This is a genomic window from Paraburkholderia sp. A1BS-2L, assembly GCF_051125205.1.
GTDB lineage: Bacteria > Pseudomonadota > Gammaproteobacteria > Burkholderiales > Burkholderiaceae > Paraburkholderia.
On the sequence record NZ_CP120431.1, the window covers coordinates 224,395 to 685,767 of the forward strand.

The 461,373-nt window shown below is 64.3% G+C and carries 387 protein-coding genes, 2 tRNA genes, 3 rRNA genes, 8 pseudogenes and 1 riboswitch (2 of these 401 cut by a window edge); of the genes and pseudogenes, 224 read left to right on the forward strand and 176 right to left on the reverse strand.

What is annotated here, in order from left to right; all coding sequences use genetic code 11:
• From P5W98_RS30935 to P5W98_RS30965, 7 genes are all read left to right on the forward strand, one after another.
• On the forward strand, positions 1-2,990 hold the 3' portion of the coding sequence (locus P5W98_RS30935; protein ID WP_421042777.1) for a cellulose synthase subunit BcsC-related outer membrane protein. It extends 988 nt beyond the left edge of the window; only the last 2,990 of its 3,978 coding nucleotides appear in the window; its start codon lies off the left edge, out of view; the stop codon is at positions 2,988-2,990.
• 73 nt (positions 2,991-3,063) lie between these two features.
• Complete coding sequence (bcsE, locus tag P5W98_RS30940) at positions 3,064-4,938, forward strand: cellulose biosynthesis protein BcsE (RefSeq protein ID WP_421028253.1); 1,875 nt, start codon at positions 3,064-3,066, stop codon at positions 4,936-4,938.
• 162 nt (positions 4,939-5,100) lie between these two features.
• The gene (locus tag P5W98_RS30945) at positions 5,101-5,379 is read left to right on the forward strand and encodes a hypothetical protein (RefSeq protein ID WP_421028254.1); all 279 of its coding nucleotides are present in this window, start codon (positions 5,101-5,103) and stop codon (positions 5,377-5,379) included.
• Positions 5,376-6,197, forward strand: coding sequence for a cellulose biosynthesis protein BcsQ (bcsQ, locus tag P5W98_RS30950; protein WP_421028255.1), 822 nt, complete (start codon positions 5,376-5,378; stop codon positions 6,195-6,197). Before P5W98_RS30945 ends, bcsQ begins: the two co-directional genes overlap by 4 nt.
• Entirely contained in the window at positions 6,194-8,797 is a 2,604-nt protein-coding gene (bcsA, locus tag P5W98_RS30955) for a UDP-forming cellulose synthase catalytic subunit (protein ID WP_421028256.1), read from the forward strand. The genes bcsQ and bcsA overlap by 4 nt, the downstream gene beginning before the upstream one ends.
• 42 nt (positions 8,798-8,839) lie before the next feature.
• The gene (gene bcsG, locus P5W98_RS30960) at positions 8,840-10,435 is read left to right on the forward strand and encodes a cellulose biosynthesis protein BcsG (RefSeq protein WP_421028257.1); all 1,596 of its coding nucleotides are present in this window, start codon (positions 8,840-8,842) and stop codon (positions 10,433-10,435) included.
• Complete coding sequence (locus tag P5W98_RS30965; RefSeq protein WP_421028258.1) at positions 10,436-10,642, forward strand: hypothetical protein; 207 nt, start codon at positions 10,436-10,438, stop codon at positions 10,640-10,642.
• Between the two features lie 35 nt (positions 10,643-10,677).
• Here the strand turns inward: P5W98_RS30965 and P5W98_RS30970 are convergent, their stop codons facing one another.
• Genes P5W98_RS30970 through P5W98_RS30980 form a run of 3 tightly spaced genes read right to left on the reverse strand, consistent with a single transcriptional unit; the run spans position 10,678 to position 12,910 of the window.
• A complete protein-coding gene (locus tag P5W98_RS30970; RefSeq protein ID WP_421028259.1) occupies positions 10,678-11,544 on the reverse strand; it encodes an SAM-dependent methyltransferase in 867 nt (288 codons plus the stop codon).
• A gap of 48 nt (positions 11,545-11,592) precedes the next feature.
• On the reverse strand, positions 11,593-11,850 hold the full coding sequence (locus P5W98_RS30975; protein WP_421028260.1) for a hypothetical protein: 258 nt from the start codon (positions 11,848-11,850) through the stop codon (positions 11,593-11,595).
• Positions 11,798-12,910, reverse strand: a complete 1,113-nt coding sequence (locus P5W98_RS30980; RefSeq protein ID WP_421028261.1) for a hypothetical protein — start codon at positions 12,908-12,910, stop codon at positions 11,798-11,800. The genes P5W98_RS30975 and P5W98_RS30980 overlap by 53 nt, the downstream gene beginning before the upstream one ends.
• A 79-nt stretch (positions 12,911-12,989) precedes the next feature.
• On the opposite strand from P5W98_RS30980, the gene P5W98_RS30985 reads away from it, so the two are divergent.
• From P5W98_RS30985 to rpoD, 3 genes are all read left to right on the forward strand, one after another.
• Positions 12,990-13,325: a helix-turn-helix domain-containing protein gene (locus P5W98_RS30985; RefSeq protein WP_213308937.1), complete on the forward strand. Its 336-nt coding sequence runs from the start codon at positions 12,990-12,992 to the stop codon at positions 13,323-13,325.
• Between the two features lie 353 nt (positions 13,326-13,678).
• The gene (locus P5W98_RS30990) at positions 13,679-14,044 is read left to right on the forward strand and encodes a GFA family protein (RefSeq protein ID WP_421028765.1); all 366 of its coding nucleotides are present in this window, start codon (positions 13,679-13,681) and stop codon (positions 14,042-14,044) included.
• A 479-nt stretch (positions 14,045-14,523) separates the two neighbouring features.
• Complete coding sequence (rpoD, locus tag P5W98_RS30995; protein ID WP_421028262.1) at positions 14,524-16,500, forward strand: RNA polymerase sigma factor RpoD; 1,977 nt, start codon at positions 14,524-14,526, stop codon at positions 16,498-16,500.
• 427 nt (positions 16,501-16,927) lie between these two features.
• Here the strand turns inward: rpoD and rrf are convergent.
• The 5 genes from rrf to P5W98_RS31020 form a co-directional block, all read right to left on the reverse strand.
• A 5S ribosomal RNA gene (gene rrf / locus P5W98_RS31000) occupies positions 16,928-17,041 on the reverse strand.
• A 169-nt stretch (positions 17,042-17,210) separates the two neighbouring features.
• Positions 17,211-20,090 (reverse strand): 23S ribosomal RNA (locus tag P5W98_RS31005).
• 292 nt (positions 20,091-20,382) lie between these two features.
• Positions 20,383-20,458: transfer RNA gene (locus tag P5W98_RS31010), tRNA-Ala, on the reverse strand.
• A gap of 49 nt (positions 20,459-20,507) precedes the next feature.
• Positions 20,508-20,584, reverse strand: a tRNA-Ile gene (locus P5W98_RS31015).
• Between the two features lie 65 nt (positions 20,585-20,649).
• Positions 20,650-22,182: ribosomal RNA gene (locus P5W98_RS31020) — 16S ribosomal RNA — on the reverse strand.
• Together the 16S, 23S and 5S rRNA genes with 2 tRNA genes alongside form the textbook arrangement of a ribosomal RNA operon.
• Positions 22,183-22,704: 522 nt before the next feature.
• On the opposite strand from P5W98_RS31020, the gene P5W98_RS31025 reads away from it, so the two are divergent.
• Positions 22,705-23,133, forward strand: coding sequence for a hypothetical protein (locus tag P5W98_RS31025; RefSeq protein ID WP_421028263.1), 429 nt, complete (start codon positions 22,705-22,707; stop codon positions 23,131-23,133).
• A gap of 207 nt (positions 23,134-23,340) precedes the next feature.
• Positions 23,341-24,702, forward strand: a complete 1,362-nt coding sequence (locus tag P5W98_RS31030; RefSeq protein ID WP_421028264.1) for an MFS transporter — start codon at positions 23,341-23,343, stop codon at positions 24,700-24,702.
• 109 nt (positions 24,703-24,811) lie between these two features.
• Here the strand turns inward: P5W98_RS31030 and P5W98_RS31035 are convergent, their stop codons facing one another.
• The 7 genes from P5W98_RS31035 to P5W98_RS31065 form a co-directional block, all read right to left on the reverse strand.
• Entirely contained in the window at positions 24,812-25,165 is a 354-nt protein-coding gene (locus P5W98_RS31035; RefSeq protein ID WP_421028265.1) for a DOPA 4,5-dioxygenase family protein, read from the reverse strand.
• A 391-nt stretch (positions 25,166-25,556) separates the two neighbouring features.
• Positions 25,557-26,012, reverse strand: coding sequence for an ABC transporter permease subunit (locus tag P5W98_RS31040; protein ID WP_421028266.1), 456 nt, complete (start codon positions 26,010-26,012; stop codon positions 25,557-25,559).
• A gap of 431 nt (positions 26,013-26,443) precedes the next feature.
• Positions 26,444-27,943: a threonine ammonia-lyase, biosynthetic gene (gene ilvA / locus P5W98_RS31045; RefSeq protein ID WP_434715584.1), complete on the reverse strand. Its 1,500-nt coding sequence runs from the start codon at positions 27,941-27,943 to the stop codon at positions 26,444-26,446.
• A gap of 632 nt (positions 27,944-28,575) precedes the next feature.
• Positions 28,576-29,604: a ParB/RepB/Spo0J family partition protein gene (locus P5W98_RS31050; RefSeq protein ID WP_421028268.1), complete on the reverse strand. Its 1,029-nt coding sequence runs from the start codon at positions 29,602-29,604 to the stop codon at positions 28,576-28,578.
• On the reverse strand, positions 29,594-30,280 hold the full coding sequence (gene parA, locus P5W98_RS31055) for a ParA family partition ATPase (RefSeq protein ID WP_421028269.1): 687 nt from the start codon (positions 30,278-30,280) through the stop codon (positions 29,594-29,596). The genes P5W98_RS31050 and parA overlap by 11 nt, the downstream gene beginning before the upstream one ends.
• Before the next feature lie 1,284 nt (positions 30,281-31,564).
• Positions 31,565-32,941, reverse strand: a complete 1,377-nt coding sequence (locus P5W98_RS31060; RefSeq protein WP_421028766.1) for a replication initiation protein — start codon at positions 32,939-32,941, stop codon at positions 31,565-31,567.
• A 2,650-nt stretch (positions 32,942-35,591) separates the two neighbouring features.
• Complete coding sequence (locus P5W98_RS31065; RefSeq protein WP_421028270.1) at positions 35,592-35,966, reverse strand: Rap1a/Tai family immunity protein; 375 nt, start codon at positions 35,964-35,966, stop codon at positions 35,592-35,594.
• 251 nt (positions 35,967-36,217) lie between these two features.
• Between P5W98_RS31065 and P5W98_RS31070 the strand changes: the two genes are divergently transcribed.
• On the forward strand, positions 36,218-37,177 hold the full coding sequence (locus tag P5W98_RS31070) for a sulfonate ABC transporter substrate-binding protein (RefSeq protein WP_421028271.1): 960 nt from the start codon (positions 36,218-36,220) through the stop codon (positions 37,175-37,177).
• A gap of 33 nt (positions 37,178-37,210) precedes the next feature.
• Here the strand turns inward: P5W98_RS31070 and P5W98_RS31075 are convergent, their stop codons facing one another.
• Positions 37,211-38,902, reverse strand: coding sequence for a purple acid phosphatase family protein (locus tag P5W98_RS31075; protein WP_421028272.1), 1,692 nt, complete (start codon positions 38,900-38,902; stop codon positions 37,211-37,213).
• Positions 38,903-39,259: 357 nt separating this feature from the next.
• On the opposite strand from P5W98_RS31075, the gene P5W98_RS31080 reads away from it, so the two are divergent.
• Positions 39,260-40,369, forward strand: coding sequence for an HPP family protein (locus P5W98_RS31080; RefSeq protein WP_421028273.1), 1,110 nt, complete (start codon positions 39,260-39,262; stop codon positions 40,367-40,369).
• A 38-nt stretch (positions 40,370-40,407) separates the two neighbouring features.
• Here the strand turns inward: P5W98_RS31080 and P5W98_RS31085 are convergent, their stop codons facing one another.
• The 4 genes from P5W98_RS31085 to P5W98_RS31100 all read right to left on the reverse strand — a co-directional run bounded on the left by P5W98_RS31085 (position 40,408) and on the right by P5W98_RS31100 (position 45,012).
• Positions 40,408-41,799, reverse strand: a complete 1,392-nt coding sequence (locus P5W98_RS31085; RefSeq protein ID WP_421028274.1) for a sensor histidine kinase — start codon at positions 41,797-41,799, stop codon at positions 40,408-40,410.
• Positions 41,780-42,457, reverse strand: coding sequence for a response regulator (locus P5W98_RS31090; protein WP_421028275.1), 678 nt, complete (start codon positions 42,455-42,457; stop codon positions 41,780-41,782). Before P5W98_RS31090 ends, P5W98_RS31085 begins: the two co-directional genes overlap by 20 nt.
• A gap of 48 nt (positions 42,458-42,505) precedes the next feature.
• A complete protein-coding gene (locus P5W98_RS31095) occupies positions 42,506-43,801 on the reverse strand; it encodes an MFS transporter (protein WP_421028276.1) in 1,296 nt (431 codons plus the stop codon).
• Positions 43,802-43,938: 137 nt separating this feature from the next.
• Positions 43,939-45,012 (reverse strand): ABC transporter substrate-binding protein, encoded by a 1,074-nt coding sequence (locus P5W98_RS31100; protein WP_421028277.1) that lies wholly within the window; start codon positions 45,010-45,012, stop codon positions 43,939-43,941.
• 217 nt (positions 45,013-45,229) lie between these two features.
• Between P5W98_RS31100 and P5W98_RS31105 the strand changes: the two genes are divergently transcribed.
• The 4 genes from P5W98_RS31105 to P5W98_RS31120 all read left to right on the forward strand — a co-directional run bounded on the left by P5W98_RS31105 (position 45,230) and on the right by P5W98_RS31120 (position 50,229).
• On the forward strand, positions 45,230-46,009 hold the full coding sequence (locus tag P5W98_RS31105) for a DeoR/GlpR family DNA-binding transcription regulator (RefSeq protein ID WP_421028278.1): 780 nt from the start codon (positions 45,230-45,232) through the stop codon (positions 46,007-46,009).
• 315 nt (positions 46,010-46,324) lie between these two features.
• On the forward strand, positions 46,325-47,854 hold the full coding sequence (gene glpD / locus P5W98_RS31110) for a glycerol-3-phosphate dehydrogenase (protein ID WP_421028279.1): 1,530 nt from the start codon (positions 46,325-46,327) through the stop codon (positions 47,852-47,854).
• 32 nt (positions 47,855-47,886) lie between these two features.
• Positions 47,887-49,392: a glycerol kinase GlpK gene (glpK, locus tag P5W98_RS31115; protein WP_421028280.1), complete on the forward strand. Its 1,506-nt coding sequence runs from the start codon at positions 47,887-47,889 to the stop codon at positions 49,390-49,392.
• Between the two features lie 120 nt (positions 49,393-49,512).
• Positions 49,513-50,229 (forward strand): MIP/aquaporin family protein, encoded by a 717-nt coding sequence (locus tag P5W98_RS31120; RefSeq protein WP_421028281.1) that lies wholly within the window; start codon positions 49,513-49,515, stop codon positions 50,227-50,229.
• Between the two features lie 51 nt (positions 50,230-50,280).
• Here P5W98_RS31120 and P5W98_RS31125 read toward each other — a convergent pair whose 3' ends face one another.
• From P5W98_RS31125 to P5W98_RS31140, 4 genes are all read right to left on the reverse strand, one after another.
• Positions 50,281-51,285 (reverse strand): sodium:calcium antiporter, encoded by a 1,005-nt coding sequence (locus P5W98_RS31125; protein ID WP_421028282.1) that lies wholly within the window; start codon positions 51,283-51,285, stop codon positions 50,281-50,283.
• Positions 51,286-51,369: 84 nt separating this feature from the next.
• A riboswitch (yybP-ykoY riboswitch) is annotated at positions 51,370-51,547 on the reverse strand.
• A gap of 70 nt (positions 51,548-51,617) precedes the next feature.
• On the reverse strand, positions 51,618-53,552 hold the full coding sequence (locus P5W98_RS31130; RefSeq protein WP_421028283.1) for an alkyl/aryl-sulfatase: 1,935 nt from the start codon (positions 53,550-53,552) through the stop codon (positions 51,618-51,620).
• Positions 53,553-53,598: 46 nt separating this feature from the next.
• Positions 53,599-55,272, reverse strand: coding sequence for a GMC family oxidoreductase (locus P5W98_RS31135; RefSeq protein WP_421028284.1), 1,674 nt, complete (start codon positions 55,270-55,272; stop codon positions 53,599-53,601).
• Positions 55,273-55,539: 267 nt separating this feature from the next.
• Positions 55,540-57,417, reverse strand: coding sequence for an acyl-CoA dehydrogenase (locus tag P5W98_RS31140; protein ID WP_421028285.1), 1,878 nt, complete (start codon positions 57,415-57,417; stop codon positions 55,540-55,542).
• 256 nt (positions 57,418-57,673) lie between these two features.
• Here P5W98_RS31140 and P5W98_RS31145 point away from each other — a divergent pair, with 256 nt between their 5' ends.
• From P5W98_RS31145 to P5W98_RS31160, 4 genes are all read left to right on the forward strand, one after another.
• Entirely contained in the window at positions 57,674-57,829 is a 156-nt protein-coding gene (locus P5W98_RS31145) for a hypothetical protein (RefSeq protein ID WP_175196844.1), read from the forward strand.
• 148 nt (positions 57,830-57,977) lie between these two features.
• Complete coding sequence (locus tag P5W98_RS31150) at positions 57,978-58,922, forward strand: LysR family transcriptional regulator (protein WP_421028767.1); 945 nt, start codon at positions 57,978-57,980, stop codon at positions 58,920-58,922.
• 64 nt (positions 58,923-58,986) lie between these two features.
• Positions 58,987-59,202: a DUF3820 family protein gene (locus tag P5W98_RS31155; protein WP_421028768.1), complete on the forward strand. Its 216-nt coding sequence runs from the start codon at positions 58,987-58,989 to the stop codon at positions 59,200-59,202.
• A gap of 232 nt (positions 59,203-59,434) precedes the next feature.
• Complete coding sequence (locus P5W98_RS31160; RefSeq protein WP_014193317.1) at positions 59,435-59,779, forward strand: cupin domain-containing protein; 345 nt, start codon at positions 59,435-59,437, stop codon at positions 59,777-59,779.
• Positions 59,780-60,380: 601 nt separating this feature from the next.
• On the opposite strand, the gene P5W98_RS31165 is transcribed toward P5W98_RS31160, so the two are convergent.
• Positions 60,381-60,764, reverse strand: coding sequence for an ATP-dependent protease (locus tag P5W98_RS31165; protein WP_421028286.1), 384 nt, complete (start codon positions 60,762-60,764; stop codon positions 60,381-60,383).
• 690 nt (positions 60,765-61,454) lie between these two features.
• On the opposite strand from P5W98_RS31165, the gene P5W98_RS31170 reads away from it, so the two are divergent.
• Entirely contained in the window at positions 61,455-61,751 is a 297-nt protein-coding gene (locus P5W98_RS31170; RefSeq protein WP_421028287.1) for a DUF4148 domain-containing protein, read from the forward strand.
• Positions 61,752-61,924: 173 nt separating this feature from the next.
• Positions 61,925-62,257 (forward strand): hypothetical protein, encoded by a 333-nt coding sequence (locus tag P5W98_RS31175; protein WP_421028288.1) that lies wholly within the window; start codon positions 61,925-61,927, stop codon positions 62,255-62,257.
• Between the two features lie 70 nt (positions 62,258-62,327).
• On the opposite strand, the gene P5W98_RS31180 is transcribed toward P5W98_RS31175, so the two are convergent.
• Positions 62,328-63,023 (reverse strand): GntR family transcriptional regulator, encoded by a 696-nt coding sequence (locus tag P5W98_RS31180; protein WP_421028289.1) that lies wholly within the window; start codon positions 63,021-63,023, stop codon positions 62,328-62,330.
• Positions 63,024-63,213: 190 nt separating this feature from the next.
• Between P5W98_RS31180 and P5W98_RS31185 the strand changes: the two genes are divergently transcribed.
• The 7 genes from P5W98_RS31185 to P5W98_RS31215 all read left to right on the forward strand — a co-directional run bounded on the left by P5W98_RS31185 (position 63,214) and on the right by P5W98_RS31215 (position 71,283).
• A complete protein-coding gene (locus tag P5W98_RS31185; protein WP_421028290.1) occupies positions 63,214-64,107 on the forward strand; it encodes an HpcH/HpaI aldolase family protein in 894 nt (297 codons plus the stop codon).
• Between the two features lie 28 nt (positions 64,108-64,135).
• On the forward strand, positions 64,136-65,296 hold the full coding sequence (locus P5W98_RS31190) for a pyridoxal phosphate-dependent aminotransferase (protein WP_421028291.1): 1,161 nt from the start codon (positions 64,136-64,138) through the stop codon (positions 65,294-65,296).
• 120 nt (positions 65,297-65,416) lie between these two features.
• Entirely contained in the window at positions 65,417-66,487 is a 1,071-nt protein-coding gene (locus tag P5W98_RS31195) for a porin (protein ID WP_421028292.1), read from the forward strand.
• A gap of 46 nt (positions 66,488-66,533) precedes the next feature.
• Positions 66,534-67,673 (forward strand): aminotransferase class V-fold PLP-dependent enzyme, encoded by a 1,140-nt coding sequence (locus tag P5W98_RS31200; protein WP_421028293.1) that lies wholly within the window; start codon positions 66,534-66,536, stop codon positions 67,671-67,673.
• Between the two features lie 37 nt (positions 67,674-67,710).
• Positions 67,711-69,114, forward strand: a complete 1,404-nt coding sequence (locus P5W98_RS31205) for an amino acid permease (RefSeq protein WP_421028294.1) — start codon at positions 67,711-67,713, stop codon at positions 69,112-69,114.
• Positions 69,115-69,130: 16 nt separating this feature from the next.
• Complete coding sequence (gene ltaE / locus P5W98_RS31210) at positions 69,131-70,135, forward strand: low-specificity L-threonine aldolase (RefSeq protein ID WP_421028295.1); 1,005 nt, start codon at positions 69,131-69,133, stop codon at positions 70,133-70,135.
• Positions 70,136-70,158: 23 nt separating this feature from the next.
• On the forward strand, positions 70,159-71,283 hold the full coding sequence (locus tag P5W98_RS31215; RefSeq protein ID WP_421028296.1) for a cupin domain-containing protein: 1,125 nt from the start codon (positions 70,159-70,161) through the stop codon (positions 71,281-71,283).
• 19 nt (positions 71,284-71,302) lie between these two features.
• On the opposite strand, the pseudogene P5W98_RS31220 reads toward P5W98_RS31215, so the two are convergent.
• Positions 71,303-72,004, reverse strand: a pseudogene (locus P5W98_RS31220) (LysR substrate-binding domain-containing protein); the annotation flags it as partial.
• 1 nt (position 72,005) lies between these two features.
• Between P5W98_RS31220 and P5W98_RS31225 the strand changes: the two are divergent.
• Positions 72,006-72,437: pseudogene (locus tag P5W98_RS31225) on the forward strand (MBL fold metallo-hydrolase); the annotation flags it as partial.
• Between the two features lie 36 nt (positions 72,438-72,473).
• Here the strand turns inward: P5W98_RS31225 and P5W98_RS31230 are convergent.
• From P5W98_RS31230 to P5W98_RS31260, 7 genes are all read right to left on the reverse strand, one after another.
• Positions 72,474-72,830 carry an STAS/SEC14 domain-containing protein gene (locus P5W98_RS31230; protein WP_421028297.1) on the reverse strand — a complete coding sequence of 119 codons (357 nt, stop codon included), beginning with the start codon at positions 72,828-72,830 and terminating at the stop codon, positions 72,474-72,476.
• Between the two features lie 91 nt (positions 72,831-72,921).
• Positions 72,922-73,248, reverse strand: a complete 327-nt coding sequence (locus P5W98_RS31235) for a DUF4148 domain-containing protein (RefSeq protein ID WP_421028298.1) — start codon at positions 73,246-73,248, stop codon at positions 72,922-72,924.
• Between the two features lie 153 nt (positions 73,249-73,401).
• Entirely contained in the window at positions 73,402-75,780 is a 2,379-nt protein-coding gene (locus P5W98_RS31240) for a plasma-membrane proton-efflux P-type ATPase (protein ID WP_421028299.1), read from the reverse strand.
• A 143-nt stretch (positions 75,781-75,923) separates the two neighbouring features.
• Positions 75,924-76,814 carry an amino acid ABC transporter substrate-binding protein gene (locus P5W98_RS31245; RefSeq protein ID WP_421028300.1) on the reverse strand — a complete coding sequence of 297 codons (891 nt, stop codon included), beginning with the start codon at positions 76,812-76,814 and terminating at the stop codon, positions 75,924-75,926.
• Between the two features lie 409 nt (positions 76,815-77,223).
• A complete protein-coding gene (locus P5W98_RS31250; RefSeq protein ID WP_421028301.1) occupies positions 77,224-77,853 on the reverse strand; it encodes a hypothetical protein in 630 nt (209 codons plus the stop codon).
• 20 nt (positions 77,854-77,873) lie between these two features.
• Complete coding sequence (locus P5W98_RS31255) at positions 77,874-78,251, reverse strand: hypothetical protein (RefSeq protein WP_421028302.1); 378 nt, start codon at positions 78,249-78,251, stop codon at positions 77,874-77,876.
• A gap of 146 nt (positions 78,252-78,397) precedes the next feature.
• Positions 78,398-79,450, reverse strand: a complete 1,053-nt coding sequence (locus P5W98_RS31260) for an acyl-CoA dehydrogenase family protein (RefSeq protein ID WP_421028303.1) — start codon at positions 79,448-79,450, stop codon at positions 78,398-78,400.
• Positions 79,451-80,065: 615 nt separating this feature from the next.
• Between P5W98_RS31260 and P5W98_RS31265 the strand changes: the two genes are divergently transcribed.
• From P5W98_RS31265 to P5W98_RS31295, 7 genes are all read left to right on the forward strand, one after another.
• Positions 80,066-81,253, forward strand: a complete 1,188-nt coding sequence (locus P5W98_RS31265; RefSeq protein WP_421028304.1) for an ABC transporter substrate-binding protein — start codon at positions 80,066-80,068, stop codon at positions 81,251-81,253.
• Positions 81,254-81,315: 62 nt separating this feature from the next.
• A complete protein-coding gene (locus P5W98_RS31270; RefSeq protein WP_421028305.1) occupies positions 81,316-82,539 on the forward strand; it encodes an ABC transporter substrate-binding protein in 1,224 nt (407 codons plus the stop codon).
• A 46-nt stretch (positions 82,540-82,585) separates the two neighbouring features.
• On the forward strand, positions 82,586-83,458 hold the full coding sequence (locus P5W98_RS31275) for a branched-chain amino acid ABC transporter permease (protein WP_421028306.1): 873 nt from the start codon (positions 82,586-82,588) through the stop codon (positions 83,456-83,458).
• 5 nt (positions 83,459-83,463) lie between these two features.
• The gene (locus P5W98_RS31280) at positions 83,464-84,477 is read left to right on the forward strand and encodes a branched-chain amino acid ABC transporter permease (protein WP_421028307.1); all 1,014 of its coding nucleotides are present in this window, start codon (positions 83,464-83,466) and stop codon (positions 84,475-84,477) included.
• The gene (locus tag P5W98_RS31285; protein ID WP_421028308.1) at positions 84,464-85,204 is read left to right on the forward strand and encodes an ABC transporter ATP-binding protein; all 741 of its coding nucleotides are present in this window, start codon (positions 84,464-84,466) and stop codon (positions 85,202-85,204) included. The genes P5W98_RS31280 and P5W98_RS31285 overlap by 14 nt, the downstream gene beginning before the upstream one ends.
• Complete coding sequence (locus P5W98_RS31290; RefSeq protein WP_421028309.1) at positions 85,197-85,898, forward strand: ABC transporter ATP-binding protein; 702 nt, start codon at positions 85,197-85,199, stop codon at positions 85,896-85,898. The genes P5W98_RS31285 and P5W98_RS31290 overlap by 8 nt, the downstream gene beginning before the upstream one ends.
• Before the next feature lie 247 nt (positions 85,899-86,145).
• Positions 86,146-86,790, forward strand: a complete 645-nt coding sequence (locus P5W98_RS31295) for an FMN-binding negative transcriptional regulator (RefSeq protein WP_421028310.1) — start codon at positions 86,146-86,148, stop codon at positions 86,788-86,790.
• A gap of 21 nt (positions 86,791-86,811) precedes the next feature.
• Here P5W98_RS31295 and P5W98_RS31300 read toward each other — a convergent pair whose 3' ends face one another.
• Together P5W98_RS31300 and sbcD are read right to left on the reverse strand one after the other, a co-directional pair.
• On the reverse strand, positions 86,812-90,342 hold the full coding sequence (locus P5W98_RS31300; RefSeq protein ID WP_421028311.1) for an AAA family ATPase: 3,531 nt from the start codon (positions 90,340-90,342) through the stop codon (positions 86,812-86,814).
• Positions 90,339-91,628: an exonuclease subunit SbcD gene (gene sbcD, locus P5W98_RS31305; protein ID WP_434718546.1), complete on the reverse strand. Its 1,290-nt coding sequence runs from the start codon at positions 91,626-91,628 to the stop codon at positions 90,339-90,341. The genes P5W98_RS31300 and sbcD overlap by 4 nt, the downstream gene beginning before the upstream one ends.
• A 237-nt stretch (positions 91,629-91,865) precedes the next feature.
• Between sbcD and P5W98_RS31310 the strand changes: the two genes are divergently transcribed.
• Complete coding sequence (locus P5W98_RS31310; protein WP_421028313.1) at positions 91,866-92,858, forward strand: IclR family transcriptional regulator; 993 nt, start codon at positions 91,866-91,868, stop codon at positions 92,856-92,858.
• A gap of 39 nt (positions 92,859-92,897) precedes the next feature.
• Here the strand turns inward: P5W98_RS31310 and P5W98_RS31315 are convergent, their stop codons facing one another.
• The gene (locus P5W98_RS31315) at positions 92,898-93,974 is read right to left on the reverse strand and encodes a porin (RefSeq protein WP_421028314.1); all 1,077 of its coding nucleotides are present in this window, start codon (positions 93,972-93,974) and stop codon (positions 92,898-92,900) included.
• Between the two features lie 445 nt (positions 93,975-94,419).
• Between P5W98_RS31315 and P5W98_RS31320 the strand changes: the two genes are divergently transcribed.
• The 14 genes from P5W98_RS31320 to P5W98_RS31385 are packed head-to-tail and all read left to right on the forward strand — an operon-like array spanning position 94,420 to position 107,896.
• Complete coding sequence (locus P5W98_RS31320; RefSeq protein WP_421028315.1) at positions 94,420-94,734, forward strand: non-heme iron oxygenase ferredoxin subunit; 315 nt, start codon at positions 94,420-94,422, stop codon at positions 94,732-94,734.
• A 1-nt stretch (position 94,735) separates the two neighbouring features.
• Positions 94,736-95,047 carry a recombinase-like helix-turn-helix domain-containing protein gene (locus P5W98_RS31325; protein ID WP_421028316.1) on the forward strand — a complete coding sequence of 104 codons (312 nt, stop codon included), beginning with the start codon at positions 94,736-94,738 and terminating at the stop codon, positions 95,045-95,047.
• 44 nt (positions 95,048-95,091) lie between these two features.
• The gene (locus P5W98_RS31330; RefSeq protein ID WP_421028317.1) at positions 95,092-96,177 is read left to right on the forward strand and encodes a Rieske 2Fe-2S domain-containing protein; all 1,086 of its coding nucleotides are present in this window, start codon (positions 95,092-95,094) and stop codon (positions 96,175-96,177) included.
• On the forward strand, positions 96,170-96,946 hold the full coding sequence (locus P5W98_RS31335) for an SDR family oxidoreductase (protein WP_421028318.1): 777 nt from the start codon (positions 96,170-96,172) through the stop codon (positions 96,944-96,946). Before P5W98_RS31330 ends, P5W98_RS31335 begins: the two co-directional genes overlap by 8 nt.
• Before the next feature lie 46 nt (positions 96,947-96,992).
• On the forward strand, positions 96,993-97,529 hold the full coding sequence (locus tag P5W98_RS31340) for a cupin domain-containing protein (RefSeq protein WP_413188254.1): 537 nt from the start codon (positions 96,993-96,995) through the stop codon (positions 97,527-97,529).
• A gap of 50 nt (positions 97,530-97,579) precedes the next feature.
• Positions 97,580-98,470, forward strand: coding sequence for an alpha/beta fold hydrolase (locus P5W98_RS31345; protein ID WP_421028319.1), 891 nt, complete (start codon positions 97,580-97,582; stop codon positions 98,468-98,470).
• Positions 98,471-98,490: 20 nt separating this feature from the next.
• A complete protein-coding gene (locus tag P5W98_RS31350; protein WP_421028320.1) occupies positions 98,491-99,372 on the forward strand; it encodes an IclR family transcriptional regulator in 882 nt (293 codons plus the stop codon).
• Positions 99,369-100,208, forward strand: a complete 840-nt coding sequence (locus tag P5W98_RS31355) for an SDR family oxidoreductase (RefSeq protein ID WP_421028321.1) — start codon at positions 99,369-99,371, stop codon at positions 100,206-100,208. Before P5W98_RS31350 ends, P5W98_RS31355 begins: the two co-directional genes overlap by 4 nt.
• Positions 100,201-101,859: a thiamine pyrophosphate-binding protein gene (locus P5W98_RS31360; protein WP_421028322.1), complete on the forward strand. Its 1,659-nt coding sequence runs from the start codon at positions 100,201-100,203 to the stop codon at positions 101,857-101,859. The genes P5W98_RS31355 and P5W98_RS31360 overlap by 8 nt, the downstream gene beginning before the upstream one ends.
• Positions 101,852-102,667: an aspartate dehydrogenase gene (locus tag P5W98_RS31365; RefSeq protein WP_421028323.1), complete on the forward strand. Its 816-nt coding sequence runs from the start codon at positions 101,852-101,854 to the stop codon at positions 102,665-102,667. Before P5W98_RS31360 ends, P5W98_RS31365 begins: the two co-directional genes overlap by 8 nt.
• A gap of 20 nt (positions 102,668-102,687) precedes the next feature.
• Positions 102,688-104,181 (forward strand): aldehyde dehydrogenase, encoded by a 1,494-nt coding sequence (locus P5W98_RS31370; protein ID WP_421028324.1) that lies wholly within the window; start codon positions 102,688-102,690, stop codon positions 104,179-104,181.
• 23 nt (positions 104,182-104,204) lie between these two features.
• Positions 104,205-105,167, forward strand: a complete 963-nt coding sequence (locus P5W98_RS31375; protein WP_421028325.1) for a VOC family protein — start codon at positions 104,205-104,207, stop codon at positions 105,165-105,167.
• Positions 105,164-106,429, forward strand: a complete 1,266-nt coding sequence (locus P5W98_RS31380; RefSeq protein ID WP_421028326.1) for an NAD(P)/FAD-dependent oxidoreductase — start codon at positions 105,164-105,166, stop codon at positions 106,427-106,429. Before P5W98_RS31375 ends, P5W98_RS31380 begins: the two co-directional genes overlap by 4 nt.
• A 51-nt stretch (positions 106,430-106,480) precedes the next feature.
• Complete coding sequence (locus tag P5W98_RS31385) at positions 106,481-107,896, forward strand: MFS transporter (RefSeq protein WP_421028327.1); 1,416 nt, start codon at positions 106,481-106,483, stop codon at positions 107,894-107,896.
• 82 nt (positions 107,897-107,978) lie between these two features.
• Here the strand turns inward: P5W98_RS31385 and dkgB are convergent, their stop codons facing one another.
• Positions 107,979-108,785, reverse strand: a complete 807-nt coding sequence (dkgB, locus tag P5W98_RS31390; RefSeq protein ID WP_421028328.1) for a 2,5-didehydrogluconate reductase DkgB — start codon at positions 108,783-108,785, stop codon at positions 107,979-107,981.
• A 30-nt stretch (positions 108,786-108,815) separates the two neighbouring features.
• On the reverse strand, positions 108,816-110,084 hold the full coding sequence (locus tag P5W98_RS31395; protein WP_421028329.1) for an MFS transporter: 1,269 nt from the start codon (positions 110,082-110,084) through the stop codon (positions 108,816-108,818).
• Positions 110,085-110,202: 118 nt separating this feature from the next.
• Here P5W98_RS31395 and P5W98_RS31400 point away from each other — a divergent pair, with 118 nt between their 5' ends.
• A complete protein-coding gene (locus P5W98_RS31400) occupies positions 110,203-111,105 on the forward strand; it encodes a LysR substrate-binding domain-containing protein (protein ID WP_421028330.1) in 903 nt (300 codons plus the stop codon).
• 13 nt (positions 111,106-111,118) lie between these two features.
• On the opposite strand, the gene P5W98_RS31405 is transcribed toward P5W98_RS31400, so the two are convergent.
• Positions 111,119-112,120 carry an AraC family transcriptional regulator gene (locus P5W98_RS31405; protein WP_421028331.1) on the reverse strand — a complete coding sequence of 334 codons (1,002 nt, stop codon included), beginning with the start codon at positions 112,118-112,120 and terminating at the stop codon, positions 111,119-111,121.
• Between the two features lie 250 nt (positions 112,121-112,370).
• Between P5W98_RS31405 and P5W98_RS31410 the strand changes: the two genes are divergently transcribed.
• The 6 genes from P5W98_RS31410 (at position 112,371) to P5W98_RS31435 (ending at position 118,164) form a co-directional block, all read left to right on the forward strand.
• On the forward strand, positions 112,371-113,219 hold the full coding sequence (locus P5W98_RS31410; protein ID WP_421028332.1) for a TauD/TfdA dioxygenase family protein: 849 nt from the start codon (positions 112,371-112,373) through the stop codon (positions 113,217-113,219).
• Between the two features lie 64 nt (positions 113,220-113,283).
• Entirely contained in the window at positions 113,284-114,339 is a 1,056-nt protein-coding gene (locus P5W98_RS31415) for a 3-keto-5-aminohexanoate cleavage protein (RefSeq protein ID WP_421028333.1), read from the forward strand.
• A 140-nt stretch (positions 114,340-114,479) separates the two neighbouring features.
• Complete coding sequence (locus tag P5W98_RS31420) at positions 114,480-115,778, forward strand: MFS transporter (protein ID WP_421028334.1); 1,299 nt, start codon at positions 114,480-114,482, stop codon at positions 115,776-115,778.
• A 47-nt stretch (positions 115,779-115,825) separates the two neighbouring features.
• On the forward strand, positions 115,826-116,557 hold the full coding sequence (locus P5W98_RS31425) for an SDR family NAD(P)-dependent oxidoreductase (protein WP_421028335.1): 732 nt from the start codon (positions 115,826-115,828) through the stop codon (positions 116,555-116,557).
• A 40-nt stretch (positions 116,558-116,597) separates the two neighbouring features.
• Positions 116,598-117,470, forward strand: coding sequence for an SDR family NAD(P)-dependent oxidoreductase (locus P5W98_RS31430; RefSeq protein ID WP_421028336.1), 873 nt, complete (start codon positions 116,598-116,600; stop codon positions 117,468-117,470).
• Between the two features lie 115 nt (positions 117,471-117,585).
• Positions 117,586-118,164, forward strand: coding sequence for an HD domain-containing protein (locus tag P5W98_RS31435; RefSeq protein ID WP_421028337.1), 579 nt, complete (start codon positions 117,586-117,588; stop codon positions 118,162-118,164).
• A 29-nt stretch (positions 118,165-118,193) separates the two neighbouring features.
• On the opposite strand, the gene P5W98_RS31440 is transcribed toward P5W98_RS31435, so the two are convergent.
• The 19 genes and pseudogenes from P5W98_RS31440 to P5W98_RS31530 form a co-directional block, all read right to left on the reverse strand.
• Positions 118,194-119,438 (reverse strand): hypothetical protein, encoded by a 1,245-nt coding sequence (locus P5W98_RS31440; protein ID WP_421028338.1) that lies wholly within the window; start codon positions 119,436-119,438, stop codon positions 118,194-118,196.
• 56 nt (positions 119,439-119,494) lie between these two features.
• Positions 119,495-120,439, reverse strand: coding sequence for a hypothetical protein (locus P5W98_RS31445; RefSeq protein WP_421028769.1), 945 nt, complete (start codon positions 120,437-120,439; stop codon positions 119,495-119,497).
• Positions 120,440-120,721: 282 nt separating this feature from the next.
• Positions 120,722-121,645 carry a transporter gene (locus P5W98_RS31450; protein ID WP_421028339.1) on the reverse strand — a complete coding sequence of 308 codons (924 nt, stop codon included), beginning with the start codon at positions 121,643-121,645 and terminating at the stop codon, positions 120,722-120,724.
• A gap of 211 nt (positions 121,646-121,856) precedes the next feature.
• A complete protein-coding gene (gene arcC / locus P5W98_RS31455) occupies positions 121,857-122,807 on the reverse strand; it encodes a carbamate kinase (protein WP_434715576.1) in 951 nt (316 codons plus the stop codon).
• A gap of 81 nt (positions 122,808-122,888) precedes the next feature.
• The gene (locus P5W98_RS31460; protein ID WP_421028340.1) at positions 122,889-123,899 is read right to left on the reverse strand and encodes an ornithine carbamoyltransferase; all 1,011 of its coding nucleotides are present in this window, start codon (positions 123,897-123,899) and stop codon (positions 122,889-122,891) included.
• A 104-nt stretch (positions 123,900-124,003) separates the two neighbouring features.
• Positions 124,004-125,260 carry an arginine deiminase gene (gene arcA / locus P5W98_RS31465; RefSeq protein WP_421028771.1) on the reverse strand — a complete coding sequence of 419 codons (1,257 nt, stop codon included), beginning with the start codon at positions 125,258-125,260 and terminating at the stop codon, positions 124,004-124,006.
• Between the two features lie 16 nt (positions 125,261-125,276).
• Positions 125,277-126,644, reverse strand: coding sequence for an arginine-ornithine antiporter (gene arcD / locus P5W98_RS31470; protein ID WP_434715585.1), 1,368 nt, complete (start codon positions 126,642-126,644; stop codon positions 125,277-125,279).
• A gap of 178 nt (positions 126,645-126,822) precedes the next feature.
• On the reverse strand, positions 126,823-127,038 hold the full coding sequence (locus tag P5W98_RS31475) for a hypothetical protein (protein ID WP_434718547.1): 216 nt from the start codon (positions 127,036-127,038) through the stop codon (positions 126,823-126,825).
• Between the two features lie 19 nt (positions 127,039-127,057).
• A complete protein-coding gene (locus P5W98_RS31480; RefSeq protein ID WP_421026637.1) occupies positions 127,058-128,017 on the reverse strand; it encodes an IS5 family transposase in 960 nt (319 codons plus the stop codon).
• A gap of 207 nt (positions 128,018-128,224) precedes the next feature.
• Positions 128,225-130,471, reverse strand: coding sequence for a putrescine-ornithine antiporter (potE, locus tag P5W98_RS31485; protein ID WP_421028343.1), 2,247 nt, complete (start codon positions 130,469-130,471; stop codon positions 128,225-128,227).
• A gap of 176 nt (positions 130,472-130,647) precedes the next feature.
• Positions 130,648-131,277, reverse strand: a complete 630-nt coding sequence (locus P5W98_RS31490; RefSeq protein ID WP_421028344.1) for a YdeI/OmpD-associated family protein — start codon at positions 131,275-131,277, stop codon at positions 130,648-130,650.
• Positions 131,278-131,429: 152 nt separating this feature from the next.
• Positions 131,430-131,954 (reverse strand): polymorphic toxin type 4 domain-containing protein, encoded by a 525-nt coding sequence (locus P5W98_RS31495; RefSeq protein ID WP_421028345.1) that lies wholly within the window; start codon positions 131,952-131,954, stop codon positions 131,430-131,432.
• A gap of 66 nt (positions 131,955-132,020) precedes the next feature.
• Positions 132,021-132,491 (reverse strand): annotated as a pseudogene (locus tag P5W98_RS31500) (XdhC family protein); the annotation flags it as partial.
• Positions 132,492-132,645: 154 nt separating this feature from the next.
• Positions 132,646-134,454, reverse strand: a complete 1,809-nt coding sequence (locus P5W98_RS31505; protein WP_421028346.1) for an alkaline phosphatase D family protein — start codon at positions 134,452-134,454, stop codon at positions 132,646-132,648.
• A 118-nt stretch (positions 134,455-134,572) separates the two neighbouring features.
• Positions 134,573-135,688: a succinylglutamate desuccinylase/aspartoacylase family protein gene (locus P5W98_RS31510; RefSeq protein WP_421028347.1), complete on the reverse strand. Its 1,116-nt coding sequence runs from the start codon at positions 135,686-135,688 to the stop codon at positions 134,573-134,575.
• 31 nt (positions 135,689-135,719) lie between these two features.
• Positions 135,720-136,496, reverse strand: a complete 777-nt coding sequence (locus P5W98_RS31515) for an ABC transporter substrate-binding protein (protein ID WP_421028348.1) — start codon at positions 136,494-136,496, stop codon at positions 135,720-135,722.
• Between the two features lie 288 nt (positions 136,497-136,784).
• Positions 136,785-137,546 carry an ABC transporter substrate-binding protein gene (locus P5W98_RS31520; protein ID WP_421028349.1) on the reverse strand — a complete coding sequence of 254 codons (762 nt, stop codon included), beginning with the start codon at positions 137,544-137,546 and terminating at the stop codon, positions 136,785-136,787.
• Between the two features lie 117 nt (positions 137,547-137,663).
• Complete coding sequence (locus P5W98_RS31525) at positions 137,664-138,254, reverse strand: nucleoside deaminase (protein WP_421028350.1); 591 nt, start codon at positions 138,252-138,254, stop codon at positions 137,664-137,666.
• A gap of 63 nt (positions 138,255-138,317) precedes the next feature.
• On the reverse strand, positions 138,318-139,676 hold the full coding sequence (locus P5W98_RS31530) for a nucleobase:cation symporter-2 family protein (protein WP_421028351.1): 1,359 nt from the start codon (positions 139,674-139,676) through the stop codon (positions 138,318-138,320).
• Positions 139,677-139,804: 128 nt separating this feature from the next.
• Here P5W98_RS31530 and P5W98_RS31535 point away from each other — a divergent pair, with 128 nt between their 5' ends.
• The 8 genes from P5W98_RS31535 to P5W98_RS31570 all read left to right on the forward strand — a co-directional run bounded on the left by P5W98_RS31535 (position 139,805) and on the right by P5W98_RS31570 (position 153,300).
• The gene (locus P5W98_RS31535; protein ID WP_421028352.1) at positions 139,805-140,719 is read left to right on the forward strand and encodes a LysR family transcriptional regulator; all 915 of its coding nucleotides are present in this window, start codon (positions 139,805-139,807) and stop codon (positions 140,717-140,719) included.
• An 869-nt stretch (positions 140,720-141,588) separates the two neighbouring features.
• Positions 141,589-144,555, forward strand: a complete 2,967-nt coding sequence (locus P5W98_RS31540; protein WP_421028353.1) for a patatin-like phospholipase family protein — start codon at positions 141,589-141,591, stop codon at positions 144,553-144,555.
• A gap of 3 nt (positions 144,556-144,558) precedes the next feature.
• A complete protein-coding gene (locus tag P5W98_RS31545; RefSeq protein ID WP_421028354.1) occupies positions 144,559-145,461 on the forward strand; it encodes an alpha/beta fold hydrolase in 903 nt (300 codons plus the stop codon).
• Between the two features lie 92 nt (positions 145,462-145,553).
• Positions 145,554-148,088, forward strand: coding sequence for a hypothetical protein (locus P5W98_RS31550; protein ID WP_421028355.1), 2,535 nt, complete (start codon positions 145,554-145,556; stop codon positions 148,086-148,088).
• 27 nt (positions 148,089-148,115) lie between these two features.
• A complete protein-coding gene (locus P5W98_RS31555) occupies positions 148,116-149,966 on the forward strand; it encodes a GMC family oxidoreductase (protein ID WP_421028356.1) in 1,851 nt (616 codons plus the stop codon).
• A gap of 17 nt (positions 149,967-149,983) precedes the next feature.
• Complete coding sequence (locus tag P5W98_RS31560; protein ID WP_421028357.1) at positions 149,984-150,415, forward strand: hypothetical protein; 432 nt, start codon at positions 149,984-149,986, stop codon at positions 150,413-150,415.
• 13 nt (positions 150,416-150,428) lie between these two features.
• Positions 150,429-151,730 carry a hypothetical protein gene (locus P5W98_RS31565; RefSeq protein ID WP_421028358.1) on the forward strand — a complete coding sequence of 434 codons (1,302 nt, stop codon included), beginning with the start codon at positions 150,429-150,431 and terminating at the stop codon, positions 151,728-151,730.
• A gap of 22 nt (positions 151,731-151,752) precedes the next feature.
• Positions 151,753-153,300: a Dyp-type peroxidase gene (locus P5W98_RS31570; RefSeq protein WP_421028359.1), complete on the forward strand. Its 1,548-nt coding sequence runs from the start codon at positions 151,753-151,755 to the stop codon at positions 153,298-153,300.
• Here P5W98_RS31570 and P5W98_RS31575 read toward each other — a convergent pair.
• Complete coding sequence (locus P5W98_RS31575; protein ID WP_421028360.1) at positions 153,264-154,478, reverse strand: catalase family protein; 1,215 nt, start codon at positions 154,476-154,478, stop codon at positions 153,264-153,266. The two genes, P5W98_RS31570 and P5W98_RS31575, sit on opposite strands and share 37 nt — an antisense overlap.
• Before the next feature lie 138 nt (positions 154,479-154,616).
• Here P5W98_RS31575 and P5W98_RS31580 point away from each other — a divergent pair, with 138 nt between their 5' ends.
• Complete coding sequence (locus P5W98_RS31580; protein WP_421028361.1) at positions 154,617-156,632, forward strand: ATP-binding response regulator; 2,016 nt, start codon at positions 154,617-154,619, stop codon at positions 156,630-156,632.
• A 24-nt stretch (positions 156,633-156,656) separates the two neighbouring features.
• Here the strand turns inward: P5W98_RS31580 and P5W98_RS31585 are convergent, their stop codons facing one another.
• A complete protein-coding gene (locus P5W98_RS31585; protein ID WP_421028362.1) occupies positions 156,657-157,352 on the reverse strand; it encodes a response regulator in 696 nt (231 codons plus the stop codon).
• A gap of 243 nt (positions 157,353-157,595) precedes the next feature.
• On the opposite strand from P5W98_RS31585, the gene P5W98_RS31590 reads away from it, so the two are divergent.
• Both P5W98_RS31590 and hutC read left to right on the forward strand, forming a co-directional pair.
• Positions 157,596-158,084 (forward strand): hypothetical protein, encoded by a 489-nt coding sequence (locus P5W98_RS31590; RefSeq protein WP_421028363.1) that lies wholly within the window; start codon positions 157,596-157,598, stop codon positions 158,082-158,084.
• A 37-nt stretch (positions 158,085-158,121) separates the two neighbouring features.
• Positions 158,122-158,859 (forward strand): histidine utilization repressor, encoded by a 738-nt coding sequence (hutC, locus tag P5W98_RS31595; protein WP_421028364.1) that lies wholly within the window; start codon positions 158,122-158,124, stop codon positions 158,857-158,859.
• Positions 158,860-158,947: 88 nt separating this feature from the next.
• On the opposite strand, the gene P5W98_RS31600 is transcribed toward hutC, so the two are convergent.
• Both P5W98_RS31600 and P5W98_RS31605 read right to left on the reverse strand, forming a co-directional pair.
• Positions 158,948-159,799: a phytanoyl-CoA dioxygenase family protein gene (locus tag P5W98_RS31600; RefSeq protein ID WP_421028365.1), complete on the reverse strand. Its 852-nt coding sequence runs from the start codon at positions 159,797-159,799 to the stop codon at positions 158,948-158,950.
• Positions 159,800-159,822: 23 nt separating this feature from the next.
• Positions 159,823-160,608: an ABC transporter substrate-binding protein gene (locus P5W98_RS31605; RefSeq protein WP_421028366.1), complete on the reverse strand. Its 786-nt coding sequence runs from the start codon at positions 160,606-160,608 to the stop codon at positions 159,823-159,825.
• A 705-nt stretch (positions 160,609-161,313) separates the two neighbouring features.
• Here P5W98_RS31605 and P5W98_RS31610 point away from each other — a divergent pair.
• From P5W98_RS31610 to P5W98_RS31620, 3 genes are all read left to right on the forward strand, one after another.
• Entirely contained in the window at positions 161,314-162,054 is a 741-nt protein-coding gene (locus P5W98_RS31610) for a 3-ketoacyl-ACP reductase (protein ID WP_421028367.1), read from the forward strand.
• 598 nt (positions 162,055-162,652) lie between these two features.
• The gene (locus P5W98_RS31615) at positions 162,653-163,876 is read left to right on the forward strand and encodes a Zn-dependent hydrolase (RefSeq protein ID WP_421028368.1); all 1,224 of its coding nucleotides are present in this window, start codon (positions 162,653-162,655) and stop codon (positions 163,874-163,876) included.
• Positions 163,877-163,919: 43 nt separating this feature from the next.
• Entirely contained in the window at positions 163,920-164,684 is a 765-nt protein-coding gene (locus tag P5W98_RS31620) for a DUF169 domain-containing protein (protein WP_421028369.1), read from the forward strand.
• Positions 164,685-164,747: 63 nt separating this feature from the next.
• On the opposite strand, the gene P5W98_RS31625 is transcribed toward P5W98_RS31620, so the two are convergent.
• The gene (locus P5W98_RS31625) at positions 164,748-165,686 is read right to left on the reverse strand and encodes a helix-turn-helix domain-containing protein (protein ID WP_421028370.1); all 939 of its coding nucleotides are present in this window, start codon (positions 165,684-165,686) and stop codon (positions 164,748-164,750) included.
• A 191-nt stretch (positions 165,687-165,877) separates the two neighbouring features.
• Here P5W98_RS31625 and P5W98_RS31630 point away from each other — a divergent pair, with 191 nt between their 5' ends.
• The 7 genes and pseudogenes from P5W98_RS31630 (at position 165,878) to P5W98_RS31660 (ending at position 172,810) form a co-directional block, all read left to right on the forward strand.
• Positions 165,878-166,777: a DMT family transporter gene (locus P5W98_RS31630; RefSeq protein WP_421028371.1), complete on the forward strand. Its 900-nt coding sequence runs from the start codon at positions 165,878-165,880 to the stop codon at positions 166,775-166,777.
• A 192-nt stretch (positions 166,778-166,969) separates the two neighbouring features.
• Entirely contained in the window at positions 166,970-167,212 is a 243-nt protein-coding gene (locus P5W98_RS31635) for a type II toxin-antitoxin system CcdA family antitoxin (protein ID WP_421028372.1), read from the forward strand.
• Complete coding sequence (locus P5W98_RS31640) at positions 167,212-167,529, forward strand: CcdB family protein (RefSeq protein ID WP_421028373.1); 318 nt, start codon at positions 167,212-167,214, stop codon at positions 167,527-167,529. The genes P5W98_RS31635 and P5W98_RS31640 overlap by 1 nt, the downstream gene beginning before the upstream one ends.
• 345 nt (positions 167,530-167,874) lie before the next feature.
• Complete coding sequence (locus P5W98_RS31645) at positions 167,875-168,318, forward strand: (2Fe-2S)-binding protein (protein WP_421028374.1); 444 nt, start codon at positions 167,875-167,877, stop codon at positions 168,316-168,318.
• Between the two features lie 4 nt (positions 168,319-168,322).
• Complete coding sequence (locus tag P5W98_RS31650) at positions 168,323-170,575, forward strand: xanthine dehydrogenase family protein molybdopterin-binding subunit (protein WP_421042649.1); 2,253 nt, start codon at positions 168,323-168,325, stop codon at positions 170,573-170,575.
• Positions 170,576-170,656: 81 nt separating this feature from the next.
• Positions 170,657-171,729 (forward strand): annotated as a pseudogene (locus P5W98_RS31655) (porin).
• Positions 171,730-171,823: 94 nt separating this feature from the next.
• Entirely contained in the window at positions 171,824-172,810 is a 987-nt protein-coding gene (locus P5W98_RS31660) for an AraC family transcriptional regulator (RefSeq protein WP_421028376.1), read from the forward strand.
• Positions 172,811-172,880: 70 nt separating this feature from the next.
• Here the strand turns inward: P5W98_RS31660 and P5W98_RS31665 are convergent, their stop codons facing one another.
• Positions 172,881-173,798: a LysR substrate-binding domain-containing protein gene (locus P5W98_RS31665; protein WP_421028377.1), complete on the reverse strand. Its 918-nt coding sequence runs from the start codon at positions 173,796-173,798 to the stop codon at positions 172,881-172,883.
• A 118-nt stretch (positions 173,799-173,916) separates the two neighbouring features.
• Here P5W98_RS31665 and P5W98_RS31670 point away from each other — a divergent pair, with 118 nt between their 5' ends.
• Both P5W98_RS31670 and P5W98_RS31675 read left to right on the forward strand, forming a co-directional pair.
• Complete coding sequence (locus P5W98_RS31670; protein WP_421028378.1) at positions 173,917-174,999, forward strand: tartrate dehydrogenase; 1,083 nt, start codon at positions 173,917-173,919, stop codon at positions 174,997-174,999.
• A 138-nt stretch (positions 175,000-175,137) separates the two neighbouring features.
• The gene (locus P5W98_RS31675; RefSeq protein WP_421028379.1) at positions 175,138-176,445 is read left to right on the forward strand and encodes an MFS transporter; all 1,308 of its coding nucleotides are present in this window, start codon (positions 175,138-175,140) and stop codon (positions 176,443-176,445) included.
• 86 nt (positions 176,446-176,531) lie between these two features.
• Here the strand turns inward: P5W98_RS31675 and P5W98_RS31680 are convergent.
• From P5W98_RS31680 to P5W98_RS31695, 4 genes and pseudogenes are all read right to left on the reverse strand, one after another.
• A pseudogene (locus P5W98_RS31680) lies at positions 176,532-177,229 on the reverse strand (DUF2894 domain-containing protein).
• Positions 177,222-177,887: an OmpA family protein gene (locus P5W98_RS31685; protein WP_421028381.1), complete on the reverse strand. Its 666-nt coding sequence runs from the start codon at positions 177,885-177,887 to the stop codon at positions 177,222-177,224. The pseudogene P5W98_RS31680 and the gene P5W98_RS31685 overlap by 8 nt, the downstream one beginning before the upstream one ends.
• Positions 177,884-180,898 carry a DUF802 domain-containing protein gene (locus P5W98_RS31690; RefSeq protein ID WP_434718548.1) on the reverse strand — a complete coding sequence of 1,005 codons (3,015 nt, stop codon included), beginning with the start codon at positions 180,896-180,898 and terminating at the stop codon, positions 177,884-177,886. Before P5W98_RS31690 ends, P5W98_RS31685 begins: the two co-directional genes overlap by 4 nt.
• Positions 180,899-180,918: 20 nt before the next feature.
• Positions 180,919-181,758: a DUF3348 domain-containing protein gene (locus P5W98_RS31695; RefSeq protein WP_421028383.1), complete on the reverse strand. Its 840-nt coding sequence runs from the start codon at positions 181,756-181,758 to the stop codon at positions 180,919-180,921.
• A 150-nt stretch (positions 181,759-181,908) separates the two neighbouring features.
• Between P5W98_RS31695 and P5W98_RS31700 the strand changes: the two genes are divergently transcribed.
• From P5W98_RS31700 to P5W98_RS31710, 3 genes are all read left to right on the forward strand, one after another.
• The gene (locus tag P5W98_RS31700; protein ID WP_421028384.1) at positions 181,909-182,520 is read left to right on the forward strand and encodes a LysE family translocator; all 612 of its coding nucleotides are present in this window, start codon (positions 181,909-181,911) and stop codon (positions 182,518-182,520) included.
• A gap of 76 nt (positions 182,521-182,596) precedes the next feature.
• The gene (locus tag P5W98_RS31705; RefSeq protein WP_421028385.1) at positions 182,597-182,833 is read left to right on the forward strand and encodes a type II toxin-antitoxin system Phd/YefM family antitoxin; all 237 of its coding nucleotides are present in this window, start codon (positions 182,597-182,599) and stop codon (positions 182,831-182,833) included.
• Entirely contained in the window at positions 182,833-183,210 is a 378-nt protein-coding gene (locus P5W98_RS31710; protein WP_421028386.1) for a type II toxin-antitoxin system VapC family toxin, read from the forward strand. The genes P5W98_RS31705 and P5W98_RS31710 overlap by 1 nt, the downstream gene beginning before the upstream one ends.
• On the opposite strand, the gene P5W98_RS31715 is transcribed toward P5W98_RS31710, so the two are convergent.
• Complete coding sequence (locus P5W98_RS31715) at positions 183,175-183,603, reverse strand: helix-turn-helix domain-containing protein (RefSeq protein ID WP_421028387.1); 429 nt, start codon at positions 183,601-183,603, stop codon at positions 183,175-183,177. The two genes, P5W98_RS31710 and P5W98_RS31715, sit on opposite strands and share 36 nt — an antisense overlap.
• Here P5W98_RS31715 and P5W98_RS31720 point away from each other — a divergent pair.
• A complete protein-coding gene (locus tag P5W98_RS31720; protein WP_421028388.1) occupies positions 183,580-183,840 on the forward strand; it encodes a transporter substrate-binding domain-containing protein in 261 nt (86 codons plus the stop codon). The two genes, P5W98_RS31715 and P5W98_RS31720, sit on opposite strands and share 24 nt — an antisense overlap.
• A 24-nt stretch (positions 183,841-183,864) precedes the next feature.
• Here the strand turns inward: P5W98_RS31720 and P5W98_RS31725 are convergent, their stop codons facing one another.
• The gene (locus tag P5W98_RS31725; protein ID WP_421028772.1) at positions 183,865-184,599 is read right to left on the reverse strand and encodes a TetR/AcrR family transcriptional regulator; all 735 of its coding nucleotides are present in this window, start codon (positions 184,597-184,599) and stop codon (positions 183,865-183,867) included.
• 98 nt (positions 184,600-184,697) lie between these two features.
• Here P5W98_RS31725 and shc point away from each other — a divergent pair, with 98 nt between their 5' ends.
• Positions 184,698-186,746 (forward strand): squalene--hopene cyclase, encoded by a 2,049-nt coding sequence (gene shc / locus P5W98_RS31730; protein ID WP_421028389.1) that lies wholly within the window; start codon positions 184,698-184,700, stop codon positions 186,744-186,746.
• Between the two features lie 283 nt (positions 186,747-187,029).
• Complete coding sequence (locus P5W98_RS31735) at positions 187,030-187,749, forward strand: hypothetical protein (protein WP_434718549.1); 720 nt, start codon at positions 187,030-187,032, stop codon at positions 187,747-187,749.
• A 55-nt stretch (positions 187,750-187,804) separates the two neighbouring features.
• Here the strand turns inward: P5W98_RS31735 and P5W98_RS31740 are convergent, their stop codons facing one another.
• Positions 187,805-189,109, reverse strand: a complete 1,305-nt coding sequence (locus tag P5W98_RS31740) for an MFS transporter (RefSeq protein ID WP_421028391.1) — start codon at positions 189,107-189,109, stop codon at positions 187,805-187,807.
• Between the two features lie 176 nt (positions 189,110-189,285).
• On the reverse strand, positions 189,286-190,377 hold the full coding sequence (gene psrA, locus P5W98_RS31745; RefSeq protein WP_421028392.1) for an iron-containing alcohol dehydrogenase PsrA: 1,092 nt from the start codon (positions 190,375-190,377) through the stop codon (positions 189,286-189,288).
• A 100-nt stretch (positions 190,378-190,477) separates the two neighbouring features.
• Between psrA and P5W98_RS31750 the strand changes: the two genes are divergently transcribed.
• The 7 genes from P5W98_RS31750 (at position 190,478) to P5W98_RS31780 (ending at position 199,083) form a co-directional block, all read left to right on the forward strand.
• Positions 190,478-191,389 (forward strand): LysR substrate-binding domain-containing protein, encoded by a 912-nt coding sequence (locus tag P5W98_RS31750; protein WP_421028393.1) that lies wholly within the window; start codon positions 190,478-190,480, stop codon positions 191,387-191,389.
• Positions 191,390-191,628: 239 nt separating this feature from the next.
• Positions 191,629-194,214, forward strand: a complete 2,586-nt coding sequence (acnB, locus tag P5W98_RS31755) for a bifunctional aconitate hydratase 2/2-methylisocitrate dehydratase (RefSeq protein WP_421028394.1) — start codon at positions 191,629-191,631, stop codon at positions 194,212-194,214.
• 175 nt (positions 194,215-194,389) lie between these two features.
• Positions 194,390-195,370, forward strand: a complete 981-nt coding sequence (locus P5W98_RS31760) for a chromate resistance protein ChrB domain-containing protein (RefSeq protein ID WP_421028395.1) — start codon at positions 194,390-194,392, stop codon at positions 195,368-195,370.
• Positions 195,367-196,548 carry a chromate transporter gene (locus P5W98_RS31765; RefSeq protein ID WP_421028396.1) on the forward strand — a complete coding sequence of 394 codons (1,182 nt, stop codon included), beginning with the start codon at positions 195,367-195,369 and terminating at the stop codon, positions 196,546-196,548. Before P5W98_RS31760 ends, P5W98_RS31765 begins: the two co-directional genes overlap by 4 nt.
• A gap of 34 nt (positions 196,549-196,582) precedes the next feature.
• Positions 196,583-196,774 (forward strand): hypothetical protein, encoded by a 192-nt coding sequence (locus tag P5W98_RS31770; protein ID WP_421028397.1) that lies wholly within the window; start codon positions 196,583-196,585, stop codon positions 196,772-196,774.
• 27 nt (positions 196,775-196,801) lie between these two features.
• Positions 196,802-198,043, forward strand: a complete 1,242-nt coding sequence (locus tag P5W98_RS31775; protein WP_421028398.1) for an MFS transporter — start codon at positions 196,802-196,804, stop codon at positions 198,041-198,043.
• Between the two features lie 65 nt (positions 198,044-198,108).
• Positions 198,109-199,083, forward strand: coding sequence for a hypothetical protein (locus tag P5W98_RS31780; protein WP_421028773.1), 975 nt, complete (start codon positions 198,109-198,111; stop codon positions 199,081-199,083).
• Positions 199,084-199,228: 145 nt separating this feature from the next.
• Here the strand turns inward: P5W98_RS31780 and chrA are convergent, their stop codons facing one another.
• The gene (gene chrA, locus P5W98_RS31785) at positions 199,229-200,458 is read right to left on the reverse strand and encodes a chromate efflux transporter (protein ID WP_421028399.1); all 1,230 of its coding nucleotides are present in this window, start codon (positions 200,456-200,458) and stop codon (positions 199,229-199,231) included.
• A gap of 162 nt (positions 200,459-200,620) precedes the next feature.
• Between chrA and P5W98_RS31790 the strand changes: the two genes are divergently transcribed.
• The 3 genes from P5W98_RS31790 to P5W98_RS31800 all read left to right on the forward strand — a co-directional run bounded on the left by P5W98_RS31790 (position 200,621) and on the right by P5W98_RS31800 (position 202,392).
• The gene (locus P5W98_RS31790; RefSeq protein WP_421028400.1) at positions 200,621-201,163 is read left to right on the forward strand and encodes a helix-turn-helix domain-containing protein; all 543 of its coding nucleotides are present in this window, start codon (positions 200,621-200,623) and stop codon (positions 201,161-201,163) included.
• Positions 201,160-201,576 (forward strand): VOC family protein, encoded by a 417-nt coding sequence (locus P5W98_RS31795; protein ID WP_421028401.1) that lies wholly within the window; start codon positions 201,160-201,162, stop codon positions 201,574-201,576. The genes P5W98_RS31790 and P5W98_RS31795 overlap by 4 nt, the downstream gene beginning before the upstream one ends.
• 189 nt (positions 201,577-201,765) lie before the next feature.
• Positions 201,766-202,392 (forward strand): histidine phosphatase family protein, encoded by a 627-nt coding sequence (locus tag P5W98_RS31800; RefSeq protein WP_421042650.1) that lies wholly within the window; start codon positions 201,766-201,768, stop codon positions 202,390-202,392.
• A 369-nt stretch (positions 202,393-202,761) separates the two neighbouring features.
• Here P5W98_RS31800 and P5W98_RS31805 read toward each other — a convergent pair whose 3' ends face one another.
• The 3 genes from P5W98_RS31805 to P5W98_RS31815 all read right to left on the reverse strand — a co-directional run bounded on the left by P5W98_RS31805 (position 202,762) and on the right by P5W98_RS31815 (position 206,025).
• On the reverse strand, positions 202,762-203,949 hold the full coding sequence (locus tag P5W98_RS31805) for a porin (protein WP_421028403.1): 1,188 nt from the start codon (positions 203,947-203,949) through the stop codon (positions 202,762-202,764).
• A gap of 120 nt (positions 203,950-204,069) precedes the next feature.
• Positions 204,070-204,864 carry an ABC transporter substrate-binding protein gene (locus P5W98_RS31810; RefSeq protein WP_421028404.1) on the reverse strand — a complete coding sequence of 265 codons (795 nt, stop codon included), beginning with the start codon at positions 204,862-204,864 and terminating at the stop codon, positions 204,070-204,072.
• A gap of 39 nt (positions 204,865-204,903) precedes the next feature.
• Positions 204,904-206,025 (reverse strand): M20 aminoacylase family protein, encoded by a 1,122-nt coding sequence (locus P5W98_RS31815; RefSeq protein ID WP_421028405.1) that lies wholly within the window; start codon positions 206,023-206,025, stop codon positions 204,904-204,906.
• A 178-nt stretch (positions 206,026-206,203) separates the two neighbouring features.
• On the opposite strand from P5W98_RS31815, the gene P5W98_RS31820 reads away from it, so the two are divergent.
• Positions 206,204-207,157, forward strand: coding sequence for a LysR substrate-binding domain-containing protein (locus tag P5W98_RS31820; protein ID WP_421028406.1), 954 nt, complete (start codon positions 206,204-206,206; stop codon positions 207,155-207,157).
• Between the two features lie 422 nt (positions 207,158-207,579).
• On the opposite strand, the gene P5W98_RS31825 is transcribed toward P5W98_RS31820, so the two are convergent.
• On the reverse strand, positions 207,580-208,662 hold the full coding sequence (locus P5W98_RS31825) for an ArsO family NAD(P)H-dependent flavin-containing monooxygenase (RefSeq protein ID WP_421028407.1): 1,083 nt from the start codon (positions 208,660-208,662) through the stop codon (positions 207,580-207,582).
• A gap of 276 nt (positions 208,663-208,938) precedes the next feature.
• On the opposite strand from P5W98_RS31825, the gene P5W98_RS31830 reads away from it, so the two are divergent.
• The 6 genes from P5W98_RS31830 (at position 208,939) to P5W98_RS31855 (ending at position 217,309) form a co-directional block, all read left to right on the forward strand.
• Positions 208,939-210,123, forward strand: a complete 1,185-nt coding sequence (locus P5W98_RS31830; protein ID WP_421028408.1) for a thiolase family protein — start codon at positions 208,939-208,941, stop codon at positions 210,121-210,123.
• 224 nt (positions 210,124-210,347) lie between these two features.
• Positions 210,348-211,787, forward strand: a complete 1,440-nt coding sequence (locus P5W98_RS31835; protein ID WP_421028409.1) for an NADH-ubiquinone oxidoreductase-F iron-sulfur binding region domain-containing protein — start codon at positions 210,348-210,350, stop codon at positions 211,785-211,787.
• Complete coding sequence (gene fdhF / locus P5W98_RS31840) at positions 211,775-214,435, forward strand: formate dehydrogenase subunit alpha (protein WP_421028410.1); 2,661 nt, start codon at positions 211,775-211,777, stop codon at positions 214,433-214,435. The genes P5W98_RS31835 and fdhF overlap by 13 nt, the downstream gene beginning before the upstream one ends.
• A 175-nt stretch (positions 214,436-214,610) precedes the next feature.
• Positions 214,611-215,863 (forward strand): IS3 family transposase gene (locus P5W98_RS31845; RefSeq protein ID WP_421024845.1). Its coding sequence is split into 2 segments (ribosomal slippage): positions 214,611-214,896 and positions 214,896-215,863, totalling 1,254 coding nucleotides; the frame shifts between segments, so codons are not numbered across the junction.
• A 185-nt stretch (positions 215,864-216,048) separates the two neighbouring features.
• A complete protein-coding gene (locus P5W98_RS31850) occupies positions 216,049-216,984 on the forward strand; it encodes a DnaJ C-terminal domain-containing protein (RefSeq protein WP_421028774.1) in 936 nt (311 codons plus the stop codon).
• Positions 216,977-217,309 carry a chaperone modulator CbpM gene (locus tag P5W98_RS31855; protein WP_421028411.1) on the forward strand — a complete coding sequence of 111 codons (333 nt, stop codon included), beginning with the start codon at positions 216,977-216,979 and terminating at the stop codon, positions 217,307-217,309. Before P5W98_RS31850 ends, P5W98_RS31855 begins: the two co-directional genes overlap by 8 nt.
• Before the next feature lie 261 nt (positions 217,310-217,570).
• On the opposite strand, the gene P5W98_RS31860 is transcribed toward P5W98_RS31855, so the two are convergent.
• Together P5W98_RS31860 and P5W98_RS31865 are read right to left on the reverse strand one after the other, a co-directional pair.
• Positions 217,571-217,768 carry a CsbD family protein gene (locus P5W98_RS31860; RefSeq protein ID WP_421028412.1) on the reverse strand — a complete coding sequence of 66 codons (198 nt, stop codon included), beginning with the start codon at positions 217,766-217,768 and terminating at the stop codon, positions 217,571-217,573.
• Positions 217,749-218,789 (reverse strand): LysR family transcriptional regulator, encoded by a 1,041-nt coding sequence (locus tag P5W98_RS31865; protein WP_421028775.1) that lies wholly within the window; start codon positions 218,787-218,789, stop codon positions 217,749-217,751. The genes P5W98_RS31860 and P5W98_RS31865 overlap by 20 nt, the downstream gene beginning before the upstream one ends.
• A gap of 134 nt (positions 218,790-218,923) precedes the next feature.
• On the opposite strand from P5W98_RS31865, the gene P5W98_RS31870 reads away from it, so the two are divergent.
• Positions 218,924-219,640 carry an SDR family NAD(P)-dependent oxidoreductase gene (locus P5W98_RS31870; RefSeq protein ID WP_421028413.1) on the forward strand — a complete coding sequence of 239 codons (717 nt, stop codon included), beginning with the start codon at positions 218,924-218,926 and terminating at the stop codon, positions 219,638-219,640.
• A gap of 125 nt (positions 219,641-219,765) precedes the next feature.
• Here P5W98_RS31870 and P5W98_RS31875 read toward each other — a convergent pair whose 3' ends face one another.
• Positions 219,766-220,143: a helix-turn-helix domain-containing protein gene (locus P5W98_RS31875; RefSeq protein ID WP_421028414.1), complete on the reverse strand. Its 378-nt coding sequence runs from the start codon at positions 220,141-220,143 to the stop codon at positions 219,766-219,768.
• Positions 220,144-221,056: 913 nt separating this feature from the next.
• On the opposite strand from P5W98_RS31875, the gene P5W98_RS31880 reads away from it, so the two are divergent.
• The gene (locus tag P5W98_RS31880) at positions 221,057-222,169 is read left to right on the forward strand and encodes a Glu/Leu/Phe/Val family dehydrogenase (RefSeq protein WP_421028416.1); all 1,113 of its coding nucleotides are present in this window, start codon (positions 221,057-221,059) and stop codon (positions 222,167-222,169) included.
• A 77-nt stretch (positions 222,170-222,246) separates the two neighbouring features.
• Here the strand turns inward: P5W98_RS31880 and ald are convergent, their stop codons facing one another.
• Both ald and P5W98_RS31890 read right to left on the reverse strand, forming a co-directional pair.
• A complete protein-coding gene (gene ald, locus P5W98_RS31885; RefSeq protein ID WP_421028417.1) occupies positions 222,247-223,362 on the reverse strand; it encodes an alanine dehydrogenase in 1,116 nt (371 codons plus the stop codon).
• A gap of 92 nt (positions 223,363-223,454) precedes the next feature.
• The gene (locus P5W98_RS31890) at positions 223,455-223,934 is read right to left on the reverse strand and encodes a CreA family protein (protein WP_421028418.1); all 480 of its coding nucleotides are present in this window, start codon (positions 223,932-223,934) and stop codon (positions 223,455-223,457) included.
• A 178-nt stretch (positions 223,935-224,112) separates the two neighbouring features.
• Between P5W98_RS31890 and P5W98_RS31895 the strand changes: the two genes are divergently transcribed.
• The 7 genes from P5W98_RS31895 to P5W98_RS31925 all read left to right on the forward strand — a co-directional run bounded on the left by P5W98_RS31895 (position 224,113) and on the right by P5W98_RS31925 (position 231,989).
• Positions 224,113-224,334, forward strand: coding sequence for a hypothetical protein (locus P5W98_RS31895; RefSeq protein WP_421028419.1), 222 nt, complete (start codon positions 224,113-224,115; stop codon positions 224,332-224,334).
• A gap of 31 nt (positions 224,335-224,365) precedes the next feature.
• Positions 224,366-225,070: an ABC transporter ATP-binding protein gene (locus P5W98_RS31900; protein ID WP_421028420.1), complete on the forward strand. Its 705-nt coding sequence runs from the start codon at positions 224,366-224,368 to the stop codon at positions 225,068-225,070.
• Positions 225,064-227,433: an ABC transporter permease gene (locus tag P5W98_RS31905; protein ID WP_421028421.1), complete on the forward strand. Its 2,370-nt coding sequence runs from the start codon at positions 225,064-225,066 to the stop codon at positions 227,431-227,433. The genes P5W98_RS31900 and P5W98_RS31905 overlap by 7 nt, the downstream gene beginning before the upstream one ends.
• Complete coding sequence (locus P5W98_RS31910; protein WP_421028422.1) at positions 227,430-228,596, forward strand: efflux RND transporter periplasmic adaptor subunit; 1,167 nt, start codon at positions 227,430-227,432, stop codon at positions 228,594-228,596. Before P5W98_RS31905 ends, P5W98_RS31910 begins: the two co-directional genes overlap by 4 nt.
• Before the next feature lie 173 nt (positions 228,597-228,769).
• Positions 228,770-229,246 carry a hypothetical protein gene (locus P5W98_RS31915; protein ID WP_421028423.1) on the forward strand — a complete coding sequence of 159 codons (477 nt, stop codon included), beginning with the start codon at positions 228,770-228,772 and terminating at the stop codon, positions 229,244-229,246.
• Positions 229,247-229,547: 301 nt separating this feature from the next.
• Positions 229,548-230,888 (forward strand): alkaline phosphatase family protein, encoded by a 1,341-nt coding sequence (locus tag P5W98_RS31920; RefSeq protein WP_421028424.1) that lies wholly within the window; start codon positions 229,548-229,550, stop codon positions 230,886-230,888.
• A 48-nt stretch (positions 230,889-230,936) separates the two neighbouring features.
• A complete protein-coding gene (locus P5W98_RS31925; RefSeq protein WP_421026256.1) occupies positions 230,937-231,989 on the forward strand; it encodes an IS630 family transposase in 1,053 nt (350 codons plus the stop codon).
• Between the two features lie 9 nt (positions 231,990-231,998).
• Here the strand turns inward: P5W98_RS31925 and P5W98_RS31930 are convergent, their stop codons facing one another.
• Both P5W98_RS31930 and P5W98_RS31935 read right to left on the reverse strand, forming a co-directional pair.
• Positions 231,999-232,664, reverse strand: coding sequence for a hypothetical protein (locus P5W98_RS31930; RefSeq protein ID WP_421028425.1), 666 nt, complete (start codon positions 232,662-232,664; stop codon positions 231,999-232,001).
• An 8-nt stretch (positions 232,665-232,672) separates the two neighbouring features.
• Complete coding sequence (locus tag P5W98_RS31935; protein ID WP_421028426.1) at positions 232,673-233,188, reverse strand: glycoside hydrolase family 108 protein; 516 nt, start codon at positions 233,186-233,188, stop codon at positions 232,673-232,675.
• A 200-nt stretch (positions 233,189-233,388) separates the two neighbouring features.
• Between P5W98_RS31935 and P5W98_RS31940 the strand changes: the two are divergent.
• Positions 233,389-233,784, forward strand: a pseudogene (locus tag P5W98_RS31940) (acyl-CoA dehydrogenase family protein); the annotation flags it as partial.
• Between the two features lie 444 nt (positions 233,785-234,228).
• On the opposite strand, the gene P5W98_RS31945 reads toward P5W98_RS31940, so the two are convergent.
• Complete coding sequence (locus P5W98_RS31945) at positions 234,229-234,660, reverse strand: hypothetical protein (protein ID WP_421028427.1); 432 nt, start codon at positions 234,658-234,660, stop codon at positions 234,229-234,231.
• A gap of 489 nt (positions 234,661-235,149) precedes the next feature.
• Between P5W98_RS31945 and P5W98_RS31950 the strand changes: the two genes are divergently transcribed.
• On the forward strand, positions 235,150-236,544 hold the full coding sequence (locus tag P5W98_RS31950) for an MFS transporter (protein WP_421028428.1): 1,395 nt from the start codon (positions 235,150-235,152) through the stop codon (positions 236,542-236,544).
• Positions 236,545-236,719: 175 nt separating this feature from the next.
• Here P5W98_RS31950 and P5W98_RS31955 read toward each other — a convergent pair whose 3' ends face one another.
• Together P5W98_RS31955 and P5W98_RS31960 are read right to left on the reverse strand one after the other, a co-directional pair.
• Positions 236,720-237,691 (reverse strand): alpha/beta hydrolase, encoded by a 972-nt coding sequence (locus P5W98_RS31955; protein WP_421028429.1) that lies wholly within the window; start codon positions 237,689-237,691, stop codon positions 236,720-236,722.
• 166 nt (positions 237,692-237,857) lie between these two features.
• On the reverse strand, positions 237,858-238,775 hold the full coding sequence (locus P5W98_RS31960; protein WP_421028430.1) for a LysR family transcriptional regulator: 918 nt from the start codon (positions 238,773-238,775) through the stop codon (positions 237,858-237,860).
• A 153-nt stretch (positions 238,776-238,928) separates the two neighbouring features.
• Here P5W98_RS31960 and P5W98_RS31965 point away from each other — a divergent pair, with 153 nt between their 5' ends.
• From P5W98_RS31965 to P5W98_RS32005, 9 genes are all read left to right on the forward strand, one after another.
• Entirely contained in the window at positions 238,929-239,693 is a 765-nt protein-coding gene (locus P5W98_RS31965) for an SDR family NAD(P)-dependent oxidoreductase (RefSeq protein ID WP_421028431.1), read from the forward strand.
• A gap of 225 nt (positions 239,694-239,918) precedes the next feature.
• Entirely contained in the window at positions 239,919-240,839 is a 921-nt protein-coding gene (locus tag P5W98_RS31970; RefSeq protein WP_421028432.1) for a LysR family transcriptional regulator, read from the forward strand.
• A gap of 175 nt (positions 240,840-241,014) precedes the next feature.
• On the forward strand, positions 241,015-242,448 hold the full coding sequence (leuC, locus tag P5W98_RS31975) for a 3-isopropylmalate dehydratase large subunit (protein ID WP_421028433.1): 1,434 nt from the start codon (positions 241,015-241,017) through the stop codon (positions 242,446-242,448).
• The gene (gene leuD / locus P5W98_RS31980; RefSeq protein ID WP_421028434.1) at positions 242,448-243,086 is read left to right on the forward strand and encodes a 3-isopropylmalate dehydratase small subunit; all 639 of its coding nucleotides are present in this window, start codon (positions 242,448-242,450) and stop codon (positions 243,084-243,086) included. The genes leuC and leuD overlap by 1 nt, the downstream gene beginning before the upstream one ends.
• A gap of 39 nt (positions 243,087-243,125) precedes the next feature.
• Positions 243,126-244,343, forward strand: a complete 1,218-nt coding sequence (locus P5W98_RS31985) for a CaiB/BaiF CoA transferase family protein (RefSeq protein WP_421028435.1) — start codon at positions 243,126-243,128, stop codon at positions 244,341-244,343.
• The gene (locus P5W98_RS31990; RefSeq protein ID WP_421028436.1) at positions 244,340-245,326 is read left to right on the forward strand and encodes a hydroxymethylglutaryl-CoA lyase; all 987 of its coding nucleotides are present in this window, start codon (positions 244,340-244,342) and stop codon (positions 245,324-245,326) included. The genes P5W98_RS31985 and P5W98_RS31990 overlap by 4 nt, the downstream gene beginning before the upstream one ends.
• 95 nt (positions 245,327-245,421) lie before the next feature.
• Positions 245,422-246,780, forward strand: a complete 1,359-nt coding sequence (locus P5W98_RS31995; RefSeq protein WP_421028437.1) for an MFS transporter — start codon at positions 245,422-245,424, stop codon at positions 246,778-246,780.
• A 321-nt stretch (positions 246,781-247,101) separates the two neighbouring features.
• The gene (gene argG, locus P5W98_RS32000; RefSeq protein WP_421028438.1) at positions 247,102-248,436 is read left to right on the forward strand and encodes an argininosuccinate synthase; all 1,335 of its coding nucleotides are present in this window, start codon (positions 247,102-247,104) and stop codon (positions 248,434-248,436) included.
• A gap of 220 nt (positions 248,437-248,656) precedes the next feature.
• Positions 248,657-249,079: a hypothetical protein gene (locus tag P5W98_RS32005; RefSeq protein WP_421028439.1), complete on the forward strand. Its 423-nt coding sequence runs from the start codon at positions 248,657-248,659 to the stop codon at positions 249,077-249,079.
• Between the two features lie 40 nt (positions 249,080-249,119).
• Here P5W98_RS32005 and P5W98_RS32010 read toward each other — a convergent pair whose 3' ends face one another.
• Both P5W98_RS32010 and P5W98_RS32015 read right to left on the reverse strand, forming a co-directional pair.
• Positions 249,120-249,848: an MBL fold metallo-hydrolase gene (locus tag P5W98_RS32010; protein ID WP_421028776.1), complete on the reverse strand. Its 729-nt coding sequence runs from the start codon at positions 249,846-249,848 to the stop codon at positions 249,120-249,122.
• Between the two features lie 190 nt (positions 249,849-250,038).
• The gene (locus P5W98_RS32015; protein WP_421028440.1) at positions 250,039-250,986 is read right to left on the reverse strand and encodes a pseudouridine-5'-phosphate glycosidase; all 948 of its coding nucleotides are present in this window, start codon (positions 250,984-250,986) and stop codon (positions 250,039-250,041) included.
• Between the two features lie 208 nt (positions 250,987-251,194).
• On the opposite strand from P5W98_RS32015, the gene P5W98_RS32020 reads away from it, so the two are divergent.
• Positions 251,195-252,256 (forward strand): methyltransferase, encoded by a 1,062-nt coding sequence (locus P5W98_RS32020; RefSeq protein WP_421028777.1) that lies wholly within the window; start codon positions 251,195-251,197, stop codon positions 252,254-252,256.
• A 28-nt stretch (positions 252,257-252,284) separates the two neighbouring features.
• Here the strand turns inward: P5W98_RS32020 and P5W98_RS32025 are convergent, their stop codons facing one another.
• From P5W98_RS32025 to P5W98_RS32035, 3 genes are read right to left on the reverse strand one after another with little or no spacing between them, the layout of a single operon-like run.
• Entirely contained in the window at positions 252,285-255,119 is a 2,835-nt protein-coding gene (locus tag P5W98_RS32025) for an Hsp70 family protein (protein ID WP_421028441.1), read from the reverse strand.
• 26 nt (positions 255,120-255,145) lie between these two features.
• Positions 255,146-257,008, reverse strand: a complete 1,863-nt coding sequence (locus P5W98_RS32030) for an Hsp70 family protein (RefSeq protein ID WP_421028442.1) — start codon at positions 257,006-257,008, stop codon at positions 255,146-255,148.
• Entirely contained in the window at positions 257,005-257,613 is a 609-nt protein-coding gene (locus P5W98_RS32035) for a DUF2760 domain-containing protein (RefSeq protein ID WP_421028443.1), read from the reverse strand. The genes P5W98_RS32030 and P5W98_RS32035 overlap by 4 nt, the downstream gene beginning before the upstream one ends.
• Positions 257,614-258,187: 574 nt before the next feature.
• Here P5W98_RS32035 and P5W98_RS32040 point away from each other — a divergent pair.
• From P5W98_RS32040 to P5W98_RS32065, 6 genes are all read left to right on the forward strand, one after another.
• The gene (locus P5W98_RS32040; RefSeq protein WP_421028444.1) at positions 258,188-258,727 is read left to right on the forward strand and encodes an aspartate carbamoyltransferase; all 540 of its coding nucleotides are present in this window, start codon (positions 258,188-258,190) and stop codon (positions 258,725-258,727) included.
• Between the two features lie 24 nt (positions 258,728-258,751).
• Complete coding sequence (locus tag P5W98_RS32045; RefSeq protein ID WP_421028445.1) at positions 258,752-259,396, forward strand: Crp/Fnr family transcriptional regulator; 645 nt, start codon at positions 258,752-258,754, stop codon at positions 259,394-259,396.
• A 290-nt stretch (positions 259,397-259,686) separates the two neighbouring features.
• The gene (locus P5W98_RS32050) at positions 259,687-260,205 is read left to right on the forward strand and encodes an Rrf2 family transcriptional regulator (protein ID WP_421028446.1); all 519 of its coding nucleotides are present in this window, start codon (positions 259,687-259,689) and stop codon (positions 260,203-260,205) included.
• 186 nt (positions 260,206-260,391) lie between these two features.
• Positions 260,392-260,931: a hemerythrin domain-containing protein gene (locus tag P5W98_RS32055; RefSeq protein WP_421028447.1), complete on the forward strand. Its 540-nt coding sequence runs from the start codon at positions 260,392-260,394 to the stop codon at positions 260,929-260,931.
• Between the two features lie 39 nt (positions 260,932-260,970).
• Positions 260,971-261,240, forward strand: coding sequence for a DUF2249 domain-containing protein (locus tag P5W98_RS32060; protein WP_421028448.1), 270 nt, complete (start codon positions 260,971-260,973; stop codon positions 261,238-261,240).
• A gap of 56 nt (positions 261,241-261,296) precedes the next feature.
• Positions 261,297-262,136, forward strand: a complete 840-nt coding sequence (locus P5W98_RS32065) for a helix-turn-helix domain-containing protein (protein WP_421028449.1) — start codon at positions 261,297-261,299, stop codon at positions 262,134-262,136.
• Between the two features lie 681 nt (positions 262,137-262,817).
• Here P5W98_RS32065 and P5W98_RS32070 read toward each other — a convergent pair.
• The 15 genes and pseudogenes from P5W98_RS32070 to P5W98_RS32140 form a co-directional block, all read right to left on the reverse strand.
• The gene (locus P5W98_RS32070; protein WP_421028451.1) at positions 262,818-263,393 is read right to left on the reverse strand and encodes a hemerythrin domain-containing protein; all 576 of its coding nucleotides are present in this window, start codon (positions 263,391-263,393) and stop codon (positions 262,818-262,820) included.
• Positions 263,377-263,730, reverse strand: coding sequence for a carboxymuconolactone decarboxylase family protein (locus tag P5W98_RS32075; RefSeq protein ID WP_421028452.1), 354 nt, complete (start codon positions 263,728-263,730; stop codon positions 263,377-263,379). The genes P5W98_RS32070 and P5W98_RS32075 overlap by 17 nt, the downstream gene beginning before the upstream one ends.
• A 117-nt stretch (positions 263,731-263,847) precedes the next feature.
• On the reverse strand, positions 263,848-264,060 hold the full coding sequence (locus P5W98_RS32080; protein WP_421028453.1) for a hypothetical protein: 213 nt from the start codon (positions 264,058-264,060) through the stop codon (positions 263,848-263,850).
• Between the two features lie 20 nt (positions 264,061-264,080).
• Positions 264,081-264,464, reverse strand: a complete 384-nt coding sequence (locus tag P5W98_RS32085) for a cupin domain-containing protein (RefSeq protein WP_421028778.1) — start codon at positions 264,462-264,464, stop codon at positions 264,081-264,083.
• A 29-nt stretch (positions 264,465-264,493) separates the two neighbouring features.
• Positions 264,494-265,201: a succinate dehydrogenase/fumarate reductase iron-sulfur subunit gene (locus P5W98_RS32090; protein ID WP_421028454.1), complete on the reverse strand. Its 708-nt coding sequence runs from the start codon at positions 265,199-265,201 to the stop codon at positions 264,494-264,496.
• 434 nt (positions 265,202-265,635) lie between these two features.
• On the reverse strand, positions 265,636-265,965 hold the full coding sequence (locus P5W98_RS32095) for a hypothetical protein (protein ID WP_421028455.1): 330 nt from the start codon (positions 265,963-265,965) through the stop codon (positions 265,636-265,638).
• Positions 265,962-266,510, reverse strand: a complete 549-nt coding sequence (locus P5W98_RS32100) for a hotdog family protein (RefSeq protein WP_421028456.1) — start codon at positions 266,508-266,510, stop codon at positions 265,962-265,964. The genes P5W98_RS32095 and P5W98_RS32100 overlap by 4 nt, the downstream gene beginning before the upstream one ends.
• Positions 266,507-267,337, reverse strand: coding sequence for a beta-ketoacyl synthase chain length factor (locus P5W98_RS32105; RefSeq protein WP_421028457.1), 831 nt, complete (start codon positions 267,335-267,337; stop codon positions 266,507-266,509). Before P5W98_RS32105 ends, P5W98_RS32100 begins: the two co-directional genes overlap by 4 nt.
• Positions 267,338-267,344: 7 nt before the next feature.
• The gene (locus P5W98_RS32110) at positions 267,345-268,601 is read right to left on the reverse strand and encodes a beta-ketoacyl-[acyl-carrier-protein] synthase family protein (protein ID WP_421028458.1); all 1,257 of its coding nucleotides are present in this window, start codon (positions 268,599-268,601) and stop codon (positions 267,345-267,347) included.
• Between the two features lie 65 nt (positions 268,602-268,666).
• Positions 268,667-269,623, reverse strand: a complete 957-nt coding sequence (locus P5W98_RS32115; protein ID WP_421028459.1) for a polysaccharide deacetylase family protein — start codon at positions 269,621-269,623, stop codon at positions 268,667-268,669.
• A gap of 28 nt (positions 269,624-269,651) precedes the next feature.
• Positions 269,652-272,243, reverse strand: a complete 2,592-nt coding sequence (locus P5W98_RS32120) for an MMPL family transporter (protein WP_421028460.1) — start codon at positions 272,241-272,243, stop codon at positions 269,652-269,654.
• A 45-nt stretch (positions 272,244-272,288) separates the two neighbouring features.
• Positions 272,289-273,002, reverse strand: a complete 714-nt coding sequence (locus P5W98_RS32125; protein WP_421028461.1) for an outer membrane lipoprotein carrier protein LolA — start codon at positions 273,000-273,002, stop codon at positions 272,289-272,291.
• 164 nt (positions 273,003-273,166) lie between these two features.
• Positions 273,167-274,108: pseudogene (locus P5W98_RS32130) on the reverse strand (acyl-CoA synthetase); the annotation flags it as partial.
• Positions 274,105-275,970 carry an AMP-binding protein gene (locus tag P5W98_RS32135; RefSeq protein WP_421028462.1) on the reverse strand — a complete coding sequence of 622 codons (1,866 nt, stop codon included), beginning with the start codon at positions 275,968-275,970 and terminating at the stop codon, positions 274,105-274,107. The pseudogene P5W98_RS32130 and the gene P5W98_RS32135, both read right to left, overlap by 4 nt.
• 61 nt (positions 275,971-276,031) lie before the next feature.
• The gene (locus tag P5W98_RS32140) at positions 276,032-276,724 is read right to left on the reverse strand and encodes a hypothetical protein (protein WP_421028463.1); all 693 of its coding nucleotides are present in this window, start codon (positions 276,722-276,724) and stop codon (positions 276,032-276,034) included.
• A gap of 667 nt (positions 276,725-277,391) precedes the next feature.
• On the opposite strand from P5W98_RS32140, the gene P5W98_RS32145 reads away from it, so the two are divergent.
• The 3 genes from P5W98_RS32145 (at position 277,392) to P5W98_RS32155 (ending at position 279,319) form a co-directional block, all read left to right on the forward strand.
• Complete coding sequence (locus tag P5W98_RS32145; protein WP_035529598.1) at positions 277,392-277,652, forward strand: phosphopantetheine-binding protein; 261 nt, start codon at positions 277,392-277,394, stop codon at positions 277,650-277,652.
• 70 nt (positions 277,653-277,722) lie between these two features.
• Positions 277,723-278,502, forward strand: coding sequence for a glycosyltransferase family 2 protein (locus tag P5W98_RS32150; RefSeq protein WP_421028464.1), 780 nt, complete (start codon positions 277,723-277,725; stop codon positions 278,500-278,502).
• 34 nt (positions 278,503-278,536) lie between these two features.
• Entirely contained in the window at positions 278,537-279,319 is a 783-nt protein-coding gene (locus P5W98_RS32155) for an alpha/beta fold hydrolase (RefSeq protein WP_421028465.1), read from the forward strand.
• 16 nt (positions 279,320-279,335) lie between these two features.
• Here P5W98_RS32155 and cobA read toward each other — a convergent pair whose 3' ends face one another.
• Positions 279,336-280,097 (reverse strand): uroporphyrinogen-III C-methyltransferase, encoded by a 762-nt coding sequence (cobA, locus tag P5W98_RS32160; protein ID WP_421028466.1) that lies wholly within the window; start codon positions 280,095-280,097, stop codon positions 279,336-279,338.
• 512 nt (positions 280,098-280,609) lie between these two features.
• Between cobA and nirB the strand changes: the two genes are divergently transcribed.
• Genes nirB through P5W98_RS32175 form a run of 3 tightly spaced genes read left to right on the forward strand, consistent with a single transcriptional unit; the run spans position 280,610 to position 287,812 of the window.
• On the forward strand, positions 280,610-283,201 hold the full coding sequence (gene nirB, locus P5W98_RS32165; RefSeq protein WP_421028779.1) for a nitrite reductase large subunit NirB: 2,592 nt from the start codon (positions 280,610-280,612) through the stop codon (positions 283,199-283,201).
• A 36-nt stretch (positions 283,202-283,237) separates the two neighbouring features.
• Positions 283,238-283,597 (forward strand): nitrite reductase small subunit NirD, encoded by a 360-nt coding sequence (nirD, locus tag P5W98_RS32170; protein WP_421028467.1) that lies wholly within the window; start codon positions 283,238-283,240, stop codon positions 283,595-283,597.
• Positions 283,598-283,627: 30 nt separating this feature from the next.
• Positions 283,628-287,812, forward strand: coding sequence for a molybdopterin-dependent oxidoreductase (locus P5W98_RS32175; protein WP_421028468.1), 4,185 nt, complete (start codon positions 283,628-283,630; stop codon positions 287,810-287,812).
• 87 nt (positions 287,813-287,899) lie between these two features.
• On the opposite strand, the gene P5W98_RS32180 is transcribed toward P5W98_RS32175, so the two are convergent.
• Positions 287,900-288,223 carry a hypothetical protein gene (locus P5W98_RS32180; protein WP_421028469.1) on the reverse strand — a complete coding sequence of 108 codons (324 nt, stop codon included), beginning with the start codon at positions 288,221-288,223 and terminating at the stop codon, positions 287,900-287,902.
• Positions 288,224-288,272: 49 nt separating this feature from the next.
• Between P5W98_RS32180 and cynR the strand changes: the two genes are divergently transcribed.
• Positions 288,273-289,172, forward strand: coding sequence for a transcriptional regulator CynR (cynR, locus tag P5W98_RS32185; protein WP_421028470.1), 900 nt, complete (start codon positions 288,273-288,275; stop codon positions 289,170-289,172).
• A gap of 50 nt (positions 289,173-289,222) precedes the next feature.
• Here the strand turns inward: cynR and P5W98_RS32190 are convergent, their stop codons facing one another.
• Together P5W98_RS32190 and lhpI are read right to left on the reverse strand one after the other, a co-directional pair.
• Positions 289,223-289,447, reverse strand: coding sequence for a hypothetical protein (locus P5W98_RS32190; protein WP_421028471.1), 225 nt, complete (start codon positions 289,445-289,447; stop codon positions 289,223-289,225).
• Positions 289,448-289,567: 120 nt separating this feature from the next.
• Positions 289,568-290,491: a bifunctional Delta(1)-pyrroline-2-carboxylate/Delta(1)-piperideine-2-carboxylate reductase gene (lhpI, locus tag P5W98_RS32195; protein WP_421028472.1), complete on the reverse strand. Its 924-nt coding sequence runs from the start codon at positions 290,489-290,491 to the stop codon at positions 289,568-289,570.
• Between the two features lie 132 nt (positions 290,492-290,623).
• Between lhpI and P5W98_RS32200 the strand changes: the two genes are divergently transcribed.
• Positions 290,624-291,373 carry a FadR/GntR family transcriptional regulator gene (locus P5W98_RS32200; RefSeq protein ID WP_421028473.1) on the forward strand — a complete coding sequence of 250 codons (750 nt, stop codon included), beginning with the start codon at positions 290,624-290,626 and terminating at the stop codon, positions 291,371-291,373.
• A gap of 23 nt (positions 291,374-291,396) precedes the next feature.
• Here the strand turns inward: P5W98_RS32200 and lhpH are convergent, their stop codons facing one another.
• A complete protein-coding gene (gene lhpH, locus P5W98_RS32205; RefSeq protein WP_421028474.1) occupies positions 291,397-292,404 on the reverse strand; it encodes a trans-3-hydroxy-L-proline dehydratase in 1,008 nt (335 codons plus the stop codon).
• A gap of 271 nt (positions 292,405-292,675) precedes the next feature.
• Complete coding sequence (locus P5W98_RS32210) at positions 292,676-294,916, reverse strand: NADP-dependent isocitrate dehydrogenase (protein ID WP_421028475.1); 2,241 nt, start codon at positions 294,914-294,916, stop codon at positions 292,676-292,678.
• Positions 294,917-295,465: 549 nt separating this feature from the next.
• On the opposite strand from P5W98_RS32210, the gene P5W98_RS32215 reads away from it, so the two are divergent.
• The 5 genes from P5W98_RS32215 (at position 295,466) to P5W98_RS32235 (ending at position 301,389) form a co-directional block, all read left to right on the forward strand.
• On the forward strand, positions 295,466-296,500 hold the full coding sequence (locus tag P5W98_RS32215; RefSeq protein WP_421028476.1) for a helix-turn-helix domain-containing protein: 1,035 nt from the start codon (positions 295,466-295,468) through the stop codon (positions 296,498-296,500).
• A gap of 228 nt (positions 296,501-296,728) precedes the next feature.
• Positions 296,729-296,968: a hypothetical protein gene (locus P5W98_RS32220; RefSeq protein WP_421028477.1), complete on the forward strand. Its 240-nt coding sequence runs from the start codon at positions 296,729-296,731 to the stop codon at positions 296,966-296,968.
• 234 nt (positions 296,969-297,202) lie between these two features.
• Positions 297,203-298,600 (forward strand): MFS transporter, encoded by a 1,398-nt coding sequence (locus P5W98_RS32225; RefSeq protein WP_421028478.1) that lies wholly within the window; start codon positions 297,203-297,205, stop codon positions 298,598-298,600.
• Positions 298,601-299,080: 480 nt separating this feature from the next.
• On the forward strand, positions 299,081-300,907 hold the full coding sequence (locus P5W98_RS32230) for a S10 family serine carboxypeptidase-like protein (protein WP_421028479.1): 1,827 nt from the start codon (positions 299,081-299,083) through the stop codon (positions 300,905-300,907).
• A 41-nt stretch (positions 300,908-300,948) separates the two neighbouring features.
• Complete coding sequence (locus P5W98_RS32235; protein WP_421028480.1) at positions 300,949-301,389, forward strand: 2-oxoglutarate dehydrogenase; 441 nt, start codon at positions 300,949-300,951, stop codon at positions 301,387-301,389.
• 58 nt (positions 301,390-301,447) lie between these two features.
• Here the strand turns inward: P5W98_RS32235 and gcvA are convergent, their stop codons facing one another.
• Complete coding sequence (gcvA, locus tag P5W98_RS32240; protein ID WP_421028481.1) at positions 301,448-302,335, reverse strand: transcriptional regulator GcvA; 888 nt, start codon at positions 302,333-302,335, stop codon at positions 301,448-301,450.
• 53 nt (positions 302,336-302,388) lie between these two features.
• Complete coding sequence (locus P5W98_RS32245; protein ID WP_421028482.1) at positions 302,389-303,327, reverse strand: LysR family transcriptional regulator; 939 nt, start codon at positions 303,325-303,327, stop codon at positions 302,389-302,391.
• A gap of 164 nt (positions 303,328-303,491) precedes the next feature.
• Between P5W98_RS32245 and P5W98_RS32250 the strand changes: the two genes are divergently transcribed.
• From P5W98_RS32250 to P5W98_RS32265, 4 genes are all read left to right on the forward strand, one after another.
• Positions 303,492-304,427 (forward strand): hydroxymethylglutaryl-CoA lyase, encoded by a 936-nt coding sequence (locus tag P5W98_RS32250; RefSeq protein WP_421028483.1) that lies wholly within the window; start codon positions 303,492-303,494, stop codon positions 304,425-304,427.
• Positions 304,428-304,447: 20 nt separating this feature from the next.
• A complete protein-coding gene (locus tag P5W98_RS32255; RefSeq protein WP_421028484.1) occupies positions 304,448-305,602 on the forward strand; it encodes a CaiB/BaiF CoA transferase family protein in 1,155 nt (384 codons plus the stop codon).
• Positions 305,603-305,721: 119 nt separating this feature from the next.
• Entirely contained in the window at positions 305,722-307,176 is a 1,455-nt protein-coding gene (locus P5W98_RS32260; protein WP_421028485.1) for an MFS transporter, read from the forward strand.
• Between the two features lie 222 nt (positions 307,177-307,398).
• The gene (locus tag P5W98_RS32265; RefSeq protein WP_421028486.1) at positions 307,399-307,614 is read left to right on the forward strand and encodes a DUF3079 domain-containing protein; all 216 of its coding nucleotides are present in this window, start codon (positions 307,399-307,401) and stop codon (positions 307,612-307,614) included.
• A gap of 59 nt (positions 307,615-307,673) precedes the next feature.
• On the opposite strand, the gene P5W98_RS32270 is transcribed toward P5W98_RS32265, so the two are convergent.
• Positions 307,674-308,063 carry an SRPBCC family protein gene (locus tag P5W98_RS32270; protein ID WP_421028487.1) on the reverse strand — a complete coding sequence of 130 codons (390 nt, stop codon included), beginning with the start codon at positions 308,061-308,063 and terminating at the stop codon, positions 307,674-307,676.
• Between the two features lie 114 nt (positions 308,064-308,177).
• Positions 308,178-309,239, reverse strand: coding sequence for a DMT family transporter (locus P5W98_RS32275; protein WP_421028488.1), 1,062 nt, complete (start codon positions 309,237-309,239; stop codon positions 308,178-308,180).
• Here P5W98_RS32275 and P5W98_RS32280 point away from each other — a divergent pair.
• Both P5W98_RS32280 and P5W98_RS32285 read left to right on the forward strand, forming a co-directional pair.
• Positions 309,238-309,399, forward strand: a complete 162-nt coding sequence (locus P5W98_RS32280; RefSeq protein ID WP_421073399.1) for a hypothetical protein — start codon at positions 309,238-309,240, stop codon at positions 309,397-309,399. The genes P5W98_RS32275 and P5W98_RS32280 overlap by 2 nt on opposite strands.
• A 272-nt stretch (positions 309,400-309,671) precedes the next feature.
• Positions 309,672-311,297: an ABC-F family ATP-binding cassette domain-containing protein gene (locus P5W98_RS32285; RefSeq protein ID WP_421028489.1), complete on the forward strand. Its 1,626-nt coding sequence runs from the start codon at positions 309,672-309,674 to the stop codon at positions 311,295-311,297.
• Between the two features lie 417 nt (positions 311,298-311,714).
• On the opposite strand, the gene P5W98_RS32290 is transcribed toward P5W98_RS32285, so the two are convergent.
• From P5W98_RS32290 to P5W98_RS32315, 6 genes are all read right to left on the reverse strand, one after another.
• The gene (locus P5W98_RS32290; RefSeq protein WP_421028490.1) at positions 311,715-312,080 is read right to left on the reverse strand and encodes a BON domain-containing protein; all 366 of its coding nucleotides are present in this window, start codon (positions 312,078-312,080) and stop codon (positions 311,715-311,717) included.
• 41 nt (positions 312,081-312,121) lie between these two features.
• Positions 312,122-313,186, reverse strand: coding sequence for a porin (locus P5W98_RS32295; protein WP_421028491.1), 1,065 nt, complete (start codon positions 313,184-313,186; stop codon positions 312,122-312,124).
• A 75-nt stretch (positions 313,187-313,261) separates the two neighbouring features.
• Positions 313,262-314,686: an MFS transporter gene (locus P5W98_RS32300; protein ID WP_434718544.1), complete on the reverse strand. Its 1,425-nt coding sequence runs from the start codon at positions 314,684-314,686 to the stop codon at positions 313,262-313,264.
• Positions 314,605-315,711, reverse strand: coding sequence for a CaiB/BaiF CoA transferase family protein (locus P5W98_RS32305; RefSeq protein ID WP_421028493.1), 1,107 nt, complete (start codon positions 315,709-315,711; stop codon positions 314,605-314,607). The genes P5W98_RS32300 and P5W98_RS32305 overlap by 82 nt, the downstream gene beginning before the upstream one ends.
• Positions 315,712-315,733: 22 nt before the next feature.
• On the reverse strand, positions 315,734-316,915 hold the full coding sequence (locus tag P5W98_RS32310) for an acyl-CoA dehydrogenase family protein (protein ID WP_421028494.1): 1,182 nt from the start codon (positions 316,913-316,915) through the stop codon (positions 315,734-315,736).
• Positions 316,916-316,933: 18 nt separating this feature from the next.
• Positions 316,934-318,487: an AMP-binding protein gene (locus P5W98_RS32315; RefSeq protein WP_421028495.1), complete on the reverse strand. Its 1,554-nt coding sequence runs from the start codon at positions 318,485-318,487 to the stop codon at positions 316,934-316,936.
• Positions 318,488-318,587: 100 nt separating this feature from the next.
• Here P5W98_RS32315 and P5W98_RS32320 point away from each other — a divergent pair, with 100 nt between their 5' ends.
• A complete protein-coding gene (locus P5W98_RS32320) occupies positions 318,588-319,478 on the forward strand; it encodes a LysR family transcriptional regulator (protein WP_421028780.1) in 891 nt (296 codons plus the stop codon).
• A 95-nt stretch (positions 319,479-319,573) separates the two neighbouring features.
• Here P5W98_RS32320 and P5W98_RS32325 read toward each other — a convergent pair whose 3' ends face one another.
• Positions 319,574-320,503 carry a LysR family transcriptional regulator gene (locus P5W98_RS32325; protein ID WP_421028496.1) on the reverse strand — a complete coding sequence of 310 codons (930 nt, stop codon included), beginning with the start codon at positions 320,501-320,503 and terminating at the stop codon, positions 319,574-319,576.
• A 111-nt stretch (positions 320,504-320,614) separates the two neighbouring features.
• On the opposite strand from P5W98_RS32325, the gene P5W98_RS32330 reads away from it, so the two are divergent.
• The 4 genes from P5W98_RS32330 (at position 320,615) to P5W98_RS32345 (ending at position 325,764) form a co-directional block, all read left to right on the forward strand.
• Positions 320,615-321,787, forward strand: a complete 1,173-nt coding sequence (locus P5W98_RS32330) for an acyl-CoA dehydrogenase family protein (protein WP_421028497.1) — start codon at positions 320,615-320,617, stop codon at positions 321,785-321,787.
• 45 nt (positions 321,788-321,832) lie between these two features.
• A complete protein-coding gene (locus P5W98_RS32335) occupies positions 321,833-322,681 on the forward strand; it encodes an FAS1-like dehydratase domain-containing protein (RefSeq protein WP_421028498.1) in 849 nt (282 codons plus the stop codon).
• A 52-nt stretch (positions 322,682-322,733) separates the two neighbouring features.
• Positions 322,734-323,930 carry a CaiB/BaiF CoA transferase family protein gene (locus P5W98_RS32340; RefSeq protein ID WP_421028499.1) on the forward strand — a complete coding sequence of 399 codons (1,197 nt, stop codon included), beginning with the start codon at positions 322,734-322,736 and terminating at the stop codon, positions 323,928-323,930.
• 139 nt (positions 323,931-324,069) lie between these two features.
• Positions 324,070-325,764, forward strand: a complete 1,695-nt coding sequence (locus P5W98_RS32345) for an electron transfer flavoprotein-ubiquinone oxidoreductase (protein ID WP_421028500.1) — start codon at positions 324,070-324,072, stop codon at positions 325,762-325,764.
• Positions 325,765-325,813: 49 nt separating this feature from the next.
• On the opposite strand, the gene P5W98_RS32350 is transcribed toward P5W98_RS32345, so the two are convergent.
• The gene (locus P5W98_RS32350) at positions 325,814-326,461 is read right to left on the reverse strand and encodes a LysE family translocator (protein ID WP_421028501.1); all 648 of its coding nucleotides are present in this window, start codon (positions 326,459-326,461) and stop codon (positions 325,814-325,816) included.
• Between the two features lie 335 nt (positions 326,462-326,796).
• Between P5W98_RS32350 and P5W98_RS32355 the strand changes: the two genes are divergently transcribed.
• Positions 326,797-327,027, forward strand: a complete 231-nt coding sequence (locus P5W98_RS32355) for a hypothetical protein (RefSeq protein ID WP_421028781.1) — start codon at positions 326,797-326,799, stop codon at positions 327,025-327,027.
• Between the two features lie 134 nt (positions 327,028-327,161).
• Here P5W98_RS32355 and P5W98_RS32360 read toward each other — a convergent pair whose 3' ends face one another.
• Entirely contained in the window at positions 327,162-328,043 is an 882-nt protein-coding gene (locus P5W98_RS32360; RefSeq protein WP_421028502.1) for an aldo/keto reductase family oxidoreductase, read from the reverse strand.
• Positions 328,044-328,189: 146 nt separating this feature from the next.
• On the opposite strand from P5W98_RS32360, the gene P5W98_RS32365 reads away from it, so the two are divergent.
• Complete coding sequence (locus P5W98_RS32365) at positions 328,190-329,140, forward strand: LysR family transcriptional regulator (RefSeq protein ID WP_421028782.1); 951 nt, start codon at positions 328,190-328,192, stop codon at positions 329,138-329,140.
• Positions 329,141-329,170: 30 nt separating this feature from the next.
• Here the strand turns inward: P5W98_RS32365 and qhpG are convergent, their stop codons facing one another.
• Positions 329,171-330,520: a flavin-dependent monooxygenase QhpG gene (qhpG, locus tag P5W98_RS32370; RefSeq protein ID WP_421028503.1), complete on the reverse strand. Its 1,350-nt coding sequence runs from the start codon at positions 330,518-330,520 to the stop codon at positions 329,171-329,173.
• Positions 330,521-330,932: 412 nt separating this feature from the next.
• Positions 330,933-331,211: a hypothetical protein gene (locus P5W98_RS32375; RefSeq protein ID WP_421028504.1), complete on the reverse strand. Its 279-nt coding sequence runs from the start codon at positions 331,209-331,211 to the stop codon at positions 330,933-330,935.
• A 381-nt stretch (positions 331,212-331,592) separates the two neighbouring features.
• Here P5W98_RS32375 and P5W98_RS32380 point away from each other — a divergent pair, with 381 nt between their 5' ends.
• Positions 331,593-332,279, forward strand: a complete 687-nt coding sequence (locus tag P5W98_RS32380; protein WP_421028505.1) for a DUF4410 domain-containing protein — start codon at positions 331,593-331,595, stop codon at positions 332,277-332,279.
• A gap of 27 nt (positions 332,280-332,306) precedes the next feature.
• On the opposite strand, the gene P5W98_RS32385 is transcribed toward P5W98_RS32380, so the two are convergent.
• Both P5W98_RS32385 and P5W98_RS32390 read right to left on the reverse strand, forming a co-directional pair.
• A complete protein-coding gene (locus tag P5W98_RS32385) occupies positions 332,307-333,011 on the reverse strand; it encodes a glutathione S-transferase N-terminal domain-containing protein (RefSeq protein WP_421028506.1) in 705 nt (234 codons plus the stop codon).
• Between the two features lie 100 nt (positions 333,012-333,111).
• Positions 333,112-333,825 (reverse strand): dienelactone hydrolase family protein, encoded by a 714-nt coding sequence (locus P5W98_RS32390; RefSeq protein WP_421028507.1) that lies wholly within the window; start codon positions 333,823-333,825, stop codon positions 333,112-333,114.
• A gap of 211 nt (positions 333,826-334,036) precedes the next feature.
• Between P5W98_RS32390 and nfsB the strand changes: the two genes are divergently transcribed.
• Positions 334,037-334,690, forward strand: a complete 654-nt coding sequence (nfsB, locus tag P5W98_RS32395) for an oxygen-insensitive NAD(P)H nitroreductase (RefSeq protein WP_421028508.1) — start codon at positions 334,037-334,039, stop codon at positions 334,688-334,690.
• 39 nt (positions 334,691-334,729) lie between these two features.
• Here nfsB and P5W98_RS32400 read toward each other — a convergent pair whose 3' ends face one another.
• The 5 genes from P5W98_RS32400 to P5W98_RS32420 all read right to left on the reverse strand — a co-directional run bounded on the left by P5W98_RS32400 (position 334,730) and on the right by P5W98_RS32420 (position 345,138).
• Positions 334,730-336,286, reverse strand: coding sequence for an efflux transporter outer membrane subunit (locus P5W98_RS32400; RefSeq protein ID WP_421028783.1), 1,557 nt, complete (start codon positions 336,284-336,286; stop codon positions 334,730-334,732).
• A 53-nt stretch (positions 336,287-336,339) separates the two neighbouring features.
• Positions 336,340-339,657, reverse strand: coding sequence for an efflux RND transporter permease subunit (locus P5W98_RS32405; protein ID WP_421028509.1), 3,318 nt, complete (start codon positions 339,655-339,657; stop codon positions 336,340-336,342).
• Positions 339,654-342,809 (reverse strand): efflux RND transporter permease subunit, encoded by a 3,156-nt coding sequence (locus tag P5W98_RS32410; RefSeq protein ID WP_421028510.1) that lies wholly within the window; start codon positions 342,807-342,809, stop codon positions 339,654-339,656. Before P5W98_RS32410 ends, P5W98_RS32405 begins: the two co-directional genes overlap by 4 nt.
• A gap of 18 nt (positions 342,810-342,827) precedes the next feature.
• Positions 342,828-344,192: an efflux RND transporter periplasmic adaptor subunit gene (locus P5W98_RS32415; protein ID WP_421028511.1), complete on the reverse strand. Its 1,365-nt coding sequence runs from the start codon at positions 344,190-344,192 to the stop codon at positions 342,828-342,830.
• A 469-nt stretch (positions 344,193-344,661) separates the two neighbouring features.
• Entirely contained in the window at positions 344,662-345,138 is a 477-nt protein-coding gene (locus P5W98_RS32420; protein WP_421028784.1) for a VOC family protein, read from the reverse strand.
• Positions 345,139-345,318: 180 nt separating this feature from the next.
• Here P5W98_RS32420 and P5W98_RS32425 point away from each other — a divergent pair, with 180 nt between their 5' ends.
• Entirely contained in the window at positions 345,319-345,630 is a 312-nt protein-coding gene (locus tag P5W98_RS32425) for a cupin domain-containing protein (RefSeq protein ID WP_421028512.1), read from the forward strand.
• 30 nt (positions 345,631-345,660) lie between these two features.
• On the opposite strand, the gene P5W98_RS32430 is transcribed toward P5W98_RS32425, so the two are convergent.
• The 4 genes from P5W98_RS32430 to P5W98_RS32445 all read right to left on the reverse strand — a co-directional run bounded on the left by P5W98_RS32430 (position 345,661) and on the right by P5W98_RS32445 (position 350,125).
• Entirely contained in the window at positions 345,661-346,062 is a 402-nt protein-coding gene (locus P5W98_RS32430; protein WP_421028513.1) for a hypothetical protein, read from the reverse strand.
• A 129-nt stretch (positions 346,063-346,191) separates the two neighbouring features.
• The gene (locus P5W98_RS32435) at positions 346,192-346,617 is read right to left on the reverse strand and encodes a cupin domain-containing protein (protein ID WP_421028514.1); all 426 of its coding nucleotides are present in this window, start codon (positions 346,615-346,617) and stop codon (positions 346,192-346,194) included.
• 229 nt (positions 346,618-346,846) lie between these two features.
• Complete coding sequence (gene ilvD, locus P5W98_RS32440) at positions 346,847-348,706, reverse strand: dihydroxy-acid dehydratase (protein WP_421028515.1); 1,860 nt, start codon at positions 348,704-348,706, stop codon at positions 346,847-346,849.
• Positions 348,707-349,027: 321 nt separating this feature from the next.
• Positions 349,028-350,125 carry a porin gene (locus tag P5W98_RS32445; protein ID WP_421028516.1) on the reverse strand — a complete coding sequence of 366 codons (1,098 nt, stop codon included), beginning with the start codon at positions 350,123-350,125 and terminating at the stop codon, positions 349,028-349,030.
• Positions 350,126-350,368: 243 nt separating this feature from the next.
• Between P5W98_RS32445 and P5W98_RS32450 the strand changes: the two genes are divergently transcribed.
• From P5W98_RS32450 to P5W98_RS32460, 3 genes are all read left to right on the forward strand, one after another.
• A complete protein-coding gene (locus P5W98_RS32450) occupies positions 350,369-351,637 on the forward strand; it encodes an AAA family ATPase (RefSeq protein WP_421028517.1) in 1,269 nt (422 codons plus the stop codon).
• Between the two features lie 16 nt (positions 351,638-351,653).
• Positions 351,654-353,471, forward strand: coding sequence for a cobaltochelatase CobT-related protein (locus tag P5W98_RS32455; protein WP_421028518.1), 1,818 nt, complete (start codon positions 351,654-351,656; stop codon positions 353,469-353,471).
• A 126-nt stretch (positions 353,472-353,597) separates the two neighbouring features.
• Complete coding sequence (locus P5W98_RS32460; RefSeq protein ID WP_421028519.1) at positions 353,598-354,797, forward strand: J domain-containing protein; 1,200 nt, start codon at positions 353,598-353,600, stop codon at positions 354,795-354,797.
• Between the two features lie 25 nt (positions 354,798-354,822).
• Here the strand turns inward: P5W98_RS32460 and P5W98_RS32465 are convergent, their stop codons facing one another.
• The 3 genes from P5W98_RS32465 to P5W98_RS32475 all read right to left on the reverse strand — a co-directional run bounded on the left by P5W98_RS32465 (position 354,823) and on the right by P5W98_RS32475 (position 359,889).
• Positions 354,823-356,385: an inorganic phosphate transporter gene (locus P5W98_RS32465; RefSeq protein ID WP_421028785.1), complete on the reverse strand. Its 1,563-nt coding sequence runs from the start codon at positions 356,383-356,385 to the stop codon at positions 354,823-354,825.
• A 370-nt stretch (positions 356,386-356,755) separates the two neighbouring features.
• Complete coding sequence (locus tag P5W98_RS32470; protein WP_421028520.1) at positions 356,756-357,934, reverse strand: porin; 1,179 nt, start codon at positions 357,932-357,934, stop codon at positions 356,756-356,758.
• Positions 357,935-357,972: 38 nt separating this feature from the next.
• A complete protein-coding gene (locus P5W98_RS32475) occupies positions 357,973-359,889 on the reverse strand; it encodes a bifunctional sugar phosphate isomerase/epimerase/4-hydroxyphenylpyruvate dioxygenase family protein (RefSeq protein WP_421028786.1) in 1,917 nt (638 codons plus the stop codon).
• Between the two features lie 329 nt (positions 359,890-360,218).
• Between P5W98_RS32475 and aroQ the strand changes: the two genes are divergently transcribed.
• The 4 genes from aroQ (at position 360,219) to P5W98_RS32495 (ending at position 363,941) form a co-directional block, all read left to right on the forward strand.
• The gene (aroQ, locus tag P5W98_RS32480) at positions 360,219-360,710 is read left to right on the forward strand and encodes a type II 3-dehydroquinate dehydratase (RefSeq protein ID WP_421028521.1); all 492 of its coding nucleotides are present in this window, start codon (positions 360,219-360,221) and stop codon (positions 360,708-360,710) included.
• Positions 360,707-361,594 (forward strand): shikimate dehydrogenase, encoded by an 888-nt coding sequence (locus tag P5W98_RS32485; RefSeq protein ID WP_421028522.1) that lies wholly within the window; start codon positions 360,707-360,709, stop codon positions 361,592-361,594. Before aroQ ends, P5W98_RS32485 begins: the two co-directional genes overlap by 4 nt.
• 111 nt (positions 361,595-361,705) lie before the next feature.
• On the forward strand, positions 361,706-363,073 hold the full coding sequence (locus tag P5W98_RS32490; protein WP_421028523.1) for an MFS transporter: 1,368 nt from the start codon (positions 361,706-361,708) through the stop codon (positions 363,071-363,073).
• A 193-nt stretch (positions 363,074-363,266) separates the two neighbouring features.
• Entirely contained in the window at positions 363,267-363,941 is a 675-nt protein-coding gene (locus P5W98_RS32495; protein WP_421028524.1) for a TetR/AcrR family transcriptional regulator, read from the forward strand.
• Between the two features lie 167 nt (positions 363,942-364,108).
• Here the strand turns inward: P5W98_RS32495 and P5W98_RS32500 are convergent, their stop codons facing one another.
• Positions 364,109-364,393: a hypothetical protein gene (locus P5W98_RS32500; protein WP_421028525.1), complete on the reverse strand. Its 285-nt coding sequence runs from the start codon at positions 364,391-364,393 to the stop codon at positions 364,109-364,111.
• Positions 364,394-364,951: 558 nt separating this feature from the next.
• On the opposite strand from P5W98_RS32500, the gene P5W98_RS32505 reads away from it, so the two are divergent.
• The 10 genes from P5W98_RS32505 (at position 364,952) to P5W98_RS32550 (ending at position 376,744) form a co-directional block, all read left to right on the forward strand.
• Positions 364,952-366,625: a methyl-accepting chemotaxis protein gene (locus tag P5W98_RS32505; RefSeq protein ID WP_421028526.1), complete on the forward strand. Its 1,674-nt coding sequence runs from the start codon at positions 364,952-364,954 to the stop codon at positions 366,623-366,625.
• Positions 366,626-366,716: 91 nt separating this feature from the next.
• Positions 366,717-367,271 (forward strand): chemotaxis protein CheW, encoded by a 555-nt coding sequence (locus P5W98_RS32510; RefSeq protein ID WP_421028527.1) that lies wholly within the window; start codon positions 366,717-366,719, stop codon positions 367,269-367,271.
• Positions 367,268-368,872, forward strand: a complete 1,605-nt coding sequence (locus P5W98_RS32515) for a CheR family methyltransferase (RefSeq protein WP_421028528.1) — start codon at positions 367,268-367,270, stop codon at positions 368,870-368,872. Before P5W98_RS32510 ends, P5W98_RS32515 begins: the two co-directional genes overlap by 4 nt.
• A gap of 55 nt (positions 368,873-368,927) precedes the next feature.
• Positions 368,928-369,623 carry a chemotaxis protein CheW gene (locus tag P5W98_RS32520; RefSeq protein WP_421028787.1) on the forward strand — a complete coding sequence of 232 codons (696 nt, stop codon included), beginning with the start codon at positions 368,928-368,930 and terminating at the stop codon, positions 369,621-369,623.
• Positions 369,620-372,019 carry a hybrid sensor histidine kinase/response regulator gene (locus tag P5W98_RS32525; protein WP_421028529.1) on the forward strand — a complete coding sequence of 800 codons (2,400 nt, stop codon included), beginning with the start codon at positions 369,620-369,622 and terminating at the stop codon, positions 372,017-372,019. The genes P5W98_RS32520 and P5W98_RS32525 overlap by 4 nt, the downstream gene beginning before the upstream one ends.
• The gene (locus P5W98_RS32530) at positions 372,019-373,053 is read left to right on the forward strand and encodes a chemotaxis response regulator protein-glutamate methylesterase (RefSeq protein WP_421028530.1); all 1,035 of its coding nucleotides are present in this window, start codon (positions 372,019-372,021) and stop codon (positions 373,051-373,053) included. Before P5W98_RS32525 ends, P5W98_RS32530 begins: the two co-directional genes overlap by 1 nt.
• Positions 373,054-373,155: 102 nt before the next feature.
• A complete protein-coding gene (locus P5W98_RS32535; protein ID WP_421028531.1) occupies positions 373,156-374,283 on the forward strand; it encodes a diguanylate cyclase in 1,128 nt (375 codons plus the stop codon).
• 169 nt (positions 374,284-374,452) lie between these two features.
• Entirely contained in the window at positions 374,453-375,289 is an 837-nt protein-coding gene (locus P5W98_RS32540; RefSeq protein ID WP_421028532.1) for a transcriptional regulator, read from the forward strand.
• Positions 375,290-375,341: 52 nt separating this feature from the next.
• A complete protein-coding gene (locus tag P5W98_RS32545; RefSeq protein ID WP_421028533.1) occupies positions 375,342-375,860 on the forward strand; it encodes a sigma-70 family RNA polymerase sigma factor in 519 nt (172 codons plus the stop codon).
• On the forward strand, positions 375,857-376,744 hold the full coding sequence (locus P5W98_RS32550) for an anti-sigma factor family protein (RefSeq protein ID WP_421028534.1): 888 nt from the start codon (positions 375,857-375,859) through the stop codon (positions 376,742-376,744). The genes P5W98_RS32545 and P5W98_RS32550 overlap by 4 nt, the downstream gene beginning before the upstream one ends.
• A gap of 113 nt (positions 376,745-376,857) precedes the next feature.
• Here P5W98_RS32550 and P5W98_RS32555 read toward each other — a convergent pair whose 3' ends face one another.
• Positions 376,858-378,708, reverse strand: coding sequence for a trypsin-like peptidase domain-containing protein (locus P5W98_RS32555; protein WP_421028535.1), 1,851 nt, complete (start codon positions 378,706-378,708; stop codon positions 376,858-376,860).
• A gap of 341 nt (positions 378,709-379,049) precedes the next feature.
• Between P5W98_RS32555 and P5W98_RS32560 the strand changes: the two genes are divergently transcribed.
• Complete coding sequence (locus tag P5W98_RS32560; protein ID WP_421028536.1) at positions 379,050-380,960, forward strand: sensor domain-containing diguanylate cyclase; 1,911 nt, start codon at positions 379,050-379,052, stop codon at positions 380,958-380,960.
• 157 nt (positions 380,961-381,117) lie between these two features.
• Entirely contained in the window at positions 381,118-382,746 is a 1,629-nt protein-coding gene (locus tag P5W98_RS32565) for an EAL domain-containing protein (RefSeq protein WP_421028537.1), read from the forward strand.
• A gap of 32 nt (positions 382,747-382,778) precedes the next feature.
• Here the strand turns inward: P5W98_RS32565 and P5W98_RS32570 are convergent, their stop codons facing one another.
• From P5W98_RS32570 to P5W98_RS32585, 4 genes and pseudogenes are all read right to left on the reverse strand, one after another.
• Entirely contained in the window at positions 382,779-383,732 is a 954-nt protein-coding gene (locus P5W98_RS32570; protein ID WP_421028538.1) for an ABC transporter substrate-binding protein, read from the reverse strand.
• A gap of 115 nt (positions 383,733-383,847) precedes the next feature.
• Positions 383,848-384,804 (reverse strand): annotated as a pseudogene (locus tag P5W98_RS32575) (ABC transporter permease subunit); the annotation flags it as partial.
• 149 nt (positions 384,805-384,953) lie between these two features.
• A complete protein-coding gene (locus P5W98_RS32580; RefSeq protein WP_421026894.1) occupies positions 384,954-386,507 on the reverse strand; it encodes a sugar ABC transporter ATP-binding protein in 1,554 nt (517 codons plus the stop codon).
• Positions 386,494-387,756 carry an ROK family transcriptional regulator gene (locus tag P5W98_RS32585; RefSeq protein ID WP_421026895.1) on the reverse strand — a complete coding sequence of 421 codons (1,263 nt, stop codon included), beginning with the start codon at positions 387,754-387,756 and terminating at the stop codon, positions 386,494-386,496. The genes P5W98_RS32580 and P5W98_RS32585 overlap by 14 nt, the downstream gene beginning before the upstream one ends.
• A gap of 220 nt (positions 387,757-387,976) precedes the next feature.
• Between P5W98_RS32585 and P5W98_RS32590 the strand changes: the two genes are divergently transcribed.
• The 4 genes from P5W98_RS32590 (at position 387,977) to P5W98_RS32605 (ending at position 390,814) form a co-directional block, all read left to right on the forward strand.
• Positions 387,977-388,330, forward strand: coding sequence for a YciI family protein (locus P5W98_RS32590; RefSeq protein ID WP_421028539.1), 354 nt, complete (start codon positions 387,977-387,979; stop codon positions 388,328-388,330).
• 160 nt (positions 388,331-388,490) lie between these two features.
• Positions 388,491-388,916: a YciI family protein gene (locus P5W98_RS32595; protein WP_421028540.1), complete on the forward strand. Its 426-nt coding sequence runs from the start codon at positions 388,491-388,493 to the stop codon at positions 388,914-388,916.
• 45 nt (positions 388,917-388,961) lie between these two features.
• Positions 388,962-389,384 (forward strand): VOC family protein, encoded by a 423-nt coding sequence (locus tag P5W98_RS32600; protein WP_421028541.1) that lies wholly within the window; start codon positions 388,962-388,964, stop codon positions 389,382-389,384.
• Positions 389,384-390,814 carry an RNA polymerase sigma factor gene (locus tag P5W98_RS32605; RefSeq protein WP_421028788.1) on the forward strand — a complete coding sequence of 477 codons (1,431 nt, stop codon included), beginning with the start codon at positions 389,384-389,386 and terminating at the stop codon, positions 390,812-390,814. The genes P5W98_RS32600 and P5W98_RS32605 overlap by 1 nt, the downstream gene beginning before the upstream one ends.
• Here the strand turns inward: P5W98_RS32605 and P5W98_RS32610 are convergent.
• Together P5W98_RS32610 and P5W98_RS32615 are read right to left on the reverse strand one after the other, a co-directional pair.
• A complete protein-coding gene (locus P5W98_RS32610) occupies positions 390,811-391,464 on the reverse strand; it encodes a glutathione S-transferase family protein (protein WP_421028542.1) in 654 nt (217 codons plus the stop codon). The two genes, P5W98_RS32605 and P5W98_RS32610, sit on opposite strands and share 4 nt — an antisense overlap.
• Positions 391,465-391,622: 158 nt before the next feature.
• On the reverse strand, positions 391,623-392,810 hold the full coding sequence (locus P5W98_RS32615; RefSeq protein ID WP_421028789.1) for a serine hydrolase: 1,188 nt from the start codon (positions 392,808-392,810) through the stop codon (positions 391,623-391,625).
• A gap of 295 nt (positions 392,811-393,105) precedes the next feature.
• Here P5W98_RS32615 and P5W98_RS32620 point away from each other — a divergent pair, with 295 nt between their 5' ends.
• The 12 genes from P5W98_RS32620 to P5W98_RS32675 all read left to right on the forward strand — a co-directional run bounded on the left by P5W98_RS32620 (position 393,106) and on the right by P5W98_RS32675 (position 409,617).
• A complete protein-coding gene (locus P5W98_RS32620; RefSeq protein ID WP_421028543.1) occupies positions 393,106-394,110 on the forward strand; it encodes an AraC family transcriptional regulator in 1,005 nt (334 codons plus the stop codon).
• A 376-nt stretch (positions 394,111-394,486) separates the two neighbouring features.
• On the forward strand, positions 394,487-396,277 hold the full coding sequence (locus P5W98_RS32625; protein ID WP_421028544.1) for an acyl-CoA dehydrogenase: 1,791 nt from the start codon (positions 394,487-394,489) through the stop codon (positions 396,275-396,277).
• A 36-nt stretch (positions 396,278-396,313) separates the two neighbouring features.
• Positions 396,314-397,987, forward strand: a complete 1,674-nt coding sequence (locus tag P5W98_RS32630; RefSeq protein ID WP_421028545.1) for an electron transfer flavoprotein-ubiquinone oxidoreductase — start codon at positions 396,314-396,316, stop codon at positions 397,985-397,987.
• 45 nt (positions 397,988-398,032) lie between these two features.
• A complete protein-coding gene (bktB, locus tag P5W98_RS32635) occupies positions 398,033-399,220 on the forward strand; it encodes a beta-ketothiolase BktB (protein ID WP_421028546.1) in 1,188 nt (395 codons plus the stop codon).
• 168 nt (positions 399,221-399,388) lie between these two features.
• Entirely contained in the window at positions 399,389-401,038 is a 1,650-nt protein-coding gene (locus P5W98_RS32640) for a fatty acid--CoA ligase (protein WP_421028547.1), read from the forward strand.
• Positions 401,039-401,057: 19 nt separating this feature from the next.
• Entirely contained in the window at positions 401,058-401,561 is a 504-nt protein-coding gene (locus P5W98_RS32645) for a DUF523 domain-containing protein (RefSeq protein ID WP_421028548.1), read from the forward strand.
• 82 nt (positions 401,562-401,643) lie between these two features.
• Positions 401,644-401,988 (forward strand): hypothetical protein, encoded by a 345-nt coding sequence (locus P5W98_RS32650; RefSeq protein WP_421028790.1) that lies wholly within the window; start codon positions 401,644-401,646, stop codon positions 401,986-401,988.
• An 81-nt stretch (positions 401,989-402,069) separates the two neighbouring features.
• Positions 402,070-403,110: a DNA-binding protein gene (locus P5W98_RS32655; protein ID WP_421028549.1), complete on the forward strand. Its 1,041-nt coding sequence runs from the start codon at positions 402,070-402,072 to the stop codon at positions 403,108-403,110.
• A 135-nt stretch (positions 403,111-403,245) separates the two neighbouring features.
• On the forward strand, positions 403,246-403,932 hold the full coding sequence (locus P5W98_RS32660) for a pyridoxamine 5'-phosphate oxidase family protein (protein ID WP_421028550.1): 687 nt from the start codon (positions 403,246-403,248) through the stop codon (positions 403,930-403,932).
• Between the two features lie 559 nt (positions 403,933-404,491).
• Entirely contained in the window at positions 404,492-406,693 is a 2,202-nt protein-coding gene (locus tag P5W98_RS32665) for a T6SS effector phospholipase Tle3 domain-containing protein (RefSeq protein WP_434718545.1), read from the forward strand.
• Entirely contained in the window at positions 406,690-408,162 is a 1,473-nt protein-coding gene (locus P5W98_RS32670) for a virulence factor (RefSeq protein ID WP_421028552.1), read from the forward strand. The genes P5W98_RS32665 and P5W98_RS32670 overlap by 4 nt, the downstream gene beginning before the upstream one ends.
• 117 nt (positions 408,163-408,279) lie before the next feature.
• Positions 408,280-409,617, forward strand: coding sequence for a virulence factor (locus P5W98_RS32675; RefSeq protein ID WP_421028553.1), 1,338 nt, complete (start codon positions 408,280-408,282; stop codon positions 409,615-409,617).
• Between the two features lie 20 nt (positions 409,618-409,637).
• On the opposite strand, the gene P5W98_RS32680 is transcribed toward P5W98_RS32675, so the two are convergent.
• From P5W98_RS32680 to P5W98_RS32765, 18 genes are all read right to left on the reverse strand, one after another.
• A complete protein-coding gene (locus P5W98_RS32680) occupies positions 409,638-410,759 on the reverse strand; it encodes a hypothetical protein (RefSeq protein WP_421028554.1) in 1,122 nt (373 codons plus the stop codon).
• Positions 410,760-410,768: 9 nt separating this feature from the next.
• Positions 410,769-413,129 carry a hypothetical protein gene (locus P5W98_RS32685; RefSeq protein ID WP_421028555.1) on the reverse strand — a complete coding sequence of 787 codons (2,361 nt, stop codon included), beginning with the start codon at positions 413,127-413,129 and terminating at the stop codon, positions 410,769-410,771.
• 55 nt (positions 413,130-413,184) lie between these two features.
• Positions 413,185-414,633 (reverse strand): hypothetical protein, encoded by a 1,449-nt coding sequence (locus P5W98_RS32690; protein WP_421028556.1) that lies wholly within the window; start codon positions 414,631-414,633, stop codon positions 413,185-413,187.
• A complete protein-coding gene (locus tag P5W98_RS32695) occupies positions 414,626-415,120 on the reverse strand; it encodes a hypothetical protein (protein WP_421028557.1) in 495 nt (164 codons plus the stop codon). Before P5W98_RS32695 ends, P5W98_RS32690 begins: the two co-directional genes overlap by 8 nt.
• A 56-nt stretch (positions 415,121-415,176) precedes the next feature.
• Positions 415,177-415,536 carry a hypothetical protein gene (locus P5W98_RS32700; protein WP_421028558.1) on the reverse strand — a complete coding sequence of 120 codons (360 nt, stop codon included), beginning with the start codon at positions 415,534-415,536 and terminating at the stop codon, positions 415,177-415,179.
• 11 nt (positions 415,537-415,547) lie between these two features.
• A complete protein-coding gene (locus P5W98_RS32705; protein ID WP_421028559.1) occupies positions 415,548-417,656 on the reverse strand; it encodes a hypothetical protein in 2,109 nt (702 codons plus the stop codon).
• Positions 417,653-418,300: a hypothetical protein gene (locus P5W98_RS32710; protein ID WP_421028560.1), complete on the reverse strand. Its 648-nt coding sequence runs from the start codon at positions 418,298-418,300 to the stop codon at positions 417,653-417,655. Before P5W98_RS32710 ends, P5W98_RS32705 begins: the two co-directional genes overlap by 4 nt.
• Positions 418,301-418,302: 2 nt before the next feature.
• A complete protein-coding gene (locus P5W98_RS32715; protein ID WP_421028561.1) occupies positions 418,303-418,797 on the reverse strand; it encodes a hypothetical protein in 495 nt (164 codons plus the stop codon).
• Complete coding sequence (locus P5W98_RS32720; RefSeq protein ID WP_421028562.1) at positions 418,798-419,517, reverse strand: hypothetical protein; 720 nt, start codon at positions 419,515-419,517, stop codon at positions 418,798-418,800.
• Between the two features lie 31 nt (positions 419,518-419,548).
• On the reverse strand, positions 419,549-424,315 hold the full coding sequence (locus P5W98_RS32725; RefSeq protein ID WP_421028563.1) for a hypothetical protein: 4,767 nt from the start codon (positions 424,313-424,315) through the stop codon (positions 419,549-419,551).
• A gap of 19 nt (positions 424,316-424,334) precedes the next feature.
• A complete protein-coding gene (locus tag P5W98_RS32730; protein WP_421028564.1) occupies positions 424,335-424,577 on the reverse strand; it encodes a hypothetical protein in 243 nt (80 codons plus the stop codon).
• 21 nt (positions 424,578-424,598) lie between these two features.
• Positions 424,599-425,033 carry a hypothetical protein gene (locus P5W98_RS32735; RefSeq protein WP_421028565.1) on the reverse strand — a complete coding sequence of 145 codons (435 nt, stop codon included), beginning with the start codon at positions 425,031-425,033 and terminating at the stop codon, positions 424,599-424,601.
• Positions 425,034-425,078: 45 nt separating this feature from the next.
• Positions 425,079-426,263: a hypothetical protein gene (locus P5W98_RS32740; protein WP_421028566.1), complete on the reverse strand. Its 1,185-nt coding sequence runs from the start codon at positions 426,261-426,263 to the stop codon at positions 425,079-425,081.
• Between the two features lie 117 nt (positions 426,264-426,380).
• Positions 426,381-427,322, reverse strand: coding sequence for a hypothetical protein (locus P5W98_RS32745; protein WP_421028567.1), 942 nt, complete (start codon positions 427,320-427,322; stop codon positions 426,381-426,383).
• 409 nt (positions 427,323-427,731) lie between these two features.
• Positions 427,732-428,883, reverse strand: coding sequence for a porin (locus P5W98_RS32750; protein ID WP_421028568.1), 1,152 nt, complete (start codon positions 428,881-428,883; stop codon positions 427,732-427,734).
• 143 nt (positions 428,884-429,026) lie between these two features.
• The gene (locus P5W98_RS32755; RefSeq protein ID WP_421028569.1) at positions 429,027-429,740 is read right to left on the reverse strand and encodes a maleate cis-trans isomerase family protein; all 714 of its coding nucleotides are present in this window, start codon (positions 429,738-429,740) and stop codon (positions 429,027-429,029) included.
• Positions 429,741-429,786: 46 nt separating this feature from the next.
• Positions 429,787-431,109, reverse strand: a complete 1,323-nt coding sequence (locus P5W98_RS32760) for an MFS transporter (RefSeq protein WP_421028570.1) — start codon at positions 431,107-431,109, stop codon at positions 429,787-429,789.
• A gap of 280 nt (positions 431,110-431,389) precedes the next feature.
• The gene (locus P5W98_RS32765; RefSeq protein WP_421028571.1) at positions 431,390-432,007 is read right to left on the reverse strand and encodes a TetR/AcrR family transcriptional regulator; all 618 of its coding nucleotides are present in this window, start codon (positions 432,005-432,007) and stop codon (positions 431,390-431,392) included.
• A gap of 227 nt (positions 432,008-432,234) precedes the next feature.
• Between P5W98_RS32765 and P5W98_RS32770 the strand changes: the two genes are divergently transcribed.
• The 13 genes from P5W98_RS32770 (at position 432,235) to P5W98_RS32830 (ending at position 442,888) form a co-directional block, all read left to right on the forward strand.
• On the forward strand, positions 432,235-433,503 hold the full coding sequence (locus tag P5W98_RS32770; RefSeq protein WP_421028572.1) for an aromatic ring-hydroxylating oxygenase subunit alpha: 1,269 nt from the start codon (positions 432,235-432,237) through the stop codon (positions 433,501-433,503).
• A 35-nt stretch (positions 433,504-433,538) separates the two neighbouring features.
• A complete protein-coding gene (locus P5W98_RS32775; protein WP_421028573.1) occupies positions 433,539-433,931 on the forward strand; it encodes a hypothetical protein in 393 nt (130 codons plus the stop codon).
• Between the two features lie 19 nt (positions 433,932-433,950).
• On the forward strand, positions 433,951-434,367 hold the full coding sequence (locus P5W98_RS32780; RefSeq protein WP_421028574.1) for a cupin domain-containing protein: 417 nt from the start codon (positions 433,951-433,953) through the stop codon (positions 434,365-434,367).
• On the forward strand, positions 434,364-434,693 hold the full coding sequence (locus P5W98_RS32785; RefSeq protein ID WP_421028575.1) for a cupin domain-containing protein: 330 nt from the start codon (positions 434,364-434,366) through the stop codon (positions 434,691-434,693). Before P5W98_RS32780 ends, P5W98_RS32785 begins: the two co-directional genes overlap by 4 nt.
• Entirely contained in the window at positions 434,690-435,934 is a 1,245-nt protein-coding gene (locus tag P5W98_RS32790) for an NAD(P)/FAD-dependent oxidoreductase (protein ID WP_421028576.1), read from the forward strand. Before P5W98_RS32785 ends, P5W98_RS32790 begins: the two co-directional genes overlap by 4 nt.
• Complete coding sequence (locus P5W98_RS32795; RefSeq protein WP_421028577.1) at positions 435,931-436,476, forward strand: nuclear transport factor 2 family protein; 546 nt, start codon at positions 435,931-435,933, stop codon at positions 436,474-436,476. Before P5W98_RS32790 ends, P5W98_RS32795 begins: the two co-directional genes overlap by 4 nt.
• A 30-nt stretch (positions 436,477-436,506) precedes the next feature.
• Complete coding sequence (locus tag P5W98_RS32800) at positions 436,507-436,899, forward strand: non-heme iron oxygenase ferredoxin subunit (protein ID WP_421028578.1); 393 nt, start codon at positions 436,507-436,509, stop codon at positions 436,897-436,899.
• Positions 436,899-437,942, forward strand: a complete 1,044-nt coding sequence (locus tag P5W98_RS32805; RefSeq protein WP_421028791.1) for an asparaginase — start codon at positions 436,899-436,901, stop codon at positions 437,940-437,942. Before P5W98_RS32800 ends, P5W98_RS32805 begins: the two co-directional genes overlap by 1 nt.
• Positions 437,943-438,050: 108 nt before the next feature.
• Positions 438,051-438,986, forward strand: a complete 936-nt coding sequence (gene catA, locus P5W98_RS32810; protein WP_421028792.1) for a catechol 1,2-dioxygenase — start codon at positions 438,051-438,053, stop codon at positions 438,984-438,986.
• 97 nt (positions 438,987-439,083) lie between these two features.
• Complete coding sequence (locus P5W98_RS32815; RefSeq protein WP_421028579.1) at positions 439,084-440,373, forward strand: NAD(P)/FAD-dependent oxidoreductase; 1,290 nt, start codon at positions 439,084-439,086, stop codon at positions 440,371-440,373.
• 14 nt (positions 440,374-440,387) lie between these two features.
• Positions 440,388-440,945 (forward strand): helix-turn-helix domain-containing protein, encoded by a 558-nt coding sequence (locus P5W98_RS32820; RefSeq protein ID WP_421028580.1) that lies wholly within the window; start codon positions 440,388-440,390, stop codon positions 440,943-440,945.
• A 143-nt stretch (positions 440,946-441,088) separates the two neighbouring features.
• Positions 441,089-442,435, forward strand: coding sequence for a glutamine synthetase family protein (locus P5W98_RS32825; RefSeq protein WP_421028581.1), 1,347 nt, complete (start codon positions 441,089-441,091; stop codon positions 442,433-442,435).
• A gap of 174 nt (positions 442,436-442,609) precedes the next feature.
• The gene (locus tag P5W98_RS32830) at positions 442,610-442,888 is read left to right on the forward strand and encodes an HU family DNA-binding protein (RefSeq protein ID WP_027818693.1); all 279 of its coding nucleotides are present in this window, start codon (positions 442,610-442,612) and stop codon (positions 442,886-442,888) included.
• Positions 442,889-443,008: 120 nt separating this feature from the next.
• Here P5W98_RS32830 and P5W98_RS32835 read toward each other — a convergent pair whose 3' ends face one another.
• Together P5W98_RS32835 and P5W98_RS32840 are read right to left on the reverse strand one after the other, a co-directional pair.
• Positions 443,009-444,562: a sensor domain-containing diguanylate cyclase gene (locus P5W98_RS32835; protein WP_421028582.1), complete on the reverse strand. Its 1,554-nt coding sequence runs from the start codon at positions 444,560-444,562 to the stop codon at positions 443,009-443,011.
• A gap of 308 nt (positions 444,563-444,870) precedes the next feature.
• Positions 444,871-445,281, reverse strand: coding sequence for a rhodanese-like domain-containing protein (locus P5W98_RS32840; protein WP_421028583.1), 411 nt, complete (start codon positions 445,279-445,281; stop codon positions 444,871-444,873).
• A 96-nt stretch (positions 445,282-445,377) separates the two neighbouring features.
• Here P5W98_RS32840 and ftrA point away from each other — a divergent pair, with 96 nt between their 5' ends.
• Positions 445,378-446,400 (forward strand): transcriptional regulator FtrA, encoded by a 1,023-nt coding sequence (gene ftrA / locus P5W98_RS32845; RefSeq protein ID WP_421028584.1) that lies wholly within the window; start codon positions 445,378-445,380, stop codon positions 446,398-446,400.
• 16 nt (positions 446,401-446,416) lie between these two features.
• Here ftrA and P5W98_RS32850 read toward each other — a convergent pair whose 3' ends face one another.
• Positions 446,417-447,424, reverse strand: coding sequence for a zinc-dependent alcohol dehydrogenase family protein (locus tag P5W98_RS32850; RefSeq protein ID WP_421028585.1), 1,008 nt, complete (start codon positions 447,422-447,424; stop codon positions 446,417-446,419).
• Here P5W98_RS32850 and P5W98_RS32855 point away from each other — a divergent pair.
• Positions 447,423-447,545 carry a hypothetical protein gene (locus P5W98_RS32855; protein ID WP_421028586.1) on the forward strand — a complete coding sequence of 41 codons (123 nt, stop codon included), beginning with the start codon at positions 447,423-447,425 and terminating at the stop codon, positions 447,543-447,545. The genes P5W98_RS32850 and P5W98_RS32855 overlap by 2 nt on opposite strands.
• Before the next feature lie 261 nt (positions 447,546-447,806).
• Positions 447,807-449,168: an MFS transporter gene (locus P5W98_RS32860; protein WP_421028587.1), complete on the forward strand. Its 1,362-nt coding sequence runs from the start codon at positions 447,807-447,809 to the stop codon at positions 449,166-449,168.
• A gap of 46 nt (positions 449,169-449,214) precedes the next feature.
• Here P5W98_RS32860 and P5W98_RS32865 read toward each other — a convergent pair whose 3' ends face one another.
• Entirely contained in the window at positions 449,215-449,595 is a 381-nt protein-coding gene (locus P5W98_RS32865; protein WP_421028588.1) for a DUF427 domain-containing protein, read from the reverse strand.
• 229 nt (positions 449,596-449,824) lie between these two features.
• Between P5W98_RS32865 and P5W98_RS32870 the strand changes: the two genes are divergently transcribed.
• Both P5W98_RS32870 and P5W98_RS32875 read left to right on the forward strand, forming a co-directional pair.
• Complete coding sequence (locus tag P5W98_RS32870) at positions 449,825-450,088, forward strand: helix-turn-helix domain-containing protein (protein WP_421028589.1); 264 nt, start codon at positions 449,825-449,827, stop codon at positions 450,086-450,088.
• Between the two features lie 3 nt (positions 450,089-450,091).
• The gene (locus tag P5W98_RS32875) at positions 450,092-451,417 is read left to right on the forward strand and encodes a type II toxin-antitoxin system HipA family toxin (protein WP_421028590.1); all 1,326 of its coding nucleotides are present in this window, start codon (positions 450,092-450,094) and stop codon (positions 451,415-451,417) included.
• A gap of 31 nt (positions 451,418-451,448) precedes the next feature.
• Here P5W98_RS32875 and catC read toward each other — a convergent pair whose 3' ends face one another.
• From catC to P5W98_RS32890, 3 genes are all read right to left on the reverse strand, one after another.
• Positions 451,449-451,727 carry a muconolactone Delta-isomerase gene (catC, locus tag P5W98_RS32880; RefSeq protein WP_421028591.1) on the reverse strand — a complete coding sequence of 93 codons (279 nt, stop codon included), beginning with the start codon at positions 451,725-451,727 and terminating at the stop codon, positions 451,449-451,451.
• Between the two features lie 52 nt (positions 451,728-451,779).
• On the reverse strand, positions 451,780-452,898 hold the full coding sequence (locus tag P5W98_RS32885; protein WP_421028592.1) for a muconate/chloromuconate family cycloisomerase: 1,119 nt from the start codon (positions 452,896-452,898) through the stop codon (positions 451,780-451,782).
• A gap of 136 nt (positions 452,899-453,034) precedes the next feature.
• Positions 453,035-453,952, reverse strand: coding sequence for a LysR family transcriptional regulator (locus tag P5W98_RS32890; RefSeq protein ID WP_421028593.1), 918 nt, complete (start codon positions 453,950-453,952; stop codon positions 453,035-453,037).
• Between the two features lie 190 nt (positions 453,953-454,142).
• On the opposite strand from P5W98_RS32890, the gene catA (P5W98_RS32895) reads away from it, so the two are divergent.
• From catA (P5W98_RS32895) to P5W98_RS32930, 8 genes are all read left to right on the forward strand, one after another.
• Positions 454,143-455,078, forward strand: coding sequence for a catechol 1,2-dioxygenase (gene catA / locus P5W98_RS32895; protein ID WP_421028594.1), 936 nt, complete (start codon positions 454,143-454,145; stop codon positions 455,076-455,078).
• A 128-nt stretch (positions 455,079-455,206) separates the two neighbouring features.
• Positions 455,207-456,565, forward strand: a complete 1,359-nt coding sequence (locus P5W98_RS32900; protein WP_421028595.1) for a Rieske 2Fe-2S domain-containing protein — start codon at positions 455,207-455,209, stop codon at positions 456,563-456,565.
• Positions 456,562-457,050 (forward strand): benzoate 1,2-dioxygenase small subunit, encoded by a 489-nt coding sequence (benB, locus tag P5W98_RS32905; protein WP_421028596.1) that lies wholly within the window; start codon positions 456,562-456,564, stop codon positions 457,048-457,050. Before P5W98_RS32900 ends, benB begins: the two co-directional genes overlap by 4 nt.
• A gap of 54 nt (positions 457,051-457,104) precedes the next feature.
• Entirely contained in the window at positions 457,105-458,127 is a 1,023-nt protein-coding gene (gene benC, locus P5W98_RS32910; protein ID WP_421028597.1) for a benzoate 1,2-dioxygenase electron transfer component BenC, read from the forward strand.
• Positions 458,124-458,900: a benzoate diol dehydrogenase BenD gene (gene benD / locus P5W98_RS32915; protein ID WP_421028598.1), complete on the forward strand. Its 777-nt coding sequence runs from the start codon at positions 458,124-458,126 to the stop codon at positions 458,898-458,900. Before benC ends, benD begins: the two co-directional genes overlap by 4 nt.
• Positions 458,901-458,903: 3 nt before the next feature.
• Positions 458,904-460,109, forward strand: a complete 1,206-nt coding sequence (locus P5W98_RS32920) for a benzoate/H(+) symporter BenE family transporter (RefSeq protein ID WP_421028599.1) — start codon at positions 458,904-458,906, stop codon at positions 460,107-460,109.
• A gap of 120 nt (positions 460,110-460,229) precedes the next feature.
• Entirely contained in the window at positions 460,230-460,682 is a 453-nt protein-coding gene (locus P5W98_RS32925) for a MarR family winged helix-turn-helix transcriptional regulator (protein WP_421028600.1), read from the forward strand.
• A 13-nt stretch (positions 460,683-460,695) separates the two neighbouring features.
• Positions 460,696-461,373 carry the 5' portion of a M20 family metallopeptidase gene (locus P5W98_RS32930; RefSeq protein ID WP_421028601.1) on the forward strand. It continues 621 nt past the right edge of the window, so only the first 678 of its 1,299 coding nucleotides appear in the window; it begins with the start codon at positions 460,696-460,698; the stop codon falls past the right edge of the window.

Genomic DNA, 461,373 nt, shown 5'->3' on the forward strand with positions numbered 1-461,373 from the left:
GCACCGCGCGCGCGCGCCCAGCGGGTCCCGGCGCGGCGGCGCGCGATCGTGGCCTCGCGCAGCTTCAGCGCGGCGATCTCAACGAGGCCGAAGCCTCGCTGCAAACGGCCCAGCGCGCGAACCCGAACGACGGCGCGACGCTCGGCGGCCTCGGTCTCGTGCGCCTGCGCGAGGGCCGCCACGACGAAGCGCGCGCTTTGTTTGCGCGCGCAGCGAAGCTCGACTCCGACAACGCCGGCAAGTGGCGCAGCCTCGAAAAAACCGCGACGATCTGGGGCAACATTTCAAAGGCGCGCACCGCTAACGCCCAAGGCAAGCCCGAAGAAGCCGAGACGCTCGCCCGCGAGGCGCTCAGGCTCGATCCGGGCAACGCCGACGCCGCGCGCATCCTCGGCGATTCACTCATCGCCCGGCAGAATTGGGCCGAGGCCGAAAGCGTGCTGCGCCCGCTCGTCGAGGCGAAAACACCCGACATCGACGCGCTGCGCAGCCTCGTGACCGTGCTGCGCGCCACGCATCGGGACAGCGAGATCGGTCCGCTCATCACCGCGACGGCGCCGCGCCTCACGGGCTCCACGGCGGAGCTCAAGGGCCTGCACGCCGATCTGCTCTCGCTGCAAGCCGACCAGTTGCTGGCCGAAAACCGTAAGAGCCCGGCCATCGCCAAGCTTGAAGACGCCGTGCGCCTCACGCCCGACGACGCATGGACGCGCTTCACGCTCGCGCGTCTGTATCGCGATCTTGGGCTGGCCAAACTGGGCCGCGACGTGATGGACGATGGCCAGAAGATCTCGCCGTCGCCCGATATGCGCTACGCCACAGCGCTCTATCTGAATTCGGTGGACGACATAGAGGGCGCCGCCGCCCAGCTCGACGCCGTGCCGGCCGCCGCGCGCAGCGCCGGCATGCGCGAGCTGATGGGCAATCTCTCGGCGCAGCGAAAGCTCCGCGAGGCCCGCCAACTGATCGCGCAAGGCAAGGACGACGAAGCGCGCGCCGCGCTCGATGCCGCAGCCGCCGATGCCAACGCGGCCAACGACCCGCAAATGCTCGCCTCGGTGGGGCGCGAATGGATCGCCATCGGCGAAACGGACAAGGGGCTCGCGCTCGTGCAGGACTGGCTCGCGGCGCACCCCAACGACCCGTCGGCCAACGGCGCGCGCGTGCGCTACGGCGAATTGCTCGCCGCCGCCAATCGCGACGACGACTGGGCCAGGTGGATCGACGCCACGCGCGAGCGCCCGGGCCTCAGCGACAAGGACCGTGCGAACCTCGACGACCAGGAACTGCGCCTCGCCCTGCGTGCGACCGACCGCCAGATCGAGCGCGGCAATCTGGCGAGCGCACAGCGCACGCTCGACGCCGTGCCCGACCGGCTCAAGTCGAACCGCCGCTGGCTGCTGGAGCAGGCCGACTTGCTCGAGGCGAAGGGCGACTACAAGGGCGCGATGGCGTCCGCGCAACAGGTGCTCGCGCAGCAGCCCGGCGACGCCGATGCGCGCCTGACGGTGGCGCGCATGCTCGAGCGCATGGGGCGCGGGCGCGAGGCCGTCGACATGGTGCGCGAGGTGCTGGTCGACACGCCCGCCGACGACGTGGACACGCGCCTGTCGATCGCGCGCCGCTTCACGGCACAGGGGCTCGACCAGGAGGCGCAGGACGTGGTCGACGCGTTGCGCGCGCGCTACCCCGAGCGCTCCGACATTACCGTCCAGGCTGGGCGCGTGGCGCAGTCGCGCGGCGATTACGACGAGGCGGCGAGCCTCTACCGCACCTCGCTCGCGCAGGAGCGAGTTGAAGGCGAGCAACCCGGCACCGATGGCCTGACCTCCGCGAGCCGGGCGCTCCAGGGGCTCGACGACCGCCGCCAGGGGCAGGTCGCGACCGAGTGGTACCAGTCGAATCTCTCGGGCGACCCCGGCATCTCGGAGCTGCATGCCACGGAAATTCCGCTCTACGTACGGATTCCGAACGGCTACACGGGCCACTATTTCTTCCACGCCGACACGGTCTATCTGAATGCCGGGGCGCTGCCCGCGGGAAGCGAAGGCATCTATGACTACGGCAAGGCCCCGGCGCTCGGCAACGCCCATATTCCCGCGATCAACGAGACCGCCACGGGCGTCGCGCTCGCGGCCGGCTACGAGTACAGCCGCGCGAACACCAGTTGGCGCGCCGATCTCGGCTCCACCCCGCTCGGCTTCCCGATCACGAGCGTGCTGGGCGGCTTCCAGTACCGCTACGACTTTTCGCGCGCTTCGCTGTCGTTCGACGTCTCACGCCGCGCCATGACCAGCAGCCTCGTGTCCTACGCGGGCGGGCGCGATCCGGTCACCGGCGAGACCTGGGGCGGCGTGGTGCGCAACAGCGCCACGGTACGCGGCGCACACGACTTCGGCCCCGGCACGCTGTTCACGAGCGTCGGCTTCGGCCTGCTGACCGGCTCCAACGTGCCGACCAACCAGGAGTTCAAAGTCCGCAGCGGCTATGACTGGTCGGTGTGGAAGCGGCCCGATCAGGACGTGTCGAGCGGCCTCACGCTCAATTACTGGCAATACTCGAAGAACGAGCACTTTTACACCTTCGGCAACGGCGGCTATTACAGCCCGCAGAGCTACTTCTCGGTCGGCATTCCGCTCGACTGGAAGGGCCGCTACCAGAAGCTCTCCTGGCAAATCGACGGCAGCGTCGGCGTGTCGTTCACGAACGAGGACCGCTCGCCGTTCTTCCCCACCCACCCCGATCTGCAGGCGCTGGCCGGCAACCCGTACTTCGGCGGCGGCTCGGGCGGCGGCTTCAGCTATGCCATCGAAGCGGCGCTCGAATACCGCATCACGCCGCATTTCGTGGCGGGCGGACGCTTCCGGATCGACCGCTCGCACGACTACGCGCCGAACGTGGGCCTCGTGTATCTGCGTTACTTCTTCTCGCCGCAGCACGGCCCGGTGCCGTACCCGCCGACGCCGGTAAGGCCATACTCGGATTATTGAGACACTGTATGAAGCTTTCGATGAAGCTTTTGATGAAGCGTCCGACGCACTCCGCGCTGCCCGAGACACGACGATGAGCGAGCCCGCACGCGCCTCCAGATCCGAACCAGCGCCCCCCGCAACCGCCGCGCCGTCAACTGGCGCACGCGGCGAGCGCGCCGGCCGCGAACCGCATCCGTCGCTGCTCGCGCGGCTCTCGCAGCGCGCGCCGCTGGCCATCGAGGGCCTGCCGCCCGCGCTCGCCGCGCTCGGCCCGGGCCAGGTCCATATCGTCTACGCCAGCGCGTCGCCCGCGCGCGACGCGCTGTTCTGGCAAACCGCCGCCGCCGCGCTCGGAGGCCCCGCGAACGTGCTCTCCACGCGCGACGGCGCGAGCATCGCGGCCACGCTGCGCGATCACGGCATCGACATCGACCGTCCCGGCGCGACCCATCACCGGGCCAACGTCTGTTCGCTCACGCCGCTCCCGGAGCGCGACGGCGCGCAAGTGCTGATCGAGGCGCTCGACGCGCTCGCCAACCAGTGCGCGGCGCCCGCGAGCCAGTTCTATATCGAAGGCGCCGAAGCTTTCTTTGCCTGGCACAACGCCGCCACGCTTGCGCGCCAGGGCGCGCAGCTCGCGAACTGGTGCATGCAGCACCGCCACGGCGTGCTGCTCGTGGCCGAGCCACCGGGCGCAAGCGACGAGCAGACCGGGCTCGCCTCGTTCCAGGCGCGCTTCGCGGGCGCGGCGCAGCTGCTGCAAACGCAGGGCCAGTTCCATTGGGAAGTGGCGTTCTGGCGTTCAGGTGTCGCGGTGCTCGGCAGCCAGTCGCTGCCGCTGCGCTTCGCGGCCATCGATCATCGGCTCATGGTCACGAACCCGGGCGGCACCTTCGAGCGCTCGATCGGCGAGGTGGGCCTGCTCGCACCCGACGAGGGCCGCGTGATCGTCTCGCGCGACGCCGTGCTCAACGAGCGCGTGGTGCCGCCCGGCTGGCAGGTGGTCGACGACAACGAGGCCGCGCTGCTGGCCGCGCGCACCGCCGTCGCCGCCACGGTGATCCTCGACTTCGGCGCGAACCGCCAGCTCGAATTGCTCGCCGAGCAGGTCCATACGCTGCGGCTGCAATGCGGCAACGCGCTCAAGATCATCGTGCGCGAGGAAGCCGTGGCGATGCGCTACGAATCGCTGATGCTCAATCTGGGCGCGAACCGCGTCGTGGCGCGCCATACGACGCTCTCGCAGGTGGAGGCGATCGTCGAGAGCCTGCAGGGCCAGGTGTACTCGCGTCCCGTGCCCGCCGACTATCGCCAGGCGCTCGCCGGCGTGATGCACGGCGAAGAGACCGGCTATGTGAGCGCGGCGCGCTTCGTCGAGCTCGTGGGCGCCGCCGTGGAGCGCAGCCGCGTGATCCAGCTGCCGAGCGTGCTGATCCGCCTCGCGCTGATGCCCGAAGTGGCGCACGTGGACGCGCTCAAGGCCTGCGTGCAGCGCCGCGCGGGCGACATCATGAGCGCGGCGGGCGACAGCCTCTACGTGTTCTTCTTCGCCTGCCGCATCGGCGACGCCGACGCGGTGCTGCAGCGCGTGTTCAAGCGCCCGCTCGCCGAGTTCTTTCAGGGCGAGCAGCGTTGCGGCGACCCCAACTCGATCACGGCGCTGCTCGAAACGCTGACCGACGAGATCGAGAGGCAAACGCCGCCCGATTATTCGGGCTGGCTCGCGCTGAATGCGCCTGCCGCACCGACTTCCGCACCGACGGCCGCGACACCGGGCGAGCAGCAAGCGCCGACGGGTGGAGAGGCGGCAAGCGCGCCGGACACGCCCCAGACCCGCGGCCTGCTGCCGGCGCTCCCCGCATCCATGGCCGCCACCGATGCGCCTGTCGAGTGGCAATTGCGCGGCAACGAAGCGCCGCGCGCCGAACCGCGACCGGTATCGCTGCCGCTAAAGAGACCGACATGAAACACCCCCCACGCTCACTGCGTTCGCTGCCCCCCGAGGGGGCCGTCGGTCCCCTTGGGGCGGCCCGGCGGAGACCGATATGAAACAACCCCCACGCTCACTGCGTTCGCTGCCCCCCGAGGGGGCCGTCGGTCCCCTTGGGGCGGCCCGGCGGAGACCGACATGACCACCTTCCTGGGCTATTTCATCTGGGGGCTGATCCTCGCTGCGCCGCTCTGGTGGCTCACGTGGCGGCTGCGCCTCGGGCGTTTCCTGCCCAACTGGGCCAAGCCCGCCAGCGAGCGGCCGCTCGAATTGCCGCCGCAACTGGGCGCGCTCGTGATTCGCGGCAAGCGCCGCACCGATGTCGTCACCCACCGGCCTTCGATCGTGCCCACGACGCCCACGCCCCACGCGAGTTCCGCCACGGCGGCCAACCTTGCGGAGGAGCCACGCTCATGAGGACTATCGCGATCGTGTCCGCCACGGGCGGCGCAGGCCGCACGACGCTCGCCGCCGCGCTCGCGAGCCTCCTGGTTGCGCGCAAGCACGCCGCGCTCGCCGTCGAATGCGATCCCCGCAACGTGCTCGCGCTGCATTTCGGTCTGCGCCAAAGCGCGCGCGCAGGCCTCGCCACGAGTCTGGCGAACCAAGGCGGTGCGAATCCCGCCAGCGACGGCTGGGCCCACACCGCACTGCAAAGCGACGATGGCGTGCTCGTGCTCCCGTGGGGCAGCGCACCGCAAGCAGAAGACAGCGACGACGGCGCCGCCCATCTCGCCGCCCACCGCTACTGGCTGCGCGAGCGGCTGGCGCGCGTGGATCTGTCGGCGCACGCCATCGCGCTTGTCGACGCCGCGCCGTGGCCCAGCGCGCATGCACGCCAGGCGATCGATGCGGCCGATCTCGTGCTCGGCGTGCTCACGCCCGACGCCATGACTTGCGCGACGCTGCCGCGCTTCGTCTCGGCACTAGAGCGCACCGGCAAGCGTGCCGTATTCGTCGCGAATGCGGTCGTGCCCGCGCGGCCGCTGCACACCGATCTCGTTGCGCTGCTGCGCGCGCGCCTGGGGCCCGCCATGCTGCCGTATCTCGTGCACGCGGACACGGGCGTGCCCGCCGCGCTCGCGAGCGGCGCGAACTTCTGCAAGAGCGCGCCCGCTTCGCAGGCCGCTCACGATCTCAACGGCATCGCCTCGTGGATCTCGCACTGGTCGACCCAGGCGCCAGCCGCGCCGCAAGACCGCTCGCCCGAAGGCGCAACCGGAGCCGGCCGATGATGCAAGCCCAGGCAATCAGGCTATGGACAGCGTTCTGGGCGAGCCTGCGCCAGCTTGGCGCGCGCGAGCTCAGCGTCGCCGCCGACGCCGCGTTCGACCAATGGCTGCTGCGCCTGTTCTTCCGGCCACCGCGCCCCGGCAAGCGCGACTGGCCGGCGCTCGCATTCGCGGCGCTGGGCCGCGAAATCGCCGGGCAGCTCGACATGGGCCAGGACCGCAGCAAGCGCGCATGGCTCCTGCGTCTGTTCCTGCGCCCGCGGCGCGAGCGCCAGCGTCTTGCCACCGACCTGCGCAAGCTGCACAAGCAGACGCATCCGCAGCGCATCGCGCTGCGCGTATGGCTCGACACGCGCCTCGAGCCCATTTACCGGCGCGCCGCGAAGGACCGCACCGCACTCGCGTCGCGGCTGCCCACCATCGACTGGGACGGCATCCGCGCGCGCCTCGAACAAGTCTCCGCCGCATTCGACCGCGTGCCGTTCCTGCGTCAGTGCCTGCTGTGGCTCGCGTTCGGGACAGCGGTCGCGATCTGCACGACGCCCCTGCCGCTCGGCAGCCAGGTGCTGCTGTTCTTCCTCGTGTGGCTCATGGTCATGGTCGCGCGCCGCATTCCCGGGCATCTCGCCACCATGCTGATGGTGATGCTCTCGATCCTCATGACGGGCCGCTACATCTGGTGGCGCAGCACCCAGACGCTGCATCTGTCGAGCCCCGCCGAAGCCTTCGTGGGCTACGTGCTGTTCGCCGCCGAGGTCTATACGTGGGTGGTGCTCGTGTTCGGCTACGTGCAGACGGCCTGGCCGCTGCGCCGCAAGCCGAGCCCGCTGCCCGACGATCCCGCCGACTGGCCGACCGTCGACATCTACATTCCGACCTACAACGAGCCGCTTTCGGTCGTGCGCCCGACGGTGTTCGCGGCCAGCACGATCGACTGGCCGCGCGAGAAGCTGCGCGTCTATCTCCTAGACGATGGCGACCGCGACGAATTCCGCGACTTCGCCGCGCAAGTCGGCATCGGCTATATCCGCCGCAAGGAACACTCGCACGCGAAGGCCGGCAACATCAATCATGCGCTGCCGCTCACCCAGGGCGACCTGATCACGATCTTTGACTGCGATCACATCCCCACGCGCTCGTTCCTGCAAAGCACGGTGGGCACCTTCCTCGCGGATCCCAAATGCGCGATGGTGCAAACGCCGCACCACTTTTTCTCGCCCGATCCGTTCGAGCGCAACTTCGACACGTTCCATCGCGTGCCCAACGAAGGGAGCCTGTTCTACGGCCTGATCCAGGACGGCAACGACTTCTGGGACGCCACTTTCTTCTGCGGCTCGTGCGCCATCATCAAGCGCAAGCCGCTCGAGTCGATCGGCGGTATTGCAGTGGAGACCGTCACCGAGGACGCGCACACCTCGCTGCGCCTGCACCGCGCGGGTTACACCTCGGCGTACCTGCGCACCGTGCAGGCCGCGGGCCTCGCAACCGAGAGCCTCGCGAGCCATATCGGCCAGCGCATCCGCTGGGCGCGCGGCATGACGCAGATCTTCCGCGTCGACAACCCGTGGCTCGGCAAGGGGCTCTCGTTCTTCCAGCGCCTGTGCTACAGCAACGCGATGCTGCACTTCTTCTACGGCATCCCGCGCCTGATCTTCCTCGTGATGCCATGCTCGTTCCTGTTCTTCGGACTGCACGTAATCAACACGCCCGCACCGGTGATCCTCGCCTACGTGCTGCCGTATCTCGTGATCTCGGCCATCGCCAACTCGCGCATCCAGGGCCAGTACCGGCATTCGTTCTGGGCCGAAGCCTACGAGAGCGTGCTCGCCTGGTATATCGCGCTGCCCACCACGATGGCGTTCATCAACCCGAAGCTCGGCAAGTTCAACGTGACCGCCAAGGGCGGCCACATCGAGCGCGACTATCTCGACTGGACCATTTCGACGCCGTATCTCGTGCTGCTCGGCATCAACGTGCTCGCAGTGCTGGCCGGCATCGGACGGCTCACGATCTGGCAAAGCGACGAGCCCGCCACCGTGTTCATGAACCTCTTCTGGGCCTTCGTGAACCTCACGGTGCTCGGCCTCGCGGTGGGCGTGGCCAAGGAAGCGCGCCAGGTGCGCGTTGCGCACCGCATCCCGCTGCGCGTGCCCGCCATGCTCACGCTGCCCGACGGCCGCACGCTCGCCTGCAAGACCGAGAACTATTCGATGGGGGGCCTCGGCCTCGTGCTGCCTGCCGAAGCCCGCGAGGAAAAGCTCGCGGCCGGCGAGCGCGTGAACGTGTGCCTCTCGCGCGGCACGCTCGAGCACGATTTCCCGGCGGTGGTCGCACGTCTGGCAGGCGGCCATCTGGGCGTGCGCTTCGAGAACCTGACCGTGGAGCGCGAGCGCCGCCTCGTCGAGTGCACCTTCGGCCGCGCCGACGCCTGGCTCGACTGGCAAGACGTCCCGCGCGAGGACGCGCCGCTCAACGGACTCGTCGAGCTCATCACGCTGAGCTGGCAGGGCTATCTGCGTCTCATCGATGCGTTCTTCGACGCGCTCGAGAACCTCTTCACGCGACGCCGGCCCGAGCGGAACAACCCGGCTCGCCAGCCATAACAGCCATTACGACACGGAATTCACGCGGGAACGCGACCGAACATGGGCCTCTGGAATCTCTACTTCATCGCCAAGCTGCACCTCTACTCGCTCGGCAAGCTCAAAGCGGACTGGCTGCTGAACATCCTGTTCGCCATTGCGCTGCTGCTGCCGGTGAAAAAGCGCGGGCTGCGCATGGCGCGCAACGTTCTCACGGCGATCGCTGGCATCGCGCTCGTCTATCACGAGTCGGACATGCCGCCCATCGGCCGCGCGATTTCGCAGCTCCCCGTGCTGCTCACCTTCACGCCCGGGTACATGCTGGAGCTGACCGGACGCGTCGTCTCGCTTTCGATGGCGGTAAGCGCCGTGCTCGCGCTGCTGCTTTACTTCCTCATCAACCGCTGGATCCGCGTGACGACCTTCGTGCTGATCGCGCTCGTTGCGGTGCCGCTGTGGCAGGGCACGGGCACGCTGATCGCGAACGCCACCAGTACGCTCGCCCAGAACGGCAACGACAGCGATAACGGGAATGGCTCCAACGACGAGCCGCGCAACGACCAGGTCGGCAGCTACGACCAGCAACTCGCCGCGTTCCGCGCCAACGAGGAAGGCCGCCATGTGAACTTCACGCCGCTCACGACCGATACGAACGCGCAGTTCGACATCATCGTCGTGCATATCTGCTCGCTTTCGTGGGACGACATGGACGTCGCGAAGATGCGCAACAACCCGCTGTTTTCGCGCTTCGATTACGTTTTCACGAACTTCAGCTCCGCTGCGAGCTATAGCGGCCCGGCGGCCATCCGCGTGCTGCGCGCGAGTTGCGGGCAGGAAGCCCACAAGGGGCTCTACGACCCGGCGCCGCCCGAATGCCATCTGTTCGCGCAGCTCGCGCAGGCCGGCTACACGCCGAACGCGCTGCTCAACCACAACGGCCGCTTCGACGACTTCCGCGGCACCGTGATCAAGGAAATCGGCGTGCCGGGCGTGACGATTCCCACGAACGACGGCCTGCCCGTGGCCATGAAGGAGTTCGATGGCTCGCCGCTCACGGGAGACTACGACGTGCTCGCGCGCTGGTACAAGCAGCGCCTCGCCGCGAGCGAGGGCCCGGTCGCGCTTTACTACAACACGGTGACAATGCACGATGGCAACCGCATGCCCGGCGCCAACGCGAAGCTCACCAGCCTGCAGTCCTATCCGATCCGCCTGCAATCGCTGCTCGGCGACGTCGACAAGCTGATCGAGCTCGTCGCGCAGTCGGGCCGCAAGGCTGTGATCGTGTTCGTGCCGGAACACGGCGCGGCGCTGCGCGGCGAAGACAACCAGATCGCGGGCATGCGCGAAATCGCCACGCCGAACATCGTGCACGTGCCGGTGGGCGTGAAAGTAGTGGGTCTGCCCGCGGGCACGGAGCACGCAGGCGGCGCGGTCACGATCGATACACCCACGAGCTTCCTCGCGCTCGCGCAACTGCTCTCGAACCTCGTCGCGAACAGCCCGTTCCTGCCTGGCGCGCAGCCGCTCGCGCAGTACGCGGCAAACCTGCCGCAAACGCGCATGGTGGGCGAAAACGAAGGCACGGTGATGATGACCACGCCTACAGGCTACGTGATCCATACGCCGGACGGCGTCTGGGTGGAGGGAAGCAAATAAATGGCGCTGCGAGACTGGCTGAACGGACGGCGTGCGCGCAGCCATGCGGCGCTGCCTGGCGATATCGACGCACTCGCGCGGCTCGTCGAGGGCGTGAACGCCGAACGCTATTTCGACGTGCAGGCCGAGGATGCCTGGCAGGAAGCGGCCGGACGCTGGCCGCTCGTCGCGCAACTGCTCGAACTCAAAGCGGGACCGCCTGGATAGCGCGGCAGCGCGTGGCGTTTAGCGTACCGGAGCAGCTAGACGCGCTCCGCGTAGACCGTGCGCTCGATCGGCATGCAGGTGAGCGGGCGGCTGGCAGGCGCGATGTAGCGGCGTGCGAGCGCGTCGGGCTCGGGCTGTTCGATGACGCGCCAGCCATAAAGCGCGAGAAACGCGCGCACCGCTTCGGGATCGAGGCCGAAGCGCCAGATCGCCCGCGGCGAAACAAAGCGGCGATAAAGCGCCTCTTGCCCCTGTGGCACGTTTGCGTCGAGAAAATCCCTGCGCACATAGGTAAAGGCGAGGCGGCTGCCAGGCGCGGCCCGCGCGAGCATTTCAAGCGTCGCCCGCACGGTTGGCTCATCGAGATATTGCGTGACGCCTTCCCAGACGAAAAAGGTGCGCCGGTTGCGTGTATAGCCTTGCGCGGCCAGCACGGCGTCGAGCGCGAGATGCTCGAAGTCGACCGCCACGAGCGTCGCGAATGACGGTATCGCGCCAAAGCGCTTCGCGAGGCGCTTGCGTTTGGCTGCGATATTGATGGGCTGATCCAGTTCCCATGCATGCACGCCGGTATCGCGCAGCAGCCGATAGGCGCGAGTGTCGAAACCTGCCCCCAGATTCACGAACGCCTCCATTTGTGGAAGGGCTTCGAGCAGCTTTTCGTCGATATAACGCTTGCGGCACAGCATGCCGCCCCACAGGCCCGGATACTTGCGCTCGGCTATCGCGGCCATGCGCGCCGCCGTGCGCGAGCCCATCAACGCAATGAGCAGGCGCGCGGGCGCGGGCAGCAGCGCGGCGGCGAGATCATCGTCGACGATGCGCCGATTGGGCTCGAGCCGCTGCTCGACGGCTACCAGCGCCATGGGGCCTACGCCGGTTTGCGCGGCCTCTTGTGTCATCGTGGCGTTCCGCCCGCCGGGCGTGTCGGGCGCAGGCGGTGCGATTGCTCAGGCATTCATTCCGCCCTGCGCGCGCCGCCGCCCCTGTACGCGCGCGACCGAATCGAACAGCGCCTGCGCGCGCGCCAGTTCGTCGAGCGCGAGGTCGAGACGAGACTGGGCCTCGCCGCAGGCGAGTGCCGGAGCTGAGTCGTCCGCCTCGTCATGCACGGCGCGCATCGCGCGAAATGCCTGATCGACGTTGCGGCTGGCCTCAAGAAAGCGTCGGGCGGCCTCCGCCTCGCTTGAACGGGTGTTGATCGCCATATAGCTCCATCGTTAATTGCGTCCAGTCGGTGCCGCGCAGCAAATCGCCTTGCGCCCCGCAGGACGTCTCTTTTGCCGTAGCCCCGAAAGTGGCGCCGCTGATGCGGGGGCCGCTGCCTCGCCTCACAGGCGTCGTGCACTCCGCCGGCGCGATATCGAAGAGATCGCGCGCGAAGAGGTCACGCGTGACGCCGCGCGCCAGCAGCGCCAAAGTCTCGCTGCGGCGGCTGCGCGACATTTCCGCACAAGAGTCGAAATCGGTATCGCGCGCAATCGAGCGCACCGCGCCCAGGTCGCGCGCCTTCGCCAGCAAATCGAAGAGATCGCTCGTCACGCCGCGCGCATGCTGCGCCGGCGCCGCGCTGCGCAGACGCTTCGTGAGCTCCAGCCAGGTCTCGAAGTCGCCATTGCGGACCGCTTCGTGGAGCGCCGCCATATCGCGCGCCTTTACGCGCGTGGGTTGCGCAAGACGCACGAAATACGGCGCCTCGAGCTCCACGCCAAACGCGACCGGATAACCCCCAGCGCCGAATTCCGCGCCCGCCCTGGGCGCCGCGCGCTCGACGCGGTCCACCACTACCGTGCTCTGCGAAGCGCACGGCGCCTTCGCCGTGCTCACGCTGCGCAAACGCTCGGGCTGCACGCGCAGGCTGCTGCCGATGCTGAGCTCCGCAGGCGACGCGCACACGAGCGCGTAGTGATGATCGCGCGGCTTGCCCGAAGGAAAGCGCGTGCGGCTCGTGACGAACATGTGCGGCGGCAGCGGCCGCACCTGACCGCTCGCGTCCACCCATGCATTCCAGACGAGCGCGTCCTCGCGCTTGACGTCCGCCACCCGTGCACGGCTTGCCGCCGGCGAAAACAGTGCGAGCAGCGAGCCTGTGCGCAGCGCGGCAACCTGCGCGCTGTTGCCGAGCGACTGATTGATGCCCCACAGAAACCGCCCGCCGCCCAGGCGCCGCTCCCACTCCTTGCGAAGGACGATCGTGGGGAGATCTTCCCCCGTCTCCGATCCAATCCTGGACCAGCAAAACGTGGGCGGTAGGTGTTTCAGTGCCATCGACTTCCTCGGAACGCAGCGCGCCCGCCAATCCGGCGAGCAATTCAATAAACGTTACTGTATAGGTATAATGCATGACATGGAAGCCCCAGACACCGATTTTCCCGTTCAGGAATTGCTGCGCCAGCTATCGGCCGACGTGCGCTCGTCAAGTGAAATTGCGCGGCTTTCTGGAGTCAGTCAGCCTACGGTCTCGCGGCTGCGGCTGTCGAACGGCCGCAGGCTGCGCCGGAGTGCGTCATTCAATAAACTATGCAGTTTCTATGGCGTGAAGCCCGCGTCGCGGCATGCGGCCGCCTATAACGAATTGCTGCGCAATGCCATCGTCGATGTGTGGGACGGCTCGGAGGAGCACGGCCGAGCGCTGCTCGTCGTGATCAAGGGATTGAAGGATCTGAGGGAACGGCCCGGCTAGTCACCATGGCCGCGCATGGCGATGCGTCAGGTAACCGGATTTGGGATAGGCGCGCAGCAATGGTGCCCGGTTGGTGAAACATCAACTGACTAAAAGACACGCCAATGGGCTGAAAACGGCTCCCAGAGGCCTTGCAGCGCGGTCGCGGCGTGCGGCAAGCCGGGATAACAGGCCAAAAATCCCATATGCAGTTACCTTTCGCCCTGTGCCGGCTATTGCACAGCGTGCCGCTGCTTTTCGCGAAGCTCGCCTATAAACAAGACGGCAATGCGCGATGCAGCGCGTCGGTAACGTTTCGTTTGCTTCCAGGTTCCCATGAATGCAACGTCGGCTGACAACGTCCGCGCCGCGCCCTGCGCTACCAAGTCGACGACGCATTCGGTTACGCCTTCAATTGCCATTGCTCGCAATGCCGGCGTGCCACTGGATCGGCCTTAAAGCCGTGCGCCGGCACCGAGCGCACGCGCCTGCGCCTCCAACGAGGCGAAAACGATCTGCTCATCCACGGCAACGCAGACGCGGCACACGACGTTCATTGCCGGCACTGCGGCTCGCTGCTCTATTCGGTGGTGCGCGAAGGGGCGTTTGCCCGTGTGACGATGGGCACGCTCGTCGACACGCCCTCCATTCGCCCGCAAGGACATATCTTTGTTGGCTCGAGGGCGCCATGGCACGAAATCGCCGACACGCTGCCGCAGTACGACGAATTCCCGTCATAACGCGCTCGAACGCGTAACAGTCAACGCAAACGCATGGCCACACGTTGTTTTCTTATTGTTGTGCGTTGCAGTCGACATAATGGGGATCGACTGCGGCGAAAGACATTTCGCAGGTGCAACAAAATGTGCGAACCACCGTGCGGAAATCGAGTCTAACCGGGCGCATGGAAAGCCGCGAAGCACCCAAAACACCATTTTGACAACCTTTCAAATTCGTTCCGACCCCGGACAAGCCTGTCTGGTGCGCCGACGCGACGATTACGGTTGCCTCACGTGGCGTAACGCACTACCATACGCGATCTTTCTGCATTGCACGAAAATCCAGGCCGCCATGCCATTGTGCGTTTGGCGCTCGCTCGGCGGGACCGGCACGCGCCCCCGCCCACTCCCCTGCAATTTTTCGTCATCGCCAGGACGCCACGCCGCTGGCGCGTGACCCTTTTTGCCCACGCTGGGCAATTCCTTTCGAGGAGATTGTATTGACAAGCCATGACCGGGAAGACGCGCTGGCCCCGTCTGCCCGCCCCGCCCGCCGCGCAGCCAAGGACAAGACCGGCGATACGACTCAGTTGGACGGCGGCTCGCAACTCGAAAAGCGTCAGCATCAAATGCGTGCGCTCATCAAGCTCGGCCGCGAACGCGGTTACCTGACCCACGCCGACATCAACGACCACCTGCCCGATAACTTCGCGCAGACGGCCGCGCTGGAAACCATCGTCGCCACGTTCAACGACATGGGCGTGCAGGTCTACGAGCAGGCGCCCGACGCCGACACGCTGCTGCTCAACGAAGACACGCGTGCAGACTCGCAGGCCGACGACGAAGCCGATGAGGAAGTTGAAGTCGCGCTCTCGACGGTCGACTCGGAATTCGGCCGCACGACCGATCCTGTGCGCATGTACATGCGCGAAATGGGTTCGAGCGAGCTGCTCACGCGCGCCGGCGAAATCGAAGTCGCCAAGCGCATCGAAGACGGCCTCCAGGAAATGATCCAGGCGATCGCGGCTTGCCCGTCGATCGTCGCGACGATTCTCGCCGACGCGGACCGCGTTGCCGCCGAAGAGATGCGCATCGACGAACTCGTCGACGGCATCGGCAGCGACGAAGCCGCGCAGGAACCCGCAGCGGCCGACGCCGACGCGGACGAAGAAGTCGAAGCCCAGGCATCGGACGAAGAAGATTCGGACGACGAGGACGGCGACGACGACGATGCCGACAACAGCAAGGCCAACGAAGCCCTGCTCGCGCAGTTGAAGGCCGACAGCCTGGCGATCTTCGCGCGCGTACGCGCGCTCTTCGAACAGATGGCGTGCACATCGGATGCGAATGCGCGCGCGTCGGCCGCAGAAATGCAGATCTGCGCGGACATCCAGAGCGAGCTCGCACCAATCCGCTTCACGGCCCGCACCATCGACCGCCTGTGCACGCTGCTGCACGAGCAGGTCGCGCAGATCCGCGCAATCGAGCGCAATGTGCTGGCGATCGTCGTGGACCGCTGCGGCATGCCGCGCGAAGCCTTCGTCGAGCAGTTCCCGGGGCACGAGACCGACCTCGAGTGGGGCGTGCGTGCTGCCGCTGCATCGAGCAAGTACGGTCCCGCCATCGAGCGCAGCCTGCCGGCCATCCAGGCCGAACAACGCAAGCTCGCTGAGATCGAAGCGGCCGCGTCGCTGTCGCTCCAGCAGATCAAGGGCATCAACCGCCGCATGACCGCCGCCGAAGCCAAGATGCGTCAGGCGAAGGGCGAGATGGTCAAGGCCAACCTGCGTCTCGTGATCTCGATCGCGAAGAAGTACGTGAATCGCGGCATGCAGTTCCTCGATCTGATCCAGGAAGGCAACATCGGCCTGATGAAGGCCGTGGACAAGTTCGAATACCGCCGCGGCTGGAAGTTCTCGACGTATGCCACGTGGTGGGTGCGTCAGGCCGTGACGCGCGCGCTCGCCGACCAGGCGCGCACGATCCGCGTGCCGGTGCACATGATCGAGACGATCAACAAGCTGAACCGCATCTCGCGCGAAATTCTGCAGCAGACGGGCATGGAAGCTCATCCGGCCGATCTGGCCGCGCGCATGGGCATGACTGAGGAGAAGGTGCGCGGCATCCTCAAGATCGCCAAGCAGCCGGTCTCGCTCGAAAGCCCGGTGGGCGACGACGGCGACGCGACGCTCGGCGACATGATCGAGGACGCAGGTTCGGCTTCGCCGGCCGATGCGGCGATCCATGCGAACATGCGCGCTGCGATCGACGAGGCGCTCAAGGCGCTCTCCCCGCGCGAAGCGAAGGTGCTGCGTATGCGCTACGGCATCGACACCACTTCCGATCACACGCTCGAAGAAGTGGGCAAGCAGTTCGACGTCACGCGTGAGCGGATCCGCCAGATCGAAAGCAAGGCAATGCGCAAGCTGATGCACCCGAGCCGCGCAGACAAGCTGCGTCCGTTCCTCGAACGGTAAGCGGTTTTATCGCCGCGGTTATTTGGCGATGAATTGAAAAAAGCCCGTCACGCGAGTGACGGGCTTTTTGTTTGGCGGCCAATGTACAAATGCCAAGTCCTTTGGTAGAGAACCGACTAGCGAGCAAGCATGAACGCGACTACGGAACACACAGCGAGTATGTGCTGCGAACTGATTCGCAAGGATCAGTAGCGCCACCGCTTGCATGATCTGGTTTCGGTCTGACTCGAATCCCCCCGAGCATGATGAACCGGGACAATCACATCGATGTGCTCCGGTATTGCATTGCACTCAAGATATTCGCGCCTGCTTGCAGACGTCCTGACGTTTATAGTTTCTGATTCCTGTAATCCGTTCCACGCGCCTAAACGCCAGAACCCCGGCGCTCATTCGGAGCCACCGGGGTTCTGGACATACTGCATGGGGAGCCTGACGATTACCTACTTTCACACGGGCAATCCGCACTATCATCGGCGTGGAGCTGTTTCACGGTCCTGTTCGGGATGGGAAGGGGTGGGACCAGCTCGCTATGGTCATCAGGCATGACGGGTTGCTGCGTCGCACGGGTTTGGGTGAACCTGGCGCCACAGCCAATCGGGAAGAAGCGTAAAGAGGTGCTGTTTCTTGGGGTTGTGTTGTTTCTGGCACAACACCGATCTCTCAACCTGCGCGTCCTTCACTCCACACCGGGAGGAAGACACACCTGTTATAGGATCAAGCCTTACGGGCAATTAGTATCAGTTAGCTTAACGCATTACTGCGCTTCCACACCTGACCTATCAACGTCCTGGTCTCGAACGACCCTTCAAGGGGATCTAGTCCCCGGGGAAGTCTCATCTTGAGGCGAGTTTCCCGCTTAGATGCTTTCAGCGGTTATCTCTTCCGAACATAGCTACCCGGCAATGCCACTGGCGTGACAACCGGTACACCAGAGGTTCGTCCACTCCGGTCCTCTCGTACTAGGAGCAGGCCCCCTCAAACTTCCAGCGCCCACGGCAGATAGGGACCAAACTGTCTCACGACGTTTTAAACCCAGCTCACGTACCTCTTTAAATGGCGAACAGCCATACCCTTGGGACCGGCTACAGCCCCAGGATGAGATGAGCCGACATCGAGGTGCCAAACACCGCCGTCGATATGAACTCTTGGGCGGTATCAGCCTGTTATCCCCAGAGTACCTTTTATCCGTTGAGCGATGGCCCTTCCATACAGAACCACCGGATCACTATGACCTGCTTTCGCACCTGCTCGACTTGTCAGTCTCGCAGTCAAGCACGCTTATGCCATTGCACTATCAGCACGATTTCCGACCGTACCTAGCGTACCTTCGTACTCCTCCGTTACACTTTGGGAGGAGACCGCCCCAGTCAAACTGCCTACCATGCACTGTCCCCGACCCGGATCACGGGCCAAGGTTAGAACCTCAAACAGATCAGGGTGGTATTTCAAGGACGGCTCCATGCAGACTGGCGTCCACACTTCACAGCCTCCCACCTATCCTACACAAACCGGTTCAAAGTCCAATGCAAAGCTACAGTAAAGGTTCATGGGGTCTTTCCGTCTAGCCGCGGGGAGATTGCATCATCACAAACACTTCAACTTCGCTGAGTCTCGGGAGGAGACAGTGTGGCCATCGTTACGCCATTCGTGCAGGTCGGAACTTACCCGACAAGGAATTTCGCTACCTTAGGACCGTTATAGTTACGGCCGCCGTTTACCGGGACTTCAATCAAGAGCTTGCACCCCATCATTTAATCTTCCGGCACCGGGCAGGCGTCACACCCTATACGTCCACTTTCGTGTTTGCAGAGTGCTGTGTTTTTATTAAACAGTCGCAGCCACCAGTTTATTGCAACCCCTTCACCCTCGGAGCGCAGGCTCCTCAAGCTACCAGGGCGTACCTTATCCCGAAGTTACGGTACCAATTTGCCGAGTTCCTTCTCCCGAGTTCTCTCAAGCGCCTTAGAATACTCATCTCGCCCACCTGTGTCGGTTTGCGGTACGGTTAATGTTGAACTGAAGCTTAGAGGCTTTTCCTGGAACCCCTTCCAGTTGCTTCGCTTCCGAAGAAGCTCGCGCCACACCCTTGAATTACGCGCCCGGATTTGCCAAAGCGCCTTCTCCAATGCAGCGACCGGGACTTCCAACACCCGGACAACCTTCCGCGATCCGTCCCCCCATCGCATTCAACACTAGTGCAGGAATATTGACCTGCTTCCCATCAGCTACGCATTTCTGCCTCGCCTTAGGGGCCGACTCACCCTACGCCGATGAACGTTGCGTAGGAAACCTTGGGCTTACGGCGAGGGGGCCTTTCACCCCCTTTATCGCTACTCATGTCAGCATTCGCACTTCTGATACCTCCAGCACACTTTCCAGTGCACCTTCGCAGGCTTACAGAACGCTCTCCTACCATGCACATAAATGTGCATCCGCAGCTTCGGTATATGGCTTAGCCCCGTTACATCTTCCGCGCAGGACGACTCGATCAGTGAGCTATTACGCTTTCTTTAAAGGGTGGCTGCTTCTAAGCCAACCTCCTGACTGTTTTAGCCTTCCCACTTCGTTTCCCACTTAGCCATATTTGGGGACCTTAGCTGGCGGTCTGGGTTGTTTCCCTCTTGACACCGGACGTTAGCACCCGATGTCTGTCTCCCGTGATTGCACTCTTCGGTATTCGGAGTTTGCTATGGCGACGTAATCCGCAATGGACCCATCAACCATGACAGTGCTCTACCCCCGAAGGTGATACACGAGGCACTACCTAAATAGTTTTCGGAGAGAACCAGCTATTTCCAGGTTTGTTTAGCCTTTCACCCCTATCCACAGCTCATCCCCTAACTTTTCAACGTTAGTGGGTTCGGTCCTCCAGCACGTGTTACCGTGCCTTCAACCTGGCCATGGATAGATCACCTGGTTTCGGGTCTACACCCAGCGACTAATCGCCCTGTTCGGACTCGCTTTCGCTACGCCTGCCCTATTCGGTTAAGCTTGCCACTGAATGTAAGTCGCTGACCCATTATACAAAAGGTACGCCGTCACCCCTTGCGAGGCTCCGACTGTTTGTATGCATGCGGTTTCAGGATCTGTTTCACTCCCCTCCCGGGGTTCTTTTCGCCTTTCCCTCACGGTACTGGTTCACTATCGGTCGATCACGAGTATTTAGCCTTGGAGGATGGTCCCCCCATCTTCAGACAGGATTTCACGTGTCCCGCCCTACTTGTCGCATCCCTAGTTCTTCCATTCCGTTTTCGTCTACAGGGCTATCACCTGCTATGGCCGCACTTTCCAGAGCGTTCGACTAACGGTACAGATAAAGAATGCAGGCTGATCCCATTTCGCTCGCCACTACTCTGGGAATCTCGGTTGATTTCTTTTCCTGCGGCTACTTAGATGTTTCAGTTCGCCGCGTTCGCTTCACGTGACCTATGTATTCAGTCACGGATACTCCATTCGGAGTGGGTTTCCCCATTCGGACATCTCCGGATCAAAGCTTGTTTGCCAGCTCCCCGGAGCTTTTCGCAGGCTACCGCGTCCTTCATCGCCTGTGATCGCCAAGGCATCCACCACATGCACTTGTTCGCTTGACCCTATAACGGGTGCGTCTCTCGACTCACTCGCTACAGGCTGAGTTTTCGCGTTGTGCCGTATTCCAAAGCCCTCTTTCGAGGAACTTAAAAATACATCGATACAATCACAACCCTGATTCACCTACTCCACACCCATCTCTAAGTGTGTTTCAGATAAATCTCTTTACTACTTCTTCCTGATTGTTAAAGAACGACAGCCGATACGTTTTCACATACCGCTCTGACTGGCTCAATCGCCAATGCAAAACTCCCTGCATTTAACTGCTCCTGCAGGATGCTGTGCATTAGGGATTGGTGGAGGATGACGGGATCGAACCGACGACCCCCTGCTTGCAAAGCAGGTGCTCTCCCAGCTGAGCTAATCCCCCAGTCATGCATACTCAAGGGGGTTACCAGTCAGCCACCGCGCAGACAAATTGGTGGGTCTGGATGGATTCGAACCATCGACCCCCGCCTTATCAAGACGGTGCTCTAACCGACTGAGCTACAGACCCCTGAGTCTGTCTTTTCTACAGCCGACAAGTGTGAGCGCTTCAATGAACTTCGCAATGAGCTCTGGAAAGGAGGTGATCCAGCCGCACCTTCCGATACGGCTACCTTGTTACGACTTCACCCCAGTCATGAATCCTGCCGTGGTGACCGTCCTCCTTGCGGTTAGACTAGCCACTTCTGGCAAAACCCACTCCCATGGTGTGACGGGCGGTGTGTACAAGACCCGGGAACGTATTCACCGCGGCATGCTGATCCGCGATTACTAGCGATTCCAGCTTCACGCAGTCGAGTTGCAGACTGCGATCCGGACTACGATCGGTTTTCTGGGATTGGCTCCACCTCGCGGCTTGGCAACCCTCTGTTCCGACCATTGTATGACGTGTGAAGCCCTACCCATAAGGGCCATGAGGACTTGACGTCATCCCCACCTTCCTCCGGTTTGTCACCGGCAGTCTCCCCGGAGTGCTCTTGCGTAGCAACTGGGGACAAGGGTTGCGCTCGTTGCGGGACTTAACCCAACATCTCACGACACGAGCTGACGACAGCCATGCAGCACCTGTGTGACGGCTCCCTTTCGGGCACTCCCGGCTCTCACCAGGATTCCGTCCATGTCAAGGGTAGGTAAGGTTTTTCGCGTTGCATCGAATTAATCCACATCATCCACCGCTTGTGCGGGTCCCCGTCAATTCCTTTGAGTTTTAATCTTGCGACCGTACTCCCCAGGCGGTCAACTTCACGCGTTAGCTACGTTACCAAGCCAATGAAGGCCCGACAACCAGTTGACATCGTTTAGGGCGTGGACTACCAGGGTATCTAATCCTGTTTGCTCCCCACGCTTTCGTGCATGAGCGTCAGTATTGGCCCAGGGGGCTGCCTTCGCCATCGGTATTCCTCCACATCTCTACGCATTTCACTGCTACACGTGGAATTCTACCCCCCTCTGCCATACTCTAGCGATGCAGTCACCAATGCAGTTCCCAGGTTAAGCCCGGGGATTTCACATCGGTCTTGCATCACCGCCTGCGCACGCTTTACGCCCAGTAATTCCGATTAACGCTTGCACCCTACGTATTACCGCGGCTGCTGGCACGTAGTTAGCCGGTGCTTATTCTTCCGGTACCGTCATCCCCCCGGGGTATTAACCCAGAGGTTTTCTTTCCGGACAAAAGTGCTTTACAACCCGAAGGCCTTCTTCACACACGCGGCATTGCTGGATCAGGCTTGCGCCCATTGTCCAAAATTCCCCACTGCTGCCTCCCGTAGGAGTCTGGGCCGTGTCTCAGTCCCAGTGTGGCTGGTCGTCCTCTCAGACCAGCTACGGATCGTCGCCTTGGTGAGCCTTTACCCCACCAACTAGCTAATCCGCCATCGGCCACCCCAATAGCGCGAGGTCTTGCGATCCCCCGCTTTCATCCTAAGATCGTATGCGGTATTAATCCGGCTTTCGCCGGGCTATCCCCCACTACTGGACATGTTCCGATGTATTACTCACCCGTTCGCCACTCGCCACCAGGTGCAAGCACCCGTGCTGCCGTTCGACTTGCATGTGTAAGGCATGCCGCCAGCGTTCAATCTGAGCCAGGATCAAACTCTTCAGTTCAATACCTGTTACTGTTTTCGGTTCAGTCAAGAACCGGTCGCTCACTCAAAGCTGACAGGTTCTGAATAAATTCAAAAACCTGACTTACTTTTGTGTGAGACTCTTGATACTTTCGCTACTCCCGGTCATCCCCGAAAGAATCACCAGGTCACGAAACCCATCAAGCGCCCACACTTATCGGCTGTAAATTTTTAAAGATCGCGTCGCACAAGACACCGGAACCACTTCGAACTACCCGGCGCTTTCTGCGTTGCTGCGTCAGCAGCAGAGAAATGAGATTATGCAGACTCTTCCGCGTTTCGTCAACATCTTTTTTAACGTCGCCGTTTAAAAACTGATGACTTCACGCCCCCGCCGTTTCTCGCGGCAGGCTTCGCTGCCGGACTTCAGCGGGCGAAGGGGGCGAATCTTAGCGCGTCTACCCTCGCTTGCGCAAGCGGGAAAGGCTTTCCGGCACGTCGCTTGCGGCGCACGTCCATCGATCCTCCTATGAGGCACTGCGGTAATCGCAGCGATTCGACCATGAGACAAGTGATTCCCCTGGCTATTGCGCTATCGCTCATTGCCCCGCCTATGGTTCGTGCAGACGACAGTGCAAACCCCTGTGCCGCGCTCAAGCGCATTGTCGCGGCGGCGCCGCAGCGCTTCTCCTCCCTAAGCCCCGAAGATGGTCGAGCCGTTGCACAGCCATACGGAGACGACGCTCGTTGCGCAACGAGTCGAGGCACCTATCAATGTACGTGGAGCACGCGAGACGTCCAGGCCGGATCGATCACGGACACCCTGGAGGGCGTAGGCGCCGATATCGCCTCTTGTTTGCCCAACGCCACCCACGATGAAAACTCCCCCGGCCGCCAACACTTCTACCTGGGCGAGCGCGGCAGCCGCACCGAGATCACCGCGCAAACCGCCGGCGCGAACCGCGTTAAGCTGACCGTCTCACAACAATAGACGCTCCACTGCGCACTGCCGCGCCCTCAATAATGTCCCCGATATCCGTCCAAGCCGCACGGACGTACGATTCGTGTGCAGAATTCACAGCACAAAAATCGCAAGCCATTCTGGACGCGCCGCCCACCCGCGCAGCGCAACAGCAGCTTTGCACGGAATCGGAGTAAGCGCCAAAGCACCGACTCCGATCGACACAGGAGACACCTCATGAGCCGCAGTTCAGCCGTCGACGTCCAGACGTTCATCAACGAGCATCCGTTCTCGCCGTTTCAGTGGTTCATCTTTCTGATGTGCTTCGCCATCGTCCTGCTCGACGGCTTCGACACGGCGGCCATCGGTTTCATCGCGCCGTCGCTGCTAGGCGAGTGGGGACTCACCAAGCCCGCGCTCGCGCCGGTTCTGAGCGCCGCGCTCTTCGGCCTCGCCTGCGGCGCGCTCGTCTCAGGGCCGCTTTCCGATCGGCTGGGCCGCCGCACCATGCTGCTAGGTGCTGTACTGGTGTTCGGTGCGACCTGCCTTGCCTCCGCGTTCGCCTCGGGCATCGAGCAACTCACCTGGCTGCGCTTCATCACCGGCGTGGGTCTGGGCGCCGCCATGCCGAACGCCGTCACGATGATGGGCGAATACTGCCCCGACGCCCGCCGCGCAACGATCATCAATCTGATGTTCTGCGGTTTTCCGCTGGGCGCCGCACTCGGCGGCTTTCTCGCCGCGTGGATGATCCCGCACCTGGGCTGGCGAAGCGTACTCTTGGTCGGCGGTCTCACGCCGCTCGTGCTCGCCGTTCCGCTTGCGCTGCGCCTGCCCGAATCGGTGCGCTACATGGTGGCGAACCAGCGGCCCGCCGAGCGTATCCGCGCTGCGCTCGCGCGCATTTCCGCAGACGCGCAAACCGCGCAGTCGTTCACCATGACCGAGATCACGCCGCACGCCGACGGCAACGGACTTGGTGTGGTGCTCTCGCCGCGCTATGCGATCGGTTCGGTGATGCTGTGGATCGCCTATTTCATGGGCCTCGTGATCTTCTACGCGTCGATCAACTGGATGCCGCTGCTGCTCAAGGACGCCGGCCTGCCGCCCGCTCGCGCGACCCTGATCTCGGCGCTCTTCCCGCTCGGCGGCATCGGCGCCGTGCTGTGCGGCGTTCTGATGGACCGCTTCAACGCCAACCGCATCATTGCCGTGTGCTATGCGCTGACCGCGCTTTCCATATGGCTCATCGGCCAGGCCGTGGGCAATGTGGGCGCACTCGTGCTGGCCGTGTTCGCGGCGGGGGTGCTCATGAATACCGCACAGTCGTCGATGCCCGCGCTCGCAGCGGCTTTTTACCCGACTCGAGGCCGCGGCACCGGCGTTGCGTGGATGCTGGGAATCGGCCGCTTCGGCGGAATCGCCGGGTCATTTCTCGTGGCAGAACTCACGCGCCGGCACTTTTCGTTCGCGGGAATCTTCGCGACGATTGCCGTGGCCGGTCTCGTGGCCTGCGTGGCATTGCTCGTGAAGCAGGCCGCGCGGCCGCACGTCGTGCAAGCGGTGGCGCGCACGGAGAAGGAGTCGTTCGGACACTGAGCGAAGCACTGAGCGCTGCCGCGTGACGGCGCGTTGTGCGTATTTCAGGCGACGGGCCGCACAACCAGCACGCACAACCGGCGCGCGAAGCGCAACATTGACGTGCCGCTCAGCCGCCAAGCGCGGCGAGATTGAGGGTGTGAGATTGGCCAATCCATATAGCGGCGTCGCGATGATCGCGCAACGCATCGCCGGTATTGGGATGCACGAATACGTCGAGCGCGCCGTGATTGAGCACGAGCCACGCAAACACCGTGGCAAATCGTTCGCCCGGGATCGCGAGCTGATATGACCACATCGGATGCGGCCCGACCGGGCGTTCGTGAAAACGCCCGATCCCCACGGCGTCGCCTAGTTGCGCAGCGATGGTTTCACGCAATGCCCAAGCGACGTCGCGCGTGCTGGCATCGAAATAAATATGGGCGTGCCAACCGGAAATATCGGCGGGATCGGGATGATTCATGGCGGTATGTCTGAAGTGCGGGAAATCGGCGAGGTTCGAATCGGCATTGTGCCGCGAAATCCGCCACCCGATGCGCCTGCCGCATCGCGTGTGCCCGCTTGCGTCCGTGCGCGCCGTTCGCGTAAGTGTCGCCCCGCCATCAGCCGCACGATTTCATCGCCGTTCGTATGCCGGGTCTCTCGCGCTCGCCGGCCACCTCCCCCTGCGCAAGACGACAATGCGGTCGGATACCGCAAAAATATCATGCGAGTTGTGGGAAATATGCACGATCGCCATCCTCTGCATCTTGAGCATGCCAATCAGCGCCATCATCTTGCGCTGCTCCGGCGCGCCGAGCGCAGCCGTGGGGTTCGTCCATGATGTTCGAGCGCCGGCGGCACGCCCGTATTGCTCATTGCGCCCCCCCCAGCCGTTCCTTGTACCGATCGATCAGCACCGACACGATGATCACGAACCCCACTACGATGAACTGCCAAAAAGCGTTGACATCGATAAAGACGAGGCCGAATTCGATGACCGCGATGATGAGCGCGCCGATCAACGTGCCAATCACGGTGCCGGTGCCGCCAAACAGGCTCCGGCCGCCGATCACGACCGCCGCGATCGAATCGAGCAGCATCGGCTCGCCCGCGTAGGCGACGCCGGCCGCGAAACGCGCGGTATAAACGATGCCGCCGACTGCGGCGAGTGCGGCCGCGATCAGATAGATCGCAAACAGATGACGACGGACATTGATGCCTGCATGCACGGCTAATTGCGGATTGCCGCCGATTGCACAGGTGTACTGCCAAAATTTCGTTTGCGACAGCACGAAGTGCATGAACATCAGCAGCACGGCGGTGAGCACCACGGGTCTCCAGCCCTCGCCGAGCCATGCGAGCCCCGTGTTGTCGACGGGCACGGTCATGCCGCGGCCCGCCGCCAGAAAGCCCGCGCCGCGCCTCACCGTACATGCCGAGCGTGCCGATGAACGCGGGCGCGCCAAGGCGTGCAATCAGCACGCCATTGACGAGGCCCGGAATCAGGCAAATGAAGATCGTGAGCGGAATCGACAGCAGCGGCACCCACGGCGAGCCGCCGCCCGGAATCGTGAACTGCGCAACGCACACGGCGGCGAGCCCAATGACGAATCCCATCGAGAGATCGATGGCCGCCGTCAAGGTAGCAGTGGCTCAGTATCCTGGCGCCCCCCTGCCAGGCCTCGTGTTTTCCAGCAGTCTTATCGCACCGGATTCAGTGCACATCTCTGTGCGAATCGCGGAGGTGATTGCAGGCGCATCATTGCAGAAACAACCGGTAAGCCGGATTCTGCGTCTCCTCCCAATGCGGATAGCCGAGCGTGGCGAGAAAGCGGCGGAACTCCGCGTCCTCGGCCGCCGGCACCTGGATGCCCACCAGAATCGAACTGTAATCCGCGCCCTGGTTGCGGTAGTGGAACAGACTGATGTTCCAGTTCGGCGCCATCGATGAGAGAAAGCGCATCAGCGCGCCCGGACGCTCCGGAAACTCGAAGCGGAACAGCCGCTCGTCGTGCGCGAGCGGCGAGCGCCCGCCCACCATGTAGCGGATGTGCTGCTTGGAGAGCTCGTCGCCGGTAAGGTCGACGCACGGGAAACCGTGATCGACGAAGGCCTGCGCGATCTGCTGCGACTCGCCCCGGTTGCGGATCTGCACGCCCACGAAAATGTGCGCGCGCTCGGCGTCGTCGATGCGGTAGTTGAACTCGGTCACGCTGCGCGTGCCCACGAGTTCGCAGAAGCGTTTGAAGCTGCCGCGTTCCTCGGGGATCGTCACCGCGAACACCGCCTCGCGCGCCTCGCCCACCTCCGCGCGCTCGGCCACGAAGCGCATGCGGTCGAAGTTCATGTTCGCACCCGAGGTCACCGCCACCAGCGTCTGGCCCGTGATGCCCTCGCGCTCCGCGTACTGCTTGGCGCCCGCCACGGCCAGCGCGCCCGCCGGCTCCAGCACGCTGCGCGTGTCCTGGAAGACGTCCTTGATGGCCGCGCACAGCGCGTCGGTGTCCACCGTGAGCACCTCGTCCAGATACTGCCGGCACAGCCGGAAGGTTTCCTCGCCCACGAGCTTGACCGCCGTGCCGTCCGAGAACAGGCCCACTTCGCTCAACTCCACGCGCTTGCCGGCCTTCATCGATTGCGCCATCGCGCACGAATCGTCCGTCTGCACGCCGATCACGCGGATCTCGGGGCGCACCGCCTTCACGTAGGCCGCCATGCCCGCCGCAAGCCCGCCGCCGCCGATCGGCACAAAGATCGCGTGAATCGGGGCCTGATGCTTGCTGAGCACTTCCATCGCCACGGTGCCCTGGCCTGCGATCACATGCGGATCGTCGAACGGATGCACGAAAGTCAGTCCGCGCTGCTCCTGCAGGCGCACGGCGTGCGCGTAGGCGTCGCTATAGGATTCGCCGGCCTGCACGACCTCGACGGTGGGGCCGCCGTGGGCGCGCACCGCGTCGACCTTGACCTGGGGCGTGGTGACCGGCACGCAGATCACGGCCTTCACGCCGAGCCGGGCAGCTGAAAGCGCCACGCCCTGGGCGTGATTGCCGGCCGAGGCGGTGATCACGCCGCGCTCGAGCTGCGCGGGCGTGAGGTGCGCCATCTTGTTGTAGGCGCCGCGCAGCTTGAAGGAGAACACGGGCTGGTTGTCCTCGCGCTTGAGCAGGACGGTGTTGCGCAGGCGCGCCGAGAGGTTCGGCGCCCGCTCCAGTTCGGTCTCGCGGGCCACGTCGTAGACGCGGGCGGTGAGGATCATGCGAAGGTAATCCGTTTGCCGCGCGTTGCTGGCTTTGCTGTTGACCGTAGCGGCCTCGGTTGCGTCGGCTTCCACTACGGTTTGACTCGATTCGACCTGCATGACGACTCCTGTGCTGTCTCTTGATATCTCTTGTTGCCAGGAGGCGGAAACAAAAAACCCGCCTCGTGGGGCGGGTTGTTGTCGCTTATGCCAGACGTACGCTAACCCACCATTCGATGAATGGTGCGAATAATCAGCGTAATCGGGCAGTGGCGGGAATTCATTCGCACAAGCATGAGGGAGGCCGCATCAATTGTCAATCCAGCATTCGCCTTGACGAAATGTCTTGATAACTACAAATTACATTTCAAATAATACCTTTTGAGCTTTAAAACGGTCATTAGCATGCCGCGAACGCAGCTGCAGTCTTTTGGCCTTCAATTAAACACGTCCAGCCGTGAAACATTCTAGGAACTCACACACATCTGATTGATTAAAAAAGGGAAATGCTAGCGCGACGATTATCGGGCCGTGTTTCACGGTTTCGACCCCAGCCACGTTTTTACGCTACAGGCAGTGTTCTGAGTCCAAAAAAGCAGAGGGCAGGCGCCCTTCCGGCCCTGCCCTCTCGGACGTTCATGCGTTCGGTTTCAGTCTGCCTCGGCCGTATCCATCTCAACCGCATCTATCTCGGCAGCCCATTCATCAATCACCGCCTTCATCCGTTCGGCCAGACGCTGCTGATCTACCGTAGCAATGCCTTTCAGGCTCAACTCGGCACGGCCATCGCCGAAAAGCTTCAGTTCCCCAAGCGCCACGCCATCCGGGCGATTGAACTGCACGCGGGACTGATAATGCGTGCGGCGCGGCCCGATACGCCGAGCACCGGCCTCCGCGGACGCCGCAGCTTCGAGTTTGCGCACGCTCGCCTTGCCTTCGATGACCTGCCCGAGCCAGTGCTCGGCGACGCTCACACCAGCGCGGTCGAAGATCAACTTGATGTTGTAGGCATGTCCAAGGCCGATATCCTTGCGATGCTGGGCCATACGCTGCAAGAGATACGGAGGCAAAGACGTGAGCGAAATCACCTTGCTGATGTGTTTCGGGTCTTCACCAACCGCTACACCCAGTTCAACTTGGTCGACGTAGACACCATCATCCAGCAACTTCTTCCAGGCAAGCGCGTCGTCAAAAACCGTCTGCTCCTCTCTCTCCTTGTTGGCGTGATAGGCACGCAGATAGAGGTTCTGGTTATCGAGGCCATCGCGAACATCGGCATCGATATGCTTGTCGCCGCGCGAGCGCGCCGCGCGGATACGGCGTTCGCCGTCGACAATCACATATTTGCCGGGAAACTCGGGCAGGCGCGTGACAAGAATCGGCGTGATCTGGCCCTGCGCGGCAAAACTCTCCGCAAGCTCGTCGATTGTCTCTGCGCTGTAAAAGGCGCGTGGATTGTACGGATTAGAGACGACATCTTCGAGTGGAATTCTCGTAACCGCATGAACCGCCGTAGCAGCAGACGGCTCCACCGGTGCGACCTCAATCCGCGCGGCAGGCGCCGCGTCGCGCTGTGCGATACCCACGATGTCGCCGTCGGCAAGCCGCTCGCCTGCGGATGCGCGTTCAACGGCCATGCCCGCGCGAACCTTGCTGGTGAAGTTAAGCTTAGTTGCCATCGACGACCTCCTCTTCTTCCTGAACGAGCGCAATGATTTCGTTGTAAACCGCGGAAATTTCGTCTTTGGCGACCTTCGTGCCGCGCACACCTTTTACGTCGAAGACCGTTCGCCCAAGCGCCGCCGTCTGTCGATACAGTTCACGTTGCTTGATGGTAGCCGCGAGCACGTGAACATTGCTCTCGGCAAGAATCGCGCTCATCTGTGTGTGCAGGAGAGTCTTCGAATTGGCCTTATTCAGCAAAATTGCGAATTTTCCAGCAGGATTAGCCACTCGCGTACGCTCGACCAACTCCATCATCCCTTCACTACTCCATATGTCGATCGGAGATGCGTCGGTCGGGATGATGGTCGCATCGGCAACAGCAAGGACTCGAGCGGTGGTTAGGTCGTTGATGTTCGGCGGACAGTCGACAATGACGACGTCATAGTCGTTCGCAAGCGCGGCGATCTCCGGGCCGATCATCTTATCGAGCTTATTGATGCTACCAACACGAAATGGGAGCGGCGTTTCCGGACCGGAAGCCGCGCACCAACTCATGCACGATTGCTGACCATCGGCATCGGCGACATAGACCTTGTAGCCCTCGGATCGAAAAGCCCCCGCCAGATTCATGCTGGTTGTGGTTTTTCCCACTCCACCCTTTTGGTTCGCTACCGCAATGACCAGTCCCATTCAGTTCTCCATGCAATGTTCAACGCTGGCATCGCCTAACGCCATTCTCCACGTGGAGAGTCTCCAGCGAGTCACTTGGCAGTCTAGCGGCAAGTTAAAGTAAATTCTAGCTTCAGCGCTAGAGTCGTTGCCAGATCACAACCAAACTGACCATTCTGACAAGAGATTCGACGAAGTGAGATTTTTTCGGGTTCGATATTCGATCAGATGACTGTCGTGCCGATGGGCGATCTCCACGTGGAGACTCTAAGCAGCATGTGGGGAGGTTTCGTCGACGAGGCTTGCCAGATTTACAAATTCTAGAGATTTCGCTTTCAGCACGCGTTGATTTGCATGCTTGTCGCACGCTGCTCGAGCGCGTTGCTCTTTGAGACGAACGAACAGGTCGCGATGGAGATCGTCGGCGTAGCTTTCTTAGCCCCTGAGAGCAAAGCTCGTAAAAGCAACTCTTCTAGCAAAGTGACATGACTGCTTGCCTCTAAGCAATTCATCAGCACCGCCCCGCCTCGCCTGACATCGGTATTTTGCCTTTTGACCTCTCACGAAGCTCCACGTGGAGAGAAGGGCCATGCCGCAGTAATAGCCCGTTGTGGCAGCGAATTTCAGAGGTGCTGCAAAGCAATCCAGTCTCCACGTGGAGCGTGGTGTCGAGGTGCAGCTAAATAAATGTGGCTCTTTTGAAATTTGAGTGGGTGGCACGGCTTGCGCGGTAGCGGAAGGCTCGACTCTTCGGCGTGGATTTCCCCACCCCTAACCCCGCCCCAAGGCGGGGAAGTCCTTGCCGCCGGACGGGCTCGGGAGCCAGGCGCCGCAAGGCTTTGCCTGGCCCGAGCCGTCAAGCGTGCGGCTGGATTTGACCGCATCAAGGGTGCGCTCCGCCGGGCTTCCGCCCGCACTTGACCCGGCCAAATCCACCCACTCGAAATTCAAAAGAGGCATAAATGTTTCCCTGACTGGGCCTCCTCTGAAGTCCTGCCGGTCTTGGATTTTGATTGACATCTCGTCGACGAACACGCTTAGGCTCGAAGCCCATCTTAGCGATTCCGCAGAGGGAACCCGCTGGCCGATTTACATCTGGGACTGCCTGATCTCCACGTGGAGATCAGGCAGCGACAAAAAGGAGGGGCCGGGGCTACCTGGAGTCAGCAGGCGGCAGAGAGAACAAAGGTATCTCAGACACCAAACGGCGGTTTTTTGGCACCGCTGCACGTATAGAAATGGCTACGTGAAATTTTCTTATTTTTTATAATTAAAAAATTCCTCTAAATCCCTCGACAACAGCAGTTACTCGGATCCGGCCTTCAACGTGAGGTCGATATCGCCCATGGCGTGAAGATCAGCACCCCCCGGCGCCTGTTGCCCACTCAACAGAAATTCGAGCAAATCTGCAGCGGTCGGTTGGCCCCACGTATCGAGAACCACCCAACGGAAGAAGTTCGTCGAGGCCATCTTGCTCGGCACCTTGGTCATCGAAACCTTGAGCTTGTCCATGCCGACCGTTTCGTTATAGCGCTTGATGAGCGCGGTCTGATCGTCGTGCTCGAGTTCGTTGAAGTAGGCCCGCGCCTCGGCAATCTTCGCCGCAATATAACGATCCTTCACCTGATCCTGGCTCTCGCGCGCCTTGGGCGAATCGGCACCCGCACCGCTTGCAGCATTAGCCCCCGGCAATTGATACCCCTGCATCAGTGCCTTGCGGAAATACGCCGCCACATTGGCGAGCGGTGCCGCATTTTTCTGGGCCACGCGCGCGGCCGTGTAGGCCACGGCTGTGCGAACCTTTTCCTCGCCGTATTGCTTAAAAAGACGTCGCGCCTCCGAGACCGGAACATTGAATTTCGACATCTCGCCAACGAGCATGGTCTCATTCGCCCGGAGCTCTTGAGACGGATCCGTCTCCGGCTTGCGGGTCACACGAAATTGCAGGGCGACGACCGAGCGGCCTACCTTGTGTTCGATGAGTTCGAAGTTGTGGTCCGAGATCTCGTTGACTTCCTTGATGCAAGGCACCAGTACGCGACTCTTGAACTGCTTGTAGAGCTTGTACGACTGTGCCGACGTATCCTGGCCAAGAATGAGATCGCGCAGTGTCGCAAGCGGAAAACGCGCCGTCATCCCGACGGCTTCGTAGCGCACGACGTTTTCCCAGAGGGCAAGCGAATGCGCTTTCCTGAATTGCCGCGTGATCCGCATGTCGATCATCGCGTAAATTTCGGGATTCAAAAGCTCGCCGCGAATCTGCTCGGAAAAGGTATAACGCAGCACCGAGCGCTCGAGTTCCGCGCCCGCAAGCAAACCCGAAGCCTTCCAGATGCTGCGTTTGTCCTGCGTGAGATAGTCCCAGTTAACGACCGTGCTGATCAGCGAATTGATCGTCTCCTTGACGTATTCCGTATTGTTGCTGTTCAGATCGACATCTTGCGAGAGGGCGGAAATCGTGATTTCGAACGAAGAGCGTCCGGATTCGAGAGAGTCCTGGCGGATCGCGTTTTTGATCAACGAGCTGAACATCTTGCGCTGCTGAAGGCTGATCGACCCGGATTTCGGTGCGATGTGAATCGCAGGAACCGCCTTGCGGAAGAGATCAGGCGGCTGGCCTTGCTGGAATACGAGTGCACCTTGCTTGTCGGCGTCGCCGGCATCGGCCTTTTTTCTTGCCATATGATCCACGTTAAAAGGGAACCTGGTCGGTTGGTAACTGTATACCAACCGACCAGGTGACTCAAGGCCATGAGCTCGCCTGTGCGGGAGAGCGACACCGCGTGTGGGAAGGGTTGACAGGTGCCGCGTTGGTGGCCGTGCCAGGCCACCGGACAAGCTTGGAAGGGCATTGCTGCCAGCCCAAAGTGATCCCAAATCCGGTAACTATTCGAGCGTGCCGCTCCAAATTTGCTCCCATAGCCAGCTACCTTGTGGTCCCCTGGTAAGTGTTCACTTCGGAAATAGTTATTCACAGGTACCAGCTTATGGGAAATCGCGGCACGCGGCCCATCATGGCGTGGTGGCAAGTCCTATGAGAAAAATCTCCCACTGGAGGCGACCTATTGGTTATCCCATAAATGAGGACCCAAAGCAGTCCGGACCCAAGCCTTCCTGAATCGGCATCCAAGAGCGCGCTACCATAATTGGCTACCTTTGACTCCTCCCACAAACCGCTACCTCTTGTTGGCCCCTTGGGTTGTACGGCAAGCCCCGGCGGGAGGGACCTTCGATGTTCAGGTTCTGGGCACCTGCCTTAGGTTCCCAGAACTGGTTACCTTCTGCTTTCCCCATAATTGGATACCTTCACGGCAACCTGCGGGCGACGAGACAAGTCGGATCCATGTGGCCGGGGCCCATAGACGGGTACCTTCGTGCGCTCCCATAAGTGGGAACCTCAGGCCCTTCCGGCAATTTTTCCCATACGGGGCAACCTTTTCCCCATATCCACAGACCCCAATCCCCATCCAAGGCTACCGAATCCCCATATCCACAACCCCGGGATCCCATAGACAGTGCCCAGCGCCCCATAAGTTGCAACCAATTCGTCCGCAAACCCTTACCAGATAAGGCTTTGAGCTGCCTAAAGGTTTACTAAAGGTTCTAAAGCGTAAAAGGTAAACACTGAAACGAGCGCCCGATGAGAAAGACGTCTCCCAAAACCGGGACCCTACGGAAATGTGAGCGGTCACCAACGCATATCCTCCCAAACCCGGTGACCTTCGAGCGGAATGACACTTCTGTAGCTCCCAAAACTTGGGACCTATAAATCGCTACATAAGAATTTACATTAAATATGTACCATAAAACCTTGATTTGTAATCATGATTCCTCTTATGGTGTCGTATTATGGGGAAATACATCGGTGAAGGTAACTGTCTATGGGATCGATTAGTCTCTGAGCAGCTCGTCTCCTCACAAGACACTTGGTGTTCTGAAACCAGAATCTGTCTGTTCCCCCGGTTCGCATTGCTCAACGGGTTGTCGGGCCCTGAAAGCGCTGCCCAAGGACCTCGCCTCCCATATCGTGTTACCTACCTTAGGTCACCAAATATGGGAGAACCTCGACTGGGTTTTCGATAGATGCCCGGTCGGCGCCCTAAGGTGCACTGCAACATGTTTTGCAGGTAACCTTGGCCTGTACCCGTAATCATCGTTCAATCCAAACCTGCGGACGGCGATTCCGAATCCGTCACGCGCTACCGAATCGACAAACTGACAACCGGGAGTGAACCTCCGCGATAGCGCGTATCGGGATTAGAACCCCACGCCGCTTCACCCGGCTGGTACCAGGGGGCGTGATGGCTCAGCCCGTCGTGCTGGGTAATTGGCCGGGCACCCTCGCGCACGAGATGCCGGGTGCGCAGGCATACCACAATGCTCGCCGTCTGAGGCCACGAGCCCTGTCAATGCACGCCGGGAGGAGTGCGCGCGGACAACTGGCGGAATCGGGTTGCAACATGTTCCTTCTCCTGCTGATGTATGCGATATGCATGGCGCGAGTTACTGAAGGCGTGGCTTAACGACGGCTTTCTGTATCCGTGCGGGAGCGTCGACTTCTGACCGCCGTTGGGTATAAAACAGATCCGGTGCACCGACGAGAGTCGCTACGCAACCAGTCACATGGTCGCGCAGCGATTTCCGCGAGTGGTCTGCCGGTTGGCGGTTCCGAGGGGCATGCCGGCCCATCGTGTGAACCTTGTGCAGCCAATGAGATGCATCACTGCGGGGAGTCATGGGGCGCCTGCCTGTGCGCAGGCCCGATAAAGCTGGTGCCATCGTCAAAAATTTATTGGTAGTCATGTATATAAAGGGGTTGACGAAGCAAGCCGCATGTTCCTCGCGGTGGCGCTTCCCGGTGTCGTGACTGAACGGAGCAGAGGATTTGCCGTGCTCGCAACACAAAGGTAACCGTTTGTGGGATTTCAGGTCGCAGATGCGGAAGCGGGCGTGTACCTGTCGCAGATAAGCAGATCGGGCGCCGCACGTGGCGTGCCGTTCCAGGGAACGCCGTTATAGCCTGGATGCCAGGCGTAGCAAGGCTTCTGCGTGCGCAGCGAGCGCAATCCCGTTACGCGACCTGGCCGTCCTGTTCAACCAGCACCCACTTCGTGGATGCAGCCAGTCCACCATTGGTCGCTACCCTAGGAGCCCCGCTGAATGATCGTTTTCATGTTGTTCTGCCCGACCCTCGTGGCATCGGCGCGGTTAGTGCGTACGGCGGAGCACAGCCAGGCACCGGGATGATAGTTAGTTAGCCTAAATTAACGGGTTGTGGAGATTAAAGTCGATATCCATCAGACTTTTAACCGTGCCCTGGGCACGAAGGCGGCTAGCGACAGGGGAATGTGCCCATCAGCGCCTTGTAGATGACCGCGCCCGTGGGTTCGAGAATGTACTGAAGGTGTCCCTTCATCCAGGCCAGGACGGCGACAAGCTGCTCCCTGCGACCGATGTTGGGCGGGACGCAATAGCGCTGCGGCTGCTTGTCGATCAGGGTCTGAACCAGCGCACCGTGCGTGTAGCCCGAAAGATACATGACACAGGCGTCGACATTTTCTGGCCTTTGGCAAACATTCAGAAAGACATCGGCTTGATCAATCGAAGGCGCTGGCTTGGCGGGAGGTGTTTGCGTGGTTTGCGCAGTGGCGTTGCCAGCACAGAGCGCGGCAACGAGTGCCAGCCCGGCAAGGAGAGGTTTTTTCATTTGCGGGTGGGTGGAACGGTTCGTCGGAGAGAACTCGGGTGCCGGATGCATACTCCGCGCGGAATCGTAGATGCTGGCCGCAAGCTTAGCCGCTGGGCGGGTCTCGTAAATTGTTTTGCATCAAACGGGCAATGTCCCCCGCGCCCTTAGTCCTGTAGCTGATTTGAATCGGAAAACTCCATCGTTCGGATTTGCCTGGGCGCTTCGTAGAATCGGTCGAACTTTTCCTTACGACTGTCAATACGAAGCCCATGAGCACACGCCGCGCATTTCTCAAACTTTCGCTAGGTGCGGCTGCTGCCGCGCTGCCCGCCCTGAGCGCTCCCCGGGCCTTTGGGGCAAACGCCGCGCGCACCCTGCGCATCGGCAACCAGAAGGGCGCGCTAAGCCTCCTGAAGGGCCGAGGCACGCTGGAGCAGCGTCTCGCGCCGCTGGGCGTCAAGGTGACGTGGACGGAGTTCAACGCGGGCCCAGTGCAACTGGAGGCGCTCAACGTCGGCTCGATCGATTTCGGTGACGTGGGCGAGGCGCCGCCCATCTTCGCGCAGGCCGCGGGCGCACCGCTTGCCTATGTGGCGGCAACGCTGCCGCGGCCGCAATCGGAGGCAGTGCTGGTGCCGCACGACTCGCCGCTGCGCGAGGTTGCCGATCTTAAAGGCAAGCGGGTCGCGTTCAACCGGGGCAGCAACGTTCACTACTTCCTCGTGCAACTGCTGCGCAAGTACGGGCTCGATTATCGCGACGTGAATCCCGTCTTCCTCGCGCCGCCCGATGCGCGCGCGGCTTTCGAGCATGGCGCCATCGACGCCTGGGTCATCTGGGACCCGTTCTTTGCGTCGGCGCAGGCGAGCTTCGGCGCACGCGTGCTCGCCGATGCAAGCGACGTAGTGGTCAATCGCGGGTTTTACTTTTCCTCGCGCAACTATGCGCGCGATAACCCGGACGTGATCCGTGTGCTGATCGACGAGGTCGCCAAAACGGACGAATGGGGCAAGAGCAATCGCGCGGCGTACGCGGACGAACTGGCGAAGCTCTGGGGGCTGCCCGCGCCCGTGGTGGCGCGGGCGGTCGATCGCACGGCGTTCGGCACGGTGCAGATCACGAAGACCATTCTCGGCGAGCAGCAGAAGATCGCCGACACTTTCCTCGATCTCGGCCTCGTGCCCAAACGCGTGGATGTGTTGCAAGCGGCGGTGCCGGGGCTCGCCTGAGCACCGCTGCCATTCAACGCTGGACCACGGCGCTCATTTGCGCGACTTGGCCAGCGTGACCGTCTCGAAGAGCTCGTAGTTCGGCGTGGGCGTCTGATCGGCGCCCGGCGCGTGATAGTAGTTCATCGTGATCGTGGTCTTGCCGCCGTGCTCGCCAGGGTCCACGTCGAACACGGCGATCCCATAACCGGTACCCGTATCGCGCTGTGCGGACCAGATGGCGTCTTCGAGCGCATCAGCTCCCGCGCGTACCCAGGTCCCCGGCGTTGCGCCCGGCACGGGCCGGTTTGGCTTCGTGAACACCTTCGCTTGCGGATTGCCGTTGCCCACATCTACGCCGTAGACGTCGAGCGGTACGCTCGTGCCGCCGCCGCCGAGTATCAGGTGGATCGTGCCGTGGCTCGTGTCGAACGTGTTGGCGCCCGCTTGCGCGTTCGCGGCTGGCTTTGGCTGCAGCGTGTCGACAGGTGTGCCCGTCGCGGCATCCACGCCTGCATGATGGTTGCAGCCGCGCACAGGATAGCTGCGCTCGTAGTCGTGGTCGTGGCCGCACACCACGAGGTCCACGCCATAGCGGTCGAAGAGCGGCAGCCAGGCCTCGCGGATGCCCTTGTCCGAGCCGTTGCCCGTCTTCGATGAGCTGAGCGCGTCCTGATGCATCTGCACGACGATCCAGTCGATGTCGTCGTCGTGCGAGGCATGGCGCAGCGTCCTTTCGAGCCAGCGCGTCTGCTCGCCGTTGCTGTAGCCGCGCACATAAAACGACGAGCCCGCCGCGATGGGCGGATTGCCCGTGCTTGCCGCGGGCACGAGCGGCGCGGGGCCGGCCACGAACGCGGCGGCATCCTGATACACCACGTCGTCGGCATCGAGCGACACGAACAGCACGTTGCTCACGCGGAAGCTGTACCAGCGACCCGGAAAGCGCGTGCCGTTCTCGGGCAGCGTGTAGCGCGTGAGATACGACTCGAGCCCTTGCGGACCGTTGTGGAACTCGACTTCATGGTTGCCGGGGCACGGCATCCACGGACGGTTCGACGACGAGCTCTGGTTGTTGTTCGCGAAGTCGCGCCACACCTCGGTCTGGTGCGCGGGGTTCAGGTTTGCGTAGCAGAGGTCGCCGTTGAGCAGGTGAAAGAGCGGCTGAAAGCGCTCGACGGCCTCCACTGCGAAGCGGCTTTGCGGAGACGACAGCACCCAGCCCGTGTTGGGCGTGGCGAGGTCGCCGTAGCTCGTGAAGCGAAACGGTTGACGTCCGCGCGGCGCGGTGGTGAAGCTTGCGGCAAATGGGCTGCCGGCGTGGCTGTCGTTGTCGGCGGTGACTTCGTAGCGATAGGTGGTGCCGGCGTGCAGGCCGGAGAGGCGCGCATGATAGGCGAACACGACGACGCCCGTGAGGCCGTCCGTGTAGGTGCGCTGGACCGCGTTCACGACTTCGCGGCTGCCGCGGTCCGTGGCGTACGTCACGCGCGGACGCGTGGCTGCCGCGAGCGAAGCCCACGAGACCACGACTTCGCTCGCCGGGTCCGCGCCCCAGGTGAGATGGATCTGCTCGGGCGTGCCGTCGGGCGTGGCCGCATTGGCTTTTGCAACGCCGGCGAGCGTGGCCGCGGCGCCGGCGGCGCTCGCGAAACCGGATGCGCCGGCGAGCTTGAGGAAGCCGCGCCGCGAGACGTTGGCGGCAGCTTCGGTGTAGGATGCTTCGGGGATATGCTTCTTCGTCATGGCTCGTCACAAGTGTTGCAGGGTGGGCGTAAACGAAACGATGGCTTCGTTACGTGACCTCGCGATGACACGGCTTGAGCGCTTCTGGCCGCAGGAGTGACGCTGCCGCAATTCGGCTGTCGGCACTAAAAATCAGGAATGCGAAAAAAAGCAGGGGCTAAAAAATGCCTTGCACAAGCGCTCACCGGACGCCCATAAACATGCATACAGAATAAATTATATATAAGCGAAGAATTCGCAATTGTTGTTATTCGGAGCGTCTCGGTAACCTCAACGCACGCAAATCGCCTGAGGCGCCGCGCGGCCTTGCAGCAAGGCTCGCGCGGCGCGGAGCCCACCCCAGACGCGCCGACGCCCATGCCTCGCATCGCATTCAACGACTGGCTGATGAACTTCATTCCGCATCCGGGCGCGCCCGAGTGGCGCGAACGGGTGCGCCGCGCCGGGGGCGCATTACTCGGCATCGCATTCACGGGGATCGCGACGCATCTGCTGTTCGGCAGCGCAGGCGATATTCCGATGCTGGTCGCGCCCATGGGAGCTTCGGCGGTGCTGCTGTTCGGCGCTTCCGAAAGCCCGCTTGCGCAGCCATGGTCCATCGTTGGGGGCAACCTCGTTTCGGCGCTGGTCGGCGTGGCCTGCGCACAGTGGATCGCGACCCCGGTTCTTTCTGCCGCCGTGGCCGTTGCGCTTGCCATCAGCGCGATGTTCCTGTGCCGCTGCGTGCATCCACCCTCAGGCGCCGTTGCGCTGACGGCCGTGCTCGGCGGCCCGGCCGTGCATGCGCTTGGCTTTCGCTTCGTGGTCACGCCCATTTTGTTTCAGTCGTTTGCCTTGCTGAGCGCCGCACTGGTCTATCACGCGCTCACAGGGCACCGCTATCCGCGCGCCGTCTGGCGTGCGTCGGCTCCGGCCAATGCCCCGGCGAGCCCCTTGGGGACGCCGGCACCTGTCGCGCAGGAAGCCGGCGCGTTTGCCGACCTGCAGCGCCTGTCGTTCGACGAACTCACCTGCGAGGAATTCATGACGAGCGCGGACCATGCCGTGCCGCTCACGATGGGCCGGCATGCTGCACTGGAGACGCTGCGCCGCCACGGCGTTCATGCGTTGCCGGTGGTGGACGACGCGCATCGGCTCGTGGGCACGGTCACGCACCACGATCTGGCGAACGGGAGTCCAGCGGGATTCGCGCGCAGACTATGGCGCGCGCTGCGACGCACGACCCTGCAGGTGGAGGAGACGGTCGAAGCCGTCATGGCATCGGGGGTTCAAGCGGTGCACCGTGCCACGCCGCTGGCCCATCTCGCATCGATCTTCGCAGATCACTCGTGCTACGAGGTACCGGTTTTCGACGATGCACGGCGCCTGCTCGGCGTGGTGCGGCACTCCGACATGATCCGCTGGCTGCATCAGCACGCGGGCGCGGCCTATGCGTATGCGGAGCGACCAGCCGCCGACGCGAGCTGAGCACGCCGGCGCGCGGCGACGTGACCCGCGCACGCGCATCAGCCCGGCGCGAACTGCACGACCGCCATGGTCCCATATCCATCCGCGCCGTTCTCCAGCCTCACCTCGGCCCGATGCGCACGCGCGATCTCGCGCACGATCGCAAGCCCGAGGCCGCTGCCGGGTTTCGTGGAGGCCCGGAAGAAAGGCTCGAAAACCTTGTCGCGCAACTCTTGCGCAATTCCGTCGCCTTCATCCGCGACGCTCAAGGTGACGAACCCTGCCGCCACCGCGAGCGTCACCATGACCGCACCGCCTTCGGGCGAGTAGCGAATGGCGTTATCGACGAGATTGAACACCAGCACCGAGAGCAACTGTTCGTTGCCCATGACCTCGGCGTGCTGCGCGAGCGTCGCTACGAGCTCCACGCGCCTGCGCTGCGCGAGCAGCGCGAGCTGCTCGATCACGCCGGTCGTGACGGCGCGCATGTCCACGCTCACACCTTCGAATTGCGTATAGTCGGCCGCCTCGGCTTGCGCGAGCGTCAGCAGCTGATTGGTAAGCCCCACGAGCGAGCGGTTGCTCTGATGCATCGCCTTGAGCGTTTCGTGAAGCAGCGCGGGATCCTGCTGCCGGCGCGCGTATTGCAACTGCGTGCCGAGTAGCGTGAGCGGCGTGCGCAACTGGTGCGCGGCATCGGCGACAAAGCGCCGTTGCATCGCGGTCTGCCGCTCGATGATGTCGAGGCATTCATTGAACGCGCTCACGATGGGGCGCAACTCGCTCCTCAGCGGCTCGACGTCGATGCGCACCGAAGACGTGCGCACCCGTTGCGGCAGCCCGCGCGCGAGCCGCGTGAGCGGGCGCAGCTCGAGCGTGAGCGCGACGCACACGAGCACGACGGCCACCGTGACGATGGCCGCGAAATAGAAGATCTGCGGCCGCCAGAGCGCGGCGACCATCGCGTCGCGCTCGTGCAGCGTGCGGCCCACCGAAACGATCACGCGGCGCGTCGCGCCCGCGTCGTACATTTCGCGGATCAGCGAAACCGCGCGAATGGGTGCGCCGCCTACCTGGGCGTCGTACCACCGCGGGGAGGTTTCGGGAACGTGTTGCGGAAAATCGGAAGTGCCTGCAATGATGGCCCCGCCGATTTCCTGCACGCGGAAGAACACCTGGTCGCGGTGCGGCGTGCGCAGGATTTCGATGGCGCTCGGCGATATCGATGCGACCAGGTCGTTGCCTTGCCAACCGATGTCGCCGGCCATCACGCGAGCCGCCGAGAGCAGCGCATCGTCCTGAAGCAGATTTGCCGTGTGCCATGCGTTGCCTCGCGTGATCAGTCCGGCCGCCGCGATGAACACCGTCATCGGCAGCACGAGCCAGAGCAGCAGGCGCACACGCAGGCTGTTGGTCGCTTTGTTTTTCGCCTTATTCTTCGGCTTCGGCATCTTGGAGCAGGTAGCCCAGCCCTCGCAGCGTGATGATGGTCGCCGTGCTCTTTTCGAGTTTCTTGCGCAGCCGAGAGACATAGATCTCGATGGCGTCTTCGCTGGTGGGGGCGTCGGCGTCGCTCACGGATTCCGCGAGGGCGGCCTTGGACACGGTTTTTTTCGCGCGCAGGATCAGCGTTTCCAGCACGGTGTGCTCGCGCGGCGTGAGCGTGAGCGATTCCTCATCCACGTAAAAGCGCAGCGTGTCCATGTCGTAGAGCAGGTTGCCGCAGCGCACGCGGTTCGTGCGCGAGGGCGCCTGGCGGCGCGCGAGCACTTTCACGCGCGCCACGAGCTCGCGTGCGTCGAAGGGCTTGACGATGTAGTCGTCGGCGCCGGCGCCGAGGCACACGACCTTTTCGTCGATGGCGCCCGTGGCCGTGAGAATCAGCACGGGCGTGGCGTCGCCGCGTGAGCGCATGCGGCGCAGCAGCGCCTTGCCCGACATGCGCGGCAGATTGAGATCGAGCAGCACCACGTCGTAGGGCGAGGCGCGCAGCGCGTCTTCGGCCGCCTCGCCGTCGCCTACGTGGTCGAGCATGAAACCGTCATCGGTCAAGGTGCGGATGAGCCAATGCGCGAGTTGTTCGTTGTCTTCGACGAGCAGCAGTTTCATGCCGTTTTCCAGTCCAGTCGGCCGGCCCTGCACGATGCGGTATCGGTATCAGGCGGTCTTGTACTGTTCGCGAGCGATGCGCGTGCGATACAGGTACAGGGTCGCCACCAGGCCGCACACAGCGGCGATGCTCAGCCATGCGCCCGGCGCGGCCTTGTCGCCGGTGACATGAATGAGCCACGTGGCGATCGCCGGCGTGAAGCCGCCCACGAGCGTTGCAAGGCTATAGGCCATCGAGAAACCCGTGGTGCGCACATGCACCGGCATCAGCTCGGTCAGCGCGACGACCATGGCACCGTTGTACCACGCATAGAGCGTCGAAAGCCACAGCTCCACGATCAGCAGCGTCGAGAAGGAGGGCGCGGCTACGAGCCAGCGCATGACCGGATACGCGCTGAGCACGGCGAGCACGGTGCAGGCGATCAACACGGGCGCGCGGCCGATGCGGTCCGACACGGCGCCGGAGATGGGCAGCCAGATGAAGTTCGAGACGCCCACGCATACGGTCACGAGCAGAGCGTCATACGACGAGAGGTGCAGCTCGACCTTGCCGAAGGTGGGCGTGTAGGCGGTGATCAGATAGAACGAGGTCGTCGTCATGATCACGAGGCCCATGCCCGCGAGCACGATGCCCCAGTTGCTGGCGATGGCGCGTGTGATCTCGCCGAGGCTCGGATGATGGCGGCGTGCGGTGAACTCATCGGATTCGCGCAGCGTGCGGCGGATATAGAACAGGAACGGCACGATCATGCAGCCGACCACGAACGGCACGCGCCAGCCCCACTCCTTCATTTCGGGCGCAGGCAGCATGGCGTTCAGCGCCACGCCGAACGCCGCGGCGAACACCACGGCCACTTGCTGGCTGCCCGACTGCCACGAGCAGAAGAAGCCGCGGTTGCCCTTGGTGGAGATTTCCGCGAGGTAGACGGACACGCCGCCCAGCTCGGCGCCTGCCGAGAAGCCTTGCAGCAGACGCCCGATCAGGATGATGAGCGGAGCGGCCAGGCCGATGGTGGCGTAGCCGGGCACGAAGGCCACGCACATGGTGCCCACGGCCATCAGCCCGAGCGAGAGAATCAGGCCTTTGCGGCGGCCATGGCGGTCCATGTACGCGCCGAGCACGATGGCGCCGAGCGGGCGCATCAGGAAGCCCGCGCCGAACACGGAGAGCGCGAGCATCAGCGAGGCGAATTCGTTGCCGGCCGGAAAGAACGTGCTGGCGATGGCGGCGGCGTAATAGCCGTACACCATGAAGTCGTACATTTCCAGAAAGTTGCCGCTGACCGCGCGAAACACGGTGCGGGCTTTCGACTCTCCCGGCGCGGCGTTAATGGCTGAAGACATGTTGGACATCCTTGCATGTTGGACGAGCGCACCCCGGCGGCCGTGCGGGCCGTCGTGCTGCTCGCCGTGTGGCTTGATTCGGGGTGGAAAACGCGGTTGAAATTAAAGCGATTGTTTTGGCGAACGGCAGCGCCGGATTACGGCATGCCTTTCACGAATTCATTCGTATAGGTCTTCGACAGATCGACATGCCGGGCCGTCAATCCCGTGCCTGCCGTCATCAGCACCTTCAGCACGGTTTGCGGCGCGCCGTCGGGCATCAGGCCATCCTTCGAAAACGCGCCCTGCGCCGAGGCGAGCGCGCGCACATAACCCGCGCGGTCGTTGCCGATAACCTCGGGCGGCAGCACCGCGGCGATCTGCCCAGCCGAATGCGTGCTGATGAAGCGCAGCGCACGGGTGAGCGCTTGCACCATTTTTCCGGTCTCCCGCCGGTGCGCGAGCATCCAGTTGCGCCGCAGATAGAGGCACGCGCCTGCGTACGGGCCGCCGACCCAGCGCTGCGTGTCCTCGACGCTGCGCATGTCGACCACCACCGTGGCCGCGCGGCTCGTCAGGAGGCGCGTGGCCGTGGGTTCCTCGACCATGCCCGCGTCGATCGAGCCCTGCTCGAAGGCTTCGACAAAGCGCGTGTCGGATGCGAGCGGCACAACCGTGTAGTCGCCGGCCGCCACGCCCGCGCGGGCGAGCAGGAAACGCGTGAGCACCCACGTGGAGGCGCCGAATCCGGTTACGCCGAGGCGCTTGCCGCGCGCCGCTTTCATCGCCGCTGTATTCGCTGGTGTGTTCGCTGGTGTGTTCGACGCCGTCGTTTTCATGGCGGTGGCGCCAGCCAGTTCCCGGCCGCCTTCCGCATGAACCGAGGCGAGCTCGGCGAGCCCCGCCGCGCGCTGCAGCACCACCACCGAGAGCACGTCCTGGCCGCGGCTCTGCAGGTCGAGCGTGTGGTCGTAGAAGCCCACCGCGCCTTCGATCGCGCCGGCGATCAGTTCCGTGGAGGTGTCGATGCCCGCCGGACCCGAGACCACCTGGACGTCGAGCCCTTCGTCCTTGAAGTAGCCCAACTGCGAGGCAAGCACTGCTGGCAGATAAACGATCTTGGACATGCCCCCCATCATCAGCCGGATCGGCTCGGCATGCGCCATCGGGGCGGCGCCGAGCGCGATGCACAGCAACAAAGCGCTGCCGAAATGCTGGGCGCCGGAAAGCATGACTGCGTGACTCCTCGTGACCGGCGGCTTGCCGGAATGGGTGGAAGTATAAGAAAGCGTGGCCTTCTGATTGCTTTCTGGCTGAAAGCGATTTTCTCGGTATTTACCCCGTATTTACCCGGGTACGGATGCGGGCGCACCCCCACTGGGCCACCGAATGCCCAGCCCGACTGCCCTTACAATAGTGCCAGTTCCCATTCGCTGCCATCACGAGACCATGACACGAGACCCCCGCCTCACCCTCAACGCGCGTCAGCAGGAGCTGCTCGAATGGGTGCAGCGCGACGGCTTCGTGACCGTCGACGATTTCGCCGCGCACTTCGGCGTCACGCCGCAGACCATCCGCCGCGACGTCAACTGGCTCGCCGACATGAACCTCCTGCGCCGCTACCACGGCGGCGCGAGCCTGCCCACGAGTGCGGAAAACGTCTCCTACGGCGCGCGGCAACAGATGTTCCACGCGGAGAAGCGGCGCATCGGCGCGCTCGCGGCCTCGCACATCCCTGATCAGGCCTCGCTCTTCATCAACCTCGGCACCACGACCGAGGAGGTCGCGCGCGCGCTCAACCGCCATCGCGGCCTGCGCGTCATCACGAACAATCTGAACGTGGCGAGCATGATGAGCGGCTACCCGGAATGCGAAGTGCTCATTACGGGCGGCATCGTGCGGCCGTGGGACAAGGGCATTGTGGGCGAGCTCACCATCGACTTCATTCGTCAGTTCAAGGTCGATTACGCGATTATCGGCACCTCGGCGATCGAAACCGATGGCACGCTGCGCGACTTCGACACGCGCGAGGTGCACGTGGCGGAAGCGATCATCGAGCACGCGCGCACCGTTTATCTGGTGACGGATCATTCGAAAATCGGCCGGCCCGCGCTCGTGCGCCAGGGGCATCTGAGCCAGATTCACGCGCTTTTCACCGACAAGCCCCTGCCCGCCCAAATGAACGAGACCGTTGCCCAGGCGGGAACGGCCGTGTACGTCGCGGACTAGGCAGCGGCGCGGCGCACCCGCATGTGCCGAAACGAAAGCAATACGAACATCATTCGAAAATTTTCGAGCTTGTTCAAACGCTCTCCAGGCGCTTGATCGGGCGTCCACTTGCGCTTGAAATCCAGCGATATGCAGGGCAGTTGCCTTTTGTCAGGCGATTCCGGAAGTCCGCTCGTCACACCATAAAAGCGAACTTTACTTTTTCGGTTTTGTTCGATAAATTTCGAATTCGAACATTTTTTGGTTCGATCCTGGTGAATGCTTTGGCGTGATCAACCAGGATCGCGAGTTTGCCGGAACTATCAGGGAACGCAGGTGAGTCAACAGAATCGCTACGATCTGCTCGTCGTGGGTGGCGGAATCAACGGCGCGGGCATCGCGCGTGACGCGGCTGGGCGCGGGCTCTCCGTGCTCCTTTGCGAGCAGGACGACCTTGCCTCGCACACCTCGTCAGCGAGCACAAAGCTGATTCACGGCGGGCTGCGCTACCTCGAACACCGCGAGTTCGGCCTCGTGCGCAAGGCGCTGCAGGAGCGAGAGACGCTGTTGCGCTCGGCGCCCCACATCATGTGGCCGCTGCGCTTCGTGATGCCGCACATGCCCAACCTGCGCCCCGCGTGGCTCATCCGCGTCGGGCTCTTTCTTTACGATCATCTGGCCAGGCGCGAGCTGCTGCCGGGCTCGCGCGGCATCGACATGCGCCGCCACGCGGCGGGCGCACCGCTCATCGACACCATTCGGCGCGGTTTCGTTTACTCGGACGGTTGGGTGGACGATGCGCGTCTGGTCGTGCTCAATGCGCTCGACGCGCAGGAGCGCGGCGCGCGGATTCTCACGCGCACCAAGCTCGTTGGCGCGCAGCGCGTGAATGGCGAATGGCTGGCGACCCTGCGCCGCCCCGACGGCAGCACCTTCGACGTGCGCGCGCGCGCGGTGGCCAATGCGGCGGGCCCATGGGTGGGCGAGGTGCTGCACGGCGCGCTCGGGCGCGGCGCGCAGCACAGCGTACGCCTCGTGAAGGGCAGCCATATCGTGACGAAGCGTCTATTCGATCATGACCACGCCTACATTTTCCAGAATCCGGACAAGCGCATCGTCTTCGCGATTCCTTACGAGCACGACTTCACGCTGATCGGCACGACCGACGTGGAATACCGCAGCGATCCCGCGAAAGTCTCGATCGACGGCGACGAAACGCGCTATCTGTGCGAGTCGATCAACCGCTATTTCAAGCGCAAGATCTCGCCCGCCGACGTGCACTGGACCTACTCGGGCGTGCGGCCGCTGCTCGAAGAAGAGGGCACGAAGAATGCGTCGGCGGTCACGCGCGACTATCGTCTGGAGATGGACGACACCGAAGGCGCGCCGCTGCTCTCCGTGTTCGGCGGCAAGATCACCACGTTTCGCAAGCTCGCGGAAGAAGCCGGCGACAGGCTGTGCCGCGTGCTGGGCAGCAACGCGCCGGGCTGGACCGCCGGCGAGCCGCTGCCGGGCGGCGACATCGCGAACGCGCGTTTCGCGCCCTTCGCCGAAGGCTTCGCGGGTCGCCACGCCTGGCTGCCCGCGCCGCTCGCGCTGCGTTACGCGCGCGCTTACGGCACGCGCGCTGAGCGCCTGATCGGCAAGGCTGCGTCGCTCGAAGAACTGGGGCCGCAGATTGCCCCAGGCATTTACGAGGCCGAATTGCGCTATTTGCGTGATACCGAGTGGGCGACCTGCGCCGAGGACGTGCTCTGGCGCCGCTCGAAGCTCGGCTTGCACGTGGCGTCGGGCACGCTGGAGGCGGTCACGGCGGCGCTCGAAGCGTGGTTTGCCGCGAGCCGCGCGCCGCACATCGCGGCGTGAATCAAAACTACTCACGGATGGAGATAAGAGACATGCAGGACCAACAGTACATTCTTGCGCTCGACCAGGGCACCACGAGTTCGCGTGCGATGCTGTTCGACCGGCAGGGCCATATCGTCTCGATGGCCCAGAAGGAGTTCGAGCAGATTTATCCGCGTCCGGGCTGGGTCGAGCACGATCCGCAGGAAATCTGGTCGACCCAGGCGGGCGTGGCCGCCGAAGCCGTTACGCGCGTGGGACTGAACGGCACCAATATCGACGCCATTGGCATCACGAACCAGCGCGAAACCACCATCGTCTGGGACCGCGAGACCGGCCATCCCATCTACAACGCGATCGTCTGGCAGGACCGCCGCACGGCCGGCTTCTGCGATCAACTCAAGGCACAAGGCCTCGAAGCCATGGTGCGCGCGAAGACCGGTCTGCCGATCGACGCGTACTTCTCGGCCACCAAGATCCGCTGGATTCTCGACAACGTGGAAGGCGCGCGCGAAAAGGCGCGTCGAGGCTTGCTCGCGTTTGGCACCGTCGACAGCTGGCTCGTCTGGAATTTCACGAAGCACGAATTGCACGTGACCGACGTGACCAACGCCTCGCGCACGATGCTGTTCAATATCCACACGCGCAAATGGGACGACGAGCTGCTCGACGCGCTCGATATTCCGCGCAGCATGCTTCCCGAAGTTCGTTCGTCATCCGAAGTGTATGGGCCGACCAAAACCACGGTATTCGCGTCGAAGATTCCGCTCGCAGGCATTGCCGGCGACCAGCAGGCGGCGCTGTTCGGCCAGATGTGCACGGCCTCCGGCATGGTGAAGAATACCTACGGCACGGGCTGCTTCCTCATGATGAACACGGGCACGAAGCCCATCGAGTCGAAGAACAATCTCGTGACGACCATTGCGTGGCAGATTGGCGACGAGGTGAACTATGCGCTCGAAGGCAGCATCTTTATCGCTGGTGCCGTGGTGCAATGGCTGCGCGACGGCATGGGCCTCATCAAGAGCGCGGCGGAAGTCGAAGCCCTTGCGGCGAGCGTGCCGCACACGGATGGTGTGTATCTGGTGCCGGCCTTCGCTGGCCTTGGCGCGCCGCACTGGAACGCGCACGCGCGCGGCTCGCTCTTTGGCGTGACGCGCGGCACGACCGCAGCGCACGTCGCGCGCGCCGCGCTCGATTCGATCGCGTATCAATCGCTCGACGTGCTCGCTGCCATGGAGGCCGATTCGGGCATCAGCGTAGGCGAGTTGCGCGTGGACGGCGGGGCGAGCGCCAATAACCTGCTCATGCAGTTCCAGGCAGACCTGCTGGGAGTGGATGCCGTGCGTCCGCGGATTACCGAAACCACCGCGCTAGGCGCGGCCTATCTCGCTGGCCTCGCGACCGGCTACTGGAAAAGCGTGAACGAACTGCAGAGCCAGTGGCATGTGGACAAGCGTTTCTCGCCCGCCATGCCGCCATCGCAGGTGGACGCCTGTCGCGCGGGATGGCAGCGCGCGGTGCGCGCCGCCAAGGCTTGGGCCGACGACACGCAGTAACGCCGCGGCGACATCCGGCCAAAGAACTCGAACGAGTCAACGTAACCCAATACCGAAGGGCCGCGCAGCCAGCACTGCGCTGGTCTCGCGTCCATTTCGGAATCCTGAGAAATAATCAGAATGTCACCATACATTGCTGAATTCATCGGCACGGCCATACTCGTACTGCTAGGCAACGGCGCGGTCGCCAACGTGCTGCTCGCAAAGACCAAAGGCAAGGGCGCCGACCTCATCGTCATCGTGATGGGCTGGGCGATGGCCGTGTTCGTGGCCGTGTACGTCACCGCATCGTACAGCGGCGCGCATCTGAACCCGATCGTGACGATCAGCCTCGCGCTCACTGGCAAGTTCGCATGGTCGAAGGTGTGCGGCTACATCGTCGCCCAGATGCTCGGCGGCATGGCGGGCGCGTTCCTCGTGTGGCTCGCTTATCGCCAGCACTTCGCGAACGAAGCCGATGCCGATCTCAAGCTCGCCGTGTTCTGCACCGCGCCTGCGATCCGTAGCGTGCGGCACAACGTGATGACCGAAGCCATCTGTACCTTCGTGCTGATCCTCGGCGTACTGTATCTGGCCTCGCCGCAGGTGGGCCTGGGCGCGCTCGATGCATTGCCGGTTGGCCTGCTCGTGCTCGGCATCGGCATTTCGCTGGGCGGCCCCACGGGCTACGCCATGAGCCCGGCGCGCGATCTCTCGCCGCGCATCATGCATGCGCTGCTGCCGATCCCGGGCAAGCGAGACAGCGACTGGCGCTATGCGTGGATTCCCGTGCTCGGACCGCTGCTGGGCGGCGTGGCGGCTGCGTCGCTGTATCTGTATCTGCATGCGACGCATTGAGGGTCGTGGGGCGGCGGTTTCGCAACGTGTTGCGCAACCGCCGCAAGCCAATCACTTCGGAATCACCCACAGCATGCCCGCAAACACCGCATAGAGCCAGCCCACATGCGTAAGCTGGCGGCTATGCACTTGCGGCGCACGGAACGCCCATTGCAGGAACAGGATGGCGAGCATCGTCGTGGCCGCGGCAAGAATCGACGGCGCACCCAGGTGCCACGGCGTGAAGAACAAGCCGAATGCGGTTGGAATGGTCGCCTGGATCATCATCGCGCCGCTGATGTTCGCGAGCGCGAGCCGCTCCTTGCCCTGACGCACCCAGATGATCGCGTTCATGATTTCCGGCAGCTCGGTGGCGATCGGGCTGAAGAGCAGCGCAGTCAATTGCGGGCTCAGGCCGAGCCACGGTCCTACTTTACCGATCTGCTGCACGAACAGGTGCGAGGCGAAGAAGATCACGACCAGCGCGCCCAGGGTCTGGAGCAGGACCCAGAACAGCGACGGGTCCGCATCGCGCGGACGCAGCTTGAGCGGCTCGAGCCCCACGTCTTCGATCTCATCGCCATCGTCGCTCAGCTCCTTCCAGCAATAGAGCGCGTAGGCCGCGAGAAACGCAATGCCGAGAATGGGCTTGAAACTGAACACCACGAGTCCGAGCCCGATTTTCGCCACGAAGATCGCGAGGAACCAGAGCTGGTCGCGGCGCAGGTGGCGCGTATCGGCGTCGACGGTGCCGGCGCCTGCACGGCCCGCGCGCGCGACCGTCGCCAGCAACGCGACGCCCACCACCGCATAGGCGACGGTGCTGAGCGCGAGCGGCCCGCCAATGGCCGCGCCAATGCCGATTTCCTTGTGGGCCGGATCGGTGCCGAACGCAACGGCTACGAGCGTGACCACGCTTTCGGGCAGCGCCGTGCCGAACGCGGCAAGGATCGTGCCGGTGGCCGTCTGCGTGACCTTGAGCTTCTGGCCGAGCCACTCGACGGCATTGACGAAGGTTTCGCAGGATAGATAGATGATGCCGGCGGCGGCAATGAGCAGGGCGAACGTCCAGATCATGACGAGCGCTCCGTCGTGCGGGGGTGTGCGACTGCGATCGCGTGGCGGCGTGAAAAGCGGTGCATGGGAAACGGCATTCCTCGGGCTGGACGGACGGACCAATGACGCAATCCCCCCGCCCAGCCCGGGTATGAAGGATGACGTCATAGGTCTCGTCAGGCCGAAGAACGGCTGCCGGCGCCATGGCACAGCGTGCCAATTATGTTGACGGCGGCGCGACACGCATCGCGCGTGACGCAGACTACTCCCCTAAGACCGGCGCATTATAGCCGACGAATGCGGTTGTGCGGGAGGGGGCTCGTTTCATGGCGTAGTTCGTCGGCACATCTGCGTCACGGTTCCACGACGTTGAAATCGCCGTCGAATTTGTCGAGGGTCCCTAGCATGGCGCGGAACAGTTCGACCTTGCCGTCCAGCTGGATTTCGCGCGCAAGTACGGCTTCCTGAAAGCCCGTTTCCCCGCAGAGGATCCGGTTGAGCGTTTGCCTCGACATGGTCACGCTCAGATCGGTGCGTTCGTTTGGCGATGTGTAGCACCACGTCAACGCCCCATTCTGGAGATTCAGTTTGAACTGCTTATCGATGTCGCTGAAACGCCACGCAATGCGCATGTTCAGATGCTGCGCCTTCAGGCCATCGACACGAACGGCGAAATAGTCGAAGAACATTTCCTCGGTAATCGCGCTGACCATGTCGGCACTGCGGCTGCCGAATTCGGTCGAAGCATCTCGCCCTTCGCGCAGTTCGCGCGCGCCGAGCAGGAACGCGTTGCGCCACGTTGCCGATTGGGCCTGATACCCCATCTGTTCGAGCGCAGCAGCACCCAGTTCGCGCGCTTCGCGCAACTGCGGCTGTGCAAACACCAGGTGGTTCATGCACTGGGCGACCCAACGGTACTCGCCTTGATCGAAATCTCGACGCGCGCGCTCGAGCATGGCATCGGCTCCGCCCATGTACTCGACATAGCGCGGTGCGGAAGCCTCCGGAGGCAGGGCGTGCAGGTTAGCCGGATTGCCGTCGTACCAACCCAGGTAATGCTGATAGATGGCTTTGACGTTGTGCACGACAGCGCCGTAGTAGCCGTGCGCATGCCACTTCGAACGCAACTCGTCCGGCAGGCGAATCTGCTCGGCGATTTCAACGGCGTTCAAGCCGTGGTTCATGAGGCGCACAGTCTGGTCGTGCAGGAATTTGTAGAGATCCCGCTGCGCCTCCAGGTAATCGACGATGCGCTCGTTGCCCCAGGTCGGCCAGTTGTGCTGCGCGAACACGACCTCGGCTTCGCGCCCGTAGCGCTCCAGCGACTCGCCCAGGTATCGCGACCACGATTGCGCGTTGCGTACCTGCGCGCCTCGCAGCGGACACAGATTGTGCAGCGACCGCGTGCCGTTCTCGGCCAGGTTGAGCGCGCGCTCCTGCGGGAACCAGAAGTGCATCTCGGCGGGCGCTTCGCTTTCGGGCGTGAGCTGAAACACGATTTCGACGCCGTCGATCACATGCGATTCGGTCATTTGCATGATCAGCTTTGTCGGTGGAATCAGCGTGATCGTGCCGCGCGGAATATTCTTGCCCATGCCCGCATCGATCTGGCAGCAGGCATTGCGCGCGAGCGTATGGCCAAACTGGAATTGTGCGCGCCGCGCCATGGCCGTGCCCGCCATCACGTTTTCCGACACCGCTTCTTCCATGAATCCAGCGGGCGCGATGACCTGCGCCTTGCCGGCCACGACATCCGCTTCGTCCACGACGCCTCGCACACCGCCGAAGTGATCGGCATGGCTGTGGCTGTAGATGACCGCCACGACAGGGCGCCTCGGACGATGCGCGAAATACAGCTCGAGCGCGGCGGCAGCGGTTTCCTTGCACGTGAGCGGATCGATCACGATCAGGCCGGTCTCGCCTTCGATGAACGTCACGTTGGAAACGTCGAAGCCACGCACCTGATAGATGCGCTCGGTCACGCTGAAGAGACCGTGCAGCCTGTTCAGCCGCGCATGGCGCCACAGACCGGGATGCGCGGTGGGCGGCGCGGCTTGCTCGTCGAGAAAGCCATAATCGGCGAGGCTCCAGATCAGTTGCCCGTATGCGCCGCGAATCTCCGCATCGGCTATGGTGCCGATAAAGCCGTGCTGTGCATCGGCGACTTCAATCGGATCGTCGGGCGGCAGGTCGTTCAGCGCGTGCTGTTGCGCGGCGATGGTCGCCTCGGTTGCGGGAAGCGGCCCGGGCAGCGCCCGCTGGGCTTCTTGCTTGATCGGATGTTGCATCGTGTGTCTCCCAGATTCTGCCGGCGCCTTGCCGACGATATTCTCGCTATGCCCGGCGTTGTGCGGCGCGAATCATGTCGGCGGCCTTTTCGCCGATCATCATGGCCGGAGCGTTGGTGTTGCCGCCGATCAGCGTTGGCATGATCGAGCAGTCCACCACGCGCAGACTTTCCACGCCTCGCACGCGCAGTTCGGGATCGACGACCGCGTGCGGGTCCGCGTCGCGCCCCATCTTGCAGGTGCCTACCGGGTGATACAGGCAATCGGCGTGACCGCGCACGAAAGCGCGCACGCTGGCTTCATCGGCGAAGCTCTCGCTTTTCATTTCGCGGCCGCCCAGGTTCTTCAGCGCAGGCTGCCCGAAGATATTGCGCATGATGTGGATGCCGGCTATCAGCGTTTCCATGTCGCGTGGCGCGCTCATCAGCCGTGTGTCGATCAGCGGCGCTTCGCGCATGTCGGGCGAGCGCAGGCGCACGACGCCGCGGCTTTCGGGGCGCAGCACGCATACGTGCCCCGAGTAGCCGTGGCCGAGCTTGCGTCGGCTGCCCATGTTGCGATTGCCGATCAGGGCGACGGTGAACACAAGGTTGAGGTCGGGGCGATCGAGCTCGGGGCGGCTCTTCACAAACGCGCCTGCTTCGACGAAGTTGGACGTCAGCATGCCGGTACGTTCGCGCCGATAGCGGCGGATCTCCTTGAGGAGACGCAGGCCGCCGCGCAGCGTCGCGCCGAACAGATCGGTGCTGTCGAGTTGCGTGTTGAGCACGATGTCCAGATGATCCTGGAGGTTTTCGCCCACCCCGGGCAGGTCGTGGAGCACCTCGACGCCCATTTCGCGCAGATGCGCGGCAGGCCCGATGCCCGAGGCCAGCAAGAGCTGCGGCGAATTGAATACGCCGCCGCTCACGATCACTTCACGCCGTGCGCGCAGGACGTGTTGCACGCCATCGCGCACGACCCGCACGCCCACCGCGCGCCGCCCTTCGAAGACGAGGCGCAGCGCCCGGGTGCCGGTCAGCACTGCCAGGTTATTACGGCCGAAGTTGTAGTGGCCGTTCGTGGTCTTGCCCCGGTGCAGATAGGCACGCGCCGCGTTCCAGCGCTCGCCGTTGTGCTGCGTGACCTGGTAGTAGCCGAAGCCTTCCTGCTCGGCGCCGTTGAAGTCGTCGTTCAGCGCATGGCCCGCTTGCTGCGCGGCTTGCAGGAAGTGATGGCAGAAAGGATTGGGCGAACGCAGGTCGTTCACATAAAGCGGGCCGTCCGTGCCGTGCCACGGATTGTCGGTGCCGGCGAAGCGAGTGTTGTTCTCGCTGCGCTTGAAGTAGGGCAGGACGTCGTCGTAGCTCCAGCCCTCGCAGCCGAGCGCGGCCCAGTCGTCGTAATCCTTGCGATGGCCGCGGATATAGACCATGCCATTGAGTGACGAAGAGCCGCCCAGCACCCGGCCGCGCGGCTGATAGCTGGTGCGGCCGCCGAGCGCCGGCTGTGGCTCGGTGTAGTAGCCATAGTTGTAGGGGCCAGGCTTGACGACGGTTTTGGCGAGGCCGATGGGCGTCCAGATCAGGTAATGGTCGTCCGGGCCGCCATTCTCGATCACGGCGACGCGCACCGTTGGATCGTCTGCGAGGCGGCCCGCCACGGCACAGCCGGCCGATCCGGCGCCGATCACCAGATAATCGTATTCGCCCGCCACGGGCACGGCGGAGGGTGAGCTCATGGGTGTCCCCTGTCGTGGATACGGCGTCATGCGTCGTCCACTTTGGTGGTAGTGCGCGAAATCCCGCAGGCGGCCCGAAGCGGGTTCGGGGCGGCGCAGGGTCTGTCTCCTCTGATGTGACTCTGCCCGCGCTGGCGGCGTGGGCAGAACGGCTTTCAGGGTAAGGACAGCGCGCGGGGGGGACACCCCCCCAGTCAGGTAGGTGGGGGAGCGCGGCGGGCAGGTTTGCTGGCGCTCAAGTGCTTTGAGCGGCGCACGACCGCCGGATTAGAACCAGGCATCCTGCATGTCGAGCGTCGTGCGGTCGAGCGAGGCGAGCAGATCGAACTGTGCGCCCGTCTTCGGCAGCTCCCAGGCGAAGAAGTATTTGGCGGCGGCGAGCTTGCCGCGATAGAAGCTGGCCTCATCGTCGTTTTTGCCGCCTTCCTCGCTTGTGCCGCTTGTGCGCGCAAGCGCCGCGCGCGCGGTGAGCGCCTGTTCGAGCCAGACCCACGCGACCACCACGTGCCCGAACGCTTCCAGATACACCGACGCATTGGCGAGCGCGACGCTCGGGTCGCCGGCCGACCAGAGCGTTTGCGTGACATCGACAAGACGATTCAGCGCCGCTTCAAGCGAGCGCGCATACGCGGCATCCTGCTTGTCGCCGCTCGACAGTGCGCGGTCCGTCGTAGCCTGCACACATTGCACGAATAGCTTCAGCGCCGCGCCGTTCTTGATCGTGACCTTGCGGCCCAGCAGGTCGAGGCCCTGGATGCCGTGCGTGCCCTCGTGAATCGGGTTGAGGCGGTTGTCGCGGTAGAACTGCTCGACGTTGTATTCGCGCGTATAGCCATAGCCGCCGTGCACCTGGATCGCGAGATCATTGGCGGCGAGGCACCACTGCGAGGGCCAGCTCTTCGCTATCGGCGTGAGCAGGTCGAGCAGCAGCGTGAGCGGCTCGCGCGCCGCGTCGTCGGCGGCAGCGCGCGCTTCGTCCACCAGTTGCGCGCACCAGAGATTGAGCGCGAGCGCGCCTTCTACATAGCTCTTTTGCGCGAGCAGCATGCGGCGCACGTCGGCGTGCTCGATCAGTCTGATCTGCGGCGAAGCCGGGTCCTTGCCTGCCGCGCCCACGCTGCGCCCCTGTGGACGATTGCGCGCGTAGTCGAGCGCATGCAGATAGCCGGTATAGCCGAGCATGGTCGCCCCGAGACCCACGCCGATGCGCGCCTCGTTCATCATATGGAACATGTACGTGAGGCCCTGGTGCGGCTCGCCCACGAGATAGCCGATAGCGCCCGCGCGCCCGCCCGGCGCGTACTTCGTGCCCTCGCCGAAATTGAGCAGGCAGTTTGTCGTGCCGCGATAACCCATTTTGTGATTGAGGCCCGCGAGCACGACGTCGTTGTGCTCGCCGCGCGAACCGTCTTCGCTTACGAGGTATTTCGGCACGATGAAGAGCGAGAGGCCCTTCACGCCGGCAATGAGCTTGCCGTCCGGGCCCGGAATCTTCGCGAGCACGAGGTGGACGATGTTCTCGGAGAGTTCGTGCTCGCCGCCCGAGATCCACATCTTGTTGCCGCGCAGCCGATACTGCGCGCCCAGCGGCGAGTCGTGCTCGAAGTCGGCGCGTGTGGCCACGTCGGAAAGCGACGAGCCCGCCTGCGGCTCGGACAGGCACATCGTGCCGAAGTAGCGGCCTTCGAACTCGGGCTTCACGAAGGTCTCGACCTGCTTTGCGCTGCCGTGCGCGAGCAGCAGGTTGGCGTTGCCGATGGTGAGGAACGGATACGCGCTCGTGCCCACGTTCGCGGCCTTGAACCACGCCAAGCCCGCCTTCTCGACCACCAGCGGCAACTGCATGCCGCCGTATTCGTAGTCCTGGCCCGCGGCCATCAGACCCGCTTCGCTGAACGCCTTCAGCGCGGTCTTGACCTCGGGGATGATGGTGACGGTTTCGCCGTCGAAGTGCGGTTCGTGCTGATCGTTTTTCTTGTTGTGGGGCGCGAACAGGTCGGTCGCGATCTTCTCGCAGGTGTCGAGCGCCGCATCGAAGGTCTCGCGCGAATGGTCGGCGTAGCGCGCGATGCGCGTAAGGCGCTCGACGTCGAGCCATTCGTAGAGCAGGAAATCAAGATCACGGCGAGAGAAGATCAGCGACATGGCAGAGGGCCCGTGAATAAGAAAAGTCGCAGCCTAACAAAAATAGAACGATCGTGCTATTGGCGATTTCTCCAAATCCTTTATGGTGCCGCCGTGCAATGACTTGCTTGTCGGGCGACGCAAAGTGCCAAAGCTTCTTCATGAATCTTCAAATCGAGAGAGCCCGCCCGGCGAGAGATTGGCCGTAAGCTTTTCGCCGCTCCCTCCCTAATTGGGGAGCATTCTCTCAACACGCACATATTTATGGAGGTTGCTCATGCAACTGATTCAACGTGAACAGCTGTCGAACCTGCAAGTCGTTACGGCTGGCGCTGGCGCCAACAAGACCCCGTCGGCAGTCACCCTGACGATCACGAAGGAAAACGGCCTGAACCTCGTGATCACGCCGCAAGCTGCAGCATCGGCAAGCTAAGCTTCGCCGAGGTCTCCGACCTGGAAAGCCGGCAAACCGGGTTTGCCGGCTTTTTGCGTTTACCTACCCGGGTTGCGCCTTCCCAAATCGCACGTTTGAAGAGGATACGGCAATATTCATGCTCATCCTCCCGAACAGCGAGAACATCATGGACCGGCTCGATGCGATGTCCGTGCTCGTCGCCGTGGTCGAGGCCGGCAGCCTTTCCGCAGCGGCGAGGCGTTTGAACATGCCGCTGGCCACGGTCAGCCGCAAGGTCAACGACCTCGAGGCGCATCTCAAGACGCGGCTGCTCAAACGCACCACTCGGCAACTCGCGCTGACCGGGGCCGGGGCGTCTTACGTGGCGGCCTGCCGGCGTATCCTGGAAGAGGTGGGCGAGGCCGAGCGCGCGGCAACCGGCGAATACACCACGGCAAGAGGCACGCTTGCGCTCTCGGCGCCCGTGGTGTTCGGGCGGCTGCACGTGCTGCCCATCGTCAATGCGTTTCTCGCGCAGTATCCCGAGATCGACGTGCGGCTGATACTGGCGGACCGCGTGGTCAATCTGATGGAAGAGCACGTGGACGCCACCGTGCGCATTGGCGAGCTGCCCGATAGCGCGCTCGTGGCGGTGGGCGTGGGCGCGATTCGCCGCGTGGTTTGCGCGAGCCCCGAGTATCTGGCCGAGCACGGCGTGCCCGCTGCGCCAGGCGATCTGGCGCGGCACCACTGCGTGACGTTCGAGAGTGTCGAAGGCCGCACGTGGACGTTCCGCTCGGGCAAGGGCGACGTCGTGCAGTCGGTGCACGCGCGGCTCGCGGTCAACACCGCGGAGGCCGCGATCGACGCCGCGCTGCATGGCGTGGGGCTCACGCGCGTGCTTTCGTATCAGGTTGCGCAGGCGGTGCGCGAAAAGCGGCTTGCCGTGGTGCTCGAGGCGTTCGAACTGGCGCCATGGCCCGTCAGTCTCGTGCACGGCGGGCAAGCGCCGCTGCCACTCAAGCTGCGCGCGTTCCTGGATTTCGCGACGCCTTTGCTGCGCGAGCGGGTGGAGGCGGTGCGGATCGAGCCTCGTGGGCGCGAAGCAACGGCTGGACAAGCGCGCCGATAGCAAGCTGAATCAGTCGGCGCGCTGTGGCATGCTGCAACGGACAGCCATGCACAATACGCCCATCATGCAAGCTCCCGACCTTGAACGCCTCGTCACCCTCACCATGCCTTTCGGCAAGTACAAGGGCCGGCTCATTGCCGATCTGCCCGGGCATTACCTCAATTGGTTCGCCCGCGAAGGGTTTCCACCGGGAGAAATCGGCCGGCTGCTAGCGCTGATGCAGGAGATGGACCATAACGGCCTGAGGAGCTTGCTCGATCCGCTGCGCAAACGCGGATAGCGCGAGTCAGGCGTCGTCGTTGCGCTAAGCCGTTCAGCCGCTTGACCATCAAGTTGGCGATTTGCCTTTTTGCCGGCATAGGCAAAGTCCGCGAATTTTCCAAACGGCGCCCGCAGCAAGCTGGGAAGGAGTCGGTGTCGAAAATAGATGGGTTGGTGTCGGAAGCGTACAAGCTCCAGTAACGCTTTTGAACTAAGGTGATGAACCTCTTATCCGATCGTTTGGAGCCGACATGTCCGATTTCATTACCGTTTTGCGCGAAACCTGCCCGACTCCGGTCCTTGACGCCACCAAGTGGAAGCGCATCGGCGGCGACCCGCACACCGTGAACCTCAACGCTTACCTCTCCAAGGACGGTAGCAAGATCATGGGCACCTGGATTTGCACACCGGGTAAATTCGAGGTGAACTACGAGAAGTGGGAGTTCTGCCACTTTCTCGACGGCTACTGCATTATCACGCCGGAAGGCGAGGAGTCGGTGCACCTGAAGGCGGGTGATGTGTTCGTGATTGAACCCGGCATGAAGGGGACCTGGGAGGTGGTGGAGACGGTGCGCAAGTACTTCGTCTTCGCCTGAGCCCGTAGCTGATACACCGGTGACTCAATACGCCCGCTGGCGAATGACGCGCGATGGCGCGCACTAGCCGGATCGATGCTCTGGCCTTCACCATCGATCTGCGCCCCATCGCTACGTTGCGAGTTCCGATACCTAACACATGCGCTGGCCTGCTCCTGCCCAGTGTCCACCACCTGGACATAGCGCTGGTCTCCGCTCACGCGCTTGCCATCGGCGGCGGCCGCGTTAAGCGGATACACCGCGTCTTTGGGCGGGTTTGCACCGAGTACGACCATCGCGATGATGGCACGCTTCAGCCCTTGCGGCCGAATGCGATCAGGCAGTGAAAGCTGCACTGCGAAATGACCGCAACCGGGCGAGAGTACGCATCCGCCCGCAGTGAAGGTTGACATTCGTGGTCGCGCGGATACCAATGGCTGAAGAATGACCTGAACGGAACCGCCGGCCCAGTGGGGCCGACACCTGAATGCCTGTTCGACAGTACGAGCGAACGACGCTCCCGAGCCGCAGCGGCGAGTCACGACCGTCCCTCAACTCACGCGTGGCAAGACATCGGGACTATCAAATTCCTCAATCGGAAAATCCCGATGGAACGCGATGATCAAAGATCTCCGCGTACTTCACCGGTGCCCAGCGCGCTTCGCTGCCGGTTGACCTCCCCCCAAAGCGCATCGCTATCGTCATCGCGTAGCAGGATCACCCAGTTCAGTTGATTGTCGGACACGCCGAAGTATTCCCGGATTTCCGTGCGGACGGCATTGACGAACTGCGCGTATTCCGGGGTTGCCTGGGCCTGCGCGTGCAAGGCGTCGTATTCCGCATCGTCCATGCCGCCGCCGTGCTCGTCGATGTAGCGCGAGATCCACTGGTCCCGTTCGCGGTCGTAGTCGGCCTCGGCGCGCATCGCCTGTACAGCCGTGTAGAAGTCCAGTTGGGCAAACGCGGCGATCGTCGCCGTTGTTGCTTCGTCGAATGTCGTTGTCATCCCATATCTCGTGTTGGTCGTGGCACATCATCGCACGGGCCGCACACGGACGGGTTTCGTTGCATCGGCGGGGGTTCTTTCACAAAACGCTTGCTAGCGTACTGGCAGTCCTGTTCGAACCAGAACATCAGTCGCGCCATGCGCACGGCCGATCGCTCGCGCGAGAAAACTCGCACAAAAGTGTTTGGCAACGTCAAACGTTTCTACAATCCGAGGATAATGGGCATGTACCTGTGCACTGCCGCCCAGCCGCTTTTCCATACCAGCCGGAGGCAGTCCATTTCCGCGGCTGGTAAATATCAAAAGAACAATCGATGCATTGCAATTGACGCCCATAGCCAAACGCCCTTTAAAAAATGTCGGGCCCAACATTTGGGCCGCCATCGATGTGATCGAGCAACGATTCGGCGGAGAACTTGCACGAGCGGGAGTGCGCGCAGCCAAGCTGTTACTGTCTCCCAACGTTCTGAGCCGTTTGCCGAACGTGAATATCGCGGCACGGGCTAGTGACGTTTCGTGAGTCTCCTTCGACGCAACCGGCGAGCAGAAGCACTAGAGTGTGAAGTATCGATCCAGTTTCCGGCAGATGTCGCTTTCCCATAGTACGTGTCCTTTCCTTCGATCGCGCCGGCACGGGCAGTGGCATCGCACGCGCTTGCGTTGCGCCAATCAGACGTGTGGAGATGCTTCATGGAAAACTTCCAGAGAAACCGCTCGACGCTTGTTGCGCTGGCGTTCCTGCTGGCGGGATGTGCCGCTGGCGGCATGCCGCAAAGCGGTCCCCATCTGAGCCCAACGGAGTGCCGCGACCTGGTCGCGCTAAAAAGCAATCCGTCTCCTACAAAGGAGCAACGCCAGGCCGAGCTTTCGGCGCTGAGGAAAGCGGGCTATGACCCGTCGCCATGGAACGATGACCCGAACTACCCGGACGATCTGCACGCGGCGCAGCGCCTGGTCGATCAGTGGGTTCAAACGGACTGCCGGTAGTGGCGACGCCGGTGGGAGGCGCTGGAATCGGACCAAGGTCCGATATCCAACGAACGAGACAGCGGGTAGGCTAAAACCTTCCGCAGGAAACTGACACACGGACACCCATAATGACGAGCTTACGGAGTTGCCGGAAATCGCGCGGAGAGAAAGGTGTCGTCGCGAGACGACTCATGCTCGCTGCTGTGTGCGCCGGCCTGCTGCCTCTGGCGGGATGTCCGTATTACTACGCGCCGCCTCCCGGCACCGTGGTCATGCAGCCTGCGAGTTTCGACCGGTCCTTTGCCGCCGCTGCAGGTGCGATGCGCGACGAAGGGGTCGCGATCACGGTTCAGGACCCCGGCACCGGCGCGATAGCCGGAACCGCCGCCGGCGGCACGGTCACTGCGAACGTGCGCCAGCAAGCCGATGGCAGCGTGATGGTGCAATTCAATTCCGGCAATGCACAAGATCCTTCGCTGCTTGGGCGCATCAACCGTAGTTACGATCGGCGCATGGGTCGCTAGGTCCGGGCCTTCCGCCCGGCAATGACAGCTCAGTGGGGCTCGGGCAACGCGTGCTCGCGCCCCGCCTCGATCACGGATTCTGGCCGTCCACCGACACGAAATAGCGCTGCTCGGCATTGAGAATGAATTCGAGCATGGCGGCCCTCACACGCTTCGAATCGCGCTCGAGGAAGCCTTGCAGCAATTCGCGCATGCCTGCCAATGCAATCTTTTGCGTCGACGGGTCGGTCAGCGTGAGCGATCTGACTTGCTGCGCGTGGTCGGTAAACCGCCGAATCGTGTCCTGTAGCCGACTGTTCTGTACGGCCGAGAGCCAGACATCGCGAAACTCCACATTGGCTGCCATCAACGCAGCGCCGTCCCGCTTTTCGCAGCTTCGGACGGCTTTCTGGTACGCGCGCTTTAACGCAGCGTCCTGCACGTCCGTCAGCACCGCGGTTGCACCCGCTGCGGCGCTCGGCTCAAGCAGCCTGCGGACTTCGAAAATCTCATGGACGTCATTGTTCGTCAGCCTCGGGATGACGAAACCGCGCGTGGTGCCGACCAGAAAACCCTCGTTGACGAGGCGCACGAGCGCCTGACGAACAGGCATGCGCGTGCAGCCGAATTCGTTGGCGATTTCGTAGTCGAGAATCCGATCGTTCGGCCCAACGTCCCCGCGCTGCATCCGAGCGCGGACTTCCTGGTAGATGGTCTCGGTCAGTGTCGTTTGCGTGAGCGCGGTTCTGACCGGCGCTTTGGGAATCTTTGTAACCCCTCTCGTCATGGCGGCCGTTCCGTAAACTGAATTCTGAATTTGATAGTCATTCTCGGCCGCCGGGGCGCGAATTGTCAAGGCGGCCACGGGGCCGCCAGTCCTGTCGGCCTATCGGTGAAAACCCATCTCGGTAAAACCCCGAATTCCTCGCAATAAAATGCTCTGACGCGAGCCGGAAAGAAATTTTGGAGGCAGTTCGTTGACATCAAAATATATCCACAGTAATGTTCCCGCTATCCCAAAAACTGAATTCAGTTTTTTGTCGAGTCGGGCCTTTCGGGCTCGGCGGCCCACTCCAGGAACGAGGCGTAAGTCCATGCTTTTTCGCTCGCTGAAGCCACTGCTGGCCGATGAACATCCTCTTCGTCTGATATGGCTGGCGCTGGGCAGTGCGCCGATGGTGGAGTTTGCCGCTCAGGCAAATCCGGACGCGATCGTCATCGATCTTCAACACGGCTTGTGGGAGCGCACTACGCTTGAAGCGGCCATTGGCGCGGTGGGCACGCGGGTGCCGGTGATTGCCCGCTGCGCGGAAAACTCGCACAGCGCCATCTCACAAGCGCTCGACGCCGGCGCGGCTTCGGTGCTGGTGCCGCTCATTGAAACGGCGGACGACGCGCGCAGGGCAGTATTGGCAGGACGATACCCGCCGGTGGGGAAGCGCTCGGCCGGCGGCGTGCGGCCGCTAAGGGCGGGGTTCGAGGCAATGCGGGACGCGGATCGCGAAGTAGCGATTGGTCTGATGATTGAAACGGCCGAGGGCGTGGAAAACGTCGAGGCTATTGCCGCGACCCCGGGCGTCGACTATCTGTTCATCGGCACCGGCGACCTGGCCATGTCACGCGGCACCGTCGATAGCCAGGTGATCGACCGCGATTGCGAGCGCGTTGTGCGTGCTGCCTCGGAAAACGGTTTGCCGTGCGGCATCTTCACGGGCAACACGCGCGCCGTACATCAGGCATTCGAGCGCGGATGCCGGATGGCCGTGAGCGCCAACGACATCGACGTGGTGAAGCAAGGCTTTCTCCAGGTGCGAGAAGAAGCGAAGGACGATGCGCGCGGTTCGACGCAAGGCACGCGCTTTTCATTTTGATCGGACTCCAAAGGAACGAGAGGACGCGATGGATATCACGAGACGAGCAATCGCAGCGATGCCGGATTCGCCGATCATCGATGTCTGGCGCCTGGGGATCGGCCGCAATGACGTCATAGGCCTGTGGGCCGGAGAGAGCGACCTGCCGACACCGCAACCGTTTTGCGATGCCGCCAGTCGTGCGCTGGCGGCGGGGCACACGTTCTACTCGCCTAATCGCGGCATTGCCGAGTTGCGCGATGCGATCCGCGCATATTACGCGCGGCTTTGCGGCATCGCCATCGAAGACGAGCGCATTTCCGTCACGTGCGGCGGCATGAATGCCGTCACGCTCGTGGCGCAAGCGATCATCGAGCCGGGCGACAACGTCGTGTGCGTGACGCCGTCGTGGCCCAACATTCTGCGCGCCGTCACGATTGCCGGCGGCGACGTGCGCAGCGTGCCGCTCGGTTACGGCGACGACGGGTGGCATCTCGACCTGCAGCAACTCTTCGACGCCTGCGATGCACGCACCCGGGCCATTTACTATGCCTCGCCAGGCAACCCGACAGGCTGGACGATGGAAGCCGGCCGGCAGCGGCAACTACTCGAATTCGCGCGTTCGCGCGGCATCGCGATCCTCGCGGACGAGGTGTACCAGCGCATCGTGTACGACCGGACCTATGCGCCTTCGCTGCTGGAAATCGCCTCGCCGGACGACCCGGTCTTCGTGATCAACAGCTTCTCCAAGGCTTGGCTCATGACCGGCTGGCGCATGGGATGGCTCGTGTATCCGCGTGCGATGCTCGGTACGTTCGAGAAGCTCGTCCAGTTCAACACCAGCGGCGGCCAGGCGTTTCTGCAGGCGGGCGCGGCAGCGGCCCTCAATGAAGGCGAGGCGATTGTCGAAGCGTTTGTGGCGCGCTGCCGCGGCGGCCGGCAGATCGCGCTCGATCGCCTGCGCGCGATCGACGGTCTGCATGTGGTCCCGGCCAGCGCGTCGTTCTATCTCATGTTCAGTATCGACGGCGTCACCGACACGCTCGAATTCTGCAAACGCGCCGTGCACGAGGCCGGCGTGGGGCTCGCGCCGGGCATCGCGTTCGGTGCGGAGTCGGCGCATCAGATTCGCCTGTGCTACGCGCGCAGCGACGCCAGCCTGATCGAAGCGATGGACCGGCTCGAAACACTATTGCGTAAGGGAACCTGAGCGCCCCTGAGCGGCTCCGCTCAGCCCTGAGAGGACTGTTCGAGCCAGGATTTCGAAGGGCCCACTCCGGAGGCTAACCGGAGAACCATTATTCATCCCACGAGGAGACAAAGCAAAATCATGCAACGCAAACTTCACGCCGCGATAGCCATGCTGGGAATTGGTCTGACGGGCAGCGCTTTCGCGCAAAGCTCCGTCACCCTGTACGGCATTGTCGATCAGAGCATTCGTTTCACCAACAATTCGAACGCGGCTAACGACAACCAGGTACAACTGACTAATGGCGCGATCACGAATAGCCGCTGGGGCCTGAAAGGGGACGAGGACCTGGGCGCAGGCATGAAGGCGGTGTTCCGGCTCGAAAGCGGTTTCGATCCGCAGACCGGCAAGCTCAATCAGGGCGGGCGTCTGTTTGGCCGCTACGCGTACGTGGGTCTGGAAAGCCAGTACGGCACCGTCACGTTCGGCCGCCAGGGGACAGAGGCCTTCAACTTCTTCGGCGACTTCGATCCGCTGACCGTCGGCAACTATACGGCGAACTCATGGCCGTTCTTCATGACGGTAGGCCGCATCGACAGCGCCGCGACCTACACCGGGCAATTCGGCGGCCTCCATCTCGGCGCAACCTATGGGTTTGGCCAGCAGCCCGGCAGCCTGAGCAAGAATTCGTCGTGGAGCGTGCGCGCCTCGTATGACCTCGGTCCGGCGAGCTTTGGCGGCACGTATCAGCAAACGCGCGATCTCAGCAACAACATCCAGCGCATGTGGGGTGTAGGCGTGAAGTATGCCGCCGGTCCGGCGACGCTGTTCGCGGGGTACCTGGGCGGGCAGGACGGCACGGGTACCGTCGACGAGGCGCTCAACGACCCGAGCCGCACCGTTATCACCGGCTCGCCGTCGGCCAATCAGCGTCGCGACATGACGCTCTATACGGGCGCGACTTATCAGGCGACACCCGCGCTGGCGCTCACGGGCGCGTTCTACTACGACGACATGCACAACCTCAACGGCTACGCGGCCAACAACGGCGAGCGTTACACGGGCGTGCTGCTGGCCGAATATTCGCTGTCGAAGGCCACGCAGGTTTACGGCACGGTCGACTACAACCACGTTTCGGGCGGCGCGTACACGGAGCTGCCGGGCAAGAGCAACCAGACCGGCGTCGCGGTGGGCATCCGCCACATGTTCTGACGCGCAGCGCGTCACGACGCCGGTCATACTGAAAGGAACCCAATTCATGAATCATCCCGCCGATACCGATCGCTCTGGGTGGCTGCTGTATCACTCGGTCGGCATGTTTCCCGGGCAGGAGGACGCGGTACGCGCCGCGCTCGACACGTTTGCATCGAGCTGGTGCCGCCCGGACCTGCAACGCTGGGACTACGGCCTTGCCGCCCGGCGGCAGGTGCTCGATCAATGGGCCACGCTGGTCAATGCGCCGGCCCACGCCGTGTTTGCATCGGAGAACGTCACCGATGCATTTGCGCGCTTCGTCGGCGCGCTCGGGCGCAAACGTCTGGCTGGACGTCGCGTACTGATCTCCGCGGATTGCTTCCCGAGCCTGCATTACATGCTGCGCGGGCTCGAACCGGTGCTGGGCTTCACGCTCGATACGGTGCCGCTCGCGCCGGACGCGGCCTACATGACCGACGACGAATTCATTGCCCATTGGCAGGAAGACGTGGCGCTGGCCGTCATCACCTGGGTCACGTCGACTGCTTCGAAGCGCGCCGACGTCAAGCGCCTGGCCGCGCACGGTCGCGCGCAGGGCAGCCTGATTGCGGTCGACATCACGCAGGGCGCGGGCATTCTCGATTTCGACGTCATGCAACCGGCCGTCGATTTTGTCGCGACGACCACGCTCAAATGGTTGTGCGGCGCACCGGGCACCGGGCTCGCGTACCTCGATCCGAAGCTGATCGACAGCGATATGGCGCCGCTCGTGCAGGGCTGGTTCAGCCAGCCCGATCCCTTCAACTGGGATCTCTCGCGCTTTTCGCTGGCGCCCGATGCGCGGCGTTTCGATGGCGGCACGCCGTCGTTCCTGCCGTTTGTCGCGTCGGGGCCTGGCCTCGCGTGGCGGCTCTCGCCCGACGCCATCGGCATGCGCGAGCACAACCTTGCGCTGTCGCATCGGTTGATTGCGCTGGCCGACGCCAAAGGCTATGCGGTGCGATCGCCGCGCGACGATGCGCAGCGCGGCGGCAGCGTGATGGCCGATCTTCCCGCGCACGTCGATCCGCACGAACTGGAGGCCACGCTGGCGAAGCACGGCGTGCTCGTGGATACGCGCGGCAGCACCGTGCGCATGTCGCCGGGCGCGCTGACGACGCATGCCGTGCTCGACACGTTGTCGGCGCTGCTACCGGAAGCCTGATCTGCTTGCGAAATACATTCGACAAGGAAATAACGACATGGACGAGACAAACATTACCGCGCGTGAGAAGGGCTTGCACAAAGCCCTGACGCAGCGGCAAATTTCGATGATCGGCATCGGCGGGGCCATTGGCACGGGCCTCTTCATGGGCAGCGGCATTGCAATCGGCTACGCGGGCCCCGGCGTGCTGATCAGCTACGCGATCGCCGCGCTGATCGCCGTGATCATGGTGTTCAGCCTCGCGGAGATGGCCGTTGCGCATCCGACCGCGGGCTCGTTCGGCACCTACGCCGAGATGTACCTGAGCCGCTGGGCCGGGTTTGTCGTGCGCTATACCTATTGGGTCATCGAAGTGGTTGCGGTCGGCGGCGAGGCCATTGCAGTGGGCCTTTACATGGGCTTCTGGTTTCCGGGCATTCCCGTGTGGCTGTGGTCCATCGCGTTCGGCATTGCGCTGATCTACGTGAACTGCCGCTCGGTGAGCAACTTCGGTTCGTTCGAGTACTGGTTCGCGCTGATCAAGGTGGTGGCGATCCTCGGCTTCATCGTGGTAGGCCTCGCGCATGTGTTCGGCATCGGCACGGGGTCGCCCGGCGTCGGCCTGCACAACCTGACCGGTTTGCCGGGCGGATTCATGCCGCATGGCTTCAGCGGCGTCTGGATGGGCGTGCTCATGGCGATCTTCTCGTTCTACGGCGTCGAAATCGTGGCCGTGACCTCGGGCGAAGCGAAAGATCCGACGCGCGCCATTCCGCATGCGTTGCGCTCGATGGTGTTGCGCCTCACGCTCTTCTATATTCTCGCGCTCGGCATCATGGTGGCTTATCTCCCGTGGACGGAAGCCGGTGCGAAGGTGGTCCAGCAAAGCCCGTTCGTGAAGCTCTTCGCGCACGCAGGCATTGCGCACGCGGCGGGGCTGATGAACTTCGTGGTGATCACGGCGGCGCTCTCGAGCATGAACACCAACATCTACCTGTCCTCGCGCACGTTGTTCTCGCTCGCGCGCGGCGGCTATGCACCGCGCTGGATCGGCGCGCTGACTGCGAACGGCACGCCGCTCGTCGCCACGCTGATTTCGGGCGCCGGCGTGCTGGCCGCCGCCGCGGTGTCGTTCTTCAGCCCGCTCGCGTACAACTATCTGTTCGGTATTGCCTTGTTTGGCGGCATCTTCGTGTGGATCGTGATTCTGGCCACACACCTGCGCTTTCGCCAGGCATGGAAAGGCCGCACGCTGCCGGTTCGCATGCCGCTGTTCCCGATCGCGCAGATCACCGGCATTGCATTGCTGAGCGCGATCTTGATCACGATGGGACTCGATACCGAGTTCTGGAACATCTCGTGGATCGTTGGCGTGCCGTGGCTGATCGCCGTTTCCATCGTGTACTTCGTCTACCGCAAACGGCTGGCGCAGTCGGTGGTCGCCAACGGCGCCAGCGCCTGATCCGGGAGACGACCACATGATCGATCTGCGTAGTGATACCGTGACCCGTCCGCGCCGGGGCATGCTGGCCGCCATGGCCGCTGCGCAAGTGGGCGACGATGTCTGGGGCGACGATCCTACCGTGCTTCGTTTGCAGGCGACTGTCGCCGAGCGCACGGGCAAGGAGGCGGGACTGTTCCTCCCGACCGGCACGCAGAGCAATCTGGCTGCGCTGATGGCGCATTGCGGGCGCGGCGACGAATTCATCGTCGGCCAGGCCGCGCACGCCTACCGGGACGAGGGCGGCGGCGCGGCCGTGCTGGGGAGCATCCAGCCGCAGCCCATCGAAAACGCAGCCGATGGCTCGCTGCCGCTCGAGAAGATCGCTGCGGCCATCAAGCCGGTCGACATCCACTACGCGCGAACACGCTTGCTCGCACTGGAAAACACCACTGGGGGAAAAGTGCTGCCCGGGGGGTATGTCGCCGAGGCCACGCAACTCGCGCGCGAGCGCGGGCTGTCGACGCATCTCGACGGGGCGCGTGTCTGCAATGCCGCTGTTGCTTCGAAGCAGTCGCTCGCGGCGCTGTGCGCCCCGTTCGATTCGGTGTCGATGTGTTTTTCGAAGGGACTCGGTGCGCCCGTGGGCTCGGTGCTGGTCGGCAGCAAGGCGGTGATCGAGGCGGCGCGCCGCTGGCGCAAGATGTTGGGTGGCGGCATGCGGCAGTCGGGCGTACTCGCAGCAGCGTGTCTTTACGCGCTCGAACACAACTTCGAACGCCTCGCCGAAGATCACGACAACGCGGCCTGGCTTGCCGAAGGGCTCGCGCAGATCGATCGGGTAAAGGTTTTGTCGCACGCCACCAATATGGTTTTTGCACAATTCCCGCAGCCGCATTGCGCACCGCTCGAAGCGTGGCTCCGGGAACGCGGCATTCTCACCCAGGTGTTATATGGTTCCCGTTTCGTCACGCATCTGGACGTTTCACGCGCGGACATTGGCGTGTTCGTTAATGCGGTCAAGCAGTATTTCAAGCGCTGATCTCCATTCCCCGGAGCGTTGTCATGAGCAAAACCGACGATCTGTTATCCACCCGGCAGCCCATTTCCGGCATGCGTCGATGCCAGGTACTGATGGCATGCGACGAGTTGAATCCCACCCTTGAATTCCTCAAGAGAACGCTTGGGCTGCGGATCGACGCCATCTTTCCAGCCGATAACCCTTCAACCGCGATGCTCTCCGGGCATGGCCTGTCGATTCGTCTTGGCGTAGGCCTCGCCAACGGCGTCAAAGAGTTGCGAGTGTTGTGTGACGATCCTGACCAGCTATCGTCCGGCGCGCGAGAACTGGTTGCGCCGAACGGGGTGCGCATTCGCCTCGAAGCAAACGATCCACCACTTCGTCAGCCAGAGACAATTCAGGAACTCGCGGTGTCGCATCTGGATGAAGACGCGCAGTGGAACGTCGGGCGGGCCGGGCTTCGTTATCGCGATCTGCTGCCGGCCAGGCATGGTGGCGCGTTTATCGCATCGCACATTCGTATTCTCGATGGCGGACCGGTTCCCGACTACACGCACTTTCACAAGGTTCGGTTCCAGACGATCTTTTGCCGGAAGGGCTGGGTGCGCGTCGTCTATGAGGGGCAGGGCGAGCCATTTGAAATGCACGCGGGAGACTGCGTGCTGCAGCCGCCGACCATTCGGCATCGCGTGCTGGCAAGCTCGGCTGGGGCGGAGGTCGTCGAACTCAGCAGTCCGGCTGAGCACATCACCGTGGTCGACCATGAAATGGTGCTGCCGACACCGGCGACGCATCCCGTGCGGGATTTCAATGGCCAGCGCTTCGTGCGTCACGTGGCGGCGTCGGCAAAGTGGGCGCCGTGGCGCATCGCGGGTTTTGAGGCGGCGGATACGGGGATTGGCGCGGCTACCGAAGGCGTAGCCGGGGTTCGCGTCGTGCGGCCTGCCGGAGAGGCGAGGCGCCGGACGCAGACGCACAACACCGAACTGTGCTTTTTCTATGTGCTGTCGGGGCGGCTCGATGTCGTCGTGGACGGCGACCGTTATACGCTCGCATCGGATGCGAGCGTCACGATCCCCGGTCATGCGCGGTATGCATTCGAGCACTACTCGGATGATCTCCAGTTGCTTGAAATTACGCTGCCAGACCAGTTTTTGATCGGCGATTGATATCGATCTCGTGATGTGCTCAGGCGCTGCTTTCAGGCGCCGGGCCTCTGGCTTCGTCAAAAATCCAGTTCGCAAATGCCTGGAGCGGCCCTGCACTCGATTCGATGGATTCAGGAAGAACGAGGCAGAAGTTTTTGACTACCCCTTTACCGTCGGGCCAGGGCGCGACCAAACGGCCTTGTTCGAGCTCCGTTCCGACGTAAAGACGCGGCACCAGCGCAACACCCAAGCCGGCTAGCGCCGCCTCGATCAGCATGGCATGGAGGTCATAGCGTGCGCCAACCGCCGAGTTGGTCAGCGCGATGCCGCACTCCTGGGCATAACGCTGCCAGGCGTCCGGATTCTGTCGCCGGTGCAGACGTGGCAGATCATCCAGCGATGCGTCTGCACCGGCGTCTTCGAGCAGCGCCGGACTGCAGACGGGCACCAGCACCTCCTCCCGCAGCCGATATCGATGCATCCCGGCCCACGCGGGGTGCTCAAAATGGATGGCTGCGTCGAAACCGCTACCCGCAAGAACGAACGGCTCCATGCGCTCGGCGATATGCACGGTGATGTTCGGATGCCGAGTCTGAAAACGCTTGAGCCGAGGGATAAGCCAACGGGTGGCAAAGGTCGGAATGGCGGCGATATCGATGCTCGCGCCTTCAACGGGCTGCCCCATCAGATACAGGCTGTCGCGTTCCAGCCGTTCGAGTATCTCGCGAACCTGCGCCGCGTAGCAAGATGACGGAAATCTGGCGCGTGCCAGCGAACGGGCACGCGGAAATTTCCTGATCGCGCGCCAGGTGTTCGATAGCTACAGGGACAAGCTTCGTACTATCGCTGAGGGGGACGTGCTCCCCGGTATCAGCGCGGTGCCGTTGCCGGGGCATACGGACGGTCACACCGGATACCTCCTTGAATCACGCGATCAGGGCGTGCTTGTCTGGGGGGATATCGTTCACTTTCCTCACATCCAGATTAAACGGCCAGACGTATCGATCGCATTCGATCAAAACCCGTCGCTCGCGGCCACTACACGGTCACGGCTTCTGGAGCGGGTCAGCGCGGACGGGCTTTTGATCGCTGGCATGCATTTGGGGGTGCCCGGTTTCGCGCGAATAAAGCGAACGACGGGCGAATACGGTCTGCATTACGAAACAGATGCCTGAAGCGACGCGCACGGCGATGCCGTGACCACCGCCTGATCAGGCGGTGATCCAGGCCCGCGCCTGTTCCAGCTCGTTGACGTGGAAGGCCTTGATTTCAGCCTTCGTGAAGAACCGCGCCAAATGCATCGATGCACGAATCCAGCCGGCGTCGGCCACCACGGCAGCGCGCGTGATCTTGCGGGCGAGGGGGACACCGAGCGTCATGTCGGTCCACAGCGCCTTCGGCTCGATGCCGCTGAAATGCTCGATGCGTTCGAGCACGCGGGTCTTGCCGTTCAGTTCGATATCGCTGCGCATGCGCTCGATGGTTTCGCGCAATTCGTGGTCGGTGATTTTACCTTCGACGGTTATTTCGACGACCGGGGAATCTGAGGTGGTGTGATACAGGATCATGGTGGACTCCTCGCTTGGGAGAGTGCGGCTCAGGCACGAATGCGCCTCGCGTTCGATAACGTCTTCATGGTACCCCTTTCCCATGCGGTTCTCAGCCGGGTTGAAGGTGCGGGCACTCTGTCTGGAACCAATAGTCAACCAGGCGCTGCGCCGCTTGTAGATCATCCGGATAGTACGGGTCGTCGAACCAGGGCGACGGGTCGTAACCCGCTTTCCTCAGGGCCGAGAGTTCGCTTTGGTGTTGCGCCATCGTAGGCGGCGCGTTGCTCTTCAGCGATGCAAGGTCGCGGCACTCCGTTGGACTGAGGTGCGGGCCGGCATAAGGCGGCGGCATGCCGCTGTAGACACAACCGGCGAGCAGAAGCACCAGCGCGGCAAGAAGTGCGGAGCGTATTCCTGGCGGATGCGGCTTTCTCATGGCGCGTGTCCTTTGCATTGAACGCGCTGGCGCCAGGCGGTGGCGTGCGTCCGGCCGGATCCAGCGTTGTGCGTTCTTTCACAAATTGTAGGCGCTATGTAGACGTTAGACGGCTGGAGGTGTCCGCCGGGCTCCATGACGTGCGAGCGTCATTTACGCGCCGCTGAACATGAAACGCCGAAACACGACACTCTTGATCCGATCGAGAAGGACAGCGAACAGGACGACGGCACAGATCAAGGCTCCAACGAGTTCCGGTCGGACGGCTGCCATCAGCGTTCCGGTTACGGCCATCGAACTCACCAGGACGACGTCGATGGCGCTCGCACACGCCATGAGCGTCCCGGGAGCGAACGCCCACATTCGCCCGTCGTTGCGGAGCACATAAACATTGGCCTGCGTCGTGAATACCAGCAGCAGGAACACGATTGTCTGCATTTGCCCGGCACTCAGCCCAAACTGGGTGCGCGCCACGCCATACAGCGATAGCGTGAACACAAGCGAAACGGCTGCGAGCACGGCTGAGGCGCCGACAAGCTGGCCGACTCGCCAGCGCTGGGGCTGGGTCGCCGGTCGGACGCGGTCGGCTGCGATGCTCATCGTGACGAAGTCATTGGCGAACAGCAGCAACACGATCAGCCGCGGCGAGATCACGAAGCCTTTGGTGAGCCAGAGACCCAGTGTGAGGAAAACGACGATCTCAAGTGTCTTGACGATTTTGTTGAGAACATACGTAAGCATGCGCCGGTGCACTTCGCGCCCTGTGCCGACCACGGTCAGGACACCGCTCAGACCCGGATCGGTCAGCACAACGCCCGCTGCGGCCTTGGCCACATCCGTGGCACTGGCCACGGCGATCCCGAGTTCGGCCTGCCGTAGCGCGGGCGCGTCATTGACGCCGTCGCCGGTCATTCCCGTGATGTGTCCTGCCCGTTGCAGCGCGCGGATGATGGCATGCTTCTCTTCAGGCAGCACGCGGGCGAAGATGTCGCATTTTTCGGGATGTCGCAGGTCGTCTTCGCGCGGAACGCAGATACGCGTGCCCAGCCCAAGTCGTTGTCCGATGGCCCGCGCGGTCTCCAGCGCGTCTCCGGTGGCCATGCAGACTCTCACGCCAAGCTGGCCTAGTTTGGCGATGAGTTCGGCAGCGTCCTCCCGAGGCGGATCGGAGAGGCCGATCAGGCCTACAGGCCGGATCGCGCCCACTGGACCCGCCGCAACCGCGAGCACGCGCGCGCCTCCAGCGGCCAACTCCCTTCCGGTGTCTTGCGCGGCCTGGCGTTGCGCCGCGCTGGCACCGCAATGTTCGAATACTGCGCTGGTCGCGCCTTTCAGGGCATGCCACTCCTGCCCATCGACGACGTAGATGCCTTCGCTGAATCGGCTTGCCGGATCGAAGGGCTGAAAATGCGCGCGCGCGGGCACCGGGGCAGTCTGCGCGCTTTTGCGATGGGCAAAAAGGATCGCGAGATCGAGCGGATCCTGCGATGCATCGTCGCTCGCCATTGCTGCAGCGCGCAAGACGGCGCCCTCGTCGGCGTCAGCCAATGCCTCGACCCCGACGACAGACAGGGCGTTCTGCGTCAATGTACCGGTCTTGTCGGATAGAAGGGTGTCCATGGCTGCAGCTTCCTCTACCGCAGGCAGCCTCGTGACGAGAGCCCCCTGTTTTGAAAGGCGTGTGCTCGCGATAGCCGTGGCCAGGGTGTAGGTCGCCGGCAAGGCGACCGGAACGGACGCGACGAGCAGCAGCAATGCGAACACCACGGTATCGCCCAACGGCAGACCATGCGTGACGGCGTAAAGGACGACCAGCACCACGAGCACGAGGTCGAAAGCGACGAGGCGCTTGACGATCGAGAAAATCGTGCGTTGCATATGGCTGGGCGCGCTGGACGTGCGCACGAGTTCCGCGGTCCGCCCGAAGCAGGTTCGCGAGCCGGTGGCAATCACTTCGCCGCTGGCTTCGCCCTGATGCACGATCGAACCGGTGTACGCGGGCTGCCCGGGACCGGCGTCGACGGCGAGAGACTCACCGGTCAGGGCCGACTGATCCAGCGTCACGGCTCCATCGAACAACGCGAGATCTGCGGGGATGATATCGCCCGCCCGCACGCGCACCACATCTCCGGGAACCAGTTGCGCGGCGGGACGACGGCTCCAATGCGCGTCGCGCAGCACGCGCGCGTTGACCTGCAATTGCCGGCGCAGCAAAGTCAGTGCGTCCTGCGCGCGCTGCTCCTGTACGAAGGCAACGAGGGCGTTGAAAGCGAGCAGAAACAGGATAACCAGCGCCTCCTGGCCACGATGAAGCATCACCTGCAGCGCGATTACCGCTTCGAGCATCCACGGCACGGGGCCCCAGAGCTTGCCGAGAAGCTGGCGCCATCGCGGCGTGCGAACCTCTTCGATGGCATTGACGCCGAATAATTGCAGGCGGCGTTGCGCCTCGGCCGACGCAAGTCCCGTCGCACGGTCGGTGGTCGGCAGGGCTTCGGCGGCGTCAGCGCGAGGTCCGGCGGCGATTGTCATCGTGATGCCTGGTCAGCGATGGTTGGGGTGCGCTGTCCGGTGCGGGCGCGACATGCGCCGGGCACCCTCGAGGCATATCGCGACGCCAGCCACTTGCGGTCATTTGCGCCTGTTCTGCGCGAAGTGAAGACGCGCGCGATCTGTCATTGTGCGGGGCGATCGCTGCGCGCGTTCAGGTTTGCCTTCAGCGCAGCGCTCATCGGCATTTTGAGGTTTGCGCCGCGCGGTGGAATCGGCGATTCGAACCACTTTGCGTACAGGCGCGTGAACTCGCCGCTCTTCATCAGCCGGGTCAGCGTGCCGTCGACGAGCCGTTTGAACGCCGGATCATCCTTTCGCACCATACACGCGTATGGCTCGATCTGCAGCGCCTCGCCGGCGACTTCCCACGTATCCGGGTCGCTTGCGTTCGCACGTAGCCCATAAAGCAGAACGTCGTCGAGTGCGAGCGCCGCCGCTCTATTGTTCGCAACGTCCTGCAGCGCTTCGGCGTAATCCTTTGCGAGCACCACGTCCGCTTCGATGCGCTGCGTGTTGAGTTGGCGGCGCAAGACCGTCTCATTGGTGCTGCCGCCGACGGTCGCGACGACCTTGTGTGCGAGACCCGCGTAGTCACCGATGTGTGATTCACGTTTGGCCATCAGTCGCGTGCCGGCATAGAAGTAGTTGATCGAAAACGCGACGTCCTTGCCGCGCGTCGATGTATTTGTCGTCGATCCGCACTCCAGATCAACGGTGCCGTTGACGAGCAACGGAATCCGGTTTTGCCCGGTAACGGGCATGTAGACGGTGCGCAGGTCCGGCTTTCGAAGTGTCTTTCGGACGTCATCGACAATGGCTTCGGTCACATCCACCGAAAATCCAACCGCCTTATGCGGCGTCAGCAGATAACTGAAGGGGACCGCGGATTCCCGATACGAAACGACGATCTGATTGGTTCGCGCAATCTTGTCCAATGTCTGGGCCTGAGCGGCCGTCAATGCGGCAAGGCCGACAAACGCTGCGGCGAGCGCCGCAATGGGTTGATGGATCATGATGCCTCCCGGGTCGCGATATGAGCGCTTGGTGGTGCGTTCTTCGTACGAATCGTAGCGGCTCGGCAGGCGGGACGAACGCGCTCCGCGCCCCATCGAGCAGCAGTCGATTCGGCTCGTAACCCACCATAAGGTCCCATTGACGGTATCCGATTGATTCAGGTCAATGGCTTCTTTCCCGTTGTAAAGCCGTCTTTGCCGCCGGCCATTCAAGGCATCGCGAAATGGGAAGGTGTTCGGAAATCCACGGGCGATCGTGCGGCGTCCCCATGGACATCGTCGGATTTTTGCCGGAACTATCGTCGAGCGTTGTCGAACCTTAGCAGCCGCAGAATGATGCGCGGCTGCTCGAATCTGGAGCAGAAATCGGATTCACCAAGGCGTTCGCGAACTCGAGGCAGCCTAGCGGCTACTTCTCGAACCAGTATTCGAACTCGGTATGGTTCTGGTTGAAGGTCTTGGAGTCGGAGGTTGTCTCTGCGCGCACGATGCCGCGAATACCGCGGAACTTGCCGGTACCGCCGGTGATATCCAACTCTGTGAGGTTCTTCAGACGGTTGCTGTCTGGCAGCTTGTGATTGAGGAAATATCCACGCGCAAAAATCTTGTCGCCGTTCTCCATTCGGTATTCGACATAGCTGCGTCCCAGGCCGTTCAGATCGGTCAGATCGCTGGTGGCGCGGATGACGGCTTCTTTCAGAACGATGCCTTCGATTGTCTGGTCTTTGCCGCCGTAATTGCGCACCAGCTCGTATAGCCGCAGTTTGTGGCCGGGCACGTCACCGACGTCGAGGACATACTGTTGCGTGTACTTGTTTCCGCTCGCTGGTGCATCGAATGCGGCGATATGCGTATCTTGCGCAATGGCGGTCGTGGAAGCGAAAAGCAAGCCGCATAGTGCCGCCATCATTCCAGGTTGCATGGTCTTCTCCCAGCGGGGAAACCTGAAGCACGCCAGCAAGATCGCGGGAGGCAAACGCAACGCGCCTGGATCGGCCGGCGAGGCCGGAGCCAGGGCGAATGCGTGTTGCTGGCGCATGCCGTGAAAGCCAGGGACGCCTAGGCCTTCAGCAGCTCAGCTGCGAAAGAATTTGCGTGCGCTACGGCCTCTTGCGCGTTGAGGAATACACCGAGCTGCTCCCAGTGCTCCTCGACCGCGTAGGTTCCGTTGATGCCGAGTGCTCTTTGAACGCGCAGCTGCGCCGCGTACCTGCCGTCCTCCAATGGTCGTGCTGTCGCAACCACCTTGTGCGGAAGGCCGGGTCTTTCCGGCTGAACCAACTGTACAGGGGCTCCGGGCGCCCCGATATTGTTTAACTCGTTCCTCGCGTTACAGTCCGGGCAGTAGAAAAACCACGCCTCGTCGTCACGACTGAGTCGGACCTGCCCACGAGCCAGCACGGCACGACATTCAACGTTTTCACAGATGAACGGCATCGCAGTCTCCGGAGTTGTTTGGAGGAAAGCCTAGCATGTCTGCGGGCGGCCGGCCATCGGCGATGGTGCCGTGCCTGAAGCCAAAATCCGCGCCATTTCGGAACCGACGTCGTGGCGTTATGGACTGCGGAGCCGCATTCGTATGACTACCGCGCAGACAGATCCTGTTGCGGGCGATTCGATGAAAGCGTTCTCGAAAGCGCCAACGGCGTAGCCGCTTCATCGAGCGCATCGAAAATACCCGATGCATCTTCGCAGCGATCAACCGCCTGCGCACTCACAATCTCATCCCAGAAGGATTCCGAACCATATTGCAGGCGCTGCGCATGCAAGCGCCGCGTATAAAGCTGCAGATCGAACTTCGCGGCAATGCCCATCGCGCCCAGCAGCCCATGCGCGCCGTTCGCGACCAGCGGCGCCGCTCGGCTTGCGCGCGCCTTGGCAATCGCGGTGGCGAGGCGCTGCTGCCCGCTGCGATGCGCGGCACAGCCCATCTGCGCAGCCGAGCGCGTGGCGGCAACGTGCCCCGCCATCGCGCTCAGTTGCTGCTGCGCCGCTTCGACTTTGCCGGATTTGCCGGATGTTTCGTCAACCCGCTCGCGCGCGTTTACATAGTCGGCCGTGATGTCGAGCACGCGCTGCATCGCGCCCGCCATTGTGGCGGCCGTCACAAGCGCGCCCAACTCGGCGATGCCGCGCGCGGGCAGCGTACGTGCCGTGCGCGTATCGAAGCGCACAGTCGCGTCCAGTCCGTCGCCGTGTTTCTCCACGCAGGCTGTGTCGAGCGAGACGAGATACACGCCTGCCGCAGTCTCGACCACGACCGCGTCGGCCACTTGTCCATAGGGCACGAAGGCCATGCGTTGCGTGGAGTCGGCAATCGCCAGCGCGATCGGGCCGCGTGGCGCGTCCACCTGTGCGGCAGCCAGCAGATGGCGCGCGAGCATCGTGTGCGCGGCGGGCAACGGCAAGGCGTGCTGGCCGAACGCGAACAGCACGCCAGCCGCCTCGGCGAGCGGCAAGTCGGCGCCGCCTTGCGCCTTGGGCACGAGCGCGTCCAGCAGTCCGAGTGTTTCGAGTTGCCGCCAGAGTTCGCGACCCGCGCGGCGGTTGTGCGCCGCCTCCACGCCGCGCACGAATTGCGGCGTGCAGAGGCTGGCGAGCACCGCTTGCGCCGAAGCGGTCAGCATGTCGTCCATTTGCATCTCCCCTGGGTTGGCGTCGTTCCAGCATTTTTTTGCGGGAGGCTCGCGAGCGCTGCCCGAGTCCGTCCGATTCTAGGATCGCGGTCAAGGCGAAGCAACCGGAAAAAATCGGCGCTGCCGCGATTGATGCTTTGTTTAAGGCCTTGCTTCATTGCTGGGACGACGAATTCTCATTGATTCGCAAGGGAATTCGGGCGCGGCAGCGAAGCTTCGGGGTATACGCGCAGGCCGTTCCGATTCGCGCATCAGTTCATTTCGAAATTGGAAATGACGTGATGTGCGTGCAGTAGTTGCGTATGCAATTGATCGGCGGCGTCGATGCGAGCGCCGAACGCGGCCGAGGGTTTTCCCTTGGCTGTCGGGCGCAACGGCCACCCTCAGGCGCGCACCTAGGGGCAATTGCCGACTTCCACCGAGCCGAACGCCGGCTTTCCCGAAAACTAATTGTTAGCGTGGCGGCGCTCGACCACACTGGCACCTGTTCGATAGTGGCAAGCCCGGTGTGCCAGTCGGCCCGTTGGACCGAGGCCACCGAATAATGATTCGATATGCGAAATAAAAAGATACGATAAGCCTTCACACAAAAGCCCTCGAGGCACCGGAGGAGACATGACTCGATTGAAGCCGCGCGTCGCGCAGGCATTCGCCGCACTCGCCGCACTGAGCGGCCTCTTCGCCCCGGCTCAGGCCCACGCCTCCGAATGGAAAGTGGGCGTCGAACTGCCGCTCACCGGGCCGCTCGCGCAGGCCGGCACGGAGATGTACCGCGGCATTCAGGTGGCCGCCGACATGTTCAACCGGCGTCATCCTCAGGACAAGATCACGCTGGTCACCATCGACGACGAGTCGAACCCCGCCAAGGCCGTAGCGGCGGTCGAACAGCTTGCCTCGCAGCACATGGTCGCCATCGCGGGCGCGGCGAACTCGAATTGCGCGGGCCCGGCCTCCGAGGCCGCGAGCAAGGCAGGGCTCGTCTACGTGACCTCGGGCGGCACCAGCGACGACATGGTCACGCGCGGTCTCAAGAACTTCTTTCGCGTGAGCAACACGCCCGGTTATACGAAGGGCATGGCGGGACTCTTCGAGACGCTCGGTGTGAAGTCGGTGGCCATCGTCTACTCGACCAAGGACGCGACTAGCGACCTCGCGCGCCAACTGGATGCGGCGCTCAAGGCCAAGGGCGTGACGACGTACCTGCATGCCTACGACCCTTCCATTCGCGACTTCAAGCCTCTCATCAACAAGGTGAAGCTGCAGGACAAGCCCGACGCCATGGCCATGCTCGGCTACGAGAACGACTACGTGGGCATTCTGCGCGCCTCGCGCGTGCTCAAGCCCGAGGTCAAGGCGATTGCGGCGCCGTGGGCCTTCGCGAGCCCGAAGTTGGCGCAGTCGTTTCCCGAACTCGTGCCCAACGTGTACGGCGCGACGGTGCTTGCCTCACCCGCCGACTATCGCTCGGCGGATCAGCGCGACTTCTCGGACACCTATCAGCGGCTCTTCAAGACCGTTTCGAACTATCAGTCGCAAACCTCGTTCGTCTACGCGCAACTGCTGTTCGACGCTGTCGCCAGCGCGCAGAAGGCGGGCACGCTCGACAAGGGCGGCCTTGCCGACACCCTGCGCGCCACGCAACGCGACGACACCTTCATCGGCAAGGTGAGCTTCGATGCGCGCGGCGACAACCCGCACTACGTCGCGCACATGGGCCAGTTCGCTGCCAACGGTCAGCTCGCGCTCGTCTGGCCGGCACAGTACGCCACCGCGAAACCCGTCTATCCGGGCGTGCCGTGGTGAGCCCGCGCGTTCTCGCGCAATAACGCTATAAAAAACGCCATAAAACCGGTTTGGAGAACTCGATGTCCCGCAGCACTTCTCGCAACACGAACAACGCCGGGCGCGGCAAAGGGCGCGAGTTCGCACGCGCAATGATCAACCTTGGCGCATGTGCGCTCGCGCTGCTAGCCGGCACACCGTCCGCGTTCGCCGACGTGTTGCCGGTGGGCGTCGAGTTGCCGCTCACGGGAGCCATGGCGCGCGCGGGCACCGCGCAGCTCGAAGGCATCAAGGTTGCGGCCGACCTGTTCAATCGCAGCAACGGCCAGCACAAAATCGCGCTCACCGTGATCGACGACGAAGCGCAGCCGGCCAAGGCCGTCTCCGCCGTGGAGAAGCTCGCTTCGCAAGGCGTGCTGGCGATTACCGGCGGCTACGGCTCGAACGCCGTGAGCCCGGCTTCGGAAGCCGCCGACAAGGCCGGTCTCGTCTACATCACCTCGGGCGCCGTCGACAGTGCGATCACCTCGCGCGGTCTCAAGCGCTTCTTTCGGGTGGGCCCCGCATCGGGCTATTCGAAGGCCGTGCTGGCGCAGCTGGATGCGATGGGCGTGAAGTCGGTGTCGATCGTCGCCTCGACAAAGCAGGCGACCACCGACCTGAGCAACGACGTCTCCACGAAGCTGCGCGCTAAGGGCGTGACGGTCACGGTGCATGCGTTCGATCCCACCATGACGGACTTCAAGCCGCTCGTGAACAAGATCCGCTTGCAGGACAAGCCCGAAGTCATGCTGATGATCGGCTACGAAAACGACTATATCGGCATCCTGCGCGCGGCGAAGGTTCTCAAGCCGCAACTGAAGGCGGTGATGGGCACATGGTCGCTTGCCACGCCGAAGATGGCCGCCGAGTTTCCCGACCTCGTGAACAACGTGATCGGCTGCGCGATGTTGCCGTATCCGGTGCAGTTCGCGAGCGCCGAGGGCAAGGCCTTCGTCGACGCCTTCGTGACCGCGTACAAGAAGGAACCGGACTACGCCGCCGAGTTCGCCTTCGTGCAATCGACGCTGCTCTTCAACGCGATGGCGCGCGCCGCCGACGCCGGCACGCTCAAGAAAGACGGCATTGCCGCGGAACTGCGCGCGAAACCGCAGGACACGCTGATCGGCAAGGTGAGCTTCGCGGCGAATGGCGACAACCCCTCGTTCGTGAACTACGTGGCGCAGATTCAGGGCGAACGCATCGTGATCGTGTGGCCGAAGGAGCACGCTACGGGCAAGCTCAACTATCCGGCGCTGCCATGGTGAGCGCGCCGCTTTTTTCGCAATCGCGGATTTGAAAGAGGAGGTCGCGATGAGCGAACTCGTATTGCAATCGCTGTACTCGGGGGTGCTCGTGGGCGGTGCGTATGCACTTGTCGCGCTCGGGCTTGCCCTCGTGTTCGGCTCGATGCGCGTCATCAATCTCGCGCATGGCGAATTCGTGCTGCTGGCGGCCTATATCGCCTATACGTTCGAGACGCGCCTGAACCTCAACCCCGTGTTCGCAATTCCAGCGGCGATTCCGGTGGTATGCGCGGCCGCGGTGGCCGCGTGGCATCTGGTGAGCCGCATCAAGAGCGACCGGGAGCTGAACTCGCTGATCCTCACCTACGGCATCGGCATCGTGCTCACCAACGCGGTGCTGCTGGGCTGGGGCGCCGACGTGCGCTCGACCGGCAACCCCTGGCTGCAAGACAGCGTGATGCTAGGCAATCTGCTTGCGATGCGCAGCGAAGTGCTGTCGTTCGGCATCAGCGTCGTGCTGATGCTCGCGCTCTGGTGGTGGCTCTCGCGCTCGTGGTATGGGCGCGCGGTGCGCGCGATCTCGAGCAACCGCGACGCCGCGCGCCTCATGGGCATCGATCCTCGCAAGACCGAACTGGTCTCGTTCATCGTGGCGGGCGTGCTGGCCTCGTGCGCGGGCGTGTCTATCTATGCGTCGAGCGCCGTGCAGCCTTCGATTGGCGAGGCGCTCACCGTGAAGGCGTTCATCATCACGGTGCTCGCGGGCGTGGGCTCGATACCTGGCGTGCTGGCGGGCGCGATGCTGCTAGGCATTACCGAGGCGCTGACCGTCACGCTCGCGAGCTCCGCATTGCAGGAACTGGCCGGCATGCTGCTGTTCCTGATCGTGCTGTACGTGCTGCCCAACGGCCTGTTCGGCGTGGCGAAGAGAAGAGGGTGAGGCCGATGACCACCATGTCCAAACTGGCGTCGAAACCGCAGGCGGCACGCGCCTCCAGGCCCGCCGCGCGTCTTGTCGCGCTGGCCATGACGCTGGCGCTGCTCTATGTGGCCGTGCCGCTCGCGCTGGGGCACAACCTCTACCTGATGAGCCTGGCCGTGGCCTCGCTCACGATCGCGGCCATCGCGCTCGCGTGGGCCTTGCTCGGCAACCTCGGCGGCATGGTGAGCTTCGGGCACAGCGCATTCTTCGGCGTGGGCTCCTATATCTCGGCGCTGCTCACGCTGAAGGCGGGCTGGCCCGTATTCGCGGCAATCGCGGCGGGCGGCGTGGGCGCGGTTATCGCCTCGCTTGCCATGGCGCCGGCATTGCGCCTGCGGGGGCCGTACTTCGCGCTGGCCATTCTCGCGTATGCGCAAATCTTCCGCATCGTCGCGACCGAATGGTCCGGCCTCACGGGCGGTGCGAGCGGCCTCTCCAGCATTCCATCGTTGCCTGAAGTCGCGGGCTTCGACTTCGGCAGCAAGGTCGGCGGTTATCTGATCATCCTGACGATCGTGCTGGTCTTCGCACTGATCTATGCAAAGCTGCGCGGCTCCAACGTGGGGCTCGCGCTGCGCGCGATGCACGAATCGGAAGACGCCACGCGCGTGGTGGGCGTGAACAGCGTGATGCTCAAACTCGCGATGCTGATGCTCTCCGCGCTCATGACGGGTCTCGTGGGCGCTTTCAACGCGCACTACATCAACTTTCTCGAACCCGACTATGCCTTCAACGCGAGCTGGGCCGTGGTGCCCATCATCGCGGCGATCTGCGGCGGCTATCGCACCATACTCGGGCCGCTGGTGGGCGCGGTGTCGGTGTATCTGATCGATCAACTGGTGCTCAAGAGCCTGTTGCCCACCGGGCATCAGATTGTACTTGGCATGCTGCTCGTGGCGATGATCATCGTGAGCCCGGCGGGGCTGACCGCGCTGCGCCTGAAACGTACCCGGCGAGGTGTCTATGCAGCAGGCTGAAGGCAAGACTGCGCTGCAACTGCAGGACGTGTCGATTCGCTTTGGTGGCATCACGGCGGTGAGCGGCGTTTCGCTCACGCTCGACACGCACGACGTGGTGGGCCTCGTCGGCCCGAACGGCGCGGGCAAGACCACGCTGTTCAACGCGGTCTCCGGGCTCGTGCGTCCCACCAGCGGCTCGATCCGCTTCGCGGACGTGGACCTGCTCAAGACGCCGCTGTACCGGCGTGCGCGCATGGGCATCGGGCGCACCTTCCAGGTGCCGCAGCCCCTGCACGAACTCACGGTGCGCGAGAACCTCGTGGTCTCGCAGCGCTTTGGCGCCGGCCACGTGGACGACGCGCGCATCGACGAGATTCTCGAATTCATGGGCCTCGCCGGCAAGGCGCAGCGCAACGCGGCGACCGAACTGGCGCTCACCGAGCTCAAGGCGCTCGAAGTAGCGAAGGCGCTAGCGACCAATCCCAGGCTGCTTCTGCTCGACGAAGTGCTGGGCGGCCTGGAGACGGCAACCAAGCGGCGCTTCATGAAGACACTGATCGACGTGCATGAGCGCTATCAGGTAGGCATCCTGATCATCGAGCACGACATCGAGACGGTGATGAACCTGTGCCGCCGCGTGGCTGTGCTCAACTTCGGCAAGCTGATCGCCGACGGGCCGCCCGCCGAGGTGTTCCGAGATCCGGAGGTCGTGCGCAGCTACACCGGGGAGGCGGCCCATGCTTGACATCGTCAAAGTGCGCGCGGGCTACGGCGCGATCAACGTGCTATGGGACGTATCGCTGAACGTGGCGAGCGGCGAGGTGACCACCATCGTCGGCCCGAACGGTGCGGGCAAGACCACGCTGCTGCGCGCGATCATGGGGCTCGTGCCGGTCGAGCACGGGCAGATCCTGTTTGACGGCGCACCGCTTGGGGGTGTGCCCACGTGGCAGATGGCGCAGCGCGGCATTGCGATGGTGCCCGAGGGCCGCATGATCTTCCGCGATATGTCGATCGAGGAGAACCTCATGCTGGGCGCATTCGCGAAGACGCGCCGCGCCGGGGCCGCCCGGCAGATCGAGGAGGTCTACGCGCTTTTTCCGCTGCTCAAGGAGCGCCGCGCGTTGCCTGCGGGCACGCTCTCGGGCGGCCAGGCGCAGATGCTCGCGCTCGGGCGCGGCCTGATGTCCGCGCCGCAACTGATGCTGATCGACGAGCCATCGCTCGGGCTCGCGCCCGTGATGGTGCAGGAGGTGTTCGCGATCCTCGAACGGCTGAAGGCGGCGGGCCGCACGATCGTGCTGGTCGAGCAGAACACCCATATGGCGTTGCGGCTGGCGAATCAGGTCTACCTGATGCAGGGCGGCAAGGTTACGTTCGCGGCGCGCGCGAACGAGGTGGATGTCGAGGCGCTGCACGACAGGTACTTTGCGCGCTGAGGGTTCCGGGCGGGTGCAAAACCGGGATGCGCGGTCAATTCCAGATATCGTCAAGGGAAGCGGGATATCGGCCGCCTCATGGTGCGCCGTGGCGAACGCTAGCGGCATGAAGTCTGCGGCTGGTCCCTCGAAGATGGCCCGCGCTGGCTCTACAGCACGGGCCGGTTTGGCGCGACAATAGATGGATTATTCTCGCAGGGCGCGCGGGTCGGCACACCGTTAGCGCCCGCCCACCCGTGGAGCCGCCATGTACGTCCCAGCCCATTTCGACGAGTCCCGCACCGAGGTCCTGCACGCGCTCATCGCGCAGCATCCGTTCGGCACGCTCGTCACGCACGGCGCAAACGGCCTGGACGCCAATCACATTCCGTTCGAACTCCTTGCCAATGAAGGCGCGCTCGGCACGCTGCACGCGCATGTCGCGCGCGCGAATCCGCTCTGGCAGGAAGTGGCCGACGGCGGCGAAGTGCTAGCCATCTTTCGCGCCGGCGACGCCTATGTTTCGCCCACCTGGTACCCGAGCAAACACGAGACGCACCGCCAGGTGCCCACCTGGAACTATGTCGTGGTGCACGCGCATGGCCGCATCCGCATTCGTGACGACGAAAAATTCGTGCGCGGCGTGGTGGCGCGCCTCACGCGCACCCACGAGGCGAACGAGGCCAGGCCCTGGAAAATGGGTGATGCGCCGCAGGACTATCTCGACACCATGCTCAAGGCCATTGTGGGGCTGGAGATCGAGATCACGCGCCTCGTGGGCAAGCGCAAGCTCGGACAGAACAAGGACGCGCGCGACATACACGGCGCAGGCGATGCGCTCGTGGCGCGCGGCCACGACGACCTGGGCCTGCAGATGCTCGAAATTGCCACGCACAAGGCCGGGCAGGGCTGAAGCGCGCGCGGCGGATTCGCCTTAGCGCGCGTGGATCGATAGCCGCGAGTGGCCGATCCCACCGCCTTTGTCCACGCGGATCTGCGTGGCAATGCGCTCCTTGAGGCTGTCGACGTGGCTGATTACGCCGATCATCTTGCCGCTGGCGTTGAGCGTATCGAGTGCATCGAGCGCGATTTCCAGCGTATCGCCGTCGAGCGTGCCGAAGCCCTCGTCCAGGAACAGCGAATCGATCGAGGTCTTGTGGCTCACCAGATCCGAAAGCGCGAGCGCCAGCGCGAGACTCACGAGGAAGCTCTCGCCGCCCGAAAGCGTGCGCGTGTCGCGCGTGGCGTCGGCCTGCCAGCCGTCGACAATCTCCAGTTCGAGTTCGCCCGTGGACTTGCGGCGCAGCAGATAGCGCGCGTGCAGGCGGTCGAGATGGCGGTTCGCGAGCGCGAGCAGATGGTCGAGCGTGAGCCCTTGCGCGAAGCGGCGGAACTTGTCGCCCCTTGCGGAGCCGATCAGCGCGTCGAGCCGTTGCCAGAGATCGGCGTCCTGGGTTTGCGCTTCGATTTGCTCGAATAGCGCGCGCTGGCTTTCGCGCTGCTGCGCATCGCGTGCGAGCAGCCCGCGTTGCTCGCCTAACCGTTCGGTGAGCGCGGCGCTTTCCTTCTCCACCGTTTCGAGTTGCGCGTCCAGTGCGTCGGCGCTGGCCTCGGTGAGCGCTTGCGCTTGCAGGCGTGCGAGCTTGTCGCGCACGCTTTGCAGCAGCGCGCCAGCTGTCTGTTGCTCTTGCTCATGTTGCTGCTTGAGCGTCTGAAGCTGCTTGCGCGTCTCGGCAGGCAACAGCGCCGCGAGGAACGCGATGTGATCGGCAAACGGGCTGTTGGCGAGCGCTGCTTGCCATGTTTGCGTGGCTTCGTCGAGCGCGGCGCGCTGCTGTGCGAGCGTGCGTTCGAGATGGGTGCGCTGGCCGTCGAGCGTGTCCAGTTCGCGCGTGAGCGCATCGGCGCGCGCCACGCCGGCTTCGAATGCTTCCGCTGAGGCATCTTCCTCGCTATCGCTGCTGTGATCGATGTCGTCGAACAGGGAGGCCGTCTGGTTCCGGCGTGCCGGATCAATTGGTTCGGACGTCGACATTTCCATGCCGACGGCCTTGCAGCGCTCGCGCCATCCCTGGACTTGCGCCTGCGCGGCGTCGCATTGCACGCGCTGGCGCACGAGCGCCTGTTCGAGCGCTTGCAGGCGGCGCTGCGTGTCTTGCCACGTGCGCCATTCGACCTCGCGTGCTTGCAGCCACGAAGCCGTGTCTTCGGGGACGGCTTCGAGCTGGTAGCCTCCTGCGCGCACCGCGTCGAGCAAGGTGCTGGCCTCGCGGTCGAGGTCGGCTTGCAGCGCGTCGCGTTCATGTGCGATCTCGGCAAGCCGCGCCTGCATGGCGTTGAGCGATTGCTCCAGCAACGCTGCATCAGCGCGCGCCGCCTGCAATGCGTCCGAGCAACGGTTGTTTGCCTCGCGTGCGCGAGCGAGCGCTTCCTCTGCCTGCTCGGCGGCCTCCAGATGCTGCTTGAGTTGCTGCGAAGTTTTCCCGGCTGATTCGCGAGCCGCTGCAATGCCTTCCGAATCTTGCCAGCCCGTCTCGCCAGTTGCGGGCTGCGCGGGGAGCATCGCGACGATCGCGTCCCATTCCTCGCGGCCCTGAGCGCCGCGCGTGGCGAGCTGCTCGTGCTGCGCACGCTGCTGTGCCTGGGTCGCGCGCAGCGCCGACAAGGCCTCCGAGCCTTCGCGCAGACTCCGCTCGGAGACCTGCAGCTCCGCGCGAATCGCCTGCAAAGCCGTTTGCGTCGCCGACACATCGAGTGCGCGATATGCCTCGATTGCCGGGTGCTCGTGCGAGCCGCAGAGCGGGCAGGCCTCGCTGGGCCGCAATTGCTCGCGGTGCTGCGCGAGGCTGCGGATGATTTGCTCCTGTTCGAGCAGCTTCTGCTTGTCGGCCTCGCGAGCCCGGCATTGCGCATGCGTCTGCTGCAACGTCTTGAGCCCGGCGTCTCGAGCGTCGATCTCCCGCTCCACGCGCGCCAGATTGGCCGCGAGCGCGCGCGTTTCCGCGGCGATCGCACGGCGGCGCTCCGCCACGGCTTCCAGTTGCTGCCAGCGGGTGAACGTTGCTTGTCCCGCCTGCCATGCGTCGCGCAGTTGCGCGAGCGGCCGGCCCGCAAGCCGCTGGGCTTGCGCGGCATCCAGCTTTTGCACGTTTGCGTCGGACTCGGCTTTGGCGCGCTCGGCGGCGGTGAGCTTCGCAGCATGCTTTTCGCGTTGCGCGCGCTGTTCGCCTTGTTGCCGCTGCAGATCGGCGCGCAGTTTTTCCCGCGCGGCAACATCGGCTTGCATGCGCCGGCGCTGATCGAACTGCTGACGCCATGCGCCGATCCGCTCGCCAAGCTGCGCGAGATTTTCATTGGCGCGGCAAAAGGCATCGAGTTGCTGCTTCTGCGCATCGAGCTTTTCGAATTCCGCGCGTGCGCCACGCGCGAGGCTCGCGGCAAGCGCGGTGGTCTTGCCGTACGCGCGCCGTTGCGCAGTGAGCCGCTGCGTGCGGTCGCGGTGCAACGCAACGAGGTCCGCGCTGGATTGCCGGCATGCTGCTTCCGCTTGCTGCGCAGCTTGAAACGCGGGGCGCAGCGCTTCCGCTGGCTCGCTTGCCGCAAGCCGCCCGAGTTCGGGCGCGGCGGCATCAAGCGCGCTCACCGCCGTGGCCAGGCGCGCCTGCGCCGAATTCGCATCGGTTTCGGCCTGAGCGAGTTCGCGACGCCACTGGCGCTGGGCATGCAGCGTTTTCGCGTGCGTGGCGAACGCGCTCAACTGGCCCGTGAGCGTGCCGATTTCCTGCTCCATCGCCGCGCGCTGTTCGGCGCTCAGCAGTTCCATGCCGTCCGCTTTGGCGCGCAGTTGCTTGAGTGCGTCGCGCGCCTCGCCCGCGCGCTCGAATACCTTGCGCGAAATGTCGCCGTAGATTTCGGTGCCGGTGAGCTCTTCGAGCAATTCGGCGCGGTCGTTCGCGCTGGCGTTGAGGAACACCGCAAAGCCGCCTTGCGCGAGCAGCATCGAGCGCGTGAAGCGCGGAAAATCGAGCCGCGTGATTTCCGTCACACGCTTGAGTTTCTCGTTGATGTGAGTCGTGAGGATCGTGTCGCCGCCTGCGCCGCCGGGCAACACGCTCGCCAACTCCACGCGCGGCGCCTGCAATGCGCCGTCGACCTTGTCGCGCGCGCGGCGCTGGCTCCAGAACGCGCGATACACGCCACCCTTCACTTCGAAGACCACTTCCGCGAGGCAGTCCGCGGTATGGCGCGTCATGATCTCGTTCGCCGACGCGGACACCGTCTTCAGGCGCGGCGTTTCGTGATAGAGCGCGAGGCAGATCGCGTCGAGCAGTGTGGACTTGCCGGCCCCCGTGGGCCCGGTGATGGCGAAGAGGCCGTTATCGGCGAAGGGCGGCTGGGTGAAGTCGATATGCCACTCGCCCTTGAGCGAGTTCAGGTTCTTCAGGCGCAGGCTGCGGATCTTCATGCCTCGCCCTCCACGGTGGCGACGAGCACGCTCTTGTAGCGCTCGGTGAGCGCGGCGCGTATGTCGTCTTCCAGCGTTTCGTGTGCGAGACGCTGCGCGAACACGTCGAGCGGATCGAGCTCGTCGAGCGTCACGCCCGCGCTGCCCGACCACTGCGCCACGGCATTGCCGCGTTCGCGGCGAATGCGCAGCACTTCGAGCGGCAGGCCTTCGGCCATCGCCTGGATGCGCGCGGGCAGGTCGGCCAGATAGTCGTCTTCGGCCACCGTTACTTCGAGCCAGACGGGCCGCTCCGGCGAGGCGTCGCACGCGGCTTGAGCGACCTGAGCGACCTGAGCGACCTGAGCGACCTGAGCGACCTGAGCGAACGCGCCGGGCAGCGACTTCAGATTGCCCCGCAGGGCGACGAGCGGCTGAAACACCGGCACCGGAAGGGGCGTGACGGCTTCGAGGCCAGTCTCGCCCAGATCGACGAGCAGGACCTCCTTCTGTTGCGCGGCTTCATCGAAGCTCAGCGCGATGGGCGAACCGCTGTAGCGGATATGCGCGAGGCCGCCCACTTTCTGGGGCCGATGGATATGCCCGAGCGCGAGGTAGTCGACGTCCGGGAAAGCGCTGGTGGGGAACGCATCGAGCGCGCCCACGTAGATCTCACGCACCGATTCGCTCGCGCTCGCGCCCACCGTGGTGAGATGGCCCGTGGCGATGAGCGGGACATGGCGGCCAAGCTGCGCGCTCAATAGTTTGCGCGTGCTCTGCGCTTGCGCGTGGACGGCCTGATAGTAAGCCTGGATAGCGAGTTGCAGCGATTGCTGCTTTTGCTCGGCGCTCTGGCCATATTCGCTCTGCGTGACGTCGCGCGCGCGAATGAAGGGCACCGCGCAAACCACGCAGCCCGGCGTGGCGCCCGCGCCGCCGCCGCCGCGTTGCGGCAACACGCGCACCTGGTTCGCGGGCGCATCGGCGGCCGGAACCACGCTTGCCGAGAGCTGCTCCAGCAACGCGCTGCTTTCGCGCAGCGTCGCCACCGAGTCGTGATTGCCGCCGAGCAGCAGCAGCGCCACGCCGGCCGCGTGCAGGCGCACGACAAGCTGGCTATAGAGCTCGCGCGCGTAGCTCGGCGGCGTGCCGGTGTCGAAGATGTCGCCGGCGATCAGGACCGCATCGACAGCGTGCGCGTCGACTTGAACCATCAGCCAGTCGATGAGCTGCTGATGTTCGGCCTGGCGGCTCTTGCCCATGAAGTTCTGGCCCAGATGCCAGTCTGAGGTGTGAAGGAGGCGCATGCGGGGCGGATTTCGTTGGAGAGGCGGCCCGCGTGGTGCGGCTTGAAGCGGGCGCGAGTGGGCAATTGTAGTGCAGGCGCTGCGCCGGAGTTCGATGGGGGCGGTGCGCAACCCGATGGCGTGATGGCTGACGGGAGTGCGCTTCGCGCTATCATTGCCTCCATTACCGAATGCTTGAGGCGGGTTCGCCGGAGGCCACCCGATTCGAGCCGATTATTCAGCCGATCCAAGCCACCCATGGCCACAAAGAAAACGACTGGCAAGCGCGCCGCGCCGCCACCCGAGGAGATGCGCGACGACATCGACGCCGCCGAAACGGACAGCAACGCCGACAATAGCGCGGACGCGAACGCCGATGCAGAAGGCGCGCTGGCGTCCACCTATCTCGTGCCGGGGCTCGAGCGCGGGCTGCGCATCCTCGCCGAATTTTCGGCGCGCGAGCCCGTGCTGGGCGCGCCCGAACTGTCACGGCGCATCGGCATTCCGCGCACGACCACGTTTCGTCTCTTGCAGACGCTCGAAGCGCTCGGCTTCATCGAACGCGCCAACGGCGACCGGCAGTACCGGCTGAGCGTGGCGGTGCTGCGCCTCGGCTTTGAATATCTGAGCTCGCTCGAACTCACCGATTTCGGCACGCCGGTGCTGGAGCGCCTGCGCGACGCGACCGGCCTGTCCACCCATCTGCTGATACGCGACGAGCGCGACGTGGTGTTCGTGGCGAAGGCGCAAACGCGCGAGCCGATGTTCAGCTCGGTGAAGGTCCATGTGGGCACGCGCCTGCCCGCGCATGCGACCGTGCACGGCCAGGTGCTGATGGGAGACCTCACGCTCGCCGACTTGCGCGCGCTCTATCCTGAGAAGCAGCTCGAACGCTATACGGACCTCACGCCCGCGACCGTGGCCGACCTGTATGCGCGCGTGCGCGAATTCGCCCAGCAGGGCTATGCGGTGAGCGAAGCCTCGTTCGAGACCGGCATTTCGGTGGTGAGCGCGCCGGTGCGCGATCAGTCGGGCCGCATCGTGGCCGCGCTCACGGCGACCGTGCCGCGCTCGGACATCGGCGAGGCCGAGCGCGCGCCGCTGGTGGCCGCGGTGTGCGCGGCGGCACTGGATTTGTCGACGCGGCTCAATTACCGGCCCGCGCCCACCGACCCCACCGCGGCCCAGGCGGCTCTGGCCAATCAGGCGCCAGCCGCCGCGGCGCGCAGCCGGGGCGTTCACACACCCTGATGGGTTTCGGCGCGCGCGCCGCGCGCCAACGTCCGGCTATCAGAACGAATGGTGGATGCCGGCGAGCACGATGGCCTGATTGCGCCCGCTCGACACGCCCGCGGTGAAGAAGGCGGCGTTCGCCTCGGAGTTGGCGCGCTGGTAGAGCGCGTTCACATAAACCTGCGTGCGCTTCGACAGCGAGTACACGTCGCCGATCATCACCTGAGTCCAGCGGCGGCCGTCCAGCGTGGAGGTGGCCGCGCCGCCCACGACGCTGTTGAACGCCGTGAACTGGTAGTTCGCGCCGGCGTCGTAGCTCTGGAACGTGTCCGAGTGGCCGTTGGATTCCAGCTTGGTGCGCGTATAGAGGCCGTGCACGAGCAGTTTGCCGAACGAATACGACGCGCCGACACCCATGTTCTCCACCTTGTCGGCCATATACGTGGCCGAGGGCTGGCCCTGGAACGTCGGGACGATGCCCGTGGTGGCGATCGCCACCGCGCGGTTGTGCTCGTTCGACCACGCGGCGCCAGCCTTGAATGGGCCGTTCGCATAACCAAGCGAAAAGCCCATCGTGCGGCCGGTCGAGAAGTTCGTGGTGTTGCCGAAGCCGAACATCGCGCCCGCCGTGAAGCCGTACCAGCTGGGCGAGCGGTATTTCACCGAGTTGTCATAGGGCACCACGCTGGTATCCGCGAGCTGATCGATATTGCCCGGATGGAAGGCGTACCAGCTCTGCCCCAGATACGCCGTGCTTAGCGGGGAAAGCACGTCGAATGAAAACGGTGTTTGATGGCCGAACGTGAGGGAGCCAAACTTGTCCGAGGCGAGACCCACGTACGCCTGGCGATTGAACAGCGTGTTGGCCTTCGCCATCGCGCCCGTGTTCGTGTAAAAGCCGTTCTCCAACTGGAAGATCGCCTTGAGGCCGCTGCCCAGATCTTCCTGGCCGCGCAGGCCCCAGCGGTCGGGCTGTGTGTTGCCCTGTTCCATCATCCACTTCGAATGGCCGCCCACGTTGCTGATGTAGGCCACGCCCGCATCCAGACTGCCATATAGCGTGACGCTGCTCTGCGCCCATGCAGACGAGACGGCGCAGATGCCCGTCAACCCCGCGGCAATGAAGTGTTTCAAGTTGGTACTCCTGATCGTATGACGAAAAGCCAGGTTGATCGCCCGGCAGACCCAATTTCCTCGGACTGGTGCGGCGTGCTTCCAGCACCGTTACGCACGCTTTATTATTTGTTCCACCTATGGTTATATGTGCTGTATGTGGAACGTTTTGAGCAGTATAGTAACTATCGCGCGACGCCAAAATACTTTTTTGGGACGGTAGTTCCCCCAGGTGCGGACCCGCCGTTGTTTGCTCCACACGCGCGTAAGTGCCTGCGCTGTAGGCGTTTTGGCAACTTGAGCGGGATCTTGCGCAACGTTGATCATGTCCTTTTCAGAGATGCGCTCGGTGTTTTCCCCAGGAGCCATGAATTTCTGTTTTCTCGCCGCCTGAACGTTCCTATAATTGACCATACACGAACTGATGTTCCGTATGTGGAACATAGCTGATCGGGAAAGGTGAGAAATGGCTGAAGAATGGCGTTGCGCCGGACATGCCGGCGATCTGTCCGAAGATGCGCCGATCGAGTACAAGCTCGACGGCACGGAGATCGGCATCTACAAGGTGGGAGACGCGCTCTATGCGCTCGAAAACGTCTGCCCCCATGCATACGCGTTGCTGACGCAGGGCTTCGTCGATGGTGACACCGTCGAATGTCCGCTGCACGAAGCCGTGTTCCATATCCCAACCGGGAAGTGCCTCAAGGAGCCCGGCGGCCGCGATCTGAAGACGTACGCAGTGCGACTCGCCGGCGAAGAAATCCAGATCAAGGTGGAATGACATGCGAGAAGTCCCCGTGAAATTCAATCCGTGGCTCAAGCCCTGGCTCGCGCCGCAACCCAACAACGTCGCTGGCAAGGGCGTGATCGAGCAGCCGGGCCAGACCGAAAACATGGTCTGGCAAACGCGCAAGGCCGAGCCCACGCAATATGAGAACGATTTCGGCGATGCGCTAGAACAGGTGTTCGAAGCAGGCGCCGCCGAACTCGATGAAGTGGTTGCGGGCCTGAACCGCATCGGTTTTCGCACGCCAGAAGGCGCGGCATGGAACGCCGAGCGCCTCGCCGCCGAATTCCGTCTGCTTGCTGAATAAGCCAGCGCCCGGAACCACGGAAACACTGAACACGGAGACCCCACATGACGTCCCCCACGCCTGAAGCCGCCGGCGGCGCCGACCCGATTCGCGCCTATCTCGACCGCGGCATCAAGAACTACTGGTACCCCGTTGCGCCCAGCTGGCAAGTGGGCAACGCGCCCATCGGCATCACGCGCCTTGGCGAGCAGATCGTGCTGTGGCGCGATCAAGACGGCTCGGTCCACGCACTCGAAGACCGCTGCCCGCACCGCGGCGCGCGCCTCTCGCTTGGCTGGAACCTCGGCAACCGCGTGGCGTGCTGGTACCACGGCATCGAAGTCGACGGCAGCGGCACGGTGCAGAACGTGCCCGCCGTTTCGGCGTGCCCGCTCGAAGGCACGAAGTGCGTGAAGTCGTATCCGGCGCAAGAGCATGCCGGTGCAGTCTTCCTGTGGTTCGGCGACGAAGCGCACAAGGAACCGGCACCGCTGAACTTGCCCGAAGAACTCGTGGGCGAGGAGTACGCGAGCTTCCTTTGCATGTCCAACTGGAAGTGCAATTACCAGTACGCGATCGACAACGTGATGGACCCGATGCATGGCGCGTATCTGCACGCGACCTCGCACTCGATGGCCGAAGGCGACAAGCAGGCCGATATGCGCGTGCGCAAGACCGAGTCCGGCCTGATGTTCGAAAAAGTCGGCCAGCGCGACGTGAACTTCGACTGGGTCGAACTGGGCGAAACCGGCTGCCTGTGGATGCGCCTCGCGATTCCGTACAAGAAGAAGTTCGGGCCGGGCGGCAACTTCGGCATCATCGGCTTTGCGGTGCCGGTCGACGGCGACAACTGCCAGGTCTACTTCTGGCGCACGCGCAAGGTGCAGGGCTGGCAGCGCGACGCATGGCGCTTCCTTTATCGCAACCGCCTGGAAGGCCTGCACTGGGACGTGCTCGAGCAAGACCGCTACGTGCTGGAAAGCATGGCGCCGAACGCACGCGATCACGAATTTCTTTATCAGCACGACGTGGGCATGACGCGCGTGCGCCGGATGCTGCGCCAGCGCGCCCAGCAGCACTTCGCCGAACTCGATGCGCTGCGCGCCCAGCAAGCCAGCGCCACGCAAGAAGCAGGGCACAGCCATGCATGACGCCACGCTTGCGGCGCAAGCCTCGCTCGCCGGCCGCCGCGTGATCGTCACGGGCGGTGCGCGAGGACTCGGCGCGGCGTTCGTCACCGCGCTGGTTCAAGCTGGCGCATGCGTGACCTTCGGCGACGTGCTGCACGAAGCGGGCGAGGCGCTGGCGAAGTCGCTGGCGGCCAGCGGCCATGACGTGGCGTTCGCGCCGCTCGACCTCGCGCAGCCCGAGAGCATTACGGCTTTCGTCGATGGCGCCGCGCACCGCATGGGCGGCGTGGATGCGCTCATCAACAACGCGGCCATCACGAACTCGGGCGGCAAGTTCGCACACGAAATCAGCGTGGCCACGTGGGACGCCGTGATGGACGTGAACGTGCGCGGCACCTGGCTCATGTGCGCGGCGGCGCAGCGCTGGCTGCGCGAGTCGGGTCGCGGCGCCATCGTCAATATCGCTTCGGATACCGCGCTATGGGGCGCGCCGAAGCTGCTCGCCTACGTGGCGAGCAAGGGCGCCGTGATTGCGATGACGCACTCGCTCGCACGCGAGTTCGGCGCGGACGGCATCACCGTCAACGCCATTGCGCCGGGCCTCACTGAAGTGGAAGCCACGGCCTACGTGCCGGCCGAGCGTCACGCGTACTACCTCGAAGGGCGCGCGTTGCAGCGTGCCCAGGTGCCCGAGGACGTCTCGGGCCCGGTGTTGTTCCTGTTGTCCGACGCGGCGCGATTCGTGACCGGACAACTGCTGCCGGTGAACGGCGGCTTCGTGATGAATTGATTTCGTAGAACTGAAGACGCGTTCGAAAGAACCCAAGGAGAAAGCAATGGCCGATGTCGAGATCGAGAGCAAGTCGTGGGATCGTCCCGCCGATGCGAGTTTTGACGACTGGATGAACAGCCGCGTGGCGCGCTACGAAACGCGCCGCTACGACTGGGACGCCCTGAAGTTCCAGGCCGATTACGACCCGAAGTACCGCCGCGCGCAAATGCGCTACGTGGGCACGGGCGGCACCGGCGTCGCGAAGGACGTGAACACCGTGCCGGCTGGCAACTTCACGTTCTCGACCATGGTGATTCCGGCCGGCAACATCGGCCCGAGCCATATTCATATGGACGTCGAGGAAATCTTCTTCGTGCTGCGCGGCAAGATGAAGGTGATCTGCGAGAAGGACGGTGAGACCTGGGAAGCCGTGCTCGGCGAGCGCGACCTGATCTCGGTGCCGCCAGGCGTGTATCGCACGGAAATCAATATCGGCGAAGAAGACGCGCTGATGTGCGTGATGCTCGGTTCGCCCAAGCCCATCACGCCGACTTACCCGCCGGATTCACCGCTCGCAAAGATCAAGCGCGAAGCGAAGTAAGGCGAAAGCGTCAAACCAGTCACTTGCGAAGCCCAACGGAACCCGAAGTCATGAACGAAGCGATGCACACAGCCGCCTCATCAGCCGCCGCGCTCGAAACGCGTCTCGCGCGCTTTGTGCTGCGCGACGCGCAAGCCGGCGAGGCGCGCGTGAGCTATCGCGAAGCCGTGGATGAGCGCGGTAAAGAGGCACTGCCGCTCGTGCTCCTGCATGGCATCGGCTCCGGCGCGGCTTCGTGGGTGCAGCAGTTCGAAGCATTGGGCGAGTCGCAGGACAGACCGCGCCGCGTGCTTGCGTGGGATGCGCCGGGTTACGGCGCTTCCACGCCGGTCGCGAACGCGTCACCCGTCGCCGCCGACTATGCGCGCGTGCTGGCCGACTGGCTCGACACGCTCGGCATCGAGCGCTGCGTGCTGGTGGGGCATTCGCTCGGTGCGATCATCGCGGGCGCTTTCGCGGCCTGGCATCCCGAGCGCGTGGCGGGCCTGCTGTTGATTTCTCCCGCCGCCGGCTACGGCGCAGCCGAAGCGGCCGTGCGCGAAGGAAAGCGCGATGCGCGTCTCGCGATGCTGGCCGAACTCGGCCCCCAGGGCCTTGCGGAGAAGCGCAGCGCCAATATGCTTTCGCCGCACGCGAGCGCCGATGCGCGCGCGTGGGTGCGCTGGAACATGGCGCGCGTCGTGCCGCAAGGCTATGCGCAGGCCACGCATCTGCTCGCGAATGCCGATCTCGCTACCGACCTCGCGCGCTGCGCCGGCAAGGTGCGTATGGCCGTTGCCGTGGGCGCGGAAGACACGATTACCCCGCCGCCGGCCTGCGAGCGGCTTGCGCACATTGCGCGGGCGCCGTTCCAGACCATGCCGCGCGCGGGCCACGCAGGCTATATCGAGCAGCCCGCCGCATATAGCGCGCTAATCGATATGTTCTGTGCTGAACATTAAGTACTACGGAGCTTAGAGGCATGACACCCGACGTCGCCAACGCGTCCCCCGACGCCGACGCAGACCGCAACGACACGAGTTACCGCGTGCCGGGTCTGGAGCGGGGCCTGCGCATTCTGACCGAATTCTCGCCGCGCGAGCCGGTGCTCGGCGCGCCCGAACTGTCGCGCCGCCTCGGCATTCCGCGCACCACGGTGTTTCGCCTGTTGCAGACGCTGGAATCGCTGGGCTTTCTGGAGCGCGCCGACCGCGACCGCAACTATCGCCTCGGCGTGGCTGTGCTGCGGCTCGGTTTCGAATACCTGAGCTCGCTCGAGCTGACCGATCTCGGCCTGCCGCTGATCGAGTCGCTGCGCGACGACACCGGGCTCACCTCGCATATCGTGATTCGCGACGGACGCGACATCGTGTTCGTCGCCAAGGCCCAAAGCCATGCGCCCATTTTCAGCTCGGTGAAGGTCAACGTGGGCACGCGCCTGCCAGCGCACGCCACCACGCACGGCCAGGTGCTGATGGGCGATCTCACGCTCGACGAATTGCGCGCGATCTATCCGGAGCCCCAGCTCGAACGCTTCACGCCCTCCACGCCGGAAACGGTCGAAGCGCTCTATGAGCGCATTCGCGAGGACGCGGAGCGCGGCTACGCCGTGAGCGAGTCGTCGTTCGAGCGCGGCATCTCGGTGGTTTCCGCGCCGGTGCGCAACGACACGGGCCGCATCGCGGCCGTGGTGACGACGACCATTCCGCGCCCCGGCATCGACACGCAGCTGCTCGACAGCGGCCTGATCGACAAGGTGCGCCACACCGCCGACGAACTCTCGAAGCGCCTGAACTATCGTCCGCAGGCGTCGAAGGGCAATAGCAAGCGTACGGACTACATGAAGGCATTGGGGATCAAATGATTCAACTCGACTTGACTGGTCAGGTTGCAGTGGTGACGGGCGGCTCGTCCGGCATCGGCCTCGCCACCGCCGAACTCTTTCTGCGCGCGGGCGCATCGGTCGCGATCTGCGGCCGCGACAGCGACCGCCTCGCGCGAGCCGAGCGCGAATTGCGCGAGCGGCATCCGCAGGCGCAACTGCTGGCCGTGCGCTGCGACGTGCTCGACGCCGACGACGTGGCCGCCTTCGCGGACGAAGTCGAAAAGCGCTTCGGCCGCGCCGACATGCTCGTGAACAACGCGGGCCAGGGCCGCGTCTCCACCTTCGCCAACACCACCGACGAAGCGTGGCGCGAGGAACTGGACCTCAAGTACTTCAGCATCATCCGCCCGACGCGCGCGTTCTTGCCGATGCTGCGCCACGCCGCGAAGCAGGGCGACGGTGCTGGCAACGGTGCTGGCAACGCCGCGATCGTCTGCGTGAACTCGCTGCTGGCCTTGCAGCCCGAGCCGCACATGGTGGCCACCTCGTCGGCGCGCGCGGGCGTGCTGAGCCTCATCAAGTCGCTCGCGGTGGAACTCGCGCCCGAGCACATTCGCGTGAACTCGATCCTGATCGGCATCGTGGAGTCGGGCCAATGGCGCCGCCGCTACGAAGCCGACGGCGAGGCGCAGGCCGCTGGCCAGAGCTGGGAAGACTGGACCCGCGAGCTCGCGCGCAAGAAACACATTCCGCTCGGCCGCTTCGGCCGCCCCGAAGAAGCCGCACAGGCGCTGTTTTATCTGGCCACGTCCCTGTCGTCCTATACGACGGGCAGTCATATCGATGTATCTGGAGGCGTTGCACGTCATGTCTAATCAAACCACCGTCGGCGAACTGATCGCCGCCTTCCTCGAACAATGCGGAGTCCAAACCGCTTTCGGCGTGATCTCGATTCATAACATGCCGATTCTCGACGCCATCGGCCGTCGCGGCAATATCCGCTATGTGGGTGCGCGCGGCGAAGCGGGCGCGCTCAACATGGCGGACGGCCTCGCACGCGTCTCGGGCGGCCTCGGCGTGGCGTTCACGAGCACGGGCACGGCGGCGGGCAACGCAGCGGGCGCGATGGTCGAAGCGCTCACGGCCGGCACCGCGGTTCTGCACATCACCGGCCAGATCGAAACCGAATACCTCGATCAGGACCTCGCCTATATCCACGAGGCGCCCGATCAATTGTCGATGCTCCAGTCGATCTCTAAGGCTGCGTTCCGCGTGCGCTCGGTCGAGACCGCGCTGCCGACCATCCGCGAAGCGGTGCGCATCGCGCAAACCGCGCCGAGCGGCCCGGTGAGCGTGGAGATTCCCATCGACATCCAGGCCGCGCTGACCGAGTGGCCCGCCGATCTGAGCGCGCCGCACCTCACGACGCTCACGCATGACGAAGCCCGCGTGGAGCAATTGGCCAACGAACTCGCGAAGGCGAAGCGTCCGCTGCTGTGGCTCGGCGGCGGCACGCGTCGCGCGCGCGCTGCCGTGGAGCGTCTGGTGGCGCTGGGCTTTGGCGTGGTGACCAGCGTGCAGGGCCGTGGCGTGCTGCCCGAAGATCATCCGGCCACGCTGGGCGCGTTCAACGTGAGCCCCTCGGTCGAGCGCTTCTACAAGACCTGCGATGCGATGCTCGTGGTTGGCTCGCGCCTGCGCGGCAACGAAACGCTCAAGTACAAGCTTGGTCTGCCGCAGCCGCTTTATCGCATCGATGCCGACGCGCTCGCCGACAACCGCGGCTACCGCAACGCGCTGTTCGTGCATGGCGACGCCGCGCGCGTGCTCGATGCGCTCGCCACGCGCCTCGAAAACCGCATCAAGGTCGATCCGCAATTCGCCGCCGATCTGGCCGAAGCGCGTGAGATCGCCGTGTCGGATACCGCCAAGGGCCTCGGCCCGTATCGCCGTCTCGTGGAGTCGCTGCAGCGCGCCGTGGGCCGCGACTACAACTGGGTGCGCGACGTCACCATCTCGAACAGCACGTGGGGCAACCGCCTGCTGAAGATCTTTTCGCCGCGCGCGGGCGTGCATGCGCTTGGCGGCGGCATCGGCCAGGGCATGCAGATGGCGATTGGCGCGGCGCTCGCGAACGCCGCCGCGAAGACCGTGTGCCTCGTGGGCGACGGCGGCCTGATGGTGAACGTGGGCGAGCTCGCGACGGCCGTCCAGGAAAAGGCCAACGTGATGATCGTGCTGATGAACGATCAGTGCTACGGCGTGATCCGCAACATTCAGGACGCGCAGTACGGTGGCCGCCGCATGTTCGTCGATCTGCATCAGCCGGAGTTCTCGCAGTTCTGCGCGAGCTTGGGGCTGAAGCATTTCCGCCTGTCGTCGCTCGACGATGCCGACGCGGTGATTCAGGAAAGCATGGCATTCGACGGCCCGGTGCTGCTCGAAGTCGACATGAAGTCGGTGGGCAGCTTCGAGACGGTGTTTGCGGGCCCGCCGGTGCGCAAAGAGGAGCCGCAACATGCATAACGGCCATGCGCCCATCGACATCGCCATGATCGGCTTCGGCGCGATCGGGCAGACGGTGTATCGCGCAGTCGCGGCGGACCCGCTCGTGCACGTCTCGCACGTGATCGTGCCCGAGAGTCACGCCGCCGCCGTGCGCGAGCAGGTGGACGGCGCGGTGGAAGTGGTGTCGTCGGTGCGCGCGCTGTCGACCCGGCCGCAGTTCGCGCTCGAATGCGCGGGCCATGCGGCGCTGGTCGATCACGTGGTGCCGCTGCTGCAAAGCGGCACCGATTGCGCGGTGAACTCGATCGGCGCGCTTTCCGACGTCGACTTGCTCGAGCGCCTCTCGCTCGCCGCCGATGAAGGCGGCGCCACCGTCACGCTGCTGTCCGGCGCGATCGGCGGCATCGACGCGCTTTCGGCGGCCAAGCTCGGCGGCCTCGACGAGGTGCTGTACACGGGCCGCAAGCCACCGCTCGGCTGGCTCGACACGCCGGCGGAAAAGGTCTGCGATCTGCGCACGCTCACGAAGGAGCAGGTGATCTTCGAAGGCAGCGCGCGCGAAGCGGCGCGGCTCTTTCCGAAGAACGCGAACGTGGCGGCCACCGTCGCGCTCGCGGGCCTCGGGCTCGACCAGACGAAAGTGCGCCTGATTGCCGATCCTGCGGTCGAGCGCAACGTGCACCGCATCGTCGCGCGCGGCATGTTCGGCGAGATGTCGCTGGAGATGTGCGGCAAGCCGCTGCCCGACAACCCGAAGACCTCGGCGCTCACCGCGTACAGCGCGATTCGCGCGCTGCGCAACCGGGCCGCGCGCTGCGTGATTTGATGAACGAAGAGACCTCTGACATGACTCCATTCGATACCAGCCTCGTGCCGACCGGCGATATCCTGATCGGCGGCGAGTGGCGCCAGGGGCGCGCCGCGCCCTTCGCGAGCCTCTATCCCGCCGACCAGTCGGTGAACATGGAGGTCTCGACGGCAAGCGCCGAAGACGCCAGCGAGGCAGTCGAGAAAGCGCACGCGGCGTGGAAGCACGGCACGTGGGCCGGCATGAAGCCGCATCTGCGCGCGCTCGTGCTCTACCGCATCGCGGACCTCATCATGCAGCGCCACGAAGCGCTCGCCCAACTGCAGCGCCGCGACAACGGCAAGCCCATCGGCGAGACGCGCGTGCTGGTGGCGAGCGCCGCCAACACGTTCCGCTACTTCGCCGCCTGCCTCGAAACGCTCGACGACGACCTCACGCCGCCGCGCGGCGACTATATGACGATGAGCGTGCACGAGCCGATTGGCGTGGTCGCCGCGATCACGCCGTGGAATTCGCCGATTGCCTCGGATGCGCAGAAACTCGCGCCCGCGCTCGCGGCCGGCAACGCAGTGGTGCTCAAGCCCGCCGAAGTCACGCCGCTTGTTTCGCTTGCGCTGGCGCGCATCTGCGAGGAAGCGGGCGTGCCCAAGGGCATCCTGAGCGTGCTGCCCGGCAAGGGCTCGGTGATCGGCGACGTGCTGGTGCGCCATCCGCTCGTGAAGAAAGTCTCATTCACGGGCGGCACCGAAGTGGGCCGTGGCATCGCGCGCATCGCGGCGGAAAAGCTCATGCCCGTATCGCTCGAACTGGGCGGCAAGTCGCCCACCATCGTGTTTGAAGACGCCGATCTCGACCATGCCGTGAACGGCGTGCTGTACGGCATCTTCAGCTCGTCGGGCGAGGCCTGCATTGCGGGCTCGCGCCTGTTCGTGCAGCGCTCGATTTACGACGTGTTCATGCAGCGCCTCGTGGAAGGCGCGCGCAAGCTGCGCGTGGGCGACCCGACGCGCGAGAACACGCAGATGGGGCCGCTCATCACCGCGAAACATCGCGAGTCGGTGGAGCGTTACGTGGCAATCGGTCTCGAGGAAGGCGGCCGCCTCCTGTGCGGCGGCGAGCGTCCCGTGGGCGACGGCCGTGAAAACGGCTTCTTCTATCAGCCGACCATTCTGGAAGGACTCCAGAACAGTGCGCGCATCTGCCAGGAGGAGATCTTCGGGCCGGTGCTGGTGGCCATGCCTTTCGACGACGAAGCCGCGCTCATCGAGGAAGCCAACGACAGCGTGTTTGGACTCGCCGCCGGCATCTGGACGCGCGACTACAAGCGCGCATGGCGCGTGGCGCGCAAGCTCGAAGCGGGCACGGTCTGGATCAATACCTACAAGCTGTTCTCGATCTCCACGCCGTTTTCGGGCTGGAAGGAGAGCGGCATGGGCCGCGAGAAAGGGCGGCTCGGCATTCGCGAATACATGCAGCAGAAGAGCCTCTACTGGGGTTTGAACGACGCGCCGCTGCCCTGGGCCAACGCCTGAGCGCGCGCAACGGAGCAATGAACATGACGATTCTCGGCATCGAACAGATTACCTACGGCGTGACCGACCTCGAAACTTGCCGCCGCTTTTTCGCGGACTGGGGCTTGACGCAGACGTCGCATGACGAGACGCGCGCGCGCTTCGAAACGCTCAACGGCTGCACCGTGCTCGTGGCCGACGCGAACGACGCGTCGTTGCCCGCCGCATTCGAAGCGGGTCCGACGCTGCGCGAGGTGACATGGGGCGTGGCCACGCGCGAAGAACTCGACGCGCTGCGCGAGCGCCTGAAGGGCCAGCCCGGCTACTACAGCGACGCCGATGCAGTGGGTTGCTTCGACCCGGCCGGCATGGCGATTCGCGTGGAAGTCACGCGCCGCCGCGAGATCGACGTGAAGGGCTCGCCCTCGAACGTCTGGGGCCAGACGCTGCGCGTGGATACGCCGTCGCCGGTCTACGAGCGCGCCCAGCCGGTGGAAGTGGGGCACGTGGTGTTCTTCACGAACTGCCTCGCGGAGCAGGAAAAGTTCTATCACGAACTGCTTGGCTTCGAGACCTCGGACCGCTATCCGAATCGCGGCGCGTTCATGCGCTGCGCGCCGCACGGCGGCCATCACGACCTGTTCCTGCTCGCGCTGCCCGACGGCAAGAAGGGCCTCAATCACGTGGCGTTCACGGTGCGCGACATTCACGAGGTGTTCGGCGGCGGCCTGCATATCAGCCGTTGCGGCTGGACCACGCAACTCGGTCCGGGCCGGCATCCGGTTTCGTCGGCGTACTTCTGGTACTTCAAGAACCCGGCGGGCGGCCTGATCGAGTATTACGCCGATGAAGACGTGCTCACGCCCGAATGGCAGCCGCGCGAGTTCGAGCCGGGCCCGACCGTGTTCGCGGAATGGGCCATCGACGGCGGCCTCGACGGCAACACGCGCCGCCAGAAGAACGCCGAAGCGCCGCAAGGCAAGTTCATGACGGAGCGTAAGCAATGAGCGACGCACAGCAAAACAGCGAGGAAAGCAGCGCGCCGCACAACACGCAGGACGTGCCGCGCACGGTCGTCGTGATCGGCGGCGGCCAGGCGGCAGGCTGGGTCGTGAAGACGCTGCGCAAGGAAGGCTACGCTGGCCGACTCGTGATGATCGCCGACGAAGTGCATTTGCCCTACGAGCGGCCGCCGCTTTCGAAGGCCGTGCTCGCGGGCGAGGCCGATATCGAAACGGTGCGCATTGCAAAGCCCGACGAATTCGCGGCGCTGAATGTCGAAGCCTGGCAGCCCGACTGCGCAACGGCCATCGACCGCGCGGCGCGCGTGGTGACCACGCGCTCGGGCCGCGAAGTGAAGTACGACCGGCTCGTGATCGCCACGGGCGGCGCGGCGCGCAAGCTTCCCGCGAGCGTGGCGAAGAGCGCGCACGTGACTTACCTGCGCACGCTCGACGAGGCGATGGCGCTGGGCGAGCGGCTGCGCCGCAGCCAGCGCGTGCTGGTGGTGGGCGGCGGCTGGATCGGGCTCGAAGTGGCGGCCACGGCGCGCAAGCTCGGCGTGGCGGCCACCGTGGTGGAGGGTGCGCCGCGTCTGTGCGCGCGTTCGCTGCCGCAGGACGTCTCGGACTTCCTGCTCGATCTGCATCGCGCGAACGGCGTGGACGTGCGGCTGAATGCGGCGCTGGTCTCGCTGGAAGACCGTGAGGATGGCGGCATTCGCGCGACCTTCGCCGACGGCAGCACGCTCGATGCGGATTTTGCCGTCGCCGGCATCGGCCTCGCGCCGCACACGGCGCTGGCCGAGGCAGCGGGGCTGGCGGTGGAAGACGGCGTCGTCGTGGACGAATTCGGAGAAACTTCGGATCCCTGCATATTCGCGTGCGGCGACGTGGCGAACCATCCGAACGCTTGGCTCAAGCGCCGCGTGCGTCTGGAGTCGTGGGCCAATGCGCAGAACCAGGCGATTGCCGCAGCCAAAGCCGTGCTGGGCGTGAAGACGCCCTATGCGGAAATTCCATGGTTCTGGTCCGATCAGTACGACGTGAATCTGCAGATTCTCGGCGATATTCCGGCCGGCGTCGCGCCAGCGCTGCGCGGCAGCCTCGTGGAAAAGCGCGCGACGCTCTTCTTCGTGGCGGACGGACATGTGCGCGGCGTCATCGCAATCAACTCGGCGCGCGACCTCAAGCTCGCGCGCAAATGGATGAGCCAGGGGCGCGCGGTCGATATCGCCGCGCTCACGGACACCAGCAAGGCCCTCGCTTAAAGCAGCACCAAGGCGGCATACACGAGACAACACGGAGACGGGACGACAGGCATGACAACATTCGACACTACCCTCGGCCATAGCGGCGACGCCGCAGCCGTCGAGCCGTACAGCGGCCCGCTCACGCGCGGGTCGATCATTGCGCGGCTCGAGCGGCTGCCAGCCAACGCCATGCAGGTGCGCGCGCGTCTTTTGATCGGCCTGGCGACTTTCTTCGATGGTTTCGATGTGATCGCGATTGCCGCGACGCTGCCGATCCTGATTCAGAAGTGGCATCTCACGCCTTGGGAGATCGGTTTTCTGATCGCTTCGGGCTCGGTCGGCCAACTGATCGGCGCGTTCCTGTTTCCGTGGTTCGCGGAACGTCGGGGCCGCGTGCGGGCGATCGCGTGGAGCTCCGGCATCATCGGCGTGACGAGCATTGCATGCGGCTTCGCGCCGTCGTTCATGGTGTTCGCCGCGCTGCGCGTGGTCCAGGGCCTGGGGCTGGGCGGCGAACTGCCCGTGGCGGCGACCTATATCAACGAGGTCAGCCGCGCTCATGGCCGTGGACGTTTCGTTCTTCTCTACGAGATCGTGTTCCCGGTTGGCCTGCTGGCGTCGAATGCACTGGGCGCATGGATCGTGCCGCGCTTCGGCTGGCAGGCGATGTACTTCATCGGCGCGATGCCGCTGGTGCTGTTCTTCGTGCTGCGCAAGCTCGTGCCCGAGTCGCCGCGCTGGCTGGCTGAACGCGGTCGCCTGCAGGAAGCCGACGACGCCGTGAATGCGTTCGAGCGCACCGCGAAGGGTCCGCTCGAGCCGGTCACGAACGCCGCCGATTTCGATGCCCTCGTCAAGCGCCATCCGAAGCGCAGCGTGAAGGATCTGTTCGGTCCCGCGTATCTCAAGCGCACGCTTGCGGTGGCCATGCTGTGGATGACGTGCGGCTTCATTCAGTACGGGCTGTCCACTTGGCTGCCCACGATCTATCGCACCGTCTATCACGCGCCGCTGCAGCTCGCGCTCAATCTCGCGGTGGCTGCGTCGGTGCTCGGCGTGCTCGGTTCGCTCACCTGTGCGCTGCTGGTGGACAAGGTGGGCCGCAAGCCCATCATCAACGTCTCGTTCGTGCTGTGCGCCCTGTCGCTCGCGCTGGCCGGCATTTGCCACGCGATGTCGGTCTACGTGGTGGCGACGTTCTGCGCGCTGTCGCTCGGCTTTCTCGCTTGCGGCTTCATTACCGCCTACGTCTACACGCCGGAGCTGTACCCCACCAGCATCCGCGCGATGGGTTGCGGCGTGGGCGGCGCATGGCTCAAGGTGGCGGCCATCTTCGCGCCCACCATCGTGTCGAAGACGATGATCGGCGGCAATCTGGACGTGGCTTTCTATATCCTTGCCGCCGTGCCGTTCCTCGCGGCTATCACCGTGCACTTGCTCGGCATCGAGACCAAGGGCAAGGTGCTGGAGCAACTGGAGGCTTGAGCCGCCAGTCCCCAGCCGGCGGGTTTGCTTGAGCTGCGTCGACGTGTTGGGCGTCGGCGCAGCGGTACTTCAAAGCCGCTGATTAATCCCACTGTGCCGCGAGCCTCTCGGGGCTCACCTCGCGGCCATTGCGCTCGAGCGCCGCGATTTCCGCCATGTCGTCCTCGCTCAGTTGCAGCGTTTGCGCGAGCAGGTTGCTGGCGAGGTTTTCGCGCTTCGTCGACGAAGGAATCACCGAGTAGCCGAGGCGCAGCGCCCAGGCGAGCGCAACCTGGGCCGGCGTGGCGTGGCGGCGTTCGGCGATCGCGCGAATGACCGGGTCGCCGAGCACCTTGCCGTAGGCGAGCGTCATGTACGACGTCACGTGAATGCCTTCCTGCTGGAGGAAGCCCACGAGCTTGCGGTTTTGCAGATACGGGCTCAATTCGATCTGGTTGGTCGCGATATTCTCTTTGCCCACCACGGCGATGGCCTGCTGCGTGAGTTCGATGTTGAAGTTCGAAACGCCGATCTGCTTTGTCAGACCCTGCGACTTCGCCTCGGCCAGCGCGCTCATGAATTCTTCGAGCGAGACGCCGTTATTCGGTGCGGGCCAGTGGATCAGCGTGAGGTCGACTTCGTCGGTGCGCAGTTTCTCGAGGCTGTCCTTGAGGCTCGGCACGAGCTTTTCGCGCGAGTAGTTGTCGACCCAGATCTTCGTGGTCAGGAACAGGTCCTTGCGCGCGACGCCCGAGGCGGCCATCGCTTCGCCCACTTCGGCTTCGTTGCCGTAGATCTGCGCGGTGTCGATGGCGCGGTAGCCGAGTTCAAGGCCATTGCGCACCGAGTCGATGACCATCTGGCCTTGCAGACGGAAGGTTCCAAGACCGAATGCGGGAATCTTGCTCATGAGGTTCTCCGTTGCCGTGTGGGGAAAAAATCAAATATGGGTCGACGGGAGATCGCGCGCCGAGCTGTGCGAGCCACCGTTGGGCTGTTTGCGCTGCAAGGCCATCTGCACGAACACCAGCGCGAGTCCCGAAGTGGCGATCATCGCGCCCACGATGGGCACGGCGGCGTAGCTGAAGCCCGCTGAAATCGCCGCACCGCCCGCGGCCGCGCCCAGCGCATTGCCGAGATTGAACGCGCCCACATTGACCGACGAGGCGAGCCCCGGCGCTTCCGAAGCGGCGCGCATGACGCGCATCTGCAAGGGCGGCACGACCGCAAAGGTGGCGATGCCCCATACGACCACCGCAATCGCGGCGCCGACGTGATGCCTCGCCAGCAACGGAAAGGCCAGCATGATGGCCACCAGCAGGGTCAGGAACACGATCAGGCTGCCATTGAGCGAGCGGTCCGCGAGCCGTCCGCCGGCCACGTTGCCGATCGAGAAGCCCACGCCCACGAGCACCAGCATGACCGTCACGAACGAGGGCGATGCGCCGGCAAGATGTTCGAGGGTCGGCGCGATATAGGTGTAGAGCGTGAACATCGCACCCGAGCCCAGCACGGTGGTCGCCATCGCCATCAACACCACGGGGCGGGTGAGCACCTTCAATTCGCCGCGCACGTGCGGCACCTTTCCGGCTTCGCCCTTGGGCAGCGCCATGCGCAGAATCAGCATCGTGAGCACGCCCAGCGCGGCGGTGGCCGCGAACGACATGCGCCAGCCGATCGTCTGGCCGAGCCACGTCGCGGCGGGCACGCCGCCGATGTTGGCGATGGTCAGACCCATGAACATGGTGGCGACGGCGCTGGCCTGCTTGTGACGCGGCACGACGCTTGCCGCCACGAGCGAGCCGAGCCCGAAGAACGCTCCATGATTGAGGCTCGTGACGAGCCGCGCGAGCATCAGCGTGGTGTAGTTCGACGACACCGCCGAGAGTAGATTGCCGATCACGAAAAGGCTCATGAGCGCGATGAGCGCCGTTCTGCGCGACCAGCGCGAGAATGCGAGCGTCATCAGCGGCGCGCCGACCATCACACCGATCGCGTAGGTGGTGATCAGCATGCCGGCGGTCGGGATCGACACGTGCACGCCTTCGGCGATCACGGGCAGCAGCCCCATCGGCGAAAACTCCGTTGTGCCGATGCTGAACGCGCCCATGGCGAGCGCCAGCAACGAAAGCCAGGCGCTTCCTTGTTCGCTTTTCTCCGCGCTGGCCGGTAGAACCGGCGCGGTCTTTTCAGGTGCATTCACGTTCATGCTCGATGCTCCGTTACGTTTCGTGGAATGTGCATTCATGGTGAGGACGTAGTGTGCACGCTTTACTTTTGACGAAAAACAGGCTTATAAGGGAATATGTTTTGATTTGAAATCAACAATGAAAATCACCCTGGACGAGCTGCAAGCCTTTGTCAGCGTGGTCGACAGCGGATCGATCACGGCCGCCGCGCAGCAACTCGGCCTGACGATCTCGGCCACGAGCCGCACGCTCGGGCGGCTGGAGGACAAGCTCAAGACCACGCTGCTGCGCCGCACGACGCGGCGTCTGGAATTGACCGAGGAAGGGCGCGCGTTTCTGAACGACGCGCGGGCGATCATCGCTTCGGTGGAGGGCGCGGAGGAGCAGATGGCCGCCCGCCGCGAGCGCCCGTCGGGCCGGCTGCGCGTGGATGCGGCCACGCCATTCATGCTCCACGTGATCGTGCCGCTGGTGCAGGGCTACCGCGAGCGCTACCCGCAGGTGGAACTGGAGCTCAATAGCAACGAGGGGTTCATCGACTTGCTGGAGCGGCGCACCGACGTGGCGATCCGCATCGGCGCGCTCAAGGACTCCACGCTGCATGGCAAACTCGTGGGCTGCAGCCGCGTGCGGATTCTTGCGAGCCCCGCGTATCTTGAGGCCCATGGCCACCCGAAGCGCGTGGAAGATCTCGCGAAGCACGTGCTGCTGGGCTTCAATCAGCCCGAGGCCCTCAACGTCTGGCCGATTCTGGGGCCGGACAATGAGCCGTATCGCATCGCGCCGGCCATCTGGTCGTCGAGCGGCGAGACGCTGCGTCAGCTGGCGCTGGCCGGCGCGGGCATTGTCTGTCTGTCCGATTTCATGACGGCGCGCGACCGGCGCGACGGCGCGCTCGTGCCGCTTTTCGCGCGTCAGACTCAGGAGGTCCGGCAGCCGATTAATGCGGTGTACTACCGGAATACCGCGATTTCGGCGCGCATTGCCTCGTTTGTGGATTATTTGATCGAGGCGGTGCGAGGCACGGAGTTCGAGCGCTAGCGGATAAGCATCGCTAGCGTTTGCGGCTTCGCCTCCACGACGAAGGGGCACAGCCGTAGCGCGCCGTGAACCACCTCGAAAACGCGCTCAACGACGAGAAGCCCAACAGCCTCGCCACGTCGGTAAAGGGGCGCTCATCGGACTCGACATAGCGCGTCACCAGTTCGGCCCGTACTTCGTCGACGAGCGATGACCAGGTATGGCCGTGTGCAGCAAGGTGCCGATAGAGCGTCTTCCGGTGCATGCCAAGTTTCTGTGCCACCTGGTTCGAGTCACATTCGCCAACCGGCAGCAGCGCAAAGATGAGTTGCGTGACTTTCTCGGCCATGCCGGCGTTTGACTGGGCCAGCTTCGCATCGAGGAAAACCCGTGCATGTGACGCGAGCAGGGGATCGTACGAGGAGATCGGGGTATCCAGATCGGCTCTCGAGAGCACGATCCCATTGAAGTCCTGCTTGAAATCGACGGGCATGCGGAAGATGCGCCGGTGGGTGGCAAGACTGGCCGGCGGCCGGTGGGAAAAACAGATGCCGCGTGGCTTCCAGTCGCTGCCCAGAAGTGTTGTGAGCGTGCGATGCAGGACGCAGACGACCAACTCGACCGATTGTCGAAACGTTCCAGGCCCCAAACCGAGGACCTCTACGATGAGCAGCGCGACATCGCCCTCTTCCAGCAAGCGGGTCGCCATCGCCTCATTCTGCAGACGCACGTAACGAGAAAACGATTCGAGCGCCCGTCGCAGGGTGGGGGCCTCCTGCAAGGCAATGGTCAACGGACCAAGATTGGCGAACTGGCGCGTCTCGCCCATGCGAAGCCCGAAATCCTGCGCGCGGCTTATCTCGGCGGATTCTTCGAGCATGCGCATGGCCGGCTGCGCGGGAAGCCGGATGTCCGGATCGAGCAGGGCAGCCGCACTGATGCCGGCGCGGCGAAGTTGCATATCGGGACTCAGCCCCACTTCGCGGGCGACAGTCACAAAATTGGTCAGGCTCGCGCTTCTCAGCAACGACGGCATAGGGGTCTCCACCAGTGCCACAAAATGTAAAGCCCGTGCCACCGATTGTCAAACTCCTCCATCGCCATTCGTTGACACTGTGCTCACGCCAATGCACGGGAATGCGGTTCGATCAACAAGGACGGAGAGGAACACATCATGGGTTATGCGAGGTACGAGACTGCCGGTCCGGCAGTCATGCGGTGGGAGCCCGTCGAGGTCGGCGCGCCTGAAGCGATCAGTCCGGGCTTCACCGTCTGATGGGACTTCCATGAGAATCGAGCCGCTTACCTGTTCGATCGGTGCTGAGCTGTTTGGCGTGAACCTGGCTCACGCCATTCACGATGACGGCCTGTTTGCCAGCATCCATGCGGCCCTGCTCACGTATCGCGTGCTGTTTCTGCGCGACCAGGACATCACGAGCGCCGAGCTCGTTGCTTTTGCACGCCGCTTCGGTCAACTCGAAGACCACCCGGTCGCCGGCAGCGACCCGGAGCATCCGGGACTGGTCCGCATCTACAAGGATCCGGGCCAGCCGACGCCACGCTACGAGAACGTATGGCACACCGACGCCACCTGGCGTGAGGCGCCCCCGCTGGGTTGCGTGCTGCGCTGTCGCGAGTGCCCGCCGGTAGGCGGCGACACCATGTGGGCCAACATGGCGCTGGCCTATGAAAACTTGCCCGGCCCTGTCAAGCAACAAATCGCGGACTTGCGGGCTCGCCACAGCATCGAGGCGAGTTTCGGTGCGGCAATGCCGATCGAAAAGCGTCTTGCCCTGAAGGCGCAGTATCCGGACGCCGAGCACCCGGTAGTACGCATACATCCCGTGACCGGTGAAAAGGTGTTGTTCGTCAATGCATTCACGACGCACTTCACCAACTACCACACGCCGCAGCGCGTGCGTTTCGGCCAGGACGCCAACCCGGGCGCCGCCCAGTTGCTGGGTTACCTCCTGAGTCAGGCATATGTCCCGGAGCACCAGGTGCGCTGGCGCTGGACGAAGCACAGCGTCGCGATCTGGGACAACCGCAGCACCCAGCACTACGCCGTGATGGATTACCCCCCGTGCCATCGCAAGATGGACCGCGCCACGATCATCGGCGACACGCCGTTCTGATTCGGCGCGGCGCCAGCCCCTGGTCGCATTCGCGACCCGATCACCCTGCCAGGAGACACAAGCCATGCAATTTCTGGATGATTCGCTGCACCCCGAAAATCAGGACAAGGTCGTCATCACTGTCGCACCGTACGGCCCGGAATGGATGCCCGAGGACTTTCCCGAGGACATTCCCGTCACCATGGAAGAGCAGATCCAGAAGGCCGTGGATTGCTACAACGCGGGCGCAACGGTGCTGCACCTGCACGTGCGCGAACTGGATGGCAAGGGCTCGAAGCGCCTCTCGAAGTTCAACGAGCTGATCGCCGGTGTGCGCGCGGCCGTACCGGACATGATCATCCAGGTCGGCGGCTCGATTTCGTTCGCGCCGGAAGACGCAGGCCAGGCCGCGAAGTGGCTCTCGGACGACACCCGCCACATGCTGGCCGAACTCGACCCGAAGCCCGATCAGGTGACGGTGGCGATCAACACCACGCAGATGAACATCATGGAGCTGCTCTATCCGGAGCATCTGCAAGGCACTTCGCTGTCCAATCCCGCGTTCATGGCCGCCTATAGCGAAATGACGGTGCCGGCTGGGCCGGCATGGGTCGACGAGCATCTGCGCCGCCTGCAGGCCTCGGGTATCCAGCCGCACTTCCAGCTCACCGGCATCCACGCGCTCGAAACGCTCGAGCGCCTCGTGCGCAAGGGCGTGTACAAGGGCCCGCTGAATCTCACGTGGATTGGCATCGGCGGCGGCTTCGACGGGCCGAACCCCTTCAACTTCTTCAACTTCGTCCATCGCGCACCCGACGGCTGCACGCTCACCGCCGAGTCGCTGATGAAGAACGTTCTGCCGTTCAACATGATGGCGATGTCCATGGGTCTGCATCCGCGCTGCGGCATCGAAGACACGATCATCGACCAGCACGGCAAGCGCTTCACATCGATGCAGCAGATCGAGCAGTGTGTGCGCGTGGCGCGCGAACTGGGCCGTGAAATCGCCACGGGCAAGGAAGCACGCGAGATCTACCGCATCGGTGTGCAGTACGAAACGATCGACGAGACGCTGGCCGCCAACGGCATGACGCCGAACCGCAAAGCGGGATTGACGGATCGCCAGCTGCGCGCTGCCTGAACGAAAGGTCGTGCGTCCGGCATGGCGGTGCCGCTCATGGGCGCATTGCCTGCCGGTCTGCCAGGACTTTCGCGGTCTGCCGCGTTTTCACTGAGTCAACGTCCTTACGCCTCGCACGTGGCAAGGAACAAGGGGAAGCCATGCTGGAAGAGAATATCGGTTCGTTTGCCGGGCGCGCCGTCCCGGTGCGGGCAACCCGCTCGCGCGTGTATCCCTGGGTGGTGTTCGGCTTGATCTTCGGCCTCATGCTCTCCGACTACATGTCGAGACAGGTGCTGAACGCGGTGTTCCCGCAACTGAAGTCCCAGTGGTACCTCACCGACGCGCAACTGGGCCTGCTTAGCGGCGTGGTCGGCCTGATGGTTGGCATGCTGGCCTTTCCGGCCGCACTGCTCGCCGATCGCTGGAACCGCACGCGAAGCGTCGTGCTGATGGCGCTCTTCTGGAGTCTCGCCACGCTTGGATGCGGGGTCGCGGAAAACTACGGTCATATGCTGACTGCGCGTCTGCTCGTCGGGATCGGCGAGGCCGGTTACGGTAGCGTCGGTCTCGCCATCATCCTGAGTGTGTTTCCTGCCTCGATGCGCGCCACGCTCACGGGCGCCTTCACATCGGCCGGGATGCTCGGCTCGGTGCTTGGCATGGCAGCGGGCGGCGTGGTCGCGGCCCGCTTTGGCTGGCGCGCCGCTTTCGTCGGGATGGCGCTGTTCGGCCTCCTGCTTGTCCTGGCGTGCGCCGCGACGGTCACCGAAGCCCGCGTGAAGCGTCATGCGCGTTGCCAGGAGGGCGGGCCGCAAGGCGTTTCAAAGTCGTTGCCGAAGCTCGTTCGATCGCTCTTTTGCACGCCAACGCTGGTTTTCACCTATGTGGGCAGTGGTTTGCAGCTCTTTACTGCCTACGCCATCATCGCCTGGCTGCCCAGCTATCTCAATCGCTACCATCACATGGCTCCGGCGAAAGCCGCCCTCTCCGCCGCGGTCATGCTGATCGTGAGCGGCGTGGGCATGGCGCTCTGCGGGATGGTCACGGACTGGGCCGCGCGAAAATCGGCTCGCAGCAAGGTCACGCTGGCTATCGGTTACTGCCTCGGTTCATGCGTACTGCTGATGATAGCCATGCGGATGGAAGACGGCGGCGCCCAGTTCGCGGTCCTCGCCGCGGGTGTGTTTCTTGCCGCCGGGACCTGGGGGGCCGCCGGTGCGATGGCAACGAACCTCGTGCATGCCTCGATGCATTCAACGGCGCTAGCCACATTGACGCTCGCCAACAACCTGCTCGGCGGCGCGCCGGGACCTTACGTTACCGGGGTACTGGCAGACCGGATCGGTTTGCTTGGCGCCCTGCAGTGGATCCCGCTCGTCTCCGTCGGCGCGGCGCTCGCTTTCGCCTGCGCCAGGGTGACTTACGAACGCGACCTGAACCGATTCCAGGCAACCTGAGAGTAGCGGCGCGTAGCTCCGCCTCTCAATTCATACAGGAGTTATTGATGGCACAGACGAGTACACCGCGCTCCCTCGACGGCAGGGTGGCCGTGATTACCGGCGCCGGCCGCGGAATTGGGCGCGCGATTGCCCTCGCGTATGCGCGCGCCGGCGCCTCCGTTGTGTGCAGTGCGCGCAGCGAGAAAGAGATCATGGAAACCGCCGCCCTGATCCGCGAGGCGGGAGGAACCGCGATCGCCCAGACGGCGGATGTCGGCAACTACGAGGACACGGTTGCACTGTTGCGCCGCGCGAGCGAGGTCTTCGGCGGCGTCGATATTGTGGTGGTCAACGCGGGTGTCGCATCGGACCTGCGCAGGATCGAAGACAGCGATCCCGCAGCGTGGCGCAAGACGATCGACATCAATCTGAACGGGGCCTACCACACCGCGCACGCGGCCATCCCGCATCTGCGGCGGCGCGGGGCGGGCAAGATCATCATGGTGGGCTCAGGCCAGCGCAACCGCCCGGTGCCGGGGTTCTCCGCCTATTCCTGCTCCAAGAGCGGTCTGTGGATGCTGACCCAGTCGCTGGCCGTGGAACTGCTCGACTACAACATCAGCGTCAACGAACTCATTCCGGGCCCCGTCAGGACCGACATGACCCGCGATGTGCCCATGCCCGCTGGCGAATGGGCCAAGCAACCCGAAGACGTGGTGCCGTTGGCCCTGTTCATGGCCAGCATGCCCGATGGTGGTCCGACGGCACAAAGCTACAGCCTGATGCGCCGCGCGTGAGCCGCGCAGGCAACCCATTACACGAATAGCGGAGAGATTCATGCTTATGAAAGAGCAGGTTGGCCAGTCCAGCGAAGCGACTGCGAACGTGCGGACCCTCGCGGGCCGCGTCGCCCTCATCACCGGAGCAGGCCGTGGCCTCGGTGGCATCATCGCCCGGCATTTCGCGAGAGCGGGCGCGGACATCGTCATCTGCGATGTCAATCTGCCCGCCCTCGAGGAGACGCGGGCAGCCGTCGAAGCCATTGGAGCCCGCTGTATGGCGCTCGGATGTGACATCACGTCGAGCAGCAATGTGAAAGACATGTTCGCCGCGATCGTCGAGCGCTTTGGCACGCTGCACATTCTGGTGAATAACGCGGCGCTGGGACCGACGGCGGCCGACGACGAGGCGCGGCGCAACAAGCACTACGCGTACATCACGACGCCGCAACCCCGGCAGGCCCTTGGTTTCACGAGCGAGATCACGGACGAGGACTGGCATCGCTACTGGGATGTCAATGTGCACGGCATGTTCTACTGCACGCGCGAAGCCCTCAGGTTGATGCAGCCGCAAAGCTATGGCCGCATCGTGAATCTCGCGTCCATCGCGGGAATTTCGCCCATCAGCGCGCACAGTCCGCACTACAGCGCGTCGAAGGGGGCGGTGATCGCGTTCACGAAGTCCGTCGCGGCCGAGGTCGCCGGGGGCAACATTCTTGTCAACGCGCTCGCGCCAGGCGGGGTGCAGACGCCGTTCTTCGAACACTATCTGGGCTCCATAGGCGAAGAGGCGCGCAACCGGTTCTGGCAGGTCATACCGGCCGGGCGGTTTGGCACGATGGACGAATATGCCTCGGTGGCAACGTTCCTCGCAGGCGATCACTACTTTGTCGGGCAGGTCATCAGCCCCAACGGAGGCGCCGTGATCTGAGCGGCGCATGCATGGCGAACACCCCGATCACCGATCGGCGGAATCGCGCGAGGGCAGGGCGGCGCGCGCTCATCCGCTTGATCGGTTCACTCACCCGATCCCACGATGCCACACCATGAAACTGGCCACGTTCAAACGCATGCAGGACAGCACCCGGGAGGACTGGGAGATCATCAAGCCCCAGGCTGCGGAGTACTTTTTCAAACTTCCCGAGCGTGTACTTGCGCACCTGAAGCTGCTGGAAGGGGAATACAGCGGATTTCCGATAGATCGCTACCACCACTGCCTGCAGACCGCCACGATGGCGCTGAAGGATGGCCGTGACGACGAGTACGTGGTTTGCGCACTGCTTCACGATATCGGCGATACGCTCGGCTCGTACAATCACCCAGAGATCGCGGCCGCCATACTCAAACCGTTTGTTTCCGAAGCGAACCTCTGGATGATCGAGCACCACGGCATCGTACAGGGGCACAACTTCTTTCACCATATTGGCATGGACCGCAATATGCGTGAGCAGCTCAGGGCGCATCGCCATTATCAACATACGCTCGAGTTCGTCGATCTCTACGACGACCCTGCGTTCGACCCCTCTGCGGAGACCTGGCCGATCGACGTATTCGAGCCGATTGTGCGTCGGGTGATGAAGGCGCCAAAGCGATCGATCTATAAAACGATTACCGCGGACGCGTGAACGTGTGAATCGATCATCGATCGATGCTTTCAGAGTATCAATCCGAACAGTCTTTTCAGCAGGTCCTCCAGCGACATCATCGTGAGCGCCAGCGGCACGATGGGCACAAGTACCGCGGCTGCGAGGCGAATAATGGCATCTTTGGTAATGGGCGCGATACGCATGGTTCGGACAACGTCGAAACTGTTGGCGAGATCCGCGAGCGACTGAATATCGCCGCTGCCCACCAGCGCCTCGTCATCGGGCGAGCCGCCTCGCAGCCACTTGGCGTCGAATTCGCGCACGTACCGTTGCGCCAGGGTGCCGTATTCACTCAGGCCAGTCCGCTTCGCCTGGGCCAGTTGCGGCGCGAAAACCAGTAACGGACCAAAGACCAGGCACAGCAGGAAGAGCACCATCGTTGCGGTCTCTACCTTGAATTCGGTGAGTGCGACCCCGGCGTAGAAAATGCGGTTGGCGAACTGGGCAGCGAGCATTGCGCCGTGCGCGGCAAGCAGGGGCGTGAAGGCATAGACGGTATTGGCAAGGAATCCCAGACCGCCGACGCGATCGGGATGAGTCGGAACGAGGCTGAGATCGATGCGCGACACTCGCCAGAGAAACCGCATCCAGACGAACAGCCGGAAGTACCAGCGGATCAACAGGAACTGGAATAGCGGAACGCTCACGTAGGCATACCAATATCCGGCGAGCGAAAGTTTCAAGCCTTCTGGCGTGGGTGTTGCGTACCATGTCGAAGTCGCTTGCATTGCGGTGTATTGGCGCCACACGACAAGGATGCCAACACCGTATACCAGCGCGATCATCAGCAGCTCGGCAGCCACGGAGTTGCGCAGACGGAATACCGACCTGATTGCCTCGTCGAACCGCGCCGCCGACGCTTCCGGAATGATCTTGCGGTCGAGGAATGCCCGCGCGATGGGACGCATGCGCCGATGCACCACCAGCTCCGCGATGATCAAAAGCGGCACGGCCACCAGGAAGCGGATGTGAACTTCCAGATCCAGCAGGAATGGCACGGCCACGCGCTTGTCGAGCAAATGCCCGTCCAGCGCGGCTAGCGCCAGGAGCGGTAGCCACGCCGCGAGCGCGATGACGAGAACCCGCTGGCGCACCAGTTCCAGCGCATCGTCGGCCATGCGCGTGCGGCGCAGAAGCTGGAAAAGGGGACCGCCCAGCACCAGCGAAAAATTTTGCGTATCGTTCAGAATATCTGCGGCGGTTGGCGCCGCACGGTCTATTCTTCGTGATCCTGAATGAAATAAGTGATTCATCGCTGGGCACCCTTGCTCTCGAATTCGAGTTCACCTTGGGACCGCACAGGCCTGCTTCAGTGCCACGACGCGCGTGTTGCGGCGTCGATATGCAGTCCGGCTGGCAGGAGTTCGGCACGTGGAAATCGCACGAGTGCGAACGCGCGCATGCGAGGCGGATCACCGGGAATGCGTGCGAGGCGAAACTCCATGATGCGGCTGGCCTGTGTTTCGTCGTTCCTCACCACGTTCATCAGGTCCAGACGGACATTGCGCTGCTCGACGTAGATGTGCTCCGCAGGCGTGGAAAACACCTCGCAGACCCGCTCCAGTTCGAGCTCGATCGCCTCGGTCGGCACGCGAAGCGCCGCCAGTTCGCGCGCGTTTTCTTCGATTTGGGCCTGCAGTCTTTTCAGTTCGTCCGCTGCGGTGTCTGGTGCGTCGCCTACCAGAGAGCGAATACCCGTACCCTGCTGCTCCAGCAACTTCACGCGCGCCTCGAGCAGTTCGCGTCCTTTTTCGACCAGCTCGCGCCGGTCGGCGGCGAGTTTGGCCAGTCCTTCCAGCGCCAGTTGATCGATCAGACGGCGCACGATTTCCTCCCGCAGATCCGGGGCCGAGCGCGCGCAGATGCTGACGCGATGGTCCAGGAAACACAGCTTGGTCTGCGGCACTTCATGACGTACTGAATCGCCTTCCAGGGCGACACCCAGCACGTGCCGCTCCATCATCGCCATCCCGAGCGTGACGTAGGCGTGCGTCATATCAGGATTCTGATCGAAGTATTCGCGTAACGTCTCCGAGCGGCTGAATGCTTTTGGCAGGTCGTCGGACGTCGCAAAGAATGCGCGAATCAACGGATCGGTCGACCACGCTGCCATGTTGGCCTCGTGAGGCGCGGGCAACGAACCGGTCAGATCGTCGATGTAGCGAAGCGAGAGGCGGATCGATTCGCCAAGGCGTTTGCGGTAATGCTGCGCCAACCGCAGACGGGGCTCCATGGCGACGACACGTTCGATCATTTCGTCCACGCGGGCGCCCTCATCACGCGCGCCCGGGGCTCGTGAGGGACTCATAAAGCGAGCTAGCAAACCCATATCGCTACCTTTCAAGGGTGTCGTGCAACCAGGACCGCCTGCAACGTCGGCTATCCCACGGACCCGCCTGGCGCAATGAAGAACCGCGCATCGGAAACCGGGAAACCGTTCGCCTTCACTCTAGTATTTCGTCCCTCCGGCTCGTTGATCTCCGTCAATCGCGCGCCTTCGCCGCAAACGTCGCGATTATCGGGCGGCGATGCGTGGTCACCGGTCGAACCAGCGATATTGAAGCGCCACCGTCACGATCTGGTAATTGCCCGCCGCCCGCGTGACGAAGCCGCGCGACCAGGCGAGCTTGGCCGACCAGCCGCGCGCGATCGGCACCGCGAGCGTGACGCCGCCGCGCAGGTTCGCCTGGGAACCGCCGCTCGACGCACCATCCACACTCGCGCCGCCGCCCAAGGCATAACCGAGATCGACGGCAAGCCATAAGCCGGGGCGGAAGGTGTAGCCGCCATGGAACTGCGTGAACGCGAGCGGCGCCTGGCTGCGCTCATGTCCGTTGACGAAGTTCGTGTTGGCGGTGAAGAAGAAAACGCCCGCCGAAGCCTCGAAGAACCAGTTTCCCCACGGCTGCGATACGCCGATTTCAGGTCTGAACGCCCAGCGATTGTTTCCCAGGTTGACGAGACGCCAGGGAGCGTACTGGCCAGTGGGCGCCTGGACCGTCAGGCTGATGCCCAGCGAAGTGCGAGGCGGCGCTTGCGCGAATTCCTCGGGCGAAAGCGGGGGATTGCCGAACAGGTTGAAGGCGAATCGCATCTGCATGTCGCCCATGCCGCCGCGGTGGATCTGGGTCGGCGCGTCGATGACGAGCCCGCTCAGGTCCCCGCGCTGGAACGGAACGACCAGGCCAAACGACGCCGTGTGACCGGCGAGCGCGAATGTGCGCACGTAGCCGAGCACAAAATTGTCGACTTGCGCGCGTACGCCGCTCACCGGGAGCGAAGGGTCGGTGAGAACGTCTCCGCTCACGTGCGAGTAGCCGGCGACAATGAAATTCGTGCCGACCGGGGAGGCGGAATAGGCTCGCGGCTCCAGTTCCTGGGCGTGCGGCGCACCCGCCTGCCAGAGCAGCACGGCGGTGCCGAAGCACGCATGCCTCCAGTGAGCGGCTCGCCTGCTCATCGCAGTTCAGATTGGAGTATCGGGAATGGTGCCGTGCGGCGCTGCACGGCGAGGTCCAGCATAGCAGTGCCATTCGACACGATGAATAAGACTTTGGTCGGATCCCTGCTAGTGACGTTCGGCGCTTAGCGCGCAGCGGCGGGCGCCGGTTCGGCGTCCGCGCCCCTTACCGCCATCGCGGCTTTCACTGGAGGCATGATGCGCTACGGCGTTAGCCGGCCGCTGCCGCGCGATACTGGATGCCGGGTTCGGTGATGCTGATGCGGGTGCCGGCCTGGCGCGTCGTAATCGCAACGATGTCCGATAACGAACCGATCACCGCGTCCTTGCCGGTATTGCGCGCGAACTCGATCGCCGCCTGGATCTTCGGCCCCATCGATCCCGCAGCGAAGCCCAGCTTCTCGAGCGCGTCGGGGTGGGCCTGCGCGATGGCCTTCTGGCCCGGCTGGCCCCAGTCGACATAGGCCGCATCGACATCGGTGGCGATGATCAGCAGGTCGGCGTCCAGCTCTTCGGCAAGCAGCGCGGAACACAGGTCCTTGTCGATCACGGCTTCGACTCCGGTCAAATGCTCGCGCGCCTCGTCGTAGCAGGTCGGTATGCCGCCGCCGCCCGCGCAGATGACGATCGTGCCGTGGTCGAGCAGCCACTTGACCGGCCGGATTTCGAAGATGTGCTTCGGCCGGGGGCTCGCAACGACGCGCCGAAACTTGTCGCCGTCCGGCGCGATGCTCCAGCCGCGTTCCTTGGCAAGACGCTCGGCCTCCGCTTTGTCATAGACCGGGCCGATCGGCTTGGTCGGGTTGCGGAACGCGGGATCGTGCGCGTCGACTTCGACCTGGGTCAGGATCGTCGCGAACGGGACTTCATAGGGCAGCAGGTTGCCGAGCTCCTGTTCGATCAGATAGCCGATCATGCCTTCGGTCTGCGCGCCGAGCACGTCGAGCGGATAGGTTTCGACTTCCTTGTAGGCCGCGCCCTGCAGCGCGAGCAGGCCGACTTGCGGGCCGTTGCCGTGCGCGATCACCAGCTCGTTGTCTGGCGCGATCTGCGCGATCTGCTGCGCTGCGATTCGCACGTTTTCGCGCTGCTTTTCGGCGGTCATCGGCTCGCCGCGCCGCAAGAGGGCGTTCCCGCCCAAGGCTATGACGATACGCATCATGCTGCCCCTTTCAAAATTCGTTTCGATGGCGCGCTGCGCGCCCTTTCATCGGGCGCGCAGCGTCAGCCGGGGCCACGCGGCTCAGAGGTCGGCAAGCGTGGAGACGAGGATCGCCTTGATCGTGTGCATACGGTTCTCGGCTTGCTCGAAGGCGATATTGAGCGGCGACTCGAAGACATCCTCGGTCACTTCGATCCCGTTAGCGAGCGCCGGGTACTGCTGGGCGATCTTCTTGCCGACCTCAGTCTCGCTGTTATGGAACGCGGGCAGGCAGTGCATGAACTTCACCTGCGCGTTTTGCGCGGCTTTCATCAACGCCATGTTGACCTGGTAAGGCAGCAGCTCGCCGATGCGCTCGCCCCACGCCTCGACCGGTTCACCCATCGAAACCCAGACGTCCGTATGCACGAAGTCCACGCCATTGACGGCGGCCTGCGCATCCTCGGTCAGCGTCAGACGGGCGCCGCTTTCGGCGGCAAAGTGCTGGCAAGCCTCGATGTGCTCCGCGTTCGGCCAAAGCGCCTTTGGTGCGCCGATACGCACGTCCATGCCGAGCTTCGCACCGATCAGGAGCAGCGAGTTGCCCATGTTGTTGCGCGCGTCGCCGAGGTACGCATAGCTGATCTGGGGCAGCGGCTTGTCGCTGTGTTCGCGCATCGTCAGTACGTCGGCGAGCATCTGGGTCGGGTGATATTCGTCTGTGAGACCGTTGAACACCGGCACACCCGCGTACTTCGCCAGCTCTTCGACGATGTCCTGCCTGAAGCCCCGGTACTCGATGGCGTCGTACATGCGGCCGAGCACGCGAGCCGTGTCCTTCATGCTCTCTTTGTGGCCGATCTGCGAGGAATGCGGATCGATGTAGGTGACGTTCGCGCCCTGGTCGTAGGCGGCCACCTCGAATGCACAGCGCGTGCGCGTGGACGTTTTCTCGAAGATCAGCGCGATGTTCACGCCCTTCAGATGCTGCTGCTCGGTGCCCGTGTACTTGGCGCGCTTCAGGTCGCGCGAGAGGTCGAGGAGATACCGCAGCTCGCGGGGCGTGTGATGCATCAGGCTGAGGAGACTTCGATTGCGCAAATTGAAACTCATAGCGGTTCTCCAACGTAATAGGGCCGGCGGGAAGCAAGTTGTCGAGTGCCGGGCCCGTTGTCGGCGGGGGCGGGCCCAGCTGCGCGGGCAGGTGCGTGGGTGATTCAGTAATCGATCGGGTCGCGCGCGATCGGGCATGTCATGCAGTGGCCGCCGCCCCGGCCGCGGCCCAGCTCGCTCGCGCTGATCGTGATGACCTCGACGCCAGCCTTGCGCAACAGCGTGTTCGTGTAGGTGTTGCGGTCGTAGCCGACGACCACGCCGGGCTCGAGGCAGACGACGTTATTGCCGTCGTCCCATTGCTCGCGCTCGGCAGCGAAGCTATTGCCGCCCGTCTCCACGACGCGCAGTTTCGGAAGACCGAGCGCTTCCCCCACGACGTCGATGAACGGCTTTCCCTCGTGGCGGATGCTCAGATTCGAAGGCTGCGATTCGTCGGGCCGCACCGAGAACGCGACGATTTCGTTCACGACTTCTGGGAACACCGTGACGAGATCGCGATCGCAGAACGTGAATACCGTGTCCAGATGCATGGCCGCGCGGGATTTCGGCAATCCGGCGACGATGATGCGCTGCGCCGCGCCCTTCGCGAACAGGCTCTGCGCAAGCGCGCCGATGGCCTGCCGCGACGTGCGCTCGCCCATGCCGATCAGGACGATGCCGCGGCCGATCGGCATCACGTCGCCGCCTTCGAGCGTCGCCGCGCCGTGATCCTCGTCCGGGTCGCCGTACCAGAACTCGAACGGTTGATCGGCGAAGTCGGGATGGAACTTGTAGATCGCCGTCGTCAGCAGCGTTTCCTGCCTGCGGGCTGGCCAGTACATCGGGTTGAGGCTCACGCCTCCATAGATCCAGCAGGTCGTATCGCGCGTGAAGAGCGTGTTCGGCAGCGGCGGCAGCACGAAGCTCGAGTAACCCAGATACTGGCGAAACAACTTGAGGGCGTTGCTATGGGCAGTGTCGGGAATGTCCTCCGCGACGACGCCGCCTATCAGAAACTCGGCCTGCTTGCGCGGCTCGAGGCTTTCCATCCACGACCGAACCTCGCTGGCGAGGCCGACGCCGACCGTGTTCGGGCGCACCTTCCGGTCGAGGATCCACTTCAGCGCTTCCGGGTTCTGCACCGTCTCTGTGAGAAGGTTGTGCATCTCCAGCACTTCGACATCGCGCTCGCGCATCTTGGTGACGAAGTCGAAATGATCGCGCTTGGCCTGGTTGAGCCAGATGACGTCATCGAAGAGCAACTCGTCGCAATTGCTCGGCGTCAGGCGCTGGTGCGCAAGGCCGGGCGAGCACACCATCACCTTGCGCAGCTTGCCTGCTTCGGAATGAACGCCATATCGGGGTGTTTCCGTGCCCATCATGTCTCTCCTGAATTTAAAGCGTGAGGTATCCCCGGTACAGGCCGAATGCGGCGGCGACTGCGCCGACCACGACCACCGCGAAAATGAGTTTCTCGAGCTGTGTGAAGACCGGTTGCCCGGCTTCGCGCTTCGCCTTGGCGAACAGCAGGACGCCCGGCGCATAAAGCAGCGCCGATAGCAGGACGTACTTGAGCCCGCCCGCGTAGAGCAGCCAGAGCGCGTAGAGCACCGAGATCGCCGAGATCACGAGGTCCTTCGTGCGCTCCTTCGGTTCGCGCTCATAAGACTCACCGCGCCACGCGAGGAGCAGTGCATAGGCCGCCGACCAAAAGTACGGCAGCAGGATCATGGACGTTGCCAGGTAGATCAGGGACAGGTAAGTTCCCTTCGAGAACAGCGTGATCAGCAGAAACAGCTGGGTCAGGCCATTGGTCAGCCAGAGCGCGTTCGTCGGCACATGCTTCGCGTTCTCCTTGCGCACGAACCTGGGCATCGTGCTGTCGCGCGCCGCGGAGAAGATGATTTCGGCGCACAGCAGCACCCACGACAGCAGCGCGCCGGCCAGCGAGATTACGAGCCCCACGCTGATCAGGATGGCGCCCCAGTGGCCAACGACATGCTCGAGCACGCCGGCCATCGACGGGTTTTGCAAGGCGGCGAGCTGCGGCTGGGTCATGATGCCGAGCGACAGGATGTTCACCAGCACGAGCACGAGCAGCACGCCCACGAAACCGACGACGGTTGCCTTGCCGACATCGGTGCGCCTTTCCGCGCGCGCGGAGAAGATACTTGCGCCTTCGATCCCGATGAACACCCAGACGGTCACCAGCATCATGTTGCGGACCTGATTCGTTATGCTGCCGAGCTTCGGATTGCCCAATCCGAAGAAGTCGCTCGCGAAGATGCGCGACTTGAAAGCGAAGGCGCAGATCAGAATGAACAGGACGATTGGGACGATCTTTGCAATCGTGGTGATCAGATTGACGAAGGCTGCTTCCTTGATGCCTCGCAGCACGAGGAAATGCACGCCCCACAGCAGCACGGACGCGCACACGATGGCGATTGGCGTGTTGCCTTCGCCGAAGACCGGGAAAAAATATCCGAAGGTGCTGAAGAGGAGAACAAAGTAGCCGACGTTGCCGAGCCACGCGCTGATCCAGTATCCCCACGCGGAGGAAAAGCCCATGTAGTCGCCGAAGCCTTCCTTCGCGTAGATGTAGACGCCGCCGTCGAGCTCGGGCTTGCGGTTGGCGAGCGTCTGGAAGACGAACGCAAGGGTCAGCATGCCGACCGCCGTAATGGCCCAGCCGATCAGCACGGCGCCGGCGTCTGCGCTGACCGCCATGTTTTGAGGCAAAGAGAAGATGCCGCCGCCGATCATCGAACCCACGACCAGCGCGGTTAGCGCACCCAGGCGCAGTTTCGGGGCGGGCGCGGCAGTGACGGCTGGCTTGGCCGCCGGGCCGGAGCCGGTTGCAGACGCGGAATCAGACATGAAATGCCTCCTTCAATCAGATAACAGGGACTTTCTGGCTCACCTGGTTTTTCCAAAGGATTTGTTATCTAACATCGATATTTCCAATATTTAATTGGATTGCTAAACAAAATAGCGTTGCGGATAAAAGATTTAAAAAAGCGACATTTAGATCGATGATGGCAACGCGATACTTTTGCCATTTGATCGAAATCAATTGCTGGCGGAGTTGCTGGCGTGGGCCCATGGCGTCTATTGCTGCGATGGGCGTTGTTGCGTAAATCAGGCGTAGAGACGACATGATCTGTGTGCTCTCAATCTCAGGCGATACGGACGGACTGCGGGCGAGCGAGGGCTACCATGCGATTGAGTACACCCGCACGGATTGATACCTCGGTGGCTTGCGAGCCCGTCGCGCGCGCCCACAGACAGGAGCCCGTGAGTACCTTGAGCCGGTACATCAAGGTCTCGGCGAGCGATCGCCGGTGGTAGCCGCTCGCCTGCTTCCATTCGCGCCTGCTGCTTCCTTCGATAGCGGCAATAGCTGCATTGCGCCAGGTGGCGCCGGGCGTGCGGTCTGGCCACGGCTTCGCTCCCTCGCGCGGCGGAATCGACGGGCTGGCGCCACGCGCGGCGATCTGCGCGTGACAAGGCTTGGTGTCGTAAGCGCCATCGCCTGCGATGGTATCGATCATTACATCAGCCGGAATCTGGTCGAGCAGATCGGGCAACACTTCGCCATCGCCTTCGTCCTGATGGGTCATCAGCGCGGCGCAGATCTGGCCTGTGTTCGCATCCATCGCGAGGTGCACCTTGCGCCAGGTGCGACGCTTGGACCAGCCATGCTTGCGCACCTTCCACTCGCCTTCGCCGTAAACCTTCAGCCCGGTGCTGTCGATCACGAGGTGCATGGGCTCATGGGGACGTTGCGCCGGCAGCGCGACCTTGAGGGTCTGGGCGCGACGGCTCAAGGTCGTGTAGTTGGGTACCGGCAAGCTCGGAAAGGCGAGCTTGCGCAAGCTCTGGGCGAAGCCTTGCAGTGCGCGCAGCGGCAGATGAAAGACTTGCTTGAGACTGAGCAGCATCTGGATCGCTGCATCGCTGTAGACACGCGGTCGGCCGTGCCTGGTCGGGCCAGCCTCGGGTACCTGCGTCAGTACGCCTTCATCAATCCACATGGTTACATCGCCTCTTGCGATCAAGCCCGCGTTGTAATCCCGCCAGTTCCTGACGCGGTACACCCCTTTGGGTTCGCTGGCCTTGCGTTCGTCCTTGCGCATCTTCTCGGGGAAAAAATCGAGAATCTACGCAGCTCGATGCGAAGTTAACATCCTGGTCAACCCGAGCGTTGCACGTAAACGTCAGTCCACCTGGAAGCGCCCCAATTTCTGCAACAACGCCCCCGCCGCATTTCACGGCATTTCACGACCTTGCATGGGCCCTTGCACGGACGCTCGCAGGCGGGTTTTACACGAGCGCAGGAATGGTTACTCCGGCAAGGCGGCAGCGCGGAAGAACGCGCTCGCGTCCGCGTCGAGTTTTCCAAACGATCTTTCGTATACGGCCGCGAACTCCGCAGACCCGTAAAGCCGGCTGAGCGTGCGGTCTATCAGCAAGCGCAGATCGTCGTCGCCGCGCGCCATGCCGATTGCCACGGAAACCCGCGTGAATCGCCGGTCGAGAACGACCAGTTCGCCCGCGGCAGGACTGTCGTGCGCCGCAGCAAAGAGCAGGGCACGGTCCGCGAAAAAGACGTTCGATCGACGGTCAATCACCTTCTCCAAACCTGCCTCCATCGAGGTGACGGGAACGACCGTCGCGGAAACCTCGAGCTCGCCGAGCTTGCCGGAAAGCCATCGCTGTGCCGGAGAATCCGCGATGACCGAGACCGTCTGCCGCGACAGCAATTGCGCGGGCGACGCGCGCCAGACCGGATGGGATACCCGTTCGCCAGAAAGAATCTCGCGGAGTCCGGAAGGCGCATCGGTGCGCAGAAGCGCCCCGATTCCGCCTGGATAGACAGGAATGGAGAAAGACATTCCCGCTCTGTTCGTCAGCGTGTCGGGTGCTCCACATACGAGATCGACACGTTTTTCATGCAGTGCGCGTATGTCTTCGCCTGACGAGAGGGGGACCCACTGGGTCTTGAGCGCGGCCAGTCCCGCCTCGCTTCTGATCTGTTCTGCAATCTTCTGGCACAGCGCAACCGTGTAGCCGGTCACCTGCCCGGCAGCGTTCTGATAAGCAAACGGACGCGCGCCACTGAGATAGCCCATGCGGATCGTGCCCGATTGCTCGATCCGAGCGATCGTCACACTCGTCGTTTGTTCACGCGCTCGCGCCGGATGCGGCATCAATGCCGAAAGCGCCAGCAGGCCGATGGTGATCGCGGCGATAGTCGGGCCCGCAGCCGTGCGCGGCGCGGAAGCCGGCGCGCCGGTGCGATTGACGGCGAAACCATATATCGCGTAGCCGATCGCCATGACCAGCATTGCGCCCATCACGGCATTCGTGCCTGAAGCGTAGATGGCATAAATCGAATACGCGAGCGCCACCAGCGTCACCGTCGCGTTAAGCCGGAACTTTGCCGACTCCGTGCCGGCGGTGCGCATCATCACAAACAACGCGGAGAGCGACACGACATACGGAACCACGTTGGTGACCACGGCCAGGTTGACGAGCGCAGCAAACTGTTCGCTCAGGTTGGGCGAAATCGTGGACACGGCCATCATCGACTGCACGATCCCCATGATCACCATGCCGGCAACAGGAGCGCCCGCACGATTCGCCTTGCCGAAAACGGCGGGGAACATCTGGCTATCGGCGGCGTTCTTGGCCGTTTGCGCGAGGGTGAACTGCCAGCCCAGCAAGGAGCCGATGCACGCCATGGCAGCGAGGGCCATGACGATCGAACCCACGGCAGGACTGAACATGCGGGCAAAGGCGAGGCCGAACGGTCCTGTCGATCGGGCGAGATCGGCATTGGGCACGATGCCCTGGATCACCGCGGTGGAGAGAATGTAGATGACCGCCGCGCCCAGTGTGCCGAACATGCACGCCAACGGCACATCGCGCGCGGGGTTCTCGACAGCCGACGAGTTCTGCACCGCCGATTCCATGCCAAGGAACGCCCACAGCGTGAGCGCGATGCTCGAACCCATGCCTTCCACGAGGCGCAGCCCCTTCGGGTTCCATGCAGCAGCGAAGGTCGCGCCGTGAAACCAGAACCAGCCAGCAACCGAGATGAAACCTACCGGCAGAATGACGCCCCAAACGGTGAGCGCGCCGATACGTCCGGTGATTTTCGGGCCGCCGAAGTTCGCCAGCGTGGTGAGCCACAGCAGCGCGATCACGCCGAGGCAGGTCGCGACTGGCGAGGAGGTGAGCACCGGGAAGAATGCGGCGAGATAGCCGAGCGCGGAGCTTGCGACCGCTACGTTCGCAATGGCGATAGAGAGGAAGTAGAGGAAGAAGACCTGAAAATAGCCGTCCTTGCCATACGCCTCCTCGGCGTACGCGGCCATGCCGCCGGCGCGCTGATTCAATAGCCCGGCTTGCGCAAAGCCCCAGGCAATGGCGAGCGAGCCGATGGCGGTGACAAGCCACGACAGCAACGAAATCGCGCCGACCTGCGCCATATTGGCGGGCAGCATGATGATGCCCGAACCCATCATGTTGACGGTGACGATGAACGTCAGTTGTACGACGTTCATCTTTTTGGGTTGATCGGCCATGGTGATTCTCCCGCTCGCTGGCACCGGCGCCAGGCTCGGAACGCTCCGAGCCTGTGTGAACGTTAGGGCGGCGGCCAATGCGCCCATTGATATAGGTCAAGCGGGTAGGTCGAGCGCCAGGATGATGCATGATTCCGGCTTCGCGCGTTGAGCACGGAGGAAGTGCGGCAGACGGTTCAGGGTTTTCGCCTTGCGGCGCGTCGGGCGATCGAAGCCGGTGCTGCGATTGCTGGATGCCGGGGGTGAATGGTTTCGCCTCGATTGAGCATGCCGATGAACTCCTCGATCTTGCGCGCCCGCGTTGCGGGCTTTTTGGCATGCTGGATACGAAACAGGATGGCGTAGCGGTTGCGGGCGTTCAGCGTTGCAAAGAACGCGCTGGCCTTGGGATTGGCATGCAGTGCGGCCTGCAGGTCGTCCGGCACGACCGAGTTGCTGGCCGACGTATAGGCCGCCGCCCAGCGGCCATCCTCTTTGGCTTTCTCGATCTCCCGCAGGCCCGCGGGAAGCATTCTGCCCGCGGCGATCAGCGCTTCGGCGCGGTCTTTGTTGAGCCTCGACCAGATACTTTTTGCGGAGCGCCGAGTGAAGCGTTGCAACCAGTATTCTTCGCTTTCGCTCTGTTTTTGACCGTCGATCCAGCCATGACAAAGGGCGCTTTCCAGCGCCTGTTCGTAAGTCAAGGTTTGCTTACCGGCGCCCTTTTTGGCCAGGCGCAGCCAGATCCCGGTCGAAGTGCCGCCGTTTTGCGTCAACCAGTGTTCCCATTCGTTCTGATCGAGGAAGGTCAGACGAGGCTCAGTCATCGAGGAACCGAAGGGTTGCGTTCATGCAGCGAGATGTTTTCGTTCACTGAAACCTCGCGGATTACCGGTTTGCGCGGATTTGGGAGTAGCCGATTTATCGACGATTCAGCGTGTATCCGCCGGAGGGAGGGTGGTGGCCTTTCTGGCGAGACTCAAAATGTCTTCACGAAGGGCGTGGCATGAATGATTACTTTCGGGTTAATCCGTTGATCCGAGACCTCGATGCTTGCCTCGAATAATTTGCGGGACAGACCATTCTTCACCGCATCCACACGGTACTGAATTTCCTTTAGCCGAAGCGTCCGGGAATGAGTCATTGTTACTGTTGTGAGCCAAAGCTCCGTGTCTGATGGTTTTAGCTCAACAAGCTCTCTGAGATATCGTTCTATACCTAAGCGCTGAAACTGCTGATTCACTTCTTCCGGGGCGTAGCGAATAGCATGTGGGCTTTCAAATCCCGTGCCGCCACCTTGACTGTGTGATCTCTGCCAGCCAGCCAATCCCACTTCGATGCCCGGAAACAAGAGCTTCTCGTATCCCTGCCTGCCTTGTGAAAGTCCCAGGCGGCTCTGTATGACGGTTGCTCCAAGTGCGTCCTTGAACGTTCGCTCGCTGAAGTGCATGTTGACCTCTTCGCCGTCCGGTAGTTGGTAATGTAGGTAAACGATTTGCCTCATGCAATTCTACTGACGTAATCGTGAGTCACGAGCGGCGTTGAACATTCGTATTCGCTTCTGCTCCGCTTACAAGGCGCCACAGCCCACCGCGTTGCCCGCCATCTCCAGGACCGCCTTAGCGCCTTCGACCCGCAGCAGTTCCGGCAACGACACGCCATTTTTCGCGGCCGTCAATTCGGCAAGTATCGAGAGGGCGATCTCCGGCGGCGTCCGGCTGCCGATGTAGATGCCCACCGGTCCGTGCAGGCGCGCGAGTTCTTCATCGTTGAGATCGAACTCCTTCAAGCGCTTGCGCCGCGCCGCGTTATTGCGACGCGAACCGAGCGCACCCACATAGAACGCAGGCGTTTTCAGCGCTTCCATCAGCGCGAGATTGGCGAGCTTCGGTTCGTGCGTCAGCGCGATCACTGCACAGCGTTCGTCGAGCTTCATGTCCATCACGGTGTCGTCGGGCATGGCGCGAACGATGGTCGTGCCCGGCACGTTCCACTCGTCCGTATATTCCTCGCGCGGATCGCACACCGTGACCTGATAATCCGGGCACCGGGTGGCCCAGGCGCAACCATTCGCCCGAAGATTCCCTGTATCTGTGGGGGCCGGACGTGCCAGGCTATTTCTTCGAGAACACCGAAGCGTGACATGCGCAACAGTTGTTCTAACTGCGGATGCGTCTTCGTTTGCTCACGTGGACCTAGAGGCGCTCGACGTGCACTTCGACCGCGTCCCTCGGCACGGTCAGCCGCGTGCGATCGAGCAGGGCGTCCGCGGGCGCGGTGCGGTCGGGATTCAAGGGCTTCACCTTGTTGAACACCACCGAGAAATGCTCGGGCGTCACGGTGACCGACGCGTAGCCCTGCGCATCGTGGTCGGCGTGGCACAAATCCGGATTGTTGGTCTTCAGGAAGGCGTCGAGCCTGGCTGGTGTGGTTGCCAGCGACGCGAACGGCGTGCCGGACCAGCCCGCCTTGACGTAGGCATAAAAAGACGTGCTGCTGATTCCGGCGCACACGAAGTCGACGATCACGGGCGTCCCCTTCACGGGGTCCGGGTCGTCCCGCACGACTCCGCACTGAAACGCATGGAGATCACCCGAGATGGACACGGCGTTATGGATGCCCTGTTCCTTCAACCAGGAGAGCAGGTCGTGTTTGTGCGCCGGATAGCCGTCCCATGAATCGCAGTCGATCACGAGGCGCGCCGCGGGATTCTTCGGTGCGCCAGGCATCACAGCCCACAGGCGGTTCAGCATCACCTCGTTGCCCCACACCTTCCACACCGCTGGCGAGCGCTTCATCGTGTCTTTCCACCATTGCGTCTGCTCGGCGCCGAGTATCGAAGGCGCGCGGCCGAAGTGCCTGGTATCCCAGGTTTCGAAGCGCTGAAGAACATCCTGCTTGACGAAGTAGCGCGAGCCGACGGAGTCGTTGCCATGAACCGGGTCGTGCAAGTGCGCGCGCGCAATCGCCGCCTCGCTCACGACATGATCGTCGCGATAGAGGCGCTCGTCCGTCATCACGAGATGCATTAGCATGCCGAAACGAAAATCGCGGTAGATGCGAATGTTCGTGAATGACGGGTTGTCCGGATCGAAGTGCACGTCGCCCCAGTCCACCGGCATGTACTCCGCCCACGCGCGATTGGCGTTGCGGCGGCGCGCGCTCACCTGCCTTTCCTCGTTGGTGTAGACCTGATGATCCTGCCAGCAATCGTCGGAGAATTCGTGGTCGTCCCATATCGCGATCATCGGCAGGCGCTGGTGCAGCGTTTGCAAGCGCGGATCGGAACGATAGGTGCGATAGAGCGTGCGATAGTCGTCGAGCGAATCGGCATAGAGCGTGCCGTCGGCGAGCCGCTTTGCATCGGGTAGCTGCAGCGCCGGATGCGCCGTCTCGACCGCATCGCTTCTCGGGCCTCCGACCGTTTCATAGATGTAATCGCCCACATGCACGACAAAGGCGAGATCGCTTTCGTCTGCAAGCAGCGTCATGGCCTGCCAATGATTGACGCCCCAGTCCTGGCAATTGAGCCACGCGAAGCGAATCTCGTCGTTGGCTTCGTTTTCATCGGGGGCCGTGCGCGCAACGCCGCTGGCGCTCACCTCGTCGCCGGCGACGAACCGATAGTGATACGTCGTGTTTGGTGAAAGCGCCGTGACCTTGGTGCGTACCGTGAAATCGTAGGCGGGCAATGCCGCGAGCCGCACGTTGGCGACGAGCGCGGAGAAGTCCGGTTGCCTCGACACTTCGAGCCGCAGCGGGACCGCGCGCATGGCGCGTTTTGCGTGGTGCGGTTCGTTCCCGGGCGCGGGCGCGCAGCGCGTCCAGAACACGATGGAGCGATCGCGCGGATCGCCGCTGGCGACTCCCTGCGCAAAGCGGTAGAGGCCGTTGCTCGCGGCGTTGGCGTTGGCGGGGAGCGCTGGACGAGACGCGGCGCGCGCGCCGGTGGCCGCTGCAATTGTGAAGAATGCCGACGACTTGAGGAAATGGCGCCGATCCATCGGCTCTGACCCTCCCGATCGACTTGCTGCAAATGTCCGAGACGCATTGCGATGCCGCAGCATGCGATGTGCCTCTATCGGGCAGCAGTTTTGGCTCCTGCTGCCCGCACCACCCACCTCAATCCGGCAGCAGCGCGCCGGTTCGAACCGCGTCCTTGCCCGCCACGCATGCCACTTCCATTCCCGCAGTGGCAAAGCGCGTGCGCTGCCGCGCATACAGCACCCCGGCAACGGAACTCTTGACCGTAACGGTGCGGTCGGTCAGCGGATCGACGATGTCGGCAATCGGCTGACCGGGCTCGACGCGTGCGCCCACCGCCGCACGGAACACGATCACGCCCGAGGCCGGCGCGATCAGCGATTCGCTGCCCGCGAACGGCGTGGGCCCGAATTCGAGCGGCGGCAACGGCGCGGGCGAGCCGTCGATTACGCCCCGATGCGTCAGGTACTCGACGATCGCGTTCGCGTCCTGCTCCGCGAACGCATAGGACACGTCCGCCTGGCCGCGCAACTCGATCGTTACGGATATCGAACCATTCGGAATCGGATAGCGACCGCCGTAACGCGCACGCAATTCCGACCAACAGAAGCTGTGAATCTCGTCGAACGGATTGCCGATCGAATTGAGCGCGAGCAGCGACGCCTTCGCGTCGAGATAGCGCGCGAGCGGTTCGACCTCGGGCCACAGGTCGGGGTTCGTGTAGAGATGCAGCGCGGCTTCGAAGTCGCAATGCAGGTCGAGCACCACATCGGCGTCATACGAAAGGCGCTGCAGCGCGAGGCGCTGCGATTGAAGTTCGGTGGTCGGCGTTTGCTCGGCGAGCGCCTCGCGCATGGCGGCGCGCACGGCAAGCAGGTTCTGCTGCGCGTCGCCGGTAAGGCGCGACTCGATACGCGGCATCACGAGCGCGGCGAGATCGTGGAATTGCCGGTTGAAGTTCGAGGCCGTGCCGGCTTCGTAGCGGCCAAGCATCTGGCCGAGCAGGCGTTGATTCAAACCGATTGGATTAGGCACCGGAACCACCACCACCTCGCCGCGCAATCTGTCCGCCGCTTCGAGCGCGGCGAGGCGCTTGCGCAGCGCCCAGGCGACCAGCATGCCCGGCAGTTCGTCGGCATGCAGCGATGACTGGATGTAGATCTTCTGCCCGCCGCCGGGGCCGTAGTGGAAGCTCGTCAAGTGACGCTCGGTGCCGAGCGCCGGGGATATCAACGGATGTGTCTGTGTCTGCATGATGAGAGGCTGCTCTGGATCGTTGGGCTTTTCAGCCGCCGTACACGTCGAAGTCGAAGTACTTCGATTCGATCTTTTTGTACGTGCCATCCTTGATCATATCGGCGATGGCCTTGTCGATCTTCGCTTTCAGTTCGACGTCGTCCTTGCGCAGGCCGATGGCGGCGCCCGCGCCGAGCGTGCCCTTCGGGTCGTCGATGTCGCCGCCCGAGAACTGGAAGCCCCCGCCGCGCGGGGCCTTCAGGAAACCCTGCTCGGCCTGCACGGCGTCTTGCAGCGCGGCGTCGAGGCGGCCCGAGATCAGGTCCGCGTAGACCTGGTCCTGGTTCTGGTAAGGCACGATCGACACGCCCTTCGGAGCCCAGTAGAGCTTTGCGTAGGTTTCCTGAATGGTGCCTTGCTCGACGCCCACGGTCTTGCCCTTGAGCGCGTCGGCCGTCGGCTGGAGGCTCACCCCCTTCTTGGCGACGAGGCGCGTTGGCGTATGGAACAGCTTGGTCGAAAAGGCGATTTGCTCGAGACGTTGCGGCGTCATCGACATCGACGAGAGCACGCCGTCGAATTTTCTTGCCTTCAGCGCCGGGATCATGCCGTCAAACTCGTTTTCGACCCAGACGCACTTCGCGTTCAGGCGCTTGCAGATTTCGTTGCCGAGGTCGATGTCGAAGCCGACCAGCTTGCCGTCCGTGCTCTTCGATTCAAACGGGGGATAACTCGCATCGACGCCGAAGCGGACCGAGGAAGGGTCCTTGGCGAAGGCCGAGGTGGCGATTGCGAGGATTGCGAGGGACAGGGCAAGCTTCTTCATTGACGCAAGGTCTCCAGTATCGACATCGACGCTGCCGTGGGTTGGCGGCGTCCTCAGGCAGACGAGGGTTCATCTGCAAAGTTGAATAGACAAGATAACCGGTCAGTGATGTTCGAGTAACTGGGGTTTTCGCTGAAGCGACCTGAATTTGCCGATTTTCGACGTATGGAAACAGAAAGGTTGGGAAGCGTTTTAGGTATTTAATGTATAGACAACATTGCGTGTGGCGTTGCAAACAAAAAAGCCCAGACCGGATGGTCTGGGCTTTCGTGACGGGTTCTCGAGGGCTTAGTTGCTGCCGTACACGTCGAAGTCGAAGTACTTTGCTTCGATCTTCTTGTACGTGCCGTCCTTGAGCATGTCGGCGATGGCCTTGTCGATCTTCGCCTTCAGGTCGGTGTCTTCCTTGCGCAGGCCGATGCCGGCGCCGTCCGAGGGAATCTCCTTGCCCGCGAACTCGTAGCCCGCGCCGCGCGGCGTCTTCAGGAAGCCGAGGTCGGCCTGCACCGCGTCCTGGAGCGCGCCATCAAGACGGCCCGAGATCAGGTCGGCGTAGACCTGGTCCTGGTTCTGGTAGGGCACCACGTTCACGCCCTTGGGCGCCCAGTTCGTCTTCGCGTAGGTTTCCTGGATCGTGCCCTGCTCGACGCCCACCGACTTGCCCTTGAGCGATTCGGCCGTGGGCAGCAGGTTGGTGCCCTTCTTGGCGACGAGGCGCGTGGGCGTGTTGAATAGCTTCGACGAGAACGCGATCTGCTCCTGGCGCTGCGGCGTCATCGACATCGAGGAGAGCACGCCGTCGAACTTCTTCGCTTTGAGCGCCGGAATCATGCCGTCGAATTCCTGCTCGATCCAGACGCATTTGGCGTTCAGACGTTTGCAGATTTCGTTGCCGAGGTCGATGTCGAAGCCGACCAGCTTGCCGTCCGCGGCCTTCGATTCAAACGGCGGATAACTCGCATCGACGCCGAAGCGGATGGTGGACCAGTCCTTCGCGAACGAGGAGGTTGCGATCGCGAGGATCGCCATGAACAGGGCAAGCTTTTTCATTGCTTTGGAGTCTCCGTATTAAGAATGGGGGCCGCCGTGAAAAGCTCGCCGTACCTTCGGCAAAGACTGTTCCATGCGCCGGTTGGGTAGACAACATAGACAATCGCCGAAGGTCGGTTAAGTAGGGTTTTCGCTGAAGCCGATGCTGCCGGTTCCGATTTCGACAAGAGCCGGCGAGAACGCGTGCGAAAAACCTGCGCTCTTCCAGAAGCCGTGATGCGAGCAAGCGGCTTCGTCTTCGATCAGCGGACCGACCACGTCGATATGGCGCTGGCCGCGCGTGAACACCTCGCGGCACGGCAGCGAGAACGTCGGGTTTTCGGGGTGATCGCCGGTGAGCGAGAGCAGGCGGTGCTCGGAAAGCGCATACACCACTCGCCCGATGTTGCACCAGTAGATGGCGCCCGCACACATGCAGCACGGCTCCGCACTCGTGTAGAGCGTGCAGCGCGCGAGCTGCTCGGGCGAGAGAATGCGTGCGGCCTGGGCGGCGGCGGCGAGCTCGGCGTGCTGGGTGGGATCGCCTTGCGGCGGCATCGAGTTGTTGCCGGCGGACGCCACGATGTTGCCGTGCTCGTCGGCCACGAGCGCCGCGAACGGATGGCGGCCGTTGCGCCGCGATTCGTCGGCCAGTTCGATGGCTTTGCGCAGCAGGGCGAGATCGCGGTCGGCGAGGGCGGCGGGGGCGAGATCCGTATTGGCGTTCATTGGATTTTTTCCGTTGTGCTGGGTGAGTGGTGGATGAGGAAAATGAAGTAGACAGTGCTGCGTTCAATGGACTTCGGTGTTGGCGTTGCTGGCCAATGCGGGCGTGTTTTCGTGCGCGCCGGCTTCCCGCTTGTCGCGGTTGAGCAGGAGGTTGAGCACGATGGCGGTAATCGCGCCGAGGAAAATGCCGCTGTCGAGAATCAGCTTGGCGGGGCCGTGGATCTGGGCGAACAACGTGGGGAACGACATCGGCAATACGCCCACGCTCACCGACACCGCAACGATGATCGCGTTGCGCGTGCCCTCGAACTTCACGCGCGAGAGTTCCTGAATGCCGGCCACGGTCGTCATGCCGAACATCACGATCGCGCAGCCGCCCAGCACGGGGCGCGGCACCGAGGCGATCAGCGCGCCGAGCTTCGGAAAGAGCCCCATGAGCACCATGATGACGCCCGCGGACGCCACCACGTAGCGGCTCTTCACATTCGAAAGCGCGATGAGACCGGTGTTCTGGGTGAACGCGTTATAGGGAAAGCTGTTGAAGAGGCCGCCGAGCATCGTCGAGAGGCCATCGGCGCGGAACGCATTGCCGAGCGTCTGTTGCGAGGACGGGCGGCCGATGATGGTGCCGATGGCGAGCACGTTGCCGGTGGTCTCCGCCATGATGACCAGCATGGCCAGCGCCATCACGAGCGTGGGCGTGACGGCGAAGCGCGGCAGGCCGAATGCGAACGGCGCACTGATCTCGAACCAGGCGGCGTCGCCTACATGCGCGAAGCTCGCCATGCCGCACGCGGTTGCGATGACGGTGCCCACAATCAAGCCGATCAGCACCGAAAGATTGCCGATGAAGCCCTTGAAGCGCGCATAAACGAACAGCGTGATGCCGACCGTTGCGAAGCCGAGCAGCAGATTCGCTGCGGAGCCGAAGCCAGGCGCATCGGGATTGCCGCCGCCTAGCCAGATCGCGGCGGCCGGCATCAGCGAAACGCCGATGATGGTGATCAGGCTGCCAATCACCACGGGCGGAAAGAAGCGCAGCAGGCGGCTGAACACCGGCGCGATGAGCACGGTGAGCGCGCCCGCCGCGATCACGGAGCCGAACACGCAGGCAAGGCCATATTGCTTGCCGATCATGATCATCGGCGCGATGGCGATGAACGAGCAGCCCTGGATCAGCGGCAGGCGCGCGCCGAACTTCCAGATGCCGATCGTCTGGATCAGCGTGGCGATGCCCGAGGTCAGCAGGTTGGCGTTGATCAGCTTGATCATCTGCTGCTGCGTGAGGCCGAGTGCGCTGCCGAGTATCAGCGGCACGGCGACGGCCCCCGCGTACATCACCAGCACGTGCTGCAATCCGTAACTTGCGAGTTGGCGCAGCGGCAGAATCTCGTCAACCGGATGAGTACCTGGTTTGCTCATGAAGTTGTCTCCTTTGTCGTGGTCCCGGGCGGCTGGTCAGGCACGGGGCCGGCACGTCATAATCCATCACGTCTGCGGGGCCACCAAACGAATATCCATCGATTTTTTCAATAGATTGGGGAGGCGCCATGCGCTATTCGCTCGACCAGCTCGAAATGTTTGCCCGCGTGGCGAAGACCGGCTCGTTCTCGGCGGCGGCGCGCAGCCTGGGCAAGACGCAATCGACCATCAGCACGGCGATCGCCAATCTCGAAGTGGATTGGGGCTTGCCGCTGTTCGATCGCGCCAGCAAGCTGCCCGCGCTCACGCCGGCGGGCCGCAAACTGCTCAACGAAGTGGAGGTGGTGCTGGAGCGCTGCCTCGATCTGGAATCGCAGGCCAACGATCTGGGGGAACTGGTCGAGCCGCGCCTGACGCTCGCAATTGAAGTGCCGTACAACGCGCTGATGCCCGCGATCGAGGACTTCGCCGCGCAGTTTCCCGCCGTCGATCTGGATGTGCGCCATCCTTTTCACGGCGACGTGAGTGACTTGTTGCTGAAGGGCGAAGTGGATCTGGGCGTGGCCTTTGCGCAGCCGGATTACCCGCGCGACCTGGGCTTTTCGCAGATGGGCAAGCTGATTCTGGCCCACGTGGCGCGCCACGACCATCCGCTGGCGCGCCAGGCGAGCGTGAGCTTCGCCGAGTTGCGCTCGCATCGCCGTCTGGTGTTTAGCGCGCACAACAATACGCTGCCGAGTACGGAATATCTCGACTCGGCGCGCAGCTGGCAGGCGGAGAGCTATCTCGCGCTGCTGGAGATGACGCGCGCAGGGCTGGGCTGGACGACCTTCCCGCGCCAGTTGATCCTGCGCGAGCTCGATGAAGGGGAATTCGTGGAGCTGCAACTGGCTGCGTATCCCCACACCGACTGGCTGGTGGGGGTCGACCTGATCTGGTCGAAAGCGCGTGTGCTGGGCAAGGCGGGCGTGTGGCTAAAGCGCCGCTTGCAGCATCATAAGGTCTACGAACTGGACCGCAATGGCAATGCCACTACGCTGTAGCGAGGGCGCCCGGACTGCTATCGCGTGAAGTCGCGCCGTCATGCGCGAGATGACTGAAACGCGAATGAAGCAAGCGTTGTCTGAGCACGACACGTGTCATGCCATGGACACGGACGGCAATACCTACGGCGGCTCATAGAGCGTTCACTACGCCGTTGGCACACCCCCTGGCGCTGTCCGCAACGAGCGGAACGCTTGTCTGCACGCAATTGATTGCAGAAACGGTCGGCAACAATGAAGGCGGTATCACCGGTACGGTTGCCACCGCATCGGCCAAACTCGATCTGGGCGCGCACGCTCGACGACCTGAGCATATTGTTCAATCTCGATGATTCCGGCTTGCTCAATCTGAACAGCTCCAGGTGCTTGGGCATGACGCAACACAGCCGCTCGTGGCACTGGGATTCTCAGGCACGTTGCCGAATGCGCAGGCCATCGCCGGTGTCGCGGTGTTGTCATGCAAATAGAAAGCCATGTCGAGCGGGTTCGCGTCAACGACGAGAATGCCTGCAAACCAGAAGCCAGGTAGCATCACTTCTTTCGCGATCCTTATAACGACAAACCCAGCCTTTAGAGCTGGGTTTTTTGTTTTGTAATGCAAACGCTAATTATTGTTTGAATTCGTTCAATCACATCTGGTCGAGAAGCTCACCGTTACATACCCCTCCTCCTGCGTCCCCACATCCTTCTTATCCCCCCGAAAGACGGGATGGGAAAGCAGGGTTGTTCGCCCGAAAATTCCGTACTACTGTTGCATCGAAGGAAGGCGATATTCAGGCCAATTCGCTAAATCAGAAACGGCGTGAGACACCGACCTATTGTTTCTAATCATCACGTCGCATCAGAATTCAATTCTGCCTTGGAGCGCCATGAACGCGCCGTCCACCGGGGAAAACCAAGTGAAGAATTCGGCGGGGTCGAGAGGGCAACGCGTCGCCCACGATTTTGCGCAAGTGCTTCATGAAGAACTCAACGAAATCGTGAAGGCGCGCAAAGGCCAAATCGATCCCATTGACCGCGGTTCTCCAGCCAGTCCCGGCGCTCCCGGCAGTGAAGCCGATGCATTGCGGCGAAGCGAGCGACTTGACCTGAAGGGTTTGGCGCTGTCCGGAGGCGGCATACGGAGCGCGACCTTTAGCCTTGGCGTGATCCAGGCGTTTTGCGAAGGCAAGGTGTTGCGCGAGTTCGACTATCTTTCCACGGTCTCTGGCGGCGGTTACATCGGCAGTTGGCTGTCTGCACAAATGCTTCATCGCTTTCCCAATGGGAACGTGGCGGATCTCGAGTCGGTGCTGAGTCCCAATACCTCGCCGGGCGGTCCGCCAAAATCGAAGGAAGACGCGTCGATTGGCTTTCTGCGCGAATACAGCAATTACCTGACACCACGGGTTGGCTTGTTGAGCACCGACACGCTGGCCGCGATCTCGGCATACGTTCGCAATCTTGTCTTGATTCAGGCGATCTTTCTGGCGTCGATCGTGGTGGTGCTGTCTTCGCCGCGAGTGGTGTTCCTCGCTGCGCAGGCGCTGCTTCAGTGCGCCTTCTGTCTGTGGCTTCCCGGGACTTTGGGTTTGGTGTTGCTTTCGTTGAGCGTTGCCGGAATAGTGCTCAATCTGCGCGCCGATCAAACGAGTCCGTGTGCAAAGACCGCGTTTGTTTTGATCTACGTGATTCTGCCTGGCGTTCTCGCGGCATTTCTCATGGGCATCGAAATGGTGAATAGCGGCGGCCTTGTTGCAGGCTGGGGTATGGGCGGCTGGGTCGTCTTCTTCACGCTGTTCTACGCGGCTGTCGCATTGGTGCTGCCTGCACAGGATCGGTATCCGGCCCCGGGCCAGGCTCAACACGCGGGCGTCCAGAAGATTCATTGCCGAAGGGGGCGCGTAGTGCCATTGCCGAAGCGCATCGCCATCGTGATCGCCGGATCATTGGCGGGTGCGACGGGTGGTGTGCTGCTGTCACTCATGCATCAGGGAATACGCGCGATGGTTCATGCGCATGGGCATGAGCAAGCATTATGGTTTGCCGTATCCATTGCGCCATTCATGATTCTCCAGGTGTTTGCCTTGACCATCGTGCTGCATCTGGGCCTGGTCGGGCGTATCTTCGATTACGACGTACAGGAATGGTGGGCCCGTTATGGCGGTTGGCTGCTCGCGGTCACGGTCGGCGGTGGCGGAATCCTGACTGCTGGAATCTACGGCTCGGCGCTGGTGTTGTGGGGTGACGCGTGGTTGACCTACCTTGGTGGACCGGCATGGCTTTTTGCGTCGCTCTGGGGCGTGGTCACCGGTTCATCGAAAAAGACGGACGGGTCGAGTAAGTCATGCAGGGAACTCGGACTTGTGATCGTGCCGTATGTGTTCATTATCGGATTGACCGTGATCCTCTCGTATGGCGAGTACCGGGCGCTTCCGGTTGACACGGCTGCAACCCGTGTGGCGGTTCCGCACACAGCGGACGAATCCCCGGCGGCGCACGCTCCCAAACCGGATTTCGCGCAAGCGGTGGCCGAGGTATCGACTCAATTGTCGAGACAGTCGGTGCATCAAGTCGAGGTTGGCGGGGTCAAGTTCAATACCGTGCTGGTGGTGTTCTTCTCCTTTATTGTGGCTGGATTCATCCTGGCCTGGCGCGTCGATATCAATCTGTTCTCGCTCTTTAATTTCTATCGAAATCGATTGACGCGATGCTATCTAGGCGCATCACGCGCGGTGCTGGGAAAGCGGCATCCGCATCCCTTCACCGGTTTCGATCTCGATGACGATGTTCCTCTCAGTCATCTTGCAGCCAACGAGAAACGCAACTTTGCCCAGCGCCCATATCACATCATCAACACGACGTTGAACATGACGTCCGGCGAGAATCTTGCCTGGCAACAACGTAAGGCCGCATCGTTCTTCTTCTCGCCACTCTATTGCGGGTTCCGCTTGCCCCGCACGATGGAGCCCGACCATTCCAGAAAGAGCTTCATGAAGACCGCGCAATACATGCGAGGCAAGCACACCTTCGGGCCACTGGATGATATCGGCCCGATGCTGGGCGGCGCCGTCGCGGTCTCGGGCGCTGCGGTCAGCCCGAATTCCGGCTTCCACACCGATCCGGGCGTCGCGTTCCTGCTCACGCTGTTCAATGTGCGGCTTGGGCGCTGGTGCCCGAATCCTGCGTCGCCCAATGTGCCGAAGCGCTCGAGCCCCGAGTTCGGTGGAGCGCTGTACCTCAATGAGCTCTTTGGCGCTGCCGATAGCACGTCGCGCTACGTCTATCTGTCCGATGGCGGGCACTTCGACAATCTGGGCATTTACGAACTCGTCCGGCGGCGTGTCAGCCTCATCGTTCTTTGTGATTGCGGCGAGGACGCACCCTTGCAGTTCGACGACCTTGCGGATGCCATACGCAAGTGCTCGGCTGATTTCGGCGTGGACATCGTCATTGATGTCGATCCGTTGCGGCGCGAATCCAGCGACAGTCCCCCGCCGTTCAGCGCGAACCACGTGGTAGAAGGCGTGATCCGTTATCCGTGCCTCGAGGGAAGCGCGCCTGACGCGGCGGCGTTCGAAGGAAAGCTCATTCTGATCAAGCCGACATTGACGCGGGAGATTTACGCGTGCGCTTCGGATCTGCGCAACTACGCCATTGTCGAGCCTGCATTCCCGCAGCAGTCCACGGTCGATCAATGGTTCAACGAGGCGCAGTTCGAAAGCTACCGGAAACTCGGTTACCTGATCGGACGTCACCTGCTCGAGAAGCCCCTCGAGGACGGTTCCATGCTGGCTGGTCGTTTGCAACGCTCCGCGGATTTGCAGGCCGGCGGAGCGGGCTTGAGCGAGTGCTGAATCATGGCCACGGACATTGTTCATCGGCTTGTCGAGGCAAATGGCGTCACTTTTCATGTGGCCGTATCGGGCCCGGACAATGCCGCGCCGGTTCTGTGCATTCATGGATTTCCGGAAGGATGGGTGAGTTGGCGTCACATCATGCATCTGTTGCCGCAATCGCGAATCTACGCGCCCGATCTTCGTGGGTATCCGGGTTCGAGCTATCCGAAAAACGGCTACGACGTTTTTACGCTGACCGACGACATCAAGGCCTTGATAGAAGTTTTGGACATTCGCCAATGTGTGCTTGTTTCGCATGACTGGGGCGGTGCGTTGGGGTGGATATTCGCACATCGATATTCGAGCTTGATAAGCAAGTTGGTTGTCGTCAACTGCACTCACCCTCGAACCCTGGTGCGCGCGGTGGTGACATGCGATGACTGGCAACCGTTTCGTATTCCGTGGGTGCCGTTCTTCCAGATTCCATGGTTTCCCGAGTGGTTCATGACCACGGCGATTGGCAGAAAGCTTTTGAAATGGACCTTCCTGATCAGGCAGGGCCAACCCGGAACGATGGACGTCGGGCTCGTCGATGAACTCGTCGGCCGTTTTGCGAACGCAGCCGATATGCATGGACCGATTGAATATTATCGGCAGATCGTCTTGACCATTCTTTTGCCGGAGCGGCACAGAAAGCTGTATGGGCTCTATGCCACGCCTATCAGCGTGCCCGTTACCGTGATCTGGGGCATGAAGGACGGCGCGTTGCCTGCGCTCGTCGCGCGCAAGAGCTTCGGTGATGCGGGATGCAACGGTGATTGGAGGCCGCTCGAAGGCGTCGGCCATTTCGTCGATCTGGAGGCGTGGGAAACGTTGGCGGGCGAATTGGCGAGGGTGCTTGACTTCGGCCCAGGTGATTCCTAGGGTTCCTATACATGCCGTTATGGCGCGTAATGGCGGCTTGCAATGACGCACGAATGTGAATTCCGGCGAGAACATCAGAACAGGAGGCGACCGTGAATCGGCAACGACAATTACATGTATGGTTACTTGTCCTCGTCGGGGTATTCAACATGGGCGCGAGTGCGGCACCCCAATCCGGCTACGTGCAAGACGAAGCCAAACAGGCTGGCCGCGATGCCGCGTCGTTTCCTCAAGCGGACGAGGACTACTTCAAGGACATGGACCGGGGTATCGCCCTGAGTCCGGAAGAGGTCAAAGGGCGCAACATGTGGCTCGTCTGGAGCGGGGGCAACGACCGCTTCTGGGACAGAATGACGAAGGACACATTCGGTGCGTTCGACATTATCAAGTCGATCAGCTCTTATCCAGGCCAGGGGCATTCGCGAGACGACCGCTGGCGCTATCTCGGGGTGATCAACGAGCCCTGCTTCGAGAAAGCATCGGCCCCCGATCCGCAACGCTTTGGTTTGTGGCTCGATCGACGCATCGTTAGCGACAAGTGTCCGAAGGATCCGTTCGAAAATGAAGAGAAATATCCGGGCGTAAAGACCGGTGCGCGGGGCATGACGTTTAGTGACGGCAAAACACTGCCGGTCGGTTCGTTATATGGCTATGCAACGGGAATTGTCGGCCTGCGTCTGTTCCCCAATCCGGATTTCGACGAGAAGGCCGAAAAAGCATGGGACGCGCGCCGCTACTATGAGGACCCCGCGTATTACAACAATCCCAATCTCGTTCGTCCTTACCGCGTGGGAATGACATGCGCGTTTTGCCATATCGGCCCGAGCCCGGTTCATCCGAGCGCGGATCCCGAGCATCCGCAATGGGCCGATCTGAGCGGCACGGTGGGGGCGCAGTACATGTGGGTGGATCGGCTCTTCATCCATAACGCTGCAAAGCCTGAAGGGCAGCAAAACTTCATGTATCAGCTCACGCACACGTGGCGGCCGGGAACGATGGATACGTCGCTCGTGTCCACGGACAACATCAACAACCCCCGAACGATGAATGCGCTTTACGACCTTCACGCCCGGTTGGGAATGGCGCTCAAGATCGGCAAGGAAAAGCTGGCAGGCGGGGAACTCGATAACAAACAACTCAACGATTTCGTGTCGGACGGACCGCTTGCACAATTCTTCAAAGCACCCAACACCGTGTGGACGCCGCGCGTTCTCAAGGATGGCGCGGATTCGGTAGGCGTGCTGGGCGCGCTCAATCGCGTGTATCTGAACATCGGGCTGTTCAGCGAAGAATGGCTGCTGCATTTCAATCCGGTTTTCGGCGGCAAGCCCATCTCGCCCATTCAGATTGCCGTGGCGCGAAAGAACTCGACTTACTGGCAAGTGACGGAAACGGGCACGGTCAATATGGCGCTGTACCTGATTGCGGCATCGCAGCCCGATCATTTGAGCGATGCGCCAGGAGGCAAGCAATACCTCGCCGACGCGTCCGCCACCGATGGCGCGGCGATGCTCCAGCGCGGCAAGAACGTGTTCGCGGATACCTGCGCGCGCTGCCACTCGAGCAAAGCGCCGCCGGTGCCGGCCAGTCTGAATTTGCACGACTGCAACGGGCCGAACTATATGGCATGTTTCAAGCGCTACTGGAAATGGACGCAAACGGACGATTACAAGACGCAAATGCGCAAGGTCGTCAATGCGCCGGATTTCCTCGACGGAAACTATCTGTCGAGCGATGCGCGGATTCCGGTGACGCTATTGCGAACCAACATCTGCAGTCCGCTTGCGACCAACGCGATTCGTGGAAACATCTGGGACAATTTTTCCTCGGAGTCGTACAAGACGCTGCCTTCGGTCGGGTCGGTCACGCTCAACGATCCGTTCTCCGGCAATCCGTGGCAATACCCCATGCCCGCCGGCGGCCGTGGCTATACGCGGGTGCCTTCGCTGATCAGCATCTGGTCGACGGCGCCGTTCCTGCTCAACAACTCGGTCGGGCCGGAGAGGTTCGATGGCGATCCGTCGGTTGCGAGCCGCATGAAGGTGTTCGACGCATCGATCGAACAGATGCTGTGGCCCGAGAAGCGGCAGCACGATGCAGTGCTGGGCAACAAGGTGCCGGGGCTCATCGACCGGACGACGGTGCGCAGCCAGATCACGATACCGAAGGGCTATTTGCCTGCGTCGCTGCAGTCGACCTTGCAAAGGATCGACCCGAAATTGTTCGATCCGAAAAGCGGCGATCTCGCGCTTGGTCCGGTGCCGTCACAGGTTCCGGTCAACTTGCTGGCCAACATCCGGCCTCTGCCTGAAAGCAGCGATCCGGTGGTCATCGGACAGCACATCGGAGAACTGACGAACTTGCTATTCAAGCTCGGAAAGAATCTGCTGACGATGCCGGACAACGCGACCGACGAGGCGTTGCTCAAGAAATATGCGGGCCTTGAGAAGCCGATGCTGGCGCTCAGCAAGTGTCCTGACTTCATCGTCAATCGCGGCCACTACTTCGGCACTTCCGAGTTCAACGACCAGAACGGGCTGACTGCCGACGAGCGTTCGTTCGGCAAGGAGCCGGTCCTGAGCGACGACGACAAGCGCGCATTGATCGCGTTTCTGAAGACGTTTTGAGCAAGAGGCTTCGACGGTCCACAGGCTATGTCCACTCCAGACGATGAGGTATGGGATTACGTGATTGTGGGTTCCGGCGCGGGGGGCGGCACGCTCGCCGCGCGGCTTGCGGAGGCGGGCATGCGGGTGTTTCTGATCGAGGCCGGAGGCGATGCGCCAGCGAGCGGGGCGGACCGGATGCCCGCGGACTACCACGTGCCGGCCTTCCATGCATGCGCCTCGGAGAATCCGGCAATGAGCTGGAACTTCTTCGTGCGTCATTATGCTTCCGATGCCCAGCAGCAGCGCGATCCGAAATGCACGCCCGAAGGCGTGCTGTATCCTCGCGCCGCGACGGTGGGCGGGTGCACCGCGCACAACGCGATGATCTTCGTGTATCCGCATGACTCGGACTGGGACGGCATCGCGCAATTGACCGGCGACCGGTCGTGGCGAGCCTCCGCCATGCGCCGGTATGGCAAGAAGCTCGAGCAATGCCGCCACCGTCCGCTTTGGGCGCTCGCGCGCCGGTTTGGCATCAACCCGACCGCGCATGGCTTTGACGGCTGGCTGACCACCGAACATGCAACGCCGAAGAAGGCGCTCGCCGACGACCACCTGATGCGAGTGGTCTTCGGCGCGATGGAACTCACCGCGCGCAGTATCCCGAAGCGCCTGCACGCGCTGCTCGGCCTGATTCGCTGGCAGGGCGATCCGAATTCGCGGCTCTGGGGCAGGCGCTGTTTCCGCGGCGTGTGCTATACGCCGCTCAGCACGCGCGACCATGCACGGCATGGCGTGCGTGAGCGTGTGCTCGACGTGGCGGAGCGGTTTCCGTCTCGCCTGAAAATTTCGCTCGACTCGCTCGCCACGCGGGTGTTGTTCGACGAGAATGGCGCAGCGGTTGGCGTCGAATATCTGAAGGGCGCGCGTCTGTATAAAGCGCATCCTGAATGCAGCGCCGAGCGGGGCGTGCGCTGTGAAGTGCGTGCGCGTCGCGAGGTGATTCTGGCGGGCGGCGCGTTCAATACGCCTCAACTATTGTTGCTGTCGGGCATTGGTCCGGCAGAGCATTTGAGGGCGCATGGCATTCCGGTGCGAGTCGATCTCGAAGGGGTTGGAAGTAATCTGCAGGACCGCTATGAGATTGCCGTGATCAGCCGCATGGCGCAACCATGGGAAGTGCTCAAGGGTGCGGCGTTCACGACCGACGATCCGGCTTATCGGGCGTGGTCCGATCTGCGAGAAGGCGTTTATATCACCAACGGCGCAGCGGTCGCCATTGCGCGTCGATCGACGAAGGCGCGCTCGCTGCCTCCGGACATTTTCTGCATGGCGCTCATCGAGCGTTTCATCGGCTATTTCCCGGGATTTTCAACAGGCTTTGCCCAGCACAACGATTTCCTGTCTTGGACCATACTCAAGGCACACACCCGCAACGATGCCGGGACGGTGCGCCTGCGCTCCGCGGATCCGCTCGATATGCCGCTTATCGATTTCCACTATTTCGAGGAAGGCAGCGATGCTTCCGGGGACGATATGCATTCAGTCGTCGAGGCAATCAAATTCGTGCGCGGATTGGCAGCGCCGCTTGCCGAGCGCGGCTTGATTGCGCAAGAGCAACTGCCCGGTCCAGAGGTGCAGAGCGACACGGCGATTGCCGATTACGTGCGCGACAACGCATGGGGCCATCATGCATCGTGCACCTGCGCGATGGGCGATCCGGGGGCAGGAGGCGTGCTCGACAGCACGCTCTCCGTTCACGGAGTGCGCCGCCTGCGGGTGGTGGACGCGTCTGTGTTTCCGAAGATTCCAGGCTTCTTTCCGGCCAGCGCGGTCTACATGGTTGCGGAAAAAGCGGCGGACATGATTTTGAAGGATGCAACGAGTCAGACGTAACTTATCGGAGGTGAAAGATGGCGTACGACACCAGCAAGCTTCTGTCCATGAGCCAGGCCGAACTGGATGATCTGTTCCGCAACAGCCCGGCCGGCGACATTCCGGACGGAGAAGCCAGGGGAACGGCGATCGTTGCGCCGGGAACCGTGATCAGCGACGCCGCCGCCAACCTGGTGAAGGTCTTCGCGTGGCAAGGAAAAGTGTTTGATTCGCAGAATGGGATCCTGAAAAACAAGATCTCCCCATTCGGCATCGACGCCATCCAGGCAACTGTCTATAAGGGCGAAAGCTGGTTCGACGGTAACGAGTGCATCGTCCTGGACTATAGCAAGACGTCGATCGTGGCTCATTGGATACGCGACGAAATTCGCCTGATTGCACCGGGTGTCTACCTTGGATTGGTGTACTGGGACAAAAGCCGCTTGATCTGCTTTAGTCTCGAGTTTTAAAGGACGGCCCGCCGTGACCCCGCAATCGAGCTTTATGGTGGTCGCACCGTTGCTGCCTGGTAAGGCGGCAGCATTGAGAGCGCTTCTGGCGACGATGAACCACCGCCCCGGCAGTGTCGATCCGGACAACACGCTGGTTCCGTTCGGCAGGTTCGATCGTCTGCATTTCGCCCGCTTCGTGATTCTGGAAGACGTGACTGCCGGCGATATTGCACGGTACGGCGTCAAGCCTGCTGATTTTCCGGTGTATCTGGCGTTCCTTGGCGATTGCGATGGTTCGAAGCGGACCTTTATCGTTGATCTTGCGCGTCGGGCCGGTGAGGGACTGTGCGCGATATTTTCGCATTGCGAAGGATTCGATTCCGGTAGCGACCTTGGCGCGTGGATGCTCGCACACGATAAGCCGGCTGCGGCCGCCTACGTCAACTGGATCGGCCGTTCGGTCCGGCAGATCGTGGAGGAACGCGCGTTGCGGCATTTCCTGTCCGCCAACGTTCCTCGCGACGTCGATGGAGGTGCGAATGGCGATCCGCAGTCCATCCGCAAGCATCTGCGCGAGCTGGTCGATGCGCAACGAAATGCCGGGCGTCTCAGCCTGACTGAACCCGAACCGACACCGCTGGGTTGGCAAATTCGTGAATGGCTTCACGCTGTGTGGGTGCCGTTGGTGCTGCTCGCCGCGCTGCCGCTGATGATCGTGGCGTTGCCGTTTCTCGCGTGGAAATTGCGCCGCCTCGAAACAACCGATCCGGAAGTTGTTTACCGGCCACCTGAGGCGCAACTCGCGAAACTCAGGGTGCTGGAAGACTACGACGTCACCAATCAATTCACGGCGCTAGGCAGCGTGAAGCCCGGACGCTTCAGGCGCTATGCGGTGATCGTCCTGCTTCTGCTTCTCGATTATTCGTGCCGCCATATCTACAACCGCGGCCATTTAACCCGCGTGCAGACCATTCATTTCGCGCGTTGGGTGCTGCTCGACGATAAACAGCGCTTGATGTTCGCAAGCAACTACGACGGAAGCCTCGACAGCTACATGGACGATTTCATCAACAAGGTGGCATGGGGCTTGAATCTGGTCTTCAGCAATGGGGTGGGTTATCCGCGCACGAGTTGGCTCGTCGTCGAGGGGGCGCGCAACGAGCAGCATTTCAAGAACTATCTGCGGCGGCACGAATTGCCTACGGATGTCTGGTACAAGGCCTATCCGGGCCTGACTGCGTTCGATCTCGCCACCAACACACGCATTCGCGAAGGCCTGGAAGCGTCAAGGGCAACGGACGAGCAGGTGCGGGAATGGCTGAAGCTACTGTGAAAATCGATACGGGAGACCTGCCGTGGCAGTCGATCTGGACGATATACAAGGCCTCGTGCGGCATGCGTATGCGCGCCTGACCGAAGCCTGCTTTTACGTGCTGCGCATCGCGGACGCGCAGGCCGCCAGGCGTTGGCTGTCGAGTGCGCCGGTGACGAGCGCGGCGCTTGCCGCGAAGTCGGTTCAGGAAGTTCTGCAGGTGGCGTTGACGAGCGATGGCTTGCGCGCGCTCGGTGTTCCGCAGCAGATGATCGAACAGTTTTCTTCCGAATTCATTGGCGGCATGAGTGCGGATGCGAATCGCTCCAGAAGGCTTGGTGATGTTGGACCGAATGCGCCAGAACACTGGAAATGGGGCGGAACGGCGGCGCCGCATATGGTGGTGCTGCTGTACGCGGCTCCGGGACGGCTCGCCGAATGGACGCAGGCGGTGACAGGGCCGGAATGGGCCACTGCTTTCTCGGTGGAAGCCGTTTTGCCGACTGCAGACATGAAAGGCGTCGAGCCGTTCGGTTTTGCCGATGGCATCAGCCAGCCGCAACTCGATTGGCAACTGGGCTTGCCCTCGCACGATCATACCCAGCCCGGGTATTCGAACCTCATCGAACTGGGCGAATTCCTGCTTGGGTACCCGAACGAATATGGGCGTTTCACCGAGCGTCCTTTGGTTGATCCCGCCGATGATCCGCATGACCTGCTCGCATCGGCTGCGGATGCACCGGGCAAACGGGATCTGGGGCGCAATGGATCGTACCTGGTGTTGCGGCAATTGCGTCAGGATGTGCAGGGTTTCTGGCGATTTCATGACGCTCGCGCGAACGGAGATCCCGCCGCACGCAAGGCGATGGCCGAAGCGATGGTCGGGAGGACGATGGCAGGCGTGTCGCTCGTATCGCGCGTCGACGGCGCACCGGCGTCGGCACCCGATCCCGGCACGAAGGCGGGCCGCGAGCAACTCAATGCATTTACCTATGCGGGGGACCCGGATGGGCTGCGGTGTCCATTCGGCGCTCACGTGCGGCGCGCCAATCCTCGCAATGGCGATTCGCCGGACGCCAGCGGCGACGGTGGCAAAGTCAGCGTGCTTGCGCGCCTGCTGACCACGCTGGGTTTCGACGCGGCCGCCTTGCGTGGCGATCTGGTTGCGTCGAGCCGCTTCCACCGCATGCTGCGGCGCGGCCGCGAATATGGCCAGAGCCTGCCGCCCGAGGCCGCGATTGCCGATCAAGGCGAAACGGTCGAGACCGGACTGCACTTTATTTGCCTCGGCGCGAATATCTCGCGTCAGTTCGAATTTATTCAAGGCGCATGGATTACTGGCGCAAAATTCAATGGGCTCGCGGCGGAGCGCGATCCGCTGATTGGCGAGCGGCAGCCGCTCAGTGACGGTAGCGAAACGGATCGCTTCAGCCTCCCTCAAGCCGCAGGCGCGGCGTGCCAGCTCACGGGATTGCCACAATTCGTTTCGGTCGTGGGCGGTGCATATTTTTTCATGCCGGGCCTTCGGGCGCTGCGCTTTCTGGTGACGCTGAATCACTCGAATACTTCGTCGCCGGTCGGCTCGACGTGAGGCGTGCTGTTCATCGATTGACGCAAAGCCGAAAGTGTTTTGTATATCGCAAGGCGCGCGCGATTTTGATTGCCTAGTGGCCGATGTTCGGCAAGGCAATGCCACGGATTGATCGACAACTGGCCGGCAAACGCGAGCTGAGCCGGCGATGCAAACTGCTGCTCCGGAAAATGCAGTGTCGCGATGCGTATGGGCGTTGAAAGGTGCTCGGGCCAGCGCACCGACGCATTCTCGATCGGCATGCGGTGGGGATCGGTTTGCACCTGCACGAAGACGTCGAAGTCGACCGGGCGCTCGGCGAGTGTCCGGATCATCGCCTCGCGCAGGTAGTTATCGTTGGGGCGCCCCGGCAAGCCTGGAATGGCGCTGGTTTCGCGGGACCTGGGGCGGAACGCGTATTGAACCGCCTGGCCAGCGCCCAGCAGGTACGGTACGCAACTCCAATAGCTGGTCTGCAGCGGGCTCGATTGCGTGCGCGCCCACAGGCCCTGCATGACGCCGTCCAGCAGGTGGGAGTCGAACGGATTGATGAAGTAGAAAAGCGGCGTGCGGCGCAGGACGGCCGCCTGAAGCTTGGCATTCTCGATAATGTTCGGCGTGGTGAACGTGGGAGTGCTGATGCCGGTGAAATCCTGGGTGAAGCGCTCGTCGTCGAGGAGCTTCGGGCCGGGAACCCGCATCACCTTGATGCCGATGCTCAGCACACCCACATCCTCGATATCGGGCGGGCTGTCGGGTCCCGGTCCGGCCAGCCGCACCCAGGCCGGATAGCTGCGCGGCGCGCTGAAAATGCCATGGCGCAGATTGGGCGGAATATCGCCGTGCACCTGGAATTCGGCGCGCAGCACGCCGTGTGTTTTCGTGTTGCCGGCCCGCTGGAACGTTCCGGGCTGGTATTGCTCGCGCATATATGCGCCCATGCGCTCGATGATCTGCTGGACGATCGCATGCTCGTCCGGCAGCGCAAGTTCCTGCGCCAGCGCGAGATTGTCGTTGGGCCTTTGCGCATTGATGGCCGCCTGCACCAGGCCGGCAATGGGCTCCTGGGCCAAAGTGTCGAGAAAAGGCCGAAAAAACGGATCGAATCTTCGCTCAACGTGGAGTAGCGAGATTAGCGAACGATGCAGGGCATTGGCTAGCAATGGAGGTCTCCCTGGGTACTCAACGCTCGTGGCCATCAGTCAAAATAGCTTAGGCAGAAAGTCCCGCAAATGCCAATGCTGCGGCTAATCCGGTGCCGAAGTGCATCGATTTTTCATAAAATGAATAGATCCTGTCTTGCTTCGCGAGACCAGCGAGCATACCGGCGAGATGCGATGAACATATTCAGGTTTCAGTCGGCGGCGGAAGCGAATTTCCTTAAACGCTCTTCGGCGCCGGGCGCGATTCGTGCATGGCTGGTCGATATGCTGTGCTGGCCGGCACGTTTCGACGACCCGCGTCTAGAACAGGAGTTCACGGAAGACTATGGCCGGCGTTTCGCTGACTTCCGCCGCGCGGCGCTGGTGCTCGGCACCTTGATCTGGGTGTGTTTCGGTTATTGGGAAATCAGCCTGGCGCGAACCAGTGCCGTGTTCCAGCCGTACTTTGCGGAGATTTTCACGTTTCGCTGCGCAGGTGCACTGGTTGCGGGCGTCGGCATCGTGCTGGCTTTCCGGCTCGACTTTCAGCGGGACACGGTCGCGCATTGGATCTTGCTGGGCGGCCTGGCGGGCATGTGTCTATGCTTGTTGATTCAAACGTTTCTCGCGCCACGGCCGTTCAATTTCACGCATTTTTTTGTCGGCTTCTATTTAATTCTTTTCTATCAGTTCGGCTTTCTTCGCCTGCGGGCCAAGGCGACGCTGATGCTGGCCGTGTGCGTGATCGCCGTGATCGTGGTGGCGCAATGGCTTACGCACGCAATCGAGCCCGACAACTTCGCGGCGGGCATGTTCTATTTGCTTAACGTTGCGGTCCTCGGCCATAGCGTCAATGTGAATGCCGAGCGGCATGTGCGCGACCGGTACGTCGCCGTCCAGGCGCTTGCGCATGGTAACGAAGCCTTGCAACGCGCGAATGCGGAGCTCGCGCAAAAGCACCGCGACCTTGAGCGCGCGCGGCGCGATCAGGAGACCAAATCGGAAGCGCTGATTGCCTTGCGCGAGCAGCAGCGCGAAGCTGCCGAGCAGGCGAGCCGCGCAAAATCGCGCTTTCTGGCGGCGGCAGCGCATGATCTGCGGCAGCCTATGCACGCGTTGAACCTCTTTCTGGCCGCGGCCGACGAAGCGCTGGAAGCGCGCGATGTTCAAGCGTCGAGCAAACTGATTGGCGAGGCGCGCAAGGCGTCGGTGCTCACGGCGCGGCTCTTCAACGCCGTGCTCGATCTGTCGAAGCTCGAATCCGGACACGTGAACCCGAGCTATACGGGCGTCGACCTGAACCGGGTGATTGAAGAGACCGTCGAGCAACTCGCGGCGGTCGCCGGGAATCGCGGCGTTGCGCTGCGCTATGGCAAGACCCCGCACAAGCCCGCATGGGTGCGCACCGACGCCGACTGGATGCCCCGCGTGCTGAGCAACCTCATCGCGAACGGCATCAAATATGCGGATCCTTCGAAGGCGGGCCGCGCAGCGGTGATCGTCGGTCTGGTTCGCATGCCGAATTATGTGCGCGTCGACGTAATCGACAACGGCATAGGCATTGCGCCCGAGCATTGGGATGCCATCTTCCAGCCGTTCGTGCAAATCGGCAACCCGGAGCGCGACCGCGAGAAAGGGCTCGGACTCGGTTTGTCGATCGTGAATGCGGTGGTGTCGTTGCTCGAGGGGCATCGTCTCGAACTGAAATCGATTGAAGGGCGAGGGTCGCGCTTCTCGATTCGCATGCCAGTGGCCGATCCCTTTGCGCTCCATGATGTGGCGATATCGCCCGCGGATCCGGCGTTGTCGCCGGCGCCTTCACCGTCGTCGCTGCGGGGGCTTTACGTGTTGCTGGTCGAGGACGACAGCCTCGTGCGCGCGTCGATGGAGGCGCTGTTTGCGCTATGGGGCGTGCTGTTCGATTCGGTCCGCTCGGTGGCCGAGCTCGAAACACTCTTGCAGGAGATCGAGCGCGTGCCGGACCTCGTCATAAGCGACTATCGGTTGCCGGAGATGTCGTCCGCGCACGATGTGATCCATCTGCTGGGCGAGCACTTCTCGCGGCCCGTGCCGTGTCTCGTGGTGACGGGGGAAGCCGGGGCCAGCACGCAGGGCGTGTTGCCGGAGCGCTGCGTGCTCAGCAAGCCGCTCTCCACGAACGTGCTGATTGCGCGCATGCTCGAATTGACCGAGGCGTCGGCCCGCGTTTAGGGCGTGGTGTTCGGGACGTAATGTTCAGGACGTGGAAGCGCGTGCAACGGTGGGGATCTCGATGCCCCGACGCGCCATTTCGACGATCAGAAAAGTGCGCCGCGAAACATTGAAGCGGCTCAGCAGATCGCTGATGTACTCCTTCGCGGTGTTCTCCGTGATATTCATTTTTCGCGCGATGGCCTTGTTCGACATGCCCTGCAAAAGAAAACTCAAGGTTTGCGCAAGGCGCGGCGGCAGGTTCAGCGAGTCGATGGGAATGCCTTTGTTCGGGCCGGGTGGCTGCGGGGTGTGGCCGCCTTTGCCGAGCACGCTGTTGGGCAGGTAGACGCGGCCGTTCAGGATCGTTTGCAGCGCTTCGCGGAACACCGCGCCGCCTTCCTCGCTGGCCTTCGAGATGAAACCGCCGGCGCCATTCTTGATGCAGTCCAGCACCGTCTCGCGATCGTCCTGCGCGGACAGCATCACCACGTGCGCTGCACACTCGTTTTCCTGCAACCAGTGCAGCAGGTCCAGCCCAGTGTGATTACCGCCGATTTGATAGTCGAGGAAAACGAGGTCGTAAGCCTTGCTTTGCAGCCGCTCGACGGCGGCGGCGTACGAGCCGGCCTCGTCGATGTCGAGCGTCGGCTCCGACGTGAGGATCAGGCTCTTCATCGCGATGCGCGTCAAGCCTTCGTCTTCGACTAGCAGTACATGGCGGAAATACAGGTTGTCCATCGGCGCTTCTCCCGCACAAGCCCGTTATTGATGTGAACAGGCCCTTAGCCATGGTACCCGCAATCGCAAGGGGCGCGATCCCCCCAAAGCGGGGGACCCTTTTGGGGCCGCCTTCTGGAGGCGGTTTTCCCCCCGCATGCCCGGTATTGCGCGAGTCACGGGAAGCGCACGATGGAGTCGTTGCAAATCAGACGAGGGGGATCACCGCCATGCGCACGTCAAATCTTTCGATCGTCTTGCGCCATGAGCTCGATCCCCGGGTCTGAATGCAGCAAGCACGCAAGCCTGGCGGGGCAAAAGCGGGCAGAGCGTGAGGAGACCATCCAGTCGGATCTGGTGGGGGGCCAGCGAGCAACACACGAGGAGACCATTCGGGCGGGCCTGGCCGGGGGCAAGCAGGCAGGGCGCGAGGAGACCATCCGGGCGAGGGTAAAAACAAGGAACGAGGCGGAAGCAGAAATAGAAACAGAAGCTGAAGCAGAAGCAGCAACACCAGAAGAGACTGGGCGGCGTCCCCTCAGCCCCTACACAGTCCACAATCTGGATAGCGCCATCGCTCACCTCGAAATCGCGATGAACGCGGACAAATCGATGGCGATCTTCGGTTCGAACTATTGGCAAGGACGCGTGCTCGAACTCCGTTGCACGCCGGGGATCCTGCATGCTCAGGAGCGTCGGCTTCAGTCCTTGCTCGACGGGTTCGCGACCCTTGGGTTAGCCTCGCCGTTATAAAATCTGGAGTTTCGCTGCCCGCCCATCAGGACCCTCGATGATCAAAAAGGTCGACGCGCCTTTCCAGCAGATCAAGGCACTCGTTCGCAAGCGTATTCATGCCGGCGACTGGAAGATCGGGGAGCGAATCCCCTCCGAACTCGATCTCGCCGCGGAACTCGGCGTCGCGCGAATGACCGTGAATCGGGCGCTGCGCGAATTGACCGACGAAGGGGCATTGCAGCGCATCCTTGGCGTGGGGACATTCGTGGCCGAGGAAAAACCACAATCGAATCTGCTAATGATTGCGCATGTGCGTGACGAGATCCACGCGCGCGGGCATCAATATCGCTGTCACGTCATCAGCCAGACCCGCGGGCATGCGACGCCCGAAATCGCGGCGGCGTTCGGCTTGCCGGTCGATGCGCCCGTGTTTCATGTGGTCTGCGTGCACGAGGAGAACGGCCGGCCAATCCAGTTGGAGGAGCGGTATGTGAATCCGGTCGCGGCGCCCGGTTTCATCGATCAGGACTTCCAGGTGGAGCCGCCGTCGGAGTATCTGTACAACAACGTGTCGCATTACGAGCTCGAGATCGAGCACATCGTCGATGCGGCCATGCCCACTGTAGACGAGGCGCGCTTGCTCGACATGCGCACCAACGAGCCATGCCTGACGCTCACGCGCCGGACCTGGACGAACGGGCTGCCGGTCACGTTCGCGCGCTTCGTGCACCCGGGCAACCGTTACCGGCTCGGCTCGCGTTTCAAGCCGGGCGCCACGCGGCATCAGGTCTGATTCGCGCCAGGCATTCGCGCCAGGCGAATGGCAGGCACCACAAGCGGCGGCACATACCTGCCCGCCGCCCCTGTGTTTCATTGCGATTTCAGAGCGTGCTCACCTGGCCATCGCTTTTCGACCACAGGACAGGGAACAGCGGATGCACGAGCGGCGCGCCGTCCGGCAGCGCTTCGGCGAGCCCGGGGAAGTCCGGCGAGGTTTTCCATCGGCGTGGCGCGTGGCGAACGTCATCGCCGACGAAGCGGATCGAAAACGCGCGCCGTCTGTTGCGCGTGCCGCCCGACGCATGCAGCGTCAGCATCCTGAAGCACACCATGTCGCCGGGTTCGAGCGCCCAGCGCCGGATCGGGAACGCATTGCGATTTGCTTCGATATCCGGAAGATCGGCGAGACTGCCTTCGGGAAACCACTTTGCTTCCTTGTCCATGAACGTGCGCGGCATGAGCCAGGGGCCGCGATGCGAGCCCGCGACGAATTCGAGCGTGGATTCGAGCGGGACCGGATCGACGGGAATCCACATGCTGACGTTGTCGTCGCCTTCGATGTTGTAATAGGGCTGGTCCTGGTGCCACGGCGTGCGCTGCTGCGTGCCCGGCTCCTTCACGAGCAGATGGTCGTGATGGAGCCGGACCGTATCGACGCCCATCAGCGCCGCCGCGACCGTTGGCGCGGGCGAGCGCGCGATGAACTCGCGATACGCGGCGTTGTGCTCCCAGTTGCAGAAGTCCTCGAAGAACCAGCCCGGATCCTCGGGCCGGCTTGCCACTTTCGAGCGCGTGCTCGGATGCGCCAGATTGGTCTCGATGCCGGCCTTCAGCGCTTCGATTTCGTCCGCCGAAAAAATGCCCTTGATGCATACGGCGCCGTCCGTGCGGAACGCTTCGATGAGTTCGGGCGTGACCGCCTGCGCTACGCGTTCACAAATATTGATGGCCATGATTGCCCTTACGGTAATTAAATTTATTGCTTGGCGCCGTAAATATCGAAATCGAAATATTTGGCGGCAATCTTCTGATAGGTGCCGTCCGCGCGAATGGCGGCGATGGCCCCGTCGAGGCGCTTCTTCATATCGGTGTCGCCTTTGCGCAGCCCCATGGCAACGCCATGGCCGATGATGCGAGCATCGGTCACATCGCCGCCGGCGAACGTGAAGGCCTTGCCGCGCGGCGTATTGAGGAACGCGTAGCCGGCCTGCGTTTTATCCTGGAAGGTGGCGTCGAGGCGGCCATTGACGAGGTCGTCATAGACCTGGTCCTGGTTCTGGTACGTCACGATCGTGACGCCCTTGGGCGCCCACTCCGCCTTCGCATAAACCTCCTGCGTCGTGCCCTGATCGATGCCGATGCGCTTGCCGACGAGCGACGCGACGGTCGGTTGCAGCCTGGAGCCACGCGGCGCGACGAGCGCGCCCGGCGACGAATAGAGTTTGTCCGAGAAGTCGATCTGCTTGAGGCGGTCGTCGGTGGCGGTCATTGCGGACATGATCACATCGAACTTTTTCGCTTGAAGCGCGGGAATCATGCCGTCGAAACCTTGTTCGACCCATATGCATTTTGCATGGATCTGCGCGCAAATTGCGTTGCGCAGATCGATGTCGAAGCCGGCGAGCGAGCCGTCAGGCTGCTTTGCCTCGAACGGCGGATAAGTGGGATCGATGCCCCAGCGAATCGTCGGGGTGTCCTGGGCAAACGAGACGAGCGGTGCTGCGGCAAGCGAGGCGACGAGAAACTTGACGATCCGGTTCATGACTTTTCCCTGAATGGGTGGGCGCGACGGAGAAAGCCCGCGCGGCCGGTTGGATGAACGTCAGCAATGGGTGCACTTGCACTGCAAGCGGGTTCGAGCCGCCAATGAAACCGTCTAGCAGTCTAGACCACGTAACTTGACGTGTGCAAGCGAAGGCCATGCGCCGACTTCCGGTGCCGGCGCGGCAGTGCGTCGATAAATCTGGAGAAAGCCGCCCGTTCGGCTGAATATCGCCTGATTTGCGGAGGATTGATGGGGAAAGCGGGGGCGAGCGAGAGGATAGGGATTTGCCCTGGCTGCTGCCTTCAGGCCATGATGGCGGACATCCGGCTATGGGAAGCGGCGCCAAAATGTCTAGACAACACGAGGGCGGCGAATAAGTGGCCGGCACTGCTGGCGGTTGGGCATTTTATGCGGCAGTGCTATTGATCAGATGATTAAGCGGCTGCGCGGGTGCTTGAAAACGAAGCAACATGTTTATTTACAAACACGATAACGCTATAGATCATAATAAGGTGACAAATCACGGCAATAGCCGCTTGACTCGTGGCGATAAAAGATAAAGCGCTATTTATGCCGGTGTGCAGCATGATATTTCCATAAGGGATAGTGCCCATCGCCCCGGCATCGGATGCTGATGCACACTGCCTTTTATCCTCCTGTTGAAGCCGTTCTTTATACAACCGAGAAATGTTTGGAGGACTTATGGCACAGCGCATTGCCTACGTAACTGGCGGAATGGGTGGCATTGGAACCGCAATCTGCCAGCGGCTGCACAGCGATGGTTTTACCGTCATTGCCGGGTGCGGTCCGAATTCACCTCGCCGCGCACGATGGATCGAGGATCAAAAGGCGTTGGGATTCAATTTTGTAGCTTCAGAGGGTAATGTCGCCGATTGGGAATCGACGGTTAAGGCTTTCGAAAAAGTAAAGTCGGAAGTCGGTGAAATCGACGTGCTCGTCAACAATGCCGGAATTACCCGGGACGTCGTATTTCGCAAGATGACGCGCGAGGAGTGGGACGCCGTGATCGATACCAATCTCACCAGCCTCTTCAACGTGACCAAGCAGGTGATTGACGGCATGGTCAATCGCGGGTGGGGGCGCATCATCAATATTTCGTCGGTCAATGGCCAGAAAGGGCAGTTTGGCCAGACGAACTATTCGACGGCCAAGGCCGGTATTCACGGCTTCACGATGGCGTTGGCCCAGGAAGTTGCCACGAAAGGCGTAACGGTCAATACCGTTTCGCCAGGCTACATCGGGACCGACATGGTGCGCGCGGTGAAGCCCGAAGTGCTCGAAAAAATCGTGGCGAGCATTCCGGTGCGGCGTCTGGGTGAGCCGCATGAAATCGCATCCATATGCGCGTGGCTTGCTTCCGCAGAAGCAGGATTTTCAACCGGCGCGGACTTCTCGCTTAACGGCGGGCTTCACATGAGTTGAGCCTTCGGGCTGCATGCCGTTGCATTGTCTCTCGTGGCGTGCGGTATTGCGCAATGACCTCAACCAATCCCTGCCTGGCGAATAACGCTGGGCAGGGATTTTTCATTGGCGTGTCGCTTGTGCATGCCGATCCTGCCGATCGGGTTTGGAACTCTATGGCGGGTCAGGGACGCGAGTACGGATCCTGAACCGGCGCATGGCGCGTCGTATGGTGTCGATGGTGCGTGCTGTGCTTCGACTTCGATCTGGCTTTCGGTATTGCTTTCGCCCCGGCTTGCGAGTGCGGTTCGCCTGCAGGCAGCGGTTGTGTCGGTTGGGCGCCGGGAAGCGGCGGCGGAGAACTGGTGCGCGCGTGTTGCGGCGTGCTTCGGCCTTCACCGAAACCGGCTTGCCCTTCGCCGAAGTGATAGGTCTGCGAGGTTTGCGCTTGACTTGCAGCGGACAATGCCAATCCCATCAGTAACAGGTATTTCGGACGCTTCATGCATGTTCCTTTTGAACGAGGGGTATCAGGATAGCGCAATGTGGGTGGCGGAAGACTCTCGAATCGGTATGGCCACGGGCGTTATATGCTAGGTACTTTTCGGGAGCAACCACAATGATCCGCGTTAATCAGCAACGGCTCTGGGATTCGCTGATGGAGATGGCGCAGATAGGCGCTACTGCGCACGGCGGAAGTTGCCGTCTCGCGTTGACCGATGAAGATGTGCTGGGCCGTCGCCGTTTCATCCGCTGGTGCGAAGAGGCCGGCTGCGAAATCCGCATCGATCCGATCGGCAACGTGTTCGCGCGCCGGCCCGGCACGCAGGTCGACGCGCCAGCCGTGATGTGCGGCAGTCATCTGGACACGCAGCCGCTCGGCGGCCGCTTCGACGGCGTCTACGGCGTGCTCGCGGGCCTCGAGGCCATTCGCACGCTCAACGATCTCGGCATTGCGACGCGGCATCCGCTTGACGTCGTGGCATGGACCAATGAAGAGGGCTCGCGATTTACGCCGGGCATGATGGGCTCCGCGGTCTACGCCGGCACACTCGATCTCGACTATGCACGCGCGAGGCCCTGCATGCAGACGGGCGTGCTGCTCGGCGATGAACTCGAGCGCACCGGTTTCGCCGGTCCCGAGCGCGAGCGGCAGATGCCCAAAGCCTACTTCGAGGCCCATATCGAGCAAGGCCCGGTGCTGGAGAACGCCGGCATTCCGATTGGCGTCGTGACCGGCGTGCAGGGCATTTACGAACTCGACGTCACGGTAACCGGCTTCGAATCGCATGCGGGCACGACGCCGATGAACGTGCGCAAGGACGCGATGGGCGTGGCCGCCGCGATGATCGCGGCAATCGTCGAGCATGGCCATGGCTTCGACGCCGAAGCGCGCGTGACCGTCGGCCATGTCGGCTGCCAGCCGAACTCGCCGAGCACGATACCCGGCAAGGTCGGGTTCAGCGTCGATGTTCGCCACCCGTCGCGGCCGGCGCTGGAACGTCTCGTGGCCGATATCGAAGCGATCTGTCTGCAACGCACCGCGCTGCGCGGCACGAGCGTGCGCTTGGAGAAGGTCGCCGAGTACGAGCCGGTGGTTTTCGACGCGCAGTGCATCGCGCGCGTGCGCGAAGCCGCCATCGCCGCGGGCTATCCGTATCTGGAGATGCACAGTGGCGCGGGGCACGACGCCGTGAATCTCTCCTATGTTGCCCCGGCCGCGATGGTGTTCGTGCCGTGCAAGGCCGGGCTCAGCCACAACGAGGCGGAGGACGCCGACCCGGCGCACCTCGCACAGGGCGCGTCGGTGCTTGCGAACCTGCTGGCCGATTGCGCGCGATAGCCGTGTGAGGCATGTTGCCGTTCCTGTCTGGGAGACGAGCTTGATGAAAGACGAGTTGGGAAAACTGGCGGCAGACCTCGAGCGCTTGCTCAAGCTGCGCAGTCTGCCGTTTGGCATGACACTGTACGAGCGGCGCGAGGACATGGAGGCGATTCATCGCATTCGCCGCCCGAAGGCGATCCATACGCTCGATCAGATCGTGGGGCAAGCCGCCCGGTTGGGTTTTACGGTCGGTGTAACGGCGGATGATCTGGTCGGTTCGCAATGCCGGTCTGTCGTGGGCCTGGGAAATGCAAAGGATGCCGAATGGAAATCGGGTGCGCAAATGGCTGGTGTCTGGTACGCCACGCTCGAAGATTCCCGCGCCCATCAGGCGGCAATGGATTGTGTTGCGGACGGCAAGTATGAGGCGCTGGTGGTGTCCCCGCTTGCCGGTGGCCGAATCGAGCCGGCCATCGCGCTTTTCTATGCCACGCCGGGCGCCATGATGTATTTCATCAACGGCTTGCAGTGGTCGGGCTACAAGCGCTTCGACTGGAGCGTGGTGGGCGAATCGTCCTGCGCGGATTCGTGGGGCAGGGCGTTGAAGACGGGCGAGCCGAGCCTGTCGATTCCCTGCTTTGCCGAGCGCAGATACGGCGGCGTGCTCGACGACGAAATGCTGATGGCGCTGCCCCCCGGGACGCTGGCGAAGGCCATTGCGGGCATGGAAGCGCTCGCGAAGAACGGGCTTCGGTATCCGTTCGCGCAGTACGGGATCCAGCAGGACGTGCGGGCCGGCATGGAAGTGAGCTACGCAAAAAAGTAGCGGGATTCGGCAAAGGCGCCTGGCGGCGCGTGTGTTCCATCGGACTGTTTTCGCCAGCCGTGATCAGGCTCGAACCACCGTTGCGCCGGTACCGAGCGCTTGCCGATACACGTTGGGCGCGGCGCCGAACGCATCGCGAAAGCGATGGCTGAAGTGGCTTGCATTCGCGTAGCCGCACGCGCTCGCAATATGGGCGAGCGGCAGGCCGGTCGTGCGCAACAGCGCGCGAGCCCGTTCGAGCCGCTGCGCCGCAATCCATGCGTGCGGCGGCTGCCCGAACGAAACACGGAACATGCGTGCGAGGTGGTATTCGGAAAGGCAGGCGACTTCGGCCAGCGCGCCCAGCGTCAAGGGTTCGCCGAGATGGGCGTCGATGTAGTCGCGCAGACGCCGCCGCGTGGCCACCGAAAGGCCGCCCTTGAGCGCCGCGCCCGGACGGCGCACGCCCTGGCTGCGCAGCAGCAGGCTCAGCACTTCGTGGGCCGTTTCATTGCCGCGCAGCAGGCCCTCCGGATTGGCCCAGTCCTCGTTGGCGAGCGTCTGGCAAAGTGCGGCAATGCGCTCGTCTTCGAAGTACGTGCGGTCGGCGAGCGTGAGCTCGCGCGGTTCCTGGTCGAGTTCGCGAATGGCCCGTTGCGTGAAATGCCCGGGCAAAAAATAGAGGTGCATGAAATGCATGTGACCCCGCACCCACCAGCGCGATTCGTGATCGCCCGGCAGCGCGCAGAGCCGGCTTGGCGCGCCATAAACGCCCGGCAGCTTCTGCCGCTCCGTGCGGTAGCCGCCGTCGATATAACACGACAGCGTGTGATGGCCCGGCTGCTCATAGACAGTTTCGGCTTCGCGCGTTTCGCGCGTCCAGACCGCCGCCGCGAGTTGGTCGCCGAGCCACGCGAATCGCTCCAGCGTCGCGTTCGCGGCGCTTAACGTGCGGCACACCGAATGCAGCCCGAACGGCGTGCTGGCGAGGTCGAGCACGGGAGGCGACGAAGGAGCGTCCATGGTTCGGCGATCAGGCGGGGTGGGTGGTATCGGAATGATGACGGGTGGCTACCGCGAGCGGTTAGCGAGTCTGAGTATACGCTTCGGCCCCGCCTCGCGAGGGTCACCGGCAAGAAATGCGCAATCCTGGACAAGCGCGTGCCGCCGCTGCGCGCCATAGTTGAAGCCTCGAGTCCCGGTCAATCCCAGCCATGAATTTTCTTCTCTACGCGCTCACCGTGGTGATCTGGGGCACCACCTGGATTGCCATCAAGTGGCAGCTTGGCGTCGTGCCTGCGCCTGTTTCCATCGCGTGGCGCTTTGGCATTGCAGCACTGCTGATGTTCGCGCTGCTGCGCCTCATGCGCCGGCCCGCATGGCCGCCGCGCGCCGCCTGGCGCTATCTGGCGGCTCAGGGCATGGCACTCTTCTGCCTCAATTTCCTGTGCTTCTACTATGCCGAGAACATCGTGCCGAGCGGCCTCGTCGCCGTGGTGTTCTCGACAGCGCCACTGCTCAATTCGATCAACGGGCGTCTCTTCATGGGCCGGCCGTTGCAGCCCACCGCGTTGGGCGGGGCCGTGCTGGGACTCATTGGGATCGTGTGCCTGTTCGTGCAGCAGATGGCTGGCCATATCGGCGATCACACCGCCTGGCTGGGGCTCGCCGTCGCGTTTCTCGGCACGCAGTGTTTTTCGGTCGGCAATCTGCTGTCGAGCCGCATGCAATCGATGGGGCTGCATCCGCTCGTCACGAATGGCTGGGCCATGCTGATCGGCACGGCGGTGCTGCTGGCGGGCAGTGCGCTAGCCGGATTGCCGTTCACTATCGAGCTTGATGCGCGTTACCTCGGGGCGCTCGCCTGGCTCGCGGTGGCCGGCTCGGTAGTGGGCTTTACGGCGTATCTCATGCTGGTCGGGCGGATCGGCCCCGAGCGGGCCGCCTATTGCACGGTCTTGTTCCCGATCGTGGCGCTCGCGATATCGACCGTGTTCGAAGGCTACCGCTGGACATGGCTCACCGTGCTGGGGCTGCTGCTGGTGGTTGCGGGCAATCTCGTCGCCTTCGATCTCACGCGGCGCGTGTTCGTGCGCCGGGCATCAGCTTCCTGAGTGTGACCTCTGTAATGTCACTGACATATGACGGTTGCTTGTGCATAGGGGCGGCTGAACGCTCTCGTATTGCACCTGCCAAATAAACATCGACGAAGGCAAACAGCAGTGGCATTAGCCGTGGAGCTCGGTTGATATGTGAGTTATCATGTTGGGAAACATGCGCATAAATAGCTGCGCGGAGGATTCAACATGGCACATGCAACTACAGTCGGGCCGCGTAAGGCGACCAACGTGACATTGCCCGTTGACGTCTATGAACGGGCGAAAAATCTGGGCATCAATTTTTCCCGCACGTGCGAGCAGGCTTTGCGGGAGGCCATCAAGGCGGAAGAGGGGCGTCGCTGGGCCGAGGAGCACGCCGAATTCATCAAGCACACGAACGAATGGGTCGAGAAGAACGGCTTGCCACTGGCTGAGTACCGGACGTTCTAATGGCGCGATTTGACGTCTACTCCAATACCGGAAAAAGTCGGGCAATCACACCGTACCTTGTCGACGTGCAAAGCGACTTTCTGGAGGGACTGACATCCCGGGTCGTTATACCGCTGATCCGGGTTGACTCTTTTCCGCAAGGGAAACTTCCCGCGGATTTCACCCCCTCATTCGACATTGGTGGCATCCAGTGCATCCTGCATCCGGCATTTATTGCGTCGGTCCCTTTAAGTGAACTAGGACCGAAGAGCGGCTCACTACGAGAACACCGGGACCGGATTACTTCGGCGCTTGATCGCCTCCTGGGTGGCTACTGATCAGCCACGCGGCATCGTCGCGCGCTTCAACAAGGCCTAGCCAGGCTTGTCCCGGAAGTCGCTGAATGTCCCGTCAATATTCCATGGATGAAACGCCAACTCGCATTTGAACCCGGCGGGACGACGATCCGAATGGATGGAAAGAGGTAATGGCCCGATATAAAAGGACATCGGGAGAATCCTGCTATTTCCGGCTATTGAATGTCAAGCTGATCGAAAGAGACGATCGGCAACTTCTTTGGGTCATCGCGCCATTGTCGGGCATTTTGTCCGCCCCAAGAATCTCACGCATCGCCAACCGCTTTCGAAGCGGCCGCAAGCGGCGACTTCTGGGGAGACAAGCGCATGCAATTCACACTGAACGGTCGGCCTTTCGAGTTCGATGGCGACCCGGACACGCCCCTGCTGTGGGTGATACGCGAAGCCGCGGGACTGACCGGCACCAAGTACGGCTGCGGCATCGGCGCGTGCGGCGCCTGCACCGTGCATCTCGAAGGCGAGGCCACGCGCTCGTGCGTGCTGCCGGTCTCGGCGGTGGCCGGGCGCGCCATCACTACCATCGAAGGGCTCGCACCCGATGCGTCGCATCCGGTGCAGCAGGCGTGGATCAAGCAGGACGTGCCGCAATGCGGCTACTGCCAGTCGGGCATGGTGATGGCCGTGGCCGCGCTGCTCAAGCAGCACCCGCATCCCACCGACGCGCAAATCGACCAGGGCGTGACGAACCTGTGCCGATGCGCGACCTATCACCGTATTCGCGAGGCCATCCATGTCGCAGCGAAAGCCTGAGTGGATGTCTGAGCGGATGCGCCACGCCCCTGGCGTCGACGGCGCCGATCATGCGAGCACGCGCGCATCGCACCGCGAGAGCCGGCGCGCCTTTCTGAAGACCGGTCTCGCGATTGCGGGCAGCCTCGTGTTGCCGCTCGCGCTTGGCGAACACGTGGAGGCTGCCGAGGACGGCACGCGTTTTCGCGAGATCAACGACTGGGTTCGCGTCGATCCGGATGGCCGCACGATCATCGGTCTTTCGCAGGCCGAAGTCGGTCAAGGCGTCTACACGGGCCTGCCGCAGTTGCTCGCCGACGAGATGGACGCCGACTGGCGCCGCGTGAGCGTGGAGTTCGTCACGGGGCGCGACGCCTACCGCATTGCGGCTGCGAACGAACATCCACAGCAGTTCGTGGGCGCCTCGATGTCGGTCACCATGTTCCAGCAGCGTTTGCGCATTGCGGGCGCGCAGGCGCGCGAGGTATTTCTGGCGGCGGGTGCGCGGCGCCTGGGCGTGCGGCCCACGCAGTGCGCGACGAAGAGCGGCCGCGTGATCCATCTGCAAACGGGACGCTCGCTGGGCTACGGCGAATTGCTCGCGGACGCGGCGCAACTGCCGCTCAATCCGCAGCCGCGCCTGAAGGCGCAGTCGGCGCGCACGCTCATCGGCCAGCCGCTGCACAAGCTCGACGTGCCCGCGAAGGTCAACGGCAGCGCCGTGTTCGGCATCGACGTGAAGGTGCCCGGCATGCTCGAAGGCGCCCTGAAAATGGCGCCCGCGCTCAACGGCAAGCCGGTGGCCGTGCGCAATCGCGACAGCGTGCGTGCGCTGCCGGGCGTGGTCGACGTGGTGCTGGCCAAAGACGCCGTGATCGTGGTGGCGAATACATACTGGCAGGCGAAGAAAGCGTGCGATGCGCTCGACGTGCAATGGCACGCCGGTGCACTGCCGGCGGACAGCGCGGCGATTCTCGCGCAGCGCAAGGCCGCGCTGATCTCGGAGCACGCGGTGGCGGCCACGCGCATCGGCGATGCGCCGGCGCAGTTCGAAGCCGCGCATGCCACGGGCGGCGCGTCCCCGGGCGTGAAGGTGATCGAAGCCGACTACCACACGCCATACATCGTCCACGCGACCATGGAGCCCGTGAACGCGACGGTGCATGTGCGCGAGCACGAGATCGAGGTGTGGGGCCCGATTCAGGGGCAGGACAAGGTGCGTTGGGCGCTCGGCGGCATCTTCAAGCTGCCGCCTGAAAAAGTGATTGTGAACACAACGTTTCTCGGCGGCAGCTTCGGACGCAAATACGTGCCCGATTTCGTGATTCACGCGGCCGTCGCTTCGAAGGCGGTGGGCCGCCCGGTCAAGGTGATCCGCTCGCGCGAGGACGATATCCGTCACGGCTTCTACCGCCCGGGCGTTTCCGCGCGCATGCGCGCCGTGCTCGGCGCCGACGGCTATCCGCAAGCAATGCATTTGCGCGTGGTGGGGCAGTCGCTCTACTGGTCGATCAAGCGCGATTACTTCGAAAAGGCGGGCGGCTGGGACGAGACCATGCTCGACGGCCTCTACGATCTCGGCTACACGGTGCCGAATCTGCTCGTCGATTCGGTGAGCGTCGATCAGCATATTCCCGTGAGCTTCATGCGCAGCGTGGGCAGCACGTCGAGCATCTTCTTTCTCGAAAGCTTCGTGAACGAACTCGCGCACGCGGCGCGCATCGATCCGCTCGAGTACCGGCGCAGGCTGCTGCGCGACGATCCGCTCGCGCTGCGTGTGCTCGAGCGCACGGCGGCGCGAGCCAACTGGGCGCGCAAACCCGCTGCGGGCGTGCATCGGGGGCTCGCATACAGCCTCTACACGGGGCGCGGCGGCGCATTCACGACCTATGTCGCCATCGTTGTGGAACTGCGCATGGTGGACGGCAAGGCGAAGCTCGAACGGGTCGTGTGCGGCATCGACTGCGGCCAGGCGATCAATCCCATGCTGGTGCGCGAGATGGTGGAGGGCGGCATCGGCTTCGCGCTCACCAATACGTTCAAGAGCGAAATCACGTTCAAGGACGGCGCGGTGGCGCAGGCGAACTTCTCCGACTATCCGCTCCTGTCGCTCTCGCAGATGCCGAAGATCGAAGTGGAGATCGTCGAGAGCGACCGCACGCCGCAAGGCTGCGGTGAGGTGGTGCTGCCGCCCGTCGCGCCCGCCGTGGCCGCCGCGCTGTTCGAGGCCACCGGCACGCGTTTGCGCACGATGCCGCTCGAACAGGCGTTGGCCTGAGCATCGAAGCGGGCCGTGCAAGCGGCCCGGCAGATGCACACAACAATAAGCATGACTGATAAAAAATTTCGGAGACACCTGATGAAAAAATGGATTGCGGCAGCCGCGCTCGCCGGCACGTCGGCGCTCGCCTGGGGACAAAGCAGCGTCTCGCTCTATGGCATCGTCGACACAGGCATCGAGTACTACAACAACGCAGCGAAGGGCGGATCGTTCGTCGGCATGCCTTCGCTCACGGGCGAAGTGCCGTCGCGTTTCGGCCTGCGCGGCCAGGAAGATCTGGGCGGCGGCTACAAGGCCTTCTTCGTGCTGGAGAACGGCTTCGCGCCCAATAGCGGCGCGCTCAATTACGGCGGACGTCTGTTCGGGCGCCAGGCGAACGTGGGCGTGAGCAGCGACTATGGCGCGCTCACGCTGGGCCGCCAGATGAATATGTCCATGTACGTGCTGTTCAACGCGGACGTGATCGGTCCGGCGATTCATTCGATGGCGAGCTTCGACAGCTATCTGCCGAACGCGCGCAGCGACAATGCCGTGGGCTATCTCGGCAAATTCCACGGCGTGACGCTCGGCGGCACCTATAGCTTCGCGCGCGACGCGGCGGGACCAGCCGGACCTTCGGCGACCACTGTGGCGGTCAGCTTCCCGGCGACGCCGTGGCCTGTCGCCAGTACACGATGATGCTCGCCTACGACAACGCATGGGGCGGCGCGGCGGCCTCGTACGACGTGATGTACGGCGGTCCGGGTGCTTCGGCGCCGCTCGTGAGCAGCGCCGACACCGACAAGCGCGTGATCGTGGACACCTACGTGAAGTTTGGCGCGGGCAAGGTGGGCGGCGGCTGGATCCGCCGCAACACGGCGGCGGCCGAGCACGCCCAGTCGGACATCTTCTTTCTTGGCGCCGAGTATTACGTGGTGCCCACGTTCGCGCTCGACGCTCAGGCACTGCGCTACCTCTTGCGCGATCATGCGAATTCGACGCTGCTGATCGCGCGCGCAAACTATTTCGTCTCGAAGCGCACGACGCTTTATGCTTCGCTGGGTTACATGATGAACAGCGCGCGCGCGGCGAACGCCGTGGCCGCAGGCGGCACGGTGCCCTTGGGCACGAACCAGCTTGGCGCGATGATGGGTATTCAGCAGCGCTTCTGAAGCGGCGCTCGCGAAAAACGCCGGAAAAAGTGCAGAAAAAGGGCGCTCCCGAGGGCGCCCGCAAGTACACCCGAAGGGAAACGGAGAGGAGCACATGGCCACAGACCTGTTGAGCGCCGCGCTAGCCGATCTGCGCGCCGACGCCGTGGTGACGGGGCACTTCTCGCTCGCGGCGCCGTGGGCGTTCGTGAAGCCGGCCGTCGAAGGCGCGGCGTTCAGGACCGCCTTCGGCGGCCCTTACACCATCATCGTGGAGGGCATGGAGCCGTTGCGCGTCGAGCCGGGCGACTTCGTGCTGCTGCCGCACGGGCACGAGCATGTGCTCGCGTCGGCGCCCGGCGTGACGCCGGTGCCGTTCGACGATCTCGTTGCGCGCGAAGGCATCCGGCCGAGTTTCGACACGCCCCTGCGTCTCACGGCGGGAGGCAGCGGCGAGGTCTGCGATCTCTATACGGGCATCGTGTTTTACCGCGAGGCGGTGCGCAATCCACTCTTCTCGGTGCTGCCGCCGCTCATTCACGTGCGCGCGAACGATCCCGCGGTCGGCCCCTGGCTTGCCGATACGCTGATGGCATTCATCCGCGAATCGATGGCGTGCCAGCCAGGCTGGGCGGTCGCGGCGGCGCGCCTCGCCGACGTGCTGTTCGTGCAATTGCTGCGCGCGCATCTGGCCTCGGCAATCAGCCACACGGGCTGGCTGCGCGGCTTGATGGACCCGCAGATCGGCCGTGCGATCGCGCAGTTGCATCGGCACCCCGAGCGCGACTGGACCGTCGAATCGCTGGCCGCCACGGCGGGCATGTCGCGCTCGCGCTTCAGCGCGCGGTTTGTCGAACTCGTTGAGGAGACGCCGATCGGGCATCTCACCGCGTATCGCATGTATTTCGCGAGCGGCGCGCTGCGCGATTCGCGGCGGCGGCTGATCGAGATTGCGACGAGTGTGGGCTATGCGTCGGAGAAGGCGTTCATTCGCGCGTTCCGGCGCTGGTCGGGCATGGCGCCCAAGCAGTACGCGCGCAGCGTGCGCGATCCTCATGAGGCGCCTTACGCGCCGGGCGTACCACCTGCCGCTTCGCCATGATGCGGCAAGAACGGCGCGGCTCCGCATCGCCGTGCGGGGTGAGTCGCGGGCGTGTCATGCCTGAAGCGGTTCAGCCCCGGCGCGCCTCGAGTTCCTGCGCGAGGAAGTCGACAAAGGCGCGAATGCGCGTGGACATCTGGTGCCGCTGCAAATAAACGGCGTAGATGTCTGCGTTGGGTGTGTCGTACTCGGGCAGCACCTGCACGAGCCGGCCATCGGCCAGATACTCGGCGATGTCCCATTCGGCGCGCATCAGGATGCCGTGCCCCTCCAGCGCCCAGTGCACGGCGATCTCGCCGTCATTGGTGGTGAGATTGCCGTTGATGCGCACCGTCTCGGTCTTGTGCGCCGCACCGCGCCCCGCGATGAGACGCCAGACGCCGTAAGCCTCGTCGCCCTGGCGGATGCCGATGCAATTGTGGCGCGTGAGCTCCTGCGGCGTGGCGGGCACGCCGCGCCGCGCGAGATACGCGGGCGACGCGCACAGCAGCCGCCGGTTGGCCGCGAGGCGGCGCGCTACCACGCGCGTATCGGGCGGTTCGCCAAAGCGCACGCAGACGTCGAAGGTGTCGTCGGTGAGCGGCGGCGGCGCCACGGAAAGCTGCAATTGCACGCTCACCTGCGGATGCTTCTCCACGAACCGCGAGATGGCCGGCCCGACGTGGCTGCGCCCGAAGCCGAGCGTCGCGTTCACACGCAGCAGGCCCTTGGGACTCTTTCTCGCGCTGCCGAGCAGTTCGGCCAACTCGTCGATGTCGTCGAGAATGCGCCGCGCGCGCTCCAGATACAGCTCGCCCTCGGGCGTGAGCATCATGCGCCGCGTGGTGCGGTTGACGAGCGACACCCCCGCGCGCTGTTCCATCTGCGTGAGGCGCTTGCTCACGGCCGCTGCGGTGAGCCCCAGCTCGCGCGCCGCGGCGCTCAGGCTGCCCGCCGCCGAAAGCGTAGAGAAGAACGAGAGATCGGCGGGGTGCACGGCTTCACTCATAAATGACCCGCATTTGTGAATTGAAGTTAAGAATGCTTTGAGTCTAGCACCGGTTACGGCGCTCCTGGTTCGGTAAAGTCCAATCCACATTCAATCGAAGGACGTGGAGACGGACACCATGAAGACGTATCGCATCGCAACCATTCCCGGCGACGGCATCGGCAAGGAGGTCGTGCCGGCGGGCAAGGCCGTGCTGGAAGCGCTCGCACGCACGAACCGCTCGTTCGCGTTCGAGTTCGAGAACTTCGATTGGGGCGCCGACCACTACCGCGCCAACGGCGTGATGATGCCCGCCGACGGCCTCGACCAGATCCGCGACAAGGACGCGATCCTGTTCGGCTCGGCGGGCGACCCCGATGTGCCCGATCACATCACGCTGTGGGGGCTGCGCCTGAAGATCTGCCAGGGCTTTGATCAGTACGCGAACGTGCGCCCGACGCGCATCCTGCCCGGCATCGATGCGCCGCTCAAGCGCTGCGGTCCGCAAGACCTGAACTGGGTGATCGTGCGCGAGAACTCCGAAGGCGAATACGCGGGCGTGGGCGGGCGCGTGCACCAGGGCCATCCGATCGAGGCGGCCACCGATGTCTCGATCCTCACGCGCGCCGGCGTCGAGCGCATCATGCGCTTCGCGTTTCGCCTCGCGCAGTCGCGTCCGCGCAAGCGGCTCACGGTCATCACGAAGAGCAACGCGCAGCGTCACGCCATGGTGATGTGGGACGAAATCGCCAACCAGATCGCCGCCGAATTCCCGGACGTGAAGTGGGACAAGGAACTCGTCGATGCCGCCACGGCCCGCATGGTGAACCGTCCCGCCACGCTCGATACCATCGTCGCGACCAACCTGCACGCGGACATCCTCAGCGACCTGGCCGCCGCGCTTGCGGGCAGCCTCGGCATTGCGCCCACCGGCAACATCGACCCCGAGCGCCGCTATCCGTCGATGTTCGAGCCGATCCACGGCTCGGCGTTCGACATCATGGGCAAGGGCCTCGCGAACCCGGTGGGCACCTTCTGGTCGGTGGTGATGTTGCTCGAACATCTGGGCGAGCAGGCCGCCGCGCAGCAGGTGATGGATGCGATCGAGCGCGTGACGGCCGACCCGGCGCTGCACACGGGCGACCTCGGTGGCACGGCCACTACCGCGCAAGTCACCGATGCAGTGTGTGCGCTGATCGAGAAGGTGGCCGTTGCGGCCTGAGTTGCTGCCTGAATTGCCGCCTGAACCGCTTTCGACGGCGCGTGCCCAATCACACGAATCCACTACGACACACGCACGCGCCGCTTTGAAACCGTGATCCGCGCTTCGCGTGCGGAACGGTCTCCAAGGAGGAGATACATGCATTCCGAACTCGAAAACCGAGTCTCGAAGAAACTCCTGTGGCGCATCATTCCGTTTGTGATGCTGCTGTATTTCGTGAGCTTTCTCGATCGCGTCAACGTGGGCTTCGCCGCGATGTCGATGAACAAGGCCATTGGTTTGTCGTCGGCAGCGTTCGGCTTTGGCGGCGGCCTGTTCTTTATCGGCTACTTCATTTTCGAAGTGCCATCCAATTTGATCTTGCATCGCGTGGGCGCGCGCGTCTGGATCGCGCGTGTGATGGTCACGTGGGGCATCGTGAGTGCAGCTTCGGCATTCGTTAGCGGTCCTGCGAGTTTCTACACGCTGCGCTTCCTGCTGGGCATCGCGGAAGCGGGCTTCTTTCCCGGCATCATCCTGTACCTGAGCCAGTGGTTCCCGTCGCGCCAGCGCGCCGTGGCCGCCGCCTGGTTCATGGCCGCCGCGCCCATCTCCACGGCCATCGGCTCGCCGCTTTCGGGCGCGATCATGCAGATGAAGCCGATGTTCGGTCTCGCCGACTGGCAGATGCTCTACGTGCTCGAAGCGATTCCCGCAGTCGTGCTGGGCTTCGCGGTGCTGCGCTGCCTGACCGATGCGCCGGCGAAGGCGCCATGGCTCGCCAGTGACGAAAAGGGCTGGCTCATCGGCAAGCTCGACGAAGAAGCGAGCGCGCGCAACGCGCAGCACGGCGATACGGGCGCGGTGCTGGCGGCGCTGTGCAATCCGCGCGTGCTCGCGCTGGCGCTGATTTACTTCGGCACTTCGGCGGGGCTCTATACGCTTGGCATCTGGGCGCCGCTGATCGTCAAGCAGTTCGGCTACAGTCCGTTCCAGACCGGTTTGCTCACCGGTATTCCGAGCGTGGCGGCGGTGGTGGCGATGGTGCTGTGGGCGCGCCATTCGGACCGTACCCAGGAGCGCACGTGGCACGTGGTGGTGCCGTGCCTGCTCGCATGCGCCGGGTTCGTGCTGGCGGCCGGCGCAAACGGCACGGCTGCGATCGTGGGTGCGCTCGTGCTCGCCAACGTGGGCATCAGCGCGGCCAAGGCGCCGCTGTGGGCGATGCCGGGCGCGTTCCTTTCGGGCGCGGGCGCCGCTGCGGGGATCGCGATGATCAATTCGCTCGGCAACCTGGGCGGCTTCGTCGGGCCTTCGGCGATCGGCTGGCTCAAGAACACGACCGGCGGCTATGGCGCGGGCCTGTATGTGGTGGCGGCGACGCTCGCGGTTTCGGCGGTGGTGACGCTGGTGCTCGGACGCAAGACCGGCGCCGAGGCCGAGCCGCTTGCCCAGGCGCCTCGCTGAAAACGTGCGCGGCGTGCTGGCAAGCAAGATGAAGATGCCCCGCGCCGCTGTTCTGTGCGTTGGCGCTTGGCGGTCGCTAATGGTCGCTATTGCGTGCCCTTGCGCGTTCCCTTCTTCGGCGCGGCTTTCGTGCCCGCCCTTGCGTTATTCGCACGCGGCGTTTCCTTCGGCGCCGGCGCCGTGGCGGCGTTCAAGTCTTCGAGCCACGACAGCGCGTCGGCATACGCGAGGAACTGGCGCAGATAGCCCGGCGAGAGCTCGCGCATGAGCAGCAGCGCACGGTGCACGAGGCTGCTCGAATTGAGCGGCCCCGCATTCTTCGGCACCTGATCGAGTGACTGCTGGACCTGCTGGTCGGCGCTCAGGTGCGACCAGACTTCGCGGAAGTAATCGAGCAGTTCCGCAGGCGGCCCGCTGCGTGCGAGATGGTCCGCGTTGCCGATGTGCGAGGTGAGTGCGCCATGCGCGCTTGCGCCTTGTCGTGACGCGTCTTCAGCGTGCACGGGTGGATTCGAGGCGGCGTGCAATGCCGCGCGCTCGATCGCGCCGGCATAGTCGGCGAGCAATCCGTCGATGCGCGCATCAAGCGACGTAGCCGCGGCGATCGACCATCGTGGCGGGCGCGGCGGTCCAATGCGTCGATCAACGCGTAGCGCACGGGATCGAGCCGGTCCGCGCCCCGAGCGCGCCAGGCGTCGAGCGCGGCGCGCGCGCGCGTGGCTTCGGGCTCGGCGGTTTCTTCGTGTTCGTTCTCGCGGGGGAGTTCGCGCGCGCCGTCATTCATGGCCGTTATGCGCCCCGGTTTGCGCACGCGCGCTGCTCGCGGGCCTCGGCACCGCGGCGATCTCCACGCGGCGATTCTTCGCGCGGCCTGCTTCGTCGGCGTTCGAGCTCACGGGCTGTTCCGAGCCGAACGCGGCCGCGAACACCGACTGCGCCGGCACGCCCGCATCGATGAACGCGCGCGTCACGGTCAGTGCGCGCTGGGCCGAGAGTTCCCAGTTGTCGGCGAAGCGGCGGTTGCCCGCGTGTACCTGCTGGTCGTCGGCGAAACCGCTCACCATCAGAATCTGGTCGCGGTCGCGCAGATACGCGGCGAGCGGCCCAGCGAGACTCTTGAGCAACTCGCGCCCTTGCGGCTGGAGCTGGTCGGAGTTCAGCGCGAACAGCACGTTGCCGCTGATGCCGATGCGCCCGTTCACGAGCGTCACGCGCCCCGCCGCGAGCGGGCCGGCCAGCGCCTGCTCGAGCGTCTTGCGCCGCTGCGTTTCGATCTGGCGCTGCTTGACCTCGTTGGCGAGACGTGTCGACGCTTCGAGCTGCATGCCGATCACCCCCACGAGGATCAACACGAACGCGCCCAGCAATGCCGCCATCAGGTCGCCGAATGCGGCCCAGACTGGCGCGGTGGGCTCCACGCCGCCGTCGATTTCGTCGTTCATGCGGCTTCAGCCCCTGCCTGCACGCGCAAGCGTTGCAGGTTCTCGACGATCTGCTTCTGCGACAGCAGGCTCAGGTCGATCACTTCCTTGGCCTGGGCGACGTAGTAGGCGAGCTGGTCGTCGCTGCGCGCGAGCGACTTGTCGAGCGCCGTTTCGATGCGCTGCAACTGCGTCATGAGCTTGTCGTTCGATGCGCCGAAGTGCTGGACGGCCGCGCCGAATGCATCGCCGAGGCTCGCCATTTCCACGGCGCTGCCCGTGACCTGAGCGGCCGCGCCTTCGAGCGTCTGCGCGCCGGTTTCCACCTGGCTGGAGAAGCGCTCGCCCACGCGCTCCATGAGTCCTGCCGAGGTTTGCACGAGCGCGTCGATGGCGGTGCGCTGCTCGGTGCTCGCGTGGTTCACGGCGTCGAGCAGCGTGGTGACGGTGGAGAGCAGTCGGCCGCGCTCTTCAAGCATCGCGGTGTCCTGCACCATGCTTTCGGAGAGCTTCTTGCGCAGTTCGGCGACCACTTCCGCGGCCACGCGCGGCGCTTCCGACGCGGCATCGACGAGACGTGCGATTTCGGCGATGGTGCCATTGGCGTGCGCTTCGGTGTGTGCGGCGATGTCGCTGGCGGCTTTCGCGAGCGCATCGCAGGTGGCTTGCTGGCGTTCGGCTGCTTGCGTGTTTGCGGCTTGCCATGCCGCCGCGTTGGCCTCCGCCGCGCGTGCGATTTCCGCGATCGTGCCGCTCGCATGTGCTTCAGTTTGCGTGGTGATGTCGTTGGCCGTTTTCGTCAGCGCATCGCAAATGATCTGCTGGCGTTCCGCTGCTTGAGCGCTCGCGGCTTGCCATGCCGCCGCGTTGGCCTCCGCCGCGCGTGCGATTTCCGCGATCGTGCCGCTCGCATGTGCTTCAGTTTGCGTGGTGATGTCGTTGGCCGTTTTCGTCAGCGCATCGCAGATGATCTGCTGGCGTTCCGCTGCTTGAGCGCTCGCGGCTTGCCATGCCGCCGCGTTGGCCTCCGCCGCGCGCGCGATTTCCGTGATCGTGCCGCTTGCATGTGCTTCGGTTTGCGTGGCGATGTCGTTGGCCGTCTTCGTCAGCGCATCGCAAATGATCTGCTGGCGTTCCGCTGCGTGAGCGCTTGCGGCTTGCCATGCCGCCGCGTTGGCCTCCGCCGCGCGTGCGATTTCCGCGATCGTGCCGCTCGCATGTGCTTCAGTTTGCGTGGTGATGTCGTTGGCCGTTTTCGTCAGCGCATCGCAAATGATCTGCTGACGTTCCGCTGCCTGCGCGCTCGCCGCCTGCCAGGCCGCCGACGTTGTCTCGGCCACGCGCGTGATTTCGGCAACCGTGCGGTTCGTGTGCGCACTGGCGTGTGCGGCGATATCGCTGGCGGTCTTGTTCAGCGTCTCGCACACGGCCTGCTGACGTTCCGCAGCCTCGGCGCTGGCCGCTTGCCATGACGCCGCTGCCGCCTCGGCCGCGCGCGAGATTTCGGCGAGCGTGCTGTTCGCGTGCGCTTCGGTCTGGGCGGCGACCGCTTCGGCGGTTTGCGCGAGCGTGGCGCACACGGCCTGCTGATGTTCGGCGGCCTGCGTGCCGGTCGCGCGCCACTCGTCGCGCAGCGTGGCGCTCATCGCGCCAAGCGTTTCGCGCCACGTTGCGAGGCGCGCCTCGTCTCGCGCGACAAGCTGCGTTTGCAGATTGGCATGCGCATCGCTCACGGCGCGCAGAAGCGCGGCCGAGTGCTGCTCGAAAGTCGCGGCGGCCGAGGCGAGCGCCTGCTGATTGTCCCCCGCGAGTTTTTCACCGGCGCGCTGCTGGCTCGCGAGCGCGTCCTGCCACGCCTGCGAAACACCGGAAGCCGACGCCGCAAGCCGCGCATCGACGTCGTGCACCAGATTGGCCGAGCGCTCCTCGAAGGTCGCGGCGAAGCGTTCAAGCGCGCCTTGCAGGTCGCGCGCGAGCGCTTCGCCCGAACGGCGCTGGTCGGCCAGCGCCTCGGTCCAGATGCCGGCCACGCGCGTGGCGTTGGCCTCGAAGCCCGAGGCGAGGCCGTCGAGCTGGCGCTCCACGGCCTGCGTGAGCGTACCGTGCAATGCGGCGCTTTCGCGCGCGACGCCCGCCATGGTCGCTTCCACGACCGGCGCGAACGCCGCGCCGGCGGCGCGCGCGCTTTCGGCGGCGCTGGCCTTGAGCGATTCGCCCACTGAGGAAGCCAGGCGCGCATACGCCGCCTCGGCGTTGCCGAGGAAGGCTTGCTGGCTTGCGAGCTGGCGTTCGCCGAGCGCGGCGCCCTGGCGTTCGATGGCCGTCATCATCGCATCGAGGCGCTCGACCAGCTTGGGCATCGCATCGGCCTGGCGCGCCATGAGCGCGAAGCTCGTCTCGCGCTGGTGCGCGTGCGAGAACGGGCGCAGCGTGGTGGCGCTCAGCGCGTCGAGGCGCTGGGCGGTCTCGATGCGCTCGCGGCGGCACAGCGCCGAGAGCAGGCCCAGCATTGCAGAACTCGCGACGCCCGCGATCGAAGTGCCGAACGCGAAGCCGAGCCCGCGAATCGGACCGGCGAGCGCAGCGCGAATGCCATCGAGATCGGTGGCGCCGTCAAGCGCCACGCCGGTGCCGCGCAGCGTCGTCACCATGCCGAGCAGCGTGCCCAGCATGCCGAGCAGCACCAGCATGCCGACCAGATAGGGCGTGAGCGACGGGCCGGGCAGCGCGACGCGCTCGCCTTCGACGCGCGCGCGCACGGCGCTGCGCAGGCTCGGATGCAATTGATCGAGCCAGCCGCCGAGCGAAGCGGCTGGCATGGGCGCGGTGCCCACGGCGCCGACGGCGCGCGCGAGCGTGGCGGTGGCCTGAGTGTAGCGGTAGAGCTCGAAGGCGCCGGCCACATAGCAGGCGCCGATCAGCATGGTGACCGCGAGCGCGAGCGGATTCGAGCCGGCATAGCCGGCGGCGATCCAGCACACTGCGGCGAGGCCGGCGAGGAAAACAACGAGATCGATACGAAGTCTGGACATAGCGTTTGGGTTAGCAGGCGCTAGTGGGCGCGAAGCGCTGCAAGCAGCCCTTCGACCGGTTGAAACCGAACATCGAGTTCGGCGAGCAAAACACTCTGTACATCCTTGCGGAACGCATCGAGCCACGCGCCGGGCGCGGCTCGGGCCGGCGCCGCGGCTTCCGCTTGTCGAGCACTTTCCGCGTCTTGCGCGTCATCGGCTGCGGCCAGGGCTTCGCGGGCCGCGGCCTCGCGAGCCACCTTGCGCAGCCGCTCGAAATGCGCGCCCAGCAGGCCGGGCACCGCACCGAGCAGACTGCGCTCGCGCGCGGCGAGCGAGCGCTCCATGATGGCGTCGAGCGTCGCGAGCTTCGCCATGGCGGGCGACACCGCCGCGAGCCGGCTGCGCAGACGTCCGCGCAAGTCGCCGATGTCGGTCTCCATCTTCTGCTGTAGCGCGACGTAGCACTGGCGAAAGACAGCGTAGTCGGCGTCCGTTTCGTCAGCAACGGGGGCTTGCTGAACCGGCGCTTGTTGCAACGCGCGCGCGTGGCCAGCGTGACCATGGACGCTCGCGCGGCGCGCCTTCGCGGGCGCGAGCATGCCGTCGAGCGCAATCGCCTTCGAGAGCGCCGAGCGCAGGCTCAGGCATCGCTGTGCTTCGTCCTCGCCGCTCGTGCGCGCGCCGTTCGCCACGGCGCTTGCCGTTGCCGGAGCGGTCAGCACCGTCGAGAGCGCGATCGCGTCGGTCCAGCCGAGCCACTGGCTCAGCCGGTCCGCGAGCGGCTGCGGCGACGCTTGCACGTCGGCCTCGCTCAGGCGCGCCAGCAGGCGAACGAGGGCCGGACCGCTCAATGAAGTGCGTTGCGGGGGATGGACCATACCACAAGAGGCAAAAAAGGCAGCAGTTTACACGGCGGCGCGGCGTCGATCGTGGTTTTCGTCGCGGACGGCTGGTCGTAGGTGGTGATTGGCGCGCGTTAAACTGTTTCTCCCGCGCGGGCGCTGCGGCTCGTGCACGAGGAGATTTCCATGGCGTTTTCCAGTTTGAGCGCATTCGCGCTGGCCCTGCTGATCGTGGCCGGCATGCCGGGCCCGAGCGTTGCCGCGCTGGTGGCCCGCGTGCTGACCAGCGGTTTTCGCGACGTGCTGCCGTTTCTCGCTGCCATGTGGATCGGCGAAGCAGTTTGGCTGACCTGTGCCGTTGCCGGACTCGCGGCGCTCGCGCATACCTTTGCACTCGGCTTTATCGTGCTCAAATTTCTGGGCGTCGCGTACCTGCTGTTTCTTGCGTGGAAAATGTGGTTCGCGCCCGCCGATTTTCAGGCGGATAGTCTGCCGGGCAAGCGCTCGCCGTTGCGCATGTTTCTCGCGGGGATGGCCGTTACGCTGGGAAATCCGAAGATCATGATTTTCTATATGGCCCTGCTGCCGACGATGGTCGATCTTTCGCGTGTGGGCGTGTTCGAGTGGTCGGAGTTGGTACTCACGATGCTGGCGGTGCTCATCGCCATCGATCTCGCGTGGGCGATGTTTGCGGTGCGCGCGCGGCGTTTGCTCACGAGCCGTCGCATGGTGCGCGCCGCGAACCGCAGCAGCGCGATTGCCATGGCGGGCGCAGCGGTGACGATTGCGGCGAGGTAACAAGGTGGTTGACCGGCGTCTATTGTGCGCCGCGTCGTTGTGGACTAACATGGACTAGACTCACTTGGAGGTAGTCGTGCCTACGGTCAATATCCACGAAGCCAAAACACATTTCTCGCGTTTGGTCGATGCCGCAGCAAATGGTGAGGAAATTGTGATTGCTAAAGCAGGCAAGCCGGCTGCACGGCTGGTGCCCATGGAGCGCGCAAAGCCGATTCGACGTTTTGGCGGCTTGAAGGGCAAGATTCGTATTGCGGACGATTTCGATGCGCCGCTGCCCGACGAGATCCTTTCCGCGTTCGAGGGGCGCTAATGCGCTTGCTGCTCGATACGCACGTCTTTCTATGGGCGGTCAAGGATGAACCGAGGCTGACCAAAGTGGCGCGCAAGTTGATTGCGGACGCCGATGAAGTTTATGTGAGCAGTGTGAGCATTTGGGAAGCGGCGGTCAAGGTCGGACTCGGCAAGCTGGACGTGGACATCGATTTGCTCGTTGCCGAGATTGAGGCGAGTGGTTTTTCAGAATTGCCCGTGCGCGCCGTTCACGCCGCGAGGGTTCGCGGCCTTCCAGACATTCTTCGAGACCCGTTCGACAGGCTTCTGGTTGCGCAGGCCTTGTCCGAGCCGCTTCGTTTAGTAACTGCTGATGGTTATTTATCGAAGTACACAGAACTGGTTCTTTCGGTCTAAAGGTGCACACACCGGCCTACCCAACGGAAAACGCCTCCGGGTAAGCCGTCTGCGCCGCCGTCTCGCGCACGCAGGCTCGCGCGATTTCAAGCACGTCGCCAACTGCGCGATTGTCCTTGAGCGCGCGGCGATGTACGAGATAAAGTTGAACCACTGGTTCGAATCGAATGCGCGCGCAACGAGATCGCCGTTCGCGCACAGATCGGCCGCGCTCAGCGCGTTGAGCAGGCTCACGCCGTTCGTGAGCCGGATCATTTCCCCCAGCGAACTCAGATTGACCCGCAGCTCGTATCCAAGCCGACTCTGCAGACGCTGGTTCTCGCGTTCGAATAGCTTGATGCGCAAGCTGCCCTCGAGCCGCGCGAGCGCATGGCTGACCGCCGACTGCGTCATGTCGAGCCGCACCGCCGCCTGGCGCGTGGATCCGGTCGTGGCATTCTGACGATCCGCGACAAGCAGATCGACGCGAAGCCGGTAGGGCCGCTGCTGTATCCCGAACTGATGACGATTGCGGTGCGCAAGGACAGCCCGAAATTGCGCGATGCCATCAACGGCGCGCTCGATTCGCTCTATAAGGATGGCGAATACAGCTCGATCAGCAAGAGGTGGCTGGGGGAGGATGTGCGCTGAGTGCAGTGACGCTGCGCCGTAAAATCAGGAAGCCTTATCGATCGTCATGCGTTCGATCTGCCTCACGATCTCGTCGCGCAACGCGGGCGACAGGTCCTGATAGCCGAGCAGGTCCGAGATCCACAGGCCGTCCGCCACCAGCCGGCAGATCATGAGCCGCGCCGCGTGTTCGAGCGGCAGCGGGTCGGGGCGCGTCCACTTGCGCATGGGCGCGGAGTGGCGCTCGCGGATCTCGGGGTCGGTCATCATCGCGGCTACCAGCACCCGCAGCACGTTGGTGCTCGCGGCCGGGCTCGTTTCGTCGAGGGTCGAATGCAGGTAGGCGCGCGCGCTGGCGCCGTGAGGGTCGTTGCGATCCTTGCGGTCCGCCGCGATGCGCGCTTCCATTTGCGCGTCGAAGCGCTCCAGCGTCTGCTCGAACAGGGCGTCGATGAGCCCTTGCTTGTTGGCGAAGTGATACTGCAGCGCGCCCTTGGTCACGCCGGCGCGCTCGGCCACGGCGTCTAGCGTCACGGCCTGCACGCCGTGATCGGTGGCGATATCGGAGGCCGCTTGCAGCAACTGGGCGCGCACCTGCACGGGCGCTTTCTTGCGGCGCGTGCCCGAAGCGGGGGCGCCGGGCGGCTCCGCGTTCTTCCCGCCTGACGTTTCGGCAGATCCTGCATCGGGATGCCGCGCAGCCTCGTGAGGGGCCTTGTCAGGCACCTGCGCGGGCCGCCGCGCCGGGCGCGCGGCGTGTCCGGCGGCGTGTCCTGCCATGCTGGCAGAGGCTTTGACGGGGGAATTTTTCATGCATCGATCTTACCATCGAGGGCCGAGGCGCAAAACATTCCGTACGGATGGTATTATTCGGCACCATGAAGAATTCCGATATGCCAACCAACGTGCAACGCGCGGCGCTGCTCGACGCCGCCATTGTCCGCGGGCGCGAAGCGCTCGCGCGCCGGCAGCATCCCGACGGGAGCTGGTGTTTCGAGCTCGAATCCGACGCGACGATCACCGCCGAATACATCCTCATGATGCATTTCATGGCGAAGATCGACACGGTGCGCCAGGAGAAAATGGCGCGCTATCTGCGTGCGATCCAGCGCCTCGAAACGCACGGTGCGTGGGACCTGTACGTGGACGGCGTGCCCGATGTCTCCGCGAGCGTGAAGGCCTATTTCGCGCTCAAGGCAGCCGGCGACGCCCCCCACGCGCCGCACATGGTGCGGGCGCGCGAAGCCATTCTGAAGCTGGGCGGCGCGGCGAAATCCAATGTCTTCACGCGCATCCTGCTGGCCACCTTCGGCCAGGTGCCGTGGCGCGCCACGCCGTTCATGCCGATCGAGTTCGTGCTGTTCCCGAAGTGGGTGCCCATCTCGATGTACAAGGTCGCGTACTGGGCGCGCACGACCATGGTGCCGCTGCTCGCGCTCTGTTCGCTGAAGGCGCAGGCGCGCAATCCGCACAACGTGTCGATCGCCGAACTGTTCGTCACGCCGCCCGATGAGGAGCGCGATTATTTTCCGCGTGGCAAGGGCATGCGCAAGCTCTTTCTCGCGCTGGATCGCTCGGTTCGCCATCTCGAGCCGCTGATTCCGCAATCGCTGCGCAAACGCGCGATGAAGCACGCGGAAGCGTGGTGCGCGGAGCGCATGAACGGCGAGGACGGCATGGGCGGCATTTTTCCGCCTATCGTCTATAGCTATCAGATGATGGAAGTGCTCGGCTATCACGAGAATCATCCGCTGCGTCGCGATTGCGAAAACGCGCTGGAGAAGCTGCTCGTGGAGCGTCCGGACGGCAGCATGTACTGCCAGCCGTGTCTGTCGCCCGTATGGGACACCGCGTGGAGTACGATGGCGCTCGAGCAGGCGCTGGCGGTGCCGGAAGTGTCGAGCCCTGATTCGACCTCCAGCGCGCCATTGCAGCAGCAGATCACGCGCGCCTACGACTGGCTCGCGACGCGCCAGGTGGACGACCTCGCGGGCGACTGGATCGAGAACGTGAGTCCCGACGTGCAGCCGGGCGGCTGGGCGTTCCAGTACGCCAACCCGTATTACCCCGACATCGACGACAGCGCGGTCGTGGCCGCGATGCTGCATCGCCGGGGCCGCTCGATCAAGCGCGCCACGGGCACCGACCCGTACGCCGCGCGCGTGACGCGCGCGCTCGACTGGATGCGCGGGCTGCAATCGCGCAATGGCGGCTTTGCGGCGTTCGATGCCGACTGCGACCGGCTCTATCTGAACGCGATTCCGTTCGCCGACCACGGCGCGCTGCTCGATCCCCCCACCGAGGACGTATCGGGCCGTGTGCTGCTGTGCTTCGGCGTGACGGGCCGCGAGGAGGACAAGCCCGCGCTCGTGCGCGCGATCGACTACATCAAGACGACGCAGCAGCCCGATGGCAGCTGGTGGGGGCGCTGGGGCACCAATTACATCTACGGGACGTGGAGCGTGCTCGCGGGTCTCGCGCTGGCGGGCGAGGATCCTTCGCAGCCGTATATCGCGCGGGCGCTCGCCTGGCTCAGGTCGCGCCAGCATGCGGACGGCGGATGGGGCGAGACCAACGACAGCTATATCGACCCGCGCCTCGCGGGCACGAACGGCGGCGAGAGCACCTCGAATTTCACGGCGTGGGCGCTGCTTGCGCAGATGGCGTTCGGCGACTGCGAATCGGAGTCGGTGCGGCGCGGCATTGCATATCTGCTTTCGGTGCAGGACGACGAGGGCTTCTGGTGGCATCGCTCGCATAACGCGCCGGGCTTTCCGCGCATTTACTACCTCAAGTATCACGGCTATACCGCGTATTTTCCGCTCTGGGCGCTGGCGCGGTATCGCCGGCTGGTGGCGGATGGGGCGCGGGCCAGCGCGGCGAGGTCGGTCGAAGCGAAGTCGGGCGAGGCGGTCACGTTGGCGTGAACGCCGCGCGCATGAAATGAGCGCCATCTTTCAAGGTGGCGTTTTTTTCATCTATGTAATTTGGAATACGAAATAAACGTTAGCTGGATTGTCCTTCTGATTGCGCGTTACGGCGCGCCATGGCGTTGAATTTCGAAAGTAGCAAGCGGTCACGCCGTCACTTCGTGGCACATCGTTTGCGCGATTGTTGACGTACGCGCAGCGCGGTTTTGCGCGGTAAGGCGCGTTCTTGTGGCGACTTGCACAAGAAGGGGGGGCGATGAATCGATCGACGAAACAGACGGTGACTTGGGTGTTGGCTTTGGCGATATCGGGTGCGGCTTATGCTGCGGGCGCGGGCGCGGGCGCGGGCGCGGGTGCAGGCGCGGGCGGCACGGGGGCGGGTAGTGCGGGTGCTGGCGGCACAGGCGCAGGTAGTGCTGGCACGGGCGGCACCGGCTCGGGCGGCACGGCTACGGGTAGTGCAGGCACGGGCGGCACCGGCGCAGGAGGCACAGGTACGGGTAGTGCCGGAACGGCAGGCACCGGGGCAGCAGGCGCTGGTGCGGGTATTGCTGGCCCGGGCGCGGGCAGCACTGGCGCCGGTGGATCCGGCACGGGTAGCGCGGGCGCTGCAGGCACGAGCAGCACGGGTCATGGCAACGCGAGCGCGGGCGGTCCTGGAGGCCCGGCGGGCGTCGGCGCATCGTGGGGGCCGGAGCCTGGCGCCATGTACGTGGAGCCCGGTGCCGTGTATGTGGAACCCGGCGCCGCCCCGCCCATAAACGATTACTATGGCCCACCGCCCGACGCCTACAGGGGTATGGGCGCCGGGGATGCCGTTCCGGTCACGAACGACTACTACGGCCCACCCGCGCCCGGCGCCGCACCAGCCACGGATTACTATGGCCCGCCGCCCGCGCCTGGCAGGGGCAGCTACGCGCCGCCGGGTGCACCGCCGGGGGCGCCTATGCCGAGCTACGACGAGAGTGTGCACACGGTTCCGTATGATCCGACGCAATGACGACGCATCGTGCCGTCCCGAAAGCCCGATCCTTGATGGCCGAATGCACGCACCCTCAGTAGGTGCGCCGCATCAGATTCGTGCAAGTCGCGCTGAGTGCGCCCACGCAGCTGATGTAGACCGCAATCCACCATGGCTGCTGATTGCCGTAATGCAGCAGCGTGGTGGCGACGAGCGGCGTGATCGAGCTGGAGACGATGCCGGAGATCTGATACACGACCGAGATGCCGCTGTAGCGCACGCGCGTATCGAACAGCTCGCAAAAGAGCGCCGCTTCCGGGCCGTAGACGAATGCGTACAGAACGCCGAGCACGATCACGATCGCGCCGACGATCGCGCCGAGGCTCTGCGAAAAATGGAAGATCGCGAATACCGGCCACGCGCTCAGGCCGCACACGAGCGCGCCCCAGCCGAACACCCGGCGCCGTCCGACCTGATCCGAGAGGCGTGACGCGAGCGGGATCGTGAAGATGAGCACGAACGCGGCCAGCGTGATGGCGCTCAGCACGGCAGCCTTCGAATAATGCAGCACGCCGATCAGATAAGTGAGCGCAAACACCGCATAGGTGTTGAAGATGACGCCGTCGATATAGCGTGCGCCCCAGCCGAGCAGCACGTTCTTGCGATAGTCGCCGAACACTTCCTTCACCGGCACTCTCGCAACCGTATGGGAATCGCGCACTTTCGTGAAGGCCGGCGTTTCGACGACGCGCAGCCGGATGAACATGCCTACGCCCACCAGCACGATGCTCGCCATGAAAGCGGCGCGCCAGCCCCATTGCATGAACGCTTCGGCGCTCATCGATGAAGTCAGCAGCGCGACCACGCCGCTGCTCAGGCACAGTCCCACCGCAAGTCCGATCTGCGGATAGGACGCGTAGAGCCCGCGCCGCCTGCGGGGCGCGTACTCGAACGCCATCAGCACCGCGCCGCCCCATTCGCCGCCAAGGCCGATGCCTTGCAGCAGGCGCAGGAGCAGTAGACACACCGGCGCCCAGACGCCGATCGTTGCGTAGGTGGGCAGCAGGCCGATGAGGAAGGTCGAGACGCCCATGATCGAGAGCGTCAGCACGAGGAGCGGCTTGCGTCCGTGGCGGTCGCCGAAATGACCGAAGATCACGCCGCCGAGCGGGCGTGTGGCGAAGCCGACGGCGTACACCGTGTACGCGAGCATGGTTGAGACGAAGGCGTTGCCGGTTGGGAAGAACAGCTTGTCGAACACGAGTCCGGTGATCGTGCCGTACAGAAAGAAGTCGTACCACTCGACCGTCGTGCCGATCAGGCTCGCGAGCGCAACCGCCCTGGCGGTGCGCGCGTTCGTGTCCGTCGGCAGGCTTCCAGCGATTTCCACTGCTTCCATGACATGTCTCCTTGTGTCTCCGGGAGGCGGCCGGTAGCGCGACGGGGTCGATCGGTCGCTGCTTGGGGCGCCGTTCTCGTTTGCAGCGGCGCGCGGCTTGCTCGCGCCAATGTACGCTCGGCGGGCTTGGGCGCCCGCTTCTGTTGAGTTCCGTTGTGTTCCGTGCGCGGGCCGGCTCAGGCGTGCGCCGCGAGGAAGTTGCGCCCGCGCGGCCCGCTCAGCGCGTGCGCGATCATGCGGCGCGATTCGTCGTCGCCAACGCCATAGCTCGCGAATTCGGTACGCACGCCAAGTCCTTCGAGAAAGCGCGCAAGAAAATGATCGGCATCGCGAAGCGCGCAGGGAAACACGCGAGCTAGCACCGCGTCGCGGTCCGCGTCGCGTCCGCGTGCGAGACCCAACACCATCGGCAGCGTGAAAGAGCATGCGATGCCGTGCGGGATGCCGTGACGGATCGTCATTTCGTAGGAAATCGAGTGGGCGAGGGCGGTCTTCGTGTTGGAGAACGCCAGGCCCGCTTTGAGCGCGGCGAACGAGGCGCGCTCGCGCAGGAGCGGATTGCCGGGGTCGCTTGCGAGCACGGGCAGCGTCTCGAGCATGTCGCGTGCCGCCGATACCGCGAACTCGTCCGAGATAGGGTTCGCGTTCACGTTCCAGATCGCCTCCAGCGCGTGCGACAGCGCATCGAGCCCGCTTTGCACCGTCACCGCGAGCGGCAGTGACAGCGTCAGGTCCGGATCGACAATCGCCGCCTCGGGCCATGTCTGCTGCAGATGCAGCGAGTATTTGCGCTGCTTCACCGTGCGGTCCCAGATCGTGGCCCACGGCGTGACTTCACTGCCCGTGCCGGCCGTGGTGGGCACCGTGATCAGTTGCTTCGCGTGCGGCGGCGTGAACGGCGCGCCATTGTCCAGACAGTCGAGCAGTTCGCCGAACTCGCCGCTGTGCGTGCCGACCATCAACGCCTTGGCTGTATCGAGCACGCTGCCGCCGCCCACCGCGACGATTGCCGGGGTCGCGTGATGCGCGCGCCAGTACTCGCCGTACATGTTCGCGAGATGCACGACGTCGGGATTGGGCTGGACGTCACTGATGATTTCGACGATGCGTGCGCCGGCGATGTCGCGCAATCGCTGAATCACACCGAGCTCGGCGGCTTCTGGAAACGTCACCACCACCGCATTGCGCTCGCCGAGGATCGATGCCAGCCGTTCGAGACTGGCTCGGCCGAAGTTCACCTCGACAGGATTCCAAAACACGCCGTTCATCGTTTTCCCTCAATGAGTGGTCGCGGGTATGAACGGATTATGGGAAAGCACGGCTTATAGTAAAAATACAAAAATTTTCACATGATCATTCAACGGATCTATGCGTCTGACACACCTCCGGTCGTTCTACGCCGTGGGCCGTTATGGCAGCGTGACGGCCGCCGCGAAGGCGCTGCACGTCAGCCAGCCGACGGTGACGACGCAAGTGCGCGCGCTCGAGGAAGGCTATGGCGTGGAGCTGCTGCATCGCAGCGGGCGGCGCGTCGCGTTGACGCCCGCGGGCGAAACCCTCTACGCGATGGCGCAGCGCATGTTCAGCAGCGAGCAGGAAGCGATCGATTATCTGAAGGAGTCCGCAGGCCTCACGACTGGGTTGATCCGCGTAGGCGCAGTGGGTCCGCTGCACGCGATCGAAATCGTGGCCGCGTTTCATCGGCGGTATCCGGGCTTGAATGTGTCGGTGCGGCTGGGCAACTCGGAAGACACTGTGCGCGATCTGCTGGCGTATCAGACCGATGTCGCGGTGCTCGCACAGTACGAAGACGATCCTAAGCTCTGCTACGTACCTTACCGGCGCCATCCACTCGTCATCATCGTGCCGGCCTCGCATCGGCTGGCGCGCCGCCGCAGCATCCGCATCGAGGACCTGCGCGACGAACCGGTCATCATGCGCGAACCGGGTTCGACCACGCGCAAGGCGCTGGAGGCGGCCATGCGCGCGCACGGCGTCGTGGCGCGTTACTCGCTCGAGATCGGAAGCCGCGAGGCCATCCGGGAGGCGGTGATCCTGGGACTGGGCATCGCCGCCGTGTCGGAGCGCGAGCACATCGACGATCCGCGCTTGCGCAAGCTGGCGATTCAGGGCGACGACGTTTATACGCACGCGCACGTCGTGTGCCTCGAAGAGCGGCGCGGCGCGCGACTCGTCGCAGCCTTCTTCGATGTCGTCCGGCAATTGCTCGCCAGCGAGCAGGCCGGCCCCCCGTCGCCTCGCCACGAACGACGCGGGTGACGGCGCTGCGCCTGCCGTTCATCCCCGCGTGCCGCGCGGACAAACCGCCCCGTTGCTCCCGAAAACAGACTGAACGCTTGCCGCCATGGGTTTCAATGCGCCTCTAACTCTTATATAAGACATAAGACATTTGACGCTAGAGCCCATTTGCCATTAAAATCCCCCTCAAAGCGGTACCCGGAGCAGCCTTGGCGTGCTTGACAAGCCTTCCCCTGAAACGCAACACCAGTAGGCCCCACATGCTTGAAAACTTTCGTGCACACGTAGCCGCGCGCGCCGCGCTCGGCATTCCCCCCCTGCCGCTGACGGCCCAGCAGACCGCCGAGCTGGTCGAATTGCTGGCGAATCCGCCCGCCGGCGAAGAGCAGACCCTGCTCGACCTGATCACCAACCGCGTGCCGGCCGGCGTGGACGAAGCTGCCCGCGTGAAGGCCGGCTTCCTGGCCGCCGTCGCCAAGGGCGAAACCGCCTGCGCGCTGATCTCGCGCGCCCGCGCCACCGAGCTGCTCGGCACGATGCTGGGCGGCTACAACATCGCCCCGCTGATCGAGTTGCTGTCCGACGCCGAAGTCGGCACGGTCGCCGCCGACGCGCTGAAGAAAACCTTGCTGATGTTCGATCAGTTCCACGACGTCAAGGAACTGGCCGACAAGGGCAACGCGAATGCCAGGGCCGTGCTGCAAAGCTGGGCCGACGCCGAATGGTTCACGAGCCGTCCGGAAGTGCCGCAAAGCCTGACCATCACCGTGTTCAAGGTGACCGGCGAAACCAACACCGACGACCTCTCGCCGGCCCCGGACGCCACCACCCGCCCCGACATCCCGCTGCACGCGCTGGCGATGCTGAAGAACGCGCGCCCCGGCATCACGCCGGAAGAAGACGGCAAGCGCGGCCCGGTCAAGTTCATCGAATCGCTCAAGGAAAAGGGCCACCTGGTCGCCTACGTGGGCGACGTGGTCGGCACGGGTTCGTCGCGCAAGTCGGCCACCAACTCGGTGCTGTGGTTCACGGGCGAAGACATCCCCTTCATCCCGAACAAGCGCTTTGGCGGCGTGTGCCTCGGCGGCAAGATCGCCCCGATCTTCTACAACACGATGGAAGACGCCGGCGCGCTGCCGATCGAGCTCGACGTGTCGCAGATGGAAATGGGCGACGTGGTCGAACTGCGTCCGTACGAAGGCAAGGCGCTCAAGAACGGCGAAGTGATCGCCGAGTTCCAGGTCAAGTCCGATGTGCTGTTCGACGAAGTGCGCGCCGGCGGCCGCATTCCGCTGATCGTGGGCCGTGGCCTGACCGCGAAGGCGCGTGAAGCGCTGGGCCTCGCGCCTTCGACGCTGTTCCGCCTGCCGCAGCAGCCGGCCGACAGCGGCAAGGGCTTCTCGCTCGCGCAGAAGATGGTTGGCCGCGCCTGCGGCCTGCCGGAAGGCCAGGGCGTGCGCCCGGGCACGTACTGCGAACCGAAGATGACTTCGGTTGGCTCGCAGGACACCACGGGCCCAATGACCCGCGACGAGCTGAAGGACCTCGCATGCCTCGGCTTCTCGGCCGACCTCGTCATGCAGTCGTTCTGCCACACCGCCGCTTATCCGAAGCCGGTGGACGTGAAGACGCACCAGACCCTGCCGAACTTCATCAGCACGCGTGGCGGCATTGCGCTGCGCCCGGGCGACGGCGTGATCCACTCGTGGCTGAACCGCATGCTGCTGCCCGACACCGTCGGCACCGGCGGCGACTCGCACACGCGCTTCCCGATCGGCATCAGCTTCCCGGCGGGTTCGGGTCTGGTGGCGTTCGCGGCCGCTACCGGCACGATGCCGCTCGACATGCCGGAATCGGTGCTCGTGCGCTTCAAGGGCGAGATGCAGCCGGGCGTCACGCTGCGTGACCTCGTCAACGCGATCCCGCTGTACGCCATCAAGCAAGGCATGCTGACGGTCGCCAAGCAGGGCAAGAAGAACATCTTCTCGGGCCGCATCCTCGAAATCGAAGGCCTGCCCGATCTGAAGGTCGAGCAAGCGTTCGAACTCTCGGATGCGTCGGCCGAGCGTTCGGCGGCCGGTTGCACGGTGCACCTGAACAAGGAACCGATCATCGAGTACCTCAACAGCAACATCACGCTGCTGAAGTGGATGATCGCCCAGGGCTACCAGGACCCGCGCAGCCTCGAGCGCCGTATCAAGGCGATGGAGGCATGGCTGGCCGATCCGCAATTGCTGCAACCGGATGCGGACGCTGAGTACGCCGCCGTCATCGAGATCGATCTGGCTGACGTGCACGAGCCGATCGTGGCCTGTCCGAACGATCCGGACGACGTGAAGACGCTCTCCGATGTCGCCGGCGCGAAGATCGACGAAGTGTTCATCGGCTCGTGCATGACCAACATTGGTCACTTCCGTGCGGCTTCGAAGCTGCTCGAAGGCAAGCGCGATATTCCGGTCAAGCTGTGGGTTGCGCCGCCGACCAAGATGGACCAGAAACAACTGACCGAGGAAGGCCACTATGGCGTGTTCGGCACCGCTGGCGCACGTACCGAAATGCCGGGCTGCTCGCTGTGCATGGGCAACCAGGCACAGGTGCGCGAAGGCGCGACGGTGATGTCGACCTCGACGCGTAATTTCCCGAACCGTCTGGGCAAGAACACGAATGTGTACCTCGGCTCGGCGGAACTGGCAGCGATCTGCTCGCGTCTGGGCAAGATCCCGACCAAGGACGAGTACATGGCCGATATCGGCGTGATCAACGCCAACGGCGACAAGATCTATCAGTACATGAACTTCGACCAGATCGCGGACTTCAAGGACGTGGCCGACACCGTGGCGATGTAAATGTGACGATGGCCTGAGGCGCGGGAGTTTTCGCGCCAGGCTGGCGTCCTCGTACTTCGCGCAATGGCCCCGCAGGCATTCAGCCTGCGGGGCCATTTTTTTTTGTGGGCTTTGGAGGTTTCTTGCCTGAGAAGTGATCTTGTAGATCACGTTACACACGAGTAGTATAATCTACATGAATGCTTGTTCGACGTGGTCACTCCTTGTGCTGACGCTTCCGACTGAGAATGCGACGGCGCGCATGCGCTTCTGGCGCGCTCTCAAGGCGCGCGGCTGCGCCGTTCTGCGCGACGGCATATATCTGCTGCCGTACACGGCCGAACGTGAGGCGATGCTGCGCGAACTCGCAGTCGCCATTGGCGAGAGTGGCGGCACCGCCCATCTTCTGCGTGCGCCGAGCCTCGATGCTTCGCAGGAGGCAGAATTTCGCGCGCTGTTCGATCGTACCGATGAGTACGACGGCTTCACCCGCACACTCGCCGATGCCCGGAAGACGGTTTCGGGCCAATCCGCCGCTGAACTAACGAAGGTCTTGCGGCGACTGCGCAAGGACTACGAGACCCTCGTTGCGATCGACTTCTTTCCGGCTGAGGCAGCGACGCGCGCCGAAGCCGCCTGGCATGATTTTCTGGCGCACGTCGATACGGTGCTTTCACCGGGCGAGCCGCACGCGACAGACCGCGCAATCCGCTCGCTATCCGCTAGCGACTATCAGGGGCGAACCTGGGCGACTCGCAGGCGCATGTGGGTCGACCGAGTGGCCAGCGCCTGGCTGATCCGCCGTTTTATCGATCGTGACGCGCGCTTTATCTGGTTGCCGTCGCCGGAGGCGTGTCCGGCCGACGCGCTCGGCTTCGATTTCGACGGTGCAGCCTTTACCCATGTTGGAGAACGCGTCACGTTCGAAGTGCTGCTGGCGAGCTTTGGCCTGGACAGTGACCCGGCGCTTGTGCGGCTCGGCGCGATGGTTCACGCGCTCGATGTGGGTGGTGCGAGCGTGCCGGAAGGCATCGGGTTCGAAGCGGTCACGGCCGGAAACCGAGAGCGCACGGCCGACGACGATCAACTACTCGCTGCCATGAGTCCGGTGCTCGAGTCGATGTACACGCATTTCGCGGCTCGTGAAAAAGGCAGCGATACAGGACGGCGCCCATGAGCACGACCACCGCGCAGGTTCCCGGCTACACGCTTGGGCAGATGGCGCTCTATATGCTCAAGCTCGGCACGGTCGGCTTTGGCGGGCCGGTCGCGCTCGTCGGCTATATGCGTCGTGATCTGGTCGAGCGGCGCGGCTGGATCACCGAAGCGGATTACCGCGAAGGGCTGGCACTGGCGCAGATGATGCCCGGTCCGCTTGCCGCGCAGCTTGGCATTTATCTCGGCTTCGTGCACTACCGTCTACTGGGCGCAACGCTCGCAGGCCTCGCCTTCGTGCTGCCGTCGTTCCTGATGGTCGTCGCGCTGGGCTGGGCTTACGCGCATTTCGGTGGACTGTCGTGGATGCAGGCGGTCTTCTATGGCGTTGGTGCGGCCGTGGTCGGCATCATTGCGATGAGCGCATACAGGCTGACGACAAAGACGCTTGGCACAAACCGGTTGCTCTGGATCATCTTCGTGATCCTCGCGGTTGTAACGGTCTACACGGAATCCGAAATTGCCTGGCTCTTTATCGCGGGTGGTGTCGTCAATTGGCTGCGCCGGTCGCCGCCCGGATGGCTCAATAAAGGCGGTCTCAATGCACTCGCGGCGACACAGGCGCCAGCATTTGCTGGCGTGGCCAGCGGGCTGGATCTCTCGCTGCTTGGCCAGATTGGTTTTTTCTTCACGAAGGCGGGTGCGTTCGTGTTCGGTTCGGGCCTCGCGATCGTGCCATTTCTCTACGGCGGCGTCGTGACCGAGCACCACTGGCTCAACGACAAACAGTTCGTCGATGCAGTGGCCGTCGCGATGATTACACCGGGGCCGGTTGTCATCACCGTAGGTTTCATCGGCTATCTGGTTGCAGGGCTGGCCGGTGCCTGTGTCGCCGCGATCGGCACGTTTCTGCCATGCTACCTGTTTACGGTCCTGCCCGCGCCGTACTTCAAGAAATACGGGCGGCTTCCTGCCGTGAAGGCGTTTGTCGACGGTATCACCGCTGCGGCCGTAGGCGCGATTACCGGGTCGGTCGTTGTCATTGCGAGGCGTTCGGTCGTCGACTGGCCAACCGCGCTGATCGCGCTCGCAACCGTACTGCTGCTGTGGCGCTTCAGGAAACTTCCGGAGCCCGTGATCGTTGTCGCCGCCGCCCTGATCGGCTTTGGCCTCTATCCGCTTCTTCACCTGCACACCTGATAGCTCGCGCGCGGGAAGAATGTGAGGAATGCAAATGAAATTGCGACGTATCTTTCTGCAAGATGCCGCCGAAGTTGGCGCAGAAATGATGCTGTCCCAGGCACGGAAGGTCCATGCGGCCAGCGTGCCCGGCTACGTTGCCAGACTCGTTGCGCAGTTCGTGGCAGCGACCGTCGCCACCGAAGCGTCAGGCCGGGGTGTCGTTGGATACCTGCCGGCCGCGTAACGTCGACGCGAAAACTCGGGGACTGCGATGACTCCCTCCAAGGCGCCGCTTTCCGTTCTGTTCCCGCCTGCTGGCGTGGACCGCAGTGCGTGGCTGCTGCTCGTTGCACGAAGCCTGCGCGGGATCTGCGATGGGTTCGTTGCTGTGCTGCTGCCAGCCTATCTGCTGGCGCTCGGATTCGGGAAGCTCACGGTTGGACTGATCGGCACCGCCACGCTGCTGGGCTCTGCCGTTGCGACGATCGCGGTCGGCTTGATGGGCAGCCGTTACCCCCAGCGTGCGCTGCTGGTTTTCGCTGCCGCCCTGATGGGGGCGACCGGCCTGGCGTTCGGATTCCTGTCGTCACTCTGGCCGCTGCTCGTGGTGGCGTTTGTCGGTACGCTCAATCCAGGCTCGGGTGACGTCAGCCTGTTTTTGCCGCTTGAGCACGCACGCCTTGCCGCATCCGCGAAAGGTGATGCCCGAACAGCGCTCTTCGCGCGATACAGCCTCCTGGGCGGGCTCTCGGCTGCGTTGGGCGCACTGCTCGCCGGACTTCCGGATTGGATTGCTGTGCATGCCAATGTGCCCGCGCTTCTCCCGATGCGTGCGATGTTCATCGTCTATGCGATAACGGGCTTCGTTATCTTCCTGCTGTATCTGCGGCTGCCAAAACGCGAGGCGCACGCGGCGGCGGCCCGGGCATCGCTTGGTCCCTCGCGCGGGATCGTTACACGTCTCGCGCTGCTGTTCAGCGTCGACGCGTTTGCAGGAGGGTTGCTCGTGAACTCGCTGCTGACGCTGTGGCTGATTCAGCGATTTGGCTTTTCGCTTGTCGCCGCAGGGCAGTTCTTCTTCTGGTCAGGGCTGCTGAGCGCGGGCTCGCAACTTGCCGCTGCACCGATTGCCCGCAGGATCGGCCTGCTCAACACGATGGTGTTCACCCACATTCCATCGAGCATGTGCCTGATCGCTGCCGCGTTCACGCCAACGCTTCCGTTGACGTTGATGTTGTTGCTCGCGCGCAGCGCGCTGTCGCAACTCGACGTGCCAACCCGGAGCGCATACGTGATGGCTGTCGTGACGACACCCGAACGACCGGCTGCGGCGAGCTTTACGGCGGTGCCGCGCAGCCTCGCGGCGGCAGTCGCGCCGACGATCGCCGGTGCGCTGCTTGGAGCAGGATGGCTCAGTGCGCCGCTGATAGCGTGCGGCACGCTCAAGATCGCCTACGATCTAGCGGTGCTTGCCGCTTTCCGTCATATCAGGCCGGACGGAGGGGCATCGTGAAATGTTTTCGCGCAGGCCATGACGTCATTGCGCCGCGCGTCTGCATGCTTTGCGCGCTGGTGGCCATGGCCGGCTGCCTTGTCAGTTGTGTTGCGCATGGCGCGGATGACGCGGTAACCGGCAATCTGCCATTGAAGCACGTCGAGGACGTTCCTCTGCCCGGACGAGCGTCACGATTCGACTACGAAAGCTATGACCCCGGCACGCATCTGCTGTTCATTGCCCATCTCGGGGACAGTGAAGTTGTGGTGTTCGATACGCGCGCGTCTCGCGTTGTCGCGCGCGTACCCGGCATCTCGTCCGTGCATGGCGTGCTGGTAGTGCCCGAACTGTACCGCGTGTATGCATCGGCAACCGGTACAAACGAGATTGTCGCAATCGACGAGCGCACGCTAAAGATCACTGCTCGCGTGCCTGGCGGTACCTATCCGGACGGTATGGCCTATGCGCCCGATGCGCACCGACTCTTCGTTTCAGATGAAACGGGTGAAACCGAGACGGTGATCGATGTTCAGGGTAACCGTCGTGTAGCGACGATTCCGCTCGACGGGGAAGTTGGCAATTCGCAGTTTGATCCGGTGTCGCGACACATCTTTGTCAATGTGCAGACGCGAAGCCAACTGGTGGACATCGACCCAGCCACCAATACGATCGTTTCCCGTATCGATCTGCCGGGCGCGAAAGGCAATCACGGGCTGTTGATCGTTCCGGAATCTCGCCTCGCGTTGATTGCCTGCGAGGGCAACAATCGCCTGCTTGTGCTCGACATGAGGACGGAGAAAATTATCGAGGCGTTCGATGTCGGCGGCGATCCGGATGTGCTCGCGTTCGATTCCGCGTTACGCACGGTATACGTGGCCGGTGAGGCGGGCGTCGTGTCGATGTTCGGCGTTGCGGGGAGCCGGGTGACGAAGATCGGCGACGGCAGGGTAGGCCCGAATGCACATGTCGTCAATGTAGACGCGGCGACGCATCGATCCTGGTTTCCGCTGAAAAGTGTCGATGGACATCCAGTGCTGCGGATCATGGCGCCGCAATAAGCCCCGAGCTACCGGCAGGCTGGATATTTCCTCGGGGCCATAATGTGCCGAGGGGCGCTGCGCTACCGCATAACAGGCAGCCGATGACCAGAGTCGAATGATTCATGGTGCAATCAATTTCCCCAGAAATCCGCGAAGAACTCTTTCACCCGAGCAAACTCTCCCCAATCCCCATTGCCATGCAAAAACCCACCACCACCAGCGGCGCCATCTTCCACCGCGTCAACAGAAAAAAGCCAACACAAGCGATGGCGAAATCGATCTGCGTGCGCACCGCGCTGGTCCATACCGGCGAGTAAAGCGCCGCAGCCAGTAATCCGACCACCGCCGCATTGATCCCGGCCAGCGCCGCGGACATCGCCGGCCGACTGCGCAATGCGTGCCACCACGGCAGCGCGGCCAGCACCAGCAGCAGCCCCGGCAGAAAGATCCCCACGGTAGCCAGCAGCGCGCCGCTCCAGTGGTTGGGCGGGCTCGCCATCATCCAGCCGAGAAAAGCGGCAAACGTGAAGAGCGGGCCCGGCACGGCCTGCGCCGCGCCGTAGCCGGCGAGAAAGTCATTCGGCGCGACCCAGCCCGTTGCGACCGTTGCGTGCTGGAGCAGCGGCAGCACCACGTGTCCGCCGCCGAACACGAGCGCGCCCGACCGATAGAACGCTTCGAACATTCGCGCGCCTTGCGCGGTTGCGCCAATCAGAGGAAGCCCGAAGAGCAGCACGCAAAAAACGATCAACGCGGCGATGCCCACCTTGCGTGAAACGGGAAATACGCCGGAATGCGGAAGCATGGCGCGCGCATTCCCAGCGCTCGCCGAGCGGCACAGCGCAAGGCCGAGCAGCGCGCCCGCGGCAATCGCGATCAGTTGTGCGTAAGCCGTGGTCAGCACGCTCAGCATGGCGATAGCGGCGAGCGCGATGCCCGCGCGGCGGCGGTCGGGGCACAGGCGCCGCGCCATGTCCCAGACTGCCTGGGCCACCACGGCCACCGCGACCAGCTTCAGCCCATGCACCACGCCGGCACCCACCGGCCCGCCCAGGTCCGGCGCGATGGCCGCGAAGACCAGCATCAAGAACACCGAGGGCAGCGTGAAGCCGCACCAGGCCGCGAGCCCGCCGGCCCATCCCGCCCGCAGCAGGCCGATCGCAAAACCGGTCTGGCTGCTGGCGGGGCCGGGCAGGAACTGGCACAGCCCGACCAGATCGGTGAAGGCCGCGTCGTCGAGCCAGCGGCGGCGCTCGACGAACTCGCGACGGAAATAGCCGAGGTGGGCAATCGGGCCGCCAAAGCTCGTCACGCCGAGCCTGAGAAAGACCAGCAGCACTTCAAGAGCGCGGCTGGCGGAGCAAGTGCGAGGCGAAGACATGTCGGTATGCATGAGGGTGTGCGGAGTTTGGGCGCTCTCGATCTTATCGTCCGAATATGTCGGGAGCCAAACCCGAAGGCATCCCGGCAGGGCGAATCACGCGCCAGCTCTCCTGGGATGCCGGTATGCTTGTTGCGCCCGAACCATCGGCCATCACGCCAGCCCTCGAAACCCATGCCCTCACGCAAGAATCATGGCACGCCGCCGCCCGCCGTTTCTCCCGCGGCGCGCAGCAGCGACGCACTCGAAGACCCGGCCCTGTTGCGCCGCCTGCTGCGCGCACGCGACCGCATGGACGCCGCCTCGCACGAGGCCTGGCCCGTCAAGCGTCTTGCCGAAGTCAGCGGCGTGTCCGAGGCGCATTTCGCGCGCTCGTTCAAGCGGGCCTTCGGCGTGCCGCCGCACCGCTACCTGCTGACGCGGCGCATCGAGCAGGCCACCACGCTGCTGCGCGACACCGAGCTCGGCGTTATGGATATCGCGTTCGCCACCGGCTGGGAGAGCCTCGGCACGTTCGGGCGCATTTTTCGCGACATCACCGGCAGGAGCCCGAGCGCGATGCGCCGCGCGGCGCGCGCGAGCGGGTCCGCGTTGGGGCGTGTGCCCGCGTGCGTGCTGAAGGCCGCGCAGCGCCCCGATCTCACCATGGCAGTTTTGGAGAAGCGCCGCCGGCTTGCCCAAGCTACAGTGCGGCCATCTACCAAGGAGGTCACATGAACCAGGGCATCAATGTAGTGGGCTTGTACGTCGACGATCAAGACGAAGCGCTCGAGTTTTACGTCGGCAAACTCGGCTTTCGCGTTCATACGGATGTGCGTAACGGCACGTACCGCTGGCTGACGGTCCAGCATCCGGATCAGCCTTCGTTCCAGCTCGGCCTGTTCGCGCCCGGCCCGCCCGTGCACGACGAAGCCACCGCGCAAACCCTGCGGGCCATGGTCGCCAAGGGGGCCATGCCGCCCCTCGTGCTGGCGGTGGCAGACTGCCGCGCGAGCTACGCGGCGCTCAAGGAAAAAGGCGTGGAGTTCACGCAGGAGCCGGTGGATCGCTACGGCAGCGTGGATGCCGGCTTTCGCGACCCGGCCGGCAATGGATGGAAAATGATCCAGGCGCCGGACCAGGGACACTGAGCGGACACTGAGGCCCCGCCCTGACGCCTCGCTTCGAATCTCGGATGAGCGGTCCGTCCACGCGCAAGGATCGCGCTGTGCGCTGCCTGCCATCGGGGGCGCAGCGCTGCCTTAAAATGACTCCGTGAATTCGTTCCTGCGCCTTGCGGCTTGTGCCGCGAGGCCGCAGCCCGTTACCGGAGTGACCCGATGTCCGTCGATACGAAAGCAAGCGCCGCGTCCGGCGAGGTCTGGCTGATCCGCCACGGCGAAACCGAGTGGAGCCGCAGCGGCCAGCACACGGGGCGCACGGACATCGCGTTGACCGACCATGGCCGTGAACAGGCGCGCGCGCTCGCGAGGCCGCTCGCTTTGCAGCGCTTCGACGCGGTGCTCGCGAGCCCGATGTCGCGCGCCATCGAGACCTGCCAGCTGGCGGGCCTCAGTAACGAGATGATGGTGTCGGCCGATCTGCACGAATGGGACTACGGCATTTACGAAGGCCGCACGACCGCCGAAATCCACAAGACGGAGCCGGACTGGAATGTCTGGAATTCGCTGATCCCGCACGGCGAGAGCCTCACGCAGGTGGAGGCGCGCGCGCGTGGCGTGGTAGGGAGTTTGCTGAGGATGCTCGCTCAGGGCGAATCGGGGCGGCGCATTGCCGTTTTCTCGCACGCGCATTTCCTGCGTGTGCTCGCCGGATGCTGGGTTAGCAATTCGGCGGCGCTGGGCGCGCATCTCTATCTGGACACGGCCACGCTCAGCGTGCTCGGCTTCGACCGCGAGAACCGCGCGATCCGGCGCTGGAATTCGCGGCCCGAAGGGTGCGCGTAAGGGCGCGCCGCAGCGGTTTTTCTCTTCGTGCCCCTTGCCCCTCGAAGGCGGGCATGCCGCTGCAAATCGAACAGCTCATGTTGTCGCCGTATTGAACGGGCGGCCGTTGATTTCTGCGCGCGCAAAAAAGTTTTCGCGGATTTACGGGGGAGATAGTTTGCGGATAAGGTGTTGTCGGCCAGTTTCGGACATACATCACGAGCCAGAAGCGGACACTGGAGCGTCCGCTCTGTTCGCGAACGCCGTCGTTGACGATATTCGCACGCACATTAGCGTCGGGAAATGGTACGGCGACGGCTGAGGCTGCCCCGCTTGCGTGCGTCAGTCGACCTGTGCTCCAGTCGAGCGGAGCACAAGGCTGACCTGTACTTAGAAGCTGTGCCGGATGGCAGCACGTACAACTAGCTGGCGCGAAGTCGAGGAAAGATCCTGCGCGCCGGGCACGTACGCGTGATCGAGCGACGAGCCGGTCTTATCACCTGCGACCAGCTGGAAGGCGCCTTGAAGATAGACGTCCGTGCGCTTCGACAGATTGTAGTCGGCCATCAGCCCCACCGAGTGGATCGACGGGTTCACGCTGCCTGTCGTCGCATCGTAGTGCTCGAGCGTGTAAACATAGTCCGCTGCGACGACGAAGGCCGGCGTGAACTGGTACTTGCCATTCACCTCAAAGTTCTGGTACCTGAGTGACGTTACCCGGCCGCCGGCGAGCGGTCCGGTCACCGGCTGGATCGTCTCGTCGCCGCTGAGATACCCGACGTTGGCCACGGGCTGGCCGATGTATGTGTTGGTATACGCGAAGCCTATCGTTGCCGATCCGGCCGTGTAGTTCACGCCCGCGCCGAATATCTGCAGCCGCGACGAAGCGAAATTGCCGTCCGCGCCATTCGAGCTGCTCGCACCAGCGATCGCGCCGCCCGAGGTCAGCGCGGGATTGCTGGCGTTAAGGTAGGCAGCGGCGATGAGCCATCCGCCCACCGTGTATTGGGCGCCCAGGCTCACCGCCCGGTTGTTCGCAAAGTTCGTATCGTTGCTGAAGCTGTACGTGCCGCCAAACGAGAAGCCGCCGTACGTTGGGCTTGTGTATTTGATCGTGTTGTTGAGCCGGAAGGTGTTGTCGGTGTTGTCGTTGTCGAAGGGGTGCGCGAACAGGTAGCCGCCCCAGTTGCCATTTGACGTGGTCTGCGCGAGATAGTCGACCACGGAATCGTACTGACGCCCGAGCGTCAGTGTGCCGTAGCGCTCGTTGGCGAGGCCGACGAATGCCTGCCGCCCGAAAGCGCGGCCACCTTCTGCCAGCGCGCCGTTGCTCGCGTTGAATCCGCTTTCGATCTGAAAGATCGCGTTGTTGCCTCCGTCCAGGTCTTCAGTGCCCTTGAGTCCCCAGCGGCTGCCCTGAGCATAGCCGCTCGTCATTTCGTAAACGGCGTGGCCACCCACGTTGTTCGTGTAGTCAATACCCTCGTCGATTACACCGTACAGGGTTACGCTACTTTGCGCGAACGCAGGCGCCGCTACACCGCACAGCGCCATGACGCAAAAGATCTTCCTCTTCATCAGATCTCCAATTTTTATATGGCATGCTAAACATATCAACGAAGGTATTCCCCTTTTTCCTTCGCCTTGGCGGGGCGCATGCCTTGCGCCCGCCACGCCGGCTACACGACCCGGTCTGCGTTATTTCGCGCCGTAAATGTCGAAGTCGAAATACTTCTGGTTGATTCGCGCGTAGGAGCCGTTCGCGAGAATCTCGGCTAGCGCTCCGTTGAACGCGTCGCGCAACTCAGTGTCCTGCTTGCGCAGGCCGAGGCCGTCGCCTTGACCGAAGAACTTCGGATCGTCAATGGCGTGTCCGGCGAAGGTGAAGTCCTTGCCCTCGGGTCGTTTCAGAAAGCCATTACTTGCCGCAATCGAGGCCTGAAAGGCTGCGTCGAGACGACCGGACGTCAGGTCCGCGTACACCTGATCCTGGTTCTGGTAGGCGACGATCTCCACGCCGGCCGACTGCCACTTCGCGCGTGCGTAGTCCTCCTGGCTCGTGCCTTGCTCAACGCCCACACGCTTTCCTTTAAGCGAGGCCGCGGCGGGCAGCAGCGGCGAGCCGCGCCATACGACGAGCCGCGCGGGCGCGTTCGAGATCTTGTTGGTGAAGGCGATCTGTTCCATGCGCTTGGGCGTGATCGTCATCGACGAGGAAATGACGTCGAACTTGCGCGCTATAAGGCCCGGGATCATGCCGTCGAAGCTCGTCTCCACCCACACGCAATGCGCGTTCAGTTGCGCGCACAACGCATTGGCGATATCGACGCCGAAGCCCGTGAGCTTGCCGTCCGGCGTCTTATATTCGAGCGGCGGATAGGTCGGGTCGACCGCCAGCCTGATTTCCCGCCCCTTGAGATCCGCCGCGTGTACGGAGCTCGCCGTCGCAGCCGCCGCGAGCGCCAGTGAAAGCGCCATCGTCCATGTCTTCATTTGCCTGTCTCCTTGCTGTCGTATCAGTTGTTTCGAGAGTTATTGCAGAATGTGCTCCGCGAGCTTGACCCAGTAGCTCGCGCCAATGGCGAGGCTCGCATCGTTGAAGTCGTAGCCGGGATGGTGCAGCGAGCAATGCTGCGCGCCGTCCCCATTGCCGATCGAGAGGTAACTGCCCGGGCAGCGCTCCAGCATGTATGCGAAGTCCTCGCTCGCCATGAGCGGACGCAGCCCGTCGATCAGCATCTGCGCACCGCCCCATTCGAGCGCGACGCGACGGGCCAGTTCGGTCTCGTCTTCGTGGTTGACGAGCACCGGGTAGCAATGACGGTAGTCGATCTCCACGCTTGCGCCATAGCTTGCGGCCTGCCCTTCGGCCACTTCGCGGATGCGCCGCTCCAGCAGGGTGCGCACCTGCGCCGAAAGCGCGCGCACACTCAGGTGCAGTTCCGCGTGGGGCGCGATGACGTTCGAAGCGCTTCCCGCGTGCAGCGCGCCGACGCTGACCACGGCCTGATCATGCGGGGCCACGTTGCGCGCCACCACGCTTTGCAACGCCATGACGATCGACGCACCGACCACGATCGGGTCGATCGTCTGCTGAGGCGCTGCCGCATGGCCGCCGCGCCCGATCACGCGGATCGTCACCTCATCCGCGGAGGCCATGAACGCCCCGCTGTGAAAACCAATCGTTCCAGCGGGGAAGCCCGGTATGTTATGCATCGCGAACACGGCGTCGCAGGGAAAGCGCTCGAACAGGCCGTCTTCGATCATCCTGAGCGCGCCGCCCAGGCCCTCTTCAGCCGGTTGAAAGATCAGGTGCAGCGTGCCGCACCACTGCGGTTTTTGGGCGAGACATCGTGCGGCCGCCAACAGCATCGCCGTGTGGCCGTCGTGGCCGCACGCGTGCATGACACCGTCGTTGCGGCTGGCATAGGGAAGGCCCGTCGCCTCGTGTATCGGAAGTGCGTCCATGTCGGCGCGCAGTCCGAGATTAAAGCCCCGCCCGCGCTCGATCGTCCCGACCACGCCCGTCCCTCCGATGCCGCGCATCACACGATAGCCCCACGATTCGAGCTTCGCAGCGACGAGCGCGCTCGTCGTGTGCTCTTCGAAGCCCAGTTCGGGCTGCGCGTGCAATTCGTGGCGCAATGCAATCATTTCAGCTTCTATCGCCGCCATTTCCGCCAAAACCCACTGCCTATTCAATTCGCCTCCTTCACCCTTGCGTGCATCGTGGATCGAATCGTATGCAGTGCAAATTCCGGGGAACAGCCAGCGTTTTGTTATGATGACAACCTTTTGTTGTCGCCCTTCGCCAATCGGCGTCTCTGCATAAATGAAACTGCACCAACTGGAAGCACTCGTCGCCAGTGCGGATGCCGGCAGCATCCGCGGCGCGGCCCGCGCGCTCGGGCTTTCCCAGGCCGCCGTCACGCGCGCGCTGCGCGAACTGGAGGCGAGCGAGCGTCTTCCTCTACTGATCCGCGCGCCGGAAGGCATTACGTTCACCGAGCATGGCAAGGTGCTGCTCACGCACGCGCGCCTCGTGCTCAATCAGCTCGAACACGCGCACAGCGACCTGGAGCGCCTGAGGGGGCGAATGGAAGGCAGCCTCATGGTGGGCGTCACGCCGTGGATTACGCTGACGTTTCTTGCAGAAGCAGTGCAACTTTTTCGCAAGCGCATGCCGGATATCCGCCTGGAGCTGATTGAAGGACTGATGGCGGTCGCCCAGCCTTTGCTGCGCGAAGGCAGCATGGACTTCGCCATCGGGCAGTTGCAGCCCGGTGCGAGCGCGCAGGAGTTCGCGTGTGAACCAGTGCTTGCTTACGAGTCGACGGTGATGGTGCGCGAAGGCCATCGGAAGGCGCGGGCGCGCTCCATCCACGAATTGCTGGACGAGGACTGGGTGCTCAATTTTGCCCCGGACGGCCAGCGAGATCTCATCGACTATCTCTTCACGCGCCACGGCGCGCAGATAGACGAGCGCCGTATCGTGCGTGCGCAGTCGGTAGCGACGCTGCAGACCATGGTCGAGCAGGCAGACATGTGCACGTGGAGCCCGACGATCCTGAGCAGCGTGCCGCCTTTCGGCGGCCGCCTGAAGCCGCTCGCATTGCGCGAGGCGTTCGAACCCCGACAACTGAGCATCGTCACACGCCGCAACAGCACGCTGAGCCGCGCGGCCGTCGCCTTCATCGAATGCCTGCTTCAAGTCATACGCCGACATGCGCGCTCGGCGAAAAAGGAAGACCTCGCCTTGTTCGAAACGTTGGAGCTGTTGATCTAGCGCCAGAGACTGTGCGTCATCGAGCGACCAGTCTGCATTTGTGAACGGCCATCGCCAATCCGCGAGATGGAGTGGCAGCAACGGCTCGGTTCAGTGCATTCGCCGGCGGAACGACGGCGGCCGAACGCCAGCGTTCGGCAGCAGGCAAATTGATGGTCATCCATGAACACTGGCCACGGACGCATCGGAGCGTGCAGTCTGGTCGCACCCGCCTACCTTGTCACGCTCAGTCTGGCTGGTGTGTGGTGGGGCTTTCCAGCGAATGTCCGGCTCTTGCGTGCTACCGCTATCGTTACAGCCTGGACCGGAGCCGGGTTGCTGGTGGGGGGCCTGGCCTTGATGATGCGCGCGCCGCGCCGGGCTGCCTTAATGGGCGGGCTAGATCTCATTTGCCAGTGGCATCATCGCAGCGGTGTCATCGGCTACGGTCCCGACGTGCTGCGCGGCTGTATGGCGCGCAGATATTGGGCTATGTCTCCCGCCGCGTCGCGAGCACTACGCATTACACCGATGAGCGTGGCAGAGGCGGCGCCGCACCACTCGCCGTAACCGACAAACCACAAGCGTTCCTCGTCGCTGGCGCGCGTCCCGTCTGTCCTCGGCAATCCGTTGGCGTCACAGATTTGTAGCGGATCAAGATGTTTGAGTGCGGGGCGGAACCCGGTGCACCAGATCACGACATCGACGCGGGAATGCGTGCCGTCGCTCCAGACGACGCCGTCGGCATCGAAATGGCTGAACGGACGCATTGCGTGCAGCACGCCTCGCGCACGCGCCTCCCGTACCGGGGCCACCATGACGATGTCGCCCAAACCTCCTACCGGCGCCATTATCGTGCGCCCGTCGCGCAGAGCCTGCCATTTGGCTGTCGCGCGTTCGAACAAGACCCGGCCATCCACGTCGTCTGGAAGAAAAACGGGTTCCTGCACTGTCACCCACGTAGCGTTGCAGACGGTCGATACCTCTGCCAGGATTTGTGCGCCTGAGTTGCCGCCGCCCACCACCAGCACGTTTTGTCCGCGCAGATCGTCAGGATTGCGGTATTGCGCCGAATGCATCTGGCGACCCCCAAAGTTCTCGCGTCCCGGGTAGTCCGGGACATAGGGCGCGCTCCAGGTGCCGGTCGCGCTCACGACTGCCCTTGCCAGCCATTCTTCGTGAGCGGCGGTGACCAGCAGGCCATCCTGAACGCGTGAAACGGATTTGACATGAACGGGGCGCCGGACAGGGAAGTGATAACGGTCCTCATATCGCGCCAGATAGTCGATGACCTCGTTGCGCGACGGGTATGTGTCGTGTGATACGGGCATCTGCCAGCCTGGCAGCGAACTCCATTGCGCAGGCGAAAACAGGTGGAGCGAGTTCCAGGTATGTCGCCAGGCGCCTCCGGGGGCGCTCTGGTCGTCCAGCACGAAATAGTCGAGTCCCGCACGACGCAGGAAGTAGGCGGTGGCAAGGCCGGCCTGGCCACCTCCGATGACTACCACATCGATGTCTGTACGCATGAGTTTTCGTCCCATCTCCTGATTCGGATTCTGGCGGTGACGCGGCACGGCGCACGAACGGCACCTCGCAAGATCTCCCGTTCGATGTCTTTCACGGCAGATTCTCCGCTCTGTCACAAACCATAAGGTCCAACCATCGTTGTGTCTCAGCTTGAGAGCGGCCACGGTACCTGTCTTGATTTACGTCAAAAAGGTCGCGACTGCCACTGCCATCATGGAAGGCCGTCAATGCGGAAACAGAACCGCATGGGCGTCCTTCCTTTGAGGAGCAAGCTCATGAGCAACGTTGAAGTTGTCCTGTGCAGCCCGGTACGTACGGCAATTGGTACCTACGGCGGGACCCTCCGGGACCTGCCAGCGCCGACGCTTGGCGCTGCGGTTATCCGTGAAAGCCTCAAGCGCGCAGGATTGGCCGCCGACAAGGTCCATTCGCTCGTCATGGGCAATGTCATTCAGGCCGGCGTGAAGATGAATCCGGGGCGGCAGGCCGGCATCGCCGCGGGATTGCCGGTCGACGTTCCGGCGCTAACGGTCAACCGCGTGTGTGGATCGGGCGCGCAAGCCATCGCGAGTGCGGCCACCGAAATCTGGGCAGGCATGATCGAATGCGCGATCGCAGGTGGCATGGAAAACATGGATCGCAGCCCCTATCTGCTGCCGCAAGGGCGTTGGGGTGCCCGGATGGGCGACGTGACGTTGTTCGACAGTATGCTGCTCGATGGGCTCAATGATGCTTTCAGCGGTCAGCATTCAGGCTGGCACACTGAAGACCTGGTGGCGAAGTGCGGCATCTCTCGCGAGGACCAGGATCGTTGGGCGCTGCGCTCCCAGCAACGCTTCGCACAGGCTCAGGACGCCGGCTTCTTCGATGCCGAAATCGTGCCGCTGGAAGTGCCGGGTCGCAAAGGGCCCACGGTGTTTGTCCGCGACGAGCACAATCGGCCAGACACCAGCGCCGAATCGCTTGCCCGACTCAAACCGGCCTTTCGCAAGGACGGGACGATTACCGCAGGCAACGCGCCCGGCCTGAACAGCGGTGCAGCTGCGCTGATCGTTGCCGGGCGAAGCTGGGCCGAACGCAATGGCCTGACACCCATGGCCCGGCTGGTCAGTTATGGCGTGGGAGCCGTGGACCCCGGTTTCTTCGGCCTGGGCCCGATTCCTGCAGTGCGACAGGCTATTGCACGCGCCCGCTGGTCTGTATCCGATGTAGATCGCGTGGAGATCAACGAGGCGTTCGCGGCGATCGCACTGGCATGCCTGCGCGAGCTGGGCTTTGCGGAAGACGTTGTCAATGCCGAGGGTGGCGCGATTGCTCATGGTCATCCGATCGGTGCGAGCGGCGCGGTGCTGACCACGCGGCTGTTGCACCAGATGCAGCGTGGCGGCGGGCGGCGCGGGATCGTGACGCTGTGCATTGGCGGAGGACAGGGCATCGCGCTGGCGCTCGAGCTTCTGTGAAAGCCCGATAGTGGTTGCGCCCGAAAGCCATGAGCCGTCGAAGAGGTGAACCTGCCATCGGCTTGCGAGCACCACGGCGCTTGACCTGGGCTGGATCGCCTGGGAGGACAAGGGTGCGGGCGAGTCAGCGCGAAGCAGATCGGTCGAGTCTTCTTGCGAGAGTGGCGCAATGCAGTGCTGATTACCGGGCCGAAACAGGACTGGTCTTTTGAGTGAGGAAACCGGTGAAACCGCTCCAGCGCCACGCAGCGGCGCACTCGTTCTATCACCTTGGTCAGCGCGAGATGACGGGTTGCGCGTGTGCGGGTCTGGCCTGTTTTGCCGCGCGAGCCGATCAGCCGCAGCGCTGGCAGGCCGCGATCGGCCAACGTCCTGCCGTGTACTGTCTGGGCAAATGCTACGAGAGCCCCAGCGATAGCGAGCACGACATCCGCCCGTATATTGGCGCCTGCGCGCGTCATACCGTGCTGTTGAGCAACGTGCTGGCGGGCGGGGTGCGCGATCTGGCGAGCTATCTCGAACGTGGAGGTGGTGCGGCGTTCGCCAAAGCGCGTGCCATGACGCCGATCCAACTGGTGTCGATGGTGCAGGAATCCAGATTGCGTGGACGCGGCGGTGCGGGCTTTGCGGCAGGCATCAAGTGGCAGGCGCTCGCGAACGCGCCCGGGCGCACCAGGTACCTGATCGTCAACGCCGACGAGGGCGACCCCGGTGCGTTTTCCGACCGGTTTCTGCTCGAAGACGATCCATTCCGGCTGATTGAAGCGGCTGCGATCGCTGCCTACGCCGTGGGCGCATCTCGCAGCTACGTCTATCTACGCAAAGAATATCCCCGGGCCGCGCGGGTGCTTTCGGCTGCGTTACTGCAGGCGCGCGCAGCAGGGTGGCCCCACCCGTCATTCGAGCTCGAGTTGGTCGTTGGCCAGGGGGGCTACATTTGCGGCGAAGAAACTTCGCTGCTCAATGCGCTGGAGGGGCGCCGTCCCGAAGTACGGCTACGGCCGCCCCAGATTACCGAGCATGGCCTCCAAGGTGCTCCCACGCTGGTCCACAACGTGGAGACGCTGTGTGCCGTGCCATGGATCGTCATACACGGCGCGGCAGCCTATGCCGACCTCGGATTCTCGCGCAGCCGTGGTACCAAGCTGCTCTCGCTCAATTCGCTGTTCCGGCGCCCCGGGCTGTACGAGGTGGAGTTCGGCATCTCGCTGGCGGACGTTGTCGGGCAACTGGGGCAGGGATTGCGCCGTGGCACGCTCAAAGGCTTGATGGTGGGCGGGCCGCTCGCCGGCATCGTGCCGCCAGAGTGCATGACCACGCGGCTCGGCTACGAGGAAATGCAGGCCATCGACTGCGCGGTCGGGCACGGTGGAGTCATCGCGTTTGCCGACGACACGCCCATCATCGAGATCATCGCAGAGGTGCTCCGGTTCGGCGCCCGCGAGTCCTGTGGCGAATGCACGCCCTGCCACTTCGGCACACCGCTGCTGGCGGCAATGAGCGATGCTGCTGCGGCAGGCGCTCCGATCGATGCCTCGCGCTATCAGCGCCTGATTGACGCGCTCGCGCAGACGAGCCTGTGCGGCCACGGGCGTGGGCTGGCCGAGTTCGTCCTCTCGGTGCAGCGGCACTATCGCGAGGAGTTGCGCAGATGGTTCAGCTGACTATCGATGGTATCTCTCACGAAGTCGCGGACGGCACGCTGCTGATCGATGCATTGACGGCAGCCGGCGCCGCCGTTCCCCATCTCTGTCACGACAGTCGCGTGAAGCCGTCCGGGGCGTGCCGACTGTGCGTGGTTGACGTGTCCGGTCAGGCGCGGCCCGTTCCAAGCTGCGCGTTGGAAGTGAGTGCGGGGATGGTCGTGCGCACTCGTGGCGAAGCACTCGACGCCCTGCGCCGCACTAACCTCGAGCTGATCGCCGCGCACTATCCTGCAGCGGCATGCGCCGCCGAGCCAGACCATCCATTCCATCGCCTGCTTGCCGCGCACGGCGTGGAGCCTGGAGACGTGCGACAGGAGGGGCTGTTTCAGGACGAGACGCACCCCTATATCGGCGTGGCGATGGAGCGCTGCATTTACTGCGAGCGCTGCATCCGCATTTGCGAGCAGGTGCAAGGCCAATTCGTCTGGGAGGCCTGGGGGCGTGGCGACGGCACGCGCATCTCGCCCGGCAAAGGCTCGACGCTGCTCGCCGGAGGGTGCGTGGGTTGCGGTGCCTGTGTGGACAGTTGCCCCAGCGGGGCGCTGTTCGACAAACGGGTCGGCGTCGAGCCGGCTGTCTGGACACGTACAACCTGTGTGTATTGCGGAGTGGGCTGTCAACTGGACGTGGGTACGGCGCATGGCCGCGTGGTGGCGATGCGGCCGGCCGACAGCCCCGTCAACCGGGGGCACGCGTGTGTGAAAGGGAGATACGCCTTCGAGTACAACCATGCTCCTGATCGCATCATGCAGCCGATGATTCGCCGCGACGGCAACTGGCAGGCAGTGAGCTGGGACGCAGCGCTCGACTTTGCCGCTTCGAAGCTCGAAGCAATCGTTGCGCGCGACGGGCCCGATGCGGTCGGCGTGCTGGGTTCGGCACGCGCGACCAACGAGGAAAACTACCTCGTGCAGAAGTTCGCCCGCGTGGTGCTCGGCACGCACAATGTCGACTGTTGTGCCCGCGTGTGTCACACGCCCAGCGCCAAAGCGCTCAAGACCATGCTGGGCGTCGGCGCCGCGACGAACAGCTTTGACGACATCGACGAGGCGAATGCCTTTCTGATTTGCGGGGCGAACCCGACGGAGGGTCACCCTGTCGTGGGCGCGCGCATCAAGCAGGCCGTGCTCAAGGGGGCGGGCCTGGTGGTCATCGATCCGCGCCGCACCGAGCTCGCGGAACTGGCGGATGTGCACCTGGCAGTGCACCCCGGGCGCAATGTGCCGCTTTTCAATGCGCTGGCTGCCACCCTGATCGAGGAAGATCTTGTCGACCGGCGCTTCCTCGCCGAGCGCGTGGAGGGCTTCGACGCCTTCGCCGCTCACGTGGCCGACTTCTTGCCCGAGAGCGTGGCCGACGCGTGCGGCGTGCCGGCAGAGGCGATTCGGGCTGCCGCGCGGCTGTATGCGGGCGGCCGACCGTCCATGTGCTTTCATGGCCTTGGCGTGACGGAGCACCTTCAGGGCAGCGAAGGCGTGATGGCGCTCGTCAATCTGGCGCTGCTGACCGGCAACCTCGGCAAGCATGGCTCCGGCGTCAATCCTCTGCGTGGTCAAAACAATGTGCAAGGTGCGGCGCATATGGGTTGCGATCCGGCGTCGTTGACAGGCGCGCAGGCAATCGATGTCGCGGGTGCGTGCTTCGAACAGGTGTGGGGCGCCAGACTGCCGGCCAGCCGTGGCCTTGATTTGCCCAAAATGATCGACGCGGCTCGCACAGGCCGGCTCAAGGCGCTTTGGGCAATGGGTTATGACGTCTATCTTTCTTTCGCCAATGCAAACGACACGGCCGCGGCGCTGGCACGACTTGAACTGGTGATCGTGCAGGATCTGTTCATGAACGAGACGGCGCGGTCGTTCGGTACGGTCTTCTTCCCGGTTGCCTCGTCGTTCGAAAAGGACGGCACGTTCATGAACTCCGACCGGCGTGTGCAGCGCATTCGCACGGCGCTGCCAGCCCCGGGGGAGGCACGGCCGGACTGGTGGGTCATCCAGGCGCTCGCTGCGCGCCTGGGCAAGCCGCGCGGCTTCGAGTTCACCGGCCCCGAAGCGGTCTGGGACGAAGTCCGTTCGCTATGGCCCGATGGTGCGGGGCTCACCTATGCGCGACTGGAGCACGCAGACCTTCAGTGGCCGTGCCCGGACGAAAGCCATCCGGGGACCCCCGTGCTGCATCGGGAGCGCTTCGCGGGTGCGAAGACTGCCAAACTGGCCGTGGTCGAATATGTCCCGACGGTCGAGCAACCCGACGAATCCTATCCACTGCTGCTCACCACCGGGCGCACGCTCTACCAGTTCAACGCAGGCACGATGACTCAACGCACCGCCAACCTGTTGCTGCGCGCGTCGGACACGCTCGACATGGCGCCCGACGACGCTGCGCGCTACGGCTTCGTCGAAGGAGAAACCGTGCATATATCGAGCCGCTACGGGGCGGCGGATCTGACGGTCCATATCAGCGGGGCAATGCGGGCAGGGCAGCTATTCAGCGCTTTTCATTGTCCCGACCTGTTCATTAACCGATTGACTTCTCCGGTTCGCGACCGCCTGGTTCGTACTCCGGAATACAAGGTGGTTGCGGTGCGTGTAGAAAAGCTCGGCGACTAGCTCGGGTTCACAGGTATCTCAATGGCGCACTACCACTTGATGCACATCAAGCCAGAAGTCCGCCTGGACTTGATACTGGATTCGTCCGTCAACGTCTCGCGCACGGTTTGGTGTAAAGTGGACCCCGAGTTTGAGACGGTAGTTTAAGCTGTCGTCCGCGAAAGGATGGCAGAGAATGAGCGAAGGAAAAAAACGCAGGGTGCACACGCCGGAATTCAAGGCGAAGGTCGGCTTGGAGGCGGTACGCGGGGTGAAGACGGTCAGCGAAATTGCGCAGACATATGGAGTGCATCCGGTACTGGTCGGGCAGTGGAAGAAGGAGATTCTGGAGAAGGCAGGCGCCCTGTTCGAGGTCAAGCGCGGCCCCAAGCCGGTGGACGAGAACAGCAGCGAGGACCGGTTATACGGCGAGATCGGGCGACTGAAGATGGAAGTGGACTGGCTTAAAAAAAAGTTGGGGGAGTAAGCAAGGAGAAGCGCCTGGCCTGGATCGAGCACGGTGATGTCCGGCTGCCGCTGACGCGCCAGTGTGAACTGGCGGCCGTGCCACGCGCCACGGTGTACCGACGACTGGACGCGGCATTGCGGCAGGCCCGTAAGGACGAGGAAGACCTGAAGCTGCGCGCGCTGATCGACGAGGAATACACGCATCGCCCGTTCTACGGCTCCCGGCGCATGGTGGTGTTTTTGCGTGGTCGCGGCTGGCGCGTTAATCGCAAGCGTGTGCAACGGCTGATGCGCGAGATGAGCCTGGCGGGCATGGCCCCGGGGCCGGCGACGAGTCAGCCCCACCCGCAGCACAAGGTTTATCCCTACCTGCTGCGCGGGGTGGCGGTAACGCGGCCCAATCAGGTGTGGTCCACGGACCTCACGTATATCCGGCTGGCACGCGGCTTCGCCTACCTGGTCGCGGTCATCGACTGGTACTCGCGGCGGGTGCTGTCCTGGCGCGTGAGCAACAGCATGGACGCCTCATTTTGTGTGGACTGCCTGGAAGATGCGCTGCGCGAGCATGGCAAGCCCGATGTGTTCAACAGCGATCAAGGCGCCCAGTTCACCAGCGATGCCTTCACGGCCGTGCTCAAACGCGAGGGCGTGGCGATCAGCATGGACGGACGCGGGCGGGCGTTGGACAACATCTTCGTGGAGCGACTGTGGCGCAACGTGAAGTATGAAGATGTGTATCTGAAGGGCTACGCCAACATGGGCGAGCTGATGGTGGGATTGGCACAATATTTTGCATTCTACAACGCCGAACGCCCGCACCAGTCGCTGGGATACGCAACTCCGGATCAGGTCTATCGCCTGGGTGTCGGTGGCGGCGCCCTGATCGTCGATAAATATGGCCACACGGATGAAGGGCCGGGAAAGGAATGCAGGACGGGGCAGCGCCGGGCAGCTGTGCAGTTGGACGCGATTACAGCTTAAATCAAGCAGAAAAGTGTCTTGACTGACGGGTCCACTTTAGTGAGATGAAGACGGGAATTTTGCAGAGCAGCAGGCACCTCAAGGAGAATTGCAGTGACGCGGAGGAAATGTCTCGTCGTCTTCTATTCTCGATCGGGGACGACACGCGCCTTTCTGGTTGCGAATGCTATCGACGTATTTTTCAAATGAAATACAAAGACTATTACGCGATCCTCGGCGTGGAGCGTACGGCGGCTCAGGACGACATCAAGCGCGCCTACCGCAAGCTCGCACGCAAATACCATCCGGACGTCAGCAAGCACAGTGACGCGGAGGATCGCTTCAAGGAATTGGGCGAGGCCTACGAGGTGCTCAAGGATCCGGAAAAGCGTGCAGCCTATGATCGCATGGGTACTCAATGGCGCGCCGGAGAGGAATTCCAGCCGCCGCCGAACTGGGACGAAGGTTTCGAATTCAGCGGAGCGAGCGAGAATGCCGGCACGCACGCCGATCTGAATGATTTTTTCGAAGCAATGTTTGGCCGTGCACGAGCAGCGCATGCGCGGCCCTCGCACGCCATGGGACAGGATCACCATGCCAAGGTGGTCATCGATATCGAAGATGCTTATCGAGGAGCGCAGCGCTCGATTTTGCTGCAATTGCCTGTCGTCGATGCACAGGGTCATGTATCGCTGCAATCCCGTACGTTAAGCGTTGCGATTCCCAAGGGTGTGCGGGCGGGGCAGCACTTGCGGCTCGCAGGCCAGGGTGGGGCCGGAGCAGGTGGAGGGCCGGCCGGCGATCTCTATCTGGAAGTTGCGTTTCGTGAGCATCCGCACTTTCGCGTCGATGGCCCCGATGTCTTGCTCGACTTGCCGGTGGCGCCCTGGGAAGCGGCGCTTGGCGGGCCCGTCACCGTGCCGACGCCAGACGGAAGGGTGGAAATGAGGGTGCCAATGGGCTCGGCTAGCGGCAGGCGCTTGCGGCTCAAGGGCAAGGGGATTCCTGGGAACCCACCGGGGGACCTGTACGTGATCTTGAACATCGTATTGCCGCCGGCCGACAGCGAGCCAGCCAAAGCGGCGTACAACACGATGCGGCAAGCGTTCAACTTTGACCCGCGTGCGCGGCTTTATGGATAGCTTCATTATGAAGAGCGCTGAGAGAACGTGTCTGGTGGGCCAGATTGTCGATGAAGACGTCGAGTTCACGCTCGTCGACATGAGTCGGATAAGCGGCGCATCGGAAGAAGAAATAACCCTTTGGGTTGCTGAAGGCGCCTTCGAGCCGAAAGGCGCCGGGCCGCAGGAATGGCGGTTCAGCGGCGCTTCGCTGGGCCGCGTACGCACCGCTTTCAGGCTGGCTCGAGACCTTCAGATCAACGCGCCGGGCATTGCGCTCGCGCTCGATCTGCTGGAGGAGATCGAGACGTTAAAAACGGGCTCTGGATGCTCGTCGGGCGACTGATTTGTCGCGGGCGTTTCCCAGGCAGCAGGAGCAAAGGCTGAGTAACGGCGATAACCACGGTTAGGACGGCGACAACGGGAATGGCCGACGGCAGCCACCGAAGCTTCAACTGGTGGACGCAGCCGCAACGGGGCGTCGGCGAGCGTGTGCACGTCGACGGTGATGTGTCGAACCCGTCGTATTGGCCTTCGCGAGTCGAGCCGTCAAACCGCCTGGGCGTCGGATCGGCAGACGCGCCGCTGGCGGCGCGTCCCTTCTCCGTCACAGTGTGCTGTTGAAGTCCTTCAATTGCCGCTCGGCCTCGTCGCGCGCGATCCCGTAGCGCTCCTGGATCCGCCCCACGAGATACTCGCTGTTGCCGCTGGCCACCTGAAGGTCGTCATCGGTCAGCTTGCCCCACTTTGCCTTCAACTTGCCGGACAGCTGCTTCCACTGGCCCTTAATCCTGTCTTCGTTCATCGTTAGCCTCATCGTCGGGTTGAGAGCCTACGTATTCGCAAGCCGCGTGCCGCCCGATGGCCTGCATCGAGCCTCGGCCGCATCCATCACCGCCGGCGGGTGGATAAGCGGCCCGGCACACCGCCAGAATTTCGGCGCGAAGCCAGCGATGGGCGGGATCATGGTCAAGGCGCGGATGCCAGATTGACGAGACATTGAACGCAGATGTCGAGACAGGCAGTTCGAACCACTGCAGTCCATTCGCAGCCGCATGTTCAGGCGCGAAGGCATTCCCCACGCAGGAATGCGGGATGACGGCGAGCAAGTCGCCGCGACGGGCCACCTGCATGGCGCTGGTGAACGACGGCACTACCATTGCTACCTTTCGTTGCATACCGCGATCTGCCAACGCCACATCGACAGGATTCGATGCCTCACCTGATCGCGCAGTCAGCACGTGGCCGAACTCGACCCAGCGCTCAACGGACACCCCGGAATCGCGCAGAATTGGATGGCCGAGGCGGCACACGCCGACATACCGATCGCGAAAAAGCAGGCGCGTCATGATCTCGGGTGCGGAAGTCCTCACGGTGCCAATCTCGAGGTCGATTGTTCCGTCACGCAGCGGCTGCGCATCCCAATCTGGCTTCGGCGCGAAACACAGTTGAACGCGAGGCGCGATACGGCTGAGCCGCTCCATTAGCGCGGCGCCGAGAAGATCGATGAATCCTTCGCCCGCTCGTACAGCGAAGCTGCGTTCCAAAGTCGCAATATCGAACTGGTATTCCGGAGGACTGAGTACAGCCTGGGCTTCCCTCGCTAAGGCGGGGAGGCGCTGGCTCAATTGCTCGGCATAGGGTGTGAGGACCAGCGAACGGCCGGCCTGTAGCAGTAGCCGATCGCCGGTCGCCGCGCGCAGACGTGTGAGTGTGCGGCTCATGGCGGATACGCTGAGGTCCAGGCGCCGCGCCGCTGCCGTAACGCTACGTTCGGTCAACAGCGCTTCCAGAGCGGTAAGGAGATTGAGATCGACGCGAGACATGGCCCACAGCATATCGGATCGCCAGATAGCCATGGCGTTCTGTGCAACCCTGGTTTGCAGTTCAGGCGTCTGGTTCAAATCGATTGCGGTAGCCAGAATTGAAGCCATCGCAACGCTCAAGGACGACAAATCTCATGACCCACGCTCAATGTTCCTGCACGCCAACGATTCTGATCGTCGGTGCTTCTCGCGGCCTCGGGTACGCCATGGCCGCCGAATTCGTGACCAAAGGCTGGAATGTGGTCGGTACCGTGCGCGCCGGCCGAAGCCCCACATTGCTGCACGCCTTGGCGGATCAATATCCACAGAGAGTTGAGGTCGCAACGGTCGATATCACTCGGCCCCACGAAATCGATTCGCTGCACACACACCTGTCTAACCGTATGTTCGAGATTCTGTTCGTCAACGCCGGCACAACTAATCCTGATCCGACGCAGACTATAGGCGAGGTCTCCACTGTAGATTTTGTCAACCTCATGATTACGAACGCGCTGAGTCCGATGCGCGTTGTCGAGCGGCTATCCGATCTGGTGCCCGCGGCAGGGCTGATTGGCGTCATGTCGTCCGGGCAGGGCAGCGTCGCCGACAATGAGTCGGGGCAGCGTGAAGTCTATCGGGGCAGCAAGACAGCACTGAACCAGTTCATGCGCTGCTTCGCGGCACGGCAGGTCAACACGCCACGCGCCATGCTGCTGATGGCGCCGGGCTGGGTACGCACAGACCTGGGCGGCCCTGAGGGGCGGTTATCGATTGACGAGAGCGTACCCGGGATCGTTGACGTACTACTGGCCAAGCGGGGGCGTTCTGGGTTGGAGTACCTCGACTACCGCGGTCGTACCGTTCGGTGGTGACAACTCCCGGCGCGACGACCGGAGTGTCAGGGGTCCGTGCGCCGCAGCGCAGAGTGCCGCTTTCGCCCCCCGGCTTTGCTGAGCAGCGAGCCGTTCCTTAAAGGGGCCGATTTTTATCCTGTCAATCAAAGACTTCTGGCTTTTTCAGCAGTTGGCCGCGGCCGTTGCAGTATCCGGGTCGCGAATACGTTCAGCCATTCGATAAGAAGCGTGCGGTCTGACTGGTGCAGTCGGCCTAACACGGCAGATACCGCCAACGCCTGGTCGTCCTCCCTGTCCGAGGTTTCCGTGACAAGCTGTGCGATGTTGCACTGGTATATCTCTGCGAGCGTTGCAAGTCGGGCGACAGTCAGGTTCGCGACGCCTCGCTCCATCCGCGAAACGGCTTCTTGTCCGATGCCGAGACGTTCGGCTACCTGTTCCTGAGTCAGTCCCGCTATCAAGCGTCGGCGCGCAATAGCCGTTCCTATGGTGCGAGCCGCAGCTTTGTTGCTGTTGTTCATATTGACCTCCTTCCGCAAAACACCACCCGAATGGTGGCAATACAACCGCTTGACATGAAGGACTTATCGGGTTGTAATCGGTCATCGTTTCAGGTGGTAATGAGTTCGCGGCAATACTTACCGCCATGGATCGAGATGCGCAGTACCTCCCATTCCTTGCGAGTGGATATAAAAGGCGTCAGCGGGGAGTGTGCTTCTTCGTCGGCGTCGGTATCCCATGCGAGCGGCCCGACGACTACGCGAGTCCGGCTCTCTGAATGCTGGAGAAACCTGTCGATTTGCTTTCGGCAAGTGGACTTGCTGCAAGTGCAGGAAGCGGATATTCGATCCGTGCATCAGACGGAACCTGAGAGAAAAAAATCAAACCAGGGTTGTAGATATTATCCCCCGCCAGGGGGAGTGTGGCGCATGCATGGCCGAGATCACGCGCCCGCATTAGAGGCGCAGAGCGTCCTTCAGGCGAGAAGCGCGCAGAGAGAGTCTCAGTGGCCGGTGCTGCGCAGACGCGATTCCACGGATGGCGGTTGATGGAACCAAGACATCAAAAGACTGGGGCGGATGGCATCAATTATTTACTTATTGTTTTCGGTCTGCTTATGTTTTCGTTATCCCTGATCCTGCTGCTTGTCGCGGTGCTGGTGGGCGGTTCGACGTAATTCAACGCAATCAAGCCATGCTTCAAGCACGGGCTTACTCAGCGATCCGGATGCCGCCTCCCGATCCGGCTAACCAGCGAGTTGCTCCGGGCCACCAAGTTGACTCGGATCAAGCGCCCGGGTTTTAGACGTCCTATGTTCATCAAGAGTAACGACGCAGGCGAAGCGGTGCGCGCCGACAGACAGCGTCGTGGCAATTCGCGCGATTAGACGACGGTACGTGCAGCGATTCGTCGCCATGGCGTGGGAGATGAACGATGAACGACATATTCAGTTTCGCAGACGAATTGGGGCCCACCAGAATCATCCATGTCCACGACGCGTCGATCGGTCTTCGCGCTGTACTGGTTGTGGACAACGTCGCCGCGGGTCCGGCAATCGGCGGCCTGCGGATGGCGCCCGATGTCAGTACCGAGGAGTGCGTCCGCCTCGCACGCGCGATGACGTTCAAGAACGCTGCTGCGGGACTCGCGCACGGCGGCGGGAAGGTCGTGCTATATGGCGATCCCGGAATGCCGCGTGAGGGCAAGGAGCGTCTGATTCGGGGCCTTGCGTGCGCACTTGGTGACGTCCGCGACTACATTTTCGGACCCGACATGGGCACTGATGAAACGTGCATGGCGTGGGTCAAGGACGAAATCGGCCGCTCGGTAGGGCTGCCACGCGAGCTCGGCGGCATCCCGCTGGACCAGATTGGCGCTACGGGCTGGGGCATCGCACATGCAGCGGAAGTCGCCGTGCCGTACTGCAACTTCGAGCTCGCAGGTGCGCGCATGGTGATCCAGGGCTACGGTGCAGTGGGCCGCCATGCCGCGCATTTTCTCGCACAGAAGGGGGCGATCGTCGTCGGCGTTGCCGATTCTGGCGGCACGCTGGTGGACGCGGCCGGCATCGATCTCGCGTTACTCGACGACCTCAAGACCCAAGGCAAATCGGTGGTCGATTACCCGCGCGGCGAGAAGGCCGGGCGCGACGCGGTCGTCGACGTCGACTGCGAGATCTGGATTCCTGCCGCGCGGCCTGACGTCGTGCGCGAGGATAACGTGGCTCGTCTGAAGACGCACCTCGTGATCCAGGGCGCAAACATTCCCTTTACGCGTGGAGCCGAGGGATATCTCCATCAGAAGGGCGCGTTGTGCGTACCCGACTTCATCGCCAATGCTGGCGGAGTGATTTGCGCGGCCGTCGAGTACGCTGGCGGTAACCAGGCGATGGCGCTCGACGCGATTGCCACGAAGGTGCGCGAGAACACGCGCGCAGTGCTTGAGGCCGCCGCGGAGCATGGCCAGTTGCCGCGCGAGGCAGCGATTGAACTGGCGACTGCGCGGGTCAAGAAGGCCATGTCGTTGCGGCGCTGGGGCGCCTTCTGACCGTGTCGCTTCTGGCGGCGTCGCTCGGGACGTCGCCGGGCCGCGTTTGCCGCGACAATGCTTTCGCGGCCTCGCTCCTAACCAGGCAGATCGCGCGCAGGCACGTAAGGCTCGCCGAGCGCACGCGCCACTGCCTCGTGAGTGACACGGCCTTCGCAAATGTTCAGGCCGGCGCGCAGGTGAGCGTCGTCGGCCATGGCGCGCTTCCAGCCCTTGTCTGCAATCGTGATCGCATGGCCAAGGGTGGCATTGGTCAACCCGAACGTCGAGGTTCGCGCAACCGCGCCCGGCATGTTCGCCACGCAGTAATGGACGACGCCATCGATAACGTAGGTGGGTTGCGCGTGCGTTGTGGGATGCGAGGTCTCGAAGCATCCGCCCTGGTCAATGGCGACATCCACGACAACGGCGCCCTTTTTCATTCGGGCGATCATGTCGCGTGTAACGAGCCTGGGCGCGGCAGCACCGGGTATCAGAACCGCGCCGATGACGGCGTCTGCGCTCAGCACGGTCTTCTCGACGGCGTGAGCGCTCGAACTAAGCGTGGTGATACGGTTTCCGAAGATCAGATCGAGCTGGCGCAGCCGTTCCACGTTGGTATCGAGAATGGTCACACGTGCGCCCATGCCCACTGCCATCTGCAACGCATTGGTCCCGACCACACCCGCGCCGAGGATCGCGACATGACCGGGTGCGACGCCGGGCACGCCGGCGAGCAGCAACCCCATGCCCCCATGCGGCTTCTCCAGACTGGCGGCGGCGACCTGAATTGACATGCGGCCGGCCACTTCGCTCATTGGCGCGAGGAGCGGCAGTCCGCCGCCCGCAGCGGTGATGGTTTCGTACGCGATGCAGACCGCACCGGAAGCGATCAGTGCCGTGGCTTGCTCACGATCGGGCGCGAGATGCAGGTAGGCGTACAGGATCTGGCCCGGCCGCAACATGCTGCGCTCCGTCGCCTGGGGCTCCTTGACCTTGATGATCATGTCGGCGCGCGACCAGACTTCGCGTGCGTCGCCGCAGATCATGGCGCCTGCGGCTGAGTACGCCGCGTCCGGCAGGCCCACCGCTGCGCCGGCCTGCGTCTCGATCAGCACCGTGTGTCCGCGACGCACAAGTTCGTGGACGCTCGCGGGCGTGAGGCCGACACGATATTCCTGACTCTTGATTTCCTTAGGCACGCCGATCTGCATGTCGCCACCTCGCGGAAAAGCGTTTGATCGAATTCTCGAATTTGCGTCAGCGCTGAAGATGATCTGGATCAAACATCCGCGCGGTCGGTGAACTATCGCGTTTCCAGTCGGTTTGGCGGTGGCAATCGAATCACGTCCACGTGACCAGGCAGGTTGCCTGCGAGTTCTGCTTCCGTATATGCGAAGTACAGTACGGCGTGCCGCTTTGGGTCCAGGATTCGGACTACGTGAACGGTCTTGAATACCGGATCCACCGATTCGTCGAATACCTGCGCCTGGCGGGGAACATGGACTGGCACACTCAAGGTGGCGACCTGGTGGCACGAAACGACGACGTCAGACATGCGCCGTTTGGCTGACCCGCCGAGATTGCCGTCGTCGTGCGAACCGGACAGGTAGCAAGCGACTCCTTTCAGAAGCGGATCTTCATAGGCCGAGATTCCAATGTGCGTGCCGTAGCGCTGCGAATGGGTACCGATGCTTGCGAGTTCCTCGCCGTGAGCGGCGAGTGCGGTGAAGGCCGTGGCCAACACGGCGCCAGCCGTCAGGCCCCACACAACAGAGCGTGCCATGTCAGTTCTCCCCCATGACGGGCGACAATCCAATGATGTTTTCCGCAAGCTCCTCGCGCTTGCCTGCCCAGCGTATTTCGTCGCTACCTCCGGCGCTTGATGCACGTCAACCTGCCATCGGGCCGGCGCGACATTTGACGCTGAGGATCCATGCCGTCGGGCGGGATTTGGGGCTTGTATGTCGGCCGCAATCCCGTCGGCGCAGTCGCAATCCTGGCAATGCGGCTCATCACCCGGGCTTCGGCAGCAAGGCTTCCGGGTCGACTGGGTCCGCGACGGCGAAGCCGCGCAACGGCAGTTGCGTGCGCGCTTTCCGGCGTTCGGTGGATTAAGGGTCGAGGTGTCCTTTGCCGAGTTGCACGTTGATGCAGATCAACGGCCTGAAGTGGTGCGTCGCTAATGTGAATTGCACGCGGCACATCGGAGACGTGATGAAGACCGTCTTTTCCATTCAGGCAGTCAGCAAGGTCTACCCGATGGGAAGCGTCAGCGTTCGCGCGCTGAACGATGTGAACCTGGCGCTCGAAGCCGGGGAGTTCGTGGTGCTGCTGGGCGCATCGGGCAGCGGCAAATCGACATTGCTGAACCTCATGGGTGGGCTCGACACGCCCACGAGCGGCTCCATCGTCTACCGCGACCACAGTCTCGCGCGTGCCACGGAGCGCGAACTCACGCGGTTCCGGCGTGAGCATGTGGGGTTCGTGTTTCAGTTCTATAACCTGATACCGGGGCTCACGGCACGCGAGAACATCGCGCTCGTGACCGATATCGCCGAGCAGCCGCTCGATCCCGAAGACGCATTGCGCATGGTCGGCATCGAAGCGCTCGCGGATCACTTTCCTTCGCAGATGTCGGGTGGCGAGCAGCAGCGTGTGGCCATTGCGCGGGCCGTTGCCAAGCGCCCGGACGTTCTGCTTTGCGACGAACCCACTGGCGCACTCGATTTTCGCACCGGACGACGCGTGCTCGAAGTGCTCGAACAGGTCAACCGCGAATTCGGCGCGCTTACCGTTATCGTTACGCATAACGCTGTGATCGCCGACATGGCGAGCCGCGTCGTGCGCATGAGTAGCGGCGCAATCGTGGAGGAGCGCCGCAACGCGCGGCGCTGCAGCGCCCAGGATCTGTCATGGTGAACGCCCTGACGCGCCTTTCGTGGCGAGACCTTTGGCATATGCGCGCTCAGGCGATGGCCGCGGCGCTGGTTGTCGCGTGCGGCGTCGCGACATTCGTGGCCATGCGCAGCACGTATCTGGCCTTGCAGGACGCGCAACAGGACTACTACGCGTCGTACCGCTTCGCGGATCTGTTCGTGCATTTGAAGCGGGCGCCGCTCGCGGTCGCGGCGCGCATCGCGGCGATCCCTGGGGTGGCGAGGGTACAGGCGCGCGTGGTGTCGGATGTGACGCTGGACGTTCCCGGGCTGGACGAGCCAGCCACCGGTCATATCGTTTCGGTTCCCGAGAATGGCTGGCCGACGCTGAACCTGCTGCATCTGAAAAGCGGCCGTTATGTCGCGCCGGGCCGCGACGATGAAGCCATGGTGAGTGCGGCCTTCGCCGAGGCAAATGGCCTGCACGAGGGCGAGCGCATCGGTGCGGTGCTGAGCGGGCGCTGGAGATTGCTTCGTATCGTCGGCATCGCGCTATCGCCCGAATATATCTATGAAGCAGGTGCGGGGTCGATTTTTCCTGACAATCGTCACTACGGCGTGCTGTGGATGGGCAACGACGCCGTCTCTGCCGCCTTTCGCATGGACGGTGCGTTCAACGACCTCGTCCTCGCGCTCGATGGCCGCGCCGTGGCGCCCGCAACCATCGCGCGTATCGACCGGGAACTGGCAGCCTATGGCGGGCTAGGCACACTCACGCGGGAAGACCAGATATCGAACCGCTTCATATCGGACGAAATCGCACAAAACCGCATCACGGCCACTTATGTTCCCGCCATTTTTCTGTGTGTGGCCATGTTCCTGCTGCAGAACGTCATGAGCCGGCTGATCGACACGCAGCGCGCCCAGATCGGCCTCATGAAAGCGTTCGGATATGGCAACGCACGCATCGCATGGCATTACCTGCAGTTTGCCTGTCTGATAGGCGCGGCGGGGGCGCTCGCCGGCGTGGCCGGCGGCCTCGCGCTGGGCTCTTCGCTGACCGGTCTGTACGCTCGCTATTATCACTTCGCACACCTTGAATTTCGCGCCGACTTGACGGTGTTGATCGGGGCGTTCGGTGTGAGCCTCGCGGCCGCGATGGCCGGTGCGGCGGTCAGTGTCGTCAAGGCTGCCAGGCTGATGCCGGTCGACGCGCTACGCCCGCCGTTGCCGCCCGATTTCGCGGCGGGATGGGCCGAGCGACTCGGGCTATTCCGGCATCTGGGCGTGACCTGGCGGATGATCGCGCGCAATATCACGCGGCAGCCCCTCAAGTCCTTGCTCTCGTGCCTTGCAATGGCCTGTGCGAGCGCGATCCTCGTGACGGGCGGGTTCTTTTTCGACGCGATCGATTATCTGTTCGACGTGCAGTTTCAGCGCGTCGAGAGGCAGGACGTGACCATCGCCTTCGCCCAGCCGTTGTCACACCGCGCGATTCATGCGCTGCAACGGCTGCCCGGCGTGTTGCGAGTCGAGCCCTTTCGCGACGTGTCCGTCAAGCTTACCGCCGGGTATCGGTCGCGCCGTGTCGTCCTGAGCGGCGTTGCGCCTGAAGCGCAAATGCATCGTCTCGTCAATGAGCGGAGCCTGCCGCTGCGTGTCGCGCCAGACGGATTGATGATCTCGTCGCAGCTAGCAGACTCGCTCGGAGTGCGCGCCGGTGATCCGGTCACGATCGACGTGCTGGAAGGCAAGCGACGAACACAAAGGGTCGTCGTGGCGGGTCGTGTCGGCGAACTGGTGGGCGTTCGTGCGTACATGGATGAGCAGGCGCTCGCGCGTCTGCTTGGCGAAAGCGGGAACTGGAGCGGCGCGTGGCTGCAGGTAGACGCGCGCGCGCTCGACCATTTGTACGCGGATCTCAAACGTATGCCGTCGGTCAATGCGGTCGCCGTGCGCCAGTCGGTGATCGACAGCTTTCGCAAGATCATGAATGAAAGCATGCGCGTTTCCACATCGATCAATTTTGTGTTTGCCTGCATTATCGCGTTTGGTGTCGCATTCAATGGCATGCGTCTCGCTTACTCCGAGCGTGTCCAGCAACTGGCGTCGCTGCGCGTGCTTGGCTTTACGCGGACGGAAGTCGCGTGGATTCTGCTTGGGGAGCAGTGTGTCCTTACCGCGTTGGCCACCCCTGCTGGGCTGGTACTCGGCTATGGCGTGTGCGCGCTGCTGGCCAAACGGCTCGCAACGGATCTTTACCGGCTGCCCCTCGTGATCGAGCCCTCCACATTCGCCTATGCGTTCATCGTGACAGCGGGTGCGGTCGCCAGCTCCGGCCTTGTGGTGGCGTGGAAAATCAAACGTCTCGATATCGTGGCTGTGCTCAAGGCGAGGGAGTCATGAAGCGCGGCAGCAAACGCACATTGTGCGTTCTGGCAGCGGCCACGCTCGTGCTTGGGTTGATGCTCGCCTATGCGTTCTGGCCGGCGCCGATGTCCGTCGAGACGGCGTTGATAAGCCGCGGTCCGCTGCGCGTCACGATTGATGAGGATGGCGAAGTTCGTGCGCACGATCGTTACGTGGTCACCGCGCCTGTCACCGGGCGCCTGCTGCGCGTAGCGTTGCGCGAAGGCGACCGGGTCCGCGCTACGCAAATCCTCGCGGTGCTGGTGCCGGTGCCGATGACGCCCGGCGAAACCGCCGGACAGCGTGCGCGTGTGGAAGCCGCCGAGGCGTCGTATCGTGAGGCCCAGGCCCGCGTGGACCATGCGCGCGCCGATCTCGCCCAGGCGCGTCGGGAGCGTGAGAGAGGGCAGAGCCTGGTCGATCTTGGCGCGATCTCGAGGCAGGGTATGGAGCAGTTGCGTGCCATCGAAACGTTGGACATGAGCGATCTGGAAGCGGCGCGCGCTCGCGAGCGGTCGGCGGCCGCGGAAGTCCGGGCCGCGACGGCAAATCTCAAGGCGCTCGAAGCTGGGCAACCCGTCGAAGTCCGCGCCCCCGTCGATGCTGCACTGCTGCGCGTCGACGAGAAGAGCGAGCGGGTGGTGCCGGCGGGTACGCCGCTGATGCTGCTGGCCGATCCGTCGCGCTACGAGGTAATCGTCGACGTCCTGTCGACCGATGCGGTCAAGATCAGTCCTGGTATGCGCGTTTCGGTGGAAGACTGGGGCGGCGACGTGCCGTTCGACGCCAGAGTGCGCATGGTCGAACCCGGGGCATACACGAAGATATCGGCGCTGGGCGTGGAAGAGCAGCGGGTCCACGTAATCGCCGACCTGAAAGGACCGCCGGGGCGCCTGAGCGACGGCTATCGCGTGCTCGGCCGGATTGTCATCTGGGAGCGCGACGACGTGCTGCGCCTGCCGATCGGCGCGCTGTTCAGATGCGCTGAGCAGTGGTGCGTGTTTGCCGTCGAGCGTGGCCGGGCGGTACAGCGCATGGTTCGCATCGGGCAGCGAAATGCCGAAACAGCCCAGGTGCTGGATGGCCTGCGCGAAAGAGACACCGTGGTGGTGTATCCGCCGACGCTGTTGACGGGAAATGCGCGGGTGCGATCGCAATAGAAATAGAGGGTGTGGAAAACGCGATTTAGTTCGGTATCCATGGCAAATGTGCAAGAGTTGATATGCATCAATCGGACCTCGCCTTGCCGATCTCAGCATTTCAATATCAAGTCCAGGCACGTACACCATGCGTTCCGGGTTTCGAACACTCCGCTCACGAAATCGAGGCGATCATGCAGAAGATCATGAAACTCCTGTTGGCTGTACTGGTGATATTTTTGGGCACAACGGCCGGCGCGGCTCATGCGGACGCGTTGAATCGAAGTACGACAAAGAGCGGGTTGACGGTGCACTTCGGCGTGGTGCCTGCAGACAAGGCGATGGTGGTCGAGCGAGGGGCGAGCGCACCCGAGGATACGCAGACACATGGGGGATCCAGCTACCATCTGGTTGTCGCGTTGTTCGACAAGTCGACCGGTGCGCGTATCGACGATGCAACCGTGACCGCGAAAGTAACCAGCCCGGCGCACAAGTCGCGGGCGCAACCCCAAGTCAAGCTGCTGCAGGCGTTGCGAATCAACGATACGGTGACCTATGGCAACTACTTCGAGATGCCGTGGCAAGGGCGTTATCGCATCGACCTTTCGGTCACGAGAAAAGGCAACGCCGAACCGACTCACATCCGGCTCGCCTACGACCAGCATTTCTGAGCAGGTGTCGCGCTGGCCAGTCATTCATGGGTGATTCATGGCAGGGGCGTATAGATAAGCCACTTTGTTCCGAAACATACGGTGTATAAAACCATCGTTTCGATATTCAAAATGAATGGCCTGTTTCAGAAATTGCCGTGCAAATCGTCCTGCCAGGATGTTTCTATCTGAAAGCTCACGCTTTGACCGAACCGTTCGAAAGCGCACATAATGGGCAAGCCGTGTGACGTAGCAAGCGAGCTGTTCATCGTCCCATTCCCACCGCGAGATGGGTGTCCATGCCGAGCTTGAAGGTAGCCCTATGCCAGAGATCAAACACGTATTCGTCCTGATGCTGGAAAACCGCTCGTACGACAGCATCTTTGGCCTGTCCAACTTCACCGGCACGCTGCCGGGCGGCGGAGCCACCACGGCCAATGGGTTGCCGGCGGAGCCCATTGTCAATTACGGGCGAACCGGAACCTCATACACGCTAGGGCACGGCTCGCCCTATGCGCTGGGCTTCGATCCCGGCCATGAATTCACCGACGCGTGTGTCCAGTTATGTGGGCTGCAGGTTGCCAGCGGCGCCACCGTGCTCCACGACTCGCTCGTTCTTCCGCCAGGCAAATATCCGCCGTTGGCGGAGGCCCCTGCCAACACGGGTTTTGCCGCAACCTACGAAGATCATTCCGACAATGTCGCCGACGCCTTCAGCGTGTTCACGCCCGATCAACTGCCGGTACTGAACTTCCTGGCGCGTCAATTCTGCGTGTGCGACAACTGGTTTTCTTCCATGCCCGGACCCACGTGGCCCAACCGCTTCTTTGCAATCGCGGGCACTTCGTCCGGACTCGATCATTCGCCGAGCTCGGGACAAGTCTTTCAGGCGGTATTCACGAATGCGCCCATCTTCAACTTTCCGGCAGGCACGATATTTTCGGCCTTGCAGCCATCGGACTGGCTCGTCGTGCAGGGCGACGTCGCGCAGACCCGAGGCATTGCCGGCATACACAATTCGCTGAATCGATTTGTTTCGATGAACACGTTTCTGACGCAAATCGCGGCAGGGCAGGTGACGGAGAAATTCGTCTTTATCGAGCCTACCTACGATGCGACGAACGATTTCCGCAACGGCAACTCGATGCATCCGGCCTGCGATGTTTGCAAAGGCGAAGCGCTGGTCAAGCAGGTCTACGACGCGATTAGCGGTTCAGCGCTGTGGCCCAGTAGCGTGCTGCTGATCGTCTTCGACGAGCATGGCGGATTCTTCGATCACGTGACGCCTCCCGCCGCAGTGGCGCCGGGTTCGACCGACAATCCTGCGCTGAACACGCACAAGTTTGCATTCAACCAGCTTGGCGTGCGGGTGCCCGCGATCGTTGTCTCGCCTTTCGTGCAAGCCGGCACGATCGACCACACGCTGTACGACCACACGTCGATCCTGAAGACCACGGACGCCCTGCTCGGGCTTGACGGCGCATTGAATTTCACGGCGCGCGTGAAGGCGGCCAATGATTTCACCCAGGTCCTGAGTCTGGCCGCGCCTCGCACGAGCATTCCACAATGTCCGCAACCGCACGCGCCGGATTCATCGCGGCCAACGAGCGAGGGCACGCCGCGCGCAAAAGATCCTTTCCTGCCGCTGTATGCCCATCACTAGTCGATTGCGTCATTGAATTAGCACCCCGTCTGTGTTCAGATCTAGGTCATGGGAAAAATGAATCTGACAGATATTGAGCGGGAGCAACTGCTGTCGGCGGCGCGTAGCCGGACGGTGCGTGCGGCGGACGTGCGACGCGCGAAGTTGATCCTGATGCTCGAGGACGGCGAGTCGCGTGACAGCATCATGCGCACACTCGGTTGTGATTCTCGCTTCATCGCGCGCTGGTCGGCGCGATTCCTCAGTGAGCGGCTGGCCGGCATGTATGCCCGGCACCCCGGGCGTGCGCCCAGGCAGCCTCCCGCGAGACTGGAAGCGCGGGTGCTCAACCGAACCCTCAAACACAGGCCTGCCGACGGTTCGACACACTGGAGCAGCTACAAACTCGCGGCAGAACTCAGCGACGTGTCGGTCTCGACCGTGCAGCGCATCTGGCGCAAGCACGGCATCAAACCGCAGCAGCTGGGGCGGCACATGGTCTCCAACGACCCGGATTTCGAGGCCAAGGCGGCCGACGTGATCGGGCTGTACCTGAACCCACCGGCGCACGCAGCGGTGTTCTGCGTGGACGAGAAGACCGCGATCCAGGCGCTCGACCGCAAGGACCGGATGCTGCCGCTGTCACCGGGGCGTGCCGAGAGCCACGGCTTCGAGTACAAGCGCAACGGCACGCTCAGTCTGTTCGCGGCATTCAACACCGCCACCGGCGAGGTGTTGGGCAAAACGGCAGCACGCCACACCAGCGAACAGTTCGTGGCCTTCCTGACCGACGTCGTCGCCAGCCAGCCCAAACGCCGCGAAATCCATGTTATCTGCGACAACGTCAGCAGCCATAAGACGCATCGGGTCGCCGAGTTCCTCGATGCGCATCGCAACGTGCGCCTGCACTTCACGCCGACCTACTCGTCGTGGCTCAACCAGGTGGAGAACTGGTTCTCGCGCATCCAGCGCGATGTTATCGCGCGCGGCATCTTCACTTCGGTGAAGGATCTGGATCGCAAACTGATGCATTACATTCGCGAGCACAACAAGAACCCGAAGCCGATCAAGTGGAAATATGACGATCCTTCGCGTCGGATTCGAGTGGTGCCAATTCAATGACGCAGCGGACTAGGAGCCCTTTGTCGTCATTCTGGAGCGTGGCGGTCCTGAAGTTGACTGCTGCTGTTGCTGCCGTGAAGTAAGGACTGCCGTTAGTGCCTGGGTCTTTTGCGCGGAGCCTGCGCTAGAGCCAAAGTAGAAACCGATGACATTGGCCCAGCCGGTGCCAACCACACCCAGTAGTGTGTACAGCAGGTCTTTATAGAGTGTATTCACCTTGTCGCTAAAGAACATCAGGATGATCAGAATGGCGAAAAAGCCAATGCTAACCCCATAGGCCAATATCGAATTGGTGAAGTCATGCGAGGCGATCTGGCGTGCGCGCGCCCCTTCGATATCGCCATATTTCAGGCGCTGGGTTTGCTCGTCGTCCGAGATGACGGCCAAGGCGACCTCGGGGGCAAGTTGAGCGAGTCCGCTGCCGCTTTCCCGCAAGCGTAGCTGACAAGATTCCTCCGCAGCCAGAATGGCGTTTTGCATTGCAGGATTGCCTTTCTTCAAGACCGTGAGTATGTCGTCGGAGTTTGCCTGGACGTCTTGCAGCAGGCAACGCCCGAGCGCGGCGACCACAATGCCTGCGGAGGGGCCGCCGAGCGCTTGCGCAAGGCTCGGGGAAACCGGGCGGACGATGTTAGCGATTTGTGCCAGCTCGTTGTTGGTGGAGGTATCGGCCATGATCGGTCTCAAAGGATGTTGAGAAGTGATGTAGCGCGACTGACCCATCCGCGCAGAAAGATAATCTGCGACTGGTCTTTTGCAACGATATCGGCAATGGCGCCGAACCGCAGTGCGAGGATCGCGCGCGCGAGTTTCGGCGGATCGGTGCAAGCGGACAACGCACTCAGCGTATCGGTGCCCATTATCCCGTCAGCCTTGATTTGCAGCGCTTGCTGAAGCCAGCGCGTCGAACGCGATGTGCCGAACAACACGCCGGCGTCCACCACTGTGAGCTTGATCGTGCCGTCCGTGATGGGCCCGAACCCGGGTCGGGCGATGTAGTCGCGCTTGTAAATGGCGATCGCATCGTTGCGCGACATAATGCTGATCTGCTCGGCGCTCGCGGGGCCATGGAGTCCGAGAAAGCGGCCATAGTCGGCGGCGGTAATGCCGAAGTTGGTCGGGCCGCCGTGATCCGATGGGTTGTTGGTGAAGCCGCCTTCGAACCTCAGCACGTAGTCGATAATGTCGTCGTCAGTCATCGCCACGTCTCCTTTTTTCGAACTCCGGGAACGCATATCCATTAGGATTGCATCACGCTGATATCCATGAATTCTAGAAAACAGAAATGCCATAGACGGCGTGAAATTTAAAAAATGTGCGTTAGCGTACGGAAGGGATGTGAAGGAGATTGAAGTTGAAGCAGTGTTATGCGAACTGAATTTGTTTAATTGCCGAGACGCAAGCGGTAGGTATGGCACGAGCAGCATTCGAAGCGGCCGTGAAATACGCCAAAGAACGTGAGACCTTCAGAAAATCGTTGATTGAGCATCAGGCGGTCACGTTCCGATTGGCTGACATGGCAACGCAGATTGAAGCTGCGCGATTGATGGTGTGGCGGGGCGCACCGTTGAAGGATGCGGGCAAGGCATGTCTGACCTGGGCGTTAATCGCGAAGATGTTCGCGTCGGAGATTGCTGAGAAGGTTTGTTCCGATGCGATCCAGATTCACGGCGGCTGCGGCTACGTGTCGGATTTTCCGGTCGAGCGCATCTATCGCGATGTTCGAGTGTGCCAAATCTACGAAGGCGCAAACGACATCCAGCGAATAATGATTGGCCGGGCGATTGCGCAATGAGCCAAGTTCACGCAAGCCACCGGGAAGGGGGACGGCGCGCCGTCGCTGGTGGCTGAGGCTCCAGCGCTCCAGCCCTTTCGCCATCGGAGTTTGCGGCGAAACATCGGGCAACGGCGGATGCTCCTGCCGCTTTCCAGGAACTGGTTTAAAGAGGCTTTGCCAGAAGCCCATTGGCCCTGGGCAGGTCAACGCGCGCGTGACCAGCAGATTGAGATCGAGACGACGCAAACTATTGTGCCGTACTGCCGCGGGCTTCGACGTCTTGCTCTGGAGCGCCGCGCCCATTGCATTTCGTCCGCAGAATGCGGGAGGGTACGAGATCGCGGCGCTCACGCTGCGCGATGAGATCGCGCCGGGAAGCAGCGGTTTGCGGCTCATATCGAGCAGGCAGCAACGGCTGAGGCGCTATCGGGCTGACGCGTGAGGGTGGTGGATCGCAGGGCCTCAGTGCCCCGGGCCATCTTCGTGTACGCAACTGAGCACGAGCGTATCGCCAGGCGCCGCTTCGGCGCCAAGCGCAGCGTCATGCACCTCGCGGCTGCCGCATCGCCATCTTGCGCGGTAGTCGACGCGGCAGGTTCGGGCGGCAGTGGCGTTTCGCGTCGAAGTCAGTGACTCGCCGACGCGGGCCGGCAGCGAATGGATCGCCCGCGCGTCGAGTACATAGCCGCAGGTCCGCAGACCGTTACAGCGCCGCGCGAGTTCGCGCGTGACGTTGCCGTGCGGCGCGCCGCAACTGGCGCCCCATGTGCCGGAAACGATGGCGATTGCCGGCGCAGCAGCGGGTTTCAGCGTGTTCGCAGCGACGCTTTCCGACCATACGGCGCAAGTGACGAAGGCCAGCGTGCCCAGCAGGATCCAGCCGGCGGGTCTCATGATGCGCCTCCTTCCTGGCCGGGATGAATGCCTGCTCCCGGCCCATATAGAGCACTTCGCTCCAGTCAATGATAGGTCGCCTGACGACGCGCGCCCGCCTCTGGTGCGTGAGTACGCTGCGGTGCACCAATAGCTTTCATCGATCGCACAGGGATGGTGGGCGCACAGCGCCGGGCCGGCCGCCAAGCGGGCATCTAGCGCCTGTTTTGCCGTTGGCATGCAGATTGCTTGATACGCCGCGAGGCCAACGACGGCCTCGGTGATTTCAGTTCGTCCCGCACGCGCGGGACGATTGCAGGCGGCGACTACGAGCAAGGCGGGGCAAAGGCGTCCCGAGGCGGCATCGCATGAAGCGCAACAGTTTCATGCGGATGCGCCTCGGGACGCTTTTTTATGCCCTGTGCCGCCGACGAATGAAATATCGGATTGCGAAGTAAATGGAACCGGGCGCCGCTGGCGCGCACAGACGCATTACCTGGAGAGAGCCTCGTGAAAGATCTTTTGAGTTCGCTGAAGAGTGGCAACTGGCGCGCGCTGGTGGCGTGTTTTCTATACTTCGACACCGGATTTACGGTGTGGGTGATGTTTGGCCCGCTTGCGCCGTTTATTCAGAAGGACGTGGCGATGACGCCGGCCGAACTCGGCTTGCTCGTCGCGGTGCCGGTGCTGGGCGCGGCAATATTGCGCGTGACGCTGGGCAACCTCTACCAGGCCTGCGATGGCCGCAAGGTCGCGCTGATGGGCATTGCGCTCTCGGCCATTCCCGCCCTCGTGCTGCTGATGATGCCGGGCGCGCCGTCCTATACGCTGCTGCTCGTGCTCGGCGTGTTGCTGGGCGTGGGCGGCGCGAGCTTCGCGGTGGCGTTGCCGATGGCGGGCAGCAACTATCCGCCGAAGGTGCAAGGCCTCGTGCTAGGCCTCGCCGCTGCCGGCAACATCGGCGCGGTGCTCGACGGCTTCCTGTTCCCGGGGCTCGCCAACAGCCATGGATGGATGCGCGCTACGGGCGCGGCGCTGCCGCTGCTCGGCCTCGCCGCCATGGCAGTGTGCTTCTGGGCCCGCGATCTCGGCGAGAAGTCGGGCAGCGCGCGCGAGGCGCTGCGCGCATTTTGCATCGCGCTGGCAGGCCTGATCGCGCTCGTGCTCGCCGTGCATGCGGGCGTGTTCGGCGCCGGCAAGACCGGCGTGCTGCTGCTGCCCGTGATGGGCGCGCTGCTCGCGATCGCCGTGCTGCCGCGCCACTATCGCGGCGTGCTCGCGGAGGGCGACACCTGGGTCGTCATGCTCGTGTACAGCATCACGTTCGGCGGCTTCGTGGGCATGTCGTCGTACGTGACGACGCTGCTGGTGTCGCTCTACCAGGTGCCCAAACTCGAAGCCGGCGTGATCATGTCGCTGCTTGCGCTGACTGGCGCGATGGTGCGCCCGATCGGCGGGCTAGTCGCCGACCGCATCTCGGGCGTGCGCGCGCTGGTGCTGCTGCTTGCGGCCATCTCGCTGTGCGACTTCGCGTTCGCCGCGTGGATGCCGCCGTTTGGTGCGGGTATCGCGCTGCTTGCGTTCACTTATGTGTGCTTCGGCCTGGGCAACGGCGCCACGTTCCAGCTCGTGCCGCGCCGCTGGCAGGGCCGCACGGGCCTGATGTCAGGCATCGTGGGTGCGGCGGGCGGCATTGGCGGGTTCTATCTGCCCGTGATCATGGGCATCGCGCGCGAAAGCACGGGCAGCTACCAGATGGGCTTTGCGACCTTCGGCGTGCTCGCGGCGCTCGCGTTCATGCTGGTGCTCGCGCACCGCGCGCGCTGGCTCGAATGGGCGCTGCCGCAGGAGAGTGTTGTAGGGCAGCCGGCCGTGCAGGCCGTGGAGGCAAGCGCCGGCAATTGAGCAGCGCATTGCTGCTTTGATTGGGGCGCTTCGGGACTAACCGGAGCGCCCTTCGCGCGCGATGCCGAGACGTTTTGTTGCAGCGAGGAAGGTGGTGGTATCGAATGCGCGTTGTTCGATGGGCATATTCGGTCCACTGCTGCCGGTCGACGCAACGCGACAGACAGGGCGGTTTTCAAGGTGCTTGAAGACGCGTCTTCAACGCGTGTGCCATCTGCTGCATGGCGGCGCGCGTCGGGGCGTCAGCGGCGAGCGCGTTGAGCAGGCCGAAGTCGTGAATCGTCCCTTTGTACTGGGTCGTCGTCACGTCGTTGCCCGCCTGGTCGAGCCGATGTCCGTATGCCTCGCCTTCGTCGCGCAGCACGTCGAACTGCGCGGTCTCAATGAGTGCGGGCGGCAAACCCTTCAGTTCGTCGATCGAGGCGCGCAGCGGCGATGCGTAACGTCCGTTGCGCTCGCGTTCATTGCTCGTGTACGCGTCCCAGAACCACTTCATCATGTCGCGGCTGAGGAAGTAGCCGTTCGCAAAAGCGTCGTACGAGGCGTTGTCGAACGCGTGGTCCGTCACCGGCCACATGAGCCCCTGGAAGCGGATGGCAGGGCCCTGCCGGTCCTTCGCCATCTGGCTGACGACCGCCGCCATGTTGCCGCCCACGCTGTTGCCCACGACGGCCAGGCGCGCACCATCGACGCCGATTTCCTCGCCATGCGCGGCGACCCACTTCGTCGCCGCATAAGCCTCGTTGATCGCGGCCGGATAGCGGGCCTCGGGCGAAGGTGTGTATTCGACGAACACTGCGGCTGCGCCCGACTGGACGACGAGGTCGCGCACCAGACGCTCATGCGTCGGATAATCGCCGAGAATCCAGCCGCCACCGTGGAAGAACATGAACACGGGCAGCACGCCGCGCGCGTTCTGCGGCTTGACGACCACGACCGGCACGACGAGGCCATCCTGTTCGATCGTACGTCGCGTGACGTCGATGCCCGAAACGTCGACCGGCACGCTGCGCTGGGCGCCCGCCAGAACTTCGCGCGCTTCGGCGGGGGCGAGCGTTTCGATCGCCGGGCCGGTTGCGCCGTTGAGCGCAGCGAGGAAGGCGACGGTTGCGGTATCGGGCGAATTCGGCGTGGTTTGCGTGTTCATCGTGATTCTCCTTTTCCGTATGGTCGAGTGGCTTTCGACGCGTGATGTCGTGCAGCCGGTCGATAGGAGAATACGGATTGCGCGATATTTGCGAAATGGAAGTTTTCTAAACTTACTATTGCATAAATGCAATGATGCGGGCCGGCTCGCCGAATCGGCCAGCACACTACTTCGGCCATCGCCACGATGGCTCGCAGAGATGTTCCGCAAAGAAGTCGGACAGCGCGGCCACCTTCGCAGGACGCGCGCGCGCCGACGGCGTGACGAAGTAAAGACCGCCCTTCGTGAGCGACCAGTCGGTGAGGATCGCTTCGAGGCGGCCATCGGCCAGATATTCGGCGGCGATGAATTCGGGCAGCTCGGCGATCGCGAGGCCATCGAGCAGCGTGGGCAGCAGCGCATCGGCGTTCGTCACGCGCAGCGGGCCGGTTGGCATGACCGGCTCCTCCTCGCCCGCCGCGTTCGTAAAGCGCCACACGTCGCTGCGCGCGCGGTACGCGTATGAAAGGCATGGCCGGTCGATCAGCTCACGCGGATGGGCGGGCCGCCCTTCGCGCTCCAGATACGCCGGCGACGCCACCACGAATTGCGTGACCGCGCATAGCCGCCGCGCGACCAGCGACGAATCCGGCAACGCGGCAATGCGCAGCGCGGCGTCGAACCCGTCGGCGACCAGATCGACCGACGCATCCGATAGATGCAGGTCGATCGACACCTCCGGATACGCGCGAAAGAACGCGGGCAGCAGCGGCGCGACCCAGCGCAGCCCGAACGACATCGGCACGGCCAGACGCACCAGTCCGCGTGGCTGCACCGACATCTCGCGCGCGGCGCTCTCCGCTTCTTCGGCCTGACGGTAGATCTCGCCGGCCTTCTCGCAGATCGTCCGGCCGAACTCGGTGAGCGAGAGCTGGCGCGACGTGCGGTTGAAGAGCCGCGCGCCCAGCCGGTCTTCCAGACGGGCGACGCCGCGCGAGACCGTTGCCACCGACACCCCCATCGCGCGCGCCGCGGCCGCGAACGATCCTTCCTCGGCGACCTTCGCGAACATCGCGAGTCCTTCGAAATCAGGCAGCTTCGCCATTTCCCCTCATCTTTTCATTTTTGCAACGTTGGATTGCAATCAATTCTATTTCGAAAAGAAGCGGCCGTCGATATTCTCCTCACATCGCAGCACGCAACACCGAACGCAGTCATTCACGCAGTCATTCACCTGGCGAACGAAAGGAGAAACACCATGGCACGCAAACTCGACAACAAGATCGCACTCGTTACCGGCGCAACCAGCGGCATCGGCCTCGCCACGGCACAGCGCTTTGCCGCAGAAGGCGCGCACGTCTACCTCACCGGCCGCCGTCAGGCCGAACTCGATGCCGCGGTGAAGCGCATCCGCGAAGCCGGCGGCAACGCGACCGGCGTGCGCGTCGACTCGACGAAGCTTGGTGAACTCGACGCGCTGTATGCGCAGATCAAGGAAGAGCACGGGCGCCTCGACGTGCTGTTCGCGAACGCCGGCGGCGGTTCGATGCTGCCGCTGGGCGATATCACCGAAGAGCACTACGACGACACCTTCGATCGCAACGTGAAGGGCGTGCTGTTCACCGTGCAAAAGGCGCTGCCGCTGCTCGCCGAGGGCGCATCGGTGATTCTCGCCGGCTCGACGGCGGGCAGCGCGGGCACGGCTGCATTCAGCGTGTATTCGGCTTCGAAGGCCGCAGTGCGCGCCTTCGCACGCAGCTGGATTCTCGATTTGAAGGACCGCCGCATCCGCGTGAACACGGTGAGCCCGGGTGCGACCCGCACACCCGGCCTGCTCGACCTGGCTGGTGACGATGCCGCCCAGCGCCAGGGTCTCGCCGATTACCTGGCTGCGCAGATCCCGATGGGACGTCTTGGCGAACCCGGCGAGATTGCAAGTGCGGCGCTGTTCCTGGCCTCTGACGACGCGAGCTTCGTGAACGGCATCGAGCTGTTCGTCGATGGCGGCCAGCAGCAGGTCTGACTGCAGATCGGATGACGCGGGCAATCGCGGGCGGCGGGGCGCCGATGATGACGTCGTCGTGATCGATGAAGTGCAGCTTACGATGGTTGCGCGAGACGACACGGATGTCGTGCTAGTCGAGCCTTTACGATCGGGCCACTGCGTCCGTCGGCTGGACTGTGCCCAGAGCGAATGCCCGGTTCATTCCTCATAATGGAGTCTTTGCCGTCGTTGGAATGTCCGCAAATGAATCTCCATCGTCTCGATCTCGTCTCGCTCTCGTTGTTCGCGCTGGTCGTCCGCAGCGGCAGCATCAGCAAGGGCGCCGAGCTCGCCCATCTCGCCGTGGGGGCAGCCAGCAAGCGCATCGCGGACCTCGAAGCGGCGGTCGGCACGCCGCTCCTCGAGCGTCATTCGCGCGGCATCACGCTAACCGCTGCGGGTGAGGCGCTCAAACAGCATGCGCAGCGCATCCTCAGCGACGTCGATCTGATGACGGCCGACATGTCGGACTATGCGGCCGGGGTAGCGGGCGTCGTGCGGCTCTGGGCCAACACGTCGGCGGTCACGCAGTTTCTGCCCTCGGACATCGCGGCGTTCAATGCGGCTAATCCGGAAATCCGCATCGAGCTCGAGGAGCAGGACAGCGAACAGGTGGCGCTCGCCGTGGTGGACGGGGCGGCCGACTTCGGCATCATGGCCGACCAGATGCCGACGTTCGGCCTGCAGACCATGCCGTACCGCAGTGACCGGCTCGTGGTGGTGGCGCCGGGCGGCCATCCGCTGACGCAGCGTGAAACGGTGTCTTTCGCCGATGCGCTGGCATTCGATTTTGTGAGTCTCTCGCGCGGCACCTCGCTCGCGAGGCGCCTGAAGGCCGCCACGGCCTTCACCGGCGCTCAGCTGAAGCTGCGCATCCAGGTCCGCAGCTTCGACGCGATGTGCCTGATGGTCGCCGCCGGACTGGGCATCGCCGTGCTGCCCGACGCGGCCGTGCGCCCGCATCTTCGCTCGATGGACCTGCACAGGATCGATCTTGCCGAAGACTGGGCCGTGCGCGACCTACTGATCTGCGCGCGCGACCTGAGTGCGTTGCCGAAGCCGGCGCGGCTGCTCATCAATCATCTGGTGGGCTCTGCTTCGCAACCGCCAGCCGGGCCGAAGTGATGTCTGCGCCCACGGGCGCGCGGCGAGCTTTCGCGTTTCGCGAAAGCTCGCTTCCACATCGTGTCATTCCGCCCATGGCCATGCGCGCGCAGAATGCCTCTCCATAGGCCGCAGCCTCGCCCGCCAGGGCGACGGACTGCGAGGCAATCATTAGCCGAATCCAGGAGACACATTGATGGAGTCCGCGAGCACGCCCCGCACGCTCTTCGACAAGCTGTGGCAAAGCCACGTCGTCGCCCAGACGCCCGATGGCCCGACGCTGCTCTATGTCGACCGCCACCTCGTCTACGAGGTGACGAGTCCGCAGGCGTTCGAAGCACTGCGCATGGCGGGCCGCAAGCCCTGGCGCGCCGGCACGGTGCTTGCCGTCGCCGATCACAACGTGCCGACGCTCGCCGCCGAGCGCACCAGCATCGACGCCATCGCGGACCCGCTCTCGCGCATGCAGGTCGCCCAGCTCGACACCAACTGCAACGAATTCGGCATCCGAACCTACGGCCTTCGCGACGCGCGGCAGGGCATCATCCACGTGGTCGGTCCGGAGCAGGGCGCGACGCTGCCCGGCATGACGGTCGTGGCCGGCGACTCGCACACGAGCACGCACGGCGCCTTCGCGGCGCTCGCGTTCGGGGTGGGCACCTCGGAAGTGGAGCACGTGCTGGCGACGCAGTGCCTCTCGGTCGAAAAAATGAAGTCGATGCGCGTCGAAGTCGAAGGCGCGCTGCCGCCAGGCGTGAGCGCCAAGGACCTCGTGCTTGCCATCATCGGCAAGCTCGGCACGGCGGGAGGCACGGGCTACGCGATGGAGTTCGCGGGCGGCACGATCCGCGCGCTCTCGATGGAAGGGCGCATGACGCTGTGCAACATGGCGATCGAAGCCGGCGCGCGCGTGGGGCTCATCGGTGTGGACGACGTGACGCTCGACTACGTGAAGGGTCGCCCGTTCGCGCCGGGCGAAGCGCACTGGGACGCCGCGGTGAAGTACTGGCGCACGCTGGTGAGCGACGAGGGCGCGCAGTTCGACAAGACCGTGCGCATCGACGCGACGCAGCTCAAGCCGATGGTGACCTGGGGCACTTCGCCCGAGATGGTGGTGCCGGTCGACGGCATGGTGCCCGACCCCGCCGCCGAGGCCGACCCGGTGCGCCGCGCCGGCATGACGCGCGCGCTCGACTACATGGGCCTCGAGCCTGGCACGCCGATCGGGCGCATCGGGCTCGACAAGGTATTTATCGGCTCGTGCACGAACGCACGCATCGAAGACCTGCGCGCCGCCGCGGCGGTCGTGAAGGGCCGCCGCGTCGCGCCCACCATCCAGCTGGCGCTGGTGGTGCCAGGCTCCGGGCTCGTCAAGGCACAGGCGGAAGCCGAAGGGCTCGACGCCGTGTTCAGGGCAGCGGGCTTCGAATGGCGCGAGCCCGGCTGCTCGATGTGCCTGGGCATGAACGACGACCGCCTGCGCCCGGGCGAGCGCTGTGCCTCCACGTCCAACCGCAATTTCGAGGGGCGCCAGGGCCCCGGCGGCCGCAGCCACCTCGTGAGCCCCGCCATGGCCGCGGCGGCGGCTGTTACCGGCCACTTTGTCGACGTTTCCCGTGGAGTGATCTGATGCAAGCCTTTACCCGACTCGATGCGCTCGTCGTGCCGCTCGACCGCGCGAACGTCGACACCGACGCGATCATTCCCAAGCAGTTCATGAAGTCGGTGAAGCGCACCGGCTTCGGCGCCAATCTCTTCGACGAGTGGCGTTATCTGGACCACGGCGAGCCGGGCCAGGACCTGGCGACGCGCCGGCCGAATCCGGATTTTCCGCTCAACCAGCCGCGCTACGCGGGCGCGCAGATCCTGCTCACGCGCGAGAACTTCGGCTGCGGATCGAGCCGCGAGCACGCAGCCTGGGCGCTGGCGGATTTCGGCATCCGCGCGCTGATCGCGCCGAGCTTCGCGGACATCTTCTACGGCAACTGCTTCAAGAACGGCATGCTGCCCGTGCGCCTGCCCGAGCGTGCCGTAGCGGCGCTGTTCGATCTCACCGCACGCACGCCGGGCCTGCGCATCGAGATCGATTTACAGGCGCAGATCGTGCGGCCCGCCGGCGGCGACGCCATCTCGTTCGAGATCGAGGCCGAGCGCAAGCGCCGGCTGTTCAATGGTCTCGACGATGTCTCGCTCACGCTCGAGCAGGCCGACACGATCCGCGCCTACGAGCGCGAGCGCAGCGCGCGCGAACCCTGGCTCTTTGGCTAAGCGGTTTCACGTGCCCACCGTATTTCAGGAGTGAGTGTGATGAGTGCCCAATCTTCCCTGCCGCTTTCGCCCGCCGCGCTCAAAGGCGTGCGCGTGATCGAGATGGGACAACTGATCGCCGGGCCGTTCGCGGGCAAGACGCTCGGCGAATTCGGCGCCGAGGTCGTCAAGATCGAGCCGCCCGGCGCCGGCGATCCGCTGCGCAACTGGCGCCTGATGAAAGACGGCACCTCCGTCTGGTGGCAGGTGCAGTCGCGCAACAAGCGCTCGCTTGCGCTCGATCTGCGCAGCGCCGAAGGCCAGGAGATCGCGCGCACGCTGATCGCCGAGGCCGACGTGCTCATCGAGAACTTCCGTCCGGGCACGCTCGAAGGCTGGGGCATGAGTTACGAGGCGCTCGCGGAAGTCAATCCGCGCCTCATCATGCTGCGCATTTCGGGTTACGGCCAGACCGGCCCGTACCGCGATCTGCCGGGCTTCGGCTCGATCGGGGAAGCGATGGGCGGGCTGCGCCATTTGACCGGCGAGCCCGGGCGTGTGCCGGTGCGCTGCGGCATCTCGATCGGCGACACGCTCGCCGCGCTGCATGGCGTGATCGGCGTGCTCACGGCGCTCTATCACCGCGACGCAAACGGCGGCAAGGGGCAGGTGATCGACGTGGCGCTGCACGAAGCCGTTTTCAACGTGATGGAAAGCCTCATTCCCGAGTACAGCGCGTTCGGCGCCGTGCGCGAAGCCGCCGGCAGCGCGCTGCCGGGCATCGCGCCGTCCAACGCGTACCGCTGCGCCGATGGCTACGTGCTTATCGCAGGCAACGGCGACAGCATCTTCCGCCGACTGATGATGGCGATCGGCCGTGGCGATCTCGCCGACGATCCCGCGCTCGCGAACAACGCAGGCCGCGTCGCGCGCGTGGACGAGCTCGACCGCGCCATCGAGGCATGGACCGTCGGGCGTTCCAGCGAAGCGGTGCTGGCCACGCTGACCGAGTCGCGCGTGCCAGCAGGCAAGATCTACACGGCCCGCGATATCGCAGAGGACTCGCACTACCGCGCGCGCGACATGATCCTGCGGCAGCCTACGCGCGACGGCTACGAAGTGGACGTACCGGGCATCGTGCCCAAGCTCATGGGCACGCCTGGCAGCGTGCGCTCGTCGGCGCCCAGGCTCGGCGACGACACCGAAAGCATCCTGCGCGAGATCGGTCTTGCCGAAAGCCAGATCGCCGCGCTGCGCGAAAAAGGAGTGATTGCATGAACGTCTGGAGTGGAGAGCGCCGGCGCATTTACATGCAGGAAGTCGGCACACGAGATGGGTTCCAGTCCGAAGGAACCTTCGTCGAGACTAATGAGAAGATCGCGCTCATCGATGCGCTTTCGCGCACCGGCGTTGCCAAGATCGAAGTGACGGCGTTCGTGTCGCCCAAGGCGATTCCCGCACTGAGCGATGCCGAAGCGGTGCTGCGCGCAATCGAGCGCCGGCCCGGCGTGGTCTACACGGCGCTCGTGCCCAACGTGCGCGGCGCCGAACGCGCGATCGAGGCGCGCGCCGACGAGCTCAATCTTGTGATGTCCGCCACCGAGAGCCACAATCTCTCGAATCTGCGCATGATCCGCGAGCAGTCTTTCGACGGGCTGAAGCAGGTGGCCGCGCTCGCCCGCGAGGCGGGCCTCGCCGTGAATATCTCGCTGTCCTGCGCATTCGGCTGCCCGATGGAAGGCGACGTACCGGACGCGACCGTGCTCGAATGGACGCAGCGCTTCATCGAAGAGGCGGGCGCGCGCGGTGTGACGCTGTGCGACACGACCGGCATGGCGTATCCGCGGCAGGTCGCGGCGCTCACGGCGCAATGCCTCGCACGCTGGCCGCAAACCGAATTCACGCTGCATTTTCACAATACGCGCGGCATGGGGCTCGCCAATGTGCTCGCCGCGATCGATGCCGGCGCGGATCGCTTTGACGCGTCGCTCGGCGGCATCGGCGGCTGTCCCTACGCGCCGGGCGCGAGCGGCAACGTCTGCAGTGAGGAAATCGTGCATGCGCTCGAACTGATGGGCTACGACACAGGCGTCGACCTGGCGGCGCTCATCGCGGCGTCGAAGCGACTACCCGCACTGATCGGCCACGACACGCCAAGCCAGATCGTGAAAGCAGGGCAGCGGCTGGATCTGCATCCGCTGCCCGCCGATTTTGCGGCTATCCGCGAGCGGGCCGCGCAGCGCGGCAGTATTTCAATTTAGTATCGCCAATCAAATCGCATTGACAGAAAGATCGCGGTTTTACCCGAAGACGAACACAGAAAGCGTCGAAACCACGTTCCTCAGGAGACAGCATCATGCAAGAAACCCATATCGCCCAGCCGCCCAAAACACACTGGTATGACGGCCTGAGCGCAACGCACTGGCGCGTGCTGCGAGGCGGCTTCCTCGGCTGGATCTTCGACGGTTTCGAAGCGCTCGCACTCGTGGTCGTGCTCGCGCCCATGCTCAAGTCGGTCCTGACGGCGCAGCAGGCGCATTCGCTGCCGGTCTTCGCGGGCACCGTGATCGGCATCACCTTGCTCGGCTGGGGCGTGGGGGGCCTCGTCGGCGGCATTCTCGCGGATTACGTCGGGCGCAAGCGCATGATGCTGTGGTCGGTGTTTCTCTATGCGCTGTTCTCCGGCCTCACCGCGTTTTCGAATACCTTCGTCGTGCTGTGCGCCTTGCGCTTTCTCACCGGGCTCGCGATGGGCAGTGAATGGAGCACCGGCGTGGCGCTGGTCTCCGAAACGTGGCCCGAGCATGCGCGTGCGAAGGGCGCCGGCTTCCTGCAATCCGGTTTTGGCTGGGGCACGCTGCTCGCCGCCGTGATCTGGTATGCGCTGTCTTCGACTCATCCGCTGGGGGCTGAAACCTGGCGCCTGATGTTCATCGTCGGTGCGCTGCCCGCGTTCTTCGTGCTCTATCTGCGCCGCGGCATGAACGAATCGGAGAAGTGGCAGCAGGCCGTCAAGGAAAAGCGCTGGAACGCCACCTCGGACGCGAGCGCGAGCTCGGCGGCGCGCGCCGGCAAAGCGGACAAGCGTCCGTTCACGCTCAAGCAACTGTTCACGGAGCGCGAAGCGCTGCGCCGCACGCTGCTGACGATGGTGCTCTCGATCGTCGCGACCACGGGCTGGTGGGCCATCTCGAGCTGGCTGCCGACCTTCACCGTCGGCCTCGCCAAGGCGACGGGCGCCGCCGATGCGCTCGCCTGGGGCTCGCGCATCTCGATCATCTACACGGCAGGCGCTATCGTTGCGTATCTCGCGTCGGGCTTCATGGTCGATGCGATGGGCCGGCGCGCGTTCCTGAGCATGACCTTCGTGGGCTCGCTGATCACCACGATCATCACGTACCACTTCACGGCGACGCTCGGTGGCATGCTGATCATCGCGCCGATCAACGGCTTCTTCACGCTCGGCTGTGCGTATGCATGGATGGCGATTTACCCCTGCGAACTGTTCACCTCGACCGTGCGCTCGACGGCGATCAGCTTCGTGTTCAACGCCGCGCGGTTGATCGCGTGGGTCTTCCCGATCGTCTCGGGCTCGATGATCAAGGCATTCGGCGGCGTCTCGCAGGCCGCGCTCATTATGAGTTCGTGCTACCTGCTGGGCATTGTCATTCCCTGGTTCCTGCCGGAAACACGCGGCAAAGGCATGCCGGAGTGAACCGGTGAGGCCGCGGTATGCGCATGGCCACACGGACGCCGGCTCGGCTGTTGCCGAGCCGGCGAAGGTTTTCAAGGCTATATGCCTGTCGTGTTGCGCGACAGGCTTGCAAGACGCGATCAGTAGCGGGTGGGTTTGTGGGGAGCGACCCTGCAAGAACGGCAACTCCTCGCCACCTCTCGCCAAACCCGCCAAAATTGGCCCCAAAATGCGCTTCAAAAGTCGCTGCCGGGCACGATTTCTACCGGAGCAGGGGTTCAGCCCTCGCGCTTCGGGTAAACTATGCGCCTGGTCAATGTCCTCCATTAACGGGTTTTGTCGATGAGTACGATTCTTGAAAGTGTTCCGGTTGGTCAAAAAGTAGGTATTGCGTTCTCGGGCGGCCTCGACACGAGCGCCGCGCTGCACTGGATGCGCAAGAAGGGCGCCGTGCCGTACGCCTATACCGCCAACCTTGGCCAGCCCGACGAGGACGACTACGATTCGATCCCGCGCCGCGCAACGGAGTACGGCGCCGAGGGCGCCCGCCTGATCGACTGCCGCGCGCAGCTCGTGGCCGAAGGCATCGCGGCGCTGCAAAGCAGCGCGTTCCACGTCTCGACGGGCGGCGTCACCTACTTCAACACCACGCCGCTCGGGCGCGCCGTGACGGGCACGATGCTCGTCGCCGCGATGAAGGAAGACGGCGTCAACATCTGGGGCGACGGCTCGACCTACAAGGGCAACGACATTGAGCGTTTCTACCGCTACGGCCTGCTCGTCAACCCGGATCTGAAGATCTACAAGCCGTGGCTCGACCAGCTGTTCATCGACGAGCTCGGCGGCCGCGCGGAAATGTCGGAATTCATGCAGCAGTCGGGCTTCGCGTACAAGATGTCGGCGGAGAAGGCTTACTCGACGGACTCGAACCTGCTCGGCGCGACGCATGAAGCCAAGGATCTGGAGAGCCTCGAGTCGGGCATCAAGATCGTGAACCCGATCATGGGCGTGGCGTTCTGGCGCGACGACGTCAAGGTCGACCGCGAGGAAGTCACGATCCGCTTCGAGGAAGGCCAGCCGGTTGCGCTGAACGGCAAGACCTTCCCGAATGCGGTCGAGCTGCTGCTCGAAGCGAACCGCATCGGCGGCCGTCATGGTCTGGGCATGAGCGACCAGATCGAGAACCGCATCATCGAGGCGAAGAGCCGCGGCATCTACGAAGCCCCGGGTATGGCGCTGCTGTATATCGCTTATGAGCGCCTCGTCACCGGCATTCATAACGAAGACACCATCGAGCAATATCGCGAGAATGGCCGCCGTCTGGGCCGCCTGCTGTACCAGGGCCGCTGGTTCGATCCGCAGGCGATCATGCTGCGCGAGACGGCACAGCGCTGGGTCGCGCGCGCGATCACGGGTGAAGTGACGCTCGAGCTGCGCCGTGGCAACGACTACTCGATCCTGAGCACGAAGTCGCCGAATCTCACGTATCAGCCTGAACGTCTGTCGATGGAGAAGGTGGCTTCGACGTTCTCGCCGCGCGATCGTATCGGTCAGCTGACGATGCGTAATCTCGACATTACCGATACGCGCGACAAGCTGCGTGTTTATGCGCAAGTCGGCCTGCTGACGCCGGGCGAGGCTTCGGCGCTGCCGCAGATCAAGGACGAGAAAAAGTAAGGGGGGCGGCCGGGTGGTTTCAGGCCGCTGCGTCGCTATGCTGTGAATCCCCGCGTTACCGGTCGGTCGATATGGACGGCTTGGGACGCGGGTTTTTTTTGGCGCTTCGCAGCCAGGCACTTGATGCACCAGATTTTTGGAGGATGATCCCGCAACCGCGTTTTTCCTTTAACTACGGCATGGTTTTTCTTGCGTCGCCGAGGTACGGCAGGAGGCTTGCATGACTGAAACATGGCAGTTCCAGATCCGCATTACCGTCGCGCCCGAACTGGCCGAGGCGTTGCGCACGCGCACCCAGCATCAAGAGCGCGATTTGCTTGAAGCGGTCTTGCATGAGCGCAACGCCTCGTTGAAGTGCCAGTACGATGCATTCGCCGAGTATGTCGAAGAAGCGGAGAAGGCGGGGCGGGACCGTTACCCTCTGTACCAGTGGACGAAGGATACGATCGATAGCCCCGAGAAAAAGGCGAAGTATCTGAGGTCGTTCACGGTGTACGTCCGAGGCGACGAGGTCTACGACAGGGAAACAGCCGCCTGGCTATACGAACGGCTATCTGCTCTCGCTGGCAAGGTAGGCATCGAAGCAGTGAGCCGGTTTGATACGAATCCGGCAAATAACCCGCAGCCGCCCGCGCGAAAGTGAGGCAGGCCCGTCGCACCGAAGCAATCCTTTCACATCGAGGCTAGCCGCGCTCGACGCTATCGGCGAGCGCGCGCAGCAAGGCTGCGCCATCGCCGCGCCAGGCACTGCCGTGCATGCAGGCGAGCGTGGTCGGCTGCAATGCCGCGAGGCGTTCCAGCATTGAGCGGGCGTTGGTGGTGTGCGAGAAGTAATCCATCTGATGACGGAAGGCCTCGCTCGGCTCGAAGATGTCACTCTCGACAAGCGGCGGGGGACGCGAGCCGCCTTGAGTAAACAAGTCGCCGCAGAGCAGCGTTGACGATGTGGTTTCCATGAGAAACCCGCATTCCCACGAGTGAGGTAGATGCGGCGTGTAAAGCCAGCGCACGCTGTGCTGCCCCAGCGAGATCGTCTCGTCATCATCGAGTGCGCGTGGCGGCCGGTCGGCAAAATCGCCAACCGAGACCATGGCCGCGATTTGACCGCATAGAGGCTCCGCACGCGGCGCGACGGCGAGAAATTCATTGAGTGCGCCGCATTCGTCGGATTCGAAATGCGAGAAGCCGATATGGCGCAAACGGTCTATTGGCATGATCCGCTCGACCGCTTCTCTCACGACTGGAAACAGTTTGCGCAGACCAGTATGAAATAGCAGCGGCTCGTCGTCGTCGATCAGGTACTGGTTGAAGGAGAATCCGCCGCCGGGGATCTCGGCCGGCGTGGAGATGCGATAGATGCGATTCGCAATCTCATCGATGGTCGTACCGCTAAAAAGGGATAGGGTCGCCATGGTGCGCTCCTTCAATCGATGTGCGCGGACTACCGAGGAATCTGCCGGCGTTGATTCGTCGCCAGACAGGTTTTCATTGCGAGCCGCCCGGCCGTGCCACAACCGCGCGCATCACGGCCATCTGCCACCGTGGCGGCCGCCGGTTGCCTGCTGGGGATTGGGCAAGCATGCGCATGGTCCTCTCGCCTTGCTACGCCTCACCGGCTCCACGCCGCGAGTGTGCCAACGCGAGCGCGAGCCGTGCGCCGACCTCTGCGTTGTGTTTGACGAGTGCGATGTTTGTCGCCAGACTGCGCCCGCCCGTCAGCGCCTTGATGCGGGCCAGTACGAAAGGGGTGACGGCCTTGCCGGTGATGCCTTGCGCCGCAGCCTCAGCAAGCGCCTGCCGGGTCAGGGCATCGATTTCTTCGGACGGCATCGCCGCTGCTTCCGGGACCGGTGTGCTCAACACCACGCCGCCCACAAGGCCCAGGTCCCACTTGGTGCGGATGAAGCGCGCCTGGTCCGCGGCGTCGTCCAGCCTGAAATCCGCGCGATAGCCGCTGTCCCGCGTATAAAACGCTGCGAAATTGTCCTGCTCGCAACTGAGCACGGGTACGCCGTGCGTTTCCAGATATTCCAGTGTGAGCCCGATATCGAGGATGGACTTCGCACCGGCACACACCACCGCCACCGAGGTCTTTGCCAACTCCTGAAGATCCGCGGAGATGTCAAAGGTTTCCTGCGCACCGCGATGCACGCCTCCTATGCCTCCGGTGACGAAAACCTCGATGCCGGCTAGGGCGGCGCATATCATCGTGCCCGCCACCGTCGTGGCGCCGAGACCGCCGCTGGCCAGCACGGCCGGCAGGTCGCGGCGGCTGACCTTATGCACCTGATCCGAGCTGCCGAGCAGTTCCAGTTCGTCTTCGCAAAGACCGATGCGGATTCGTCCGCCGATCAGCGCGATCGTCGCGGGCTCGGCGCCCAGATCACGGACCAACGCTTCGACTTCGCGCGCGGTGCGCACGTTCTCCGGATAGGGCATGCCGTGCGCGATGATGGTCGACTCCAGCGCGACCAGCGGGCGGCCGGCGGCCTTTGCAGCGGCTACGGTGGGGTTGAACGTCAACCAGGCGTGTGCGCGGTCTGCGGTCATGTCCTTGGGTCTTCGAGGAGTTTGAACTTGAGTATGCAGTATAGGACCGCTTCATAAGTCTGTTGAACTCGCACAAGGACACTTTCATCGTGGCCGACATGCCAGGTCTTTGGCTTCGCTTTGTACGGTAGCGCACATCGAGCAAATTTGGTCAGCCTACGATGTCGGCAGGCACTTCACCCCCCCCACATCGGTGCCGGGAGCAACCATGGCCAACACACCACACCAGGTTCCACAGGCGTCCGGGGCTGACGCCGCGAATCAGCGCGAGCCCTCGCCTGAACGGCTGCTCCAGGTGGGCATGGGATTCTGGGCGGCCAAGACGCTGCTGTCAGCGGTCGAACTGGGTGTGTTCACGCACCTTGCGCTCGCTCCTCGCGACGCCGCGGAACTTCGTGACGTAGTCGGACTGCATCCGCGCTCGGCCCACGATTTTTTCGATGCGCTGGTCGCGTTGAATTTTCTGGAGCGCGAGGACGGGAAATATCGCAATACACCAGACACCGCGTTGTTTCTGGACAAGGCGAAGCCCAGCTACGTGGGTGGATTGCTGGAAATGGCCAACGCCCGGCTGTATCCGTTTTGGGGCCTGCTGACGGAAGCGCTTCGCACCGGAAAGCCGCAGAACGAGGCCAAACACGGCGGCAACCCTTTCGATGCGATCTATCGAGACGAGTCGTCGCTACGCGGCTTCCTTCAGGCGATGACGGGGATCAGTCTGGGTGCAGCCAGGGCGATGGCGCAGAAATTCCCGTGGCAAAACTACGGCACATTCATCGACATTGGCGCGGCGCAAGGCGCCTTGCCCGTGGAGATCGCACTTGCGCATCCGCACTTGCACGGCGGCGGTTTCGACCTGCCGGTGGTGGGCCCGGTGTTTGAGGACTACGTGGCCTCGCACGGCCTGCACGAGCGGCTGCACTTTCATTCGGGCGACTTCTTCAAAGATCCGTGCCCCTCGGCGGACGTGCTGGTGATGGGGCACATCCTTCACGACTGGGACCTCGAGCAGAAGATGGCGCTCCTCGCGAAGTGCCGCGCGGCGCTGCCTCCCGGAGGTTGCCTGATCGTCTACGACGCGTTGATCGACGATGAGCGCAGGCAGAATGCATTCGGCCTGCTGATGAGCTTGAACATGCTGATCGAGACGCCGGGCGGTTTCGACTATACCGGTGCGCAGTGTTGTGCATGGATGAGGGAGGCCGGCTTCTCCCAGGTGCGCGTCGAGCCGCTCGCCGGCCCGGATTCGATGGTGATCGGAACCAGATAAAAGCGTCCGGAATTCCGCCACGAACCGCTCACTCCACCATCAACTTCAAGCCCGCCGGCAACGCTTCGCCAAATACCCGTCCCGTATCGGCGCTGTCGAGCGTCACGACCTCGCGCACCATCTGGATCCACGTGGCCGGCGCATTCGCGCCTTCGAGCCGCTTGAGAACCGCTTCGCGCACAGCAGGCTCCAGATCGCGCGACCGGTCCCCCGTCATGCGCGCAATCTGCGCCGCGGCGAACATGGCCGGCTCGACCTTCTTCCAGTCGAGCGCGAGAATCGCGTCGAGCCAGCGCGTAGCCACCTCGGGTGCTACAACCCCATGCGCACTGCCATAAAAAGGCAAGCGAGCACCAATGCGCCCCACGGCCCACCAACTCTGATGATTCTCCGCAGGCTTCTGCAAGCGCGCCAACAGCTGCTCGCCGATCTCGATCTTTCGCTCCGCGCCAATGCGCTCCAGCGATGCATAAAGCCGCACCATATCTGCATGCCCGAGCTTCGCGGGATCGAATGGAAGCTTGTGCTTCTTCGAGCTCGCCGCTTCCTCGAGCCAGCGCATCGCTTCGAGCACCTGCTCCTGCGCAGCTTCGTCGAGGCCGCCTGCCGTGCGCCGCCATAGCGTCCACCACTCGGACCAGACCTGGCCTTCATTGACGTGCTGTATGCCGTCGTCGAAGAGCGTCCAGAGTTGTTCGACGCGCCACTCGTCAAGCGGATAACCGAAGCCAGGGCGCACGCAAAAACCCGCAAGGTTCAGCCACAGCCGCTCATGATCGGGCGAACGGCGTCGGCGCGCCGCGCGCTCCCACAGCGCGCCGAATAGCTCGCGCAGCAGGGGGCCGTCCCAGTTCTGTCTCGGCCCGAGGCAGTGTTCGAGTTGCGCGCGCAGGCGCTTCACTTCCTTGTGATCGACCTTCGCCGACTTCGGGCCAAAGACCCGGTCGATCAAGGCAATCGCTTCATCGAGCCCGGCGTGGCGCGCGCTCTGGTCCGCCGCGGCGCCCGAGGCTTCGTCGCGGCGCAGCTGGAATTCGAGCAGCCAGCGTTGCGCGTCGTTGTCGGTGGCGATGCAGCGCACTTCCAGCGTGCCCACTTCGGTCAGTTGCGCAGTGAGCCTGACTGGCCGTTCTTGTTCCGCGTGGCCGCCGGGTGCGCCCCTGGTTTCCTGGCGTTGCACCACCGTGGAGAGCGGCGGCAAGCGCACGAAGTCCGCCGACGAAACATCGGCGATTTCGCCGGGCCGCCAGGCCGTGTCCGCGACCGTCGAGACCAGATGGAATTGCACCGGATGGCCCAGGCGCAGCGCGAACACGCGCTCGTCGAGGCGCACCTCGTGGCCTTCCTCGGTGCCGCGCGGCAACAGGCAGACGCCGCGTGCTTTCGCGTTGTCATCGTCGGCGCGCTTGCCGTTTGCTTCGTCCAGCACGAGAAAGTAGCTGCGCGGCGAGCCGCCGCCGATGCGCGGCGCGCGCCCCGCGCGGGCCAGCGCGAAGGCGACCGCGCCGCGCGCGACCGCCACGTCGGGCTGGTCGTTTTGCAGCACGGTGAGCGGCTGCTCGCGCCACGCGCCCAGCGTTTCGCGCAGCCGCGAGGAAAGCGCTTTCGCGCGGAACACGCCGCCATTGAGCAGCAGCGTGTCGGGTACAGGCAAGGGCGCGGGCAGGGCGGTTTCCCCGCTTCCCGCATCGCCGAGCGCCTCGCGCGACTGCGCGGCGAAGCGGTGCAGGAACGCCGCGATATGGCGCGTGATCGCCGCGTCGGCGGCATAGGGCAGGCCGAATTCGACGATGGCCGCTCGCGAGCGGCGCGGCAGGTCGTCGGGGCCGCCTGCGGGGAAGAAGCCATCCACGACGATGCGTTCGGCTTCGTCGCGCGCAAGCTGGGTCGTGCGCGCGCCGCCGATCAGCCGCGAGCCCGCGCCGAGCAGCGTCACGCCAACGGCCTCGGGCGCGGCTTCGCCCAGCAATTGTTCTTTGGCGACGCGGCACCGCTCCACGAGTTGCGAGAGGCTTGCGGCGCTCAGACGCGCGTTCTCGCCCGCGAGCCGGCTTTCGGCTAGATGGGCGAGCGCGAGGTCCATGTTGTCGCCGCCCAGCATCAGGTGGTTGCCCACGCCAATGCGGCTCAGTTGCGGCTCGCCGTTTTCGACGTGGACCTTGATGAGCGTGAAGTCGGTCGTGCCGCCGCCCACATCGCACACCAGCACGAGGCGCGTCTGCGCGAGCTCGGTCTGCAGCGTTTCGCGATGATGGAACAGCCAGTCGTAGAACGCGGCCTGCGGTTCTTCGAGCAGACGCAGCGCGGGCAGTTGCGCGCGCCGCGCGGCTTCGAGCGTGAGCGCGCGTGCGCCGTCGTCGAACGAGGCGGGCACGGTGAGCACCACGTCCTGCTGTTCGAGCGGCGCGTGCGGGAAACGGTGGTTCCACGCTGCGCGCACGTGCGCGAGGTAGCTCGCGCTCGCGTCGACAGGCGAGACCTTGCCGACGTCGTCGGGCGCCCCCCACGGCAGGATCGGCGCGAGCCGGTCCACTGAAGCGTGCGAGAGCCAGCTTTTCGCACTGGCGACGAGCCGGCCCGGCACCTGCGCGCCGAGCGTGCGCGCCAGGCGGCCGATGACCGGCACAGTTGCTGTGGAATCCGAAGCATCGGGCGTGGGCCACGGCAATTGTTGCGCACCGGGCGCGAGTTCGCCCGGCGCCGGGTGATAGCGCGTCGAGGGCAGGAGCGGCTGCGCGCCCACTTCGCCGGGCGCGGTGAGCTGCTCGATATCGAAGACGCGGATCTCGTCCGCGCCTGCCTCTGCGTAGGCAACGACCGTGTTGCTCGTGCCGAGGTCGATGCCTACGACGTATCGCTTCATGGAGCTCAAGAGAGGGTTGGCCGGAGTCAGGCGCTCGCGCCGCCGCGCACGTCGAACTCGACCTTCCAGCGCTCGCTGCTGCCGCTCGGCACGGCTTCGAGTTCCAGCGTGCCGGCTTCGGTCACGCGCGCGTGCAGCTTGACGGGCACGACTTCGCCGGGCGTGCGGCCATCTGCGGGCAGCGTGGCCTGGATTTCTTCGAGCTCTTGCAGTTCTTCCGGCGACCAGTAGTCGAGCAGGGTGCCCACTTGATCCTGGCGGCGCACCGATGAGCCGAAGAAGCGGAAGTGCACCGGCTCGCCCACAACGAGGCCGAACTCTTGCGACGGCAGCGCGGCGTCCGTGCCTTCCTCCATGCCGAACGGCGCGACGCACAGCGCCGAGACTGGCGGCTCGAGCCCGGGCACCGCCGGCATGGCCGATTCGATCGCCACGTAGTACGCGCGCGCCGTGCCGCCGCGAATGCGCACGCCCTTGCCGCGCTTCACATAGCCGTAGTACGCCGCGCCGCGCGCCACGGCGAGGTCGAGGTCGGCGCCGCCCAAGAGGCGTGCCGCGGCCGCGCCTTCGGCGGCGAGCCAGCCGTTGAGAATGTCGAGCACGCGCCCGGCGAGCAGCGGCGACTTGAACACGCCGCCGTTGAACAGCACGGCCGTGGGGTGCAGGAAGCTGGCGCCTCCATCGATTCCGGCCTGATCGGCCGATTGCGCAAACCCTTCGAGTTCCGCGAGCGCGCCCACCTGGCGGCCGAGGAACGCCGCGAGATGGCGCGTCACGCCCGCGTCCTGCGCGTAGGGCAGCCCAAGCTGCGTGAGGCCGGCGCGGGCGCGCGTGACGGGCCGCGCTGCCGCGTCCACTTGCGGGAAGAACCCTTCGAGGATGATCTGCGTGAGTTCGGTGCGTGTGAGCTCGGTGCGGATCGAGCCGCCGATCAGCTTCGAGCCGCGGCTCGGCACGACGAGCGGCACGGTCTCCACGCTCGGGTCGGAGAGCAGCGTCTCCTTGGCCGAGCGGCACGCGTAGGTGAGCGCGCGCAGTTGCCACGGATCGGCCTGGGTGCCTTGCGCCGCGAGCTTGCGCGCGACCACGTGGGCGAGCGCGAGATCCATGTTGTCGCCGCCGAGCAGGATGTGCTCGCCCACCGCCACGCGGTGCAGTTCCAGATTGCCTTCGCGCTCGACCACGGCGATCAGCGAGAGGTCGGTCGTGCCGCCGCCGACGTCCACCACGAGGATCACGTCGCCGACCTTCACTTCCTTGCGCCACGCGCCGCCGCTCTTCTGAATCCAGCTATAGAGCGCGGCCTGGGGTTCTTCCAGCAGCGTCATGCGCGCGTAGCCGGCGGCCTGCGCGGCCTCGGCCGTGAGTTCGCGCGCGGCCGGGTCGAACGAGGCCGGAATCGTGACGGTGATGTCCTGCTCCGCGAACGGGGCTTCGGGGTGCGCGTGGTCCCATGCCTCGCGCAGGTGCGTGAGGTAGCGAATCGAGCTTTCGAGCGGCGAGACGCGCGCGACTTCGGGCGGCGCGTCGTTGGGCAGGATCGCGGCGCGGCGGTCCACGCCGGGATGGCAGAGCCAGCTCTTGGCGCTCGACACGAGACGGATGGGCGTGCCGGCGCCGCGGCTGCGCGCCATCTCACCCACGGCGTATTCGCGCGTGGTGGTCCAGGGCAGCGTGAGGTCGCCCGGCGTCAGTTCGCCCGCGTTGGGCAAGTAGAGGAACGAGGGCAGCAGCTCGGGCGACTCGATCGCGCCGGGCGCGGTCAATTGCGTGACAGGCAGCACGCCCTGAGTGGCCTTTTCGCCATCGCTGCCGGCGAGATCGACGTACGAGAGCGCGCAATGCGTGGTGCCGAGGTCGACGCCGATGGAATAACGCGGATCGCTCACAGTTCCACCTCTGCCGGTGCGAGGACCTTGGCGTCGTTCGACTTCACGAGCTTGGGCAGCTTGACGTCTTCGACGCGCCAGCCGCGGTGGCTGATCGTGCCGTGGTACGGCGCCGCGCCCACCACGTTGCCGGTCAGGCGAATGGCGGTAGCGTCGAAGCCTTCGGCGACGGTCACGCGGCTGCCCTCGGCTTCCGTGCGCACCGGGCGGATCGTGAAGTGCTCGCGCAGCGTGGCGCGGCAGCCTTCGTGCACGAGGCGCGCCGCAGCGCCGATGTCGGCGTCGCCATAGTTGGCGATGTCTTCCTCGACGAAGTCCACGAAGCGCGCGTTGCGCTGGAGCAGGCCGAGCAGTTGCAGCGCCGACTGCGGGCTGGCTTCCTCGATGGCGGCCACGGGCGCGGGAGCGGGCTTGGCGACGGGCGCGGCGGCCGGAGCCGGAGCTGCGGCTTGCGGTGCGGGGGCGGGCGCAGGCGTGGATACCGGCGTCTCGCCGTCGCGCAGGCGGCGCACGCCGGCGGCCAGTTCGGCATTGCCGAGAATGGCAAAAAACGATCCGAAGGCAAGCGAGAGCCTGCCCGCGAAAGAAATCTTGGGTTCGGTCATCAAAACAACTCCAGTGGGCTCGCCGGTCTGGGCGAGCGGTCCGGCCGGCTTCGCGTCGAGGTGTTCACAGTACCTCTTCGGGACGTCCATCGTGTGACGGCGGGGGCTGTTCAGGCCCCACAGGCGGCAGCCGGCAGGAAAAACATGAGCCCTGCATGGGATCAAACGTGGGCTCAAAACCCGTATTTTGCCTTGTCGCGGGCGCGAGACGGGTATTTTGGCCGTTCGGGGGAGGGAATTAGCGGTTCCGCAGGCCGTTGGCCGCGCATTTGCGGCTGCCGGAACGCGACCGGCGGTGTACCTGGAGCGTCGATATCGGCTTGACTGCGGGACTTGCCTACTTACTCCCGTTAGCTCCGCCATCTTGCCGCGAAAGACTATGACGCAAGCTGAGACGCCATGGAGGGTAAGTCATGCAGGGCGCCGGTTACGGGGCTAGCGTGCGGGGTGCTTCGCCGCTCGTCGCGGTTGCAAAAAACCGGCTCTGCGCGCACCTGGCAGATATGATTCCAGTCATAGTTAACTGGCGACAGGGCGCGCTACACTGCACGCGCATTGATGACCGGGGACATCCATGGCACGCATCGCCTCCGTTTTCCTGCTTGCCGCGTCCGTCGCGGCAGCAGTCGCCTGTTCTTCCGCCGTTGCCGACGCGACAGCGAGGCAGAAAGACGTTGCCGAACGGGGACATGACGTTATGCCGTTTTCCCTCACGGCGACCACCCACATCTTTACGAAGACCGCGGACGGTGGCATCCAGCAGGTCGTAACCACGCGAAACGATCCCGGACAGGCCACGTTAATCCGCCAGCATCTCGCGATGATCGCGCAACAGTTTGCCGCCGGCGACTTCGAAGGCCCGGAGCATATCCATGGGAAAGACATGCCGGGTCTGGCTACCCTTCGCGCCGCGAAGCCGGGCGAGTTGACGATCACTTACCGCGACCTGCCAAAAGGCGGCGAAATTGCCTATCGGAGCGCTCAGCCCGCGCTGGTTATCGCGCTGCACCAGTGGTTCGAAGCACAATTGTCCGACCATGGTCACGATGCGATGGCAGGACACCGCCCGGACATGATGCATCACCATGCGGCTGGTACAGGGACTTCCAGGTGATGCCAACGCGCTAAAGAAGCCCCCATGGTCACGTCCGATTCGAACGCAGCCCCGTGCGGGACCAGTCTCCCGTCTTCCTGGCCCGAAACCCTGCGTCTGGCCGCAAAGCCAAGACACTACGACGCCAGCGCGACCGTCTTCCATCGCGGACAGTCGGTGCAGGCCGTCTATCAGGTTCTTTCGGGGCGTTTGTTGCTGAGGCGTGACGAAGCCGGCGGTGAGTCCATTACGTTACAGACTGCCGAACCGGGCGACTTCGTGGCCGAAGCAAGCCTCTTCAGTGCGCGGTACCACTGCGATGGCGTGTGCCCGGTGGCCAGTCAATTGCTCGTTCTACCTAAAGAAGCGGTACTGGCATCTCTGCGGGCCGATTCGACCTTTGCGATCGACTGGATCCGTCTGCTGTCGCAGCAATTGATGCAATCGCGTGCACGCGCAGAGCGCCTTACCCTCCGATCACCGCGCGAGCGCATCCTGCAGTGCCTGCGGCTCGAAGCCGACGCGCGGGGCACATTCACGCTGCCCGGGACCCTCATGCAATGGGCGCGCATGCTCGGCATGGCACACGAGACCCTCTATCGCACGCTGGCCCAGCTCGAGCGAGAAGGTCTTGTCGAACGTGACGGCCCCCGTTTCGCCTTGTGTGGATCAACTCGTAAGGATAGCTAATCTACTCGATCTGAATCAATGGCGCCCGGCATAGCTCATCACCACGGCGCCATCCAGCGCGACGATGTCAATTTGTCGCACCACGAGAAGTGTTGCCCGCCGGGAGCTGAAGCGACAGGCAGGTTGCTGAAATTATCGGGTACCACAGTTGATTTGTTATGCGAACCAATCTTACGACGGCATTGTAAATTCGGAATAAATGATGTACCGTGAATGCATGTTAATTGCCGGTCCGCGTTGAACGGCCGCGCACCCGGGTCCAGCCAGACCGCCTCAGGCAAGGAGTTGCCATGCATCTCACCGTCTACACCGATTACACGCTTCGAGTGATGATGTACCTTGCTCTGAAGCATCCGGATGGTGGCGTCGCGACGATCGACGAGATTGCGGGGGCTTACGGGATTTCGCGCAATCACCTGACGAAAATCATCCACGAACTCAGTCAGGTCGGTCTCATCGAGACGGCGCGCGGGCGGGCCGGTGGCGCCCGTTTGGCGCGCGCGCCCGGGAAGATTTCGGTGGGGGAAATCGTGCGCGTGGCCGAGAAGGATTTCTCCGTGGTGCGTTGCCACGACATGAGCGTCGCGCACGACTGCGCGATTTTTCCAGCCTGCAATCTCAGGCGCAGGCTGTACAGGGCGGTCGATGCCTTTCTCCATGAACTCGACACCATGACGTTGCAGGAGGCCATTGTTGCGCCCGCCGTTGCGGCTTCCGTTCTGGGCGTGACCGGCGGTCGCGAACGGGTACCGGTGGCCGTGTCGAGACCGCACGGTGGCACGAGGCACAGGGCAGGAGTCCAGTCATGAAAACACATCTCCCGCATCGTTTTTCTTTCGGGTCACCTGCATTGGAGTGGCCCGTACTGAGACTCGGACTCCGACCGTTTTATCTCTGCAGCGCGATGTGCTCGCTACGCTGGTCTGGCCTGGCGCGCGGCAAGGCGTGTCGAATCGACGGCAAGGCGGGCTGACACGAAACGATGTGAGCACACAATGAAGTCCAACAGTTTACTTACCAAAGCCGCACCGTCTTTCGACGAACCCGTTGAAATGCTGAAGGCGTGTCATGAACGCATTGCAGCGCAGTGCGCGACACTCGGGAAGCTTGCTGCATACCTGCCTTCGCACGGCGCGGATACGCAGGCGCAGCAGGCAGCCAGAAACATCATGCGTTATTTCGACATCGCAGGGCCGCATCATCATGCCGACGAGGAACAGGATCTCTTTCCGGTGTTGATCGAGGCTAGTGCGCGCCTGCACTCACCAGTGGGTGAGCGAATCGCATCCCTGCTTGACGAGCATCGGATTCTGGAGGCGTCGTGGGCGCAATTGCGCACAGTATTGGCCGACATCGCCGAAGGGAGAACAAGGCTGCTCGAACCGGTCCTGGTGTCCGACTTTGTCGACGCTTACCGCAGCCACATCGCGCTTGAGGAACGTGAGATTTTCCCGTTTGCTCAAGCATGTCTCGATCGACAGCAATTGGCGAGGCTAAGCGCCAACATGGTGGCACGCCGCACCATTACGCCTTAGTGACGCACACGATCAACCACCTTTTCAGAAGAAACCGCCATGCAAGATCCAGCTGAGGTCTTTCCGATTCTTTCCGAACCGCACGCCTTCGACGCCCGCGGCGTCGCCAGACGTTTCCGTCACGCTGCCCTTTTCGGCGCGCTCAATGCACTGGAGCCCGGCGAGGTGATGCGTTTTGTCAACGACCATGACCCGCTGCCGCTTCTCGCACAGATCAGGCAGCACTTCGGGTCGCGCGTGGGCATCGGATATGTTGCTCGCGAGCCGGGCAACATCGTGATCGACTTCACGGTGAAGACTCCGGATTGAAATGCGGGCCCGATGCGGTTATGCGTTTAGCTGGATATTCATGAGCAGAGGGAAGCATGTTCACCACAACCTTAACCGGGAGAAGCGCCCCTTCGGTTCCTGTTCGCGAGTTGCCCGTGCAGCCAGGCGACCAGCGGGCACGAATGATGAATGTCGGCTGCAAAACCTGCGCAATGGCGGGACTGTGCACCCATAGCCGCATTGACACGTCCACCCACGAGCGGATCAACGATGCTGTCCAGTGCGTGCGCATCGTCCATCGCGGCCACGCGTTGTACCGCCCGGGCGACGCGTTCCGGAGCATCTATGCGATCCGCACAGGGTCGTTCAAGACTGTGGTCATGCATCGCGAAGGGCATGAGCAGGTCACGGGTTTTGGCATCGTTGGAGATACGCTTGGCATCGATGGCATTGCCAATGGCAGGCATAGCTGCGAGGCGGTCGCGCTGGAAGACAGCTCGGTATGCGTGATGCCGTTCGATCTGCTCGAAGTGCTGTGCCGGGAAGTGAGCGCAATTCAGCATCATGTGCACCAGATGCTGGGTGCCGAGATCGTGCGTGAGTCCACACTCATGATGCTGCTCGGCACCATGACAGCGGAGGAGCGGGTGGCCTTCTTTTTTGCCGACCTGTCGCGGCGCTGGCAGGCGCGCGGCTATTCCGCCGCTGAATTTACGCTGAAGATGACACGCGAGGAAATGGGCTGCTACCTCGGGTTGAAGCTTGAAACGGTCAGCCGGACAGTAACGAAATTGCAGCGGCGCCGGCTGATTCATGCGTGTGGCAAGGATCTCCGGATTCTTGATATCGACGGGTTGCGAGAGTTGGCGGCGGACGTTGCCCCGGCTCCCTTCCGGGGTCAACCGCAGCAGCAGGCATATGGACTGCGTGCCTGAGGCTCGTTTATCAGAGCGTCGGACTGGAGGACATGGATGAACACGTTACACGAAGTCGAAAGCCTTGCATCCCGACAGGTCGACCATAGCGGAGACCCGGGCGTGAGGCACGCACGGCCTTCGAGCCGCACCACATCAGAAAGCATGGCGGCACCCGCTTGCGCCACGAATTTCCCGATGTTGACGCCGCACGAGATCGCCACGCTCATGCTCGTCGCCCATACCCCCGGGCAGGTCAGCATCGAGCGGCCCGACCTGCTGCCCTTGTTGACCGGCGATCTGGTCAGCATCGACAGGTGCCCCAGGTGCCGGGGCAAACCTCAGGTGACGCCGTTGGGCGAGCATCTCGTTGTCCGGCTTTGCAGGGGCGACGCAGCAGGCATCGAAAATCGCGTCTTGAATCCTTTAGCCCGGTTCAGGCCATCATTGAGGCACGTTATGCAAACTCTTCCTGACACCATACGCACGGACCATTCGTGCGCAGATCACCTCGAAGCCCTGATTGACGAGGCGGGGGCGGAAAGCTTCCCGGCAAGCGATCCTCCCGCCGTCCATCCGGACTCCTGGCGCGTCACGACCCGTGCGGCCCCCAGGGTCACGCCGGCAGGAACCCCGGTATAGATCAAGTGCTGAAGGCGGGGGCACCAGCTTGGCGGCCTCCCGTTTGCCCGTCCGGAGGCGTTACGCGTCGTCCTCCGGGCATCCGCAATCCGCTTCGGTCGCGATCACGCGGTGCAGTTGCACAAAGCGCTCATGGACCGGCGTCTGGAAAAGCGGGTCGGCCAACCGATCGGGGCTTGCCCGCGCAATTGAAGACCAGTCGCCGGAATCCAGATGACGCGTCGCGATGGGGAACATCGTGAGTTCCTCAACGGCCATGTTATGGCGCAGCCGCTCCGCGTACAGCCGGACACGGAACTCGAGGAGTTCTGCGGACATATTTTCATCACGTACCATCGATTCGAGGTCCTGAATCAGTTCGTGGCCCTGAAGCGCCAGCGTCGCGTGCTGTGCCGACAGCTCGCTTGCCAGCTCCCGGGCCAACGCCTTCTTCTCGAGCAGCTTGCCGATAATGCGGTCCTCCAGCGCGTGGTGGTTCACGTCAGGAAACCGTGTCAGGTAATACAGGGCATCCACGAGCAGCGCGCTGTTCGCCGCTGCCCGCGCGTCGCGGAGCATCGATTGACGCTCGAGGAGGCGCACGAGTCGCTCAAGACGCCGGTGCTCGGCGATCAGGCTGTCAATGATGCTCGTCATGGCGGGCCTGGCGCGACTGCGCCTCTTCCTTCATTACGTCGAGCGCCAGCACCGAATGTGCGTAAGCCGCGCCTGCACGCATTTCGGCCGCGACCCAGATCGCCTCCATGATTTCGTTATCTGATGCCCCAGCCTTCAGCGCCTCCTTCGTATGCCCCCGTATGCAGTAAGGACATTGGGTGACGTGCGCGACGGCCACCGCGATCAGTTGTTTCGTTTTTGCCGGTAGTGCGCCATCGGCAAAGACGCTGCTGCTGAAAGCCCTGAACGCCGTGATCGCTTCGGGAGCAAGTTCCCGGCGTCGTCTGGCTATTTCCGGGCCTGGTTGCGGATACATTGAATTTTCCATCATTCACCTTCTGCAAAAACGTGGACGTTCGAGGTCGACATCGTCGTGCTGGACGTGCCGGGCGCTGACCGCCGCCAGGAACTGAGGTTCCGGCGGGCGCGGCCGTCATGACGGCCGGGGTGCGGAACCCGTTTGTAACCATCGCTTGAACTCCAGATACGCGACGATGAAGCGATGCCGGTAGGGATGGGCGTGCGCGAAATGTCCTTTGTTGAGGATCGCACGACGGTAGATGTACATCGTGCGGCGCACCCACTCGGTGGCCTCAGGCAACCCGTCACGTTCAATGAGAAACTCAATGCGCGCCCGCTCGCTCATTCTGGCCTCGCTGTCCTCTTTCAGGCCTGGCTTGTCGCGTTTCCCTGCTGATCGTCCGCTGGGGTCGCCTGGTGAGCATGCGGAAGGTAAAGGGTCACGAGCACTGAGCCGCTTTCTACGGCCTCGAGCCAATGGGGTTCCCCGGGCAACAGGAACAACAAATCTCCGCTGCGCATCACCTGTGTTCCCGCGCCGGTGCCGAACTTGACGACGCCTTCCAGGCACTGCACGGTGATTTCACCGGGCGCCCGGTGCTCGGGGATATGCTTGCCCGCCGGAAGCACGAGTCGAACGACTTCCATGTGCTCCGAGCGCATGAGGGTGACAGATTTCGAAACTCGCAGTGCATCGCCGAGGGGGTGAACGTCGATCAGTTCGCCCTGTGACGCCCGTGGCATCGCCATAATCGCCTCGCTATGTTGTTTTGCAGTATTCAAATTGTCCGGCGCGCAAGCATGGTGCGGATCTCGCCGATCGCTCTGGCCGGATTCAGGCCCTTTGGGCAGACGTCCGTGCAGTTCAGTATCGTCCGGCAACGGAAGAGGCGGTACGGATCGTCAAGATTGTCGAGTCGCTCGCCGGTGGCTTCATCGCGGGAATCCACCAGAAAGCGATAGGCCTGCAGGAGGCCGGCAGGCCCGACATATTTGTCCGGATTCCACCAGTACGAGGGACACGCGCTGGAGCAGCACGAGCACAAAATGCACTCGTAGAGACCATCGAGTTGATCGCGTTCCTCGGGCGTCTGGCGCCTTTCCCGCTCGGGTGGGGGCGTATCGTTGATCAGCCAGGGCTTGACTGAGTGGTACTGCTTGAAGAACGCAGTCATGTCAACGATCAGGTCGCGGACGACCGGCAGCCCGGGCAACGGCCGCAGGACCGTGTGGCGGGGGATGTCGTTGAGGTTGGTGATGCAGGCGAGCCCATTCTTGCGATTGATGTTCATCGCGTCCGAGCCGCACACGCCCTCGCGGCACGAGCGCCGGAAGCTCAGCGTCTCGTCCTGTGCTTTCAGGCGGACCAGCACGTCAAGCAACATCCTGTCATTCGGAGTCACCTCTACCTCGTACGTTTGCATGTACGGGGTAGCATCCTTGTCTGGATCGTAGCGGAAAATTTCGAAGGTTCTTGTGTCACTCACAACATTCCTCCTTCTGTATAGGTCGCGTGTCCGGCGCGCGACACTCCCCACGTTGATCCACTCCTTGACATCGTGGGGCTAGCCGAATCCCGGGGTCACGGCCCGTATCGTATTTATATCACAACGTGATAGAGTCGGCTCGGCGCATTCGGCCTGAAGTGGCGATAGCAAGTAGATCGTCCGGTGACTGATTTGTCGGGGGCGTTTCCCGGTAGCGTGTACGACGGAAAACGGGAGCAGGAGCAGAGACTGAGGAGCGGCGGCGATAACCAGGGTGAGGACGGGTCCCGGGTGTTTCTTTCATATGCGAAGACGGATTGGCACAAGGCCGCTGCGGGGACCTTGCCCATGGCCGCGCGTTCGCTCACAACACGATGATTGCGCGCGCAACGGGTTAACGAATCGCACTCATTACCCCCGCATCCCGACGCCCCTCACGCCGCTGTCTTCTGCGTTTCCCTGCTACTGCTCGAGTCCGTGTGGAACACGCGCTTCGTGGCGCGCTTGGTGCCTTCCCAGCCTTCGCGCGTGGCGTGTTTGGTGCCCTCCCAGCCTTCGCGCGAAACATGCGCGATGCCATGGCCGACCGTTTTGGCCGCGTCCGCAGTAGCGTGGCCAAAGTCACGCGCGGCGTGACCGGTCTTCGTCGCAGCCTCTTTCGAGTCTTTCTTGATGTTCTCTTTCACGTCGTGGAGATCGGCGTAGGCCGCCGAGCTCGCCATGCCGGCCAGCAGCGCGGCTAGAACGATTTGGCGTGTTTTCACGTGGGTTCTCCCTTGAAACGGTTATCGGTGGTCCGGGCCAGCGCGCCGGACGCGTCGAGCATGACGGCTGCGCGTCCGCCAAGCAGGACCTCGTCGCCGCAGCGAATCGTGAAGCCGTAGAGGACGTTGTTGCCGTCCCCGCCTATGCGCTCGGCTTCCACGGTGAGCGGCGCGTCGAACGCGTCGAGGCGCGCGACATGGGCTTGCACGCCGCGCACGCTCGCAAGATAGCCCACGCGCGGGCGGCCCGGCGTTGCTGGCGCATGGGTGGTGTTGTGTCCGCCGTCCTGCGAGCCGGCGAGCGCGCCATGCACCGCCATCGCCTGCGCCGCATATTCGATGCCGCACACCGAGGCGAGCCGGCCCTGCGAACGCAGCGGGTTGTGCGCATCGCGGTGGCTGGTGGCTGTGCAGCGGATGTGCGTGTCGTCCCATGCGTCGACGCTGTCGAGCAGGCACATCGCGCCGCTGTGCGGAATGTGCGCGGCGATCCACGCGCGGTCGAGCGGGACGCGCAGCGCGACGTCTTGTACGTCTTGCGTCATCGCGCGCCCTCCGCTTGCGTTCCCTGCGACGGCGTGACGTCGATGCGCACGCGCGTGTCGGGCAGGTAGTCGATCACCACGCTCGCCGCGCGGCCCGTCGCAATCGCTTGGAGCAGCGGCAGCGCGCGCGCGGCGGGATTCTCCACCCGCAGGGCTTCGAGTTCGGGGGAGGCGAGTGGCGTGGCCGGCGCGTCGGTCAGCTTTGCCTCGATGTACGCCACGCCGTTCGCGTGCGCGTCTTCGGCCAGCGGCGCAAGCACGAGCGCCACGCCGAATCCGTTATCGATCGGGCGCACCGTGTGCAGCGGCTCGGGGTAGGCGCTCTCGTAGGCGATCAGGAGGCTCGGCGCGCCATCGACGACGATCTGGCACAGGCTCTCCAGCAGGCCCGCTGCGAAGCTGCCATCGTGCGCGCACAGCACGTTCGACGCGGCCCGCGAGCGCGCCGCGATGCTCCAGTAACCCGCCGCCGCGTTGTGCACCGAGTTGTGAAAGCGCGTGGGCGAGAGATGGCGGTCGTCGCTCGAAAGCATTGCGCAGATGGCGTGGCAGTTCTCGCCGTCGGCGCTCGATGCGGCGAAAACGGTCGCGAGCGTCGCGCCGTCGCGGCCGCTCGCGGCCAGGGCTTCGTGGCCCGCGGCGAGCGCGATTCTCACGATTGTGCCGGTGCGGCGCCGCTCGGCGGGAGGCAGGCCTTCGGGCGCGGGCGGCGCGGTGCGCGCGCTCGTCCACGGCGCGCGGCCCGCGAGCACGTCGGCGGCGTTTGGCCAGTTGGCGAGGCCAGGCCCGATCAGGCCGATGCTTTCGATGGAAGCGCGCAATTTCATGACGGGTTCACGCTCGCGGTTCGTGCCGCTCGCCCGGCAAACGGTCGGCGCGGCCAAGGATCAGGCTGCAATTCGTGCCGCCGAAGCCGAACGAATTGCTCAGGACAGCATAAAGGTCGGCGTCGCGGCTTTGCAGCACATAGTCAAGCCGGTGCGCGCCATCGTCGGCGAAGCCCAGCGCCGGATCGGGCTGCGTGGTGTTCACGCCCGCGGGCACGAAGCGGTGGCGCAGCGCGAGCCCGGCGATCACCGCTTCAAGCGCGCCCGCCGCGCCCAGCGTGTGGCCAGTCGCGCCCTTGGTCGAGCTGCACGGCGTGCCGTCGAAGAGGGCGCGCACCGCGAGGCTCTCGGCGGCGTCGTTGCTCGGTGTCGCGGTGCCGTGCAGGTTGATGTAGCCGATTTCGTGCGGTGCGATGCCCGCCGTCGCGAGCGCCTGCTCGATGGCCGCGCGCGCGCCCAGCCCTTCCGGGTGCGGCGAGGACATGTGGTGCGCGTCGCTCGATTCGCCCACGCCGAGCAGCAGCACGGCATCGCGATCGAGCAGGCTGCGGTCCTCGGGCATGCGCTCGATGAATGCGAACGCTGCCGCTTCGCCGATCGAGATGCCGTCGCGCGTCACGTCGAATGGCCGGCACGGCTGGCGCGAAAGCAGTTCGAGCGAGTTGAAGCCGTACAGCGTGGTGAGGCACAGCGAGTCGACGCCGCCCACGACCGCCGCGTCGATGAGCCCGGCTTCGATCATGCGCCGCGCGGTGCCGAACACCTTCGCGCCCGACGAGCACGCCGATGAGATCGCCGTGGCCGGGCCGCGCAGCGCGAAATACGCGCGCACGAATGCGGCCACGGAGTAGGCGTTGTGCGTTTGCGCGTAGCGGAACCCCGCGGGCAGTGCACCCGTCTGCGGGTCGCGCTGGACGTACGCGTGCTCGGTTTCGAGAATCCCGCTCGTGCTCGTGCCGATGAACACGCCGACACGGTCCGCGCCATATCGCGCGGCCGCCGCCTCGACGTGCGCGGCGAAGCCGTCCTGCACGAGGCCGAGCTGCGCGAGCCGGTTGTTGCGGCACGCGTATTCGGCGAGATCGGCGCGCAGCGGCTCGTTGTCGACGCCCTCGACCGCGCCGATCCACGTATCGAGTTCCGCGCGCTCGAAATCGCACGGCGCGAGGCCGCCGCGCTGGCGGCGCAGTGCGTCGAGCGTCGCGTCGAGCCCGCGCCCGAGGCAGCTGGTGGCGGTGAAGTGCGAGAGCAGAAGTGGTTTCACGAAGGTCGAATCCGGTGGCTGAAGCGCAGGTCTCAAACGGGAGCCCGTTCGGGTCTTGATTCTTATCAAATTTTATCAAATGGGGGGTGGTCGGCTCCGTTTCGGCCTGGGAGCCGGGCTGGCGGGCGGCCGTCGGCCGCCGCCGCTGGGTTCGCTGCGGTGTTCAGCGTCGCCGGGGCGAGGGAGAGGGCGTCGCGTAGCGTCGTCCAGCGTAGCTGCGCGCTCGCGGCGGCGCGCAGCACCTCGGGCAGCGCATCGAGCACCACGGGCTTGCCGCCCGGGCCGCGCGCCGCGTGGCCGTCATGCAGCAGCAGGATGTCGAGCGGCGCCAGGCCGTCCAGCAGGCGCTGCGCGACCTTGTGGCCGTCGTGCTCGCGCGTGTCGAAGCCGCGCCGCGTCCAGCTCGCCAGTTGCAGGCCGAACTCGCACAGCACCGGTTCGAGAAACGGATTGCGCAGGCCCGCCGGCGCGCGGAAAAAGTACGGCCGCGTCCCGCTGATCTCGGTGAGCGTGCGCTGCGCGGCTTCAATCTCGCGCCGCAGCGCGCCCGGCCCGCAGACAGAGAAGTTGTGCCGGTGCCGCTGGCTGTGGTTCTCGATGGCGTGGCCGCGCGCCACGATCTCCTCCACGCAGCGCGGGTGCCGCCGCGCCAGATCGCCGATGCAGAAAAACGTCGCGCGCGCGCCGTGCTGGTCGAGCAGGTCGAGCACGTGCGGCGTGACTTCGGGGTCGGGGCCGTCGTCGATGGTGAGGGCGATGCGGCGGTCGTCGCCGCCCTCCGCTGCGTGCGGCAGGCGCGTCCAGTTGGGCCCGAGCAGGGCGCTCCTCGGCCAGAGTCCCGCTGCCGTCAGCACAAGATGCGAGGCGACTACGCCGCCCACCGCCCAGGGCCAGGTCGACGGCTGGGCCAGCAGCGCCGCCGCCGCGCCCACATGCAGCGCCGCCGAGCCCGTGATCAGCGGCGCGGGTTTCCAGCGGCGCGGCGCGCCCGGCTGCGGTGCGAGTGTCGAAGGCGTGTTCATGCGCGGTATGCGAGTGTCGAAGGCGTGTTCATGCGCGGTATGCCTCGTGGCCTCGCAGTCCCGTGGCAGACGAGCGCGGCTGCGGTGCGAGAATCGCGGCGAAGGCGAGCGCGAGCATCGCGCCGGGGCCGACTGTGAGGCCGAAGGTTTCGAGCAGCGGCACCCGCGAGAGCGCGAGCAGGCCGAAGCCCGCGACCGTCGCAAGATTGGCGACCAGCAGCGAAACCAGCGTCTGCGGCGTGATGTGCGGCGCGCTTGCCGGTTCATGCAACGGTCCATGCGCCGGTTCGTTCGCCGCGCGGGCCGCGGGCTTGCAGAAGAACAGCGCATAGTTCGAGCCCACTGCCACGATCAGCAGCATGCCGACCAGATGGAGGATGGTCATCGGCACGCCCGCGAGCGCGAAGCACGCGGCCACTACCAGCACCGCCGCGACGAGCGGCGCGAGCGCGCGTGCCGCGCGCAGCGGCGAGCGCAGCGCGAACGCCAGTAGCACGGCAATCGCCGCGAAGCCTGCGAGCGAGAGGCGGATGTCCTCGTGGACGTAGTTCACATAGAGACCGTCGGCCTCCGCCTTGAGGTCGACGAACAGCGCGCCGGGCACGCCCGCGCGCGCGACGGCGGCGCTGATCGGCGCGGTGTCGAGGCTCGATCCGCTCGCGCGCGCCGCCGCGCCATCGGGCGCGCGCAGCGCGAGCATGGCGCGCCAGCGGCCTTCGCGTTCGGTCAACAAGGCATCGACGGCCAGCGCCATCGAGGTGCCGCGCAGGTCCGCGCGCGTGATCAAGGGCGCGTTGCGCGCGGCCTCGGCGTCGGCGAGGAACGGCGCGAAGACCTCGGGCTTGATGCTGATCGGCTGATTCGCGACGGCCTCGCGCATGCGCGCGGCGAGCGTGGCCGCATCGGGCAGGCTCGCGAGGCGCGCGCGCTGCGCGGCGTCGCTCGGCAGATAGCGCGCCGGGCTTTCGAAGCCCGCGAGCACGCCCTGGTCGACGAGCGGCTGCAGTTGCGCGCCGATCTTCTCCGCGCCTTCGAGCGCGGCCTGCTCGCTGGCGGCGGGAATCTCCACCAGATAGCGCACGTCGGGTGCGCCCACGTCGGCGCGCAGCCGCGCGTCGAGCGCCTGGCTCGCTGCCGGGACCGGGCTCAGCGAAGCGAGCTCGCGGCTCCACAGATCGCCGCGATGCATGGCGAGCACCGCGACGGCGGCCAGCGTCAGCGCCAGCAGGGGCCAGCGCAGACGGGGCGCGGCCTGTGCAGCCGAGGCGAGCCAGCCGCCGACGCGCGAGGTGTCGCGAATCGTCACGGCGCCGCCTTGCAGGCGCGGCAGCACGAAGCGCGTGACGAGCGCCGCCGTCACGAGCCCCGCGATCGAATACGCGCCCAGTTGCACGAGGCCCGGAAAGCCGGAGAACAGCATCGATGCGAATCCGCATACCGAGGTGAGCACGCCAAGCCGGATCGTCGGCCAGTAAGCGGCGACCCAGGCGCGCAGGGTATCGCGCGAGCGCCGCCCGGAACGCGTCTCGGCCGACTGCACGAACAGATAGATCGAATAATCGACGGCTTCGCCGATCAGCGTCGTGCCGAAGCCGAGCGTGAGCCCCTGGACCGTGCCGAACGCGAGGCTCACCGCGGCGATGCCCGCGGCCACGCCCGAGAGCACGGGCACGAGGCCGAGCGCGAGCGTGCGCGGCGAGCGGTAGAGCGTGAGCAGCAGCGCGACGATCAGCAAGAGGCTCAGGGCCGAGATGCGCTGGACGTCGTGGCGGATCGCGTCGCGCGTATCCACCGAGAACACGCCGGGGCCGGTCATTTCCAGCCGGTAGGCGGAAACAGCGGAAGCAGCCGAGGTTTTCGGCAGCGCGCGCGTGGCCGCGTCGAACGCGCTGCGGATCGCATCGATGGCGCTGGCCTGAGCGTCGGTATCGGAACCTGCTGCGGCGGTCTGCGCGACCAGCACGGCGCGCGTGCCGTCGCGCGAGGCCCACACGCCGTCGCGGCTTGCCGGCTGCGCGGCGCTGTCGAGCTCGCCGACCAGCGCGGCGACTTCGCCGGTCGGGTCGTGCGGCAGCAAGTCCTTGGCGACGAGGCCCGCCGACGAGCTCAGCAAGTCGAGGCTTTCGCCCAGCGCCGCATGCAGGCCTCCGGCCGTGAAGCGCTGCGGCGTGACCGCCGGGCTCAGCGCGTAGCGGTACGCGAACACGAATTGCTGATCGCGCGCGTCGTTCACGGCTTCGCCGTTGTGGACCGCCGCGAAGCGCGGGTCGGCGCGCAGCCGGGCCGCGACTTGCCGCGAGAGCTGGGCGCGCGCGGCGGCATCGGTGTTGTTGCTGGGATCGTTGGAACCGTTGGGAACGCCCCCGGCGATGGAGACGAGAATCAGCCGCGAGACCACGCCGTCGCGCAACTGATCGACGAGCACGCGCTGGCCGGCGCTCGGCGAGCGCGGCAGGAACGCGGAAAGGTCGGTGCTGAAATGGGTGCGCGCGATGATTCCCGCGCAGGCGATGAGGAACAGCAGCCACACGAGCACTGCGTGGCGCTGCAGCGCCTGTGCGAGCGCGCGCAAGCCTCGGGCTTGCTGCGTTGGCGAGGTTGGCGAGGTGCGATCGTCCATGCGCGCGGCTGCCTGCTTACCGGTGGGTTGGGCTCAATTCAGAGCTCAATTCGCCGCCGACGCGGGCAGCGGGCGCAGGCGCATCAGCGAATGATCGCCGCCCGCCTGCTGGATCGCCACGCTGCGCAGCGCGTCGCCGGCGCCTTCGAGCGTGATCGCGCTCACCGCCTTGAGCATGCGCGAATCGCGCGGCGTGAGCGTGAGCGTCCAGTTCTGGCCGCTGCCGGTGAGCGCGACCTGATACGTCTGTTCGAGCACGGGCCGGTTGCCCGTGAGCGTGGCGCGGATGCTCTCGATGAACGCGCCCAGCTCCGGATAGCGCGCGAGCGCGAGCGTGTATTTGCGCTGGTTGCGCTCGACGGTGAGCATGTCGCCGTCCACCACGAGATGCTCGGGCTTGGGCTCGAGCGTGTTTTTCTCCAGATGGTCGGGCGCGACGAACACCAGCTCGCCCGACGATTCGATCGGCTGCGAGGCGATCGCGAGGTATTTGGTCTCGGTGAACGCGGCGCGGCCCGACTTGTGCTGGGCGAGCGTGGACATGAGGCGGTCGAGCGACCAGGCGGAGGTGTCGGGCGTTTGTGCTGTTTGTGCCGCTTGTACCGCTTGTACCGCTTGTGCTGCCTGGGCTGCGAGCGCCGGCACGGCGGGCGCGAACGTAAGCGCGGTCACGGCGCTTGCGCTCATCGCGCACGCGACGACGCGGCGCGCAAGCCGCTGGCCGATGAACGGGCGGACGAAACTGCGGATGGCGCTCATGCGTCGGAAGTCTCCCGGGCGGCAAGGCCCGCGTGCGCTGCTGCGCTGCGTCGCGCGCGAGCGGTGTCGGCGCGGTTCGTCGCATAGGCGTTTCTGGCGACGCGCGCGGCAATGTCCGCATGCGCCGGCGTTGCTTTTGCCGCCTGGGTGGCCGGCGCCGGTTGGGCCGGTTGCGGCTTCTTCTCGGCCTGGTCCGCTTGTGCGGTCTGCCAGAAGTCGAAGTAGTTGAACCAGTTATACGGCGCCGCGCGGCAATGCTTGTCGAGCAGCGCGACGTAGCGCACGAGCGCCGCATCGACGGCGGCCCGGCGCGCTTCGCGCGGCGTATCGGTGAAGTCGGCGACCAGCTCGAAGTGCACGTCGTAGCGGTTGCTGCCGCGATACAAACCGGTCATGAAGATCACCGGACGCCTGAGCATCGCGGCCATGTAGAGAGGCCCGAGCGGGAACGCCGCGGGATCGCCGAGAAAGGCCATGCGGCGCGTGGAGCTGGCGGCGTCGGCAAGCAGCGTGCGATCGGCGAGCATGCCCACGAGGCAGTTCCGGTCGAGCCGCTCGTTCACCTGCAGCATCGAATCGACTTGCCCGAGCGCGATCACCTCCGGCTGCGCGGTTGGGTTCACAGCGCCGATCGTCGCGTTGATCTTGCGTGCGTTCTCGTCGAACATCGTCACGACTACGCGCATGCCGGGCCGCGTGCGTCCCAGCGCGCGCACCACCTCGAAGCTGCCGAGGTGGCCGCCCATCAGGAACGCGCCGCGTCCTTTCGCGAGCGCGGCGTCGACGAGCGTGTGCCCCTGCGGGCGAATGTCGAACAGATCGAAGCGATTGTTGATCAGATAGATGCGGTCGTGGATCGTCGTCGCGAAGGTGAACACGTGCTGGTAGATGTCGCTCCATCGGGCGGGGCGGCCCAGCGCGCGGCGCAGGTAGTCGCGCGAGGCGGCGCGCGCGCGCGGCGAGAACAGCACGTAATAGACGGCGATCAGATGCAGCAGGCCGCGCGCGGCGGTGCGGCCGAGGCGCAGCGAAAGCCAGGTCATGGCGCGCAGCAGCAGCGCGCTGCCGCGCTCCTGGCGTTGGGCCCAGTCGGTGCGCCTGGTCATGGTTGAAGCCCTTCCTGCGAGCCTGCGCGCGTGGCGCACGCTGGTGAGGCGGCCGTCCTTGGGACGGGGGATGGTTCGGTGGACAGCGTCCCGCTCGCCACGTCGCGCTGGCCCGCGCGCACGGTGAAACGGATCGCGCCGCTGGCCGTGGCGTCGAAGTCGAGATCGAGCGCCTCGCCCGGCCAGGCCGGGCTCAGGAACTTCGCGGCGCTCAGGCGCCACGCTTGCATCGGGCGGTTCAGGGCCGCACCGATGGCGTCGATGGCGTGGTCGAGCAGCACGACGCCAGGCACGATCGGATGGCCTGGGAAGTGGCCAGGCAGCGCGGGGTGATCGGCGGGAATCGTGAAGGAGCGCGCGGAGGCGGTGCTGCTTGTGCAACTGGCGCGGCTTGCCTGTGCCGCTGCCGCCGCCGCTGTTTCACGCGCGTGCTGTGCGATGAGCGCCGCGAGCCCGTCGTGCGGGAGCTTGCCGGTTTCGTTGCGGGGCAGCGACTCGACGAACACTAGCGGGCGCGGCATGAATGCGGCGTCGATGCGCTCGCGCAGCGCGCGCTGCACGCTGGCGGCCGTGAGCGTGGGCGCCACGACGAGCGCGGCGAGGCGCGTGACCGCGCCTGTGCCTTCGCGATCGGCGCGCGCGTTGGCATTGGCGAGCGCGGCCGAGTCCGGCATGAAGAACACGCCGTCGGCCACGCCCGGGATCGCGTTGAGCTGATGATTCAGGTAGGCGAGCGAAGTCCGCTTGCCCGCGATGTTGATGAGGTCGGCCTTGCGCCCATGCAGCAGGAAGTGGCGCTCGTCGAGCAGTTCGAGCGCATCGCCCATCGGCATGGGTTCTTCCACGTGAGCGCCCGAGACCCAGAACGTCGGCCCTTCGTCACTATCGTCGCGCTCGTTACTTGCCGCTGCACGCGCCTCCAGGCGGACGTGCGGCATCAGTTCCCACGTCGCGCCCTGCGCAGTGCGCCGGGTCGCGATCTGGCCCGTCTCGGTGCTGCCATAGATCTCCACGAGCGGCGCGTGCAGACGCGTCTCGGTCTCGCGGGCGAGCTTTTCGGCGAGCGGGGCGGTGGCGCAGAGCACGAGCGCCGCTTCCGGCAGCGCCGCGTCGCTCGCGAGCAGCGCGCGCAGGTGGATGGGTGAGCTCACGAGCACGCGCGGCTGCGGCACGGCCTCCAGTTCGGCGCGGATATCGAGCGGATAGAACGGCTGCCGGTTGCTGAACGCAAGGCCGCCGATCAGCGCCAGCAGCACGGTCGATTCGAAGCCGAACATGTGCTGCGGCGGCACCGTGCCCACCACGGTATGGGTGGCGGCGCCCGCCTCGGGCAGCCCGAGGCGTTTGGCCGACGCGCGCACGTTGGCCACCAGCGAGCCCCAGGTCTTGCGATGCGGCACTGGCGCACCGGTTGAGCCCGAGGTGAAGATGCAGGCCATGATGCGCGACGCGTCGATCTGCGGTACATCGAGGGGCGCGTCGTCCTGCGCGTTGTCGTTCGAGCTGATGTCGGAGGCGGCTGGCGCGGCGTCGGGGTAGCGAAAGCGCGGCAGGTCGATGGTGCAATCGGCGCTGTCGTGCAGACAGAACGCGTCGGGTGCGAACGAGGCGAGTTGGCGGACCATCTCCGGCGTCTGCGTGGACGGCAGCAGGCTGATGCGCCCCGCCACCAGCGCAGCGCACAGGCTCACGGCGAAGCGGTAGCGGTCGCGGCAGACGTTGAACACGTGTGCGCCCGGCGGCAGCGCAGCGGCCACTCGCGCGACCTCGGCGAGGAACGCGCGCGCCGTGACCGGCGAGCCGTCGCGCCAGGCAATGATCTGGTGGGGCGAAGCGTGAAAAACGAGCGGATAAGTCGACATAACTTCAGTTGAACCGGAAACAGGGGGCGGCGCTGCTGCGCGCCGCCAGTCGCGCGGGGATTCACTCATGGCACGGGTGGACCGTTCGGCCCGCGTGGTTCGGATGCCCGGCGTAACCGCGAGCCGACGATTGCCGGTACGCGCGAATCGCATCGAGCATGCGGGCGGACGGCTCGCCCCGCAGCACGAGGCGCCGGCACGCGTGCTCGACGACGAACATCGCCCCCACCAGTGGCAACGCCAGGTAATTGGCGAAGGTCGCCCAGGCGACGGTCGGCGCGGCGGCGAACAGCAGCGTCGAAACCGCGGCAATGGCGACGAAGAACACCGTCCACCCGACCGTGATCTGCCGCGTGTAGCGCGCGACAGCCGGCGTGAGCGAGCCATGAATCATCGTCGCGAACTGCGTGCAAAGCGGCACGCGCGCCTTGGCGAGCGTGCGGCCGAACACCAGCGCCATCCCGAGATTGAAGCTCACGTGCTCGATGTACAGGCCCCATTCAAAATGGCGCGCAAGCGGCATGCGCGCGGCCCACAACGCGGCGGCCGCGAGCGCCCAGAGCGGCAGCAGCCAGCCCCGGCGCGGCGAACGGGCCGCCGCAACCAGCGCAATGGCCAGCGGCGGCACCAGCGCCATGGCGAGCCCGAAACCGTGCTCGCCGGGTGTGGCCACCGCGTGATGAGCCAGGATCTGGTACGCGACCACCGCCCCAACCGCGAGCGCCGCGCGCGCGAAGCCTGCGAGCGTGCTCATCGCAGTCCTCCGGGCCGGCGCTGCCGGCCATGAGCCTCGCGCATGTGTTGTCCAGGATGCGCGCCCCGCACGCCGGCCTCGCCGGTGGCCGCGAGGCAAACCGGCAATTTTACCGGAACGGGGTCCGGTTCGAGGCGAAAGCAACAGGGCGGGTGCGGCACGGCGAGTTCGGCTCCATGGGTGGGAATGCGACCAGTCAGTTCTCTCATGACGGGTAGCGGACGGTTATTCACGCACTTTGATGCCCGCGCGCAACATATATGTCGTAGGAATAGCTGGTCGCACGAGGGCGACACGCATATTTTAAGATGGCGACGGACCATCGCCGGAATGGCGCGCCCCCGGTTTGTAACCGTTTGTATGTCCTCGCGCGCAGCTGTGCGGGCGTCCGAACCGGATGCGCGCAATGCCGCGCAAGCGTCTGGCGCGTTCGCGTCCCTGAATTGGCGCGGCGCGCGTCCGACCCCTTGTAACCTTTCAGCGGCGAGCACCGTATACGCCCCGATACCCATCGTCTAGAATCCGCGTAACTTTTACTAAACGAACCCCAAAATCAGACAGGTGGGGCACCGGGCAGGCGCCGGGAGGGGCGGCGGGGAGCACGTGCGATGCGTGCGCCGTGTCGCCGGTTGCGCGCCGCCTGTGCGCCAGCTGTCGGGCACGCATGATGAACGCACTGGAAAAAGAGCTTGCCGCGCTGATCGTCGGCGAACTGAATCTCGAGGACGTCTCGCTCGACGACGTGAGCGCAGACACCCCGCTCTATGGCGAGGGCTTTGGGCTCGACTCCATCGACATTCTGGAGATCGCGCTGCTGATCTCGAAGAAGTACGGCTTCGAACTGCGCTCCGACAATCCCGATAACGAAAAGATCTTCGCGACGCTGGGCGCGCTGGCCGCCTGCGTGGAGGCCAATCGCGTGCGCTGAACGCGCTCGATGCCGCTCGAGGGGCAGCATCGCCTTGTCCGTATTTCGTTTCATGCAATCGCTCGCTTCCATGTCCACGCCGGCCGTTTCATCCACGCATCTCGTCCTGATTCCGAGCTACAACCCGGGCTTCAAGGTCGACGAGACCGTGCGCGCTGCGCGCGCGTGCTGGAACCCCGTCTGGGTGGTCGTGGACGGCAGCACCGATGGCAGCACCGAGCGCCTGCAGGCAATGGCGGCGAACGACCCGGGACTGCGCGTGATGGTGCTGCCCACCAATTGCGGCAAGGGCGGCGCGGTGCTCGCGGGCATCGAGGCCGCGGCGGCGTGCGGCTTCACGCACGTGCTCACGCTGGATTCCGACGGCCAGCATCCGACCGAATTGATTCCGCGCTTCATGGCCGCTTCGCAGGCGCAGCCCGATGCGATGGTGCTGGGCCGGCCCAAATTCGACGCGAGCGCGCCTTGGGTTCGCGTGCAGGGGCGACGCCTTTCGAATCTGTTCGCGGATATCGAAACGCTGTGGGCCGGGATTGGCGATTCGCTTTACGGCTTTCGCGTCTATCCGATCGAGCCGCTCAAGACGATCATGCAGCGCCATGCGTGGATGCGCCGCTTCGATTTCGATCCCGAAGCGGCGGTGCGGCTTTGCTGGGCCGGCGTGCAGCCTATCCAGATCGAGGCGCCGGTGCGCTACTTCAGTGCGCACGAGGGCGGCGTTTCGCATTTCAATTACGTGCGCGACAACCTGCTGCTGACGGGGATGCATCTGCGGCTTCTGGGCGGCTTCGGCTTGCGGCTCCCTTTGCTTGCGGCAAAAAGAGTGTTGGGGCGGAGGGAGACGGCGTAGCGGCGCGCGTGGGTATCAGGACCAAGGACTGAGGATGGATGAGTTCGTTATCGACGAAAGAGGCAATGTTCTTCGCTATTTCGATCTGCATTCCGGGCGTGAGGCTTTTGAGCCGCTCGTTTATATTCACGGTTTGGGCTGCGCCTCGAGCAGCGATTACCCGCCCGTAGTCAGCGCTCATTCGTACGCGAAGCGCAGGTCGTTGCTGGTCGATCTCATGGGCTCGGGCTTTAGCGACAAGCCACGGGACGGACATTATCATTCGCAAGCGCAGGCAGCAGTCTTGTCGGACTTTGTCGAGAGCCACGGTTGCTCGCGCGTGAACCTGTTCGGCCACAGCGCCGGTGCATTCGTTGCACTGAAACTCGCACAGACGCCGCCGATTCAGATGCGCACGCTTATACTGTGCGAACCGGGGCTGACCGAATACGGCATTGCTAGGTTGTCCGAAATTGCGTCGCAGACAGAAGAGCAATTCGTCGACGGCGGGTTTGCGCATTTGCTGGCGCAACTGAAAACCCAAGGCGGCAACGATGCGTGGCTGGGGCCATTTTCCGTGGCGTCGCCTTATGCCATCCATCAATGGGCCCAGTCGGCCATCGAAGATAATTCGAGCCATTGGCTCGATGATCTGGCCAGGCTGAACGCGATAAAAGGCGTGGTCCTTTCCGATGCGGCAACGCGCGACGAGATTGCGAAATTCGAGCAAGCCGGCTGTACCGTTGAACTCGTGGCCAACACCGAGCATATGATTGCGTACGACAACCCCGATGGTCTGGCGCGGGCCATTTCGAATCTTCTCAACCTCGGCGAATAGGGCGGTCGCTTCCTCGCTACGCGCTGCGCAATAGCGACACCTGCGCGTCGAACGCAGCCAGCGTAACCGCCTCCCCAATCGCATCTCCCACGAGAATGATGGCCGGGCTGCCGAGTTCCGCTTGCGTCGCCGCAGCGGCGATGGTGCCGAGCGTGCCCGTCACGCGGCGCTCGTTCGCAGTGCCGGCCCATTGCACCACGGCAGCCGGCGTCTCGCTCGATAGTGCTTGTGCGAGCGTCGCGCACAGCGTCTCGATGCGGCTCATCCCCATATAGATCGCGAGCGTCATGCGCGTGGCGGCGAGCGCGCGCCAGTCCGGTTCGCTGTGGTCGCGCAAATGCGCCGTCACGAAAATCACGCCCTGGCAGTGGTCGCGATGAGTAAGCGATACGCCGAGGCCCGCCGCTGCCGCAAATGCAGACGACACGCCGTTCACGATCTCCACAGGAATCTGCGCTCGTCGCAGCGCCGCGAGTTCTTCGCCCGCGCGGCCGAACAGCAGCGCCTCGCCGCCTTTCACGCGCACCACGTGAAGGCCCTTGCGCGCATGGCGCTGCATGAGACGCTCGATGAACGCCTGCGGCGTGGAACGGCAGCCGCCGCGCTTGCCGACCTTGATCACGCGCGCCTGCGGGGCGAGCGACGCAATCTCGGGATTCACGAGGTCGTCGAGCAGCACGACGTCGGCGCATGCGAGCGCTCTGGCCGCCTTCAGGGTCAGCAGGTCGAGGTCGCCGGGACCTGCGCTCAATAAGGTGACCTTGCCCGTCGGATTCATGTTTGTCCTTTCGCGTTGGTTCAGTTTGTTCGTTGATGCCTTCATGCAAATTCCAGACCAGCGCGCAACGAATCGGTCGATGCCCGTCCCCTTCGCCGCCTCTCGCGGGCGTGCACCGATTTGACAAGCTGTGCGAATGCATCGCCGTGGCGCACCGAACGCGCACAGCAAGCGTGCTGCATGGCACCAAATTTGTGCCGGGCCCCGTCGCGGCGCACCATGGTTCGTGGGAACCAGGCCGCGTAGAAATTCGCGTGCGCCCCGCCATGCGGGGCTTGTGGAGATTTTGCGCGAATTGGCACGGTGCTTGCATAACGATCCGCGAACAGGATCAATGGCGATCCGGCGGCCGGCGATCCGGCTGCCATGTTGCAGCGTGGCAGTGCAAATCGATTCAATCTCAGGGCAACGGCGTCCCCCGAGTCTGGCTTCTCGCGAGCCAGATTCGCGGGACGCCTTTTTATTGGGCAGGGGCTACAGGCATGACGCAATCAACGCTCGCAGTGGACGGTCTGGACATCGTCGTCATCGGTCACGGCATGGTGGGCCACAAATTTCTGGAGTGCGTGCTCGCCGACGCCGCAGCATCAAGCGTGCGGAACCTGCGCGTGACGGTGCTCTGCGAAGAGCCGCGTCCCGCATATGACCGCGTGCACCTCTCCGAATTCTTCGCCGGCAAGTCCGCCGAGGATCTCTCGCTCGTGAGCGACGGATTCTTCGAGCGCGACGATGTTCGCCGCAGTGTGCGCCTCGTGCTGGACGCGAAGGCTGTTGCAATCGATCGCGCGGCGCGGACCGTAAGCGTGTCCAACGGCGAGACGCTTTCATACGACAAGCTCGTGATCGCGACGGGGTCGTCGCCGTTCGTGCCGCCGATCGCAGGCAACGATCGTACGGACTGCTTTGTTTATCGCACCATCGAGGACCTCGAGGCGATGCGCTCGCGTGGCGCCAGCGCGAAGTCGGGCGTGGTGGTGGGCGGCGGTCTGCTCGGGCTCGAATGCGCGAAGGCCCTGCGCGACCTGGGGCTCGATACGCACGTGGTCGAGTTCGCGCCGCGGCTGATGGCCGTGCAGGTCGACGAAGACGGCGGCCGCATGCTGCGCGGCAAGATCGAAGCGCTGGGCGTGAGCGTGCATACGCAGAAAAACACCACTGCTATCGTCGATGGCGAAAGCGCCGCCAACCGCATGGAGTTCGCCGATGGCACGCATCTCGAAGCCGACATGATCGTGTTCTCGGCCGGCATACGCCCGCGCGACGAGATCGCGCGGGCCTGCGGGCTCGAAGTGGGCGTGCGCGGTGGCATCGTCATCGACGACGCTTGCCGCACGAGCGACCCCGATATCTACGCGATTGGCGAATGCGCCCTGTGGCAAGGCCAGATTTTCGGCCTCGTGGCACCGGGCTACGATATGGCGCGCATCGTCGCAAAGACGCTCGTGGGCGACGCGGCAAGCGCGTTCGAAGGCGCGGACCTGAGCACGAAGCTCAAGCTGATGGGCGTGGACGTGGCGAGTATTGGCGACGCGCACGGCAAGACGCCGCGCAGCCGCTCCTACCGCTTCGCCGACGAGCGCCGCGAGGTCTACAAGAAGATCGTGGTGTCCGAATGCGGCAAGCATCTGCTCGGCGCGGTGATGGTGGGCGATGCAAGCGAATACGGCACGCTGCTGCAAATGATGCTCAACCGCATCGAGCTGCCCGAATCGCCCGAGTTTCTGATCCTTCCGCAAGCCGATGGCAAGGCCAAGCCCGCGCTCGGCGTGGAGGCGCTGCCCGAGGAGGCGCAGATCTGCTCGTGCAACAACGTCTCGAAGGCGCGGATCTGCGAGGCGGTGCGCGAAGGCGCGACGAGCATCGGCGCGATGAAGGCCGCGACCTGCGCGGGCGCGTCGTGCGGCGGTTGCGTGCCGCTCGTCACGCAGATCATGAAGTCGGAGATGCGGCGCCAGGGCGTGGCCGTCAACAATCACCTCTGCGAGCACTTCCCGTATTCGCGCCAGGAGCTCTATCACCTCGTGCGCGTGGAGAACATCAAGACCTTCGGCGCGTTGCTCGCGAAGCACGGCCAGGGGCTCGGCTGCGATATCTGCAAGCCGGTGGTGGGCGGCATTCTGGCCTCGTGCTGGAACGAGTTCGTGCTCAAGAAGGAGCACGCGAGCCTGCAGGATTCGAACGACTATTACCTCGCCAATATTCAGCGCGACGGCACCTATTCGGTCGTGCCGCGCATGCCGGGCGGGGAAGTCACGCCCGAGGGCCTCATCGCCGTGGGCATGGTGGCGAAGAAGTATGGCCTCTACACGAAGATCACGGGCGGCCAGCGGGTGGACCTGTTCGGCGCGCGTGTCGAACATCTGCCGTTCATCTGGGAGGAGTTGATCGACGCGGGCTTCGAATCGGGGCATGCCTACGGCAAGGCCGTGCGCACCGTGAAGTCGTGCGTGGGCTCGACGTGGTGCCGCTACGGCGTGGGCGATTCGGTCGGCCTCGCGATCGAAGTAGAGAACCGCTACAAAGGCTTGCGCGCGCCGCACAAGATCAAGTTCGGCGTGTCGGGCTGCACGCGCGAATGCGCGGAGGCGCAGGGCAAGGACATCGGCATCATCGCCACCGAGCGCGGCTGGAATCTCTATGTGTGCGGCAACGGCGGCATGAAACCGCGTCACGCCGAACTGCTCGCGTCCGATCTCGACCGCGCCACGCTGATCCGCTACATCGACCGCTTCCTGATGTTCTACGTGCGCACGGCGGACCGCCTGCAGCGCACGAGCGTGTGGCGCGACAACCTCGAAGGCGGCCTCGACTATCTGGTCGATGTGGTCGTGCACGACAAGCTGGGCCTCGCTGCGGAACTGGAAGCGGAGATGCAGCTCGTGGTGGATACCTACGAGTGCGAGTGGAAGAAGGCCGTGACCGATCCGCAAACGCGCAGGCGCTTCCGCCACTTCGTCAATAGCGACGCGGGCGACCAGCACGTGACCTTCGTCGAGGAGCGCGGCCAGATTCGCCCCGCCACGCCCGAGGAGCGCCAGCACATTCCGGTGCGTGCGCAGCACCAGGCGCTTGCCGAAATTCCCGTTGTCATCGAAGCGGTTTGAGTGTTACCGAGTCCCTTCACTTACGAGGAGTACGAAATGAGCCACATCGCCAGCCACGCAATCGCGCAAAACACCTGGGTTCCCGTTTGCCAACTCGACGACATCGTGCCCAACACGGGTGTGTGCGCGCTCGTAGGGGGCGAGCAGATCGCCGTGTTCCATATCGACGACGGCGACGCGCGCGTGTTCGCCATCGGCAACTACGACCCGAACTCGCAGGCCGCGGTGCTCTCGCGCGGACTCGTGGGCAGCCTGGGCGAGCGCATCGTCGTGGCGTCGCCCATCTACAAGCACCATTTCGATCTCTCGACCGGCGAGTGCCTCGAGGACCCCGTGCGTTCGGTGAGTGCGTTTGCCGCACGCGTGGAAAACGGCCAGGTTTGGGTTTCGGCCTGATTCTTTTATAGCCACGGATTCGAGCCGTACATGACCGAAAAAACCGTCAAGAGCGTTTGTCCGTACTGCGGCGTGGGCTGCGGGATGGTGTTGCACGTGCAGGACGGTGAAGTCACGAAGATCTCCGGCGACACCGAGCACCCGAGCAACTTCGGGCGTCTGTGCACCAAGGGTTCGTCGGCGCACGTGGCGCTGCGCAAGTCCGGGCGGCTCGAACGCGCTTTCGTGCGTCACGCGCGCGACGAAGACCCCGTGCCGCTGCCGCTCGCGCAGGCCATTGCCGATACGGCACGCCGCCTGCGCGAGACGCTCGATACACACGGCCCGGATGCGCTCGCGTTCTATGTGTCGGGCCAGATGTCGATCGAGGCACAGTACCTCGTGAACAAGCTCGCAAAGGGCTTCGTGGGCACCAACAACATCGAGTCGAATTCGCGCTTGTGCATGGCGAGCGCGGGCAGCGGCTACAAGCTTTCGCTAGGCGCGGACGGGCCGCCTGGCTCGTATCAGGATTTCGATCGCGCCAACCTGTTCCTCGTGATCGGCTCGAATATGGCGGACTGCCATCCGATTCTGTTTTTGCGCATGATGGACCGCGTGAAAGCGGGCGCGAAGCTGATCGTGGTGGACCCGCGCCGCACCGCGACGGCGGAGAAAGCCTCCCTGTTTCTGCAGATCAAGGCAGGCACCGATCTCGCGCTGCTCAACGGCCTGTTGCATCTGCTGCATGAGAACGGCCATACCGATGCCGCGTTCATCGAGCAGTACACCCAGGGCTGGGATGCGATGCCGGCCTTCCTCGGCGACTACACGCCGGAGAAAGTGTCGGCCATCACGGGGCTGGCGGAGGACGATATCCGCCGCGCCGCGCGGATGATCGGCGAAGCGCCCGAGTGGACGAGCTGCTGGACCATGGGCCTGAACCAGAGCACGCACGGCACATGGAACACGAACGCAATCTGCAATCTGCACCTGGCGACGGGCAAGATCTGCCGCCCCGGCAGCGGGCCATTTTCGCTCACGGGCCAGCCCAATGCGATGGGCGGGCGCGAGATGGGCTATATGGGAGCGGGTTTGCCGGGCCAGCGCTCGGTGCTCTCGGAAGACGACCGCGCGTTCGTAGAGGACCTCTGGCGCGTGCCGCACGGCACGCTCACGACGCGGCTTGGCGGCGGCACCATCGACATGTTCTCGCGCATGGCGGCGCGCGAGATCAAGGCGTGCTGGATCATCTGCACGAACCCCGTGGCTTCGGTCGCCAACCGGCGCACCGTGGTGGAGGGCTTGCGCGCCGCCGAACTCGTGATCGCGCAAGACGCCTTTCTGGACACCGAAACGAATCAGTACGCCGACGTCCTGCTGCCCGGCGCGCTGTGGGCAGAGGCTGAAGGCGTGATGATCAATTCCGAACGCAACATGACGCTCATGCAGCAGGCGATCGAGCCGCCGGGCGAGGCCCTGCCTGATTGGCAGATCATCGCGCGCGTGGCTTGTGCGATGGGTTACGAGGGCGCGTTCAGCTACACGAGTGCGACGGAGGTGTTCGACGAGATCGTGGCGTTTTCGAATCCGAAGACGGGCTACGACCTGCGCGGCGCGAGCCACGCGAAGCTGCGCGAGACGCCGCTGCAATGGCCCTGTGCGCCTGAGGAAGGCGCAGCGCAAAGCGACCGCAATCCGATTCGCTATCTGAACGATGGCGTCAGTCAAACCCTGCGCGAGGACGAACGCGGCAGCCGCCCGCGCATCGTTTTTCCCACGCCGCATGGCAAGGGCGTATTCTTCGCGCGGCCTCACGTGGCACCTGCCGAGTTGCCCGATGGCACGTTTCCCATCGTCTTCAATACGGGGCGCTTGCAGCACCAATGGCACACCATGACGAAGACCGGCAAGGTGGCCATGCTCAACAAGCTTAATCCTGCGCCGTTCGTCGAGATCCACCCCGAGGATGCGGGCGCGCTAGGCATCGCCGCCAAGGACCGCGTGGAGGTGCGTTCGCGGCGCGGGCGCGTGGTGCTGCCCGCCGTGGTGACCGACCGCGTGCAGCCTGGCAATTGTTTCGCGCCAATGCACTGGAACGACGTATTCGGCGAAGAGCTTTGCGTGAACGCGGTCACGAGCGATGCGATCGATACGCTTTCTCAGCAGCCCGAATTGAAATTTTGTGCCGTTGCGCTTGCGCGCGTGGCGCCTGAGCCTGACCGTCTCGTGACAGACAAGCACGATACCGGCGCGGCTCATCCGTCTCAGGAACTCGACATGTCACGAATCGATGCGTTTGCGAATCTACTCGACCTCGGCGCGGTGGCCGCGCCGGAACTCAACGATACGGAGCGGCGCTATCTCGCGGGTTTCGTCGGCGGGCTGCGTTCGTCGAAGACCGAGGCACAGGGCCGCGCCGTAGCGGTGCCCGTGCTGCCCGCACACGCGCCGTTTCCCGCGAGCACGCGCGCGTGGCTCGACGGTCTGCTGGCGGGGCTGTTCAGCCGGGGTGAATCGGGCATCGAGCCGGCGCTCGAAGCGGTTCATGTGCATAACGACAAGCCGGTCGAAAAACCAGGCGCCGTGCGGATTGCCCATACTCGCCCGAAGGTGGTTCTGCTGTGGGCTTCGCAAACGGGCAATGTGGAGTCGCTCGTCGAACGCTACGCCATGCAACTGATGGAGTCGGGCTTCGAGATCCGCACCGCGTGCATGGCCGACTACTCGCTCGCGCATCTGGAGAAAGCACAATACGCATTGTTGATGACCAGCACCTTCGGTGACGGCGACGCGCCCGACAATGGCGAGCCGTTCTGGTCGGCGCTCAAAGCAGAGCATGAGCCGCGCCTTGCCGCGTTGCGTTACGCGGTGCTCGCGCTAGGCGATCGCAATTACGACTCGTTCTGCGGCCATGGCCGCAATCTCGACGCACGTCTCGAAGCGCTGGGCGCGCAGCGCTTGATGGCGCGCCAGGATTGCGACACCGATTACCAGAACAGCGCGGATGCATGGCTCGACCGCGTGGTCGCCCGCATCAAGGAAGAAGACGCCGCGCTGCATGCCGTGCCTGCGGGCGGCTCGATTCCCGAGGTGCTGCCCGGCTGCGCCGCGACCAAAGCGCGCCCGGCCGCGTCGCGCCTCATTCACAACGTGCGTCTGAACATGCAGGGCGCGGTGAAGGACACGCGCTATTTCTCGCTCGCGACGGTCGGCGGCGACGGCATGGGACTCGAATACGAAGTGGGCGACGCGCTAGGCGTATGGCCGACCAACTGCCCCGCGCTCGTGGACGAATTGCTCGCGCTCACGCGCCTTCCCGCCGACGCGCCAGTCGAGGTGCCAGGCGTGGGCGATATGCGTCTGGCGGACGCGCTTGGCAAGCATTACGAGATCGCGCGGCCCGGCCCCGACGCGCTTGCGTTCATCGCATCGCGCACGCGCGGGCAGGGCCTGAACGAACTGCTGCGCGACGAACGCAAGGGTGATCTCAAGAACTGGTTGTGGGGACAACAACTTGCCGATGTGCTGCACGAATTCCCCATCGATCTCTCGGCGAAGGAATTGACCGGCATGCTCAAGCGCTTGCAGCCGCGGCTCTACTCGATCTCGTCGAGCCCGAAGGCGCACGCAGGAGAAGTGCATCTGACCGTCTCGGCGGTGCGCTACAACAATGGCCGACGCGAGCGCAAGGGCGTGGCCTCCACGTTCCTCGCCGACCGTGCGACGGCCGCCAGCGTGCCCGTGTTCGTGCAGAAGAGCACGCATTTCCGCCCGCCGCGCCACGGCGATACGCCGATGATCATGGTTGGCCCCGGCACGGGTGTCGCGCCATTTCGCGCCTTTCTGCACGAGCGGCGCGCGCATGGCGACACGGGCCGCAACTGGCTCTTCTTCGGCGAACAGCACGCGGCCACCGACTTCTACTATCGCGACGAGCTGGAGCGCATGCGCGACGATGGCCTGCTCAGCCGGCTCGATCTTGCGTTCTCGCGCGACCAGAAAGAGAAAGTCTACGTGCAGGACCGCATGAGCGAGCATGGTGCGCAGCTATGGGCGTGGTTGGAGGAGGGGGCGCATTTCTACGTGTGCGGCGATGCTAGCCGCATGGCCAAAGACGTGGATGCCGCATTGAAATCGGTCGTCGCGCAGCATGGCGGTATGAGCGACGATGCGGCCGGCGAGTATGTCGGCCAGATGACGCGCGAACGCCGCTACGTGCGCGACGTGTATTGAGCGTTAACCGCGATTGGCGCACGCTGGCATGCGGCGATCATGCCGGCTGCGCCGTGAACTCACATTCGTGAACTCACACCCGTGAACTCACATTAACGCGTGGCCGGCACGCCGGATGCGGCGCGAGCGCCGTGAGCGCGCGCCCCGCTGGCGCGTGGGCGCGTCGCCCAGTCCTGCGAATGGGCCGTTTGCAGCGCTCTTCTGCGCGAATTTTTCGGGCATGAGGAGCGCGCAGAGAAAAGTCAGGCTGGCGCCTGCCGTGACGGCAACGATGGACATTGTGAAGGCCTCGAACATCCTGTCCCCCAAACGGTAGAATAATGGCGCGCCGGCCAGCGCTCTAGCCATGCCGGCATTTAAGCGCAACTTTGCATCGATTCCATTCTGCGCATCGCGCACGAGCGAGTCCAAGACGATATTACGATCGTTGCTATAAGTGCGCCTTATGGAGGCCGCCGCCTTGTTGCTCCGTCCGATCCGCTACGTGCTCACCGTGGCCGAGTTGAAGAATTTCACGCGCGCTGCGGAAGTGCTGCACGTTTCGCAGCCGGCGCTTTCACAGCAGATTCGTCAGCTTGAAGCCGAACTGGGCGGCGCGCTTTTCGACCGCAGCGGCCGCACGATCAGTCTCACGGATTTCGGGCGCGTCTATATCGAACACGCCCGCATGGCGCTCGAACATCTCGACGCCGGCAAGCGCGCGTTGCAGGACGTGCGTGGATTGACGCGCGGCTTACTGCGGCTCGCCTACGCGCCGACCTTTGCCGAATACCTGATCGGCCCCGCGCTGCGCCGCTTTCACGCGACGCATCCGGCCATTGCCGTGGAAGTGAGCGAGCGGCCGCTCGACGAGATCGAAGCCGGCCTCGAGCGCGATGCGCTCGATCTGGGCATCGGCTTCACCGACGTGCGCTCGGAGAGTATCCAGGCCCAGCCGCTGTTTGCCGAGCATATTGCGCTGCTCGTGGCGAGCGGGCATCCGTTGGCGCGGCGGCGCAGCACGGTGACGGCGGAGCAGCTCGATGACATTCCACTCGCCTTGCTGAGCCCCGACTTCGTGGTGCGCAAATTCGCCGACGCCTACTTTCACGCTCACCAGTTGCGCCCGCAGGTCCTCGTGCAGGCCAATGCAGTCGGCACCGTGCTCAAGCTGGTGAAGGACGGCTCGCTCGCGACGCTGCTGCCTTCGACGGTGCTGCGCGAGCACAAGGGCCTCGCGAGCGTGCCCGTGACGCCCGCGCTGCCGCAGCGCACCGTGGCGCTGCTCGCGCGCCGCCGCGCTTCGCGCACGGTGGCGGCGCAGGCGTTCGAGACGCTGCTGTTCGAGATGATTGCAGAGGAAGGGCTCGCGACGGCCTGAGCCGTCGCGTTGCCGGTGAGCCGCCGCGCTGTCCATGGCGCGGCGTGCTGCTAATGCGCTTTGCGCCGCCAGATCTCGTGGCCCGCACAGACTGCGAGAAAGACGCCGAACAGAATTGCGGCCACTGAGGCCGATTGATCGCCAGCGCCGGCGTGAGTGCCCAGATGAATCGCGTGGAGCCACAGCCCCGCACCTGTCGCCACGGCCACGAGGCCCAGCACGACACCCAGCGCCAGCACCACAACATGTTCCCGTGGACGTTGCCGAATCGTCATATCGCTCCCCGACGAGCGTGTCCATGCTCACGCGGGCGGCGAGGTGCACCACCCGCATGGGATAACGATACGCTGCTCCAAACGGCGCGTCATCAGGAATCGGGGAGGGCCGCCTACGGCTTACGCCGCGTGGCCGATCCGCGCCCGCGCGGCCCGGCAAGCAGCCAGATCCCATGCGGCGCAGCCCACGCTTTTGAAAAAGACCGGGGCTGCGGGCGCGAGGCTTCCCTCGATGGCATCGGCAAGCGTGTGCACGTTTGCCCAGTCGAAGCCGGCCTGAATCAGATCGCCCGCTTCGTGCTTCGCGCCGGCAGGGTCGTCGACCACGACGAAACTGCTGTCCACGGTCGTCTTGCCGACTTCCACCATCGCGGGCGTGAATGCGCCCACGCCGACTACCAACCGCCCGGCCCGTGCGGGTGCGGTGTACACGGGCGATTGACTCGTCGTGACCGTCACGACGACATCGACCGAATCGGGAACGTCGCCATCGAGCGCGCGGAGATTGGGCGTAATCGCGCGCAATGATTCGACAAAGCGCTGCGCGCGTTCCGGCGTCGATCCCTTGATGAGCATCCGCGCATGCGGAAAGAGCGCCGCAAACGCCTCCACATGATTGACGGCCTGTTTTCCGGTCCCGATGATCAGGATCTCCTTGGGTGCGCCCGCATGCAGGCACATGACGCCCAGCGCACTAACGGCAGCCGTGCGGCGCCCGGTGACCGTGGGGCCATCGAGCACGAACAGCATTTCGCCCGTGAACGCATCGCACGCAATGACCTGCCCGTGAATGGTGGGGAGCTGCCGCTTGCCGTTGCCGGGGCAGACATTCACGAGCTTGTGGATCGCGATATCGCTCGCGCTCGAAGGCATCGAGAGCATCACGCCGCCTTCCTGCAATGGAATGACCAGACGTTCAGGACTCGCGATTTTTCCGGCGGCGTATTCCACGATGGTTGCGCGCAGCATTTGCACGAGCGCCGGATAGTCGAGCAACGCGGCAGTGGCTTGTGCGTCGAAGGTTTTGACGGGGGAAGGGGTCATGGCTTTGGAGAAGTCGCTGAACTGGATTCAAGTGGATTCAATTTAAACCAGATTTGGGCGATTATCAATCCATGAATCGAGCGTCTGGCGCAGAAGTGGTATATTGAAAACCAACGCATCGAAAGATCCAACATGGCCTCCGCACGCATCGATTCCCCCGCGAACTTTCGCCCTCTACAGATTTACGAGCAGGTCTCCGAAAAGATCCGCGCGGAAATCCGGGCTGGCAGGTACCTTCCCGAGTCGCGCCTGCCTTCGGAGCGCGAGCTCGCCGCTTTGTTCGGTGTGGGGCGTCCTGCCGTGCGCGAGGCGATCGGGGCGCTCCAGAATGAAGGCCTCGTTGTCACGCGCAGAAACTCCGGCACGTATGTCTCGGCGAATGCGCCTGAAGTTCTCGCGCGCGGCAGCGCGCTATCGGGCAGCGGGGAAGCCGGTTCGGTCGAGGCGGATTACAGCCCGTCGGCAACGCTGGATGTCCGCCTGATTCTCGAGCCCGCGATCGCGCGCCGCGCGGCGGCCCACAAGAAGCGGGATGCGCTCGCCGAGCACTATCTCGCCCAGATGGAAACGCTGACCGACGTTTCGGATCCCGAAGAACGTGCGCTCTGGAACAATAGCGACCGCCTGTTTCATCGCCAGCTTGCGGTGATGACGGGCGACGCGCTGCTGGTGAAGCTGGCCCAGGAGATTGCCGACACAATGGACCAGTCCTTGTGGAAGCGCCTCAAGGACGACGGCATCTACGATCCCGCCCGAATCCGTCTCTACGTTGCGGAGCATCGGCTCATTTACGAAGCCATCGTAACCGGCGACGCGGACGCCGCCGCGTTCTACGTGGAGCAGCACATTCACCGCGTCCAGCGCGATATCGCGCCGGCGTGATCCGGCGCGATATCGCCGCGCGATCAGCGCACGAGAAAACCGTACGTCAGCGGGTCGCGCTCGTCGATGATCCATTGTGCAAAGCCGCTGATATACGCTTCGCCCTCGACTTCGGGAATCACGGCAGGCATGCCTTGAACCGACGTCTCGCGCAGAACCCGGCCTTTGAACACCGTCCCGACGATGGATTCGTTCACGAGCGTCTCTCCGGCCTTGAGCTCGCCGCGCTGATAAAGCTGGGCGACGCGTCCGCCGGTTCCCGAGCCCGTGGGAGAGCGGTCGACCTCGCGGTCGGCGAACACGCAGCAATTGGCCTGGGTCGATCCAGCATGACGCGGCTCGTTGGCGATGATAGTGCCGTAGATATGATTGATTTCCGGAATCTCCGGATGCTGCACCGGGAAGGCCTTGTTGGCGGCTTCCTTGACCTCGGCGCCAAAGCGAATGAGCTTCTCGACCGCCGATTCGCGCACCGGCAGATCGAAAGGCGCGCCATCGACATAGAAATAAAACGCACCGCCATAGGCAATATCGCCCGTGACCTTGCCGAAGCTCGGCGTGTCCACGGTGACGTCGCGCTTCCACAGGAATGACGGCACGTTCACGAAGCGCACGCTGCCGGCGTGCTCGCCGTCCCATTTGACGAACGCCTCGATGAAGCCGCAGGGCGCGTCGATGCCCACCCGCGTTTCGGGCATCGTGCGCTGCACCCAGCCCAGCTCGACCGCCGCCGTCGAGAGCGCGATGACGCCGTGGCCGCAATGGTCGCTATATCCTTCGTTATGCAGAAAGATCACGCCGAAGTCGGCGCCCGGTGATACGGGCTCGGTGAGATAGCCGCCATACATGTCGGCGTGGCCACGCGGCTCGAACATCAACGCGCGGCGAATATCGTCGGCGTTGTCCTTGAGCCACGCGCGGCGCTGGACGATGGTGTCGCCGGGCAGGCGCGGCAGACCGCTCGTGACGATGCGGAAGGCCTCGCCGCCGGTGTGGACTTCGACGGTGGAAATGGTGCGGGTCGGTTTCATGAAAATCGGAAGGTCAGGCGGATTCAGGCGAGTCTAGTAATATTGGTTTTGGAGAGACCAATGTATTGCACTGGTGGTGCGATAGCAAGCACTTTTCATAAAATGCATCGATTATGGTCCTTGAAAAAACCAGATTGAGTTCCAGACGGCCGCCGCCAAAAACAAAATCGCCCTTGCAGCGACACACGCTGCAAGGGCGATTTACATGAATGAGGCAAGGGCGCCTCGTGCCGGGCGAGGCCCGGCAGGGCCTCCCGGCTTCGAGCGGGACTTACTTCGCCACGGCTTCGAGGGCGGCGTTGAACGTCTTGCTCGGGCGCATGACTTCGGCGAGCTTCGCGAAATCGGGCTTGTAGTAGCCGCCGATGTCGACCGGCTTGCCCTGCACCGCGGCGAGTTCGCTCACGATGGTCTTTTCGTTCTCGGCCAGAGCCTTCGCGAGTGGTGCGAAGTGCGCTGCGAGTTCCGCGTCGTCCTTCTGCGCGGCCAGCTCTTGCGCCCAGAACATCGCGAGGTAGAACTGGCTGCCGCGATTGTCGAGTTCGCCGGTCTTCGGCGAGGGACCCTTGTTGTTGTCGAGCAGCTTGCCGGTAGCAGCGTCGAGCGTCTTCGCCAGCAGCTTGGCCTTGGCATTGTTCGTCTTGATGCCGAGGTCTTCGAGCGAGACGGCCAGCGCGAGGAATTCGCCGAGCGAATCCCAGCGCAGGTGATCTTCCTGCACCAGCTGCTGCACGTGCTTCGGCGCCGAACCGCCCGCGCCGGTTTCGTACATGCCGCCGCCGGCCATCAGCGGAACGATCGAGAGCATCTTCGCGCTGGTGCCGAGCTCCATGATCGGGAACAGGTCGGTCAGGTAGTCGCGCAGGATGTTGCCCGTGACCGAGATCGTGTCCAGGCCGCGGATCACGCGCTCGAGCGTGTAACGCATCGCGCGGACTTGCGACATGATCTGGATGTCGAGGCCGTTCGTGTCGTAATCCTTCAGGTACGTCTCGACCTTCTTGATCAGCTCGTTTTCGTGCGGACGGTACGGGTCGAGCCAGAATACGGCCGGCATGCCCGAGTTGCGCGCGCGCGTGACGGCGAGCTTGACCCAGTCGCGGATCGGCGCGTCCTTCACGAGACACATGCGCCAGATGTCGCCTTGCTCGACTTGCTGCGTGAGCGCTTCGAGCACTTCGCCCGTGGCGTTGTCGACGATGCGCGCCGTGCCGTCTTGCGGGATCTCGTAGGTCTTGTCGTGCGAGCCGTACTCTTCAGCCTTCTGCGCCATCAGGCCGACGTTGGGCACCGTGCCCATCGTGCGCGGATCGAATGCGCCGTTGGTCTTGCAGAAGTTGATGATTTCCTGGTAGATGCGCGCGAACGTGCTTTCCGGAATCAGGCACTTCGTATCCGCGGGGCGGCCGTCGGCGCCCCACATCTTGCCGCCGGCGCGGATCATCGCGGGCATCGAGGCGTCGACGATCACGTCGTTCGGCGCGTGCAGGTTCGAGATGCCCTTGGCCGAATCGACCATCGCGAGCGACGGACGATGCTCGTGGCAAGCGTGCAGGTCGCGGATCACCTCTTCGCGCTTCGATTCCGGCAGCGCTTCGATCTTCGTGTAGAGATCGACCATGCCGTTGTTCACGTTGATGCCGAGCTCTTCGAAGAGCTTCGCGTGCTTCTCGAATGCGTCCTTGTAGAACACCTTCACAGCGTGGCCGAACACGATGGGGTGCGAGACCTTCATCATGGTGGCCTTCACGTGCAGCGAGAGCATGACGCCGGTCTTGCGCGCGTCTTCCATCTGCTCTTCGTAGAACGCGAGCAGCGCCTTCTTGCTCATGAACATGCTGTCGACGATCTCGCCGGCCTGCAGCTTGACCTTCGGCTTCAGCACGATGGTCTCGCCCGACTTCGTGACGAGCTCCATGCGGACTTCACGGTCCTTGTCGTTCGTGATCGACTTTTCGCCGTGGTAGAAGTCGCCGTGCTTCATGTGCGCCACGTGCGTGCGCGAAGCCATGCTCCACTCGCCCATGCTGTGCGGGTGCTTCTTGGCGTAGTTCTTCACGGCCAGCGGCGCGCGGCGGTCCGAATTGCCTTCGCGCAGCACCGGGTTCACGGCGGAGCCGAGGCACTTCGAGTAGCGCTTCTGAATCGCTTTCTCTTCGTCGGTCTTGGGGTCTTCCGGATAGTCGGGGACCTTGAAGCCCTTGCCCTGCAGTTCCTTGATCGCGGCAACGAGCTGAGGAACCGACGCGCTGATGTTGGGCAGCTTGATGATGTTGGTGTCCGGGAGCTGGGTGAGGCGGCCCAGTTCGGCCAGATTGTCCGGCGCGCGCTGCGCTTCGGTCAGGAACTCGGGGAATTCGCCGAGGATGCGGCCCGCAACGGAAATGTCGCTAGTTTCGACATTGACGCCGGCCGGCGCAGTGAAGGTACGGATGATCGGCAGAAACGCGCTGGTGGCGAGCAGCGGGGCTTCGTCGGTCAGGGTGTAGATGATGGTGGGTTGGGTGCTCATCGGTTTTCTTGGCGGGGTCCGAAAACGGGGTGATAAGACCACCGGCTGCACGCAGTCGGCGAAACACGTGAATTTTGCCTCAATTCGGGCGCGCCTGGGGGCTTACTGTCCATCAATTTCATATTATGGAAATGCGTTGCGCCACATAATTTGGCGCTCAAGCAGGCGCATCTGGCCATCGAGCGCGGCCCCGCGCTGAAAGCGTTGTCGCGCAGGAGGCCCGTGGCGCAAGGCTTTGGCGGGTGGAGCGGGTTATCCGGGAGCGGCTCGTGCGTTTTTGAATACATAAATAATATATTTGTCAATATGGTGAATACCCTTACAAAAATAGTGGGTGAGACGGCCAGTCTTATAGAAGAATTTCGCCCTCGCCGAGGTCATCAACGGCATGGGCGAAATCTAAAGTATCGGCTTTAGGTGGCCGATATCCCGGTAGTCGAGTGGAACAATTCGTGCCAGACGGGCAGTCCCGGACGGGCAGTCCCAGGCGGAGGGTCCCGGTCAATCCAGAAGTCGCTTCTCCACCCGAGGCGATCCATGAGGTGACTCATGAACCAGGCGCCGAACGCGCTGCTACATTCGCAATTCGATACCAGCGGTTTGCCTCGCTCCCAGCAATTCGCCGCGTGGCGAGAAGCGATCAATGTGGTGTTCGACACGCAGGCCACCGAGGCGCGCGATGCAGGGTTCCAGAGCCGCGTGAACGCGTATCTGTTTTCGGACGTGGTGCTGGGATCGATCAGCACCGGTGCGCAGCGCTACGACCGTTCGAACGCGAAGATCGGGCGCGACGGCCACGAGCAGTACGTCCTGCAGTTTTATCTGGGCGGTAGCTGCCGCGTGCGCGACGGCGGTTCGGAGTTGTGCACGCGGCCCGGCGACATGTTCATCGTCGATGCGGCCCAGCCGCTCGCGACCGAGACCACGCGCAGCGAATTCCTCAATCTGGCGGTGCCGCGCCGCATGCTCGCTCCGTTGCTCAATGCGCCCGATCAGCACGGCATGCGCGTGTTGCGCGGCACGCAGCCCACGGTCGCGCTGCTGCGCGAGCATCTGGGCGAACTCTATCGTCATGCGCCGCAAATGACGCAGGCGGATGCCCATGCCGTCCTGCCCGCGACCTTGCAACTCGCGGCGTGCGCAATCAATGCGAGCGTGAATCCGGAACACATTCCGGCGGTTCAGCAAAGCGTGTTCGTCTCGATCTGCCGCTACCTGGAGCAGCACTTGAGCGACCGGCAATTGAGCGTGGAGCAGGTGGCATTCGCGTTCGGCATGTCGCGCGCCACGCTGTATCGACTGTTCGAAAAGGAGGGTGGTTTCGCGACGTACGTGCGCGAGCGGCGCTTGCGCCGCTGTCGCGAGTTGCTCGTCGATCCGGCGCGCAGCGGCGTGTCGATTGCCGATATTGCTGCGGAGCATGGGTTCTCGAACGCCGCGAATTTTGCGCGGGCATTTCGCCGCTCGATCGGGCTGTCTCCACGCGCGGTGCGCATGCTGGCGCTCAGCGGTGGTGGTGGCGTCACGCATGCGCAAGGCGCGTCGGTGGACGACTGGCGCTACTGGATGACCTTGCTGCGTTGAACCCATCGCGCGGATCGCGCAGGGTTGGCGTGAGACGCCGCAACAAGTATTTGAGACGTATGGACAGGTTTTGCCGTTGGTCTCTCGCATTCGTTGCGCCCGCGCGCCGCCACCTGCAAAGTTGCCGGCATTCGCGAGATCAGCGAGATCTGCGCAGGACGGGGAAAAATGAAAAAAAATCCGAAAAAGCCTCCGCATGGTGGCGGGTGTCACTACGAGTCGGTCTGGTTGCTCGAACTCGCGCGCGGTGCGTCGCATATCGCCAGCATGCTGTCGGCCGAAACGCTGGACGCTGCCGTGCGTGAGGTCATGCAAGAGTTCGTCGCAGCGCAAGGCAGCGCGGAGCTCGATACCTTTTGCTGGCTGCTGGCCGAGCGGCTCGAAAAACGCGAATGCGCGGCGGGCGCGGCCAGGGTCAGGGAATTCGATGCATCCGGGCTGTCGCGCCAACTGCTCGGCGAGGCGTGAATTAGAAAAAAATTAAAAAACGCCTGTTCGAATTTGGGTTTCAACCAGGTGTCTCGATGCTCCGGTGCCAATAAGCTTCATGTTGTGCCGCGTATTCACGCGAGCGCGCGCCGTGGCACGAGAATGATGAGGCCGCAAGGATCTGTGCCGGGGGAATGCGTGAACAATGGTTGTGCACGCAAGTCACCGGCTTTTGCTTTCTTTGTGCTTACAAAAAATGGTTGAGGTATTCCGATGTCGATAGAAAAATCCGCGGAAATCGCCGCCCGATTCGACCGGCTGCCGCCGTCGCGCACGGTCTGGTCGATGGTGGTCCTGCTTTCGCTCGGCGGGGTGTTCGAGTTTTATGATTTGTTCTTCACCGGTTATGTCGCGCCGGGCATGGTGCATTCGGGCCTGTTCACGCCCGAATCACTCGGCTTCTTTTCTGCGCTCGGGCCGCTCAAGGTCGCCGGCTTCGGCACTTTCGTGTTCTCGACATTCGCGGGGCTGTGGGTGGGCGCGCTCGTGTTTGGCCAGGTCGCCGACCGGTTCGGGCGCCGCATCATCTTTACGTGGTCGCTGATCTGGTACATCGCGTGCACGGCCATCATGGCGTTCCAGACCACCGGCCTCGGGCTCAATATCTGGCGCTTCATCGCCGGCATCGGCATCGGCATCGAACTGGTCACGATCGACACGTACATCTCCGAACTGATCCCAAGCGCAGAGCGCGGGCGGGCCTACGCGGTCAATCAGTTCATTACCTTCAGCGTGGTGCCGGTGGTGGCGTTTCTCGCCTACATCCTCAAGGACACGCAGCCGCTCGGGCTCGACTACTGGCGCGTCGTGATTCTCATCGGCTCGGTGGGCGCGGTGGTGGTGTGGTTCCTGCGCCGCAAGATTCCCGAAAGCCCGCGCTGGCTCGCGCGCCATGGGCACGTGGATGAAGCGGAGCGGATTGTCGCCGACATCGAGCGCCGCGTGGCCGCCGAGAAGTCGATCGAACTGCCGCCGCCCGGCGCCATTCAAGTCGAAAAGGGCGGCCGCGGCTCGCTGGGCGAAGTGCTGCGTCCGCCTTATTTGCGTCGCACCGTGATTCTGTCGATCTTCAACATGGCGCAGGTGATCGGCTTCTACGGGTTCGCGGCGTGGGTGCCGACGCTGCTGATCGACCGCGGCATTCACGTGACGCAGAGCCTCGCCTATGCGTTCGTGATCGCCATCGCCAATCCGTTCGGGCCGTTGATTGGCGTGTGGTTTGCCGACAAGATCGAGCGCAAGACGCAGATCGTCGGCGGCCTGTTCGTCATGGCGGTCGTGATCGCGCTGTTCTCGCAGGCCTCGCAGCCTTCGGTGCTGATCGTGCTGGGCGTGCTCTTCACGCTTGCACCGAACGTGATGTCCTATGCCTACCACGGCTATCAGGCCGAGCTCTATCCCACGCGCGTGCGCGCTCGCGCGGTGGGCTTCGTGTATTCGTGGAGCCGGATTGCGGCGGCGTTCGCGGGACTCGCTATCGGCATCTTGCTGCACCACTACGGCGTGCCGGGCGTGGCGATCTTTATTGGCGTAGCGATGTTCGTGGGTATCGTGATGATTCTGCTCGGGCCGAATACGCGCGGCCTCTCGCTCGAAGATATCAGCCACTGAACGCGCAGGAAATGCCGCGCGCCGCTTCGTCACGCGGCGCGCGCGCCGAATTTGCCGCGACAATTTCCAAATACAACCGCATATCGGCCGGTATTTATAACTGAATATCGGCGGCTTATCCGCCGATATTCGGGAATTATTTCAACTGCCGATCCACGGCGCATAGGCTTGAAACTCCGCCTTGACAACGCGCTGCAATACCTCCTATTTTTCCTCTGCCAAGATTAATTACTAAATATTTCACAGGCATCTGTTTGAAGCGTGCGGTATAAATTTCCGGAATTTTTAAGCATTATTTAGTTTGTAATCCGAAATAAATACCATTTCGAACAAGCGGATTAACAGAGTCAGAATCAAGAAAGCTAATTGTCAGCCGCTGTGCGTCGACGATCCCGGCATGTGCGGTCCGTTTTCCCTATGCGTCTCTGCGGCGAAAGGCGGCCTTTGTGTAGCGGTACTTCACCATTCACAGGCACAAAAATGAACCCAGAAAGTAGCTTCAACTATGGCCGCCGGCGCAGTTTGGGGCGGCTGGCCGCGCCCGGCGCGCTGATCGCCGGCGTGCTGATGCTCGCGGGATGCGGTGGCGGCGACAGCAGCACCGGCGTTTCCGGCGCGAGCGCGATGAACGCGGTGGCTGCGAATCAACAGACGCCAAACAGCAGCACGCAGGCGCAAAACGGCAATCAGCGCTATGTCGACCCGATTGCATACTCGCCCTATGCCGCCGATGCACTGCCGCTAAAGACAGTCGCGGAGAAAGCGGCCATCATGCATTATCAGTGGACGGCGGGTAAAACGACGATCAACTACACGACAACAACGGGGCATTTGACGGCCTCGAATCCAGACGGCACGCCTGAGGCGACGATGTCGTACGTCGCCTACACCGCACCGGCCGCGAATGGCGCGCCCCGGCCCGTCACGTTCATCTACAACGGTGGCCCCGGTTCGTCATCGATCTGGCTGCGCCTGGGTTCGTTTGCGCCCACGCGCGTCGCCACGCCCGATCCGCTGATGACGAACTGGCCGAATTTCCCGCTCGTGGACAATGCGGATAGCCTGATCGACACCACCGACATGGTCTTTATCGATCCCCCGGGAACGGGGCTTTCGGAAGCGATTCAACCGTACAAGAACCAGGACTTCTGGGGCAGCGATGCAGACGTCAACGTGATGCGCGATTTCATCATGCGCTATCTCGCGGCGAACAATCGTAGCGGCTCGCCTATTTACCTCTATGGCGAATCGTACGGCACGCCACGCACGGACATGCTGGCACTCGCGCTCGAAACGGCTGGCGTGAAGCTCACCGGCATCGTGCTCCAGTCTTCGATCCTCAATTACTTCGCCGATGCGATCGAGGCCACCGCCATCACGGCTTCCACGGAGGGACTGGCGCTCGACACCGATACACTCGCGGGCTATTACCCCGGCTATGCCGAGGTGGCCGCGTACTTCAATCAGGTATCGCCGCCGCTGATCGACCAGGGGCTGTTTGCGTATCAGTCGGAAGTCTTCGCGACCGGGCAGTACAACCATTTCGGGCGGTACGCGCAATCGTGGGTGCTGAGCCAGCTTGGCATTCCCGATGCGCTCGGCACACCCGTGTTTCCGCCCGCGCGCACGCTCGACTCGTGGCGCTGGCCATCGGGCCTGACTTTGCAGGCGCTTCAGGGCTACTTCAATGCGAATCCCTTCAATGTCGAGTTGCTTCCGGGGACGACCATTGGGCGTTACGACGGACGCGTATCGTTGCCCAATTCGGACCCGCGCCTGCAGAACGATGGGGACCCCTCGGATATTCTGATCTCGCTGCCGTTCACGATGGCGCTCTCGACGCAGTTGCCGGGCTACCTCGGCTACCGGGCGCCGAACGCGACCTACATGCCGCTGAACGACAACATCATCAACGTCTGGGACTTCTCGCACGACGGCCAGCCGTTGCCGGACACACTGCCGGATTTGCTGGCGGCGATTCAGCTGAATCCGCAGTTGAAGGTGCTGGCCGAGAATGGGTATCACGATCTTGCCACGCCGTTCTTCAACACGGAGAAGCAGCTTGCGCGGTTGCAAACGGTGAAGGGGCTGGCACCGGATCTGCAGGTCAACTTCTTCCAGGGCGGACACATGATCTATCTGGACGATGTGGCACGGCCGAAGATGAAGGCCGATCTCGTGAACTACTACGCCGGGCAGCCGATTGCGCAGGCGCTTTCGCTCTGGACGCTGCCGGCGCCGTGGTCCGACGAGAGCCCGGCGGGCACGCCCACGACGGTCACTGCACAGGCCGCGGCCACGCGGTAACCGGCATTGACCTCATGTACACCTAATGAATGCGAGCGATCATGTCTGAATTCGATAAATTGCGGCGCCTCGCGCCGCTAGTCGTCCTCGCTGTCGTGGCGGGAAGCACGCAGGCGGCTGCCCAGGCCACTAGCGGGGCAACTACGCAGGCGACCACGAACGGAACCACTCAGGCCGTGGCGCCCGTCAAGCTCCCGCAGGGTGGGCATGGCGTGGACGGTCCGTTTTTCCCCGCCAACCGCCCGATGCCCGTGACGCCATCCACCGGAACGCAGTTGCAGAACGAGGCGCAAAAGCGCATTGAAGCGAGGCTCGGCGCGAATTCGGTGCTGAGCAACGGCGCTTCGATCACGAAGGAGCAGGCGCAAAGCAACGGTCTCGGCTATATCGCGCAGCACTTCGATCAGATCGATGCGGCGCACACGGGCCGCGTTTCCATGAGCGACGTGCGCCAGTACTTGCAGCAGAAGAAGGGGCAGTAATGCCTCGCGCCTCGGCGAGGGGGCCGCGTCGATCCGGCTCCCTCGTTTCGAGCGCGGATCAACCTGCGCCCGGGTGTTCCCGATCGTGCGCAATCCACTCGCTGAAGCGCTGCACCTTCTGTTGCCGGGCGACGCACTCGGGATAGACGAAGTAGTAGCGCCAGCCTGTCGCCACGGTCAGCTCGAAGGGCATCACGAGCCGGTTCGCGGCGAGATCCTCGCTTGCGAGCGTACGGTCGCCAATGGCCACGCCGAACCCTTGCATCGCGGCGCTGCTGGCGAGATCGAGCGACTCGAACGTGGGGCCCACGTGCGCATTCACGTGCCGCGCGCCCGCGTGCGCGAGCCATAGCTTCCAGTCGCGGTGGTCGCGCGTCGGGTGCAGCAGGGTTTGATGCGCGAGGTCATCGGCATGCGCGAAGCGGTGCTTCTCCAGCAGTTCCGGCGCGCACACGGGCGTGAGGTATTCGTCGAAGAGTGCAACGGCGTGAACGCCCGCGCCGGGCGCCTGCGCATAGACAATGGCGGCGTCGAACGGCTCGGCCTGGAAATCTGCTTCGTGTTGCCAGGTCGTCGTGATCTGCACCTGAAGATCGGGATGCTCGGCCTGAAAACGCATGATGCGCGGCAGCATCCAGCGCATCACGCAGGTGGGGACTTTCAACGCCAGTTCGGTGCGCTGGCGCGTGAGGCGCATCGAGGCTTCTTCGATGCGGGTAAAGCCGTCGCGCACGGCAGGCAGCAGTTGCTCGCCCTCGGGCGTGAGCACGAGCCCCTTGGGCGAACGGCGGAACAGCGGCAGCCGGTAGTATTCCTCGAGCGCGAGAATCTGCCGGCTCACCGCGCCTTGCGTGACGCACAGGTGTTCCGCCGCGCGCGTGAAGCTGCCGTAGCGGGCGACCGTTTCGAAGATTTGCAGCGCGTTCAGGGGCGGGAGATGCCTCATTGAAAGACCGTCGTGGGGCCGTTAATGCCGGAAGTGTAAACGACGCGCTGCATTCACGAATCCCGCGCTTTTCGTTCCGGAGCCTTCTGACCGGATTCCGCCCGCTTGACGAGATGCTCGACCATGCGCTGCGCGGCGGGCTGCAAGGCATCGAATTCGCGAAAGCAGACGATAAAGCGCCGGCGCGCCCAGGCGTCGGAGAGCGCGATCATGCGCACGTTCATGATGCGCGTGTACGTCTGGCCGACCTCTTGCGGCACGACGCTAATGCCCAGATTCGCCGCCACCACCCGGAACGCCGCGTCGAAATTCGACACCGTCGCGCGATAGTCGATGGTGCGCCCGCTGCGCGCCGCCGAGCGCTGCAGCAGCGTATGCACCGCCGTGGAGGGCGGCAGGCCCACGTGTTCGTAGTCGAGCGTATCGGCGAACGCGACGGACTTGCGGCGCGCGAGCGGATGGTCGGGATGCACCGCGAGCGCGAGCCGGTCTTCGCGCCACGGCCGCGACGCGAGGCCGGCTAGCTCGACGTTGTCCCAGCAGACGCCCACTGCGGCCACGCCGTCGCGCACGCGCTGCACCAGTTCGCTGGAAGTGCGCTCGTCCACGTTCACGCGAATGTTCTGGTGCGCCGGCATGCGCATGAACGAGGCGAGGTCGTCGAGCAGCGCCTCCGCTATCGCCGAGGCTGACGCGCACACGCTCACGCTGCCGCGCAAGCCGCTGCCGAACGCCGCGATGTCGCCGAGCGCGCGTTCGAGCGTGAAGATCACGCTGCGCGCGTGCTCAAGGAGCGCGATGCCCGCAGGCGTGGGCTGCACGCCGCGCCGCGAGCGCGTGAGAAGCGGCACGCCGAGGCTGGCTTCCAGTTGCGCGATGCGCTTGCTGATCGCCGAGGGCTCGATGTGCTCGTCGCGTGCCGCGCGTCCCATGTTGCCGTGCTCGCACACGGCCACCAGCAATCGCAAGGTCTTGAGGTCGATGTCGTGCATGCGCTGCTCCGCCTCTCTCCACAGTGTTTCCAGCTCGGAATGTCAACGGTTCCAAAATACCGCTTTATGTATCTCAAGGAATGACTAAAGTTAGCACAACGCCGGTTCCCCATATAGCTGGGGATGGACCGGAAAATGCCCCCGAATGCTGATGGAGACACTTCATGCCCTCATTCCCCGAGCGCGCCGTTATTCGTGAAGTCGGCTTGCGCGACGGCCTGCAAAGCATCCCGAGCGTGCTGCCCACGGAGCGCAAATGTGCATGGTTGCGTGCGGCGCACGCGGCCGGCTTGCGAGAGATCGAGGTGGGCTCGTTCGTGCCCGCGCGCTTGCTGCCGCAACTGGCCGATACGGCCGAACTCGTCGACTTCGCGCGGCGGCTGCCGGGACTGTCCGTCTCGGTGCTGGTGCCCAATCTCAAGGGCGCCGAACTCGCGATCGAAGCGGGCGCCGATCTCATGCTCGTGCCGCTCTCCGCGAGCGAAGCGCACAGCCTCGCGAACCTGCGCAGGACGCCCGCTGAAGTCGTGGCCGAAGTCGCGCGCATGCGCGCCGCGCGCGACGCGGCCGGCGCGAAGACGCTGATCGAAGGCGGCATCGGCACGGCGTTCGGCTGCACGTTGCAGGGGCAGGTGCAAGCGCAGAACGTGCTCTACTACGTGCAGGCGTTGCTCGATGCAGGCGCCGACCGCGTGAGCCTCGCCGATACGGTCGGTTACGCGAACCCGGCCGCCGTGCGCGATCTGTTCGGCGCCGCGCGCGCCATCGCGAGCGAGCGGCTCTGGTGTGCGCACTTTCACGACACGCGCGGCCTCGCGCTCGCCAACGTGGTGGCCGCGCTGGAAACCGGTGTCACGCGCTTCGACGCTTCGCTGGCGGGCATCGGCGGCTGCCCGCACGCACCGGGCGCGAGCGGCAATGCGGCGAGCGAGGATCTCGCGTTCATGCTGGCCGCGATGGGTATCCAGACCGGCATCGACATCGAGGCGCTGCTCGCATTGCGCGCACAAGTGGCGCAGTGGCTCGAACACGAGACGATGCACGGCGCACTTTGGCGAGCAGGCTTGCCGAAGATCTTTCGCGCGGCCTGCGTAGACTAATTCGTCATCCTGAGGTTATTGTGAACACAGCAAAGCGGCTTCCGCTCGATGGCGTGCGCGTCGTCGAATTCACGCACATGGTCATGGGGCCCACGTGCGGCATGATCCTCGCCGATCTCGGCGCGGAGGTGATCAAGATCGAACCGCCAGGCGGCGACAAGACACGCAATCTGCCTGGGCTCGGTATCGGCTTTTTCCGTTCGTTCAACCGCAACAAGAAAAGCGTCGTGCTCGACATCAACACGGAGGAGGGCCGCGCCGCTGCCATCGAGTTGGTAGGGCAGAGCGATGTGATGCTCGAGAACTTCCGGCCCGGCCTGATGCACAAGCTCGGGCTCGACTACGCCACGCTTTCGCAGCGCTTTGCGCACCTCATCTACGTATCGCACAAGGGCTTTCTTCCGGGCCCCTATGAGAACCGCCTCGCGCTCGACGAAGTCGTGCAGATGATGGGCGGGCTGTCGTACATGACGGGGCCGCCGGGCAGGCCGCTGCGCGCGGGCACCTCGGTCAACGACATCATGGGCGGGATGTTCGGCGCGATTGGCGTGCTGGCGGCGCTGCGCGAGCGCGATGCTACCGGGCGCGGCCAGGAAGTGCAGAGCGCGCTCTTCGAAAACTGCGTGTTTCTGAGCGCCCAGCACATGCAGCAATATGCGATGACGCACGAAGCGCCGCCGCCCATGCCGTCGCGCGTCTCGGCGTGGAGCGTGTACGACGTGTTCACGCTTGCCGAAGGCGAGCAGCTGTTCATCGGCGCGGTGAGCGACAGGCAGTTCGTGACGCTGTGCGAGGTCATGGGCTGTCCGGATCTTGCCGATGAACCGCAATACGCCACCAATGCTTCGCGCGTGGCCGTGCGGCCCGAATTGCTCGCACGGCTCGGCGAAGTGCTCAAGAGCGTGCGCGCGAACGAATTGACGCCACGCCTCGAAGCGGCCGGCATTCCCTATGCGCCGATCGTGCGCCCCGACCAGCTGTTCGATGACCCGCATCTGCGGGAAAGCGGCGGACTCGCGCCGATGCAGACCGACGACGGCGAGACCACCGAGGTCGTGCTCCTTCCGCTCCTGATGGATGGCCGCCGCCCAGGCGTGCGCCAGCCGCTCGCGAAGGTGGGCGAGCACACGGAGGAAGTGCTCGCGCGGCTGAGCAGCATTGCAGCGAAGCCATAGCGCGCCGGCTCGCCGTGACATCTTGCGGGCCGCAGCGGCTCGCGCAAGCCGCATAACGAAATTCCTGCGGCGGCAATCGCCCGAGCGATGCCGCACGCAAGGCAGACATGGAGACAGACATGCAACGCACCCTCACCACGGACGAGGCATCCAGCGTGGCTCTTGACGCGGCCGCTCACGGACTGGCTGCCGGAAACACGGCAGCACAGGCCTTGTCAGCGCGCCTCGACCGGCTGCCCGTCACGAGGCAGATCTGGAAGCTCGTCCTGCTCATCTCGCTGGGCGGCTTCTTCGAGGTCTACGACCTCATTTTCACGGGCTACATCGCACCGGGTTTGGCGAAGAGCGGACTGCTGCACACCACCACGGCGAACTTCTTTGGTTTCAATGGCATTGGCGCATTCGTCGCCGCGACCTTTGGCGGGTTATTCGTGGGCACGTTGTTTTTCGGCTGGCTGCCCGATAAATTCGGACGCCGAAGCGTATTCACATTCTCGCTGCTGTGGTATTCGCTCGGCTCGGTGGTGATGGCAATGCAGCATTCGTCCGAGGGGCTGATTCTGTGGCGCTTCATAACGGGAATTGGCGTGGGCATCGAGATCGTCACGATCGACAGTTACGTCACGGAGATGGTGCCTCAGCAGATGCGCGGGCGCGCCATGGCGTTCAACCAGGCGGTCATGTTCGCGGCTGCGCCGGCCTCGGCCTTGCTCTCGTGGTGGCTCGTGCCCAGCGCGCCATTCGGCATCGACGGCTGGCGCTGGGTCGTGCTGGCCGGCGCACTGGGCGCCGTGCTGGTGTGGTTCGTGCGCCGCGCGGTGCCGGAAAGCCCGCGCTGGCTCGCCAGCCACGGGCGCACGGAGGAGGCCGAGCGGATCATCGCCAGGCTCGAGCGCGCTGCGCTGCGCGAGAGCGGACGCGACTTGCCGGCGAGCGCCGCCGTGCCCGCGCTGCCCACGCATCGGCGCGCGTCGCTCGCCGAACTCTGGCGGCCGCCGTACCGTGCGCGGCTCGTCATGCTGATCGCGTTCAATCTGTGCCAGGCCGTCGGCTACTACGGGTTCGCTAACTGGGTGCCGACGCTCCTGATCGGCCAGGGCGTGACCGTCACGAAGAGCCTGCTCTATGCCTTCGTGATCGCCACCGCGTTGCCGTGCGGCCCGCTGCTCGCCATGCCGGTGGCCGACCGCATCGAGCGCAAATGGCTCATTGTCGGTTCGGCGCTGGCTGTGGTGGTTTTCGGACTGGGCTTTGCGCAGGCGCGCAGCACCGCTGCGCTGATCGTGCTCGGCATCCTGGTCAGCCTCGCCGGGCAGATGATCTCGGTCTGCTACCACGCTTACCAGGCGGAGCTCTTTCCCACCTCGGTGCGCTGCCGCGCGAACGGCGTGGTGTATTCAGCGAGCCGCGTGGGCGCCATGATGTCGGGCTTCATTGTCGCCGCGCTGCTGCGCGACTTCGGCGTGCAAGGCGTGTTCGCGGGCATCACGATTTGCATGCTCGTGGTGATGGTTTCGATAGGCGCTTTCGGCCCGCGCACCAATGGCGTGTCGCTGGACGAGTTGTCGAATTGATGGCGATGCGTGCGCGGCGTGCACCATAAAGCGCAACTAACTGTCAATCAGCCGCCGCATCAGCAAATTGGGAAAACGAAACGGGACTTTATTTGCGCACGGTGATTCAAGTGTCTTGCAGGGCGGGGGCATAGGGAGGCAATGCGGCAATGCGTCTCTGGATCGTTCGGACGCGTGTCCTAGAATTAATTTCGTTGCCAATTTGCCGTCTTACGCACCGCCATGGCCAAGAAAATCCCGCTGCATCCGAAGCATCCTGAACGCATCTGCTGGGGCTGCGACCGTTATTGCCCCGCCAGTTCGCTCAGTTGCGGAAACGGTTCGTCGCGCACCCAGCACCCCATCGAATTGCTTGGCGACGACTGGCTCGATTACGGCGACTGGGGCTTCGAGGCCTCCGAAGAAGACGTTTCGGCTACCGCGAGCGCCCAGCACTGACGCAAGACATAACGGAACGCGAGCGCTATGGCGCTCGCGTTTCTATTTGGGCGCGGCGTTTATCGCGCCAAATTCCGTGCGGCTGCGGCGCAGCCCGCGTCCATCAGCGGCTCGACCACGGCGCGCCGGTCGTCGGGCAGGAAATCGCTGATCCACACGAGGCGGCAGCGTCCGCCTGATTCGGCCACGATTTGCATCGATGCAGCGTGCTGCTCGAAGTTCGGCCCGCGCACGGCATAGGCCACGCGCATGTGCGCGTCATCCACGGCCACGATTCGTTCCTCGATCACGCTGCCGTTAGCAAACGTCACGGTGCGCAGGTCGCCTTCCACCCGCACGTCGGTTAGCACGCCCGCAAACACCCGCGCGAGGTTGCGCGAATCGCGCAGCGTTTCCCATGCACGGGCCGCATCGGTTTCGAGGGGAACTTCACGGTAGAGAGAAACCATCGCATTGTCTCCTTCGTCCATGCCTCAGGCGTTGATCGTCAGGCGATTGTGCTCATCCGCTCGTTCACGCGCTTGGGGAAAATTGCTGTGCCGTTCCGGGCGTCGTCAGTGCCGTCAATGCGAATGCCGATGATGCACATCCGGGTAATGCGCATGCGTGTGCGTGAGCGGCACATGGTGATGCGCATGCGTGTGCGGCTCGGTGCCGTCCCAGTCGAAGTCGTGCTCGTGCTGATGGTGCGCGTCGTGGCGGTGCCGGTGCGTATGGTCGAGCGCTTCATGCGTGTGCGTGTGCTCGTGGCGCTCACGCACGTGCAGCCAGACGCCCAGAGCCATGAGCGCGAGGGCGGCCCAGAACGTTAGCGCTGGACGCTGCGGCCAGAGCAGCAGCGAAAGCGCGACGCCGAACAGCGGCGCCACTGAAAAATACGCACCTGTGCGCGCCGTGCCCAGATTGCGCAGGGCGATCACAAACAGCACGAGGCTTACGCCGTAGCCCGCGAAGCCCACGGCCAGCGTGCCGGCGAGGCTCGCGGCGTCGGGCCAGTGCGCGCCCAGCCAGAACGCGACGGCCAGATTCACGGGGCCGGCCGCCAGGCCCTTGAGGCAGGCGATGGTCATGGCGTCGTTGGCGGAGACCTTGCGCGTGAGGTTATTGTCGATGGCCCAGCACAGGCAGGCTCCGGCCACGAATAGCGCACCCGGCGCGAGCCCCGCGTGCGGCCCGTTCCACGAGAGCAGCACGCCGCCCGCGACGATGGCCACCATGCCCAGCGCGACCTGCGCGTCGAAGTTCTCGCGAAAGCAAACCCACGCGATGAGCGCCGTGAGCACGCCTTCGAGATTGAGCAGCAGCGAACTGGTGGCGGCGGGTGTCGAGACCAGCCCGAGCATCAGCAGCGCCGGGCCGGCCACGCCGCCCGCGAGGATGGCGCCCGCGAGCCAGGGCGCTTCGGCCAGACGCAGCGGGGCGTGTGCGGGCGGCTCGTCCGCGCGCCGGGCGAGCCGCCGCACGAGCATGACGAACGCGAGCCCGGCGCCGCTGCCCAGATAGAAAAGTCCCGCGACCATGAAGGGCGGCAGCGTGCCGAGCAGCGCTTTGGCGAGTGGCGTGGCTACGCCGAACAGCGCGGCGGCCAGCAGTGCCGTGGCAATGGCGTGCAGATGCGATTTCATGATGGTTCAGCGTTTAGTACGAGCGTTGCTTGATGCCCTGGCGGCGTGCGTCGCCGGTCACGATCCGGGGGGATGGAGCGTGACGATCGAGCCGTCGGCGCGTTTGCGCGACGCCGTCATGGAGAAAGAGGGCGCATTCGATTATCGCCGATGCATGTGACGGGGAGCACGCGCAATCGTGTTTTATCGGCGTTGGCGTTCCGCGCGTGTGCATCGCGTATGGAATTCGTAGGGAACTCGAAGCGAATCTGCAATGTCAGACGTTCCAGTTTTGCCCATCCGGAGGATTTCGTCCCATGCGTCATTGATGCCGCCGTCGCCCTCGACGGCCCTTGTTTGCGCCCCCTTCGCAGGTTGCTTGTCGGCTTCATGCCGATCGTTTGCTGATCTCGAGCGAGGGGAATGTCTGGCATCCACGGCACGCATCGACCCATGACGAATTCCTCTTTGACGCTCGAAGGCGTTTCCTTTGTTCTGCCCGACGGCAGGCCCCTTTTTTCCGATCTCAACGCATCGTTCGATGCACGCCATGCCGGCCACACGGGGGTCGTCGGCCGCAATGGCGCCGGCAAGAGCGTGCTCGCGCGCATGATGGCGGGCCGGCTCGCGCCAACGACTGGGCGCTGCGCGCGCACGGGCGAGGTCTTCTATCTGGCGCAGCACATCCAGATCGGCGATGCTCGCGCGAATGTCGCCACCCTCGCGGGCGTGCAGAATGCGCTCGACGCGCTAACGCGCATCGAGGCCGGTGATGGAACGCCTGAAGATTTCGACTTGCTTGGCGAGCGCTGGGATTTGCGCCAGCGCTTGCAGGCCGAGTTCGAACACTGCGGTCTCGGACATCTGGATCCGCAGGCGCCGGCGCACGCGCTGAGCGGCGGCGAGGCGATGCGCGTATCGCTTGCGGGCGCTGCGCTTTCACAGGCCGACTGGCTGATTCTCGACGAGCCGAGCAACCACCTCGACCGGCCGAACCGCGAAGCATTGATACGCCAGTTGCAGCGCTGGCCGAAGGGGCTCGTGGTCGTGAGCCACGACCGGCGGCTGCTCGACACCATGGCGCGCATCGTCGAGTTGTCCGCCACGGGCTTGCGCAGCTACGGCGGAGGCTACGCGCTTTACGCCGAGCGGCGTGCGCAGGAGGAGGCGGGCGCGCTCGCGCTGCTCGAACGTCGCAAGCTCGAACACCGCCGCGCCGCGCTTGCCCTGCGCGAACAGCGCGAGCGCGCCGAGCGGCGCGAAGCGCAGGGGCGGCGTCATGGGCGCGAGGCCAATCAGGCGAAGATTCTGCTCGACCGCCAGAAGGCGCGCAGCGAGAGCACGGCTGGAAAGTTGCGCGCGCAACATGCTGCCGCGCGCGAGCAACTCGACATGAACGTGCGCGAAGCGGCAATGGCGGTCGCGGACGACGCGCGCATCGTCATGCGCTCAACGCCGGTAACCGGGATGGCGCGGCGCTGGATCGTGGAACTCGACGACGTCGTGCTGCCGCACGCGCCCTCCGTGACGCGAGCAATCCGCCTGGCATTGCATGGGCAACAGCGCGTGGGCGTGACGGGGGCGAACGGCAGTGGTAAATCGACGTTGCTCAAGGTGCTGGCGGGGCAACTCGCACCGCTTGCGGGGCGCTGCTCGGTGCGCGTAGCGAGTGCGTGGCTCGACCAGCGGCTCGCGAACCTGGCGCCGCAACGCACGGTCATCGAGCAGATGCGCGAGGCCAACCGCACGGCGAGTGAAGATGCGTTGCGCACCCGGCTCGCGCAACTGGGGCTGAGTGCGAGCAAACTCGCCGTGCCCTGCGGGGTGTTGAGCGGCGGCGAGCGGCTCAAGGCGGCGCTCGCCTGCGCGATTCACGCCGATCCCCCCGCGCAGCTTCTGCTGCTGGACGAACCGGGCAACCATCTAGATTTGTCTTCGCTCCACGCGCTGGAGGCGATGCTGTGCGATTATCGCGGCGCGCTGATGGTCGTGTCACACGACGAGGTTCTGCTGGAACGCCTCGAGTTGACCGACCGGCTGGAAGCGACGCCGGAAGGCTGGACGATGACGCCGCTTTGAATGCTGCCATTCGCCGCTCCTGCTTTGTTTGCCTGGACTGAACGCCGCGCTTCGCACTCGCAGGCGGCGTGGCCGTTTCCAGCAGCGCGTCGGCCGCGCCGAACGCGTCTGAGCCCGGCGATCATTGCATCTACAGACCTCCGACTCGCCAGCAGCTTTCGGCCAGTCGCGCTGACCGCAGTCGCGAAACGAAATCTGGGAGGTGTTGCGCGGGCGTGTCGATCAGCTCAATCTGGTTGCCGATGCGCGCGTCCAGCGACAGGCAACTGGCGATTCGCGAAGGCCACCTGGCGGCGCGATCGATCGTCTGAGGGGCGCGGTGTGTGGCGTCGCCGCCGACGCCGGGCACTTGGGTCGCTTCCGTGCGTCGGGAATGGCGTTGAATCATCGTTCCTGGCATGCGCGTTGGTCTGCTGGCTACAGCGGAGCCCCTGACACGCGGATCTGATTGTCGACGTCTTTGACGCCAGCGACCTGCTTCGCAGCCTCGACAGCGAGGGGGATTTGTGTCGCGTCCACCACCGAGCCGGACAGCGTGACGAGACCATCGTGCGCCTTCACGAGAATGCGGCCCGAAATGAGCCCGCGCGTATGAGCCAGTGCGCGGGCGACCTGACGCGCAAGCTTTCTGTCGGCCGTCTTCGTCGCGGGCGAGGGTTGCGCCGTGCTGGCGGGCGGTGCATCGTTCACGCAAGGATTGGGCGTCTGCGCGAACACATTGGCTGCAAGCACGGCGAACATCGCCATAGTGAGGGTTCTCAGGAGTCGAAAAGAAGTGTTCATGTCGTATCGAGCCATCAAAGCGGGAATGGGCGTTCGGTTGCCTAGAAGCGGGTCATGAGGCCGAGCGATACACCAGTCGTCGAGCGCGTGCCGGACGCCAGGCCCATCGCGGCGAGATTGGTCGGATCGAAGCGATACGCGCCTGAGAGGCCGTTGTAATCGGCTTCCGCATAGACCTCGGTACTTTTCGAAAGGAAATATTCGGCAATCGCATAAGTCGTGAACTTGTGGCCACTCGCTGATTGCGCATTGTGGAGATGGCTGGCGATGTCCTGATAGACCGCGGCGGTGAGCTGGAACGCCGAGGCGGTCGGCGTCCAGACAATACCGCCGCCGGGAATGTGGTCGCGCCGATTCGGTGCAGCGGCATTCGCCGCGCTGACCTCGAGGTCGGAGTAGCTCAGGTAGAGACGCACCGGACCAGCCTGCAGCGAACCACCGCTCCCGAACGTCTGCGCCCATTGGGTCCCTGTGGCGTTCCAGGTCTTCTGATAGGAGAGGCCGCCGAACGCCACGCCCCACTGATACATGGCGGCGCCGGAAAAGTTGGTGCCGGCCCGATTTTCTCCCGCGACACCCCCTGGCGAATAGCTCGCGCCGAATCGGAAGCCCCCAGCCTGCACGAGGTATTTGATCGTGTTGTTGAATCTCGAGTCGAGCGTGAAGTAATTGGCAGCCCATACTACACCGGGCTCGATCGCAAGCGTCTGGCCCCGGCCGAGGTTCGGGTCGACCAGTATCGAGAAGTTCTCGCTGGCGTTGAGTTGGCGACCGAATGTCAGGCGCCCGAAACGACCTGTCAAACCCACGAATGCAGCCTGAGAAAACAGCGTGCCGTCCTTCTTGAGCGCACCAGTGCCACTGTTAAAAGCGTTCTCCAGCTTGAAGATCGCTTGGACACCGCCGCCGAGATCTTCCTTTCCAGTGATGCCAAACGCATTGACGGCGATGACGTTGTTGTTGAAGCCGACAGTCGAGCCTCCCTGGAGTCCGTTGGCCCAACGCACGCCCCCACCGATAGCACCGTACAAGGTCACGCTCGACTGGGCATGCGATGCGACGGGAAGCACGCTGCCGAGCAGGGCGGCCAGCAGAATTTTCTTCATAAGTCTCCATGATTTTTTATTTGTATTGCTTATTAAAATAAAACTGCCGATTTCCAGGCCATTCTTTGCAGGCGGCTAGTCGGGGGCGGCGATCGTTTGGCTCACCTTCGTGGCTGTCACGCCGCATGCGATCCGGGTAGCGGAGCGCTGCGGATCGAGCCAGCATGCGCAAAGCCCACCGCAGGCGAGCAGCACAATGCCGGAAGCGAGGCTTGCCGATTCGAAGCCGTGCGCGGTTGCTCCCCCGGCCTGATCGATGAGCATGCCGGTTACGACGGGCGCCGCGAGACCCGCAAGCGACGAGAACCCATTGCTCAGAGCAAGAATGCCGCCGCGCTGCGTGTCGGGCGTTACTTCGCCGAGTATCGCGGGGCCGATCGAGTACATCGCGAGCGTCATGCCGCCGCCGAGTGTCAGCAGCACACACTTCACCACCGGAGGCGGGTCGAACAGTTTCAGCGCCGCGAGCAATGTGCCGGCGAGCATGAGCGCTACCGCGACGAACGCTCCTCGCCCGATCCGGGACGGTACGCCCCGCTCGAGCATGCGCTGCGAGAGCGTGGCAAGTCCGAGACTCATCGGTGCGGTGACCGCGACGAACAACGCGAATATGCGTCCGGCGGCATGGGCGTCGTAGCCCATGCCGAGTTGCAGCCATCTTGGCGTCCAGGTGAGCGTCATCGCGAGAATCCAGTTCGCCGCAAAATGGCCCGCAAACGTGCCCAATATGGTTCGGTCGGTAAGCAGGATTGCGTAGGGAACGCGTGCCTCGCTCGTGACGCGCGCGCGGGTCGTCAAACGACCTTCGGCACCGAACAGGAGCCAGGCGATGCACCAGAAGATGCCGAGCGCGGCCAGCGCGAGAAAGTTCGCGCGCCAGCCCCAGTGCGTGCTGATGACGGGAATACAGAGGCCGGCAATGAGCAGGCCAAGTGAGCTTCCCTGAAAAAGAACCGCAACCGGCAGATTGCGCTTTTTGTCGGGAAACCACTTATATAGTGCGTGCACGGAAACGGGTGAAGCCGGCCCTTCACTCGCGCCGAGCAACACGCGGCAGACGAGTACGCCCCAAAGGGAGCCGGCGAACAGCATCGGCAACTGCAGGATTGCCCACGCGGCACCCATCAGGAGCAGTAGCGGTTTTGTGGAGGTCCGGTTTGCCACGATGCCGCCAATCACGGCTGAAATGGAGAACAGCCAGTTCAGGCTGCCGCCGATCACGCCGAACTCCGTCGATGAAAGATGCAGATCCCGCATCATGGGTACCGAAACGAGTCCCAGCACCACCTTGTCGAGAAAATTCACCAACATCATCAACGAAAGCAGGATCGTTACGATCCATGCCCGCACTGGATTGAATGAAGGGGTTTCGCTTATCACCGTATCTGTCTCCGTCATTGTTTTTTCTGGTCGACGCCTTAACGTTCGTGCTCGCCGGGCATCGGAACGTGGTCGTCGCCGTCGGGCAGCCCGAGCGAGAACTGCACCGGAAAACGGCATGCGATCGTCTGGTCCGCCGATATCGCGCGGACCATGCCGCGAGCCTGCACATGCGGATCGTCGAACAACTCGCGTGCATCGAGAACCGGCGAGACCGGCAAGTCGAATTCCTGCAGCGCGGCCATCCATTGCGCGAGCGAACGGGTTGCAAAGATCTGCGCGAGCAGCGTGTTGACCTCCTGCTTGTGCTGCTGACGCCCCGCACGCGTGGCGAAGCGCTCGTCCTTCAAGGCGGGGAAATCCGCGCCAATCGCGTCGCGCAGATTCAGCCAGAACTTGTTCTCCAGAATGCCGAGCGCAAGGTGCCGTCCATCTCGCGTTTCGAAGAGGTCGTTCTCCGGCATTACGCCCGGGGAGTCCAGAGGATGATCGACATACTCGCGGGCAGCCCATGCGGCGGGCGCTGTCCATGCCATTACGCAATCGTGGATCGACACGTCGAGGTACTGGCCACGTCCCGTCGCGCGTGCGCTGAGAATGGCAGCGAGTAGCGCAACCGCGGCGTGGCTCGACGCGGCGTAATCGGCGACCCGCACGCGTGGACGCGCCACCCGCTCGCGCACCTGGACCGGAACGGACCAGAATCCTCCGAGCGCCAGATAGTTGAGATCGTGGCCGGGCGCGTGCGCATAGGGGCCGGTCTGCCCAAAGCCCGAGATCGAACACATCACGAGACGCGGATTCACAGCGGCGAGCGTCGCATAGTCGAGGCCGAGCCGCGCCATGACGCCTGGCCGGAAACCCTCGACGAACGCATCCGCGTCGCGGATCAGCTCGATAAAGGCATCCTTGCCCGCCGGCGTCTTGAGGTCGAGCGCCACCGATCGCTTGCCGCGATTGAGTTGTGCGAAAAGTGCGGGGCTGAGCTGGCGTGTGGGGTCGCCGGCGCCGGGGGGCTCGACCTTCACGACGTCGGCGCCGAGTTGCTGCAGCATGGACGTCGCGTGTGGCCCCGGCAGCAGCTGGCTCGCGTCGACGATCTTCACGCCACTGAGGCAGGACCAGCCCGTTTGCGGGTGAGACATGATTATGGCTTCCGTTCGTGATTCAGGCGGCCGGCTGGGCGGCCTCGAGGATGACGCGCGCAATCGTGTTGCGCTGGATTTCGCTGGTGCCCGTGAAGACGCGGAACATGCGCAGCTTGCGGAAGGTCTGCTCGATGGGGTGGTGGCGCGTCACGCCGACGTTGCCGTGAATCTGCACCGCCTTGTCGGCCACCTCGAAGCAGCGCTCGGAGACGAACAGCTTGCAGGCGGCGCCCTTCATGCGCAGATCGTCGCCGGCGTCGGCAAGCATCGCGGTCTGCGCGATCATGCTCTCGCAGGCCCAGAGCGCAGCCGCCATGTCGGCGAGCATGTGCTGGATCGCCTGGAAGCGCGCAATCGGACCGCCGAACTGGCGGCGCGCGCGGGCATAGTCCAGCGACGCCTCGTAGGCGGACGTCGCAAGGCCGAGCATGGTTGGGCAATGCAGCAGACGGTTCACGTTGATGCGGGACATGCCAAGCCGGAAGCCGTTGCCTTCGCCGCCGAACATGTTCGCGCGCGGCACGCGCACGTTGTCGAAGCGAATATCCGCATCGATATGCTGTCCTGACATGGGTACGTAGCGCTGCTCGACCGTCACGCCGGGCAAGTCGAGGTCGACGAGGACGGCCGTGATCGCGGGCGGACTCGTGTTTGCATCGGTCACGCACATGACGATTGCGAAATCGGCGAACGGGGCGCCGCTGATGTAATGCTTCGTGCCGTTGATCACCAGCGCTTCGCCATCCGCGACGGCGGTGGTCGCGATGCTTTGCGCGTCCGAGCCCGAATGCGGTTCGGTCAGCGCGAAGCAGGTCGACTTCTCGCCGTGTATCACCGGCTTGAAATAGCGCTCGACCTGCTCGGGTGTCGCGTACTTCAGCATGTTACCGACTCGCGGCGGGCCGCCCAAATCGCCCAGCACGTGCGGCGCGAGCGCTGCGCCGGATGCGGCAAGGTCGGCCTTGAGCGCGCATTGTTCGAGGATCGAAAATCCTTTGCCGCCGAGCGCGGCCGGCAGGCACGACGCGTAATAGCCGAGTTCGGCCGAGCGCCGCCATACGCGCTGCAGCGTTGGCTTCGGCCACGCGTCTTCGCTGCCGAGGCCGAGCTCGCGCTCCATCGGCAACAGCTCTTCAGCCACGAAGCGCCGGATGCCATCGCGTGTTTCAACGAACGCGGGTTGATTCAGGTAATCGAACATGAAGGCTCTCCGGTGGATTCAGTTGACGCGCCGCGCGGCGCCTTGCCAGTACTGTTCGCGCACGAGCTTGCGTGCAACCTTGCCGCTCGCGTTCTTGGGCAGGTCGGCAACGAAGGTCACCGAGCGCGGCAGCTTGTAGTCGGCGAGCAGCGCGCGGCAGTGCGCGACGAGCGTCTGCACCGCAGCTTCGCGTCCCGGCTTGAGCACGACGACGGCCTTCACCGCTTCGCCCCATTTGTCGTCGGGGACGCCGACCACGCAGGCTTCCAGCACGTCCGGATGCCGATAGATCGCCGCCTCGACCTCGTTCGGATAAACGTTGAAGCCGCCGGAAATGATCATGTCCTTTTTGCGATCGACCAGATAGATGAACCCCTCTTCATCGACGCGCGCGAGATCGCCGGTTCGCAGCCAGCCGTCGACCAGCACCTCGGCTGTGGCCTCGGGAGCGCCCCAGTAGCCGTGGAATACGTCGTTGCCGCGAATCACGATTTCGCCGATCGTATCGCCGCTCACCTCGCGCCCTGCATCGTCCACCACGCACACCTCGGTCTCGCCGAGCGGCCGCCCGCACGACGCAAGCCGCGCGGGCCGATGCGCAAGCGCGTGCGCGTGATCGGCGATGGACAGGCGCGTGACACCCGAAGTCGATTCGCTGGCTCCGTAGCCCTGTGAAAGAATCGGTCCGATGCGTGCCCAGGCCTCCTCGATGCGCGCAGGCGCCATGGGCGCCGCGCCGTAGCTGAGCATCTTCAGGCTGCTCAGGTCGGCTGTGTCGAGCGCGGATTCGCCGAGCACCATGTTGATCATCGCGGGCACCATGAACGCATGCGTGATGTGCAGGCGCGCGATATCGTCGATAAAGCGGGCCGGCTCGAACGCATCGAACAGCACGAGCGTCGCGCCGCAAAAAAGGTATGGCTGCATCAGCATGCCCGAAGCATGCGTGACCGGACCGATCAGCGCGAGGCGGTCGCCGGGGCGTGCCGGAGGATCCATGCCCAGCACGATCTTGCGCAGCGACGCGAGGCGATTGCCATAAGTCTGCATGGCGGCCTTGATGCGCCCGGTCGAGCCCGACGAAAAGTGCAGCACGGCGAGATCTGCGGCCTGCGGATGGTATTGCGGCGCGCTCGTGCCGGCGCGCTCGATCAGCGCTTCGTAGCTCGCGTATCCGGGCACCTCGATGCCGATCGCCACAAACGTCTCGATCGAATCGAATCCGGCCGACTCCCGCGTATAGGCGGTGTATCCCGGACCCGCGATCAAGACCCGCGGCGCGCAGTTTTCGACGACATCGGCTGCCTCGTGCGACGTGAAGCGCGGATTCAGCGCGGCCTTCACGAGGCCGGTCTTGTAGAGCGCGCACTCGATTTCGACCAGCTCCGTGCAATTGCGCGCCTGCACGGCGACGCGATCGCCTCTCGTCAGGCCCAAAGCCAGCAACGCGTTGCCGAGGCGCGTCGAGCGTTCGTCGAGCTGGCGAAAGCTCAGTTGCCGATCGTGATGAATGACCGCCGTGCGGTCGCCCCAATATCGCGCGGCGCGTCGCAAAAAGTAGGCAAAGCTCAATCTGGGTCTCCTGGTTCAACTGTCTGGCCGTAGTCTGTAAGATGTGAGGCATTACCTCAATACACCACTTGGCATATAGCCATAACCATGAGGAATGGCATTGGAAACGCGCGATCTCGAGTATTTGCTGGCCGTGCAGGATCACGGCAGCATCGGCAAGGCGGCTGAGGCGGTCGGTGTGAGTCAGCCGGCGTTGACAAAGGCACTGCGGCGAGTCGAGTCGCAGGCAGGGCTGGCGCTCTTCGAGCGCACGCCTAACGGCGTCACGCCGACGCCCGCCGGTGAGCTGTTTCTTGTGCGCGCACGGCGTATCGCGCTCGAATACGACGATGCGTTAAAGGAAATGGAAGCGCTGCAGGGCGGTGAGCACGGTCTGCTGCGGATCGGCTACTCGCCGACTGTGCCTGGCGCGCTCGTGCCTGGCGCCTGCCAGAAGCTGATGAAAGAACGGCCGGCCGCGAAACTGCGGCTGCGTTTGCGGCTGGCGCGCGACCTCGGAGAACTGCTGCGGGCGGGCGAACTGGACCTGATCGTCGCGCCGCAACTCAGTCGCGAAGACGAGACGTGCGTATTCGTCGAGCTCTTTCACGACAGCCTCGTGGTGCTCGCGGACGAGGCTCACCCGCTTCATCGAAAGCGTCATCTCACGCTCGCCGATCTGGCCGGTGAGGAATGGCTGTTGCCCGCGCCCCATATGCCGATTCGGCAGCAGGTCGACGACGTTTTCCGGCGGCACGGTCTCGCAGGACCGAAACTGCGCGTCGAGACCGATTTCGGCAGTACGTCGTTGCTGCATTTGCTGCTCGGTACGAAGATGCTCTGCGTGGCAGGAGCCGAATCGATGAACGCCCTGCGCGGCTTGCGCGCCTTGCGGCTGGACCCGGATCAACTCGACCTGCGTCGGGAGGTGGGCATTACGTACCGGGCAGGCTCTTATTTGCCGCCGCTCGCACAGCGCCTGATCTCGGTGTTGAAGGAGCATTTGGCGTGACCGCCGGGGGACGTGCCCGCCCCGACCCTGTTGCTCCGGATGTTGGCGGCCAATCGGTTTCCGCGCGGCCATGAAACCCGAAAGACGTTCAGGCGCTAGCCCAGCCAGCGCGCGTCAGGCCAGCGGCCCTGCTCGAACGTGCTCTTGACGCAGTCCAGCAGCACGCCGACCACGCAGCGCACGGGGGCGGTGGCCTGGCGGCTGCTGGGTGCGGCCAGCACGATGGTGCGCCGCAGCCCGGGCGACGCGAGCGGAGCCGCGCTCAGCAGACCCCGCTCGACCTCCTGCGTGACGCCCACAGCCGGAATGATGGTCCAGCCGTGGCCTTGCGCGACCAGTTCTTTCTGCACGCTCAGCGCATTGGTTTCGGCAAACACGCGCAGCGTCACGCCGGCTTCCGTCGCGGCGTGCTCGATCATGGCGCGCAGGCCTTGCGGCGCGGCGGGCAGCACGAAGGGCTCGCGCGCCACGCGCGAGAACGCGATCGCTCGCTTGTGCGACAACCTCGCGGATGGCGCGGCCACCGCCCACAAACTTTCTTCGATCAACGCCTTCACGTGCAGCGCGGGCGTTTCTTTCTGGCCATAGAGCAGGGCGGCGTCCACGTCGCCGGCTTCGAGCCAGTCGTGCAGATGCCCGGCGTAGCCGATGGTCAGCCGCAGGCGGATATGCGGGTAGCGCCGCGCCACCTCGCCGGCCAGCAACGTGGCCAGCAGATCCGAGGTGCTGGCGAGGAGCCCGATGCTCACGATGCCCGAGACCGGCCCTTCGGTGGGCTGGATTTCAGCCTTGGCGCGCGCCACCTCGTCGAGGATGCGGCGCGCGTATTCGAGCATGGTCTTGCCCGAAGGCGTGAGCTGCATGCCGTGACGGCCGCGCTCGAACAGCTCCGTGCCCATGTCCTCCTCGAGCAGGCGCAACTGACGCGACACGGCAGGCTGCACGAGGTTCAGCAGGCTGGAGGCGCGCGTGACGTTGCCGGTCTCGGCCACCGTGACGAAGGCGCGGAGTTGCTTGAGATCCATCGTAGATACCTCGATGCCAAATGCTGATGCATAAATCAAATAATTCTATTATTCCTCGGTGCCATCAAATATTACTATGGATCAACACAAGCCACTCACGAGACACCCGCCATGAGCGCTTCCATCTTTTGCGCACCCGACCAATATCAGGAGATCCGCGACGCAGTGCGCGCGCGGTGCAACCAGTTCCAGGCCGACTATCACCGCAAGATCGACGAGCAGCGGGGCTACCCCGAGGCGTTCGTCGATGCGCTCACCAAGGCAGGCTGGCTGGCCGCGCTGATCCCGCAGGACTACGGCGGCCCGGGCCTTTCGATGGCGGAGGCCTCGGTCATCATGGAGGAGATCAATCGCTCGGGCGGTAATTCAGGGGCGTGCCATGGTCAGATGTATGTGATGAACACCATCGTCTTCAGCGGCACCGAGGCGCAGAAGCAGCGCTATCTGCCCCGCATAGCCGCGGGCGAGCTGCGCGTGCAATCGATGGGCGTGACCGAGCCCACCACGGGCAGCGACACCACCAAGCTCAAGACCACGGCGGTGAAGAAGGATGGCCGCTGGGTCATCAATGGCCAGAAGGTGTGGATCTCGCGCGTGCAGCACAGCGACCTGCTGATCCTGCTCGCGCGCACCACGCCCATCGACCAGGTGCAGAAGAAGAGCGATGGGCTGTCGTGCTTTATCGTCGAGCTCGACAAGGCCATCGGCAACGGCCTCACGGTGCGGCCCATTCTCAACATGGTCAATCACGAGACCAATGAGCTGTTCTTCGACAATCTGGAGCTGCCCGAAGACGCCTTGCTGGGCACCGAGGGCAAGGGCCTGAAAGTGATCTTCGACGGCCTGAACGCCGAGCGCACGCTGATCGCGGCCGAGTGCATCGGCGACGGCTACTGGTTCCTCGAAAAGGCGCGCGACTATGCGAGCGAGCGCAAGGTGTTCGGCCGCGCCATCGGCCAGAACCAGGGCATCCAGTTCCCGCTGGCTGAATGCTTCATCGAGCTCGAAGCCGCCAATCTGATGCGCTGGCGCGCCTGCGAGAAGATCGATGCGCGCCAGAACGCGGGCGTGGAAGCCAATATGGCCAAGTATCTGGCCGCCAAGGCCAGTTGGGAAGCCGCCAACGCCTGCCTGCAAACGCATGGCGGTTTCGGCTTCGCCTGCGAATACGACGTCGAGCGCAAATTCCGCGAAACGCGCCTCTATCAGGTCGCGCCCATCTCCACGAACATGATCCTGGGTCATGTGGCCGAGCACGTGCTGCAGCTTCCGCGTTCCTATTGATGGCCGAAACAAATCGTAAGCAATCCTTTTGATGAAGCGACACCTATGAGCCAGGAAAACCCGCCTTCCTTCGAAGCCTGGGTGGGCCGCAGCGAAGCAAACGCTGACCGGATCACCGAAACGCCCGTGCGCTTCATGCAGGCCACGCTGGACGCCGCCGATGCCGGCACGCCGCCGACGCAACTGCCGCCGCTCTGGCATTGGCTGTACTTTCTGCCTGCCGCGCGCCAGTCCGACATCGGTGCGGACGGGCATCCGCAGCGCGGCGGCTTCCTGCCGCCCGTCACGCTGCCGAGGCGGATGTGGGCCGGCGGGCGCTTGCAGTTTCTGCAGCCGCTCACCATCGGCGAGCCGATCCGGCGTGTTTCCACCGTCAAGAGCATACAGAGCAAGTCCGGGCGCAGCGGCCAGTTGTTGTTCGTGACCGTGCTGCACGAAATCAGCGGCGCGAGCGGACTGGCCATCCGCGAGGAGCACGACATCGTCTACCGCGACGCCCCGGCCCCCGGCGCGAGCGCGCCGCAGCCCGTGGCGGCCCCCGTCGACGAGCAGTTCGGACGCACCATCACGCCCGACCCCGTGTTGCTGATGCGCTATTCGGCGCTCACCTTCAACGGCCACCGCATCCATTACGACCGTCCCTATGTCATGGAGGAAGAGGGCTATTCGGGCCTCGTGGTGCATGGGCCGCTGATCGCCACGCTGCTGATGGAGGAGTTGCGCCGCGCGCATCCGGAAAAAACTATCCGCAGCTTCGAATTCAAGGCGGTGAGCCCCTTGTTCGATATCGCGCCGTTCACCGTCAACGGCAAGCTCGAAGGCGACACCGCGCATTTGTGGGCGCGTGGTCCCGAGGGCCAGTTGGCCATGCAGGCCAGCGCAAGAATCGAATAAACGCATCGAATAACTGTGTCGAATAACTGCGCCTATAAAGTCGAGACAAACCATGTCGGAACCCAACCGCAAGGGCCCGCTCAGCGGCCTGACCGTCATCACGCTGGAGCACGCGATTGCCGCGCCGTTCTGCACCCGTCAGCTTGCCGACCTGGGCGCGCGCGTCATCAAGGTGGAGCGGCCTGGCGTCGGCGATTTCGCGCGCGCCTACGACCATCGCACGCGCGGGCTGGCCTCGCACTTCGTGTGGACCAACCGCTCCAAGGAAAGCCTCACGCTGGACCTGAAGCAGCCCGCGGCCCAGGCGGTGCTGGGCGAGCTGATCGCCGGGGCCGACGTGCTCGTGCAGAATCTCGCCCCAGGCGCGGCCGCGCGCATGGGCTTGTCGTTCGAGGCGCTGCACGCGAAGCATCCGAAGCTCGTCGTGTGCGATATCTCCGGCTATGGCGCCGATGGCCCCTACCGCGATAAAAAAGCCTACGACTTACTGATTCAGAGCGAAGCCGCCTTTCTGTCGATCACCGGTACGCCCGATGAGCCCAGCAAGGCCGGCAATTCGATTGCCGACATCGCGGCCGGCATGTATGCCCACACGGGCATCCTGAGCGCACTCTTGCAGCGCGGCATCAGCGGAGAAGGTTCGCATGTCGAAATATCCATGCTCGAAGCGCTGGGCGAATGGATGGGCTTTCCCATGTACTACGCTTACGATGGCCAGGAGCCGCCCGCGCGCAACGGCGCGGCGCACGCCACCATCTATCCCTATGGCCCGTTCAAGGCCGGCGATGACCGCGTGGTGATGCTGGGCCTGCAAAACGAGCGCGAGTGGAAGCTGTTCTGCGATCTCGTATTGCGCCGCCCCGAGCTTGCGGCAGACCCGCGCTTCGACGCCAATGTGCGCCGCACGGAAAACCGCTCGGCCCTGAAATCGACGATCGAGCAGACGTTCGCGAGCCTCACGGCGCAGGAGGTGATCGCGCGCCTCGATGAAGCGCAGATCGCCAATGCCGCCGTCAACCAGGTGGGCGATTTGTGGACCCATCCGCAACTGCACGCGCGCGAGCGCTTTACCACCGTCGGCTCGCCCGCCGGCGCGTTGCAGGCGCTGCTGCCGCCTGCCAACGTCAATAGCTTCGACGTCCGCATGGATCCCGTGCCGGCGCTCGGCGAGCACAGCGCGGCCATTCTGCGCGAACTGGGCCGCTCGAACGCCGATATCGAGCAACTGCAGGCCGATGGCGTGATCTGAGCCACGTCCGCAATCATTGCTTCCCCCCATCGCAGGTGGGTGGTGTGAAGCAGGCCTTGGGCCATACTCACGCCGAACTATGCTGGGCACGCCACGTCAATGGGCAGCCGGGGCGCATCCCATTACTCGAGAACACACGATGAATAGCGAAGACCTTTTGGCACAACACGGCCCGCGCGAATCCATGGAGTACGACGTGGTGATCGTGGGCGGCGGCCCCGGCGGCATGGCCACGGCCATCCGCATCAAGCAACTGGCGGCGGAGCAGGGCCAGGACGTCTCGGTGGTGGTGCTCGAAAAGGGCTCCGAACCGGGCGCGCACATTCTCTCGGGCGCGATCATGGACCCCATGGCGCTGACCGAACTGCTGCCGGACTGGAAGGCGCTCGGCGCGCCGCTGAACCAGCCCGTCACCGAAGATGCCTACGTGTTCCTCGGCGAGAAAACGGCCCGACGCGTGCCCAACCGGCTCCTTCCGCCGTTCGCGCACAACCACGGCAACTACATCATCAGCCTGGGAGCGCTTACTAAATGGCTGGGCGGACAGGCGGAGTCGCTGGGCGTGGAAATCTTTCCCGGCTTTGCCGCGACCGAGGTGCTCTACAACGAAGACGGCTCGGTCAAAGGCGTGGCCACGGGCAACATGGGCATCGGCAAGGATGGCGAGCCCACCAACAATTTCCAGCTCGGCATGGAACTGCACGCCAAATACACGATCTTCGCGGAGGGTGCGCGCGGGCACCTGGGCAAGCAGGTCGTCGCGCGTTACCAGCTCGACACGGGGCGCGATCCGCAAAGCTTTGGCCTTGGCATCAAGGAGGTGTGGGAGATCGACCCGGCGCGCCACCAGCCCGGCTTCGTCATGCACACGGCCGGCTGGCCCATGGACAGCAAAACCTACGGTGGCGCTTTTCTGTACCACCTGGACGGCAACAAGATGGCCGTCGGCTTCGTTACGGGCCTCGGCTACGCCAACCCTTACCTGAGCCCGTTCGAAGAGTTCCAGCGCTGGAAGACTCACCCGGGCATTCGTCGCTACTTCGAGAACGACAACGGCGAGGTCACGGCGAAACGCCTCTCGTACGGCGCGCGCGCGATCAACGCGAGCGGCATCAATGCGCTGCCCAAATTCGTGTTCCCTGGCGGCGCACTGGTGGGTTGCGATGCGGGCTTTCTCAATGTGAGCCGCATCAAGGGCAGCCATGCCGCCATCAAGACCGGCATGCTCGCGGGCGAGGCGGCCTATGCGGCCGTGGCGGCGGGGCGCCAGCACGACGAACTCGAAGCCTACCCGGAAGCCTTCGAAAAGAGCTGGCTGCATGCCGAGCTGAACAAGGATCGCAACTTCAAGAACTGGTTTCGGTACGGTCTCGCGGTGGGCACGCTGATGAACGGCTTCGAGCAACTCGTGCTGCGTGGACGGATGCCGTGGACGCTGCGCCGGCACAAGCCCGATCATGCTTACCTCAAGCCGGCTAGCGAGTGCGAACCTATCGTGTATCCGAAGCCCGATGGCAAGCTGACGTTTGATCGCCTTTCCAGCGTATTCATCAGCAATACCAATCATGAGGAAAACCAGCCCGCGCATCTGACGCTCAAGGATGCGGGCGTGCCGGTGGGGGTCAATCTGGCGAAGTATGCGGGGCCCGAGGCGCGTTATTGTCCGGCCGGCGTTTACGAGTTCCTCGACGACGAGCTGCGAGGCGGCCAGCAGTTGCGGATCAATGCGCAGAATTGCTTGCATTGCAAGACGTGCGATATCAAGGACCCGACGCAGAATATCGTTTGGGTCACGCCTGAAGGTGGTGGCGGGCCTAATTATTCGGGCATGTGATAGGGGCTGCCGCAGGGCCTTTTGAGGCGTGGTTTTATGCTGTCTTAGCTTACTGGCGCATGAGCGCCATCATCGCGCCGAAGCCGACGAACACGCCGCCCGTCACGCGGTTGAACGCCTTTGCCACGCGACGGCTCTTGAGCGTCGCACCGATGCGCGTGCCAAAACTCGCATAGACCAGATACCAGCTCACCTCGCATACCGCGAAGGTCGTCACCAGCACGCCGAACTGGGGCAGCGTGGGACGGCTCGCGTCGATGAACTGCGGCAGCAGTGCGGCTGCGAACAGGATGGCTTTGGGGTTGCTGCCGCCGACGAGGAAGCCGTTGCGAAACAGCGCGCCCGGCGAACGCGAAATACGAGTAGCGGGTGCTTCGGTCATGGCGTCGCTGGCGCCGGCGCTGCTTTCGCTCACCGGCGAGCGCCACGCCTTCACGCCCAGATAGACCAGATAGGCCGCGCCAACGATGCGCAGCGCATTGAACAGGGTCGGCCACGCCTGGAGGACCGCGCCCAGGCCGGCGGCCGAAACGGCCAGCATCAGCACGAGTGCGGAGAGGCAGCCGCCCATGGTCGCGCTCGTGCGGCGCAGGCCGTATTGCGCGCCGTGCGACATGATCAGCAGCATATTGGGGCCAGGAATGGCGCAGACGACGAAGACAGTAGCGAGGAACAGCCACCAGGTATGGAGACTCATAGCGACAACCGGCTTAAAAAGCAAAACCTGAATTATGCCAGCCCTCGTGGACTGAAAGGGCGCAAGCGGTTAAATGATTTTGTATTCGAGACGTAGGCAAGAAGAAAAAAACGAAAGTATCGTAAGTAATTCGAAGCATTATCAACCGTTAACCATTGTCAGTTCTTGAGCGATATGATTGCCGTGCGTACCGCGCGAGCCCAGAATGCATCAACGCCCGCTGCTCTGGGCATGCAGCCTGGATGCAGGCAAGCAGCGCGCGGCAGCAACGGCCTTTAACCAGGCAAAGCCTGGCAATTTCAGGCAAACGCACTGCAATCAACCGGAGGAATCAAATGGGCATTCTTGATGAAGTGGGCAAGGTCGCGGGCGCGATTGCGGCGGTGGAAGCAACGGAAAAGGTCGACGCCGATGCCGGCTTCCTGACCAAGGCGGCCGCGGCGATCGCTGGCTTCGAGGGCGCGGGGGCGCTCGAGAAAATGGTCGAGAAGAAAGAGGACGAGAAGCAGGCCGACGACACCCAGCAAGCCGATGCAGGCGATGCGGCACAGGATTCGCAAACCTGAGTGCAACGCTCGTCGTGATTCCCGCGTGTGCCGCCTGAGTAAGCGGCACACGCGGTCGATAAGCATCGCAGAAAGCTTCTACCGCGGTCCGATGACCGCGGTTTTTTTTCGCCGTTCGAATGCTCCGACCCGGTTCATGCACCCGTTTTGCCGATTGCGTCGAGCCGCGCGAGCACTTCGCCGTTCAGTTCGAGCGTTTGCGCCTGCATGTTCTCGCGCAGATGCGCGAGCGACGACGTGCCCGGGATCAGCAGGATATTGGGCGCGCGATGCAGGAGCCACGCGAGCGCGACCGTCATCGGCGCGACGTCGAGCGACTGCGCGATCTGCGCGAGCGCCGTCGACTGGATCGGCGTGAAGCCGCCGAGCGGAAAGAACGGCACGTAGGCAATGCCACGCGTGGCAAGCGAGTCGATCAGCGCGTCGTCGGCGCGGTTCACCAGGTTGTAGTGGTTCTGCACGCAGACAATCGGGGCAATGCGCCCGGCCTCGTCGATCTGCTTCGCCGTCGCGTTGGAGATGCCGATATGGCGCACGAGGCCGCGTTCCCGCAGCGCGGCGAGCGCTTCCATTTGCTTCTCGAGAGGACCTTCGGCGGGCTTGTGGACGTCGCCCATGATGCGCAGATTGACCACGTCGAGCGTATCCAGACCCAGATTGCGCAAATTGTCCTGCACGGCACGCTCGATATCGGCGGGCTCCTGAGCGGGCAGCCACGCGCCCGTGGCATCGCGCACCGCGCCCACCTTCGTGACGATCGTGAGATCTGCGGCATAGGGATGGAGCGCCTCACGGATGATCTGGTTCGTTACGTGCGGGCCGTAGAAGTCGCTGGTGTCGAGATGGTTCACGCCGAGCGCGAGCGCCTCGCGCAGCACGGCAAGCGCCGCCGCGCGGTCCCTGGGCGGACCGAATACGCCGGGGCCGGCGAGTTGCATGGCGCCGTAGCCCATGCGGTTGACGGTGCGGCCCGCGAACGCGAACGTGCGGGAAGGTTGGCTGGACGATTGGGGCATGTCGTGCTCCTCGTGAACGGATGGCGCCAGTATGGGCGCGTTCGCGTTGTTGGATAATCCCGCCTGATCCGCACGGGTTGTTCGAAATTCCGCACAATGCGTTATGGACCCCTCGCATGGACCCCTCCGCCCGCACCCAAACCGACATGACCCACGAGAACCCTCTGCCCGCGAATCCCTCACCCGCCGCGTTCGAAATGAACGATCTGGCCGCCTTCGCCGCCGTTGCGCGCGCGGGCGGCTTTCGCGACGCGGCGCGCGCGGGTGGCGTCTCGGCTTCGAGCCTGAGCACGGCGGTGCGCCGGCTCGAGGCGAAGCTCGGCCTGCGCCTCCTGAACCGCACCACGCGCAGTGTCGCCCCCACTGAAGCGGGCCAGCGCCTGCTCGAATCGATTACGCCGCTGTTCGCCGAAATGAAAGCCGCGCTCGATGTCCTGAACGGCTATCGCGACCGTCCGGCGGGCGTGCTGCGCCTGAACGTGCCCGCCAATGTGGCGCGCAGCATTCTGCCGCCGATCCTCACGCGGTTCGTGGCTGCGTACCCCGAGATTCGCGTGGAAGTGGTGGTGGAGGATGGCTTCGTCGACGTGCTACAGGCGGGTTGCGACGCGGGCATTCGCTATGACGAGCGGCTCGAGCAGGACATGATCGCGATTCCGATCGGCCGGCGCGTGCAGCGCTTCGCGACGGCGGCGTCGCCCGCGTATCTCGCCGTGCATGGCAGGCCCACGCATCCGCGCGACCTGCTCGGGCACGTTTGTTTGCGCGTGCGTTTTTCGGGAGGCGCGATGGCGGTCTGGGAATACGCGCGCGATGGCGAGACGCTGCGCGTCGACCCGCCCGGCGCGCTCGTGGTGAAACCCGCAGCGGCGCTCGATCTCGCGATGGAGATGGCGTTGCGCGGCGCGGGCGTGATCGCACTATTCGAGGACATGCTCAAGCCGCATTTTGCAAGCGGCGCGCTGGAACCGCTGCTGCCCGACTGGTGGCCGCAGTTTTCCGGGCCGTTTCTCTACTATCCGGGCCGGCGCCATTTGCCCGCGCCGCTTCGGGCGTTTGTCGATTTCCTGAAGGCGGACGACAGCGCGCAAGCTTAGGCGACTTGGTGTGTTTTTGCCGGAGCCGTATCAGGCGAGCGCGTGCGGATAACCCTGCGCGACGAGCCACTGGCGAATCGTGTGGGCGGCGTCGGCATCGAGGGATTTAAGCGCTTCGTGCGCGCTCTCATGTGGATTTTCACGCGCGTTCTCGTGCATGAGCGCCTGAACGATGGGCGCGAGCGGCACGCCCTGGAGATGCCAGACGCCAAGTGGTTGATCGGGGCACACGACGACGTCGGCCTCGGCGATGAGATCGCCGTCGATCACCGGCGCGCGGGCGATGGCAAGCTGGCCGAAATCGGGAACCTGATGCGTGCGCTCGTCGTCCGGCCATTGGCTGCGCGCCTGCCAGAAGGGGGCTGCGCCAAAGCGCTGCTCGAGCGCGTAGACGTCGCGGCCGGTGCGGGCGAAGTGCCTGAACAGGTGCTCGATGCGTTGTTGGTGAAAGCGCAGTGCGAGATCGGCGCGCTCGGGGCGGCTAATGAGCGTGTGAATCACGGCGGGCGCCTGCAAGGCCGATGAGAGCGACTGCAAGATGCCGTTGCCCGCGAGCGGATCGACGGCCATCGCGGCGTCGCCCACACGCAACCAGTTGCGCGCGCCGGCGCGCCCGCACAGCGTGGCTGTGCTGCTGCGCGCATGAAGCCGTGCGTGCGCGCCCGTATCGCTGGCGAAAAACGCGCTCGCGAGCGGCGAGCGCCGCTTGCGAGCGCAGAATGCGAGCAGCTCGTCGCGTTGCGGCAGCTCCGCGCACGCGACGTCGAGTGTCATCTGCCAATAGCAGCGGCCGTCCGGCAGGCGCGCCATCCACGCCCAGCCGTCCTGCAGGCTTTCCACGGCCGAGCCGGTACTAGCGGCAGAGGCGGCCGCGCCTTGCCAGACGTTGAGCAGGCTCAGCGTTTGCGGGCCGCGCGTGGCGTCGCGCATGAGCGGCGCAAGCCGGCCGCGTGCCTCGACGAGAAAGTCGGCATTCAGCGAGAGCGGCCCGTCGGCGGTCTCGATCATCAGGTCGTGCGTGTGCGCCGTGGTTTGTACCGAACGCACCGCGGCCTCCACGATTTCGACGCCTGCTTCACGCAGATCGTCGCGCAGGGCCGCATCGAACGCGTGCCGGTCGACCAGAAAGTCCGCGTTGGCCGTCTGCATGGCGCCGTTCCAGAGCGTGGTGCGCACGCTCGGTCCTTGTGCGCACAGGGCGGCACGCAACAGGCCAGCACGGCGCAGTCCGCCGAGCGCGTGCAGGGAGAGGCTTTCCACAGCGTCGAAACGGCGCCGTTCGCTCACCACGGTGACCGCGTAGCCGAGCGTGGCGAGCGCGCGCGCCACGCTGGCGCCCGCCGGCCCCGCGCCAAGCACGACGATTTGCGGGGCCGTCATGACGCGAGCGGGCGCGGTTCCGCGCAGAGGCTTTCGCCAATTTGATTAGACATGCAAAGCATGTGCAAAGGATCTGGAAGCACGGCTCCGGGAGGAAGAACGTCTTGCATGCTGTCCCCCTTGAGAATGGTTGGAGTTCCGCACCTGGAAAGGTGGCGTGCGCGATAGCGCCCGTTCAATCTCGCACAGAAGCAAGGGCGAATCCATCCGGTGAACAACGCATATTGGAAAATTGACGGGAGTGTTTTCCCTGTGTTTTGACCAGGTTTTACAGTTGCGCATTCACGCTGAATAGGGCGCGAAGCGCATGATCGTTCGTTCGCGTTCGGCTCGGTATGGCATGAGCGCAGCACGATCATTCGTACTGCTGCGTTAGATGGCGTGAGGAGCGTGGCCCCGATCTATCGCCGGGTCAGTTGTTGGCCGAGCCGCCTGTTTCGTCGGCGTTTTCTAGCGCCTTGCGCTCGCGCCGTTCCTCGTTGCCGCGGCGCGCGCGCATGCGCTGGCGCGAGAGGACGTGGATGACCTCGCCCGTGCTGGCATTCTCGGGAATTTCGTTGCGGATCACGTTGGCGACCATTGGCAGGCCCTGGCGCTGGCGTCGCAGCGCGCGGGCAATTGCGCCACGGCAGACCGGTCCGTGGCAATCCCACTCGTCGCGCATTTTTCCGCAGTAACGGCATGTGTCCATGAGTTGCAGTTTAACTGGAATCGCATGACGTTTTAGGGGCACGATTCGGAGCGAAGGCCAGAGTGGACGCGTTCATGCAAGCGCGTCGTTCGGGGCGGTCAAGCCTGCTGCGCAGGCTGATCTCGGCTGCCTCCGCAACTGGCCGCCGTGCCGCACGAAACGATTCTTCGTTGACGACGGCGAGGCGAACGTGCAAGGCGCGCAGGCCGCGGGCTTGCATGCGTGCCGTTTGGTTGATGTCGGAACACTCGCGCAAGACCTGCATCGCTATGGCGCGATTGATGCGTGAGCGGACGCATGAGGATGTGACGGCCATGTGAAAAATGCATTCGGCTCCCGGCGGATAAGATAAGTGCGATCCGCTTGAATGGGGAGTCTGCGATGAAAGGTTATCGAAGCGTGTGCGTTGTGCTATGTGTGGGCTTGGGGCTCGGCGTGGCTGCGCCGGCGCTGTTCGCACAGACGAACGGCCCAGCCGCAAGCGTGCCCGCGCTGGCGCCGATCGTCTACGTGAGCGATTTTGAGCTCGACGCAGGCAGCGCGACAGCCGACCAGAATCCCGTGGATAACGCGCGCCACCTCGCGGGCAGCCTGCTGCCCCGGCCGCTCGCGCGCCGCGACGACTCGCAGGCGCATGCGCGTCAGATCGTCGAGCAGATGGCCAATACGCTGGTCGCGGACTTGCGCAAGGCGGGCGTCGATGCACGGCGCTTGCCCGCCGGCGTCGCGCCGCCCGCGCAGGGCTGGCTCGTGCGTGGCGTATTTCTCGACGTCGACGAAGGCAACCGCTTGCGCCGCACGATGGTGGGCCATGGCGCGGGTGCGGTCGAGATCGATCTGGCGGTTGCCATCGACGATCTCGCGAAGCAGGCGCCCGCGCCGCTTTACCAGGTGATCGAAACGCATTCGAGCGAGAACAAGCACGGTGCTGGCGCGGCCATTGCACTCAATCCCTACGTGGCCGCCGCAAAATTCGTGCTTGCGCGCGGCGATCAGCGCATGAGCGTCGAGCATGCGGCGGGCGAGGTCTCGGACGCCGTGTTGGCGCGCGTGAAACCCGCCCGTTAAGACCGTTTCATGACCGTTGCGCGCGCATCAATTGCGTGCGGGAATCTCCAGTCCGCGCTTGACAGCCGGACGCGCGAGGAACGCGTCGAGCGCACGCGCGACGTGACGGAAATCCTTGAAGCCGACCAGATCGCCGGCCTCGTAGAAGCCGATGAGATTGCGCACCCAGGGGAACGTCGCCATGTCGGCGATCGTATAGTGCTCGCCCATGATCCACTGGCGATTCGCGAGATGCTGATCGAGCACGCCGATGAGGCGGCGCGATTCGGCCACGTAGCGATCGCGCGGGCGCTTGTCCTCGTACTCCTTGCCGGCGAACTTGTGGAAGAAACCCACCTGGCCGAACATCGGCCCGATGCCGCCCATCTGGAACATCAGCCACTGAATCGTCTCGTAGCGCTCGCGGCCTTCGCGCGCGAGAAACTGACCGCATTTGTCGGCGAGGTAGATCAGGATCGCGCCCGACTCGAACAGCGGCAACGGTGCGCCGCCGGGGCCGTTGGGATCTATGATCGCGGGAATCTTGTTGTTCGGATTGAGCGAGAGGAATTCCGGCGAGATCTGGTCATTCGTGTCGAAGCGAACCAGATGCGGCTCGTACGGCAGCCCCGTTTCCTCGAGCATGATCGACACCTTGACGCCGTTGGGCGTGGGCAGCGAATAGAGCTGGATGCGGTCGGGATGTTGCGCGGGCCATTTAGCGTTGATGGGGAAGGCGGAAAGATCGTTCATGCGAAGTCCTGTTGCAAGGCGCCGAGGTGCGGGCGGCGTGGCGGCGCCACGGCGCATGGGCTGTGCCCGGGCGCGAGAATTTAGGGGAAACGCCGCGCGCTTAGCGCTGCGTCCACAACGTGCGGCCCCAGAACGTGAGCGTGCGATCCCACGCGCGCTGCGACCAGACCGGATCGAACTGCGTGTGCGCGATGCGGCCGGGGCCGACGGCGGTCTCGTTCGCGAATCCGTGGTAAGCCAGATAGCGGTGGAACTCGACGTTCACGCCGCCGTCGCGCAGCTTCTTTTCGAGCTCGTCGACGGTCTCGATCTTGAAGAAGCCGTCCTGCGTGCCCCAATGGCCCAGCACCGGCGCGGTGATCTTGCTCGCGTCGAGATATTCGAGCGGCGGAAAGCCGTACCACACCACGACGCCCGCGAGGTCCGGAATCATGTTCGCGGCGAGCAGCGTGAGCGCACCGCCCATGCAGTAGCCGCTCACGCCGACACGATCGGTCAGCGTCTTGAGGTGATCGACCGCGCCACGGATGTCCTGCGAGGCGGCATCGGCGAAATCGAGGCCCGTCATCAGGTGGTGTGCCTCTTCCTCTTCGACGGTGCTCTTGCCGCGGTAGAGGTCGGGCACGAGCGCGTAGTAGCCCGCTTGTGCGAGGCGGTCGGCCACGCCGCGAATCTGGTCGTTCAAGCCCCACCATTCCTGGATCACGACGATGGCGGGCGCGCCCTCGGTCTTCGCGGGCGTGGCGAGATAGCCCTGGAGCGATTGGCCATCGGGGCGATTGAAGCTGATCATGGAGCCGGCGGGGTGTGTCATGGGGTTCCTCGATGTATGGATTGAAATGCGTTGGCGAGCAACGGGCAGCCCGTAGCATAGCGCCTGGCCGTGCGCTTTGCTTGCACGTCCCATCGCACATGCTGGTAGCATACCGGCCTTGCCGCCGCCCTGGCGGCCGACGTTAGACGACTTTGTATGGGACCAGCGTCAGTGCTGAAGCACTCACTCTGGCCGGCACAGGAGAACCCAGTTGAACCTCACCCGTTTCGCGAAAGCGCGCCATGCCACCAAGGCTTTCGATTCCGCCCGCAAGATTCCGGCCGCCGTTATCGATGAACTCAAGGAACTGATCCGCTTCAGCCCCTCTTCGGTGAACTCGCAGCCGTGGCACTTCGTGGTGGCCGAAAGCGACGCGGCGCGTGCGCGCGTGGCGAAGTCCATGCAGCCGGGCTACGCCTATAACGAACCGAAGGTGATGCGCGCTTCGCACGTTCTCGTGTTGTGCGTGCGCACCGACATGGACGAGGCGCATCTGAACGCCGTGCTCGCGCAGGAAGAGGCCGATGGCCGCTTCGCGACCGCCGAGGCGAAAGCGGGCCAGCAGAACACGCGCGCCTTCTACGTGAACCTGCATCGCGAGCGCGCGGATCTGCCGGCGTGGATGGAGAAGCAGGCTTACCTTGCGCTCGGCACGCTGTTGATCGGCGCATCGACGCTCGAAATCGACGCCTGCCCGATGGAAGGCTTCGATGCGAAAGCGCTCGACGAAGAACTCGGGCTGGCCGCGAAGGGACTGACTGCGCTCGTCGTGATCGGCCTTGGCTACCGCAGCGCCGACGATTTCAACGCGAAGCTGCCGAAATCGCGTCTGGCTGCGCAAGCGGTTTTCACCGAGCTGGCGTAAGCGTTCAGCATCGCATGTCGTGCACGGCGGCGTGCGATGTCACGGGCTTGGCGACTGCCCTGGTTTGTTGGGGTTTGCGGGTGCCGTAGCATTGGGCGCGGCGGCGGTATCCACGCTTGCTGCCGCAGTCTGATTGGATGCTGGATTCGCCGCCGCCCGATCGGGATGGCGGGGATCGTGCAGCACGCCCGTCCATCCGCCGCCCAGGTCGCCGATCAGCGCCGCCGCATTGAGCAGCCGCTGCTGCTGCACGTTGAGCGAATTTTGTTGCGTACTCAACTGGGTGGCTTGCGCTGTCACTACCGTGGTGTAGTCGACCGTGCCCGCCTCATACTCATTCAGCGCTATCTGCGCGCCGCGGATCGAATCGCGCACGGCGGCGTCCAGCCGCTCGCTCTGCTGCGCGAGAATGCGCAGCCCCGAGAGATCGTTCTCGACGTTCTGGAACGCCGTGAGCACGGTGCCGCGATAGTTGGCCACCGCCGCATCGTAGCTCGCGCGCGCCGCCGCCACTTCGCCGCTGCGCGCGCCGCCGTCGAAGATCGTCTGCGTTGCGCTCGCGCCGAGCGACCACACATAGTTGCTGATGTGCAGCAGGCCCGAAAGCGGCGCCTGCGTGAAGCCGTCGAACGCCGAAAGCGAGATGTTCGGGTAATACGCGGCCACGGCCACGCCGATGGACGCATTCGCCGAGGCTATCTGGCGCTCCGCCGTGGCGATGTCGGGGCGCCGCTGCAGCAGCGTGGACGGCACGCCAGCGGGAATCGCCGGCAGCACCGGGAGCCGCGCGCTGTGCGGGATCGTCATGTCCTCGGGATTGCGGCCCACCAGCACCGCGATGGCATGCTCGTACTGCGCGCGCGCGACGCCCAGCGCGATCAGGCCGGCCTGGGCGTTCTCCAGCTGCGTGCGTGCCGTGATGAGGTCGGAAGGCGGGATCGTGCCCGCGCTGTCCTGGTTGCTCACCACGCGCAGCGAAGCCTCGTAGGCCGCCACGGTTTGCGTGAGCAGATCGATGTCGGCATCCGTCACGCGCAGGCCGATCACGGCATTGGCGAGCGAAATCTGTTCGGATAGCTGAGCATTGGCGAGCATGGCTTCGCTGGCCTGCGCGGTGGCCGATTGTTCCTCGATCTGGCGGCGCACCTTGCCCCAGAAGTCCGGTTCCCAGCTCACGCTGGCTTCCAGCGAGCCCGAGTTGACAATGAGCGCCCGGTTGCTTTGCGTGGCGCGGGACGAACGCTCACGCGTGGCGGAGCCCGTCACGCCCAGCGCGGGAAAGAGGCTCGCGCGCGCGATGCGCACTTCGGCCAGTGCCTGCTGGTAGTTCGCGTAGCTTTGCCGCACGGTCTGGTTCGAGACGGCCACGAGCGGCTCGAGTTCGTCGAGCAGCGGATCCTGGAACGCGGTCCACCATTCGCCCTTCGGTCCTTCGGCGTCGGCGGGCTCGGCCTGGGTCCAGCCGGGCAGTTCCTTCCATTGCGTGGGCACGGCGACTTGCGGGCGCTGGTAGTCGGGGCCCACCATGCAGCCGCTCGCGAGGAACGTGAGGGATGCGGCCAGCGCAAGCGGCAGCAATCGGCCTGTTGCGCGCATGCGCGGCACGAATTCAAGCGAGGCTTTGCGCCGCCCCCGGCGGTGAATCGTCTTCATGGTGCACTCTCATCGGCCTGGCGGCGGTTCCAGGGCAGGCGCGCGGCCCAGCGTGCGAGGCGTGCGCGCAGGCGGTCGAGGAACAGATAGATCACGGGCGTGGTGTAAAGAGTGAAAAGCTGGGAGAGGAGCAGGCCGCCCATCACGGTCACGCCAAGCGGCTGGCGCAGCGAGGCGCCCTGGCCAATGCCCACGGCAAGCGGTGCCGCGCCCAGCACGGCGGCGAAGGTCGTCATCATGATCGGGCGCAGCCGCACCACGGCGGCTTCGTGAATCGCGTCGCGCGCGTTACGGCCTTCGCTGCGCTGCAACTGGATCGCCACGTCCACCATCATGATGCCGTTCTTCTTCACGATGCCGATCAGCAGGATGATGCCGATCATCGCAATGACCGAGAACGGCGTGCCGAAGATCAGCATCGCCAGAATCGCGCCGATGCCGGCCGAAGGCAGCGTCGAAAGAATCGTGAGCGGGTGGATGGTGTTCTCGTAGAGCACGCCCAGCACGATATAGACCACGCCGAGCGCCGCGAGAATGATCAGCGGCACCGTGCCCATCGATTGCGCGTAGGCCTGCGCCGCGCCCGCGAACTCGCCGTGGATGGAAGCGGGCATGCCGATGTCGCGCTTGGCCTGCTCGATGATCTTGCCCGCCTCGGAGAGCGAGCCGCCCTTGGGCAGGTTGAACGAGATCGTGCCCGCCACCTCGCCGCTCTGGTGATTGACCTGGGTGGCCGTGTGGCCGGTGGTCCAGTTCATGAGCGCGGTGAGGGGCACCATGGTTTCCGCGGCGGTGCTGTTCGCGCTGCCGCTCGAACTGCCTCCCTTGCTGTTGGCGATCGAGTTGTTCTGCACGTTGGCCACGGCGTTGGCGTTGCGTTCATTGGTATTGCTGACGGTGGTGCTGGCGGCGGCGATCGCGCTATAGGGTTTGACGCCCGACATCGTCGTGCCCGGCATTTGCGTGGTGGCCGCGCCGCTCGCGTTGCCTGCCGCCGTGCTCAGGAAGATGTGGTTGAACGACTGCGGATACTGCCAGTACTGCGGCGCCACCTCCATCACCACGAAGTACTGGTTGATGGGGTTGTAGATGGTGGAGACGGCGCGCTGTCCGAACGCGTCATAGAGCACGTTGTCGATCTGGTTCGGATCGAAGCCGTAGCGCTTGGCCGTCGCGCGGTTCACCGTGACATAGGTTTGCAGGCCGTTTTGCTGCAAGTCCGAGTTCACGTCGGTAAGGGTGCCGTGGTGCTTGTTCAGCTCGTCGATGAGCCTGGGCGTCCATTTGAAGAGCGCGTCGGCGTCGTCGCTCGTGAGCGTGTACTGATATTCGGCTGCCGATTGCCGCCCGCCGATCTGCAGATCCTGCTGCGCCTGGAGGAACAGGCGCGCGCCCGACACCGCGTTGAGCTTGGGCCGCAAGCGGTTCACGACTTCGGTGGCGGAAAGCTTGCGTTGCGCGAGCGGCTTGAGCTCGATGAAGACCGTGGCCGAGTTGAGCGCGCGTCCGCCCGTGAAGCCCGCGACCGATTCCACGGCCGGATCTTTCTGCACGATGTCCTGCAATTGCGCGAGCTTCTTTTCCATCGCCGTGAACGAGATGCTCTGGTCGGCGATGATCTGGCCGATCAGGATGCCCGTGTCCTGCTCCGGAAAGAAGGTGCCGGGGAGCAGGCGCGCAAGAAACACATTGCCGACCAGCAAGGCGAACAGGATGAAGATCGTGAGCCGAGCATGATTGAGCGCGACGTCGAGCGTGCGCGAATAGAACTGCTTGAAATGTTCGAACTGCGCGTTGATCCACTGGGCCGAGCGCGAGGGCTTGCGCTCCTTGCGCTCGCGCTCGAGCACATAGGCGCACATGGCCGGCGTGACGGTGAGCGAGACCACGAGCGAAATGACGATCGCGATGGAGAGCGTCATCGCGAACTCATGAAAGAGCAGGCCGACGATGCCCGGCATCAGCAGGATCGGCAGGAACACGGCGATCAGCGATAGGCTCATCGAGAGCACTGTGAAGCCCACTTCGCCCGCGCCGCGCAGCGCGGCTTCCTTGGGATCGAGCCCGGCCTCGATATGGCGCACGATGTTTTCGAGCACCACCACGGCGTCGTCCACCACGAAGCCGGTGCCGATGGTGAGCGCCATCAGCGAGAGCGAGTCGATGCTGTAGCCGAGCAGGTACATCGGCCCGAACGAGCCCACGATGGACAGCGGCAGCGCCACGGCCGGAATGAGCGTCGCGCGCGGCGAGAGCAGGAACACGAACACCACGCCGATCACGAGCAGTACGGCGATAAACAGCGTGCGCTCGGTGTCGGCCACCGAGTCGCGCACCGCCTGGGAGCGGTCGATCGCCACGTTCACCTTGATCGTGCCGGGCAGCGCGGCCTCGATATAGGGCAGGCGCGCCTGGATCTGCTGCACGGTCTTCACGACGTTGCTGCCCGGCATCGGGTAGACGATCACGAGCACCGCCGACTTGCTGTTGAAGAGACCGGCATTGCGGATGTTCTCGTTGGAGTCGTTCACGGCGCCCACGTCGCGCAGATACACGGGCGCGCCGTTGCGGTAGGCGATGACGATGTCGCGAAACGGCGCGGCGTTGCTGATCTGGTCGTTCGATGTCACCACGAAGCGCTGCTCGCCCTGATCGATATGGCCTTTTGCGCTGTTCGCATTGGCCGCGCCGATGGCGGCGCGCACGTCTTCGAGCCCGATGCCGTAGCTATTGAGCTTGCCGGGCTCCAGCTCCACGCGCACCGAAGGCAGCGCGCCGCCGCCCAGCGTGATCTGGCCCACGCCGTCCACCTGCGAGAGCTGCTGCATGATGACCGAATCGGCGGAGTCGTAGAGCTGGGCCTTGGTGAGCGTATCGGAGGTGAGCGCGAGCACCATGATCGGCGCGCTCGCGGGGTTGTACTGCCGGTAGGTGGGGTTGCTGCGCAGCGTGGTGGGCAGATCGGCGCGGGCGGCCTGGATGGCCGCTTCCACGTCGCGCGCCGCGCCGTTGATATCGCGGTTCAGGCCGAACACCACGACGATCAGTGAGGATCCCGTATTGTTGATCGAAGTGAGCTGGCTCACGTCGGCGATGGTGCCCAGGCGCCGTTCGAGCGGCTCGGCGACCGTGGCCGCCATGGTCTCGGGGCTCGCGCCCGCCATATTGGCCTGCACCACGATCACCGGAAAGGCGATGTTGGGCAGCGGCGCCACGGGCAGCCGGAAAAACGCCAGCGTGCCGGCGAGCAGGATCGCGATCGCGAGAAGCGAGGTCGCGACCGGCCGCCGGATGAAGAGCGCCGAGAGATTCACGGCGTGCCCTCGGGCGCGGGCGGTGCGCCGCCGCCATCTGCGCCGCCTGCTTCATCGCCGCTTGTGCCGCGCTTGCGCTTGCGCCCGAAGCGCTCGGCGAGCCGGTCGAAGAACAGATAGATCACGGGCGTCGTAAACAGCGTGAGCAGTTGCGACACCGTCAGCCCGCCGATGATCGCGAGGCCGAGCGGGCGGCGCAGCTCGGAGCCCGTGCCGGTGCCGAGCAGCATCGGCAGCGCGCCGAGCATGGCGGCGAGCGTGGTCATGAGGATCGGCCGGAAGCGCAGCAGCGATGCCTCGAAGATCGCCTCGCGCGGCGGCTTGCCGTGCACGCGTTCGGCTTCGAGCGCGAAGTCCACCATCATGATGGCGTTCTTTTTCACAATGCCGATCAGCAGCACGATGCCGATGATGCCGATCACGTCGAGGTCTTTGCCCGCGATCATCAGCGCGAGCAGCGCCCCGATGCCGGCCGAAGGCAGCGTCGAAAGAATCGTCACCGGATGGACATAGCTCTCGTAGAGCACGCCCAGCACGATATACACGGCCACGATGGCCGCGATCAGCAGATAGATCTCGCTGGAGAGCGAATCTTCGAACGCCTGCGCCGCGCCCTGGAACGACGAGGTGATCGAGGGCGGCAGCTGCACGGCGGCCTCGGCCTTGCGGATGTCGCGCACGGCGGCGGAGAGCGACGCGCCATCGGCGAGATTGAACGAGATCGTGACCGAGGGGAATTGCGCAAGGTGGCTGATCATCAGCGGCGAGCGCGTGATGTCGATCGTCGCGATGCCTTTGAGCGGCACCTGGCCCGAGGCGGCGGTCTGGCTCGGCAGATAGATGTCGCCGATCGATTCCACCGTGGGCAGCGACTCGGGCTTGGCCACGAGAATCACGCGGTACTGGTCCGACTGCTGGAAGATGGTCGAGACGATGCGCTGGCCGAGCGCGTCGTAGAGCGCGTTGTCGATGGTCGCCGCCGTGATGCCGTAGCGCGCCGCGAGCTGGCGGTTCACCTGCACGTTCACGGACAGGCCGTCGGTGTTCAGGTTGCTCGTGACGTCGGCAATCGAGGGAATCTGCTTCATTCGCGCGATGAGGGCCGGCACGTATTGCTGGAACGCCTGCTGGTTCGGGCCGCGCAGCACGAAGTTGTACTGGTTGCGCGAGACCGTGGTGTCGAGCGTGAGATCCTGCTCGGGCTGCAGATAGAGGCGGATGCCCGGTACTTTCGCGACCGACTGCTGGATGCGCCGCGCGATCTCCTCGGCAGTTTCGGCGCGGTCGTCATGCGGCTTCAGGTTGATCAGGAAACGCCCGTTGTTGAGCGTGTTGTTGATGCCGTCGATGCCCACGTACGAGGTGAGCGAAACCACATCGGGGTCCTTGAGAATTTCTTCGGCGAGCGCGGACTGGCGGCGCACCATCGCCTGATACGAGACCGAGTTGTCGGCCACGCTGATGCCCTGGATCACGCCCACGTCCTGCACCGGGAAGAGACCCTTGGGAATCGCCACGTAGAGCAGGCCCGTGAGCACGACCGTGGCCACCGCCACGGCGAGCGTGAGCGTCTGGTGATCGAGCACCCAGCGCAGGCCGCGCTCATAGGCGGCGAGCGTCTTGTTGAAGAGGCCTTCGCTGACGCGCTCGAAGCGGCTCGGATGGCGCTCGGCCTGGGCGCGCAGGATGCGCGCGCACAGCATCGGCACGACGGTGAGCGAGACCACGGCCGAGAGCACGATGGTCACCGCGAGCGTGACCGCGAATTCGCTGAAGAGCCGGCCGATCACGCCGCCCATGAACAGCAGCGGAATCAGCACCGCGATCAGCGAGATCGTGAGGGACAGAATGGTGAAGCCGATCTGCCCCGCGCCCTTGAGGGCCGCCTGCAAGGGTTTGTCGCCTTCTTCCAGATAGCGCACGATGTTCTCGATCATCACGATCGAGTCGTCGACCACGAAGCCCGTGGCGATGATGAGCGCCATCAGCGAGAGGTTGTCGATCGAGTAGCCGAGCTCGTACATGAGCGCGAGCGTGCCGATCAACGAGACCGGCACCGAGATGCTCGGAATGATCGTGGCGGGCAGATTGCGCAGGAACACGAAAATCACGGCCACCACGAGCGCCACGGCGAGCACGAGTTCGAACGCCGCGTCGTTGACCGAGGCCTGGATCGCCCCCACGCTGTTGGAGACCACCGTGACCTTCATGCCGGCGGGCAGCGTGGCTTCGAGCTGCGGCAACTGGCGCATGATCTGGTTGACGGTGGCGATCACGTTCGCGCCCGGCTGGCGCTGCACGTTCAGCACGATGGCGGGCGCTTTGTTGTACCACGCGCCGCGCTCGACATCCTGGGCCGCCGTGGACACGCGCGCGACGTCGCGCATGAACACGGGCGCGCCGTTCTGGTAGGCGATGACCGTGTGTTCGTAATCCTTGGGGTCCGAGATCTGGTCGTTCGAGTTGATCGTGTAGTCGAGCTCGGGACCGTCGAAGTTGCCCTTCGGCGCGCTGATGTTGACGTTGGCGAGCAGCGTGCGCAGATCGTCGATATTCAGGCCGTAGCCGGCAAGCTTTTGCGGGTCGGCTTCCACGCGCACGGCGGGCACGTGGCCGCCCGCCGTGCTCACGAGACCCACGCCCTGCACCTGGGAAATCTTCATCGCGAGCCGGTTGTTGGCCGCGTCCTGCAACTGCGTGAGCGACATCGACTTCGAGGTCAGCGCGAGCGTGAGAATGGGCTGGTCGGCGGGATTCACCTTGGCGTAGGTGGGCGGCGCGGGCAGGCCGCTCGGCAAGTAGCTGTTGGCCGCGTTGATGGCCTGCTGCACGTTCTGCTGCGCCACGTCGAGGTTGAGCGAGAGATCGAACTGCAGCGTGATGACCGAGGCGCCCTCGGAACTGTACGAGACCATCTGCTGCAGGCCCGGAATCTCGCCGAGCTGCACTTCGAGCGGCGCCGTGACCGTGGTGGCCATGACGGTCGGGCTCGCTCCGGGGTAGAAGGTTTGCACCTGGATGGTCGGGTAGTCGACCGAAGGCAGCGACGACACCGGCAGGAACTTCATCGCCAGCAGGCCGACCAGCACCAGCGCGATCATCAGCAACGAAGTCGCGACCGGCCGCAGGATGAAAAGACGCGAAATATTCATCGGCGCAAGGGCGGGGGATCAGGACGCTTCTGAGGCGGGTGCTGCTTGAGAGGCGGCCGGTGGCGCTGCGGCGCCCACGGTGCTCGCGCCCGATGCCGGCGGCAGCGGTCTCGAAAGCGGATGCGCAGGGTTGCCCATGCGCGCCGCGCTCGCGCCGTGCGGCGCGCCAGTTGCACCTGGTTTTGCCTCGGAAGGCTGGATTTTCGCGCCGTCGTTGAGGCGGTCGAGCCCGTCGGTCACCACGCGCTGGCCCGCCGCGAGGCCCGCGACGATCACCGTATGCCGGCCGTCGCCCGGGCCCTGCGTGACCTTGTGGACCGACACGGTGTTGTCGGCATTCACGAGATACACATAGTCGCCGGGTGCGCCGTTTTGCACGGCGGGCGTGGGCACGAGCACGGCGTTTTCCATCGTGTCCACCAGCAGCCGCACGTTTACGAACTCGTTGGGAAACAGCGCCTCGTCGTCGTTGGGCACGCTTGCGCGCAGCGTGACCGTGCCGGTGGCCGTGGCCATCTGGTTGCTGATCGCGTAGAGCATGCCGGTGGCGAGCTCGCGGGTGTTGTCGCTGCTATAGATCGTGACCGGCAGTTTCGCGCCGGCGTTCACGCGCTGGAGCACGCTCGACAGCGCGTTTTGCGGCACCGTGAATTGCACCGTGGTGGGCTTCATCTGCGTGATGACGGCGATGCCGGTCGAGCTCGACGCCGTTACGTAATTGCCCGGATCGACGAGGCGCAAGCCCACGCGCCCCGATACAGGCGCGGTGATGTGGCAGTAGGCGAGATCGAGCTCGAACTGCTTGATGTTGGCGAGATCGGCCTTCACGGCGGCCTCGTCCTGGGCCACAAGGAACTTCTGGTCGGTATAGGTTTGCTCGGCAACCGACTGCTTTTCGTGGAGCTGCGTGTAGCGCGCGAGGTCGGCGCGGGCCTGCGCGAGCGACGCGCGGTCCTTGGCGAGCTGCGCCTCGGCCTGCTCCTTGCTGATTTCATATTGGCGCGGATCGATCTGCGCGAGGAACTGGCCTTTCACGACCTCCTGGCCTTCGCGGTAGCCGACTTGGGTGAGGTAGCCGCTCAGTTGCGGCAGCACCGTGACGGTGGCGACCGGTGTGACGGTGCCGAGCGCGTCGAGCGTCACCGGCATCGAGCCGAGCGTGGCGGGCGCAACGGTCACGACCTGCGCGGGCGCGGCGTGCTCGGGCTTCTTGCCGCGCAGCACGTGCATGACGACGAGCGCGATCAGCACCAGCACGATCAGCGCGAGAATCCAGCGCCCGCGGCGCTTGCGCGGCGGCGGCGCGTCGGGTGCCTTGGACGTGGGCGGCGTGGGGGGAGTTGGGACTTGCGGGGCAGCGGGGTGGTTTGGCGTGTCGCTCATGCCAGTCTCCCAGTGGTGCCGACGGGATGCGCAGCGCGAATGCGGGGGGCATGAGCGGACCGCGGCGCCTGTACCGCGCCGGGCCGGTTATCGTCGGATTGCATACGCATAATCTTGGTTGTTGTGTGCCGCCGATGCTGGGCGCGGTCGGGCTGAGAGGGCCGGACCGCGAAGCCTGGAAACTCGCAGTCTAACCAACTCATGCGTTAATTTATAAACGTCAGGTATTTGAAAGATTTATTGCCATTACAAGGGGCGGATTTTGTCATCCGGCTTTACGTGACATTGAGCGGCTTTACCGGCAGCGGGTTTGCGCGGGGAGCGACAAGCAATGGAAAGCAGCGGCAACATGCAGTGCGCACGCTACCTGGGGATTCTTGCAAAAAGCTTTCGTGCGGTGAGAAGCTCTGCGCTAGCGCAATGGCGGGGGCGCGTAGGGTTTCGATCGCGCAGAGCGTGGCGTTGCGGGTCAGCCGGCCGTACCCGCATAGGCCGCTCTCAGCGCGGCGACGTCGAACTTCACCATCGACATCATGGCTTTGGCCACGCGGGCGGCCTTGACCGGGTCGGAATCGGCCATCATGCGCATGAGATCGTCGGGGACGATCTGCCATGCGATGCCGAAGCGGTCTTTCAGCCAGCCGCACTCGAGTGGCGCGCCGCCATCTTCGAGCAGGGCGTTCCAGTACCGGTCGACCTCGGCTTGATCTGCGCAGTCGACCATGAGCGAGATCGAGAGGTTGAACGCCTCGGGCTGCCCGGAGCCCATGGCAATAAAGGGCTGCCCAAAGAGTTCGAAGTCGACTACCTTGGTATCGCCGGCGCTCGTAATCGGCGTGACGCGGACGATGCGCGAGTCCGGGAAGATTGTCGTGTAAAAGGCCGCGGCTTCCTCGACCTGCGCGGCGGAATACCAGAGAAAAGGCGTGATTTTTTGAATCGCCATGACGCATCTCCTGTTGATGTCTGCACCCATGTGCGGGCGGCCGAAAGTAACGCATGTTGCCATCGATAGGGCGAATGCAGGCTAACAAAATAGATACCCGGCGCCGAAAAGTCTCGATTTTTTGCGCCAGTCTGGCGTGATATTCTCGAAGCCCCTTTCCCCAAGGCCAGCCGGTTCGTCATGAAGATCATTCGTAGCAGGCGCCTTACTGCTGACCGCCCTTGGGGCGCGCTCGATATTGCCAATATGCGCGGCATTACCACGAGGCTGCACTGGACGAATGAACCTTATCGATGGCACGTCAACGATGGCGAAGAGGTGTTTGTCGTGCTCGATGGCCGGGTCGACATGCGCTACCGCGAAGCGGGTATCGAGCAATCGGTGATCCTGGAAACAGGCGATATTTTTTATGCGTCCGTTGGGACCGAGCATGTGGCGCATCCGCTTGGCGAGGCGCGCATTCTCGTGGTTGAAACGGAGGGTAGTGTGTAAGGCCGGCGTGGCCTCCGGGCTGGCGGGCAACTATCCGAAAACCCGAGCCCAAACCGCACGAATGCGCCGCGCGCGATCTTCAAGGAGATATGGAGCGATCAGTGCGAGCAGCCCTGAGAGGATTCCCGTCATGATGTGCTCGACAACGGGAATACGGTAGTGGCTTTTGTGCGAGTAGGCATCGCCCAGCGTCGTCAGGCAGCCGACAATGAGTGCATTGCCGTATCGATGCGCGTAGAGTTTTGCAGCCGGCGTGAAAGTTAGCAGTACGGCCAGAATTCCGGTGAGCAGTCCGGTATGGAGGGCAATCGTCCAGTGGGCGAGACTCATGATATTGCCCCAGCTTCCCGGCATGCAGGTCATGCAGGCGCTGGTGGGCTGCCAGAAACGCTGGACGAACAGCCGGGCGCGGCGCTTCCATTCTCCTGACATGATGTGTTCCCCGTTGGGATCCCGTCATCGACATCCTCTTGACGTCACGCCAGCGTACTCTTGAGCTTCAAGGGCTGCATCGAGTGATTCGATGGTGAACGTTGATCGGACGGTGCCAGGCACCCCCCGTCAAACCCACTGGTCGTTCGCAACCGTGCGTTCGCTTGCGGCGTTCTCTCCGGTATTCACAACGCCGCGCGGCTCGATCAGCAGCACTTTCACTTCGCCCTGAGCGCAGGGTTTGTGCTCGACGCCTTTGGGCACGACCGCCATTTGACCGGCGTGCAGCACGATCGAGCCGTCGCCCTGTGGGCCACCGCGAAAATCGATGCGCAGTTCGCCGTCGAGCACGATAAAAGTTTCATCGGTCTCGCTGTGCTGGTGCCAGACGAAGTCGCCCTCGAGCTTGACGACCTTGAATTGGTAGTCGTTCATTTCCGCGACCACCCGCGGCTGCCAGTGGCCCTCGATCAGCGCGATCTTGCCAGCCAGGTCGATCGCTTCGCATTGGCCGCGCGCGGCGGGTGCAGTCTGGGAAGGCGTTGATGCGGACATCGTTCTCTCCGTGCAGGTGTGGATGTCTTGCCGAGAATATGCAACAGCCGCGGCTGCGCCTGCACAAGGCGCGAGCCAGGGCACCGAGAATGCCACATTTGCGCGCCGCGCGCCGCCGCGCTTGCAGCCGCGCTTGAACAGCACCCTCAAACAAAAAAAGCCGCTCCAGAGAGCGGCTTTCGTCCGGAAGGAAGGCGCCGGTTCGAAATCCACGGGCGCGCATCCAGCCTCAATCGTCGAGCAGCGAAAGGTCCCGCACCGCGCCCTTATCCGCCGACATCACCAGCTTGGCATAAGCCTTGAGCGCCGCCGACACCTTGCGCGGACGCGCCTTCGCCGGCTTCCAGCCCTTGGCGTTCTGCTCTTCGCGACGGCGCGCCAGTTCCTCGTCGGACACGAGCACGTTGATCGTGCGATTCGGAATGTCGATGCGGATCTTGTCGCCATCGCGCACGAGGCCGATCGCGCCGCCCGCCGCCGCTTCAGGCGAGCAGTGGCCGATGGACAGCCCCGAGGTGCCGCCCGAGAAGCGGCCGTCGGTCAGCAGCGCGCAAGCCTTGCCCAGGCCCTTCGACTTGATATAGCTCGTCGGGTAAAGCATTTCCTGCATGCCCGGGCCGCCCTTGGGGCCTTCATAGCGCACGATCACCACGTCGCCGGCCTTGACCTTGTCGGCGAGGATGTTTTCAACCGCTTCGTCCTGCGATTCGGTCACGTGCGCCGTGCCTTCGAACACGAGAATGCTGTCGTCCACGCCGGCGGTTTTCACCACGCAGCCGTCGAGCGCGATATTGCCCGTGAGCACCGCGAGGCCGCCTTCCTTCGAGAAAGCGTGCTCGTTCGAGCGGATGCAGCCTTCGGCGCGGTCCAGATCGAGGCTCGGCCAGCGCGTGTTCTGGCTGAAGGCCACCTGCGTCGGCACGCCTGCGGGGCCGGCCATGTAGAACGTCTTCACCGCATCGTCGACATTGCGGACGATGTCCCACTGGTCCAGCGCATGCTTGAGCGAGGGCGCGTGCACGGTCGGCACGTCGGTGTGCAGCTTGCCGGCGCGGTCGAGCTCGCCGAGGATCGCCATGATGCCGCCCGCGCGATGCACGTCTTCGATGTGGTACTTGTTGGTGTTGGGCGCCACTTTGCACAGCTGCGGCACGACGCGCGAGAGGCGGTCGATGTCGGCCATGGTGAATTCGATGCCCGCTTCCTGCGCGATCGCCAGCAGGTGCAGGATCGTGTTGGTCGAGCCGCCCATGGCGATGTCCAGTGTCATCGCGTTCTCGAACGCCTTGAAGCCCACCGAGCGCGGCAGCACGCGCTCGTCTTCCTGTTCGTAGTACTGGCGCGCGAGTTCGACGATGCGGTGGCCGGCGCGCTTGAACAGCTGCTCGCGGTCGGCGTGCGTGGCGACGACGGTGCCGTTGCCCGGCAGCGAGAGGCCCAGCGCCTCGGTCAGGCAGTTCATGGAATTGGCCGTGAACATGCCCGAGCACGAGCCGCAAGTCGGGCAGGCCGAGCGTTCCACTTCGGCCACTTCGGCGTCGGAGTACTTGCTGTCCGCGGCGATCACCATGGCGTCGATCAGGTCGAGCTTCTTGACTTCGATGGCCTTGGTGACGGGGTTGGCCAGGCGCGTCTTGCCGGCTTCCATCGGGCCGCCCGAGACGAAGATCACGGGGATGTTCAGGCGCATGGCGGCCATCAGCATGCCCGGGGTGATCTTGTCGCAGTTGGAGATGCACACCATGGCGTCGGCGCAGTGCGCGTTGACCATGTATTCGACCGAATCCGCGATGATGTCGCGGCTCGGCAGCGAATACAGCATGCCGTCGTGGCCCATGGCGATGCCGTCGTCCACGGCAATGGTGTTGAATTCCTTGGCCACGCCGCCCGCGGCCTCGATTTCGCGCGCAACGAGCTGGCCGAGGTCTTTCAGGTGCACGTGGCCCGGCACGAACTGGGTGAACGAGTTGACCACCGCGATGATCGGCTTGGAAAAGTCGTCGTCTTTCATGCCGGTGGCGCGCCACAGCGAGCGCGCGCCGGCCATGTTGCGGCCGGCGGTGGAGGTCTTGGAACGGTATGCGGGCATCGTGGTTGCTTGAGAGTGATTGTCGGGGCCTGTTCACACTAATAACAGGCTCGCGAACGTGCCTTTCCGGTCGCAGTGCGAGGAGCAAGGAGCGTCGTATGGCCGAGCCATACAAGCGACGCGCGACGCCGCAATGCGGCCGGAAAGACACGTTCCCCAAATTAAGAATTTCATTACGCGGGCTGGCCGCTAGAAGGGCCTGTTATTAGTGTGAACAGGCCCCAGGTAGCGGGCCGCGGGATTGAAGGCCCCCTGAGCCCGTGCGAACAACCTCTTGAGCTGCACTCTGGGCAAGCGGCGATTATCCCACACCCGCTCCGATCAGAAGATGTGGCGCATGCCGGCTGCCACACCGGTCTGGTTGTTGCGGCCGGGGAAGTCGGCCCTTGCCGCGCCCGAGCCGTGCGCGTAGTCGACCGTGCCGTAGATCTGCGTGCGCTTGGACAGCGCGTATTCGGCCAGCACGACAGCCGTGTAGCGAATGCCGGTGCTCAGCGTCGCGCCGTCCGCGTTCAGCGCGTTGCTGGCGTGGTCGTAGTAGTAGGCGGCCGTGAGCGTGAGCGGCGAGGTGACCTGCCACACGGCGCCGGCGTAGAGACCGTTGTCGATGCGGTTGGTCTTTGCCACGGGACCCGCGAAGCTGGCCGCCGGCGAGTTGGCCGAGGCCATGTACAGGTCGACGAAACCGGTGTTGTCCTGGCCCCAGAGCCAGCCGGCCAGCGCCTTGACCGGGCCGATCTGGTAGACGCCGCTCACGTTGACCACGCGGTACTTGTTGTTGTGCAGGTCGCTGTTCTGCTGGTAGCCGACGTCGAGCGAGGCCGGGCCCCAGGTGTACGCCGCGGTGAAGCCGTACATGTTGTTCGCGCCGGTGCTGCCCGGCACGCCGCCGAAGCTGTACATGCCTTCGAGTTCGAGGCCGCCGAAGTGGCCGTCGTACTTGACCGAGTTGTTCTGGCGCAGGCCGTAGCCGAGCGCGCCAGGCAGCCAGCCGTCCTGGTCGAAGTTGCCGACGGTCAGCGGGTCGTACACGTTGCCGAGTTGGTCGAACAGCGGCGTGTTCTGGCGGCCGAACGTGAGCGCGCCGTACTGGTTGCTCTGCAGGCCGACGTACGCCATCCGGTTGAACAGGGTGTTCTGGCTGGCCATCTGGCCGTTCCAGAGGTTGAAGCCGCTTTCGAGGCGGAATACCGTCGAGAGGCCGCCGCCCAGGTCTTCGGAGCCTTTCAGGCCCCAGCGGCTGCCGGTGACCGGGCCGACGCCCATTTGCACCTGGCTGTCGTTGTTGGCGTTGGCGTTGGTCAGGTAGCGGACGCTCGTATCGACGATGCCGTACAGCGTGACCGAGTTTTGCGCGAAGGCGGATTGCGCGGAAATCGCGAGCAAGGCGGCGCCGAGCGCTGCGGTGGTCTTCTTCATGTGTTCCCTGTTTTTTAGTCGTTTGGCCTGCATCGCACGGGGGCGTGGGGACCGTCCCGCGCGCGAACGCGGGCCATAATATTGCGAACCGTTCACATTCCTGCAACAACTTTGTCGGTGTGTCGCAGTGCTGCAACATTGGTTGACACCGGCTGCCGCAGGTCGCCGGGCGACCGCCGTGCGCCGCCCGGCGGGTAAGATGGTCAGTTCCTTCAATGGGTTGTGACCGCGCCCTTTTTGCCAATGAACGCTTCCCCTCTCGCAGTTCACGACGACGGCCCCGAGGGCGTCTACACGCGCGGTGCGGGCGAGATGCGCGAATGGTGGCGCGTTTCGCTCTCCGAGCGCGCCAACCTGTTCCGCATCGAGCATGGCCACGGCGACGCGGCCACCGGCAAGGTCGATATCGATACGGTGGTCGACCTCGATAATCTCGATGCGAAGCTTCTGAAGTGGCGTCGCGAGGGCTTCGCGGCCGACGCGGGCCGCGAGGACGAAGCACGGGCCGCCGAGGCGGGCAGCCGGTTTGGCGCCGAGTTGCGGCTCGCGGCGGCATCGGCGCGGGCCGCGCGCAGAGGGGCTCATGGAGCCGGCAGTGAAGTGCGGACCGTGCGCATCGGCACGGTCGATGTGCCGGTCGCGCAAGCCGCGTTGAACGGCGCGCCGGCCTCCCAAGCGCGGGTGCCGCGCATCAACGATGCGTATCTCTTCACGGCGCGCACCGACGACATCGCCATGGACATCGTCGAAAACCGGCGCGTGATGCTGATCGGCCACACGGGCTCGGGCAAGACCAGTTTCGTCGAGCAGATCGCCGCGCGCACGGGCCACGGCGTGCTGCGCGCGAACATGAACGGCCAGACCACCATCGGCGACTTTGTCGGTTTCTGGACCGTGAAGGGCGGCGAGACGGTATGGGTGGATGGCGTGCTGCCCATTGCGATGCGCGAAGGCGCCTGGCTCATCATCGATGAGCTCGATTTTGCAGAGCCGTCCATTCTCGCGGTGCTGACCGCCGTGCTCGAACCGGAGGGCAGGCTGCTGCTCAAGGAGCGCGGCAACGAGATCGTGACGCCGCATCCCGAGTTTCGCCTCTTTGCCACGGCGAACGCGGCGGGCGCGATGAGCGCGTATCGGCACCTGTATCAGGGCGCGAATCTGCTCAACGAGGCTTTTCTCGACCGCTGGCGGGTGTATTTGTTCGATTACCTGTCGAAAGATGAGGAAGCCGAAGTATTGCGGCGGACCTTGCCGCAACTTCCGCCCGCGCTCGCGCCGACGCTCGCCGCCATTGCCGCCGACTGCCGTGCCGCGTTCGCGCGCGAGGACCTGGCGAGCGCGTTCTCCACGCGACGCCTGATCGACTGGGCCGAGCTGATGCTGCGCACGGGCGACGCGGAGCGCGCCGCCGGCCCGTCGATCTACGCGAAAGTGAGCGCGGAGGACGCGGCGCTCATTCGCACCATCATCCGCCATCACGCGATCTTTGACGCCGATCAGGGCGCGCGCTAGAGACGGGCCAGCCATCATGGACAGCGCACGGACCGACGATCTGGAAGCGCGCCTCGGCAAGCTCGCGCGCGCGTTGACGGGCGAGCCGCGCCTTGGTGTGTCGATCGGCGCGGGCGGGCCGCGCGTGGAGCGGGGACGCTTCGTGTTGCCTTCGCACGCGGCTGAATCTGTCGAAGCCGATGAAGACTTGCTGATCGGCTACCTCGATTTGCTCGCGGCGCGCTGGCGGCATAGCGCGCAGCCCCGGCTCGACGCCGCCCAGGCGGGGGTGACGGGGCGCATTGCCCAGGCCGTCGAGGACCGGCGCGTGCTTGCCCGGCTCGTGGCGGCCTATCCGGGTGCGCACCGTTATGTCGAGCGCTTGCGCGCGCAGTTCGCACGCGATGCGGCGCGGCGCTGGAGCGCACTCGCCTGGCGGGAGCGGCTCGTGTGGGCCATCGAGCGTGCGCTGTGGGACGAAGCCCCTGGCACGCGCGAGCAAGACGCGGCTTCGCTGGCGGCCGCGTTGCGCGCGTTGGGTGACTGCGGTGACCGCGGTGGCCGCAACGGGCCGCTTGCGTTGGCGCGCGCGAGCCGGTCGACCGGCGAGAGCGTGCGGGCCGCGCAGGCCATCGTCGCGGCTGTGCGCTCGCTGGCTTCGCGCGGCGCGAACACTATGATGCAGACGGCGCGCCCGCTCGACACCCTCGACGAGGAAACGCTCGCACGCGAACTCGACGACTTCGGCGCGCACGACGACATCGATTTTGCGTCGACGCCAGACGATGCCGATGCAGCCGCCGCCGAGGCCGCGGGCTATCCCGGCGCGCCGGCGCTGGAAGCCGCAAGCGAGGCGCCCGGCGATGCGGCTTCGGCGCCCGGCGCCACGCTCTCCGAGGCCGATACCGTGCCGCCACGCGTAGCTCCTGGCGAAGCGCCGCGCGCGAAGCCGGTCCGCTCGATCCCGCTCACTACGGCGTTTGATGTCGTGACCGACCTCACCGGCAGCGGCGACGCCACGGCGTGGCGCAAGCTGCGGGCGCTGGCGCGCGCGGAGACGGGGGCGCTCAAGACCCAGCTGGAACGCGTGCTGAAAGCCGACGAACTCACGCACTGGAAGCGCGAGCAGGAGCGCGGCGAGATCGACCGTGGCGCGCTCGCCCGCCTTGCGGCCTCGCGCGGCTATCGCACGCCGTTCCGCGTCGCCAAGCACGCGCGTGGCCGCGACGCGGCCATGACGTTGCTGCTCGACCTCAGCGGATCGATGGCGGGGCGCAAGATCGAACTCGCGCGGCTGTGCGCGGCCGCACTGGCCGACGCGCTCATGCAGCTTGGTTTCGACTGCGAAGTGCTCGGTTACAGCTCGGTCGAGTCGCCCGACATGCGTGCGCAATTCGAGCGCGCCCGCGCGGCGGGCGCGGACCTGCGCGGCTACAACCGCTTCGTCGAGCGGCTCGATTTGCGGGTTTTCAAGCGCTTCGATGCGCTCGGCTCAAGCGATGCGAGCGGTCTGGCGGCGATCGAATGCGGCTACGAGAACCCCGACGGCGAGGCGCTCGCGTGGGCCGCTGCGCGGCTCGCCGCACGCAAGGCGCGGCGGCGCCTGCTGTTCGTGCTCTCGGACGGCTACCCTGCCACGAGCGACGGCGATCCCGCAGTCTTGCACAGCGACTTGCATGCGCGCGTGGCGGAAGCGGTCGAGCAGGGCATCGAGCTCGTTGGCATCGGCATTCAGGACGATGCCGTCGAGGCGTTCTATCCGCACGCCGTGGTCGTGCACAAGCTGCACGAACTGCCTGCCGTGGCGTTCGCGACGCTGAGCCGGATGCTGGCGCAGCGCGCGCGCCGAGGTTGAGCGCATCCGCCGCGATTCTTGCCGCGAGCGCCCGCGTGTTATACCTTTTCCGATAACACCGCCAACCGCACGGCGCAGTTGCTCAACTCAACGACTCAAGCACTTCACGGAATCGACACTCCGGTCATGCCCGCCTCCGACCCAAGGAACCGAGAAGATTACGACCGTCTCTATTACCGGCTCGATCTCGAGCCCGGGGCCAGCGCGGCCGATATCAAGCACAACTACCGGCAGCTGGCGCAGATCTTTCATCCAGACAAATGGCGGCATCCGAGCCCGGCGTCGCTGCACTGGTCCTCCGAGCAGTTCAAGAAGATCAAGGAAGCGCGCGAGGTGCTGGAGGCATACTGGCACGTGCACGACGAAGCGCCCGCGAGCCGTGTGGCACAGAGCGATGCGCATATTGCCCGCGTGCGCGAGCAGGTGCGCGAACTCCAGTTGAATCGCGAGCGGCTGCGCAGCGAACTCGATGCGTTGCAAAGCGCAAAGCTGCGTGGACTTGCCGAGTTCGCGCGCATGCAGACCGAGCGCGAACGCCTGATCGGCGAACTCGTGCGCTTGCGCGAGGACGCTACACGTGAGCGTGCGAGCGCCGCGGAGCGGCGCGAGCAGGCTCAGGCGGCCGGCTCCGCCAGTCCCGCCGGTTCCGCGAATGGCAACGGGAGCCACGCAAGCCATCATGATGCGGACCTCGCGCTGCCCGAACGGCACCCCGTGCGCGACTTCTTCTACTCGCGTTTCGACGACCCCGCACGCGGCTGGCTGATGACGTTGAGCGGTATTGTTGTGATGTGCATCGTCATTTTTGTGGTGGCGCACAAGATCGTATTCAGCATATTCGACGCGGGCGGTTCGTGGCGCTGGCTCGGCGAAACGCTGCAAGGCCTGCTGATTGCTGTGGGCGTGGTGCTGGCAGGCGGTTATGCGTGGGCGCAGCGGACCTTCTATCGCGCCGATCGTGCGGGGCGCGAGCATGGCATGCCGCTGCCCGCGCATGCAACGTGGCTGCGTGTGTGCGCCGCGCTGCGCGGCACGGGCCGGCATGGCGCGCAATGGAGCATCGAGACGCTCAAGCAATTGCCCGGCGACACGGGCTTCGAACTGCGCGCGGTCCTGCGCTATTCCACGGCGCGGCCAGGGCAGAGCGAGAGGGAAGCGCACCAGGCCGTGATCTTCCTCTGCCGCGCGCGCGCCGTGAGCGCGGGCGAGACGCGCATCGCCTGGGGCTTCGGCGTGCATGCGCCGGCGTGGTGGCTTTTGCCGGCGGCGAAAGTCGTGCGCGATTTGCGCAGACGGATCGAGATGGACTTCGCGGCGCGGCTATGAGATTTCTTTGTGCCGCGCGCTTTGTTCAGAAGAATTGACGGAACACCCAATAGAGCAGCGCAGAAAGCGCAATCGACGCGGGCAGCGTGAGCAGCCACGCAAGCGCGAGATTGCGCACGGTTCCCCATTGCAGGCCCGAGCCATTGGCGGCCATCGTGCCGGCAACGCCGGAAGCGAGCACGTGCGTGGTCGAAACGGGCAGGCCGTAGGCGTCGGCCATGCCGATGGTCAGCATGGCCACGGCTTCGGCGCAAGCGCCTTGCCCGTAGGTCAGATGCTGCTTGCCGATTTTTTCGCCCACGGTCACTACCACGCGCCTCCAGCCCACCATCGTCCCCAGCCCGAGCGCGATGGCCACCGCCACCTTCACCCAGGTGGGGATGAACTTGGTGGCGTGGTCCATCTGCTTGCGGAAGGCGTCCAGCGTGGCGGCGTCGGCGGCCGAGAAGGCGGGCTCGTGCGCTTTCTCCATCAGCCGGATGGCCTCGGAAGCGACATACATGTTGTTGCGCACGTTGTCGACGATCGCTTGCGGCACCTGCGCCATCGAGCCGGAGCTGCTCACCTGGTCGCCGATGGTGTCGGTGAGCGCGCGCAGCGCAGGCAGCGTGGCGGGGCGCAGGCGGTGCGTGCTCACGTAGGCTTCGACTTCCGCGCGCGGATTCGCGGGCAGCGCCTCGCGCGGCCCTTCAGGCACGTAGCGCGCGAGCGTGGCCGAAGCCGTGCGCGCGGCGGCCACGAAGGTCACGGTCTGCTCGGGCGTGACGGCCTTGTTGAGCGCATAGGCGGTGGGCACCACGCCGATCAGGATGAGCATGATGAGGCCCATGCCTTTCTGCCCGTCGTTGGAGCCGTGCGCGAACGAGACGCCCGTGCAGGTGAGAATCAGCAACGCGCGGATCCAGAGCGGCGGCCGCTCGTTCGACGGCGGCTCGCGATAAAGGCGCGGCGCGCGCACGAACAGCTTCAACGCGAGCAGCACGAGCGCGGAGAGCACGAAACCTGCCATGGGAGAAAACAGCAGCGCCTTGCCCACGCCCAGCGCCTGGGTCCAGTCGACCCCGGACGTGCCGGAGGGGCCGCTGATCCACTGGTTCATGATGCCCACGCCGATGATCGAGCCCACGAGCGCATGCGAGCTCGACGAGGGCAGTCCGAAATACCAGGTGCCGAGATTCCAGAGGATGGCCGCGATCAGAAGGGCGAACACCATGGCGAAGCCCGCGTGACTGCCCACCTGGAGGATCAATTCCACGGGCAGCAGCTGCAGGATGCCGAACGCGACCGCGCCGCTCGAAACGAGGACGCCAAGAAAATTCCACGCGCCGGACCAGATCACGGCGGTATGCGGTTCGAGTGAATTCGTGTAGATGACCGTGGCGACGGCGTTGGCGGTGTCGTGAAAGCCGTTCACGAACTCGAAGCCGAGCGCGATGAGGAGCGCGAGGCCGAGCAGGACGAACGGCAGCGCGGACCGGCCTTGCACCGTGCTCAGGTCGACGACGAGATGATCGATAACATAGACCGTGCCTGCTGCGATGACGAGGAAGAAGAGCGCGGCGGCCAGGCCGCGGCTGCGCGGCTGCATGGCGCGCGGCTGGCTGGGCAGGCGCGGCTGGCCCGGCTGGGATAGGGGAACGTCCGGCATGAATGTGCGCTGATGGTTGGGCTCATGAGCCTCGCGCGCAGCCGTGGAAACCTCATGTGCGATGACGCCGCGAACCGATGGCGCCAAGGGTGGCGGACGCGTCGAGCGCGCCAGAACCGGGGCGGCTCGATCGAGACGCGCCAGTGTCTCATAATGATTCGATCATCGGAGCCGGAATGACACCGCTGCGCGCTGCTGCCGTGCACAGACGCCCGCGTGACGCGGGAGCGCCGCGAATCGCGTCGTATAGACGCATGTCGGGCCGCAAACTGCGCGGCCCGACATGGGTGTCCCTACCTGGGTGTCCGCCTTAGAACAACACAGCAATGCCCGCCATGCCGACGAACTGCGAACGCGTGCTCGACGGCGTGCTGTTTTGCGAATCGCCTACGGAGGGGCTCGCATCGACGATGTCGCTCGCGCCGTGTACGCCCAGGGTCTGCCCGCTCGCGTGTTGATAGCCCTCCAGCGCGTAGAGCGAAGTGCGCTTGGAAAGGTGATACGTCTCCTTGAGCGAGATCTGCTGATAGCGTGCGGCGTCGCTGATGCCGTTGGCCCTGGAGGCCAGCGTATATGCATAGCCGCCGCCCACGTCGAACGCGGGCGTGAAGCGCCAGGTGGCAAGCGCGGCCCACGTGTTGAAGACAGCTGTGGAGCCGAACAGCGACTTGCCGCCCGCGAGGTATTCGACGTTGGAATACGACGCTCCCAACATCAGATTGCCGATCGTATAGTTGCCTGCCACCGCCACGTGCTGAACAGCGCGCGCCGAGACGTAGCCGGTGTTCAGCGACGATTTGCCGAAGCTTGCTGTCGACGCGCTGTCGAAGCCGCCCGTGATCGCGGCGTTGTCCATGCGCAGATAGCCCGCGCCGAGCGAGACCGGGCCATTCGTGTAGCGCAGCGCAGCGCTCCATGTCTGGCCTTTGCCGGTACTGCCTGCAATGCCGCCGAACGCATACATGGCGCTTGCCTGCACGCCGTACCAGCTGGGCGACGTGTAAACCGCCGAGTTGTTGATGCGCACGGTGGTGTCGAGTCCGTCGATATCGCCGGGGTGAGCGCCGGTTGCGCCCGTGAGCCAGCTACTGCCCGTGAGCGGCCCCACGAACTGATAGTAGGGCGTGTATTGGCGGCCGAGCGTGAGTTGGCCCGCGCTGCGGTTCTGCAATCCCACATAGGCCTGGCGGTTGAAAATCAGGCCGTTGGTCTGGAGCGCGCCGCTGTTCGGATCGAAGCCGTTCTGCAGGTCGAAGATCGCGAGCGTGCCGCCGCCCAGATCTTCCTTGCCTTGCAGGCCGAACTTCGACGCATAGAGGTTGCCCTGGCGCAGATACACATTCGAGTGGCCGTTCTGGTTGTTGACGTAAGTGATCGCGTCGTCGATTGCGCCGTACAGCGTGACGCTGGATTGCGCAAATGCGGGGCTCGCAATCAGTGCTGCGCCCGCAGCCACGAAAATCCCCGGGCCAAAGCCAGTCTTCTTCATCGTTGTAGATCTCCAATAATCAATAACAACAGGATTGCTTATTTATTGTCTGCGGCGCTGTCCTGGCTCGCCGCCCTTGATCGCTGGCGGGCTTGCGCGGCGAGACGTACTGCGGCGTTTGGCGCGCCGTATCCGTCGTAGCCGCCGCGCCGCTCCACCAGTTCCAGGAAGAAGCGCTGATCGAGTGTTTCGGTGTAAGCGTGCAGGAACTCGCCGCCTTGCTCGTCGCGGTCGTACAGAAGGTTGTGCTGGCGCAGCGCGTCGAGGAATTCAGCGGGTAGTGCGTGGCGCGCGTCCAGATCGTCGTAGTAGTTGGCCGGCACGCGCAGCAGCGGCACGCCGGCCGCTTCGAACTCCGTCACCGCGCGGAAGATGTCGGCGGTGCTGAAGGCCACGTGGTTCAGGCCGGTGCCGTGATAGGCGCGCACGGTCTCGGCGGTGGCGGTGTGCGGATCGACCGACGCATTGAGCACCATGCGCAAGCCACGGTCCGCGCTGAAGAGCGCGCGACTGCGCACGAGGCCATACGGATCGGGCAGCAGGACGGCGGCGCTCGCCTGCAGGCCGAACACCGCTTTCAAAAACAGCACCCACGCATCGAACGAACCGGCCGGCAGCGAAAGGCTCACGTGATCGATGCCGGTGATGGGGCCGACCTCCGTGGGACCGTCCACGTCGGTGAGGACGAAATCGGCTTCGAAGAGCGTCGGCTGGCCCGGCTGCTCGTTAACGAAATAGTTAAGACTTCCGTCCGGTGCCTGCACGGCCGGCACGACGCGCTCGTTAGGGCCGACGCGGCCCGAAAACGGTTGATAGCCAAAGCCCGCTGCGCGTTCGAGCGCGAGGCGCGCGTCGTCCACGCGCAATGCCGAGGCGCATAGCGAAAGCCCGTGGCGCTGGAAAAACGCATCGGCGAACGAATCGGGTTCGGCGTTCAGCACGATGGCCGCCGAGCCATGCCGATAGAGCGTCACGTCCTTCGATCGATGCTGCCCCGCGAGGCGGAAATGGAGTTTTTCGAGCCAGTCGGCTACGCGCCGGCGTGCGCCGTCGTCCACCGCGAACTCGAGGAATTGCCATCCCGCATGCGCCGGCGGCGCGCTCGGGTGGTAGAGCGGCGCGGCTTTGTCCGCGCTGTGCAGTGCCTCACGCGTGAGCGCTTCGAGCAGCAGCAGCGAGCGATGGCCATCCGTTGCCGTGGCCGCCGGCGGCGCGCCTCGAAAGCCGTCGTTGAAGATTTCCAGCGAGAGCGGGCCCGTGTAGCCGCTCTTCACCACCTGCGCCGTGAAGTCCGCGAGCGCGAAATCGCCCTGGCCCGGAAAGCAGCGGTAATGGCGGCTCCATTCGAGCACGTCCATGTTCATCTTCGGCGCGTCGGCGATCTGCACGAAGCCGATGCGCTCGCCGGGAATCGTTGCGATGGCATCGGGCGTGTCGTCGAGCGAGAGCGTGTGGAAGCTGTCGAGCGCAAGCGTGAGATGCGGATGATTCACGGCGTTCACGAGCTGCCATGCATGGCGGTACGTGCGCACGTGGCGGCCCCAGGCGAGCGCTTCGTAGCAGGTCACCACGCCTGCCTGCCCGGCGGCCTGCGCGAGCTGGCCAAGCTGATCGATGGCGAGCGCGTCGTCGCCAATCGTGTCGGGCGAGACGTTGCTGCACACCAGCAGCCGCTGCGTGCCCAGTTCGTGCATCACGTCGAACTTGCGCTTCACGCGCTCCAGATTGCGGGCGAGCCGTTCAGGGCTCACGCCCTCGAAATCGCGAAACGGCTGATACAGCACGATCGCGAGCCCGAGGTCGGCGGCCATGCGGCGCACATCGGCGGGCGAGCCTTCGAAATAGAGCAGGTCGTTTTCGAAGATCTCCACGCCCGTGAAACCCGCGGCGCTGATGGCGGCGAGCTTTTCCGCAAGCGTGCCGCTGATCGAAACGGTCGCGATGGAGCGGCACAACGGAGCGAGAGTGGGACTTTGAGGCAGCTTGGACATGGCGTGGCGCGGCAGCGGATGAACGATAACCAGGGGACCGGCAGGCCGGCGGTGCCGGCAAGACTGGAACACGCAAGCGCCGCCGGAGTGCTGCAAGGATAATAAAACTAACTAGTTAGTACAAATTCTCGAAAACCCCAGGGTGACCCGCGCGCATGAGCGGGGCACACTGGCGGCCATGCGTGGGGCGAGCGTATTTGCAGCAGTGCAGGCGAATGCGCCTGCGAATGCCTCGCCACCCGCGTTGTTGCAAAGCCGTTTTCGAGTTGTCGTTGTGTATTCTGGAGCGCCTGATGCTATTGCCGTCGGTACTGGTCCTGAACGGGCCGAATCTCAATCTGCTGGGAACGCGGGAGCCCGCGATATATGGGTCCGAAACGCTCGATGACGTCGAGCGCTTGTGCCGCGAAGCCGCCGAGCGGCTTCACATCGAAGTCGACTTCCGCCAGTCGAACGCCGAGCATCAGTTGATCGACTGGCTGCACGAGGCGCGCACGCGCATCGACGGCGTCGTCATCAACCCCGCTGCCTATACGCACACTTCGGTTGCGATTGCCGATGCGCTTTCCGCCATCGACAAGCCCGTGATCGAGGTCCATATCTCGAACGTCCACAAGCGCGAGGCGTTCCGGCACCATTCGTTCGTCTCGCCGATTGCCGAGGCGATCATCATCGGTTGCGGCACCCAGGGCTATGTGCTCGCGCTCGAACGCATGGCCGCGCTGCTGGCAGCGAAGATGGCAAATAAGGCGGCAACTACAGCTGCGAATAAGGGGGCGAAATGAGCGAGCACTCGAACAAGCCGCGCTCGTTTCTCTGCGGGCTGATCGGCAAGGGCATCGGCGGCTCGCTTACGCCCGCGATGCATGAGAAGGAAGGGCGCGAGCTCGGCTTCAACACCGTGTACCGGCGCATCGATCTCGATGCGCTCGGCCTCACCGTCGACGCGTTGCCCGAGCTGCTGCTCGCGGCGCAGCGCATGGGTTTCGACGGCCTGAACATCACCTATCCGTGCAAGCAGGCCGTGATCCCCCTGCTCGACGAACTCTCCGACGATGCGCGCGCGCTGGGCGCTGTGAACACCGTGTTGTTCCGCGATGGCAGGCGCATCGGCCACAACACCGACTGGTCGGGTTTTGCCGCCGCGTTCGAGCGCGGGCTGCCCGACGTCTCGCTCGAAGCAATCGTGCAACTGGGAGCAGGCGGGGCAGGCGCGGCAGTCGCCCATGCCGCGCTGCAGATGGGGGCTCGCGCGCTCACGCTGTTCGACGTGGACGCCACACGCGCTCAGGCGCTCGCCAGCGAATTGCAGGCACGCTTTCCCGCGGCGCGCGTGAGCGCGGGCAGCGATGGCGATTTGCAGCAGACGCTGGCCGCCGCCACGGGCCTTATTCACGCGACGCCCACCGGCATGGCGAAGCTGCCTGGCTTGCCACTGCCGGCCGAGTATCTGCACGCGCGCCTGTGGGTGGCCGACATCGTCTATTTCCCGATTCGCACGGCGCTGCTCGAAGCGGCCGAGGCGCGCGGCTGCCGTGTCTTGAGCGGCGGCGGGATGGCGGTCTACCAGGCCGTGGACGCGTTCCGGCTGTTCACCGGCCAGGAGCCGGACGCCGAGCGGATGTATGCGCATTTGCAGTCGATGCTGGCGCAGGACGCCGGCCAATAAGTTACCCGCCGCTCGAGCATAACGGCGGCGCTACACGTACATAAATAGTTGGTTTTACATGGGACCAGAGTTAAGCGCCAAACCGCCAACTCTGGTCGACAGGAGAGAGACATGGCACCACCTGTATCGACGGGGCGCGACGCGCCTACCCTTGCCGCCGCGCCCGCAGAAGGCGCGTTGCGGCGCTCGAAGGCGCGCTACCGCATCCTCGGCCTGCTGGCCGTGGGCACCATGATTAATTATCTGGACCGCACGGTGCTCGGCATCGCGGCCCCGCAGCTCACCAAGGAACTGGGCATTAACGCGGCGCTCATGGGGCTGCTGTTTTCGGCGTTTTCGTGGAGCTATGTGGTCGCGCAGATTCCGGGCGGCGTGTTCCTCGACCGCTTCGGCAGCAAGCTCACGTATTACCTCGCCATGACGTTCTGGTCGCTGTGCACGCTCGTGCAGGGCTTCGTGGGCAGCGTGGGCGCGCTCCTCGCGTGTCGGCTGGGGCTCGGGGTGGCGGAGTCGCCGTGCTTCCCCACCAATAGCCGCGTGGTGGCGACCTGGTTCCCGCAGCACGAGCGCGCGTTCGCGACCGGAACCTATACGGTGGGCGAGTATATCGGTCTCGCGTTCTTCAGCCCGTTCCTCTTCGCGCTGATGGGCGCGTACGGCTGGCGCTCGCTGTTCTATGTGGTGGGTGGCGCGGGCATTGTGTTCGGGCTGATCTGGTGGGCGTTTTACCGCGAGCCGCACGATCACCCGGGCGCCAATCGCGCGGAGCTCGACTATATCGAGGCGGGCGGCGGTCTTGCCAGGCACGACGCAGCCGCGGTCGAGGGCCAGCAAGGGGACAAGAAAGCGGGCAAGAAGGCCTTCGACTGGCGCATGGCCGGCAAGCTGCTGCGCAAGCGCCAGCTCGCGGGCATCTGCCTCGGCCAGTTCGCGGGCAACTCCACGCTCGTGTTCTTCCTCACCTGGTTCCCGACCTATCTTGCCACCGAGCGCCACATGGGCTGGCTCAAGATCGGCTTCTTCGCGATCATGCCGTTTATCGCGGCGTCGGTTGGCGTGATGTTCGGCGGCACGTTCTCCGACTGGATGCTGCGCCGGGGCTTCTCGGCCAACGTGGCGCGCAAGCTGCCGATCATCGCCGGCCTGCTGCTCGCATCGTCCATCATTCTCGCGAACTTCGTGCAGAGCAACGTGACGGTGATCGTGATTCTTTCGGTGGCGTTCTTCGCGCAGGGCATGGCCGCACTCGGCTGGACGCTCGTCTCCGATATCGCACCGGCCGGCATGCTCGGCCTCACGGGCGGCATCTTCAACCTGGCGGCCAATCTTGCCGGCATCGTCACGCCGCTCGTGGTCGGGCTGATCGTGGGCGCGACGGGCTCGTTCGTGTGGGCGCTCGCGTTCATCGGCGCGATTGCGCTGGTGGGCGCCGCGTCGTACATCTTCGTGGTCGGCGATATCAAGCGCATCGAGCTGTAAAAGGCACTCGGGCCTGGCGCTCCGGCGGCCCGCGCCGGGTCGCCGGGTCGCCGGGCGGCTCGCCAGACGGGCCGCGAGAAGGCGCAACGAAGGCCCTCAGGGAGGCCGGTCTGGCGCGGGCCGGCCAGCAAGGATGCGCAGAAGCCCATGCTAGAATCGGCCGCATTCCTTCCCACTCGCGTTCCTCAGAAAAATGGCAAGACCGGTGGCTTCGGCCGAAAGCAACGACGCTCAATCCGAAAGCCGGCGCAAGTACGACCCGGAGCAGACCAAGCGCAATATTCTGGAAGTGGCGACCGCCGAATTTTCGGCCATGGGCCTCGCGGGCGCGCGCGTGGATCAGATCGCCGAGCGCACCCACACCACCAAGCGCATGCTCTATTACTACTTCGGCAGCAAGGAAGGGCTGTACGAAGCGGTGCTCGACAAGGTCTACGCCGATATCCGTGCGCTGGAGCAGGACCTGCATATCGACGAGCTCGATCCCGAGGAAGGCTTGAAGCGTCTCGTCGAATTCACCTTCGACTATCACGACCGCCATCGCGACTTCGTGCGTCTCGTGACGATCGAGAACATTCACGGCGCGAAGTACCTCGAGCGGCTCAAGACGTTTCGCAGCCGCAACGCCAGCGTGATCCGCACCATCGAGGATCTGCTCGCGCGCGGCGTGCGCACGGGCGCGTTCCGCGACGACATCGATCCCATCGATCTGCACTTGCTCATCAGCTCGATGTGCTTTCATCGCGTGAGCAACCGCCATACTTTCGGCGCGGCGTTCGGGCGCGATCCTTCGCATCCGCGGCTGCGTGCGCGGCATCGCGAGATGGTGGTGGATGCGGTGGTGAGGTTTGCGCGCAAAGGTGGGTGATATCGCCGGGCGCAAGGGACCGTGCCCGGCTACGAATGCTTCTGCATGTTTTCTACGGCTCTATCGTGGGCGTTCCGAGCGTCCATCATCAGCCTCTACGCCGCGTAGCACCTTTAAATGTTGGCCAGCGTGAGCGGATCGAAGGCGTATTGGGCGCACAAGCGCTATCAGTTACAACCGTGACTGGCCGCGGTCCGATAACAGGTGGTCCCGCCGGGGCCTTTCACTACGCCTTTGCCATTGATAGTTTTCGCCTGCCCGCCACGATTGGTCTGCGTCGTCCGCACGCCATTCTGGTTCGCCTGGGATGTCCAGGCCGTGCCGGTATTGCGGTTATAGCCGCCGGCCGTTTGCCCGTTGCCGCATACCGTTTCACCTCGGGCATTCCTCGCGCATTCTGCGAATGCGTTCGCAGACAATGCCAGGCATGCCAGTATCACCAAAGTCTTCATGACGCTCTCCTGCAGGCGTTTCGTCGGTCTATTGCCCCGTGACGACTGAATCGCGACCGGGCTGCTGGTCCAAGCAGCACCGCTTGCTGGATCATCCCGCCGATCTCGCAGGACCGGTTGATCTTAATCAGCAAGATGGACTCAAAGTGGCTGGCCAGATGCACCGCTTTCAGCTCGTCATGCTGTCTCCGTTGATGTCCACGTGTCAGCCAGTTTCCCGGTGGGAGTTTGAATCTATATGCCGTCGCGCCCATTGGGTATCGGACCTTGGTCCGATCCTCGGGCGACGAATTCCGATGTCTCCCGTCGATGGCGAGCGCAGGCTTCCGATGGCCCCGGCCTCATGTATTCGGTATCCCTGCCGTAATCCCGTTATCCGCGCTGCATAGTGTGGCGTCGGCGCATCCTGTTCTTCCCTCATCCCATAAAAGTGCCGGGACGCATTACACTACGCCCCGGAAGCCCGGCCCACGGGCTTTTGCTGCGGCGTCTGTTCGTTTGCGCACATGGCGCGAGCAACGGGCGTCATTCTTCGTCACCCGGATAAGGCCACGCGTAATGAGCACAGCCATGCCCCGTTCCGGCTCCGCCGGACTGCCGCGCCAGACTCAAGGTCGCTATACCCTTGGAACGCGCATCGTCTTGAGCTTCGGCTTGCTGTTCGTGCTCATGCTCGTGATGGCCGCGATCTCCTACAACCGCCTGCGCACCATCGACGACGAAGCCGTGAGCCTCACGCGCGATTCCGTGCCGGGGCTGTACTATTCGACGGCGCTGCGCGCGTCCACCTCCGACGTGCACGACATCGTCGAGCGCGCCACCTTTGTCGAGCCCGATGCGGCCGGCATGGCGCGCGTGCTCGGCCAGTTGCCCGCCGCCGTCAAGCAGGTCGACGAGAACGGCGCGCACTACGAGGCCACGGTGTTTCGCGGCGACGACCGCGCACAGTACCAGCACTTTCGCGACGCTTACGCGCGCTTTCTGCCGCAACTGATGGCCGTCGCGCGGCAATTGCCGGCGCAACGCGCCGCCGCGCAGGCCGCGTTCCTCCAGATCGATGCCTCGTGGCAAGACGTGCTCACTGCCTCCAATGAGCTCGTCGACGAAAACCGCAGACAGGCCCACGAGTCCGCACAGACCATCCGCGGATCGGTCGCGGGCACCGAAATCACGCTCGCGGCGGCGCTCGCCGTCGTGCTGCTCGCCTCGCTCGTGACCGGCTATGCGCTGCATCGCGCGATCACGCGGCCGATGGCGCGCCTCGTCGAGGTGCACGATTCAATGCGCATGGGCAATCTCTCGCAGCGCCTGCAACTGAACCGTCAGGACGAATTTGGCGTGCTCGAGGACGGTTTCAACCGCATGAGCGACGAGCTCACGAGCCTCGTGGCCCAGGCGCAGAAGTCGTCGCTGCAGGTGAGCACCTCGGTGGCCGAAGTAGCGGCCACCTCGAAGGAGCAGCAGGCCACGGCGAGCGAGACCGCGGCCACCACGACCGAGATCGGCGCGACTTCGCGCGAGATCTTCGCGACCGCGCGCGACCTCGTGCGCACGATGGGCGAAGTGGCGACCGTGGCCGAGCAGTCGGCAGCGCTCGCGAGCACGAGCCAGAGCGGCCTCACGCACATGGAAGACACCATGCGCAGCGTGATGGAGGCGGCGGGCTCGGTGAACGCCAAGCTCTCGATCCTCAACGAGAAGGCCGTGAGCATCAACCAGGTGGTGGCGACCATCACCAAGGTTGCCGACCAGACCAACCTGCTTTCGCTGAACGCCGCCATCGAGGCTGAAAAGGCCGGCGAGTACGGACGCGGCTTCGCCGTGGTGGCGACCGAGATCCGGCGTCTCGCCGACCAGACGGCGGTGGCCACCTACGACATCGAGCAGACCGTCAAGGAGATCCAGTCGGCGGTCTCGGCGGGCGTGATGGGCATGGACAAGTTCGCCGAGGAAGTGCGCCGCGGCATGCACGACGTGCAGGAAGTGGGCGCGCAGCTTTCGCAGATCATCGGCGCGGTGCAGACGCTCGCGCCGCGCTTCCAGGTGGTCAACGACGGCATGCAGGCGCAGGCCACCAGCGCCGAGCAGATCACCCAGGCGCTCACGCAGCTTTCGGAAGCCGCGCAGCAGACGGCGGAGTCGCTGCGCCAGTCGTCGCAGGCCATCGACAACCTCACGCTCGTGGCCAACGAGCTGCGCACCGGCGTGTCGCGCTTCAGGATCGAGGCGTGAGCGGATTGATGCCGATGCTTGCGGGCATAAGTGCGGGTGTGGGCTTGGGCAGCGGCGAGCCTGGCTTGCCGTTTCATTGAACGGAGCCGCGATGCTGTTTCTCGTGTTCGAGCTGGACGGCGAACGTTACGCGCTCGATGCGCGCGACATCGTGCGCGTGCTGCCGCTGCAGCCGGTGCGCTCGTTCGCGGGCACGCCGCTGTATATCGCGGGCGTGATCGATCACGAGGGCGCGCCGGTGCCGGTGATCGACATGGCGATGCTGGCGCTCGGCCGGCCCGCGCGCATGCTGATGTCGACGCGGCTCGTGCTGGTGGACGACAACGCGCCGGCGGCTTCCAATACGCTTTCGGCCACGCCTGCGCTTACCCCCGGCGATGGCGTGCCGCCGCGCCGCATCGCGCTGCTGCTCGAATGCGCGACGCGCACCCAGACACTTTCGCCTGAAGCGTTCGCCGAAGCCGGCATCGCGACGCCCGAGGCGCGCTGGCTCGGCCCGGTGGCAAGCGACCCGCACGGTTTCGTGCAATGGGTGAAGGTCGAGCAGTTGCTCGACGAGCGGGTGCGCGCGCTGCTGTTTCCCGATCCGCCCACCTGGCGCGATGCGGCTTCCGGCAGCGTTTCGCCGACCGGGCGCGCGCCATGATGTCCGCCCCGCAGCAGGTGGACCCGCGCTTCGTGGCCTGGCTCGCGCAGCAGACCGGCATCGACGCCGAATCGCTGGGCGCTCACGCGCTGGCGCGCGCGGTGGCCGCGCGCGCGGCCCTGACCGTGACCGGGCACGACCACGGTGGCAAGACCGCGCCTCACGAGGCGAGCGCTGCGCGCGCAGGTGCGCTGCCGGCGCAATGGGAGGGCGGCGCGGCGCTGCCCGAAGCGGTGTGCGACGCTTATTGGGCGCGTCTGACGACCGATGTCGCCGAGCGCCAGGCGCTCATCGACGCGCTTGTCGTGCCCGAAACCTGGTTCTTCCGCGAGCGCGAAGCATTCGCAGCGCTCGCGCGCGGCGGCGTGCAGCGCCATGCGGCGGCACCCGGCGAACTCGTGCGGGTGCTCAGCGTGCCGTGCTCGACTGGCGAGGAACCCTATTCGGCGGCGATGGCGCTCATGGATGCGGGCCTCGCGCACACGCAGTTCGGCATCGATGCCATCGATATCAGCGCCACCTCGATCGAGGCCGCCACGCGCGGCGTGTATGGGCGCAATGCGTTTCGCGGCGATGCGCCGGCGCCTGGCGGGTTTCGCGAGCGCTACTTTCATGCGGCGCCGGACGGCTGGCAGCTCGCCGACGCCGTGCGGCGCGCCGTGTCGTTCGAGCGCGCGAACCTGTTCGACTGGCTCGCGGCGCATCCGGTGCGCTATGACTTCATCTTCTGCCGCAACGTGCTGATCTATTTCGATCGCGAGGCGCAGGACCGCGCGATCGGCCTGCTGCGCGCGCGCCTTGCCGAGGGCGGCATGATTTTCGTCGGGCCGGCCGAAACGGGGCTCATGATGCGTCATGACTGGATCTCGGCGCAGATTCCGCTGGCGTTTGGCTTTATCGCGCCGGATGAGCGCGCCGTGCGCCGGGCGCATGATTCGGATGCCTTACGGGTTGCCGGGGCGGGGGCAGCTGCTGCGTTGCCGAAGACGTTGCCAAATGCGTTGCCAAATGCGTTGCCCACCGTGGCGCTGCATTCCGCCGTGCAGGCTCCGCCGCTGGCGCGGCATGCGCCGTCCGTTGCGCTGTCCGCGCGCACGAGCGGCGTCGCGGGTGCCGCGGCTGTGGCGGCGGGGAAAGCGTTTTCGGTTGCGCGCGCCGCCGGCGCGCCGCTTGCAAGCTTGGGGGGCGCACGCGCACAGCCGGCGGTACAGGTGAATGGTGCATTCGCCGCGCCGGGCGTCGCTACGCCGGGCGTCGCTACGTCGGGCGTCGCTACGCTGGCGTCCGCGCGCCGCCTCGCCGATTCGGGCGCGCTCGACCAAGCCGCCCGCGCCGCCGCGCAAGTCGCGCAAGCATCCCCGCAAGATGCAGAGGCGTGGTATCTGCTCGGCTTGATCGCCGACGCTCAGGGCCGGCCCGCGCAGGCGCTGGAGCACTATCGCAAGGCGCTGTATCTGGAGCCCGGCCATTACGAGGCGCTCACGCATCTGGCCGCGCTGCTCGAAGTGCAGGGCGACGCGCAGGGTGCGCGCCGCCTGATGCGTCGCGCCGAACGCGCCGCGCCAGCCGTGTCGCGTCGCCACGGAGACGCGGATGCGTGACTCGACCTCCCCATACCTGAACGACATGCAAGCGAACCCGCCAGGGCATGACGCCATGCACGATTCGACTGCGCACGCCGTGCCGCTCGACGATTGCTGGAACCGCATCGGCACGCTCGGCGATGGCTCGTGCGAGCGTCTCGCGCACCATGTGCGCTGCCTGAACTGCCCCGTCTTCGAAGAGGCTGCCGCGCGCATGCTCGATCGCCCGGCACAGCGCGCGTCGCTCGAGACCGAAGCCGGGGACGTCCACACCTTGCAATCGACGGCTCAAACCGGCGCGGCGCGGCGGGAAGGTTCGCTGGTGTTCCGCGTGGGCGCGGAGTGGCTCGCGCTCAGCGCGCAGGCGCTGCGCTACGTGGGCGAGGCGCGGCCGATTCACTCGCTGCCGCACCGGCGCAGTCCGGCGGTGCTCGGCGTCGTGAACGTGCGCGGCGTGCTCACGCTGACGGCGTCGCTCGCCGAGTTGCTGCGGATAGGCGCAGCAGCGCACGCAACGGCCAATCACGCAACGGCAGCGGCCACGCCGCGTCTGCTCGTGGCCGAGTGGGAGGGCGAGACGACGGCGTTTCCCGTCGACGAGGTCGAAGGCGTGGCTTACTTCGGCTCGGGCGATTTGCTGCCCGCGCCCGCCACGCTCGCGCACGCAGCGGGCCGGCACGTGCGCGGCGTGTTCGCCTGGCGCGGGCGTTCGGTGGGCGTGCTCGAACCCGACGCGCTGTTCGGCGCGCTAACCCGGAGCCTGCGATGAGCGACGACGAACTGAGCCGCCGCTCGCTGCTCGACCTGTTTCGCGAGGAAGCGCAGACACAGACGCGCACGCTCTCGGCGGGCCTGCTCGCGCTGGAGTCCGCGCCCGCCGACGCGCCCACGCTCGAAGCGTGCATGCGCGCGACGCACTCGCTCAAGGGCGCGGCGCGCATCGTCGGCTTGCCCGAGGCCGTGGACGTGGCGAGCGCGATGGAGGACTGCTTCGTCGCCGCGCAGCACGGCGAGGTGACGATCGATGCGGCGCGCATCGACGCGCTGCTGGTGGGCATCGATCTGCTGCTGGCGGCAGGCGACGCGTCGGCACCGCCGCTCGCGCGCGAAGTCGTCGACGATTTCGTGGCGCGGCTGGCGGGGGCGGGGAGCGCGGCGGGTTCCGGCGCAGCGCCCGCCGGACTGGCCGACGAGGCGCGCGTGAAGGACGCAGCGCAAGCGGACGCCGCCGCCGAGGCGTTGCTAGCCGCGAGTCTCGCAGGCACGCTGGGGTCGGACGTCGCCACGGTCGAGCCTGCGCAATCCGATGACACCCGCGATGACACCCGCGATGACACCCGCGCTGACACCCGCGCCGACACCCGCGCCGACACCCCCGCCGCTCACCCCAAACACGCCGCCCAGGACCTCGACCGCATGCTGCGCGTGCGCGCCGGCACGCTCGACCGCCTGCTGGGTTTCGCGGGCCAGTCGCTGGTGGAGTCGCGGCGCATGCGCCCGTTTGCGAACCATCTGCTGCGCGCGCGCCGCGCCCAGGGCGAGGTGCTTGCCGCGCTCGGCCATTTCCACGAGCGCCACGCGCAGGCGCTCGGCGCCGAGGCGCGCGCGTCGCTCGCGGGCATTCGCGATCAGCTGGCGGCGCTGGAGCGCCAGCTCGCCGAACGTTTCGACGACCTCGATCGCATCGACCGGCGCGGCACGCAGCTTGCGCAACGGCTCTACGACGAAGCTCTGCAATGCCGCATGCGCCCGTTCGGCGACACGGCGCATGCGTACCCGCGCATCGTGCGCGACCTCGCGCGCTCGCTGGGCAAGCGCGTGCGCCTCGTCATCGAAGGCGAAGCGACCCAGGTGGACCGCGACATCCTCGAAATGCTCGACGCGCCGCTCGGCCACCTGCTGCGCAACGCGCTCGATCATGGCGTCGAGGATCCCGAGACGCGGCGCAGCGCCGGCAAGCCCGAAGAGGCGCAGCTCACGCTCGAAGCGCGCCACAGCGCGGGCAAGCTGCTGATCGCCGTGGCCGACGACGGCGCGGGCGTCGACCTCCCAGCGCTGCGGCGCGCGATCGTCGCGCGCGGCCTCGCGCAGCCCGAGGCCGTGGCGGCCATGTCCGAGCCCGAGCTGCTCGACTTCCTGCTGCTGCCCGGCTTCACGATGCGCGAGCGCGTGACCGACGTGTCCGGGCGCGGCGTGGGGCTCGACGCCGTGCAGAATTTCGCCAAGGCCGTGCGCGGCACGGTGCGCATCGAAAGCGCGGCGGGGCGCGGCACGCGCTTCGTGCTGCAATTGCCGCTCACGCTTTCGGTGGTGCGCAGCCTGATCGTCGAGGTCGCGGGCGAGGCCTACGCGTTCCCGCTCGCGCATGTGCGCCGCGCGTTGCGCGTGCCGCGCGAAGCCATCGAGATGCTGGAGGGCCAGCAGCACATCGTTCACGAAGGGCGGCCCGTGGGGCTTGTCACGGCGCGCCAGCTGCTCGGCGCGAGCGGCGAGCCGGCGAGCGCGGACGATGTGTGCGTCGTGCTCATCAGCGCGGGCCACGGCGCCGACCACGAAGCGGCGCTTTACGGCATCGCGGTGGACCGCTTCGCGGGCGAGCACACGCTGGCGGTGCAGCCGCTCGACGCCCGCCTCGGCAAAGTGCGCAACGTGGCTGCCGCCGCGCTGCTCGAAGACGGCGCGGTGGCGCTGATCGTCGACGTGGAGGATCTCGTGGCCTCGGTCGCGCGCCTCGTGCGCGAAGGGCAGCTCGCAGGCGTGGCGCGCGGCGGCGACACCCAGGCGCGCGAACGCAAGCGCATTCTCGTGGTCGAGGATTCCTTGACCGTGCGGGAGCTGGAGCGCAAGCTCCTCGAAAAACGCGGCTACGCGGTGAGCGTGGCGGTGGACGGCATGGACGGCTGGAACACGCTGCGCAACGGCCAGTACGATCTCGTGATCACCGATGTGGACATGCCGCGCATGGACGGCATCGAACTCGTGACGATGATCCGCAACGATCCGCAGCAGCGCGGCGTGCCGGTCATGATCGTCTCGTACAAGGACCGCGAGGACGACCGGCGCCGCGGCCTCGACGCCGGCGCCGACTACTATCTGACCAAGGGCAGCTTCCACGACGAAGCGCTGCTCGATGCCGTGAACGACCTGATCGGAGAGGCGACCTGATGAACATCGGTATCGCGAACGACATGCCGCTCGCCGTGGAGGCGCTGCGCCACGCCATTGCGGGGCGGCCCGGGCATCGCGTGCTGTGGGTGGCCGCCGACGGCGAGCAGGCCGTGGACTTCTGCGCCGCGCAGCCGCCCGACGTGATCCTGATGGATCTCGTGATGCCGAGGCTGGACGGCGTGGAGGCCACGCGGCGCATCATGGCGCGCTCGCCGTGCCCGATCCTGATCGTCACGAGCAGCGTGGGCGCGAACGCCTGGCGCGTGTACGAGGCGATGGGCGCGGGCGCGCTCGACGCGGTCGACACGCCTACGCTGGCGGGTCCCGCCGCGCGCAGCACGATGGACCTCCTGCTCGCGAAGATCGACCGGATCGGCCGCGTGAACGGCACGCTGGAAACGGCGCGCGCGCCCGAGGTGTTCGCGGCCGGCCCCGATGCGCGCACGCCGCTGGTGGCGATCGGCGCATCGGCGGGCGGCCCCACGGCGCTCGCGGAGGTGTTGGGCGCACTGCCGGCGACCCTGAACGCGGGCATCGTGATCGTGCAGCATGTGGACCAGTCGTTCGCGCGCGGCATGGCGGAGTGGCTCGACGGGCAAACCGCGCTCACGGTGCGCGTAGCGAATGAGGGCGACCGCGTGGTGGCGGGCGAGGCGCTGCTTGCGGCAACCAACGACCATCTGTGCATGATGGCTTCCGGGCGCCTCGCCTACACGCGCGAACCAGCCGAGACGCCGTATCGCCCATCCGTGGACACCTTTTTTCATAGCGTGGTCGAGCATTGGCCGGGCGAGGCGATCGGCGTGCTGCTCACGGGCATGGGGCGCGATGGCGCGATCGGCCTGAAGGCGATGCGCGCCAAGGGCTATTACACGATCGCCCAGGACGAGGCGACGAGCGCCGTCTACGGCATGCCGAAGGCCGCCGCCGCGCTGGGCGCCGCGCGCGCGATCCTGCCGCTTACGGCGATTGCCGGCGAACTGGCGAGCCGCCTGAGCATGGTAGCGATGACGAGCCCGCCGACGCCTTAAAGACTGCCGGCGAAGAAACCATAACTGCCGCCGATGGACGTACAGCCGGCATCGAGCAGACATCAAGCGTTAGAAACACCGACCGTAAAAGTGACAAACACCATGACCGAGAAGCCGAATCCATCGACCGCAGCCGACTCCGCGCTGGCCGAAGGCGGGCCCGACGAGGCATCGCTCGAAAGCGCGCTCGCTGCCGTGCGCACGGCGCTCGCGCAGCCGCTGCCCGGCTTGGAGGCGCCGATGATGGTGCTGCTGGTGGACGATCAGGCGATCGTCGCGGAGGCCGTGCGGCGGGCGCTGTCGAGCGAGCGCGAGATCGACTTCCATTACTGCGCGTATCCCGACCAGGCTGTGCGCATGGCCGAGCAGGTGCGCCCGACCGTGATCCTGCAGGATCTCGTGATGCCGGGCACCGACGGCCTCACGCTGGTGCGCGCCTATCGTGCCAACGACGCCACACGCGACGTGCCCATCATCGTGCTCTCCACCAAGGAGGAGCCGGCGATCAAGAGCGCGGCTTTCGCCTCGGGCGCGAACGACTATCTCGTCAAGCTGCCGGACAGCGTCGAGCTTATCGCGCGAGTCAAATATCATTCGCGATCCTATGTAAACATGCTCCAGCGCGACGAGGCCTATCGCGCGCTGCGCCGCTCGCAGCAGGAACTGCTCAAGGCGAATCTGGAACTGCGCCGCCTCACGCAGTCGGACGGCCTCACGGGGCTCTCGAACCGGCGCTATTTCGACGAATTCCTTGGCGCGGAATGGCGGCGCGCGCAGCGCGAGACCAGCGAAGTCTCGCTGCTGATGATCGATGTTGATTACTTCAAGCCCTATAACGACACCTATGGCCACGTGGCGGGCGACAACGTGCTGCGCTCCGTGGCCACCACGATCCGCCGCGAGGTGAACCAGCCGCGCGATCTCGTGGCGCGCTTCGGCGGCGAGGAGTTCGCCGTCGTGCTGCCGGGCGCGGGCAGCGCGCTTGCGCGCCTGCTGGCCGAGAAAATGCGCCGCGACGTGGCGGAGCTGGCGCTGCCGCATAGCGGTTCCGCGGTGAGCGAGCATCTCACGATCAGCGTGGGCGTGGCCACGCTCACGCCCACTGAAACGCTCGCCGAAACCGCGCTGATCGAAGAGGCCGATGCGGCGCTTTATCGGGCCAAGCGCGAAGGGCGTAATCGTGTGGCGTATTCGACGGCGGTGACGGGGCGGGGGGGAGATCACCCGTAACCCCCGCTGACTGCTGCCCCCCTTGACGTGATCGAAGTCATCTAAGCGCCGAAGTCGGCGCATTGAACGCGGCCGTCGCTCCGCGTATCGAGAAATTGCGTCCCCGCATGGAATAAGCGGCAAAGCACGCGTGTTAGTCCATCGTCCCCAACTCACGCGGTGGCCAATCATGGCGTTGCAGGGGCCGCGCGACGAGCGGCCGGTGTCCGAAGGCGATATCCACGCCTATACCGATGGCGCGCTCGCCAGCGAGCGGGTCGCGCGCGTGCGCCGCTATCTGGCGGTGCGCCCGGGCGAATGGCATCGGATCCTGTTTTATCGTCGGCTCAATGTCGAGCTTCGTCATGCGTTCCCGGAGTCCGGGGCCGAAGCCGAGGCCGCCATCCGTCGGCCCGCGTCGCTGCGCCGTGATCGGACCGGGCCCTATGGCGGCGGGCGCTACCGCAGCGCCGTGCTTGCGCTCGCGGGTATGCTGGCCGGCGCGGCGCTGGCGTGGTTCGCCGTTTCCGGGCCCTGTGTCCAGGTTCTCGACGACGCGGCGGTCATGGCGTTCATGGAGGCCGGCAACGGCGCTTCGGCGGCTTCGCCCGCGTCGTCCGTGCAGTTCACGCCGTTGCTGGCTGCGCCGCTACCCGATGAACGCGTGCCGCCGACGCCGGCCAGCATCTCCGCGCCGTTTGATTTCTCGCCGGCGGGCTTGCGGCTCGTGGCTTCCGGCACGGTCGAACTCGGGCCGTTTGTGCGGGTGCGGCGCTGGGTCTATGAAAACAGCGAGGGGAAACCGGTCGTGCTGCTCGCGTCGCGCGCGTGGTTCGCGCGCGCCGGGCGGCAATGGAGCGCGCGCCGCGCCGGCAATCTGCGCCTGCTCGGATGGAGCGGGCATGGCGAGCGCTGGGTGCTCGCGGGCGATGCGCGCACGCGCGGGTTGATGCGCGCGGCGGACCTCGCCACCCAGGAGCCGGCGGCACGCGTGGACGAGGCAGGCAATGCGGAGCAGCAGCGATGAGCACCCACGATGAACGGGCAGACGAGAATGGCGAGGACCGCGAGGATGGAACATGGATTTCCGTGACGAGCTGATAGAACACGTGCCGCGCCTGAGGCGCTATGCCCGCGCGCTGATCAACAACCGGGAACTCGCGGATGACCTCGTGCAGGACACGCTCGAGCGCGCACTCGCGCGCACGGCGCTGTTTCAGGCGGGTACGGATTTGCGCGCCTGGCTCTTCACGATCATGCACAACCTGTTCGTGAATCAGGTGCGCAAATCGGCGGCGCGCGGCACCCATGTGAGCGTCGACGACGAGAGCGTGCCCGAGACCGATTACGCGGTGCCGGCCACCCAGTCCGGCACCCTGGAAGTGCGCGATCTCGACTTCGCGCTGCAGCGGCTGCCGCTCGAGCAGCGCGAGGTGGTGCTGCTGGTCGGGCTGGAGGAAATGAGTTACGCCGACGTGGCGCTGGCGCTGGACATCCCCATCGGCACGGTGATGTCGCGGCTTTCGCGGGGACGTGAGCGACTGCGCGCGCTCATGGCCGGTGTCGTCCCGCGTGCGAATCTGAAGGTGGTGCGATGAGCGAGCAACGTAATCCCGTGACCGAAGACGAAATCCACGCTTACGTGGACGGCACGCTGGCGCAGGCGCGCCGCGCCGACGTCGAGCGCGAGCTCGAACGCAATCCCGATCTTGCTGCGCGCACGAGCGATTTCTTCGCGCTGAACAACCTGCTGCACGAGCGTTACGATCGTGTGCTGAGCGAGCCTGTGCCCGCGCGACTGCGCATCGAACCGGCCAGCCGCTCCGGTGCTTCGGACACCCTCGGCAATTCCGGCGAGCCGGCACGGCGGGGCGCGCGCGAAGCTGCGAACTGGCCGAAGTTCGCGGGTCTTGCGGCGGCACTGGTGCTGGGCGTGGGCATTGGCTGGGGCACGCATTATGGCGCGGACATGCTGGACGGCGCGGCGGGCCGCGGCGATCAGCATGCGAATCTATCCACGGCGAGCGCGGACTCGACCATGAACTTCGTGCACGAGGCCGCGCTCGCGCACGTGGTCTATATGCCCGAGGTGGATCGCCCCGACACGATGGGCGCGCGCCGGGAGCAGGATTTCGCGCAGTGGCTCGCGAACCGGCTCGGCACCAACGTGCATGCGCCGATGCTGGCAAAGAGCGGCTTCGAGCTCCAGGGCGGGCGTTTGCTGCCCGGCGCGAATGGCGACGTTGCGCAGTTCATGTATCACAACGCGCAAGGCGAGCGCGTGACGCTGTGCATCTCGCACCGCAAGGCAAGCAGCAATACGACTGCGTTCAAGCTCTACCAGGACGGCCCGGTGAATGTGTTCTACTGGATCGACGGCGATTTTGGCTATGCGCTGTCCGGCGGCATCGATCGCAGGGTGCTGCTGCAGCTCGCGCACGACGTCTATGCGCAGTTGACGCCAACGCCGGCGCCGCACTAGACGCGTTCGCGATATCCGCTTGCCAACGCCGAGCCCCGCTTTTCATGAGCGGGGTATTGGCGTTGCACGCTGTGGACGTTTGGGCTTCAACCACTCATTGTGCGCGCGTGCCCTCACTGGAGCTTCACCGCAACGAAGCTGCGCGCATGGTTTCTCTGGATCAGCACGTCCATGCTCCTCGTCGCCTTGGCCTCGAGCTCGGCGGCCTGGTCCTCGGTTTCGACCAGCATTTCGTTGAGCGTCAGCACGACGTCGCCGCGCCGCACGCCGGCTTTCGCGGCGGGGCCGGTCGAGTCTTCCACCATCAGCCCGAGCGGCAGCCCGGTCGAGCGCTTTTCGTCATCGGTCAGCGAGTGCGTGATGAGGCCGAGGCGATCCGCGGTATGGCGGGGCGCCTGGGCGTCTGGCGGAACCGGTGGTTTGGCGGGCGGTTGGACGGCCGCTTGCGTCATGGCCGTCTTCACGGCCTTGACGTCGTTCACCTGTGCCGTATTGGCGACGGCCGGGGTGGCGGCTGCGGCGGCCACGGCAGGCGCCGCAACCGCTGCTGCTGGCGCGGGCGCTGCCGCTAGTGCAGGGGCAGGGGCAGGCGCCGCCGCTAGCGCCGGTGCGGGTGCAGGAACCGCATGCACATCAGTTGCCGCATTGGGTGCATTGGCCGCCTGCGTCCCGGCGGCGGCCGCGTTCGTGAAGTGCGCCTGCGCCGGCTGCCGGTTGCGGATCACCGACAGTGGGATTTTCGTCGCGGGCGGCACGGCGGCGAGCTGCTCGGCGAGCGCAGCGGCACGGTCGACCGGTTTGTCACCCACCCCCACGATGACGTCGCCCGGGTTCACGCCCGCCGCTGCGGCGGGCGAGCCCGGTTCGACGGCGTCGACGAGCGCGCCGCTCGCGTGCGGCAAGCCGAGCGCCGCGGCGATCCCGGCGCTCACATCTTCGACGCGCATGCCGAAGGTGCGGGTCGCGTGCGTGCTGCCGGCGCGGCCCGCGCCTGGGTTCGCGTCGGCGTCGGCATTGGCGTCGGCATTGGCGGCGTGCGCTGCCGCGTGCGCGGCCTGCAACTGTGCGCGGAACTGGTTCGCGGCTTCGATCGGAATCGCGAAGGTCAGGCCGTCGTAGTGGCCGCTATCGGCGTACAGCTGCACGTCGATGCCGATCACCTCACCCGCGCGATTGAACAGCGGTCCGCCGGAGTTGTCGGGATTGACTGCCACATCGGTCTGCAGAAACGGGAACGCCTTGCCATCGGGCAGCGTGCGCGAGGTTGCGCTGACGATGCCCGTCGTCACGGTGTTCTGGAAGCTGTCGGGCGAGCCGATCGAGAGCACCGGTTCGCCCGCGCGCAGCTTCGACGAGGCGCCGAGCTTCACGAATGGCAGATTGCGCGCGCCGTCGATCTGCAGCACCGCGACGTCGCTCTGCGGGTCGACGGCCACCACCTGGGCCTTCAATTCGCGCTTGTCGGTCAGCCGCACGATCACTTCGTCGGCTTTGTCCACGACGTGCGCCGTGGTGAACACGAGGCCATGCGAGGTCACGATGAAGCCGGAGCCCGCGCCCGTCATCGCGCGCGGCGCGCCGGGCTGGCCCTCGGACGGTGGCCGCGGCGCACGCCTGAAGAACGCGAAGAACGGGTCGTCGGCGTCGATGGCTTCCTGCCCGGGCGCTTCGGACTGGTCGTCGGGGCCGCGCGCGATCACGTGCACGACGGCAGGGCCGTAGCGCTCGGCGAGCGCGAAGAAGTCCGGCGTGGCCATCGCGGAGGGCGTGACTGATGAAGCTCCGGCGATGGTCCCAGCGCGAGTGACGGCAGCGGGCTTGCCTGGCGCGGATTTGTTGGCGCTGGATACGCTGGACGCCGGCACGGGCGTTGCCGCGTTCGTCCGGAGGCAGAAAGCACTGGCGAGCGCCAGCGTGAGCGCCGCCGCGGGGCGCGAGGTGCGGGCGAAAATGAGGCGGAGCACAGCACACCTCCCAGGGCAATCGTGCTGGCGGACGTGGACCGGGATGCAATGGTGATGCAGCGGGCGCCGACAGAAATAGTTTAGTCACGCGGCGCAGCGAGTGGGGAGGAGGGTTTGTCCGGTTGCGCACGCAGAGGGCTTGGTGCCGGGCGCCGATGCGCCCGCAACGAAACCGGGCACAGCGCGTGCGGCTACGCCGTCCGGTTGAAAAATCGGCGCTGATATACTGGGCGCTCGATTTTTTCGTCCCCGCGCGCGCCATGCCCGTTCCCCAATCGTCAGCCGAATCTGCGTTCGTCCCGCCCACGGCGCCGGCTCGCGATGCGCATGGGAGCGTCCGCGTGCCCGGCGTGCATAGCGCGGGCTCGCATGCCGGGAACGGGCTCGATTCTCTGCTCGATGCGCTGATGCGGCTCGTGGCCCGCCATTTCGGCGTGGCGGCCGCGTGCGTGTTGCCCGGCGATGCGGCGGACGGCGCGCCGGCCTGGGCGGGCGCGGGTGTGGAAGCCGCGGGCGCCGCTGCATCGGGCGTTGCGTTGCCCTTGCGCGAGGCGCTGGCCGAAATCCGCTCTGCACAGAGCGCGCTCGCCATGAGCGGTCCGGCTGGCACGGCTGAGCCGCATGACATCGCAGGCGCGGGCGAGCCGTTCATCGTCGGCGATCTCGGGGCCGCCCCCGCATGGCAGGCGTGCTTGTCGCGGGCGAGCGCGCTACCGTTTCGCTTCGTGGCGGCCTGGCCGCTGCGGGGGGCCGGCGGGGACCCGCTGGGCAGCCTGTGCCTGCTCGATCATGCGCCGCGCAAGCTTTCGCCGGCCGACCGTGCGAGCCTCGACGACTTCGCGCGCGTGATCGCGGCGCTGGCGGCGCAGGAATCGATCATCGAAACCCGGGGCGCGCCGTCCCCAGCCGAAGCCATGCTGCTCGAGGAGCTTGAATCGCTGCGCGCCCGCGAGCGGCTTCTCGCGCTCGCCATCGCAGGCAGCGGCACGGGCATTTGGGATCGCGATGTAGCCACCGGGGAAATCCGCTATTCCACCGGCTGGAAAGCGATGCTTGGCTACGCCGACGACGAGGTGACCAACCGCATCGAAGACAGCTACCAGCGCCTGCACCCCGACGATATCGACTACGTGAAGGCCACCATGCAGGCCCACTTCGAGGGCCGCACCGAGCAATACGAAGTGGAGCACCGCATCCGCTGCAAGGACGGCAGTTACAAGTGGATTTGCAGCCGCGGCAAGGTCACCGCGCGCGACAGCGAAGGCCGCGCGCTGCGCATGATCGGCACCACGACCGATGTGACGTCGATGCACCAGATGGCGGAGCGCCTGCGTGAGTCGGCCAGCCTCGTCACCAATCTCACGAATGAAGTGCCGGGTCTCGTGTTCCAGTGCCGCCGCACGCCCAGCGGCCACATGAGTCTGCCTTACGCGAGCGCGGGCATCGCGGAGATTTACGAGCTCGCGCCGGCGCAGGTCGCGGCGCACGCACGCGCGATCGAGGCGCTCATTCATCCCGACGATCTCGACGCGTACCGCGCGTCGTTCGCGGCTTCGGCGGCCACGCTTGCCCCGTGGCACCTGGAATATCGCGTGTGCCTGCCGCGCCAGGGGCTGCGCTGGCGGCAGGGCGATGCGAAGCCGCAGCGCCTCGCCGATGGCGTGATCGTCTGGCACGGCTTCATTACCGACGTCACCGAGCGCAAGCGCATCGAGGCCGAGCTGCAGGAGTTCGCCACGACCGACGGCCTCACGGGCCTCGCGAACCGTCGCCACTTCATGATGCGGCTCGAGGCGCAGCTTGCGCTGTTACGCCATGCAGACAGCGTGGGCAACCCCGGCCATGTCGGCCACGCGAGCGCCGCCGTGCTGATGTGCGACCTCGATCATTTCAAGTCAATCAATGACCGCTTCGGCCATGCCGTGGGCGACGAGGCATTACGCCATTTCGCCGGAATCCTGCGCACGCATCTGCGCGCAGGCGATGTGGCCGGGCGCATCGGCGGCGAGGAATTCGCGCTCCTGATCGGCGGCGCCGATCTCGACGGCGCGTGCACGGTCGCGCGCCGCATCCAGGATTGCATTGCCCGCGCGCCGCTCGCGGGCGGGGCCGCCGGAGTGCCGCTCACGGTCAGCATCGGCGTCACGCAGTTGCGCGCCGGCGACCCGAGCGTCGAAGCCGCGCTTTCGCGCAGTGACGGCGCGCTATATCGCGCGAAGAAAGGCGGACGCAATCGCATCGAGCGCGCCTGAGCCGCATGGTGTGATCGGCCTGCGGCCGGCGCGGGCGAGCGGCACGGCCCACTCTTCATTCCGGCCCTTGGTGTAACGTTCCAGCAAGCCAATACTTTTCGCGCCGGCGCGCCAGGCGGCGTGTCGCCGGCCGCCGCCCAGTCGCAGGGAGGCGTATTTGCCGGAGCTCGATTCCAGGTTTTCGCACCAGCAGCAGACCGGCGCGGCTAGCGCGTGGGCGCGCGCCGCTCAGGCGGCGATGATGGCGCTCGCGGCGGCGCTGCCGGTGCTGCTATGCGCCGCGTTCCTGCGTTACGAAGCCGCGCGCCTCGTGCGCAACGAGGCCGGGCTCGTCTCCAATTTCGTCGTCAATCAGGTGGTCGCGATTGCCGAGCGCGCGCGCAATGCGGCGCGGGTCGTCGCGCCGCGCGCCGCCGAGCCGTGCACGAAGCTGGCGGTCGCGCTCACGCTCGGCGCGGCCATGGAGCCGTATATCCGCACGCTCAATGTCGTCGACGGCGATCGACTTGTCTGCTCTTCGGCGCTCGGCCAGCAGGCGCTCGCCCCGCACGCCGCCATGGCCGTCAATGGGCGCCTGCCGCGCGGCGACTGGCTCGCGATCGTGCCGCACACGCCGATGGTGGTCGATCGCCCGACGCTGCTGGTGGGCGTGCGCGCGCCAGGCGCACGCACCGTGGTTGCGGTGGTCGATTCGCAATATCTGCTCGACTTGCTGCGCGCGGCCGCTCCGCTTTCCGTGTATCGCCAGGCCGATTTGCGCGTGGGCACCGGCACCTCGCTGCGCGAAGCCCGTGACGATACCCCGCTGGCCTCGAGTCCGCTCGTGGCCGATACGCGCAAGCTGTTTGCGGGCAGCGTGATCGACCTGCAGCTTTACGGCGAGCCCGCGCACCTGAACGACATCTGGGGCGGCCTGCTGCTGCGTTACATGCCATGGGTGGTGGCGTTCTCCGCGCTGCTCGCGTGGCTCGTGCACCGCATGCAGCGCAGCCGCCAGTCGCGCCGCGAGCAGTTGCTGCGCGCGATACGCGCGGGCGAATTCCACGTCGAATATCAGCCGCTGTATGGCGTCGAGTCGGGCCGTTGCGAGGGGGCCGAGGCGCTGCTGCGCTGGGTGCGTCCGGGCATCGGCGCGGTGCGCCCCGACGAGTTCATTCAGGCCGCCGAGGAAGACGGCGTGATCGTGCCGCTCACGCAGCATCTGCTGAAGTTGATCGCGCGCGACGTCATGCGCTGGGGCACGCGGCCAGGCTTTCACCTGGGCATCAACTTCTCGCCGGAGCATCTTTCGGGCGAGGACCTGCTACCTGACGTGCGGCGCTTCATCACCCAGATCGAAGGGCGTCAGATCCAGACCGTGCTGGAAATTACCGAGCGTTCGATCATGCGCAATACCGGGCAGGCGCGGCACAATCTGGACACATTGCGCGGCGAAGGCGTGCAGGTCGCGATCGACGATTTCGGCACGGGGTATTGCGCGCTGTCCTATCTGGAGAAATTTCCATTCGATATCCTGAAGATCGATCGAGGCTTCGTGCTTACGATCGATGCCGAGGGGCGCAGCGCAGTCGTGCTAGACACCATCGTCGGCCTCGCTCACAGCCTGGGCGCGCGCATCGTGGCGGAGGGCCTGGACTCGCAGGCGCAGTTCGAGTATCTGCGCGCGCGCGGCGTGAATTACATGCAGGGCTTTCTCTATGCGAAGCCGATGCCGGCTGATGTCTTCAGCCGCTGGTATAGCCGCGCGGGCAGCGAGGCGTGCGCCAGTCCGGAGGCGCACGCCTGAATCATGACAGGGGCAACACCGAATAAAGCCACTCAATGCGGCGACGACCAGCCCTTGTAGCTGCCGATGTTGTCGCGCGTGATGAGCTGCGGCGTCATCTGGATCAGCGGATTGGCGGGCCTCTTGCCGTTCATGATGTCGTAGCCCACCTGCACGGCCGTCTGCGCCATCTTCCACGGATCCTGGCTTGCCGAGGCCTGCACCAGCGTGCTGGTCTTGAGCGCCGTTTCGATATCGGGCGCGCCGTCCACCGAGGTGATCACGATGTTGCTGCGATTGAGCTGCTTGGCGGCCAGATCGCTGCCCACGGCCTGCGGATCGTTGATGGTGAACACGCCGGCCACTTGCGGGTAGCGCGTGAGATAGCCCTGCATGGTGTTCATGCCGCCTTCGCGCGAACCCTTGCCGTCCTGGTCGTCGGAGAGGATCTTGATGCCCGGCGACTTCGCGAGCACCTGCTTGCAGCCGTTCACGCGGTCGATCACGGCCGAGACCTGCGGGCCGTTCTCGATGATCACGTTGCCCTTGCCGTTGATCTTCTTCGCCAGATATTCACACGAGATCTGGCCAGCCTTCACGTTGTCGGTCTGCACGGTGGCGTCGGCGCCCGCGGCAGCCACGTCCACCGCCACCACCACGATGCCCGCGGCGCGCGCCTTCTTCACGGCCGGCTCGATCGCCTTCGGATCGGAGGCGTTCAGCAGGATCATGTCGACGTGCGCCGAGATGAAGTTGTCGATCTGCGTGAACTGCTTGTTCAGGTCATAGTCGGCGGACACGGCGGTGACTTTCGCATTCGGATTGAGCTGCCTGGCCTTGGCTTCGGCACCCTGCACGATCGTGACGAAGTAAGGATTGCCAAGCGAGCCCACGGTGATGCCGATCGACTTCAGTTGCTTGTCGGCGGCATGCGCGCCCTGCAGCGCGAAACCGAGCGCGAGTGCGGCAGCGGCGCGAACAGCGAAAGCAGCCTTTTTCTTGAACATAACGTTGTCTCCAGAGGGGTCCGGTTGGTGTGTGTCATGCAGGGCGGGGGCAGGAGGACCGCCTGCTCCCGCTTTCAAAGCCGGTTCAAGGCCGGTTCACGGCCGGTCAAGCGGTTCAGGTGCGCGCCGAGCCGCGCTGGCGGTAACGGTCGAGCGCCACGGCACCGACGATCACGAGGCCCTTGATGATGTATTGCCAGATGTCCGAGACGCCCAGCAGCACGAGGCCGTTCGAGAGCACCGCGATGATGAGCGCGCCGATCAGCGTGCCGACGATCGAGCCCACGCCGCCCACGAAGCTCGTGCCGCCCAGGATCACCGCCGCGATGGCGTCGAGTTCGTACGACTGGCCGAGCTGCAGGCCGTTCGCGGCATAGAGGCGCGCGGCCGACATCACCGCGCCCAGGCCCGCGAGCAGGCCCGAGACCGCATAGACGAACATCTCGATGCCCCACACCTTGATGCCCGAGAGGCGCGCCGCTTCGGGGTTGCCGCCCACCGAGTAGATGTGCAGGCCAAGCACCGTGCGGCGCAGCACGAACCACGACACGGCCACCACCACCAGCGCGATGATCACGAGCCAGGGCACGCCGAACACCGTGCCGTTGCCGATGAAGGCGAACGAGAGTTGCGGATTGAAGACGGTGGTGTCGTGGCCGATGAGGCGGGCGATGCCGCGCACGGCCGTGAGCGAGCCGAGCGTGACGATGAACGGCGGCAGGCGCAGCAGCGAGATCAGCGCGCCGTTGACGATGCCAAAGCCGAGCCCCACGCCGAGCGCGGCGGGAATGCCCAGCCAGCCCCAGCCCGGCACGGTCGAGCACAGCATGGCCGTGACCGCCGAGGCGGCCAGTATCGAGCCCACCGAGAGGTCGATGCCGCCCGTGAGAATCACGAAGGTCATGCCGGCGGCGAGCACGATGTTGATCGACGCCTGCTGCGCGACGATCGAGAGATTCTGGAACGTGACGAAGCCATCGGTCAGGAAGCCGAAGCCGATGCATAGCAGCACGAGCACGGGCAGCATGCCTGCCGTGCGCATGAGGGATTTCATGCGGGCGCGATGGCCGTTGGGCGCAGCGCCCCCGCGCGCGGCCTGGGCCGGTTGGGCGGGCGACGCTGCAACGCCGTGGCGGGGAAGGATGTTCTTCATGATGTCGTGCTCCTCAATATCTCTTCGACTGGTGCGTCGGACGGGTGCGTCGGACGGGTGCGTCTGAATCAGGCGGCCTCGTCCAGCGCGTCCTGCGAGCCGGTGGCGAGTTCGATGATGGCTTCCTGGTTGATGGGCTTGCCGGTGTAGCCGCCCAGCTCTCCGGCGAAGACGCCTTCGCGCATGACGAGCACGCGGTCGGCCACGCCGATGATCTCGGGCAGTTCGCTCGAAATCACGATGATGCCCACGCCGGTTTTGGCGAGGTCGTTGATGATGCGGTAGATCTCCGACTTCGCGCCGATGTCCACGCCGCGCGTCGGCTCGTCGAGGATCAGCACGCGTGGTCTGGTTTCCAGCAGGCGCGAGAGCAGCACCTTCTGCTGGTTGCCGCCCGAGAGCGCGCCCACGTTCACGCGCGGGCTGGGCACGCGGATCGAGAGCGAGCGGATCGAGTCCTTCGCGCGCGACGCGCCGCGCGCGAGGTCGAGCACGCCGAAGCGCGCATCGCGCCCGGCCACGGCCACGTTGATGTTGTCGCGCACGCTCATGTCGAGAAAGAGGCCCTGATGCTTGCGGTCCTCGGTCAGATAGACGAGGCCCGCCTCAATCGCATCGCGCGGGCCATGCACGTGGAGCGTGCGCCCGTCGATGGCGATCTCGCCGCGCACGCGCGGCTCCGCGCCGAAGATCAGGCGTGCGAGCTCGGTGCGGCCCGCGCCCACGAGGCCGGCAATGCCGAGCACTTCGCCCGCATGCAGGTCGAGACTGCAGCCGCGCACGCGGTTGTGGTCGGCCACGTCGCGCACCGTGAGCACTGCCTTGCCGGGATCGTAGGGCGCGTGCTCCTTTTTGTAGAACCCCGAAATATCGCGGCCCACCATCATGCCCACCAGGCTTTCCGCGTTGAGCGCGTCGCGCATCAGCGTGCCCACGTAGCTGCCGTCGCGCAGCACCGACACGCGGTCGGAGAGCTCATAGATCTCGGCCATGCGGTGGCTGATGTAGATGATCGCGAGCCCTTCCTCGCGCAACTGGCGGATCAGCTTGAACAGACGCTCGGTTTCGCGCGAGGAGAGCGGCGTGGTGGGCTCGTCCATCACGATGATGCGCGCGTCGCCATGCACGGCGCGCGCGATTTCCACCAGCTGGCGTTCGGCGATGGAGAGCGAGCCCACCAGCGTCGCGGGGCCGAAGCTGGCGCCGAGACGCTTGAGCACGTCTTCGCAGCCGCGCTCCATGGCGGCCCGATCGACCATGCCGAAGCGGCGGCCGCCGCGGCGCAGCTCGCGGCCCGCGTGAATGTTTTCGGCAACCGAAAGGTTCGGCGCGAGGCTCAGCTCCTGGTAGATCACGGCCACGCCCAGCTCGCGCGCGGCGAGCGGCCCGTCGATCACGACCGTCTTGCCGTCGAGCACGATCTCGCCGCCGGCGTCGGCCTGATACGCGCCCGAGAGAATCTTCATGAGCGTGGATTTGCCCGCGCCGTTCTCGCCCATCAGCGAATGCACCTCGCCGGGCCACACCGAGAGGCGCACGTTGTCGAGCGCGCGCACGCCGGGAAACGTCTTGCTGATACCCCGCATTTCCAGCAGCGGGGGCGTCTGTTCAGAGCGCGACATGGCTCTCCTCCTGCGCTTGTACGTTGGCTTGTGCGCCGGCGCCCATCAGGATGCCCGCACGCGGCGAAAAGTTGAAGAACATGGGCAGCGTGGCGGCGCCCAGCGCGCCGGCGTCGGGGCCGAAGGTGCCGCGCACCAGCGCGGGCGTGCCGCGCGCCTCGGGCGCGGTGGCCGCCACGGCCACGCGCAGGCGCTGCATGAGCGTATCGATGAGGCCCGCGTCCACGTCGGCGTCGAGCACCACGGCCGGCACGTCGAGCACGCACAGCGCGGCGCGCAGCGCGGGCGCGAGCGCGTCGATGCAGTCGTCGAGCCATTCCCCGACGGCCGGATGGCCGCGTGCGATGCACGCCTCGATATCGGCGCGGTTGTCCACCGTCTCGCCGTGATATTGCAGATGGCGGCGCAGCGCGATGAGCGAGGCGCGCGAGAGCAGGATGTCCCACTTGCCGGCGGGCTTGTGCGCCGAGGGCAGGGCGCCCGGCGGCACGGGCATCACGGCGAAGTCGCCCGCGTTGCCGGAGAGGCCGCGCACGCAGTCGCCGTTGATGGCGATGCCGCCGCCAATGGCCGGGCCGAGGAACAGATAAAGGAAGTCGTCGCGCTGACGGCCGCAGCCGTAGAAGATTTCGGCGATGGCGGCGGCGTTGCCGTCGTTTTCGCTGAACACGGGCAGCCCGAGCGCGCGGCCCAGCTCGCCCGCGAAATCGACGTCGCTCCACACGCGGAACGCCTCGGCGGGCAGACCCAGCTCGCTCAGCCAGCTGCCAAGGTTGTACGGCTGCGCGACGCCAATGCCCGCGAGCCGGCTGCGCTCGGATTTATCCAGCAGGGCGGATAGTTCGCGGATGTCCTGCTGGACGATGTCCTGCGCCACCGAAGGTTGGGGGAGCAGCATGTCGTGCGAGCGCCGGCCGATCATCTGGCCCGCGAAGTCGACCAGCACGGTTTCGATATTGGTCCGGTCGAGCCGCACGCCGATGGCGAACGCGCCGCGCGGCGCGAGCCGCAGGAGCGAGGCGGGCTGGCCGCGTCCGCCGTCGAGGCGCCGTCCGCTCATCTCGATGAGGCCGTTTTCCGCAAGCGAGGTGATGATGCTGCCCACGGCGGTGCTGGTGAGATTGGCGAGGCGGGCGAGATCGGCCTTCGAGGCCTCGCCGGCGCGCCGCAGCGCCTGCAGCAGCAGTCGCTCGTTGAAGCGGCGGACATTGGCCGAGTTGCTGCCCTGGCCGACATGCGGACTTCTCACGTGTTTTCTCCGGTTGCGCCAGCAAAGGGTGTGACAGGGTTGGCGACTAAATAAATCAAGTTGATTTATTTAATGACGGAACGCGGCCTGTGTCAGCCTGGGGAAATCCCGGTCGCCGTGTAGCCGCCACGTCTTCCCCCTGAGCTATGCTTTCTTTGCTTTCAACGGCTTTCATCTGTGCGCGGCGATCGTGCACGGTGCACACAGGAACAAGAACTTCATGGCATACATGCTGCTCATTGCAGAACCGCGCGGCCAGCGGAACGCGCGCACCCAGGCCGAGGGCGAGGCGCTCTACGCCCGCATGCTGCGCTTTGCCGACGATCTTGCCGTGCGCGGCGTGTTGATCGACGCGCAATCGCTCGTCTCCGACAAGGAGGCCGCTCGCGTGCAGGTGCGCGAAGGGCGGGCCAGCGTGCTCGACGGCCCGTTCGCGGAGGTCAAGGAAATGATAGGCGGCTTTTTCATGGTCAATTGCGCAACGCGCGCAGAGGCCCTCGCCATCGCGCGCGAATGCCCCGCCGCCGAGTGGGCGAGCGTGGAGGTGCGCGAGCTTGGCCCGTGCTTTCGCTAGTCAGCGAAGGCTGATTGGCGGCATCGGCCCAGGTAGTTTCCCTGGGTAAGCAAAAAAATATTCAAGCGATGTCGATTTGCTGGGCCGTGACGCGTCTTGTGAATGAGCGCATCGAAACGATGGCGCCAACCCCGCACCCGAATGGAGACAGGAGAAAGCAATGCGATTCATGATCATGGTGCGCGCCAACGCGCTGAGCGAATCGGGCGACACCCCCAACGACCCGGAGATGTTCGCCCAGATGGCCACCTACCACGAGGAACTGGCCAAGGCGGGCGTGCTGCTCGACGCCTCGGGCCTGCAGCCGAGCTCGCGCGGCTTTCGCGTGCGCTACACCGACGGCAAGCCGGCCATTGTCGACGGCCCGTTCACCGAGACGAAGGAGCTGATTGCCGGTTACACGCTGATCCAGGTGCGCTCGCGCGACGAAGCGCTCGAATGGGCGCGACGTTTCCCGGCGCCGTTCGGCAAGCACACGGACGGCGAGATCGAAGTGCGCCAGCTTTATGAACTCGACGATTTCGCACCGTGCGAGGGCATCGAACGCTTTGGCGCGCTCCTCGAAAAAGAGCGCCGCGCCAAATAAGCGATTTATTCTGCAATCCAGACGATATCGATAAAGGAAACCATCATGCACAAGCATATTTTCGTCAATCTGGGCGTGCGCGACCTGAAGCGCTCGATGGACTTCTTCGGCAAGGTTGGCTTTACGTTCGAGCCTAAATTCACCAACGACAAGGCTGCCTGCATGGTGATCGGCGAGAACATCTTCGCGATGCTGCTCACCACCGACTTCATGCGCGGCTTCACTGACAAGGCGCTCGTCGATGCGCGCGAGCAGACCGAAGTGCTCGTGTGTCTTTCGTGCGAGTCGCGCGACGAAGTGAACGCGCTCGTGGAGAAGGCGCTGGCGGCGGGCGGCAGCTCGAAGCGCCCGCCCATGGATTGCGGCGATGCCATGTATGGCCGCAGCTTCGAAGACCCCGACGGCCATATCTGGGAGCTCATGTACATGTCGCCGGAAGCGGTCGAGAAAGGCGCGCACGGTTCGTGATGCGCGAGGCGCGCCGCGAGCATGACGAAGCAGCCGGCCAGGCGGCGACGCACCGCGCGATTGCCGCGGTCTGGCGCATCGAATCGGCCAGGGTGATTGCCCATGCCGCGCGCCTGCTCGGCGACGTGGGGCTCGCCGAGGATGCCGCGCAGGACGCGCTGCTCGCGGCGCTCGAAAGCTGGCCTGCGAGCGGCATCCCCGCCAACCCGGGAGCCTGGCTCATGACGGCAGCGAAGCACCGCGCGCTCGACCGCTTGCGGCGGGCCGCCTCGCATGCGCGTGCGCACGAAGCGCTGGGCGCCGATCTCGAAGCGCTCGAAGCGCACTTCGCGCCTGATTTCGTCGATGCGCTGGACGCCGCGCGCGAAGACGACATCGGCGACGACCTGCTGCGGTTATTGTTCGTGGCCAGTCATCCGGTGCTGCCACGCGAGGGGCGTGTGGCGCTCACCTTGCGGCTCCTGGGCGGGCTGACCACGGCCGAGATCGCGCGCGCGTTTCTCGTGGCCGAGGCCACCGTCGCGCAGCGCATCGTGCGCGCGAAGCGCACGCTGGCGGAGGCAAACGTGCCGTTCGAAGTGCCGGACAAGGCCGCGCGCACGGCGCGGCTTGCTTCGGTGTTCGAAGTCATCTATTTGATTTTCAATGAGGGTTATGCAGCGACGGCGGGTACGGACTGGATGCGGCCGGCGCTTTGTGAAGAAGCGCTGCGCCTCGCCCGCATGCTTGCCGAGCTGGCGCCCGAGGAGTCTGAAGCGCATGGGCTTGCCGCACTGCTGGAATTGCAGGCGTCGCGATTGCCTGCGCGCGTGGACCGGCAAGGCCGCGCGGTGCTGCTCGCCGACCAGAACCGCGCGCGCTGGGATACGCTGCTGATCCGCCGCGGCCTTGCCGCGCTGGCGCGCGCCGAACAATGTGCGAGGTTGGCGGGGGAGCGATCCGCAGCGCGGCCCGGCGCTAAGCCAGATGCGGGATCTGCGCAGCGAGAGGCCGACGCGGCGCTTGGGTCGTATGCGCTGCAAGCCGCGCTCGCCGCGTGTCATGCGCGTGCGCCGAGCACGCAGGAAACCGACTGGGCGCGCATCGTTTCGCTCTACGATGCATTGCTGCGCATCGCTCCGTCTCCCGTGGTGCAGCTCAATCGCGCCGTGGCGGTGAGCATGGCGCAGGGGCCACAAGCGGCGCTCGACATCGTCGATGAGTTATGCGAGGAGCCGGCCTTGCGCCAATACCCCTGGCTGCCTGCCACGCGCGGCGATCTGCTTGCGAAGCTGGGCCGCGCCGATGAGGCGCGCGCCGAGTTCGAGCGCGCCGCCGCGCTCACGCAGAATGCGCGCGACCGCGAGGTGCTGCTCGAGCGGGCCGCAACGGCACCAACCGATCAGCCGAACGTGAACGGCCAGGACCGGAATTTCAAAACACGCACCTAAACATTGCGCGGCGCAATGCGCTCGCCTGGCATCAGTTCATAGGGGGCCTTCCAGCCGGGCAGATGCGCGATTCGCTGCGCCCAGCGCGCGATGTTCGGATAAGCGGCGGGAAGATCGAAGCCCGTTTCTTCGGCTGGATAGAACACGTATCCGGCGAGCGAGAGATCGGCGATGGTGGGCCGTTCCCCCACCATATACTCGTTCCCCGCGAGATGGGTTTCGACAATCGAGTACGCGGCCTCGGCCCGGCCCTTCAAGAACTTCTGGACTTCGGGGTGCTGCGGAGTTGTCGCGAACGAGCGGAAGTAGCGATAGGTGGCGATATAGCTGGTGAACTTGTGGTTATCGAACAGGATCCACCGCAAGATTTCGCGCCGCTCGTGCTCGCTGCGCGCGGCGAATGTTCCGAGGCGATCGGCGAGGTAGTCGAGAATCACGCCCGATTGCGTCAGCGTGTTGCCGGCATGTTCGAGAACGGGCACTTCACCCATTTCATTGGTGCTTGCGCGCCAGTCCGCGCCGCGCGTTTGCCCGTGGAAAAAGTCGACGAACACCGGTTCCCAGTCGACGCCCGAGCAGGCGAGCATCAGCGCCACCTTGTACGCGCTGCCCGATTGCGCAAAGCAGTGCAGCTTGTATTCCGTGCTCATGATGGTCCTCCGGGGTGCGCCCTTGGGTTATGCCATCGGCAGCGTAGCAGCAAACCGGCGTGCTGTACGCAAGCGGCCACTAATTCGTTGGCAAGGGCGCGAGCGGCGTGGACGTGGTGCGTTGCTGAGGGCATCGCTTCAAGCGAGCCTCGCCGGCCTCAGCGCAGCGAGCAATTGAGCCAATGCGCGATGCGCATGCCGTCGAGGCGCGAGCCTTCGGCGCTCGCGCTGTCGAGCATGACGACAATCACGGGGCGCCGCCCGTGCACCATCACGCGCATGACCATGTTGTGCCCCGACTCGTTGATGAAGCCTGTTTTCTGCAGGCTCGCCTGGACGCGCTCGTAGCGCACGAGGCGGTTCGTGTTCACGTACAGGAGTTTTCCGGGGTCGGTGAATACGAGTTGCTGTTTGTCGGTCGAGTAGCGGCGGATCAGCGGATAGCCGTTGGCGGCACGCACGAGCCGCGCAAGCTCGCGCGCGGTGGAGACGTTGTGCGGCGAGAGGCCCGAAGCGTTGACTAAATGCGTGTGCGGCATGCCGAGCTTGCGCGCTTTGGCGTTCATTGCTGCTACGAACGCGGGGCGCCCGCCCGGATAGTCGCGGGAAAGCGCCGCTGCCGCGCGGTTCTCCGAGGACATTAGTGCGATATGGAGCATGTCGGCACGCGAGAGGCTCGAGCCCACCGGGAGCCGCGAATGGGTGAACTTGAGCGTGTCGAGGTCGGCGTCGGTCACGGCAATGTGGCGTGCCAGCGGCGTGTCGTGCTGATCGAGCCAAACCACGGCGGTCATCAGCTTCGAGACCGATGCGATGGGGGCGACGGCGTCGGCGTTGCGCGCGTAGAGCGGCGTGCGCGTTTTTTCATCGACGACATAGACCGAGCGTGAGAAGAGCTTTCTGCGCGAGGCCGGCGTGAAGCCGCAGCGCGTGAGCAGGCGCGGGCCGGCCGTGCTGGTTGTGCTGGTTGTGCTGGTTGTGCTGGTTGTGCTGGTTGTGCTGGTTGTGCTGGTTGTGCTGGTCGTGCCCCCGGGTGTCGCGCGTGCCGCGTGCCTGCTCTTTGCTGCGCGCGGCGGACGCGATGTATGCGGCGCGGCTTTTACCTTTGGCCGCTTTGCGCGGCGTTTCGCATCGGACGCTTCGCCGCTCGCCAAGGCCGGCGAAGTGCGTTGCACGGAGCGCCGCTTGCGCGTGATTTTTTTCTTTTTAACGGGCGCGTGCGCGCGCATTTCGGTGTGATGCCGCTGTGGCGTGGTGGCGAAGGCGGCGGTTGCGGTCAGGCTCGCAATGAGCAGGGCACAGAGAACCAATGGGAGTCGAGAAAGGGAAATCACCGGCGGACGCAGTTGAAGCTTGAGTTCGGATGGGCTGAATATCCAGGCGAGTTTCGGGCGTGAATTTCGCACCGAATGGAATCGGGACCTGGAGGTACGAGTCCGCGCCACGGTGTGCGCGAGGCCTCCATGGTACAGGCACGTTGCTGCGCGGTGTAGTTTGTGGCCGTGCAACGATTCGTGATGCAGCGTCACCCATGGCAGCGGGCTCGATGGCGAGACGCGGTTCGGAAGTATCATGCTGGTTTGCGTAGCAGCGCTCCTAACAAGACAATTCTGTTCCGGCCGCCTGGCCGCTTACCCACGCATGCAACTCACGGGCTCGACAGTTCCCATTTCCCTCGTACGCGGTTTTCTTGCTGCCGCCCAGGCGCGGCCGGAAGTCGTTGGCCACTATCTGGAACAGGCGGGCATTCCTGCGGAACTGCTCGACGAACTCGGCGCGCGCGTGACGGAGGAGCAGTTCTCCACGCTCTACCGCCTGCTCGCCATCGAACTCGACGACGAAATGCCGGGCATCTTCAGCCGCCCGTTTCGCAGCGGCACACTGAAATTCCTCTGCCTGAGCCTGCTGGATGCACGCAACCTCGAGACGGCGCTGCATCGCTTCGGCCAGTTCTTCCATATCGTGCTCGACGACTTCCGGCTCGAATCGCGCCGCAGCGAACTCGTGGCTCAGGTGGAGTTGCGCCCGCATGCCGCGTTCGGGCCGATCGGTCCGCTCGGCCAGGAGTTGATGCTCAAGCTGGTGCACGGTGTGTCGTCCTGGTTGATCGGCCAGAAGATCCCGCTGCTGCAAGTCGAACTGGCCTGTGCGCGGCAGCCTCACGCGCTCGATCACCGCTACTTCTTCTCCTGCCCGGTGCGTTTTGGCTGCGAGACCGCGCTGTTCCGCTTCAGCGCCGCCTACCTCGACATGCCGATCCGGCAGAGCAAGCGCAATCTCAGGCAATTTCTCGAGCGCTCGCCCGGCGAGTGGATTTTCGAGTCGTTCAGCGAGCAACTCGTGAGCCATCAGGTGCGCCAGTATCTGGCCAGCACGCTGCCCGATCTGCCGACCATCGAGGCGGCGTCCATGCATTTGCATTGCTCGGTGCGCACGCTGTGCCGGCGGCTCGCCTCCGAAGACACGTCGTTTCAGATGCTCAAGGACGATCTGCGGCGCGACGTGGCGATCCAGCGCCTCACCGATACGCAGGACACCATCGCCGCAATCGGCGCCGACATCGGCTTCGACGACCCCAGCGCCTTTCATCGTGCCTTTCGCCACTGGACCGGCAGCACGCCCGGCACTTATCGCGGGCGGCCCTGAGCAGCGCGTCCCGGTTCGAGCGATCCCGGGTGTGATTCCTGCTGCTTGACTGTCCGATGTGTCCAGTTTTGCACGCGATCCGCACCTGACCCGGTTCTGTTCCCCAGCACGATTTCCAGGCGGATTTCACGCCGGAAGCGGCCCCCCGCCGTAAGGGGGGCGCGTGCGCCGAAGGCACCAGGTTCAACCCTGGTCACCCGAGCCTCTCGTCGAATTCCGGCAAGCCGTGGCAAGATTTGTCACTAGATGGGCCGGTTTGGACAGTTTCGCGGGCGGGTTTTGGGGCTACGATCCATCGACATCGCCCCAGGTGCGCCGGCTCCGCAGCCAGCCCGCGCCGCGGCTCCCGAGATCCACGCGTGAAAAGAGGTTCGCCATGAGCTTTACCGCCCCCGTCAAAGACATGCTGTTCGTGCTGAAAGAATTGGCCGGCATCGACGAAGTTTCCACCTTGCCCGGCTTCGAGGATGCCGGATTCGACACCGCCCAGGCGGTGTTGGAGGAGGCTGCGAAGCTGTGCGGGGAAGTGCTCGCGCCGTTGAACGTGGAAGGCGACCGTACGCCGAGCAGCTGGCATGACGGCGAAGTCACGGCCTCGCCGGGCTTCAAGGCCGCGTTCGAGCAGTTCGCCGAAGGCGGCTGGCAAGGTTTGCAACACCCCGCCGAGTTCGGCGGCCAGGAGCTGCCGAAGCTCATCGGCACGCCCTGCAACGAAATGGTCAACGCCGCGAACCTGTCGTTCGCCCTGTGCCCGCTGCTGACCGACGGTGCGATCGAGGCGCTGCTGACCGCCGGCACCGAAGAGCAAAAGGCCCGCTACGTGCCGAAGCTCATTTCGGGCGAATGGACCGGCACGATGAACCTGACCGAGCCGCAGGCCGGCTCCGACCTCGCCCTCGTGCGCTCGCGTGCCGAGCCGCAGGCCGATGGTTCGTACCGCGTGTTCGGCACGAAGATTTTCATCACGTGGGGCGAGCACGACATGGCGAAGAACATCGTCCACCTCGTGCTGGCGCGCGTGCCGAATGCACCCGAAGGCGTGAAGGGCATTTCGCTTTTCATCGTGCCGAAGTTTCTCGTCAACGAAGACGGCAGCCTCGGGGCGCGCAATGACGTGCATTGCGTGTCGATCGAACACAAGCTCGGCATCAAGGCGAGCCCGACGGCCGTGCTCCAGTACGGCGACAACGGCGGCGCGATCGGCTATCTCGTGGGCGAAGAGAACCGCGGCCTCGAGTACATGTTCGTGATGATGAATGCAGCGCGCTTCGGCGTGGGCACGCAGGGCGTGGCGATTGCCGAGCGTGCGTACCAGCAGGCAGCGGCGTTCGCCAAGGAACGCGTGCAGAGCCGCCCGGTGGATGGCTCGGCGAAGCAGTCGGTGACCATCGTGCAGCACCCCGACGTGCGCCGCATGCTCGCCACCATGCGTTCGATGACCGAGGGCGCGCGTGCGCTCGCCTATGTCGCGGCAGGTCACTGCGATATCGCGCATCGTCATCCGGACGAAGCCGTGCGCGAGCGTCATCAAGCGATCTACGAATTCCTCGTGCCGATCGTGAAGGGCTGGAGCACCGAGATGGCCAACGAGGTTACGAGCCTCGGCGTGCAGGTGCATGGCGGCATGGGCTTCATCGAGGAAACGGGCGCGGCTCAGCACTATCGCGACGCACGCATTCTCGCGATCTACGAAGGCACGACGGCGATCCAGGCAAACGACCTGATCGGCCGCAAGACGGTGCGTGACCGCGGCGCGGTTGCGAAGGCGCTGCTCGGCGAAGTCGCGAAGACGATCGAGTCGCTCGCCCAGGCCGATGGCGCGGAAGCCGCTTCGATGCGCGTACAACTTGAACAAGGCGCACAGGCGCTCTCGCGTGTCGTCGACTTCATGATCGAGAACGTCAAGCGCGATCCGAACGGTACGTTCATGGGCAGCGTTCCCTATCTGAAACTCGCGGGCATCGTGCTGTGCGGCTGGCAGCAAGCGCGCGCGCTGCTCGCGGCGCAGCGCAATCTCGCCGACGATCCGTCGTTCTACGGCGCGAAGATCGCCTTGGCGCAGTTCTATGCCGACCATGTTCTCTCGCAGGCCAATGGCCTCGCGACGGCAGTGCTGGGTGCGCGCGGCGCGCAAGGCGTGCTGGCGCTCACGGAAGAACAGTTCTGATACCGGCCTGATGCCGGCCGAAACGGGAAACGCAGCATGAATACGAACGATTTGATCGCACAATACGGCCCACGCGAGTCGATGGAATACGACGTGGTGATCGTGGGCGGCGGCCCGGCAGGCCTGTCCGCAGCGATCCGCCTGAAACAGCTGGCAGCAGAAAAAGGCGCTGAGATCGGCGTATGCGTGCTGGAAAAAGGCTCGGAGATCGGGGCGCATATCCTCTCGGGCGCGGTCATGGATCCGCGCGCCATCGGCGAGCTCATTCCCGACTGGAAAGAGCAAGGTGCGCCGCTGAACGTGCCCGTTACCGAAGATCAATTTCTTTTCCTTTCGGAAACCAGCGCGAAAACGGTGCCCAACTGGGCGCTGCCGGACAACTTCAAGAACCACGGCAACTATGTGATCAGCCTTGCGAACGTCACGCGCTGGCTTGGGACAATGGCCGAGGCGCTGGGCGTGGAAATCTTTCCGGGTTTCCCGGCCGCCGAAGTGCTCTACAACGACGACGGCTCGGTCAAGGGCGTGGCCACCGGCAACATGGGCGTCGGCAAGGATGGCGAGCCTACCGAGATTTTCCAGCTCGGCATGGAGTTGCACGCGAAGTACACGCTGTTCTGCGAGGGTTGCCGCGGTCACCTGGGCCGTCAACTGAACGAGCATTTCAAGCTCGGCAAGGACGCGGATCCGCAGGTGTATGGCATCGGCATCAAGGAGCTGTGGGAGATCGATCCGGCCAGGCACAAGCCAGGCCTCGTGATTCACACGGCGGGCTGGCCGCTCGAAAAAGACACGTACGGTGGCTCGTTCCTCTACCACACCGACAATAACCAGGTGATGGTGGGTTTCGTCGTCGGCCTCGCGTACCAGAATCCGTACCTCTCGCCGTTCGAGGAATTCCAGCGCTACAAGACGCATCCGGCGATCCGCAAGTATCTGGAAGGCGGCAAGCGCGTTTCGTATGGCGCGCGTGCAATGACGGCGGGCGGGCTGATGTCGCTGCCGAAGCTGGTGTTCCCGGGCGGCGCTTTGGTGGGCGACGACGCGGGCTTCCTGAACGCTGCGCGCATCAAGGGCAGCCATGCGGCGATCAAGACCGGCATGCTCGCGGCTGAAGCGGCGTTCGATGCCGTACAGGCTGGCCGCCAGAGCGATGAACTTGCCGCCTATCCGGAAGCGTTCAAGCAGTCGTGGCTCTACACGGAACTGTACAAGGCGCGCAACTTCAAGCAGTGGATGAGCAAGGGCCTGTACCTGGGCACGCTGATGGTGGGCATCGAGCAGAAGCTCATGGGCGGCAATGTGCCATGGACGCTGCATCACCAGCACCGCGATCACGAGATGCTCAAGCCGGCGTCGCAGTGCAAGCCGATCGAGTATCCGAAGCCCGATGGCAAGCTCACGTTCGATCGCCTGTCTTCGGTGTTCATTTCCAATACGAATCACGAAGAGAACCAGCCGGCCCACCTCACGCTGAAGGACATCACCGTTCCGGTGGGCATCAACCTTAAAACTTACGCGGGTCCCGAATCGCGCTTCTGTCCAGCAGGCGTCTATGAATTCGTCAAGGACGATTCGGACGATGACCGCCTGCAGATTAATGCGCAAAACTGCGTACACTGTAAAACCTGCGACATCAAGGATCCGACGCAGAACATCGTGTGGGTCACGCCCGAGGGCGGCGGCGGCCCCAATTATCCGAACATGTGATGCACGCGGCGCAATCGCGAGCGAGACAATGAGCAAGGAGCGGAAATGAGCAAAGAAGTCGTGGTAGTAGGCGGTGTGCGAACCGCAATCGGCAAATTCGGTGGCAGCCTGAAGGATTTCGCGCCCACCGAGCTCGGCGCGATCGTGCTGCGCGAGCTGCTCGCGCGCAGCGAGGTCAAGCCCGAAGACGTGGGCCATGTGGTGTTCGGCAATGTGATTACCACCGAGCCGAAGGATCTTTATCTTTCGCGCGTCGCGGCCATCAACGCGGGCATTCCCGATTCGACGCCGGCCTTCAACGTCAACCGCCTCTGCGGATCGGGCTTGCAGGCGATCGTTTCGGCTGCGCAGACCATTCTGCTGGGCGACGCCGATGTCGCGATCGGCGCGGGCGCGGAGAACATGAGCCGCGCGCCGTATATCGCACCCGACATGCGCTTTGGCGCACGCATGGGTGATGCGCGTTTCATCGACATGATGCTCGGCGCGCTCCATGACCCGTTCAATACGGTGCACATGGGCGTGACCGCCGAAAACGTCGCGCGCAAGTTCGACATTTCGCGCGAGCGTCAGGATGCGCTGGCGCTCGAATCACACCATCGCGCGGCGCGCGCGATTGCACAGGGGCGGTTCAAAAGCCAGATCGTGCCCGTCACGCAGAAGGTGAGGGGGCGTGAAGTCGTTTTCGACACGGACGAACATCTGCGCACCGACGCAACGATCGAAGACTTCTCGAAGCTCAAGCCTGTCTTCGCGAAGGAGAACGGCACCGTGACGGCCGGCAACGCCTCGGGCATCAACGACGCGGCCGCAGCCGTGCTGCTGATGTCGCGCGAAGCGGCCGAGCAGCGCGGCGTCAAGCCGATGGCGCTACTCGTGGCCTACGGGCACGCCGGCGTCGATCCGCTGCACATGGGCATCGGCCCTGTGCCGGCCTCGCGCCTCGCGCTGCAGCGCGCGGGCCTGCGCGTCGAAGACCTCGACGTGATCGAATCCAACGAAGCCTTCGCGGCCCAGGCGTGCGCGGTTACGCAGGAACTCGGTCTCGATCCCGCCAAGGTCAACCCGAACGGCTCGGGTATCTCGCTTGGCCATCCGATCGGCGCGACCGGTGCGCTCATCACCGTGAAGGCGCTGCACGAGTTGCAGCGCATCGGCGGCCGCTATGCGCTGGTGACGATGTGCATCGGCGGCGGCCAGGGCATTGCGGCGATCTTCGAGAACCTCGCTTGAGGTTCGATGCGGGTTCGATGCGGATTGATACGGGTTCGATAAGGACTCGAAGAAAGCCTGCTCAAGGCTCGAAAACGCATCGATAGTGCCGGCGCGCCTCGTGAATCGAACGCGGCGCGCCTTTGTAGTTGTCACTTGTAATTGATACACCGACTGTTAGGGACTGCCATGTACGACCCGGCTAGCGAAGCAATGTCATCGGCTTATGCCTACCCTCTCTTGATCAAGCATCTGCTGCGCACGCCGATGGCACACGCGCCGAATCAGGAGATCGTCTACCGGGGCAAGGTCCGCATGACCTACACCCAGCTCCGGGAGCGCATCGCGCGACTCGCGAACGGCCTGCAACGGCTTGGCGTGGAGCATGGCACCACGGTCGGGGTGATGGACTGGGACAGCCATCGCTATCTGGAGTGTTATTTTGCAGTGCCGATGATGGGCGCCGTGCTGCAAACGGTAAACATCCGTCTCTCGCCGGCTGAGATCACCTACACGATCAACCATGCGGGCGCCCAGGTGCTGCTCGTCAACGCGGATTTTCTGCCGGTGCTGGCGTCGATTCGCGACAAGCTCGAACACGTGCGCGCGATCGTGCTGATCGACGACGAAGGCAATGCGGCGGCCTCGTCCGGGATTGAATTCGCCGATGAATACGAGCATCTGCTCGCGACCAGCGGCACGCACTTCGACTTCCCCGATTTCGACGAGAACACGCGCGCCACGACGTTCTACACCACGGGCACCACGGGCCTGCCCAAAGGCGTGTATTTTTCGCATCGGCAACTGGTGCTGCACACCATCACGGGGATGGCGGCGCTGGCGAGCCCTGCGTCGGGCCAGCGCTTCCATCGCGGCGATGTGTACATGCCGCTCACGCCGATGTTCCATGTGCACGCATGGGGCATGCCGTACATCGCGACCGTGATGGGCGTGAAGCAGGTGTACCCGGGCCGTTATGTGCCGGACCGGATCGTCGAGCTGATGCGCGAAGAAGGCGTCACCTTCTCGCATTGCGTGGGCACGATTTTGCACATGCTACTGAGCTGCCCGCAGGCCAAGACCGCCGACTTCAGCAAATGGACGGTCGTGATCGGTGGCGGGGCGCTGCCGCATGGTCTCGCGCGTACCGCACTGGAGCGCGGCATCGACGTCTTCACGGGTTACGGCATGTCCGAGACGTGTCCGTTACTCACGCTCGCGCAGTTGAAGCCGAGCGCCGAGCCGCGCGACATCGATGAGGAAGTCAGTCTGCGCTGCCGCACCGGTCTGCCAGTGCCGCTCGTGGACCTGCGCATCGTCGACGACGAAATGCAGGATCTCCCGCACGACGGCGTGGCGAGCGGCGAAGTGGTCGTGCGCGCGCCCTGGCTCACGCAGGGTTATCTGCACAATCCCGAAGCCTCCGCGCAGTTGTGGGAGGGTGGCTATCTGCATACGCAGGATGTGGCGCGCATCGGCACGGACGGCTATCTGCAGATCACGGACCGCATCAAGGACGTCATCAAGTCGGGTGGCGAGTGGGTTTCGTCGCTGGAGATCGAGAGCCTGATCTCGCAGCATCCCGCCGTGGCCGAAGTGGCTGTCATCGGCATCAAGAACGAGAAGTGGGGCGAGCGCCCGGCGGCCGTGGTCGTGCTGCGTCCCGGGTACGGCGAGCCGGTGAGCGAAGACGAAATCAAGCAGCATGTCCTGCGCTTCAGCGAAACCGGACAGATCTCGAAGTATGCGGTGCCGGAAGTCGTCAAGTTCGTCGACGCGCTGGAGAAGACCAGCGTGGGCAAGATGAACAAGAAGTGGCTGCGCGAGAACTTCGACTGAGGTGACGGCTTCGTCCGCGATGACCCGCGATGATTCAAAAATCCTGATAAGCGCGTGCCTGCTCGGCAGTCCGGTTCGTTATGACGGCGCGGCTAAAGCGCTTGTCCATCCGGCGCTCGATGCCTGGCGGCGCGAGGGACGCATCGTGTCTGTCTGTCCCGAGTTGAGCGGGGGATTCGGCGTGCCTCGTCGGGCCGCCGAAATTGCCCGCGCGGAGTCGGGCGAAACGGTTCTTGCGGGCGCGGCCCGCGTGGTCGATATCGCGGGCGTCGATGTCACCGCGCTTTTTCTGGCCGGTGCGCGGGCGGCGCTGCAACTCGCGCGCGAACACGATTGCCGCTTCGCATTGCTGATCGACGGCAGTCCATCGTGCGGCAGCAGCGTCATCTACGACGGGAGTTTCTCGGGCCAGCGCCGCGCCGGGGCCGGGGTGACGGCTGCGCTGTTGCGCCAGCACGGCATCGAAGTCTTCGCGGATTCGGAAATCGACGCGCTCAGTGCGCGGCTGGATCGCAAAGGCTGATTCCCAAACTCAGCCAGGCGTAATTGGTGCCGATCTCGGGGCGAATACAATCATCGCTCGCAATGAGATCACCTGGCGCCTCATGACACCCGTTAAATTCATTCTTCGCTACACCGCAATCCCGTTCACAGCAATTGTGGCAGTCGTTATCTGGACTGCGGTGCCATCCTCGAAGGAAGTCGATGCAAGGCAGTACGCGGCGTTGTCGCGTGCATATACGAGCTTTCCGGTTGCGCTCCGGCGTGAAATCTCCGACGCAATGGACCATGGCCGGATCAGCAACTGGCAGTACCAGACGCTGGTCCGCGACTCGCTCGCCAACGGCGTGGCGCTGGATTGGCCAGCATCCGGCGTGGATGACGTCGCGCTGGAGCGGCAAAAGCTGGCGACATTGATACACGCAGACCCTGATCTTCCAAAGACTTGATGTCGCTCGCCGGCAAGGAGTAGGAATTCAACGTTTTACGTTGTATTATTGATAATCGAATCGATCCTGCCCCTGCTCGCCATGTCCGACGCCACTCTCGATGAAGTCCGTCTCGCCGCCGAAATCGAGCGGCTCAAGAGCGAATTTCCCAAAACCCGCGAGCTGTATCGTGAAGTGTGCGCGCTGCTGTTCTTTCGCTTCGGCGTCACACCTACCGCCAACCGGCTTTATCAGCTGGTGCGGCGGGGCAGCATGGGCACGCCCACGGCGGTGCTTTCTGAATTCTGGGCGGAATTGCGTGAGAAAAGCCGCGTGCGCATCGAGCATGCGGACTTGCCCGAAGATTTGCAGGGCGCGGCGGGCGAACTCGTGGCCGCGCTCTGGACGCGTGCCACGGCAGCCGCGCAAGATGCGCTGGAGGCGCTGCGAGTCGAGGTCGAGCAGGCGCGCCTGGCGGCCCAGGCATCCGTTACCGCCATGGAGGGCGATCTCGCACGCACCGAGACGGCACTCGAGCAACGCACGAGTGCATTGCTCGCGGCACAGGTGCGCATTCAGGAGCTGGAGCAGGCGCAGGCCGCTGCCGCCGCCACTCGCAATGCGCTGGAGCGCGAAGTAGAGCGGCTGCAGCAGGACGGCCGCGAGCGCGATGGTGCGCTCGCGCAGGCGCGCGCCGATTTCGCGGTCGAGCTTGACAAGCTTCGTGCTGGAGCGGAGTTGGCCGAGACCCGCTTGCAGGCCGCAGAAAAGCGCGCGCTGCTCGAAATCGAGCGCGAGCGCGCGGCCAATGCGCGCCTGCAGCGTGACATCGAGGCGTCGAGCAAGCGCACTGCGCGGGCCGAAGAAAGTGCGCGGGCGCAGATTCAATCCCTGCAGGGACAGCTTGGTGATTTGCGCCATCAGGCAGGCATGCAGGAAGGGCGCCTGGAGACGCTGCGCGCGGAGCATGCGGCGCAGAAGCGCGAACTCGATGCGTTGCGCAAGAAGGTGGGTGAGGGCAGTGGCACGGGCGCGGCAACGGGTGCCGCGCCGGCCCAGCGCGTAAAGCGGCGCACGGGGCGCTCCGCGGATACCCCGGCGAAGCCGCTGCGTCCCGCGCGCAAGGCGATCGCGAGAAAGTGACTCTTGCACCGCAGATGCGACTTGGGGCGGGTTCGTATCGTGGCGCCAGGCGAATACGCAGTGCTGGGTCTACCCTTGGAGCCACCGTGTCGCTAACGTAATCGGCATCTGAACATGATCGAGGAGATGCCGAGGATGTCCGAAACCGATACCGTTTCTGCCAATGGCAAGGCACCGTCGCCGCGTACGCGGGTGCGCCGCATTGCCGAGCGCGCGAACTACGATCGCGACACGCTTTATGCAATTGTCGACGCGGCCTACGTATGCCATGTTGCGTTTGCCGACGAGCACGGCGTGCACTGCATTCCCACGGCATGCTGGCGCGAGGGCGATCATCTCTACATCCACGGCTCCAATGGCAGCCGCATGCTGCGGCTCGCGGCCGACGGCGCGCAGGTCTGCGTGACGATCACGCACCTCGATGGCCTCGTGCTCGCGCGCTCGGCGTTTCATCACTCGATGAATTACCGTTCGGCGATGATTTACGGCGCGTTCGAAGTGGTCGAGGCCGATCGCAAGGCCGCCGCGCTCGATGCCTTTCTCGACCATATTGCGCGGGGCCGCGCACGCGAGGTGCGTGCCAGTGACCGCAACGAATTGGCCGCCACGACAGTGCTGCGTCTGCCGCTCGACGAAGCGGCCGCGAAGATCCGCACGGGTGGGCCGAAGGATGATGAAGCGGATCTCGGCCGCGCCGTCTGGGCGGGTGTACTGCCGTTGGCGCTCACGCCGCTCGCGCCAGAGCCTGACGGCATGCGGCCTGGGGCTGTCGTGCCTGACTATGTGACCGCGTGGACGCGTCGCACGGGAAAGCAAGACTAGCGCTGTGTTCGATGCTGGATGGCGGCGATAGGGCGTGCCACCTTAGAGCAACCGATTTCGAGTCGCGGTGAAGCTTGAGCTCCCATTGTTACGATTGTGGCCGCGCATCGACTTTCCATACATCCTTCCCTTTGCCTTGCGACGATCGCCGCACTTATGGCATGAGCGCACATTGAATTTGCGTCACCCGATGCAAGTGGATCTGTGCGCCAGATCAATAACAATTAATAACTCATGCTGTAGCATTTTCCGGATTTAATTTTTCATAAAAAAGCCGCAATATTTTTCGGTATTCAAATCTGGAAAATCCGGTCTCAAGTTTTGCGTCGTCTTGATGCATCCCCCGGATTCATCGATTTCCTTGCCACTGCATTGGCTGAGTAAAATTATTTTATTTTGCATTGCATATCATTAAGAAAATCGTTTGAATATGACTGACTCATTCCTGAATCCAGACACACCCGGCACTCCATCGCCGGGCGCTGGCGCCTCCCATTCCGGTACGGCCCCGGCGCCGAATTTGCCACCGCGCATAATCGTGGGCTCGGGCCAAGGTCCGATGGTCTTCGATGTTACGAGCGAACTGATCTGCGTGAAGCAGCAGCCCTTGCCCGGCGTCGTCATTTTCGTGCACGGCGTGAACTCCGAGGGCGAATGGTTCGAAGCCGCCGAGGAAGGGCTGTGCCAGGGCCTCAACCGCCGGCTCGCGAGGCTGGACGACCAGATGGCGCACAGGGGTGTCGTCGGTGGGCAGCTTTCCCCCGTCTCGTACACCGAAAGCCTGACGCCGGATGGCTTTCTCAATCCGAAGCTGTGGGCCGGAACCTACATCAAGCCTGATCCGTCGTTCTCGCCGGTCATCCACTTCCGCTGGGGCTACAAGGCCAACAAGGAAGAACTGAAGGAGTACGGCGACAAAATCTTCCTGAACGAGCAGGACTACTGGGGCGGCGGCCCATTCGCCAATGGCTGCACCAGCTTGCCTGACCTGTGGCACGAAGGCATCGACGACCGCATTTTCGGATTCCTCTCCGTGCAGGCCCTGAATCCGACGCAACGTCCCCTGTATCGCACGCCGCCGCGCGGCTATGGCGTGCTGGCCGCGTTACGTCTTGCCAGGCTGGTGCAGTCGATCCGCCGGATGCAGGCCAATGTCCCGATCACGATCGTCTGCCACAGTCAGGGCAACATGGTGGGCCTCACGGCTGCGTTCTTCGGCGACGCGTTCCCGGAGGTTCAGGACCCGTGGGGCAACACGGGACGCTGCGTCGCCGATGCCTACGTGCTCGCGAATCCACCTTACAGCCTGGCGAACACCGACACCTTCCTGGAGAACTGGTCCCAGCGCGAAATGCGCGACGCCCGGAACCGGGGCGGCCGGCAGACCTACGCGGCGCGCACCCAGACCCTGCGCAGCTTCTTCGACATCATGCGCGCGCGCACGGCATTCGAAATGCCGGCCGCCAAGGTCGATGATGACATGGCCAACACGCGTACCTCGGAGACTGGCGGCAAGCCCTACACCGCCGGCGAAGACCGTACGGCTCACGGCCTGAACGGCTACACCTATGGCCGGGTGACGCTGTATTGCTGCCCGCACGACCAGGTGATTTCCGCCGCCACGGTTCAGGGCATCGGCTGGCGCGGGCTGGGCCGCGTCGTTGAAGATCCCGCCCAAGGCGGGCCGCGCGCGCGCAACGGGATGCCAAACGACGAACTGGCCGACGTCGGCGCCCATGGGGTGCTGACCCAGCGCGTCTTCGCAAGCGGCTTCGAGGTCGGCAGACAGGCTGACTATCACTACTGGGAAAACGACTGGCGCTACAGGGAGGGCAAGACGTCGGGGTTCTGGTTTCCGCCTTCGCCGCCGGCCAGATACGGCATCAAGCATGCATGGAGCGCCAACGAGAACTACGTGGCGAAGCTCGCCACGACCGCTACCGCGCCCATGCTTTATCTCGTGACGATGGCGACGTCAGCCTTCGGCCTGTGTCCGGTCAACGCCGAGCCGCCGAAGGGCTGGACGGTCACGGCCGATGCGCCGCCGCTCGATGAGCCGTTTGCGCCACAGGCCCTGCGGTACGGCAAGGAAGTTCACGTCACCGATGGCGAATTCACGAGCAACTTCAACGAGGGCAACGACCCGCTGGCCGCGGCCCGGAATGCGGACAAGCAGGACAGGAACGCCGACGACCCCTACGACAGCTACAAGCTCAAACAAGCCGACCAGGAAGCGGCCGGCGACGTCGGCAGCGAGGCGTCACAGCGCTACGAGGACCACGCGATCCTGCGCATGCGCGTGCGCAGGGACGGCAATTCGCAGTGGATCGACGGCGAAGGCAACGTGATCGGCGAGGACGGCAGGAGCGCCCTGCCCGAGGGGTACGCGCAGTGGCGCAACGAGCAGGTTACGGAGATCCTGGATGGCAGCCGGACGAACAACCCGACCAACCACTCGACCATCATGACGAACCCGATGCATGCGCGAAAGGCGCTTGCTTATGACGTGGCGATTGGGTTGTGCTACCTGTCGCCGGAGCAGATGGCTGCCTTGCGGATCGAGGCGGACTGGCGGCTGGGGGAAGGGATGAGTGATGAGAATCCGAATAAGAGGTATTCGAGATACTTCACGCGGGGAAAGATGGAGGGGCAATTCCTGAGCGAATGGATTGCCACGTCAGGCAGTGAAGCTCAAAAGCCCGAGAAGATCGTCGACGAACGCGAAGGCCAGTTCTATTTGAATCTGGGAGTTGTGGCATGAGCGCGCTCATTTCGACGTGGCCGCGCAGACTGGCGCTCGCCGTGCTGGCAATGGTGCTGGGCGCACTCTTCATGCTTTATTTGACCGTGGAGGTTGGCTACCCGCCGGCCGCTGAATTAACTACAGGAGCGTTGATGAAACGACTCGTTGCCATACCCGTCCTGCTGGCCATTGCAACCTTTGCATTCACGACGGCCGCCATGATGCCAACGCCCGCCCGGGCCGCCTCATCCCACACCGGCACACCTCAGATGGATCCCGCCAAACCCTTCATGGTGCAGGTTGTCGGGCTCGAATGGCTCAATCCGCTGCAGCGGCGCGACTACCCGACCGAGTGGCAGGTGTTGTGGACCATGGGGCTCGTCAAGCCGAACAAGAACGATGACATGGTGCGGACAGACCCGAAGTCATTCACCACGTTGCAGTCGGTGGCCGGGGTCGCATACGGCAATCACGGCAAGGAAACTTTCAAGGGTTTCTATCACAAGTATGTGGACAAATTGCTTGGCTTGTTCGGCACACGCTACGTGATGAACGCGAAATATTTCTACACGGTCAAGCCAGACAGCAAAAAGGACTGGCGGGAGTTAGCAGGGATTCATGTTGAATTCGCGATTCCCACCCGCCTTGATCCAACCGAGGCACAAACTTATTTGCGTAACGAAATCATTGACAATTACGAGATCGGGAACCCGTCAGCTAAAAGCCTCTGGAGCCGCGACACGCCTCCCGACGTGCACGTCACCCCCGGCGGTGCGAACGCGGGCTTCACCTCGCTGAACAACGCGCTGGACTACCTCCAGGCGAACCCAGACAAAAGCGTCTGGGTGATGAACTGGGACGCCCCGAGCTTTCCGCCAAAGGACGGCCAGCTCAACGAAAACATGGTGCTGCTGTTCCTCGCCGGCCCGCAGATGAAGACCGAACGCGCCCCGCTCGCCTGGATCGGCCGCGCGGCCACGGGCAACGCACAGGACTTCGAACGAAAGCCCGGCACGACGCGCGCGGTCGAAGCATGGAAGGCCACGATCGCCGCCGCCGCGCACAATGCGAACGTATCGGTGCCCGATATCCACTACACGATCCACGATGCGGGCAGGGGCAGCGAAGCCTCCTCCTCGCGCATCGGCTCGCTCGGCCGCACCCTGACCGAGACGATGCCCGACTTCGACTTCCAGAAGCAGACCTTCAACACGCCGGAGCTGCTCGGCGAAATGGGCGCCGGCACGGCGCTCACCGATGTGGTGCTGGCAATCGGCCGGGCGAATCATCTGGGCGAGACCGTGCTCGTGGCCGGCACCACGGACGCGGACCATCCCGTTGCGGTCGTCGTGACACCGCCGCCCCAGGTCGTGCCAATCGATCCAGACTCGGACTGGTTCCGCGCGCGCGGCGAAAACAACGCCTATCTGCCGTGGTGGGGCCGGCGCTACGACTCGAAGTATGGCCAGCAGGGCTGGTCTTGGTGAACCGGGAACGCAGGCCATGAAAAGCATCATTCTGAAACGACTCGTTACTGTACCCGCCGTGCTGGTCTTCGCGACGCTCTTGGCTACCCGCCGGCCGCTGAATTAACTACAGGAGCGTTGATGAAACGACTCGTTGCCATACCCGTCCTGCTGGCCATCGCAACCTTTGCATTCACGACGGCCGCCATGATGCCAACGCCCGCCCTGGCCGCCTCGCCCCACACCGGCACACCTCAGACGGATCCCGCCAAACCCTTCATGGCGCAGGTTGTCGGGCTCGAATGGCTTAATCCGCTGCAGCGGCGCGACTACCCGACCGAGTGGCAGGTGTTGTGGGCCATGGGGCTCGTCAAGCCGAACAAGAACGATGACATGGTGCGGACCAAGTCGCAAAAATTCTCGACACTCCAGTCGATCGGCGCACTTGCCTACGGCAATCACGGCAAGGAAACTTTCGACGGCTTTTATGAAAAATATATGGACGAGTTGCTCGTCAAGTTCGACACCCGCTACGTGACGAACGCGAAATACTTCTACACGGTCAAGCCCGACAACAAAAAGGACTGGCGGGAGTTAGCGGGGATTCATGTTGAATTCGCGATTCCCACCCGCCTTGATCCCATCGACGCGCAAACTTTTTTGCACAAAAGCATCGTCAGGCGATTCAACATCGGAAGCAGGAGCTTCCCCAGCCTCTGGAGCCGCGACACGCCTCCCGACGTGCACGTCACCCCCGGCGGTGCGAACGCGGGCTTCACCTCGCTGAACAACGCGCTGGACTACCTCCAGGCGAACCCAGACAAAAGCGTCTGGGTGATGAACTGGGACGCCCCGAGCTTTCCGCCAAAGGACGGCCAGCTCAACGAAAACATGGTGCTGCTGTTCCTCGCCGGCCCGCAGATGAAGACCGAACGCGCCCCGCTCGCCTGGATCGGCCGCGCGGCCACGGGCAACGCACAGGACTTCGAACGAAAGCCCGGCACGACGCGCGCGGTCGAAGCATGGAAGGCCACGATCGCCGCCGCCGCGCACAATGCGAACGTATCGGTGCCCGATATCCACTACACGATCCACGATGCGGGCAGGGGCAGCGAAGCCTCCTCCTCGCGCATCGGCTCGCTCGGCCGCACCCTGACCGAGACGATGCCCGACTTCGACTTCCAGAAGCAGACCTTCAACACGCCGGAGCTGCTCGGCGAAATGGGCGCCGGCACGGCGCTCACCGATGTGGTGCTGGCAATCGGCCGGGCGAACCATCTGGGCGAGACCGTGCTCGTGGCCGGCACCACGGACGCGGACCATCCCGTTGCGGTCGTCGTGACACCGCCGCCCCAGGTCGTGCCAATCGATCCAGACGCGGACTGGTTCCGCGCGCGCGGCGAAAACAACGCCTATCTGCCGTGGTGGGGCCGGCGCTACGACTCGAAGTATGGCCAGCAGGGCTGGTCTTGGTGAGTCCGGAGCGCCACACCCCACTAAACCCGCGTCAACGTCTTCGCCAGTGCCGACGTCGCGGCCACATCGCCCGAATTCATCGCCACGCCTCCGGTCGACAGAGCCTTGGTGACGTCGGTGGCATTGGCGGCCGCGAGTTGCCCGATCGTGGTGATGCCGCCTTTGTTCAACGCGGCGGCGGCGCTCGACGACAAGCCGGGCAGGTTGGTGATCGGCGCGCTGGACGCTGCACCGGTCGCCCCCTGGACGCCGAGTGCCGCGTTGACGACGGCGCTCCCGCCCGTCGAGCGAATCGCTCCAGCCTGGCGCTCAACGAGGTCGGAGGCTAGCGCGTCCGGGGTCGCATACGAAGCCGTATCCGGAAGAATGCTCACGGCATCCGCGACGCTCATGCCGTTGTCGAGCGTCTGCGTCCCGTAGTTCTTCACCAGGTCGGCCTTGCTGACCGTCTTGCCGCCGAACTGCTGGAGGAATTGCGGATTCGACGCCATGAACTTCGCGAGACTCGCCGGGCCCGACACGCGCGGATCGCTGGCCGGGTTCGACGGCGTCGGCGTTACGTTCGGCAGCATGATCGTGCCCTGGCTGGTCTGCCAGACGGCAACGTCCTTGTCGAAATACTTCGTTGACCCAACGAAGTGAGCGTTCGTGGCGTCGAAGGGCGGGATGAAAGGCGCCGGCTCGTAGCTCACGCGTCCCTGCGCGAGGTTGAACAGGTCCGCATTGATCAGATTGATCTGGGTCCGAATCTCGTCGAGCAGGCTGCGGATCTCGGCGCGCATGTTCGCGAGACACGCGAACACCTGGCCGAGGTCCGTGCGCACGGCGGCAAAATCCTGCTCGATCTTGTGCAGGCGCGAATTGAATCCTTCTTCTCCCGCCGTTTGCTGGGCCTGCACCACGCTCTCGCCGTCCACCCAGTCCGTGTGGTGGAAGGTCGGCGTGAAGGTTTCGACGCAGTCGTTCTCGACAGCCGGGAAATCGGTCTGATAGTTGAAGACGCGCTGCTGCCGCGCGCCCTGCTGGATTAGCCAGTTGCCGAGGATGATCGATGCTTCCGAATCGCCGACGCCCGTGTCGCGAATGGACTTCATCACATCGGAGATCGCCATTCCATCGAGTTGCAGTGTATCGACAGCCATTTTGGTCTCCTATGCGCCGGTGTCGGCGGGCGGCAGTGGCGGAACGACGAGACCGCGATGGCGGTCTTGCCGGAATGGGCGGAACGTGCGCGCGGCGCTGGGCGGGAGCGGATCGGCGTGGCCGTCGCCGTTCAGGTCGACGCTGCTCTGGCGCAGCGCGAAGGTATTGACCAGTACGCCGATCGGCAGGATTTCACCGAGCGTGTTCATCAGGTACTCGTACTGCGGGATCGTGAGCAGGGTGCCGCTCGGCACGCTGGCCCGGAATTCGTAGGGATCGTTCAGGCCGGGCCGGCGCGCGTAGCCGAGCACCACGACCGCCGTGAGTCCGGCAGTCGCGGAGGTGAAGACGGTGCGGCTGCCGATCGGCTTGACCTGGCCGCCGGTGCCCGAGAGCGCGACGGTGTACCAGCGAAAGCCGACCGAGCGGCGATCGGAGAGATTCACGCCTGCGCCGGGCAGGCCGATTGCGCCGATTGTCAGGATCACGCGGTGGTCGGTGGTGGTGAGCGGTAGCGCCGAGGCGAGCCCGTTCGCCGCGAACAGTCCGACCAGCCGCTTCAGGTCGTCGGCTGCAGATGGCGTGCCGGCGAGTACCGCCGAGGCCAGCGCGGCCGGCAGGGCGATCGTGGTGACCAGTTCCGGCGGAAGCGCCTCGAGCTGCGCGACGATGGGCGCGGGCGCCGTGAGATCGGCGAGGCCGGCGGCCCGGAACACGGTGAGCGGCGGGTCGGCGGCCGCGTGGGGCGCGGCGGCGTTCCACGCGGTGGTGGCGTCAATGGCCGATAGCGCGGTCCACGCGGCGCCGCCGGACGCCGTCCATTGCGCGAGCGTGGCGGCCAGGCCATCGTGGATCACGACATTCGCCGTAGGGTCGCCGGGCGCCTGGTAAGCCGCTTGCAGCGTGGCCGCTGCGTTCACGGCGGCGTTGGCCGGTCCGGCGATCACGAGCCCGAACGCGGGCAGGTGCGAAACGTAGACGGTTGCGGCGTCGACGGCATAGACGGTCTGCAGGCCGCACGCACTCAGGAACCACGCACCGGCCGGATCGCTCGCGGACGATACCGGCGTCATCGTGCTCACGAGCGCTGCGAGTTCAGCGTCGGAGATGGCCGGCGGGTGGGCGACGGCCGCCGCGAGCGCGTCGAGGTCCGCTGCGGCGGGCGGTTTGAGGTCGGCGCCCAGCCCAAGCTGATAGCGGCTGTTCGCAGCGCCATCCTGCGCGCGCGTGATGCTCCAGTGCGCAGCCTGGCCGAGCGCGCGCCGGCAGCGTCCGACGCGATCCAGCGCGGACGCGAGCAGCGGCGCCAGCGCAGCCTGAGCCGGAAAATCGAAGCTCTGGCGCAGGCTTGCGCGCAAGGTCTCGACACTGGCGCGGCGTTCCGTCGACAGCGCCCGCGCCAGATGAACGCCATTCGCCGTTGCTTCGTCCTGCGGCCAGATCAGATGGACCGCGCGAACGTAAGCGAGGAAGTTCGTGCGGACGGCGTCGCTGCCCGTGCTGATCAGATGAACCGCGACCGCGAACGGATTGACCCGTTCGTCGATCTGGAAGCGCGCCTGCACGCCCAGGCCGGCGAGGAGCCCCGCATTGGGCGCGCCGGCCAAGCCGGGGCCGTTCAGGGCATCGTCGAGCCGCGCGCGGGTCGCGCGCAGGAACGGCCGGAACAGGGCGAGCCGGCGCCGGTAGTGGTCGTCGGGTTCCGGAGCCGGTGCGCCGCCCGCGTCGGTCCACGGCTGGAGAACGATGTGGCCCGCATCGGCGGCGAGCCGGTCGGCGAGGCGCGGCACGGCCACTTCCGCGCCCACCCGGTCGAGCGCGTCGGCCGCCGCGCCGGCCAGTTGCCGCATTGCGGCCAACTCGCGCGCCTGACGCCGGATCGTGTGCTTCTCCGCCGAGAGCGCGTAGAGGAGCCGGCCGAAGATCCCTTCGATCAATTGAAGCTGGATCTGGTTGGCGATCTGATTGGCGGCGATGGCGCTCGTCGTGCCATCGGCCGCGACGGCGGCTAGCGTGAGCACGAGCGTGAACGGCGCGGCTGTCCGGACATCCGGATCGACTGTCGGCAGATGGAGCGGCACGAACGCGCCCGCTTCGGTCCACGGGGCGAACACGGCCGTGCCGAAGCTCGCCGGCGCATTGTCCGCGAGCAGCACGGCGCTGACCTGCAGACCGGTTGCGCCGAGCGCGGCGGCCGGCGCCACGACGAGCAGCGGGTCGCGGGTCACATCGGGAATCGCCGCGTGGCCGGTGGCGTCGCACGCGATGTCCCGCACCTGCGCGCCGCCCGCGAACGGCGCGGTGAGATTCGCGAACAGGTTGCCTTGCGACGACGCCGCCCAGCGGTCGGGCTTCAGAATGTCAGCCATGGCGCCTCCTTGCGGCGCAGCGTTCGCGCGCGGCCCATCACGGCGGTTGCGTGTCTCATATGATCGTCAGCACCGTTGCGGTGTCCACGAAATCGGCCACCTGGTTGATCGCCAGATCGATGTTCAGGCCGCAGCCGGGCCCGGCGGGGCCGTTCGTCGATGCCTGAGTGAAGTCGATGTTTTCCATCGCAGGCGGATAGCGGAGCAGCATGACGTTCTGCACATCGGTGATGCCGGGCTCGCTCATCAAGGCCCAGATCACTTCCGAGACCCGCACCGGCTCGCCGAACGACAGGCTGTCGATGTAGCGGCGCAGCCGTTCGTTGAGCCGCGCTTTCAGCGCCTGGGCCGGAGCCGATGCGTTGACGGAAGCCTTCGAGCCGAACGGCATCGGAATCCCGCGCACGACCAGGTCCGCGTTCACGCAGATGCCGATCTGCTCGGCCTGCTGAACCTGCGGGAAGATGCCGATCGGACGCAGATCCTCGATGGCCGTGAGCACCGAGGCTTCGAGGCCGTCGGGCCCGTCCCAGATCGCCGAATCCGTGGGCGACACGAGCACGGTGAAATAGTAAGGATTCCCGAGATCACGTTCGCTGCCGAATACGCGCTCGACAAAGTTGAAGTTGCCGAAGATCGACTGGTTGATGTCGAGTCCGCCCCATGCGTCGCGGATCAGCGCCTGGCGCACGCCCGGCACGAGCGATACGGCGATCTGGATCGCGTCGACGGTCCAGATCGAGCGCGGCGCGCGCAGCAGCATCGAGCGGTAGCGCGCGTCGGGCCATTGCAGCTCGCCGCCGGTCAGCTTCTCGCTGTGCGTGATGCTGATGAGTGCCTTGTTCGCGGCTTCTTCCGCCGCCCGCAGATCGGCGAGCTTGGTGTCGTATGGATTCCAGCGGTCGATTCGCTGCGGATGGCTGCCATCCGCCGCCGTGAGAGCCGGATCGAGATTGTGCGAAGGCCCCGGGTAGAACGCGACGACGGCGATATCGGCCTGGGGGCTCGCGGCGGTGATCGTCGCCGATTCGTCGGTCGCGACGTGATGCCCGCCCGGCGTAAGCAGCCGCGCGCCGCGCGGGATCGTGATCTGCGCGACGCCGGCCGGCAGCGTGCCCGTGAGCTTCAGCGTGATCTTGCCGGTCGCCTCGAGGCAGGGCCTCGGCAGGCCGAGCTCCGCGCCGAGGCTGCTCAATGCCTGGCCCTCTGCCGACACCACGAACATGTTGTCGTAGATCGCGCCAAGCGCCGTCCAGGTGCGGGCGTCCTCCAGCGCCGCGACCTCGAAGAGCTTGCGCACGACCGAGCCCGAGGTGAGGTCGAGGTCGGTGCCGAACAGCGCGCGGCCAAGCGCGAGCTTCTCGGCGAGCAGCCGCGCGAACGGCTTCGCGTAGAACCCTTGCGGCGTGACGCCGAACGGGGCCGCGCTGGTCGTCCGGATCACGGACGCGTCCACCGCCAGCACGTCGGCGGTGTCGATACTGGTGGGGTTCTGGTCAGCCATTCGTCGTCACCTGGCCCGCGCCGAGCGCGATTTGATCGATGTTGATGGAGTACGTGTCACCCGAAAGCGTTTCGAACGCCACGCGCACGTCGAGAATGCGGCTGCCGGACGTGACGGGATCGAGACGGCCGTCTTCGAGCTTGACGTCGACGATGCGCCGGATGCGCGGATCGGCGCGCAGCACCTTGATGACCGCGATGCGAATGCGCTCGCGCATCAGGACCGGGTTGGTCTCTTCGGCGATCGCGTTGATGCCGTCGAAGCCATAGCCGATGTTGAACAGGTCGCTGCCGAGCGCGGTGGTCAGCGCGATGGACAGCGACTGGCCGAGGTTGTCGATCAGCTCGACGCACGCGAGATCGAGCAGGCCGTTCGTCGTCACGAAGCGGATATCGCGTCCGATATCGGCGTTGGCTTCGGCTGGGGCGCACGCGACGCCCCAGCCCAGCACCCTGCGCCGCAATGGGTCTTTCTGTTGGTCGGTCATCGGTCCTCCCTGAGGGGTGCCCTGACGTACGTCCGTGTGCTTGCCTGTCGTTTGCCCTAACTGGCGGTGAGCTTCGTTTGCCCGGCGATGCCGGCGAGCAACTGCTGCGGGGTGGTCTTGGCCACCATGCCATCGGTGGTGCCGGCCAGCGTGTCGAGCATCACCGGCTGGCCACCGGCCTGAAGCTTGGCCGCTGGGCCGCCCGTCACCGAGGCGACCGTCGTGCACGGTTTCGCGGTCGGGCCGGACGCATCGGAAGCGGGCGGCGTCGAGCATCCCGCGATCGACTGGCCTGCAATGCCGCTTTGAAGCAAAACGGCCGCGCCATTCACCTGCAGCTTCGTGGAGCTCGATGTCGATACGTTGCCCGCGTGGCCACAGGTCACGTTGCTCGAAGTTGTCAGCACGCCTGGCATGGCGGTGCTCCTCAATGAACGTTCATGTTGGACTTCACCTGGACATCGACGCTGTTCGCTTTCATCGTGATGGTCCCGTCCCCGGCGTCGATGGTGATGTTCTTCGCGGTGATGGTCACGCTGCCGTCTTGCGCCATGACGATCGACGATTGCCCGCTGGTGTGCTCGATCGTCACCGCCCCCTGGTTTTTTTGCTCTGGCCGATCGGGCCGCTTGCCGGCGTTCCCGAGATGGTCGCTGCCCACTCGCACCGTGAGCTCGCCGACCTCGATGATGCGGTTGCCGTCTGCGTCGATCAGGTCGTTCGTGACCTTGCCGGCGTACTCGGCGGGCGTCTTCGTGTCGTCCACCTGGCTGCGGCTTCCCGGGTCGACGCCGGCGGGCAGGGTTAGCCAGTAGTCGCCCGGCTGAGATGCTGGCCCGTGCCCCGATGTCCACAATGCGCCGATTTCCACGGGATCTTCGGCGCGGCCGTTGCGATGGGCGAGCACCACGCGCATGCCGGGGTAGCGCGGCAGCACCAGCCCGCATTTGCCCCACGCGAACGGCGACGCGTAGCTCACGCCTTCGAGCGGCGCGGGGGTGTCGCGCTGGATGTCGAGGCGCCGGGCCTGATTGGCGCGCCCGTCCGGCCCCACGAGGCCGCGAAAAACGCGCTCGGTCTGGCCCGGCGGCTCGGTCGTGCCGCCGCCGGAAGGATGAAAGCCACGCACCTCGCCAATGTCGACGCTGCGCGGCGTTTCGGCGCCTTCGCGCACCACCTGGCGAATCGCGGAGGCCGCCGACGCGGCGCCATCCGCGCGGTCGCCCGTGGTGCCGGTCGCGCGGCCGGGCGCATGCGTACCCGCGCCGGAGGCCGTATCCCACGGCTGCGACGTGTCCTTGATCTCGACGCCCGTGACGGTCGTCACGAACCCCGACGCCCGTCCGAGCTGGTGCATCACCGAGGTCACGTAAAGATTGATCGGATTGGTGATGGAGTCCGGGTCCGTACTCATCCCGGGAAGAAGCGAGCCGGCGAATGCGCCGCCGAGCAGCGAATTCAGAAAGCCCGGCTGGGTCACCAACTCCTCGGGGGGGCTGTCGAAGGTCGCCATGTCGCCCGGTTTGATGTCGGGTCGGCCCTTGAGCGTGAGCCTGAACTGGCGGCGCGTTGGGGTAAGGGTGGGCGCGGGTGGGGTTGCGTCCGCGGCGGCGGCGGGTTTTGTCGAGTCGGATGAGGCGTCCGGATTGGCCTGAACGGCAGCGAGCGGCTCGGTGTTGAGCAGCCCGTTGCCGAGCGTCAGCGGCTTCGATTTATCGTTCGGGGCGAGCGGGAAGCTACGGATGCCGAAATATAATTTTCCGTCGCGGATCACCATCAAGCCGCGCCCATACTTGCCGCTCGCTTGTTCCATCCGTGTCGCGAGGTCCTTGAGCGCTTTGGCATAGGTGCCGCCCGAATCGATCGAGATCTGTTCGTCGCCGGGACTCGTCGCCGAATTGCCGCTTGCATTGCCGCCTGGGTTGCCGCTGGCCGTCGGCATCGAGCCGTCTTTGCCGAAGCCCTGCAGCTGGATGTCGACGTGCGTTTGCTTGCCGATCGTCGTGACCGCTTCGCTGAGCTTGTTCGCTTTCACCGGCTCCGCAATCTGTACGGTCGACAGGTTTTGATAGACCCGCTCCTTGCACTCTATGGTTGCCTCGTAGCGGCGCACGCCCACCGCACGCGACACCTTGACGATCCGCAGCACCGAGACCAGCGACGACTTCATCGACTCGGGATCGAAGCGCCCGAGCGTGTCGGTCAGGCCGCCGAGGTTGGCGAGATAGCCGAGCGGGCTCGCGTTCGCGTCGATCCAGTACAGATAGAGCTGCGCGACCGTCGGCTGCGACGCCGCGCCGGTCTGGGCGATCTTGGCGTAGTCTGCGTCGGTCATGCCTTCGACGGTGATCGAGCAGGCGCCGGCTTCGAGCCCGGCGGGCAGCGTTGCGCTCAGCCGCGCCTCGTAGTCGGCGGAGCACACGGTCCATAGCGCAGGCTGGATCGCGCCGTCGCTATCCTCCTTGTGGAAGGTCAGCGCCCAGCCGGCCGCGTTGCCGATCATCACCTGGTTCGAAGTCAGCGTCGGGAGGCTCATCGCAAGACCCTCGGGATCGTGATGCGCAGCCGGTCGTAGAGCGCCTGCGCGAGGTTCAGGCTGACCACCGAGCGCATCGCGATGTGCGGCGGCAGACGCAGGCGCAGGAAGGGATTGAGCGGCACCGGCCCGAAGGTCTGCATGCCCGTATCGTTGCGGCGCCATGCGAGCGTGAGTGTCGAGCCGTAGTCGCCGGGGCCGATCATCGAGCCCGCGCGCAGATCCCATGACAGCACCGATACTTCGAGACGGCCCGCTGCGTCGCCGCCGTCGGCGGGTACGCTGAACGTCGCGCCGGCCGTGAGCGGGATCGACGCGACATTCGTGCCGCCGCGCTGGATCAGCAGCCGCGCCGTCGCGCGCTCGACGTTGCAGACCGGCGCACTCACAGCAGGATTGGCCGACGGATCGCATGGATCCGTCTGCACGGTGCTAACCGACACCACCGCGGCCGGGTCCGCCTGCTGCCACTCGCCGGCGAGGCCGGTGGGCACCGCGAGCACGGCGGTGAAGTCGGCGTCGAGCGTGATGGGCTGCGGAATGCCGGTCATGATCTTCTGCGCGAGCGTCGCGAAGCCGTCGGGGGCGGCTGGCGGGTCGGCGGGCGTCAGGTAGCGGTCGACGGGGATGGGCGGCGCGGGCATCGTCAGTTCCCTCCTGCGTCCATCAGCGCGCCCACGCCGACGCTCGCGAGATCGAGCAGCTTGCCGAGCGCGCCGGGCAGCGGCATGTAGGCCAGCTGGATCGACACGTCGAGCGCTTCGCGCTTCGTCGTGCTCGCCGTGAAGGACAGCGACTGGATCTGCATGTCGGTGCGGATCGTCATCGCGGTGATCAGGATCAGGCCCGACACCTTGCCGCCGGTGAACGAGCCGAGCGCCGTGCCGCGCTTGCTCGACTCGGCCAGCGTTTCGAGCGCGAGCTTCCACGCGAAACGCTCCATGCCGACCAGCACGCCAGTCAGGTCGATGGTGTCGTCGTGCACGCCCACGATCGCCCGCGCGCCGGTGGAACCGATCGGCGGCAGGTGGTAGGTCTCCGTGAGCTTCATCGTCGTGACGGCCCAGATCGGAATCGGCAGGATGCCGTCCGAGATGATGGCCGACGGGATGTTCGCGTAGTTCTGGTAGCTGGAGGCCATCTATTTCCTCCCGGTGGTTGCTTCTTGCAGTAACGCGGCGATCGCGTCGTGCACGGGCGCCGGCGTGCCTTCCTCGGTTTCCACCGACCACGACGCTTCGCCCGGCTGCAAACCGATGGCGCTCGCGCAGTGCGCGAATGCTTCGATCACGCTGCGCCGGTTGCGCTCCACGAGCTGCGCCGGCTGCTGTCCGAATGGCCGGCCTTCGCTGTCGAAGCGCGGGAGCTGGCCGCTGAGCGGATAGCCGAGCATCGGCAAGCAGAGGCGGATCTCGCGCCAGTTGCTGGACCAATGGAAATCGATGTACGCGAGGGTGAGCAGCGTCGGCGTCGGGCGTGCCGTTCCATCGGCGGCGACCCGCCCGTACCACGCCGGCGCTGGAGACAACTCCGGCGCGACGTAGCGCAAGCCGCCTATGAGCTGGACCAGATAGTCGTCGCCGGCGGGAAGATCGTCCACGACGCTCGCCTTCATGGCCGCACGCCCGTCGAGTTGCGTGACCGGCGACGTGGTCGCGGTCTCGCCCGGCCACGGCGCTCGGTCGATCGCCGGCCCGGCCGGCAACCAGTCGTACGCTTGTCCGGAGACGAACGCGTGGCACTCCATCGGAAGAAAGACTTCCGGCGACCAGCGCTCGATCAGGCGGCGCAGCGTCCCGGTCGGGCCGCCGGCCACATCGCCTGTCGACGAAAAATCCAGTATCAGATCGATTGCAAGCATGGTTTGTTTTGCCTTGTCCAATCCAATCAGCCTATGGCGTCCAGCTATGGATCAGCGCGCCTTGCGAATTGTAGAAGCGCACCCGGGCGATGCTCTCCGAGCCTACGGCCTTCACAGTCACACGATCCAGAAAGGGCGCCAGCGAGCCGTCCGCCTGCATTTGCGCGAGCAGGTTGTCGAAGGAGAAGCCGTCCGCGGACGGATCGATGCGGACATCGATCTCCCGGCGCAGCCAGCGTATCTCCGTGCGACCGCCATAGACGCCGCCGGGGCTGTATTGGACGACCTTCTTTCTCAAACTCGACGAGCCCAGGCTCTTTTCCAGCGTGAGCAGCGGATTGGCGGGATCGACGGCTGGAATCTCGGTGGCCACCGACTCGCGCCCGATAGTTTCCCCCGTAACTGTCGTGAGCATGACGTCCGGGCCTTTCACGCCTTCACCCGCGACTTCGACTGTAGCGACATTGACATCGGTTGGCAGCGTCAGCATCGTTTGCGCCTGGGCCGGCGAGACGTTGTCGCCCAGCAGCCGGACATACGCGCGCGCTTCCTCCGCTGCGGACGGGAAGGTGGTGGCCCTCGGACCGGTGCCGACCGTGCGGGTCGGAAATCCGGACTGGCCGATATCGGCGGCGATCTGGTCGATTTCGGCGATCGGCGTCGGTCCGCGTGTCGTCACCGACTGGAGCGCCTGGATCAGGTCGGTCATCTCGAAGCGCTGCAGGCTGCCGCCGCTCAGCGCGCGCACGCGCGCGAGGAGCCGGCCGAGCGCGTCGATCGCCGCGCCTTCGTGGCCCGGGTAGCGGCCCACGAAGGCGCGGAAAGGCGTGCGATTGGCACGCTGGCGCAGCATCTCCATCACTTCGTCATGGCGGATGATGGCCTCGGCGTGTCCCAGTTCGTTCCAGTACGGCAAGTCGTCGCGATACAGCCCGCGCAGCGCGGAGTCGAAGCGCGCGCCCGTGAGCCGCTGGAATTCCTGCACGGTCATGCCCGAGCGCTCGACGTACACGTTGTCGAGCGCGCGCTGGAGTTCCGTGTCGAGCGTCAGATGCTGCTGCAATACGAACAGCAGCGAGTCGGACGGAACGCGGTTGCCGGCGCGCAGCAGTGTGGCGATTGCGAGGTCCTGCTGGTCCTGCGAGAACGCGCGCAGCGCTCCGGCGAAGGCGTCGAGGCCGGCCACTGCATCGGCAATCGTCGTGCCGAACGGGCCGTGCGCGGCCGCGAGCGTGCGGAACGAGTCGAACCCGTTGCGGCCGATGAAATCGAGCGCATTCGGCGCGCTCGCCAGCGGCTCGAGAAAGCCGTCCTGCGCGATCCGATTCACGACTTCCTGCCGCTGCGCACCGAGCCAGCGCAGGTAGCCGGGCGCGTCGGCAGCCGGGATCGCGCGCATCAGCGTATCGGCTGCCGCCGACTCCAGCGCGCCGTACAGGCGGTCGAGTCCCTCGCCGACGCCCGCATTCAAGCCGCCTTTTTCGAGCGCCTGCGCGACGCCCTCGGGCGTCACGAGTTGCTCGGGACGACGAAGCATTTCCAGCGCCGAGATCTGCTGTTCGTCGGTAAAGGGCGCGAGCCGGCCGAGGAAGGCTTCGCAATCGGCCGTCGAAAGGCGGAACGACGGCCCGGCCAGCACATCCCAGATGCGGTTGATGTCCCCGGTCGTCAGGTGGTGCAGCAGATTGGGCGACGACGCCAGGCCATCGAGCTGCCCGCCGCCGATCAGCGCGCCCGCGCGTTCATCGGTAAGCCGCCCGAGCGCGTTCAGCAGTTTCTGCGCGCGGCCGCGGTCGACTGCCACCCGGTTCAGGAACGCCAGCAGTTCTTCTTGCGACATGCGCGCCGCGCCGGCCTCGGTCGTCGACAACAGCCGTTCGAGCCCGTCGGTCTCGACTGGACCCATGCCGATGTCGGCGAGCTCGAAGACCCGGCGGAACATCGAGAACTCGAAGCGCCGCCCGATGGCGCCGAGGCTCAGCCCTTCGCCGAGCGTCGCCATGCGCTCGCGCAGGCCGGTGATGATCGTCTGCACGCTCGATGCTTCGAGAAAGGTCGCGAGACGTTCGCGGATCGCGGACAGCGCCTGCGAGATTTCGGCCGCATAGCGGGCGGGCGAGACGCCCGATCGGCGGATGACCCCGATGGCTTCGTCGGCGGTGTTCAGCACGGTTTGCCCGCCGACCCGGAACGCGCCCTGCAGCGCCGGGCCGATCACGAACTCGCCGAACAGCCCGAACACGGCGCCCATCGTCATGCCGCGCACATACTGGCCAAGGCTCGGGCCCGGCCCGTTGCGCAGCAGCGTGTCGGCGAGCCCATGCGAGAACACGACCGCGCCGCCGCCGAGCGAGCCGCCGACGATGCCCACGAAGAGCCGTTCCGCGACCCAGCCGCCGACGATGTCCGACATCGTCGCGCGTCCGATGCGCAGCGCGATCGCGCGCCCGCCGATGCCCGCGAAGCGGAAGGTCAGCGCGAACAGGTAGCCGTCGATCGCGGCCATCACGAAGCCTTCGAGACTGTAGTGCTTCGCAGTCGCGAGATAGAGGATCTCCGAGACGAATACCGAGGTCAGCACTGCCCCCGTGCCGCCGGCCGCCTCGACCAGCGCGGTGACGATGCCGGCTTCCCACGCGACGGCAATCACCGCAATGCCGCCGATCACGAGCCCGACCGTCTCCAGCCGGTCACCCATGCGGCCCAGATCCCAGCCGAACAGGAGCCACTCGAAGTCGAGTTCCGTGGTCGTGCGGCTCGTGCCGGCAAGATCGGTCCAGCTCGATTCGCCTTCGATCTTCTGGACCATGTTGAAGGTCACGTTGTAGCGCTCGATGCCGCGGTCGACGACAAACTCGATCGCGGTCACGCGCAGCGACGTGATCTGGGTGACGGTTTCGAAGTCGTCGTTCGAGAGGTGGATCGCGGCCACCGCCCGGTTGATCGCTTCGTTCGCGAACTCCTGGTTGTTGAAGTCCCTGGCGACCCGGCCGGCCATGATGTCCCCGAGCAGCTGATTGGCCGCGGTCTCCAGGGCAGCGTCGAACTCGGCCCGCCGTTCTTCGCGCAGATGCTTCACGCGCGCGTGCGACGCATAGTCGGCGTAAGCGTCGGCGACCACGCCGTTGTGCGCCACGCGCCGGTCGGCGTCGTGGAACAGCCACATCGCGCCGCTGTCCGGGAAGTAGGCATTCTTGAGCGCTGCGCGCGTCGCGTTGTTGTAGTCGCTGCGCATCTGGCTGATGCGCGGATGCGCGTTGTAGCGCGCCGACGCCGTGGCCGCCTGGATGAAGTGCAGGGCGGCGTCGCCGCGCGTGCTCGCCATCTTGTCCAGCAGCGCGTCGAACCACCGGCCGCCGTCACGCCGCTGCAGCGCCTCCATCCAGAGGTCGAACATCGTGAGCCTGCCGGCCCCGTTGGCGCGAGCCCCGAGGTCGCTGGTGCAGAGCGCGTCGAGCCGGCTCCACCACGGGATTTCAGCCAGCGAATCGCCGCGCGGATAACTGCCGAGCAGCGTAACGATGGCATCGGCGATTTGCTCGGCACGCGCGCGGTGACTGGCCGCGAACTGCTGGTCCTCGTTCAGCGCGAAGGTCGCGGACAGCAGCGCGCCGCGCCAGCCGACCCGCCAGCGGCCCCAGCGGCTGTCCGCATCGAGCGCCAGCGTGGCCGGGGTCGTCAACGGCGCGACGGTTGTGCGCACGGCATCCGGCAGCGTGTCCAGCGTGTCCTGGTTGAGCAGGCGCAGGTCCCGCCTGGGGTAGACGAGCGGGCCTGCAGACGGCAGTGGGTCGCGCGTTTCGACGAGTTGCTGCAGCGTCGTCGGGAGCACCGGCGCGGTGACCTCGACCGGCGACACGTGCAGCATCGTCGTTTCATCGCCCATCGCGGCGATGAAATCGGGCCATGACACGCCCAGCGCATCGCGAAACCCGTCCTGGTAGACGAGGAACTCCAGCTCGCGGTTACGGACCTCGACGTCGACCGGCGTGCCGGGCCGCGCATAGGTCTCCAGCGAGATGGTCGGCAGGACCATCATCGTGAAGATGACCTGCGCGCCGGGCATCAGGTAGACCTCGCCGCCGTAGATCCTGAGGTAGCGGCTGTTGCCGCTCAGGTCGGATGTGGCGCCCGCAACGAGATTGTCTTGATCGAGTTCGATCACGCGCTGCCGGTCCCGCTCCGACAGGTTGATCACCCAGAACCCGTCTTCGCGTCCGGGGTGCGCACGGCTCAGCTCCAGCGCGCGTGCGGACAATTCCGCCGAGAGATCGTCGCGCCGGTACGGCCGGTCGACCCGCACGACCCACAGCGAGACCCATTTCAACTGCTCCTCGTAGTCCGCATAAACGGTGGCGTAGTCGGTGTGGCGGTCGTGGATGGAGGTATCGAGGAACGCGAGGTACTCGCCGACCTTGGCGTGAAAGTTGATGCTCGTCAGCGTTTGCCAGCCGCGCCACGGCCGCCGGCGCAGGCTCGTGCCGGTCGTTGCCGTCGTGCCCGTGGTCGGGGTGCTCGCCTGCGTGCGCGCCGAGCGCTGGATCACGCGCGCGAGGCGCGCCTCGGTGTCTTGGCGCGTTTCGGCCGGGACGCTGCGCAGGTTCGCGCCGCGCCACGAGAAGGTGGGGTCGTGCACGACGATGGCCGAAGGGTCGCCGGAGCGCGCCGTCGCCGCCGCCGAACGCCGCATGGCGCGCGCCATCGCCGCCGCGAGCGCGGCGTCGAGGTCGGCCGGGCGATGCTCGATCGCGTCGAGATCCACCGACAAACGCACCGGAATGTTGACGTTGATCCGCATACGCGCAGAGAAGCGGGTATCAGCCGGTCAGCTCGCGGGCGAGCCGTTCCAGCGTGGCGTGAATCAGGCGGTCCTCGTCGATGGCCGCCACCGTGTTGCGGACCTCGATCTCCACCGGGAAGTGGTAATGGACCTCCGGCGGGCCGCTGCCGCTCGTTTCGTCTGCTTCGGAACCGAGCGACCAGCCGACCGAATGGCCGTCGTGCACGAGGGTTCCCGAGGTCGGATCCTGCGTGTCGTGTCCGCTGTGTCCATCAGGCATGGTCGGTTACTCCGGGCGGGGCTAGGGCAGCGTGGCGGTGGTGTTGCTCTTGTCGGTCTCGGCGGCGCTGAGACAGAAGCCGGTGAACGTTGCCGTGGGCGCGCCCGAGACGGTCGCGGTGGACGGCACCGCGCTCGTGATGACGCAGTTGCTCATGACCACCGACGCGTACGCCCAGTCGTTGCCGTTCATCGACTCTTGCAGCGTGACATCGAACGGCGTGCGCTTGATCGCCAGCGCGGTCAGCTCGGCAGCGACCGTGCCGATGGCCTTCACGGTCATCGTGAACGTCATCGACTGCGGCGAGTAGATCACGCCGATGTGCGTGTGCTCGATCGAGTGCAGCGGCTCCGCAGTCAGCGTGAAGGTGGGGGTGAACGAGTCGATCGGCGTGATCGTTCTAGTCTGGTTGTTTGCCGTATAGGACACGGCCAGCCGGGTGTTCCAGTCAGGCATGTTGGGCTCCTCTTCGGTAGGCAGCGCGGGAAACGAAGCGGTCGGTCAGAAGCTCGGCGCCAGCGTGACGCGCAGCTGGTGCACTGCCGGGCCATAGGTGATCGACACGAACACGTCGACGGTCCGGTTCGCGCGCGCGGTCACGATCAGCGCGCTGTCCGTCGCGCTCCAGGCCGACTCGGGCGTCATCAGGATGTTGAGCACCGGGATCGTGGTCGAGTAGTCGTCGATCACGGCAGCATTGAGCAGCGGCCCGAGGATCGCATCGATGCGCACCTTGACCTGCGTGAGGCCTGCCTTGGTAATGCGCGAATCGCCGATCAGGCCGATCAGGCCCGCCTTGAGCCGAAAATCGATGTCATCGAGCACCCGCACGATGTCGATGTAGAGCAGGCTCGCGTCGGTGGTGTAGCAGCGGCCCTCGCCGAAGTAAAAGCCGCCGCCGACGATCAGCGAGGGCTGGATGATCGGCACGATGCCGGCCTCCGAGAGCCCCTTGATCTCGCTCGGCCCGTACTGGCTGGCGGTCGGCACGCTCACGCCGCGCACCTGCTTGAGCACCATCGAGACCTGCGGCGCGTAGCCGGCGATCGCGCCAGTGGCCGCCGAGGCGACGTCGACCGTCGCGCCGCGCGCGGCCACCAGCACCATGCGGCTCACGTCGCTCTTCAGCGGCGTGGCCGTGGCGTCGACGTCGTGAACGTAAGTGGGCGACTTCGCGGTCGCCGGGTTGATCATCGCCACGCCGAGCCGTTTCTGGCCTTGCGACGACATGGTCTCGACGTGCGCCTTGAGCGCGAGCAGGTTGGTCGGCGGATTGCCGCCGGCGGCGGGCACGCCGACATCGGTTTCGTTCGCGAGGCAGACGAAGTCGACATCGTCCGCGGCTTCGAGCGACGCCAGCGCGCCGGCGTAGTCGTTGCCGTTGACCTTGACGCCATACACTTTCGAGGGCGTCGGACTTTGCAGCATCGCGAGCTTGAGCGAGGTCGACAGTGTCGTGTCGGCCACGCTGCCGTCGGGGTTGACCTTGGCGAAGTGCTGCGACACGTCTGACGCCGTGTCCACGACGGTCGGCATGTCGAATGCCGCATCGCCGCCGTCTGCGCCGGCGGGGGTCTTGCCAACGATCGCGATCACGCCGGGCGAGCGCTGCGCGATGGGCATCAGCGCGGACGTATCGATGTTGACCAGGATGAAGGGAAACGCCGCAGGGACGGTTGCTGACATAAGTTGCTCCTTTGATGTCAGTTCTGAACACGAAACGGGCGATCCATGCTGGCCCGGTGAAATTTCGCAATGCCAGGTTTAATGGCTCGAATCGATATGGATTGCTAACATGCTTGTTTAGACGACCGCGAGGCCGATTCCCTGGAGCACCAGCCAGCCAGCGGCCGCCGCACGCCGCGCGCTTCGCGCGGCGTCGGCCGCCATGCCTGCGGCGGCGCCCGGCCAGCCGGTATCGTCGAACGCCGCGGCCGGCACGATCCACGTGATCGGCAGCGGCTCGCGGATCGGCAGCGTGGCGTCTACCGCGCGGGTGAGGCCCATCTGGCCAAGCTGCTGCCGAACGATCCGCGATTCCGTGAGCAGGTCGCCAACCGAAAAGCCCACGTCGCGGATCATCAGCGCGGTCCCGATCGGCAGCGGCTCCGGCAGCGACGGCACGTCGTTGGGCGGCGAAAAAGTGATTTGCAGGGGATAGGCATGGAGCACGCCGCGCAGGTTCACGATCAGGTCGCTTACGGACGATGCGCCGTTGTCGTGCAGCCACTGGTCCAGCAGCGCGCCTGTCATCAGGTCGGGCTGCGCGAAAGCTGCACGCAGATGCGTGAGCAAGCGCGTGCGCCGTTCGTTTTCGAGCGCGGCGGAATCGGCCGGCAGTGCACCGAGCGCGGCCACGATCTCCGCATCGATCCGTCCAGCATCGACCACGTTGCCGCGCGCCGCGCTTACGTGTCCGGTAGGCGGCGTCGAGCGGGCGATGATCGCGCCGCGCCAGAATGCATCCACGCGAATCGCGCTTTCGCCGAGCCCCGACAGCACGAACTGCGAGTCGGTGCGCTCGCCCGTGGCCGAGCGTCCCCAGTATCCATCGAGAGTGGCAACGCGCGGGACCGCGAGGCCGAGCTGGATATCGTCGAAAACCGCGCTGTACGGTCCTTGAATGGGCATCGCGCTGGTGTCGTAAGCCGTCGACGCGATTTGCGCGAGGCTGTCGCTGTCGAAAACACCACCGCGAGCCGCCGGATCAGCGAGCCTGATGAGGAGCGTATCGACGAAGTTCACGCTGGCATCCTTTCTTCGCTAGCCTGCAGACAATCGTGGCACTACGATGAAAACAGACAGCACTGTTTTGAATTGAAATTCAAAAGGCTTTGCCGTGCGTTGAGCGTAGACGATGGGTGAATCTTGTCAAGAAACGGCGAGATTGCGCATCGCTCATTCCTCAGGTGTGAGGCACCTTACGCGCGAATCGTTCGTTGGAGATTATTTAAGCATCTCAGTATCGAATGTTTATTCACGTTTGGACGGATGAAAGCGCTTTCGCAAAGGTCGAAAACAAACTTTGGTATCCGAAACGTGATTGCGCGCGAGGATCGATGGCAATGCGTTTTGCATGCGTAAAGTTTTTCCCGTCGTCCTCGGTTGCATTGCTGATTTCCGGATACGGCGCGTTATCGGCTTGCCAGCACACTCAGAACTTGTGGCGCAACCCGGCCACCACCACGGTTTGGCTTGCAGAACTGGACGGAGAGAACATGTAGACGTCGGCGTTCGCACCGCTGGCCCGCTGGTAGTCGCAGAAAAGGTAGATATCGGTGCGCTTCGAGAGGAAGTAATCCGCACCGGCCTGGATGTTGTTCCAGTGCGGCGCGCGGTTATAGCCGCCATATCGGCCGGCAGTGTACACATAGCCTGTCGAAAGCAGCAGCGACGGAGTTACGCTATATGACGCGCTCACATCGACGTTTACAAGATGCAGGCTGGTCGTGTCGAGATAGTCGTACCGCACGTCGGTCACGAGACCGGAGGCGCGCAGTTTCCCCGCCGTGTATTGCGCGCCCGCGCCGAACTCGCGCTGACGCCGTACGCCCACTGAGGGATCCAACGGACTCGAATGGAAGAGCAGGAAGGGGGCACCTGCGTAGTCGTCGGTCAGCGCACCCGAAGGGTTGGCACCCGCGCCAGGGCGATCGTTCTGCAGGTAGATGGCCGCAAGCCTGAACTGGCTTGCCTCGTAAGCAACACCCGAGCTCACCGAGCGATTGAGCGCCCACTGGCCGGCGGCGTTGCTCATGGCGTACATGACCTGCGCGCGCAAACCGCCGACCGTAGGGCTTTGGTATTTGAGCGAATTGTTGTAGCGATAACTGCCGAACACGTCGTCGTTGTCGCCCGGGTGCACGGCAAGCCCCGTTGCGGCAATGGCCGATTCGAAGGGCGCGAGGTAATCGTAAGCGGTGTCGTACTGCCGCCCCGCCGTCAACGTGCCGAAGCGTTCGCTGCTCAGACCCACGTAAGCCTGGCGCCCAAACATGCGGCCGCCCTGTTGAAACTTTCCGGTCGTGATGTCGAAGCCATTCTCCAGCGTGAAGATCGCTTTCACGCCGCCGCCCAGGTCTTCCATCCCGCGCAGCCCGAAGCGGCTGTTCTGGTTCGTACCCGAGACGAGTTTCAGGTTGGCATGGCCGCCCTCGTTGCTGGCCCACGCGAGACCCTCTGAGAGAATGCCGTACAGCGTGATGGAGCCTTGCGCCTGCGCGGGCGCATGCAGGGCCAGCAGGCCGAATGTCAGGATGAAACCGGTTCTCAGGCGCACGAACGCCTTGCATGGGGTTGCAGTCATTGTTCTTTCTGATGGTGATGGGAATACGTTTCCAGCGGCGCTACGATTGGCAGTCCAAAAAATAGTGGACAGGAAAGACGATTCGATTGTCGCGGGACGGGCAGGCCGTCCCGGTGCGGTCTAAAGGAACTTGGGCGGCGAGCCTAGTCGAACGCGCCTGCGAGCAGCGCCCCGTAGCCGTGCGGCCGTTGCGCGAGACCGAGCGTGCGCAAGCAATGCCAGAGCAGCGCCTGGTTGCTGGTCACCACCGGTTTGCCGCGCGCTTCGATGGCGTCGATGACGGGCGCGAGCTGAATGCCCGCGCAACTGATCAGGAACGCGTCGACGTTGGCGAGGTCCACGCGGTTGGCGAGCTCCGCCCAATGCTCCGGCGGCAGCATGCCTTGCTCGACCGGCGTGGATCGCGGGTCCGAGATTTCACTTACGATCTCGATGCCCGCGCGCGAGAGAAACGCACGCTCCATCTCGACGACCTCGGCCGGATACGGCGTCATCAACGCGACGCGTTTCGCGCCGCAGGCGGTCAGCGCGGCGAGCACCGCGTCGGTGGTGGTGACCGAACGAATGCCGGTTGCCGCGAGAATGCGCCGGTTGATCGCATCAGCCCCGACCGCCATGCTGGCGGCCGTGCAATTCATGGCGATGAGCTCGACAGCGGCTGTGGCGAGCAACCCTGCGTGCGTTTCCACGTCGGCAATGACAGCGGTGTCGCTCTCCAGCGAAGTCCGCGAGAAAGGCATGCGCGTGGTGACGAACTGAACTCCCTCGGGCGCCATCAATTGCACTTCAAAGTCGCACAACCCGCCGGACGGATACAAATGCCCAATGCGGGCCCGAGTGCCAAAGCCGAGACTCATAACCAGTTCCGTGACAAGAAAACAGATTTGCCGAAGCACGTGCGCATCATGCGTCGCGCGCGCGCCGCACGTGTTCCGGCGTGGGCGTGAGCAGCACGGCAAGCGATGCGAGCAGCGCGGTCGCGGCGAACATCACGAAATTCCAGAAGGGGGAGATATTCAGACCGGCAAGGTAGCCGCCGATCACCGGGCCGCACATCGCCCCGAAGCGTCCCACGCCCACTGCCCAGCCCGTGCCGGATGCGCGCGCGTGCGGAGCGTAGTAGTTCGCCACGTAGCCGAGCAGCACGAGCGCCACGGCGATACTGCCAAACCCCGCACACGCGACGAGAAGGTAGTTCACTACCATTACGCTTTTATACGAGAGCGCGGCGATCGACACTGCACCGACGAGAAACGCCGAGGCGATCGTGAGGCGCGGGCCGAAGCGGTCTGCAATACGCCCGATCGCCACGCCGCCCATTGCCGCCGCAAGATTGAACACCGCGAAGAACGACAGGCTCGAGCCAAGATCGTAACCGTTCTTGCGCATGATCTGCGGTAGCCACGTGCCCAGGCCGTAGACAAGCATGATCGCCATGAACTGCGCGGCCCATAGGCAGAGCGTGCCCATCGCGTTCTTGCGCGAGAACACTTCATGCAGTACCTCTCGAAACTGCGCCTTTTTCTGCTCACCCGGTGCGCCGCGCGCCGGTTCGCTCATGCCGAGCCGCACGGCAAGCTTACGCGCATCCTCATGGCGGCCTTTGCGCACGAGGAACTCGAGCGACTCGGGCAGCCACATCATCAGCACGGGCACGAAAAGCAGAGGTGTTGCGCCGATGGCCACGACCGCGCGCCAGCCAAAACTCTCGATGAACGCCATGCCGGAGAGCGCCGAAACGAGCGCGCCGATCGGATAGCCCGAGTACATGATCGCGAAGTTCAGGTTGCGCCGCTTCGGCGGCGAATACTCGATGGTCAGTGCTGCCGCCACGGAAATGACGCCGCCGAGTCCAAGGCCGCCTATGCCGCGCATGAGCGCGAAGATGGCAGGGGTTGGCGCCCACACCGCGCCGAGCATCGACAGCGAAAACAGGGCGACGCAACCAATGAGGAGTTGCTTGCGGCCCGCGAGATCGCTCAGAAGGCTGATGAAGTAAGCGCCGAAAAGCGTGCCGACGAGCGCAGCGCTGCTCATCTGGCCGATTTCCAGCGGCGTGAGGTGCCAGTGCGTATCGGCCAACAGCGAGGGGACGATCGTGCCCATTACGCCGATGTCGTAGCCCTCGGAGACGATGGCGACCCAGCATAGCGCGAGGACGAGGCAGGTTGTGCGCAGCGGGATGGTTTGGGCGGGGCTTTCGGCCGCCGCATCGGCAACGTGCATGACATCTCCGGGTGATTGGGAAATATGGAATCGGAACGGGCGCTATGCGGACCGCCCAGGCGATGCCATGGCGCGTCAGACTCAGCGACTCGAATAAATAGTTGCATTCATTATTTTTGAGCGCAAACCAGTGTTAACCCTGATTAATATCAAATTGCTCCCTGCGTGGCGCGATAGGGAGCAGGAAAAAAGCCGTAAATTCAGGGGAATTGTGGAGTCTGCGCGGGAGGCCGTGCGCCGCGGTAAACGCGCGGCGCTGGAATTGTGTGAATCGTATTAGTTATACGCTTTCCGCACGCTTTCGACGCGTGCGTGGCGCCGGTACCTCCGGCCCCAGCACGAGGTCGACCATGAGCGCCGCAACGGCTTCGAGGTCGCGCGTGTCGCCGATGCGGCTGTTGATCGCAAAGCCGTCGTGCGCCATCCACAGCACATGCGCGAGCAGCTTGTTGGTTGCCACATGGGCGACCTCGGGCGGCAGGCTCTCGACGATCAGTTCCGTCACGAAGTCTTCACAACGCGCGAGCAGGTCGTTGGGCTTGGGCGTGCCGCGCGGCGCGCTCGCGAGCGCTTCGATCATGGCGTTCGCGAACGAGTAGTCGGCGGCCGGAATATCGCCCCAAAGCCCCAGTACGATGCGGCGTAGGCGCGTGCGCGGCGTGGGGAACTTGCGTACCGCGTCGCGCAGCGTCTCGAGCTGCTGCATCAGCCACGGCGTATAGATCTCATAGAAGATCAGCAGCTTCGAATCGAAATATACATACAGGTTCGCGACCGTCATGCCCGCAGCGCGGGCAATTTCCGTCATTGTCGTCGCCGTGTAGCCCTTGCGGCAGAACAGATCGAATGCCGCGGCGACGATTGCGTCGCGCACGTCTGCCTTTTTGACTTGTGCCATCCATGTCCCCTGTGCGGCCGCCGCTTCCCGCGCGGCCCTGTTGTTGAGCGGTCGATCCCGGAGCGTGTCATGACCGGGTTGCATTCGTTATTTTACCAGGCCTCCCGGGCTCGGCATGTCGATCAGCGTTAAGTCTTGGTCCGGATAAATTGATACTTGACAAGGCTAGTGCTTCAAAACAGAATGGCATTTAATTTTGAGAGTTGATTGAACGGAGGCATCGCACCATGAAACCCGAAACGTTTTTCCTCACGGACCGCTATCCCGAGCTTGGCAAAGGCCCGGTGCCGCTCGAACCCTATGTCTCACCAGAGTATTACGAGCGCGAGAAGACGCAGATCTTCAAGAAGACCTGGCTGCAAGTTGGACGTGTCGAAGAGATTCCGCATCCGGGCGACTATTTCGTAAAGGAGCTGGCTGCCTGCGATACCGAAATCATCGTGGTGCGCAACAAGGCCGGCCAGATTCGCGCCATGCACAACGTGTGCGCGCACCGCATGAACCAGCTCGTGTACGACAAGTGCGGCCATACGCGCAAATTCTTCTGCAAGTTCCACGGCTGGGCCTATGACCTCGACGGCAAGCTCACCGGCGTGCCCGACGAAGACTGCTTCTTCGACATGAGGCGCGAGGACTATGGTCTCGCCCAGGTATCGTGCGATGTGTGGCAAGGCTTTATCTTCGTGAACATGGACCCGCAGCCAGCGCAATCGCTGGCCGAGTTCATGCAGCCGGTTTATGGGGAGGTGGAGGGCTACCCGTTCGACAAGCTCACCTGCGGCTTTCAGTGGACGAGCGTTGTGAACTGCAACTGGAAGCTCGCGCTCGATGCATTCCAGGAGGCTTACCACGTTGCCTATGTGCACGGACGCTCGATTGCCGATGCCATTGACCGCAGCGAAGGCGGCAGCATGCGCCCGCTCGACGTGGTATGCGGCGACCTGCACCGGCGGCTTTCGCTCGCCGGCAACCAGAAGTCCGTGTATGGCAACCCCAAGGCCGTGACCTCGGGCGGCGCCGCGGCCGAGCAGGCGCTGGCCGAATCCGCACAGACTCGCCCGATTGCGGCAGCGGCCTTGCGCGCGGCGATCGGCAGCGCGAAGCATGAGTTTCCGCTCGACGCGCTGCCCAAGGGCGTGAACTGGACGAAAAGCGAAAACTGGCTGTTCGACATCAACGTCGTATTCCCCGACTTCTACGTCTCGCTGCGTCCGAACTATTGCCAGGCGTACAACTTCCGGCCCATCGCTCACAACAAAACCCTGTTTGAAGGCCGCGTGTATTACCCGGAGATGACTACCGCGGGCGGGCGCTTCTTCCTCGAGTACATGAAGGTCGCGCTGCGCGACGTCCTGCTGGAAGACATGAGCACGCTGGAGCGCACCCAGCGCGCCGCGGAAACAGGGGCGAAGTCTCACATGATTCTTCAGGATAGCGAAGTTCTGGTCCGGCATGGCGCGCACGTCGTCGACCGGCTTGTCGCTGCTGCCATCTGAACTCACGCCCGCCTTTAAATCCTGAGGATTTTTTTATGGAAACGAAGACCATCAATATCGAGGCGCTGCGCGCCACCGCCGCGCCGGTGCCCGAACTGCCAGCGGAATTCGCAAGCCTGCAGTCGTTTGCCGGCTGGGCGCTCGACACGGAAACTGCGCGCAACGTGCGCCGCCACGCCGTGACGATGGACGAGATCCACGCGTTCGTTGCCGCGATGCTGCCCGAAATGGAGCGCATTTTCGCGTGGCTCGATCGCTTCGACATGAACGCCCTGCCTGCCGACGCGCGCGCGCTGATGTGTCTGACGCTCTCACTGGCCGAAGTCGCGCCGGCCGTCGAGTTCTACGCGCAGCAGGCCGTGGTGGACGGGTTCGACCCGCGCCGTTTCGCCGCCGATGAGGCGTTCGTCATGTCGCCCGCGCTGTGAGCGACGCAAGGAGACAAGCATGAGTCAATGCCGCGTTTTCGCCATCGACGACAACCTCAAGGAAGTCGTGGCAGATGGTCTCTACATGAAGCATCTCTTCGGGCAGACGATGAGCGTTGCGGTCGTGAAGTTTGTCGAGGCCGCTGGTCACGCCCTGCCGGTCAAATCGCACCAGCACGGTGAGGAAGCATCGCTGCAGGTGAGCGGTGGCTGCTCGGTGTTCACGGGCGAGGGCGCCGCCACGGACACCGAATTTCCCATGCACGCTGGCGAAGCGCTGCTGATTCCCGCCAACACGCCGCATTACGGTCGCAACCGCTTCGAACCTGCCGGCATGAGCCTGCGCCTGAACGCGGTCACGCCGCCGCGCAAGGAGTATGGCGCGGAAGACACGGTGCCTTACTATCCGCTTGCCGAGCGCAAGGAGCAGCCGTGAGCGAATCATCCTTGCAGCCCTGCCGGCTCGTCAGGCAAGCAGAGTCCGCCACGCGCGGTTCGGCGTTCGACATGAGCATTCGCGAGTTGCGGGGCGGCGAGCGGATCGAAGCGGCCGCCGGACTCGCAGGCGAAGAAGTGGCGGCAATTCTCGAAGGCAGCTTCAGCATTGAAGCGGCTGGCGAGCACTATCGGCTCTCGTCTGGCGAAGCCATCATCATTCCGCCTGGCGCGGCGCGGGCGTGGACCTGCACGTCCGCCACCGGTGTGCTGTATCGCGTGATCAATCAGGGCGGCTTCGCGGCCGGCGAGGCGGGGGCATCATGAGCGCCGCGCGGCATGTAGTGATCGTCGGCGCGGGGCATGCAGGCGGTCGCGTGGCCCAGCATCTGCGCGCGCTCGGCTATCGCGATCGGCTGACGCTGATCGGCGAGGAGACGCACGCGCCCTATGAACGGCCCGCGCTCTCGAAAGAACTGCTGCTCGGCGAAAAGCGCGGCGACGAACTCGTGCTCGGCCCCGCTTCGTTCTGGGATGACGCCAGTACCGTCGAGCGCGTGCATGCGCGCGTCACAGGCGTCGACAAGCAGGCGCGGCGGCTCGCGCTCGACGACGGCACGAGCCTCGGCTTCGACGAACTCGTGATCGCAAGCGGCGGCGCACCGCGCATGCTCGACGTGCCGGGTGCGATGCTGCCTGGCGTGATCGGTCTGCGCACGCTCGACGACGGCCTCGCGCTTGCCGAAGCGTTGCGCAGCGTGAAGCGCATCGCCATCGTCGGCGCGGGCGTGATCGGCATGGAGGTGGCGAGCAGCGCGCGCGCGCTCGGTATCGAGGTCACGGTGCTGGAGGCCGGCGAGCGCATTCTCGCGCGCAGTCTGCCGCCCGCGCTTTGCGCATGGCTGCGCGAGCGACACGAATCACAAGGCGTGCGTATCGAGACCGGTGTGCAGGTGCGCGCCATCGCGTCCAACGAGGGCGAGTGCGGCTATATCGTGCAAGCCATGCGAGAGGACGGTACGACGTTCGCATTGCCGGCCCAGCGCGTGCTCGTGGCCGTCGGCATTGAATGTGCGGTGGGCTTTCTGGATGGCACAGGCCTCGCCTCGCGCGAAGGGGTGAGCGTTGACGAGCGCTGCCGCAGCCCGCTCGCGCCGTGGTGCTACGCGGCGGGCGATGTCGCGCAGGCCTGGCATGCGCTTTACGGAAAGCCTGTGCGCCTCGAAACATGGCGCAATGCCGAAAACCAGGCAGCGGCCGTGGCGGGCTTCATCATGGGGCGCAATGAACCGTACATGGAGATCCCGTGGATGTGGACCGACCAGGCTGGGCACAACGTCCAGGTTGTCGGCCTGCCTTCGCGCGACGACGAGGTATGCGTTCGCGCAACGCGCAACGGTCATCCGTCTACGGTGCTGCTGCTGCGCGAAGGATGCGTCACGGGAGGTGTGCTGATCGATAACGGCCGCGAGCGCCGCCATCTCGAAGCACTCGTCGCCCGGCGTGCGAAGCCGGCGCCCGAGCGGCTTGGCGACGCGTCGATTCCGCTCAAGGAGCTTGCACAATGAACGACGCAAGCCTGCACGAGCGCGTGGCGCGCCTCGAAGCCGTCGAGGCGATTCGCGAACTCAAGGCGCGCTACGCGGCACTTGCCGACGCAAAATACACGAGCACCCACGAACGCCAGCCCGCCGACGTGCTGGCACGGGTGGCATGGGACCAGGCACTGTGCTTTACCGAAGACGCCGTGTGGGAAGGTGGTGCGGGATTCGGCGACTCGCTGGTGGGCCGCGCGCAGTTGCACGAGTGGTTCAAGCGCTCGCCGTGGTGCTTTGCGGCGCACTACTACGGCAGTCCACAGTTCGATATTCGCGCGGATGAGGCGAGCGGCACCTGGCGGCTGTGGCAACTCGCCATGCGCGAGGACACGCGCGAGGTCGTGCTGCTTGCCGCCGTCACGCGAGAACGATATCGGCGCGACGCCGATGGCGCATGGCGTTGCGCTTACATGAATTTCGCACAGATCCACCTTGCGCCGCTCGGCGCCGGTGCGAGCGCGCTCGCCGCGACGCTTGCGGCGCTCGACGCTGCTCGATCAGTGCGCGCGTGATTACGTGAATTTTCAACAGGAAACCGGAATATGTGTACCCTGACAATCGCACATGACGAAGCCCACAGCGAAGCCAACCCGGCCGCCCAGCCGGTGCATTGGTATCGCGCCGGCGAGGTGGCCACGCTCTTCGCAGCCGGCCCGAGCTGCGGCGTGCGCATCGAGCATCATGAGCTGGCGCTCTTCGAGATCGACGGCACGGTCTACGCCCTCGACGACATCTGCACGCATGGCCACGCACGCCTTTCCGAAGGCGAGTTCGAAGGCCATGAGGTTGAATGCCCGTTGCACGCAGGGCTGTTCGACGTGCGCAACGGCCGCGCGCTATGCGCGCCGCTCTCGCGTGACGCTCGCTGCCACGCCGTGAAGGTTGAGGACGGCGTAGTGTTTGTCAACACCGAAGCACTGCAGGAGAGAGCGTGATGCAGGCGCCAGGCAATCGCGCCGCGCTGGCTGTTCGTGGCAAGCCGCGGGTCGCCGTGATCGGCACGGGCGGCACGTTCGCGATGCAGGCACGCCATCGTTTCGACTGGATCGAATATGGCGAAAGCGGCGTCGTCCGATCGATTGACGAACTGATGGACGAGATGGGCTCGCTCGGCAACGTTGCAGACACTGTCGAACTCGTACCCGTTCCGTTTCGGGCGCTGGGCAGCACGGCCATCGCGCCAGCCGACTGGCTGGCGCTGGCGAAGCTGATCCGGCGCACAGCCGCCGCGGACCCTGGCATTGCAGGCTTCGTCGTCACGCATGGCACCGCCACGCTCGAGGAAACCGCGTGGTGTCTCGATCTGCTGCTCCATCTCGATGTGCCGGTGGTCATCACGGGCGCGCAGCGCCCGTTGAATACGGCCGGCAGCGACGCGCCCGGCAACCTGCGCGCGGCGCTCGCGCTCGCGCAGTCAGATGAGGCCCGTGGCGCGGGCGTGCTCGTGGTCATGAACAGCCAGGTGTTTGCCGCACGCGACGTGACGAAGGCCGCAAGCTTCGAGCTTGGCGCATTCGAGGCGCCGCAGTTCGGTCCGCTTGGGCGCGTCGAGGCTTCGGGGCGCGTCGTCATGCGGCGCGGGCGCGTCGGCGCCGGACCAAGTCTGCCGCTCGACATGGAAACACTCGGCACGCTGCCGCGCGTCGATATCGTGCTCTCGTACGCGGGTGCCGACGCCGTGGCGATCGACGCCTTCGTTGCTGCGGGCAGCCGCGCGATAGTAAGCGCCGGCCTGGTGCCGGGACGCCCTGCAGCGGCGGAGCAGGCCGCGCTCGCCCGCGCGGCGAAAAGCGGCGTGGTGGTGGTGCAATCGAGCCGCGCAGCGCGCAGCGAAGTGCCAACCCAGGCGTTCCTCGAAGCAGCCGGCGTGCTCGCGGGCGGTGACCTTGCCCCGCAGAAGCTGCGTGTTCTGCTGATGCTCGCGCTGAGTTGTACGAACGATCGCGCGCAGATCCAGCGATGGATCGATGAGGCGTAAGACGGATCCCTGTGAATCCGCCAGGAGCGGTATTAGCCGTGACCGCATCGACGATGTTCACGGCAACGATGCCTGGACCAATTTTCCCTAATTTCAGGAGACAGAATGATGAGCGCACAAGTATTCGGCTCGAAGGAAGTGCACAGCCTGCTGATGGCGGCCGCGAATCTCAATGGCGGCAGCGGCAACGCGCGTTTGCAGCAGATCGTCCATCGATTGCTGCGCGATCTCTTCATGGCCATCGACGATCTCGACATCACGCCAGATGAAATCTGGTCCGGCGTGAACTATCTGAACAAGCTCGGCCACGATGGGGAAGCGGCGCTGCTCGCAGCCGGGCTCGGTCTCGAGAAGTACCTCGACATTCGCATGGACGCCGCGGACAAGGCAGTTGGTCTGGAAGGCGGCACGCCACGCACTATCGAAGGCCCGCTTTATGTGGCGGGCGCGCCGGTGCGCGAGGTCGTATCGGCCATCGCCATCGATCCGGATGAGGACGCAGGGCCGCTGGTGATTCACGGCACGGTCACGGATATGGCCGGCAAGCCACTCGCTGGCGCCCTGGTGGAATGCTGGCATGCGAACTCGAAGGGCTTCTATTCGCACTTCGATCCGACCGGCGTGCAGAGCGATTTCAACTTGCGCGGCGCGGCGAGGACGGGCGCGGACGGCAAATACGAATTTCGCACGCTCATGCCCGTAGGCTATGGCTGCCCACCGCACGGTGCGACGCAGCAACTGCTGGACGGGCTCGGCCGCCATGGCAACCGCCCGGCCCACGTGCACTTCTTCGTCACGGCCGAAAATTCGCGCAAGCTCACTACGCAATTCAATATCGAAGGTGACCCACTGACCTGGGATGACTTCGCCTACGCTACGCGCGAGGAGCTTATTCCGCCCCTGGTCGAGAAGACCGGCGGTACGACGCTGGGTCTGAAGGGCGATACGTACAAGGCCATCGAGTTCAATATCACGCTCACGCCGCTGGTTCAGGGTAAGGACAACCAGATCGTCAATCGGCTGCGCAAGGCCGCTGCGGCGTAACGTCCAAGCCGCAAAGCCCGAAAAGACGATTGCATCCGTGAAATTGTCGTGCTAATTTTTCATGAAATTAAGCCGATTAAATTTCACGGATGCTGCCATGTTCGTCGAATCGACCCGTCATGTGGAAAGCTATTACGCCCGCACGCTGCCCGGCGAGGCGCCGGAGCGCCCGTCCCTCGCGGGCGAGTGCGACGCCGACATCCTGATCGTCGGTGCGGGTTTCAGCGGGTTGCATACGGCGCTGCGGCTGGCGCTAGCGGGCCGGCGCGTGGTGGTCGTGGAGGCGAGCCGCGTGGCATGGGCCGCGTCCGGACGCAACGGCGGGCAGGCGCTGCTCGGCTGGTCGTGCGATATGGGGCCGATCGAGCAGTCGCTGGGACTCGAGGGCGCGCGCGAGCTATGGGACAGCATGCGCTGGGCGGCGCGCGAGGTGCGCGAACTGCCCGCGCGCCACGGCTTCGATATCGACTACCGGCCCGGCAGCCTCTGGACCGCCGTGAAGCGCAACCGCATTGCGCTGCTGGAAGAGGCACGCGACGAAGCCGCGCGCACATGGGGCTACGACGCGTTGCGCGTTATCGCCGAGCCGGACATGTCCGAATGGGTGGGCAGCCCGCGCTATCTCGCGGCGCTTTACGATCCCGAGGCCGGCCACCTCAATCCGCTCAAGCTGGGGCTGGGCATTGCCGCCGCGATCGAGCGCGCGGGCGGGCGCATCTTCGAGCAGACCCGCGTGCAGCAATGGCGCGAAACGCCAACGGGTTTCGTCGCGACCACACCCCATGGCCAGATCCGCGCGGGCACGCTCGTGCTCGCCTGCAACGCTTATATCGACCGGCTCGACCGCGAACTGGCGCGCCGTGTCCTGCCGGTCGGCACGTATCAGGTGGCGACCGCGCCGCTCGACCCGCAACTCGCGCATACGCTCTTGCCGCGCAATAGCTGCGTGATCGATAACCAGTTCGTTCCCGACTACTTCCGGCTGAGCCCCGATCATCGGCTGCTGTTCGGCGGCGCGTGCACGTATCTCGGCGGTATTCCCCAAGACATTCGCGCAGCGATCCGGCCGAGCCTCGAACGCGTTTTCCCGCAACTGCGTGGCGTCGAGCTCGAATACGCGTGGGGCGGCCATATCGATATCAGCATCCGGCGCACGCCGGACGTGGGGCACGCGCGCGGGCGCTACTGGCTCCAGGGTTTCTCGGGGCACGGCGTGCTGCCCACGCTGGCCGCGGCGCGAGCCGTGTCCGATGCGATCCTCGGCGACACGCGCTTGCTCTCGCGCTACGAGGCCATCCATAATCCGCGTTTTCCGGGCGGCGACGCGCTGGCCGCGCCGCTCGAAGCGCTCGGCAAGCTTTGGTATCGCATGCGCGACGTAGTCTGAATGAGGTATTCGGCATGGACAAGGAAGAAGAGATCGAGGGCCTCGCGATCCTCATTCGCGATCTGCGCAAGCACAAGAAGGTGACGCTGGCCGATCTCGCGCAACGGATCGGCCGCTCGGTGGGTTTTCTCTCGCAGGTCGAGCGCGGCATGTCGCGGCCCACGGTCGCCGATCTCACCGCCATCGGCGAGGCGCTGCAAACGCCGACCACGTACTTCTACAGCGTGAGCAAGCCGCGCGCGCTACCGTGGGTCACGCGGCCCGGCGAGCGGCGCACGCTTTACTACGGTGGCGGCATCACCGATGTGCTGGTTTCGCCGAGCATGTCGTCGGGCTTTTCGATGCTGGAGAGCCTGCTGGAGCCGGGCGCCACGAGCGGCGAACGCCCGGTGGACGACAGCGACGAGCAGGGCGGTTTCGTGCTCGAAGGTGAGCTCACCATCTGGCTCGATGGCGAGGATGAAGCGGTCACGCTCAAAGCCGGTGACAGCTTCCAACTGCCGGCGCGCTGCCGCTTCAGTTACGCGAATCGCTCGGACAAGGACGCGCGCGTGCTTTGGGTGTTCACCTGAGACCCGATTCGATGACTGCCTCGACGCCTGCCTGATACGTCGCTACGAGAGACACGCGCTTTGCCGGCGCGCGCGTGTTCATCATGATTTGGAGTCCGGATTAAATGGCAGGTCCGCCATTTCCCGCTAAAGAGGAACTCGACGTGAGCACCACCGCAACTGACCTCGTGAGCGAAGTACGCGCCTTTCGTGCGGCCCATTCCGACGTGCAATACGTCGACCTGATCTGCCTCGACATCCCCGGGCATTTCTACGGCAAGCGTTACCCCATCGCCATGCTCGAGAAAGTGGCCGCCGGCGCACTGCTCAAGCTGCCGCAAAACTGCATCTTGCTCGGTGCGCAAGGCGGGGTGTATCCGATCGGCGAATACTGCTTCCACGACGGCGATCCCGATGTGCCGCGCCGCCTGGTGCCGGGCACGCTCAAGCGGGTTCGTTGGGAGCAGCAGCCGCTCGCGCAAATGCTCATTACCTCGGACGGCACCGCGACGCCCATCGGCTTCGAACCGCGCCAGGTGCTCGCCCGCGTGCTCGACCGTTTTGCGAAGCGCGGCCTGAAACCCGTGGTCGCGTTCGAGTTGGAGTTCTATCTGTTCGATGCGAAGCTGAGCGAAGGGCTGCCCCGTCATGCGCGCGATCCACTGTGCGATGACGAAGACAATCAGCCGAACATGCATATCGAGCGCCTTTCGCGTTTCGCGCCCGTGCTGCACGAGATGGTCGAGACCGCGCGCGAGCAGGGTGTGGACGCAACGGTCATCACCGCCGAGCTCGGGCCGGGGCAATTCGAAATCAACTTTGGCCATTGCGACGATGCATTGCGCGCGGCGGACTGGTCAGCGCTCTTTTGCCGGAGCACGCGCGCAGTGGCGCTGCGGCACGGCTATCGGGCGAGCTTCATGTCGAAGCCATTTCTCGATGCGCCCGGCAGCGGTATGCACGTGCACGTGAGCCTTTACGACGAGGCGGGCCGCAACGTGCTCGCCGCGCGAGAGCAGCGCGCGTTGCGGCATGCCGTGGCGGGCTGCCTCGCGCTGCTTCCGCATTGCATGCCGGTTTTTGCGTCCAATCACAATGCATTCCGGCGCTATGGCGCGATGGTCAACGCGGCAAGCCGGGCGAGTTGGGGTTTCGAGGATCGCGATGCCTGCATCCGCATTCCCGAATCCGATGAGGCGAATCTGCGCATCGAGCACCGGCTCGCGGGCGCGGATGCCAATCCGTATCTCGTGCTCGCGGCCATTCTCGCGGGCATCGAATATGGCCTGGAAGCGGGCCGCGAGCCGATCGCGTCGCTCAATCGGGACCGCACGAGCGGTGTCGATTTTCCGTGCGACATGCTTTCGGCGGTGGCCGCCATGCGCGGGCATGCCGGCGTGCGGGAGGGGCTCGGCGACGATTTCACCATGGTTTATTGTGAAAATAAACGTCAGGACCACCTCGATTTTATGAATTCGATCGGGGCGCGAGAATATCGCTGGTTTTTGTAAAATAACGCGAAATAGTGACAAAATCGGCGAGAAAATCGCCTGCAGGAATCATTCCCGGCAGTCGCCCAGCCCGTAAGCCCCGTGTGCTTTGCGTTTCGATATGCAACGTAATTTGCCTGTTTGGCCCGTGTGAGGTAGGGTATGCAGGTTTTCTCAACTCAACACAGGTAGCAGATGAACAAACAGGAACTCATTGACGCAGTCGCCGCAAGCACGGGCGAGACCAAGGCAGCCACCGGAGCCGCAATCGACGCGATCCTCGAAGTGGTCACCAAGGCGGTCACGTCGGGCGATTCCGTGCAACTCGTCGGCTTCGGTTCGTTCTCGACCGGCCAGCGTGCTGCCCGCGTGGGCCGCAACCCGGCAACGGGTGCGGAAATCCAGATCGCTGCGGCAAAGACGGTGAAGTTCACGGCTGGCAAGGCATTCAAGGACGCCGTCAACGCGTCGTGATGCGGGCTGCCGCCGCGTGAGGTTGCGGTGGCGAAGCGCATCATAAACCGGGAGCAGGGCGCATGACGCCTCGCTCCCGGTATTCTTTTTGCTGCGCCGAATCGCCAGGTGTCCGTCTGGTTATTTCAGTTCATTACAGTGACCGTCGTTGGCTGCCGGGCTGTCCCGGTCCGCATCACCCGCATCGCCTGCATCATTCGCCCCAGTGCGCTGCAATTCGTTGCGCCGCCGTTTGGCCTCATACATGGCTGCGTCCGCGGCACGCAACATCGCTTCCACGCTTTCGCCTTCCTCGCAGCTTTGCCAGCCCAGCGAAAAACTCAATCGCGGTCCGCCGTAGAACTGGTTGTTCAATTCCACCAGCTTGGTGATGCTTTGCGCAACGACTTCGGCGTCGCGCGGACCGCTGCCGGGCATCAGCACCACGAATTCATCGCCGCCGATGCGTGCGGCGTGGTAAGGCTTTTGAATCGCTTTTGTCAGCACCTCGCCTGCGCGGCGTAGCAACGCGTCGCCGGCGGCGTGGCCCAACTGGTCGTTGACGGCCTTCAGGTTGTCCATGTCCACGACGATCGCGCTCACCGGGAACGGCCCCTTGCGCTGCAGGCGGTTCATTTCATCCACGTAGTACGAGCGGTTCTTCAGTTTCGTGAGCACGTCGTGCTTGCCGAGGAATTCGAGGTAGGCTTCGGCCTTCTTGCGTGCGGTAATGTCGGTGAGCGCGAGCAGTACGAGATCCCACGACTCTTCGTGACCGGGAAACACCGAGAATTGCAGATGCACGTTGAGCGCGCTGCCATCAAGTGCGTAATTGACGACCTCGCGCTGCTGAAAGAGACGGCCTTCCCATAGATCGAGAAGCTGCTCGCGAAAATACGGGCGCATGTCGTCACGGAACACTTCGGGCAGGCGCGAGAGCAGCGTGTCCTTGTCGGGTGCGCGATACATGCCGAGTGTGTAGTGATTGACGTCGATCACCTGGATCTCGTTCATGCAGCGCTCGACGAATTCAGGGTGCACGTCGGTAAATGTTCTGAAATCGACGATGCCTTGCATGCGCACTTCGTCCAGCAGTTGGCGAATCGCCGTGAAATTCTCGACCCATAGCGATACTGGCGCATGCTCGAAGATCCCGTGCGCGTATTGCTCGCTCATGGCGGCGCGATGGCGTGCATCCTCCAGTGCGGAGACGTCTTCGATCGAGACGAGCACGCGGCTCCAGTCGCCTTCGTGACCGGGCAAAATCACGCCGCGCAGCAGGATGTCCATGCGCCGGCCACCGAGCGTGTAGTTCACGCTCTTGCTCCGGAACGTCGTGCGGCCTTGCCACATTTGCTCGAGTTCGCCCACGTGCGCCTGGAACATGTCGTCGCGCAGCACGTCGGCAAGACGCGCGGTGAGCTCCTCATGGCTGCGCGCGCCGTAAAGCGCAAGCGTATGCCGGTTGACCTTCAGCACGCGGATGCAGGCCGAGCATTCGGCTACGCGGCGCGGGTCTTCTTCGAGCCACGCGCGCAGATTCGTGACGCCCGCTTCGCGCCACCGGTCGAACAGGGCGCGCAACTGGCTATAGTCTTCGAGCCAAAGCGAGGTGGGGGTGACGTCGAAGAAGTCGAGCAGGTCGACGCCCATGTTGGCAAAGCTGGCGGCGGTTGCCTGTGTGCCTTGTTGCATGTTTCGTGCGTTGAGAGAGGGATGGCGCGAGCGCGGGCGGCGCGGCGGATAACTCGCATCCTACCCGAATACCGGGTGCATGAAACTGCGTTCGTGGCTGACTATGCAACGTGTATCGTTTGCGTATTGAAAGGCGGCCCGGCAGGCAGGGTCGCTTTGCGATTGCGTCCGGCCAGGCGGTAGCGAGCGATGACGTAGCACAGGGAGCAGGTGATCATCGGCCGAGTGATGGGGCAAAGGATGGTTGGACGAACCCGTGTAGCGGACACCGGGTTCGTCGAGATGCCGTGCTCGAGTGGCGCGCGACGCTAAAACTCCGCTTCGCCTGCAGCCAGCTCGAACCCTTCGTTCAGCCACCCCGTGATGCCGCCGATCATGATCTTGACGGGCCGCCCGAGTCGAGCGAGCCGGATCGCGCCGCGTGTTGCGCCGTTGCAATGCGGGCCCGCACAATAGGTCACGAAGAGCGTGTTCAGCAGGTAGCCTTCGAGCTTCGAGGCGACGATCTTGCCGTGCGGCAGATTCACCGCGCCCGGCACGTGGCCGCGCGCAAAAAGCGCGGGGCTGCGTACGTCGAGCAGGACGAAGTCCGCCGAGGACGGACTGCCGGACAGCGACGCATACACGTCGGCGCAATCGGTTTCGAAGGCGAGTGAGGCGCTGAAATGCGCGAGCGCCTCGGCGCTCGGTGCAGCGGGGAGTTCGGATACAGGTGACATGCCGGTTGCTTGTTGTGGTTTCGATGGCTTTATTCTCTCGCCTCGCACGGTGATGTCGACAGTGGCGCGATCGACAATTTCCGGTAACATCGCGCCATGTCCGATTCCACTTCTCATCTCGTCGTTGCGCTCGCCTACGACCGTCTTTGCACTTTCGAATTCGGTTGCGTGACGGAGTTCTTCGCACTCGAGCGGCCCGAGCTCGACGTCGCCTGGTATCGCTTCGCCGTGTGTGCTGTCGAGCGTGGGCCGCTGCGCGCGGCAGGCGGCATTACCGTGTCCGCACCCTATACGCTTGCGATGCTCGATCGCGCGCAGACGGTCGTGATACCTGGCTGGCGCGATGCCGGGGAGCGTCCGCCCGAAGCGCTGCTGAGGAAGCTGCGCGCGGCGCATGCACGCGGGGCGCGGCTGTGCTCGATCTGCTCGGGTGTGTTCGTGCTGGCTGCGGCTGGCGTGCTCGACGGCAAGCGCGTGACTACGCATTGGCGTTATGCCGAACGGTTGCAGCAGTGCTATCCGCAACTGCATGTCGAACCGGATGCGCTTTATATCGAAGAAGGGCAGGTGTTGACCTCGGCGGGGTCGGCGGCGGGCATTGACATGCTGCTGCACCTCGTGCGCCGCGATCACGGCGCAGCTGTGGCCAATCGCGTGGCGCAACGGCTGGTCGTGCCGCCGCATCGCGAGGGCGGCCAGGCGCAATACGTGCCGCGTCCGATGCCGCACGACGAAGCCAGTCCGCTTGCCAAGCTGATGGATTGGGTTCGCGCCAATCCTCGCCTCGACCACAGCGTGGCTTCGCTCGCGACGCGCGCTGCGATGAGCGAGCGCACGCTGCAGCGGCAGTTTCTCGATGCGACGGGGATGGGGCCTTACGCCTGGGTGGTGCGGGAACGTGTGAGCCTCGCGCGCGATCTGCTCGAATCGCGGCCAAACTTGCCCATGGACCGTGTGGCGGATCTGGCGGGCTTCGGCTCCGAGGAGTCGCTGCGACGGCATTTCCGGCGCATCGCGCTTACGAGTCCCGCCGCGTATCGCGAGCAATTCGCCCACGGTGCGCAAAGCAAGCGGCCGCGCGCCCCAGGCGCAAAACGGCGCGCTTCCCAGTCCGGGTAAATCATCCACTGACGCATCAGTACTCCAGAACAATCTTCCCGAAGTGCCCACCTGCCTGCTGCAGACGGAACGCATCGGCAATCGCCTCCAGCGGGAACGAGCGGTCGATCACGGGCTTGATGCCGGTGGCGTCGATGGCGCGCACGAGCTCGATCTGATGCTGCCGGTTCCCGACGATCAACCCTTCCAGGCGCTGCTGGCGGCGCATCATTGTGCCGGTGGGCACCGGGCCCGCGATACCGGTCAGCACGCCGATCAGCGCAATATGCCCGCCAACGCGTGTAGCCAGGATCGACTGTTCGAGCGTTCCGGGTCCACCGACCTCGACCACGTGATCGACGCCGCGTCCATTCGTGAATTCCAGCACTTTGCCCGCCCATTGCGGCTCGCTGCGATAGTTGATGGTGTGGTCCGCACCGAGTTTCCGCGCGCGCTCGAGCTTCTCGTCGGATGACGAGGTGGCGATCACGGTCGCGCCCATCGCCTTGGCGAATTGCAGTGCGAACACCGACACGCCGCCCGTGCCCAGCACCAGCACCGTGTCGCCGGCCTTGAGCGCGCCGTTCACAACCAGCGCACGCCATGCGGTCAGCCCCGCCGTGGTGAGCGTGGCCGCTTGGGCGTGACTGTAGCCGCGCGGGCTGTGCGTGAAGGCCGTGGCGGGTGCGACCACGGCTTCGCGCGCGTAGCCATCGACGCCGTCACCTGGTGTGGCGGAGAAGTCGGCAAGCGTGGGCTCGCCGTCGAGCCATGGCGGGAAGAACGTGGACACCACGTGGTCTCCCACGGCGAATTCGCTTGCGCCAGGACCCACGGCTTCGACCACGCCCGCGCCGTCGGACATGGGAACGCGCCCGTCGGCGGCGCCCATTTTCCCGAGCACCACGCCCAGGTCATGGTAGTTCAGCGAACTGGCGTGCAGACGCACGCGAATTTCACCAGCCTGCGGCTCGCCTGGCGGGGCGAGATCCACGAGCTTGAGATTGTCGAGCCCGGCGGGCGCGATCAGCTGGATGGCTTTCATGACGATCTCCTGGTACGCGCCGCAGCGCGGCGTCGCGGGTGTTGGCGAGCTTGCCGTTGCGAACAACAGAACGAAGCATAGACGCGTGCGCGTGACGGAGTTCGAGAAGAGGCCTGCCTGAAAGCCATTGTTGCCCTGGAGGCCGGTGGTTCACTTTAATCGTTTACGTTTGACTAATTGATTAGCCATTGACAAATAAATTACGTCGCTCCTATGATGCGCCAACGGTAGTCGCAAGAGGCACGGCGGCGCAGCAATCATCCGTACCAGAATCCGGGCGGCCGTTAGTGGAGATTTCATCGAGTCATTCCGAAGGCGCGTCAGACGCCACTCAACGGAGATCCGCGTGGCGCGGATTTCCCAAAAATCTGGAGACAGGCACATGCCGCAATCGATCATCACGGACCGCGCATCCGACCCCACGCTCGCGCCGTCCGCCGCCGCTTCCCCGACCAGCGACGACCTGCTGTACCGCAAAGTCGCGTGGCACGTCATTCCGTTTTTATTCGTCTGCTACGTCGTATCGTTTCTCGATCGGATCAACATCGGCTTCGCGCAGTTGCAGATGAAGCACGACCTCGGCTTCAGCGACGCGATGTACGGACTCGGCGCGGCCATTTTCTACGTGGGGTACGTGCTGTGTGAGGTGCCGAGCAATTTGCTGCTCGCACGCTTTGGCGCGCGCCGCACGTTCATGCGCATCATGCTGCTGTGGGGCATCGCTTCGACCTGCATGATGTTCGTGCATACGCCCACGCACTTTTACGCGCTGCGTTTCCTGCTTGGCGTGTTCGAGGCGGGTTTCTTCCCCGGCATCGTGCTGTACCTGACTTATTGGTTTCCGCCGCGCCGCCGTGCTGCGGTGCTTTCGATCTTTTTTGCCGGTGTCGCGGTGGCGGGCGTGCTGGGCGGGCTCGTCTCCGGATGGATCATGCGCGACATGGGTGGCGTCATGGGTCTGGAGGGCTGGCGCTGGATGTTCGCGATCGAGGGCCTGCCCGCTGTGCTGCTGGGCCTCATGGCGGCGTTCTGGCTCGTCGACGGTCCGGAGCAGGCACGCTGGCTCAGCGATTCGGAAAAAGCTCATCTGCTCGCGCAGCGCGACGGAGCGACGCTGGACGCGCGCGCGAGCAAGCACGCAAAGGCGTCGTCACATTCGTTCGGCGCGGCGCTGCGCAATCCGCGTGTCTATCTATTTGCGTTCATCTATTTTTCGCTGACCTGCGCATCACTCACGCTCAACTTCTGGATGCCGCTGATGATTCGCGACTTCGGCGTGCATGACGTGCTGGCGATCAGCCTCTACACCGTGATCCCGAACGCGATAGGCGCGGTGGGCCTCATGCTGATCGCGCGCCGATCCGATCGACGCGGCGAGCGCCGCTGGCATTTCGCGGCCTGCACCATCGGCGGGGGCGTGGCGCTTTCGCTGCTCACGCTGCACCTGGCGAGCTTTGCCGCGATGATGGCGATTCTGTCGCTGGCTGCCGTGCTGATCTTCGCCGCGCTGCCGATTTTCTGGGCCGTGCCGCCTGCTTACCTGACGGGCAAGACAGCGGCTGCTGGCATCGCGCTCATCAGCAGCATCGGCATTACGAGCGGAATCGTGAGTCCGTGGGCGATCGGGCTCATCAAGGTGCATACGGGCAGCATGGACAATGCGCTCTTTATGCTTACCGCGCTGCTGGTGGCAAGCGGCGTCGCGTTGCTGGCGGGGGTGCCCCCTGTGCAAAAGGCACGTTGAGCGCGGGCGGGCGGCGCCTCGAGAATCTCCTCGGGCGCCGTTTGGTTCAGATGTCCAGTTCTTCCATGGAGTCCACCCGGTCGTGGTAGAAGGCCAGGTGGTCCTTGATGGGTGCGACGGCGTCGTGCGGCGACTCGTAGGTCCACACCGCGTTGATCGAGCGTTCACCGCCCGGCTCGATCGAGTAGTAGTTGCAGTTGCCTTTGTAGGGGCAATACGTGGCATGGTCCGTGCGCGCGAGCAGCGACATGTCGGCATCTTCGCGCGGCACGTAGAACACGGCCGGATAGTTCGCTTCGCGCAGCATCAGCGCCCGTCGCGTATCGGCGACGGTCTTGCCCGCGACCTTCACGACCACGCGCAATGGAGAAGGCTCGATCGTGATGGGATGATCCGGGCCAGGAATCTTCACGGTTTTCGTGTGCATGACGGCACTCCTTGCAGGCATGAATCCGGGGCCGGAGCCGGCTGATGCGGCTCGGCCGATGCCTTGCAGTGTAGGGCGAAAACCGGTTTCGCCGCCTGGTGCACGCAGTGTGTCGTGCTGCATCGAGTGGTATCGGTGATAGTGATATTCCTTGTTTATGCTTATGAGCGATATTGGCAAAATATCGCCTACAGGCATATACTTGTTTTATGCTTTTCAGGAATATCCCATGAAGATCATCGTCCATACGCCGACGGGGCTCGCCGAGATCCTGCAGTCGGCCAGAAAGGCGTGCGGCATGACCCAGGCGCAGGCAGCCGCCTCGCTCGGCATCGGGCAGCCGCGCCTGTCCGCGCTCGAAACCACTGGCACAGCGAGTATCTCGCTTAATCAGATGCTTGCGCTGTTTGCGCTCTACGAACTCGAACTGTGCGTGCAGTCGCGCGATCACGGCGAGTTGTACGAGGCGCGAGAAGACCGGCCGGAGTGGTAGGAGATGGGGCGCAAATCGCACTCCCGCACACTCTCGATCTGGGCCAACGGCGAGCGCGTCGGCACCTGGACAGTACCGCCCTTGGGTGAGACCGAACTGCGCTATGACCCCGCCTGGAAGGCATCGGCGGCGGGGCGGCCGCTTTCGCTCTCGCTGCCGTTCGGCCTGGGCGAGCGGCCGCTGCGCGGCGCGCGAGTGTACAACTACTTCGACAATCTGCTGCCCGATAGCACGCAAATTCGCCGACGCATCGCGGCGCGCTTTAGCACCGGGTCACTCGGCGCGTTCGACCTGCTCAAGGCGGTCGGCCGCGACTGCGTGGGCGCCGTGCAGCTGCTGGAAGAGGACGAGACGCCGGCGCGCATCGAACGCATCGAGGGCACGCCGCTCGACGATGCGGCCGTCGAACGGCTCCTGCTGGAAACTTCAGGCGCGCTGCCGGGCGGCATGGGCGCCCCGGACGAAGAATTGCGCATCTCGCTCGCGGGCGCGCAGGAAAAGACCGCGCTGCTTTATCACGAGGGCCGCTGGCATTTACCCCACGGCGCCACGCCCACGACGCACATCCTCAAGCTGCCGCTTGGCCTGATCGGCCATCGCAAGGTGGATTTTCATACCTCGGTGGAGAACGAGTGGCTGTGCCTGGCCTTGCTCAAGGCCTATGGGCTGCCGGTGTCGAACGCGCAGATCGTCACGTTCGGCGCGCAGAAAGTGCTGGCGGTCGAGCGCTTCGACCGCGCGGTGTCGCGCAGCGGCATGCTGCTGCGCTTGCCGCAGGAGGATTTTTGCCAGGCGCTCGGCGTGCCGCCACATTTCAAGTACGAATCCCAGGGCGGCCCGGGCGTGCGCGAGATCGCGGACCTTTTGCGCCAGTCCCAAGCCGCGCGCGAAGACATCGAAACTTTCCTCGCCGCGCAGATTGCCTTCTGGATGCTGGCGGCGCCCGACGGCCATGCGAAGAATTTCAGCCTGCGTCTCCTGCCGGGCGGGCGCTTTCAGCTTGCACCGCTCTACGACGTCATGTCGATCTGGCCCGTCGCGGGCGACGGCGGCAATCAGTGGTCGTGGCACAAGGCTACGCTGGCGATGGCGGTGTGGGGCAAGGGACGGCACTACCGCATGCGCGACGTGAAGCGCAGCCACTTCGACGCCACCGCGCAGCTATGTCACTACGGCGCCGACGCTGCTTCGATCGTCGAGCGTTTCGTTGCTCGCACGCCGACAGTCATCGACGAGGTGGCCGCCACGTTGCCGGAAGGCTTTCCGGAGCGCGTGGCAGCGAAGCTGTTCGACGGGCTGCGCTTCTCCGCGCAACGGCTCGTGTCTTAGCCGTTCACCTCAGGCTGCGTGATGGCAGCGCTCAGCGGATGGAAGAGGGATGCTTCGCGAGCGGCGTGACGTTCATCGTCATGTACGGGAACAGCGGCAGCCCGGAAAGCAGCGTGTGCAGCTCGTCGTTCGATTCCACGTCGAACAGGCTGTAGTTCGCGTATTCACCCACGATGCGATACAGCGCCAGCCATTTGCCCTGACGTTGCAGGTCCTGCGAGTACGCCTTCTCACGCGCCTTGATTTCCTCGGCCTGTGCAGCGGGCATATCGGTGGGAATGTGCACGTCCATACGAACCATGAAAAGCATGTTATGTCCTCGTCAAAATCAATTAATCAGGAAGCCAAAATACACGTGAATGTTATTTACGGCGATAGTGAGCGAGCTTGTCTTCATCGATTGCGATGCCAAGCCCGGGGCCTTCCGGCAGATGCAGACAGAAGTCGCGATACACAGGCCGCTCGACCACGATATCGTCCTTCACGAGCAGTGGTCCAAACAATTCCGTGCCCCACGCGAGCCTTGGCAGCGTCGCGAAGCAATGCGCCGCCGCGAGCGTGCCCACACTGCCTTCGAGCATCGTGCCGCCATAGAGCGCCATGCCGCCCGCGTCGCCCACGGCGGCCGTGCGCAGCGTGCCGTAGATTCCGCCCGATTTCATGATCTTCAGCGCGAACACATCGGCGCACGCACCGCGCACGAGGTCGAGCGCATCTTCCGGGCCCATCAGCGTTTCGTCGGCCATGATCGGTACGACGAAGCGCGCCGCAAGCCGCGCCAGCGCCGCGCGCTGCTCGCGGGGCACCGGCTGCTCGATCAGGTCGATGCCGGCGGCTTCGAGCATGGCGATGCCGGTTGCCGCATCGGCTTCGTTCCAGGCCTGGTTGACGTCCACGGTCACGCGCGCCCGGTCGCCCAGCGCGCGCTTGATGGCTGAGACGTGCGCCACGTCTTCGCGCACGCTGCGCCGGCCGATCTTGAGCTTGAAGGTGTCGTGGCGGCGCTCGCCAAGCCAGCGCTCCGCTTCGTCGATGTCGCGCTGCGTGTCGCCGCTCGCAAGCGTCCACAGCGTGGGCAGGGCGGTGCGCACCGCGCCGCCGAGCAGCGTGGCGAGCGAAACGCCAAGGCGCTTGCCCTGGGCATCGAGCAGCGCCGTTTCCAGTGCGCATTTCGCGAAACGGTTGCCGCGTGCGACCTTGTCGAGCCGCGCCATGGCCGCGTGAATATTGGTTGCGTCCACACCTTTGAGCGCGGGTGCAAGATAGGTGTCGATAGTGAGCTTGATGCCTTCGGGGCTTTCGTCGCCATACGAGAGGCCGCCGATCGTGGTCGCCTCGCCGATGCCTTCGACGCCGTCGCTGCAGCGCAATCGGACGATCACGAGCGTTTGCTGCTGCATGGTGGCCATCGCGAGCTGGTGCGCGCGAATGGTCGGCAGATCCACGAGGATCGCTTCAATGGAGCTGATGGTTGCGTTCATACCTGGCAGATTTGATCAAGTGAGTTGGACCGAGTATGCAGGCCGTGCGGGCGATGTGTCCAACACCGAAAATGTCTGAATCGATACTTGCCAGGTATGGTGCCAGTGGCGCATGCGCATTGAATGGCGAGCAGGTTTAGCGCTCCGGCGGCGCGAGGTGCTCCATTTTCTCTTCTGCGTAGAGCACATAGATGAGTTCGAGCATGCGGCGCACATCCTCGGATTCATCGAGCATGCGCGTGCTCATGATGATGGGCGAGGTGAGCTTGGCATCGTCGAGATCCTTGTACGACACGTCATCGCGCTTGAGGCCGTAGACGCTGCTCGGCACGATCGAAATGCCTTCGCCCGCCGCCACGAGTCCGAGTGCGATCTGCAGTTCGCGCGCCTCGTAAAGGTGTTGCGGTTCGAGCGCACGGTCGTGAAAGGCCGCGAGCACCTGGTCGGCATAACTGGGGCGCGGGTGCTTCGGGTAAATGATGACGGTCTCGTTGACGAGCTCGCGCAGCGAAAGCGTCGGCTTGGCATCGACGAGCGGATGCCCGAGCGGCAGCGCAACGATCAGACGCTCCTCGCGCAGCACCACGCGGCGAATACTCGGATCCTCCAGACGAATGCGCCCGAACCCGACGTCGATGCGGCCTTCCTTGAGCGCCTTGATCTGGTCCGTTGTTGACATTTCGATGAGGCTCAATTCGACCGCGGCATTCTCCTGACGATAGCGCCGGATGATTTTCGGCAGCATGCCGTAAAGCGTCGAGCCGACGAAGCCCACCGAAAGGCTGCGCTCAATCTTGCCCACGCGCCGCGTCATGGACTCGAGCTCGGCCGTCTGCGCGAGTAGCTGCACCGCATGCTGATAAAAGAAGCGGCCGGTGTCGGTGAGCTTGAGCGGGCGCGAGTCGCGCTCGAAAAGTTGCACGCCCAGCATTTCCTCGAGCTGCTGGATTTGCCGCGAAAGCGGTGGCTGGGCAATATGCAGCCGCTGAGCGGCGCGCGTGAAATTGCGCTCTTCGGCGACGGCCACGAAGTAGCGCAGGTGTCTCAGCTCCATGTTCATACCTGCCGGATATGGTCCTGATACTAATTCAGTGTTGGACGCGCCTACTGCCTGCCAACTATGCTTCTCTCACAGCATTCGACGCCATTCATTATACCTTCGGAGCATGAAAACTCCGGTCCGATTGAAGCGGCGAGAAATGCCGAGTTATTTTCCCTGAGATAAAGAAGTGGAGACAGTAGCCATGAGCGCGAAGGTATTCGACACCCAGGAAGTGCAAAACCTGCTGAAAGCAGCCACCAACCTCGGTGGCGCGGACGGCAATCCCCGCTTCAAGCAGATTCTCAATCGTTTGCTGGGCGATTTGTTTCAAGCCATCGACGATCTCGACATTTCGCCCGATGAAGTCTGGGCCGGCATTCACTATCTGAACAAGCTCGGCAAGGATGGCGAGGCTGCGCTCCTCGCGGCGGGGCTCGGCCTGGAGAAGTACCTCGACATCCGCATGGATGCAGCGGACAAGGCTGCAGGCATCGAAGGCGGCACGCCACGCACCATCGAAGGCCCGCTGTATGTGGCCGGTGCGCCCCTGCGCGATGGCGTGTCGAAAATCGACATCAATCCCGACGCGGACGCGGGCCCGCTCATCATTCACGGCACGGTTACCGGTCCGGATGGCAAGCCGGTCGTTGGCGCCGTGGTCGAATGCTGGCACGCGAATTCGAAGGGCTTCTACTCGCACTTCGACCCGACGGGCGCGCAAAGCGACTTCAACCTGCGCGGCGCAGTGAAGACCGGTGCCGATGGCAAGTACGAATTCCGCACGCTGATGCCGGTGGGCTACGGCTGCCCTCCGCAAGGCGCCACGCAGCAGCTTCTAGACGAAATTGCCCGTCACGGCAATCGTCCCGCGCACGTGCACTTCTTCGTCACCAGCGACAGTCATCGCAAGCTCACGACGCAGTTCAACATCGAAGGCGATCCGCTGATCTGGGACGACTTCGCCTACGCCACGCGTGAGGAGTTGATTCCTCACGTCGTCGAGAAAACCGGCGGTACGGCATTGGGCTTGAAGGCTGACACGTACAAGGACATCGAGTTCAACTTCGCACTGACCACGCTGGTGCAGGGCAAGGACAACCAGATCGTCAATCGCCCGCGCGCTTCAGTCACGGCGTAATACCCCGCAACATCCCGCTATGACGGTGGCCAGCTAGTTCTGCTGCCATAGCGGGATCCCGCAAAAATCATTCGATACCGATGCGCGAGTTCTGTGCAGGGGCCAGTTCGCGTCCACGGAGAGGAACCATGTCCGCCATTATCGACAAAGCTAACGAACTGGATCATCTGCTCGCCACGGCGGTGCAGGATGACAAAGAGGCCGGTATCTTCCGCTGCCGCCGCGATATCTTCACCAACGCCGATTTGTTCGAACTGGAGATGAAACACATCTTCGAGAACAACTGGGTGTATCTCGCGCACGAAAGCCAGATTCCCAATAACAACGATTACTACACCACGTGGATTGGCCGCCAGCCCGTGGTCATCACACGCGACAAGACTGGCGAATTGAACGCCGTCATCAATGCCTGTGCGCACAAGGGTGCGATGCTGTGCCGGCGCAAGCACGGCAACAAGGGCAGCTTCACCTGCCCGTTCCACGGCTGGACCTTTTCCAATACCGGCAAGCTGCTGAAAGTCAAGGACGAAAAGACCACCGAATATCCCGTGCAATTCAATACGCACGGCTCGCACGATCTGAAGAAGGTTGCGCGCTTCCAGAACTACCGTGGCTTCCTGTTCGGCAGTCTCAATGCGGATGCCGTGCCGCTCGAAGACTACCTCGGTGAAGCCCGCGTGATCATCGACCAGATTGTCGACCAGGCTCCGGAAGGTCTCGAAGTGCTGCGCGGCAACTCCTCGTACATCTACGAAGGCAACTGGAAGATGCAGATGGAGAACGGCTGCGACGGCTACCACGTCAGCACTGTTCACTGGAATTACGCCGCCACAATGGGGCGCCGCAAGGAAGACGGCACCCAGGCCGTGGACGCGAATAGCTGGAGCAAATCCGTGGCCGGCGTCTATGGCTTCGACTACGGGCACATCTTGCTGTGGACGAAAACGATGAACCCCGAAGTGCGGCCGGTCTATCGTCAGCGAGACGAAATCAAGGCGCGCGTGGGCGAGGTGAAGGCGGACTTCATCGTCAATCAGACGCGCAATCTCTGCCTGTATCCGAATGTGTTCCTGATGGATCAGTTCAGCACGCAGATTCGTGTCGTGCGTCCGATCAGCGTGGATAAAACCGAAGTCTCCATTTTCTGCTTCGCGCCGAAGGGGGAAAGCGCTGCCGACCGCGCGACACGCATTCGCCAGTATGAAGACTTCTTCAACGTCTCCGGCATGGGGACCGCCGACGATCTGGAAGAGTTCCGTGCGTGCCAGAACGGTTACGCCGGCATCACGGCAATGTGGAACGACCTGTCGCGCGGTGCGCCGTTGTGGGTCGAAGGCCCCGACGAAAACGCCAGCAAGATGGGGCTGAAGCCGCTCATTTCGGGCGAGCGCAGCGAAGACGAGGGATTGTTCGTGTGTCAGCACGAATACTGGGTGCGCGTGATGCGTGACGCACTGAAGAAGGAACAGCAAGGGGCACGGGCATGAGCTTCGATTACCGGAAAATTTGCGCAGCGCTCTACCGTGAAGCGCGACTCCTGGACGACCGCCAGTGGGACGAATGGCTCGCCTGCTATACGGACGATGTCACTTACTGGATGCCCGCATGGGACGACGACGACCAGTTGACCGACGACCACGAAAGCCAGATCTCGCTGATGTATTACCCCGATAAAGGCGGGCTCGAGGATCGCGTGTTTCGCATCAAGACCGAGCGCAGCGGCGCTTCGACGCCCGAGCCGCGCACCAGTCACAACGTCACGAACGTGGAAGTGCTGGCCGAGCGCGAAAACGAAGTGGACGTGCGGTACAACTTTCACACGCTGAGCCACCGCTACAAGGTGAATGACCAATACTTCGGCACGATGTTCGTGACGTTGCGAAAAGCTGGCGACGACTTGTTGATCGCATACAAGAAGATCGTGCTGAAGAACGACTATATCCGGCAGGTTCTCGACGTCTACCACGTTTGACGTCGAGCCAGAAGCCATCAGAGGCAAGTATCACAGGCAGTGGAGGAGGTTCCCATGTCCAGTTTCAAGGTTGCACTGAATTTCGAGGACGGCGTCACCCGTTTCATCGACTGTAAGGCGGGGGAGAAGGTGCTCGACGCTGCCTTTCGCGCGAAGATCAATTTGCCGATGGATTGCTCCGATGGCGTGTGCGGTACCTGCAAGTGCCGCGCGGAGAGCGGCAGCTACGATCTCGGCGACGATTACATCGAAGATGCGCTGACCGAGGAGGAAAAGAACGGCGGTCTCGTGCTGACCTGCCAGATGGTGCCGCAAAGCGATTGCGTGATTGCGGTTCCCACCTCGTCTTCCGCGTGCAAGACAGGGCACGGCAAATTTGCCGCGACCGTCTCGAAGGTCGAGCAGCACAACGATGCAGCCGTGGTGCTCGAAATGAATGTGGATGCGAACGCGCCGGTGTTCCTGCCAGGGCAGTACGTGAACATCGACGTTCCCGGCAGCGGGCAGCGTCGCTCGTACTCGTTTTCATCGGCGCCGGGCGAAGCGAAAATCAGCTTCCTGATCAAGAAGATTCCCGGCGGCGTCATGAGCACGTGGCTGGAATCGGCTCAGCCCGGCGAAAAGCTCGAGTTGCACGGGCCGCTTGGCAGTTTTTATTTGCGCGACTTGCAGCGGCCGTTGCTGTTCCTGGCCGGCGGCACGGGCCTCGCGCCGTTCCTTTCGATGCTCGAAGTGCTGGCGCGCACGAATCCGCAGCAGAAGGTGCATCTGATTTACGGCGTCACGCGCGATCTCGATCTGGTGCAGGTGGAGGAGATCGAGGCGTATATGGCGAAGCTGCCGAATTTCAGCTTTGCGACTGTCGTGGCCGAAGCGGAATCGAATCATCCGCGCAAGGGCTGGGTTACGCAGCACATTCCGGCCGACGCACTGAACGACGGCGATGTCGACGTGTACCTGTGCGGGCCGCCGCCGATGGTCGACGCGGTGCGCAAGTATTTCGACGACGAAGGCGTGAAGCCGAACAGCTTCCAATACGAGAAGTTCACTCCCAACGCACCGGCGAAGGCGGCATGAACATGCAACGATTCACAGGCAAGGTCGTCGTCGTCACGGGCGCGGCGCAGGGCATCGGGCGGGGCGTGGCGCTGCGTGCGGCCGCCGAGGGCGGCAAGGTGGTGTTCGTCGATCGCGCCGATTTCGTTTCTGAAGTCGCCGCCGAGGCTGAAGGCGCGCAGACCGCGGGATTCGTCGCCGATCTGGAGACCTACGAAGGCGCGCGGGCGACCATGGCGTTCGCTGCCGAGAAGTTCGGCGGCATCGACATTTTGATCAACGGCGTGGGCGGCGCGATTCGCATGCGTCCGTTCGCCGAATTCGAACCGGCACAGATCGACGCGGAAATTCGCCGCTCGCTGATGCCCACGCTGTATGCGTGCCATGCGGTGCTGCCGCATTTGCTCGCGCGGGGTGGCGGAACCATCGTCAACGTTTCGTCGAACGCCACGCGCGGTATTCGCCGCGTGCCGTATTCGGCGGCCAAGGGCGGCGTCAACACGCTAACCCAGGCGCTGGCCATGGAATACGGCGAGCACAATATTCGCGTGGTCGCGAGCGCCCCGGGCGGCACTAGCGCGCCCGCACGCCGCGTTCCGCGCAATGCGGCCGGAGATAGCGAGCAGGAAAAAGCGTGGATGAACGAAGCGGTGCAGCAGGTCACCGAATCGACGTTCTTCAAGCGCTACGGCACACTCGACGAACAAATCGCGCCGATCCTCTTTCTGGCGTCGGACGAGGCCAGCTATATCACCGGCACCGTGCTGCCGGTCGCGGGCGGAGACAACGGCTGACACATGAACGCCATGCGCCAGTTGATCAAGGATTGCTCGCTGCCTGCCGTGCTCGCCGGATGCATCGCCACGCTGATCTCGTTCGCCGGGCCGCTCGTCATCGTGTTCCAGGCGGCGCAAGGCTTGCCCCATGCGCTGCTTGAATCATGGGTGTGGACGATCGCGGTGGGCTCCGGCGTGCTCGGCATCGTGCTGTCGTTGCGCTACAAGGTGCCGGTGGTCATCGCGTGGTCGGCGCCGGGCTCGGCGCTGCTGATTTCGCTGCTGCCCACGGTCGATTATGCGGCGGCAGTCGGTGCGTATCTCGCGGCAAGCCTCGTCATTTGTCTCGTGGGCGTCACCAGAACGTTCGACAAGATCGTTTCCAGATTGCCGGCGGGCATTTCCGCAGCGATGCTCGCGGGTATTCTGTTCGGCTTCACATCGAAGCTGTTTGTCGTGTTGCCCGCGCAGCCGGTACTGGTCGGCTCGATGTTCATTGCGTTCTTTATAGGCCGTCGCGCGTTCCCGCGCTATGCCGTGGCAGGCGTGCTCGTGGTCGGTGCGTTGATCTCGGTCGCGCTCGGAAAGCTCGTCGGCCACGTACCGCCAATGCAGCTCACCAGCCCGGTCTGGACCACGCCGCGTTTGGACTGGCAGGCCATCGTCAACATCTCGTTGCCGCTGGTGGTGGTGGCGCTCACGGGACAGTGGGTGCCGGGCATGGCGGTGATGCGCAACGCGGGCTACACGCGGCCCAGCGCCGGGCCGGTCATAGCATGGTCGTCGGCGGCTTCCGCTTTGCTCGCGCCGTTCGGGTGCCATGGCCTGAATCTGGCCGCAATCACGGCGGCCATTTGCACGGGCCACGAGGCGCATGAAGATCCGGGCAAACGCTATGTCGCCGGGGTATCGGGCGGTGTGCTGTATATCGTGCTTGGCGCCATCGCCGCGACAGTGCTCTCGCTGTTTGCCATGCTGCCGAAGGAGTTGATCGCCGCGCTCGCGGGGCTTGCGCTGTTCCCGACTGTCGCAAGCGCGTTGGCCGCATCGATGGCCGATGCCGGCGATCGCGACGCCGCATTGGTCACATTTATTGTTTCGGCATCGGGCATGTCGCTGTTCGGTTTAGGTGCGGCTTTTTGGGGGCTGCTGTTCGGTCTCGCGGCGCACGCGTTGCTGCGATGGAAGTCTGTGCGCCAACCCCGCATGAGCGTGATTCAAAAATGAACCGGGCGGCCACACGCGCGGCGCCGCGTCATTTGCAGGAATCTGGTTGAAATTTTCAACTAAATAACTATACTCCCATGCGTCACCGGTCTTGCCGGTGCACGCCACGGGAGTACGCGCTTGTCCACAGGACTCTATTCCGGTTTTCTCACCTTCAGGCTCGACCTCGCGAGCGCGCTGCTGATCGAGCGCGCCAACGCCGTCTACCGCGAGCGCTGGGGTCTCGACGTGCGCGCGCTGCGCGTGCTGCGGCTCGTTTGCGGCGAGGCCGGCATCACGCCCAAAGCCGTTTCGCAGCGCGCCTTGATCGAAAAAACCCTGCTCTCCAAGACGTTGGCCGAACTGGAGGGGCGCGGCCTGATCGTCCGCGATACGCATGCTCAGGACCGCCGCAGCGTCGCACTGAGCGGCACGCCCGAAGGCGTCAAGGTGGCGAGGGCCTCCGCGAAGGCGGGCGCCGCGCTCGAAGCCGAGCTCTCGGCCGCACTCACGCTTGGCGAGCGCAAGATACTTGACCGCCTGCTGGAAAAACTTTCAGATAGCCTGCTGGTGAACGCCAGCGGCGCAACCTGACCAGGAGTGACTCATGCACAATCTGGCTTCATCGTTCGCACCCGACATCGACGCGCTTTTGCCCGAGCTTGAGTCGATCTACAAGGACCTGCACGCGCATCCGGAACTCTCGATGCAGGAGTTCCGCACTGCGCAAATCGTCGCCGATTACGTGGAAAAGCTCGGCTTCGAAGTCACGCGCGAAGTCGGCGTGACCGGGGTGGTGGCGCTGCTGCGCAACGGCGAGGGCCCGGTGGTGATGCTGCGCGCCGACATGGACGCGTTGCCGGTGACCGAGTCCACGGGTTTGCCCTACGCGAGCAAGGTCACCGTGAAGGACGAGGACGGCGTGCAGGTGGGTGTCGCGCACGCTTGCGGCCATGACATGCACGTGACCTGGTTGCTGGGCGCCGCGCGTTTGATGGCGGCGCATCGCGACGGCTGGCGCGGCACGCTCATGGCGGTGTTCCAGCCCGGCGAGGAGGTGGGCCGCGGCGCGCGCAGCATGGTCGACGACGGCATGATCGCGCGCTTTCCGAAGCCCGACGTCATCCTCGGCCAGCACGTGATGGTGGGCTCGGCGGGCACGGTCGGGTATCGCAGCGGCACGATTCTCTCGGCCGGCGACAGCATCAAGGTAAAGCTCTTCGGCCGCGGTTCGCACGGCTCGCAGCCGCAGACGTCGATCGATCCGGTGATCATGGCGGCCTCT

Bases quoted from the DNA above. Each gene is read 5' to 3' on its own strand.
- P5W98_RS32695 (WP_421028557.1), bottom strand. From the start codon at position 415,120: ATGACCGACCAACAGAAAGACCCATTGCGGCGCAGGGTGCTGGGCTGG.
- P5W98_RS31145 (WP_175196844.1), top strand. From the start codon at position 57,674: ATGCAACTGATTCAACGTGAACAGCTGTCGAACCTGCAAGTCGTTACG.
- P5W98_RS32920 (WP_421028599.1), top strand. From the start codon at position 458,904: ATGAACGCCATGCGCCAGTTGATCAAGGATTGCTCGCTGCCTGCCGTG.
- P5W98_RS32230 (WP_421028479.1), top strand. From the start codon at position 299,081: ATGAACCCAGAAAGTAGCTTCAACTATGGCCGCCGGCGCAGTTTGGGG.
- P5W98_RS32445 (WP_421028516.1), bottom strand. From the start codon at position 350,125: ATGAAGAAGACCACCGCAGCGCTCGGCGCCGCCTTGCTCGCGATTTCC.
- P5W98_RS31560 (WP_421028357.1), top strand. From the start codon at position 149,984: ATGGCGTACGACACCAGCAAGCTTCTGTCCATGAGCCAGGCCGAACTG.
- P5W98_RS32460 (WP_421028519.1), top strand. From the start codon at position 353,598: ATGCCCGCCTCCGACCCAAGGAACCGAGAAGATTACGACCGTCTCTAT.
- P5W98_RS31150 (WP_421028767.1), top strand. From the start codon at position 57,978: ATGGACCGGCTCGATGCGATGTCCGTGCTCGTCGCCGTGGTCGAGGCC.
- P5W98_RS31830 (WP_421028408.1), top strand. From the start codon at position 208,939: ATGAGCAACGTTGAAGTTGTCCTGTGCAGCCCGGTACGTACGGCAATT.
- P5W98_RS32665 (WP_434718545.1), top strand. From the start codon at position 404,492: ATGGTCTTCGATGTTACGAGCGAACTGATCTGCGTGAAGCAGCAGCCC.
- leuC (WP_421028433.1), top strand. From the start codon at position 241,015: ATGGAGTCCGCGAGCACGCCCCGCACGCTCTTCGACAAGCTGTGGCAA.
- P5W98_RS31490 (WP_421028344.1), bottom strand. From the start codon at position 131,277: ATGACTGAGCCTCGTCTGACCTTCCTCGATCAGAACGAATGGGAACAC.
- P5W98_RS32015 (WP_421028440.1), bottom strand. From the start codon at position 250,986: ATGACCGCAGACCGCGCACACGCCTGGTTGACGTTCAACCCCACCGTA.
- P5W98_RS31235 (WP_421028298.1), bottom strand. From the start codon at position 73,248: ATGAGAAAGCCGCATCCGCCAGGAATACGCTCCGCACTTCTTGCCGCG.
- P5W98_RS31495 (WP_421028345.1), bottom strand. From the start codon at position 131,954: ATGAGGCAAATCGTTTACCTACATTACCAACTACCGGACGGCGAAGAG.
- P5W98_RS32885 (WP_421028592.1), bottom strand. From the start codon at position 452,898: ATGAACGCAACCATCAGCTCCATTGAAGCGATCCTCGTGGATCTGCCG.
- P5W98_RS32300 (WP_434718544.1), bottom strand. From the start codon at position 314,686: ATGCCGTTTTCCGGTGCAGTTCTCGCTCGGGCTGCCCGACGGCGACGA.
- P5W98_RS32690 (WP_421028556.1), bottom strand. From the start codon at position 414,633: ATGGCTGACCAGAACCCCACCAGTATCGACACCGCCGACGTGCTGGCG.
- P5W98_RS31170 (WP_421028287.1), top strand. From the start codon at position 61,455: ATGGAAAACTTCCAGAGAAACCGCTCGACGCTTGTTGCGCTGGCGTTC.
- ltaE (WP_421028295.1), top strand. From the start codon at position 69,131: ATGATCGATCTGCGTAGTGATACCGTGACCCGTCCGCGCCGGGGCATG.
- P5W98_RS32790 (WP_421028576.1), top strand. From the start codon at position 434,690: ATGAGCGCCGCGCGGCATGTAGTGATCGTCGGCGCGGGGCATGCAGGC.
- P5W98_RS31910 (WP_421028422.1), top strand. From the start codon at position 227,430: ATGAAGCGCGGCAGCAAACGCACATTGTGCGTTCTGGCAGCGGCCACG.
- P5W98_RS32670 (WP_421028552.1), top strand. From the start codon at position 406,690: ATGAGCGCGCTCATTTCGACGTGGCCGCGCAGACTGGCGCTCGCCGTG.
- P5W98_RS31930 (WP_421028425.1), bottom strand. From the start codon at position 232,664: ATGGCCGATACCTCCACCAACAACGAGCTGGCACAAATCGCTAACATC.
- P5W98_RS31630 (WP_421028371.1), top strand. From the start codon at position 165,878: ATGAATTTTCTTCTCTACGCGCTCACCGTGGTGATCTGGGGCACCACC.
- cobA (WP_421028466.1), bottom strand. From the start codon at position 280,097: ATGAATCCGACGGGCAAGGTCACCTTATTGAGCGCAGGTCCCGGCGAC.
- P5W98_RS31160 (WP_014193317.1), top strand. From the start codon at position 59,435: ATGTCCGATTTCATTACCGTTTTGCGCGAAACCTGCCCGACTCCGGTC.
- P5W98_RS31900 (WP_421028420.1), top strand. From the start codon at position 224,366: ATGAAGACCGTCTTTTCCATTCAGGCAGTCAGCAAGGTCTACCCGATG.
- P5W98_RS32080 (WP_421028453.1), bottom strand. From the start codon at position 264,060: ATGAGCGAGCGGGCGCGCATTGAGTTTCTCATTGAACGTGACGGGTTG.
- P5W98_RS32570 (WP_421028538.1), bottom strand. From the start codon at position 383,732: ATGTTCAAGAAAAAGGCTGCTTTCGCTGTTCGCGCCGCTGCCGCACTC.
- P5W98_RS32135 (WP_421028462.1), bottom strand. From the start codon at position 275,970: ATGTCGACTTATCCGCTCGTTTTTCACGCTTCGCCCCACCAGATCATT.
- P5W98_RS31535 (WP_421028352.1), top strand. From the start codon at position 139,805: ATGCGCTATTCGCTCGACCAGCTCGAAATGTTTGCCCGCGTGGCGAAG.
- dkgB (WP_421028328.1), bottom strand. From the start codon at position 108,785: ATGAGCAAGATTCCCGCATTCGGTCTTGGAACCTTCCGTCTGCAAGGC.
- P5W98_RS32505 (WP_421028526.1), top strand. From the start codon at position 364,952: ATGAGCACAGCCATGCCCCGTTCCGGCTCCGCCGGACTGCCGCGCCAG.
- P5W98_RS30965 (WP_421028258.1), top strand. From the start codon at position 10,436: ATGGCGCTGCGAGACTGGCTGAACGGACGGCGTGCGCGCAGCCATGCG.
- sbcD (WP_434718546.1), bottom strand. From the start codon at position 91,628: ATGCGCCTCCTTCACACCTCAGACTGGCATCTGGGCCAGAACTTCATG.
- qhpG (WP_421028503.1), bottom strand. From the start codon at position 330,520: ATGACGGCCCCGCAAATCGTCGTGCTTGGCGCGGGGCCGGCGGGCGCC.
- P5W98_RS32275 (WP_421028488.1), bottom strand. From the start codon at position 309,239: ATGAAATCGCATCTGCACGCCATTGCCACGGCACTGCTGGCCGCCGCG.
- P5W98_RS31425 (WP_421028335.1), top strand. From the start codon at position 115,826: ATGGCACAGACGAGTACACCGCGCTCCCTCGACGGCAGGGTGGCCGTG.
- bcsA (WP_421028256.1), top strand. From the start codon at position 6,194: ATGATGCAAGCCCAGGCAATCAGGCTATGGACAGCGTTCTGGGCGAGC.
- benD (WP_421028598.1), top strand. From the start codon at position 458,124: ATGAACATGCAACGATTCACAGGCAAGGTCGTCGTCGTCACGGGCGCG.
- P5W98_RS32225 (WP_421028478.1), top strand. From the start codon at position 297,203: ATGTCGATAGAAAAATCCGCGGAAATCGCCGCCCGATTCGACCGGCTG.
- P5W98_RS31825 (WP_421028407.1), bottom strand. From the start codon at position 208,662: ATGCGTACAGACATCGATGTGGTAGTCATCGGAGGTGGCCAGGCCGGC.
- benC (WP_421028597.1), top strand. From the start codon at position 457,105: ATGTCCAGTTTCAAGGTTGCACTGAATTTCGAGGACGGCGTCACCCGT.
- P5W98_RS32120 (WP_421028460.1), bottom strand. From the start codon at position 272,243: ATGGACGATCGCACCTCGCCAACCTCGCCAACGCAGCAAGCCCGAGGC.
- P5W98_RS31475 (WP_434718547.1), bottom strand. From the start codon at position 127,038: ATGTCGTCTCTACGCCTGATTTACGCAACAACGCCCATCGCAGCAATA.
- P5W98_RS31585 (WP_421028362.1), bottom strand. From the start codon at position 157,352: ATGGACAACCTGTATTTCCGCCATGTACTGCTAGTCGAAGACGAAGGC.
- P5W98_RS31090 (WP_421028275.1), bottom strand. From the start codon at position 42,457: ATGAAACTGCTGCTCGTCGAAGACAACGAACAACTCGCGCATTGGCTC.
- P5W98_RS32680 (WP_421028554.1), bottom strand. From the start codon at position 410,759: ATGGCTGTCGATACACTGCAACTCGATGGAATGGCGATCTCCGATGTG.
- P5W98_RS32235 (WP_421028480.1), top strand. From the start codon at position 300,949: ATGTCTGAATTCGATAAATTGCGGCGCCTCGCGCCGCTAGTCGTCCTC.
- P5W98_RS32780 (WP_421028574.1), top strand. From the start codon at position 433,951: ATGAGTCAATGCCGCGTTTTCGCCATCGACGACAACCTCAAGGAAGTC.
- P5W98_RS32875 (WP_421028590.1), top strand. From the start codon at position 450,092: ATGGGGCGCAAATCGCACTCCCGCACACTCTCGATCTGGGCCAACGGC.
- P5W98_RS32705 (WP_421028559.1), bottom strand. From the start codon at position 417,656: ATGAGCCTCCCGACGCTGACTTCGAACCAGGTGATGATCGGCAACGCG.
- P5W98_RS31725 (WP_421028772.1), bottom strand. From the start codon at position 184,599: ATGGCAGGACACGCCGCCGGACACGCCGCGCGCCCGGCGCGGCGGCCC.
- P5W98_RS31590 (WP_421028363.1), top strand. From the start codon at position 157,596: ATGAGCTCGATCCCCGGGTCTGAATGCAGCAAGCACGCAAGCCTGGCG.
- P5W98_RS31165 (WP_421028286.1), bottom strand. From the start codon at position 60,764: ATGACAACGACATTCGACGAAGCAACAACGGCGACGATCGCCGCGTTT.
- P5W98_RS32805 (WP_421028791.1), top strand. From the start codon at position 436,899: ATGCAGGCGCCAGGCAATCGCGCCGCGCTGGCTGTTCGTGGCAAGCCG.
- P5W98_RS32775 (WP_421028573.1), top strand. From the start codon at position 433,539: ATGGAAACGAAGACCATCAATATCGAGGCGCTGCGCGCCACCGCCGCG.
- P5W98_RS32260 (WP_421028485.1), top strand. From the start codon at position 305,722: ATGCAACGCACCCTCACCACGGACGAGGCATCCAGCGTGGCTCTTGAC.
- P5W98_RS32720 (WP_421028562.1), bottom strand. From the start codon at position 419,517: ATGCTTGCAATCGATCTGATACTGGATTTTTCGTCGACAGGCGATGTG.
- P5W98_RS32515 (WP_421028528.1), top strand. From the start codon at position 367,268: ATGATGTCCGCCCCGCAGCAGGTGGACCCGCGCTTCGTGGCCTGGCTC.
- P5W98_RS31695 (WP_421028383.1), bottom strand. From the start codon at position 181,758: ATGGTCCATCCCCCGCAACGCACTTCATTGAGCGGTCCGGCCCTCGTT.
- P5W98_RS31080 (WP_421028273.1), top strand. From the start codon at position 39,260: ATGCCTCGCATCGCATTCAACGACTGGCTGATGAACTTCATTCCGCAT.
- P5W98_RS31800 (WP_421042650.1), top strand. From the start codon at position 201,766: ATGTCCGTCGATACGAAAGCAAGCGCCGCGTCCGGCGAGGTCTGGCTG.
- P5W98_RS31815 (WP_421028405.1), bottom strand. From the start codon at position 206,025: ATGATTGCATTGCGCCACGAATTGCACGCGCAGCCCGAACTGGGCTTC.
- P5W98_RS31295 (WP_421028310.1), top strand. From the start codon at position 86,146: ATGTACGTCCCAGCCCATTTCGACGAGTCCCGCACCGAGGTCCTGCAC.
- P5W98_RS31970 (WP_421028432.1), top strand. From the start codon at position 239,919: ATGAATCTCCATCGTCTCGATCTCGTCTCGCTCTCGTTGTTCGCGCTG.
- P5W98_RS31135 (WP_421028284.1), bottom strand. From the start codon at position 55,272: ATGAGCTCACCCTCCGCCGTGCCCGTGGCGGGCGAATACGATTATCTG.
- P5W98_RS31810 (WP_421028404.1), bottom strand. From the start codon at position 204,864: ATGAAGACATGGACGATGGCGCTTTCACTGGCGCTCGCGGCGGCTGCG.
- aroQ (WP_421028521.1), top strand. From the start codon at position 360,219: ATGCTATTGCCGTCGGTACTGGTCCTGAACGGGCCGAATCTCAATCTG.
- P5W98_RS32580 (WP_421026894.1), bottom strand. From the start codon at position 386,507: ATGTCGCGCTCTGAACAGACGCCCCCGCTGCTGGAAATGCGGGGTATC.
- P5W98_RS31650 (WP_421042649.1), top strand. From the start codon at position 168,323: ATGTCTGAGCGGATGCGCCACGCCCCTGGCGTCGACGGCGCCGATCAT.
- P5W98_RS31120 (WP_421028281.1), top strand. From the start codon at position 49,513: ATGTCACCATACATTGCTGAATTCATCGGCACGGCCATACTCGTACTG.
- P5W98_RS31130 (WP_421028283.1), bottom strand. From the start codon at position 53,552: ATGCAACATCCGATCAAGCAAGAAGCCCAGCGGGCGCTGCCCGGGCCG.
- P5W98_RS32520 (WP_421028787.1), top strand. From the start codon at position 368,928: ATGCACGATTCGACTGCGCACGCCGTGCCGCTCGACGATTGCTGGAAC.
- P5W98_RS32725 (WP_421028563.1), bottom strand. From the start codon at position 424,315: ATGCGGATCAACGTCAACATTCCGGTGCGTTTGTCGGTGGATCTCGAC.
- P5W98_RS32800 (WP_421028578.1), top strand. From the start codon at position 436,507: ATGTGTACCCTGACAATCGCACATGACGAAGCCCACAGCGAAGCCAAC.
- ilvD (WP_421028515.1), bottom strand. From the start codon at position 348,706: ATGCCCGCATACCGTTCCAAGACCTCCACCGCCGGCCGCAACATGGCC.
- P5W98_RS32140 (WP_421028463.1), bottom strand. From the start codon at position 276,724: ATGAGCACGCTCGCAGGCTTCGCGCGCGCGGCGCTCGCGGTTGGGGCG.
- P5W98_RS31450 (WP_421028339.1), bottom strand. From the start codon at position 121,645: ATGAGCAGGCGAGCCGCTCACTGGAGGCATGCGTGCTTCGGCACCGCC.
- P5W98_RS30945 (WP_421028254.1), top strand. From the start codon at position 5,101: ATGACCACCTTCCTGGGCTATTTCATCTGGGGGCTGATCCTCGCTGCG.
- P5W98_RS31935 (WP_421028426.1), bottom strand. From the start codon at position 233,188: ATGACTGACGACGACATTATCGACTACGTGCTGAGGTTCGAAGGCGGC.
- P5W98_RS32040 (WP_421028444.1), top strand. From the start codon at position 258,188: ATGGCACGCATCGCCTCCGTTTTCCTGCTTGCCGCGTCCGTCGCGGCA.
- P5W98_RS32250 (WP_421028483.1), top strand. From the start codon at position 303,492: ATGCCCTCATTCCCCGAGCGCGCCGTTATTCGTGAAGTCGGCTTGCGC.
- P5W98_RS32495 (WP_421028524.1), top strand. From the start codon at position 363,267: ATGGCAAGACCGGTGGCTTCGGCCGAAAGCAACGACGCTCAATCCGAA.
- P5W98_RS31635 (WP_421028372.1), top strand. From the start codon at position 166,970: ATGGCACATGCAACTACAGTCGGGCCGCGTAAGGCGACCAACGTGACA.
- P5W98_RS31270 (WP_421028305.1), top strand. From the start codon at position 81,316: ATGTCCCGCAGCACTTCTCGCAACACGAACAACGCCGGGCGCGGCAAA.
- P5W98_RS31965 (WP_421028431.1), top strand. From the start codon at position 238,929: ATGGCACGCAAACTCGACAACAAGATCGCACTCGTTACCGGCGCAACC.
- P5W98_RS32210 (WP_421028475.1), bottom strand. From the start codon at position 294,916: ATGAGCACCCAACCCACCATCATCTACACCCTGACCGACGAAGCCCCG.
- P5W98_RS31750 (WP_421028393.1), top strand. From the start codon at position 190,478: ATGCGTCTGACACACCTCCGGTCGTTCTACGCCGTGGGCCGTTATGGC.
- P5W98_RS32550 (WP_421028534.1), top strand. From the start codon at position 375,857: ATGAGCGAGCAACGTAATCCCGTGACCGAAGACGAAATCCACGCTTAC.
- P5W98_RS32890 (WP_421028593.1), bottom strand. From the start codon at position 453,952: ATGGAGCTGAGACACCTGCGCTACTTCGTGGCCGTCGCCGAAGAGCGC.
- P5W98_RS31025 (WP_421028263.1), top strand. From the start codon at position 22,705: ATGAGACAAGTGATTCCCCTGGCTATTGCGCTATCGCTCATTGCCCCG.
- P5W98_RS31890 (WP_421028418.1), bottom strand. From the start codon at position 223,934: ATGGCACGCTCTGTTGTGTGGGGCCTGACGGCTGGCGCCGTGTTGGCC.
- P5W98_RS31775 (WP_421028398.1), top strand. From the start codon at position 196,802: ATGACTCCCTCCAAGGCGCCGCTTTCCGTTCTGTTCCCGCCTGCTGGC.
- P5W98_RS31190 (WP_421028291.1), top strand. From the start codon at position 64,136: ATGGATATCACGAGACGAGCAATCGCAGCGATGCCGGATTCGCCGATC.
- P5W98_RS31645 (WP_421028374.1), top strand. From the start codon at position 167,875: ATGCAATTCACACTGAACGGTCGGCCTTTCGAGTTCGATGGCGACCCG.
- P5W98_RS31140 (WP_421028285.1), bottom strand. From the start codon at position 57,417: ATGTCGCTGATCTTCTCTCGCCGTGATCTTGATTTCCTGCTCTACGAA.
- P5W98_RS30975 (WP_421028260.1), bottom strand. From the start codon at position 11,850: ATGGCGATCAACACCCGTTCAAGCGAGGCGGAGGCCGCCCGACGCTTT.
- P5W98_RS31715 (WP_421028387.1), bottom strand. From the start codon at position 183,603: ATGACGCAGTCGGCGGTCAGCCATGCGCTCGCGCGGCTCGAGGGCAGC.
- P5W98_RS31310 (WP_421028313.1), top strand. From the start codon at position 91,866: ATGGCCACAAAGAAAACGACTGGCAAGCGCGCCGCGCCGCCACCCGAG.
- P5W98_RS32385 (WP_421028506.1), bottom strand. From the start codon at position 333,011: ATGAACGATCTTTCCGCCTTCCCCATCAACGCTAAATGGCCCGCGCAA.
- P5W98_RS32900 (WP_421028595.1), top strand. From the start codon at position 455,207: ATGTCCGCCATTATCGACAAAGCTAACGAACTGGATCATCTGCTCGCC.
- P5W98_RS31155 (WP_421028768.1), top strand. From the start codon at position 58,987: ATGCAAGCTCCCGACCTTGAACGCCTCGTCACCCTCACCATGCCTTTC.
- parA (WP_421028269.1), bottom strand. From the start codon at position 30,280: ATGGGACTGGTCATTGCGGTAGCGAACCAAAAGGGTGGAGTGGGAAAA.
- P5W98_RS32830 (WP_027818693.1), top strand. From the start codon at position 442,610: ATGAACAAACAGGAACTCATTGACGCAGTCGCCGCAAGCACGGGCGAG.
- P5W98_RS31260 (WP_421028303.1), bottom strand. From the start codon at position 79,450: ATGGACGACATGCTGACCGCTTCGGCGCAAGCGGTGCTCGCCAGCCTC.
- P5W98_RS31350 (WP_421028320.1), top strand. From the start codon at position 98,491: ATGACACCCGACGTCGCCAACGCGTCCCCCGACGCCGACGCAGACCGC.
- P5W98_RS30970 (WP_421028259.1), bottom strand. From the start codon at position 11,544: ATGACACAAGAGGCCGCGCAAACCGGCGTAGGCCCCATGGCGCTGGTA.
- P5W98_RS31245 (WP_421028300.1), bottom strand. From the start codon at position 76,814: ATGATCCATCAACCCATTGCGGCGCTCGCCGCAGCGTTTGTCGGCCTT.
- P5W98_RS32025 (WP_421028441.1), bottom strand. From the start codon at position 255,119: ATGAAGCGATACGTCGTAGGCATCGACCTCGGCACGAGCAACACGGTC.
- P5W98_RS31330 (WP_421028317.1), top strand. From the start codon at position 95,092: ATGACGTCCCCCACGCCTGAAGCCGCCGGCGGCGCCGACCCGATTCGC.
- P5W98_RS31765 (WP_421028396.1), top strand. From the start codon at position 195,367: ATGAGCACGACCACCGCGCAGGTTCCCGGCTACACGCTTGGGCAGATG.
- P5W98_RS31035 (WP_421028265.1), bottom strand. From the start codon at position 25,165: ATGAATCATCCCGATCCCGCCGATATTTCCGGTTGGCACGCCCATATT.
- P5W98_RS31520 (WP_421028349.1), bottom strand. From the start codon at position 137,546: ATGAAAAAGCTTGCCCTGTTCATGGCGATCCTCGCGATCGCAACCTCC.
- P5W98_RS32325 (WP_421028496.1), bottom strand. From the start codon at position 320,503: ATGGATCTCAAGCAACTCCGCGCCTTCGTCACGGTGGCCGAGACCGGC.
- psrA (WP_421028392.1), bottom strand. From the start codon at position 190,377: ATGAACGGCGTGTTTTGGAATCCTGTCGAGGTGAACTTCGGCCGAGCC.
- P5W98_RS32355 (WP_421028781.1), top strand. From the start codon at position 326,797: ATGGGCATTCTTGATGAAGTGGGCAAGGTCGCGGGCGCGATTGCGGCG.
- P5W98_RS32305 (WP_421028493.1), bottom strand. From the start codon at position 315,711: ATGTCTCACCCGCAAACGGGCTGGTCCTGCCTCAGTGGCGTGAAGATC.
- P5W98_RS32855 (WP_421028586.1), top strand. From the start codon at position 447,423: ATGACGATCTCCTGGTACGCGCCGCAGCGCGGCGTCGCGGGTGTTGGC.
- P5W98_RS32620 (WP_421028543.1), top strand. From the start codon at position 393,106: ATGCAACTCACGGGCTCGACAGTTCCCATTTCCCTCGTACGCGGTTTT.
- P5W98_RS31945 (WP_421028427.1), bottom strand. From the start codon at position 234,660: ATGAGACCCGCCGGCTGGATCCTGCTGGGCACGCTGGCCTTCGTCACT.
- P5W98_RS32175 (WP_421028468.1), top strand. From the start codon at position 283,628: ATGACCGAAAAAACCGTCAAGAGCGTTTGTCCGTACTGCGGCGTGGGC.
- P5W98_RS32645 (WP_421028548.1), top strand. From the start codon at position 401,058: ATGACCCGCGATGATTCAAAAATCCTGATAAGCGCGTGCCTGCTCGGC.
- P5W98_RS32400 (WP_421028783.1), bottom strand. From the start codon at position 336,286: ATGCGCGCAACAGGCCGATTGCTGCCGCTTGCGCTGGCCGCATCCCTC.
- lhpI (WP_421028472.1), bottom strand. From the start codon at position 290,491: ATGACCCCTTCCCCCGTCAAAACCTTCGACGCACAAGCCACTGCCGCG.
- P5W98_RS32465 (WP_421028785.1), bottom strand. From the start codon at position 356,385: ATGCAGCCGCGCAGCCGCGGCCTGGCCGCCGCGCTCTTCTTCCTCGTC.
- shc (WP_421028389.1), top strand. From the start codon at position 184,698: ATGAAGAATTCCGATATGCCAACCAACGTGCAACGCGCGGCGCTGCTC.
- P5W98_RS32245 (WP_421028482.1), bottom strand. From the start codon at position 303,327: ATGCACGACATCGACCTCAAGACCTTGCGATTGCTGGTGGCCGTGTGC.
- arcD (WP_434715585.1), bottom strand. From the start codon at position 126,644: ATGATCGGCGGCGGCATCTTCTCTTTGCCTCAAAACATGGCGGTCAGC.
- P5W98_RS32055 (WP_421028447.1), top strand. From the start codon at position 260,392: ATGAAGTCCAACAGTTTACTTACCAAAGCCGCACCGTCTTTCGACGAA.
- P5W98_RS32340 (WP_421028499.1), top strand. From the start codon at position 322,734: ATGTCGGAACCCAACCGCAAGGGCCCGCTCAGCGGCCTGACCGTCATC.
- P5W98_RS31335 (WP_421028318.1), top strand. From the start codon at position 96,170: ATGCATGACGCCACGCTTGCGGCGCAAGCCTCGCTCGCCGGCCGCCGC.
- P5W98_RS32005 (WP_421028439.1), top strand. From the start codon at position 248,657: ATGACTGAAACATGGCAGTTCCAGATCCGCATTACCGTCGCGCCCGAA.
- P5W98_RS32630 (WP_421028545.1), top strand. From the start codon at position 396,314: ATGAATACGAACGATTTGATCGCACAATACGGCCCACGCGAGTCGATG.
- P5W98_RS32390 (WP_421028507.1), bottom strand. From the start codon at position 333,825: ATGACACACCCCGCCGGCTCCATGATCAGCTTCAATCGCCCCGATGGC.
- bcsQ (WP_421028255.1), top strand. From the start codon at position 5,376: ATGAGGACTATCGCGATCGTGTCCGCCACGGGCGGCGCAGGCCGCACG.
- P5W98_RS31395 (WP_421028329.1), bottom strand. From the start codon at position 110,084: ATGAACGTGAATGCACCTGAAAAGACCGCGCCGGTTCTACCGGCCAGC.
- P5W98_RS31375 (WP_421028325.1), top strand. From the start codon at position 104,205: ATGACGATTCTCGGCATCGAACAGATTACCTACGGCGTGACCGACCTC.
- P5W98_RS32020 (WP_421028777.1), top strand. From the start codon at position 251,195: ATGGCCAACACACCACACCAGGTTCCACAGGCGTCCGGGGCTGACGCC.
- P5W98_RS32430 (WP_421028513.1), bottom strand. From the start codon at position 346,062: ATGTCAGGAGAATGGAAGCGCCGCGCCCGGCTGTTCGTCCAGCGTTTC.
- P5W98_RS31435 (WP_421028337.1), top strand. From the start codon at position 117,586: ATGAAACTGGCCACGTTCAAACGCATGCAGGACAGCACCCGGGAGGAC.
- P5W98_RS32605 (WP_421028788.1), top strand. From the start codon at position 389,384: ATGCGCGAGGCGCGCCGCGAGCATGACGAAGCAGCCGGCCAGGCGGCG.
- P5W98_RS31665 (WP_421028377.1), bottom strand. From the start codon at position 173,798: ATGAGTGAAGCCGTGCACCCCGCCGATCTCTCGTTCTTCTCTACGCTT.
- P5W98_RS31575 (WP_421028360.1), bottom strand. From the start codon at position 154,478: ATGGCCACGAGCGTTGAGTACCCAGGGAGACCTCCATTGCTAGCCAAT.
- P5W98_RS31175 (WP_421028288.1), top strand. From the start codon at position 61,925: ATGCTCGCTGCTGTGTGCGCCGGCCTGCTGCCTCTGGCGGGATGTCCG.
- P5W98_RS32190 (WP_421028471.1), bottom strand. From the start codon at position 289,447: ATGACGATTCGGCAACGTCCACGGGAACATGTTGTGGTGCTGGCGCTG.
- P5W98_RS32100 (WP_421028456.1), bottom strand. From the start codon at position 266,510: ATGACGCAAGACGTACAAGACGTCGCGCTGCGCGTCCCGCTCGACCGC.
- P5W98_RS32685 (WP_421028555.1), bottom strand. From the start codon at position 413,129: ATGGCTGACATTCTGAAGCCCGACCGCTGGGCGGCGTCGTCGCAAGGC.
- P5W98_RS31740 (WP_421028391.1), bottom strand. From the start codon at position 189,109: ATGGAAGCAGTGGAAATCGCTGGAAGCCTGCCGACGGACACGAACGCG.
- P5W98_RS32415 (WP_421028511.1), bottom strand. From the start codon at position 344,192: ATGAGCGACACGCCAAACCACCCCGCTGCCCCGCAAGTCCCAACTCCC.
- P5W98_RS32865 (WP_421028588.1), bottom strand. From the start codon at position 449,595: ATGCACACGAAAACCGTGAAGATTCCTGGCCCGGATCATCCCATCACG.
- P5W98_RS32425 (WP_421028512.1), top strand. From the start codon at position 345,319: ATGAAGATCATTCGTAGCAGGCGCCTTACTGCTGACCGCCCTTGGGGC.
- P5W98_RS31985 (WP_421028435.1), top strand. From the start codon at position 243,126: ATGAGTGCCCAATCTTCCCTGCCGCTTTCGCCCGCCGCGCTCAAAGGC.
- P5W98_RS32375 (WP_421028504.1), bottom strand. From the start codon at position 331,211: ATGGACACATGCCGTTACTGCGGAAAAATGCGCGACGAGTGGGATTGC.
- P5W98_RS32350 (WP_421028501.1), bottom strand. From the start codon at position 326,461: ATGAGTCTCCATACCTGGTGGCTGTTCCTCGCTACTGTCTTCGTCGTC.
- ald (WP_421028417.1), bottom strand. From the start codon at position 223,362: ATGCAGATCGGCGTGCCTAAGGAAATCAAGAGTCAGGAATATCGTGTC.
- P5W98_RS32155 (WP_421028465.1), top strand. From the start codon at position 278,537: ATGGATGAGTTCGTTATCGACGAAAGAGGCAATGTTCTTCGCTATTTC.
- P5W98_RS31085 (WP_421028274.1), bottom strand. From the start codon at position 41,799: ATGCCGAAGCCGAAGAATAAGGCGAAAAACAAAGCGACCAACAGCCTG.
- P5W98_RS31400 (WP_421028330.1), top strand. From the start codon at position 110,203: ATGAAAATCACCCTGGACGAGCTGCAAGCCTTTGTCAGCGTGGTCGAC.
- P5W98_RS31895 (WP_421028419.1), top strand. From the start codon at position 224,113: ATGTCGGCCGCAATCCCGTCGGCGCAGTCGCAATCCTGGCAATGCGGC.
- fdhF (WP_421028410.1), top strand. From the start codon at position 211,775: ATGGTTCAGCTGACTATCGATGGTATCTCTCACGAAGTCGCGGACGGC.
- P5W98_RS31285 (WP_421028308.1), top strand. From the start codon at position 84,464: ATGCAGCAGGCTGAAGGCAAGACTGCGCTGCAACTGCAGGACGTGTCG.
- P5W98_RS31195 (WP_421028292.1), top strand. From the start codon at position 65,417: ATGCAACGCAAACTTCACGCCGCGATAGCCATGCTGGGAATTGGTCTG.
- P5W98_RS31555 (WP_421028356.1), top strand. From the start codon at position 148,116: ATGTCCACTCCAGACGATGAGGTATGGGATTACGTGATTGTGGGTTCC.
- P5W98_RS31660 (WP_421028376.1), top strand. From the start codon at position 171,824: ATGGCCACAGACCTGTTGAGCGCCGCGCTAGCCGATCTGCGCGCCGAC.
- P5W98_RS32545 (WP_421028533.1), top strand. From the start codon at position 375,342: ATGGATTTCCGTGACGAGCTGATAGAACACGTGCCGCGCCTGAGGCGC.
- P5W98_RS32760 (WP_421028570.1), bottom strand. From the start codon at position 431,109: ATGCACGTTGCCGATGCGGCGGCCGAAAGCCCCGCCCAAACCATCCCG.
- P5W98_RS32755 (WP_421028569.1), bottom strand. From the start codon at position 429,740: ATGAGTCTCGGCTTTGGCACTCGGGCCCGCATTGGGCATTTGTATCCG.
- P5W98_RS31240 (WP_421028299.1), bottom strand. From the start codon at position 75,780: ATGACAATCGCCGCCGGACCTCGCGCTGACGCCGCCGAAGCCCTGCCG.
- P5W98_RS32345 (WP_421028500.1), top strand. From the start codon at position 324,070: ATGAATAGCGAAGACCTTTTGGCACAACACGGCCCGCGCGAATCCATG.
- P5W98_RS31805 (WP_421028403.1), bottom strand. From the start codon at position 203,949: ATGAAGAGGAAGATCTTTTGCGTCATGGCGCTGTGCGGTGTAGCGGCG.
- P5W98_RS32050 (WP_421028446.1), top strand. From the start codon at position 259,687: ATGCATCTCACCGTCTACACCGATTACACGCTTCGAGTGATGATGTAC.
- P5W98_RS31990 (WP_421028436.1), top strand. From the start codon at position 244,340: ATGAACGTCTGGAGTGGAGAGCGCCGGCGCATTTACATGCAGGAAGTC.
- P5W98_RS31880 (WP_421028416.1), top strand. From the start codon at position 221,057: ATGAACGACATATTCAGTTTCGCAGACGAATTGGGGCCCACCAGAATC.
- P5W98_RS31275 (WP_421028306.1), top strand. From the start codon at position 82,586: ATGAGCGAACTCGTATTGCAATCGCTGTACTCGGGGGTGCTCGTGGGC.
- P5W98_RS32085 (WP_421028778.1), bottom strand. From the start codon at position 264,464: ATGGCGATGCCACGGGCGTCACAGGGCGAACTGATCGACGTTCACCCC.
- P5W98_RS31370 (WP_421028324.1), top strand. From the start codon at position 102,688: ATGACTCCATTCGATACCAGCCTCGTGCCGACCGGCGATATCCTGATC.
- P5W98_RS31790 (WP_421028400.1), top strand. From the start codon at position 200,621: ATGCCCTCACGCAAGAATCATGGCACGCCGCCGCCCGCCGTTTCTCCC.
- P5W98_RS32310 (WP_421028494.1), bottom strand. From the start codon at position 316,915: ATGTTCGATTACCTGAATCAACCCGCGTTCGTTGAAACACGCGATGGC.
- P5W98_RS31255 (WP_421028302.1), bottom strand. From the start codon at position 78,251: ATGCCGTTCATCTGTGAAAACGTTGAATGTCGTGCCGTGCTGGCTCGT.
- P5W98_RS31230 (WP_421028297.1), bottom strand. From the start codon at position 72,830: ATGATCCTGTATCACACCACCTCAGATTCCCCGGTCGTCGAAATAACC.
- P5W98_RS31200 (WP_421028293.1), top strand. From the start codon at position 66,534: ATGAATCATCCCGCCGATACCGATCGCTCTGGGTGGCTGCTGTATCAC.
- P5W98_RS31720 (WP_421028388.1), top strand. From the start codon at position 183,580: ATGGCTGACCGCCGACTGCGTCATGTCGAGCCGCACCGCCGCCTGGCG.
- P5W98_RS31515 (WP_421028348.1), bottom strand. From the start codon at position 136,496: ATGAAGAAGCTTGCCCTGTCCCTCGCAATCCTCGCAATCGCCACCTCG.
- P5W98_RS32105 (WP_421028457.1), bottom strand. From the start codon at position 267,337: ATGAAATTGCGCGCTTCCATCGAAAGCATCGGCCTGATCGGGCCTGGC.
- P5W98_RS31265 (WP_421028304.1), top strand. From the start codon at position 80,066: ATGACTCGATTGAAGCCGCGCGTCGCGCAGGCATTCGCCGCACTCGCC.
- P5W98_RS32270 (WP_421028487.1), bottom strand. From the start codon at position 308,063: ATGGTTTCTCTCTACCGTGAAGTTCCCCTCGAAACCGATGCGGCCCGT.
- P5W98_RS31460 (WP_421028340.1), bottom strand. From the start codon at position 123,899: ATGAGTTTCAATTTGCGCAATCGAAGTCTCCTCAGCCTGATGCATCAC.
- P5W98_RS31670 (WP_421028378.1), top strand. From the start codon at position 173,917: ATGAAGACGTATCGCATCGCAACCATTCCCGGCGACGGCATCGGCAAG.
- P5W98_RS31360 (WP_421028322.1), top strand. From the start codon at position 100,201: ATGTCTAATCAAACCACCGTCGGCGAACTGATCGCCGCCTTCCTCGAA.
- P5W98_RS32470 (WP_421028520.1), bottom strand. From the start codon at position 357,934: ATGAAGAAGACTGGCTTTGGCCCGGGGATTTTCGTGGCTGCGGGCGCA.
- P5W98_RS32125 (WP_421028461.1), bottom strand. From the start codon at position 273,002: ATGAGCGCCATCCGCAGTTTCGTCCGCCCGTTCATCGGCCAGCGGCTT.
- P5W98_RS31280 (WP_421028307.1), top strand. From the start codon at position 83,464: ATGACCACCATGTCCAAACTGGCGTCGAAACCGCAGGCGGCACGCGCC.
- P5W98_RS31605 (WP_421028366.1), bottom strand. From the start codon at position 160,608: ATGAACCGGATCGTCAAGTTTCTCGTCGCCTCGCTTGCCGCAGCACCG.
- P5W98_RS31955 (WP_421028429.1), bottom strand. From the start codon at position 237,691: ATGAACACGCAAACCACGCCGAATTCGCCCGATACCGCAACCGTCGCC.
- P5W98_RS32045 (WP_421028445.1), top strand. From the start codon at position 258,752: ATGGTCACGTCCGATTCGAACGCAGCCCCGTGCGGGACCAGTCTCCCG.
- P5W98_RS31865 (WP_421028775.1), bottom strand. From the start codon at position 218,789: ATGTCTCGCGTCGATCTCAATCTCCTTACCGCTCTGGAAGCGCTGTTG.
- P5W98_RS31445 (WP_421028769.1), bottom strand. From the start codon at position 120,439: ATGATCGAACGTGTCGTCGCCATGGAGCCCCGTCTGCGGTTGGCGCAG.
- P5W98_RS32285 (WP_421028489.1), top strand. From the start codon at position 309,672: ATGACGAATTCCTCTTTGACGCTCGAAGGCGTTTCCTTTGTTCTGCCC.
- P5W98_RS32525 (WP_421028529.1), top strand. From the start codon at position 369,620: ATGAGCGACGACGAACTGAGCCGCCGCTCGCTGCTCGACCTGTTTCGC.
- bktB (WP_421028546.1), top strand. From the start codon at position 398,033: ATGAGCAAAGAAGTCGTGGTAGTAGGCGGTGTGCGAACCGCAATCGGC.
- P5W98_RS31205 (WP_421028294.1), top strand. From the start codon at position 67,711: ATGGACGAGACAAACATTACCGCGCGTGAGAAGGGCTTGCACAAAGCC.
- P5W98_RS31100 (WP_421028277.1), bottom strand. From the start codon at position 45,012: ATGCTTTCCGGCGCCCAGCATTTCGGCAGCGCTTTGTTGCTGTGCATC.
- P5W98_RS31070 (WP_421028271.1), top strand. From the start codon at position 36,218: ATGAGCACACGCCGCGCATTTCTCAAACTTTCGCTAGGTGCGGCTGCT.
- P5W98_RS31480 (WP_421026637.1), bottom strand. From the start codon at position 128,017: ATGCGCAAGGACGAACGCAAGGCCAGCGAACCCAAAGGGGTGTACCGC.
- P5W98_RS32530 (WP_421028530.1), top strand. From the start codon at position 372,019: ATGAACATCGGTATCGCGAACGACATGCCGCTCGCCGTGGAGGCGCTG.
- P5W98_RS32070 (WP_421028451.1), bottom strand. From the start codon at position 263,393: ATGACGAGCATCATTGACAGCCTGATCGCCGAGCACCGGCGTCTTGAG.
- P5W98_RS31690 (WP_434718548.1), bottom strand. From the start codon at position 180,898: ATGTCCAGACTTCGTATCGATCTCGTTGTTTTCCTCGCCGGCCTCGCC.
- P5W98_RS32700 (WP_421028558.1), bottom strand. From the start codon at position 415,536: ATGCCAGGCGTGCTGACAACTTCGAGCAACGTGACCTGTGGCCACGCG.
- P5W98_RS32610 (WP_421028542.1), bottom strand. From the start codon at position 391,464: ATGAGCACGGAATACAAGCTGCACTGCTTTGCGCAATCGGGCAGCGCG.
- P5W98_RS32490 (WP_421028523.1), top strand. From the start codon at position 361,706: ATGGCACCACCTGTATCGACGGGGCGCGACGCGCCTACCCTTGCCGCC.
- P5W98_RS31405 (WP_421028331.1), bottom strand. From the start codon at position 112,120: ATGCCGTCGTTGCTGAGAAGCGCGAGCCTGACCAATTTTGTGACTGTC.
- catA (WP_421028594.1), top strand. From the start codon at position 454,143: ATGAGCGCGAAGGTATTCGACACCCAGGAAGTGCAAAACCTGCTGAAA.
- P5W98_RS32870 (WP_421028589.1), top strand. From the start codon at position 449,825: ATGAAGATCATCGTCCATACGCCGACGGGGCTCGCCGAGATCCTGCAG.
- P5W98_RS31915 (WP_421028423.1), top strand. From the start codon at position 228,770: ATGCAGAAGATCATGAAACTCCTGTTGGCTGTACTGGTGATATTTTTG.
- P5W98_RS31050 (WP_421028268.1), bottom strand. From the start codon at position 29,604: ATGGCAACTAAGCTTAACTTCACCAGCAAGGTTCGCGCGGGCATGGCC.
- P5W98_RS32535 (WP_421028531.1), top strand. From the start codon at position 373,156: ATGACCGAGAAGCCGAATCCATCGACCGCAGCCGACTCCGCGCTGGCC.
- P5W98_RS31250 (WP_421028301.1), bottom strand. From the start codon at position 77,853: ATGCGCCAGCAACACGCATTCGCCCTGGCTCCGGCCTCGCCGGCCGAT.
- P5W98_RS31545 (WP_421028354.1), top strand. From the start codon at position 144,559: ATGGCCACGGACATTGTTCATCGGCTTGTCGAGGCAAATGGCGTCACT.
- P5W98_RS32290 (WP_421028490.1), bottom strand. From the start codon at position 312,080: ATGAACACTTCTTTTCGACTCCTGAGAACCCTCACTATGGCGATGTTC.
- P5W98_RS32380 (WP_421028505.1), top strand. From the start codon at position 331,593: ATGAAAGGTTATCGAAGCGTGTGCGTTGTGCTATGTGTGGGCTTGGGG.
- P5W98_RS31760 (WP_421028395.1), top strand. From the start codon at position 194,390: ATGAATGCTTGTTCGACGTGGTCACTCCTTGTGCTGACGCTTCCGACT.
- P5W98_RS32860 (WP_421028587.1), top strand. From the start codon at position 447,807: ATGCCGCAATCGATCATCACGGACCGCGCATCCGACCCCACGCTCGCG.
- P5W98_RS32820 (WP_421028580.1), top strand. From the start codon at position 440,388: ATGGACAAGGAAGAAGAGATCGAGGGCCTCGCGATCCTCATTCGCGAT.
- P5W98_RS31420 (WP_421028334.1), top strand. From the start codon at position 114,480: ATGCTGGAAGAGAATATCGGTTCGTTTGCCGGGCGCGCCGTCCCGGTG.
- P5W98_RS31770 (WP_421028397.1), top strand. From the start codon at position 196,583: ATGAAATTGCGACGTATCTTTCTGCAAGATGCCGCCGAAGTTGGCGCA.
- P5W98_RS31610 (WP_421028367.1), top strand. From the start codon at position 161,314: ATGGCACAGCGCATTGCCTACGTAACTGGCGGAATGGGTGGCATTGGA.
- P5W98_RS32420 (WP_421028784.1), bottom strand. From the start codon at position 345,138: ATGGCGATTCAAAAAATCACGCCTTTTCTCTGGTATTCCGCCGCGCAG.
- P5W98_RS32765 (WP_421028571.1), bottom strand. From the start codon at position 432,007: ATGGCACAAGTCAAAAAGGCAGACGTGCGCGACGCAATCGTCGCCGCG.
- P5W98_RS31820 (WP_421028406.1), top strand. From the start codon at position 206,204: ATGAAACTGCACCAACTGGAAGCACTCGTCGCCAGTGCGGATGCCGGC.
- P5W98_RS31850 (WP_421028774.1), top strand. From the start codon at position 216,049: ATGAAATACAAAGACTATTACGCGATCCTCGGCGTGGAGCGTACGGCG.
- P5W98_RS32330 (WP_421028497.1), top strand. From the start codon at position 320,615: ATGAGCGCTTCCATCTTTTGCGCACCCGACCAATATCAGGAGATCCGC.
- P5W98_RS31580 (WP_421028361.1), top strand. From the start codon at position 154,617: ATGAACATATTCAGGTTTCAGTCGGCGGCGGAAGCGAATTTCCTTAAA.
- potE (WP_421028343.1), bottom strand. From the start codon at position 130,471: ATGGCCGATCAACCCAAAAAGATGAACGTCGTACAACTGACGTTCATC.
- P5W98_RS31795 (WP_421028401.1), top strand. From the start codon at position 201,160: ATGAACCAGGGCATCAATGTAGTGGGCTTGTACGTCGACGATCAAGAC.
- P5W98_RS31530 (WP_421028351.1), bottom strand. From the start codon at position 139,676: ATGAGCAAACCAGGTACTCATCCGGTTGACGAGATTCTGCCGCTGCGC.
- P5W98_RS31325 (WP_421028316.1), top strand. From the start codon at position 94,736: ATGCGAGAAGTCCCCGTGAAATTCAATCCGTGGCTCAAGCCCTGGCTC.
- P5W98_RS32660 (WP_421028550.1), top strand. From the start codon at position 403,246: ATGTCCGAAACCGATACCGTTTCTGCCAATGGCAAGGCACCGTCGCCG.
- catA (WP_421028792.1), top strand. From the start codon at position 438,051: ATGAGCGCACAAGTATTCGGCTCGAAGGAAGTGCACAGCCTGCTGATG.
- P5W98_RS32750 (WP_421028568.1), bottom strand. From the start codon at position 428,883: ATGACTGCAACCCCATGCAAGGCGTTCGTGCGCCTGAGAACCGGTTTC.
- P5W98_RS32435 (WP_421028514.1), bottom strand. From the start codon at position 346,617: ATGTCCGCATCAACGCCTTCCCAGACTGCACCCGCCGCGCGCGGCCAA.
- nirD (WP_421028467.1), top strand. From the start codon at position 283,238: ATGAGCCACATCGCCAGCCACGCAATCGCGCAAAACACCTGGGTTCCC.
- catC (WP_421028591.1), bottom strand. From the start codon at position 451,727: ATGCTTTTCATGGTTCGTATGGACGTGCACATTCCCACCGATATGCCC.
- P5W98_RS32740 (WP_421028566.1), bottom strand. From the start codon at position 426,263: ATGTCAGCAACCGTCCCTGCGGCGTTTCCCTTCATCCTGGTCAACATC.
- P5W98_RS32840 (WP_421028583.1), bottom strand. From the start codon at position 445,281: ATGTCACCTGTATCCGAACTCCCCGCTGCACCGAGCGCCGAGGCGCTC.
- P5W98_RS32815 (WP_421028579.1), top strand. From the start codon at position 439,084: ATGTTCGTCGAATCGACCCGTCATGTGGAAAGCTATTACGCCCGCACG.
- acnB (WP_421028394.1), top strand. From the start codon at position 191,629: ATGCTTGAAAACTTTCGTGCACACGTAGCCGCGCGCGCCGCGCTCGGC.
- P5W98_RS32115 (WP_421028459.1), bottom strand. From the start codon at position 269,623: ATGAACACGCCTTCGACACTCGCACCGCAGCCGGGCGCGCCGCGCCGC.
- P5W98_RS32640 (WP_421028547.1), top strand. From the start codon at position 399,389: ATGTACGACCCGGCTAGCGAAGCAATGTCATCGGCTTATGCCTACCCT.
- P5W98_RS32035 (WP_421028443.1), bottom strand. From the start codon at position 257,613: ATGACCGAACCCAAGATTTCTTTCGCGGGCAGGCTCTCGCTTGCCTTC.
- P5W98_RS32485 (WP_421028522.1), top strand. From the start codon at position 360,707: ATGAGCGAGCACTCGAACAAGCCGCGCTCGTTTCTCTGCGGGCTGATC.
- P5W98_RS32510 (WP_421028527.1), top strand. From the start codon at position 366,717: ATGCTGTTTCTCGTGTTCGAGCTGGACGGCGAACGTTACGCGCTCGAT.
- P5W98_RS31875 (WP_421028414.1), bottom strand. From the start codon at position 220,143: ATGAACAACAGCAACAAAGCTGCGGCTCGCACCATAGGAACGGCTATT.
- P5W98_RS32730 (WP_421028564.1), bottom strand. From the start codon at position 424,577: ATGCCTGATGGACACAGCGGACACGACACGCAGGATCCGACCTCGGGA.
- P5W98_RS31625 (WP_421028370.1), bottom strand. From the start codon at position 165,686: ATGGACGCTCCTTCGTCGCCTCCCGTGCTCGACCTCGCCAGCACGCCG.
- leuD (WP_421028434.1), top strand. From the start codon at position 242,448: ATGCAAGCCTTTACCCGACTCGATGCGCTCGTCGTGCCGCTCGACCGC.
- P5W98_RS30980 (WP_421028261.1), bottom strand. From the start codon at position 12,910: ATGGCACTGAAACACCTACCGCCCACGTTTTGCTGGTCCAGGATTGGA.
- P5W98_RS32625 (WP_421028544.1), top strand. From the start codon at position 394,487: ATGAGCTTTACCGCCCCCGTCAAAGACATGCTGTTCGTGCTGAAAGAA.
- P5W98_RS32850 (WP_421028585.1), bottom strand. From the start codon at position 447,424: ATGAAAGCCATCCAGCTGATCGCGCCCGCCGGGCTCGACAATCTCAAG.
- P5W98_RS32600 (WP_421028541.1), top strand. From the start codon at position 388,962: ATGCACAAGCATATTTTCGTCAATCTGGGCGTGCGCGACCTGAAGCGC.
- P5W98_RS31380 (WP_421028326.1), top strand. From the start codon at position 105,164: ATGAGCGACGCACAGCAAAACAGCGAGGAAAGCAGCGCGCCGCACAAC.
- P5W98_RS32715 (WP_421028561.1), bottom strand. From the start codon at position 418,797: ATGGCCTCCAGCTACCAGAACTACGCGAACATCCCGTCGGCCATCATC.
- P5W98_RS32735 (WP_421028565.1), bottom strand. From the start codon at position 425,033: ATGCCTGACTGGAACACCCGGCTGGCCGTGTCCTATACGGCAAACAAC.
- P5W98_RS31710 (WP_421028386.1), top strand. From the start codon at position 182,833: ATGCGCTTGCTGCTCGATACGCACGTCTTTCTATGGGCGGTCAAGGAT.
- P5W98_RS32145 (WP_035529598.1), top strand. From the start codon at position 277,392: ATGAACGCACTGGAAAAAGAGCTTGCCGCGCTGATCGTCGGCGAACTG.
- P5W98_RS31415 (WP_421028333.1), top strand. From the start codon at position 113,284: ATGCAATTTCTGGATGATTCGCTGCACCCCGAAAATCAGGACAAGGTC.
- P5W98_RS31065 (WP_421028270.1), bottom strand. From the start codon at position 35,966: ATGAAAAAACCTCTCCTTGCCGGGCTGGCACTCGTTGCCGCGCTCTGT.
- P5W98_RS31995 (WP_421028437.1), top strand. From the start codon at position 245,422: ATGCAAGAAACCCATATCGCCCAGCCGCCCAAAACACACTGGTATGAC.
- P5W98_RS32540 (WP_421028532.1), top strand. From the start codon at position 374,453: ATGGCGTTGCAGGGGCCGCGCGACGAGCGGCCGGTGTCCGAAGGCGAT.
- P5W98_RS31105 (WP_421028278.1), top strand. From the start codon at position 45,230: ATGACACGAGACCCCCGCCTCACCCTCAACGCGCGTCAGCAGGAGCTG.
- gcvA (WP_421028481.1), bottom strand. From the start codon at position 302,335: ATGAGGCATCTCCCGCCCCTGAACGCGCTGCAAATCTTCGAAACGGTC.
- P5W98_RS31780 (WP_421028773.1), top strand. From the start codon at position 198,109: ATGGCCGGCTGCCTTGTCAGTTGTGTTGCGCATGGCGCGGATGACGCG.
- P5W98_RS31180 (WP_421028289.1), bottom strand. From the start codon at position 63,023: ATGACGAGAGGGGTTACAAAGATTCCCAAAGCGCCGGTCAGAACCGCG.
- P5W98_RS32075 (WP_421028452.1), bottom strand. From the start codon at position 263,730: ATGTATCCGCAACCAGGCCCGGAAATAGCCAGACGACGCCGGGAACTT.
- P5W98_RS31870 (WP_421028413.1), top strand. From the start codon at position 218,924: ATGACCCACGCTCAATGTTCCTGCACGCCAACGATTCTGATCGTCGGT.
- P5W98_RS32365 (WP_421028782.1), top strand. From the start codon at position 328,190: ATGACCCACGAGAACCCTCTGCCCGCGAATCCCTCACCCGCCGCGTTC.
- P5W98_RS31345 (WP_421028319.1), top strand. From the start codon at position 97,580: ATGAACGAAGCGATGCACACAGCCGCCTCATCAGCCGCCGCGCTCGAA.
- P5W98_RS31355 (WP_421028321.1), top strand. From the start codon at position 99,369: ATGATTCAACTCGACTTGACTGGTCAGGTTGCAGTGGTGACGGGCGGC.
- ftrA (WP_421028584.1), top strand. From the start codon at position 445,378: ATGTCCGATTCCACTTCTCATCTCGTCGTTGCGCTCGCCTACGACCGT.
- P5W98_RS31685 (WP_421028381.1), bottom strand. From the start codon at position 177,887: ATGAACGACGAAATCGACGGCGGCGTGGAGCCCACCGCGCCAGTCTGG.
- P5W98_RS31060 (WP_421028766.1), bottom strand. From the start codon at position 32,941: ATGGCAAGAAAAAAGGCCGATGCCGGCGACGCCGACAAGCAAGGTGCA.
- P5W98_RS31440 (WP_421028338.1), bottom strand. From the start codon at position 119,438: ATGAATCACTTATTTCATTCAGGATCACGAAGAATAGACCGTGCGGCG.
- P5W98_RS32770 (WP_421028572.1), top strand. From the start codon at position 432,235: ATGAAACCCGAAACGTTTTTCCTCACGGACCGCTATCCCGAGCTTGGC.
- P5W98_RS31320 (WP_421028315.1), top strand. From the start codon at position 94,420: ATGGCTGAAGAATGGCGTTGCGCCGGACATGCCGGCGATCTGTCCGAA.
- P5W98_RS31430 (WP_421028336.1), top strand. From the start codon at position 116,598: ATGCTTATGAAAGAGCAGGTTGGCCAGTCCAGCGAAGCGACTGCGAAC.
- P5W98_RS30985 (WP_213308937.1), top strand. From the start codon at position 12,990: ATGGAAGCCCCAGACACCGATTTTCCCGTTCAGGAATTGCTGCGCCAG.
- P5W98_RS31525 (WP_421028350.1), bottom strand. From the start codon at position 138,254: ATGAACGCCAATACGGATCTCGCCCCCGCCGCCCTCGCCGACCGCGAT.
- P5W98_RS32410 (WP_421028510.1), bottom strand. From the start codon at position 342,809: ATGAATATTTCGCGTCTTTTCATCCTGCGGCCGGTCGCGACTTCGTTG.
- bcsE (WP_421028253.1), top strand. From the start codon at position 3,064: ATGAGCGAGCCCGCACGCGCCTCCAGATCCGAACCAGCGCCCCCCGCA.
- P5W98_RS32835 (WP_421028582.1), bottom strand. From the start codon at position 444,562: ATGCAACAAGGCACACAGGCAACCGCCGCCAGCTTTGCCAACATGGGC.
- P5W98_RS31905 (WP_421028421.1), top strand. From the start codon at position 225,064: ATGGTGAACGCCCTGACGCGCCTTTCGTGGCGAGACCTTTGGCATATG.
- P5W98_RS31095 (WP_421028276.1), bottom strand. From the start codon at position 43,801: ATGTCTTCAGCCATTAACGCCGCGCCGGGAGAGTCGAAAGCCCGCACC.
- lhpH (WP_421028474.1), bottom strand. From the start codon at position 292,404: ATGAAACCGACCCGCACCATTTCCACCGTCGAAGTCCACACCGGCGGC.
- P5W98_RS31365 (WP_421028323.1), top strand. From the start codon at position 101,852: ATGCATAACGGCCATGCGCCCATCGACATCGCCATGATCGGCTTCGGC.
- ilvA (WP_434715584.1), bottom strand. From the start codon at position 27,943: ATGATCCTCACCGCCCGCGTCTACGACGTGGCCCGCGAGACCGAACTG.
- P5W98_RS32710 (WP_421028560.1), bottom strand. From the start codon at position 418,300: ATGCCCGCGCCGCCCATCCCCGTCGACCGCTACCTGACGCCCGCCGAC.
- P5W98_RS32150 (WP_421028464.1), top strand. From the start codon at position 277,723: ATGTCCACGCCGGCCGTTTCATCCACGCATCTCGTCCTGATTCCGAGC.
- P5W98_RS31215 (WP_421028296.1), top strand. From the start codon at position 70,159: ATGAGCAAAACCGACGATCTGTTATCCACCCGGCAGCCCATTTCCGGC.
- P5W98_RS32200 (WP_421028473.1), top strand. From the start codon at position 290,624: ATGGCCTCCGCACGCATCGATTCCCCCGCGAACTTTCGCCCTCTACAG.
- P5W98_RS32265 (WP_421028486.1), top strand. From the start codon at position 307,399: ATGGCCAAGAAAATCCCGCTGCATCCGAAGCATCCTGAACGCATCTGC.
- P5W98_RS31700 (WP_421028384.1), top strand. From the start codon at position 181,909: ATGGCGTTTTCCAGTTTGAGCGCATTCGCGCTGGCCCTGCTGATCGTG.
- P5W98_RS32060 (WP_421028448.1), top strand. From the start codon at position 260,971: ATGCAAGATCCAGCTGAGGTCTTTCCGATTCTTTCCGAACCGCACGCC.
- benB (WP_421028596.1), top strand. From the start codon at position 456,562: ATGAGCTTCGATTACCGGAAAATTTGCGCAGCGCTCTACCGTGAAGCG.
- P5W98_RS31620 (WP_421028369.1), top strand. From the start codon at position 163,920: ATGAAAGACGAGTTGGGAAAACTGGCGGCAGACCTCGAGCGCTTGCTC.
- arcC (WP_434715576.1), bottom strand. From the start codon at position 122,807: ATGATGCGTATCGTCATAGCCTTGGGCGGGAACGCCCTCTTGCGGCGC.
- chrA (WP_421028399.1), bottom strand. From the start codon at position 200,458: ATGCATACCGACATGTCTTCGCCTCGCACTTGCTCCGCCAGCCGCGCT.
- P5W98_RS32590 (WP_421028539.1), top strand. From the start codon at position 387,977: ATGGCATACATGCTGCTCATTGCAGAACCGCGCGGCCAGCGGAACGCG.
- P5W98_RS32655 (WP_421028549.1), top strand. From the start codon at position 402,070: ATGTCCGACGCCACTCTCGATGAAGTCCGTCTCGCCGCCGAAATCGAG.
- P5W98_RS32360 (WP_421028502.1), bottom strand. From the start codon at position 328,043: ATGCCCCAATCGTCCAGCCAACCTTCCCGCACGTTCGCGTTCGCGGGC.
- P5W98_RS32065 (WP_421028449.1), top strand. From the start codon at position 261,297: ATGTTCACCACAACCTTAACCGGGAGAAGCGCCCCTTCGGTTCCTGTT.
- bcsG (WP_421028257.1), top strand. From the start codon at position 8,840: ATGGGCCTCTGGAATCTCTACTTCATCGCCAAGCTGCACCTCTACTCG.
- P5W98_RS31030 (WP_421028264.1), top strand. From the start codon at position 23,341: ATGAGCCGCAGTTCAGCCGTCGACGTCCAGACGTTCATCAACGAGCAT.
- arcA (WP_421028771.1), bottom strand. From the start codon at position 125,260: ATGGGCACGGAAACACCCCGATATGGCGTTCATTCCGAAGCAGGCAAG.
- P5W98_RS31410 (WP_421028332.1), top strand. From the start codon at position 112,371: ATGAGAATCGAGCCGCTTACCTGTTCGATCGGTGCTGAGCTGTTTGGC.
- P5W98_RS31855 (WP_421028411.1), top strand. From the start codon at position 216,977: ATGGATAGCTTCATTATGAAGAGCGCTGAGAGAACGTGTCTGGTGGGC.
- P5W98_RS32595 (WP_421028540.1), top strand. From the start codon at position 388,491: ATGCGATTCATGATCATGGTGCGCGCCAACGCGCTGAGCGAATCGGGC.
- P5W98_RS31075 (WP_421028272.1), bottom strand. From the start codon at position 38,902: ATGACGAAGAAGCATATCCCCGAAGCATCCTACACCGAAGCTGCCGCC.
- P5W98_RS31920 (WP_421028424.1), top strand. From the start codon at position 229,548: ATGCCAGAGATCAAACACGTATTCGTCCTGATGCTGGAAAACCGCTCG.
- P5W98_RS31860 (WP_421028412.1), bottom strand. From the start codon at position 217,768: ATGAACGAAGACAGGATTAAGGGCCAGTGGAAGCAGCTGTCCGGCAAG.
- hutC (WP_421028364.1), top strand. From the start codon at position 158,122: ATGATCAAAAAGGTCGACGCGCCTTTCCAGCAGATCAAGGCACTCGTT.
- P5W98_RS32335 (WP_421028498.1), top strand. From the start codon at position 321,833: ATGAGCCAGGAAAACCCGCCTTCCTTCGAAGCCTGGGTGGGCCGCAGC.
- P5W98_RS32295 (WP_421028491.1), bottom strand. From the start codon at position 313,186: ATGAAGAAAATTCTGCTGGCCGCCCTGCTCGGCAGCGTGCTTCCCGTC.
- P5W98_RS31125 (WP_421028282.1), bottom strand. From the start codon at position 51,285: ATGATCTGGACGTTCGCCCTGCTCATTGCCGCCGCCGGCATCATCTAT.
- P5W98_RS32215 (WP_421028476.1), top strand. From the start codon at position 295,466: ATGAACCAGGCGCCGAACGCGCTGCTACATTCGCAATTCGATACCAGC.
- P5W98_RS31675 (WP_421028379.1), top strand. From the start codon at position 175,138: ATGCATTCCGAACTCGAAAACCGAGTCTCGAAGAAACTCCTGTGGCGC.
- P5W98_RS31300 (WP_421028311.1), bottom strand. From the start codon at position 90,342: ATGAAGATCCGCAGCCTGCGCCTGAAGAACCTGAACTCGCTCAAGGGC.
- P5W98_RS31385 (WP_421028327.1), top strand. From the start codon at position 106,481: ATGACAACATTCGACACTACCCTCGGCCATAGCGGCGACGCCGCAGCC.
- argG (WP_421028438.1), top strand. From the start codon at position 247,102: ATGAGTACGATTCTTGAAAGTGTTCCGGTTGGTCAAAAAGTAGGTATT.
- P5W98_RS32280 (WP_421073399.1), top strand. From the start codon at position 309,238: ATGATGGTTCAGCGTTTAGTACGAGCGTTGCTTGATGCCCTGGCGGCG.
- P5W98_RS32450 (WP_421028517.1), top strand. From the start codon at position 350,369: ATGAACGCTTCCCCTCTCGCAGTTCACGACGACGGCCCCGAGGGCGTC.
- P5W98_RS31925 (WP_421026256.1), top strand. From the start codon at position 230,937: ATGGGAAAAATGAATCTGACAGATATTGAGCGGGAGCAACTGCTGTCG.
- P5W98_RS32650 (WP_421028790.1), top strand. From the start codon at position 401,644: ATGACACCCGTTAAATTCATTCTTCGCTACACCGCAATCCCGTTCACA.
- P5W98_RS31640 (WP_421028373.1), top strand. From the start codon at position 167,212: ATGGCGCGATTTGACGTCTACTCCAATACCGGAAAAAGTCGGGCAATC.
- P5W98_RS32010 (WP_421028776.1), bottom strand. From the start codon at position 249,848: ATGGCGACCCTATCCCTTTTTAGCGGTACGACCATCGATGAGATTGCG.
- P5W98_RS31510 (WP_421028347.1), bottom strand. From the start codon at position 135,688: ATGCAGACACAGACACATCCGTTGATATCCCCGGCGCTCGGCACCGAG.
- glpK (WP_421028280.1), top strand. From the start codon at position 47,887: ATGCAGGACCAACAGTACATTCTTGCGCTCGACCAGGGCACCACGAGT.
- P5W98_RS31615 (WP_421028368.1), top strand. From the start codon at position 162,653: ATGATCCGCGTTAATCAGCAACGGCTCTGGGATTCGCTGATGGAGATG.
- P5W98_RS31505 (WP_421028346.1), bottom strand. From the start codon at position 134,454: ATGGATCGGCGCCATTTCCTCAAGTCGTCGGCATTCTTCACAATTGCA.
- P5W98_RS31600 (WP_421028365.1), bottom strand. From the start codon at position 159,799: ATGGCCATCAATATTTGTGAACGCGTAGCGCAGGCGGTCACGCCCGAA.
- P5W98_RS31290 (WP_421028309.1), top strand. From the start codon at position 85,197: ATGCTTGACATCGTCAAAGTGCGCGCGGGCTACGGCGCGATCAACGTG.
- P5W98_RS31340 (WP_413188254.1), top strand. From the start codon at position 96,993: ATGGCCGATGTCGAGATCGAGAGCAAGTCGTGGGATCGTCCCGCCGAT.
- P5W98_RS32455 (WP_421028518.1), top strand. From the start codon at position 351,654: ATGGACAGCGCACGGACCGACGATCTGGAAGCGCGCCTCGGCAAGCTC.
- P5W98_RS31960 (WP_421028430.1), bottom strand. From the start codon at position 238,775: ATGGCGAAGCTGCCTGATTTCGAAGGACTCGCGATGTTCGCGAAGGTC.
- P5W98_RS32500 (WP_421028525.1), bottom strand. From the start codon at position 364,393: ATGAAGACTTTGGTGATACTGGCATGCCTGGCATTGTCTGCGAACGCA.
- P5W98_RS32795 (WP_421028577.1), top strand. From the start codon at position 435,931: ATGAACGACGCAAGCCTGCACGAGCGCGTGGCGCGCCTCGAAGCCGTC.
- P5W98_RS31540 (WP_421028353.1), top strand. From the start codon at position 141,589: ATGAACGCGCCGTCCACCGGGGAAAACCAAGTGAAGAATTCGGCGGGG.